We start from the raw sequence: 461,373 nt of genomic DNA on the forward strand, positions 1-461,373 counted from the left end.
GGGTCGCCACAAAGAAATCCAGCGGGTGGGTGTGCACATGGTGGGATTCCCCATCCGTCAGCGTGACCTTCATATCGGTCACCTCCCAGCCGTGAAGCCCCTGGGAAAGCGCCCGGAACAGGGCGGTTTCCACATGTGCCTGGTACCGGTAGGGGAGCCTTCCCGGAGACACTTTCGACTCGTACTGCACGCCGCTTCCCCGGGGCAGCGGTTCCAGCATAAATTTGACCACCGCCCAGCAGGGCTTCGGCGCCAGATAGGCCTCGAAGCCCTCTGCGCATTTCCGGGGTGTTTCCCGGTAGATGACGGAGGGCTTTCCAAAGGAAACCCGCAGGCCCCAGCGTTCCATCAGCAGCCCCTCCAGCACTTCCAGCTGAATTCTGCCCGTCACCCGGACCCAAGCCTCCTGCTTTTCCCGGTTCCATTCCAGCTGCAGGCTGGGGTCTTCCTCACAGAGAAGCTGCAGAGCTTCCACCAGCTTTCTCTGCTGTTCCGGATTCTCCGGCTCCGCCTTCGCCAACATCAGCGGCTCGCACAGCCGGTATTCCCGCAGCCCTTCCGGCGCTGTGCCCAGCACGTCGCCTGACCGCACGGAAGAAAGCCCGTAGAGCACGGCGATATCGTTCGCCTCCACCTGTTCCGCATCCTCCAACCTCTTCCCGGAGACACAGCGGATCCTGGTGACCTTTTCCTCCGTCTCCCCCGCGCAGCGGACCGCCTGGCGGTTTCTGAGAGATCCGGAAAAAAGACGCACGTAGGCGGCTTTCCCCATAATAGGGTCATGCTCCACCTTATAGACCCGGGCGCAGAATTCCCCGCCCGGCGCCTCCGCCTCCTGCAGGTATTCCGCGGCCGCGTCCAGAAGCTCCCCAACGCCGGTTCCATATTTGGAAGCGCCGAACAGCGCAGGCAGCACCCTGGCCTCCCCCACCGCACGCCCCAGGGCCTCGGGAAGCGCCCTGGCGGCCTCTTCCTCCGAAGTGAGCAGCAGTTCCAGCAGGGGTTCCTCCGCACAGGCAAGCACGCTGCGCTCCAGCCGTTCCCCTTCCGTCAAGGACAGAGGCTGCACGGCGCAGCGCTCCGTTCCCTCCTCCAAAACAGCGTTCAGCGGAAGCACGGGCTTTCCGAACAGCTTTTCCGCCTCCTGCAGGACAGCTGCGCTGCGGCTGCCCGCCCTGTCGCACTTGTTGAAAAAGAGCAGGCAGGGCAGTCCCGCGTTCTTCAAGCTTTCCGCCAGCTGCCTTGTCTGGGGCTGAATCCCTTCCACGGAGGAGATTACCAGAACCGCCGCGTCCAGAACGCTCAGAGAACGCTCCACCTCGCTGAGGAAGTCGGAATGCCCAGGCGCATCGATCAGATTGAGCTTCACGCCTTTCCAAAACACGGAAGCACAGGCCGTCCTCACAGAGATACCCCGCTCCCGTTCCACCGCCAGCGTGTCGGTGCTGGCGGTGCCGTCGTCCACGCTCCCTGCGGCGCGGACGGCTCCGGCCAGATACAGAATCTGCTCCGTCAACGTGGTTTTCCCTGCGTCCGCATGGGCCACAATGCCCAAATTCAGTTTTTTCCTTTGTACAGGAGTTTCCATACCTGCAGGCCTCTCTTCTATCCTCTGCCATTCAACCGGCTGCGTTTTTTCTGCACCCGTTTGGCTATTGCGTTTATTATAACATACCTGCGGCGGGCATGACATGTATTTCAGCTTCTTCCAAACCTTCTGCAGCGGCTTCCGTACAGATTTGGCGGGCCGGAAGAAAATCCGGCCGCCGGCCCGCCGCTTTCTTTCCAACTGGATAATTAGCGAGGCCAGTTCCAGGCCGCCGGGGCCGAAATCGAAAATCGGAATCGTACAGGAAAAGACGGCGAGGGACATTTTTTAATACCGCTCGGTGCGTTATAATACATGCTGTGTAAAAATATTCCGGACCTCACCGGGAGGAACGGACAACGGAGTTGTGTTGAGATGGAGCTATTTCACATGCTCGGGCGGATTCCCGTCCGGGCAAAAAACATGTGCCTCGGTCTGGGGAAAGAGTATTTCCAGTATTCTGGCCTGGAATTCATGTATTGGTTTGCCGCTGCCACCAATTCCTTTACCACGGTCTACCTGCAGGATATCGGGATGGACTCCACCGAAGTGGGCATGATCAGCGCCCTGAACTCCGCCGTCAGTATTCTCGCCATGCCGCTTTGGGGCGCGCTCAGCGACAAGCTGAGGTCCATCAAAAAGGTCTTTCTGTTCGCCACCCTGGTCAGCGCCCTGATTGTCCCGCTGATCCCCATGATCTCGGCTTACCGGCTGGGGCCCGTGCTCCTTGCCTATTTGATCATCCCCCTTTCCTGTTTTTTCCGCACGCCCACCGGCGCGCTTGTGGACAGCTGGGTGGTACAGGCAGCCAACCGCCAGGGTCTCAATTACGGCGGCGTGCGGCTCTGGGGCAGCATCAGCTTTGCCGTCATGTCCATGGCGTTGAGCGGCCTGCTGCCCCTGCTGGGCATCAGATATGCGTTTTTCGGTTTTTCCATTGTGGCGGTTCCCCTGATGCTGGTGGCTTTTTCCATCAAGGACGACGCCAAAAAGGGAAAATCCCTTTCTCTCAGGGAAATGCACGTGGGAGAGCTCTTTAAAAATTACTATTACATGGCCTACCTTGTTTTCGCCATCGCCCTGAATATCCCGCTGAACTGTTCCTATACCTTCATGCCTTATTTGATCAAATCGGTGGGCGCAGATCCCTCTCTTTACGGCATTTTGACGGGTTATAAGGCGCTGATGGAAATCCCCATGCTCATCCTGATGGTTCACCTGAGGAAACGGTTCCGTATGCCGCACATCATTGTGGCGGCAGGCATCTTCTATGTGCTGGAAATGACGCTTTACTCCTTTGCCGGGAACTTTGCCCACCTGTTTTTCATCATCACCTTCCAGGGCATCGGCGGCGGACTTTTTATCGGCGTAGGCACCAACTATGTGTACAGCCTGGCTCCGGACCACCTGAAGGCTACGGCACAGACGCTCAACGGCGCCATGAATTCCGTCGCCGGGATTGTCGGAAATCTCTTGGGCGGCGTGCTGATCGCCATGGTAGGCGTAAAGGCCTTTTATTTCATAGCAGGCTGCATGATCTTCGGAGCTGTTGTCCTCTTCCTTCTCAGCTTCCCTCTGGGCCAGCGGATTCTCAAACAGCCCCTTCCCAATGCCGCCCGCCGTCCCCGCGACCTGCTTTGTGAGCAGGCCTCCACATAACAGAAACCAGCGCCGCCTGTATGGGCGGCGCTGCTCTTTTCGAGCCCCGCGCAGGCATATATTTCCTGTTTAGGCAGCCTTCTTAAAATCGTTTCCTGATCCACCTTGCTATTTTCCGTGCTCTATGCTATAATTGTTCTCAAAAAATTGTAAAGGTTGTGGTTTTTTCCTCTATGGACAGTCACAGTACTACGCTGATCCTGATTCTGATCGTTCTGGTTGCACTTTCCGCTTACTTTTCGGCTACGGAGACGGCTTTCTCCTCTCTCAACCGAATCCGGCTGAAAAATTTGGCCGCCGGCGGAAACAAACGGGCCAAGCTGGCTTACGCTCTCTCGGAAAATTATGACGAGCTGCTCTCTACCATTCTGGTAGGAAACAACATCGTCAACATCGCTTCCGCCTCCATCGCCACCGTGCTGTTCGTCAACGCCCTGGGCGAAGGAATCGGCCCCACGGTTTCTACCGTGGTGATGACCGTTATCGTGCTCATCTTCGGCGAGGTATCGCCCAAGAGCCTGGCCAAGGAAAGCGCGGAAAGCTTCGCCATGTTCTCCTCGCCCATTATCCGGGTTCTCATTGTGGTTCTCAAGCCTGTCAACTTCCTGTTTACCCAGCTCAAAAAGGGTCTGAAGCGCCTTTTCAAGGTCAGCGGCGACCATTCCCTTACCGACAGCGAGCTGCTCACCATTGTGGAAGAGGCTGAGCAGGAAGGCGGCATTGATAAAAACGAGGGAACCATGCTCCGCAATGTCATTGAGTTCGACGACATCGAGGCCATCGACATCATGACTCCCCGGGTGGACGTAGTGGCTGTGCCCAGGGATGCGGAAAAGGAAGAGGTAGCGCGTCTGTTTCGGGAAACCGGGTATTCCAGGCTTCCTGTCTATGAAGAGACCATCGACAGCATCGTGGGCGTGATCCATGAGAAAAATTTCTACAGTTACGTATGGGGCACTACTAAGGAGATCGACAGCATTTTAAAGGCGGCGGAGTTCATTCCCCCGTCCATGAAAATTTCCACTCTGCTGAAGCTTTTGCAGCAGAACAAGCTGCACATGGCCGTCATTGTAGATGAATTCGGCGGCACCGAGGGTATTGTGACCCTGGAAGATGTGATCGAAGAGCTGGTGGGTGAGATTTGGGATGAGCATGACGCCATTGCGGCGGAAAGCTTCCATAAATCCGGAGAGGATACTTACCGGGTTTTCTGTTCCACCGATCTGGACGATCTTTTTGATTTCTTCCACATCTCCTGCGAGACGGAGGCCTCCACCATCAACGGCTGGATCATCGAAAATCTGGACCGGATCCCTGAGCCGGGCGACGCTTTCGAATATGAAGGCCTGTTGTTCACCGTTAGCCGGGTAGAAAATAACCGCGCTGTGGAAATCGAGGTCAAGGGCGAACCGCTTCCGGAACCGGGAGAAGAAGACGCCGTATAATTTGATTCCCAAATAAAATAGAAGGGGCTCTGCCGTTTCCCGGCAGAGCCCCTCAGCTTGTCGAAAAAGAGCATTTCGCCAAGCTGAACAAGTTTGCAGGGAAGGAATTGATTTCTCAGTAAGCCTACCCATGCAAACTTGTTTTGGAATCAACGCGGGAGAGGAACCCTGACGGTTCCCTCCCACACCCTTCCTCCCTCCGAAGGCGTTGGCTCTTACGTTTATCGACAGACTAAAGGGGCTCTGCCGTTTCCCGGCAGAGCCCTTTACTTTATTTTCAGGCCTTGCCGGCTGTGCTGGCGGCGATGGATTTGTCCACTTCCTCCATCACGGAAGCCTTCTCGCCCTCTTCCTTCTTCTTTCCAAGGAAAGCGGGCAGTTCCATTCCGGCCATGTCAAACATCTCATTCATGGGGGGAATGGACTTCATCATGCCGGAAAGGAAATTCGCCGTAGCAGGCGTTCCGTCCTTGCCGTTCATGCTGTCCCAGACTGTAACCTTGTCGATCTTCAGGTTCTTCACAGCCTCTACCTGGGTCTTTACCAGCTCTTCCAGCTTGTCGGCAATCATCAGGCGCATGGCGTCCTCGGCGTTTCCGCCGGCAGCCTCCACAATCTTCTGGAAACCGATAGCCTGTTTCATCAGGATCTCCTGGGTACCGCGGGCCTGAGCGTCCATCTTCGCAAAGATAGCGTCCGCTTCACCTTTGGCCCTACGGCGGATCTGTTCTGCCTCCGCCTCCGCCTGCAGCTCTTTCTGACGTTTTTCAATTTCCGCCTTCACGATGACGTCTGCCTCCAGCGTGGCTTCATCACGGGCGGAACGCGCCTTTTCAGCCTCCTGCTCAGCCGCATAGGCCTCCTGCAGCGCCCTTGCCGACTGAATCTTCTGCGCGGCGGTAGAGCGGCGCAGGGCTTCAGCCTGCTTCTCGTTCAGCGTGGCATTGGATTCCGCAATTTGTGCCTTGGCCTGGTTTTCACCCTGAATGGCTTCCGAATCCGCCAAAGAAACCGATACGCGCTGTTCCCGTCTGGCGTTTGCCTCGCCGATATCACCGGAACGGTTGGCCTCTGCCACGGAAATTTTCGCATCGTTGATGGCTTTGGCCGCCGCTTCTTTACCCAGAGCGGAGATATACCCGGATTCGTCGGAAATATCCGTGACGTTCACGTTGATCAGCCGCAGGCCGATTTTTTTCAGCTCGGTCTCCACGTTATTGGAGACTGCGGTAAGGAACTTGTCGCGGTCCGTATTGATCTCCTCGATATCCATTGTGGCGATCACCAGCCGCAGCTGGCCGAAAATGATATCCTTTGCAAGCTCCTGGATTTCAGAGAGCTTCAGCCCCAGCAGGCGTTCCGCCGCGTTCTGCATCACGCCATTCTCTACCGAAATACCCACGGTAAATCTGGAGGGCACATCGATGCGGATATTCTGCTTGGACAGAGCGTTCTTCAAATCCACCTGGATGGAAAGCGGCGTCAAATCCAGATAGGCATAAGACTGGATGATAGGCACAATAAAGGCCGCGCCGCCGTGGATACACTTTGCACTGCGTGCCGTGCCGTCCTTATTGGTGCCGATTTTTCCGTATACCACCAGTATCTTGTCGGACGGGCATTTTCGGTATCTGGAAAAAATAACGATAATTGTGGTGAACACCAAAAGTGCAATCACCGTGATCAGAATGACAACTCCTACATCAATCCCTGCGTTCATGGACCGTTCCACACCTTTCTCAAATAAAATTCCTGCCGGGCAGCCAGCTGCCCTCAGTCCTCAAGCCTGTGCCGCTCCGACTGGGCGGTGTTTATCAATGCCTCCACCACCACTGTGGTGGCGTCTGCAAGGGCGCAAACGGACACCTGCGTCCCTGTGGAAAGCGGCGCTGTTCCTGCGTTTACAGCGTCCAGTTCCACCAGCCCGCTGGAAAGAAGAAGGCTGATTTTCCCCTTGCCCTCCCCTTTTGGCGGAATTGGAAGATAGGCGGTGCCGATCTTCCCCAGTGTCTGCCTCAGATCCAAGTTGCCGTTGTCCTGCAGCTTCATGGCGTTTTTCATCAGCCAAGCCACAAGAAACAGTGCGGCAACCCCGCCGGCCGCGGAGAGAATGATGCTTTCCGCCAGGGGAAGCCCGGCCCGGTCGGCCACAAAGCCCACCCAGCCGCCGATGGAAAAGAAAGCCACAATCCCCCGGATGCTGAACAGAGTCAGCCCGTCGCCGTGACCGGCCGCTTCTCCCAAATCGGAGGCTGCGGCGGCATCGGCGTCGAAATCCAAATCCAGGCTGCCGTCCGCGTCGAAATCAGTATCCAGGTCAAGACCCGTATCAAAATCGACTTCCCCGCCGTCCGCATCAAAATCGGAATCTCCGCCGCCTCCGATTCCGATGAGCAGCAGAATCGTCTGCAGCAGCATCACCGCCGTGGCAGGCACTGCGATACAGGCGAAAACCCTGCTGATCAGGGAAAGCCCGTTCCACCATTCCAACATTACGATTCCCCCTTTCCCATCATACTTTCAGAACCGGCTCCACAGCCTGCTCATAGAGACGGTCTGCACGCACCTTGACCAGAGACGCGGCGTAATAGGTCAGAATCAGCTTTGCAGCATTCATCACCTTTTCCCTGGCTCCAGGGAAAGGCTCCCTGTAGTCTGTTGCCCGGGATTCAATCAACCGGTCCAGGCTGCCTGACAAAATTGTCTCATAATCCACCTCATCCAGAATATCGCAGATGTAAATATAGAGCTGCGACTCCGAAATGCTGTCGTCCTCCCGGCAATTTGCGCTGCCGTTAAGATAGGTGAGTATATGGACGATGGTTTCCAGCTTGGTCACCTCCCGAAGCATGTTGATCAGCAGAATGCGCGCCAGGTGGTTGGCTGAATATCGTTTTTCCACCGGCTTCTGCACCCAGCCCCGGTTTACCCAATTCTGTATGACCGAGGTTTCCAGCTTGGTGATCTCCCGCACCTGAGACAGCATCAGTCCCTTTGTGCCGAAGAACAGGCCGTCCAGAAATTCCGCCGCGCTCTTTCCCTGCCGTTCCACAACTGTTCCCGGAAAAGTTGGTTCCAGTATTAAGTGTGAATCCATCTTTATCCCCTCCTCCCTTTTGTGATTGAATTCATTATATAATGTATTCACGTGATTGTCAATAACTATCTTATATTTATTTTTACAATCTCAAGATTGTAAGTTTTCCCATAAAAAAAAACTCCTGAAACATGACGTTTCAGGAGGCTAATTGGAAGATTTCCATACAGGCAGGCTGGGCTTTCTCCCTAATGCGCTGAATTGCCCAGCCGGAGAAGTCCATGGTCCAGCTTTTCCAGCAGCTGCCGCAGCTTGCGATAGAGCAGAAATGCCAGGATAAAATTTCCGACAGCATGGGCAATGTCAAACGGAAATCCACTGATAATCCAGGAGATCATCATCGGGATTCCCCCGATGGGAAGATAAGCCAGGGAGCAGAACGTGCCGAAAGCAAGGCCGTACAGTCCGGAAAAGACCGCCCACTGCCAGCTTTTGGTCATCCAGCGGAACATATAGGTCAGCAGGGCCAGCAGCGGCCAGACATAAAGGTAATTCAGCCACCAGAACCCAAAGCCATAAACCAGCCCTTCCAGCAGGATAAACACACCCAGAGCCCCGACGACCCGCTTGCGGAACACCAGGGTAAAGAGAATGACAAACAGGCTCACCAGCTCAATATTGGGCAGAAAAGCCAACGCCACCTGGGAGACAAACATCACTACGCCCAGCACCGCCATCAGGCAGAGATCCCGCAGTTTCATCAGTAACCTTCCGTAAAGGTAAATTCAAAGGCGTCGCCGTCGGCAATTTTGGTATCGTCCACGCCGTAATTCCACATTTCGCCGCCCTTAGTCAGACACCACCATTCCTGGTTGCCGTCGTCCACCGTCTCGCCGTCCACGGTCTTCACAAACAGACCGAAGCTGCTCTCTTCCCCCTCGGCCAGCTTCTCCTGCTCCAAGGCTTCCCGCAGGTTCTCAGCCTCTGTGGAGATGGTGAAGGAGTTCTCGCTCTTATCCTTGTGCACCACTGTCAGGGTGATTGTCTTTGCAGAAACGCTGCTTCCGGCAGAGCTGTCCTCACCGGAGCTTGAAACCTTCTCCTCCTGGCTGCTGCTCTGGGGCATTGCGGAGGACGTCTTGGACTCCGTTTCCTGCTGGCTGCAACCGGCAAACGCCGCCATTCCCAAAAGCATCAGCACACCCAGCAACAGGGATATGACTCGTCTGTTCTTTGTTTGATTCATTTTTTTCTTCCTTCCTTATAAAACGGTTATTCGGCGGCTTCCTGACACCGCCCATTTCTCAACGCGCTCTATCATAGTATACCTGCCGGATTTTGTCAATTCCTTTCCGCTCAATTCATTCAGAAAAGAAAACAGCGCCGGTTTCAGTCGTTTTGCTCAGTAACTCCGGACGGAGCACACTTCTCTCTGGGAAGATTAGCGATTGTAAAAAAACGTGCTTTATGGTATGATTTTACAAACCAAAGACGGCCTGGACACGGCGTACTGCCAGTAGAAAAAGGGAACGACCAATTGGTCCGGAAGTTCTCCGGCGGCGATTCCCCCATCCAAAGCAGACTTCGTTTCCGGGCAACATAGCCAATATAGATTATTCAGCAAATTCTGATTTGACCGGCGATCTCAGCCAGGGAAGGAAAAAGTCCCGCCACAGGGAAGGGTATTTCTTCTTCCGTTCCGGAACGCCGGCAGATTCAGCAGTTTAAGCAACCACACCTGCCTCCGGCGGACGCCGGATCGTGCGGCGTCCCTTCCGCAGGCAAATGAAACTCAGAAGGGATGAATCTGAACTTTGGAAGATAAAAAAAAACCCCAGTCCGTTTCCCGTAAAGGGAACGGGATCTGGCAAACCGTAAAGTCCTATCTGCGGCTCTATTTTGTAGACGCTATGAGCGCCATGGCGCAGGGGCTTTTCGCCTCCCTGCTCATCGGCACCATCATCTCCACCATTGGCACGCAATTCGGTATTCCCCTGCTCACGGAGATCGGCGATTTTGCAAAAGCTATGGCTGGACCGGCAATGGCCATCGCCATCGGCTATGCCCTGAAAGCGCCGCCCCTTGTCCTGTTCTCCCTGGCCGCTGTGGGCAGCGCCTCCAACACCTTGGGCGGGGAAGGCGGTCCTCTGGCTGTGCTGCTCATCGCCATCATCGCTGCTGAGCTGGGCAAGCTGGTCAGCAAGAAAACTCCTGTAGACATCCTGGTGACGCCCTCCGTCACTATTCTGTCCGGCGCCCTGCTGGCCTATCTCTGCGCCCCGGCCATTGGTGCGGCCGCTGCCAGTCTGGGGCAGCTCATCATGTGGGCCACAGAACTTCAGCCCTTCTTCATGGGCATTTTCGTTTCCGTATTGGTCGGCGTAGCGCTGACACTGCCCATCAGCAGCGCCGCTATCTGCGCTGCGCTGGGCCTCACCGGGCTTGCAGGCGGCGCCGCTGTAGCGGGCTGCTGCGCCCAGATGATCGGCTTTGCCGTCATCAGCTTCCGGGAAAACAGATGGGGCGGTCTGATGGCCCAGGGAATCGGCACTTCCATGCTGCAGGTTTCCAACATCGTGAAGAATCCCCGCATTTGGATTGCGCCCACCTTGGCTTCCGCCATCACCGGGCCTCTTGCCACCTGTGTGTTCAAACTGCAGATGAACGGCGCGCCTATCTCCAGCGGTATGGGCACCTGCGGCCTGGTGGGTCAGATCGGCGTCTATTCCGGCTGGGTCAGCGATATCGCTGCCGGAGCCAAAGCCGCCATCACGCCCATGGACTGGATCGGCCTGCTTCTCCTCTGTTTTATCCTTCCCGCGCTGCTGTCCTGGGTCATCAACCTGGGCCTCAGGAAGCTGGGCTGGGTGAAGGACGGCGACATGAAGCTGGACGTCTGATTTTATCAAAAAAGGCAGAAAACGTTTTTTCGTTTTCTGCCTTTTTATTTTCCTGTGGCGCAATCCCAAATGATTTTTTCTGCAGCTTCCGTGCCATCCTGGAAATCAAGCTGACCGGTCATTGGGGCTTCCTTTCATGCGGCCAATAGGAACGAGCTGCTTCGGGATTGTCCGTGAAGTATTCGTTTCTAGAATTAATATTTTGCAAATTCCACTTTTCAGTATATTTGAAATCATAGAGCGGCAGAATATTCTCTGTAACCAGTTTACGGGATATCGTGCGCTCTGCGCGCAAGAAAGGAAGATCAGCATGAACCAGAAAAACAACGGCAGAATCGGCAATCTGCCCGCAAACATCAACATTATGAATCCTGTTCCAAACAAAGATGCAAAAAATATTACAAAGCTGGTGCGCAAAAACGGAAAAATCTCCGGATATGAGCTTTCCGACGGCACTGTATTGTCTAAACGCGAGGGAGTTGCCCTGGCAAAGCAGGGCGGTATCCGCGGAGTGGCCATTGCCAGCCGCAACGGCAGCGAATATCTGCGCTCCCTGCCGGACGGCAATGAGAGCAACAATTTGGGCGACCTGCCCAGCGCTCCTGCAGACGATATTCGGATGTGACCTGTCAGACACTCAATGTGAAATAAGGACTCTCAAAAAAGAAGGACGCTGTCAAAAAATGCAGCGCCCTTCTTTTCTGTTTTAACTTTCCAGGGAATTCACCGTGCTTTCCCTGTCAATGGTGATCACCGCACGATAGCTGGGGTCCAGCAGCTGTATTTCCTGGGAAATCCTGTCCTGGATGACATCGTCGCTGTCCTCCAGAGAGAAGGGCGCGGCTACGTCAAACAGGACGTTGGAATGGGTAATGCCCCACACCACACGGAAATCGTGCAGTGAGGCCTGAGGATAGATTCTGTGCACACACTCCCGCACCTGCCCGTGCAGAGCATTGGTGCGCTCGTCTCCCGTGACGACAGGATCCAGATGAATCACCAGGTGAATCCCCATATCCTTCAGGAAATCCCGTTCGATGTTGTCAATGATATCGTGGCTGATCAGAATATCCTCTTCTGCCGGAACCTCGCAGTGCACAGAGGCAAAGCATCTGCCCACTCCGTAATTGTGCACAGTCAGGTCATGAATGCCGATCACCCCGGGATAGGTCAAAATCTTCTCGTAAATAGAGCGCACCAGCTCCTCGTCCGGAGCCATCCCCAGCAGAGGGTCTCCGGTTTCCATAATCAGCTTCACGCCGGAACCCACAATAAATACCGCCACGGCAAGCCCCAGAAAGCCGTCCAGATTCACACCCGTCAGCCTTGTGAGCAGCGCGCCCAACAGCACTACGGCAGTGGCAATCACATCGTTCCTGCTGTCGCTGGAGGTGGCGTAGATGGCCTCTGATTGAATTTTCCTGCCCACACTGCGGTAGAAGAAGCATTGCCACAGCTTAATGAGGATGGAAGCCCCCAGAACACAGAAAGCCAGGACGCCGTACTCCGTCTCTTCCGGCGTCAGGATCTTCTCTACGGACGACATCCCCAGCTGCAGCCCCAGGAACAGCACGATAAAAGAGACAATGACCCCGCAGAGGTATTCAATCCGGGCGTGGCCGAAGGGATGCTTTTCATCCGCAGGCTTTCCGGCCAGCTTGAAGCCTACCAGCATGATAATGGAGGAGCCGGAATCCGTCAGGTTGTTCACGGCGTCCGCCATAATGGCCAGGGAGTGAGAAAAGAATCCGGCCAGAAATTTGATGAGGAACAGCAACAAGTTGGTGGCGATCCCCACAGTACCCGCCGCACGGCCGCTTTTCTCCCGGATTTTCGGATCTGCCGCCGTGCCGTAGCCCTTGACCAGAAGCTTCATGACTGAATCAAACATATTTCATATCTCCAAAGAAAGGAATCCGGGGCCTGCGGGTTTTCACCCCCATTCCCCGGCGCTTTATTCCTGTTTATAAAACGAAAAGGCTAGTCGATCTTCCTAAATGCTTTCCGCATAGGCAATGGGCGAGCCCGCAATGGCCTCTTTGATTCTATGTTCACACCCCTTACTTTCCACAACCAGAGTGGAACCCATGTCAAAGAAAACCCATCTCATATAATCTATCGTACCTGCCTTTTCACATGCGGCGCCCGCTCTATTTCATACCAAAATACTGCCGCCCAGGCTGTCGATGCCCACAATCAGGGGAAAATCCCGCAGCTCCAGACGCTTGACAGACTCGCAGCCCAAATCCTCAAAAGCAATGACCTCGGCTTTGACGATACACCGTGCCGCCAGCGCCCCTGCGCCGCCTGTGGCGCAGAGATAGACCGCGGAATTGCGTTTTATCGCCTCCACCACTTCAGGGCTGCGCTTTCCTTTTCCGATCATACACTTGAGCCCCAGGTCCAGAAGCCGGGGCGTATAAGGGTCCATCCTGCCGCTGGTGGTGGGACCGCAGGAACCGATGGCAAGGCCCTCCGGCGTGGGAGTGGGCCCGGCATAGTATACAGCGGCGTTCTTAAGCGGGTAGGGCGGTTTCTCTCCCCGCAGCAACATCTCAGTGATGCGCTTGTGAGCGGCGTCCCGAGAGGTGTAGCAGGTTCCAGAGAGCAGCACCCGCTGGCCCGCCCGCAGGGAAGCCGCCTTTTCTCCAAGTTCCGCCGTATTCAGCCTGATTTCCTCCGCCATTGTCCCGCCATCCTTTCCCGGTACTCTTTTCGGGTTTCAGCCCTTCACCCAGAAAAGCTCGATATGTTCATGGGTGGGTCCATAGAAAAAGGCGATTCGGATGGGCGTGCCGCCCAGATCCACGTCCTTCGGCTCATCGGTGATCTCATACCCTTCCGCACGCACCTTCTCAATCAGCTCATCTACCTTGTCGGTGGCAAAGGCGATGTGCGCCAGAGGTCCTGCCGGCAGCTGGTCGGACTCACCGCTGAGAATCTCCATGCAGGAGTTGTCTCCGCAGGAAATCATTAGGCAGGGCCGCTCCGGATCCCCCCAGCTCTTGACCGTTTCCATACCCAGAAGCCCGGTGTAAAACTCCACCGTTCTTCTGTAATTCTCCGCCGTGGGCTTCACCGCGATGTGATGTACGCCCTGAATCAATTTGCTCATAACTTTCTCCTCCTGGAAATCTGATTTCCTGTGAATTTATGCGCTGTATCTATTGAAAAAAGGGGACGCCGCTGCTCGGCGGTATCCCCCAGTTTCCGATGAAAGCACCGCTTATTTGCGGTTGAAAATTGACATGATGTCTGTAAAAGTATCGTCGTCATCGATGACGGCAGGATCCACCTTGGGCTCAGAGCTTCTGCTGCTGGAGGTGCTGGAAGAGGAAAGAAAATCATCATCGTCATCCTCCAGATTGATCGCCGGGGCAGGCCTTGCCTTTTCCCCATTCATGCCTTCAAAACCGGTGGCGATAACAGTAACCGTCATCTCATCTTCCATGTTCTCGTCAAAGGTGGCGCCCCAGATGATGTTGGCCTCCTCATGGGCGCGTTCCGTGATGATCTGGGAAGCAGTATCGATCTCATCCAGCGCGATATCGGGAGAAGAGGTGATATTGATGATAACGCCCTTGGCACCCGCAATCTTGGTTTCCAGCAGGGGGCTGGAAATGGCGGCCATGGCGGCCTGTTCGGCCTTCTCCTTGCCGCTGGCGTGGCCCACGCCCATATGGGCATATCCTGCGTTCTGCATGACGGACTTCACATCTTCGAAGTCCAGGTTGACGATACCGGGCAGCTGAATCAGGTCGGAAATGCTCTGCACGCCCTGGCGCAGCACATCGTCCGCCACCACAAAGGCGTTGGCCAGGGTAATGCGTTCCTCGCTCACCAGCTTCAAACGTTCATTGGGTATGACCACCAGAGAATCTACCTGCTCCCGGAGAGCGGCGATTCCCCGCTCCGCCTGCTCCATGCGGTGGCGGCCTTCAAAGGCAAAGGGCTTCGTTACGATGCCTACGGTCAGCGCGCCCTGCTCCCGGGCAATCTGTGCAATCTTGGGAGCTGCGCCTGTGCCGGTGCCGCCGCCCATTCCGGCGGTGACAAACACCATATCGGCATCCTTCAGGGTGTTTGCAATGAGTTCCCGGCTTTCCTCGGCAGCCTTCTCGCCCACCTCGGGCTTGGAGCCTGCGCCCCGGCCCTGGGTAACCTTTTCGCCCAGCTGTATCTTAATGGTGGCCTGAGAACGCTGAAGGGCCTGCTTGTCCGTATTCATGCAGACGAGCTCTACACTGCGCACGCCCGCGCTGGCAATGCGGTTCACGGCATTTCCGCCGCCGCCGCCCACACCTACCACTTTTATGGTCTGTGGAGTTTCATCCAGCAGGTTATCAACTTCAAAAGGCATATTGTTTCCTCCTTGGCTTTCTGAGACTTATGCTCTATCTTCACTGTGTAAAGCAGTCAGCATTTTTTCTTACTATACCACATCGTATAATCTATCACTTTTCCGGGAAAATTTCAAGGAAATAATTCAAAAAAGGGCCCATAAAATAAAGATTATTCCCTTTCCAGTATATTCAGCGGCAATGAGCTACAAGATGTGCTCTTTTTCGCAGTTCCGAGAGGGAAAAACAGCAATTTCCTTTACATTCCATCCCCCTCTCCGGCGCCGTCTCCAGCATCCCAGGTACCGCCGGTATCTCCGGTACCTCCGTCATCTCCAGTATCCCAGGTATCTCCGGTATCCCCGATATCGCCGGTATCACCGCCTGTATCTCCATCGGAAGAATCCCCGCCGCCTGTAAAGTAGTCGTCGGGAATCCCTCCATCCCGTCCGTCGTCCGAGGTGTCTCCCTCACCAGAGGAATCATTTGAGGAAGAATCCGGCACAGTTCCCGAATCGCCGCCGACAGACGAAGCGCTGTTGTTCTCCCCCGGCTTGTCCGCGGTGAAGGTAGAACGCTTCACATCATTGGCCACCGTCAAATCCAACGTTCCTGTTTCCTGTGTTCCGATGGACTTGGGATCGCTGGCGATCTTATAGCCGAATTCCACCTTATAGGCAAGATCCGCCGCGTTCCCCAGCAAAAACTGAATACGCCCTTCATACCAGATGCGGATGTTGTAAAGATCGCTGAGATCCAGCTTGGTAAATTTATTCACAGCGTCAAGCTCCACAAGCTTAGCCATGATCTGCCGGAAGACCGTCTCCACATTCGCATCGCTCAGCTTGAGCCCAGTTCCCAGCGTGCTGTCTTCCGGTGTGACGCCCACGATCTGCATGACTCCTGCCATGGGCTTGTCCTGACGCTCCAGAAGCTTCCCGTTCTCACTGAGGTAGAGCCAGGAGCCCCCGCTCTCGATACAGGCCCCCACCTTTGCCGCGGTGACGGAGATTTCCAGTGTACCGGGCAAACGCTTGCGCACCTCTGCTTTTTCAATATAGGGCAGCTCACGCTCCAGCTGTTCCTCCTGCTCCTTCGTCGGTAAAAATACCAGGTTATCGCCGGTCTCATAGCCGCATATCTTTAGAATGTCTGAGGCGGAATAGACCTGGTCACCGGTCACTTCAATCTGGGCCACCCGGAACAGCAAAAACACACAAAGCAGAACAGCGGAGGTCAGCACGCCGAAAAAGGTGAGAAGATAAACGACAGCCCTCCCCTTTTTGCTCATCGGCTTTTTCTGTTTTCTGCGTTTCCTGGCCGGTGCGGGCGCAGGCCTCCGGCGGCTTTCCCCGCCGCCGGGCTTTCTGCGCGCTCTGTCTGATTCCCCGTATTCCGGCCGTGGAGGCCGCACGGAAGGTCTTGCCGGGGCGCTGTCTCCGGGCCGGCGGGCAGGACGGCGGCCTGGGGCCGTCCCATCTCTCCCGCTGTAAGAAGGATTCCGTACAGGCGGGCGGCCTTTTGCCTTCTGCCGTCCTGAATTCCTTTCGGCGGATGAAGAGGCGCCGAGATCGATAAAATATTCATCCTGCCATGGATCGCTTCCGCGTCCTTTTTCTCTCATCCCTTCGCCGCTCCTTTCCTTAAAACTTCCTGTTTCTTAACTTTCTTCTGCTTCCGGCTCCCCAGAACCGGCGAACTCCCGGATCCTGGCGCCGAGAGAACTGAGATTCCCGGCAATGTCCTCATAGCCCCTGTGAATGTACCTGGTCCCGCTGATCTCCGTCCTGCCCTGGGCGGCAAGGGCAGCCACCACCAGCGCCGCCCCGCCCCGCAGATCATAGGAGGTGACCGGGGCGCCGAAAAGCTGTTCCACGCCTTCTACAATCGCCACCTTGCCCTCCACCTTGATCCTGGCGCCGAGCCGTTCCAACTCCTCCGCATGCTTATAGCGGTTCTCGAATATGTTTTCCACAAAAATACTGGTTCCGCTCCCCACTGCCGCCATGCTCATCACAATGGGTTGGGCATCCGTGGGAAAGCCAGGATAGGGCATGGTACGGATATGTCTCACCGCGCCCAGATGCCGGGGCGCCATGATGTTTAGCGCACCACCCAGCTGACGCACTTCACACCCGGATTCCTCAAACGGAGAAAGCATGGGCAGAATATGCGTGTTGTCCACATCCTTCAGGGTGATATTCCCGCCGGTCACCGCAGCAGCCGCCATATAGGTCACGGTGACGATGCGGTCCGGCATGATGCGGTGCTCGCTTCCAAACAGTTCCTTCACACCGTCGATGATAATGCAACTTTCCCCCGCGCCGTAGATACGGCCCCCGCACCGGTTCAGATAAGCGGCTAAATCGCTGATCTCCGGTTCCCGGGCCGCATTGGCAATGATGGTGGTACCATGGGAACACACGGCCGCGAGCATCAGGTTTTCCGTGGCCCCCACACTGGGAAAGGAAAGGGAAACATAGTTTCCTACAATGCCGTGAGGGGCGCGGCAGTGCAGGCAGCCTCCTGTCTCCTCGATCTCTACCCCCAGCTTTTTTAGGGAGGAGATGTGCAGGTCGATGGGCCTGGGGCCCAGTTCACAGCCTCCTGGAAAATAAAGGTTTGCCTCGCCGCATCGGGATACCAGTGCTCCCAGGAACACAATGGAGGAACGCATTCCCCGCATCAGGTCGTTGGGGATTTCGCAGCAGGTCATGGCGTTGTCCACAATGAGGTCTGAGCCCTCTCTTCTGCAGCGGCATCCCAGATGTTCCAGAATGCGCACCGCCGTTTCCACGTCTGAAAGTCTGGGGCAATTGTGCAGCACGGTCTGTCCCTTACAGATGACCGCGGCAGCCAGCAGCGGCAGCGTGCTGTTTTTCGCCCCCTGGATGGTGATCTCCCCGCCAAGCTCGGCGGGCCCGTCAACAATGATCATAAGAACACCTCATATCGTAAGCATATTGCATTATATGAGGCGGTTCAAAAAGGGTTAATTCTGCTTGACCGCAGCCCGAATCACCCGGTAGATACGCTCGTTTGCGTCCAGAATCTCCATTTTTCCCGCGTTCTCTCCCAGGGAACGGAGCCGCTGCGGATCGCTTACAATCTTTGTCACCTTTTTCCAGAGAGACTCCCCGGACAGGTCCTTCTCTTCGATTATTTCCGCAGCTCCCCGGCGCACCAGCGCCATAGCGTTATGGAACTGATGGTTCTCCGCCACGTTGGGCGAAGGGATGAGGATGGATGCCTTCGATTTGGCCTCGATCTCGGAGAGGGTCATGGCGCCCGCCCGGCCGATTACCAGATCCGCTGCAGAAAGACACTGGGGCATGTTGTCGATGTACTCCAGCAGCCTGATCTGCGGATTCTCCTCCTGCCGGAAACCGAGCTCCTGCAGCTCCTCCAAAAATTTCTCGTCGTGCTGGCCATAGCCGTGAATATGTTGAAACCTTTTTTCCTTCCCGCTTTCCGCCAGCATATAGGCTGCCGCACGGTTGAGCGCAGACGCGCCCAGGCTGCCGCCAAAGGAGAGGATCAGAGGCCGCTCGTCCAATCCCAGCGCTTTGCGGGAGGCCTCCCGTTCCGCGGCCAGCACCTCGCCCCGCACGGGGTTTCCGGTAACTGTGCAGTTGACGGAATCGTCAAAGTACTTTCTGGCGTCCGGCACAGCCAGCATCACCGTCCTGACAGACTTTGCCAGCATCTTCGTCGTGACGCCCGGATAGGCGTTGGACTCGTGGATCACGCAGGGGATTCCCAGCTTGGCGGCCTCCCGGATCACCGGGCCGCTCACATACCCGCCTGTGCCCACGCACACGTCCGGGGCAAATTCCCGCAGGATTTTCTTCGCCTCGGCACTGGCGGTAAACATGCGCACAACAGTCTGGGCATTGCGCGCCAGGTTTTTCGGCGTGAGCTTCCGCTGGAAGCCGGAGATGGTGACGGTGCGTATCTCATAGCCCGCGTTCGCCACCAGCCTTTCCTCCATCCCGCCCTTATTTCCCACATAGAGAATCTGAGCGTCGGGCTCCCTCTGCTTCAGATAACCTGCCGCCGCCAGCGCAGGGTTGATATGCCCCGCTGTACCGCCGCCGGTAAACAGCACCTTGATTCCCATGATGATCGTTTCCTTCCTTTCACAATTCCATAGTAGACAGGACCGGCCAAAGCCCTGAAACAGTGACGCCTGAGGTTCAAAGCCGTCGATATCCGCACTCCGGCGGTTCAGGTCTTCTCCACATTCGAGCTGCGGGAAACATTCAGCAGCACGCCCATCTCCGCCAGAAGCATCACCAGCGCCGTACCCCCATAGCTGAAGAAAGGCAGGCTGATGCCTGTGTTTGGTATGGTATTCGTCACCACACAGATGTTGAGCACCGCCTGAATGCCAACCTGGAAGGTGATGCCCAGCCCCAGCATCATGCCGAACTTATCCTTGGCGTGGATGGAGACGTAGACGCCGCGCCAGATCAGCAGGCTGAACAGGATAATGATGATCAGCGCGCCCACCAAACCCAGCTCTTCGCAGACAATGGCAAAGATAAAATCGTTCTGGGGTTCGGGGAGATAGAGGTATTTCTGCCGGGACTGGCCAAGCCCCACGCCCAGCAGCCCGCCGGAGCCAATGGCGTAGAGGGACTGCTTCGTCTGCCAGGTATCCACATCCCCGGGCGGGTTGAAGGGATCCAGCCAGCCGTAAATACGGTCCATAGCATAATCAAATTTTCCGGAGAACATGACAACAGCCGCCACGCCCACCACGGCGATTCCGCCGAAAATAAAGAACCATTTAGGAGAGGAGCCGCCCACGAACATCAGGATGACGCCGATCATACACACGATGATGGTTGCGGACACATGGGGTTCCGGCATGATCAGGACGGCAAACAGCCCCAGCACCGCCATAAACGGCACAAAGCCGGAACGGAAGCTTTTCATCTGTTCCACACGCTGGGAAATCATATGGGCAAACACCACAACCACGGCGAATTTTGCCACCTCTGTGGGCTGGAATTCCACGCCCAGGTTGATCCACCGGTTTACCTCATTCTTTGTGGGAGCAATGGCGCTGCCGCGGAACACGATGACAATCAGCAGCATCAGAATTGCCAGGCCGCAGATGGGCCAGGCCAGCTTGTGGAAATGGTGGTAGTCAAAGGTGGAAACGATCAGCATCAAAACCACGCCCGCCACAGCAAAGCCCGCCTGGCGCATAATGAAATAATAGCTGCTGTCATAGTAATAATAACAGTACGCATAGCTGGCGGAAAACAGCATGACAAGACCGATGGCCAGCAGCACCAGGATAAACACAAACAGCGGCACGTCGATTCCGGCGCCAAGTGAAAAAAGCTTATACTTGGTCTGCCTGCGGCCTTTCCGCTGTTCTCCCGGCGATTCCTTCGGCCTCTTCGGCTGCGGCCTCTCATCCGCGGGAGGCTCATATTTTGGAACCCTGCGCAGGCCTCTGGAAGTTCTTCCTGCAGAAGACGTCATTCGATTTCCCCCTTTCCATACAGGCTGACACGCCTGTGCTATAGTTTGTGCCGGAGTTCTCTGTTTTAAGCATGGCTTTCCTCATATGCCGAAACATACTGCAAGAAGCGCCAAAGCGCCGCCTACCAGGGAAACCAAGCCGAATACGACGCAGATTTTCACTTCGCTCCAGCCGCACATCTCAAAATGATGGTGGATCGGCGACATTTTAAACAGCCGTTTTCCGTGGGTGGCCTTAAAATAGGCGACCTGCAGCACCACCGACAGGATTTCGCACCAGTACACGAGGCCCACCGGCAGCAGAAGGATGGGCAGATCGATACCAAAGGCCAACGCCCCCACCATGCCGCCCAGGAACAGGGAGCCCGTATCCCCCATAAACACCTTGGCGGGGTGGAAATTCCAGATCAAAAATCCAATGCAGGCCGCCGCCGAAGCAATGCCCATAGCGGAAAGGCCCGTCATGGAGAGAACTCCGGCGCACAGGGCCAGACCCAAAAACGCAAAGAAGGATACCGTGGAATTGAGGCCGTCGATGCCATCCGTGAAATTCACCGCGTTGACAAGGCCCACAATGACCACCGCTGCCAGGATGTAGTAGAAGTAGCCCAGGTCAATTCGTCCCACAAAGGGGATAAGGGTTGTGGTACCGCCGCCTGCCATGCCCACAGAAACCAGATAGGCCGCCGCCACCGCAAACTGCAGCACCAGCTTCTGCTTTTCCGTCAGGCCCAGGTTCCGCTTCTTCACAATGCTGATGTAGTCATCCATAAAGCCGATGGCGCCGAACGCAACGGCCATTCCCAGCCCGGCGAACAGCTTAACCTGCATTAAAAAAGTTTCGGAGACGCCTGTGGAATGGAACACGGGAATACAGGCGAATACTGCCGCCACGATGGCGATGATGAACATCAATCCGCCCATGGTGGGCGTTCCCTGCTTGTTTTTATGCCAGCTGGGCCCCACCTCGCGGATTGTCTGCCCAAATTTCAGCTTGTGCAGAAAAGGAATCATCCATTTGCCGAGAATGGCGGTGATTGCAAAGGCGATGACCGCCGCTGTCAGGAATAAAATGCTGTTCATCCAAAACCCCTCTTTATCCTCTTGCTTTTTACAGTTCTCTGGCCGTCCCTTACGCCGCCCGGACACCGGGCAGGCGCTGATTCACTTCGATGCGCAGCCCGCGGGACGATTTTCAAAGCAGTTCCAGAAAAACGGAGAAACACTGCCGTATTCAGAACACCACACAAATAGTTTGCCGGCTGCCTAGCCCAATGGGACGAAGGTTTCCGTGTTAATATTCTCCACGAAGGTGATGGTGATGACCGTGCCTTTTTTGACCATAGTTCCCGGTTCCACGCTCTGCATACTGGCCGAACCGCCCTCCGTAGCTCCAGCGCCGCTGACGCTGATCTGAACTCCCGCCAGGGACGCCGCGTAGTTTGCGTTGGAGAGATCCATACTGGTGAAATCCGGCACCTCCACCAGCGTATCCTCTTCGCTGTAGCCGTTGGTGTAAAGCACCACCTTGCCGCCCTTGGGCACGTTTTCCCCCACCTGGGGAATCTGTTCCGTCACCAGAATGGAGCTGTCGGACTCATCCCCCACCACGGAATAGCTCAGGCCCAGCTCATCCAGCTGCCGGTAAGCCTCCTCCAGGGTCAGGCCCACTGCGGAAGGCGTCACCATATCCAGCGTCTCGTATTCCTCATCCGTATACTGCGCCTCAATTCCCAGATACGGCAGGGCTTCCTCCATGATGGCGGAAAAAATCGGGCCTGCCACTGCGTTGCCGCCGGTGAGGTTGCCGTTGTTGTCGCCGTCAGGTTCGTCGAAGAACACCAGCAGGGCGTACTGGGGTTTTTCCACAGGGGCAAAGCCGCAGTAGGAGGCAATGTACTTCATCTTCTTATCCGGGCTGGTGTCGGCGTTGAATTCCGCCACCTTTTCCGAGGTGCCTGTTTTGCCGCAGACCCGGTAGCCCATCACATAGCCGCCGCTGGCCGTGCCGAAGGTGGCGTTGTCATAGAGAATCCTGCTGATGGTTTTCGAGGTTTCTTCGGATACCACCTGCCTGCGGTAGCTGGTATCTGCCTTCCGGACGATATTCCCCTCAGAATCCACCACCCGGTCCACCACATGGGGCGTCATCAGGTAGCCGCCGTTGGCCACCGCCGCGCAGGCGGTGATCATCTGCACCGGCGTGATGCTGAAGTTCTGCCCGAAAGATTCCGTGGCAAGCTCAGCCGGCCCCAGATCTTCCACCGAGTGGTACAGGCTCCAGGATTCGCCCGGCAGGTCGATGCCCGTCTGCTCCGTAAAGCCAAAGGCTTCGCGGTACTTGGCAAAGGTTTGCGCTCCCAACAGTTCCCCCACATGGATAAAGAAGGGGTTGCAGGAATTGCAGAGGCCGTCGTGAAAATTCTCCAAGCCATGTCCCGCATGCTTCCAGCAGCTGATGCCTCCGGTAACGCCTTCCACAGGCATGCTGCCCGTACAGGTAAAGGTGCTCTCCTCGGTGATTACACCTTCCTCCAAGCCCATGGCGCCCACGCACATCTTGAATACGGAGCCGGGGTAATAGGTATCGCTCACCGCCTTGTTCCGCCATTGTTTCTGCAGGGCGTTGTTGTAGGCCTCGTCCTGTTTATCCTCCGGCAGGGCATCTATCTCTTTGCGCACCTCTTCGTCATAGATGGTGAAAGGATCGTTGGGGTCGTAATCCCCCTTGACCGCCAAACCCAGGATGCCGCCGGTATTGACGTTCATCATGATGGCTACCGCGCCGTTCTTGATCTGATACTGTTCGATGCCCTGCTCCAGGTATTTTTCCAGGATGCTCTGCACCGTCTCATCGATGGTCAGCACCAGGTCATAACCGTTTTCCGCACCGATGAGCTGTTCGTATTCAAAGGGCATGTCAGTGCCCAAAGCGTTTTTCGCTGAAATCATCCGGCCCGCCGTACCCCGCAGCTCGCTGTCGTACTGCAGTTCCAGGCCGCCCAGGCCCTGCCCGTCGCTGCCCGTAAAGCCCAGAATGGTGGAGGCCACTGTACCGTAGGGATAGTACCGCTTATAGTCGTCGATCAGGCGTACGCCGTTGTCGATATCATTTTCCTTCAGAAAAGCGGTGACCTCGTCCTTCACGTCAGATTCCACCCGGCGCTTGAGATAGGTAAAAAAGGAATTTTCACCGGTCTTTTCGTAGATGGTTTCCTCATCCATATCCAATATTCTGGAAAGCCCGGAGGACACTTTCCGCCGCAGCGCTTCGTTATCTTTGCCGTCGTCGTCCTTAAAATAGTTGGGTTCCAGCACCACGGTCCACACACTGGCGCTCTTTGCCAGCACCTTGGTGCCGGTGGCGTCGTAGATCGTGCCGCGCATGGCCGACAGCGTGGTGCTGTGCAGGCTCTGGTTGAGCGCCTTGGCGCTCAATTCCTCGCCCCGGACTATCTGCCAGCGGAACAAGCTGACAAGCACCGCGCCAAACCCCACAAAGACGATGAAAGCAGTGACTCCCATCGCCTTTTTCCACATTTTCTCCGTATTTCCTTTTGCCATAATCTTTCACCACCCAGAGTCAAATTTTATGAAGTTCCCCGATTAGCAAAATGAGAGTCAAGATTCCTCTTGGCTCTCCTCCCTTACGAATACCGCTGTTCCAGTTTATTCCTGCGGCATATCGAATATTCCATGGATTCCTCCGCGCCCATCACGGAGCGGAAAGCTGCGGCGCCCGAAGCGCCCTTCCCCTTAGAGCTTTATGATATCACAAATCGGAGCGCTGCGCAATCTCTGGACATGCAGCGCCCCGAATCTTTTCTCACCCGATCTCCTGTTCCCCGCGGACATATGCCTCGATCGCCATGTCCTCCGCCAGGCATTCTTCCGGCATGATACAGGAGGAATCCCCCGCAGAGACTGCAGGCTCTTTTCTGTTCCCCTCCGCCGAGACGGCGCATACCGTCACTGTTCCGGAAACCAGCAGCAGACAGGCCGCCAGGATGAGAACCGCTCTTTTTGCTCTTTTCATAAGTAGTATGCCACCTTTCCAGTTCCTCCCTTTTCGGGAGGGTTTCACTTGCCTTTTTTGCCTCAGCGGCTGAGCTTAGCTTCTGCCAGACAGCTGTGAGCTTTCAACAGACGGAACCCAGACAATTTCTCAGAACCTTCACAACAGTCTTTTATTCTCAAAATTACCCCATTTTGAGCGGTCAGTATCCTTCTGTCTCAAAAAAGCCTCAGGCAAACCAGGACTCGACGGCAGAGAGAATCTTATCGAACCAGGAGCCTCCGTCGGTATCCTGCAGCACAGTGCCCTTATCCTGCTGCACCACGTTTACATAGGAGACCTGCCCTTCCGATATTTTTGACATGCCCAGCTCTTTTTTGGCATATTCCTCCACCTGGGCGCCATTCATCTTCTGCGAGGCCTGCATGCTCATCTGCACTTCCAGGCTTTGCTCCTCCTGCAGCTGCTGTGTGGCGATATTGATCTCCTCCGTCAGTTCCGTCAGCTGCACCTGGCTGTACACAATAGAAACCACCGTGGCGAAAATGACGGTAAAGCACAATGTGGCGGCGATCATGCGGAAGGGGTGCCGTTTCGGCTGACGGTTCTTGTCCAGTTCCTTCTGGGGCAGCTCAATGACATTTTCCCGCTTCTGCTCCTGCCTCTGTTCCCGGCTGCCCGGCTCTCCGATAGGGGCCGTACTCTGCCCTATACGGTCTTCAAACAGCGAGAAATCATATGCTTCCGACAAATTTGCCAACCCGAATCACCCTTTCCTTTTTCCCGTCTCTGTGATAAACTTTCCTGTAATCCCGGATTTGTTGTCCTGTAGGGACGAGGCCCGGTATGCCGCTTTCCTGCGGCTTGCTTCCGCAGCGGCCCCGTCCCTACGGACCGGCATCACAGATTGGTTTCCAGCTTTTCAATGACCCGCAGACGCGAACTTCGCGCCCGGGGATTTTCCTCGACCTCCCGCTGGGAAGGAGCGAGGCCCTTTTTATAGATCAGCCTGCCCTGCGGCGTTCTGCCGCAGACACAGACCGGAAAGTCTTTGGGACAAATACATCCCTCGCACCACTTTGCCATCTGCTGCTTGACGATGCGGTCCTCCAGGGAGTGGAATGTGATCACTGCGAGCCTTCCCCCCGGTTTCAAAATGGAAAACCCGGCTTCCAGCCCCTCCTGCAGCCTGTCCAACTCGCCGTTCACGGCGATCCTGAGGGCTTGGAACGTCTTTCGGGCCGGATGCCCCTGTTCTCTTCTCACTGCGGCCGGCACAGAGCTTTTGACGATCTCCGCCAGCTGAAAGGTGGTGGAGACTGGTTCCTTTTCCCTCGCCTCACAGATACCGCGGGCGATCCTGCCTGCGTTTCTGTCCTCTCCGTACCGGTAGATGATACCGGCCAGCTCCTGCTGAGACAGTGTGTTCACCAGATCCCCGGCGGTAGGGCCCTCCTTGGACATCCTCATGTCCAGGGGAGCTTCGCTGTGGTAGGAGAATCCCCGTTCCGGCGTATCCAGCTGGTAAGAGGAAACCCCGATATCCAGCAGGATTCCATCCACAGAGGTGATTCCCCATTCAGCGGCAAGCTTGTCCATCTCGCAGAAATTCCCACGGGCTATCAGGGAATTGGGGTAGCGGGAAAGCCGCCGGCCAGCCGCCTCAATGGCGTCCGGATCCTGATCGATGGAGAGCAGCTTCCCGGAAGTCAGCCTTTGAAGTATCGCTTCCGAATGCCCGCCTCCGCCCATCGTCCCGTCGATATAGACGCCCTCCGGCCTGATGGCCAGCGACTCTATGGTTTCCGTAAACAGCACGGGCTTGTGGTTAAATTCCATCATAGGTTCTATTCCTTTCAGATTGTCAGCCTTTCAAACTTAAAAATCCAAAAGGGCCATAGAGGCCTCAATCGCCTCGTCGGTCTGGCTTTGGTTGTATTCATTCCAGCGGGCAGTATCCCAAATTTCCGCCCGGACCGCGGCGCCGATCACGGTCACGTCCTTCTCCAGGCCCGCGTGATCCCGCAGATTCTGGGGAATCAGAACTCTTCCCTGCTTGTCCGGCTCCACTTCGGCGGCTCCGGAAAAGAAATAGCGCTGAATGGCCTTGCCCTGTGCCAGCGGAATGGCGGCCACCTTTTCCACCAGCCTGTCCCACTGCTCCTGAGAAAGTACAAAAAGGCAGCCGTCAAGACCCTTGCAGACGTAGAACTTGTCTCCCAAGTCGTCACGGAACTTTGAAGGGATCGTCACCCGGCCCTTCAGGTCCATATTATGTTGATATTCACCCGTCAACATAATTGCCTTTTCCTTTCCCAGAACGGGCGGCGGAGTTCAGAAGATGTGCTTTCTGGGATTTTCCACCCCTTCTTCACCACTTCGTGGAACTTTCACCCACTTTTCACCACCCAATGGCATAATTATAGAACAACTGGGGTTCAAAAGCAACTGGAAAAATCCTGGAAACCCGCGCCAACACTGGATTCGAAGGTACGTTCGACGGTATTTTGAGGGAACAAAAATTCCCCTCACTACATCTTGTGAGGGGAATTTTTGTTCTATTCGTCTTTCGTGCGCATTTCACAAAAGATTTTATTTAGATTTGGCTGTTTCGCTGAGAAGACTTGATATTCTGCCGCGTCTTTCGAAGCTCCGCGAGGTTTTCCGACAAGGACTCGTCTGTTCTGCGCATCAGGTCGTCTACATAGTCGTTGCTCGCTTTGCGCATTTCCTTGAATTTTGCCTGAGCCTGGGCGATCAGGTCGTTGGCCTTAGCCTGGGCCTGGCGCACCACCTCGTCCTGGTTGACCAATGCCTTCTGCTTTTCCTCCGCCACACGGATGATCGTCTCCGCCTCGCGCTGCGCCTCGCTGATAATCTGGGCGCGGTCGGCGACAATGGCTTTGGCCTTGCGCACCTCCGCCGGAATTTCTTCCTTGATTTCATCGAGAATCTGCCGGACCTCTTCGCCGTCCACAAATACCTTTCCGCCGGAAAGAGGCAGCTTCCAGCCCTTATCCAGAACATCATACATCTCGTCGATGAGATCCTCAATGGTCGCCTGGTTGTTGCTCATAGTCAATACCGTTCCTTTCTTCCGCTTTTCTGGAAATCCGCGGTTTTCCGGCATTCAGCCGTTATAATTGGAATTGCCGGGGTCTCCGGCAGATTACGCTTCCGGCTTTTTCTCACCGCAAAGCCTTTCAATAATCGTATCGGAAATACACTCCGGCACAAAATGGGAGATATCCCCGCCGAAACCTGCCACCTGCTTTACCATGCTGGAGCTTACAAACATATTCTCCGCACTGGTGGCCAGAAACATGGTTTCCAGCTCCGGATTGAGCTTTTTATTGGTAAGGGCCTGCTGAAATTCATACTCGAAATCAGACATCGCCCGGAGGCCCTTCACAATTACCATCACATTCTTGCGTCTGGCATACTCTGCAAGCAGGCCGTCCACCTTGTCGATCTCCACATTGGGAAAGCCTTCCTTCCCGCAGACAATGCGCAGCAAATCCATCCGTTCTTCCACGGAAAAGCTGGTTTTTTTCGCGGGGTTAACCGGCACGGCCACAATCAGCTTGTCAAACAGCTTGTGCGCCCGGTGGATGATATCCAGATGACCAAGCGTTACAGGATCAAAGCTGCCGGGGTAGACCGCAATTCTCATAAACGATTCCTCCAAAACGGCGGTTTCACGCTTCCTCTTCCCTGCGGTACACAGTGAGCATGATTTTACCGTAGCGATAACTCTTTCCTCTTTGAAACTCTCCGGCCCTTTCCGGAAGCTCCTCTCCCAAAGGATGCTCACAGAGTATCACGCCGCCGGGGTTCATTTGCCTGGCGGTCAGGGGCAGCGCCTTCTGCAAAATCCCCTTGCGGTAGGGAGGATCCAAAAAAGCGATGTCAAAGGGCTTGGAATTTCCGGCGAGGAACACGGCATAGTCACCCGGCACAATCTGCGAACGGTCCTGAAAGCCCGTAGCCGCCACATTTTTTTCCAGCACTTTGACGGAATCCCGGGAGGCATCCACAAATACCGCTTCCCCTGCGCCCCGGCTCAACGCTTCCAAACCAATCTGCCCCGACCCCGCAAACAGATCGAGAAACCTGCGTCCCTCAATGCCGAACTGCAAAATATTAAACAGGGATTCCTTCACGCGGTCTGTCGTCGGCCGCACCTGTTCCCCTTCCAGCGCGGTAAGCTTTTTCCCCCGCTGGCTTCCGGTGATGATTCGCATGGCTCGAGTCTCCAATATTTCTTGATTCGATTCGCTTTATTATCCCATCAATCGGCCGATCTGTCAACTATTCGACTGAATTTATTGAGTTTTCCCGGGGTTCCGCCTCGGTTTTCCCATGAAAATATTCATAGACCCGCAAAGCCGACGGCCTGGTCATGCCTGGCGCGTCCTCTAACTCCTTCAAGTCCGCCTCGCTGACCGCCGCAACCGTCTTGAAATGCTTCAGCAGCGCTTTGGCGCGGGTGGCCCCGATCCCCTCGATGGAGGTGAGCGTGGAGGAAACCGCGCTCTTCCTGCGCTGCTGCCGGTGATAGCCGATGGCGAACCGGTGAACCTCATCCTGGATAGAGGACACCAGAGTAAAGGCCCGCCGGTTGGAATTGATGGCGATCTCTCCGCCGCTCAGGGCGATAGCGCGGGTACGGTGCTTGTCATCCTTCACCATGCCGAACAGCGGCACCTCCACGCCCATCTCCTCCAGAAGGGGCTTCACCGCAGCCACGTGGCCCTTGCCTCCGTCCAGGAGGATCAGGTCCGGCAGCCTGCCGAAGCCCTCCTCGTCGCCCTCCTCCTGATGGCTCTTGTACTCTTCAAACCGGCGGCGGATCACCTCCCGCATGGAGCCGTAATCGTCCTGGCCGGACACCGTCTTGATTTTAAACTTCCGGTAGGCGGATTTCAGCGGCCTGCCGTTTTCAAACACCACCATACCGGCCACGTTCTCGCCGCCCTGAAGGTTGGAAATGTCGTAAGATTCAATGTAGGCCGGCGTTTTTTCCAGGCCCAGCAGCCGCCTGAGCTCATCCAGGGCGGAGGCTTCCCGGCCGGAATTTCCCATGTGCTGGGACAGGCTTTCCGCCGCGTTGCTGCGGCACATCTGCACCAGCTGGTACTGATCCCCCCGCTGGGGGATCAGCAGCTTCACCGCCCTGCCCCGCTTTTCGGTAAGCCAGCGGGCAATGAGCTCTTCATCCTCCACCTCGCCGTCCACCACCACCAGAGGGGGCACGCGGTCGCGGATGGCATAATACTGGCGCAGAAATTCGGAACGCGCCTCCGCGTCCGGCTGGCAGCCCTCAGTGAGAAAGCTCTCTCTGTCGCTGAGTTTGCTGCCGGTGAAACGGAACACTTCAAAAGCGGTATGGGTTTCCCCTTGGGCCAAGGCGAAGACATCCTGCTCTTCCACCCGGCTCGCCACCACTTTCTGCCGTTCCTTCAGCTTGCCGATGGCATTGATCCTGTCCCGCAGGCGTGCCGCAAGCTCGAATTCCAGGTTCTCTGCAGCCTCGTTCATCTTTTCGGTCAGAACCTTTACCGAGGTGGAGCTGCCTCCCCGGATAAAATCCAGCGCTTCCTGGAAAGCTTCGTCGTACTCCGCTTCGCTGACCCTGCCCCGGCAGGGGGCTGCGCACTGTTTGATATAGTAATTGAGGCAGGGCCTCCCCTTCCCGAAATCCTGGGGGAACCTGCGGCTGCAGGAGGGCAGCTTGAAAATTTTCCTGGCGGAGTCCAGCGTCTGCTTGATGGACCAGGAGCTCATATAGGGTCCGATATATTTTGCGCCGTCCTCCTCCATTTTTTTCACTTCGGAAAAGCGGGGCCAAGGTCCGGAAGTGATGCGGATATAGCTGTAGCCCTTATCATCCTTCAAAAGAATATTGTATTTGGGCTGGTTCTGCTTGATGAGGCTGCTTTCCAGCACCAACGCCTCAAATTCGCTGTCCGTGACGATATACTCAAACCAGTCCACATTGGCAACCATCCGGCGCACCTTATTATCATGGTTCTTTTCCGAGCCAAAATACTGGCTGACCCGGTTTTTCAGCGCCTTGGCTTTCCCGATATAAATGATTTCCCCGGATTTGTCATGCATCAGGTAGACGCCCGGGCTCAAGGGTAGCTTCATGGCTTTTTGACGAAGTTCTTTCTTTTTCAGCTCCTGTTCTGTCATTGTTTCTCACCTCTTTTGGAACAGACAGACAGCAAATCTTGCCTTCTGCTGCAAAAAAAGCACCGCGTAACGCGGTGCTTACCATGCCTGTCTTTCCTGTTAACTTACTCTGCAAAGCCGGAATTGACCAACGCCACCAGACTGTCTACAGCCTGTTCCTCGTCGGCTCCGTCTGCGATGATGCGAATCGTCACGCCGCCAACGATACCGAGAGACAAAACGCCCAGCAAGCTTTTCGCGTTTACCCTTCTCTCCTCTTTCTCGACCCAGATGGAAGACTTGAACTCGTTAGCCTTCTGGATAAAAAACGTCGCGGGACGTGCATGGAGACCAACCTGATTCTGGACCAATACTTCCTTAGCGCACATGAACATTCACTCTCCTACAAATTTATAAAAGGACTGATTTCAAACTAAAAATTACGTCAAACAAATGAAAAGCATTTGGAATTTAAGGTAATTATATCATATTTCTGGGCCGCGTCAACCGCATAATCCTAATTTTGGATTACTGAACAGACGCCGAATTTTTTCAGCAGGCGCGTTTGTGCACTTTGCTTGGCATGTTGAAAACTTTTTGCCAAAATTGCCGTTTGATTCGCAAGTGCTCCCCCATATCATGTATAAATTGCGCGCATGGTAAGCATTGGCAGTCTTTCAAAAAATATTCACCGCCCTCATCCTTCCGCAATTTTCCAGTTCATTCCTGCAGCAGTTTCCTGTCCTCCGCGTTCAGAGGAAAGGCTGACAGCAGGTCCGGCCTGTTCTTCCCCGTCACCCGGAGGGATTCCCTCCGGCGCCATTTCCGGATATTCTCATGGTGCCCGCTGAGCAGCACCTGGGGCACGGCCCTGCCCCGCCATACTTCGGGCCTGGTGTACTGGGGGTACTCCAGCAGCCCTGAAAAATGGCTTTCCTCCGTAAAGCATGCCTCTTCCGACAGCACGCCGGGCAGCATACGGCTTACGGCGTCCGCCAGAATCATGGCGGGCAGCTCGCCCCCTGTCAGCACATAATCCCCGATGGAGACCTCCTCCGCCCCGTATTCCTGCAGCAGCCTCTCATCGATCCCCTCATAGTGACCGCAGAGGATCACCAGCCCCTCCTTCCGGGAAAGCTCCCTTGCGTGCTCCTGAGTGAGCACTTTCCCCCGGGGAGACATAGTAATTATATGCGGCCTTTTTCCCAAATGTTCTGAAAGTTCGTCAATACACCTGGCAAAAGGCTCCGCCGCCAGCAGCATGCCCTTGCCCCCGCCGAACACCGTATCGTCCACCCGGCGCCGGGGATCGCTGGAAAAATCCCGGAGCTGGTGGCAGCAGATCTGCAGGTACCCTTTCTTCCGCGCCTTTCCCACGATGCTTTCCTCCAGCACAGGTCCGAACATCTCCGGGAACAGCGTCACAATGTCAATACGCATTATGCATTTTCCCCCTCATTGTCGAAAATGCCGGGAATGGGCAGAAGCTCGATGACGCCCCGCTCCGTATCTATCTTCTGAATCATATGGGCCACCGCCGGGAACAGGTATTCCTTCCCTCCTGCCCCGCGGATCAGATAGACGTCGTTGGCCCCGGTGGGAAGCACCTCTTCCAGCGTGCCGTACTCCGTGCCGGTGCTGCCGTCCACTGCCCTCAGGCCGATCAGGTCCTGCTGGAACACCGTTCCCTCCGGCAGCTGCACCTCCTCCCGGTCCAGCCACAGCACCTTGCCCCGCAGGGCGTCCGCCTGCTCCACCGTATCCACGCCTTTGAGCTTCAGCAGCACCTGGTTTTTGTGTACCCGGGATGACTCCAGGGACACCGGGACCTTTCCCTCGTCAAAGTAGAGATGCTTCAGCCGCTTCACAAACTCCGGGGAATCGCTCCAGGGATCCACCCGCACTTCGCCGCGCACCCCGTGGGTTCCCACAATTTTTCCGGTTTCCAGAAACCTTTTTACCGCCATAGCCGTCATTTCCTCCCTTTTTTCCAGCCGCAGGCAAACAAAAAAGGGCTTGCGCCCTCTTTGTTCAGTCTATTTCAACCATGACCTTCTGGTCGTTGCGGGTAGCGGCCGCACGCATTACAACCCGAATCGCCTTTGCAATCCGGCCCTGCTTGCCGATGACCCTTCCCATATCGTCTTCCGCCACATGAAGATGGTAAACAGTGGTGCCGTTCTCCTCTTCACTGGTGACAACCACCTCTTCAGGCTTTTCCACAAGACCTGAGGCAATTGCTTTCAGTAGCTCCTGCATTTGCTTTCTCCTTTCAAAACCCACTGCGCACAGGGCGCCGTCAAAGAGGCCGGTCTCAGATCACGCCGTGCTTTTTGAAAAGCGCCTTCACCGTGTCGGTGGGCTGTGCGCCGTTAGCCATCCACTTCTTGGCCTTTTCCGGGTCAACCTTCACCACGCTGGGCTCTTCCATAGGATTGTAGTAGCCGATTTCCTCGATGAAACGGCCGTCGCGGGGGAAGCGGGAATCCGCAACTACAATGCGGTAGAAGGGAGATTTCTTAGCGCCCATTCTTCTCAGTCTGATTTTTACTGCCATGTCTTTGTCCTCCAATTTTCAAATCAAATAAATTTTATTATGATATAGTACAGTCCCGGCTGGGCCGGGCTTATATCCCTGGTTTTAGAAAGGCAGGTTCATAGGCATGCGCCGCCGCTTCCCCTTGCCGCCGAACTGCTTCATCAGCTTCTGTGTCTGCTTGAACTGATTGAGCAGGCGGTTTACGTCCTCCACCTTCATGCCGCAGCCCGCGGCAATCCGCCGCTTGCGGGAAGCGTCCAGCACGTCCGGATGGGAACGCTCATACTTGGTCATCGAAAGGATGATGGCCGCATTGCGATCCAGAACCCTGTCGTCGATCTCCATGTCATCCACCTTGTTGCCGATTCCCGGCAGCTTCGAGAGAATGCCCTTGATGGGTCCCATCTTCCGCACCTGGTTAAACTGCTCCAGCATGTCGTTGAGGTCCAGCTTGTTGTTCATCAGCCGTTCCGCCGTTTTCGCCGCGGCTTTCTCGTCCAGCTTCAGCTGGGCGTCCTCAATGAGGGAAAGCACGTCTCCCATGCCCAAAATCCGGCTGGCCATGCGGTCCGGATGAAACACTTCCAGGTCGGAGAGTTTTTCCCCTGTACCGGCAAACTTGATGGGCTTTCCCGTCACAGCCTTGACGGAAAGCGCGGCGCCGCCCCGGGTGTCGCCGTCCAGCTTGGTGAGGATGACGCCGGTGATATCCAGCAGCTCGTCAAAGGTCTTCGCCACATTGACAGCCTCCTGGCCGGTCATGGCGTCCACCACAAGCAGGATGTCCGTGGGCTCCACCTCGGCCTTGATCCTGCGCAGCTCCTCCATGAGGGGTTCGTCGATCTGCAGGCGGCCTGCCGTATCGATAATCACATAGTCGTTGCCATAGTCCCTGGCGTGTTTGACCGCCTCCCGTGCGGTGATCACGGGATCCTGGGTTCCCTTTTCAAAGACCGGCGCCCCGGCCTTTTCCGCCACCACCTGCAGCTGTTTGATGGCCGCAGGGCGGTAGATATCCCCCGCCACCAGCAGCGGCCTGTGCCCCTGGCTCTTCAGCTGGTAGGCAAGTTTTGCCGCGTGGGTGGTTTTACCCGCGCCCTGCAGGCCGCACATCATGATGACGGCCGGCGGATGGGCGGGCATCTTCAGGCGCTCCTCGCTGCCGCCCATGAGCCCGGTAAGCTCCTCGTTGACAATCTTCACTACCATCTGTCCCGGAGTCAGGCTTTCCATGACCTCCGAACCGACGGCCCGTTCCGTGACCTTATTGGTAAATTCCTTGGCCACCTTGTAGTTGACGTCCGCTTCCAGCAGGGCCAGACGGACCTCGCGCATGGCCTCCTTGACGTCGGCATCGCTGAGCTTTCCCTTGCTCTTCAGTTTTTTAAATGAATTGCTGAGCTTTTCCGCCAAGCCTTCAAACGCCATTGTGCCGCCTCCCCCAAATCTGACCTGCCGCAGGAAAAGGCATACGGCCTTTCCCTTACGGCGCTTCTGAACCTTCTTACTCGTCTATCGCAATCTCTTTTGCGCGTTCCAGGATCCTCGCCACATTTTCCCGGATTTCCGGATCGTCGTCCCGGGCGCTGTTTCTCTCCTGGATACTCACCGCACAGTCGCAGATCACGGTGAGCGCATCCTGCACTTCCTTGAAGCGCTTTGCCAGGCCCAAACGGTCCTCCATCTCCATCAGCTGCTGCTCGGCCCGCTTAATCGCGTCCCGCACGCCCTGCCGGGTGATGTCCCGGTCCTCGGCAATTTCCGCCAGGGAGAGGTCCTCGTTGTAATAGGCCTCCACCACCTCGCGCTGCTTTTCGGTAAGCATGTCGCCGTAAAAATCCAACAAAAAGGTAATTTTTAAATCCTTTGCCATACCCGTTCCCTCCGGAAACACGGTCTGCCCCATTTTTCGCAAGTGTGTAAAGTTATTTTCTTTACAGCATTACGAATTATACACTACCGAACCGCCTTTGTCAACACGGAACCGGCGAAAAAATGCAGATGCACCTTAGAATGTGGTACATTCGACCCCTGGCCCAAAATATCGGCGGGAAATTCCCTGTTTTCCCTGAATTTACTTTCCCTCCGGACTGTGATAAAATGGCTTCGTGCCCTGCAATTTGATCCATAGAAAGGAACCTGTGCGAATGATCTACTTTAACTGCGATTACACCGAGGGAGCACATCCCCGGATTCTGGAACAGCTCTGCGCCACCAATCTGACACAGTCCGTGGGCTATGGGGAGGACGAGTTCTGCGGCAAGGCCCGGGAACTCATCCGGGAGGCCTGCCGGACGCCGGAGGCCGGCGTCCACTTCCTGGTGGGCGGCACGCAGGCCAATTTCACCGTGATCCGCACAGCGCTGCGCCCTCATCAGGGCGTAATTTCCCCGGAGACCGGCCACATCAACGTCCATGAGACCGGAGCGGTGGAAGCCACGGGACACAAGGTGCTGGCCCTGCCCTGCGGGCGGACCGGCAAAATTTCCGCTTCCCAGGTGGAAAGCCTCTGCCAGGAGCATTTCCGGGGCGGCATGCCGCCGGAGCACACCGTGCAGCCGAAGCTGGTTTACATCTCCCACCCCACGGAAAACGGAGCCCTTTATACCCTTGCAGAATTGGAAGCCCTGTACCGCGTCTGCCGGGAATACGGCCTCTACCTCTTTGCTGACGGTGCGCGCATGGCTTACGGGCTTTCTTCCAGAGACACAGACGTGTCCCTTCCGGACCTGGCGCGCCTCTGCGACGCCTTCACCATCGGCGGCACCAAATGCGGCGCGCTCTTCGGGGAGGCGGTGGTCCTTCCAAACCCGGAGTTAAACGCGGATTTCCGCTACGCCATCAAGCAGAACGGCGGCATGCTGGCGAAGGGCAGGCTTTTGGGGCTGCAGTTCCTGGCCCTGTTCACCGGCGGCCTCTATACGGAAATCTGCGGAAAAGCTGACGAACAGGCCTACCGCATTGCCGACGCCTGCCGGGAGGCGGGACTTCCGGAATATGTCCCCTCCCCCACCAACCAGCAATTCTTTGTTTTTCCCGATGAGCTTCTCCGGCAGCTGGAGGAAACCTATGTGTTTTCCTTCTGGGAAAAAGTGGATGAAACCCACACCGCCGTGCGTATCTGCACCAGTTGGGCCACCAAAGAAGAAAACGTGGACGCTTTGATCGCGGATCTCCGGAAGCTGGTGGGAAAACCATGAAAGCGCTCACGCTGAAGGAGCCCTGGCTGGCCCTGATTGCCGCGGGGAAAAAGAAAATAGAAACGCGGAGCTGGAAGACAAACTACCGCGGCCCCCTGTACCTGCACGCCAGCGCGTCGCCGGTAAACAGGAACGACCCGCAGACCGCGGAGCTGCTGCGGCTGATTCCGGAGGAGCCCCTGCGCTGCGGCCTAGTGGCATGCCGGTGCGTCCTCACAGACTGCCGCGTGATGGACGGCCCTTTTTTAGAACAGATGGAACTGGAGCCTGTGGAACGGCTGTGCGGCATCTATGCGCCCGGCCGCTACGCCTGGTTTTTGGAGGACATTGAGGTGCTCCCCCAGCCCTTCCCGGCCAAGGGGATGCTGGGGCTCTGGAATTGGGAGGGACCGTCCCTGTGACACAGCTTTATTTTATCCGGCACGCCCAGCCAAACTTTGAAAACCACAAGGACAGCGAACGGGAGCTCTCCCCCAAGGGCAGGAAGGACTGCGCCCTGGTGACGGAATTCCTGCTGGATAAAAACATTTCGGCTGTCTATTCCAGTCCCTTCCGAAGAGCTGTGGATACCCTGGGGGAATTTGCGGCCCTCCGGGGGCTGCCCATTCGCATTTTGGACGATTTCCGTGAGCGCCGGGTGGACAGTGGCTGGATTGAGGATTTTACCGCGTTCTCCCGCCGGCAATGGGAGGACTTCAGCTACAGGCTCTCCGGCGGGGAGTGCCTGCGGGAGGTGCAGGCGCGGAATCTCAGGGCGCTGCGCCGGGTGCTGCGGGAATGCCCGGATGCTTCTGTTGCCGTGGGAACCCACGGCACGGCGCTGAGCACTCTCCTGAACGCTTACGACCCTGGCTTCGGGCATGCTGATTTTGAACGGATCAAAACCCTCATGCCATGGGCTGTACATTTCACCTTTTTTGGGGAGGAATGTGCCGGAATAGAAGAAATCAACCTGTTCACACAGGAGGTCAAAATCAGAAAGGAAGTTGTTGCTTCGTATGAATTGGAAACTCTTTGAGGAACTGACCCAGCTGCACGGCGTCAGCGGCTATGAAAGGCAGGTGTCTTCCTTCATCGCTGAGAGGATGGATCCCTATGGGGACAGGCAGTGGATCGACGCCAACGGAAACCTGATCGTTTTCAAAAAGGGGACTTCCCCCAGCGCAAAGAAGCTGCTGTTCTGCGCCCATATGGATGAGATCGGCCTGCAGGTGATCAAGATCAACGACGACGGCACCCTGATGGTAAAGGGGCTGGGCTCCTGCTGGATCTATACCACCTATCAGTCCCGGGTGATGTTCCGCAATGGCGTCGCGGGCGTGGTTTCCTCCCGGGTTCGCCCTGAAAAGGTGGAAAACCAGATGGTCAACCTATTTGTGGATCTCGGCGTGTCCACCAAGCAGGAGGCGGAGCAGCTGGTGGAGATCGGTGATGTGGCGGTGTTCCTGGGGGATTACCTGGAGCTTGCCGGCAGCTGTGTGACCGCCAAAGCCATTGACGACCGGGTGGGCTGCTATATGCAGATGCAGGCGCTGATGGAACTGGAAGCCCCCAAAAATGACGTCTACCTGGCCTTTACAGTGCAGGAGGAGGTGGGTACACGGGGCGGCGGCGTTGTGGCTCATCAGGTGAGGCCCGACGTGGGCGTTGCGGTGGATGTGACTCCGGCCCATGACCGTCCCGGGGACCTGGAGGGCAGCAACGCCCTGGGGAAGGGCGTCGCCATTAAGATTTCCGACAACTACTCCATCAGCGATGAAGGGCTGGTGGGCACTGCGGCGGGCCTGTGCAGGGAACGTGGAATCCCCTATCAGAAGGACTGCATCTATGTAGGCGGCACCGACGCCGCCCCCATCAACCTTTCCGGAGACGGTGTAAAAACCATCGGCTTCTCCGTCCCCACCCGCTACACCCACGGCCCCCACTGCATCGCCAGCCTAGAGGATATTTCCAGTACCGTGCGCCTGCTGAAAGCTTTCATGGACGCGGAATTTTAAATGCCAGATATCGGAAAAAAACGATAGACCAGGAACGTACAGCGTCTGAAACAGCACTGCCGCAAGCGGAAAGTTCTCCGTTTGCGGCAGCCTTTTTATTTGGAAGCTCAGCAGTTCTTTCCTTTTTCCAGAAGATTCTGGTAGACACGCTCCAGGTCCTCTTTCGAGGTCACCTCCACGCCGCTTTGCATGATCTGCTCCTGAAACACAGTGGGAAGGGAATTAAAGTATGCCTGGGCGCTCTGGTCCAGCTTGCTGCAATCTGGCATTGCATTCACCGATCCTTTCAAAGTTTTCAGAAACAGTATTTGCAATTAACCGCCGGATATTCCAGCCGCGCCCGAAAAATTCACCTGGAACTAAGCCGGGCTCACTTTCCCAAAACGGTCTTGGCAAATTCTATGCCGAAGGCGCGGCACTGCTCCTGCTCCGCCTCGCTGGGCTTGAAGCGCAGCCGCAGGCCTTCGGAGACCTTCATCTTCAGCTGCTGCAGGCGCTGGGTCAGATTGGGCACCGCCTCGCCCGTCCAGCCATAGGAACCGAAAGCAGCCGCTTTCTTCCCGCCGTGGATGGTGGGGAGCATGGTAGAAGCCAAATCATAGATGGGTTTCAGGGCGTCCCCCAAAATGGTGGGCGACCCCAACAGGATTCCGTCCGCGAAAAGCAGCTCCTGCGGCAGCTTTTCGCAGCCATCCTCCACCAGATTGTAGAGCCTTGCGTCCACACCCTCGCTGCGGATGCCCTCAGCGATTTTTTCCGCCATATCCTTCGTATAGCCGTAGGCGCTCACATAGGCCAGAATCACCGTTTTATTCTGGTTGGGGTTGTCGGTTCTGCTCCATTCCCGGTAAGTGCTGAAAAATTCTTTCAGGCCTGTGTCCAACACAGGGCCGTGGCCGGTGCAGATCATCTCCACATCCATCTTCTCCACCCTGTCCAGCGCCTTGTTCATAAAAGGCTTGAAGGGGCCGAGAATGTTGTCGAAATAGTATTTGGCCGCCCGCAGGTAGCCTGCTTCGTCCTCCACCCTGCTGCGGAAAATTCCCTCACAGCAATAGTGGGCGCCGAAGGAATCACAGGTGAAAAGGGTCTTGTCTTCGGGAATATAGGTATACATGGTATCCGGCCAGTGGAGGTTGGGCTGAATCAGGAACTGCAGGGTCTTGTCCCCCAGGGAGATGCTGTCCCCCTCCTTTACCGTGCGGGACTTAAACGGTTTGTTCATGATCTGCCCCAGGAAATTGACAGCGCTCACCGTGCCCACCACTTCGATCTCCGGGTTCAGCTCCAGCAGTTTGGCGGCGCTGCCCGCATGGTCCGGCTCAGTGTGATCCACCACAAGGTAGTCGATCTTCTGAACGTCTGTGACAGCCTGCACCTTCTGCAGGTATTCATCGAAAAACTTTTCCTTTGCGGTTTCGATGAGGGCAGTCTTTTCACTCCCCTTTACCACATAGGAATTGTAGGTGGTACCAAATTCCGTCTCCATAATAATATCGAACACGCGCAGATCGCGGTCTAAAATCCCACACCAGGTAATCCCTTTCTTCAGTTCCATGGAAGCTCATCCTTTCACAATTTTTTGACTCATCCATATGGACTTCTTACTTTACATTTTCTTTTTCTTATACTATCATACAATTATACGGTAATCTTGTTGCAGCTGCAACAGTTTTTCGATTTTTTTCATTTTTTCCATTCTGTACAAAACCCCGGGCGAATCACCTGCGGCTTTGTCCATTTCCATGCCCGCTGTTCTGAATCCCAAGCGCCATACCCAAATACTACGATGAGGAAAGGATGATCGAGATGCAGGAATTCTCCAAGCTTCCCCTGTTCAGCGGCAATCCGGAGACAGAATGCCAGAGAATGATGGAATGCTTCCGCGCTCCCCTGAAAAGCTTTCGCCCTGGGGAAACAGCCTATACATACGGTGGAGGCGGCGAAACGGTGGGCATCCTCCTGACAGGGACTGCCGCCGTGGTAAAGATTGACGCGGGGGGCGGACGCACTGTACTGGAACGGCTGTCGGAGGGCGGCGTTTTCGGGGAACTGATCGCCTTTGCCTCCCTGCCCTGCGACAGTGTCAGCGTGGTGTGCGAAACCGCCTGCGAGGTGCTGCTGCTCCCTCAGGAGAAGCTGACCTCCACCTGCGGGAAGGCCTGCGACTGCCACCGCATCCTCATCGAAAACATGCTCTCCCTGATCTCTCGGAAGGCCTTCGCCCTCAGCGAGCGGGTGGAGGTGCTCTCCTGCCGCACCATTCGGGAAAAGCTGCTGTGCTGCTTCCGCATCTTCGCGGCCAAGGAGCACAGCCTGAGCTTTACCCTGCCCTTCTCCCTCAGCGCCCTGGCGGATTACATCTGCTCCGACCGCAGCGCCATGATGCGGGAACTGAAACGGCTGCGGGAGGAGGGATTCCTGGAGGTATCCGGGCGGAACGTCCGCTTCCTCTCCGAGCATCCCTTTGAAAAGGCGGACCTCTGCGCAGCCTCTCTTGTCTGAATATTTCCCCCAGGGGCACACAGGCCAAATCTGACATTTCTCTTAAGGATCAGGCCGGGAACTTGCGGATTTCTGTCCGGCAGGGTAGAATTTTTCTATTCCCCCCAGCGCGGGGGAATCAGCTTGAAGAGTATTCAATTTTGAAGGGAGAACCAACATGCTTTCCATCAGTGGAGTGACTAAAAAATACGGCAAGATGGTGGCCAACGACAACATCAGCTTTGCCGTGGGAGACGGGCAGATCGGCATCCTGCTGGGCCCCAACGGCGCGGGAAAATCCACCATTATCAAGTGCATTACCGGCCTGCTTCGCTTTACCGGCCGCATTGAGGTAAACGGCTTTGAAAACACCTCCCAGGAGGCCAAGCGCCAGCTGGGCTATATTCCGGAAATGCCAGCCGTGTACGACCTGCTGACCGTATCGGAGCATCTGGAGTTCATCCGCCGCGCCTACCGCATGGAGGACGAAGCCTACACCCGGGAGCTGCTGGAACGGATGGAGCTGTGGGATAAAAAAGACAAGCTGGGCAAGGAGCTTTCCAAGGGCATGCAGCAAAAGCTTTCCATCTGCTGCGCCCTGGCCCACAAACCCCGGGTGATCATCTTCGATGAGCCCCTGGTGGGCCTGGACCCCCACGCCATCAAGGAGCTCAAGCAGATCTTCCGGGAGCTCAAGGCGGGCGGCGCCTCCGTGCTCATCAGCACCCATATGATCGACAGTGTGGAGGATTACTGGGATGTGGCCAACATCATGATGAACGGCCGGTTCGCCGCCACCAAGCTCAACGACGGCAGCGAGGGCCAGAGCCTGGAGGACCTGTTTTTCGAAATCACAGAGGGAAAGGCCGACCCTCAGGAGGGCGGTAACTCATGAAAAGCCCCCTTGTCTACCTCACCGCCGTCAAGTTGAAAAACCAGCTGAAGGGCGTGCTGAAAAGTCCAGCCAAGCTGCTTTACGGCGTGTTCCTCATCGCCATGTTCGCCCTGGTGGCCTTTGCCAAAAACGAAACGGTGGGCGGCAATTTCCGCAGCATTTCAGAGCTGGGCGCCATCCTCACCATCTTTTACACCATCATGTTCCTGATGGTGTTCGTCACGGGAAGCTCCAGCAACACCCCCATGTTCACCCTGTCCGACGTGACGCTGCTGTTCCCCTCTCCCTTAAGCCCCAACAAGATTCTGTTCTACGGCCTGTTCCGTCAGCTGGGGGTCTCGCTGCTGCTGGGCTTCTTCCTGCTGTTTCAATACGGCTGGCTCAACTCCGTTTACGGGGTGGGCTACGGCCACCTGCTGCTCATCGTGGTGGGCTACGCCCTGACCCTGTTTTTCGCCCAGCTCTGCGCAATGGCGGTGTATGTGCGCACCAGCGGCAAGGACAACGCCGGACGCGCCATACGCCTCTGCGTTTACGGTGCAGCGGCTGTGTACATCGCCCTGGCGGCTTTCTCCTGCAGGGACGCCCTGCCCCTGCTCTCCCAGGGGGATTATGAACCCGCCCTGACTGCAGGCAGCGCCTTTTTCTCCACGCTGCCCGGCCTACTGTTTCCGGTTTCCGGGTGGATTTCCGGTATTGTGGGCGCCCTGTTCACCGGGAACTGGCTTCAGCTGGCGCTGTGCGCCGTGCTGATCCTCGCCGCCTTTGCGGCCCTGCTCCTGCTGATCACCAAATCCAAAAACAATTATTATGAGGATGTGCTGCAGACTGCGGAGCTGGCCCAGTCCGCAATCACGGCCAAAAAGGAGGGACAGCTCGCCGAGGCCTCTCCGAAAAATGTGAAAGTAGGAAAAATCGGTCTGGGCAAGGGGCTGGGCGCCAGCGCTATTTACTACAAGCACAAGGTAGAAAACCGCCGGTCCGGCGTGTTCTTTATCAGCAACATGTCCCTGCTGTTCGCCGTGATTATCATTGCCTTTTCCTTCTTCATGAAGATGGCGGAGGACGGCGCCATCATAGCCGTGTTCGCAATGGGCACCTACATGCAGCTCTTCTCCGTAGCCCTGGGGCGCTTTAACCGGGAGCTGATTAAGCCCTACATCTACCTGATCCCCGAACCTCCCCTGAAGAAGCTTCTGTACTCCCTGAAGGAAGGCCTTATCGCCGATTCCATCGAGGCGGTGCTCATCTTTGTGCCGGTGGCCTTTATCATCGGGGCCTCCCCCTTGGACACTGTATTCTGTATTCTGGCGCGCATTTCCTTCTCCCTGCTGTTCACCGCAGGAAACGTGCTGGTGGAGCGGGTGTTCGGAACCGTCAGCTCCAAGGTGCTGATTTTCTTCTTCTATTTCTTTTCCCTGCTGGTACTGGCGATTCCCGGCGTTGTCCTGGGCGTCGTCCTGATGACCTTCCTGCCGCTGCCCGGCTTTCTCGGTGTCTTTCTGGGAATGGCGCTGTGCAATGTCCTGCTTTCCCTCCTGGTGCTGTATCTCTGCCGCGGCCTGCTGCAGTACGCGGAGCTCAACAGCCGGTAAGCAAATCCATAATACTATAAATGACAGCCTCCGGGATTCATCCGGAGGCTGTTTTCTTTTCTCAGAGGCAGCCTTTCAGCTGGCCCGGAGAAATCGGGGACTTCTATTTTCCCAAAGGCTCTTAGTACCTGCTCCAGAAGGTTTGGGAAATTTCACTGGGGAGATCCTCCCATTGGTCCCGGTACCGCTCCAGCAGGGCGCGGAGCCGGGCAAGGTTTTCCTGCTGCTCCGGGCAGGCGGAAAGGTCCCGAAGCTCAGCCGGATCCTCCTTCAGGTCAAAGAGCTGTGTCCGCCTTACCGGCCCCCGGTATTCGATCAGCTTATAGCGGCTGTCCTTGACGCCCCGCATCAGGTCCCGGTAGGCCAGATACAGGGTCTCCCTGGTTTTGACGCTGCCGTCCCCGAACATAGCCGCAAAGCTCTTCCCTTCCACGGTATCGGGAACCTCATGCCCCGTCAGCTCACAAAGCGTGGGATAAATATCCATCAAGTAGACATAATTTTCCACCTTTTTGTTTTTGGGAATCCCCGCGCCCGCGAAGACCAGCGGCACGCGCACGCTATGGTCGTAGAGATTCTGCTTGCCCAGCATCCCATGGCATCCCACAGCCAGGCCGTTGTCGCCGGTGAACACCAAAACAGTATCCTCCAACAGATTTTTCTCCCGCAGGGATTGGAGCAGCCTGCCAATCTCATAATCCAGATGGGAGATCATGGCACAATAGTCCGCAAGCTCCCTGCGCACCGCCTCTTCCGTCCGGGGCGTGGGCAGAAGGATTTCGTCCCGGATATCCTCCACGCCCACCTCAAAGGGATGCCGTTCCATGAAGTTTTCCGGCAGCGTAAGTTTTTCCGGGTCGTAAAGCTCCTTGAAGCGCTGGGGCATGGTGCGGGGATCATGGGGAGCCAGATAGGCAAGGTACAAATAAAAGGGCCTGTCCTGGGGCCGGTTTTCCAGATAGTCCAACGCCGTGTTGGTCAGCAGTTCAGTGGAATGCACCCCAGGATGGAATTCATCGCAGTGCACCTGGATGGTCTCCCCCGTATGAAAAAAGTCCGCCACGAAATTGATCACATTGTCGTACTCCCCGGTGGGGTCGTAGTGGCTGACCGGCACGTTCCAGTGGTCCCACATCCCGCCGAAAAATACGTTTTCCCCGCCTGTGAACCCACGGGTAAAAGCAGGGCATCCGTTGTGCCACTTGCCCGTGCCGTAGCAGTCGTATCCGTCCCGGCGGAAGACCTCTGCAAGGGTGACGTCGCCCTCCGGGATGTTTCCTCCCTCCGCTTCCAGATGAAACAGGGAACGGCCGGAATTGAGCATGGCCCGGCTGGGCATACAGATCGCTCCGTTGGTACCGCCGGGGATATGGGCCTGTTCAAACACAGTACCGTTTTCTGCCAGCCAATCCAGGTTCGGAGTATGAATCTCCGGATTTCCCAGGGCGTGAATCGTATTGTAGCGTTGGTCGTCCGTCAGGATAAAAATCACGTTCTTTTTCACAGGTTTCCCTTCCTTTCAAGGAACCGCTGAATCCATCCGGCGCCCTGCCTTCGGCTGTGATTGGTTCAGCGGTTATGCAATATGCTGTTTTGACCGTTTCAAGGGGGGCCGGACGGAAACCGCAGCTTTTTCCACCGCATCCCCGCCCGGCCCACAAAATGAATTTGTCCTGTTTAAAACATTCAGCCTCTTCCCAATAAGGCTGCCAGCTCCAGCAGCTGCGGTTCCTTTTGCCGCAGGAATTCCCGATAGCCGCAGAACCCGCCTGTCTCGTCCACATACATTTCCCGGTGCATCCGCCGGCATCCGCCGCCGCAGAGCCTGCGGTAGGGACAGTCCCTGCACAGCTCCTCTTCGGGACGGGGACGGTTCACAAAGACCTTTGCAAGCGGCTGCTGCTGCAGCTCCGTCAGCCGCTGCTCCCGCAGATTTCCCAGCCTCCAGCGATCCAGCACATAGAAGTCGCAGGGGTACACGCCGCCGTCCGCCTCCACCACACACTGCACGTTGCAGGAGCCGTTGAAACCGCAGGCCGTCACGCCCCGGCCGGTCAGCAGGTTGAAAAGGTCGTCGAAAAATTTAACGCTCACATAGTTGCCCCGGAGGAATTCCTCCCGCCACAGGGGGAACAGCTCTGAATAGAACCCGGCGAACCGGCGGGGCGTCAGGGCCGATTTTTCGCGCTGCTCCGCTTCCAGGTCGGAAAGGCAGGGAACAAACTGCACAAACCGTATTTTCTTCTCCCGCAGGAATTTCCAGGCCGCACGGGCATGGCGCGCCATTTCCGCCGTCAGCACCGCCAGCACATTGTACTGTACGCCCAGCTTATCCATCCGCTCCTTGGCGGCAAGCACCCGGGAATATGTGCCTTTCCCCTGGGAATCCAGCCGGTTGGCGTCATGAAGCTCTGCATACAGGTCCAGGGACAGGCCCACCAGGAAATCGTGCTGCTTGAGGAACCTGCAGAACGCCTCATCCAGCAGCAGCCCATTGGTCTGCAGGGCATAGTGAACAGCCACCCCGGCAGGCCTCAGCCGGGCCGCTTCTTCAGTAAAAAACTCAAAATAGGGCAGTCCTGCCAGTGTGGGCTCCCCGCCCTGAAAGGCAAAAGTCACTTCGTCTCCCCGGCTCATTCCCGCGTAGACATTGCCGAGCATCCTGGTCACGGTTTCCCGCTCCATCACGCCGAAGCTGCGTACCTGGCGCAGGCTGCTCACATCTGCGTAAAAGCAGTAGCTGCAGCGCATATTGCACAGCGAGGACGCCGGCTTGATCAAAATCGATATCTGTTTCATCTTTCCGCTTTACAACCCTTTCCCACATGGTTTGGGGGATTTCCCTTTCGCCGCCATGCAGCTGTTTTCATGGGCATAAAGCCCGTTTTGATTATAGGCCTCGTCCGGAGCAATGTCAAGGAACAGAGAGGGAGCCCCCCTCTCATCTCCAACGCGAAAGGTTCAGGCTGCAGGCAGGACATGCGGCCTGCCTGCAGAATTCCACCATCAAACGACGGGGTGTACTTGCGCTAATCCGGGTACGCCCTGTTTTCTCAGGCTGCGGCTGAGTTTTTGGGAAACATGTATTGTTCACAGCACTAATCCCAAAACCCAGGGCAGAAACTGCCGGAGCTGCTGTCGATACGAAGGGAATCTCCTTTGCATTGGACGCCGCATTTCAAACGAACCTGCCAATATCTTCTTTCACTCCATACACCTCTTGACTATCTTAAGTTTTATTGACACTTACAAACTAATTTGGGGACACCATTGGCACGGGACACTTTTAGCCAATTTTAGATAGGCGTAACAGGGAAACGGGACACCGGAAACGGCAGCCGGGAAAACAAAAAGAGGAAGCAGTTTCCCGCTCCCTCTCAAAAATCCTACTGTTCCGCAGTTCTTACTTGCCGAAATACCGCTTCAGCAGACCAGCGAAGGCCTTGCCGTGACGGGCCAGGTAATGGGATAATTCATGGCCACCATCTCCATGGTGTGCCAGAACGGCACAGCCGCGCCACCCAGAGAATCCGCAGGCCGCACACGCCGAAACAGGTGATAAGCATGGGCTGGAGCACTTGCCACGGAGAAGATTCTAGACCACCCAGTATTTCTCCATCCCGAATGACAATCCCCCAAAATTTATTTTTGTTGATTAAATTGAAATCCACCAACTAATTCCATATTTGTCGATTACTGTAGCACATAATTGGCTCCATGGTTCTGAATGAAATGGTTCCTTTACAATTCCACCCTCACTTAATTGGTTAAATGCTTCTCGCAATTCAAACTCGTCATCAAAATAAACGCCAAAATTTATGATTTGTTTTTCTGCATCAAAATCATATAATTCATGTTCTAAGCTCTGCACACAAAAAACCACTTTACCGTCTTTCACCAATTCTGCGTGTTGATATGCGCCATAATAAGGATGCCCTTCAGGAAACAAGTCAAGAATGCCTGTCTCCAAACCAAACACCTTTTTGTAAAACTCTACCGCTTCAACGTTACTTTTAACGGATATACCCACTCCAAAACTTTTCATTCCCATATAATTTTATCCTCCATGTTCCATATAATTTTCCTTGAAGTTGAGTTCGGACGTTAAAAAAGCTTCAAACAACATTTATTCTACTGTTTTTTAATTATAACAGAGAGGGAAAAGCGCCGTCAGGCGGGATAGAAGAATCCCACACTATTGCTTCGCAAAATGGTGTCCCCTCCGACGAGGCGCCGCTCGTGTTACTTCTCCGCTCTGCTCCGAAGTAACCGCGGGTTTGCTTCGCAAACATCGCCGCTTCGCTGGATGCAGCGCAGCAGCCACTTTCCCCGGGAATAATAGACAATGAACACGATTGCGGTGATGGGCCTCTGGTGTTACGGTCTCGTGGACGATAAATCGCGATGGGACAAAGAAGTGTAGTGTTTTCATAACACAAGGAGAATCAAAGGAGTACAAGGCCAAGCAATAAATTAACACAAAAGGAGGAAGCGGTTTCCCGCTTCCTCTCAAAAATCCTACTGTTCCGCAGTTCTTACTTGCCGAAATACCGCTTCAGCAGACCGGCGAACGCCTTGCCGTGGCGGGCCTCGTCGCGGGCCATCTCGTGGACGGTGTCATGGATGGCGTCCAGGTTCTGGGCCTTAGCCAGCTTGGCCAGCTCGAACTTACCTGCGGTAGCGCCGTTTTCGGCCTCCACGCGCATCTCCAGGTTCTTCTTGGTGCTGTCGGTGACAACCTCGCCCAGCAGCTCGGCAAACTTGGCTGCATGCTCAGCCTCTTCATAAGCGGCCTTCTCCCAGTACAGGCCGATTTCGGGATAGCCTTCACGATGGGCCACACGAGCCATGGCCAGGTACATGCCAACCTCAGTGCACTCGCCGGCAAAGTTAGCCTGCAGGCCGTCGATGATCTCCTGGCTGCAGCCCTTGGCCACGCCTACAACATGCTCGGCAGCCCAGGACATGTCGCCGCTCTGCTCTGTAAACTTCTCAGCGGGAGCACCGCAGACAGGGCATTTTTCGGGGGCCTTTTCGCCTTCGTAGACATAGCCGCAAATCGTGCAAACAAATTTTTTCATGATAAATTCCTCCATTTTTTATAAATATTAAATTTTTAAGCAAAAGGGTAACGGGAAAGCTGTCCGGCCCTCCGGGACTGCCTACTTTCGGCAGCCGCCAAGGAAATTCTCAGGCCGCCGAGCCTTTCTTATGGCACTGCCCGCATACACCGCGGAACATGACGCCTGCCTCCTCCACGGAAAGGCCAAATTTTTGCGAGATACGGGCAAGCTCGTTCTCTTCAAAAAAGGTTTCGTGAACATCCAGCACCGCGCCGCATTCCCTGCACACAAAATGCGCATGGGGTTTGACGTTCCCGTCAAAATGCTCCTGCCCGTTGATCACGCCCACACTGACCGCCTTGCCGTTCTCACAGAATTTTTTTAAATTCCGGTAGACCGTCCCGAGACTCAGATTCGGATAACGGGGTTTGAGCTGAGCGTACACCCAATCAGCGGTGGGATGAACGTCGGTTTCCTGCAGGGCGTTAAGAATTGCCGTCCGCTTCCTGCTGAAATTTTCTCTTTTCTCCATTCCGGACCCCCTTTCGGATTAGGCGAACGGCCTCTGTGTGACTGGCCTTCAGCCTTCGTTCTTTCAGCCTTGTGGCCTTAGTATAGCACAAGTTTTTCCATTTGTAAATAGGAATAGTTACTGTTTTTTTATTTTTTTAATGCCGTAAGCACCTTCATCAGCGCCTTCTGGCTTCTCTCTTCGCTGACGGCCACCAGCTCGTCGCCCCGGCGGAGCACGGTAGTGCCGTTGGGGATGGTAAGAGTGCCGTTGCGGATCAGGGAAATCAGCAGCGTGCCGCCTGGAAACACAACATCCTTCACCGCCACACCGTCCAGGAGGGTGTCCTGAGGCAGCACCATTGAGCAGATGCCCGCCTTCCCCATATTCAGGGTGGCAATGAGGTGCATATGCGCCAGATCCGCCTCCTGCTCAATCAGCTTGCTGATGATATCGGTGCTGCTCACCGTGTTGCTGATGCCCAACACCCGGAAGGTTTCGATATTCCGTGGATCATTGGCCCTGGCAATCACCTTTTTCGCATGGAAATGCTCCTTTGCCAGCTGCGCAGCCACCAGATTGTCCTGGTCATGGCCTGTAACCGCCATAAACACATCACAGTTCTCTGTGCCTGCGGCCTCCAACACGCTTACATTTGTCCCATCCCCGCGGATTACGGTGGCATCCAGATCGTCCGCCAGCCGCCGGCAGCGAATCCTGTCGGTTTCGATCAGGTTGACAAAGTGCTTGCGCTCCAGCATAATGCGGGCCAGGTTCCAGCCTACCTTTCCCCCGCCCATGATGACCATATTCATATGCGTTGTCCTTTCAATCTATCTTTCTGCTGCTGACGATGGAATCCCCCGGGGAAAGCAGAATTTCCCGGTCCGGGGTCTTCAGCACAAACTGACCCTCCGCCTTGATGACGCCGAACAGGCCATCGCCTGGCCGGAGCAGCGCTTCCGCCGCTTCCCTGCCGAAAAACTTCTTTTCCACCGGCCTCACTTCCAACGCCACAGTGGTGGTGTCAAAGGTGACCTGCTGGCTCTGGATGGGGCTTGTAAGGGCAGATATCAGCTTTTCCCCAGCCATATTGGTGGGACATACGGTTTGAAGCCCAAAGCTCTCGAAAATATTTTCCCGGTAAGGATCAGAAATCCTGGCCACCACCTTGGGGACCTGGAAATAGTTTTTGGCGATCTGCCCCACCGTAATGTTCAGATTGTCGTCGGAGGTGGTGACGGCCACCGCATCGCAGCTCTCTATCCCTGCGCTGCGCAGGTTCTTTAAATCCATGGGAAACCCCACGGAGGTCACCCCGCCGAAATCCGCGCCAAGCTGCGCAATATTGTCTTCACTTTCATCGATCACCGCCACGTCATGTCCGGCGGCGTCCAGCATCTCGGCGACTCTGCGGCCCAAAAGGCCCCCGCCGATGACAAGAATATTCATTCACGTACCCGTTCCTTTCCTGCCCGGTTCTCTCCGGGCCTTGATTTCCCTGTGCAGGGGCAGAGAAACAGCCGGAAACGCATGCACCGCTCCGGCCGCCGATTTTCCTATTCTCAATCCGGACGGCGTACCTTTTCCCGCACAGAGCGCATTCCCTTGGGAAGCTCAGGCCTCTCCGTCCTCGGAATCCCGGGAGACGCCGGGAGCTGTGGTCGCGCTGCTCTCCGGAGCCTTGGAATCCGGAGCGTCGGAGCTTTCTTCTGAGGAACTCCCTTCAGAGGAGCTTTCAGAAGAACCGCCTTCCCCCCTGAGCTTAGCGGCTTCCTCCACTGAAACCTCTTTCACCGTCACATAGTCTTCAGAGACGTAGGCCGTTTTTCCTTCATATTGAATCTGGTACCAACCGTCTTTCGCCTCTCCCACCAACAGCAGAAAGGTATCGCCGTTTTCCGCCAGCCCCAGAACATCGCTGTCCGTTGAGGCTGCTGAACGCACGTTCAGCCCGTCGTCCACATCCTTCACCGTGACCACCTTCACCTTCTGAGGCACAGGGGACGCAGATGGGGACACGGTGGGGGCTGCAGCAGAAGAGCTGCCCTGCTGATCGGGATCTTTGTTCTTATCTCCACAGCCGCAAAGGCCGGCCAGGCATACTACCATCACCAGACAAATAATCTTTTTCATAAGCCGCCACTCTCCTTTTCCGGCGAATCTTTCTAAAATTTATTGTAGCATAATCTGCAGAAAAGTCCACCTTATTTTTCGATATTTTATCTTTTCCCGCCAATGAATCACAAATTCAGGCTTAAAAAACAAGAATTTTTCCATTATAAAAACTTTCCCCGGATTTCCGGCAATTCGGGAAACACAGCCTCCTTCAGTCTCAAAAGAATGTCCGGTTTCCCCGTGCAGGGGACGCCCGGCGGTTACCCCCGCCTCTGAATTCCCCGGTCATCCCGCTTGCCGCAGCTGGAAATGCCGCTCCAGCTTTTCCAAAACCTCAGGGATTGTACTGTCCTCCCTGCGCAGGCAGGTATAAAAGCCGCTCTCCTCATATTCCCGGTAATGCGCTGGACTGTTAATTTCCGCCAAGCAGTTTTTGTAGTTTTCCATGGCCTGAACAGGGTCCGGCGCCTGCTGAATCTGCCGGTAAAGAAACTGCTTTTCCGCATCCTCCCGGTCAAAAAAGCGTTCCACCGACATGCTCTGGGGGCTGAGAAGCACCGCTACGCGGTGATAATCCCCAATCTCCCTGAGGACAGAAAGGGGGATATTGGTATCCGCAAAAATCTTCTTCTCACCGGCGGAAAGACGGATCAACTGAAGAAGCTCCAGCCCGGCGGCCTCCTCCGAGCATCCTGTAATCCAGGCGTCATATTCCTCCGGCGTTCTGCCGATAAACTCCTGCCAGCCCGACATGGTCTCAAAATAGGAGAGATTCGGCTGGTGCTCCCTGTCGATGAGACCCATCAGCGCGTCATGGTAATTTTCCCCACAGCAGATGCCGTCATACTTTTCCGCCAGCAGACGCACCATCGTGGATTTCCCAGCGTAGGCGGTGCCCGTTATGAAATACACATTTTTCAGCAGTGCGCGGATGAGATTGCTTTCCAGCCCGATTTTCACAATGCTTTTCCTACCGTTCCATTGCTCCGGGCCAAGTACGCCGCTGCGGTTTTGAGGCGTCCTACCCTCCCGGATTCCTGACTCTACTATACCACAGACCCAGTGTAACATTCCATCACATCTTAACCCGCTGAAGAAAAAGCTTTCCTTCCTCCCTCTCTTACCGGTTTCTCTCCTCTTCCGGACACAGAAGGAAGGATAGAACAGTTCTTGTTCCTTTGGGTCTTGTTAAGTTCTTCTAGTTCGGGTGCCAATTTGTCACCACGGTGGTGACAAATTGGCACCGCCGTGATGACATGAATGCACTACCGTGGTGACACTCCCGCGTCGGGGAACAGTTGGCACAGGCAACCCCTTTTCACAAAGCGCCTTCCAGTTCACGGGCTTTCCCCTGCCGCGGAAGACATTTTCCTCCAACCCGGTTTTACAGCCTCCGGCTGGCCAAAGCCTTTACGAACTTCCCATAGCGGCGGACCCGACAAGCCGTTGGCCTTTGCGCCCAAAAAGCAGCGGGATTTCTGATCTTTTTCCCTTTCAACAACCATCCTGCACCTCTTTTCAGAGATATTTTTACTTCTTCCTTGCTTCCAATGTGAAGGAGCGGCTGTAAAGCGAATTTACAGCCGCCCCCCTTTTCTAGCGAGAGACGCATTACGAGAGCTTTTCTACCATGCCCTCCGTAATGCCGTTTTCATTAAAGGAATCCACTCGGAAGTAATATTCCTGGTCCTCCACCAGGGCGCCGATGTTCTTTTCCGATACGCTGCTGCCCATCAGCAGATAGCTGTGGTAGAGCTTATCCGCCCGATGTCCCCACAGTACGTTGAATCCGGCGGCGCCGGGCGTTTGGGGAATAGAAACAGTGAAATTCATGGGACCGACTCGTTTGGCAGCGGCCTTGGGGGCCTGAGGTTTCTCCCCGCTGCCCCTGCCAAAGACGCGCAGTCCGGAAACGCAGGGCGCTGCGCCGTAGGGCACCTGGAATATTGTCAGGCGGAGACGGCGGATTTTCAGGCCGTTCTCACGCACCACCAAATCGTGGCTTAAATCAGTTTCCGCATTGCGTTTATCCTCCACCACTGTCCAGGCTTCGCCGTCCACGGAAGCCTCCAGCAGCCAGCGGGTGGCCTGCAGCGTCAAATCGATATAGCGCTCCCCGCTGTTTTGGGCCTGTTCCGGCCAGGCAATGCCGTTTTCCGTGTCATCCGCAAAGTTGATCTGGATAGCCCGGACGTCCATGACCTCTCCCAAATCCAGAGAGAGCCACTGGCCTTCCCCGGCGCTCCCGGCTTTCCACCAGGTCTGGGCGTTCTCGTCTACAGCACAGGAGGATTCCCTGCCAGGGGCGCAGGAGGACGCCGCCGTCTTTTTGCCGTAACTGAGCAGATACCACTCCGGATCCTTCCAGGGATCAGCCGCCAGACCCTCCACATTCATGGGCCAATCGCCGTAGCGCTGGTTGCAGAACAGCTCCCCATCCTTGTCGAACCCGGCGCTCCACAGGCCGACACGGCGTTCGAAGCTGTGATTCATACTGATCTGCATGGTCGCCGTATGCCACCATGCCCCATCCCTGTCCTGCAAGGTCGAACCATGGCCCGCCCCGCGCATAAAGCCGCCGGGCTTCAACGAGAAAGGATTGTTCAAGGCGGGCGTGAAGGGCCCCAGGGGACGGTCTGAAACATAAACCCCGTCGGCGTATATGTTAAACTCCGTGCCGGGACAGGCATACTGCAGATAGTAACGGCCATTGTGTTTGGTCATCCAGGCGCCCTCAATAAAGGGCATCCCCGAAAACATTCCGCGCATTGTGGCCCGGTACTGGTCGGGCACTTCCTCCAGGGTCATCCTCTTTTCTTTCAAATAGTCTGTAAGAAGTTTTTCAACCTCATCCTCTGTTTTCGGCTGCTCAGAATTGTCTTCGCCAAACCGCTCATACCCCTTATGGAAGGGGTCTCCAAAAAGCAGCTCGACTCGTTCAGTCTTGGGCTTCATGGTTTCCCTGTCCAGTTCAACACCCCAAATGGGGGTAACATTGGAACAGCCCCAGTAGAAATACAGGCGGCCATCGTCATCCAGGAACAAATCAGGATCCCAAAAATCAAAAGTCCCGGGGATTTCCTCATAAGGGCCGTTGACGGGGTCCTTGGTACGGTAAAAATTGCAGATCTCCCCCCGCTTAGAAGCGGAAAAATACAGCCATTCACCAATTGCCCGGACGTCGGGGGCGTAGTCGTAAATGGGCAGGTTGGAAGGCAGCAGACGACTTTCCCAATGGGCCAGGTCTTCCGACACCCAGACAGAGCCGTTCATGGAAGCAAAAAGATAATATTTCCCCTGAAAAAGCACCAGGGATGGATCGGCAGCTTCACGATTTACCAATTTGGCATTGTCCGCCGAGCGGCGGTCCGTCAAAAATTGATAGTGGTAGGGAACATTTAACGGGTTGCAAAAGTATTTCACAGAATCACCTCCAAAAAGTTGCGTACATGGCGCGGTTCAGCTTGTGGGACAAATCCAGACAGTACAGGAAGCCGATGCGCTTTTCCCAGTATCAGCAATCCCTTTTCAGCTTGGATAAAATCAGGCCGGGACTGCGCCAAAACAGGGCGGCCCCGGCTGATTCCTACTGGAGCAATTTTTTATGCGGGCCGTTACCGGCAGCGCAGAAAACGGCAGCGCAGAACGGACGGCTTTTCGCGGAACATAATGCGGAACTCGTCTCCGTTCAGCTGGCGTTCGGGAATCCACACATTGTTTTCATAGCGGCCCTCGGTGATGGAGACATACTCCACGTGGCTGGGGTCGTTGTTCTTGGGCAGGGGCGTCACATGGTAGTTCAGCCCGCAGAACAGGAATTCGTCGTCTGACAGTTCGATAATCAGCCCGCCTCCCTTGGGAGATTCCACGGAATTGGGCATATAATCGATACGAAAATCATACTTGCTGAATTTAACCAGGCCGCCCACTTCATCTATCCCGCGGGTGAATCCCATCATATGGGAGGTGCAGCGGTATTTGCAGAGAAGCTCCGTCATGCCGCCTAAAAGCCGGTAGCTCAGCCCCAGATACTCCCCGGAGCGATAGTGGTTAAACGCCTCTGCCATGATGTTGAGGCCGCCCAGAAGCGATTTGTCCGGAGACGGGCCTTCTTTCCCCACAGTCTCGATGGCAAAGGGGGAGAAACCCAGAGCGCCGAATTTACCCACAGCTGAGAACACGTTGGAGGCTGAATCCTGAGAGGGGCGCGCCTCCGGAATGAACAGGGGGTTGCCCATGGCTGTATATTCCCGGCACACTGCCTCAAAGTCGGGCAGGTAAATGTCAGGGGACTGGAAGTCGACGGCGGGGGCGAACTGTTTCCACCAGTCCATATGGCGGGCAATGGGGCCGCCGGCGGGGTAAGTTCCCGGCGTCCAGGGATGCTGCTCCAACCAGGCGTTGACGTAAAGCGGAATGGGATAAACCGCCTTGCCCGCAGCGGCAATCTGCTGGGTGGCTTTGGCGTAGTGATAGGTCATAAAAAGCTCGGGCGCTTCCTCTCCAAAGGCTTCGTCCCAGGTTCCATTTACCCCGCAGAAATCCGCCGCGTCCGTGGGCACCGCCTCAGCATAAGCCTTTTCTGCCGCAGGGCTGAAGTCGCGGCAATCGCCCAGAAGCCCCATTTCATTTTCCACCTGCACCATCAGCACCGTGCGGTTCACATCAAATTCCTTCAAATGTGACATCAGCGCCGTGAACGCGGCCGCATCACGCTCTACGCCGGCCTGGCACAGGGGAGAAACAGCATTCACCGGCTTGCCCCAGCGGTCTCTCATAAAGAAATAAGTGCCGCGGTCTTGCTTGACCCAGTCGGGCACATAGGTGCTCATGCCGTTTTTCCACAGGCCGAACCACAGGAACACCAGTTTCACGCCCTCTTCCTCGGCCTGCTGAATGAGGCCGTCAGGCAGGGAAAAATCAAACTCACCGGGGACGGGCTCCAACAGTTCCCAGGTGACGGTGACCACAAGAGTGTTCAGGTTTAAGGGGCGCAGATACGGCCACACGCTTTCTTTCATATACGTTAAGCTGGAACCGCTGGAATTGTGAGCTTCACCGGCAAGCATCAGGAAGGGCTTTCCGTCTGAAAGCAGGGTTGCTTTCTTCCCGGTAATCTCAAGGGTGGGGATTTGCATAAGAACTCCTCCTTAAAAGATAAGTTTGGCAGTAAGGAATCAGAGAGGGGCGGCATTACGCCGAAACGCACCGCCGCCCGTCATCTGGAGGAAAAACGCTTTCTGGCCTTACCCTTTTACAGCGCCGATGGCAATGCCCTTGACGAAAAAGCGCTGCAGGAAAGGATAGATGATCATAATCGGCAGTACGCCCATGACGGTAATCGCCATACGTACGGAGTTGGAAGGCAGGTCTGCAGTACTGACATTCACGCTGCCGCCCGCCTGAGCGCTTTGCTTCAGCGCATCCAGACTTCGCTGGATATTCTGCAGCAGTACCTGGATGCTGAACAGCTTGTTGTCCGTCAAATAGTACAATCCGTTCTGCCAGTCGTTCCAGTAGGCCAAACCGACCAGCAGGCAAAGGGTTGCCAGGATGGGGGTGGCCATGGGCAGCACAATGCCTACCAGAATGCGGAACTCACCGGCGCCGTCAATTCTCGCCGCCTCGATTACGGCATCGGGAATATTGGAGGTAAAATAGGTGCGCATCATAATGACGTTGAAGGCGCTCATCAACAGGTTGGGAATCAGCAGGGCAAAGAGAGTGTTGCGGATATGGAAGGTCTGGGTCCACATGATGTAGGAGGGCACCAAGCCGCCGCTGAACAGCATGGTAAAAAACAGGAAGAACGCGAAGAAATACCGGCCGGGCAAATCTTTTCTGGAAAGCGGATAGGCATACAGGGTCGTCAGGGTCAGGTTGCAGATGGTTCCGCAGACCGTGACGATGGCGGAAATGCCGTAAGCGTTAAAGATGGCCGAAGAACTTGTGAACAGGTAATCGTACGCGTCCGTACTGAACTTGGGCGGAAAAAAGGAATACCCGTACACGGACAGCGCCGCGTCGTCCGTAAAGGATGAGGACAGCAGCAGGATGAAGGGAGCTACACTGCAGAAGGCAATGAAAATCATAATCACATGGGCGAAAATTTGGAATCCATGTTTTTTTTCTACCATTTTTCTCCCTCCCCTTAAAATAATGCGCTGGATTCATCCACTTTGCGGACAACCAGGTTTGCGGAAATCACAAGGATAAAGCCAACGACGGACTGATAGACTCCGGCGGCGGAGGACATCCCAATGTTATTGGTCTGCATCAGGCCGCGGTATACATAGGTATCAATGGTGCTGGTCACATTTTGCAGGGGGCCGGAATTCATGGGTACTTGGTAGAACAGGCCAAAATCGCTGCGGAAAATGTTTCCAAGGTTCATCAAAGTTAAAATGATGATGGTGGATTTCAGGCAGGGCAGGGTAATGTTCCACACCTGCTGCCAGCGGTTGGCGCCATCCACCACAGCCGCCTCGTACAGACTGTGGTCGATGCCGCAGATGGTTGCATAATACAAAATACAGCTATAGCCAATGCCTTTCCAAATGTTGATAAGAACCAGGATAAAGGGCCAGTACTGGGGCGCGTTATACCAGCTGATGGGATCTATGCCAAACATGGGCAGAACAGTTTTGTTTAGGAAGCCGTTGCCGTCGCTCAAAAATGCAAAAGCCAAATAGCTTACCACCACCATGGAGATCAGGTGGGGAATCAAAATAACCGTCTGATAAGCCTGCTTTGCGGCTTTGATGCGGATTTCATTTAGAATAATTGCAACGGTAATCGCCAACACAGCGCCAAGCACGATGAACACCAGGTTATACAAAATGGTATTGCGGGTGATAAGCCATGCGTCGTTGGTCCGAAACAGGAACTCAAAATTCTTGAGCCCGATATTGGGGCTGAAATACAAGCCGTCCCGCAAATTATACTGCTTGAACGCCACCACGATACCCGTCATTGGGATATAGTTGTTGATGATCAGGTAAATCGTGCCGGGGAGCAGCATCAGGTACAAAGGCCAGAACCGGGCGACTTTTTTGATTTTTTTGGCCATTTGGCGATTCCTCCTCGTAAAGTAGTTAAACCGCTGAATCACTTACGCCTGACGGCTCGATGCACATCCAGCGGACAGCTCTTGGGCATCCCTGCCTCAAATCCAGTCCCGCGGGCTGTGCATCGAAGTGAATCAGCGCTTACCTAGAAGGAAGCGGGCCGTGGGAACCCCTCGGCCCGCTTCCTCTGAAAGGTCAGTTATTTCGACGCAAGGTAGGCGTCAAGCTGAGTCTGGCATTCTTCGATAATGGTATTGATACCGGAGGCTTCCAGCTCTGCAATGAAAGTGGGAATGGTCTCGTCTGGATTCAGTTCGCCCCAGCGCAGGCCTACATTGTACTTGGTGACCACGTTGTTGCAGGCAGTGACCTCGTTCATAACGGAGGTTGTATTGAAAACAAAGCCGTTGGCAGGGCTGATGCGGGCATTGTCGCAGAATTCCTGCAGCTTATCCCACTGTTCGGGGTCGCCGCCGTCCCAAACCGCGGTGATGCGGCAGTTCGGCCATGCCCAGTCAAGGGATTCATAACCGGAGGAACCAGTCGTGTCGATGCCTTCGGGAGCGACGATGATATCTTTGTTCTCATCCTTCCACTCCCAGTGCGTGCCTTCCACACCGTTGATCAGGATGTTGGAAAGCTCTTCATTGGTCCACATCAGGTTCCAGAGCTGCATGGCAAGCTCTTTGTGCTGGCTGGACTCGGGAATGCACCAGCCGCCGCCGGCGTTCTGCATGTAAGGAGGAGTCAGCTCAACCAAAACGGCATCGATACCCCAAGCCTTCTTAATCTCAATTTCCTTGCCGGGCTTGATGTTCTCATAATCTGCAAAACCGACTGTCTGCATCAGCATATTGTCGGTGGTGGTGGTGGAGTCGGGCATGATAAGGCCTTCCTTATTCCACTGATACATCCGCTCGCAGAACTCTCTGTAAGCGTCTGTTGCATACAGGTTCACCACTTCAGTGCTGTCGGTAAATACATCCTCCAAAACGGCACCGCCTGCACCAAAGTTATGGTAGGGAATGACTTCCTGCATACCGCCGTTGGACCAGGAGGGTACCAGGGGGTACAAGTCGGAACGGCCTTCCTTCACCTTGACCAGTACGTCGTGCACATCGTCCCAGGTCTTGATGCCTGCAGGGTCAATGCCCAGTTCGTCCAGAACGGCCTTGTTCATTGCAAATCCGGCTGCACGGGCGCTGTCTGCGTTGTTGGGAATGGCGTACAGCACGCCGTCGATGGTGGAACCGGCGCGGACTGCCTCAGGCTGCCGCTCCAGGATGCCCTGGCCGTACTCAGCCAGCAGGTCGTCCAAAGGCGAAGCATAACCGTTGGTTACCAAAGCCTGGATGCCGCCGGGGAAGCTGTGGATGTTGAAAAGGTCCCATGCTTCGCCGGAAGCCATGGCCAGGTTCATTTTTTCAGGGTCGAAGTTACGCGTCATTTCGATTTCCACGCCAAGCTCTTTGCGGGTAATCTCGCTGGCCGCTTCTGCGACAGCGTTGATCTGGTCGGCGTTGGGAGCGGCGTTGGTGAAGCCCCACACCTTCAGGGTGACGATTTCCCCGTCATTGCCCTTGCTTTCACTGTTGTTATCATCCCCGGTATTTGAGACGGGGGTGCTGGAGTTCCCTCCGGAGTTTGTACCGGAACTGGCCGGTTTGTCGTTTCCACCGCAGGCTCCCAATGTGAGCGCCAGCAGGGCGGCAACGAGCAGCAGCGCGCTCAGCCGTTTCATGGTTTGCTTCATAAGAAATTTCTCCTCTCATATCTTCTTTTGTGCAAGATGCACTATTCGTATTATAATATCTTTGTGGAAAAAATTTCTATCAATAATTCGAGTAAAAAATGTTAATAGTTCGGTTTTTTAGTGATAATGACGATAATAAATGTTAATAATCCGACTTTATTGTGTCAACTTTCCTACATCGACTATCTTTTGCCCCCCGCGTTATGATATAGTGCCCTTATAACGGCTTTTTCCATTTAATTCCTTTTGAAGCTTCGCACAGAGCCATTTTCGGTATATCACAACAAGGGGTCTTAGCCGTGAAAAATGTTGAAAACCCAAGGACGGTGTGGTCCATCCGACGTCTTGCCCTGCTCTCTTTATCCATCATCGTACTGCCATTGTTTTTGGCGGTGGTACTGTTTGACTGGTATGCGGTAAAGCAGCAGCTCGGCATCATGCAGACCGCCCGTGAGAATACGCTCTCCATTTATCAAAGCGCATTTGATGAGGCCATTCATCAGGCAGAGAATTTTACGGCAACCATCACCTCTGACCAAACCGATTTTGAAGCGGTGGTTTTTGCCAAAAACAAAACGGAAGTTTACCTGACGTCTCAGGTTATCGGCAATCAGTGCAAGGCGTTTTTGCAGACCCAGGAAATGTTAAGCGCCTTTTTTATTTACTCGCAGCAGTTCGATTATAACCGGCTCATTTACAGCGGCCACTATCTGCAGGCTGACTTGGCCGTCCTGAGGGAAACGGTAAAATCCTCCGCGGAGATGGGAGACCGGCCCAGCCGATGGCAAGAAGTGACCCTGGGAGACAGGCGGGTACTTTTCTACCTTTATGTGCGGCGGGGAACGGTGTTTGCCGCTCTCATCGACCCGGCAAGGCAGAGCTATCCCGGCCTCTCCCCGGAAGAGCGGATATTTTATACCACGCCCCAAAACGTGCCCTACCAGCCTCAGCCCTTTTCAGAGGAAGTCTTTGCCCAAGCACAGGGGATCGCCTTTTCTAACGAAGACAACAGGGAATACCAGCTGCTCTCCCTTCCCCTCACTTCCATCGAGGGCCGGGTGTACCATGCCATTCCGGCAGAGCCGTTTTTCCAAATACTTACTCCCATACAAATGGCTCTGCTTTGCCTGACGGCGTGCCTCCTTTTTGCAATTCCCATGTGCTGGCTGGTGCTGCGCCGTCTGCTGTTGGATCCCCTGACCAAAATGACCGGCGCCATGCAGGCCATTCAAGAGGGGCATACCGACGTGCGCATGCCGGAGAATTCCGATATTCTGGAAGTCCGCGAGATTTTCAAAACCGTCAACGCCATGCTGGACACCATTTCTCAACAGAAAATCAACTCATACGAGCAGGAATTGGAAATACAACGCACGCAAATGCAGTGCCTGCAATTGCAAATCAGGCCTCACTTCTTCTTAAACTGCCTGAGCAAGATCTATTCTCTGGCAGGGGAAAAGCAGTTTTCCCCCATACAGGAGCTAAGCCTGGACCTTTCCGCCTATTTCCGCAATATTTTTAAAGACGGCTCTCAGCTGATCCCGTTAGAGGTGGAATTAAACTCGGTGGGAAGCTACATCCGTCTGCAGCAGGTAGGCACCAAGCTGCCGCCCAGACTGCAGGTTGATGTGGACACCGTAGCTTCGAAAGCGCTTGTCCCTCCTCTGAGCATTTTAACTTTTGTGGAAAATTCCATCAAGCATTCGAAGCGCATCGATTCTCCCCTGGAAATCATCATCCAGTGCACCGCGCTGCAAAGCGATGACAGAGGATATTTAAACATCACCATCACCGACAACGGCGGCGGCTTCAGCGAGGAACAGCTGAAGCTGTTAAATGCTCCGGGTACAGGAAAAAATGACAGCGAGCACATCGGCATTGCCAATGTGCGCCGGCGGCTGCGCCTGTTGTACCAAGAGGAAGCGGCGCTGTGCTTTATGAATTTATCCGACAGGGCAAGCGTAGAGCTGTTCCTGCCCTTGAAAAACAAAACGACGGGAGGCGAATAAAAGTGACCGTGCTTTTGGTAGACGACCAAATCAGCATTTTAAGCGGCCTGATCTCCGGCCTGGACTGGGACAATTTGGGAATCACCTCAATTAAAACGGCCGACAACGCCTCTCAGGCCAAAGAGATTTTGGAGCAGGAACCGGTGGATATCGTGCTGTGCGACATTGAGATGCCCGGTGAGAACGGGCTTTCCCTCCTTCGGTGGGCCAGAAACCGAGGAATGGATTTCATCTGTGTTTTTTTGACCTCGCATGCAGATTTCCTCTACGCCAAGGAAGCCATACAGCTAAACTGTTTTGATTATATTTTGCAGCCTGCCCGCTACGACGAGATCCAGGCTACCGTTTCCAAGGCTATCGCCCGGGCCAAGACCAGCGGCATAGAAAAGCAGTTGGAACAATTTGGCGCCGTGGCAAAAAATCACGCTGCCGGGCTGTTTCAAAACCTGTTCAGCGACTGGATCAACGGAAAACCCTTGGCAATCCCCACGCTGCAGTCCGTCCTGCGCCAGCTGGGGCAAGAACTTTTCGAGGACAATGAGTGCTTCTTTATCTGGGGCCACCTTTTGCGCTGGCACGCTGAAATCTGGTCCACTCACGACTGGGTCTATGCCCTGAACAACATGATGACGGAATTCTACGCGCCGCCGCAATACGGCGCTTTGAGCTTTTCCATCGACCATGCCTCCCTGGGCTGGTTTATCTACGCTCCGGGCGGGCGCTTTCAGCATCCCGGAGAAGTGCTGGCCCCCTTAAACGATGTGTATGGGGCCATCATCAACCATTTGAACTGCGACTTCGCCTTTTATACCACCCCGGTCACTCCGCTCAACAAAACAGAGGGCCTCTCTTCTCTGTTGCAGGACACCAAGCGCAACAATGTCCTGTTGGAAAGCGGAATTTTCTGTCCTACCAGGCGCCTGGACAGGGTACATGTAGACAAATTCCTAGATATCATGCAGCTTCGCCGGTGGGAATCCCTTCTCTCAGAAGGCCAGGGACAGTCTGCAAGCGACGAGGTCTGCGGATATTTAGACCTTATCGCCAAGCGCGAAGCCGTTAATCAAGAAGTATTGCACAGCTTTTGGATTCAGTTTCAGCAGGCGGTGCTCAACGCCGCACGCTCCCTCAACTTAAATCCCCACGAAATCGTAAGCCTGCTGGAAGAAGGGGCGAAAGCCCAATCCCTGCAAGAGGTGAAAACCGCCATCAAAGCTTTGGTAAAATGCTTTCCCTCCACAGACATGCCAGTGGGCCATGCCAAACGCGTGGTGGAACAGGTGAGCAAATATGTGGAAGACCACATGAACCAACCCCTAAGCATTGCCGACATTGCCACCCACTTTTTCTTAAACCCGGACTATCTCTCCCGTATGTTCAAAAACGAGACGGGGCTTCCCTTGAAGGAATATATTATCAGCCGGAAAATGGAATCTGCCCGGACGCTGCTGCGAACCACGCAGCTGCCGGTGAATGTAATCGCCTCGAAACTGGGGTACGACAATTACTCGTACTTTTCCCAGGTGTACCGCAAAATGATGGGGATCTCCCCCAAAGACGAACGTAAGGAGGAGACGCCTTAACCTCCCCCGCTCTTTGCCGGAACAACTCCAATGGTTCCCATTGTTAAAATTTATTTTTGAAAGGAGCAGTTTCCCCATGAGAAACAAAATGGCCGTATCAACCTACAGTTTCTCCAATATCCTCTACACCGAAAAAATGCCAACCCTGGAGGATTTATTCCGTACCATCCATGAATTGGGCATTGAGGGCGTGGAAATCGTCGCCTTCAACATCGTAGACCCGGACGTCATGCCCCGGATGTCCGGCGACCCCGACAAAAGCCCGGACCCGGTACTCCCGGATGGCTCTGCCCCCAACCAGGCAGAACGCCCCCAAATGAAAATGGATCCGGAGTTGAGGAAGGCCATGCGGGATAAAATGTCCCAAGCGGGCCGGGTCAGGCCGGCGTCTATCGACCGGATAAAAGACTACCTGAAAAAGTACGGATTAACGGTCTGCAACATGCCGGTTGACTTCGGCGACATCGGAAATCCCGATGAGACTGCCCGCAAATCCGACATTGAGATGCTGAAGCTATGGATCGACATCGCGGCAGAGCTGGGTTCCCCCAGCGTGCGGTTTAACTCCGGCCACATCAATTACGATGAAAACGGCAAGCTGGATCTGAGCATTTGTATCGCCTCTTACAGGGAATTGGCAGAGTATGGGGTTGCAAAAAATGTAGCTGTCACCATGGAGAACCACGGCGGAGCTACGGAGCAGCCGGAAGCCTGCATGGAAATTTTCCAAGGGGTAAACCATCCCAACTTCCAATTGACCCCCGACTTCGGCAACTTCCATCTGGGCGAGGACATGTACCGGGGCATCGACATGATGTTTGCCTGCGGCAAGCCCCTGTGCTCCCACATGAAGACCTATGCCTTCTCCCCTGAATACGGCGAGGGCTGCGATTCCCACACCGACTTTAAACGGATGGCGGAGATTGCCCGCAGACACAATTTTGAGGGCTGGTACTCCATAGAATGCAACGGCGCCTGCGGCAGGGACTTTGCAAATGTGCGTAAAACCATGGAACTCATTGAAAACTATTTCCAGCGGTAAGCCGGAAAAATAGATAGGAAAGAAAGGAAAAAGAGCGATGAACGAGTACACAAATTTTGCGGTGATGTCCTACTCCTTCCACGGCCTGAAAAATATCGGCGCCATGGATATTTTCGGGTATTTGGAGAGCGTCCGTTACCGCTACGGCCTGATGACGGCCGACATTTGGAATGGGATGCTGGACTCCACCGACGGCGATTACATTGAAAAGGTGAAAAATGCTGTCGAGGAGCGCGGCCTGGAAGTGGTAAACTTCTGCTGTGACCGCGCCCATGTTTGGGACAACGACTTAAAGACCCGGGAAGAAAACGAACAGCGTGCTTGGGAGTATATCAAGATTGCCGAAAAGCTTGGAGCCAAGACCATCCGCATCGATGTGGGCGTCCGCGAGGATTCCGCCAGCGAAGAGCAGATTGACTACGTTTCCAAGAAGTATAAGGAATATTGCCGGGCAGCAGCTGAATTCGGTGCGAAGCTGGGGCCGGAAAATCACTGGGGCGCTTCTTGGGATCCGGAGTTGATAGAAACTCTGTTTGAGCGGGTAGACGAGCCCAATTTCGGCCTGCTGCTGCACCTGGGAAACTGGCTTGGCAGCGACGGGGAAAAAGACGCCTGTGACCGGCGCTTTGCCTCCAGAGCCATGCACATCCATATGAATTATGAACATTGCGAAGAGGCCGACCGGGTGCTGCCGCCTCTGAAGGAAGCCGGTTACTGCGGCTGCTGGAGCGTGGAAAGCCACAAGTCCACCAACGAGTACAACAACGTCGCCTTCCAGCTGGCCCAGGCGCGCCGCGTGCTGGCTCCTCTGAATTACGACGGCTCCTGGAAGAAAGCTCCTCCCTCTGTTTTGCCGGATACCTGATTGAAAAGGAATAGTCCTCCGCACGCACGCCGTACGGCGGCGCCGCATTTTGGGAGCGTCCAGGGGCGCGGCTTTCAGCCTGGCGGACTTCTCTGTTTTCAGCGCCTCTTCCTTTGTACTAAAAAACAAAAAAGGAGTAAATTCCCATGAAAGAAATTCGCGTTGCAATCATCGGCACAGGCGTTATTTCCCACCAGCATATGGAGCGTTACGGAAAAATCCACAACGCCAAAGTGGTGGCGGCCTGCGACATCGACAAAAAGAAGCTGGAAACCTGGGGAGAAAAATACCAGATCAAAGATTTGTATACCGATTATCGCCAGTTGTTAAAGCGGGACGATATCGACGCAGTGGACGTATGTCTGCACAACAACCTGCATGTCCCCATGTCCCTGGAGGTTCTGCGCGCAGGCAAGCACTGCTACTGCGAGAAACCCATGGCCGGTTCCTATGCAGACGCCAAGCATCTCTATGAGGAAGCCAGGAAGACCGGCAAGGAATTATCCATTCACCTGGATTTTCTCTTCCGTCCACAGAGCCGTATTGCCAGGAAAATGGTGGAAAACGGAGAACTGGGCCAGGTCTATCACGCCCGTTCCGTGGGTCTGCGCCGCTGTATGCGTCCCGGCCTGGATGTGCCCCCGCCGGCGTTTTCCCGCGACTTTTTGACCAAGCGCTGGGCAGGCCACGGCGCCCTGTACGACATGGGCGTATACCACATTTCCCAGCTGTTGTACATTCTGGGCACCCCCAAGCTGGAGCGAGTCACCGGCCACACCTATCAGAAAGTCCCCTATCTGGGTAAGCCCGCTGCCGAAGGCGGCATGGAGGTGGAAGAGTTAGGCATTGGACTTGCCACCTATGAAAACGGCCTGACCCTGGATGTGATCGAATCCTGGGCCATCCACATGGATGAACTGGGGCCGGCCTTCCTGGTAGGCGACAAGGGCGGCCTGAAACTGACCGAGGACGATATGGTTTGGGGCAAGCCCGCTCCCGGCCTGAAATTCCTGACCACCAAAGATCTGGCCAACGTGGACATTAACCTGAAGGCAGCTGAAAACGGCATGAGCGAGGTTTTCCGCGACCCTGACGCCCGCTTCCTGGCGGATGACCAGGCCTGCTGGATCGCCTATCTGTCCGGCGAACTGAAGGAACGCTACGACACCGCCTGGCTGGCGCTGCAGACCATGCTGGTCAGCGAAGGCATTTTCCTCTCCGGCGAGTTGAAGCGGGAAGTCACCGCAGACGAGATAGAATCTCTGTCCCAGTCCACTGCCGTCGTTGAACAGGAAACCGAGTGGGGAACCTTCCACTATCAAGGATGAAAGAAAGCCCGAAGGCAGGAATCTTTCTAAAAAATCCAGTGTGAAGCCGCCCGCGTTCCATCAAAGAAAACAGATTTCGGATTCACCTTCGGCGTTTATCCTGTCAAAGAGCCCCCTGCTGTAGTTTTATTTTCCTACAGCAGGGGGCTCTTTTCGATTGTCCGTTTCTCATGGTTCGGTTCACTGCGTGGCGACCCAATTCTGAAAATCAGGAACGCTCATCGGCTTGGCATAGACATAACCCTGGATCAAGTCGCAGTCATACTGCCGGAGCTTTTCCACCTGGCTTTTGTCTTCGATGCCCTCCGCCACTACGGTGATGCCCAGCTCATGAGCCAGCCGGATCAGCTGCCCCACCACAATCCATGATTTTTCGCTCTCGCCCACAAAGAACTGCCGGTCCAGCTTCACTGTGTCCACATTCAGATCCTTCAGCAGGGCAAGGGAAGAATATCCAAAACCGAAATCATCCATGGAGCAGAGGAATCCCATCGACCGGATGCAGTCGATCATCCCCGCCACAACGCCGACCTCCCGGCGCTCCAGCATCAACGATTCTGTCAATTCCAGCTCAATCAAGCCGTCCGGAATCTGATACGCCTCCTTGATGGATTTAAAGCGGTCCAAGCACGACATGTCTCCGGAAATCAGGTGCGCACGGAAAAGATTGACAGACAGGGGCATTGCCCTTCCCTCCGCAAGCCAAGCTTTCAAGAGCTTGCAGGTCTCCTCAAACATATAGAAATCCAGTTCCTGAATCTTGCCGTTTTGTTCAAACAGCGGGATAAATTCCCCCGGAAAGAGCAGGCCATACTCCGGATGCTGCCAGCGAACCAAAACCTCGCCGCCTTGGGTCCGGTTTTGGTTGGGACATACCTTTGGCTGTATATACAACTTAAATTCACGATTTCGGATGGCGCTTTTGAAGGAATCATCCAGCGACTGCTCTCGGTCCACCTGTTTGCCCAGGGAATCATCATAAAACCTGCAGGGCTCGTTTTCCAATTGATAGGTACTGGCCATCTTAGCCCGATCCTGCAGGATCAGGAAGTCTGTATCCCAGTTTGGAATCAAATAAGCCCCTTGGGAAACACGGGTACGGTCAATGGAAAACTGCTCGGGCAGCTGCTCTTCCAGCCGTCCCAGCCCCGTTTGCAGGCGGCTCCGCACGTCCTCTCCCCCGCCGCATTCCAACAGCAGATAGAAATGGTCCCCCGCCGCACGGGACATCAGCTCGCCCTTATGCAGGCAGTCCTGCAAGACGCCGTACATCTGCCTCAGAAGCGCATCGCCTGTCTTCACGCCAAACCTCTCATTGAGCCGCTTGAAGTTGCGGATGTTCAGACAGACGATGGCATATCTTTTCTGCGGATGTTCACGAAGCAGGCTTGTCCCCGCCATCTGAAACGCCAGGTTGTTTTTCCCGCCTGTGAGAGAGTCGGTAAGGGCGACAGCCTGTATCTTTTTTAGGGATTGACGATAGCTCCATACAATATAGGCGAAAATAAGAGCCATCGTCAGCGCCATGATACCGATGATGACCACATTCTGGATCAAATACGCCCCTGTCCCCTCGCTGAACAGATTGGACGGGAGCAGTGTCAGCAGCATCCAGTCGTTGATACCCAGAAAATCGTAGCCCAGCATCAGCGGCTCACCGCCGATGTCTTTAAACTGCGCCACCCCGGAGCGGTGTTCGTTAATATCCTCAAGCACCCTCCGGGCTTCCGCAGCATCCCCGCTGTCCAAGCTCTTGTTGAAGACGGCGCTGAGTTCCTGAAAAGGAGCCTCGTCCGTGGCGGAAACAACCATAGTCCCATCCCTATCTACGATGCAGCACAGGCCCTGGTCCTTAAAATCCACCTCCTGGAGCATCTGCTGAAGAACAGTGTTGGTACGCACACCAATCAAAAGGCTGGCCTCACCTCCGTTATCCCAGAAGATCGGGGCGAAAAAAAACACCTCATCATGTTCGGTAAAGAAAATATACGGCGCTTCATACATCTCCGGATGCTCCGCCAGATACCCCTCCAGCTCCATATGCCCCGTATCCGCTGGGATCGTGGTTCCATCGGCCTTCAGCACGAATATCTCCTTCATCTCAAGATACTGCGCCTTGCGGTCCAGCAGTTCCTCTGTCAGCAGAATTTCCGGCATTTCGGAAAGGGTATCCGCCAAATTGTGCATACAGGTTTTCCGCAGTTCCATTCTGGCGGAGATATTGCTTGCCAGCTGAGCCGATATATCATCGGCATATTTTTCCGTATTCTCCTGCAGCCTCCTGTGAAGCCCCACGGTATTCATCAGGAGAGCTGTCAATACCCCCAGCATCAAAACCCCAATGAAGACGATTGGAACCGCATACTGCAAGCCCGGATTGTCCTGATGAAACAATAGATGCTTAATGCGCTTTCTCATATACTCGTGCCTTCTTTTTCGGAATTCCGCCAATCCGCAGCGGTAAAACAAAACTTCAAATGAAGAACACAGACTGATCTGTGAATAGTTAGATTCTATTACTATTAAATACTATACTTTATATTATCACATGCCATTCTTAAAAATGCAATTGCCTTTTCGCACTAATCTGGAATATTTATGGGCAGTTTGGGCGTATGGGGTCAACGGTATGGCCGTTGACCGTTGAAGGCTTCTCAGAGAAAGCCTCCGTTCCTTTTCAGTGAGGTTCAAATTATCCGGATGCAGCCTGTCCTTTTTTTGAAAAAAGAAAAAACGGCAGTTTTTCTTCACTGCCGTTTTTTGATTGGAATAATACCGATATATAAGAAAAGCCGCAATAAACATAATAATAAAAAGCAAGAATTATAAAAAACCGACATGTCAAAACATGTCGGTTTTGATAGGGGTGGATACTTTAGATGCGCATACACCGCGTCCATAAAATGTTGGCTACGGCAGTTTATCTATATACCTTTTCCTCAATTGGCAGATAAATCTTTTTCATTCTTTTCTTCCTCTTTATTAAATTCTCCTGCCCACTCAAAGCCCTTTTTGGCCGCGATAACAGCGATAATTTCGTTGATAACGGCTGCAGCAGCAATCGTACCCTGCATAATTTTCGCACACTCCGGAGCCGGACCGGTCAGCATCGAAACGGCAATGCCGGTAAAAACCAGCGATACGCCTGAATGGGGCAGCAGAGTGAATCCCAGGAAATTGCGTACGATTTTGGGGGATTTGGTGATGGATGCGCCGAAAAAAGCTCCAAAGTATTTTCCCAGGGCGCGGGAAACAATATAAATCGCTGTAAACAGGCCCGCACCCAGGATCAAATGGAAATCCAGCGGTGCGCCGAGATTTAGAATAACAATAACCATTGCTACACCCAGAATCGGGTTGAAGCCTTTCATGATTTGTTCCAGCCGTTTCTCTGATACCATATTGGAAAAAGTGGCGGAAAACGCCATGCCGATGAGCATGAAGTTGAGCACCGGACTGGGCAGCAGGCTATTACACAGGAATCCCACGCCGGAGGCAATGAGAATGGCAGCACAGAGCAAAGCCAGAGTCAGCGGCGTACCGCGTTCCTTTTTCAATACGACTCCCGCCAACAGGCCGGTGACCACGCCTATTACCAACGGTAAAATGACGATCAAAGGAATCATATAGGCCGGCAAATCCCCGGCGGATAGGTTTCCCGCCACAATCGCCATCGTGCTGAAAAAGACAATGCAGCCAACGATGTCATCCAGAGCCGCCATTGGAATCAGGGTAGAGGTGACCGGGCCTTTGGTCTTAAATTCCCGCACGATGGACAGAGCCGGCGCCGGGGCGGTAGCCAGTGCGATACCACCGAAAAGAAAGGCCAGATATAACGGGATATGAGAAAAATAAAACACCAGGCCGAACACCAGCGACACCAACAGAAACGTCCCTAAAGATTGGGTGAGAGTAGTAATGATGATAGAGCGTCCGGATTTTTTTATTTTTCTCCACACTAATTCGGTACCGATCATCAGACCAACAGCGCATTCCAGAACATGCATGATGCTTTGGTACCAGACGGCATTCAGCAATTCATTGTTCACCAGAGACAGCGCATGAGGACCCAGAATCATACCGGCAATCAGCCATCCCAGGATGGAGGGAAGCTTCCATTTTGAAATCATTTTTCCCGTTATAAATGCTAGGATAATCGCAACAAGCAATCGAAAAAGTAATAAAATCATTGTTTCGCGCCTCTTTCTGCTATGCCATACAACATGAAATCCAAAATTTTTGAAAGGCGATTTTCATGTTCCGACCCAAGAGCTTGAAAGTCCTTGCCAGAATAGGCTGGACTGCTGAAATAGCCATTGAACATTTCTTGCATAATCTCGTAATATTCCAGCGCATCTTTTTCGGTAATATCTTTCCGCAGTGTCATCTCAGCGAGGGCATTGCGGTAAATACATCGATTATATCGGTCAAAATTTTCCTTTCGCTTTTTTATCTCTGCTTTCAGTCCTGTTGGCGGCTGAAGCATAGCCTCGAAAAAAATCCCGGCATAACGAGGGAACTTCAAAAAATACCGAAATCGGCATTCCATATAGCGTTGCAGGTCCGTGCCAAAATCCTGTCCCTGCAGATATGCCGTCACCCCGTCGAAACAGCGTGATACGCAGGCTAAATACAGGTCGTCCTTTCCCGCAAAATTGTGATACAGCAGCCCTTTCGCTATGCCATATTCGCTGCAAATGGCTCCTATCGTGGCAGCCGAATATCCCTTTGTTCCAAATTCTGTTATCGCCGCTTGCAAAATGCGTTCTTTTGTACGGCAAGTTTTTTCTTCTTGTATCATGAATTCACCTTCAAATAAAATTGACCATTCGGTCTATATCAATATAACAATTATAGACTGAACAGTCAACATTTATTTTGTGATTTTTCTGACCGTACAGGATTATCCTTCCAATCAATGATGTACGCGCTTTTCGCATCCTCGCCACTCCCCTGCGCTTCAGGGATTTGAAATTAACCTGTTTTCAGGATTTGTCAATCCATCTATTTTTCTGCCGGAAACTTCCACACATCCGACAACGGGGAAAAGGGGTTAAAACGCAAAAAAGCGGGGCCTCCGACCTGAATAATCAGGCGGAGGCCCCGCATCTACTTGTGAAAGTCCTTTGTTTTGCCATTTTGTGAAAAAGGCATCTATGGAAAACTGTTTTTGGGCTCTAAAAAGCCCGCATACCCGCATGAAACCTAAGAAAAATAGGCCGGTCATCTATTATGACCGGCCCACTTGGTGGGGGAGAGTGGATTCGAACCACTGAAGTCGTCGACAACAGATTTACAGTCTGCCCCCTTTGGCCACTCGGGAACTCCCCCATAAACAATATGAAATTTTACACAAGACGTATCCGGCCTCATCAGCGGGCCGGACCGCCCGGTTTGGAGCTGGTGAACGGACTTGAACCCCTGACCTGCTGATTACAAATCAGCTGCTCTACCAACTGAGCTACACCAGCAAGTTTTTGACGCTTGATAATTATAGCCTGATCAATAAGAAAAGTCAACCCTTCTTTTCAAAATTTTCCGTCAAATTTCATTTTTCTTTTCAGTCCGTCGAAAAGCCTTCTCTTGCCCCGATACACTGCCTGACATATTGGGCCGGGCGGCGGCGCTCCGCTGTTTCGAAAGGGGGCGCCGTCTCCCCGGACAGAATACAGGCGTACCATTTTACTGGTTCAGCCCGTCCCCTGCAGAACGCCCGCCACTGCTCAGCCTCCTGATTTCCTCATACACCTCCGGATTCCCGGCCACTATGGGCTGCTGTTCCCGGAAAGAGAAACGATACGGCTCCAGGGTCCCAATCCTTCCGCCTGCTTCCTCCAGTATTACGGAGGCTGCCGCGTAGTCCCAGGGAGAAAGCTGTCCCTCATAAAAGCCGTCGCACCGGCCTGCGGCCACATAGCACAGGTCCAGCGCCGCGGAACCGGAACGCCGGATATCCCCACAGGAGAGGAAAATTTTTTGAACCACTGAAAAGGTTTCCGCCGCTTTTCCCCTGTCATAGGGCGAGGTGCCAAATACGATCAGCGCATCCTTCATCGCCGCCTGGGAGACCTGGATCGGCGCGCCGTTTAAGAACGCGCCTTCTCCCCGGACTGCGGCGAACAGCTCCTCCGTATAGGGGTTATACACCACACCCAGAACGCCTTCCCCATCCTTCACCAGGCCGATGGAGACGGCGGAATGGCGGTAGCCCCGCATGAAATTAGTGGTGCCGTCAATGGGGTCGATCACCCAGTTATACCCAGGCTCCAGCGCGTTCTGTTCCTGCTCCTCCGCAAAAAAATGAGCCTCCGGCAAAATTCCCGACAGTTTTCCGATGCAGTACTTCTGAGAGGCAAGATCCGCCTCTGTGACAAAATTTGAATGCCCTTCCTTGGTAAATACCTCCGGCTTCTTGATCGCCAGCACCAGTCCGCCAGCCCCTCTCGCCACATCCGCCGTCCTCTGCAGCAGCTCCGTAAACTCCATGCCCTGCTCCACGTCCTTCCTCATAACTTCTAACCAGATGTTGTTTTTTATCATACTCCAGAAATTCGCTTTCCGCAAGTGAAATACCGGTTAAATCAGTACCTGCACAAAAAACGAAAGGACCGCCCTGGAGGGACAGCCCTTTCGAAAAAGAGGAGGTAAGAGGAAGTTATGAAAAAGAAGTTTAGTCGTTTCCGACTGTCTACAGTCTACTCTGCCTCTGTGAAAATTTCCTGAACAAGCTATGACATTTTCAAGAATTTTGAAAAGAGGAAAGCAAGTCGGAATATTCCGGATGCTTTTCGAACCATTTCACCGCATAAGAACAGATGGGAACCGCCTTTTTCCCCTCTTTCCGCAGCCTTTGAGAAACCTCTTCCAGAAGCTTTCCCGCCACACCCTGTCCCCGCAGGGATTCATCTACAAAGGTGTGGTTGATTTGAGCGATTCCGTCTTTCTCGGGAAACGTGACCTCGGCCAGTAATTTCCCATCCTCCCCTACCGCATAAATGCGGCCTGTCTCCTGAACCCATTCCATCTGCCTGCACCGCCTTTTTCTTTTTATTTTACCCGAAATCAAAGGAAAAAGGAAGAGGCCCTCAGGAAAGTTCTTCTGCTGCCTGTACGGAAATTTTTCCGCTCCGCTCCTCCGGACCTGCAGCCTGCTCCCGTTTGCGCAGCAGCGCCAAAACCAGCAGCAGGGCCACGTTGACCGCCCCAAGGACTGCGCAGCCGCCAATCGCAATTCCATATCCGCCGAAAAAGTCATAGAGATAGCCGATCACGCTCAGGCCCAGCGCACCTCCGCAGCTGGTGAACACCGCCACAACGCCGTATACCGCATCATAACGCTCCGGCCCGAAGACAAAGCGAACCACCAGAGGCACCCCCACTGCAGCCACGGAATAGATTGTCCCATAGAAAAACGCGCAGACAAGAGGCAGCAGTGAGCCCCTTACCGGAAGCAGAGAAAGCGCAAGAAGAGCCCCGCAGTTGATTAAGGTCATAAGAGAACAGGAGCGAAACGGCCCAATGGCGTCGCTGAGCACCCCCAAAATCAGTTTGGACACGATGTTTCCCACCATAGAGGCCGACACCATAAGCGCCCCCACCGCCGCGCCGATGCCTGCATGCTCCGCATACCCGGGAAAATGCTGGCCCAAACCAGTGATACATGCACACAGCAGGGCAAACAGGATGGAGATGGGAAAAGCAGGAGACAAAAATCCGCTTTTGCCGGCGTTTTTCTTTTCCGACAGTCCGCTTTCAACGGCTTCCTCCTGCACGGACGCCGCAACCGCGCCATAAGGCAGCAGCCCTTTCCGGGAGGGCTTCAGGCACAGCACAGACAGCGCCCCGGGAAGCGCCAATACGGCGATGAAGGCCGCCATGACCAGAAAGGCAGTCCTCCACCCAACAGTCAGGAGCAGCTGCTGAAAAATCGGGGTAAACACTGCTCCGCCCAGCCCGCTGCAGCACATGGCGATCCCCACCGCCATACCGTGCTTCTTCTGAAACCAGTTCCCCAGCACTACCATCAAAGGCGTCAGCCCGTACAGCGCGCAGCCAACGCCGCGCAGGGCACCCAGCACATAAAACCAGGCGATGTGGTCTGCCAGTGCCATCAGCCCGGTAGACAGGGAGGCCAGCACGATCCCTGCCGCCAAGACCAGCTTCAGGCTGCAGCGGCGCAGCAGCGCCACCGCCAGAGGGCAGCACAGCCCGGCCGCCAGCTGGGAAATCGTGGCGTGCAGGGCAAAATCCCCTCGCCCCACTCCCAGAGCTTCCGAGACCGGGGTGTAAAATACTCCCAGGGAATTACAGCAGATACCGATAGAACTGATCGCCAGGCCGCAGCAGGCAGCCAGCACCAGCCAGTGATACTTTTCCTTTAAGTTGACAGCCATTCCGTTCTTTCCTTTCTCAGCCCATTTTTCTTTCTTCCAATTATTTCATTTCGGCCTTTCCCCTGTCAACGGCTCTCAGGGCTTTGAACGGGATAGCGATAAAACAAATCCGGATTCCGGTATTGCAGGCATAAAAAACGCCCGGCACAAAGTACGGGCAGGATAAGGGTATTAAAAGGATACGCGTCCTTGATATTCGGCACGGATTATTTCGTCCATTTCTTCCGGCGTCTCTTGACAGCCGCCCGCAAGCCACTTTTTCACAATTGCATTAAAGCCGCTTCTGAAAAATTCAATGTGGTATTCAATATGCCGATTATCAAAATCCCGCTTTGCCTGGTGAATGTCATAATACTTGAGCTGGAACTGATTATCATACCCAAGCTTAAAGTAGGTGCGGTAAAACAGTTGATTTTCCTTGATATGGCGAAACAGTTTTAAAAAGTTGTTGCTGTTAAACTTTTGCGTTGTTTCTGCTTCATAAAGTAAATCTACTTCTTTTTCCAAACCCTCTCTGACTTTGTCTGCAAGCTCATAAATATCTGCATAGTTCGCATAAAAGGTGCTGCGGTTCAATCCGCACTGTTTGCAGATATCCGAAACGGTTATCTCGTGAAGTTCCTTTTTTTGCAGCAATTCAATAAAAACCCTTTCTATCCGTTCCGTGGATTCCCGCCGCCGCCGATTGTTTTTGGTGTTCATACTATCCCTCTTCTATTATTCCAACACATGTGTGCAGATTGATGATTGTTTCCGCTCTCTGCTTCCATTATACTGGATTTACAAAAAAACAACAACTGTTGCTTTAATAATTCAGGGAGGTATTTCAAATGAAAAAAAGCAGTTTTGTCGCCATGGTATTGGGAACGGTCAGCGGAGTTTTCTTCGCGCTTGGGATGTGTATGGCGTTGATCGCTGAATGGGGAGCATTTCGGCCGGGAATCGTATTCGGATGTGTGGGGCTTCTCCTTGGGATTGTCACCCTGATTGTATGGCGGAAAATGGAGCGTAAAGCGCCCATTCAGTTCTCGGGGAAAACCATCCTTATGGTTATCGTCGGGGTTGCCGGTGCTTTAGCTTTGGGCGTTGGAATGTGTTTCAGCATGGTTTGGGAAAATATGATTCTGGGAATTGTGATTGGAGTGATTGGTATTGCCGTCCTGCTCTGCTTGATACCCTTGGCAAAAGGTATTCGGGAATGAGTCATGATATCTTTTCTGTCTCTGGCACAGGGACCATTTCAGTTGAATTGTTCCGCATAAAAAACGGCGGCCGATCCATACCGCGCCCTTTCATAATCGGGTTTAACCAATGGGAATAAAGCAAAGAGCTTTGGATAAATTGGAAACCTCAAAAATCGCAAAACGTTTTGTGCGGGAATCGCGATACAGAATTGTAGCAACCGCGGCTTTGAGCTTCTCCGCCAATTTGCTGTATGCACTCTATCATGGTGCGCTCGGCATGGCCAATCAGTCGCTCTGGTTTATTTCTATGTGCGCCTACTATACCATTTTAAGCGCCATGCGCTTTTCAGCCGTTTTATGCGGACGGAAAAGTAACTCTGCCGCTCCTGTTGACACAGAATATTTCGTAATGAAGCTGTCCGGCATACTGCTTGCTGTGTTGAGTTTTGTTTTAACAGGCGCCATTTACCTGAGTTGGGCAGAAAATATCGTGACAGAACATGATTCCGTGATGATGATTACCATTGCCGCCTACACGTTCTACAAAATCACAATGGCAATCATCCGGGCAGTGAAGCAGAGGAAAAATTCCTCGCCATTGCTTGCAACGATTCGCAGGATCGGCTATGCGGATGCAGCTGTGTCTGTTTTAATCCTGCAGCGCTCTATGCTTGCTTCTTTTGGAAACATAAATGATTTCAGCGCACGTACGATGAATATTTTAATCGGGGCTGCTGTCTGCCTATTTGTATGGATGCTTGGCGTGACAAGCACAAGGAAAGGAATAAAAAAGAAAGGTGTGTAATGATGGCAAACTCTAAAATGGTAAGGGCAAATGAAAAGATTGCCGGGAAAATCGTCGGAACATTTGGAAAAATAGAGAAAAGCGTTGTTGGAGGTTATACCAAAATAGAGGACGCTTTTGTTGACCGTTACCTTGCCAAAGACGGTGAAACCATTGAAGAAGCGAAGAAAAGACTGCGAAAGGACAAGGAACTATAAAGGCCATTATGCTGTAAATCTGGTATACCGCCTTCGACATCCAGCACGAACAGCAACTTTGAAGATATCAGATAGAGATAACCCACAGCTAACGTAAACACGGCGCCCCTTTTGCAGGGGACTCCGTGTTTGTATCTGTCTGCCAAAAATGCGTCCGACAACGAGGCTGGAAAGCCGGGTAGCCAGACCTTTTTTCACAGCCTTGTCATGCCTTCGCGAAACCGGAGGCCCTCCTTTGTCATAACCCTGTTCGTATCTCCGGAAAAAACACCCGCATTTCTCCCTCTTCCCGGTTGGCCCAGGTATAATAGGGGACCAGCTTCAGCTGCATCTTCTCCCAGGCGGGCGGCCCGGCACGGTATAGAGGGCCTTCCTGCAGCATTGCCCGCCTCGCCTCCGCCGTCACGGTGTAAACGCCGCCCAGCAGGTCTTCTTCCCAGTGCTCCTCCAGTACAGAGGAATCCGGCAGGAGGATCCTCGACAGCAGCTCCCCATTGTCCGCCTGCTCTGCACAGTACAGAAGCGGACCGCGCATAACGGCCGTCTGATGGGCAAGGTGGTAAGCCCGGGGATCCGCATAGACCCTGTGGCAGGGCATTTCCAGTTCCAGAACCGCGCAGTCTCCCGGCTGCCAGCTGCGTTCCAGCGCTGCGAAGCCCTTTTCTGCTGCGGCGGGCGTCCTTTCTCCGTTTAACAGGAGCCTCCATTCCCGGCACCAGGCTGGAATCCGCAGCCGCAGCGTGAACCGGGCGGAATCCAGCACAGTGATCCGAATCCTTCCCTCCCGGGGATATTCCGTTACCATTTCCATGCGTACCGGCCCGGAATCCAGCGGCAGCGTACAGCGCAGGCCCGTATACAGATTCACCCAGGCTTCCTGCCTGCCGGAAAGGACGGCAAATCGTCCCAGCTCTCCCAGAAGCCGCGCCACATTGGGCGGGCAGCAGGGGCAGTCGTCCCACTCATAGCGCCTAGCCTGAATGTGGATTTTATCGTAGCGGTAAAGGGAATGAGGCCAGACCTCCAACGGGTTGCAGTAAAAATAATGCCGGCCATCCAGAGAAGTTCCCGCCAGTACCGTGTTGTACAGCGACAGCTCCATCTGGTCGCCGTAAGCGCCGTCCGGCTCCAGGCGCATCATCCTGTGGCCGAACAGGAAAAGGCCGATGGCGGCGCAGGTCTCATTGTAGGAGTAGTCCGGCGGCAGGTCGTAAGCCCTGCCGATGCCTTCCCAGAACCCATCCTGTCCGATAGAACCGTTGAGCGCTACATTTCCCTGTTCAAAGCCTTGCCACAGGCTGCGGCAGGCCTCCATAAGCTCCTCATCGCCCGTCTCCATTGCCAGGTCCGCCATGCCGCAGTAAAAATAGGTTGCCCGCACGGCGTGCCCGGTGGGCTTCCGAAGCTGCCTGGCGGGAAGATGGGCCTGAAAATACTCGTAATTTCCCCAATAGGGACGGTGTCGGTCTGCCCAGCGGGAAAGCTCCCCCAGCACGGGCTTTCCGAATTTTTCCCGGTTCCGCTGCTGCTCCCAATCGAAATAATGGGGATGCTCCGGTCCGGAGCGGCCCCGCTCTTCCACAAAGAAGCGCAGGCACTCCAGATACTTTTTCTCCCCTGTACAGCCATACAGCCGGTAAAGCGCCAGTTCCACCTCAGGGTGCCCGTCGTAGCCTCGGATTTTTCCCGGTTCCGTTCCGAACCACTGGCACAGGCAGTCGCCGATCCCTCTGGCGCAGCGGAGGGCCTGTTCGTTCCCCAGCGCCTCATAGCAGGCAAGCAGCCCCTCCATGTAGTGGCCCAGAGTGTACATTTCATGGGACATGAGCAGGGAGAGGAACCTGTCCGAAGGGCGGGACGCCTGCATAATGGGATGCAGGTAACCATCCGCGTACTGGGCCTGTTCCAGCAGTCCGATCAGTTCTTCCAGCTTTCTTTTCAGCGCCGGGTCTTCCCGCAGAAGCAGGGCATAGGCCGTCGCTTCCAGCAGCTTGCCCACATCCGTGGGCCGTCCCGGCTCCGTGCGTTCCGGCACCCGGTAACCGGCAGCGCGCCGGATCATGTCCAGCGCGCCCCCTTGCTCCAGGATTTCTATCTGGTAAGGAAGCATTTCCTCCACCAGAAGCTGCTGATATTCCTGCAGCATCCCCCCTGTAAGCGCTGCGGCGCTCAGCGGAAGCTCTTTCAAAACCTCCCTTTTCATGTTCCTCATCCTTTCCCGTGAAGATATGATATTTTATTGATGATACGGCCGTTCGGCATGCCTCCGGCCGGTCCTCCGCCGGCAGAACAAATCAGATTTTCCCGATCCACTCGCTGTGGGCGCCGTCCCGCAAAAAGACGGGAATGCTCTCAAGAGGTGCGTTTACCTCCACAGTCTGCCCGCCCGAATAGGAATCCCCATTATGAAGGGAGACCCAGCGGGCGCCCTCCGGCAGATACACCTTCCGGCTCACCGCCCCGGGAGAGGTCACCGGAGCCACCAGCAGATCCGGACCGAAGCAGTACTGATCCTCCGTTTCCCAGCATTTGAGATCCTCCGGGAATTCGTAGAACATGGCCCGCATGACGGGCGTGCCCTTTTCATGGGCTTCCCGCATCACCTTGCGGAGATAAGGGCGCATGGTTTCCCGGAAGAAGACGTAACGCTTGAGGATTTCATAAACCGGTTCCCCGAAGCTCCAAATCTCATTGTCCGCGCCGGTGTGCATGGTGGGGGTCCCGTCCTTCCGGTAAATCATTCTGGCGGGCATCCTGTCGCCATGCAGGCGCATCACCGGACAGAAAGCGCCGAACTGAAACCAGCGCACCAGCAATTCCCGGAAGCCTGGGTCCTGTGGGTCGCCGTCGGAAAAACCACCGATATCCGTGGTCCACCAGGGAATTCCAGCCAGGGAAATGTTAATTCCCGCGCAGATCTGCCGCCGGAAATCGGTCCAGGTGCTGTAAATGTCGCCCGACCAGACCAGAGCGCCATAGCGCTGACTGCCGGCCCAGGCACAGCGTACCAGGTTGACGATGTTCTCCTGCCCTTCCCGCTGCATGCCCTCGTAGAAGCCCCTGGAATACAGCTGGGGATAGAGGTTGCTCACACGCTGAGCAGGCCCCAGCTCATACCGGTAGTTGTCAAAATCGAACACCCCGTATTCCGGCTCAGCCTCGTCCAGCCAGAAGATGCGCACGCCTTTGTCATAATAGCTCTGCTTGCATTTTTGCCAGACATACTCTCTGGCCCGGGGATTTGTGGCGTCGAAAAAGACGCTGTCCTCCGGGAACTGCATGCATACCTGGGCCCCCCGTTCCACCCGGACCAGCAGGCCAAGCTGGCGCATCTCTTCATAGTTTTCACTGGTCAGGGCGATCTGCGGCCATACGGAAACCATCAGCCGTATCCCCATCTCCTGCAGTTCCTTCACCATGGCCCGGGGGTCGGGAAAGAACTCCTCCTCAAAGCGGAAATCCCCCATTTTGGGCCAGTGGAAAAAGTCCAGCACAATCACGTCCAGGGGGATGCCCCGGCGCTTGTACTCCCGGGCCACCTCCAGAAGCTGCTCCTGGTTCCAGTAGCGCAGGCGGCACTGCCAGAAACCCAGGCCGTATTCCGGCATCATGGGTGCGGTGCCCACCACCGAGGCATAGGCCTCTTCAATCTCCGCGGGGGTATCTCCCGCTGTGATCCAGTAATCCATCTGCTCTGAAGCCTCTGCCTGCCACTGGGTGAAATTCTTTCCGAACACCGCTTTCCCCACCGCCGGGTTGTGCCAGAGGAACCCATATCCCCGGCTGGAAAGCAGGAAGGGGACGCTGGCCTGGGTGTTCCGCTGGGAAAGCTCGACAATGCTGTGCTTCAAATCCAGATATTCCTGCTGGTACTGCCCCATGCCGAACAGCTTCTCGTCGGCGGGAGCCTCAAAATTCACCTCCAGGCGGTGGTCCCCGCCTGGAAGCGGGGTAAAGCTTCGTACAAATTTCTTCAGCCCGCCGTAGTGATAGGCCTCCTCCAACAGAAGTTTCCCGGTGTGATTATAAAAATGGATTCTGCAATTGTGGAACCACTCGTCATAGTCCAGCTCCGCACGGAGTTTTCCATTGCTGATAAAGGCCTTCTGTTCTCCTGCCTCTATCTGCACTTCAGACGGCTCCGGCGGCTCCGGAAGCAGGGCGTAGTGGGAGGGGATCACCTCTCCCTTCATGCGGGACCTCACCCGCAGGCTGTTCCTCCCCCAGGGCTCCAACACCAGCACCTCGCCGTTGCCCCGCCAGACCAGCCTTCCCTCTTCTTCAAAAAAGCGTTTCTTGCCCATTTTACAGATCTTTCCTTTCCTGCGCCGGCTGTGCTTTGCCGCAGTCCGGCGCTGTGCTTCCTGCTCAGCCTGCGTGCGAAGAGCCAGAGGGAGCCTCCCTTACCGTGCGTTCATCCACACCAGCATCTCTCCAACCCCACGGTTGTTCCACAGGAAATAGGGAATCAGACGCAGGGAAGCCTGTTTTCTGGCGCTGCCCGCAGGGCGGTACAGAGTGTCTTCCGGCCATTCGCCGTAGTCGGAACGGCTGCCCTCCGCCGTCAGCGCCACGATGCCGCCGAAGGAATCCTCCCGTTCAGCCCTGGGCTGTTGGGAGAGGTCCGCAATAAAGTCGTTTAAGAGCGTTCCGTTGTCCGCCTCTTCTGCGCAGTAGACCAGCGGTCCCCGGCAGACCGCCGCACGTCCGCAGTCCTCGGTCACCCTGGGGTTTGCCTGCACGTACTGGGCGGGCATGTCAAAGCTCACCTGGAAACAGTCGCCCTCCGCCGGGGTGAGATGGGCATACCCCTTTTCCACAGAGAACTCCGCCTTTTCCCCGTTCCTGCGGATGCAGAAATTTTCCGCATAGGCGGGAATGCGCAGGAACAGGCTGACACCCGCAGGCCCCTGATAGGTGATCTCCGCCCTGCCCTCCCAGGGCATCTCGGAGACGCAGCACAGCGAGGCTTCCCCCTTCGACGTGCGCAAGCTCGCACTGTTGCCCAAATACAGATGCTGATAAACCGCATCCTCCCGCTGGGTATAGACGTAACCGCCCAGACCGCAGAGGGTACGGATCACATTGGGCGGGCAGCAGGCGCAGCCGAACCACTTCACCCGCTCCGGCTCCACAGACTCATGATCCCTGCGGTAGCGGGCCACGTCCGGCTTGAGCATCAGGGGGTTCACGTAGAAATAATGCTCTCCGTCCTCCGAGATGCCGCTGAGCACATTGTTGTAAAGGGCGCGCTCCATCACATCTGCATAGCTGGAATCCGGATTCAGCTTCAGCATGCGCAGCGCCCACATGGCAAGGCCGATGGCGGCGCAGGTCTCCGTATAGCAGGTGTCGTTGGGCAGATCGTAATCCAGGGTGAAACGCTCCCCGTCCCCCTGAGAACCCACGCCTCCCGTGAGGTACATCCGCCTTCCCGTCACATTGGTCCAAAGGGCCTCCAGCGCCTGCCGGAGGGTGGGATCCCCCTTCTCCAGAGCCACGTCGGCAGCTCCGGTGTAGAAGTACATAGCCCGCACCGCATGGCCCTCCGCCGCCTTCTGGTCCCGGATTTTCGCATGCGCCTGGTGGTAATCCGCCCCTAGCCATTTTTCCTTCCCACTGAGCTCCAGGAACCGTTCCTCTTCCAGGAATCCCGGGCGGGAACCGCGATTTTCCACAAAGTAATCGGCCAGCTCATAATATTTCCTGTCGCCCGTAGCCCGGTAGGCCTTCATCAGCGCCAGCTCGATCTCCTCATGGCCTGGATAGGAGTTGAGCTTTCCCTCCTCCGTACCGAATACAGAGCGGATCAGCTCCACATTCTTCTCCATCACCTTGAGGAGCCTGCCGTCTCCAGTGACGGCATGGTACGCCACTGCGGCCTCCAGCATATGTCCTGCACAGTAGAGCTCATGGCCATGGGCGATCTCCTGCCACTTTTTGTCCGGCTTTTTCAGCATATAATGGGTGTCCAGATAGCCGTCGGCCTCCTGGGCCTTTTCCAGAATGCCGATCACCTCGTCCAGGGCGGCCCGGATTTCAGGGCTGTCCTCATAGATCAGACTGTAGGAGGCAGCTTCAATCCACTTGGCTACGTCGCTGTCCTGGAACTGGTAGCCGTAAAACTCGCCCTCCTCCATGCCGGCTGCAATTTTAAAATTCTTCACCGCGTGGCTGGGAGCCGCGCCCGGCTCCCGGTCGTTGAGCACCCGCCACTGGTAAGGCACCACATTTTCCACCGCGTTCCGGATTCTCTTGTTCCAGAAGCCGTCGTCCACTTTGATCTGTTTGATATCAATTTCCACCGTTTTCATTTTCACATTGTCCTCTCCGTATCATCCAAATTTACACAACCGGAAAACGCAGCACCACACTGTGCGCTTCTCCGCAGGGAAGCCGCAGCTCCGCCTTCCCTCTCTCTTCCAAGGCTGACTGCCCCCCGCAGGAGAGAGACCAGCCGGAAAGCCCCGCTGCCTCCACCGACAGCCCGGCGCTCTCCCCCTTCAGGCCCCTCAGGTCCACTGTGCAGGCCAGCTCTTTCCTCTCCGGGTCGCAGAGTACCTCCGTCAGCCTTCCGGAGGCCAGCAGCAGGTGCAGCCTGCCCTCCGGCCCCACATAGTGGAATCGCCTGTTTACGCCGTCCTGCGGGAGGACGGAAATCCCCTCCCCTCTGCTGAGCGTCCCTCCGTAGCAGACCGTCCCGAACAGGGGATCCCGCGCCAGGATCGTCGCGGCCCCCCGCAGGTAGCCGCAGAAGCCCAGGTCGATTTCACAGGAATAGTACCAGGGCCCGCCGTGGTGAGGCTGATCCAGCCAGGTGCTGCCGAAGGGCTGGGGCTCGTACCCGCCGGACGCCGCGCCGTCGTGCTCCTTCCCCGGGAACCAATAGCCGTAGCCTGTCTCCTTCCGGCCCGCGTTGAGCAGGGACCAGGAGCTGAGCAGGGACCCGTAGCCCAGCCGCAGCAGAGAATAGGGATCCGGGGCGAACCGGAGGGCATAGTCCAAAATGGCCCAGCCCCCCATCTGGGACATATAACTCAGGGTGTATCGGGTGTTGGAGCCCCGGTAATCACTGCCGTACCAGTAATAGGCAGGCTCCAGCTCCCCACGACAGGCCAAATTGCAGCGCATCTGGGTCTCCAGAAAATCCTGAGCCTTGCTGAGGCTGAGCGGCGGGTCGAAATAGGCCTCCCGTTCCTCCTCCTCGGCCAGCTCCATGGCCCGGCGGGCCAGAGCCTCTGTGGATTCAAAACCCGTGGTGTCGAAGGGATACTCCGATCCGAACACGTCGGTGCATTCCAGGGCGAAATACCGCACCTTGCGGACCCAATGCCGCCAAAGCCGGCGCAGCTCCTCCTCCATTCCTTCTTCCTTCAGGGCCCGAAGCACGTCCTCGATCACCAGCTCATTGTAGAGCCCCGTACGATAGGCGGACCAGCCGTCCAGCTCCAGAGGAATGGTAAACATGGCGTCAGCCGTGCGCGCCGCCCGGTACAGATAGACTCCGGCTTCTTGAGAGAGGGGCATATCCGGGTAATCCCTGGCAATGCGGTACAGGCTGTAATACAGAAGCACGATGTGGGGATAGTCGTAGATCCGCCAGATGTGCAGCTTTCCCTTCAGGTCCGGGTCTTCGCTCTCCCGGTTCTGCTTCCAGTCTGGAATCCCGTAGAGGGCGAAGGGGTATTCCTCCTTCTCCGTGCGCTGCAGGCCGCCCCAGACGAAGTGCTCCACATAGAGGTCCAGCGCCTTTACCTGCTCCTTTTCCGGCCGTTCCGCAAGCTTTGCAGCCAGGAAAGCAGGCTTGCCCAGCCCCGGATCGTCGCAGGAAACCTCGTAGATCCGCCAGCCGCCGATGCGGTCGTAATTGTCCGGGCCCAGCAGCACGCCGGTCTCATTGTTCCACTCCGAAATAAGCCCGTAATACCATTTTTCCGGATCCCGGTGCTGACATTTTGCCAGGAACGCGGCCCGCTTTTCCAACAGCTCCTCTGGCTGGAGGGTGGCAAAAAAGGTGACGGTCATATACCTGTCCCCCGCAAAGCGGACCGTCAGCGGAATTTCCCCAAGCCTTGTCAGCCGCAGCCGCACAATACGCCTTTCCCCCCGCTGCTCCTCGGAGAGCAACTGCATCCCTTCTGCCGGACAGAGCCGCAGATCCTCCCAACAGCTGGTAAGCGCCAGGGAAATCTCCTGTCCCTGGGGGACCGTCAGTCCGGGCAGCACCTCCACGTCCACCAGGCCCCGGCGGGCCAGCAGGCGGCGGGCATCCTGCCGGCTGTCCGTGAACTCCCAGCGAAAGCAGAACCGCTCCCCCTCCCCCGGATTCAGCTGTTTTTCCGTGCCGGGAAGCCGGGGCGTGTGACCTTTGGCCTCTGCCTCCCGCCGCACGCCTGTGGAATGGGCATAGGCGGTAAAGGCAGTCTCCTTCTTTCTGTCGCCGCCGTCGCTTACCGCGTAGGCGGGTGTTTCCTGAAAATATTCCAGCTGCGTACCGTCTTGGGGCAGCACCGCCAAAAGCGGCCCCTTTCCGTCACAGCGTTCAAACAGCAGGTGAGAACCGTGGCCCGACACAAAATGATGCCCTATCACCTTGCCTCCCGCATTCTCTCCCCAGTGGAAATCCGAATTACAGGGAAACGAAAATCCCGCGTCTGTGAGAAGCAGCGGGCGGACGCCGCAGTTTTCCACAAGCAGCTCGTAGAGCAGGGCGTCCTCCTGCAAGGTATAGACCGCCTTCATCTTGAGCGCGGCGGCCTCCGCCGTCCATGCGGCCTCATACTTTACTGAGAGGGGCTCCCTGACATAGCGTTCCTCCTGCGGAACAGTTTCCGGGGTAAGGCTGAAGCCGCCCGGTTCCCCGTCCTGCACCCAGCCCAGCTGGAACCTGCCGAAAGCTTCCCCAGGCAATATGTATTGGGTGCCCGCTTCCCCCGGCGCAGACGGCCCTGGGAGCAGGGACTGCAGCAGGCCGTTTTTTGCCTTGATCCGAAAGGCACGGCTGCAAAGCTGGTATGTCTTTTGTTCCATAAACTTATCCTCCCTTTTTCTGCGGGCAGAGTTCCTGCCCTCTCTTCCAATACGGACAGGGTCGAGCCGGCAAAAACAGGGGCCCGCGCCACACGGGGAAACCGGTGGCGCGGGCCCCTGATCAAATCGGCGCCGAACCTATCAAATTTCGGCAGCGGGCCGCCCGATTACTCGGCTGCGGCTGTGCCCTCAAACTTTGCCTTGTTCTTATTCAGAGACTCCTGCTGATAAGCTACCAGATCATCCAGGCCAATGGCATGGAGATCCTTGCCCATCTGCTCGAAGAGCTGTACGCACTCTTCCTCCGTATTCGCGGTGATCACTTTTACCCAGGCGCTGGCGAGATGATCCGCCACATCCTGATTGATGATCTTTTCCGGAGAATCCGCGGGGAAGGAAATGGTCCACAGAGTCTGATCCCAGAGGTACGCCTTGGAGGTCTCCGCATTCAGCTTGTTGACAATCTGTCCGGCCTCCAGCTTGGATTCATCCATCTCCTCATAATTGGGGATCAAGTCCCAGGCATTGACCTGCACCACAGGGGACGCCCAACCTTCGCCGGGATTGTCCTTGCGGTTCTCAGGGGTGTAGCCGGGCGCCATCATCCAGTAGTTGAAGTTGCCCATATCCTCTTCCCAGTTGCCCCACATAAAGGAGGTGTCGCCTTCCTTGCCGTACCAGTACCAGTCGTTCATCTTGCAGTTGTCATCCTCGTCGATGCTCCAGGGACGATCCTCTCCCTCGGGACCCATGGTGGTAAAGGCCACGCCCTTGGGGGTCTCCTCCCAGTTCCAGTAGAGCATGACGCCCTCAGGGTTCTGACATTTGTCGGTGATGATGCAGCGGGTGGTGCGGATGAAGTTGTCGGAGATCAGCGCCGGGGTGGCGTCGCTCTCTTCAAAGGTGACGCACTGCATGCGCTTGTCAATGGTCCAGTCATCCTCGGTGGTCTGCCAAATCTGATGGCCGCCCACGTAGCTGTGCCACCAGGTGCCGATGTTGCCCACCACGCGCTCGTTGGACATGAAGGCCAGCGCGGAGTCGTAGTCCTTGGTCTGGAAGTCGGGATCGATCAGGCCGTCCCGCCAGAACTGGTTGATATATTTGGCCACCTTCAGGCCCTCTTCGGTATCCACCCAATAGGTGATGGTGCCATCGTCGTTTTCCTTATAATAATGGGTGATGCTGCCGCCGCTGGTGTTGGTGCCGCCGCTGACGCCGTACAGGCCCAGGTAGGCAAGGGGCGTCTTGTAGAATTCCTCACCCTTCTCACTGAAAGCGGTGATGCCGTAAGTTTTCTCACCCGCCTCGTTGGTGGGGTTGAGCTCCACCAGCTTTTTCACCGTCTGGTAATAGCTTTCAAAGCTGTCGTACATGGGAAGCCCGGCTTCCTGCAGCATATCGTAACGGATGGCAAAATCCCTGCCCATCACGTCGGTGGTATGTCCCCAGGAGTGGGCCAGCTTGTAGAGCTTTCCCTCGTCGTCCTTCAGCAGGTTCAGGTAATCGCCGAAGCCGTCGATGATATTCTGGCCGTACTGCTCCAGATAAGGGGTCAGCTCCTGGGCGCGTCCCTGGTCGATGAAGGTCTCCGCCATCGCATCCGGCATGCCGGAGATTACGTCGGGATACTCGTCGCCCGCCAGCATCAGGTTCAGACGCTCTGTGGGGTCCTGCTTGTAAACTATGCGCTCGATCTCCACATTGAACTCGTCTTTCAGCACGGAGGCCACCTGCGCCATACGCTCGTTCTCTTCCTCCTGGCCCAGGGTGTCGTCATCCGCGTAGAAATAGGAGAACTTCAGGGTCTCCTTGGGAACGTCCCAGCCGTACTTGTTGATCTCCCCGGTCAGTTCCACGCCGGAGGAAACCGTTGAAGAGGTCCCGCTGGAATCCCCGCCCTGCGTCCCGCTCGCGGAAGAGCTTCCGGAATTGGTGCAGGCTGCCGCCGAGAGCGCCAAAGCCGCCGCCATGGCCGCCGACAAAATTCGTTTCATCTTGCTCACAATGATTCATCCTTTCTGTTTGTTTCAGTAATCGTCCGGGCCGAGGCCCGGAACAAAGAGCATCGCTGGTATATGGTACACATATAAAAGCCTTGAGAAAAAGTGGTCAGCCCTTTACCGCGCCGATGGAGATTCCCTTGACAAAATATTTCTGGAAGAAGGGATATACGCAGACAATGGGAATGGTGACGATCATGGTAGTGGCAGCCCGCATGGATTGGGTGGAAATTCGGGACGCCTGGCTCTTCACGGCGTCCGCCCCCACCGTGGCGTCCTGCATCAGCTCCTTGATCTTGTTGGATTCAATGAGGATGTCCCGCAGCAGCATCTGCAGCGTGTCGTATTTACCGGAGGCGTTGTAGATCATCACGTCGAACCAGGAGTTCCAGTGCCCCACCGCCACCATCACCGCCAGGGCGGCAAATACGGGAATACACAGAGGCGCCACCACTCGGAAGAAGATGGTCACCTCTCTGGCGCCGTCGATGCGGGCCGATTCGGTAACCGCCTCGGGCAGACCCTCGATGTAGGAAGCGATCAGCATCAGCTCATAAGCGCCGATCAGCCCGGGCAGCCAGTAGACGGTAAAGCTTTCCAGCAGGCCGATTTTCTGAAACCACAGGTAGACCGGGATCATGCCGCCGGAAATGTACATGGTGATCATAAACATGGTGCGCAGCACCCGGTGGAACGAGAAAAATTTAACCGTGGTGATGTAGGCGACAAAACCGCTGCACACCAGATGCGTCACAGTGCCCACCACCACGCGGAGCACGGACCACCCCAGCGCGCTCAAAAGGCCCTTTGACTTCAGTATGTAATCGTAGTTGCTCAGTGTAAAGACCCTGGGCCAGAAATAGAGGCCGCCCCGCTGGGCGTCGATGCCGTCGTTCAAGGAAATAACCAGCTGGTTCCAGAAGGGGTATACCATGACAAAGAGCAAGATCAGCATAAAGAGCACGTTGCACACGTCAAAAATCCGGCTGCTGACCGTATTTTTGGCAAGCCTGGTTCTTGTATTCACGTCGTTTTCCCCCCTCAGAATATGGACATGTCCATGGTTTTCTTGGCGATGAAGTTCGTGGTGAAAACCAGGATCAGGCCGATGATCGATTTCATAAGGCCAACTGCAATGGCAAAGGAATGACGGCCCATCTGGATGCCGTACCGGTAGACATAGGTATCGATGATATCCCAGTATTCCCGGGTAGTGGGCTGGCCGATGAGCAGGTTCTGTTCATAGCCGATATTCAGAATGCCGCCGATGCCCAGGATGAACAGCAGCACAATAGTGGGCAGGATGCTGGGCAGCGTGATGTGCTTGACCATGCCCCAGCGGCCCAGGCCGTCCACAGCGCCGGCTTCGTAGAGTTCCTGGTCGATGCCCGCGATGGCAGACATATAGAGAATCGTGTTCCAGCCAATATTCTTCCATATGTTGGCTATCGTGATGATCCCCCAGAAAAACTTGCCTTCCGAGAGGAACAGCACCGGTTTTTCCAAGATCCCCGCAGACACCAGCACCTGGTTGACAACGCCTTCACTGCTCAGGCAGGTGGTGAGGATACTGGCCACCACAACCCAGGATACAAAATAGGGCAGGTAGGAGACCGTCTGTGTCACCCTTTTGAGCTTCGTGCCCTTCAGCTCGTCGAACAGAAGCGCCAGCGCAATCGGCGCCGCAAAGCCCACTGTGATGTTCAGGCCGCCGATAACCAGGGTGTTCCGGATAATCGTCCAGGCATCCTTGCCCTGAAAGAAGGAGGCGAAATTTTTCAGCCCCACAAAACGGTCCCAAGTGAGCTCCCGGCCGGGAACATAGTCGAAAAAGGCGTAGACAATTCCGTACAGCGGAATTAAAAAGAAAAAGACCCACCAGACAATGCTGAGAGAGCTCCAAAACCAAAGTTCCCTCTCTTTCTTGAATCTCCGGCGAAATTTACCCTTTTGGAGCGGCGAACTGATCTGCACGACGCATTCCCCTTTCCTATGTATTTAATTGCTGTCATTTGCCCCGCTTTTTGGGCCGCAACCCCGGGCGTCCTTAAAGCCGTCAGGCTTCAAAGGGCAGTCAGAAAACTTTGTTCCGTTCTTTTCTAAGAAGAACGGAACAAAAGAAGAGGTACCTCTTCTTTGCCAAAAATCGCTCCGCAGTGAATTCTGCAGACGTGATTTCATAACAGTAAATAAAACTTGTCTGTTTTTTAATTTTACTAAATTATAAGACCTTTAAGTGAAGTTGTCAATATAATTGTTCGGTTTTTTTTGATTTTTGGATGATTTGGAGGTGATTTTTCCTTATTTTTTCTGCTTAATTACGATTTTAAGAAGAAAATGTGAAGTTGTCCATACATTCGTTCGAACAGCGTCTCAAAGCGGATTCAGGTTTTCCGCCCCTTCAGAGAGAACACCAACGCTCCAGATTATTCATAAGAATGAATATTATTTTTATCCAGCAGAGTTCCCCTTCCCCGCCCGGGGCCCGGGAAGGGGTGAAGGTCCAGCGTCAAAAAAATGCCGCCGCCGAAGGAGAGGGGTCTCCCAAGGCGACGGCAATTCATCAGTTTTTTAAGTGCTGGCGGCGGCAACTTTCCTGCCGCCACTCTCCAAAGCCGCGTTTCCCGGCCCGTGTTACGCTTTCCCCATCGACCGGGATTTCTCCGCGCAGATGCGCATGGCCGACATCACGCTGCTCCGGAAGCCGGATTCCTCCAATGCCTGCACTGCCTCAATGGTAGTGCCTGCAGGCGAACAGACCATATCTTTCAGCTCCCCGGGGTGCTTTCCTGTCTCAAGGACCATCTTTGCGCTGCCCATAACCGCTTGAGCAGCAAAGGTGTAGGCCTGGGCCCGGGGCATTCCCTCTGCAACAGCGGCATCTCCCATCGCTTCAATCAGCATGAAGATATAGGCAGGCGAGCTCCCGCTTACCGCCACCACCGCATCAATCAGACGCTCCGGTACCACCTCCGCCTTTCCAAAGCTTTCCAACAGCTTCAGACCCAGGGCAAGCTGCTCCTCCGACACCCTGGCATTGGGACAAGCCGCGGTGATTCCCTCACCCACCATAGCCGGGGTATTGGGCATGGTGCGAATTACGGCTGTCTCCTCTCCCAGCTGTTCCGCCAGCCAGGAAAGCGTCTTCCCGGGTGCGATGGTGATAATCAGCTGGTCCTGCCGCAGGCTGCCGCGCAAGCCTGCGATCACCTCTTCGTAGAACTGCGGCTTCACCGCCAGCACAAGCACATCCGCCTGTGCCGCCACCTCGCAGTTGTCCTCTGTCACAACAATCCCCAGCGTTTCCGCGGCAGCGCTGCGTGCCGGCGCAAAGGCGTCTGATGCAATAATATCCTCCCGGGGGCAGGCTCCACTTTTGATAATTCCCCCGATCATGGCCTTGGCCATGTTCCCACAGCCGATAAAACCCAATTTCATGGCGTTCTTCCTCTCTTTCGTGTGCTCCCTTATCAGGAGAAGCTCTGTTCTGTACGGGCGATGATCTCATCCTGCAGCGCTCTGCTCAGGTTCCGGAAATGGTCGCTGTAGCCCGCCACGCGCACAATCAGGTCCTTATATTCCTCCGGATGCGCCTGGGCGTCCAGAAGCGTCTGGCGGTCGATCACATTGAACTGGATGTGGTGGCCGTCCATATTGAAATAGGTGCGGATCAGGTTGGCCATCTGTTTGAGGCCGTCCTCCCCTGCCACCACAGAGGGGGTAAATTTCTGGTTCAGCAGCGTGCCTCCCGTGCGGATGTGGTCCATCTTGGCGCAGGAACGCAGCACCGCCGTGGGGCCGTGGGTATCCGCCCCCTTGTCAGGGGAAATACCCTCGCTCACCGGCTTGTGGGCCCGCCGTCCGTTGGCGCTTGCCAGCATCACCTCGCCGAAATACACATGGCAGGTGGTGGGCAGCATGTTCACCCGGTAGGTCCCGCCCCTCTGGTTGGGCCGTCCGGTGACGGCCTTCTGGTAATAGCTGAAAACTTCCTGCATGATGCTGTCCGCAAAATCGTCGTCATTGCCGTATTTGGGGCTGAAATTCTGCACCAGGTTCAAAATCCGGGGATCGTTTTCAAAATCCTCCTGCAGGGCCTGAAGCAGTTCTCCCATTGTAACGTTCTTTTCCTGATATACCTGCCGGCGGATTGCCGCCAGACTGTCCGTCACGGTACCGATACCCACACCCTGGATATAGCTGGTGTTGTACCGTGCCCCTCCCGCATTGTAGTCCTTCCCCTTCCGGATACAGTCATTGGTGATGACCGAAAGGAAGGGCGCCGGCATATAGCTGGCATAGATGCTCTCGATCAGGTTGCTGCCCTGTACCTTGATGTCCAGGAAGTAATCGATCTGCCTGTGATAGGCCTCCAGCAATTCCTCATAGGAGTGAAAATCTTCCGCCTTCCCCAGGGGAAGCCCAAGTTGCCTGCCCGCCACATGGTCATACCCGTTGAATAGGGTCAGCTCCAGAATCTTGGGGAGGTTGAAATAGCCTGTGAGTATGTAAGCCTCGTTTCCGAAGGCGCCTGTCTCCACACAGCCGCTCGTACCGCCGCGGCGGGCATCCTCAATGGATTTCCCGGCGGCCAGCAGCTCCTGTACAATAGCCTCCGTGTTGTAAAAAGCGGGCTGTCCCCATCCCTTCCGGCTGATCTCACAGGCGCGCAGCAGGAATTTCTGGGGGGTTTTCCGACTGATCTGCACGTTGGAGCTGGGCTGAAGCAGTTTCATATCATCCATACAGTCGAGAATCAGGTAACTGACCTCATTGACGCCGTCCGTGCCGTCAGGCGCGATACCGCCGGTGTTGATGTTGGCAAAATCCGTATAGGTACCGCTCTCCTTCAGGGTGATCCCCACTTTGGGTGGCGCGGGCTGGTTGTTGAATTTCACCCACAGGCATTCCAGCAGCTCCAGCGCCTGGGGACGGCTGAGCCTGCCGGCTGCTACATCCTTCCGGTAGAAGGGGCACACATGCTGGTCCAGGCGGCCCGGGCTGTAGGAATCCCAGGGGTTGAGCTCGCTGGTAACCGCCAGATGGACAAACCAATACATCTGCAGCGCCTGATGGAAGGTCTGCGGCTTTTGGGCAGGTACCACCGCGCAGTTTTCGGCAATGGTGAACAGGTCCGCCCTCCACTGGGGGTCCGTCTCTTCCGCAGCCATGCGTCTTGCCAGCTCACCATACCGCTTTCCCAGAATCATAATGGCATCACAGGCAATCATCATGGCGGAAAGCTCTTCCTTTTTCCGGAGCGCTTCCGGATCCCGCAGAAAATCCAGGTCCTTCATGGCCCTGCGGATGTCCTCCTGATAGTCCGCAAAGCCCTTTTGGTAGATTTTATCCGAACCCACCGTATGGCCGGGGCCGCGCTGCTCCATGAATTCTGTAAAAATGCCGCATTCGTAGGCGGCCTTCCATTCCTCGCTCATACTGCTGAGAATCCTGTGCCGGATGGAACGCTTCTCCCAGAAGGGGATGACTCGCTCCTGCTGAAGGCGCAAATCCTCCTCCGTTACGGCAAAACGGATAAGCTCCCGCTGGTCCATCACCTTCATATCCTCAACCGTATGGCAGCAAAGCTCAGGGAAGGTGGGGGCCGACTGGGGGCCGTCTCCCTTCTCCCCTACAATCAGCTCTCCTTTGTGGATAGAAATGCTTTTTTTCGAGAAATAGTGGCGCAGCGTCAATGCGCGCAGTTCCGGCACCGACACCGTCCCCTCGTACTGCTCATATGCCTCTGTTTCCAGCAGGGCGCGCTCCATATAGATGCGCGGCTGGGTATTCAGGCTCTCCTCCCGCAGGCGGCGCACCCGTTCCGTCACGCCATGCGCCTCCTGTACCCTGGGCTCCTGCACTCTCTCCTGAACTGCCATTGCAATTCTCCTCTCCTTTTTCCGGATTCTATTGGTACTCTGTCTCAGTATCACAGCAGGCTGTCTCCTGCCTTATCCGCCGATCACCACCTGGGGGAAACCAGCCCCGCGGAACAACTCCGCCAGCCCTTCCAGTTTTTCCCTGGACGGTGCCTGAAAGGACGGCTGAGAAACGTGCCCCAGCCTCTGGGCTTTGCTCCGCCCGAAATCATGGTAGGGCAGCAGATGGATTTTCTCTGCCCGCAGTCCTTTTTTGAGCAGGCCGATCACCGGCAGAATATCCTCCTCTTCCGCGTTGACCCCCTCCACCAGGGGCAGGCGCAGGCGGATTCTCGCCCCATTCAGATGCAGCTTCCAGAGGTTCTGAAGAATCAGCTCATTCCCCACGCCGGTCCATTTTCTGTGCTTCTGGGAATCCATGGCCTTGATGTCGTAGAGAAAGCAGTCTGCAACCTCCAGCAGCTGCTCAAAACGCTCAAAAGGCGCCTGCCCGCAGGTGTCGATGAAAACGCTGATTCCTTCCTCCTTCAGCAGCCGGCAGAGTTCCAATACTGCCGGGAAGGGCTCAGCCGCCAGCACCTCCCCTCCGGAAAGGGTCGCCCCGCCGCCCGATTCCTCGTAGAACATCCTGTCCCTGCAGACCGCGGCAGCCAGCTCTTCCGGGCTGTAGCGGATTCCGGCCACCTGTCTTGCAGAGCCCAGACAGGCCTGCACGCAGGCGCCGCAGGCAATACAGCGGCTGCGGTCCGGTTCGGGGCATCCCCCCCAAACCGCTTTCTGAAGGCACGCCGCCTCGCAGGCGCCGCACCCGGTACAGCGTTCCTCATTCCAGAGCAGTTCCGGCTTTCCCGCTTGGCTTTCCGGATTATGACACCAGGCGCACCGCAGAGGGCAGCCCTTAAAAAACACCGTCGTCCGGATACCCTCCCCGTCATGAATGCAGTACCTCTGGATGTCGAATACGGACAAGCCATCCCGCCCCGCTTCCCCCTGCGGCGCAGCCGCGGAAGGACAGTCAATTTTTTTCATATTTGTGAATTATCCTTCCTGGTTTTTTCAAAAAGTTTTATATCTATGAATCTGATTATAAGGACAGTTTTTCCGCTTGTCAAGCGTGCTTTTGGAAGATTTATCATTTTTTCAGGATGCATCATCTGGGATTTCCCGGTTTTCTCCAGAAAAAAGCCTTAGAAGACCCCGCAAAGAAATTTTCATATTTGTGAACTTTCTATTTCTTGACATTCCGCTGTCCAGCAGATATGATAGACCATGGAACATGACTGTTGGGAGGAATTTTAGATTGGATACCAATATGGCCATCGGCGCCAAAGTAAAGGCCCTGCGCACAGAGAAAAAAATGACGTTGAAACAGCTCAGCGAGGGAAGCGGACTTTCCGTAGGCTTCCTCTCTCAATTTGAACGGGGACTTTCCTCCATCGCGCTGGATTCCCTGGAGAAGCTTTCCGAAATTCTGGATTCTCCCCTGTCCGAGCTGTTTGAAGAACACACCGGCCGCCGTTCCGCCGATCCTGTAGTGCATGGAATCGACCTGCAGTTTACGGAAATCAGCCCCCGGATTTACCAGAGCATCCTGCGGACCCCCGATGCTTCCTACGACATGCTGCCCCGCGTGTTCACGCTGTTTCCCTTTGACAGCGAGGAGGACGGCCTGGAGATGTACTCTCATGAAGGAGAGGAGTTTGTCTATGTACTGGAGGGCGTGGTCACCTTTTTCCTGGAAGATGCCCAGTACCTGCTCTACCCCGGCGATTCCATACACATCGCTTCTACACGCCCTCACAACTGGGCCAACCGCACCGCACGCACCGCACGGATCCTGACCTTGAACACCCCTAACCCCCTGCATCACAAATCCGGGCAGACAGAGCATTGAATCCGGCATTCCCCTGCCGGTGCCTGCCCTGCTTTGACCGGAAGCCGCGGCAGGCAAAGGAAAACAAAAACGGGTTCTGCCTCAAGCCGGGGCAGAACCTGTTTTTTCTATTACAGGACGCTTTCAGTGCGCCATGGCGTCCTCAATATCTTCCAGCTTTCTCGGAATCGCCGCCGACAGGTTTTCGCAGCCGGTCTCCGTCACCAGGCAGTTATCCTCCAGACGGAAGCCAATACCGCTGTCCTCATCATAGATGCCGATATCCACACAGAATACCATGCCGGGAGCCACAGCGCGGGTCATATCCACCTCATCATGCACGTCGTACCCGATGTGATGCGCGCCGCCGTGCCACATGTATTTCCCAATTTCTTCATAAGAGTTGAGCTTTCCAATGGCCTTCAGCTGCTCATAGCAGTATTTCCGGGCGGTCAGATCCACAGAGGCCATGGGCATGCCCGGCTTGATGATGGAGAACATGTACTCCGAGGTGTTGTAGGCGCACTGATACAGCGCGGCCTGCTCCTTGGTAAACCTGCCGTTGCAGGGCCATCCGCGGGATACATCGTTGACCTCGTTGTCCCACCAGGCGCCCACGTCGTTCAAGATCATGTCGTCGTCCTGGGCCTGGCCGGTGTAGCTGTAATAGTGGATGCAAAAATTGTTCTTGCCCGCTGAGATAATGGAAGGGAAGGCCGAAGTGAGAACCCCGCGGCTTGTGAGCGCATGGTCAAATTCCGCCTTGTACTCGTATTCGTACATGCCTGGACGGGAAGCTTTCATCATGGCCAGGATACCCGCACGCGTCACCGTCATGGCCTGGCGCATGGCGGCAATTTCACAGGGCCGCTTGATCGTGCGCTGGCTGCGCAGCTGAGGCAGCAAATTGCGGATCAACAGGCCGGGATAGCGCTTGGCTGCGCTGTGGGCAAAGCGGTGCGCTTCACCTGGTTCCTCCTCAGGCGTATGGTTGAACAGGTCCAGCCAGAGGCTGTCGAACGCCCCGCCGGTAGCCGCCCTGCGGAAATCCTCCTCGAAGCTTTCCACATAACGGACGTCCTCTATGCCGGACTGTGCCGACGCCTCCTCTGCGGTGGGCCTGCGCCCGGTCCAGCGCTCCTTTAACAGGTCGTGGGGCAGAATATAAAGGACCTCCCTGGCTGTGCCCTTAGTCTTTTGCAAAAACAGGATAAAGCCGGCAAAATCCACGCCGGTCAGATACAGAAAATTCCGGCTGCAGAAAAAGGGATAGTAGGCGTCCGCCGACTGCCGGGGCGCATTTCCGGAAAAAAGAACAGCCGCGGAATTGTCCGGCATGGCCTCCAATAGGTTTTTCCGATTTTCCCTATGAAATGAAGCTTCCATTTTTATCATCCTTTCCAAGTATGAAGAACGCAGAACTTTCATAAACATGAAATCATTATAGAAATATCCGCTATTTTTGTCAATGTGTATCATAGCTATGAAACCGATGATCTTTCTGTGAAATTGGCAAGAACAGGTTCCGCCCTATAGGAACAAGTGACGGTCCGGCTTTTCAGTTTCCTGCATTGCTCCTTACGGAAAGAAAGAGGAGGCCGCTGCACATCATCCAGCGGCCTCCCGCCCGGTTTGCACGGCACGCCGCCCCGCGCTTATCTTCCGAGAATCAGGAAATAACCCAGCACCACTGCGCCCAGAGCGATCCGGTACCAGCCGAACGCCTTGAAATCGTGGCGGCGCACAAAATCCATCAGGAAACGGATCACCAGCAGCGACACCACAAAGGCGGTAACCATACCCAGGGCCAAAATGATCCCCTCCTGGGCGGTGAACAGCGGAAGCCCTGCAGAAAGCTGTACCATAGCATACTTTCCAACCTTCAGAATACTGACGCCCACCATAGTGGGAATGGCCAGGAAGAAGGAAAACTCTGCAGCCAGCGACCGGGAACAGCCTAAAAAGATGCCCCCCAGAATGGTGGAGCCTGAACGCGAGGTGCCCGGCACGATGGAGAGCACCTGAAACAGGCCGATGAGCAGCGCCGTCCGGTAAGAGAGGTCCTCCTCCCGCTCGATCCGGCGGATGTGAGCGGAAGTCCCGCCGCGCTCCACAAACAGGAACAGTACGCCGTATACGATCAGCGCGGCAGCCACCACCCAGTAATTCATCAGGTGCTCATCCATCCAGTCGTTAAGCAGCAGCCCGATCACTGCGGAGGGAATACAGGCCACGATCACCTTTCCCCAGAGGTTCCAGGTACCGCGCTTCTCCGTCCTGGTTTTTTTGGGAGAGAAGGGGTTCAGCTTGTGGAAGAATAAGACCACCACCGCCAAAATTGCTCCCAATTGAATTACATACCGGAACATGTTCATAAACTCTTCCGACACGTTGAGATGAAGGAATTCGTCCACCAGAATCATATGCCCGGTGCTGCTGATGGGAAGCCATTCCGTAATGCCCTCCACAATGCCCAGAAAGACTGTTTTCAGCCATTCAAAAATTTCCAATGCCAGTTCTCCTTTACTCCTTTACTCTCCCCCGCAAGCAGGGGGCCTTTCCAGAAAACGCTGCCGCGCCGGCTTTTATGACGAATTTCCAAAATTTGCCGGAACATATCTGCGCCGCCCGCAGTCAGTTCAGCGGAAAAAGAGCTGCTTCGTAATTTTCCACATAATAGCGCAGGTTTGTTCTTCCCCGCACCGCCACCCGATGTCCTTCGGCTTCCAACAGCTTTTTCTGCGCTTCCACGCCCCCGGGATATTTGGGGTTCAGTTCGCCCCCTGCTTTCAGCGTGCGCCAGTAAGGGGTTTCATCCCCCTCCCGTTGGCAGCTTGCCCAGGCGGCGATGGAGACAAAGATGCCGGCCGTGATGGGATCGGTAAAGTCCGCCCCGTTTTTCCGGGCAAAATATTCCCGTATGCCGCCCACTGTGAGCAGCTTTCCAACGGGCACGGCCTTCATCACCCTGTCGTAGTCTGCCGGCGGCGCAAAATACATCCTTGTCCCGCCGTATTTCTCAATGGTCTTCTGGTCGGTGACAATTTGGATTTTCGGCATGCCGTTGTCCCGGCGAAGCATCGCGTTAAAGTCCTTCTTTTCCTCATTGGCCATAAAAGCGCCTCCTTTTTGACCAGCATACCCCATTTTTCCAGGCGGTGCAATGAGGCTGTTTTCTTTTTTTTCCAATCAGCAGAGGAACCGGAAAAATTCCCCGGGAAATGAAGCTTTTACTTCCCGCACAGTTTACCCTCCAGGCCTTGCAGACGCCGGAATTTTTTCTTACAATTTTCTTACGCTTCCGTCCGGCCTAAACTGCTCCGGTATTCCTCGGGCGTCATCCCATAGACCTTGCGGAAAGACTGAATATAGTGGGAAACGTCGTTATATCCCACATGGGTGGCGATATCGCTCACCTTGAGAATAGTCTGTTCCAAAAGTTCCCTGGATTTTTCCAGCCGGTACTCAATCAAATATTTGGAAAAGGTTTTTCCCACATTGGCCTTGAAAAGCCTGCTGAGGTAAGAGACGTTCATAAAGTATTTCTTTTCCGCCAAATCCTGAAGGGAGATGTCGTATTGATAGCTGCGGCTGATATATTCCGTGATCTCCCGGATGATATCGCTGCTGTTTTCCATTCCGCCCTGAGCCTGGCAGCAAATTTCCCTCACCATGCCCAGCAGGTAATTTTCCAGCTCCGACATGTGCTTGAAATTATAGAGGTCGTAGCGCCTGGAAAACATCAGCAGCACCCGGTCGTCCGACGGGGAATCCGAACGGTGGTAATGCCGGTTTAAAATGCTCAGCACACTGATGATTCTCCGGTAAAGTCCGTAGATATCCCCGTTCTGCAGCAGCTCAGGGTCTTCAAAAATCCGGCAGATTACCTGTTCCGCCCCGCGGCAGTCAGAATTCCCCAGCGCTTTCTGCAGCCCTATCTCATCCTGCTGGGACAGGGCGGGGACGGAATCCCGTTCGCCGTTGTAAACATAGACATGGTCCCAACCCTGCAGCAGCCGCTGGCTGATGGCGTAGACCGCTTCCTTATACGCATCGTACAGCTCTCCCATACCTTGGTGGCACCGGCTGAGCGAAATGCTGGCGCTGCACCCCGTTACCGCTTTGCTCCATGCCAAGGCCGAATTTGCACAGCTTTTCAAGCTGTGCAAGGACGCCGAGGCGTCCTCATAATAGGCCAGCAGTACGTACTCCCGGTTGTTCTTGAAATAGAATGCCTCGCAGGCCTGTGTCCCTGCTTCTTCCCGCAGCCTGCGCTTGATTTCTTCTTTTTGGGGGTAGGAGGTCTCCCCATCCACCTGCATCAGCAGGACCCGGTAGCAAAGGGAAGCGGCGTATTCGGGGCAGCCGCCCATAAACTGTTCCTGCAGCTCGGGATTTTGGGCCAGCTCCTGAATGGAAAGCTGCTCTTTGGAAATTTCGAAGACGCTTTCCTGGATTCTGTCCTTCACTTTTTTCTCTTCCCGCTGCCTGCTTTTCTCAATATTCAACAGGGCGCTTTTCAAATTCTCTTTGCCGATAGGCTTCGTGATGTAATCCCTCACACTGTACTGGATGGCCTGCCGGGCATACTTGAAATCCGCGTAGCCGGTTTCTATGACCACGGCAATCTCCGGATACTCCCTGTGCACGTATTCCGCCAGCTTCAGGCCGTCCATCTCCGGCATTCGGATATCGGTCACCACTACGTCCACATCCGGATTCCCAGCCAAAAACTCAACAGCCTCTTTTCCCGTTTCCACATCGGCAGCCACTTCCACCTCCAGGCCGATATCGTTCAGCATCTTGACCAAAGCCTTACGTGCGTAGAATTCATCGTCTGCCACCAACACTTTCATAATTGACGTTCCTGCCTTTCTTCCCCATGCAATCATGATGCCCTTTCGGACATATTCCCATTCATTCCCACAGTTTCACGACCCGCTTCATTCTTCCGTTTCCTGTTCCCCGGTTTCCGTCTGTTCCGGAAACAGCCCGTCTTCCCTGTTCTCCGGGCGGTCTCCGGTACCGCTGAGCGTCTTCAGATGCAGCGTCACCTCTGTATAACCGCCCTTTTCACTGGAGATTTGGAGCCCATACCGGGGGCCGTAAAAATTCTTTATTCTGGCGTTCACATTGATCAGGCCGATCCCGTTGTCATCGTCCTCTTCAGACGATGCCTCGGCATTGCCCTCCGACAGCCGCCGGTTCCATCTCTCACAGACCTCCTCTTCCATTCCCACGCCATTGTCATAAATCGAGAGGTACAAATCCTCTCCGTCCTGTTTTGCCCTGATTTCAATACAGGCGTCTGTCCTCTTGTCGGAAAGACCGTGGGAGATGGAATTCTCCAGGATGGGCTGAATCAGGAATTTCAGCATATAGCAGTTCCCCACGTCCGCGGGCACCTCAATTTTGGTGTGGAACCGGCCCGGAAAGCGAATATCCTGAATCTGCAAATAGTTGCGCATGTATTCGATCTCATCCCGGAGCAGAACCACGTCCTTTCCCTTGACATTGTAATAAAGGATTTTTGACAGACTGCCCGCCATCTGCACAATCCCGGGAACCCCTTCGATTTCGGCCAGGGCGCTGATGGTGTTCAGAGTATTGTACATGAAGTGCGGGTTGATCTGATAGCGCAGCATCTTCAGCTCCATCCGCTTGTGATTGATCTCATAAAGATAGGTGGCGTCGATATCGTCGTTGATCCGCTGTGCCATGGAATTGTAATTGTGCAGCAGCTCCCCCATTTCGTTGCCCTCAAATTCCTGTGGGATCTCCATGAGCTTCAAATGGCCTTTCGTGGTGAATTTCATGGCGGATATCATATTTTCCAACGGCTGAATCGTCTGCCGGGACAGAAAAATACTGAAAAAAACAGCTACCAGCAATACCGCGAGAAATACCAGCAGCATGTTCTTAATCCCTTCAAAACCTATGGTGTTCATCACGTCCATGGGCACATACTGCAGCAGGGTCCACCCCGTTTTCTCATTCTGGATAGCAGTGACTAAATACTCTTTTCCCTCAATCAGAATCTTTCGGGAAGTCTCATTCAGCCCTATCATGGAGGCTGCCTCCTCCCGCAGGTGGGAGAGCAGATCCCCTTGCCCCAATTCTTCATCTTCCAAATAAGCCGCCGGTGAATTGTAGATCAGCCCGTCCCTTCCGACCACGCACAGCGAGCTGACAAAATTGGCGGAATAGGTCTTGTCCAGGCGGCGGACAAGCTCATCGTAATTGAGGTCGACGCTGAGCACGCCCACATAGGAGCCGTAATAGTACAGCCGCTGCAGTACTGTGATCACCTTACGGTTCGCCAGCTGGATGACGGTTTCGTGCACGCCTGTCAGGTAAGCTTCATTCTGTCCCTCCCAGGTAAACCCGCCCATCAGCTTTCCCACGTATTCCTGGTAGCTGTCCGTATCGGAGCTGATACTGCAGTAGACATCCCCGTATTTGTTGATCACAGCCCCCCGGAGGATAAAGGCGCTGCTCCGGAAGGAATGATTCAGGGCGTTGCGAAGATAGAGATCGTCTTCAAAGCGCTGCGCACTGGTTTTTTTGGCGCTGTCCGACACCAGGATGCGCCGCATTTCACCATCGGAATAGTGGAGATAATTGATGCGGTCCAGAGGAGAAAAGATCATTTCCACGTTCAGATTCAGCTGACTGTTGATCTGATTCATATAGTTGATGTTGGAATCAATGGTCTCCTCCATCGCCTGGCTGTAAAACATGATGCTGGGGCAGAGAAACATCACCAGCAGCAACAGGTTTCCCGCCATAATTTTGACACGCAGCGGCTGCTTTTGAAAAAATCTTTTCATTTTCTCACATTCAGGACTGCTTCCACCGCTCGGCAAACAGCCCTGCCTTTCCCCATTTTTCTACCCTTCCGGAAAGGTGCAGAACGGCTGAAGCCCTTCCGGATGCTCTGACACACAAATACTGTATTCACAACTTTTCAGTCTATTTTACCATGAGGAAGCCGGTTTGAAAACAATTTTCTCACCCTTCCTCATCTGGCAAATTTTATTTTCGGTCTCATGGAATACGGTTTATAAAAAAACCTCCCCGCTCAAGGAGAGGAGGAGGTTTTGAAAGAACACAACTCAGGTCTTCACAGCGCCCTGGGTAAGCCCCGCTACAATGTATTTCTGCGCACAGGCATAGGCAATCATCACGGGGACCATGGCCACCAGATAGGAGGCGAACGCCATATTGTAGTCGAAGGTGTACTGGGACTTGAAGTTGTACTGGAACAGGGGCAGCGTCCAGGTGGACGGATCCTTGTTCAGGATGATCAAGGGCATCTGAAAATCATTCCAAATCCACAGGGCGTTCAAAATGAGCACCGTCATGGTCATGGGTTTGATCAGAGGCAGAACCACGCGCCAGTAAGCGCCAAAGGTGCTGCAGCCGTCGATGGCGGCAGCCTCTTCCAAATCCGGCGGAACAGAACGGATGTAGTTCACCAGCAGGAAGATCGCCTGGGAAGACGCCAAAGAAATATGCATCAGGATCAGACCGAACTGGTTGGTCAAACGCAGGTCGCCCAAATATTTGACCAGAGGGATCATAATGACCTGGAACGGCACAAAAATTCCGCACAGGGTATAAAAATAGATCGTCTTGTAATAGATCTTCTGCATATTCCGGGAGATTGCATAAGCACACATCGGCGTGATGATGTAGATTGCCAGAACCGAGGTGACCGTAACAACCGCCGAGTTTCTGAAATAGGTAAAGTACCCGGCTTTCTGGAACACGCTTTTGAAGTTATCCAGATAAAAGCTGGAGGGAAGTGAAAAAAAGCTTTCCGCCGACTCAGCCGGAGTTTTCAGTGAGGTGATGATCGTGATGAACAACGGAAACAGGATCATCAATGCTCCTACAATCAAAAAGACATAGGAGAGTACCTTGAGTACCAAACCGCCTTTAGATAGTTTCATCAGTCGTCACCTACCTGTTTATTGCTCGTCAGCTTGATGGTGGCGAAGGAGACGATGGCCACAATCACAAAGAGGATCATGGACTCTGCCACAGACTGTGCAAACTTTCCTTCGCTCATGGCATGACGGTAGATCAGGATGCCGATAGCTTCCGTCGCCTGGGCGGGGCCGCCGTCGGTCATAGCCTTGATGTAGTCGAAAATGGTCAGGCCGCCCTTTGTAGTTGTGATGACCACCATGGTGATGATCGGGATCAGGAAGGGGACCGTGATCGCTTTAAACTTCTGCCAGGCATTGGCGCCGTCAATAGTAGCCGCCTCATAGAGGTCCTTGGGCACGCTCTGCAGGCCGGCGACAAACAGCACCGTCGGAATGGCGCAGCCCTGCCACAGGTTGACGATCAAAACGCCGAACATGGCAGTTTTGGGATTTCCCAAAATATTTGTGCTCAAAAAACCGATGCCCAGGGATTTGCCGATCACCGGCAGAGCCCGGAGGAACAGCTCGTTCCAAATCAGGCCCACAGTTACCAGGCTGAGCACAGCGGGAATAAAATAGACCGAGCGGAAGAATGTACTGGATTTCCCCAGCTGGTTCAGTGCCAGTGCGATGAGCAGGGAAAGCAGGATCGTCCCGATCACCAGGCAGATGGTATACTTGAAGTTGAAGAAAATAGCATTGTAAAAACGCTTATCCTGCAGGACCGTCGCATAGTTTTTCAGACCGATAAAATCAAAGGTCTTGCTGATGCCGGTCCAGTTTGTCAGGCTGTAATACACGCCCAGAATCATCGGCACCAGGAAAAATACCGAGTAGAGAATCAGAACAGGGAGAGTAAACAGCACCATGACCACGTTCTTCCTCTGCAGGCCGTTTTTCGGCCTATCCGCACCCTGCGCGGGGAGTTTTGACATAACCGGACACCTCCTCGTTGTTCCTCCTTATCGAGAAGACCCGGAGATTTTCCGGGTCTTCTCAATTCGGGAAGTTTTGATTTTTACTGCTCAGAAGCCGCAGCGGCCAGGAAATCTTCGGTCATCGTGGTCAGGAACGCATTTACGTCCTTGTCGATGAGAACCTGCTGAAGCTTGGAACGCTTGGTCTCCTCAAAGCCTGCGGGAGGAGCGGAAATATCCAGAACACCTGCGGTGTCGATGAGATCCAGCACTGCCTGAGCCTGAGGAATCTGAGCCTCAACGCCCTTGATGCAGGAGGGAGAGTGGTCCTTGTCAGAGTACATCTGCGCAGCTTCTGTGCTGGACAGATACAGCAGGAACTTGTCCACAGCGTCAGCCTTGTCGCCGGTGGTATCGGCGCCGGCGCAGATGGCCACGTCAACACCCAGAGGCTGCTTCATGTCGCCCTTGTCGTTGGGCATCGGGAACATGGCAACGTTTTTGTCGGGGTTGGCAGACTCGATGGAAGGCAGGGCCCAGATGCCCTGGATGAACATATAACCGGTGCCGGTAGCGAAATCGTTGATGGCCTGGTCATAGCCGAGGGACAGGGTATCGCCCTGGGAATACTCGCGCAGTTCGATCATCTTTTCCATGGAATCTACCGCGATGGGATCATCCTGATAGGTGGTGGTTCCAGCACGCAGCTCGTCATAGAACTTGCCCATCTCGCCGCCGCGGTCCTTGCCGCCGATGTTGTCCCAGCCCTGGGAAATGGTCCAGGAATCCTTGTCGGGCAGAACGAAGGCAACCTCGCCCTTACCCTGGATGTCCTTAGCCAGGTTGATGAACTCGTCCCAGGTTTTCGGCACTTCATAGCCGCCGTCCTTGAACTTGTCCACATCGTAGAATACGCCCATGAAGTTCAGGGAGATCGGCACGGTGTAATACTTGCCGTCCAGCTTGATGGACTCTTTGTAGCTGTCGATCACATTGTCCATGCAAGCGTTGTCGGTAAGATCCTTCAGGCGGCCCTGGGTGGCAAACTGAATATACGCTGCGTCAGTCGGCCAATGGGTGAGCACGTCGGGCATTTCATTGGAAGCCGCACGGGTCATCAGAACAGTGCCGGCATCCGGTACGGTGTTCTGGGTGACGGTGATGTTGGGGTTCTGCTTCTGGAACTCCTGGATCAGCGCGTCAAACGTGTCAACGGCCTCTCTCTTCTGCTGCAGGAATTCGATTTCCACCTTGGCGCCGTCGTTTCCGGCGGGCGTGGACTCGGCACCGCTTTCAGTCGTGGAGCTGGTGGCCTTGGAACTGGAATCGTCCTTCGCAGCGGAGCTGGTGGAAGAACTGTTGTTGTTGCTGCAGCCAGCAAACAACGTTGCCACCATGGCGGTGGCGAGAATTGCAGATACGATTCTCTTCTTCATTTGTTTTAGCACCCTCTTTTCAGATTAGTTGAACAACCGGCAACTTGTATTGCACAATTTGTTTCAACTGAGTCGACCTCATTATAGCAATGTGCACAGCTTTCTTGCTATAAGATTTTTGACCTTTCCGATATTATAATTTTTACTTCCTGCACAATGTGTCCAAAACCGCTGTCAGTTTTTTTCCTGTTTTGGAAAAGGAGACGGCATTGGGCGGAAAAAATGGGAAACACCTTGCTTTTTGTATGAAATATACCCTGTTTTTTTCTGTCATTCAGCCGGAACGGCGCAGTTTTTATTCAAAAGCTTCACGGTAGCTGAACGTTCCTCCACGGTATATTCTTCCCCGTTGACCACGGCGCGCACCAAGGGCTGCTGGGTATAGAGGACAGCAGATGTCATGGGTAGTTCTGTTTCCACAATCACCGTACCGCCCTTGAGTTCCGCCCGGAACCGGTATTCCTGGCCGTCGTCAAAGAAAATTTCTTCCGCCGCCGTGGAAAGGTTCATCAGAACGCAGAGATCCTCGAAGGGCTTCTCCTCCGTAAAGAGCAAGTCCTTCCCCTGTATGGGCAGGGCCGAATTCTCCCGGAGGTAGACGGGTATATTCTCCAGCTGCTTCCCGGGACGCACCCAACGTCCGCCTTCCGTAAAGCCGCCGGTCAGCAGTGACGCCCAGTTCCCCTCCGGCAGATACACCCGGAAATCGTCCTGGTCGAAAACAGGCGCCACCAGCAGCGAGGAACCCAGCATATACTCCATTCCAACACAGCGGGCGGTACAGTCGTCGGGGTATTCCAGCAGCAGGGCCCGCAGCATGGGAACGCCCGTGCTGTGCGCTTCCCATGCAATGGAATAGAGATAGGGGATCAGGCGATAGCGCAGCCTGTCGTAGGCACGGAAAATCTCCTGTGCCTGCTGGCTGAAATACCAGGGTTCCCGGGGAGTTTTCCCATGGCAGCGGCTCAGGGGGCTCAGCAGTCCGAACTGGGCGCTGCGGATATATTGTTCCTCGGTGGGCGGGCATTCATACCCGTCACTGTCGGTATTGTAAAAGCCGCCGATGTCATGGCCCCAGAAGGGCACTGCGGAAAGACCCATAGAGAGCCCGCCCCGCAGGATGCAGGCCAGGTTGTTCTCAGCGGTGGAGGAATCCCCCGCCCAGTTGCCAGGATAATTCTGGGTGCCGGCATAGCCGCTGCGCCCCCAGAGCATGGGCCGTTCTCCCTGTTCCTGCTTAACGTCGCGGCAGGCCTCATAAATGGTTTTCGCATAGAGCAGGGGCAGCTTGTTGTGGCCCTGCAGGCCGTTGGATCCGTCGTGGTATACGGCGTCCAGAGGCACAGCTTCGGAAAAATCGGTTTTAATTACGCCCACACCCTCTTTGACCACAGCCTGCACCAGGCCGCGGTACCAGGCCACCATCTCCGGATTGGTGAAATCAAAGGCGGCAAACCAGGCGTCGCTGGTGGCGGCGGAGTGGAAGGTGGATACCTCCCCCTTGTCATTCATCACCAGGTAGCCGTGGGCCCTGGCGTATTCATACCCCTCGGTGCCCACTGCAATATAGGGCCACATCCACAGGCTCAGATGGAAATGCTGCTCGGAAAGGGTTTTGATCATCCCCCTGGGATCGGGGAACCGTTCCAAATCCCATTGCCAAACCCCGGCCTCGCTCATTTTCTGCCAGCCGTCGATGTGAATCACATCCGCAGGAATCTGTTCCTCCCGCAGCCTGCGGGCCACAGCTTCCACCTCTTCCTGGGTCTGGTAGCTGCATCTCGACATCCACAGCCCGAAGGCCCATTTGGGAATCATGGGAGAACGTCCGGTAAGCGCTGTATAATCGGAGAGCAGCCCCTTGTAATCCCGGTTGCAGAACAGCATGTAGTCCAGCATCCTGTCGGCGGACTCCATCCCGTAGGACACGCCGGACCCCACGCCCATATCGAACACGTTGTCCGTATAGGTGTTGAGCAGGATGGAATATCCCCGGCTGCTCATAAAATAGGGGATGTTTTTATAGGATTTTTCCGTGTTGGTGGACAGCGCGTCACACTGGCGGCAGTGAATGACCTGGCCGCGCTTGTCGAATCCGGTAAATTTTTCGCCAAAGCCGTAAAAGGATTCGTCGGAGGGGAGATACATGGTTTCCCTCACCCTGATCACCCGGCCCTGTTCGTCGCAGTCAAAACCAATGGGCAGGTATTTGCACATGTTGTCCACATTGGCGTCACAGACATTTTCCCTGGTGAGCAGCTTCCCATCCAGAAATACCGAAAGTTCCCACGGGCGCTTCCCAAACCGCAGGGTCATACGTCCTGTGCTGGCGGTGAGGCAGTCTTCCGTCACTTGAAGCTCATAGCCAGTCTTCCCTTCCAGCGGAAACACAGCATTTTCATATACTGCGGTATCCTCAAAGGGGTACATCCGGAAGCGGAATGCCTCTCCGGTGAGGAAGTCGACGCGCACTTTGGCCGTCTTTTTCCGGTAGGTGCCCACAGTCAGTTCCAGGGCCGATTCTTCCTGTCTGTACTCCCGGATCTCCGTCAGAAAGTCAAAATTATGGGTAAATACCGTTTTCAGATACCCCAGCTGTGGGTTGTAGGTGACTTCTGCTTTCTTGTCCATTGCAATTGCTCCTCTCCTGTTTTTCAGGGATAGCCGTACGGCGGTCAGTTCCAGACCGGCGCCTCCTGCCGCATGCGGATTCCCGCCCAATCTCCTGTGACTGGTTCTCTTCGTATTTTATCAAATCTGCCAAAGTATTTTTAGAAGTATTATGACATTTTGGATATCATTTATTTGACCGGACCTGCCGGAGGACAACAAAACGCGCCGCTTTTAAACTTATCTTCTCAGTTCTTCAGTTCCCGGGAAATTACCGCGTTCTCCACAGCGGCGCTGCCGCCGGAGACGAACAGGCACAGTTCTTCCCCCTCTTTCTGGTACATCCTGGCATTCATTGCCACGCCGTCCACATAGAGGGTGGCAATGCTGCCGTCCACCAACAGCACAACATGATACTTTTCCCCCGGCACAAGGGTTATGGGCCGCTCCAGCCCAAGGTTCATACAGGCATACCAGGGGATATTGGGGCTTTTCTCAAACAGGAACCTGTTCTCCCCGCAGAGAAACCTGAATTGGTAAAAACTTTCCGTTCCGGAATCCCCGCAAAAGCCCAGACCAAAAAAGACGGTGCCCTCTTCAAAGGAAAGGTCGGCTTCAAATTTGAAGAAATCGCCGCAGCCCCTTGAGAGCACGGATAAAGTCCTGCCGTCCTCCCTGCATGCTGTGGAATCGGGAATGCGCGCCCCTTCGGCAAAAGCTGCCCGCACTGTCTCCGGCGGCTTTACGCCCAGAGTCCCGTCCGGCCGCTGGAAAAGCTCATGGGGCACAAAGGTGCCCGCCCATTCGAAATTTTTCGTATCGTCACAATCCTCTTTGGTGGGTACCCAGCCGAAGAGGATCCTCCTGTTGCCAAGGCAGAACGTGCGCCCCGCATAATAGGCCCTGCCGTCAAAGCAGTCGTCTTCCGGCTTGAACCAGGGTCCGGTGATGCTCTTCCCCATGCGGTACACCGTTCGGTTGCGGTCGCTGTATTCGGAGATGACATGGTACCACCAATCCCCAATCCGGAACAGGTCGGGCATTTCATGCATGGTATAAAGGCCGGGCGCCCAGAAATCCCCTTGGAATTCCCAGGTATCCAAATCCCTGGAGGTATACCAGACCGTGCATCCGGAAAGCCGGGTTTTTGGTCCCTCCCTGCGCGCTCCCAGGAGCAGGACATAACGGAAGCCCTCTTCATCCCACAGCACAAAGGGATCTCTCCAGTCGTCCGGGTCATAACCTTCCTGGGGAGGGAAGGCCAGTGCGTTTTTCTTCCACTGCTTCAGGTCATCGCTTACGGCATGCATCACGACCTGAGAAGCTTTTCCCAACTGGGGATAGTCCCGGTTATAGCCGGTGTAAAAGGCATGAAAGCTTCCATCCTGAGCTTCCAAAACACTGCCTGCAAAGATATACTGGTCCTGCTCCTCATCGCCGCCCCGTGGGATGGCGACCCCCAAATCCTCATAGGCGACAAAGTCCGAGGTGGTGGAAAGATGCCAGCCGAAAGGCTCGCCGCAGGGGCAGGGCTTTCGGGAATCCCGCTGGTGATAGAGATAGAATTTTTCCCCACGGCCGAAGGGCATGCAGTCGCCAAACCACCGGCACTGGGGCTGATAATACAGTTTGAACATGGCTCCTCCCCGCTTTCCAAAACGCATCCCACCGGTTTCTGCAGGCTTTTCCTGCAAAGAAGATGAAAATAAAATTTGCAAAGACCTCCGCAGAGGCCTTTGCAAATGGTTCTCATCCGGGTCGGATCGCTTTTTATTTCTTTATTTGATCTCCATCCATTTGCCTGCCTCAGCAGACTCCAAAATGGTATCCACCACGTGCTGGTTTGCCTGGCCGTCGAAAATTGTGGCAGGCATTCCGTCGCCGACCCCATTGAGGATATCGGCAAAGGACTGCATCTGGTCGCTGTAATACTGCTGCGGAATGGGCAGCTTGGAGAAGACATGGGCGTCCGCGTTGATATCGCCGGAGCAAACCTCAATCTCATCCTCAAGTCCGGGCGTCGCGTCCAGGCTGTAGACGATGGCGCCTTCGCTTCCATAAATCTCCATGCGCTGATAGTTGCCGCGCCCAAAACCGAAGCGGGTGATCTGGAAGCTGGCGGAAATGCCGTCCTCCATGTCAGCCATATAGTTGCAGAAATCGTCCACATCCACCTGGCCTACGCCCTCGCCCTTTTCCAGCTTGCGCTCCTTCACATAAGTGCCGGTGTGTCCCACAATGTTGGTGTACTCCTTGCCCAGCACAAAACGGACCAGATCCAGGGCGTGGCAGCCCAGATCACCCAGCGCGCCGGAGCCTGTGCGGTTCTTGATAAAACGCCAGGCCAACGGGCAGTCCACACGGGGCAGGCCCCACGCCTGGAAATACTGCATATCCACATGATAGACTTTGCCAATCTTGCCCTGGGCGATCAGGTCCTTGGCATAGCGGGCCGCGGCCTTAAAGCGGTAGGAGAAGCACACCATGTTTTTGATGCCCTTTTCCTTGGTGGCGTTTGCCAGAATGTCAGCTTCTTCCGCGGTCATGGTGATGGGTTTTTCAATGTCATAGGGTTTGCCGGCCTCTACCGCGGCCATGCCGATTTCAAAGTGGGCGTCGTTGGAGGTGCAGATATCCACCGCATCCACGTCGGGGCAATTGATCAGGTCGTGGTAGTCCACAAACCGGTGGGCTTCGTCGATGCCGTATTTTTCACCGGCAGCCTTCAGCTTCTCCTCATCGATATCGCAGATAGCTACCAGCTCCAAATCCGGGCTTCTGCGGATGCCGGGTTCATGAACGCCCGTCCAAATACCGCCCAATCCTACAGAACCAATACGAATTACTTTCTTTTCCATTGCTGTATCTCCTTTGTATCAAAATAAATGTTTACTGAACTGTTTCCTTTTTCAAAATAACAGACGAAAACGCCGGCAGCTTCAGCCGGATCTTTCCGGCCTCCCCTGTATACCCCGCTCCGCTGAGCAGATCCAGGGCCCTGTTTCCGGGCAGGACAAACTCCTGCTCCCCGTCTGTGTTGTTCACTACAGTCACAAGGGTGTCTTCCCCGCAGCTGCGTTCCATAGCGAACACCTCTCCTGCCGAGCAGAAGCGGACCGTTCCGTACTGCAGCGCTTTCTGGCCTTTCCGCAGCGCCATCAGCTTCTGGTAGAACTCAAACAGCTCCCGGTTCCAATGGCTTTCTTCCCAATCAAAGGTCCGGCGGCAGTCGGGGTCGTTGCCGCCCATCATGCCAATTTCCGTACCGTAATAGGTGCAGGGCATTCCCACAAAGGTGTATTGGAAAACCGCCGCGTTTTTCAGCCTGCCCGCCTCTCCTCCGCAGGTGTTGAGAAACCTTGCAGTGTCGTGGCTGTCCAAAAGGTTGAGCATGCAGTCGTTGGCCTGGTCAGTATAGCGCACCAGATTTTCCGTGAGGGACTCTTCAAACTTCTTGGGACCGATGCGGTCCTCCGCAAAATAGAGAACGCTGGCGCGCTGTACCGCGTAGTTCATCACGCCGTCGAACTGATCGCCCCGAAGCCAGGGTTCTGCGTTCCACCAGTTCTCTCCAATGATCACGGCGTCAGGGTTGATGCCGCGTACGGTCTTGCGGAACTCCCTCCAGAAATGGGCGTCCACTTCATCCGCCACATCCAGCCGCCAGCCGTCGATACCGGTTCTGGTCCACTTGGCCACCGCGCCCAGAAGGTACTCCATGACCTCCTGGTTTTCCGTGTTGAACTTGGGCATATAGGGTCCGATGGCGAAACCGTCGAAGTTCGGCGGATCCAAGGTGACGGGAAAACTTTTGATGTGGAACCAATCCCGGTAAGGGGATTTTTCACCGTGCTTGAGCACATCCTGAAACTGCCGGAAGAAGAAGCCGCAGTGGTTGAACACGCCGTCCAACATGATGCGGATGCCCCTCTCGTGGGCCTTCTGCACCAGTTCCACCAGGGTACTCTCATCCCCGAAATGCGGGTCGATACGGGTGTAATCGTTGGTGTCGTACTTATGGTTTGTGGAAGCTTCAAAAATCGGCGTAAGGTACAGGGCGTTGACACCCAACTCCGAAAGATAGGGAAGCTTCTGGATGACGCCGGGCAGGTCGCCGCCGAAGAAATTCATCCGGTCCGGCTTCCCACCCCACTGGCAGACAGTTTCCGGCGAGAGGGAAGGATCTCCGTTGCAGAAGCGCTCCGGGAAAATCTGATAGAATACCGCACTGTTGACCCAGGACGGCTTTTTGTGCACGTCGATTCCATTGATAAAGGGAAATTGAAAATGGACGAAACCGATGCGGTCATGGTCAATATCCACGCTTCCTAGTTCCAGGAAGCCGTTTTCCGTGTAGATGAGCTCTTCTTCCCCCTTCTTCAGCAGGAAGTAGTAACCCAGGCGGGTATCGGTGCAGTGGTACTCATACTGATAATAGTCAAACAGTCCGTCGGAACCCAGCTTTTCCATGGGGAACTCCTCACGGGTTTCCCACAGGTATTGATTGCCGATGACCAGTCTGACGGAATCCAGGTCGCCCCGGCCCGCCCGGAGCCTGACACGGAAGTCCAGCCCCGACACGGGATAGGCGTAGTTGCTTTTTGGAATATGCAGGATCGCCTGCAGGTTCATGGTTGACAAACCGATTCCTCCTCAGGGCAGGATGCGGATACGGTCTTCGCCTTCCAGCATGGTAAAGGTACAGTCGTTGCCAAAGGTACGCTCGGGCAGCAGAACCAGAACGTTGACCGCAGGGGTGTTTACCACAAACTGACGGCCATGCAGTACACCGGGATTCAGTTTCACAAAGGTGCCCTGAGGAACGCGGAAGGCCTCCACAGTCGCAGGATCCACGCGGAAACTGGAAGGTCCTACAAAGATATCGATATCGCCGTCCAGGGGCAGGATGCCCTCACAGGTGAACTGGTGGTATTCCAGCGCCGTGATGATGCGCTCGCACTCGGAAACCCTGGCCACACAGGCGGACGCAGGCATGCGCCCATCCAGATGCAGCGTCACCAGGTCAGGTGCGAACACATTGTTGGCCTCGGGCTTTGCTTCAATCTGCTTCACATGCAGCAGATCCATAAAATCGCCGTAGGGGCGGAACGCCTCCCGGCAGAGGGTTTGAGCTTTAATCTCTCTCATAGTCGCAGCCATCCTTTCGTATCGGGGGCGGAGTCCGCCTCCCCGTCTGTTCCATCAAGTTTCCCCGCGAAGAAACCTTCTCCGCGGGAACCCTTGAGGAAATTCAAATCCGTTTCTGCACCGGTTTACAGGCTGTAAACGCCCTGCTCGTCGGCATCGTCGAAGATCATGCCCAGATAGCGGGCAGCTTCCCGCAGGACCGGCTTGTAGTTGCCATAAATACCGCCCACATGGTGGATGTAGGGGCCAAACATCAGCTTCTCTTCCCAGCGCTTCCAGTTGTCGGCTTCAAACCAGACATAAGTGCCGTTGGTCTCAGGACCGTCCACGGCTCTGCCCTCGCCGCCGAAGAGATAGTACTTGCCGTCAATATCGTCGAACCGGCAGAGGGTAATGTCGCCCTTCTTCAGTTCGAAGCGCTCCTGGCCCCCCACCAGCCTTGCCTTGCTGGCAGGATCCTTCAGGGAATAGGGGAACGGTCCACAGTGCCACAGCAGCTCCGCGTTGTCGTTCTGGGGGTGACGGATTGTCAGGTCGGCCAGGAACTCCGACTCCTTGCCCAGCGTTACGGCATGCAGCATGGCCAGCGTGACAGCGCCGTTGATGTCCGTTTCGCAAGAGATGGGCATGCCCTCGTCAGCCATTTCGCCCAGCGTCATGCAGATCGGCACGCCCAGAATAGAGGTTGCGCTCCAGCACTCCATGGCGGCGGCGCCGCAGTTGTTTTCCACCATCAGGTCCTGAACCGCCAGCTTTACGGCAGCGGCGCGGGCAACCTGCTGCTCCATCATGGCAGAGGTGTCCATCCTGCTCTTGATATCTGCCAGATACTCTTCATAACGGGGGTCCTTCTCCTCCACGATTTTGTCCGCCCGGGCCGCAATGGCGTTGGGGGAGATCGGGATGGTGGTGATGCCGAATCTGGTAGCCAGGTCGGCCTCGTTGGCCATCACGCTCATGAAGGGCACAGGACGGGCGCCGAACTTGGCGATGCGCAGGTTCTTCACCGTCTTAACCACGGAAACCACGCGGATAAAGCGGTCAAAGCCGTTTTTGAAATCCTCGCTTTCCGTCTCGCAGTTCCAGATATAGCTGTACTGCACGCCGAAACGCTTCATCACCTTGGTGCAGGCAAACATGCCGCACTGGGTATCGCGGCCGCGGCTCTCGTCGGTGTTGGGCCGCTCATCCCTGGCGCCCCACATCAGGGTGGGAACCTTCATGGCAGCAGCCACGCCCGCCGCACACTGCTCTTCACCAAAGTCGCAGTGCGGGGTGAAGAGGGCGTCGATCTTCGCAGCCTTGAACTTGTCGACCACCGCGGGGATCTTGGCGGTCTCATACAGGATGCCGTTCTCGCAGATATCGTCGATATCCACAATAGTGACCACATCGGGATGAATGCTGCGGATCACCGCCATGAACTTATCCTTCTGGCGCTTTGCCTCTTCCATGCTCAGGAAGCTCCGCTTGGTGGGCGCTACACCCAATACAATGCTCTGCTTTTTCATAGTTGCAATTTCCTCCCATAGAACGCCACGCGTTCGTCAATTTCCGTATAGTCGATTTCGCCTGTCTTCAAATATTTCTGAACGGTATCCCAATCCGGGATGCCGGCCCGGCCGCCGATGCGGGTGCATTTGATGCAGGACACCGCCGTTGCCAGCCGTGCCGCCTCCTTGGCGGAATAGCCGCGCAGCAGGCCTACCACATAGGCTCCGTGGAAGACGTCGCCCGCACCCACGGTATCCTGAACCACCACGTCGAAGGAGGGCAGTTCAAAGAAGCCTTCCTCCTTGCTGTAGCCCACGCATCCCTTGGCGCCCAAGGTGAATACCACAATGGAGGGGCCCATCTCACAGACCTTTTTGCAGTTTTCCTCATAGTTTTTATCGTGGAACAGCACATCGTAGAAAAACTCCGAGCCCACAAAGGCATCGATGAGATCAATATGCTCCATCAGCTCCGAAGAATAGGAATCCGCATCCACGATCACCTTGGCCCCGGCATTCTTGGCGCGCTTGGTTGCCTCCATAGAAACTCCCGTGATATGGGAGATGAAGAACCACTCGCAATTCTCCAGGATTTCGTTGTCCAACTCCTCCGGCCTCAGACTCTGGGCCGAACCCCGGCGGTATACGATGCTGCGGCCATTGGTCTCCCGGTCGCTGAGCACGATGGAGAGAGAGGTGGTCTCCTCCTGACGCATCTTCATGCCGGAAACGTCTATCCCATGGCGCTCAAAATCCCGGATGCAGAACTGACCGTAGTCATCGCTGCCCACCGCGCCCAGCATGGCGCATTTCGCGCCCAGCCTGGCGGAGGCCACCATGCCGGAGGCCACCTTGCCGCCTCCCTGCCAGCTCAGGGCATTGATGCCCGTACCGCCGTTGGGCTTTGGGAATACATCCACATTTACTGCCAAATCCACACAGGGCATGTCGTACCCTGCCACTTCAAACTTTTTCAATGCTGTTTCTCTCCTTACCTTCTCAAGCCGCTCAGAGAGAGAACTTGTTGGGATTGAGAAGCTTCATCTTGCCGCGGACAAAATCGATGGCAGCCTCGGAGGAAGCGTCCAGCAACGCCATAAAGTTGCCGTCCTTCGCCTCTTTGTCAACCTGCGCCGCAATGCTCTTGTAGATAGCGCGGAAATACTCGGTGGCAATGTTGAATTTGCTCATGCCCAGCCGTACGCTTTCCTGGAGCTGCTCATGGGGAATATCGGAACAGCCGTGCAGAACCAGCGGTACCGGCACCGCCTTGTGCAGCGCGGTGATGCGGTCAAAGTCCAGATTCGGAACCTTCACATAGGCGCCGTGGGCATTTCCCACCGCTACCGCCAGGGAACCGCAGCCGGTGCGCTGTACAAATTCCACCGCCTGGTCCACATTGGTGTAATTGTCGGCGTTCACAATGTCGTCCAGGTTTGCGCCGGAACCCACATGGCCCAGCTCCGCCTCCACGTCCACATTGAACACATTGGCCGTACGCACCACAGCGGCCGTCACCTCTACGTTTTCCTCATAGGGCAGCGCAGAGCCGTCTACCATCACCGACGGGAAACCGGCCTTGATGCCGCCTACGGCGATTTCATATCCCGCGGAATGGTCCAGATGCACTGCAATCGGCACATCGGACTGCACCGCAAAATTCTTGGCGAAATCGGCCACGTGCTTGAGAGCTATGTACTTGTCAAAGCCGGGATACAGCTGGATGATTACCGGAATCTTCTCCCGGTTTGCAGCTTCAGCCACCCATTTGACCGTCTCATAGTTGAACACGTTCATCGCGGCCACACCATAATGGTTTTCCGTTGCGTGCTGCAGGACTTCGTTTACCTTTGCCAATGGCATTTCAATCCAACTCCTTTTCTATTTCTCACACCGTTCTTGCCGAAGGTGTACAAAAACCTGGGTTCATGCGGACAGTTGGCTCAGTCAGCCGTCTCCGTGTTAAAGAACAGGGTATAATTGGGCAGGCTGTCCGTAAACTTTTTGCTGGCAGCGTTGATGATCTCATAATCTTCCTCGCTGAACTTCCAGCCGGATGCCTGAATATTCTCCTCCGCCTGCTTCCCGTTCTTGGCGCCTACGATGGGGGCCGTGATGCCGGGGGTCTGAAGCAGCCAGGCAATGGCGCCCTGAGCGGGGGTTTTGCCGTATTTGGCGCTCACCTCGCTGAGCACATCGGTGACCTCCAGGCAGCGGTTATAGTTTTCAGGCTGGAACAGGGCCGCCTTGGCGCGTCCGTCGGTGAACACGGCGTCCTTCTTATACTTGCCGGTCAGAAGCCCCTGGGCCAGGGTGCTGTAGGGGATGACGGAGACATTGTTCTCCGCACTGAACTTGACCAGTTCCTCATCATAACGCCACAGCAGGCTGTAGCAGGGCTGGATCACATCCACTTCCCCATATTTCATAGCGGCCTTCATCTCCTCAATGGAGAAGTTGGAAAGGCCGATAGCGCGGATTTTTCCCGCTTTCTTCAGCTCCATCATCGTGCTCATACGCTCCTCGATGGAAACCTCTTCCTCCGGGATGGGGTAGTGCAGGAAATAGACGTCCAGATAATCGGTGCCCAGACGGGAAAGGCTGTCCTCGCAGGCCTTGATCATCTTGTCATGCTGCATGGAAGGCTTAAACACCTTGGAGATAACGGAGAGCTTATCGCGCCCGATTCTCTTAATGGCCTCGCCGACCACGCGCTCCGAACGGCCGCTGCCGTAAATTTCCGCTGTATCCAGAGTGTTTACGCCCAGCTCGTAAGATTTTTCTATGGCCTCCAGAGAACTGGTGTCCTCCGTGGCGCCGAAATAGTCGCCGCCCATTGCCCAGCAGCCCAGAATCAGTTCCGAAACCTTGACGTCTCCCTTACCTAAAGTCTTGTACTCCATTGAAAATTCCTCCCATTGCAATTTTTCAAAAAAAGAGCCCCAAAAGCCGATTTGCTCCGGTCTCGGGGCCTCTTTTCCTCTTCATTTCTTACTTTTTCTCGTGCAGGCCCTGAATGCTGTGTTCCAGCTGAGCCTTGATCTCCACGACCGGCGGGGGATTGCCATAGGTGACATTGGGGAAGTTGATGGGCGCGGCCCACTTCACCGCATTCGTGATCACCTTCTGGATCTCCGGCTGATGGTAGATCGGGAATACCTCATGGCCGGGACGGAAGTAGAACACTTTCCCCTTCCCTCTGTGGTAGCAGCAGCCGCTTCGGAACACTTCCCCTCCCTCAAACCAGCTGATGAACACCAGCTCGTCGGGCTGCGGGATGTTGAACCGCTCTCCGTACATCTCCTCGTGCGGGATGATGATCTTCTCGTCCAACCCCTCCACGATCGGATGGCTTGGGTCGATCACCCACAGGATCTCCTTCTCTCCGTCCTCTCTCCATTTTAGGTACCCGGAATTGGTTCCGCACACCTTCCTGAAGATCTTCGATGCATGACCTGAATGCAGCACGATCAGACCCATTCCGTCCTGGATTCTCTGGTGCACTCGGTCCACTATCTCATCCTGTACCTGGTCGTGAGCCATATGCCCCCACCAGATCAGCACGTCCGTGTTGTCCAGCACTTCCTGCGTCAGACCGTGCTCCGGCTCCTTCAAGGTCGCCGTCTTTACCTCCATCCCCGCTTCCTTCAAAAAGTCCGCGATGCACCCGTGTATCCCCTTCGGGTACACCTCCGCGATCTCCGGAAACTGTACCTCATGCAGGTATTCGTTCCACACTGTTACTCTGATTGCCATTCTCTTTCTCTCCTTTTCAAAAAAGTCTTATGTTCACCCAGTACAGAGGCAGATAAGCCTTCAGGGGGAAATGCCTTGGCCGGTCCCGTTGGCCGGCCCGGCAATCCCGTACGTATCAAAACTCCCCAAAAACAGTCCCGGCCTACTGCCGGAATGTAAAAATCGGTTTTGTGCCTGTCCAGTCGTTATCGTACATGCGGATGGATTTTTCCGTGTTTTTCCCGCTGTCCGTGAAAAGGCCGGCCTCTCTGCGGCTCTGCCGCGGCAAGGAAAACTCCGGCGTCTGAAAAGCATTTCCGCCGCTTTTTTTCCTTACGTGCTCACTATACCCTTCAGAGACAACAAAAAGAATGGATAATTCAGTTTTTTTTTTGACATTTCCGACTTTACCGCCTATCCCTTCCGAAGCTGTTTCTTTTTGCCCGTGCAGATAAAACATCCCGCCTGCCACAGGCGGATTTCTGCGGGTGAGGAGAGGAAACAAAGCGTTCCCATCCGGCTGTCCGGCGCCGAAAGTGCCTCTACAGGCGCATTCTCAGAAGTTTCTGAGGATAGCAAACTTCAACAAGGAAGGTTTTATCCCATTGTCAACGAGTCCGTCACCAACAGTGTGCTGACCGTCTGTACTGTGACCGACGGCAACACCTTGAAGGCTAGCAAAAGGGATTTATGAAAGAAAAATGAAAAACACGTGTTGAATGGGGCCGCAGTCCCGTTCAGCACGTGTTTTCTTTTGTGGATAGAGGAAAGAGCCTGCGTCAGCCGCCCTGTCCCTCAGCCGCCCTTCATCCTGCCCTTGGAATAGAGCGCCGGGGAAACGCCGGTATACTTTTTAAACTGCCGGCTGAGATAGAACTCGTCGGAAAATCCGGTTTCCATAGCGATCTCTGCCAGTTTCATATCGGTGGTCACCAACAGCTCCTTGGCCCGGTTGATCCTTACCCTGCCCAGGTATTGGAAAATGGTTTTTCCCGTCAGTTTGCGGAAAGTGCGGTTCAGATAGTCGAAGTTCATGCCCAGCATATCTTCCAGCTGCTTTCCCGTGATCTTCTCCATGTACTGTTCGTTGAGATAGGCGGTCAGCTCCTCCATGCGGCGCATGGTTCTGGCGGGCAGCTCGCTGTTCACCGCTTCAAAGGCTGCGTCCGCACTGTTCTGGGAGATGGCCATCAGAATTTCCAGAAATTTGCAGGCCCAAAACACCCGGTAGTTCTGCGCGCCGCTGCGGGCCCGCTCGATGGCCTCGTCAAAGCATTTGGCGATCTGTGCCCGCGCTTTTTCACTGCGGATATGCAGGAGCTTCGGCAGTACGCAGTGTTCCATATCGTACTGGCCTTCTCCCCCCTCCTCATAGGTCTGAAAAAAGTCCGCGTCTCCCTCCAGGGGCACCGTTTCACGCTCAAAGGGAAGGATACAGATGTTGCTGAAATGAACGAAGTAGTAAGCGCACCCGGCGGGCTTTGTCCCCTCGTGCACCAGGCCGGGCTGCAGGAGAAATACATCCCCGGCCTTCAGGGAGTATTCCTTCTCCCCCTCCCGGAGATGCATGGCGCCGTCCACCAGGTAATAGAGGATATATTCCCCGTTCTGACGGCGGAAATGGGTCCACTCCCCCTTAGGGGCAAAATAGTTCATAAAACTGATGTGGGGCAATGTGTTGAAGGTACAGAGATACTGCATGAAACCAAGGACCTCCACAGGTGCGATTTGCGCTGCCGCAACGGCATGGCATTCTTCTTTAGCTTACCAGAATTCCCGCGGAAAGTCCAATCTTTTTTTACGGCGCACACCCGGCCGCAGAATACCAGAAATGTATGGAAGATGGGCTAAAGCTTCCCGCCGAAAGCATAAAAATTTTCAAAGGCCATGCGGTCCGGAAAAATTCGCCCTCCTTCCCGTGGACTTGTCCCCTTCCCCGTGCTATACTGAATCTATCGTTTGCAACGCGCCCTTGCGCAGGTATGAAATGAAAAACCGGATACACGGAAGCTGCGTCACATGGAAGCGCCGGCCTGCGTCAGGAACGTAGCCTGTAAGAGAAAGGAAGAATGAAAACAATGAGATTTTCCGAGATGACCTACCAGCGGCCGGATTATGAAGCCGCCTTTGAGCGCCTTGACGGGTTCACCGCCCAACTGGCCTCCGCGCAAAACGCCGGAGAGCAGCTGGAAATTTATAGGACCTACGAAGAGCTTTGCTCTCATTTGAGCACGCAGATCACCCTCTGCTCCATCCGCAACAGCATAGACACCCGGGACACCTATTATGAGGCGGAACAGGCCTATAATGACCAGCAGGCTCCCTTGCTGGAAGAGAAGGCCCAGGCCTTCGGCAAGGCGCTGGTGGAATCACAATTCCGGCCCCAGCTGGAGGAAGCGCTGGGCAGCCTGCTGTTCAAAAATCTGGAGATGGACCTGCGCTCTTTCTCCCCGGAGATCATTCCCCTGATGCAGGAGGAAAACCGGCTGACTACGGAGTACCAGAAGCTCTATGCCAGTGCCCGGGTGCCCTTCCAGGGGAAGAGTCTCACCATCGCCCAGCTGGGACCTTACAAGGAGAGCACAGACCGCGCCACCCGCAGAGCCGCCCTGGAAGCGGAAGGCGGCTTTTTCGACGAGCACCGGGAGGAATTCGACAGCCTCTTCAGCCAGCTGGTGAAAAACCGCACTGAGCAGGCGAAAAAGCTGGGCTTCGAAAGCTTTGTGGAGCTGGGCGCCCTGCGCCGCCAGCGCAACTGCTACAGTCCTGCGGATATCGCCCGGTTCCGGGACGACGTGGTGCGGGATCTGGTTCCTCTCACAATGCGCCTCAAGGAGCGGCAGGCCTGCCGCCTGGGGATTTCCGATTTTCAATTCTGGGACAACGCCCTGAAGTTCCGGGACGGTTCCGCCGCGCCCCAGGGCTCTCCGGAAGAAATCCTGGCTGCCGGAAAAAAGATGTACGCTGAGCTTTCCCCGGAGACTGCGGAGTTCATCTCCCTGATGTTTGAAAACGGGCTGTTCGATGTGCTGGCCAAAGAAGGCAAGGCCCCGGGCGGATACTGTACGGGCCTGGAGGATTACGGCTACCCCTTCATTTTCTCCAACTTCAACAGCACCTCCGGGGACGTAGACGTGCTCACCCATGAAGCGGGCCACGCCTTCGCCGACTACACCGCCACCAAGACCGTGCCGGTACACGCCCTGCGCTGCCCCACAATGGAAGGGGCGGAAACCCATTCCATGAGCATGGAGTTTCTGACCGCGCCGTGGCATCATCTGTTTTTCGGCCCGCAGACCGAAAAGTACGAGCTCTCCCACGCGGAGGACGCCCTCCTCTTCATTCCCTACGGCTGCCTGGTAGACCATTTCCAGGAGGAAGTTTACCGCCATCCGGAGATGACGCCGGAGGAGCGCAACGCCCTCTGGCTTCGTTTGGAAAAGCGTTACCGTCCCTATCTGGACTTCGGTGAACTGCCCTTTTACGGAAGAGGCGCGGGCTGGCAGCGTCAGCTGCACATCTATCTCTATCCTTTCTATTATATAGACTACTGCCTGGCCCAGGTGATGTCTCTCCAGTTTTTCCGCCTCTCCCTGGAGGACCGGGATGCCGCCTGGAAAAAGTATATGGATTTTGTGCGTCTGGGCGGCACCCGGACCTTCATCGGTCTGGCTCACGCGGTAGGCCTCCGTTCCCCGTTGGACGAAGGCTGCGTCAGGGAAGTCTGCGAAACAGCCTTCCAGTGGACAGAGGCACATTTGGTGGAGTAAAGGCAAACGCAGTTTCTCCGCCCTGACCGGGAAAGAACGGCTTTCCGACTAACCTCGGAAAGCCGTTCTTTTTATTCCGCTTTTTAAATCCAGCAGCAATTTTCCGGCAATAACCCTCAACGCGTACTTCTTAAGGCCTGCACCCCAGGAAAACGAACACTGCTGAGAGAATCCGGCCTCTCTTGTCCGGTCAATCCCCCTCCGGATTTTCCGGCAAAGATTTCATGGGTTCTCCCCATCTGCCCAGCGCACGCCCGCCAATGGAAACGTAATTTTCTTCCCCTGGGGAGAGCACGGGAGCAGCCTGGCGCAGCCGTTGGGCAAACTCCACGCTTTGGTCCGCCAGTGCCTCCTCCTGCATCACATTGCGGATGCTGCAGAGAAACAGGTCGCTTCCTGGGGCCAAATGAATTTCTCTCCGCACCTCCAGCTCAAAGGTGACCGGACTCTCTGCAATGGTGGGCACATTCAGAACCTGTCCCCGCTCCACCGTGGGGAGACGCTTCATCTTGTCCGCAGAATAGCCGCTGGTATTGCCGTAATAATCCGCCAGGGGCAGCAGTTCCTCCGTAACCAGATTGGCGGAAAACACGCCGGTTTTGCGGATCAGGTCCTTTGTCAGCTTATCCTCGCCGATACAGGCCATGACGCCCAGCCCATCCTCCAGCCATATATAACTGAACCAGCAGAACAGGCCAAAATCCGGCGTGCCGTTCTCTTTGTAATTTCCGTACAGAAACAAAGTCTGAGGGCAAAAATCGTTGTAGACCGTCCTTGTCACTTTAGCCATTTTGTTACGTCCTTTCCTCTTTTTAAATCGTTCTCACTTCGTTCCAGATTAACCAGCACCTTGGAGAGCAGACACTCCAGCTCCGCGATCTCCGCCGGCGTGAACCCCTTGAAAAATAACAGATTTGCCCGCTCGGAGACCTCGTCGTACTTTTCCTCCAGCTCCCGTGCCTTGTCCGTCAGGCTGATAATGGTTTGGCGGCGGTCCTCCTCGCTCTGCTCCCGCAGGATCAAACCGCTCTCCTCCATTCGCCCCAGCATACTGGTAAGGGTATTTTTCGCCAGACCTGTCTTTTGAGAGAGTTCTACAATGGGCACCCTGTCCGCCTGCCAGAGTACGTAGAGAATACGCCCCTGGGCGCCATTGAACTCCTCCACTCCGCAGTCCTGCAGGATGCGCTCGAACAGCCTGCCCGACACAGACTTAATCTGCGAAATCAAAAATCCCGTACGTGTATCCACAAAACACCTCCTCCCTGCCTAATAGTACTATATAGAACTTATTCTGTCAAGATACTAGATCGAACTAATTTCGATTCACCCGTAGAGGAAGGACGAGATCACGCCCAAATCAAGAACCCCCGAACCTTTCTCGCTTAGCAAGAGATAGTACACCCTCTCAGTTGAAATCACAGCTGTCTGAGGCGCAACTTTTGAGAGTAATTTTCTCACATGTACGGGAAAACCAACATAACATGAATTCTTTTTCCTGTCTGAAACCCAAAAGGCCGCCGCGGAACTCCGCGGCGGCCTCCTTACCCTATTTCGTTATTCCTTGCAGCCTTCGCAGCCACAGCCGCAGGGTTCGTCCTCATCGTCGTCAAAATCGAACTCCAGCTTTTCCTTGCAGTTCGGGCAGATAATGAAGCCTTCCTCCAGCATCTCGTCATTGAGCTCAATCGTATCGCCGCAGCTGGGGCAGGTCACTTCAAACACAGCCTCGTCCTCATCTCCATGGGCATGGCAGCCGCAATCGTCGCCCAGACCGTAGTAATCCTCTTCCAGGGTTCCCAGGTCTTCGTCGATTTCATCCACCTGATCGGCAAGCTCTGCCACACCGTCCTCCAGCTCCTCCATAGAGAGGCAGAGGTCGTCCAGCAGTTCTACCATTGCATTGAACACCTTGGTTTCCTTTGCGGCAGGATCGAGTTCCAGCCCGTCCATCAGGCCGCGGATATAAGACGCTCTTTCAGAATTGGTCATAGTACTGTCCTCCTTTTGATGCTCCGTCAAAGCCGGCATGCGCCGGAATCCGGCGCCCGCTTCCAGCGGAGGTTTTTTCAGTTTTACAGCAGAGCGGCAACTCTGCTGCGGTCGTGCTTTTCCTGGCCGGCTTCGGCGCTGCCGCCGTGCCGTCTCAAGAAGTATCGGTCAGGCGCGCTCCATATATTCGCCGGTACGGGTATCGATGCGGATCCTTTCCCCCTCATTGATAAACAGGGGCACTCGGATCTCCGCGCCGGTCTCCAGCGTGGCGGGCTTCAGCGTGTTGGTGGCGGTGTCGCCCTTGATGCCAGGCTCGGTCTTCACAATTTCCAGCTCCACAAAGTTGGGAGGCTCGACGCCGAACACATTGCCCTTATAGGAAAGCACCTTGCACTCCATATTTTCCTTCACAAACTTGAAATTGTCGCCCAGCACGCTGCTGTTGATGGGCGTCTGTTCATAGGTCTCGTTGTCCATGAAATAATAGAGATCGCCGTCGCTGTAGAGATACTGCATATCTTTTCTCTCGATATAGGCGGTGGGATATTTATCATTGGGGTTAAAGGTTCTCTCCGTTACAGCGCCGGTGATGACGTTGCGGATTTTGGTGCGCACAAAAGCGGCGCCCTTGCCGGGCTTTACATGCTGGAATTCGATGATGGAAACCACGTTGCCGTCCATCTCAAACGTAACGCCGTTTCTGAAATCGCCTGCGGTGATCATAAAGTAACAACCTCCAAATATTTTCTCTCGCTATTCTAGCTTATTTTCTGCAGGATTTCAAGCAAAATCGCTGTTTCCCGCCGAAAAAGGGATTCTGTCTTCTTTTTTACAGCAGGATGAGCTCTTTCGGCGACTTGGTCAGGCTTCTGCAGCCTTCCTCCGTCACCAGCACCATGTCCTCAATCCTCACGCCGAAACGGCCTGTCAGATAGATGCCGGGCTCGTCGGTGACCACCATACCCGCTTCGCAGGGGGTGGGGTCCAGCCTGGAAAACCGGGGTTCTTCATGGATTTCCACGCCTACGCCGTGTCCCAGACCATGCCCGAAGGTCCCGGGGTAGTCCTTTTCGATGATATCCCTGGCAATCCGGTCCGCCTCGTTGCAGGGCAGGCCGGGCTTCACGGCGTCCAGCACCGCCAGGTGGGCCTTCAGCACCGTGTCATACACAGCCCTCTGCTCTTCGGAAACAGCGCCCAGCGCCACTGTGCGGGTCATATCGGAATGGTAGCCGTCCAGCAGTGCGCCGGTGTCCATTGTGATAAAATCGCCGCGCTGCACCCTGTTTTCAGAGGGAACGGCATGGCACTGAGAGCCGTTTTTCCCCGCGGCCACGATCAGGTCAAAGGCAACGTTTTCCGCGCCCTGGTGCCGCATGAAGAACTCGATCTCCAGCGCCAGCTCCCGCTCGGTGACCCCTTCCCTGATGTAGGGGAGGATATGCTCGAAAGCAGCGTCCGTAATCGCCTGGGACGCCTCGATCTTCCGGATCTCCTCCGGAGACTTGATCATCCGCAGGCTGCGGACGGCACGGTCCAGCTCCGGCGTGAGCAGGGCTTCCGCCCCCGCGGCTGCAAACGCCTTTTCAAAGCGCTGGGCCTGGGCCACGGAGAGCGTCTCCGTCTCCAGGTACACCGCCTTGACGCCGTGCTTGCGGATCAGCTCCTGCAGCTTCTCCATGAGGGAATCAAAGCCGATCACCTCGCAGTTGCGTGCGCCGTAGTGAGCCGCCTCTTCATAGCGGAAGTCCATCAGCAGATAGGCCTTGTCCGCTGTGATAAACAGCGCCCCGTCGGTGGCGGGGAACTGAGTGAAGTAACGGCGGTTGCGTTCGGAAAAGATCAGCGCCGCTTTCTGGGCGTCGCCGCCGAGCAGCATGCCGCTCAAACGTTCCACTGGATTTTTCATCACTGTATCCCATCCTTCCGGTTACGATATTTTTCCCGGAGACCCCGTTCGCAATGCCTGCGCATTTTGAAGGTGATCCCTTCTTCCGGCTCGATCGGCGTAAGCAGAACAGATTTCATCCCGCAAAGGTTTGCGCCGATCACATCGGTAAAAATCTGATCCCCGATGATGACGCATTCCCGGCAGGGCACCTGCAGCCGCTTTCTGGCCGCAAGGTAGCCGCAGGGCAGCGGCTTCATCGCGAAGCTGATGCAGTCGAGCCCAAACCTTCTGGCAAAGGGCTCTACCCGCTTCTTGAAATTGTTCGAGACGATCATCACCCGGAACCCGGCTTCCACCATATTCTGTGCCCACTGCACCGCGCCCTCGATCGGCTCGTGGGAGGTGTAGGAAGCAATCGTGTTGTCCACGTCGAGCAGCACAGCCCGCGCCCCCAGCTGTGACAAAAAATCGGGGGTCAGCTCTGTAACGCGCCCTCTCATGGCAGTCGGTTTGAAAATACCCATAGTCCTCCAAAACTCCAGAAACCATAAAAAAGCGGGCGAGCAGCCCGCTTTTTCTGACAAGAACAAATTCCGGCAGCTTACTTAAACTTACGTTTGCGAGCTGCTTCTGATTTTTTCTTGCGCTTGACAGAGGGCTTCTCATAAGCCTCTCTCTTGCGCACCTCCTGGATCACACCCGCTCTCGCGCACTGCTTCTTAAAGCGCCTGAGCGCGCTATCCAGAGATTCATTATCCTTAATTCGGATCTCAGCCATCTATTTCCCTCCCATCCGCCATCCGGCAGGGGTCTTGTTACTCATTGATATAACACAAGTAATTATATCTTCCAGGCCCGAGCTTGTCAAGCCCTTCTTTCTTTCATTTTTCGAACAATCTCAGCCAAGCCGGCGGCAAAAGACAAAAAGTCCGCCGGACAGATCGTCGAACTGCAGCTGCCGTTCCACGGTAAAGCCGCAGTTCTCCAGCAGCCTGCAGGACCCCCGGTTTTCAGACACAACATACCCCCGCACACTGCGGATTCCCGCACGCTCTCCCCTGCGCAGCAGCTCCCGCAGTATGATGCCGTTATAGCCCTTGCCCCAATACTCCGGCCTTGAAAAGACGGAAAGGTCCGCCTCCTCTGATTCCGTTCCCTCCCGTTTCAGCGCGGCCACGCCTATGGGGCTTCCATCCAGGGTTTCCGCCAGGAAGGCAAGACCTCCCCGCTTCCCATAGGCGGCGATCAGCTCCTGTGCTTCGCCAAGGCTTTCATGAGTGTCAAAACGCATATACCGGGCCACCCGTGGGTCTGAGGTCATGGCAAATACCGCGGATGCATCCTCCGCCCGCAAAGGCCGCAGCCGGAGCCCCTTCAGATAGGCAGGCAGCTCTTCCAGCCCGCCCAGCACAGGCACTCCCATAGCCTCCAGCCGCGGCCTGTCCTGATGTCCCGACGCCGTCAGCACACAGGGGGAACCCACTGTCTGCGCCACCTCACAATCATGTACCGTGTCCCCCACAAAAATCGCCTGATTGGGAGCCACGTTCCTTTCCTCCAGATAGCGCCGTGCCACGCCTGCCTTTCCCTCTCCCAGAAAATTCTCAGCCCCCAGCACCGCCTCAAAACAGCCGGTCAAGCCATACTGCTCCGCCTGTTCCTCCAACGTTTCGCTCTCCGTGGCTGAAACCAGGAGCTGCCGGAACCCCATAGCCTCCGCCTCCCGCAGAATTTCCCGGGCATAAGGGACGAGACCGCAGGAAAGCGCACGGCGGTTATATTCTGAAATATATTCCAGGGCAAGTTTCTCAAAGGATTCACGCGCAGGGTCAAGCCCCGCCTTTTTATAATACTCCCGCACCGGAAAGGTAAAAATCCCCCGGTAGCATTCCACGCTCTTCAGAGGGGCCAGCCCCCTCCTTTCCAGCATGCCGTTCATCACGTCCACACAAGTCTCTACATCGTCCAGAAGCGTGCCGTTCCAATCCCAAATCAAATACCGTTCCCTGTTCTCCATTGCGGTCCCCCTGTGATTTCTCTGTTTATTATATAGGAATTGGATAAAAAGCGCAAGAAAGTAGGAAAACAGGCCGGGCTCTTCCTGGCTTTCCGCCTAAAAAAACCAGCTTTTCTTTACAATTTTAGAGCGGTACGCTATACTGGATACAAGTAATAAAATAAGAGAAGGAGTGTTTCACAATGGCCCTGATCCAATGTAATTTTTTCTCCAAAGCCCTGATGCGAACCGTACCCATTCAAGTGGTTCTTCCCACCGACAAGATGGTGTTCCCCGGGCAGCCCCAGCCGGAGGAAAAGCCCTTTAAAACCCTCTACCTGCTCCACGGTATTTTCGGGAATTATACCGATTGGGTCTGCGGCACCAGGATACAGGCCTGGGCGCAGGACCGGAACCTGGCTGTGGTGATGCCGTCGGGAGAAAATAAATTCTATGTGGATAACCCCGTATCCAATGAAATGTACGGTACCTTTATCGGCAAAGAGCTGGTGGATTTCACCCGTCGTTCCTTCCCGCTCTCCCGGAACCGGGAGGACACCTACATCGGCGGCCTCTCCATGGGCGGGTTTGGCTCCATCGTCAACGGCCTGCAGAATCCTGAAACCTTCGGAGCGGTCTGCGCCCTCTCCTCCGCCCTGATTCTGGACAAGGCGGCCTCCATGACGGAGTATACCGATTTCCTCATGGATAACAAGGGCTACTATGAATCCGTGTTCGGCGATCTGGGACAGCTGCGGGGCGGCAATAAGGACTATGACACGCTGGCAGAGAAGCTGGCTGCCTCCGGCGAACCCAAACCCAGCTTTTACCTGGCCTGCGGTACGGAGGACGACCTCATCACCCCCAACCGCGCTTTCCGGGATCATTTGAAAGCCCTGGGTTTCGACGTCACCTGGGAAGAGGGTCCCGGCAGGCACGACTGGACCTTCTGGGACACCTATATTCTGCGTGCGCTGGACTGGCTGCCCCTGGACAGCGCCGTGCAGGGCGTCAGCTCCGGCCATGTGACTGACTGATAGAGATGCTTCCGCCCCCGGTGTTTTTCCGCAACCAGAGTCCGCCGAAAGGGAGGGAATCGTTTTATGAAAAATTTAAAAAAGGCGGCCTGGACCACACTTGCAGTACTCAGCAGTCTGCTGGCGCTGTTCACTCTTTTGCTGATCGGCGTGCAGACTGCGGATTGGATAAAATACGGCTACCGTTCCACCGATCTGAAGTATGTGCTGCTTGCCGGCGGCTTCAGTATCGCGATGGCTGTGCTGGCGGTGCTGGGGATCCGTATGGCGGGAAAAGGCAGGGAAAAGCAACCGGCACTTTCCGCCGCACCTCTGCAGGTCTCCGACATGAGAAGAGAACCCGAACGGAAAATCTACCGCAGCGCGCCCCGTCTGCTTGCCGCAGAATTCGGGAAGAAATTGATTTTTCTTGGTTTTTTCTGCATTCTGGCAGTGCAGCTGCTTCTGTCCGGAAACCCAAATCTGTTTTTAAGCCTTCCTTTCCCTGCTTGGGTTTCAGAGTGGGTCCTTCCGGTACTTCTGGCAGCGCTCCTCTCCTCCCTCTGGGCCTTTTACTGGTGCCGAATCCGCATTGAGATCAGCCGGGACGGGCTTGCCTTTTTCCGTAGAAACAGGCCGTACGCCTTCTATCCGTTGGACGCCCCTCTGCAGGTCAGCGTGACAAAGAAAAGCTGGAACGGCCTTTTTCTGGGCACCAGCCGGGAATTCTTCCTGCCGGGCCGGGGGCCTCTTAGGAAGACCGTTTCCTGCTGGTGTATTGATAACGCCAGCTTTTCTTCCCTTGTGGAGGAGTTCAACCGGCTACGACAGGACGGCCCGAAGGAATCCCCTCTTCGTCCTGCCAGGGAGGACCTCTATGGTCTCGGCCAGAATTCCGTGTTCCGCCTTCCCAAGGAAGAGCTGCTCTCCCGGGAGAAGGCGCGCCTGTTGGCCATTTCTGCCGGGAGTGCCGGGGCCGGGCTACTTCTGGCCCTTCTCTGGTTCTTCTTGGTATACCGGGGGCCTTTAAACGGCCATGCCGCTGCCTGCGCGCTTTTCATTTTTCTGTTTTTCTCCCTGGCAGCCCTTCCGCAAGCTCTCCGGTACCGCAGCCTTGCCAGTAGGATTCCGGAGCGCATCACTCTTACCAATGCCTCGATACGGATAGATGAGCGGAGCTTTTCCGCCCGGGAGTTAAAAAGCGTGGTGATGACGCCAGCCAGCCAAACCGTTTCTGGAGGCGGAATCTCCTTTCGCAGGCAGCTTTTCCTGCAGACGGCTTTGGAACAGACCAAATACCTGCTCGGCAGCACGCCGGACGCTCCCAAGGGACTGCTCTATGAGGAATACGGCAGCCTGCTGGAGACCATTCGGAGCTGGTGTGCGGAACAGGGCGTCTCCTTCCGGGAAAATCTGAACTGAACGCCCTGCTATCCCAATATTTTTCAAGAAAGGATTCCATCACAATGAAAACGGATTTGATACGCCTCTATGAAAACCGGGAGGATGTGACACTCACCTGTTATCTCTGGGACGACTCCCCGGAGCTGCTCAATGGAAAGAAGCGTCCCGCCGTGTTAATCTGCCCCGGCGGGGCCTATCTGGGCTGCTCAGACCGGGAAGGCGAGCCTGTGGCCCTCCGGTTCGCGTCGATGGGCTACCATGCCTTTGTCCTGCGCTATTCCACCTATACGGAGGGGAAAAACGGCCCGGTGGACTGCTCCGTCCCCCTTTCCCCAAAGCCCCGCCTGACCCACCCCGCCCCTATGAGGGAAATCGGGCAGGCCATGCTGATCCTGCGGGAACATGCTGAAGACTGGTTTTTGGATGCAGAACGCATCGCCATCTGCGGTTTCTCCGCAGGAGCACACAACTGTGCCATGTACGCCACCCATTGGCACACCGCAGAGCTCTGCGGCCATTTTGGAAGGCCCTCGGCGCTCTTTCGCCCGGCCGCAGCCATTCTCGCCTACACTCTCAGCGATTACCACCTGCTGGGCGCGGCAGCCGCAGACGCCAGCGCCGTGCAGCTTTTCGAAGCCAGCAACGTGGCGCTGCTGGGAACCGCCCGTCCTACGGAGGAGCAGCTGACCAGCGTGAGCCCCGCTCTCCACGTCTCCGAGAAAACACCTCCCACATTTCTGTGGGCCACCTTTCAGGACCATCTGGTGCCGGTGCAGCAGTCCCTGCGCATGGCCTCCGCCCTGGCGGATGGGGGAGTTCCCTTTGAACTGCACGTGTTCGAGGCTGGGGAGCACGGCTTGAGTCTGGCGGACCAGACCTCCTCCACAGATTGTTCCCAGCTCGATCCGGACGCGGCCAAATGGGCCGGGCTTGCAGCAGCCTGGCTGCACAAAAGGTTTGCTCTTCCGCTGCCGAACGCCTGATAGAAAAACTGGCGGCGGTTTCTGCCGGAAACCGCCGCCTTCCAAGGCCTGCAGGGCGATATTTTGCCTAACATCAGGGCAGCCCTTCTTCCCGGTTTCGAACCAGCCGGAAAAAAGCCTGCTCCGTCAGCACCGCCATGCCGCGCCCCTTCTGCAGGGGCACGGCATTTTCTTTGGCAGGCAGAGCCGTAGACCCCACCACCAGATAATCGGTGCGGCTGCCCACACTGTCACAGTTGACGCCGCCCGCGTCGGCCACCAGCTGCATGGCCTCCTTCCGGGGAATGCTCAGCTCGCCTGCAAAGGCCACACGCTTCCCATACAGCGGATGCGTCTCATCGAAATTTTTCCTGTCTGTCCCAATGTCCCGTGCCCGGTACTCCATCTTTTTCCTGGGGAACAGGCGAATGAATTCCTCCTCGGAAAACCGTTCCAGCGCCAACTCCCGCAGTTTCAGATAGCAGCCGTGGGTGATGCGGCAGTCCGCCTCTGCCCGGTGGGCGCCCTCATAACGAACTCCCAGCGCAGCCGCCAGGTCGGAAAGCCGATGGTGCGGCAGCTCCGGCAGCAGCTTCCGGGACAGGCGCAGCGTATCGAGAAAATCGTTCCGCAGCGGCCTTCCAAGCCATTGTTCAAAGGCATCATAAAGAAAATTCACATCGAACTGTACATTGTGTCCCAAAAGGACCCGATCTTCCAAAAAGGCATGGGCCTTCGGAAGGATTTCTTCCGGGCCCGGAGCATCCTCCAACATCTCGTTCGTAATGCCGGTCAGCCCTGTAATAAAGGAATCGGCATAGGCATACCTCACCTCGCCGAACTCGCAGATCTCCTGTTTGGGCGGACGGATTAAGCTGGAAAACACTTCCGTCACCTCTCCGTTCCGAACGCGCAGGGCCGACAGCTCAATGATATGGCTGCGCCCGCTGCTCAGGCCCGTGGTTTCCGTGTCCACAACCACGTAATCCACCGGCAGCGCCACCAGGCTTTTCCCCTTCTCCTCCCGCATTCTTCCGATCCCTCCTGTTTTGCCTCTGCCTGTACCGGGTCAGCCCTACCTGTTTGGCCTTTTTTATGGAAAAAGCGGCCGGAAAACCTGCTGGAACACCCCTGACCGCCAACCCGGCGCGTCTCAAATATAGCGAAGGTGTATTTTCTTGAAAGCCCTTTTCCATAAAAAACAGGTTTTCCGTTCACCTGCGCTGCACAGGCTATGGAATGCATCTGAAAAAAGTATAGCATTTTCATCCAGGAGCGTCAAACAGGCGCGGCGGGCAACCCGTTTCTGGTCTCCCGCCGCGCCTGTTTTCATTTTGGAAGTCACGGCCTTGTACGGAAGCGCAGCCAGATTTTACTGCACAGCCTCCAAACCGTTCAACGGTATCTCCACTCCCTCTATGGAGACGGACTCCAAGTCCTCCAAAAGGACAGGCTGGTCAAAGACAAGACTGCACTGACATTCCAGCACGCCGCCCTTCTGCTCAGAATTTCCCCAGCCGTTCTGGATATGAGAATCCCCTCCCTGCTGAGGATCTCTCATGGCCCTGTTAGCAATACGGGTACCATCCTTTTTGAGGATGACAATGTCCGGCCACTCCAGCCGTTCCCGTAAAACGCTCTTACCATTATGGTCCAGTACTGCTTCCATATCCGCCTCGGTGAGCTTTGCCGTACTTATCACGCGAATGGACAGTGGGGAAATCGTCACCTGATTCACGGTGATTTCTGCGCCTTCCACGGATAGGGTCTGTCCTGTGGGCAAATCGGCAGACTGATCAGCATACCCCATATCGAATTCCAGCTCCCATCTGCCCGGCACAGTCTGTTCTGTCAGAACGCCGTGAGAATTTATCACCAGGTTCTCTAAGACGACGGCTGCTTTCCCTCCCGGGATGACGGATTCATCGCCCATCCAGGAGACCACATACCTGGCTTTGCCGTCGCCCGATACAGAGTCGGACGATGATGCGGCTGGACCGGTAAATTCGGCGCCGCCCACCTTCAGAGTGGACCTGTCAAACAGGAACCCCTTACCATCTATATCACTTTTTTCAACAGTGAGCACCAGCGTGCAGTTGTAACGATCCCGCACCACGGAATCTACTGTGACGGCAACGCCGTTGTCCGTCACGCTAACGCCTACGGGAGCACCAAGCCTCGCAATCAATTCGGGATCCAGGGAGCTCTGCCGTGCGCCGGGAAATGCAGGGCCAAAAAGGTTTTCAAGGCTCTCAAAATCTCCTGCCGCGCCTACACCGATGGCCAGGATGAGCGCCAAAACGGCCGCCGCGGCCGCAGTCCAAACGATCCGTGTCCGGGGTGTTTTCTTCTTTTCAGCAGGTCTTGCCGCAAAAATCAGGCCGTCGTCAATGGTGCCGATAGCATGAAGCAATTTTTCGCTTTTCATAATATGATATCCTCCTTTGCAAGATGGTGTTTTAGTTTTTTTCGCATACGGAACAGCAGAGATTTCACCTTCGATTCACTCATCCCGTACTCGTCCGCCAGCTCCTGGATGGAGCTTATATACCAATAGCGGCGAATAAACAGATTTCGTTTCAACCTCGGCTGGGAGTAAAGGAATTTCTCGATGGACCAGGTAAGAAGCTCGTCTTCCACCGCCTGCTCTATGCCGGTCTTTGCCGGGATACATTCCTCTAACTCCGATAACGCCAGCTCTGTCTGTCCTTCTCCACGCTTTTGGGCGTTGTACTGTTTCCAGCGGTTCAGGGAAACATTCCGGGTTATCTTCCCAAGGAACGCCGCCACTCTTTCCGGACGGTGAGGAGGAATGGAATTCCAAGCGGCGAGATAAGCGTCGTTTACACATTCTTCGGCGTCCTCCGCGTTGTGTAGGATACTAAAGGCAATAGAGTAACAGTAATTCCCATATTTCTCAGCCGTAGCCGCGACGGCATCTTCCGATCGCATCCAGTACAAGCCGACCATTTCTTCATCCTTCATAGGGCCACCTCCCTCTCAGTAACTAAAAGGCCTTTCACATAGTATACACAACAAAAAAACACTCACGTTGCGCCACGGTGCAAAAATCAGACGGCATTTCCCTGATTGTATCAATCTGCAACGATTTTTACCGTGGGCTACGCGCCGTTTCCTCGGCTGTGCCCGCGTGTCTCGATGGGAGATAAAAAAGGCTTTTGCGCCGCTCCTGCAAGAGCTGCAGAGACAGTTTTTGTGGAAAAGTCGAAAAGAAAAAAACCGTTCATTTTTTTGTGGATTGATGCTTGACAAGAATGATTTCCTAAGATATAATAATGCAGTCGCCTGATGACGAGCCCGTCCCCGGGCGAGCAAGATGGCCCGGTAGTTCAGCTGGTTAGAACGCTAGCCTGTCACGCTAGAGGTCGACGGTTCGAGCCCGTTCCGGGTCGCCATATGCTGCTATGGCTCAGTTGGCAGAGCACGTCCTTGGTAAGGACGAGGTCACGCGTTCGAATCGCGTTAGCAGCTCCATCAAGCACTGTGTTTCATAAAGAAGCACAGTGCTTTTTGTTTTTTCTGCAGCCTCTTCTTTTCACCGCATGGCAGCGAGGATTTGGAGTGCAGCCTCCTCACCTCTCCCCGTTCCGGTCGTTCCAGACTCATCCGGCCTCTTTTTATGAAAAAGCCAAATGCACAACGCCCCTGATTTTTCTTATATGCCAGGAATTGACAGGAGGTCAAACAAGAGCTATAATAGTTGCAAATGACACTATCATAGAATAGCCGCCATTTTTCGATTATGAAAGAAAAGGATGAGAGGAAATGCCAAAAGCGGCCAGCCAGGAATATCGGAAGACGAGAATGCTGACGGAGCCCATCCCCAAAATCATCACCAGCATGGCGGTACCGTCCATTATCGCTTTCCTTATCAACTCCATCTACAGCCTTGCGGACACTTATTTCGTCAGCGGAATCGGCATCAACGCTACGGCAGCGGTAAGCGTGAACTCCTCTCTGGATCAAATTATCATGATGGCGGGATCTTTGCTGGCGGTAGGCGCCAACAGCTATATTGCCCGCCTGCTGGGAGCCAAAAAAGAAAAAAAGGCCAACGAGGTGCTGTCCACAGCCTTCTTTTTGGCAGCGGTTTTCGGCATCGCAGTGATGCTTTTAGGCTCGGTGTTTATGAGACCCATGGTACAGATGCTGGGAGCCACCCCCACCTGTGAGCAGTATTCCATCGACTACGCCACCTATATTCTGCTGGCTGCACCATTTATGGCTGCCAGCTTCGTAATGAACCAATGCCTGCGGGCAGAGGGCAGCGCTCTGCTTTCCATGATCGGCATGGGCGCAGGCGGGGTTTTAAACTGTGTGCTGGATCCCATCTTTATTGTCGGGCTGGACTTGGGTGTGGCGGGCGCCTCTATGGCCACAGCTATTTCCAAGCTGGTAAGCTTCGGTATTCTGATCTTCCCTTACCTCACCCATCACAGCATCCTGCGCATTTCCATCAAGAACTTCCACCCCACTAGGGACATTATGTCCCAGATCATCAAGGTGGGCTCCTCTTCTATGTTCCGCTCAGGCCTGGCGGTGGTGGCAGCTATCATGCTCAACAATCTAGCCGGGCAGATTTCCGATGATGTTTTGGCAGGCATCGGGGTTTCCACCAGAATCATGATGTTCCCCTTCGGCATCATTCTGGGCTTCGGTACAGGCTTTCAGCCTGTTGTGGGCTTCTGCTGGGGCGCAAAACACTATGACCGGGTGCGGGCCGCTTTCCGCTTCTCCGCTTGGACAGCGGCGATCGGCGGCGGGATCATGGGGTTACTCGTGGCGGTTTTCGCCGGGCCCATTATCGCCATGTTCGGCAAAAGCTCTCAGGAGATGCTGGAGATCGGCGAACTCTGTATTCGCCTGCAATGCCTTGCCCTGCCCATCCACGGTTGGGTGGCAGTGGTAAACATGCTGTGCGCCGGACTGGGCGACGCCAGGGGGGCGCTCCTGCTGTCCACCGCCCGTCAGGGCAGCTGTTTTATTCCCATTGTACATCTAATGGCCTTCCTGCTGGGAGCCACGGGAGTGGCCTCGGTGCAAGCCGTGGCGGATATTCTGTCTCTGGCTCTGGCAATTCCGGTCCTGCGCCGCGTGATGAAAAAGATCCCATCGACGGAGGACATCCAGAATCTGCCGAAAGAAGCCGTCCCCATCCCGGAAGGGCAACTATAAGGCATACGGCATATAGTAGTGGATTCTATGCAGAAAAGAAGACGCCCACAGCAATTGTGGGCGTCTTCTTTTCTGGTACACAGCTTCATCCCGGAGCCTTTACCCTCTTACAAGGACAAAGAGTTCAGCGGATCTCCAGTCTTCTGGAATTTGGTAAACCGTTTTCTTTTTTAGGCATTATCAGCTTCAAAACACCATTTTCATAGGATGCGGAAATATCATCCGCTTTCACATTTGAAATATCGAAACCGCGGCTGAAGGAGCCGTAAGAGCGCTCTCTACGCACATAATTATCTTTCTCTCTCTTTTCCTCGGTCTCGCTGCTGTGTTCTGCTGTGATGGTGAGATAATCCCCCTTGATATCGATGGCGATATCGTCCTTCTGGAACCCAGGCAGTTCCGCCTCCAGCAAGTAGGTATCGCCGCTGTCTTTAATGTCTGTCCGGAAACCTCCGCTGAAGTTGTTCCCGAAAAAGGCCTCTTCCAATTTATCCAGGTCCCGGAAGGGGTGGTAGAACGAAAGTCTGTCTCTGTGGTCAAATGGGGTGAGTTCAAACATAATTCATACCTCCTGATTGCTGTTTTTCGTTTTTTTGTTTGTGCTGTCATTTCTATTTTGCGGCGCCGCCGCAGCATGCGCGTTCTCCTGAATCTGTTCCATCGGCATCGCCTTCTTTTCTTTTTTGTAGTTTTATTCTACCCGGTATTTATTTCAAAATCTCAGATAAAGTATGAGCAATTTGTAAATATTAGCACTCTAATTATAAGAGTGCTAATATTTCTGAATTAGACTGGAAATATCAATGCTATTTTCTCAGTCAGTATCCTGTTGTCTTGCAGAAATCCTCCTAAAAGGATTCGGGGAAGGCTTGACCCGCTTCCGGCAATAGGCTATGATGGGTACTGTCACTGCCATCCGGAAAGGACGATTCTATGCTATTCCTGTTGCTTGCCATTTTATCCAGTTCCGTACTGGCGATCGTACTGAAATACCTCAGTACAGATAACACTTATGGGGTTTACTTTGTCAATTACTGTACCTGTGCGCTGCTGGCCTTTCTGTTTCTGGAGCCGAAGTCCTTATGGAACGGAGATTTCCTGCCCCTGGGACTTGGCGCGGTGAGCGGCGCCCTTTATCTGGCCGCTCTGATCGCCTACGGCTACAGCATCCGCAAAAGCGGCGCTGTGCTGTCCTCCGTTTTTTCACGGCTGGGAGTGCTGGTGCCCATCCTGCTTTCCGTGTGCCTGTTTGGGGAACAGCCCTCCTTGTTCCAAATGGGCGGCCTGGCCCTGGCCCTGCTGGCTATTGTGGTAATAAACCTGAAATCCGGCACAAAATCACAGGCAAAGCTCCCCATCGTACCGCTGCTGCTGGTGTTGCTGCTCAATGGCTCCAGCGACAGCATGTCGAAAATCTTTGCTCAAACCGGCAGCCGCACAGACGACGGCTTGTTTTTATTCTGTATTTTTGCTTCCGCCGGTCTGTTTACTCTCTTTCCCCTCTTCCGCAGCCATAAAAGGCTCGAAAAGAAGGATTGGCTGTTTGGCATAGCTGTCGGGGTGCCGAACTTCATGTCCGCCCGTTTCCTGCTGGCCGCTTTGACAGAGCTTCCCGCTTTTGTGGCTTATCCCACCTACAGCGTGGGCGCCATCGTGGTGATCAGCCTGTTCAGCTTTCTGCTGTTCCGGGAAAAACTGAGCAAACTGCAGCTTGCCGGCGTAGGGATCATTTTAGCAGCCCTCGTCCTTCTGAACCTGTAAAAGCGGCCTTCTGCCAATGCAACTGCCCGTTACCGGCCACAGGCCGATTCTCTGTGGCCGCCTTGTACAATGATTTTGCTAAGCGTCCGTAAGACGGATCAATCCCCTTTTCCTCTTCCAGAACTTTTATGTTTTCGATGATTTTTTTAAATCAACTCTTGACAGAAATGACTCAAAATGATACTATAATCAGGCACGAAACAAAGAAATAGGGGTATAGCTCAGTTGGTAGAGCAGCGGTCTCCAAAACCGCGTGCCGAGGGTTCAAGTCCTTCTGCCCCTGCCAAAAGTGGAGAGGTAAGCTTTATGCTTACCTCTCCACTTTTCGTTACCGTGCAGAAGGGGTTGGCAACGAGGCGCGCCCTGCGGGTCGAGGGGCGAGTACGTGCCAGTGGCACGTACTCTACGAGCCGACCGAGCCGGCAGGCGAGACCACGTCCTTCTGCCCCTGCCAAAAGTGGAGAGGTAAGCCTTATGCTTACCTCTCCGCTTTTCGTTACCGTGCAGAAGGGGTTGGCAATGAGGTGCGCCCTGCGTGCCGAGGGGCGAGTACGTGCCAGTGGCACGTACTCTACGAGCCGACCGAGCCGGCAGGCGAGACCACGTCCTTCTGCCCCTGCCAAAAAGTCAGGTACCGCAAAGGCGATACCTGACTTTTTTCGTAAGCGTGCAAATGACTTGGCAATGAGGTGCACTCCGCGTTCCACGCGGTGCGTGTCTTGGAGCGAGTGCGTGCCGGTCTCCGCCGAAGCGTCAGTCGGTCTTGGGCGGTCCCTACAGAGGGCCAAACCCTTCTATCCCCGCTCAGTCCCCTGCCCACGGGATAAATCCTTCAAAGTCTTCCAGCTCCGCTGTTTACTCTCCGTATGCACAGGAACGAACGGCGCCTGCACATCTGACGCCTGCTCCAAATATCCGGTCAAAGCCTCGGCATTGCGGAAAAAGCAGCCCGTTTCCCACTTTGTCCTTTCCCGTTTTGGCGGGGGTTTGCTTTCTGCCGCCATAGGTCATTCCCTGCTGCCGGTTTCCGCCGAATCGGGAAGGAATCCGGCAGAGTCGGCATTCGAGCTTCGGAACTGGGAAGGCGTCATGCCCGTTTTGCTTTTGAACACCTTCAGAAAGTAAAGATAATCATCGAAACCGCAGGCTCCGCTGGTGTCGGCAATGCTGTAGCCGGAGCTGAGCATGCGCTTAGCCTGGTCAATCCGAAGGACGATCTGCATTTGCTTAATCGTCATCCCATACACAGAAAGAAAAATCGTATTCAGGCGGCGGTAAGATTTTCCAAACGCCTCCGCATAGTCCTGGGTTTGAAGCTGACGCCCCTTGTTGTCGTCTATAAAATTCAAAATCCTGTAAGCCATTCCGTTCTCCTGTTTCGACCAGAGCGCTCTTTTCTGCATGGTGAGGCTGAGCTGATACAGGATCGCCCGAATCTGCGAAGAGAGGAATTTCTCACTGAAGAACGGCGGAGCCCTGTGGCGGACCGCATACTCCATCAGGTCAAAGCAGTGCAGTTCAAGGGGGACCTGGCCGTACAGCGGCAGCAGAATGCTGTCGGGGTCCAGTTTGGCGGGAGGAGCGATCTGCGCCCCGTCTGCCCGAAAGTGGACAAAATAAGCCTGATGCGTGTCGTATTTGACGCCGCAGTGCCGCACATGAGGCGGCAGAAGGAAAAATTCGTTGCCGCGGACCGCATATTCTTCCCCGTAGATTCGAAAGGTACGCTCTCCGCCGCTCATCAGAACCAGAACCCACTGGGACATCACGCGGTCAGGATGGACATTCCCTCCGCTGAATTTGTCGACCATTTCGATGTGGATGTCTCCTGTTAGCACGAACCAACGGGGCAGGGCTCTGCCATGATCAAATTCCATTGCCTGTACCCCTTCCTTTCTGCCTGCTTTCCGTTCAAAATATACCATCTCATTATAGTCCGACGCAATAAGAAAGTCGATATGGAGCAAATGAAATTTCCATTTATTCCATACAGCTTTCTTTAATTCTATAGGAATTTCCAACGGGGTGCGGTATGATGGGTTCAAGAACTCAAGGAGGAATGCGGCATGAAAAACGGCAAACTCAGAGTCGCCCTGGTCGGCGTCTCCTTCGGCGCGGAATTTGCGCCGATCTATCTGAAACATCCGGATGTGGATTCCCTAGTACTGGTGGACAGCAACCGGGAACTGCTGGACGAAATCGGCAATAAATTCCTGGTGAACGAAAGACTGACAGATTTTGACACGATGCTGCAGGACGAGACCATTGACGCTGTACATCTGGTCACGCCCCCTGCAACGCACGCGCCGCTGTCGGTTCGGGCGCTGAACGCGGGCAAGCACTGTGCCTGTACGATTCCCATGGGCATGAGCATTGACGAGCTGTATCAGGTTATTGAAGCCCGGAAAAAGAGCGGGAAGCACTATATGTTCATGGAGACTTCCGTGTACGGGCGTGAATTCCTGTATGTGAAGGAGCTCTATGAAAAGGGTGAGCTGGGAAAAATCCAGTTCATGCGCTGTGCCCATTATCAGGACATGGAAGGCTGGCCGGAATACTGGCTGGGATTCCCGCCGCTGATGCATCCCACCCACGCGGTTGCTCCATGCCTGATGCTGATCGGCAAGCGTCCCGAGACGGTATACTGCAAGGGCTCCGGCACAGTGCGCAAGGAGGTGGAAGCGGCATACGGCTGTCCTTATGCCTTTGAATCCGCCTTGATTTCGCTGAAGGACAGCGATACCAGCATTGAAATGGCAAGATTCCTCTACCATGTGGCCCGGGGCTACACGGAAAGCTTCAACGTGTACGGTGAACGGAAGACCTTTGAATGGCAGCAGCTGGAGTCGGAAAAGCCGGTCATGTTTTCCATGGAATTCGATGACAGCGCCAACCATGTGATGAACAGCTACGGCCGGGGCGGCCTGGTAACGGAGGAACGCATTGATATTCCCGACTTTGCCGAGCGCCTGCCGAAAGAGATCGGACGCTTTACCAAACAAACGGTTTACGATGACAGCAATCCCCATCTTTCTTTCCTTCAGGGCGGCGGCCACGGCGGCTCTCATCCCCATCTGGTACACGAATTTGTCCGGTGCATTCTGGAGGACCGCGAGCCCGTTCCCAGCGATATCGACGGCGCGTATTGGACCGGCGTAGGTATCTGCGCCCATCAGTCCGCTATGGAGGGCGGCGTTGTAAAAAACATTCCCATTTTTGAATAAAGGTAAAATCGGACAGGGGCGGGTGAGGAGAGCAGGTCCCCATTCGCCGCCATCTGTTTTGGGCTGCTTTGGCCCTGTTCTGAAGCTAAAAACGCACTCGGCTTAGCCCTTTTCGGCTCAGCCTGGATGCGTTTTCTCTTTCTGTAACTCTCCTGTGTACAGGCGAAAAGCGGCATCCTGCACCATCCCTTGTCTGCTGTCAGTCTTTGGCAGGCTCCCACTTTCCGGTATCGCGAACCCGATAAGCCGTTCCATCCGGGGCGTATTTGTACCAGACGGCGCCCTTTTCCGCCTGGCCCGCCTCCGGGTCCAGTACACCGGACACCAGTTCCGTCCAACGGCGATCGTATTCCAGATGATAGAACTTTCCATCGATATCCACGGCATTGACGATCGCTTCGATTTTTGCGGTGCTGCCCACCTTGACTGCAGCAATATTTTTCCAGCTTTCCACCTCGGGAGCCATAAATTCCGCATACCGGCCGGTCATCCGGAGATCCCCGTCTTTGGTAAGGCCGACGATCATACCGTCCGACATGCTGAGGCAGGCCAGGGATCCCCAGCTCAAAATCTCGTCCGCATAATCGCCGCAGGCCATCACCGTGCCGTCGTACTGGATTCCCGCAATGGTCAGCGCCGGCTCTTCCATATCATTGGCGACGCCGATCATGGCCATCTTCTCCCATTGAAAGCAATCCATACCCATATAGTCCGTTCCTCCGCCGCTACAGACGAACGCCTGACCAGCCTGGTTTAACAGGAAAAAATCATGCTTATCCACGGCAACGCCCGAAAGCGTACCGGATACCGGCGCGCCCTGTTCCGAAGACAGATTCTGGAAATTGACGTTCCATGCAGTGCGGGCTACCGTTTTGCCGCTGCCGGTGTCGATATAATTTTCCGGATTGGATTCCCGCAGCGCAGCATTGATCTTGCCGGTATCCCGGCAATCGATGTTGAACACCTTATCCCCGGAAATAAACATGCCGCTTTCATTTACATTGGTGGTGGCATAGGCAATGTCCTGCACCCCATCCGCCACCTTCTGCTGCCGGTAATACAGCCCGCCGTCTTTCGTCAGGGTAAACACAGTCATGCCGCTGGCGGAGACAGCCAGCTTTTTTTTATCTTCCACAGCGGCGGAATCCGCCGCCAATCCATCCCAACTCTTCTCCTGGCAGGTCAGAACCGAGCCGTCGTCAGCCAGGAAATAGGTGGAGGAAGACAGTTGATTGCCGGCCTCCATAGCACTTTTCACATATTCTGCGGTTTCGGCATTTTCCTGCTGCGCCGACAACGCGCTGCCCACGCTTTCAGGCGAGGAAAAGGGGTCGGCGCTGTCACAGCCTGCCGCCAGTCCTGCCATCATGACTGCCGCCAGCAGACCGGTCAAAATACGTTTCCCTGCAAATTTCATATTGAATCTCTTCCCTTCTCTTTCCCTGTCAAGGGTTCCGTTTTGCCGCGGAGGGCTACCATTCCCGCATATTCGTAATGGCGGACGAAACGCCTGCCGCGCCAATTCTGGAACTACCTCTCTGGACGCTGCCGAATCATCCCCGGCGCCAGCCGTTGGGCAGCCCGTCCGACAAATCCGAAGTGTAGAATTGCACCTGGCGGCCGGTCTTCTCACAATAATAGTCGGCATGGTCGCCGCTGTCACTGAGCAGCCGGAACTGGTTTTCTTCGGGGTCGTAGAGTATGGCTGGGAAAGCGGTCCCGTCCTTTCCGCTTTCCATGGGAACATGGGCCACAATAGCGGCCAGCAGCCGCCAGCAGAAGCCGCAGCCAATCAGGCAGGCCGCAAAAGGCAGTAGAATGCGCTGCTTCACGGTCTGGCAGCGGGTCAGCATGACATAGACCATATATCCCAGGCAAAGAATCATAACGATCACCCCAAGAATGATTTCCAGCGCAGAAACGTTGGACTCCCCGGTAACAGTTCCAATGATTTGTCCGACGCTCGACGCCAGAAGCATAATGCCCAGCAGAACGAGGTAGGAACCGCCGACGCCAATGGTTCCAGCATATTTTCTCCGCAGAGGGTTATAGGCGCAAAATCCCAGAATCATGAAAGCTACCGCCGCGATAATCAAAAATGGCATATGTTTATCCTCATTTCTATGTGATATTTTTTCGGTGCAAAAGACTTTTAATACCAGTGCAGGGTACCGGCGCTGGTATTGGCCGAGCTGCCGGAAATTTCGGCGTTCCAGATGGTCACCGTGTCGCCGTTGTCGTTGTAATACTCAGCGTGGTCGCCGTAAATGCCCCGGCGCTGCCACCGGTTGTTTCCGCTGTCATAGACGATGGAGGGTATCCGGGACAAATCGTAGGTGGTGTCGCTGAAGCCGGGTTCGCGGGCTCCTTCTGCTTCGTCATAACCTGAACTCTCGCCCTCATCGTCTTCGGGCCCGTCATCCGGGTTTTGCAGCTCCACATTCACCCGCGGCGGTTTGGTTTCCGCGTGGATTCCGGTCACCCCCTGCATCACCGCCAGATGAGAGCGCAAGTCCCTCCTGATCTGTTCGGCCGCATTCAGCCACTGCTCCTCATGCTCTCTGTCAATGACCGCCAGCTGCAGGGCAGCGCTCAGACTGCCGTTTTCTGCTGCGGCACGAATGAGCCGGAGGCCTTCTTCCCGATTGACCTGGGTTCCGATGCCCTTCAGGTAGCAGTTTCCCAGCATATAGCAGGCGTACACACTGCCTTCCTCACCGGCAGCCTTATAGTAAAGAGCAGCATCTTTCTGTGGATCCAGGCCCAATTCTTCTTCCCCGATTTTCCGGATGCCATAGAGGAATTCTTCCATCAGCGCGGCGCCTTCCACCAGGCTGTTCTGCACCATATCCTTGGCAAACAGCACCGCCAGCGTGGCATATTCCTTCGTGGGACGAGGCCAGCCTCCCAGCATGGTATGGATAATATTCATCTGTTTGTTGACATCGTTTTTCTTCTGCGCTGCAAGAAAGGCGTTTTTATAGTAGTCCTGGGCCTTTTCCACATCCACGGCGCAGCCCTCGCCGCCGGAATAGGCGTAGGCCAGCTCCTCCCAACAGTCGTAAATGATGTGCAGGTCGTCCACCTTAAACCGGTCCCGGTTCACGACATCCATGCAGACCTCCAACAGGATTTCATAGTAATAGACGGATTTGGCAGCATCCCTTGGGTAGACGCCGTCGTATCCCATCTGGTAGGCCATAGCTGTGAAATGGCAGGCGTCGAAAAAGAGATCGGCGTCCATATAGGGAGTATTGGCGTCAGCCGGCAGATTGGCCCGATCCCGCTTAAACGCCGCATATCCCAGGTCGGCCGTCTGTCGGGCACAGAGCAGGCCATACACGCTTTCCATAGGGGAACTCTCGTAATTCTTATATGCCTTCCGCAGCTTATTGGGTACCACATAGCTCTGCCCGTCCGGTCCGGTAACGGTTGTACCGTTTTCCGGAGGAGGCTGCGCGGCCTCTCCGCTTTGGTTCTTTTTCTTGTAACTCCGCCATACGAAAAAAATGACGGCGGCCGCCAGGATGATGAATGGTACTGACATGGCAAATTTCTCCTTTTTAAGTAAGTGTATATCATCGGACACAGTGCCCGCAGATACCGTTATAACTCCATCTGCTGCATCAGCTTTTTTAAAGCACGCTGCAGACGTTTCCTGACGCGTTCATACTTCATATCCAGCCTGGCGGCGATTTCCCTGGCAGAACAGCCTTCATAATACTTGAAACGCAGGATACGCGCATCCAATTCCGGAAGCCGGGCAAGGGCCTGGTTCACCTGTTCCCGCCGTTCCCATGCCCCGATGTCGTCGGCCTCTGCCGGTGACGCTTGAGAAGCAAGCCACTGCCGCTGATTCTCCCGCCACTGGCGGATGGCTTTGCGTGTGGAGATGGTGACCAGATACCCCCGCAGGCTTCCCTTGGATGGGTCAAACCGGTTTCTCTGCAGATAAAAATCCGAGAAAGTATCCTGAACACAGACCCATATGTCTGCCTCATTGTTCAGCCGCTGAGCGGCTGCCAGACGCACCGGTTCACCGTACAGGATCTGCAGCAGTTTCATCCCGTCCACCGGACTGGCATCCAGTATTTTCAGAAGTTGAGAATCCTCCAAGCGCTTCACTTCCTTCCACTAACTAATTGCGGATTCAGAAGCAAAAAGGGACAGGAACCACAAAATATTTTAGAAACAAGCGGCCCTCCTGATTTACAGGAGGGCCGCTTCATTCGGAGAACTTATTCCGGAATGGTAACAGGAATGTCAAAAGTGTGGTTCCAGCGGTAGGTGGGATTGACAAAGGTGAAGTCAGCGGTATAGAGCCCCGGCACATGGTGCAGCAGCAGTCCGCTGAAGCGGACTCCGGTTTCCTCAAAGGAATACTGCCTTTCACAGGCTCCGAGGAAGGAGGCCTCTTCGGTCATCCACAGCCGTATCCCCACGTCCACCAAGATATACTCCTCTTTCCCCGACTCCAGGGAGAGATCCAAAATCGATGTCAACGGGGCATTTTCCGGGGTTGAGATCGCTCCGTTGGAATGAGTAATCGCCGCAGCACCGGCGGACGGCTCAAAGTTTTCGGCCGGTCCCATGCCGGTGATCGTATTCAGGACGAGAGTTGTCTCGTAATCCAGAGGCAAAGATTCCACAGACAGCTCCTGTCCCTCTTCCTGGGGCAGCGGGATATCCATATGATGCTCCCCCCGCACCGTTGTGTAGAGATAAGGAACATGAAGGGTATACTGTCCCGTTGGAACGTCCCCGAAGTCCCAGTCGCTGTAAGCATCCGTACGTCCAGGCCGGAAATTCCCCATGTACACCCTTCCGCATGTATCAGTCAGAGTGATGGGCTCGTCCGCCTCCCCCATTGCCGTCAGAGGACTGCGGACAATGCTGCCGGAGGGAAGCAAATGGTCCTTTTCTGACGCAGGGCGCAGGGAAAGGATTACCTGGTCGCTGACCCTGCGGGGAACGGCCGTCAGGGTGTAGTCCCCGGCGCTCTGCGTGAACTTCTCCCGCTCTTCCTCGGGCGGCACCGTCATGGGAATGGAAAAAGAATGGTTCCAGCGATAGCAGACGCTTTCCGTTTGGATGGAAAAAGCCACGCTGTCCCAGCCCTCCATAGCTCCCAACACGTAGCCGGGCGACATGGTATACAGGCTTCCAGTGTCCGGATCCGCCGCAGCTCTGGTCCACAGTTTGATCTCGGTATTGGAACAGGACATCCCGTCCACCACGGTATGGCCGGTTTGCTCAGCCGCGGCGGGAATTGCTGCCGGGAACCGCTCCGGATCCTTCCCCTCCCAGATGGTTTCCAGTGACCACCATTGGTACCCCAATGTATTGTGCATGTCGGATACAGTGTCACAATATGCGGTTACGTCGAAAATTGGGGCCGGCTCCCCAAACATCAGCCTGCCGCCGGGCAGGGAAAGACACGTACCAGCGCCGCTGCCGTCCCCATCCAGGATTGCCTCTGCGCTTCTCGGCGCTTTGTCAGCGGCAGGATACTGATAGACATATGGGATGTGCAGGATATAATTTCCCGGCTGGGCCGGGCCGAAATACCAGTCCAGATAGGTGTCCCCACTGAAGGGATTGTAAGAGGCCGGTTCCCCCTTCCATACAGCGCCGTCCGGCGAGACAACGGTAACGGGCTGGTCGGGACCGCCGTAGCCCTTCCATACCCCCTGGTTGAGAAAGAAATAGGTGCTGAACTCCCCCTCGTTCAGCGGATGGATGGAAACCACCAGCTCCCCGTTCTCGATCCGGGGTACAGCCAGCAAACCTCCATCCGACTCGGTCACTGCATAAAAGCCCGCTTCTTCTACGGAACTCTTGTCCGCCGCCGAGAGCGTCACAGGGATATCTGTTCCATCCAGGGTCATGGTCAGGCACAGGGTATTTCCGACGCCTTCTGGAAGTTCCCCCTCAAAAATGACCCGCAGGGAGTAGCCGCCGGCCGCTGTTTGTCCATCGTGGCTTTTGGATATGTGCCGGACATTGTCCAGGCCGCTGAGAGAGGTGCTCAGATAGTTTTGATAGGGATTGTTTTCGCCATACAGTGTTAAATCGGCGATGAAAGAGCCCTCCTGCCAATAGGCATCTTCCAAATGGAACTCATACTGTTCTCCGGATACCACCGTACCGCTTTCCAGAACATAAACGGCTGCACTGCCGCTGGAAACACCATAACCGGGCACAAAACCGAAATGGCGCAGAACCGCATACGTGCAGGCGGCCAGCAGGCCCAGAAGAGCGGCTACTACCAGACCTATTGCCAGTCCCTTCAGCAGCTTTTTCATACTGCGCTGATATCGTTTTTTCACCGTCTCGTAGGGCAGGCCGAGAGAGGCGGCGATCTCCCGGGCAGTCATTCCGCCGTAGTATTTCATGCGGACAATTTGCTCGTCTAACGGCTCCAGCGCGGCAAGAGCCGCCTCCAACTCGTCCTTGCTTTCCATGCGGGAGAAAGGATCGGATTCCTCCTGTTCCTGCGGGGCGGCCCCTTCCCAACGCTGGTTCTCCCGCCAGCGGCGCTGGGCACACCGGCGGGCAATGACCGCCAGATACCCCTTCAAAGCGCCTTTTTCCGGGTCGAACCGTTCCCTATGTAAGTAAAATTCAGAAAATATTTCATTGACGCACTCTTTCACATCTTCGGTGTTTTGCAGGTATTGGTGGCATACCGTCCACAGCAGTCCACTGTATTCCTCAATCAGAAGCGCCATTCCCTCCTCAGGCTCACGGTCCAGAAGGGAGATGATGGTTTGGTCTTTTTGCATAGGCGTAATTCTCCTGTTTTTATATCTCTATAAAAGTATTGTCGCACAATCAAAAAAAAGGGACAAGATGAAAAAATTTTCTTCTTTCACTTTTGAACGCCTCAAAACCGGGGCAGCGGACTGGACTATCGCCATTTGGTAGACAGTAGGATATACCATCTACCAAATGCAGCTGATAAGAAGAACGCAGACACCCACAAAAGTGTGAGTGTCTGCGTTCTTCTTATCAGCGCTGCGTGATCAGAGCCGGTCTGCTCTGACTGCTGACGATCTTCCAGCCATTGGCCCAGGCCAAAACGCCCGGGATTCCGGCGCAAGGGCACTCGCCAACAGCAGGCGGCTTAAAACCGCAGCAGCAGGACGCTGTGCGGGGGCATACACAGCGAGCCGTTCCGGGCCTGTTCCAGAATATCCCTCTTCTCAAAAGCAGAGGGAGGCAGAACGGTGGAACTGGTGTAAAGTATGGCCTCCCGGCAGGGGCCGTACTGAGAGAAATCCACAGGTTTTTCCCTGCAGAAAGAGGCGTTCACAAGGGTGGCCGTCACCGCATTTTCCCGGTCAACTGTGACCACGGCCTCTTGGGAAGCGGAACACACACGGTTCCCGGCATGGCGGTTCATCAGGGAAAACATCTGGCCCTGGGCTGTCAGGCTGACGCCTTCCGGCTCTACGCAGAGCATCCCCTCATTTACAGCCTGAAAATGGCAGGCAAGCGCCACACCGCTTTTTTCAGCTTCCTCCATCAGCAGGTGCATGGCCAGCGCGGCATAGATGCCGTCTGTCACGCTTGAGGGCCGGTACCAGGCATACCAGACATTCCACTCGTCCAAAGAGATACTCACATTGGGTTCCAGCCAGCGGCGGGATTCACGGATGAGCGCCCTCATCCGCGGGATGGAGGCCAAACACCTGTTATATTCCTGCTCTATCGTGGAGATATCTGTGTAGGAGGGATCATATCCGTAGTAATGCTGGGAGATCATCTGGGCGATGCCGGACAGGGGCCGCGCTGAAAGCTCCGCCCACTCCTTGCTGGGATAAGGGCCGGAGGAGCACAGGCTGAGGTTGTGGGATACCTCCAGCATTTTTTTGCCGTTTTCCAAAGCGGTCTGGCAGTAACCGCTGGGGGAATTATCCCCTTCCATGTGACCATATCCAAATTCGTTGCCCAAAGACCAGAGCTGCACATGATAGGGCTCCTCATATCCCCGTTCCGCTCTGAGCCGCCCATATTTTGTAGAGCGGTCGCCGTTGCAGTATTCCACCCACGCTGCGTTTTCCTCCGGAGTGTTCCAGCACGGGTTGATGGTGATGAACGGTTCCGCGCCTATCTCCCTGCACAGAGCGATAAAATCGTCTGTATTGATCTCATGATAATCGTATCCCATAGAATGGGGCTGCGTCTCCAGGCCAAGGAATGATTGGAAGGGAGCCCGCATATCCACTGGAAGAAGCCCATCCATCCAGCTGTACTCCCCAGCGAAATTGCCTCCCGGCCAGCGCAGAACCTTGATCCCAATTTCCGCCATTTTCTCGACCACATCCCGGCGCATTCCCCGGAAATGATCCTTTGGCAAAAGGGACAGGGCCCCAAAACAGACGCTCCCCTCCCCTTCCCACTGAATGCGCAGATCCGCGTCCCGGTCAGCGGCATTTGGGGTAAGTTCTATCTCGTATCGGATCCACTCTTCCGACTCCGCCGCAATCACGCCGCAGTCGTACACAAGGTTCCCCTCCCGGTCTGTCAGGGCCACAGAAAGGGTGACAGGCCCCTTTGTCCGCACCACCGCTCCAAACAGATAGTTCTTCCCCTGCTGAATGGAAAGGCCATGCTGCCCCAGACCCGCGGTCTGTCCCGGGAACGGATTCAGGATGCTTAGGGAGTTGCACTCCAGCGCCCGCTTCATGTGATACCCTTCCCCGTGACGGGTGTACGGCCGATCGAAAGTAAAAACCGCCCTCTCTCCAATGGGATACCATTCTGCCGCGCAGCCTTTACAGGCGGAAGGTTTTCCTGCGAATTTCCGGTTTCGCAGCAGCTGTGCAGACAATCCTCCCTGAATGCAGGAACGGGTGTGTTCCAAATTGCTTCCAAAAAGATAGGGAGATACCATCAGGTCTCCGGCGTCCAAAGGCTGCAGGGAAAGAGGCTTGGCATAATCCACCTCTTCCCTGGCCGCAGCTTCCCCGTCCAGATTACTGCTGCGGGCAACATCGAGAATCTCCCCGCTCAGTATCTCGATAACGCTCACCCGCAGTTCTGCCGCCAAGCGGTTGAACAATGAGATATCAGGCAAACTTTTCCCCCTCTCCCATTTAGAAACCGCCTTGTCCGTAACATCCAGCCGCTGGGCAAGCTCAGCCTGGGTCATTCCCAAAGCCGTCCGCAGCTGGGCGATCAGACGGCCTGTCTGTGTCATGTTCATATGTTACTCCTCCCCTCTCAGGTTTTCTTCAGCATACCACAAACAGAGCGTCCGAACAATCGACTGTTGGTTTACCCTTCCCGCTGTTCTCAGGTCTTCCGTCTTTTTGGACAGGCTGATCCTATACATTCCAGGTATGGGGGCCTATTCTCTTTACGTATTTGCTATTTTGTGCATTCCCCTTTATAATAGAAAAAACAGGAAGTTCTGACCGATGTTTGATGAAGGAGGAAGTGTGAGATGTTCGGCGATAAAAAATTAGGATTTGGCTGTATGCGCCTGCCCCTGCTGGACGCAGGAGACCCCACAAAAATTGATCTGGAGCAAACAGAGAAGATGGTGGACCTGTTTCTGCAGCAGGGCTTCACCTATTTTGACACAGGCCATCCCTACCACAACGGATTCAGTGAAAAAGTGGTGGGAACCGCCCTGGTAAAGCGCCACCCACGGGACAGCTTCACCATTGCGGATAAGCTGCCCATGTTCCGGCAGCCCAGGGAGGATGAACTCCCCGGGATTTTTCAGGAGCAGCTGGAACGCCTGCAGACAGACTACATAGACTTTTACCTGCTTCATAACCCTCACGGCGAAGCTTACGAGAACGCGGAGAAAGTGCATGCGTTCGACTTTGTCAGGAAGCTGAAGGAGGAGGGAAAAGTCAAGCACATCGGCTTTTCCATTCACGACAGTGCCGACCACATCGACAGAATTCTGACCCTGCATCCGGAGATGGAGTTTGTACAGATTCAGCTCAATTACATCGACTGGGAAAACGAAGGCATCCAGGCCAAAAAATGCTATGAGGTCTGTCAAAAGCATGGCAAACCCGTAATCGTCATGGAACCCGTCAAAGGCGGCACACTGGTTAACCTTCCCGAGGCGGCGGAAGAACTGCTGAAAAATGCTGACCCCAACGCCTCCCTGGCCTCCTGGGCCATCCGCTATGCCGCCAGCCTCGACGGGGTGGAGATGGTGCTTTCAGGTATGTCCAACCTGGAACAAATGGAGGATAATCTCTCTTACATGAAAGACTTCCGTCCCTTCTCCAAAGCGGAATATGAAACGGTGGGCAAGGTGGTGGGAATTATCAATTCCTCCATCGCCATTCCCTGCACCGCCTGTCAGTATTGTGTAAAGGACTGTCCCAAGCAGATTCCCATTCCCACCTATTTTGCCCTGTATAACGCAGAAAAGCAGGATAACAAGCACGCTTGGAAGTCACAGGGGGATTATTATGCCAGCCTGGCCTCCCGCGGCAGCGCGGCCAGCGATTGCATCAAATGCGGAAAATGCGAATCTCTCTGTCCTCAGCATCTGCCCATCCGGGAACTTCTTCAGGATGTGGCAAGGGAGTTTGAAGGATAAGCCCGGCGGCGTCCCTTTCCCTGTTCCAACCGGCAAACTGAACACCCGTAAAAGCGCAATGTCCGAAACCGGCTGGCGAAAACCGGTTTCGGACATTGCCTTTGATCCAGAAAAAAGTAAAAGAACCATGCGCTATGCCGCAGAAGAAAGAGCGCTGAATTCATTCTTCCATCCGAATCACTTCCACTGGGCAGCTTGCCGCCGCCTCCCTCACGCTGTCTTCCGCCGCTTCCGGCGTCCCGTAAACCTCGGCGCGTCCGTCCTCGGCAATCCGAAAAACCTCCGGGCAAATTTCAGGGCAAAGGCCACAGCTGATGCAGCCCTCCCGGTCAATCCAAACCTTCACTTTTCACACACCTCCTCCGGATACCTTATTCTTGCCGCCACGGACATCTTCTATTCCTGAACAGCCAAGAACAGAAGGGGAAGAGACCTGGTTTTCCCAGAAACCGGCAGGGCCTACCCTTTGCCGCACTGCCTGGGAACAGGGAATACCCACACGATCCAATTGCATTATTCTAAAACACCCTTGGGAAAGGAAGTAGTTAAAATGAGTCAAAAAGAAAGCCTTCAGGCATTGACCAGAGAAGAACTGATTGAATTGATCGGGCTCTATTCCAAGAACTGGCTGGCTATGGACGGCGTATGGTTCCAGTCGGTGGAGCGAAAATCCGGCATGGAAGAAGCCATGTATCACGACGCTGAGGCATGGAAATCATTTACCGTGATCGAGGCGCGCAGAATCAAGCAGTTCCTACAGCTCCCTGAAAAGGCTGGTCTGGAGGGACTCGCAAGGGCGCTGTCTTTCCGGTTTTATGCAAACCTCAACCGGGATGAAATCCACATCCAGGGCAACACTCTGCTCTACAGAACCCTGGACTGCAGGGTGCAGGCGGCGAGAAGCAGGAAGCAGATGGAGCTTCATCCCTGCAAATCCGTTGGAATCATCGAATATTCGGGATTTGCCCGCACCATCGATGAGCGGATCACCTGTGAATGCGTCAGCTGTTACCCGGACGTCACCGACAGCACCTGCAGCTGCGCCTGGCTGTTTACCCTGCAGCCGTAGAATGTCTGCCGTCCTGTTTATAATCCGGATCAGGCTGCAGTATGGCCAAAGTTTGCCGGTCTAACCCTTAAGTTCCTTTTGTGCCGCTTTCCGGCGCGTCTTGCGGATGGCGTTGCGCTCACAGGCCGCCTCCCATTCCCGCTTTTCCGCCTCTGATTCCACAACAAGCTTCGGCACTTCGGTGGGCCGTTCTTCTGCGTTCAGGGCAACCATTACCAGATAGGCCACGTTGATCAGCCGTTTGAGGCCGCTGAGTTCTTCCACATACGTCCTGACGCACACCTCCATAGAGGTACGGCCCGTATAGGTGATGTACCCGCAAAGCACGATGGTATCGTTGGCATAGGCAGGCCCCTCGAAACGCAGGTTGTCCACGGATGCGGTGGTGACATTGCATCCGGAATGCCGCCTGGCCACCACGGCAGCCACCACGTCGATCCATTGCATCAGCTGACCGCCGAACAGCCGGTTATACCCGTTTAAGGTGGACTGGGACAGAATCTGTACCTGCTCTGTATAGGATTCCGACACATGTTTTCCTGCCATTGAAAGGACCTCTTTTCTTTTTGGATTCAGTATAGCGAAATGGAAGCTTTCTGTCAAACGGCAGGATAGACGCACCGCCGCATCTTTCCTCCGGCGCGCAGAAGAGAAGCAGCCGTCCCCTTTGCCAAAAGCGGCAAAAGGGACGGCTGTTTCTCTCATAGCTGTATCACATTTTGTTCTCCCGTGCTGCAGGCCCCGCAAGGATTCAGCACAGGTCCTTCAGCCCCATACGCACGAGCTGTTCTTCAGGAGCGTCGTTCTCCTGCAGGTGCCGGGCAATCTCCCGCCGGAACCGTGCTTCCAGCTTCTCCTCCCGGAAGGGGCGCTCCTGCCAGGGGTCCTGCTTCAAGTCGAACAGCAGGGTCTGTTCCTCCAACGCAGGCCTGTTGTAGAAGGGATCCGCGGGAATTTTCATCAGCGGGCAGCCCTTGGTGAAGGGGAAGGGCTGGGACAGCGACATATCCCGCAGTTCCTCCGGGCTGAACATGGCCCGCATATGGGTAGGCATCAGGGTATATTCATAAAGCTGTTCCCGCTTGTCCGGCGGCAGAATATAAGTATAGGTCCCGTCGGTACAGGCTACAGGCCCGCCATGCACGCCGTAGATGCAGGTTTCCCGGACCGGAGCGTCAGAGGCCACCGCGTCCTTCAGAACCTTCCCCAGCATGCTTTCCGGAACGGGCACGCCGAAGTATTCCAACACCGTAGGAGCCAGGTCGATGGTCTGCACCAGGGCGCTTCTTCTGCCCGCCGCCCTGGAACGGGGGTCATAAATCAACAGCGGCGTATGGGCCACCTCCTCATAGAGGTTCATGGGGTTGCTCTTTGCCCACCAGCCGTGCTCTCCCAGGAAAAAGCCGTGGTCTGTGTTGACAATGAGCAGGGTATCCTCCCAGAGGCCATACTCGTCCATCTTATCCAGAATCTTTCCCAGATTCCTGTCGCACATGGTGACCAGGGCGGCATACATATTCCGCACATGCTCCACATAGGGCTTTTCCTCCTCCTTCACCGGGTGATAGCCCGGCCAGTCGAAGAAGGGGCCGTCATAGTCCTGCTCATAGAGCTCCCGATACTCCGGCATGGAGAAGAATGGTTCGTGCGGGTCAAAGGTCTCCACATGGAGAAACCAATTGTCCGCATCGTGGTTCACATCCAGAAACTCCAGGCCAGCGCCGAAGGTTTTGCTCTGAGGCTGGTCAGCCTCTGTCTTCATATAGCTGCGGTTTACCACATCCTGCCGCCAAAGCTGGCCCAGGTGTTCCGGAACCTCTACCTCCCCGGCCACAGGCTTCCAAGGGTCTCCTTCTTGGCCGCGGTGGCATTCCCATGTGCTGTAACGGGTGTGGTAGGTGCAGCCGCCGTCCTCCCAGTAATGGCCGTGGTCGCTGGTCAGATGGGAATGGATACCGTTCTCCTTGAGCAGCTGGGGCATGGAGTCGTCATAGGGCTCCATCGGTCCCCAGGAGCGATGGAGAAAATTGTACCGCCCCGTGTGCAGCTCCCGTCTGGCCGGCATGCAGGGCATGCTGCCCACATAACAGGTATCGAACACAGCGCATTTTTCCGCCAGCCGCTCAAAGTTGGGGGTCTGCACCCAATCGCAGCCATAGGGCGACAGAAACCTCCTGTTCAGTGAATCGTAGGTCACCATGATCGCTTTCATCGGATCACTCTCCTCTGTCTATTCTGAAAATCCCAGCAGGCACCCGGCAGATTTTCCCTGCCGGGCCCTCCCTGATTCCGTTTAACCGCCCAGAAGTTCCATCATCCTGTCATAGAACGCCTGCTTGATCTCCACATACCGGGTGATGTCATACTTCTGCACATCCTCCAGGTGTTTCTGCCACTTGGCATCGTCGATGCCCTTCATGATGGCCTCAGACTGGAAATTGTCCATATAAGTGCGGATTTCGGTGATGAGCACCGCCGCCTCCTGGGAATTCTCCACTGTATCCTGTCCTACGGGAATCTGGTCCTTGTCGTCAATGGCGTACTCCATCAACGGATCCCGGCGGGCATAGTACTCCACGTCCCGGTCATTGGTGATGGCAAACTCCGCCTGATCGGCGTCGTCCCAGAGGATGGGCCCGAGAACGCCCATAGAGAGGGTATGGCGAACCTCTGCATAGCTGCTGAAGCCCTCGGGCAGATCTGCGTTCAGACGCAGGATTTTGCCGTCTTCCGTCTTTTCCCAGGCCTCGCCTTCGGGGCCCCAGTCAAAGAGCAGTTTATTCTCAAAGGAACTGTTGAGGTAATCGTACAGCCGTACCATAGCGGCGGGGTATTCGCAGTTTTTCGTTACGATAAACCGGTTGGGGTTGACGTCGCCGGAAAATTTATTGGGCACGTAGGTCCGTTTGCCCTCTGCATTTTCCAGGGGCAGGAAGTATTCATATTCATCGCCCCGGTCGCCCACCATAATATCGATGTAGCTGCCGACCCAAAGGGTGCCGACCTTGCCTTCCTTGCCCTTGGCCTGAATGTCCACTTCTTCCTGCACAAAGCTGTTGGGGTCGATCAAGCCTTCCCTGTAAAGCTTATTCATATATTGCAGGAACTGATAATAGCTGTCCTCAATGGGATAAAAAGTGACTTTTCCATCCTTCACATTGAGATAAGGGGTGTCGATGTTGTCGGGAGATCCGTTTCCGTAAATCCCAAAGGGGGCGAGCAGCCCGGTGAGGGTTTCCTTTTTTCCAAACGAGAAGGGGATTTCGTCGCTGGGGTCGCCGTTGCCGTTTGCATCCTGCTCCTTAAAGGCCTTAAGCACCTCATAGAGCTCGTCCAGCGTATTGGGCGCCTGCATGCCCACATTGCCGAGCCAATCCTTATTGATGAAATAGACGCCTGTGGCACGGGTGTTGTTCATCTGCACCTGAGGCAGCCCGTAAAGCGCCCCGTCGGGGAATACGCTGGCCGCTTTGATGCTGGGATACTCCTGGAAAAATTTTACCACAGTGGGGCTGTAATCCGCAAGGTATTCATCCAGCGCGGTGAAATTTCCCACGAACTGGGAAAAACTGGGAACTCCGTTCCAGAAGACGTCCGGCATGTCGTTGGCGGCAAGCTGAATGCCCACCTGATCGTTATAGGAATTCTGCGGGATACCCACCCATTCAATCTTGAGGCCGGTGTCCTCCTCAATCTTCCTGGTGTAATCCTTGTCCTCCCAGTTGCCCACCAAATCGCCGGTGCTGATGGAATGGACGATTTTGAAGGTGTGTTCCTCCTGCATAACGGGGAATCCGGTCTTGCTGACAGGCCCCTCCTCCCCATTCGACGAGACTCCGGACGAGGTGGCGGAAGAAGCGGCGGAACCGGGTTTTGCCGCGGCTGAGGACGACGGTTCGCCGCCCTTGCAGCCCGCAAAGCAGGACGCGGCCAATGCGGCAGCCAAGAAAGCTGCCAGTACTCTTTTCCTTTTCAATGTCATCTGCCTCCTAAATTTATTATGTTCTTCCGAGCTGTACGCCGGAAGCGTCTGCTCAGAACAAACTGCGATGGATTTGAAAATGTAGAACCCCTCCGCTCAGCCCTTTACCGAACCGATCATCACCCCCTGCACGAAGTATTTCTGCAGGAAGGGATAAGCCGCTATGGCCGGAGCCGACGAGACGATGATCACCACATATTTGATGATCTGCGCAATGCGCTGCCGTTCCGCCATAGCCTCCAGCTCGCTGGCGTCGGTAATATTGGTGAGGGACTGTCCCAAAATCAAGATATCCCGCAGTACCAGCTGCAGTGGATAGAGCTTTGTATTGGTCGTGTAAATCATGGCGGTAAAATAGGAATTCCAATGGGACACTGCCACATACAGGGCAATCACCGCCACAATGGCTTTGGAGAGGGGCAGAGCGATCTGCAGGAAAAATCTGGCTGTTCCGCAGCCGTCCAGCTCCGCTGCCTCAAACAGTTCTTCGGGCAGGGTGTTCTGGAAAAACGTACGGGCAATAATCATGTTGTATACGGAGACTGAGCCCAGAAGGATCAGCACCAGCCGGGTATTGACAAGCCCCAGACCGTTGACCACCATATAGGTGGGAATCAGCCCGCCGGAGAAAAACATGGTGAACACCATTAGCTTCATGATGACGTTCCGGCCCCAAAGTTCCTTCCGCGACAGGGCGAACGCGGCCATCAGCACCACGGCGGTGCCAAACACCGTTCCAAACACCGTATAGAAGATAGTGTTCGCATAGCCGCTCCAGATACGCGATTCCTTTAAGACAAATTGATAGGCGTCAAAATTGATTTCCTTGGGCAGGAACACCACCTTGCCCAGCGAGATGGCCTCCGGCGAACTGATCGAGGCAATCACCACGAAATACAGCGGATACAGGGAAATCACCAGTGCCAGCACTGCAACCACGCGAACCGTGATATTGAACACGGTATCCGCCCTGGTGAGCTTGATTTTCTTCCGAACCCGTGGGTTTTCTGCTACTACCACAACATTTTCCTCCTTTTTTTCGTCCTTCTCCCTGTGGGATGAAGGCAATTCGGCCCTTTGCCCTTCACAAATTATTTAAATTTCGAAAATTCAGCTTCTGTATTACCAAAGCGATGTCTCCCCCAAACGGCGGGCAGCCTGGTTTACCGCGATCAGGATGACGAAATTGATTGCATTGTTGAAGAGTCCGATGGCGGACGCGTAGGAATACTGTTGGCCCTGCAGGCCGATCTTGTAGACATAGGTGCTGATGATCTCTGAAACCGCCAGATTCGGAGAGGTCTGCATCAGATAAACCTTCTCAAAACCCAAATTCATGACGTTGCCGCAGTTGAGGATCAGCAGGATAATAGCAGTAGGAATGATAACGGGAAAATCCACATGCAGGATGCGCTGCATTTTGGTGGCCCCGTCCACAATGGCGGCCTCATGCAGCTCGGGGCTCACGCCGGCCAGCGTAGCGATGTAGATCACCGAGGCCCATCCGGTAGACTGCCATACGCCGGACCACACATAGAGATGCCGGAAAGCTTCAGGATCCATGGTCAGCTGGGGATTTGTCATGCCCAGCTTCCGGAGCAGCTGGGTGCCCACACCCGATGTGGGATCGAAAAACACCAGCAGCATCCCCACCAGCACTACGGTGGAAATGAAGTAAGGCGCATAGGTGGCGGTCTGGGTAATCCTCTTCAATTTCCTGCCCGGCGTATAATGAAGCACCAGCGCCAGCAGGATGGGGATGGGAAAAGATACCACCAGCTGATACAGGCTCAGAATCAGCGTGTTCGCAAGCAAGGAGCCGAACAGCGGCGAACTGAAAAATTTTTCGAAATGGGCGAACCCCACCCAAGGGCTCCCCAGAATGCCTTCGGAGGCAATAAAATTTTTAAAAGCAATCTGCAGGCCGTAGAGCGGCGCATAATTGAACACCGCCACATAGAGCAGCATGGGAAGCAGAAACAGATACAATACAAAATTTCTTCGGATGCTCAATACTCTCTTCACTAAAATCCCCCCTGATTTTTTCTCTAGGTCCTATTTTATTCATAATCCGGAAACAAATCTATGGATATCTATAGTTTTTTATGTCAGATCATGTTCCAATTTGTACCAAACCACCTCAAATGAGTTGACTTTTTCCGTCCAAACTCCTATATTTTGAAAAGAGGGGCGGCGCGAGGCGCCGGGAATTTTTCTGAGAAGGGATGATATCCGCCATGTTAAAAGTGATGCTCATTGACGACGAGCCCTGGGTCTTAATTCATCTGGAACGCCTGGTCGATTGGGAAACGCTGGGCTTCAAACTCTGCGGCTCGTTCCAGAGCTGCGCCACGGCTCTGGAGGAAATGCAGAAGGAACCTCCGGACATCCTGTTTCTCGACATCAGTATGCCGGAAACCAGCGGCTTGGATTTTCTGCGAAAGCTGCACAGCACCGGCCTGTTTCCCCATACTGTAGTGCTCACCGGGTTTGCGGAATTCGAGTATGCCCAGGACGCCCTGCGCCTGGGTGTGGTAGACTATCTGCTCAAACCTCTCAGCGAGGCTAAACTGCGCGCCCTGCTGGAGGAGCTGAAAAAGAAAGGCCGCCCCACCCACAGCACGGAGGGCAATCACCTACACTACAAGCTCAAGCAGATGCTCGCTTATCTGGACGAACACTTCAGTGAAAAACTCTCCGTCCAGTCCCTGGCCGACCAGTTCAGCGTGAGCGCCACCTATTGCAGCAAGCTTTTCAGCAAGGAGCTGGGAAAATCCTTCTCTCAATATCTGTTGGACCTACGCATGACCTGCGCCAAAGAACTGCTGATGGGTACGGATACCGCCCTCAAGGATATTGTGGAACGCTGCGGATACTCCGACTATTTCCATTTTCACAAGGTCTTCAGCAAATACGCGGGCATAACTCCCGCCAAATACCGGCAGCAGTACCGGGAGGCTGGCAATTCCGCCAGCGGGGAGGCCGCACCATGAGGCTTTCCTTCCGTAAAACCATCCTGATTGTCATCCTTCTGGCGCTGGTGCCGATGCTGCTGACACAGGCCTATTTTATCAACCGGGTGGACCGCACCGCCAGGGAGCAGGTGGCCTCTTATGCTGCCATCACCTCCGCGCAGATCGAGGAAAACTTCAACAACATTTTCCGTTCCATCTCTTACAGCGCAGTGTATCTGGCTGAAAATTCCATGACCAAGAAGTATCTGTCTGTCAACGACCCTCTGGAAACCTATCAGGCCCAGCAATATTTGGGAGAGCTGTTCCGGACCGTGGCCTCCCTGGAACCCTATCTTCTCAACGCCATTCTGGTGGACAACGCCGGAGAGCCGATCTATATGTACGACAACAACTACCGCACCTTTAATGCCATTGCGGAAGGCGGCTGGCTGGAAAGAAGCTATGGGAACGGCCCGGAATTTTTCCTGGTAAACACCCCTAACCAGACCTTTCCCGTCTGCGTGGTACCGGTACATTCCGGCACAAACGTTCAGATCGGTTCCATCCTGATCCCCATGAACCTGGCCGAGGCCACCCGTTCCTTTCAGGATATCGACAGCAAGGGCCAGGTGGAATTATATTTTCTGGGGCCGGACAACGTGGTCATCTCCTCCAACACAGATGCCCAGCTGCCGCAATCCACGGAAGGGTACACCTATATTGAGCACCAGCTTCAAAACTCTGCTTTCCGGGTGGTGTGCCGCATCAATGATGCGAAGGTGGCGGAGGATTTCACATTTTTCCAAACCAGCAGCCTGCTCACCGCAGGAGTGATGGTGCTGCTGCTCATCGCCGTGGGGCTGCTGTTCAACCGCCTGATTGCAAACCCCATCGGGTCTCTGATCTCCGAAGTAAACGAAATTGGCAGGGACCCGGAGAAAAAGAGTATTTCCGGCGGTTACGGCGTTCAGTTGGATCCCCTGGTGCAGCGCATCAACCGGATGTTGGAAAACGTTTCTGCCCTGACCCAGGAGGTGCTGGAAAACCAGAAGAAGGCCTACACTCACGAGCTTATGAAGCGGGAAAGCGATCTGTATGCCCTGCGCAATCAAATCAACCCGCATTTTCTCTTCAACACCCTGCAGAGCATGAGCGGCATTGCCATGCTCCATGGCGAGCGGGAGGTCTGTGAGCTTGCGGCAGGCATGGCCGGTCTCTTCTATTATGCCCTGAAAGGCGGCGATACGGTGGAGGTAAAGGAGGAGCTTGGCATGCTGCGGCAGTACCTGGAGATTATGGGAACCCGGCTGCAGGGGAAATTCACCTGGAGCGTCGACGTGCCAGACTCCATGCTGGACATTGTGATCCCCAAAATGCTGCTGCAGCCTCTGGTGGAAAACGCCATGTCACACGGCATAGAAAAACGGGTGGATCAAACCGGAGGCCTGCTCTCCTTTGTTGGAAGGGAACAGGAAGAATATCTGTTCTTCACTGTTGAGGACAACGGCTGCCTATCGGAGCAGGCGCTCCGGCAGCTGCAGAACATACTGGAGGACGAAGAGAACCTTTACCGGGAGAGCAGAGCCAAAAACGGTATCGGCCTGGCAAATATCCAGTACCGGGTGAAAATTCTCTACGGCAGCGACTGCGGGCTCACGGTCTCCAAGGATCAAGGCCTCACCCGTTTCACCCTGAAGCTCCGCAGCGCATTGCCCCCACTCCCACAGCTTTCCAGCTAAAAGAGAGGGCAGCGCGGCCTAAAGTGTTTTCCGGGGCCCCTCCAGAGAAAAAGCAAGTGCCGCTGTGAAAGTAATTCTTTCACAGCGGCACTTGCTTGCGGCAGTCCTACACCATATTTATTTTTCGGGCTTGCCCAGGACAGGCTAAAATTTCCGGGTGAAGATATCGCTCTTTTCCAGCAGCGCTTCCACTGTATCAAACCCAAGGCGGTGCAGAAGCTCGACGACATAGGGATTCTCCAGCGGCGTCGGATAGGCTGCCTCTTCCCCGTAGCGGTTCACATGCTCCCTGCCGGTATCGTGGCCGATCAGCGCCTTGGGACCGCCTACACAGCCGCCTATGCAGCCCATGCCCTCAAAAAAGTTGGCGTCGGTCTCATTGTCCAGCAGCTGCCGGATCATCTCCTTGCAGGCAGGCACGCCGTCAGCCTGCTGCGCCCGCACGGCAATTTTCCTGTGCGGATGCAGGCGTTCCACCGTGCCTGTGACGGCTTCGCTGACCCCGCCGGACCGCGCATAAATGCGCCCTGCCCTGGAGGAATGATCCCGGTCGTCCTCAGGCAGCTCCGCAGGATCAATCCGGGCAAAGCTGAAAATCTTTTCAACCTCTTGGAACGTCAGGACAAAATCCACTGCGCCCGCCAAATCCGGCTCTTTGGCTTCCGATTTTTTGGCAAGGCAAGGCCCGATAAAAATGGTCTTTGCCTCCGGATGCAGCGTCTTGATGGTGCGGGCGCAGGCGATCATCGGGGAGACGGAACCCGGCACATGAGGCATCAGCTGATGATATATTTTCCGTATCATGGCGATCCACATGGGGCAGCAGCAGCTTGTCAGCTGAAAATCCTTTTCCTCCTTGATGTTCCGGTCGAATTCCAGCGCCTCCTTCAGCGTCAGGATATCGGCAAAGACAGCTACCTCCACCATACCCGCAAACCCCAGCAGCTTAAAGGCGCTTCTCAGTTTCCCGGGCGTTACCTGGGAATCAAATTGGCTGACAAACGCGGGGGCGATCATGGCATAGACAGGCGCGGTTCCCCGGCGTACCGCCTCCAGGGCGGGCAGAATATCCTTGCTGGCAGTCAGGTTATGCTCCTCGCAGCGACGGATGCATTCCTCACAGCCCACGCATTTTCCGGCGTCAATTGTGACATTTCCTTTCTCATCCCGGGTAATGGCATCAAAAATACAGCTGTCGATACAGGCCGCGGTGTGCCCCGGCAAGCACCTGCAATTTTTCAGTTTCCAAACCGGCGCATGACCGTCCGGGTTCAGCAGGCAGTTCAGCTGATAGGGATCCGCCCCCTGGGACAACAGCTTTTCCCTCTCCTGCTCTGCCTTGCCCTCCCAGGCAGCCCGGGCCATTTTGTCATATAATTCGGTAAATTTCATACCACCACAACCTTTCTCTCTTACTATACCATAGCTTATACCTATACGGCAAAACCATACAGAAAATATTTGGCTGCGGCTTCGCTTCATCAAAAAACCTCTGCCGCGGCTTGTCCTGCGGCAGAGGTTTTTCTATTGATTGAACATAGCCCTCATCATAAGCAGCAGCTTTTTTTCCCTGCGGCTGACCTGAACCTGGGTCATATCCAGCTGCTCCGCTGTCTCCGTCTGCGTTTTCCCCTGGAAATAACGAAGGGTGATCAGCCTTTTGTCCCGTTCCTCCAAGGTTTCAATGATTTCGTACAGCGTCATCCGTTCCGTCATCTGTTCCTCCGGCGCGTCTACGGGAATGTCGATAGGCTCCCCGTCCTCCGAACCTGTCAGGGAGAGGGGCGCCCGGGAAACGCCCAGGGCCAGGGCGGCCTTTTCCACACTCACCCCCAGACGCTCCGCAATCTGGGAGACCCCGGGGCTCTCCCCATTTTCCTCCCGCAGCTGGTCCGCCTCCTGCTGGGCCCGTTTTCCCAGCTCCCGCATGCCCCGGGAAATTTTTACCGCTCCACCGTCCCGGAAAAGTCTTCGCACCTCGCCCAGGATCACCGGCACCGCATAGGTGGAAAACTTCACGCCGCGTTCCGTGTCGAAATTTTCCGCCGCCTTGACCAGGCCCACACATCCGGCCTGGAACAAATCGTCATATTCGATGCCCTTTCCGGAAAAACGGCGGGCGCACAGGTGCACCAGACCGATGTTTTCTTCGACCGCCCGTTTTGCCGCCATATCAGCGTTTGGTTTCAAAGTATTTTGTCAGGGTGACGCTTGTCCCCTTCCCCACGCTTGAAGTAACACGCACACTGTCGCAGAAGCTCTGCATCACCGCAAAACCCAGGCCCGCACGCTCTTCGCCGCCGGTGGTGTAAAGAGGTTCCATCGCCTGCTCGATGTCCGGAATGCCGCATCCCTTATCCCGTACCCGTACTACGGTTTTGCCGTTCTCGAACAGTTTGACGGATATGTATACCGTACCGATGGCGTCCCGGTAGCCGTGGACGATGGAATTGGTCACGGCTTCGGATACGGCTGTTTTCAGGTCAGTGAGATCTGCCACCGTGGGATCCAGCTGCGCCAGAAACGCGGAGACGGCGGCTCTGGCAAAGCCTTCGTTCACTGAATTGGAGGGGAAGCTGATTTCCGCTTTGTTGACAGGTTTCATCATCCGGCCCTCCTCTCGATGGACGCCACCGAACCGATACCGGAGAGTTCCACCATTTTATTCAGGTTGGGAGAGAGGCCGCAAAGCACCACGTGTCCCTTCCAAAAATTGTATAGCCTGACTCTCCCCAGAATCAGCCCGATCCCAGAACTGTCCATGAAGGGCACGCCGGAGAAATCCATCCTCAGGCAGTAGGGCTTGACCTTCTGCGAGGTGTCGTCGATGGCTTCCCGGATTTCCTGCGCACTGTGATGATCGATTTCACCGCTCATCTTCGCGGTGAGGACACCGTCCTTATAGAGAAGCTGTACATTCATTCCTGGTACCAACCCTTTCCTTCCTTTGGGCAAAAAGACCGCCTGCAAAAACTGCGCAGGCGGTCTTTTTGCGCCCCTTTACAAGCTAATTTTACGAAAGGGCGCCTGCATATTATGGGGAAGCGTGTCAACGCCTCCTGATATTTTCCATTTTTCCTGTAAGGGACTCCCTGATTTCACTGCACAGGTAGAAGGAACCGCACACGACAAGTGCATCTTCCGGTTTCAAGTCCCGAAACGACAGGGCCAGGGCTTCCCCGCAGGTTTGGGCCGCCGCTACGTCGGGGCAGAATTCCCGGGCTGTCTCTGCCAGCTCCTCCGCAGGCAGCGCCCGGGAATTGTCCGGAGCAATCGTGATGATTTTGGAGAACAGGGGACCCAGAATCCGCAGCGCTTCACGGCTGTCCTTGTCGGAGAGCATGCCGATTACGGCTGTCCTTCGCTGAGGCACAAAACGCTCCAACACGTCCTTCAGGGCCAGGGCGCAGCCCGGATTGTGCCCGCCGTCCAGCAGGCACAGGGGTTCCCGGGAAAGCAGCTCCATCCGGGCGGGGATAAAGGCTTTTTCAAACCCTCTTTCCACCGTTTCCACGGTCAGCGGATATCCCCGTTTTTCCAGGATTTCCAAGGCGGCAAGAACGGTGACTGCATTTTTCAGCTGGTGCTCCCCTAAAAAGGGAGTGTGAAAAACGCGTCCCTTCCATTGAAAATCGGTTCCCTCCAAGGAAACCTCCAGCTCCCTCGCGTCCTTCATGCAGGGAACGGTCAATTCCGCTCCGCGTTCCCTGCAGATTTTCCGGATTTCTTCCGTCACACCCGCGCCCTGTTCCGGATAGAGCGCCACCCTGCCGCCCGGCTTGATGATCCCCGCCTTTTCAAAGGCAATCTGCTCCAGGGTATCCCCCAAAACCGCGGTATGGTCCAGTGAGATGGACATGATCACTGCGGCCTCCGGCACGTCAATCACGTTGGTGGCGTCAAACCGGCCGCCCAGGCCCACTTCCAGCACCACCATATCACAAGCCTTGGCGCAAAACCAGTGAAAGGCCAGCGCGGTGATAAATTCGAACTCCGTCACCGTCTCCCCCCGGGCTTCAAATTCCTCCGCGATGGGAGAAAGCAGCTCCACCTCCCGAATCAGCTCCTCCTGAGAAATCATCTCCCCATCCACCTGAAAGCGTTCCCGGAAATCCACCACATAGGGCGAGGTGTAAAGGCCGGTTTTCAGCCCGCTCTCCCGCAGAACAGAGGACAGCAGCGTACAGGCCGTCCCCTTGCCGTTTGTTCCCGCCACGTGGACAAATTTCAGCCGCTTCTGCGGATTCCCCAGCCGTTCCAACAGGGACGAAATACGCTCCAATCCCGGCTTGACGCCAAAACGCAGCCTTCCATTCACTTTTTCCATTGCTTCCTCATAGGTCACGACAGTTCCCCCTTTTCCAGAAAAGGAGATTTTCCCCGGGGAAAATCTCCTTTCTTCCATATTATTGCAGAGCCTTCAGCGACTCCTCAATCATCCTGACCTTTTCCTTCAGCTTTTCACCGTTTGCTTTCACGCCGTCCACCACATTTTGGGGCGCTTTGCTCATGAAGGTTTCATTCCCCAGCTTTGCTTCCACGTTCTGCAGCTGTTTCTTCGCATTTTCCAGCTCTTTGGTGAGGCGGGCAAGCTCCGCTTTTTTGTCAACCAGGTCGTCCATAGGCAGATAACCCCTGCAGGCGGCGGTGACCACGGTGACCGCGCCTTCTCCCACCTGGAAGCTATCGCCGATCTCCACGCCGCTGCAATAGGCCAGCCGGGCAATGGCGTCCCGCTCCGCAGCAAAGGCTTCTGCATCCGCCGTCTCCACATAGAGATGGGCCTTCTTTGACGGCGGCACGTTCATCTCGCTGCGGCGGGTGCGCACAGCTGTGATAAGCTCCATCACCTTCGTCATCTCCGCTTCCGCCTCCGGAAAATACATCTTTTCGTCGTATTCCGGCCAGCCGGCCACGATCAGGGCCTCGCCCTCATGGGGCAGGCTCTGCCAAATCTCCTCTGTGATGAAGGGCATGAACGGATGAAGCAGTTTCAGCGTATTGCTCATGGTCCAGGTGAGCACTTGGCGGGCTGCCTGGGCGGAGCTTTCGTCTTCTCCGTTCATCCTTATCTTGGCAAGCTCAATATACCAGTCGCAGAAATCATCCCAAATGAAATCGTACAGCTTCGCCACCGCAATGCCAAGCTCAAATTTATCCAAATTTTCCGTCATTTCCCTGGCAACGGCATGGAACCGGCTGACAATCCATTGATCCTCCAGCGACAAGGCTTCCGGCAGGCTGCAGGGAACTTCCTTCCCGTCAATATTCATATGGATAAAGCGGGCGGCGTTCCAAATTTTATTGGCAAAATTCCGGCTGGCCGCCACCTTCTCGTCGGAGAAGCGCATGTCGTTGCCGGGGCTGTTGCCTGTAACCAGGGTAAAGCGCAGGGCATCCGCGCCGTACTGGTCGATGACCTCCACGGGGTCGATACCGTTGCCCAGGGATTTGCTCATCTTCCTGCCCTGGGAATCCCGAACCAGGCCGTGGAAAAACACGGTTTTGAAGGGAATCTCTCCCATATGCTCCAAACCGGAAAAGACCATGCGGGCCACCCAGAAGAAAATGATGTCATAGCCTGTAACCAGGGTGTCTGTGGGATAGAAGTATTTCAACTCTTCGGTATTTTCCGGCCAGCCCAGGGTGGAGAAGGGCCAAAGCGCCGATGAGAACCAGGTGTCCAGGGTGTCCTCATCCTGGCGGAGATGTCTGCTCCCGCATTTAGGACAGATGTCGGCATCCGTTTCGGAAACGATGGTTTCGCCGCAGTCCGCACAGTACCAGGCAGGAATACGGTGGCCCCACCACAGCTGGCGGGAGATGCACCAGTCTTTGATGTTCTCCATCCAGTTATAATAGATCTTGTCCATCCTCTCCGGGATAAACTTGATTTTCCCTTCCTTCACCACATTTACGGCTGGTTCCGCCAAAGGTTCCATCTTCACAAACCACTGGGTGGATACCCGGGGTTCCACCACGGTATGGCAGCGGCAGCAGGTGCCCACATTGTGCTTGATGGGCTCGATCTTGATCAGGAAGCCGCCTGCGTCCAAGTCTTTGACGATCTGCTTTCTGGCCTCCAGTGCGGGCATCCCCGCATATTTTCCGCCGTTTTCGTTGATGATGCCGCCGTCGTCCATCACATTGAGGACGGGCAGATTGTGCCGGCGGCCCACCTCGAAATCGTTGGGGTCATGGGCGGGGGTGATCTTCACCACGCCTGTGCCGAAATCCATCTCCACATACTCGTCAGCGATGATGGGGATTTCCTTGCCCACCAGGGGCAGCACCACCTTTTTGCCAACCAGGCCCCGGTAGCGCTCATCCTCCGGATGAACGGCCACGGCGGTGTCGCCCAGCATGGTCTCGGGACGGGTGGTGGCCAGCTCGATAAAGCCGGAGCCATCCGCCAGAGGATAGCGCAGGTGCCAGAAGGAGCCTTCCTTCTCTTCAAAGTCCACCTCTGCGTCGGAAATGGCGGTACGGCAGTTGGGACACCAGTTGATGATGCGCTCGCCCCGGTAGATGAGCCCCTTCTCATACAGCTTCACGAACACGTGGCGCACAGCCTGGCTGCACCCCTCGTCCATGGTGAAACGCAGGCGGTCCCAATCGCAGGAGGAGCCCAAAAGCTTCAGCTGCTCGATAATGCGGCCGCCGAACTTTTCCTTCCATTCCCAGGCGCGCTTCAGGAAGCCCTCCCGGCCGATATCGTCCTTTGTGATGCCCTCCTTGCGCATGGCTTCCACAATCTTTGCCTCGGTGGCGATAGAGGCGTGATCCGTGCCGGGCAGCCACAGGGCGGAATAACCCTGCATCCGCTTCCAGCGAATCAGGATATCCTGCATGGTCTCATCCAGGGCATGTCCCATATGGAGCTGTCCCGTGATGTTGGGCGGGGGAATTACAATGGTATAGGGTTTTTTCTCCGGGTCAGGCTCGGCATGAAAATAGCCGCCCTGCATCCAGAAATCATAAATTCTGCGTTCTACCTCTTTCGGCTCATAGGCTTTTAAAAGCTCTGTGCTCACAGCTTAGTTCCCTCCAATATTGTTTCCCGGGTCTTCCCGGCTGTCGTTCAGAAAAACGCCTGTTTTCGCAGGCTGAGGAAAGCGGATGTTTTCCGGTTCCCCGAAAATTTATTATTTCATTTTACGTCCCGTTTGTCAACAGAAAAAGCCCTGCTGCGACTGCTTTTTTCGCAGCAAGCCGGCAGCTGGGAAACAGGCGCGGCCGCTTTACAGCAGCTCCGGCGGCAGGAGGCAGTCTCCGCACCCATGAAATTTTGCAAACCTGCCCGCGCAGGCGGCCACGGCCTGCCTCAGGGCCCTGGTGTTTCCCACGCCCGACTCCGGCCAGAAACGGCGCACCTCCAGCTCCCCTCTGGCAGTATGCCGCACCGCTTCAATCCTGCCGGCCAGAATGTCTCCAGAAAGCACGGGTAACACGTAGTATCCGAATTTCCTCTCCTCGGCAGGGGTATAAATTTCCCATTTGTAGTCAAACCCAAACAGCTCCCGGATGAGATTCCGGTCCCATAGCATGCAGTCCAGCGGAGCCAGAAATTCTGTGCGGGTTCTGCCCTGCGGCGCTTCGTCCAACAGCGCCAGGTCCTCCTGCAGGCAGTACACAGGCTTTGACAATCCCTCTACCTCCAAAGGCGCAATTTCTCCCTGGGCTGCCAAGCGGGAAAAACAGGAGGTACGGCGGGCGCTGTTGAGGCCGTCGATCCCCAAAAAGGCATCGGACGGGCGGTCCCACAGAAAGCCCACCGCGCCGATGCGCCGCTTGACCCGCCAGCAAAAATAGTCTTCCTCCCGCGCAAAGGGTTCCGGCGCATTCCAAATTTCTTCCGGAAAGCACTCCCGGAAGTCCGCGTAATATTTGACGGTGCCCTCCTTATGGTGGATGACAAGCACCCCGCGGAAATAAAGGCTCTCCAGGGCTGCGCGGGAAAGGCGCGTAGATGCCCAGGCCCAGTCCACCTTCCGGTCAAAGGAGAGCTCCCGGGAACAAACAGCCCCCTTTTCCCGCACAAGGCGCAGCACCTCTTCCTCCACTTCCGCAATCTCCTCCCCGCTGCGCAGACGGCGGCGGAAGGCATCCCGGGTACGCCCGAAGCATTTCCAATCCTCTGCGGGAAAGATGGAAAGGTTCTTGTCAAAATAATCCAGCAGCAGCCTGTCCTTGTAAAGCAGGCTGGAAAGCATTTCCTTCCGGAATCCCGCTACCCTGGACTGCAGCGCCAGCTCGGGGTTTTTTCCGCACACGTCGATGGGGTCGAACTGGATGCAGCCCGCCTGCCTGATATAGGCAAGCGCCCCCTGCTTTCCCCGGAATCTGTAGGGGCCCCAAAGCCCCTGCTTCTTTAACAGAAACCGGCGTGCCTGTAAATTTGTCACCTGCATGGTTTTGCTCCCTTTTCTCCTGTTTACCGCAGCCTGAAGCGCAGCGGAGGCCGGAAATCCTCTCCCGGGATTTTCTTTTCTAATCATACAGGAAAACCTGAAAAAAGGGAAGAAAAAGAAGATCTTACCCACAGAAAAATACCCCTGAAGCCATAACAGCGGCTTCAGGAGTATCCTTTCCTGTCAATTTTCTGATTGCTCAGCGGTCAGCCTGCCAAATGGAGAAACCGCTGCATCATCACCGCCACTTCAGCGCGGGTGGCCTCTGCCTTGGGTTCCACACGGTTTCCCTCATTGCCCTGGATAATCTTGTTCTCTGTGGCCCAGCGCATGGCGTCTAGCGCATAACCGCTCACCCTGCCTGCATCCGCAAATTCATTCAGCGTCTCGGGAGAACCCGGCTGCGCTCCGGCATAACGGTACAGCATGGTCACCAGCTGCTCCCTGGTGATCTGCCCGTGGGGGGTTGAGCCGTCGGAAACGCCGTTGCTCACGGCCCATTCCAGGCCCTTCGAATACCAGGGTTCTCCCGTGGTATCCACGCCGTCAAGCCGCGCCAGAACCGTCATCAGCATGGCCCTGGTCATCAGGCCGTTGGGACCGAACTCGTTGGTACCGGAGCCGTTAAAAATCTCACGCCTGACGGTTTCATCCACTGCGCTGAAAAACCAGTCCTTGTCAGTAACGTCGGTGAACAGCATCCCATTGCCGGTTACGGTGACGGTGGTCACCTCGCTGAGCTTCCCATCCTTTTCCGTAACAGCCCGGTAGGTACAGCCCATTGTCAGTTCAGGCCCGGTATAGATCATCCCATTGGCCTCCGAAGGCTGGGTGCCGTCCGTGGTAAAATAGATATTGCCGCCAACGGTAGACGTGGAGAGGAGCACCGTGCTGCCGCTCACCATGACGGAAGGCGCTTTCAGCTCCGTGGTGGCGCCGCCGTTCCCGTTGGAAACATATTCCGCAAACCAGGCGCTCACATAGCCCTCTTTTCCGGAGGACGTGACGACTTGATACCATTTGGCGGAAGCCTGTCCACCGTTGGAGATGGACTCGCCCTCCACCTCTGTCAGGATTTTCACCTTTGTCCCTTTGGACATATGGGTGACAACAGAGGAATTGGTGTTGGGTTCTGAACACAGGCGCACCTCGTTCCCAGTGATTTTGCCGTTGTATTCCGGATCCGGGTCTTCGGAGCCGCCTCCGTAAATCAGCTCATAGGTGCTGTCCTTTCCGCTGTAACCCAAGCTGGAAAGGTAAGAGGCCACCTGGGAAGCGCTGGCATATCCCTCATTCTCCATGCTGTTGTCCACCGGGATGGGAGCGCCGTCCTCGCCGTATGCAACGCCGTCGCTGCCAATCTGATAGCCGTCCACCTGGGTATCCACGTCATACTGATAGTCCGTGTAGTGGTACATGGCCCCGTTCATGGAATACCAGCCGTTGGTGGGATAGCGCAGGCCGTTGTCGAACAGGTGCCAGGCGTTCCAGCTGCTGTTTTCAGAGATCGCCTGGCGGCGCATGTTGACGCCGTAAGTGCTGTTGTCCACTGCCTCGCCGTTTCCTATGTAGATGCCGATATGCCCATAGATACCAGTTTCGGGATCTCTGTAGTCCGGCGCGGTGACCGCCAGGCCGTGAATCCGGGGAATCCCGTAGAGCTCATCCAGGTCGCCGTTGAACGCGCAGTTATACGTCACCTGAGAAGTGGCTCCGCCGGCGGGGGCCGACATCTTGTTATCGGTGAAGTAGGCATAGAGCAGCCCGGCGCAATCCGACTGCCGGGTCAAATTGCCGTTTTCATCCTTGACCTGTTCGCCTTTTCCGGCCCCGGCATATAGCCAGCCCTCCACATAGGCTTTGATGCCGTGCTCCGCAAAATGCAGAACAGACCCTATCTCCGCAGCCTGGGCGTTCAGCGTCAGCCCGGGCAGAGCGTACCCTGTCACACAGAGTACCAGGGCCGCAGCCAACAGCCGCACCCAGCCGCTCCTGTTTCGGTTTTTCATGCTATGTTTCATTTCTCTCATTCTCATACGCAGGGAATCCTTTCTCCGATGGAACATGGATGCAGAAGCCTGTTCCGCTTATTTCCTCTCAAAAGTTACAAATTGGTTACATTTTACCATAAAGTATCCGGAATTGCAAGCGCAATCCCTTTATTTGACATAACTTGTTCAGGAAAAGGCGATTTTCCTGAATCTTTTTAGAATAAAACTCATTCCATGTTTACAAAATTTCAAAACGGAGCTTATCTCTTCCCCGGAAAAGGATTGACAACCGTTTCCCATTCAGGGATAATGGAACCAAATTGGAACAGCCTGGAGAGCAGAGGAATCTCCATATGGCCTTTTGTTCCGCCGTACCTTCCGCAGAGGGTCTCGGTTCGGAGAAAGGATGGAATAAAAACGATGAAAATTTGGAAAAAAGCGCTGAGCCTCCTGCTGGCTTTGGCTTTGCTGGCAGCCGCACTGCCTTTTACAGCCCTGGCGGCAGAAGGAGGTTATGTCCCGGAGGAAGCTGTGGCAGCAGAATATCCCGAGGAAACTGACGGTGGATTTTCCCTGCGGTCCGCCGAAGAAGACCTGGAGAATGCGGCGGAGCTTTTCACTGCTCCGGCTCCGGGAACAGGCTCGTTTTACGAACAGCTGAACACTCGCGCCAAAGCCTGCTATGAAGCGCTCAGCGGGATGACCTTGGAACGCATCACAGACGGTCAGGATGCCGACGGCTATTTAACTCTCTCAGCCCATGTTGAGGGCGCTTACGGCCTGCGCCTTGCCGGCAGCTTTGACGCCCAGCGGAAATTTACCCTTTCTTCCACATCGGAGCCCGTGCTCTATTCTCTATATACCGATTTGCTGTCCGCCTTGGTGGCATACCGCTTTGATCACCCCGAAGTTTTCTGGGCTTCCCGCATGAGATACGGCTACCAGTGGAGCAAGGTCAATTCCACCAGCGTGAAGGTCACCGGCATCACCTACGGCTTTGAGATGGTCTACGGCGGCCGGGAAACGGAAATGGCGGCAGAGATGGAAGAAGCTGTGCAGCAGCTGCTTCTGGAAATCGACCAGACCGCGGACCGGTACACCCAGGTCAAGGCGGCGCACGACCTTTTGGCAGCGCGCAACATCTATGCCGAGGGCGAACTGGACGACAATTCCAAAAGCCTGTCCCACACCGCCTACAGCGCCCTGGTGGAGAACAGCGGAGCCTCCCCTGTCTGCGACGGCTACTCCAAGGCCTTCAAAGTACTCTGCGACCGGCTGGAGATTCCCTGCGTACTTGCCGTCAGCGAAAATCACATGTGGAATAACGTGAAAATGGACGACGGGGAATGGTACAATCTGGATCTCACCTGGGACGACGCGGGGGATGAGGTTTCCCACACCTATTTTCTGATCGGTTCCCAAACAAAGGCGGGGCTCGTCCCCTTCTGTGAGGAACCCGAGCATAGGGAACAGAATCCCTATACTGCTCCGGCAAAGCACAGCGACGTTTCTCTCTCCTATCCGGAGAAAAACCGGAAAGCCTACGAATATCAAGGCGGCAACTATCCGCCCCTCACCTTCCCGGATGTAAAGCGCAGCGCCTGGTATTATGAGACCGTAGAGACAGCTTACCGGCTGAATCTCTTCGGCGGAAACAACGAGGGCCTCTTCGAACCGGACCGGAAAATTACCCGCGCAGAATTCGCCAAGGTGATGGCCGCTTTGCTGGGGGCAGACCTCAGCGGCTACGGCGGCGCTTCTTATACCGATGTGGCGGAAACAGCATGGTATGCGCCGGCTGTCGCCTGGGCCAAAGAAAACGGCGTGATGAACGGCTATGGCGACACTTTCCGTCCCGACGCCCCCATCACCCGCGAGGAGATGTGCAAGGTCTTTTTCAACATCCTGTCACCCAACCTGGAAAGCCCTGCTTCCGGAACCTTTCAGGATGACCGGGCAATTTCCGGCTGGGCCCGGGAGGCTGTTTATTACTGCTCCGGCCTGGGTCTCATCCAGGGGGATGAACACAGCCGCTGCAACCCCGGCAGCAGCACGCTGCGCAGCGAGGCAGCCACCGTATTTGTGCGCTGCTCAAAGCTGACGGCAGCCTGAAAAGCCCCGCATCCGGCAATTTGGGAAGGCGAGACAAGCCCAGGCAGCCGCTGAACAAATCGTACCCGACGGTTTGACACTTCTCTTATTTTGCATTGAACAAAAAAGCCCCTATTCTAACGGGAAAGAAAACACCTTTGAAAATGGCTGTTACCAGCCAAATTCAAAGGTGTTTTTGTATCATTTTCTCTGAGGCGCTATTTGCAGCAGAACCTTCCCATCGGCCAACCATTCTGACCGTGCCGCACTTGGCCGGCAGAGCTCAGCACTCCGGAAGCTTCCACCCCAACCCGCATTCACTGCATTGGGCGTCATGCAGGGAAACCACGCCGCCGCAAGCCGGACAGGCGTACCTTTTCCGCTCCCTATCCAGGAAAGCTGCCTCCCCACAGGCCCTCACAAACCGCCCCTGTTCCATCAGGCTAATCCCGTAACGACGGGTATAAAGTTTTTCCAGATTTTCCAGCTTCCTGCAGGGATACCCAGGGCATTCCGCGCAATAGACGAGTCCTTTTTCAGCTGCGCAGTTTTTGATTTCGCATTTGCGGCAATGGCCTGGTTTGTTTTGCCCGCTGCTCCTGCATCCCTCGCAAGGCTTTTTGCAGGCACAGTGCCGGTAACAAACCATGCAGTCCATCCCGCAGGGAGCAATCAGCAGCGGATCCCGTTCCTGCTCCGCCATCTTCATTTACCCGTTCTCCCTCTCTTGCCTGCTCAGCGCCAGCGCTTGAGCTGGGGAAAAAATTGACGCATCTGCTTTTTCGCTTCTTCCTCTTCCATACCGGGATTGGACGCAACCATAGGCGCCGCGCAGAAGTCGATCATCTCCTCCATGGTGCAATCGGCGGTGAAGGCGCCGTCCTTATAGCAATAGACACAGTAATCTTCAGAAAGCTTTCCATCCTTTTCCGTGCCGAAGTCCTCAGTTTTCGTCAGGGGCATACCACAGCTTTGACAGAATTTCATGTCTTCCATTTTTATCTTCCTTTCTTTCCTCTGTTTTTTCATAACACAGCGCAGGGCGAGCTTCCTCCCCATCCGCTTTGTCTGCTTTCAGTTTACAGGGCAAAATATGACAGCAGTGTGTCATATTCAAAAAGAGGGAGAAAAATACACTTTCCCCCTCCTTTCCGTTCTACAGTCCTGTCATTTCGAAGTCATCCTGGAAGCTCATATCTCAGCTTCTCTCGTTCTATGGGCTGAAAGCCCACGGACAGGAACATCTGCCGGCTCTGGCGGTTGAACTCATACACCTCTGCATCCACATAACGCCAGCCCACCTCTTTTGCCCGTCCCAGCAGACAGGCAACCGCTTTGCGCCCGATGTGCCTGTTCTGACATTCCTTGCATAGTACTACCGAAATCATACCGTTCCACAGGGAGATATCGCCCGCCAGACGCCACCTTCCCTTTTCTTTCACTTTGATATAGTAGCATTCGCCTTTTGAAGAAAGGAACCGGTACATTCTGCCAAGGCGTTCCCGGTCATACGGCACGGCGGCGCCGTCCACCTGTTTGCACAGCCCTGGATCCTGATACCATTTTAGGGTACAGCGATAGTAGGGATAGTACTTCACCAGAGAAATCCCTTCCTCAACCGCTATTTCCTTTGGCTGACAATAACCCTCTATCATCGCCCTTCCTCCCATCTCATACCCGGACGCCTTTCTACCTGAGCCGCAGTTATCCCTTTTTCTTCAGGCGGATCACATTCCAGGAAGCTTTTGGCAGCCTGCTGCTGAGGAACCCGCTCTCCAACCCGTCCCAGCCGGTTACGGACTTGGGCAGCACCGCCTGGGTTTGGGCGCTGTTCACGGCGGTCATCTCCTCATGGGCCAACACGATATGCTCTAAAAGCTCATACCCCTCAAAGCTGCGCACATCGCTCTCCAATACAATCTCCTCCTGCAGGTCCCGGTTGACGGCAAAGATGGTCAGCTCTTCCTCTTCGTCGTTCCATACGGCTGCGCTCTCCACATCTGTTACTCCGGAGTAATCCATCGTGTCGTGCCGGGAGGCTCGCAGCGCTGTGTTCAGCGCCACGCCCCTTCCGTATTTGGATGCGTGCAAATAGGGATAGTAAATCGTCTGCTTCCAGGCAGGGCCGTCCTTTTCCGTCATGATAGGGGCGATCACATTCACCAGCTGGGCAAGGCAGGCCATGCGTACCCGGTCGGAATGCTTCAGAAGGGTAATCAGCATCAACCCCACCAGCAGGGCGTCCTCGAAATCATAGTGATCCTCCAGCAAAGCGGGCGCTACCGACCAGGGACGGTTCTTCATGGTGTCGTCATCCTCTTCATTGGCATGGAACCAGACATTCCATTCGTCGAAGCTGAGCATCATGTCCTTCTTGCTGCGCTTCTTTGCCTTGACAAAATCACAGGTGGAGATCACTGTTTTGATAAAATGGTCCATGTCGTCCGACTGGGCAAGAAAGTTCGCCGTGTCGTGGAAACGGTTTCCATAATAGGTGTGCAGAGAGATGTAATCCACATCGTCATAGGCCTGTTCCAGCACCGTCGCCTCCCACTGGGGATAGGTGGGCATGCCGGTGTTGGAGCTGCCGCAAACCACCAATTCGATAGAGGGGTCGATCTGCTTCATGGCCTTTGCGGTTTCATCGGCAAGCCTGCCGTATTCCAGCGCCGTTTTGTGACCGGTCTGCCAGGGGCCGTCCATCTCGTTGCCCAGGCACCACACCTTGATATCGTGGGGATCCTTGACGCCGTGGGAAATCCGCAGGTCGCTGTATTTGGTGCCGAAGGGATGGTTGCAGTACTCCAGCAGATTGCAGGCGGCGTCAATCCCCCGAGTCCCCAGGTTCACAGCCAGCATGATATCGCTGCCCGCTTTCTTGCTCCAATCGGCAAACTCATTGACCCCAACCAGGTTCGGCTCCGTGCTGCGCCAGGCGAGTTCCAGCCTCCGGGGACGCTCCGCCACAGGGCCCACGCTGTCCTCCCAATAAAAATTGGAGACAAAGTTGCCGCCGGGATACCTTACAATGGGCACCCCAATCTCCCTCACCAGATCCAGCACATCCTTCCGAAACCCGGCTTCGTCCGCCGTGGGATGCCCCGGCTGGTAGATGCCGGTATAGACAGCACGGCCCAGATGCTCGATAAACGAACCGTAGATGCGCTTGTCAATCCGGCTGATCCGGAAATCCCGGTCCAATGTGATTTTCGCAAATTTTTTGCTCATAACTCCTCTTTCCTTTCCCGGCCAAATGTCCGTACAAATCAAATATGCTCTATCATACTCTGAAACCGCTGGAAAGTCAATTATGCTCTTCCCCTTCCGCGGAAAAGTAAGGACGTATTTTTTCATAAAATACGTCCTATTTTTTTCCCGCGTTTCAAGGTATACTGGAGAAAACAGCCGGAAATCCGTCCTGAAAGAGAGGAGCCCGCGTCTTCGGGGGATTGATGCTTTCTGTCTGGAGGGAAACGGCCCTGGAGAGGAATCGAACACATGATGGATTGGAAGGAACTTTATGAGATTGCGGTTCAGACACTGAACCCCCGCCGGATTTCCGACGATGTGGAGGCCGGGGGCGTTGCCGCCGCCCTGGTGACAGACAACGGCAGCATCTACCGCGGAGTGTGCATCGATACATCCTGCAGTATGGGATTCTGTGCAGAACATGCCGCCATTTCCGCCATGCTCACCGCCGGCGAAAGCCGGGTGGAACAGATTGTGGCGGTGGGCTGGGATAAATCCATCATGCCGCCCTGTGGGCGCTGCCGGGAATTCCTGATGCAGCTGGGAAATCCGGAAACGTTGGTGTTGGTGGCGGAAAACAGGGCGCTCCCGCTTCGGGAGCTGCTCCCCCATTACTGGAAGCCAGCCAGCAGCGGGGAAACCACAGAAAACAGGTAAGGAATCACGGAACAAATCCGGCGCTCGCTTAACACGAAACTCACAACAGAGAAGAAAGGACGTTTTTTATGAAGGTAACCGATCTGCGTGCCAGCCACTTTACAGAGCCCCTGGGTATGGGCCTTTCTCCCCTCTCCCTCTCCTGGGTCACAGAGGATACGAAAAGCAAAAAACAGGAAGCAGCCCAGATTAAAATTTGGACGGAGGAAGGTCCTGTCTATGACAGCGGCAGGCAGAAAACCATCAGCTCCCTGGGATTTGAGCCGGCGCTGGTCCTGCTGCCCCGCACCCGCTATTTCTGGAACGTCACAGTCTGGGGCGACGCAGGCGACAGCGGCAGCGCTCAGTCCTGGTTTGAAACCGCCAAAGAGGGAGAAGCCTGGGCCGCCAAGTGGATCACCTCCACTTTCCCTAAGGACGAGCATTTCCTTCTCACCCGTAATTTCACAGCAGGCAGCGCCCTGGAATCTGCCCGAATCTATGCCTGTGGCCTGGGTATCTATGAACTGGAGGTCAATGGAAAGAAGGCCGGAGACGAATACCTGCTGCCCGGCTTCCATTGCTATGACATGATGCTGCAGTACCAAACCTTTGATGTAACCGCCCTGCTGCAGGATGGTGAAAACACTTTGGGAGCTTCTCTGGCCCCTGGTTGGTATAAAGGCAGTATGACCTTTGACCGGCAGGAGAACATTTACGGGGATACCATGAAATTCCTCTGCGAGCTCCATCTCCGTTACCAGGACGGTCATGAAGAAGTCTTGGCTTCTGACGGAAGCTGGCGCTGCCTGCCCTCCCCAGTTTTGGAAAGCAATATTTACGACGGCGAAATCTTCGACGCAGCCAGGCGGATTCCCGACTGGTCTGTTCCCGGCTGCCAGGCTGAAAGCTTCCCTGTACAGGTGCTGGAGGACGGCGCCGAGCTGCTTACCGCCCGTATCGATCCCAAAATCGTCTGCAAGTATACCTTCGCTCCCAAAGAAATCCTCCACACCAAAAGGGGCGAAACCGTGCTGGATTTCGGCCAGAACATGACGGGCTGGGTAGAATTTGAAGCGCACGAGCCTGCGGGGACAAAGATTAAGCTGTCTTACGGGGAAATTCTTCAGGAGGAGTGCTTCTACCGGGACAACCTGCGCACCGCCAAGTGCGAATACCTTTACATTTCAGATGGAAGCCCTGCCCATGTGCGCCCCCATTTCACCTTCTACGGCTTCCGCTATGTAAAGGTGGAGGGCGTCACAGATGTAAAGGCAGAAGACTTCACTGCCTGCCATATCCGTTCCGATATCGATCCTATCGGTTCCATTGAAACCGGGAACACAGAGGTAAACCAGCTGTTCCAAAACGCTATGTGGGGCCAGTTTGACAATTTTCTGGATATCCCCACCGACTGCCCCCAACGTGACGAACGTCTGGGCTGGACGGGCGATGCCGCCCTAATCTGCGGTACTGCCTGCAAAAACCTGTATATGCCCGCATTCTTCCATCATTACCTGAAAAATGTAGCGCTGGAAGAAGCCTATCATGACGGCGCGGTTCCCGTATTTGTTCCCATGACAAAGCTCAAGAACGCCCAGGACGGCGCCCTCTGGTTTGAAAACGCCTTTCAGGGTACCGCCATCTGGAGCGATGTGGCCACTCTTCTTCCCTGGGCCCTCTACGAAAATTACGGGGACAAGAACCTGCTGCGCGCCCATTACCCCATTATGAAAACTTGGGTGGAACGAATCCGTAGGGACGATGAAGCGGATGGAGGACGCGGCCTCTGGCTGCGTGGCATGCAGCTTGGCGATTGGCTGGCATTGGATACCGACGACCAGCAGAACCCCTTGGGCGCCACCAGTCTGCCCTATACTGCTACCGCCTTCTACTACTATTCCGCCTCTCTCACTGCGAAAGCCGCCAAGGCTTTGGGCTTAACAGCAGACGCTGAGGAATACTCTGCACTTTGCAGGAAAATCAAGGCTGCCATTCTCTCCGAGTATTTCCAGCCGGACGGTTCCTTTAAAATTGAGGGCACCCAGACTGCCTGTGTGCTCAGCCTATTCTTGGGGCTCTATCCCGACGGAGCCAAGGAAAGGGTGACCGCTCAGCTGAAGAAAAGGCTGGAAGCCAAAAACATGCATCTGGATACCGGTTTCTGCGGCACCCCCTTCCTGTGCCGGGTCCTCTCGGAAAATGGTCACAATGAGATTGCCTACACCCTGCTTCTCAACGACGATTTTCCAAGCTGGCTGTATGAAGTAAAAATGGGAGCCACCACTGTCTGGGAACGCTGGAACTCCGTACTGCCGGACGGCAGCATCAGCGGCACCGGTATGAACAGCCTGAACCACTATGCCTACGGCTCCATTGTAGATTGGATGTACCGCAACGTATGCGGCCTGAATCCCTGTGAGGAGGCCCCCGGTTACAAAAAAGCTGTTATCCGGCCCCAGCCGGACCCGCGTATCGGAAAAGCGGAAATGAAAATGCATACTGCTTCCGGACTGTATGAATCAGCCTGGTATTATGAGGACGGAGGTATCCGCTTTGAGATCACCGTGCCCTTTGACTGTGAAGCAGTTCTGATTTTGCCCGACGGCAGAGAATACCAGCTCACTGCAGGGAACTATCGTTTCTGACAGATCCCGGAAAATTGGAAGGAGTCCTGGAAATCGACTATCCAGTAATCGTCTTAAAAATGAAGTTTTTACCGGCCTTTTTCAAAAATTTTTAAGGCGCGAGGGTTCTGCGTACCAGTGGTACGCAGAACCCCTCTCAACTGCCGTTTTGGACTTTTGGCTTGTTTCCCATGTCACTACCAGCTCCCGTCGTTCGCACAGTCCAAGGCTTTCCCTAAAGGGGAAGCTGTCGCCGTAGATGACTGATGAGGTGTCACTAACTTGTACTCTGCCGCCGCGGGGAAAGGACGAGATGAAACGCCCCGGCTCGCCCGCTGCAGCGGGCGAAATACTCTATACGTAAGAAAGCGTAGGAGGGGAGGAAAAATGATCCTGTGAATCATTTTCCCTTGGGAGTCTCACCTCCGGTTCGGGTCCTGCATCCCAACGGGATGCTTCCAGAACCGACCGGAGCGGAGCGTAGACCAGTTCGCACCAAAGCGCCCTCGGCGCTTGCTCACCCTTCTCCATACCAAAAAACCGCCCCGTTTTCACGGAGCGGCACGGAAATGTGGAATTTTAATTATTTCACAGCAAAATTGCTATCATAGGTGACTTTGACTGCAGAGAAAGTCTTTGCTCGGGAATCCATGATTTGAACGTAAAACTCGGAGATAGAGTCTGTCACATTCAAATACCTCATTGCAAAATTGGTATCTGCAACCAGCGACATATCTTTTTGTGGGCTTATTCCAAACATCGCAAAGATATCTTCTTTTTTTTCATAAGGGATATCGTTGTCGCTTATGTATTGATACTTAACGCATTTCCCCTCATAGAAAATAAACTGCGTTGCACTTCCCTGCGGGGAATAAGTTTCCCCCTCTACTGTTTCACCACTGACAGTAGTTAAAGAGATACCCCCGTTATCCAGCAAGGGCCCTGCCAAAGTTTCAATCTCTTCTAAAGGCTTCCCGGCAAACTTGGTCGCATCCGCAATGACGCTGCTGGACGTTTCGCCGGATGCTGTAGTCTTTGCCTTGGGAGCCTGTTCAGCTACCGAATTAACAATACCCGCCATCACAAACAAAATACCGAGTATCACGCAAAGAGTGGAGCCCCCGTTCGCCTGCTTTTGCGGCACAATACCGGGTAAAGGCTTTTTTCGGAAAGATATGCCGATTAGTATAACCCCAATCCCCCAGCAAAAAAGTACAGCCGGAAGATTTTCTCGGAACTCAGAAGCTTGTTGTCCCGTAAGATAAATGAGTGCGACTATAATACCTGTCAGAAAAAAGAAAATGCCGAATACCCGTAAAACAATTTTACCAGGGCTTCTCTTCTTTTTTTGCGACTTGAACGGCGGAGGAGAAGAAACCTTTTTCATTTCCTCCGGCGGCGCAGTGGTAGCGTAAGACATCTGTGCTGCTTGCTTTGTGCCGCACGCCTTGCAAAATTTTGAGTCGCCTGGTATTTGAGCGCCGCAATTTTTACAATGCATAGACAAATCGCCCCTTCCCTTTGTGAGAAAGTATATCACAGGAAGGAAACCTTTGTCCATATCTAGACCGGCGCTCTTGCTCATTTCCTTTTCAACTTATCCGTCTGCCTCTTTTCCGCCTGAATCTGCTCGTCAATAGAGGCCATAATGAAAGCGTATCTTTGCTACAGTGTCACCTGCTGTGGCGTGCTGGATTTTTGATTGTGAAAAGCCTTTGTAAACTTTTCACCCTTCCATCCGGCTTTCTGGCAGTCGAAAGCGACATAGGCGGTTTCCCCATCCTTTTCATAAGCAACCATGAAGAATTTTTCGGTCTTCACGTTCGTTATCTTTTTTGTCCGTCCGCCAATCATGGCGCCGATCGGGCCGAACAGATACGCCCCGCCAATGGCGCCGCCTATGCTGCTCACATAGTTGTTCTGAATCTCTTTTTTCGTTTTACACGCAACGTCCTGCACCTTTGCAAAGGGAAGATGCACCAGCGTGCCTGTGCGCTCGAAAATGTATTCCTCGTTGTCCAGCAGCACGTTGCATTCCGCCCCGTCCGCAAAAGGAAGCCCCGCAATATGGGTGAATGTAGCCGAATCAATTGCGCCCAGCTTCTTTTGCAAAGCCTTCCGCTTTTTCTTTTTGTAGACCTGCTTGGCACCTAGGACGATCAGGTAAATGGAACAAAACAGCAGCAAACTCAGAAGCACAATTCCTATCACCAGGATGTCTCCTGCTCCAGGCATAAACAAGGCAGCTATCCCTATCAAACAAAAGAGAAAAAAAACACTTCCAATAATGAGCCAGCCCATAAAATCCCCTCCCGGAAAAATTTAAGAAGTAACCGTACCGCAATCATCTCAAACGATAGGAAAGCGTTTCTTTGCCGGAAGTCAACCGTAACACCAGCGGCTCAGAGGACTCCGCCACTTCTATGGGCAGCGCAAAGGTGATCTCACTGTCCGTGGAGGACAGCGGATTCAGCGACACGTTGTGAAGCTCTTTTGAATATCCCAGCAAATTTGTGGAGCTGTACTCGTACCCGTCCCCGTATAAGACCTTTGCAGAGATATCATCTCCAAATCCGTAGGAAGGAAGGAAAATGTCCGCCTGTTTGCCGGTATTCTTTACCGAGATGGCAATGGACAGATAAAGATTTCCCTCTTGGGGCTTAAAGGCCGTATATTCATTGTCGGAAATGCTGTCGGTGAAATCCATGCTCGATACGGTCACGTTCCAGGTTTTCAGCGTCCCTTCCGTGCCCATCTCCAAAATGCTTTCCTCGGGCTCCGAAACACTTTCCTCCGGTTCCGTTTTCGCGGCCTGGCTGTCCTCTTTTGCAATCTGGCTGTCCTCCCCGGACGAAGCGCCGCCCGGTTCAGAAGCAGCGCTGGAAACCGCCGGCTGCTTTCCCGACGCCGTACCGGCGGTCCCACTGCCGCTCTGGCATCCAGCCGCCGTCAGAAAGACTGCCGCACACAGAATAGACAAAATGACTGGTTTACATTTCATAAGGTACCCCTCCTTTTGGTAAGAGTATATCACAGGAAGGAAACCTTTGTCTAGATTGTATTTTCTTTCCTCATCTCTTTATCCTGGCGGCCTGTTTTTTCTCAGCCTTCACCTGCTCGTCCACAGAAGCCATGACAAAGGCCTTCTCGTTTCTGGACAAGGCCAGAAACGCAGAGGGCAGAATGTGAAACTTGTGGAGGACGTAATGGGCGTAAGCCGCCTCCGGGTCGCCCTCCACAATCAGTTTTTTGCCTCTTCCACCGTGTCTTCCATAGGCTTGTCAAACCCGTTTGCCTCCTGCACCTTGAGCTCATAGGCGCTCAGCTCTCCAGGGGTGAGCATGGCGGTCAGCAGGCTTTCCGCGTCCACAGCGCCATAGCTTTTCTGCAGCTCCCCGTTGTTCAGGTCGGGGAAAAGCGTGCTGGCCGCGGCCAGCTTCACCAGGTAAGCGTTGGCGTCAAAGGTCTCCCTGTACTGGTGCTTTCTCACCAGCACCTGCTTGGTGCACTGGTTGCGCAAGGCCGCGTCCTGGGCCCCGGTAATGCAGCCGATCTCCCATTCCACAGGCTTCCCGTCCTCCTGAATCCTCTCCGTGGCCGCATACCTTACAGCCTGAACCTTCTCCACATTCTGCGCCAAAAAAGCGCTCAAACTCCTGCCCATAAAAAAACATCTCCTTTTTTTAAGTCGCCCCGTCTTTCTGAAGAAAGACGGCCAAAGACTTTTAAGTCGCGTTGATCGCTCGCTCCGCTACGCTCGTCTCTTTAGTTTTTGGCCTTGCTCCCGCGGCCCAAGGCTTCCCCTTGAGGGGAAGCTGTCACCAAAGGTGACTGATGAGGTGGTTCTACCCCGTACTCTGCCGCTGCAGAGAGAGCAGTGGGCTCCACCTCATCCAGCAGATTCCGCAGGAATCTGTTCCACCTCTCCCCTCGAGGGGAAGGCTAAGTTCAAAGGCGGCTGATAAGGTGGCAAGAAGATGGCCGAACAGCGTGAGGCCATCTTCTTTGTTCGCCGCAGCTTTCCTCCCACTGATTTTATCATAAAGGCTCGTTGACAGGTTAAGGGCCGCAGCAAATGCTGCGGCCCTTAACCTGTTGTTATGTTAGTTTTACTCAGCCTGCAGCAGAACTGCTGCCAGCGGCGGAAGAAGCAGGAGTTGAAACTGTAGAGGAGGTTCCTGCTGCAGAGGAAGTTCCGGATGTGGAGCTGCTGTTATCGTTGCTGCAGGCCGCCATCGTCACTGCCATTGCGAGAACCATAATTGCTGCAAGTACTTTTTTCATCTTCAAATTCGTCCTTTCTTTGTGGGCTAAAATACCGGTTTTCTGATTTTTTCTCGAAATTCCAGCTGTTTCACTGGAATTTCCACCGGTTCACCCAATCAATATAGAATGGAATACTGTCAGCCGTTCAGAGAAGCCCTGAACACTTAACAGTATTTAATTTAAAGCAAAATTATTACAAATAAGCTTTATAAATTTTTACGTTTTTCTTACAAAGCATAAACATTTTATAAATTATGTTTCCATAATATTTAAGAGAACTTATAAATATTATGCAAAATTTCTGATTTTTATTATAAATCAGTATACATAAAATCGTAAAAACCAAAGAAAGACAATCCCTTCCTCCATTCTGCAGAATTTCCTTTTTTCCTCAAACTATCGTCAAAAAGAGATGATTGTGCTAAAATGCAGGAAAGGCCGTCTCTTGCATCTTTCCGCCTCTGGGAGGAATCCAATGAAACAATCCCTGGACCGTATGACACATTCCATATCCGGTATTCTCGGCAACAGCCTTCTGGCCCTCTATCTCTATGGTTCAGTGGCGCTGAATGATTTTCAGCAGGGATGGAGCGACATCGACATTCTCTGCTTTACCAGGCTTCCGCTTACTGATAAACAGGTGGAATCCCTGCTTTTCCTGCGCCAAGAACTGCTACTGGACGAGCCCGCCAATCCCTATTTCAGAAGTTTTGAAGGCGCGTTTCTCCCCTTGAAACAGTTTCTCCACGGTTCTTCCGGCAGGGCTGTTTATTGGGGAACCAGCGGTCAGCGCGTCACAGAGAACTATACCCTTGACGTTTTCAGTATGACTTCCCTGCTCACCCAGGGACTCCTTCTGTCCGGAGATGAGGTACGGAGCTGCTTTTCTCCCCCATGCCTCAAGGAACTGCAGTGCGGGGTGCTTTCTCATTTTCATACCATTCGAAGGTATGGAGCTGCTCCAGATTCCAGCCTCTATGCCTGCGGCTGGCTTCTTGATATCTCCCGCTGCCTCTACACCCTCCAGACCGGAAGAGTGGCTGCTAAGACTGCCGCCGGAGAATGGGCTCTTCAAAACGGGCTCTGTCCCGTAGAACAATCCCTGCGAAAAGCGCTTGAAGTCCGTAAACATCCTCTGTTGTACCGGGACACCCTCGCCTACCAGAAGTGGGCCGCCTCCCTTGGTCCGGATATTCAATCCTACGCGGATGTGCTGGAAGCTGAGTTGTAGAAGTTAGGACTGTTCCCTCCGTCCTAACCGTCAAAATACGACCCGGGCTTCTGTAAGCGATTCTGTTTCAATCAATGAAAAAAACCTGCCGGAATACCGGCAGGTTTTTTCCTATTCACAGCAGACAGCTTATTCAGCCATCTTCTTCAATTTCTCGTACTTCTCCGCAGCATACTTCTCAGCGTTTGCAAACAGCGTCTCAGCACGATCGGGGAACGCACGGGTCAAGCTGTTGTAGCGAACCTCGCCCATGATGAAGTCGCGGTAGGAAGCAGACGGAGCCTTGCTGTCCAGCTGGAACGGATTTTCTCCGTTGTCAGCCCTGCGGGGATCAAAGCGGAAGTTGTGCCAGTAGCCTGCGGCCACAGCCTTCTTCTCTTCCACCATGGAAACACCCATGCCGCCCTTGATACCGTGGTTGATGCAGGGAGCATATGCAAGGATGATGGAGGGGCCGTTATAGCTCTCAGCCTCGTGGAAGGCCTTGATGCACTGATTCATATCAGCTCCCATGGCAACCTGAGCCACATAGACATATCCATAGCTCATGGCAATGGCAGCCAGGTCTTTCTTCTTCGTGGCCTTGCCGGTAGCGGCAAACTGGGCAACAGAGCCGCAGGGAGTCGCTTTAGAGGCCTGTCCGCCGGTGTTGGAGTACACCTCGGTATCAAACACCAGGATGTTGATGTTCTCACCGGAAGCAAGAGCATGGTCCACGCCGCCGAAGCCGATGTCGTAGGCCCAGCCGTCGCCACCCAGAATCCACATGGACTTCTTGGCCAGATAATCCTTATCCTTCAGGATCTCGAGAGCCAGCGTGCAGGCCTCGCAGTCGCAATAAGTCTCTCCGGCAGCCTTGCGGGCCTTGGAGTGCTCCAGCATCTTCGGCAGTTCAGCGCCGAAAACGCCTGCGGCAGCCGGGCTCTCCATAAAGGCAATGTTCTCGTCCACCGTCATCACGCCGTTCTCGAGAGCTGCGATATAAGCCTCGGCGGCAGGGCCGTTGGCCTTGCTGTCGGTCATGGTCTCCAGCCAGTTCTTTGCGGTCTCTTTGATCTCAGGCACGCAATAATCGATGGCGATGAGTTTCTCGGTCAGCTCAGCCAAACGGCCGCGCACTGCGTTCTGAGCCAGGGTCATGCCCAGGCCGAACTCGGCGTTGTCCTCAAACAGGGAGTTCTCCCAAGCCGGACCGTGGCCCTTCTTGTTCACCGTGTAAGGCGTGGCGGGAGCAGAACCGCCCCAGATGGAGGAGCAGCCGGTGGCGTTGGCAATGAACATCTTATCGCCGAACAGCTGGGTAGCCAGCTTCGCATAGGGTGTTTCACCACAGCCGCCGCAAGCGCCGGAGAACTCAAGCAGGGGCTGCTTAAACTGGCTGCCTTTGACGGAGGTTTCCTTAAATTTCACGGCGACCTCTTCCTTGGCAGGCAGATCGATGGCATATTCGAATACGGCTTCCTGCGCTCTCTGAGAGTCGATGGGAGCCATCTTCAGGGCCTTCTCCTTGGCAGGGCAGGTGGTTACGCAAGAGCCGCAGCCCGTGCAGTCCAAGGTGGAGATGACCATGGCAAAATTCATGCCGGGCACACCGGTCATGGGCTTCGCCTTCGTGCCGGCGGGAGCGTTCTTCAGTTCCTCGTCAGTCATGGCGATGGGACGGATTACCGCATGGGGGCACACATAGGAGCACTGGTTGCACTGGATGCAGTTATCCACAATCCACTCGGGAACGTCCACAGCCACGCCACGCTTCTCATAGGCGGCCGTGCCCTGGGGAGAAGTGCCGTCCGCATACTTTTCAAAAGTGGAGACAGGCAGATCCTTGCCGTGGAAGGTATTGACCGGGAATACCACATTGTTGACGTAGTCGACCAGATCCTTGCGGGAGCCGGTGGCAACCATGGGCTGGGAATCGTCCACGGCATCCTTCCAGGAAGCGGGAACTTCAACCTTTACATAGCCGGTAGCGCCGCGGTCGATGGCGTCATGGTTCATCTTGACGATGGCGTCGCCCTTCTTGCTGTAGGACTTGGTGGCGGCGTCCTTCATATACTTGATGGCATCCTCTTCGGGGATGATCTTTGCAATGCTGAAGAAAGCAGACTGAAGCACCGTGTTGATGCGGGTGCCGAGGCCGATTTCCTTGCCGATCTTGAAGCCGTCGATGGTGTAGAGGTTGATCTCGTTGTCGGCAATATACCTCTTCACTTTGCCGGGCAGGCGCTCATTAAGCTCTTCGGCATCCCATGCACAGTTGAGCAGGAAGCTTCCGCCCTTCTTCAGATCCTGCACCATGTCGTACTTATCGAGATAAGCCGGATTATGGCAGGCAACGAAGTCGGCCTTGCTGATATAATAGGTGGATTTAATGGGGGTATGACCAAAACGCAGATGGGAAATGGTCAGACCGCCGGACTTCTTGGAATCGTAATCAAAGTAGCCCTGGGCATACATATCGGTATGGTCGCCGATGATCTTGATGGAGTTCTTGTTGGCGCCTACGGTGCCGTCGGAACCCAGGCCCCAGAACTTGCAGGAAGTGGTGCCCGCAGGAGCGGTATCCGGATCTTCCTTGGCATCCAGAGACAGATGGGTCACGTCGTCCACAATGCCGATGGTGAAGCGCTTCTTGGGCTCGTCCGCTTCCATGTTGCGGTACACGGCAATGATGTCGCTGGGCTTGGTGTCCTTGGAGCCCAGACCATAACGGCCGGAATATACGGGGCAGCAGCCAAACTCGGTGCCGTTGATAGCGGCCAGCACATCCAGATACAGGGGCTCGCCGATGGAGCCAGGCTCCTTGGTACGGTCGAGCACGGAGATCTTCTTCACAGTTTTGGGCATCACGTCCAGGAGGTATTTTGCCACAAAGGGGCGGTACAGGCGGACCTTGATGAGACCCACCTTCTCGCCGGCAGCGGTCAGGTAATCGATGACCTCTTCCATGGTCTCGCAGGCGGAACCCATCGCGATGATGACCTTCTCCGCATCGGGTGCGCCATAGTAGTTGAAGGGCTTATAGTCCGTGCCGATTTTTGCGTTGACCTGATTCATATAGTCCACGACAACCTCAGGCACAGCGTCATAATACTTGTTGCAGGCTTCACGGGCCTGGAAGAAAATGTCGCCGTTCTGAGCCTGTCCGCGCAGCACAGGGTGCTCGGGGTTCAGAGCATTGCGGCGGAACGCGTTCACTGCGTCCCAATCCAGCATTTCGCCCAGATCCTCATAATCCCAAACCTCGATTTTCTGAACCTCGTGAGAGGTGCGGAAACCATCGAAGAAATGGAGGAACGGAACCTTGCCTTTGATTGCGGAAAGGTGTGCAACCGCGCCCAGGTCCATAACCTCCTGCGGGCTGTTGGCGCACAGCATGCCGTATCCTGTCTGACGGCAGGCGTAAATGTCGGAGTGGTCGCCGAAAATGTTCAGCGCATGAGTCGCCACGGTACGGGCGGAAACATGGATAACGCTGGGCAGCAGTTCACCGGCCATCTTATACATGTTGGGAATCATGAGCAGAAGGCCCTGGGAAGCGGTATAAGTGGTGGTGAGGGCGCCCGCCGCCAGAGAGCCGTGCACAGCGCCTGCCGCGCCTGCCTCGGACTGCATTTCAGTAACACGGACCTCCCTGCCAAACAGGTTCTTACGTCCTGCGGCGGCATACTTGTCCGTTTCGTCGGCCATCACGGAAGAAGGTGTGATGGGGTAGATGGCAGCAACGTCGGTAAACGCATAAGAGACATGCGCCGCAGCGTTGTTACCATCCATGGATTTCATTTTTCTTGCCATTGAAGTAGTTCCTCCTTTTAGGATGATCTATAAAAACTGTGACGGGTGTGCCGTGGGCGCTCCGCCAGAGAAAGACCCGTAGACCCGTACTGATTTATTTTAGCATTTTTTCCGGGATGTGTAAAGGCAAAAGCAGAAGAATTTGAGGATTTTTTAACAACTTCCGCCTCTTTCCATCCCAACCCCTGATTTGACATCTCAGCCCCTTTTTAGTAGAATAAAAATAATACAGAAGTGTTTTCCACTCAGAAAACACCGCTGTCAAATGCAAATAAATTAACAAGGGAATTCAAACCCTCTGAAAGGAAGTTATCCGCTCCATGCCTCCCGAACCTGACGGCACTTTTATCCTGTGTTTTTGCCTCACTCTTTTCTCGCTTCTGCTCTGCGCCCTCTACGCAGCTGGCGAATCCGCTCTGGAAAACCTGAGCCTTTCCCAGCTGAAAAAGGAGGCAGAAAGCGGCAATGCAAAATCGAAAACCCTGCTGAAAACCGTGGAAGCGCAGACTGAGCCTGTCTCTCCCATGCAGACAGGCCTGCTGCTCTGGGGATTTCTGGGGCTTGCCTTTGCCCAGGCCGCTTTCTGGAGGCCGTTAACCGGCTGGCTTCCCGCCCGCTGGTCCGAAGGGCTGCGTTCTCTGCTCTCGTTCCTGCTGGTGGCCCTGCTTTATGCGCTCCTGTTCTTTATCCTGTGCGACCTGCTGCCCAAAAAAGGGGCCCGGCATAATGCGAAGGGGTTCTCCCGGCAGTTCACCGGAGTGATTTCCGGCCTTTCCCTTCTTGCCAAGCCCTTTCTCTCCCTGTGCAGCTTGATTGTGGGCGGACTGCTGCGGTTGGCGCGCATCGATCCCCACAGTCTGGACGATGCCGTCACAGAGGAGGAAATCCTTCAGATGGTGGGCGAAGGGGAAGAGAAGGGCGTCATAGAAGAGACGGAAAAGGATATGATCCGCAATATTCTGGACTTTAACGACACCACTGCCGGGGAAACCATGACCCACCGCACCGACATCGTGGCTGTGGAAGACAGCGCTTCAATCGAAGAAGTGGTGGAGGCATCCGTGGAAAACGGCTGCTCCCGGGTACCGGTCTTCCATGAGGATATCGACACGGTGGTGGGCATCTGTTATGTGAAGGATCTGCTGCCTTATGTGGGCAGGGAGGTTCCCCAGTTCATCACGCTCACAGATCTGATGCGCCCCGCCTACTTTATTCCGGAATCCAAAAAGTGCAGCCAGCTTTTTACCGAGATGACCGAGCGCAAGGTGCAAATCGCCATTGTGGTGGACGAATACGGAGGTACGGCCGGCCTAATCACTCTGGAAGACTTGATGGAATCCATTGTCGGCAACATCCAGGATGAATACGACCACGAAGAGGAGGAAATCCACCGGGTAAGTGAAACGGAATTTACGGTAGACGGCGCTACCTCAATTGACGAAATATCAGACCTGACAGGCATTTCACTGCCCGAGGGCGACTATGATACCATTGCAGGGCTTGTAACGGAACAGTTGGGACGGATTCCAAAAGAAGGGGAGCATCCTCAGGTTCAGATAGGCAGGCTTTCCATCACCGTCCTGGAAATTGAAGACCAGCGCCTTTCCCGCCTTCTTCTGGTCAAGGAGCCCGCGAAAGAGGAGCAGGAGGACCGCGAAGAGAAATAACAGAAGAATCCCACCGCTTCCCGCGGAATATAAGACAGGGATGAAAGGAAGAAAGTCAATATGAGTGAATCTCAAACCGAACCTCAGCCAAAATTGGGGAACGACCTGGGTACCGGCAGCATCGGCAAACTGCTTTTTTCCCTGGCGGTGCCTGCCATTACCGCCCAGTTCGTCAATATGCTCTATAACATCGTAGACCGCATCTACATCGGCCATATCCCTAAGACCGGCACCTCCGCCCTTACCGGCGTGGGGATCACCTTCCCCATCATCGTGCTCATTATGGCGTTCAGCTCTCTGGTTGCTATGGGCGGCGCTCCCCGGGCCGCCATTGCCCTGGGGGAGAAAAACCACGAAAAGGCGGAGAAAATCCTGGGTACCTGCTTTTCTGCGCTGCTGGTCATTTCTGTGGTGCTCACCGCAGTGTTCCTGATTTTTGACGAACCGATTCTCTGGGCTTTCGGCGCCAGTGAAAATACAATTCCCTATGCCTTGTCCTATATGCAGATTTACGTCTGCGGCACCATCTTTGTACAGATTTCCCTGGGCATGAACATGTTCATCACCACCCAGGGCTTTGCAAAAACCAGCATGCTCACCGTAGTGATCGGTGCAGTGCTCAATATTGTGCTGGACCCCCTGTTCATCTTTGTATTCGACATGGGCGTTCAGGGAGCGGCCATCGCCACTGTTTTCTCTCAGGCAGTTTCCGCAGTATGGGTGCTCTGTTTCCTGTGCGGTAAGAAAACCTCTCTCCGCATCCGCCGTAAAAATTTGAAAATCCGCTGGGACATCCTGCTTCCCGTGCTGGCTTTAGGCGTTTCCCCCTTTATCATGCAGAGCACGGAGAGCCTGCTGAGTATCGTGCTCAACACCTCCCTGCTCAAATACGGCGGCGATATCGCCGTAGGCGCCTATACTGTGCTGGCAAGCATCCTGCAGATTGTCAATCTGCCGCTTCAGGGCCTTACCCAGGGCGCACAGCCCATCACCAGCTTCAATTACGGCGCGAAAAATTATGTCCGGGTGCGAAAATCCGTCAAGCTGCTGCTCTGCTGCACCATGGCCTACTGCGTGCTGTTCTGGCTGCTGCTGATGCTGGCGCCGCAGCTGCTGGTAAGCGTGTTCACCAGCGATCCGGAACTGATCGGCACCGCCGTATGGGCTACCCGCATTTTTCTTTTCGGCTGTTTTGCCTTTGGCGCTCAGTGCGGACTGCAGCAGTCCTTCCTGGCTTTGGGACAGGCCAAGGTCTCCCTTCTTCTGGCCCTGCTGCGGAAGATCGTCCTGCTCATCCCCCTGATCTACATTCTGCCTTTGTTCTGTACCAATAAATTGTTCGGCGTCTTTGTAGCGGAGCCCATTGCAGATATTTTGGCCGCTACCGTCACCACAATCGCCTTCCTGGTCTGGGCCAAAAAGAACCTCAGCGATGAGGCTTTGCAAAGACGCCTGGAAGCGGAGGCTGCGTTGAAATCCACTTGACCTGCCTGAAATTGGAAAACCCCAAAGCTGAAAACGGCCGCAAAGGCCGCTCCAAGCTTTGGGGTTTTTACTTTGCATTGGAAAAGACACACGCCTATTCCCGTCGGTTCAGATGCCGAAGAGCTCTTCCGCCTGCTGCATACGCACCCGGACCGGCACGCCAAAGGGACAGCGTTCCTCACAGGCGCCGCACTGAATGCAGTCGGAGCCATGAACCTTCAGCGCACGGTAATGCTCTGCAGCTGTAGCAGGGCCGCTCTCATTCTGCACCAGGTCCAGGTATTTGTTCACCTGCGCCACGTCAATCTCCACCGGACAGGGCAGACAGTGGTTGCAGTACATGCATTTCCCCCGTAGGGAGTATTTGGGTGTGGACGCCAGAATGGCAGAATAATCCCGCTCCTCCGGCGAAGCCTGTTCATAGGCCGCAGCCTTTGCCACCTCTTCGGGTGTTCTGCACCCCACCAGCACACTGGCAACAGCAGGCCGGGTCAGCGCATAGTGAATGCACTGCACCGGACTAAGTGCCACCCCAAAGGGGGAGGATTCTTCCTTCAGCAGCGCGCCGGCGCCAAAGCCTTTCATAACGGTAATCCCTACCTGCTGCGCTTCGCAGGCACGGTAAAGGGCGGCCCTTGCGGGATCAGTTCCGGAAAGCGAATCGTCCAGATAGGTTTCCCCGCGGAAAAGCCCGTCGATATCCACTGTTTCCGGCAGCAGGTCATAGGCCGGATTCACGCTGAACAGCAGGGCGTCCAGCAGCCCGGTCTCCACGGCCCTGCGGGCAATGTAGGGATTGTGAGAACTCATCCCAAGCGCCCTGATTTTCCCAGAGGCTTTCAGCTCCAGTGCGTAATCAATTACGGCGCTGTCGAACACACTGGCGTAGTCCTCCTCCGTATCCACAAAATGGAGCATCCCCAAATCGACGGTATCCGTTTCAAGCCGGGTGAGAAAATCCTCAAAGAACAACCGGCACTGTTCCAAATCCCGGGTGCGGCAGTACTGGCCGTTCAGCCAGGCTGCGCCGATGTGGCCCTGAAGCAAGACCTCGTCTCTTCTGCCCCTCAGGGCTTTCCCCAAATCCGAGCGCACCTGGGGTTCCGACATAAATATGTCGAAAATATTGATTCCCGCATCCAGGGCAGCGTCAACTACCGCCTTAATCTGCCCGTACTCCATTCCCTGCAGGTGCTCGCAGCCCAGGCCTACCTCGCTGACCAGCAGGCCGCTTTTTCCTAAAGGACGTCTGTTCATACCACATCTCCCCTTTCTTATCGACAGTATACCCGCTTTTCCGCAATGCTGTCAAGTACAGGCATGGTTTCCGGTGCTTCTCTTCGATTTCCCCTGACGGGCCCAACGGCCTTCCGTGCCTACAGCCGCAAGCCCTCGTAGTTTTCCTCCAGGACAGCACAGGATTCCGTAAACTTCTGCTGTTCCTCCTCCGTCAGCGTCAGTTCCAACACTCTGTCCACTCCGTTTCGGTTGACGATGCAGGGCACGCCGATATACACGTCCTTCTGACCATATTCCCCCCGCAGCCTGGCCGACACGGTGAGAACACTGTTTTCATTGGATAGCACCGCCCGCACAATTCGCACCAGCGACATGCCGATTCCATAATAGGTGGCCTTTTTTGCCTCGATGATTTTCTGAGCTGCATCCCGCACCTCAATGCTGATTTTCTGCATCTCTTCCAGACAGAATTTCCCGTCCGACTGTTCGCAGATATCGATGACGGATTTGGTGGCCAGCATAGCCTGGCTCCACGGGACAAATTCACTGTCGCCGTGCTCGCCGATCACATAGGCGTGCATGTTGCGGGGGTCTACGGAAAAATAGTCTCCCAGCAGGTAACGCAGCCTTGCAGTGTCCAGGGTGGTGCCCGTGCCAAACACCCGGCTGGCATTGAAGCCGGAGAGCTCGTAGGTCACGCGGGTCATAATGTCCACAGGGTTGGTGGCCACCAGAAAAATACCGCTGAAGCCGGAACGGGTGATGGGAGAGATGATGGACTGAAACACTGCCGTATTTCTCTGCAGCAGCTCCAGCCGGGATTCTCCGGGTTTCTGGCTCACTCCGGCGCAGATCACCACCAAGTCTGCATCGGAGCAGTCACTGTAGTCGCCGGCATAAATCCTCATGCTGGAACTGGCAAAAGCGACGCCGTGGTTCAGATCCATCGCCTCTCCCTCCGCACGCTTTTTGTCGATGTCCACCAGCACCAGTTCATCACAGACCGCCTGATTGAGCGCTGAGTAGGCAAAGCTCATGCCGACCATCCCCGTGCCCACAAGTACGATCTTCCTTTTGTTCAAAAACATCGTTTTCCTTCCTTTCTTTCTGGTCCCGCCGGTCCCATGGCCCGGCAGCCTTTTTTCTATTGTGCGTCGTTTGACCGCCGCTATGAAAAACAGCGGTCTGCTCTTTGCAGATTCTCTGAACAGGCAACGAGTCTTGTTTGTAAATCAATAAAATAATAAGAATATTTACTGTTTTTATCATACCAGAATCCGTTGGAAAAATCAAGAAAAAGACTTCTGAAAACTTGGGAGACAGGCCCACAAACCGACAAGTTCGTCCGCCGCACGCCTCTATAATTTGATTCAGGACGCAAAAGATAAAATGGAAACCGGAGGGATGCCCTTGACCATTTATGCGGATATCCTTGTGCTCAATAATCTCTACATAGATTTTTTCCTGCTGTGGTGCGTCAAAAAGTTTCTGCACCTGCATCCGGGTAAAGGAAGACTTGTACTGGGCGCCCTGGCCGGGGCCCTTTCCGCTCTGCTGGTTCTGCTGCCCGTCTCCAGGTTGATTCTGCTTTTGTTTGGCGCATTGTCCGCGCTGGCAGCCACCGCAGCTGCCTTTGCTCCCCTGAAGCCCTTTCTCTTCTGGAAGGCCGCGCTTGCCTTCTGGGTCTTCTCCTTCCTGCTTGCAGGCTTTCTGCTTTTCCTGCTCACCTATCTCCCCACAAGCGGTCTTGCCGTGCTGGGCAACGCCGTCTATTTCGACTTTTCCCCTCTCTTTCTTCTCTGCGCCACTTGTGCTGCTTACCTGGTCTTTTCCCTGCTGCAAAAACTGTTCCCAAAATCAGCTCCCGCCCGTTACTGCCGCATTTGTGTGGAGAATCAGGGGCGTACAGCCGTGGTTCTCTGTAAAGCCGACACCGGCTGCTCTCTGCATGAACCCTTTTCCGGACTGCCGGTACTGGTGGCCGAAGCAGGACTTCTGAAGCCTGTTGCACCCCTCTCCGTCCTTTCCTACCTGGAAAGCAGCTCTGCAGATGGAAAGCTGAGGCTGGTGCCCTTTGAGTCTATGGGCGGCAGCGGACTTCTCCCGGCCTTCCGGCCGGACCGCGTCTATCTGCAGCGCAGCGGAGAATCCCTGGAATGCTATGTGGCCCTGTGTCCCAGAAAGCTTTCTGCAGGTCAGTTCAATGGCTTGTATAATCCCGACCTATTCCCCGAAACTATTTCCTTTGAACCGAATGGAGGCATCTTATGATTACGGAATTTCTCTCGGTGCTCGCCTTTTGGGGCCAGACTCTGGTCCGGCGTTTCTTTCCGCTGACAGGTGCGGAGGAATGCCACTACATCAACGGTCCGGAAACCCTTCCTCCCCCCCTCACCAAAGAGGAGGAAGCCAGAGTGATGGACAATATCCGCAGCGGGGCGCCCGGCGCCCGGGAGCCCCTCATCACCCACAACCTGCGGCTTGTGGTCTATATTGCCAAAAAATTCGAAAGTCCCGGCGCAGGTGTGGAGGACCTGATCTCCATCGGCACCATCGGGTTGATCAAGGCAGTGAACACCTTCAGCCTGGAACGCAACATCAAACTGGCCACATACGCCTCCCGGTGCATTGAAAACGAGATTCTCATGTACCTGCGTAAAAGTTCCCAGCTGCGCAACGAGATTTCCATCGACGATCCCCTGAATGTAGACTGGGACGGCAACGAGCTGCTGCTCTCCGACTTATTGGGAAGCGACCCCGACGCCGTCAACCGGGATATTGAGCAGGAAGCGGAAAAGGATATGCTCTTAAATGCCGTGGGAAAGCTGTCTCCGCGGGAAAAAAAGATCATGAAGCTGCGCTTCGGCCTGGAATCCACCAAAGAGCACACCCAAAAGGAAGTGGCAGACGAGCTGGGTATCTCCCAATCCTACATTTCCCGCCTGGAAAAACGCATTATCCACCGCCTGAAAAAAGATCTGGAAAAAGCCGGTTAAAAGACGGCTCCCTGAAAACCGCAGATACAAAAGAAAGCCTTGGAACCCTACTGTCAGGTTCCAAGGCTTTCTTCAATTCAGGGCGCCGCCGCATCAGACTGCGCGGCTTCTTCCCTGTGGGGGCAAAATTCAGGCTTTTCTCTTTCTTCTTTTGAAGTAAGCCTTAAAGATAGGCTGAGGTCTTTCTTCCGCCTCCACATCGCTCCGCAGGAAGAACGTGGGCTGCAGGCCATACTGCATAAACACGTGAGACGGTTCCTTGCGGAGCATCGGGAACTCACTGTTCCTGATTGTGACAGGCTGCTCTACAAAGTCATACATCAAAATCCTTCCTTTCCTCGCAAAGCAAATGCTTTGGGTTAAAACATTTTATGTGTTTTGAGGAACAACCGTTCCCCTTTCTCCAGAATTATTCTACCACATACCCAGTATTTTTTCAACATATATATACACTTTTAATAAAATATTTTTCTTTCCATGCATTATTCATTTTAAGGTGCATTCCTGCAAAATTCTCAGGGAATTCTGCGGCTTCCTGCAGAATTCCCCATTGAAAATTGCAGATACTGCATTCCGTAAAAGCTTTAAATAAATAAAGTCTTTTCCTGAGCAGCTGAATTGGGCCGGGGAACTGCCAGATTGACAATTGACAAACCCAGCTTTTCTGCATATTTCACCGTGTAAGCAGTGCCGCCCCTTTCTCTGTTGAGATAGCAAATGCAGCTGCCGCTTTCCTCTACAAGTTTTCTGTTCCGCCGGAACATACAGTCCGGCGTATAGACTTCCGACACATAGATCACCTCATCGGCTTCCTGCACCATTTCCCTGTAAGCCTGCCTTTCTCTGGCGTTCCACCGGTCAGCCTGCTCGGGGCATGGAAGAACAAGAACCAGTTCCAATGCATAACGCTCTTCCCGAAGCCAAAGCACCTCCTGTGCAGCCAGCATGTCAAAGCCCCTTGCCCCTCCTGCCAGGAAACGTCCTACCCCTGCTTCTGCCAGGTTTGATATCTCCCTGCGCAGAGCAGCACGCAGCGCCGGCAGCTCTCCGGCGGGAAGTATGCGGTGCCCTGTAAAACAGCAGCTTTCTTTTGAACCCATCCCAATTCCCCTCTCTATCCGCTCAGACCGGTTAGGCAAGCTTCGCTCACAGGCCCTTACGCCCAGCATAGCACCAGAACGAATCTCTGTCAAATTCAATTCCGGCAGACGACTTCATTTCTTATGAAATGCCATGACATACTAAAATTTGGAAAAAAATACCTCTAGTATAGGAAGACCGTTGAGTTTTGTCCGTTTATCAGTTAAAATAAATGGGCAATAAAACAAAATAGAGTATTGCTGCCCAAGATGCCCTGTATGGAAACGGCAGGGTTCTGGCGGAGGGAGATGGTTCAATGGATTATCGGAAGAAAAGAAGCAAGTCTATAGAGATCGGCATGGCTTTGGTCTGCCTTGTGGCAGTCCTCCTGTCAATTTTTAGCATTTACTCCACCTACCAAGTGAAAACTATCACTCTGATGATCTACGATCATCCCTATACCGTCTCTAATGAGGCTCGCGCCATGTACACACGGCTGCTGGACATGCGGAGCTTTCTGTTAGGCCTCATCGCCGAGCCCACCCATGAGGTGGAAAAGATCCAGCAGATGCTCGACGAGCGGTATTCCTTGCATTTTGACTCCATCAACACCATCGCCCAACGATACCTGGGGCCGGAAGAGGACACACAGGAGCTGCTAGCCGCCATGGAGGATCTGAAAAAAACGCAGGATGAGGCGCTTCCTGTCATCCTTCCCATGGAAAGCAGCGGAACGGCCGCTTATGTGGAAAAATATCTGTACCCAAAATATGACGCCGTGAACAGCATCCTACTCAGGATTCTTGACTTTGCCGACAACAAGATTCAGGGACTGGAGCAGCGCTCCTCTGCTGCCTCCACCAACGCTATCGTTTCTGCCGTTTTGCTTACCGTCTTCCTGCCTGCCTACTTCCTGTTCGTCTTTTGGCAGGAACGGAAGAGCATTCGGGAAATCCGTTACCGGGAGCGGCTGTTCGATGTCCTCTCCACCAACGTAGACGAGGTCTTTCTGATTTACAATCAGGAAATGGGGGCGATGGAATATGTCAGCGCCAACAGCAAACGGGTGTTGGAGGTGGAAGAGGATGGGTTTATCTATGACACGGAGCTTCTGCTGGACCGGGTGGACCCGGAGGACCGGGCAGCCTTCGCGGAATTTCTTAAGCCTGCAGGTACAGATGCACGTAAGAGTGAAAAGCTGAGACTGCGCTTTCCCTCAGGCGAAACCCGCTGGATCCTGGTGCAGAGCTTTCCTGAAATTGTCAATCACAAAGTTGTCCGCTATATCATCTCCATCTCCGACCAGACCGAGGACATCCGCAGGGAGCAGGTGCTCAAGGACGCGCTTCTCAACGCCGAGAACGCCAACGCTGCCAAACAGAACTTTCTCTCCCGCATGAGTCATGAAATCCGAACCCCCATGAATGCCATCATTGGCATGACCACCATTGCGGCCGCCTACATAGAGGACCGGAAACGGGTGGAAAGCTGCCTGGAAAAGATCGGCTATTCCTCCAAGCATCTGATGACCCTGATCAACGATGTGCTGGACATGTCGAAAATCGACGAGGGCAAGATGAGCATTTCCCATGAAGCCTTTGATCTGTCAAGCGTTGCGGAATCCATTACCTCCATCATCTATCCACAGGCATTGGAAAAAGGCCTTTCTTTTTCCATGCCCCTGATAGACCTTACAGATACCGTTCTTTCCGGCGACTCTCTGCGGTTGAATCAGATACTGCTCAACCTGCTTTCCAACGCCCTCAAATTTACTCCAGCCGGCGGCTCTGTGAAACTGGAAATCAGGCAGATCCAAAAGAGAAACGGCCGTGTCCGGCTTCGTTTTACCGTCAGTGATACCGGCATTGGAATGGGCAGAGAATTCCTAGAAAAACTGTTTCAGCCATTTGAACAGGAAGCCCCTTCTGTAGGACAAAAGCTGGGCGGCACAGGGCTCGGCATGTCGATCACCAAAAATTTGGTAACCCTGATGGGCGGAACCATCTCAGTTAAGAGCGAGCCTCATAAGGGCAGCGTGTTCACCGTAGAACTGGACTTTGACATCGCAGAAACGGCGGAGCAAGGCTCCACGCATGACCGGCAGGCATTGGAGGCGCTGAAGGTTTTGGTGGCCGACGATGACCGGGACTGCTGCATTCACACGTCTCTGCTTCTGGAAAACCTGGGCATCCTGTCCCACTGGGTGCTGACTGGCACGGAATGTGTGGAGAAGGTTCTGGCTGCCCATAAGACAGGCGAAGAGTACGATGTATGCCTCATCGATTGGAAGATGCCTGATATCGACGGCATCGAGGTGACCCGCAGGGTCCGGGAATTTGTCGGGCCGGATACCACCATTATCATCATCACGGCATATGATTGGAGCTCCATCGAAGAGGATGCGCGGAAGGCCGGAGCCAACGCTTTCCTCTCTAAGCCCATCTTTGCCTCCACCCTTTATAACACCCTTCTTTCCATCACCGGCATTGAAAAGGCGGTTCGGGCGTGCGATCCTGGTTTGGCTCGTCCCGTCCTGGCTGGACGCAGGGCTCTGCTGGCAGAGGATAATGAGCTCAACCGGGAAATCGCCGTGGAGCTTTTAAGCATGACAGGCATGGAGGTGGACTGCGCGGGCGACGGGCGGGAAGCGGTACAGATGTTTGCCGAAAAAGGAGACTGCTACGACCTGATTCTGATGGACGTGCAGATGCCGGTGATGGACGGCTATGAAGCCACCCGCGTGATCCGTGCCTCCGGGCATCCTCGAGCCGGCTCGATTCCCATTTTGGCCATGACCGCCGACGCCTTCCATGAGGACGTGGTCAAAGCAAGAGAGGCGGGAATGAACGGGCACCTGGCAAAGCCCATTGACCCGGACCGGCTGTACCAGGCCATTGAAAGCTTCCTCAGGAAAATGTAGCGCCGTCCCTCGAATCCCTGGTTTCCACCGTCCTCCCGGGGCAGCAGCCTTGCTGTCCCGGGGATTTTTCTTTTATCCGTATGTGGAAGCCGGACTATACAACTTACCTTTCGGCATGAGCCTGAAAGGCACAAAAAAAGGGGCTGCCTGCAGGCAGCCCCTTTCACAAAAACTGTATTTCAACCTTCCGTTCTTACTTCGTTCCCTCATAAACCGCCACAGCGCAGGCTACAGTGGCGCCAACCATGGGGTTGTTGCCCATGCCGATAAGGCCCATCATCTCTACGTGGGCAGGCACGGAGGAGGAGCCAGCGAACTGGGCGTCGCCGTGCATACGGCCCATGGAGTCGGTCAGCCCGTAGGAAGCGGGGCCCGCCGCCATGTTGTCGGGGTGCAGGGTACGGCCCGTGCCGCCACCGGAAGCCACGGAGAAATATTTCTTGCCGTTCTCGTTGGCCCACTTTTTATAGGTGCCGGCAACCAGATGCTGGAAACGGGTGGGATTGGTGGAGTTTCCGGTGATGGAAACATCCACGCCTTCAGCCTTCATGATGGCCACGCCCTCGAGCACGTCGTTAGCGCCGTAGCACTTGACTGCAGCGCGCTCTCCCTCGGAGAAGGGCTTCGTCTCGAGCACATTCAGCTCGCCGGTATAGAAATCATAGTCTGTCTTCACATAGGTGAAACCGTTAATTCTGGAAATGATGTAAGCTGCGTCCTTGCCCAAACCGTTGAGAATGATGCGCAGGGGCTCTTTGCGGGCGCGGTTGGCTGTTTTGGCAATGCCGATAGCGCCTTCTGCGGCGGCAAAGGATTCGTGGCCTGCCAGGAAGGCAAAGCACTTGGTCTCATCCCTGAGCAGCATAGCGCCCAGGTTGCCGTGGCCCAGACCGACGTTTCTCTGCTCGGCTACGGAGCCGGGGATGCAGAACGCTTCCAAACCGATACCGATGGCCTCGGCGGCGTCGGCAGCTGTTTTGGTGCCTTTCTTGATCGCGACAGCGCAGCCCAGAGTGTAGGCCCAGCCGGCGTTTTCAAAAGCGATGGGCTGTACGCCCTTGACGATTTCATAGGGATCAAAGCCCTTGCTCTTGCAGAGCTCTCTTGCTTCCTCGAGGCTGCCCAGGCCATACTCGGCGAGGCACTTCTCGATTTTGGGCATTCTTCTTTCCTTGCCTTCAAACATGACGTCATTAGCCATTTAGTTGTCCTCCTAATCTATGGTTGGTCAGCAATTATTCTTCTCTGGGGTCGATGTACTTGGCAGCACCGTCGAAGCGGCCATACTGGCCTATGTTGTTCTTGAAGGCCTCGTCCGGAGAAACGCCGTGACGGATGTCTTCCAGCATCTTGCCCACCTTGACGAACTGGTAGCCAATGACCTCGCCCTCTTCGTCCAGAGCCATTTTCAGCACATAACCCTCTGCCATCTCCATATAGCGGACGCCCTTGGCGCCTGTGGAGAACATGGTGCCCACCTGAGAACGCAGGCCCTTGCCCAGATCTTCCAGACCGGCGCCGATAGGCAGGCCGTCCTCGGAGAAAGCGGTCTGGCTGCGGCCATAGGCCAGCTGCTTGAAGATCTCACGCATGGCAACGTTGATGGCGTCGCACACCAGGTCGGTATTCAGGCACTCAAGCAGAGTCTTGCCGGGAAGGATTTCTGCAGCCATAGCCGCGGAGTGTGTCATACCGGAGCAGCCGATGGTTTCTACCAGAGCCTCCTGCACGATGCCCTCTTTTACGTTCAGCGTCAATTTGCAGGTGCCCTGCTGGGGAGCGCACCAACCAATGCCGTGGGAAAGGCCGGAAATGTCCTTAATCTCATAAGCCTTCACCCACTTGCCCTCTTCAGGGATGGGGGCCGGGCCGTGATGGGGACCCTTTTTCACCGTGCACATATTTTCCACTTCATGGGAATAGTTCATATTGGTACTCCTTTCGGTTTTATAATTCTTTCGGCGCGGCTGCCCGGCCGAAATACCAATCTTTTTTTATTATAATCGCAATCTCCATTTGATTCAAGTGGTTTGTCGAAAAATTAACATCCCTACGCAGGAAGAAAAGGGCTGCCGCGGGGATGTCCCTCTGTGAAAGGGCACTCTCCCCGCCGCAGCCCCCGTTTCCTTTACAGCAGGCCCTGAAGCAGCCGGGACGGACGGCCCGTGCAGGTGAGCGTCAGCCTGTGCATGGCCCTGGTGCAGGCTACATAGAGCAGGTTTCGGTCAAACTCCGTGCAATAGGTCCGGTCGTCTGCAAACGGGAGAATCACCTCGTCAAATTCCAGGCCCTTGGACATTTGAATCGACAATACCGTAGCGCCGTTCTGAAAGGATTTGCTTTCCGGCGTTATCAGGTTCACCTCAGCCTGCCGTTCCTTCAGCCGGTCAAAAAGCTCTTTGGCCTCCGTATTCGTCCTGGTGATGATCCCCAGCGCGTTGTAGCCACCCCTGTGAAAAGCGCTGATCCGGTCCGCCAGCAGGCCGATTTCCTCCTCCGCAGTTTCCGCTGCCAACAATTCAGGAGCGTCCCCGTGGCGCTCCACCGCCTCAAAATCCTGCATCTCCACAATGCTTTTGGCAAAATGGATGATCTCATAGGTGGAACGGTAGCTCTTTTCCAGCCTGACCAGCTCCGAGCCCTCGTACAGCTGGTGCAGTTCCTCCAGCGTGTACTGGCAGTTGGGGTTGATGGACTGCCCGAAATCCCCCAGGATGGTCTTGGGGCATTTGAACAGCCGGTTGATCACCGCGTATTGGATGGGGCTGTAATCCTGCATTTCATCCACCACCAGATGCTTGATCAGCCGGCTTTCCTGCAGGCCGGTAAAGGCAGCCTGCAGATACAGGTAGGGAAACACATCGTTCCATTCCAAGACGCCCTTTTTGACCGGCGTATACATCTTCGGTTTGCCCAGCTGCCGGTAGAAATCCTTGTAAAGGGCCAGCGTGGTTTTAAACGGAAGCATCTTTTTCAGCGCGATAAAAATCCGGTTCCGATGGGGCGGCTTTTCCTCCCGCAGGAACTCATTTTCAAGCCTGCTGTGAATATCGTCGGCAACCGCCTCCAGACGCTGCATCAGGGGAAACCTGGTGTAGACGTTCACCCTGGCCTGAATCCAGTCCGCCGGAACAAGGAAGGATTCAAATACAAAATCCTGGGCCTGAAAGGCGGTTTCCGGCAGCTTTTCTATATAGGCGTCCATCTCCCTGACAAACTCCGCAGTAGCTTTGAATTTCACCCGTTCCTCCCAGGCCTTGTCCTCAGTCTCCAGCGGGTTCCTGTCCCCTACAAAATCCACGCCCTCTTCCATTTGCACCAACGCCAGATCCTCAAGGCTGGCTTCAAAGATGGGCTCCTCGCCCAGTTCCGGCAGGACGTTTGAAATGTAGTCCCCAAATACCTTGTTTGGGGAGAGAATCGTCACATTTTGGGCTTTAATGGTGTTCCGGAACCGGTACAGCAGAAAGGCCACTCGGTGCAGAGCTATACTGGTTTTTCCAGAACCCGCTACTCCCTGGATGATCAGGGTATGGGCCTTTTCGTTCCGAATGATCTTGTTCTGCTCCTTCTGAATGGTGGAGATGATGGATTTCATCTTTTCATCCGAAGTATGGGCCAGCTCCTGCTGCAGGATATCATCCTGGATATTCTGGGAGCTGTCGAAAGCGAATTCGATTTCCCCATTTTTGATTTTGAACTGCCGCTTCAGGACAAGCTCCCCCTCCACATGGTCCCGGGGCGCGTCATAGCTGGCATGGCCCAGTTCAAAATCATAAAACATACTGGCCACCGGGGAACGCCAGTCTATGATGAGCAGCTGCCTCTCATGGCGGAAAGCATAGAGCCCTATGTAGTAGGCGAGAGCCCCTTCGTCCCCGGTTTCGGGCAGAAAGTCAATGCGGGCAAAGTAAGGGGACGCTTTCGTCTTCCGCAGCTTATCGCGGAAAACCACTGCCGAAGCCCCCAGAGAGTCGATCTGGCGCAGGGCCATCTCGCTCTGGAACATCTCCTTTGCGTCGCCCTCATTCCGGTGTTCCGCCATGTAGAGCTGCGTTTCCCGGTACTCCTCGTCCATCTGCTCCACGGATCTTTCCGCCTCCGCCAGTTCCAGGCAGATTTTCTCCGTTATGTTCTCCAGATGGACGATTTCCTCCGGAAAAGCCGCGGCAATTTCCGATAAATTCTCCTGCTGTGTTTTTACGTCTTCCCTCGCCATGACAAACCTCCTTACATGTTTCAAACTGTTCTTTTGGTAAGCGCTGAATCAATCCGGCTCCCATCCTGCGGATGGACACCGAGCCAACTGATTTATTCAGTGGTTACCAGATTACCCCGGGCACGGCGCCGTCTCATGCGTCCCACCCCCAAAAGTATAACAAAAAAAGAAAAAAAGACTAGACTTATAATTCCGGATATGGTATGTTATATACTAGATGTGCCTAAAAATGGGTTTTTGCCCGAAATGAAAGAAAAAATAAAACTTATCGCTCCTGGGGCGATAAGTTTTTTCTTTTTGCATCTACCCGTTTCTCCCAGAGAACCTCAGGAGGCCGGCAGGGCTAAAACCGCTTCCGCCTCCAGCAGCATCTCGCCGTTTTCCAGCAGAAAACAGGGAATGCCGATACGCCCTTCCCGCTTTGCTTCCTGAAGCTCCGGGCGGGTATCCCGCAGCTTCAAAAACTCCCGCAGGTTATTGGTGTTCTCTGTGATTTCCACAAATGTAAAATCAGTAAACCCTTTTTCACGGAACAGCTCCAGCGCTTCCCGGCAGCCGCTGCAGATATGGGAACCATAAAACTTCAGCATGTCCACATCCTTCTTTCTATTAAACTACTCTGTCATTTGTTTTCTGCCGATCCTCTTCTTTATCCAGCTGCGGCGGAGTTGAGGAATTCACCCCTCATATTCCCTTACTTCACAGTTTTTCATGGAGAAACAAAAAAATTCCTCATTGGTCATATCGTGAAAATAACTTTCGATAATCCGGCAGATTCCCCCATGGCACACCAGCAGAAGGCTTTCTCCCGCATATCGCTCCCGCGCCTCCTCCAGCAGAGAGTAAACCCGGCCGGCCGTAAGCATGTGGGATTCCCCACCGGGATACCTTGTGGCAAACATCCTTTTGTGGGAGAGAAAACCGGAATCATCCCTTGGCGCACCCTCAAATATCCCGTAATCCTGTTCACGAAGACGAACGTCGGTGAGAAGGGGCAGGCCCCTGCCCGCGTTGATGATTCCCGCCGTCTCCTGCGCCCGTCTCATGGGCGAACAGAGAATCCGGGAAATTTCCTTTTCCCGCAGCAGTTCCGCCGTCTTTTCCGCCTGTTTCCGGCCTGTCTCGTTAAGTTCCAGGTCCGTCACGCCGCAAACCTTATTTTCTCTATTCCACGCCGTTTCTCCATGACGGGTGACATAGAATTTCATTGCACCGCCTTCTTTCTCTTTCCTATGATAAATAAGCACAGCCCAACAGCTGTATCTTCAGCTTTTTAATATTGTGCCCAATACCGATATCCTGCTTCCGTTTTTGACCGCTCATAGCGCCGCCTCAAACGTTCTGGTGTCCGAACATTTACTGCCTGATTTTATCATAAGAGAGGCGCATCATGCTGCCTAAACAAGAATGTTCGTCATTTTAGAACGCTCTTGTTTGAGTAACATTTATCTTAACAGAGAGTGAGTAAAAAAACAATAGCGGCATTCACTTGGTAAAGCCCGCCGTGCAGAACGCCCTTCCCGTTTAAGAGCGGGAAGGGCGTTCTGATTTACAAGGGCTTCAGCCTGAGGTTTCGGTAGGAAAGATCCTCCCGCAGGGTAAAGCCCTGGTGCTCCCAAAAGGCATTTCCATTTTCATTCTCCGAAAAGGCCACCAGAGCCACTTTAGTGATCCCCTGGGCTTTCAGCGCCTCTACCGCCAGCTCCACCAGCCTGCTTCCGACGCCCTGCCCCTGCTTTTCCCGGGCCACAGCGGTATGGTAAAAATATCCCCGTCTCCCGTCGTGGCCGCTAAGAACCGTGCCGCATATCCGATCTGCCTCTTCCGCCACAAAACAGGTTTGGGGATTGCGTTCCAAATATCGGACAATCCCTTCCCGGGAGTCGTCCAGGCTGTTCAGGCCCATTCCCGGGGTGCTCTGCCACAAGGCGAACGCTCCGTCATAATCCTCTGCCCGCATGATCCGGTAAGTCAAGCTTGTCTCCCCTTTCTCTGGTAGGAAAACAGGGGAAGCCTGGCTCCGGCTGCCCCTGTCTGTTATCCGCTCAGGCCTGCGCCCCCATAGTTTTCACCAGCACGGCCTTCTGCGCATGGAGACGGTTTTCCGCCTCCTCAAAAATGCACCCGGCATTTTGTTCAAATACCTCTGCCGTGATCTCTTCGCCGCGGTGGGCGGGCAGGCAGTGCTGGACCATGGCGTCCGGCTTGGCCTGGGCCATCAGCTTTTCATCCACGCAGTAGCCCTTGAATGCAGCTTCCCGCTTCGCCCGTTCCTCCTCCTGACCCATGGAAGTCCATACGTCGGTGATCACCACGTCGGCGTCCTTTGCCGCCTGCAGGGGGGAATCCGTCAGCTCAAAGCAGTTGTACTGCGAGGCGAATTCCAGGATCTCCCGGGGGGGACGATATCCTTCGGGACAGGCCACAGACACGCTCATTCCCACCTTGAGGCAACCCACAATTAAGGAGTTCATCATGTTGTTACCGTCGCCGATAAAGCACATTTTCAGCCCTTCCAGAGAGCCCTTATACTCCCGGATGGTCATCAGGTCCGCCAAAATTTGGCAGGGATGGCAAAAATCGGTGAGCCCATTGATTACAGGTACGCTGCCGTACTCCGCCAAAGCCTCCACTTCATCCTGATCGAAGGTGCGGATCATAATGCCGTCCACATAGCGGGAAAGCACCCGGGCCGTATCCTGCACCGGTTCGCCCCGGCCGATCTGAGAACCGTCGGAGGAAAGCACCACCGCATATCCGCCCAGCTGGTTGATGCCCACCTCAAAGGACACCCTGGTGCGGGTGGAGGACTTTTCAAAGATCATACCCAGGCATTTTCCCTTCAGGTAGGGGTGCTCGATCCCATGTTTGGTTTCATATTTCAATTGATCGGCCAGGTTGAGAATTTCAATAATCTCCTCCCCGGTCAGATCCAGCAGCTTCAGCAGATGTTTCATCTTGATGACCCTTCCTTTCCCGCGCCTGTCCTCGTTCTTTTCGGGCCGGCGCACTTAAATATTCTGATTTCGTCTACATTCCAAGGACAAATAGCTTTCCGTTATACTTCCGGAGCCGGAATGCTGTACACGTTGAGCTGCAGCAGCATTCCCCGCATATTTTCATATTCGTCCGTCCCCTTAAGGACGCCGCCCAGCGATTCCGCCAGATGTATGCTGGCCGGATTCCGGCGGTCCGCCTCCCAGCGGAAAGAGGCATAGCCCTTTTGCCCGTAATAGCCGAGCATCGCGCCGACAGCCTCACGGGCGTAACCCTGCCGCCAGAATTCTTTCCTGATCCACACTCCCACCTCCGGCTCCCTGTCGGAGAGGCCGTGGATATCCGCGACGCCGAGAAATTGGTTTTTCCTATCCCGCAGGGTGAAGAGAACGGAACCCACGCTGTCCCCTTCCGCAAACTGCAGAATTTCCCGTACCGCCTCCTCCGGAGAGCCGTAGGGCTTCGGGTATTGGTAGTGCGCAATCTCCTCCGTATAATAGGCAAAAAGGTCCGCTCCATCCTCTTCCTGCATGGGGACAAGGGTCAGGCGGGGCGTCTCAATCGGCAGCTGGCCTCCCCACTTTATCATAGCTCACCTAAAACCTTTTCAAAGACAGCAAGCCCCTTGTCAATCTCTTCCTTTGTGATGGTCAGCGGCGGCAAAAAGCGGACCAATTCTTTGGCTGTGAGAACCAAAAGACCCTCCTCCGCACAGCGCACCAGCACATCGTGAGCGTCGCCTGTTTTGAGCTTCACGCCCAGCATCAATCCCTTGCCCCGCACGTATTCCACCTGGGGCAGCTCTTCCAGCCTCTCTTTCAGATAGGCCCCTTTTTCCTGCACCTCCCGGAGGAAAGCAGGATCCTTTACCCGCTTAACCACCTCTCTGGCCCCCGCGCACACCACGGGATTTCCGCCGAAGGTGGACCCCTGCATGCCGGGCTGCAAAATATCCTTCAGCTTCTCGTTCACCAGGCAGGCTCCGATAGGCAGGCCTCCTGCCAGGCCCTTGGCGGTGGTCGCCACATCCGGTTCCACGCCGTAGCCCTGGTAGCTGTAAAAGCTGCCGGTACGGCCCACGCCTGTCTGCACTTCGTCGATCATCAGCAGCACGTCCTGCTCCGTGCACAGCTTCCGCAGGCCCTGCACAAAAGCCTCCTCCATGGGAACCACGCCGCCCTCGCCCTGCACGGTTTCGATGAGCACGGCGCAGACAGTGCCGTCCAGCAGTGCTTCCACGCTGGAAAGGTCGTTGCCCTCCGCATAGACAAACCCTTCTGTCAGCGGCAGAAAGTCCTGATGGAATGCAGCCTGCCCTGTAGCGGCCAGCGTGGTCAGCGTTCTGCCGTGAAAGGAATTGTTCAGAGTGACAATCTGATACGCGCCCCGCTTCTCCCCATACTTCCGAGCGACCTTGACGGCGCATTCATTGGCTTCTGCCCCTGAATTGCAGAAAAACGCCTTCGCCATGCCGGAAGCCTTGCACAGTTCCTCTGCGAGCGATGTATTCTGGGGGCTGTAATAATAGTTGCACAGATGCTGAATCTCCGCTGCCTGCGCGGCTACCGCCGACGCCCATGCAGGGTCGCTGTACCCCAGGGCGTTGACCCCGATGCCGGAGGTAAAATCGATATACTCTTTGCCTTCCGTGTCCCAGGCCCGGGCATTCCTTCCCTTCACCAGAGATGCGTCCACCCTGCCGTATGTGTGCAGGATATAGCTTTGATCCTGATCCTTGATCTCCTGAAATGTCATACGCCAATTCCTTTCACAATTTATGCTGCCTGTAAAACTCTTTCAGTTCGGCCTTGACCTCTTCGGGCAGTTCCTTTTTGGGAATTCCACGGACCGCACCCTCCAAGCCCTGCAGCCGTTGGATACAGGCGGAAGGATCAATGGCCTGAATTTTCAGCCAAGCCTCTTGCGCGCCGGTTTCCTCCAGCTGCTTCAGGGTGGTGATCCCCACTTGCCGGAGCTGTTCCTCTACAACGCTCCCGATATTCGGCAGCTTTGCCAATTCTCCCATCTCTTCCTCCTGCAGCTTTTTAAAAGCTGCGCAAGACTTTTTTCCTTCGCAGCGTTAGCTTTCGCTTGTTTTCAGCTTTCTGGACCAACCGAAAGTACAAGCCAAAGCTTACTCGTGTGTCCCCGTACGCCGCGCCGTCATATTTCATCCGACCTGCGGAACAGCTTCGGCAGTGTCCTCCTAAACCGCGGTATCTCGCTTGCGGTCGCCGTCCAGCAAAGTACTGAAAACTACACGACACGAATGAAGGAATACGTTTCTCAATAGAACATGGTGCCGATACCCTCGTCGGTAAAGAGCTCCACCAGGATGGAATGAGGGATGCGGCCGTCGATGATGTGGGCGCGCCCCACGCCGCGGCGCACCGCATCCACACAGCAGTCGATTTTCGGAATCATACCGCCGCTGATGATGCCTTCCTTTTTCAAGCGGCTTACATCGCTGACGTTTACCACGGGAATGATGGTGGATTCATCTTCCTTATCCCGCAGAAGGCCGCGCACGTCGGTCATCAGGATGAGCTTCATGGCTCCAAGCTCCGCCGCAATGCGGGCCGCCGCCACATCGGCATTGATGTTGTAGGCCTCCCCGTGGTACCCGGAAGCCACGGTGGAAACAACCGGGATGTATCCGTTTTTGGCCGCATTCTCAATGATTTCAGAATTGACCTCCCGGATCTCTCCCACAAATCCTAAATCGTCTTCCAGCTTGTCGGCCTTGAGCATGGAACCGTCCATACCGCAAAGCCCCACCGCCTTGCCGCCCTGGGCCTCCAACAGCTGTACCAGATCCTTGTTTACCTTTCCGGCCAACACCTGCTGGACAATGTCCATGGTCTCCTGATCCGTATACCGCATACCGCCCACAAATTTGCTCTCTTTGCCGATCTTCTTCAGCATGGCGCTGATTTCCGGACCGCCGCCGTGCACCAGCACCACATTGATGCCCACCAGCTGCATCAGTACAATGTCGCTCATCACGGCGTCCTTGAGCTCTTCATTGATCATAGCGTTTCCGCCGTATTTGACCACGACGGTGGCGCCTGCATATTTCTTGATGTATGGCAGGGCCTGCACCAGCACGGCGGCCCGTTCCGAATTCGAGATATCCATCAGCAATCTACCCCTTCGCTATAAGTTCATTCAGACCAGCAGCAGCAATACAAACACCACGAACACACATAAGACCACCAGAATTCCCAAAACCAGGGAGACCAGCAGGAACCGCCGGATCCATCTGGAGATTCCCAGCCTCTTCGAAAGCAGCAGGAAAAAGAACACGGCAAGCTCCAGGGCTGCGAACACCAGGCTGGCAGCCGGATGGAAAAGCAGCATACTGCCGGTAAACAGCAGCACTGCGAAAAGCAGAGAGAACCCTGCCACCGCGCAGCCAAAGCAGAAAGCAGCCATATCCCAGGGAGAGTTCCGGAGAGCCTTCTGTTTTTTCATGTGCGGTAATCTCCATTGATTTTCACATAATCGTAGGTCAGGTCGCAGCCGTATGCCTCAGCGCTCTCACCGCCCATATGCAGGGAAACCAATATGGTGATCTCCTTTTCCCCCAGCACTTCGCTGGCCTTCTCTTCCGAGAATTCGATGCCCGCGCCGTTCCTGCAGACATCCACCTGCCCCTTTACGGACCGGAAGGAAACGTCGATTTTTTCCACATCCACTGCCGCTCCAGAATAGCCGATGGCGCACAGCACACGGCCCCAGTTGGCATCCGCGCCGAACATGGCGGCCTTGAACAGGGTGGAGCAGATTACTGATTTGGCCACCGTCTTGGCCGTTTCCTCGTCCTCCGCTCCATCCACGCTGCAGACCAGGAGCTTTGTAGCGCCCTCTCCATCTCCCGCCATCAGCTTGGAGAGCTCTCTGCACACAGCCTCCAAAGCCTCTGTAAAGGCTGCGTAATCCTCATTTTCCTCCACAATTTCAGGATTTCCCGCCACGCCGTTTGCCAGCACCGCGAAGGTGTCGTTGGTGGAGGTGTCCCCGTCTATGCTGATCATGTTGAAGGTATTTCCAGTCACTTTGTGAATCGCCCGGTCCAGCATGGCGGTGGAGATGGCGCAGTCCGTGGTGAGGAAGCACAGCATGGTGGCCATGTTGGGGTGAATCATCCCGCTGCCCTTTGAAATGCCGCCCAGCTTCACTGTTTTGCCGCCGATTACGGTCTGAACCGCCACCTCCTTCGGGATGGTATCAGTGGTCATAATGGCAGCGGCAGCGGCTGAGGAACCGTCCGGGCTGAGGGAATCCTTCAGCGCCTGGGCCGCATTCTCGATGGGTTCGATGGGAAGCACTTGGCCGATCACGCCGGTGGAAGCCACAATCACGTCCTGGGGTTCAATCCCCAAAACCTCTGCGGCGATTCTGCACATCTTTTCCGCCTTTTCCGCCCCGTCGGCGTTGCAGGTGTTGGCGTTGCCCGAATTGCAGATGACGGCTTTGGCCTTACCATCCGCAAGATTTTTCTTCGTCACCAGGATGGGCGCGCCTTTGACCAGGTTGGTGGTATAGACCGCCGCCGCATTGCAGGGCGTTTCGCTGTAAATCATAGCCAGGTCTGGCTTTGCCTTATTCTTACGGATGCCGCAGTGGATGCCGCCCGCCACAAAGCCCTGAGCCGCGGTAACACCGCTGGATATGTATTCCATAAATTTTCACTCTACCTTTTCTGAATTTTAATCAATGATAACACCGCCGCTGGGATGGCAAGGACCGCAAAAATTCTTTCCACAAAAACGCGGGAATCTTCTTGCACGCTCCGATTTTCAAGCCGCACTCAAAAAGCGGGCGGCACCAGCTTCAAGCCCATGGTTTCCTCCAGCCCAAAGGACAGGTTCATGTTCTGAACCGCCTGGCCCGCAGCGCCCTTCCCCATATTGTCGATGGCGGAAATCGCCACAAAGGTGCCGGTGCGGGGATCAGTAAACAATGACACATCACAGAAATTGGTGTAATGCACATTTTTCACATTGGCCGCCTGGCCCTTCGGCAGCAGGCGAACAAAAAACTCTTCTTCATACTGGGTTCGGTAGGCGTCCCAGATCTGTTCCTCCGTCACACCGGGCTTCAGCCTTGCATAGCAGGTTGCCAGAATTCCCCGGTTAATGGGCAGCAGATGAGGCACGAATGTGATCTTCATCGCTTCTCCGGAGATCCGGGAAAGGGTCTGTTCGATTTCCGGCGTGTGGCGGTGGTTTGCCACCTTGTAAGCGGTAAAGCTCTCGTTGAGCTCCGGATAATGGTTCGATTGTACAGGTTTCCGGCCTGCTCCCGTTACGCCGGACTTGCAGTCCGCAATGATGCCGGCGGTTTCGATCAAACCGTTTTTCAGCGCTGGCACCAGGGCCATAGGCACTGCCGTGGTATAGCAGCCCGGATTTGCAATCAGCTTTTTCCCCCTGATCTCTTCCCGGAAAAATTCCGGTAGGCCATACACCGCCTTTTCATGCAGGGCCTTATCCGTGTACTCCCCGCCGTACCACTCTTTATAAATATCCTCGCTCTGCAGGCGGAAATCCGCCCCCATGTCGATAAAGGTTTTCCCCTCACGGTCGCACCGGGCGGCAAGCTCCTGGGAAAGGCCGTGGGGCAGGGCGGCAAAAATCACATCGCTCTTCTCTACCGCTTCATCTTCCGTACCGCAGACCATATCGCAGAGTTGGTAATAGGCAGGATATACCTTAGAAAGCTCCATCCCCTCAAAGCTCACAGAGCTGATTGCCTTAAGCTCTGCCTGAGGATGGCCTAAAATCAGCCGGCAGATCTCACTGCCCGCATAACCCGTAGCGCCTACGACACCCACTTTTATCTTTTCCATACAGGCTCATTCCTTTCCCACCAGTTCCAGCACCCTGCGGGCCTGGAACCTGACATTTTCCGGAGCCGGGCCGCCCAGAACCCTGCGGCCGCCCACACATTTTTCCAGAGAGATCGCCTGATACACGCCCTCGTCAAAGCTATCGCATATCTTCTGGTACTCCTCCAGCGGAAGCGTCTCCAGGGTCAGGCCTTTCGCAATGCACAGCGCGACCAGCTCCCCGGTGATTTTATAGGCATCCCGGAAGGGCAGCCCTTTTTCCGCCACCAGATAGTCCGCGCAGTCCGTGGCGTTGATAAAGCCCCGTGCTGCGGCGTTTCGCATAGTATCCTCCAGCACCGTCATGGTCTGAAGCATGGGAATCAGGGGTGTGAGGCAGAGCTTCAGGGTATCCACCGCGTCGAACACCGCCTCCTTATCCTCCTGCATATCCTTGTTGTATGCCAGTGGCAGTCCCTTCATCATGGTGAGCAGGCCCATCAGATCACCGAATACCCTGCCGCTCTTGCCGCGGATTAACTCCGCAATGTCAGGGTTCTTTTTCTGCGGCATGATGCTGGAGCCGGTAGAGAAAGCGTCGTCCAGCTCGATAAATTTGTATTCCCAGGAGCACCACAGCACCAGCTCCTCACAGAGCCGGGAGAGATGCACCATAGCCATGGACACGGCAAAGGCGATTTCTGCGCAGAAGTCCCGGTCGGACACGCCGTCCAGGCTGTTCTGGCTCACCTTGGAAAAGCCCAGCAGCTTTGCCGTCAGTTCCCGGTCCAGCGGGTAAGTTGTTCCTGCCAGGGCCCCGCTGCCCAGCGGCATCACATCCATGCGGGCGAGGGCGTCGTCAAACCGGGACAAATCCCGCAGCAGCATTTCCGCATAGGCCATCATGTGGTGCCCAAAGGTGGTGGGCTGGGCCCGCTGCAGATGGGTGTACCCCGGCATCACTGCTTCGCTGTACTGCTCGGCCTTTCCGCACAGGACCCGGATCAGGGACTTCAGCTGTTCCTTCAGCCCGGCACATTCGCCGCGCAGGGTAAGGCGTACGTCCAGCGCCACCTGATCGTTCCGGCTGCGCGCCGTATGCAGGCGTTTGCCCGCATCCCCGATTCTGGCGGTCAGTTCCCCCTCGATAAAGGTGTGGATATCCTCGGCGTCCGGATCGATGGTGAGCGCGCCGCTTTCCAGCTCTTCCCGGATCTGCCGGAGTCCGGCACAAATTTTCTCACTCTCACTCTGCTCGATGATCCCACACTCCCCCAGCATGGAGGCATGAGCGATGCTGCCCTCGATATCCTCTCGGTACATGCGGCTGTCAATCGAAATGCTGGAATTGAAATCATTTGTTTTGGGATCGGCTTCCTTCTGGAAGCGGCCTTTCCAAAGCTTCATTGCCGTATCTTCCTTTCAAAGCAGGGCGCTGTCCGGCTGCCCGATAAATTTTAAAAAATTTTCCCTGTAGCCCGGCAGATGGGACAGCAGGGACGGGGAGAGTTCCCCCGCTTTGGCCATCCGTACAAATTCCGGGAAATCCACCCACTTGGCCTCACAGGTTTCCCCTTCCTGGAATTTCACATCCTCCAATGCCACGTTCAGATGCACGCCGTAGTTCCTGCCCAAATAGGGGGCGGAACAGGCGCTGCCCAACAGGGTGAGCTGGCCTTCTCCGGCTTCAATGCCTGTCTCCTCCCAAAGTTCCCGCAGAATGGCATGCACACAGTCTTCTCCTGCTTGTACATGGCCGGAAGTATTCTCCCATTTTCCGGGGGCAAAGCTTTTTTCCATGCTTCGCTTGGTGAGAAAAATCCGGTCGTCCCTGTCCACAATCCAGATACCCACCGTCAAAAGGTATTCGCCTTCCTGCAAAGCCTCGCCTCTGGCAATCACTTTGCCGGTGCGGTTGCCGTCCTGATCGTAAATATCCACCCGTTCCACGTTCCGCCCTCCAACAGGGAAAGGGCAGACAGCCTGCCGTCCACCCCATCCAACTTGATCGCCCTCAATTATTTATCGTAGGTCAGCCCCTTCTTCGCCTGTACCTTGATAGGCAGGCCAAAGAGGTTGATAAAACCGGCGGAATCGTTCTGGTCGTATACCTCGTCCTCGTCAAAGGTGGCGATTTCTTCGTCATACAGGGAATAGGGAGAAGTGACGCCGGCGTCGATAATATTTCCCTTGTAGAGCTTAAGCTTTACATCGCCGGTCACGGTTTCCTGTGTGGAATCCACAAAAGCTGAGAGAGCCTGCCGCAGGGGAGTATACCACTGGCCGAAATAGACCAGCTCTGCAAACTTCAAAGCTACCTGCTGCTTGTAGTGGAAGGTGTCCCTGTCAAGGCAGATTTCCTCCAGCTTATTGTGGGCATGATACAGGATGGCGCCGCCGGGAGTTTCGTACACACCGCGGGACTTCATGCCCACCAGCCTGTTCTCCACAATATCGGCCAAACCAATGCCGTTTTTGCCGCCCAGCTCGTTGAGCGCAGTCACCATTTCCGTGCCTGAAAGGGTTTTGCCATCGAGCTGTGTAGGCACACCCTTTTCAAAATGCAGGGTGATATAGGTGGGCTCATCGGGAGCCTGTTCCGGAGAAACGCCCATCTCCAGGAATCCAGGCTTATTATACTGAGGCTCATTGGCGGGGTTCTCCAGGTCCAGGCCCTCATGAGAAAGATGCCACAGGTTCTTATCCTTGGAATAGTTGGTCTCCCGGTTGATTTTCAGCGGGATGTTGTGGGCCTCCGCATATTCAATTTCCTCTTCTCTGGATTTCAGATCCCAGATTCGCCAGGGGGCGATAATTTTCAAGTCGGGCGCGTAGGCCTTGATGGCAAGCTCGAACCGCACCTGGTCGTTGCCCTTTCCGGTGCAGCCGTGGCAGATGGCGTCCGCCCCTTCTTTCTTGGCGATTTCCACAATTCCCTTGGCAATGATGGGCCGGGCGAAGGAGGTGCCCAGCAAATATTTATTTTCATATACGGCGCCCGCCTTGACGGTGGGATACACATAATCGGTTATGAACTCTTCCTTCAGATCCAGCACATAGAGCTTGGAAGCTCCGGTTTTCTTCGCCTTCTCCTCCAGCCCGTCCAGCTCGGTGCCCTGGCCGACGTCGCCCGAAACGGCGATCACCTCGCAGTTGTTGTAATTTTCCTTCAGCCAGGGGATAATGATCGAGGTATCCAGACCGCCGGAATATGCCAATACTACCTTTTTGATTTCGTTTGCCATAAGTAACGCCCTCTCTTTGCAGATTATTTTCAGTGGATGCTTTCCTTCAATTCTGATTGTTCCTCAGTAAAATAACCGCTGAACAAATCGCGCCGGATTCATTCAGCGCTTCCCAAACAATTGCTATTATACACCCGTTTCTGGAAAAATCAAGAGTAAATTGTATAATTATTCATATCAATTCAAAAAACGGAAAACGGCGCGGAATTTTCCGCGCCGTGCCACTGTTTTTTGTTGTATATCACCCTTTTTCGCTTTGTAAGCATGCATATTCACAGGAAGAAAAAGCCGTTTTATGCACCTTATGCATATGATTATGCAACCGGGTTCTCTGTCTGCCTGCAGAGGGATATTCTTTTCGCCTGAGGGATTTTTTCCGCTTTTTCCCGCCTGTCCCTTTCTTCCCGCTTTTTCATATAGCAGCGGTACAGCAGAATTCCCAGACCGCTCAGAACGGCGGTAGCGGCAAACACGATAACGGCAAAGAGGTAATTCTGGGTGCCCAAGGCGTCCCCGCCGATAGTGGAGGTGATTACCGAAGGAATTCTCGCCGTGAGGGTGATAAAAATCCAGAAGGAAAGCTTCATCGGTGTAAGCCCCACAATATAGGTCATTACATCCTTGGGCGTTCCTGGAATCAGAAACAGGATATAGGCAATCAGATTCAGCCGTTTTTCATTTTGCAGGAATTTCAGGGAACGTATCTTTTCCTCGGACACGAACAGGGCGACAAAGCGCATGCCGAATTTTTTGACGAACAGAAACACGGTGACGCTACCCAGCAGCGCCCCCAGAAGGCAGAGGCCCGTACCCTCCACCGCGCCAAAGGCATAGCCCGCGCCGATTTCCAGAGGCTCTCCGGGAATGAACGCCACCACGATTTGAAACGCCATCATGCCTATGAACGCCAGCCTGCCCCAGGCCCCGCTGGCGTCTACCCAGGCGCGGAATTTCTCCGGCTCGGATACAAATTCCACCATCGGTTTTCCCACAAACCAGCATATGGCGCCGGTAAAAATCAAAAACACCGCCAGACTGGCTACCGCCGCGATCCTTTTCTTTTTGTCTCTTTTCATGCCGTATTCTCTCCCTTTTCCTGTTTTCCAAAATTCCCTGGCAGTGGGAAGCCTCCCGTGGGCCGTCAAGTACAACTGCACCCCTGACTTCCTGTATTGTCAGTAACCGCCGAGCGAATCATGCCGGATGGCCCGGCGCGGGTTTTTACAACGTTTCCTATAATATAGGGGAAGAATATCAAATTTTCCTCAAAAGTTCCTTACGAAAAGCTTGCGATATCTTACAGAACTGAAAAAGAAGCTTGTATCAAAGCTCCTACTCCCGGAGCATTCGCTGCCCGCAGGCTGCCTCTGTGTTTTTTATGATGGTTGCGCCTCAGCCGAAGTATTTTTCAGCGCCGTTATTCCGCCAAAGGAGCCGCCGCATTCATCCGGAGTTGAGCTGTCTCGCCTGCACAGAAAGAAAGGGGCGCCGCAAAATCCCCCTTTTGCGGCGTCCCTCCTGAACATCTACTTGCATGCTTCCCGGAACAGTTCTCTTGTATTGGCTTCCCACTAAAAAACCGTTGAGGCTTCAGGAGAAACGGTTTTTTATCCAATTGGCTTAGCCGCTCCCCCTTATATGACGCTTGCCGCGTCGTAGGCGCTGTGAACGGCCTGGCAGAGATCGGCCGGGCTTCCTGCGCAGTCTCCCACCCGGATCACGGAAATTCCGGACGCTTCCAGCTGCTCTGAAGCAAAGGCTTCCGGACTGGCGCCCGCCGCCATGACAACAAAACTGCAGGGAAGCTCCTTTTCTGTTCCATCCTCCACCGTGCAGATCACTGAACGGGAGGTGATCCGGCTGAGCTTATGGCCTGTCAGCAGCCTGACGCCTGCCAGCTCCAGCTCCCTTAGCAGGATGGGGCGTACCGTATCCGATTCCTCCTTTGCAATGGCGTCCAGCATCTCCACGATTGTGATGTTGCATCCACGGGACGCCAGCAGTTCCGCCGTCTCCACGCCTACCAAGCCGCCTCCTATTACGATGACCTCACCGCCGCACATCTGCCGGCCGGAAAGCACCTTCCAAGCGTCCAACACATGAGGAAGCTGCGCTCCCTCCACAGGGATCAAACGGTTATGCGCTCCCACCGCCACAATCACACAATCCGGTTCGAGTTCAATCAACTCCTCCTGAGTGGGAACCCTGCCCAGGAAGAATTCCACCCCCAGCCTCTGCGCCTCCTGCATAAGGAAATCTCCGGCCCGCATCACTTCATGCTTCCGGGGAGGTTCGCTGGCAATGCCCAGCTGCCCACCCAGACACAATTCCCTTTCAAAGAGCGTGACACGATGCCCCCGCAGGGCTGCCACCCTGGCAGCTTCCAGTCCTGCCGGACCTCCGCCCACCACCGCCACGCGTTTCCTGGCCGCGGCAGGCTCCAGCCTTTTTTTCGCCTCATATCCATTTTCTGCATTGAGCACACAGCTGATAAACCTGCGCTGCTGAACGGCGTCAGTACAGCCCTTGTTGCACATGATACACTGGCGGATGCGTTCCGGTACGCCCTCCTGCAGCTTTTCCCCCCAATCCGGATCGCACAGCAGCGGACGGCCCAACCCCACCATATCGCAGCAGCCGTTTTCCAGCATAGCTTCCGCATATTCCGGCGAGACGATGCGTCCCACCGTGGAGACCGGTACGCTCACCGCCTCTTTGACCGCCCTGGAGTAGGGTTCAAAAAAGCCGTAGGGTTCGGCGCCCATCGGCGGGATGGTATCGCCCATATTCCCCGTGTGGTTTGCCTGGGCCACATGGAAAAAGTCTACGCCCGCCTGTTCCAGACGCCTGGCAAGCTCCACCGCCTCCTCCGGTTCCAATCCCCCCTTGCCTACCCGTTCCGCCGTCAGCGGATTCACAGAGATCACGGGCAGCTTGTACTCCAGCAGCAGCCCCGGGACTGCTTCCCGCAGGGTTTCCACCACCTGCAGGGCAAAACGGATGCGGTTCCCGAAGGAGCCTCCGTAGGCGTCCGCACGGTGATTGAGCACTTTGGAGCACAGCGCCCCCACCAGCCGGTCCCCGTGGATTTCAATGACGTCCACGCCTGCTTTTTCCGCCCTTTTGGCACAGGCGGCATAGCTTTTCAGCACCTCTCCAAGCTGGCTCTCCGACACCTCGTCGATAAAGTGAGTCATGTCATAGTGCAGCTTCTTTCTGGCTTCCTCCATATTCCCCTTCTGAAAAAGCTTCGTCAAACCCGGAACGTCATATTCAGGATAAAAAAGCTGGATAGCCAGACGGGCGCCAAAGCTGTGCACCGCCTCTGCGAGCCTTTGGAAACCTGGAATCTGCCGGTCGTCAAACAGGCGGGGCGTTGGGGAGAAGGTGCTGATGGGCGCCACATCCCCCAAGACAATATAACCGGTCCCGCCCTCCGCCAGGCGCTTATAAAAGTGAAAGCTCTGCTCCCCGATAGAACCGTCCCTCTCCTCATAGCCGGTAGTCAGAGGCGGGAACATAATACGGTTTGGAAACGTGACATTTTTAATTTTGATCGGTTCCAGCAATTTCATCATAGCAGCTGCCCTTCCTTTCTGAACATTCAAACCGCGGCGGCTCCAAACACGACGCTAGAGCCTTTTTTCTTATGTCCACTATAGTTCGATTATTTGACAAAGTCAAGAAATCATTGTAGAATAAGTATAGAAAAATAGGGAGATTGAGAAAAACAAATGAAAAAAACGCTATCTCTTGCCGTAACCGTACTATACAGGGATTTTTCCGACTTCTGTGAAAGCATCCTGCAGGAATCCGGGCTGTCCAAGGGTCTGCTCTTTTTTCTGCTTTATATTGGAAAACATCCGGGCTGTACACACGGGGAGGTTTCCGCCTACCTGGGAAGCGATAATGGACATACGACACGATGTGTCAACAGGATGATTGAGGGAGGATTTGTGCGCCGGGACGCTTCTGCCCTGGACCGGCGCGTACGCCGGCTGTGGCTGACGCCCCAGGGAGAAAAAACCTTTCACCGCTGCTATAATCTTTTTCTGCAGTGGGACCGGGAACGGTTTGGCAATGTACCGGAAAAAACAAAAACACAGGCGCGTCTGGCCCTAGCGGCTCTTCTGGAGGAAAGCGGGTGCTTCCCGCAGTTGAGTAGTGAAAGCCCATAACCGGAGGTGTGTTAGATGAAAGCCTACAAGTATTCCATTGTCTACAGCAGCCGTACTGGAAACACTGAATTTCTGGCCCGGGCAATCCGGGAAGCGCTGCCTCAGGAAAGCTGTGAATATTTCGGTCCTGCAGAACGCAGGGCTTTGAAATCCTCCCTGCTCTTTATCGGCTTCTGGACTGATAAGGGCGCCTGCGACAGCGACACTTCTCTTTTTCTTAACGCCGTGCACAACAAGCGGATTTTTCTGTTCGGCACTGCGGGCTTCAGCGGCAATGATTCCTATTATGAGGCCATCCTGACTCAGGTGAAAGAGCTAATAGACCCTTCCAACCGGATTCTGGGTGCTTTTCTGTGCCAGGGTAAAATGCCGGCTCCGGTACGCAGGCGTTACGAGGAACTGCTGCGTCAAAATCCTGGCGACAGCAAGGTGCGCCAGCTGCTGGAAAACTTTGACCGCGCAGCAGATCATCCCAACGCCGCGGACTGTGAAGCGCTGCTGCGATGTGTAGAGCAGGCGCTGAAAAAATTTTAACCTTTCCGCAGAAGCAGAGAATCTGTGGCTGGCGCCTGAAGCAGCCGTATAAAAATGCCCCTGAATTTGGCCGAAGCAGGCCGCATTCAAGGGCATTTTCTGTTGGAACGCTTTTCTTGTCACCAGGTTCTGCCGTAACCTTCTGATACGGCAGCCCAGTTTTCTTCTCTTTTCTCAGGAAACCCTGGTAATGTACTGACAATACACATAGATATTCTGAATTTTTTTTGCCGCAACCCCATCCTCAGTCTCTACTTCGGGTTGGGTTTCCGACTTTGTGACATACAGCTTAATGGCAATGGCATCCTGACCGACACGCATCTTCCTTACCGGCTTATAGGCGAAATCCCGCCGCTCTATCCCCACGTATTCATGCAGAACATCCTCAATGGACCGATCTGTAAAGCAGCGGAGAATATCCTCGGTTTCATACATATCGATGATAGCCTTGGCCTCTTCAAAGCTGAGATTGGTGGAATGATAGTCTCCGGCCCCCACCACATACATGGTGCTGTTATCGAGCAACAGCAAAGGTTCCTTCTTTTCTGGCATAAGACAGACCTCCTTCTTGAAATGTTCTGAAAAGATTGACAAAGCATTGACAGATTGCACATGTCATATATTTATCATCAAATTCATTATAGCAATTCTGCATAGGTAATTCAAGCAAAAAAGGCCTGTTAAAAAATTAATTAAGCAGAGCGATCACAGCTCTTTCAAAATACCCGGTCCCTTTTTCAAAACCCAATGCCAGAGTACCGCGGCCAGCACCAAAAAGAGGCCGCTGCAGCAGAGAAGAAAGCTCTCCGCAGCCAAAAACGTTCCCAATTTCCAATAAACCAGCGCGGCTGCAGCAGGAATGAGCATACTGGCGAAGACGCCAATCATAGTAGAGGCGGACTGCTTGACAACCAGCGTATCGTTTACAGCGTCCATTTTGGGAAACCGGAGGTTGACCGCGAGACCGAAGCAGGGCACAAAGCACCCCAGCGAGGCGCAGAGGCAGAAAAGAGCCAGCAAAGCCTGGGGTGTGAGGGAAAAACCGTACCAAAGCAGGGGCAGGCACAAAAGTGCCGGTCCCCAGATCAGCAATGCGTTGAGAAGAGCTTTCACAAGAAACAGCGTACTGCTGCGGATCGGCGCCTCCTTCAGAATCCAGAGATATTTCCCTTCCAGGCTGATGGATGCACAGGCGGGCACCGTCATGAGAAACAGGAAAGAAAGTGCCGCCGCTACCAGCAAAACTGCCGGAACTCCCGGAATCTGCGCCAGCATCAGCTGCAGCGCATCCCTCTGAAACGCGGCAAAAATACTGCCCGCCAGAGCCATCATGGCGCCGATCCCCAAATTAAACAAATAGATGGGCGTTCCGAAAAAACGGCCGGCTTCCTTTTTCAGCAGCGCTGAAAACTGGCTGCCTGCGGCAAGAGAACCCAAACGGTAGTCGGAACGGGAGGAATGTGTTAGAAGCCTCGTCAGGATTCCCGTATAAAAACGGCTGAACAGCCACACCGCCAAAAGAAAAGGGACCAGCGTGATGGCCGCGAAACCCAGATAAGCCGGCAGGCTTCCGGCAAGGCCCAGACGCAGCAGGCCAAAAGGCAGCAGCCAGCTTCCCAGCGCTCCCTCGATTGCTCCCTGATGGGCCGCAATGTCCCCCACCGCCTGATTGATCTGAAAGGCTGCAACAAACACCAACGCCAGGAACACCAGATATACCAGATTTGTCACCAGCGCCTTTCCCTGGGAACGGCTTTGGATCAACGCCAGGAAGAAGCCCACCACTGCGGAGAGCAGGGTGGAAAGCAGAGACAGGAACAGGGTGGAGATCATCAGGGCCATACAGAACAGAACCCCGCCTCCCCCTCCGTATACCAGGTAGATCACTCCTGCCGGGATCAACAGAAACACGTTGAAAATCAGGTTTTCCAAATAGAGAGCCAACAACTTGGAGAGCATGACGGAAAAAGCAGATACCGGCAGGGAAAACAACAAGTCCATATCCCTGCCGCCAAACACGATGCCGCTGGCTCCCATAGAAGCAAACATCAAAGAAGCGGCGCAGGCCACCACCGCCATGAGTATGGGCAGCAGCTCCAAAAGGCCCACAGGCTGCAGCGACTGCGCCAACAGTAAGCTGTACACCACAGAGATATAGACGGACAGCCCGCCCATCAACAATACGATCAACGCGCCGGAAGCCTTCTTTTTCCCCTGCTTGTTGTTGCTGAAGGAGGTGAGCATTCCCAACAGATTCACGCGCATCAGCGCCAGAGTTTCACGCATGGCTATTCCCCCCTTTTTTCTGTTCCAAGCCGCATTTCCGGGCGGCGCCGGCACGGCCCAAAGGAAGAGCAGGGCAGTTTTCCCATATGCTCGGCTCAATGATTTTCATGTTATTCTCCAGCCCCTTCCTTGGCCAGCTCCAGAAACACGCTTTCCAGGTCGGAATTGCCCACCACATCTTCTGTACGGCCGATTTCGATCAGTCTGCCGCCGCGGATGATAGCGATGCGGTCGCAGAGCTTTTCCGCCACTTCCAGCACATGGGTGGAAAAAAACACGCTTCCGCCCTGTTCGCAGAGCTCTTTGAGGAATTGCTTCATGGTAAAGGCGGCGGCCGGATCCAACCCCACGAAAGGTTCGTCGAGAATGAGCAGTGCGGGTTCCCGGATAAAGGCGGAAATCAGGGCCAACTTTTGTTTCATGCCGTGGCTGTAGCTGCCAACCCTGCTGCCCAGGGAACCGGTGAGCTCGAAGGCCTGCCCATACTTCCCGATGCGCTCTTCCCGTTGCGCCTTGGAAAGACCGTAGATATCGGCAATAAAGTTCAGATAGGCGATGCCTGTCATAAACTCGTAAATATCAGGATTATCCGGCAGAAAAGCCATTTTGCGCTTGGCCTCCACCGGCTGCTTTTCAATGGATTTCCCGTCTATCAAAACTTCCCCGGCGTCGAACTCCATGATCCCCGCCACACAGCGGAGGGTGGTTGTTTTCCCCGCGCCGTTATGGCCGATGAACCCCAAAATTTCGCCGGGCTCTACCGTGAGCGACAGATCGTCCACCGCCCTTTTGCCTCCAGGATAGGTCTTTGTGAGATGATTGATGGAAAGCATGTTATCCTCCTCTTTCCTCGGGTCCTTCTCTCAAACAAAGAAAACGGCCCTTTTTGCTTTTCTTCCCGATTATAGTCCCCTGTCCTTCCGGCTTCAAGGGATTTCGAGTTAACTTTCAGGCATATAAATCAACCGGAAGGAAACAACCCTTCCGGTCTCTGCTTTCGGTTCCGAACTGCACAGCTTCTTATTCAAAGCTGCCGCTTACAAAACGCCGCTTTTTTCTCTCTGGTCAAATTCCTGCACAGGGGCATAGAGGCGTTCATCCACCCTGGCTGTTATCCTGAGGCCTTCTTCCACATATTCCTCTGATAGGACGGCTCCCTCTTCCCGCAGCCTGGCAGCCAGACCGCTTTTGGCAAAAGGCAGCAAAAGCTCCACCTCGAAGGTTTTCTGCGGCAGGTTTTCCTCTACAGCCTTCAGCAGTTCCTCCACACCCTCTCCCGTAAGGGCGCTGATGCGTACCGCTCCTTGTACCCGTACAGCCAACGTCCTGTCCTCCACCGCATCCCATTTGTTGAGCACCGGGATGACCGGCCGGTCCGCGCTGCCCAGCTCCTGCAGCAGCTCGTTGGTCACCGCCAGATGCTCCCCAGCCTCCTCGCTGGAGGCATCGCACACGTTCAGGATGATATCCGCCGTAGCGGCCTGCTCCAACGTGGATTTGAACGCCTCCACCAGGTGGTGGGGCAGGCGGCGCAGCAGGCCGACCGTGTCGATCAGCATCACAGTCTTGCCGCAGGGCAGCTTCAGCGCCCTGGCCGTGGGGTCCAGCGTGGCAAAAAGCTTATCCTCCGCCAGCACGCCGGCCTGTGTCAGCTGGTTCATCAGGGTACTCTTCCCCGCGTTGGTGTATCCCACCAATGCCACGGTGATTGTGCCGTCCTTCTTGCGGCGGCGGTTGATTTCGCTCCGGGCCGCCTCCACACCTTTGAGCTGCTCCCGGAGGCTGTTAATGCGCCTCCGGATATGCCGGCGGTCCGTTTCCAGCTTGGTTTCGCCGGGACCTCTCGTCCCGATGCCCGCACCAAGGCGGGACAGAGCGGTCCCCTGCCCCGTGAGCCTGGGCAGCAGATATTTGAGCTGGGCGAGTTCCACCTGCAGTTTCCCCTCCCTGCTCTGGGCCCGCAGGGCAAAGATATCAAGTATGAGCATGGTGCGGTCGATCACCCGGATGCTGCACAGCTTTTCCAGGTTCCGGATCTGGGTGGGAGAGAGTTCCCGGTCAAAAATCACCAGGTCCAATTCTTCCTTTCTGCACAGCTCAGCCACTTCCTGGGCCATGCCGGAACCCACACAGGTTGCGGTATCCGGCGCAGGCCGCTTCTGCGCCAGGGTAAACGCCGGATCAGCCCCTGCGCTTTTGACAAGTTCGGAAAGCTCCGCAAGAGAGCTCTCCGCGTCATATTCTCCAGTATCCAGACAGACAAGGAGCGCACGCTCCTGTTTTTCTTCCGTTTCGTACAAAGCAATCCCTCCGTCACACTGACCTCCATGCGCCTCACGGCGCGGACGTCCTTCGGGGAAAACAGCCTTCCGCGCTGTTCCCACATTTTTGGAAGCAGCTGAACAGCTGCTTTCCCCTTTCCTTTGCTCTTCTCCCGGAAACGCCGGGAAACAATTGCAGACGCCGGAAGAGCGGAAGAAAGCCTGTGGGAAGAATCCTCTGTTGACACGGCTGAAGATATTCCACGGGGCTTCGTTTCACGCTCTCCGCTGCAACTGCCTTAATCATAGTATACTATTTTTCTCCCGTCAATTCTTTCTTTTCCCCCGGCCGGATCAAGGCCTTCTTCAAAAAACGCCGCACTAAGGCAAATGCTGTAAAACCCGATAAAATCCTGACATATCTCGATAAAAATCTTTCCTTCTTTAATTTTCTCTTACTTTGACTTTCCGCATATTGATTTCCAAAAAACCATAGTGTAAGATAGAATCAACAAAGCAAAAGAGGTGTCACTTGAATGGCAGACTATTATAATAACGGGAACGGGTACCAGCAGAACTCCGGGCAGCAGCCCATGTATAATCCTCCCCAGTATCAGCCGCAGACGGGCATGGAGCCCCCTCCGGGCTACGTGCAGAAGAGCCGCACGGCCGCCGGGGTGCTGGCGATCCTGCTGGGCACCTACGGCATCCACAGTTTCTACCTGGGAAACACCTCCCGGGGATTGATGCAGCTGCTCCTCTCCCTGCTCACCTGCGGGATCGGCGCCATTGTCATTTGGATCTGGGGCATTCTGGAGGGCGTAAAAATTCTCGACGGCAGAATCAACACAGATGCAAACGGTGTCTTTCTGAAGGATTGACGCAGGAAACCACTGGAATAAGGAGATACTATGATGAATAATGAATTTGAGAACAACCCCAATCCTCAGAACGATATTCCGCAGCCCACCTTTACGCCGGCTCCGGATTTCGAAGAGAGCGCCGCTCGTGCCGAAGAGGTTGCCGCACAGGCCGAGCAGGTAATTGCCGATGCGGAAGCCGGGGCCGCGCCGTCAGGAAAAGCTGAAGCCTCCGATAAAGCGCCGGAAGCCGCTGCCGGAAACGGACAGCAAACGCCTCCCCAGAACCCCTTCCCTTATGATTCCGTACCCCAGTACGGCGCGCCGCAGTATACCAATCCGGACCCCAACCCCTACGGCGGCTATGACAACGGCTCTTACGGAGCCCCGCAGCAGCCCTACGGTTCATCCCAATACCAGCAGTCCTACGGAACGTCCTATTACCAGCAGTACAATGTACCGCCTGCCGGTTATGCCCAGAAGAGCCGGCTTGCGGCAGGCCTTCTCGGCATCATCTTCGGCAGCCTGGGCATTCACAACTTCTACCTGGGCTTTAACACCAAGGCCGTTGTACAGCTCATTGTGAGCCTGGCAGGCGGGCTTCTCACCTGCGGCGTCGCTACCTTTGCCATGTGGGTTTGGGGATTTATCGAAGGTATCCTCATCCTTTCGGGCAACGGTCCTCGCCAATACGATGGAAACGGCGTCATCCTGCGGGATTGACAGCTTGCAGAAAAAACCAGAAAGAGGGGACGCGTCAAACTGGCGCGTCCCCTCTTTCTGGTTTATTATATTCCCCTGCTGCGGAACCCTTCACTCCGGCAGCCTGCGCAAACGGATGGCCATATACTCTCTGCCGGGCAGCGGAATACGGAATTTACCGCTGTGAATTCCGGCGTCCGTCACCGTCATTCCCCAGGTGTCAATCACTTCCGCCTGATACCTTGCGTCAGGCTCTTTTCTGAATTCCCGGAAGGTGGGACGGCCAAAACCGTAATAATGAATCTCATAGCCGCTGTCAGGCGCCATGCCCTCCGGCACACCCACGGTTTCATCAAAGGAACCTGTCCCCCTCTTCAGGCCCAAGCCGGGGGTTTCACAGAGAATCTGATGCAGAAAACGAATCCTTTCAGGGCTGTCCCCGTGCAGCTTCCCCCCATGGCTCCACCACAGCACATCCTCTGGATTCACAAAGGTCTCCCCATGCCCTGCATAGCCGCCCCGGAGAGAGGCCTCCCAAAACCGCCGGGTCAGCTCCTGACCCGAAATATTGCCCCAGCCCTGATCGATATTCCCCTCGTAGGCAATCTCATCCCACACCACAGGTTTGCCGTACCGGACGCGGTAATCGTCAGTGTATTCCACATGGCGATACAGGTCCTGCCGCTGCATGCTGCAATGGGTAATCCAGGGACGGGTATAGTCATAGAAATCAATGCAGTTATGCACGGAGCGCAGATGGTTGTAGGGATCCTTCTCACAAAGGATGGACGCATAACGCTCCCAGTCCTCCAGCGTTTTGGCACGCAGCAGGTCGTATTCGTTGGCAAGGCTCCACCACACATTCCGGTAAGCTGCAAATCTCGCCACCACATACTTCCAGTAAAGATCGTCCTCTTCCCTGCTCATGGCGGAAAATCCCCAGCGGTCATAGGGGTGCATCACAATGATGTCCGCCTCAATCCCCCTGTCCCGAAGCTCCGCAATGCAGGCTTCAAACCGTCGGAAATGCTCGGGATGAAAGCGTTTGAAATCCCAGTGGTTCCCGCTGAAGTCCACATTGTAGGAAAAATTTTCCTCCGTCAGTCCGGAATTGTCCACCGGCGTACCCTCATAGGGGAAGGTTTCGGGATCGCGGAAATTGTGGATATAATGTTTGGGAAACACGCAGAATCTCATCTTGTTGAAATATCCCTTGGAGAGTTCTTCCAAGGTCTGCTTGCGAATTTCTTCCGGCTGGTGGGACCAGACATAGCAGGTGGTGCCCACGCTGTAATAGGGCGTCCCATCCTCATAGGCAAAATGATAGGTGTTGGCCACCCGCACCGGGCCGTGGTTCTTCGGAGAAGGCGGCGTTACCAGGAAAGCGCCTGTGGTTTTTTCCTCAGAAAAACTGCCGCTTATCTCGTAGGTATATTCCCCTTCAAACGAAGGCATAAACCTTACCTTGTAAACGCCTTCTCCATCGTAGAAACCATCAGCCTCCACCGTCTCATTCTTCCCGCGGAAAATTCCTTTCACCGTATAATCTGTAAAGGGATTTCCCTCTGTGCGGCCGCTGGCGGACACTTCAAATATGTCCCATTTTTCCACTGTCTGCATCATACCGCTCCTTTTCCTTTCTCAAGGCCGCCTGACCGGCGGCCCTTTTTTATTCCGTCCTGCGAAGCAGCCGGAAGGCCGCCCTGCCTTCCGGCTGCTTCGCCCTTCTCATTCACAGCAGCATGTTCACCGCTGCCTTCCAGCCGCCATAGCGTTTTTCCCGTTCCAGTGAGGACATTGCCGGGACAAACCTGACGTGCGACATCCTGCTGAAAATCGACTTATCATAGAGGCCCACGGCAATTCCCGCCGCATAGGCTGCTCCGATGCCGGAAAGCTCTTCCTTTTCCGGCACTGCCACCGGTATGTTGAGAATATCGCTTTGAAACTGCATCAGAAAGCTATCCCTGGTAGGGCCCCCGTCCACACGCAGCTCGCTGATCTTCACGCCTGACTCGCCGCCCATGGCATTCACCACATCAGCGATCTGGTAGGCAATACACTCTTCCGCTGCTTTGACAAGCTCCGCCCTGCCGGTGCTGCGGCTCATACCGCAGAGAATCGCCCTCACATCGCTTTTCCAATAAGGAGCGCCCAGGCCTGTGAAAGCGGGGACCAGATAGGTAGAATCCTCCTGGTTGGCCTCCTGCGCCACCTTCCCCGATTCCTTGGAGGATGAAAGCAGATGGAGATCATCTACAATCCACTTCATCACGGCTCCGGTATAATTGATATTGCCTTCCAATACATAAGTGACCTTCCCTTCCATCCCCCAGGCAAGGGAGGTCACAACACCCTTGCTGCTGAACACCGGGGCTTCCCCAATATTCAGCATCACGGAAGAGCCCGTGCCATAAGTTGCCTTCATCATCCCCGGCTCCAGGCAGCCCTGTCCGAACAGGGCTCCGTGGGAATCCCCAAGCACACCGTGAATGGGGACAGGCTGCGGCAGATAGCCCGCAAAATCCGTTTCGCCAAACAGGGAATCACTGAAGCATACCTCAGGAAGCATGTCGGAGGCAACGCCGAACATGCTGCAGAGTTCCTCATCCCAGCAGAGCTCCTGAATGTTGAACAGCTGCGTCCGGGAAGCATTGGAATAATCGGTTTTAAAGCTTTTCCCGCCGGTCAGCCGGTAGATCAGCCAGGTATCGATGGTGCCGGCACAAAGCCGCTTATCCTCCAGGCCAGGCGTGTGTTCCAAAATCCAGGCCCACTTTGCCGCCGGAAAATAAGGGGAGAGGTTGATGCCGGTTTTCTCTTTCACCTTTTCCCCCTGCGCAGAAAGCCTTTCACAGATTTCTGCGCCTCTCGCACACTGCCACACCACGGCATCCGCCACCGGCAGGCCTGTCTTCCTGTCCCAGATTAGCGCAGTCTCCCGCTGATTGCTGAGCCCCACCGCTGCGATTTCCGTTTTGTCGATCCCGGTCTTCTCCACCAGGTTTTTCACCGTCTGCAGCGTGTTGCGCCAAATCTCCATCGGATCGTGAGAAACCCAGCCGTTTTCGGAAATCTTCTGCTCATGGGGCAGGTCGCTCCGGTCCAGAAGCAATCCGGTTTCGTCGAAGAGCAGCGCCTTTGTGCCGGACGTGCTCTGGTCAATTGCCAGGATATACCGCTTCATCGGCCCATCAGCTCCCTGGCAGCCTTTGCAATTCCCTCTGCATTCAGGCCGTAATAGTCGAACACTTCCTGGGATTTTCCCGCGATTGCCGGCTCATCCGGCAGAGCCAGGTTTTTTACCCGCTTGGGACAGTACTCTGCCACCAGCTGGCTTACCATAGCCCCCATACCGCCGATCACGCTGTGTTCTTCAACCGTGACAAGGGCTTTGACTTTACGTGCAGAATTCAGCACAGCGTCCCGGTCCAGAGGCTTCACACAATACAGATCCAGCACCTGCACGGAGATTCCCTCTGCTGCCAGCAGCTTCGCCGCTTCCACAGCGGGCTTCACCATTTCACCGCAGGCTATAATGGCAAGGTCATCACCTTCACATAGTGTCACAGCCTGATCCAGTTCAAATTTCATCGAATCCGGCGTGTAGATATCCTCCACCGGATTTCTGCCCACCCGGATGTAAGCGGGCTTATCATCCTGCAGCAAAGCTTCCATCAGGGCTCTGGTCTGATGCCTGTCGCTGGGCAGGTAGACCCGCATCCCCGGGATCGAGCCCAGCGCGGCAATATCCTGGGCGCTGTGATGGGTCATTCCCAGTGCCCCATAGCTGACGCCTCCGGAGATGCCAATGAGCTTGACATTTGTACGGGAATAGGCCACGTCCACCTTCACCTGCTCCATGCTGCGGGTGGAGAGGAAACAGGCCGGAGAGGCTGCAAACGGCTTCTTCCCACCCCGGGCCAAGCCTGCAGCGGTGGAAACCAGGCTCTGCTCTGCAATGCCCATCTCAAAAAACTGTGTCGGGAAAGCCTCCGCAAATCCGGAAAGGGAGGCAGAGCCTCTGGAATCGCTGCAGAGAACCACAATATCCCGGTCTTCTTTCGCGTGCTCCAGCAGCACGTCGCAGATTACCTGTCTGTTCGGAATCTTATTCACAGCACGCCGCCTCCTTTCGTTTCAGCTCTTCCATAGCTTTCTGATATTCCTCGTCCGTAGGCACCTTATGGTGCCATACAGCCTGGTTTTCCATAAAGGAGACGCCATAGCCCTTGGTGGTGTCCGCAATGACAACCGTCGGTTTCCCGCTGCAGGCCCTGGACTGCTCGAAAGCCTCGTCGAGAGCCTCCACATGATTGCCCTCCGCGTGGAGCACGTTCCAACCAAAGGCAGACCAGCGCGCGTCCTGGCTGTCCTGGGCCATCACCTCTTCGGTGCCCCCGGAAATCTGCAGTCTGTTGCGGTCCACCACGGCGCACAGGTTAGAGAGCTTATAATGGCCGCCCGCCATGGCTCCTTCCCAAACGGAGCCTTCCGCCAGTTCGCCGTCCCCCATTACCACATAGACCCGGGCGCCGGAACCGTTCATGCGCTCCGCCAGGGCCAGCCCTACCGACACGGAAAGGCCGTGGCCCAGCGAGCCGGAATTCATTTCAACACCATTGACTTTGTTGTTGGGATGGCCGATATATTTGGAGCCAAACTGAGAAAATGTCTCCAGATCCGATTCCGGAAAAAAGCCCTTGTCGCAGAGCACGCTGTACAGCGCCTCCACCGAATGCCCCTTGCTCAGGATCAAGTGGTCATGCCCGGGCTTATCAAAATTTTCCGGCGTCACATTCATCTGGCTGTTATAGAGCACATTCAGGATGTCGCACACACTGAAATCCCCGCCTATATGGCCGGTTTTTGCCCGGTAAACCATGTCGAGCGCTTTTTGACGGAGGGCAAAGGACTTTGCCCTCAACGCCTGATAGTTTTTTTCCATGCCAAACATTCCTTTCCGGCTCATTCGCCCCGGAGATAGGCCTTTACCGCTTCCTCGTTGCCGTCGTACAGGTCCGGCTTTACCTTCATATACTTACAGGCCTCATAAAGCACGGGAACCACATCTTTGTGAATGCCTACACAGTGGTGGATATAGGGCCCCTCCACCAGCTTTGCTTCCAGCCTCTTCCAATTTTCCACCTCTATCCAGAGGTAAGTGCCTTTGGTATAGGGCCCGTCAATGCCCTTTGCCTTGCCCAGGAGCAGGCTGTACTCGCCGTTGTCGCCGTCGAACCGGCAGAGGGTCACTTCTCCGTGTTTTGCCTCTGCCTCTACCGCGCCAGGATGGTCGAAAGCAAGCGGATAGCCGATGCAGGGCTTCTCCCTGGCGCAGGAAATGGGCCAGGGGCCGCAGTGCTGCAGCAGTTCGCCGTTTTCATTGTCGGGATGGCGGACGGTCCAGTCTGCAAAGAAGGAGGGGGTGTTATTCATAGCGGCAGCCTCCGCCAGCACAGCTGTCACCGCGCCGTGAATATCGGTTTCGCACACCACCGGGATTCCCTCTTCATTCATCAGGGAATTGGCCGCACAGGGCATAATGCCCAGCTCGCCTTGCAGGGCGTTCCAGCACTGAATCGCCACGGCATTGCAGCCGTACTGCTCTGCCAAACGTTTCATCGCCACCTTCAGCGCGGCCACATTCTCCAGCTCTTTCTCCTTGATTTTGACCTCCATGTTTTCCCGGCAGTAGTCCATAACCTGCCGGACTTCCGTTTTCTCTTCCTTTACCTTTTTCACCATACCGGTGAGCTCAGGCATGGGAATGGGAGAAAGCTGAATGTTAAACTTTTCCAGAAGCTCGCCCTCATTGCACATAGTGGACCAAAAATCAAAAGGCCTGGGCGCAATCTGCAGGATCCGGGTGTGCCGGAACACCCGCACCACGTTGCACACTGCCAGAAAGTCCCTGATGCCCCGTTCAAATTCGGGATCTGTCAGGCGGCAGTTGGTCATGTATGTAAAGGGTACCTGAAAACGCCGCAGCACCTTGCCTGTGGCGAACAGGCCGCACTGGCTGTCCCGCAGGCGCACGCCGTTTTCATCGGGCCGCTCATCCCTGGGGCCCCAGAGCAGCACCGGAAGCTTCAGCTCCCGGGCCAGCCTTGCCACCACATACTCCGTTCCGAAATTACAGTGGGGCACGAACAGGCCGTCCACGCCGGCCTCCCGAAATTTTTTCAGAATGGGCGCCACATCCCTATCGTCATACAGGAGGCCCTCCGGGTTGATGTCGTCGATGTCCACGAACTCCACACCCAGCTCCTGAAGCCGGTCCCGGGTGAGTCCGCGGTACTTAATGGCGTCCGGCGCACTAAAAATACTCCGGCGCGTGGGCGCGTAGCCCAGTTTGATGGTCGCTTTTGCCATATTCCTCTATCCTTTCTATTCAGGCGTTAAGATCCCGCACGCTGTCCCGCTCTACAAAGGTGTTGCACACCTGTACCTTCGTCTTTACGCCTGTATTGTTCTTCATAATTTCAATCAGCCTGCGCACGGCGGTTCTTCCCATCTCCTGCTTGTGCACACGGATGGTGGTGAGCGCCGGATAGGAAATCATCCCGAAGGGAAGGTCGTCAAAACCGATTACCGATACGTCTCCGGGCACCTTGTAGCCGCATTCCTGCAGGGCGCGCATGGCGCCCAGGGCAATGATGTCGTTATCGGCAAAAAAGGCGGTGGGAAGCTCCGGCTGCTGCCGGAGCAGGTTCTTCATATCCTCATAAGCGCCCTCCATTGTGGGAGTGAGGGAAAAAGTATACTTTTGTTCTACCGGAAGTCCAGCGCCCGACAAGGCGCGCTGATACCCCATATCCCGGTAAAAAAAGTTCTTGATCCGGATATTCCCGCGCAGGTAGCCGATTCTCTTATGTCCCTTATTGATCAGATATTTCACAGCATTGCACACAGAATCCGTATTGCTGATCAATACGGCGTCAAAGGTCATCTCTTCAAACCAGCTGTCCAGCACCACGATGGGGGCCAGGGCATTTTCAAAGGGTTTCATATCCTCTTCCTGCATTTCAGTTGCCAGCAGCAGAATCGCGCAGTTCGGGTCGGAAAGGAGCTGATCCCGCACCGCTTCAAAATTAGGATCCTTTTGGTTCAGATTGCAGATTGTGGTCTCATAGCCCGCGCTCCTGCTCTCCGCCTCAACGCCTTCGATCAGAGCGGAAAAGAACGGCGTATCGGAAACAACCACGCCCTGCTTTTTGTAGATGACAAGCTTGATGTTGTCGATCTTCAGTTCCGGAAGATACCCATGCTCCCTGGCCACTGCCAAAATCCGTTCCGCCGTCTCCTTGTTGACCCCGCGCTTGTTGTTTAGCGCGTTGGAAACCGTCGCCTGGGAAAAACCGGTCAATTCACTGATTGTTTTGATATTGATCTTCATAGGTAAGCCCGCCCTCTTTGTTTCTGTTTTTCTGCAGTAACTTTTTCTTATAAGGATACTATACCACCCGAGATTAAAAATTGCTACTAAATTTTCAGTAGAATATTTAGATGCTCAAAAAAATTCTCTGCAGGCTGGCCCCGCTCCTGCAGAGAAACGATGAATCGCAGCAAATATTCCGCAGGCCGCGCTTTTCCAGCTCATTTCAGGCCGCGCTTTGCGGCCAGTTCCACTGTCAACTCAATCATCTCTTCCCTGTCCTCAGGAAGGAGGAAGCCCAGGGCGATCATTTCATCTGCTTTTCCAGATACCAGTTTCCGGTAATGCTCCAACGTGCCGTAAAGCGCCTGAAGCTTTTGCGGGGAGAAGGGAATCACCTGGCCGAACATGGCCTGATATTTTCCATTGGCCATTTTACTGCTGCTGGAATAGACGCCAACCGGATAATCTGCGCCCGGCGTGCGGATCCCGCCCACAGCGTTCCCGAAGGAATCCGGCTTGTTGCGCACCCATGCGCCGAAGGGATCCGCTTCCTCCGGGGAAGTGAACTCTGTTTCGATTTTTGGCGCGTGCGGCGCCGGCATTCCCTCCCGCACCCAGAGATAAAGGTTCCGCCAGGCAGCGTTAAACACCAGCTCATAGGGATTGTCCAGCGGCTCTCCCTCCACGCCGTCATAGGTCAGTTCCATGCCGATACGCCGGCAATCCTCCCTGCCCTTCCCTTCGTAGTAATCCAGCAGGTTATATTTGGAATCGTGGCTGGAAGCAGGGATCTGGTAGGTGCGGAATTTATAGTCAGGCCTGTCATAATCGTCCGACCAGCGCACCATCCTGTTCTCGCTTTCCGTGTTGATATTGATATAAGGTTCCCTGGCCCCCATCACGCTGCCCTTGGGAATACCGTTTGAGGCCATCATGGGCGTTCTGGGCTCGTAAGCATTCATGGGCGCCATATCAGCCCCGCATCCTGCGGCCAGATAGCCGTCAAAAACAGGGCCGCCCACCCTGTTTTCCGGCAGGTAGGCAAAGGAATTGACATACCTGCACAGATAGCTGCCGGACTGGGACCAGCCGGTGAGATAGAGATATTTTTTGCCGTACTCCCGCAGCGGATTGGCGTCCTCTTCAGAACGCAGAAGTTTTGCAAGGTCTGTCAGCATATCCCAGAACAGGCCCGATTCAAACTGGGGCAGGAAGCCGAACTGATCCAGCTTTTCAGGAGCCTTGCGTTCCGGCATGGGATTTGCCCAATTGATGGGGGCATAGCGTTCCGGGTCAAACCGCTTCAGAGCATCCACCACATGGCCCTTGCTGGTAATTCCCACATAGATATCGCCGCTGCGGGTGAAGAATTTCCAGCTGTCCACCCACATACGGTCAATGTCCATCATGGCGGAGGCGTTCAGCACTTCTACCACCACATTGCCGCTGAACTTCGCGGGAGTTTCCGGCCTGCGGACCAGCACCCTGGTAGTGTAGGGCGCATCCGAACAAATGACCTCGGGCCTGTAATGTTCCCCTTCCCGATAGACATTGGCTGTACCGGACATAAAAAACTCGTCCTCCACATAGCCAAATTCCGAAAGTCTACAATGGAAATCAGCCGTTTCAAACGGATAGGACTGTTCTGTCACGGGTATTAGTTTCATTTCCTTGAGCATATTTATAACTCCTTCCCATTGCCGCACGGGCTTTTCTCAGTATTTCCCTCCAAAGTTGAGGGCCAGCTTCGCATAGAAATCCTCCATGGTCAGCCGGGAATCCAATGTATGGTACACCCTGATTTCACGGTTATCCTGACCGTGGATATACTTCATATCCGGTGCAAACCGCGGAGCAGGATGAGGGTCCCAATTCATTCGCTCGCTCTCCTCCAGCAGCACAGTGACAGTTCCCTGGTCTCCCAGCCCCCAGCTCTCTCCATGGGGCCAGTGCTGTACCTGCGCGCATTTCCTGTTGAACTCCACCATCTGGGTAAACAGATAATTGCCGATTTCACCGCAGGGCTGTACCCGGTACTGCAGCTCAGCCAAGGATACGGCGGCCTGCTTATAGACGTTGATGGGGATCTGCCACAGAGGAATCTCAGAGGAAAACACCACGTTGGCGGCGTGGATGTCCTGCAATAGATTAAACTCAAAACCGCCCTCCGGCCACTTTCCGCCGCCAATCCAGATGGCGGTCATACGCTCCGCAATCCGGGGCTCCTTGAGGTAAGCGGACGCCAGGTCGGTGAGACAGCCCTGGAACACCACATACAGGGGCAGCGGATCTTCCCGCATCGCCTCTGCAATGATGGCGTCCGCACCCTCTGAAGGCACAGCCGTCCTCTCATCCGGCAGCGGTCCCCGGGCGCCCCTCCATACGGGATATTCTCCGGAAAGGCCCATCAGGCCCATCACCTTCAGAATCTCCTCATAGCTTGCGTCCACCGTGTTTCCAGGCCCGTACTCCTGGGGGTTCTTTTCAAAATGCCCGGCAACGATCCCCCGCACCTTGAATTTCGGCGTCATCAGGTGGTGTGCCAAAGCAAACTGGTCGTCAGCTTCATTTTTGCAGTCTGTGTGAATCAGCAGCCGGACTTTTTTATTCTCCGGCACTTCAAATGCATATTGGAACATAGGTCCTCCTTTTCCGGGCCGCCGGAAGCTTTTTTCCCAATTCCGGCGGCAAGACCGGGGATTTAATTGTCCTGTTTTCTTATCCCTTAACCGCGCCCAGTGCAATGCCCTTGGAATAGTACTTCTGGAGGAAGGGAAAAACGAGGATGATGGGAAGAATGGCGACAAAGGCGATAGCCATCTGCACGCCGGTGCTGGGCACCTTGGATATCTCGGCCGCCAAGTCCGACGAGACGTTGCCACTGTTCTGCGACAGATATTGTAAGTCTGAGACCATCCTGTTCAGCAGGTTCTGTATCGTGAACAGTTCCGTTTTCTTATTGATATAATACAGACCGTTTGTCCAATCGTTCCAATATGCCAACCCGGAGAAGGTCCCGATGGTCACCAGGATCGGTTTGCCCAGGGGCAGCACAATCTTTGTGAAGATCCTCACCTGGCTGGCTCCGTCTATCTGCGCCGCCTCAAACAGCGTATCCGGGATGCTGGTGGAAAAATAGGTCCGGATCAAGAGGATGTTCATCGCCCCCATCAGCAGGTTCGGCAGCAGCAGGCCCCAGATTGTATCCTTCACTCCGACGTAGTTGGACCACAGGATGTAGGAGGGCACCAACCCGCCGTTAAAAAGCATGGTGAAGAAGACAAAGAAGGTAATCACCCTGCGTCCCGGCAGGTTTTTCAGCGACAGCGGGTAAGAGAACAGCGCAGACAGCGCCACGTTCACCACCGTGCCGATCACGGTCACAAGAATCGTCATGCCATAGGCCCTGAAGATTTTTTCTCCGGACCGGAAGATGTACTCATAGGCCCCCAGGCTGAACTTCTCAGGAAAGAACGAATAGCCATTTTTCAGCAGCGTGCTCTCATCCGTAATGGAGGACAGGAACAGCAGCAGGAAGGGCAGTACTACCATTACCGCTACAAGCATCATCACCACGTTCGCGGTGATTTGATACCCTGAATTCTTTTTTTTCATCTCTACTCCCCCCGCTCAGAACAACGCGTTCTCTTTGCTGACCTTGCGTACCACCAGGTTTGACAGCAGCACCAGCACAAAGCCTACCACGGACTGATACACGCCTGCCGCCGATGACATCCCGATGTTCCCCTGCTTCATCAGGCCGCGGTACACATAGGTATCGATCACGTTGGTCGTCGAATATAGCATACCGCTGTCTCTCGGCACCTGATAAAACAGTCCGAAATCCGAGTAGAAGATCTTGCCGATGCTCAGCAGCGTCAGCGTAATAATCGATGGCAGGATGCAGGGCAGCGTGATATGCCAGATCTGCTTGAGCTTCCCGGCCCCATCCAGTTCCGCCGCCTCATAGTAGGTGGGGTCGATTCCGTTAATAGCCGAGATGTAGATCAGGCAGCCGTATCCGATGCCTTTCCACGTGTTCACAAAGATCAGGATGGCCGGCCAGTATTTCGGCTCGTTGTACCAGAAGATGGGATCTTTCCCCAGCAGGGGCAGAATCGTCTTATTCACAATGCCGCTCTGCATGCTGAAAAACGCATATACGATGTATCCCACAATGACCATGGACATGAGGAATGGGAACAGGATTGCGCTCTGGTACAGCTTCTTCAGGCGCTTGTTGAGAATATCGCAGATGAAGATTGCGAACAGAATTCCCAGGGTGGTGTTCAAAAAGATGAACGCCACATTGTACAAAATAGTATTCCTTGTGATGACAGCCGCGTCATCGGACGCAAATAGGAATTCGAAGTTCTTCAGCCCGATCCAGTCGCTGGCGAAAATCCCCTTGGAGAAATCCACCTTTTTGAACGCGATGATCATTCCGAACATTGGGATATAGTTGTTTACGATCAGATAGATCGCCCCCGGCAGCATCATCAGGTACAGCGGAAGCCATTTCTTGACCTTCTCGCTCCGGCTTCCCCTCTTCACCGCCGCTCTCGCTTTCTTTTCCATTTCACACCTCTCAGTGATACATAACAGCTTTGATTTTTAAAACCGGATAGGACTGCGGCATCCGTCCCAGCCGCATCCTTTTGTTTCGTGATAAAGAAAGGGGAGCCTCCGTTTGCCACGCAAGTAGAGACACCCCCGTTTCATAGAATAACCGCCGAACCCGTCGCACCGGCAGCCCAGCGCACAGCCTTCCGGATATATTTTAGAACCCTGCTGCGTCAAAAACATCCTAAACACGGAAGATTTTCGCCTGTTTTTCCAGAATGCTTCAAAACTCGCCCGTCAAAGGGCAATGTTTGTCGCTCTGCGCCCTGAAAGCATCAGCGCTTACATAAAATCCTGATTTGGGAAGAGAACTCCCTTTTCATTTCCATCAAATAGGACATCTTCAATCAAGTTTCTGAAGAGAAACTTGATTGAATTTTCGGAACCCGAAAATCAGTTTATTCCTGTGTTGCCAGCCAGGCGTCCAGCTGTTCCTGTTTCAGATCCATCACCTTCTGCAGGCCCGCGGCGTAGAGCTTGTCGTTGAAGTCCTTCAGTGTCGCTTCCACATCGGAGACGGAACCGGTTTCCAGGGGCTTCTTGTACTCGCTTTCCACGCCGGAAAGTGCTGTAAGCTCGGTTGCTACGCTGGAGGAATCATAGAAGAAACCGAACGCCTTGGAATAAGTGGCGGAAGCATTAAAATCCTTATACTGCTGCCATACATCCTCAGGCTGGCCGTTCCACACATATCCCTTGAACTGGTTGGGCAGATGCCAGCCCATGTTCAGATGGTAGGCGGAAGAAGCGTCCTTGCCCTCCGGATAGTCGATATAGACCTCGCTGCCTTCTACCCGTGCATAGTCCTCGCCCTCGATGCCGAAATTCATCAGGTTGTTCCATTCGGGACTGGTATAGGCGTAATTCAGGAACTGCATGGCTTTTACCTTGTCTTCGGACTGCTGGGCGATTCCCCAATCTATGTAATTCACATTTCCAGAGCAGATGATGTTGGAGACGCTGCCGTCATCCTTACCGATATAGGCAGTGACCATCTCCTGGCCGCAGCTCACGTTTTCCTGTACCAGGAATCCTGGCTTGATAGGAGAAAGATAAGAGAATAGGGTTCCAGCCTTCACCAGATTTGAGGAGGTTTCCGTGGTAGTGGCTGCGTCCAGCTTGATATAGCCGGTCTGATACCAATCTTTAATGCGGTTAAGACGAACCTTGTATTCCTCCGTCTCATAGAGGTTAACCACAGTAGTGTCTTGTCCATCATTCATCAACACGCCGAAGGAATCGGAGAGCGGATCCCAGGTCTGGATCTGAGTGACCAGATTGGTGCCAGAAATGCAGTCCAATTCCGGATGAGCCGCCTTCACCTTCTCGAAGATGGGGGTCAGGTCGTCGTAAGTTTTGATCGCGTCCACGTCGATCTGCAGCTCGTCCACAATGTCTTTTCGCATAACAATGCCTGCTTGAGAGGCACTTTCCTTGTTGGAGGGGATTCCATAGATAAAGCCGTTGACCGCACCGCTTTTTGCCACGTCTTCTCCCATAAACTCCAGAATGCCCTTCCCATACTCGTCTATGTAATCCGCCAAATTGACAATCTGTTTTGCATTGATATAAGAGTTGGCCAGATTACTCACAACAGGAAGAATGTCCAGTTTGTCGCCGCCGGAAAGCATCAGGTTCAGTTTTTGCTGGTATTCGCCGAAGCCCATCAGAAGTCCCTCAAAGGACATTCCCAAGTCCTTTTGAACCTGTTCATCGATCTTGGCCATGACGGCATCCTGATTGGGCTGTTCGTTGCCGAGATATGCCATGGTGATGGTGTAACCGTCTCCACCCGCAGCGGTGGACTCTGTACTAGCCTCGCTGTTCTGGGACGCAGCGGAGGAGGTTCCCTTGCTTTCCGTGCCGCTGGAAGCGTTGCTGCCTCCGTTCCCATTTCCGCAGCCCGCAAAGGCTGATAGCGTCATGGCAGCCGCCAGCGCCAAGGACAGGATTTTTGCTGTCTTTTTCATCGTTTGTCACCTCATAAAAAAATTTGGTTCAACCGTTCGTTCAAGTTTTATATTTCCGTTTATTTAAATTTAGATTTAAAAATTTTGATCGAAATTTTTCTAAACTTTCATATAAAACTTTACTTGATGGGCATAGTATAACAGCACTTTCCGTTGTTTTCAATAGCTAAATTCACGTATTTTCCGAATTAATTCTATACATTTTACACATTGTCGTAAAACAGTAATAAATTCTATTTATTTTTATGCAGTACGCCCTTATGCGATAAATATAAAGTTTTAAACGTCGTTTTATTTTCAGTTAGATTGCTGCCGTTCTTTGTCACATAAAAAAAGGAGCGGTTAAGCCCGCTCCTCATCAGTCGGTATTCTCTTCAATCCAACCCCTGCAGCAATTCACACAACGGCATCCGATAAAGACCGGAAAGCTTCAGCAGCATCGTAATATCCGGCAAGGTTTTTCCCGCCTCATAATACGTATAGGTGCTGCGGCACATATGAAGCCGTTCAGCCACCTCTTTCTGGCTCATTTCCCGCTTAATACGCAGTTCCCGCAAACGGGAAGAAATCAATCGCTTTACTTGTTCCCCGTCGTACTCTTTTATTGCCTCTTCCATAAATAGCGCTTCCTTTCGTATGTTATAGTGCACTTACATCACTATTATAGCCTTTTTATAGTGAAATGCAAGCCACATTTGGCTTTTTTTCAATTTTTTTGTCCTCAATTGGCGTTTAACCGCCAGTTATGAGAAATTCTGTCGAAAAAATATGCAAAACCCCATGGACATCCTCACAGCGTCCCGGAATTTTCAGGAATACGCTCAGTTCATTTCCTATCAGAAGACTTTTTCCCTGCATAACAACTCAGATTCTGTAAAGGGGCAAAGTACGGCAGTTCCGGCAATAATGGTTCTTTCTTGTAAAAAAACAGGCAAAGGAATAACCGCCTTCCGGTCACCATGCGCCGCTGTACTTCAGTGTTTCACTGCTGCACTCCGCTCCCTGACGCATGCAATCCTCCAAAGGCCTGCCCTCCAGAATCCCCTTTAAAAATCCGGCGATATAACTATCCCCCGCCCCCATGGTATCAACAACCCGACAGGGAACGATACCGCAGGAGACAAACCGCCTGCCATCGTAGGCCAAACTGCCCTTCTCTCCAAGAGTGGCAGTCACCACTTTTGGCCCGCGTGCCTGTATTTCCCGCAGAAATGCCTCTAATTCCGGGCCTCCGGAACAGTCCAGCCCAAAGAAGGCATAATCCACATTGCCCACAGCAGCTTCCAGAACAGGCCCCCTGGGTTTATCGGCAAAATCAAAAGCAACGGGTACTCCCTGCGCCCTGATCCTGCCCAAATCCTGCTCCACCATGCCCCACAGCCCCGTGACCATCATATCATGAGAGCAAATGAACCGAATATCCTCCTCGGTCAGACGGAACCGGGGCAGCACCCCTTCTTCATACTCCCCCAACACCCGTTCTCCGTTTACCAGGCTCACATGGGTGACCGCCGTACTTCCCTTTAAGACCTGGATATGGGACAAATCAATCTTCTTTTTTTCCAGCGCCCGGGTCAGAAGACCGGCATAGCGGTCGGTCCCCACCGCACCGATATAGGAGGCGCGCCCTCCGATGCGGGTGAAGTAAACCGCCACATTAACCGGATTCCCACCCGGATAGGCTTCTCCGGTCTGATCGTACACATCCATGCAGTTGTCGCCTACTGCAGCAAGTCTCAGCATAAAAACAGATGCTCCTATCCACTGAACCATAATCTTCCAGCAGTTTCAGCTGTTAAGACGAATTCCTTTCTTGACTGTTTAATAGTCGAGGCAGCGGTAATACCGTCTGATCTCCATGGGGTGGCGGTTCAAAAGTTCAATATGCGCATCAATCCTCTGAGTGACTGCATGGGTCACCAGATGAGACAGGCTTCCTCTATACTCCGGACGGATACCCGCAAGTTCGTAGTCACGGCTGTCGATCAGGGTGAAGTTCCCGCAGATACGCGGCAGAAAATTCGCTACCCGTTCCGCCAGCGGACGCTCCGCATCCTCCCCCAGAAACACAGTGACCGGCGTATCCCTGTCTATAATTTCCAGTGTGCCGTGAAAAAACTCTCCCGCATGCACAGCCTTGGCGCGCAGCCAGTGCTGCTCCTCCCAATAACACATGGCATAGGAATATGCGGCTCCATACTGGCTGCCTGCGCCTACAAAATAATGGATGGGGTCGGCATGGTGCCGCTGGGCAAACTCCTTTCCAAATTCATCAGCCTTCTTCTCTGCCTCTGCCAACGCCCGCGGCAGATATTGTTCCATTTCCCGATGGTATTCCACATATTCCGGAAAATCTCCGTTATTCCAAAAGAAGCGATCCGTCGCCATAAAAAACTTCAGCTGCTCGCATCCCGGATAGGCAATCTCAAAATCCACCAGACCGGCCAACGGCGCGGCGGCATCATCTACAAAGCCCAGCACCAAGGCGCCCGCCGCTTTCGCCCGCTTGACAGCCTCCAGCATCTCCGGGGTTGTTCCCGTTACTGATGATATCACCACAGCGCTTCCCTTCCCTATCCTGCGGTTGCCGGAAGTGATATAACGGGCTGCATTTTCCGCAAAGACGGGGAACGCGCTTTTTTCCCTGCCATGCGCCTCCGCCTGCAGGGCGGAGGCATACGTACCGCCGATTCCCAGATAATAGGCTTCCCGGCATCCTGTCCGGCAGAGCGTGTCTACCGCCTCTTCGATTTGTCCCCGCAGGTCAAGAGCGCCTGCCACACTGTCAATCTGTTTCTGCTCGTCAAATTTCAGCATTGTCATGTTTACAACCCATCCTCTCCTGCAGCACACTGCACAATCTGGTTTAAGTGAGATAAAAGCCCAAAGTACGAAAGAAAACGTGAACCGCATGACAACTCCCCATCCCAAAAATCAATTCCAGTACAGGCAGCCCGATAACACGGCCAATCTTGCACGATCCGTCAAATTCTCCCAGCGGCTTTGCTGTACTTTCAAGTATATCATGGTTTCCATCCCGCTGCGAGCCGTTTTTCCGTCAGCCGTCAATAAAAAAGGACGCTGCATCGGTTACCCGCACACAGCGTCCTTTCCCCCATTCAAAAAACATCTGCCCCAACAGCTTTATTCCAGGCTCCGGGTGCTTTCCCGTTCAACCACCTGTACAGGGAGCACCCTGCTTCCTACCATGGTAGCTCCGTCAAGCTCCTTTAACAGAATATCTACCGCCGCCTTTCCCATCTCCCGGTACGGCTGAGCCACCGAGGTAAGCGGCGGATTCATCACGGAGGCGATCTGAGAATCATCAAATCCCACCACTGAGAGCTCTTCCGGCACCCGGATTCCCAGCTTTCCCGCTGAAGAGAGCACTGCCGCCGCCACCATATCGCTGCAGGTGACAATTCCTGTAAAGGAACTGTTTCTGGAAAGCAGCTCCTCAAAAGCAGTCTTTCCGCTCTCATAATTGAAGTGGTTTGCAAAGGCTTCCAATTCCGGATCCAGTTCCACCCCAGCATCCCGCAGTGCCTGGCGGTACCCTTCAAGACGCGGCCAGCCCGCCACCGGGTCCTTCACGTTCCCGGAAAGAATCGCTATGCGCCGATGCCCCCGGTCAAGCAGGTATTTCGTCGCCGTATACATTCCCTGGAAGTCATCTATTTTTACGTAGGGAAACGGACAGTCATAGGAGATGCTGTCCAACAGCACACAGGGAATTCCGGTTTCCCGGATTTTTCTGTTGAGCGGGGAATCCGGCGGGATGCTGCAGGCTATCACACCGTCCACGTACTGCTGCCGCAGCATTTCCACATAGCTTTCTCCATACATGGCGTCAGCTCCCGTGTTGCAGAGTATCACCACATAACCGCGCCTGCGCGCCGCATCCTCGATTCCCTGTGCCAGCGAGCCGCAAAAATATTCACTGACCTCCGGCACAATAAGTGCGATTGTTTTCGGCACTTTGTTTTTGACTGCGCGGGCCAAGCCGCCTCCAGAGTACCCCATCTCCTTCACAACCTGACGGACCTGTCTTTCTGTTTGGGAAGAAAATCCCTGCTGCCCGTTAAGCACACGGGAAACAGTAGCCACAGAGACCCTGGCCGCTTTGGCCACCTCCCGAATCGTCGGTTTTTTTGCCATATCCATTGACCATTCCTTTTAAAGGATATCCCCCGAGCGCAATCGCTCTGGTTGAACTTTAGAAATACATTTCTTCCAGCACATTCCTTTCCCCGCCTATAAGCCGCCAGGAATGCCGGCGGATTTACCTTTATTTTTCGATCATAATCATATCCCAGTAGGCGAGATAGGGAATCTGGATTTTTAGTATACCATTTTCCAAGCTATATTCCAAGGGGTATGGCGTTCCTCCGGCAATATCCGGCGAAGCCAGAGCCACCTGCTTTACGGTAATCTCCCCCACTTCCAGGCTGAGCTCCGTGTCCCGCACCAGCAAAGGGTCCTCGCAGGTATTCCCATCGTCCCGCCAGCCAGCGTCTGTTCGGGAAAGCAGATTGATCAGCTGAACCGTACAAAAACGTTCATTTTCCGAACCGAACATCCACACTTCCCCCGGTTCACCATCCTTGCCCAGCTGATACCCGGACAAGCTCCCATTCCACTCCCGTCGGTCCTCCGGATGTCTCAGCACAGTTTCATAGGCGGTAAAAAAGTCGTAGTAATCCCGCAAATCCCTGGCAAGCTCTTCCGAAACCGCCAGCTTACGATTGGGAAAATATTCGCTGGAGAGCATTCCTGTATCCCCCAGTTCCAGATGACCCGCCCCTGAAGCAAACAGCACCGCGTCCGCCAGCTTTACCGCATTGGCGTTAAACTCCCCCTCAGCAACCTCATAGTTTAGGTAGGCGGCAATGACGCAGGCTTTCTGATTCTGAGAGAGGTCGTAGTTGGTATCTGCAACCTGCTTCAAATGGGCATATTCCGGATAACTGCCGGGCCATACCTCCTCATAGAGAAAATCGGCACAGCTCTGTGCAGCATCCATCGCTCCATATCCATTCACCGGATTCAACAGGATTCGCTTCCCCAGCCTTTCTCCGGCCTGCTGCAGAAATCCCCCGTAAGAGGTGGAAAGCTCCACTTCCTCCCCCTCATAATCATAGACATAGCCCCGGTAGCCCAAGGTATCCACATGGAACACATCAAAATCGTACACAGCAAATACATCCGCTTCCCTGGAAAGCAGATAATCCTGCCACTCCGGGTTGGAAGGGTCCATCAAATAAAGGCTGCTCTCCCAGTTGGGCAGCGGGTGGTTATCCTGAACCTCATGATGCTCATCCTGGTAAAGGCCCCATTCCTTTTTTGCGCCCTTTTCCTCATAGTCCTCATAAGCGCCGAACATCAGGTTATAGTTTGCCGCCATCATGTTTCTGGCGTGCAGCGCCTCAATATACCCGGACACCGTTTTGGCATACACATCCCGTTTTGCAATGTCCTGCCACTTTTCTGCCGGCTCCTCCCGGGTACCCGCCAGGGGTTTATCGTGCTCATCCTGCCAGTCGTAAAACTGCAGGCCGTTGATATGATACCGGGACAGCCGGGAGACCACAGCTTCAATCTCCTCTTCTCCCAAATCGCCGAATTCGCAGAGATAGCCGTACCGGGGATACCGGCTCCAATCCGAGGAGACGTCCACCGCCGTATTTCTCCTGTCCACAGTTTCTTTCCCGGTACGGGCAAGCGCCGTCACCAGATAGCCGCGGTAATCTTCCTCCGGCGGCGTCCAGGAAAACTCCAGCGTCTTCTCCCCGCCGGCATCCACCTGCGCCTCCAAGGCGGGAAGCTCCGTTTTTTGGGTCAGGTCGTACCAGGCAAATTCGATTTTCCCTTTGAATTCTTCCTGCGTTTCGTTCTTCAGTTCCAGGGTAAAGCGCACCTCATCTCCCGGTTGGTAAGCGCTTTTGTCTGTATAAAAATCCGCAATCAGCCGGTCTTGTCCGGGAAGCTCTACTCCGGGGGACGGAAGCTTCGCCTCTTTGGCCGCACATCCGGAGAAGCACAGCAGAAACGCGCATAACAGGATTCCAACGGTACGTTTTGTTTCTTTTCTCATCATGGCCCATCCTTTCTTTGCCGGGCCGGAATCCGCGCAATCACAATAAAGTACGGATCCCACTCTCCTTTTTCGTTCTGTTGACGGAAAAGGCTCCAAAGCCTCCCGGGCCTTGGAGCCGACGCATCAAACTGTTTTGGGTTCGTGCAGGCCGGGATTACCGGTAATACCCTCTACATGGCTCTTAACTTCCATGATTGGCGGGGGATTGCCATAGGTGACATTGGGGAAGTTGATGGGCGCGGCCCACTTTACCGCATTCGTGATCACCTTCTGGATCTCCGGCTGATGGTAGATCGGGAATACCTCATGGCCGGGACGGAAGTAGAACACTTTCCCCTTCCCTCTGTGGTAGCAGCAGCCGCTTCGGAACACTTCCCCTCCCTCAAACCAGCTGATGAACACCAGCTCGTCGGGCTGCGGGATGTTGAACCGCTCTCCGTACATCTCCTCGTGCGGGATGATGATCTTCTCGTCCAAGCCCTCCACAATCGGATGGCTCGGGTCGATCACCCACAGGATCTCCTTCTCTCCGTCCTCTCTCCATTTCAGGTACCCGGAATTGGTTCCGCACACCTTCCTGAAGATCTTTGATGCATGACCTGAATGCAGCACGATCAGACCCATTCCGTCCTGGATTCTCTGGTGCACCCGGTCCACTATCTCATCCTGTACCTGGTCGTGGGCCATATGCCCCCACCAGATCAGCACGTCCGTGTTGTCCAGCACTTCCTGCGTCAGACCGTGCTCCGGCTCCTTTAAGGTCGCCGTCTTTACCTCCATCCCCGCTTCCCTCAAAAAGTCCGCGATGCACCCGTGTATCCCCTTCGGGTACACCTCAGCGATCTCCGGAAACTGTACCTCATGCAGGTATTCGTTCCACACTGTTACTCTGATTGCCATTCTCTTTCTCTCCTTTCTGTACCTTTCTGAAGAAAGGTACTCTGAACGCTTTCCTCAGGAAAGCATTCCAGACTTTTCTTCTGCTGGGTTCTGCGTTTTACTGACACGCAGCCAGCACGCCGCCTGCATGCTGCTTAGCCCTTGACTGCGCCTTCCATCAGGCCCTGCTGCATGAACTGCTTCTGGAAGATGACGAAGATCACGATGACCGGGATGACCACGATGACAGAGGCCGCAAACATCAAGCCGTATTCCGTGGTATGCTGGCCGCGGAACAGCTGCAGCGCCACAGAGAGAGTCCGTTTTTCCTCAGTCTTAATAAAGGTGAGGATATTGAACAGATCGCCCCAATAACCGTTGAACGCAAAGATGGCTGAGGTTGCAATGGCAGGTTTGCACAGCGGGATGATGCAGTGCAGCAGTACCTGGAACCGGGAGGCGCCGTCCAGGAACATGGATTCTTCCAGCTCCTTGGGCACGCTTTCGAAAAAGCCACGGTAAAAGAAGGTGTTGCCTGCCACACAGGTGCCGCCCCACAGCAGCAGGACGCCGGCGTAATTGTCGATCAAATGCAGACCGTTCAGCACTGTGTACTGGGAAATCAACGCCAGCTGCGCAGGAACCATCATGGTCAGCAAAAACACATTGAAAAGAATCTCTCTGCCCGGGAATTTGAACCGGGAAAAGCTGTACGCCATCGTGACGGAAATCAACACGTTGATCACCAGTCCGCAAACTGAGATCAGCAGAGTGTTCACAAAGTAACGGGAGAAGTTATTGGCCGTCCACACCTTGACATAGTTTTCCGTAAACAGGGGCACCTCCGGGAAAATGACGGGAGTGTCCGGCAGTACGCCGCGGATATCCATAAAGGAAGAGGAGATCATCGAAAGGAAAGGCGTCAGGCAGACCACTGCCAGCACAACCAGTATCACATGGATGACTACCTGTGCAATTGTTTTTTTCCGTTTCATGCTGCTGCCCTCCTCACTGATCCTGCCCATAGCGCAGGAAGCGCTTGAGGCACATCGACGTAGTAAATACAAAGATACCCATCATCAAACCGCAGGCCGCCGCATAGCCAAATTCAAAATAGCTGAAGGCCCGGGTGTAAATATAGTTCATCATAACGTCCGTGGTTCCCACAGGGTCTCCCTTCGTGAGCAGGAACACCTGAATAAAGATGTTCATAGCGCCGTTGATGAGGTTGATGAGCAGATAGAAGGTGGTACCCTTGATGCAGGGCAGGGTCACATGGAAAAACTTATCCATGGTATTGGCGCCGTCAATGGTGGCCGCCTCGTACAGGTCGTTGGAAACACCCTGAAGCGCCGCGGTATAGATGATCATTACCCAGCCGAAACCCTTCCAGATGCTGAATACCCAGATAACAAAGTTGCCTGTCCAGGTCTCCTTCAGCCAGGCTATCGGCTCCTGGATCACATGCAGCTTCATGAGCACAAAATTCACCAGGCTGCCGCTGTCCGGCTGGAAAATGTAGTCGAAAATATTGGCCACCACAACCCAATCGCAGATTACGGCGATATAGAACATGACCTTATAGGTGTTCTTGCCCATCTTCAGGTTGTGGATCATAACCGCAACCAGCAGGCCCAGCACCAGCTGCCCCGGCACGGTGACCAGTACAGCCAGCAGGTTGTTGCGAAAAGCGATCCAGAAATAGTTGGCGTCCGTTCCCGGCTCAAACATTCCTTCAAAAGCCCGTTTAAAGTTATCCAGGCCCACGAAAGGATTTTCCGAACCAGGCATGATGCTGTAATCGGTGAGTGCTATGTACACGTTCTTGATCTGCGGGAACAGCACGAACGTGATAAACAGGATTAACCCTACCGAGAGGAAGGGCAGTACCGCACCCCATTGGCGGGCTCCCTTTCGGAACCGCACCGCCAGTGATTCCTTTTCCACGTATATTCCTCCCATTTTTTGTGATGAAATGAGACGGCCGGAAGAGCACGCTCTTCCGGCCATACCCTCAGTTATTTTTCAGCCAGCAAAGCGTCAATTTCAGGCGCCAGCTTATCCAGCGCTGCTTTGGGCTCTGACTCATGGCGCAGGCAGCTCTGGAACAGCTTGCCGATCTTGTCGGACATCTTTTCCCAAGCGGGATGAGGCGTTCTGGAAACAGCGCCTTCCAGCTGCTGGACGTAGATATCCATGTTTTCCACTGACATAACTTCTTCGGAATTGGCGATATCCTTCACAGTGGGGATCAAGTGGCCGCCGCCAACTGCCTGGGCAGTCTGAGCGAATTCACCCATGAGGAAGCGGGCAAATACCCATGCAGCTTCCTGATTCTTGCCGCTGTTGAACATGCACAGGTCCTCGCCGCCGACTACGGAAGCGGAACCGCCGTCCCCTGCAGGCAGAAGACCGGACTGCACCTTCGCAATGTCCTCTTCCTTATTGTTGGTATAGAACCAGGGGCCCTGATAGGCAAAGAGATATTCGCCGCGGAACACGCCGTTGGAAACGTCGGGCTTTCCGCCCAGTGTTGCCGGCCCGAGGATTCCTTCATCGTACCACTTTACAATGGTTTCCAGCGCCTTGACGCTGGCGTCGCCATTCAAGTAGCCGCTGGCCTCGGTGTAATCCTCGTTGGTATACGTACCGCCCAGAGAATAGAACAGCGGAGCGGTAGCCCAGGTGTTGGTGTCTTCTGTGGAGAAGAGGTACTGGCCGTCCTTCAGCTGATCCTTCAGCGCGATGACGTCGTCATAGGTCTTCGGAACTTCCTTCAGGCCCAGCTGGTCCAGCAGGGATTTGCTCCAGCAGCCGGAGAGGCAGTTGGTGTTCAGCGGGACGCCGTAATACTTGCCGTCGTAGTAGTTGGTGCTCAGGGGGCCTTCGAACAGGGTGTCCTTCATCTCGGCAAAACCGGGAAGATCATCCACCGCCGTCAAAGCGCCCATCTTGGCAAACTCGGGAACCCAGATAATGTCCATACGCATCAAATCGGGAGCCGTGCCGCTGGAAACACCCTGGATCACCTACTGCTTGAGGCCGTCATAAGGCATACGGACCAGCTTCACATGGATTTTCGGGAACTGCTTTTCGAACTCCGGAACAATCTGTTCCTTCAGCACAACCTCTTCGGAATCACCGTGGGTGTGCCAGTACGTAATGGTCACTTCGTCGCCGTCATAGGTGAGGCCGGAATCGCCCGCGGGCTCTTCTGTGCTGGTCTCTCCCGATTCCGCCTTGCTGCTTTCTGCAGCCGGCTTGCTCTCCGGTTTGGATTCCGGAGCTGTGCTGCTGCTGTTGCCGCCGCTGCAGCCCGCCGCTGATACCAGCAACGCGGCTGTAAGCAAACCTGCCAACAGCTTTTTAAGATTGGTTTTCATTTTCCTTTTTCCTCCTATCATATGATAAATTGGTGCTAAAAAGCCTCTTTGGCTTTCTTCCCCCTGAATAAAAACCCTTCTGCGCCATTCCATGGCGCAGAAAAAAGGGAAACGTTTCCCTTTTGCAAGACAGGAAATAAAATTTCCGGTTGTTCAAAACTTTCTTTTTCAGGAACCCCTGTCTTTATATTCCAAAGATTTTACAGCGATATTCTGGAAACAAAAAGCATATCGCTACCCATTTTGTTTAATTTTAAGAAACATCAAAGTAACAAATTAAGTAACTTTACTCTTTCGTTGCCTAAACAATACCATTCTATTTCCATTCTGTCAAGCTTATTTTCAAAATTTATTCATATTTTCTCATCATATTTCACAAATTCACAATAACATTTCTCTGATTTTGCAAGAAAAAATAACCTCTGTTCCGCAAATACAGCAGGTTTTCCCTGCGAATTACGCAAAAAATATCTCTTTTCTGTTTCCTCCATACCAAATAAATGCCGGTTTTTACAGATCACAAAAAGAGCAAAGAAAGTTCTGGGATTTTTCCTAAAATCTGGTATAATATAATAGAATTGTTGTATCTTATCCCGCTTATCAAATAAATGCGGCAGGGCCATTGGGAAACAAAGGCCCTCTGCAAATCTGCCATTGAGGTGAAAACCATGTTAAAGAACTGGAACCGTCCGGAAAAACCGGAAGGCGAGGAAATAAAGCTGCGCCTGAAAAACGTGCAGGAACGCCTTGCCTCTCTGCAAATGAAGCTGAAAGACCGAAAACTGCCTGTTCTGGTGCTCATTGAGGGCTGGGGCGCCGCTGGAAAGGGCAGCGCCATCGGCCAGATCATCCGCAACATTGATCCGCGCTTTTTCAAGGTGTTCTCCATGGCTTCCCCCACGGAGGAAGAGCGCCGCAAACCTTTTTTGTACCGCTATTTTGAGCGCATTCCAGAGGCCGGGAAATTCACCTTTCTGGATTCCGGCTGGATGGATGAAACCGTGCGGGCCCGGCTTCACGGCGAGCTAGACGGCGAGGCCTACGCCTCCCGAGTGGACAGCATTAAACGCTTTGAACGGCAGCTGACGGACAACGGTTACCTGGTGCTCAAATTCTTCTTCCACATCAGCGAGAAGGAGCAGGGACGCCGCATTGCCGCTTTGCTGGAAAATAAGGATACCGCTTGGCGCGTCAGCAAAAACGACATCTGGCAGAACCGCAACTACAAGACCTGCGAGGAGGTATACGACCGTTACCTGGACGACACCAACGCCCCCAGCGCCCCCTGGTACCTGATCGATTCCAAATCAAAAAAATTTGCAGAGCTGCAGACCCTGGAAATCATGTGCACCGGCATTGAGACAGCCCTGCACAACGACAGCCTGGCTGTTCCGCTGCTGCAGAACGTCTTCCCGCTGGTGAAGATGCCCAGGCTGCGGGAAGTACCGCTCAATAAAACAGTGGAGGACGAGGAATATAAAAAGGAACTGAACCGTCTGCAGAAGAAGCTGGGCATGCTGCATAACCGTCTGTACCGCAAGCGGGTGCCCGTCATTATCGTGTATGAGGGCTGGGACGCCGCCGGAAAGGGCGGCAACATCAAACGACTCACCGGGGCGCTTGACCCCAGAGGCTACGAGGTGCACCCCATCGCCAGCCCAGAGCCTCACGAGAAGGCCCGCCACTATCTCTGGCGTTTCTGGACCCGCCTGCCCAAGGACGGCCACATCGCCATTTTTGACCGCAGCTGGTACGGCCGCGTCATGGTGGAGCGCCTGGAGGGCTTCTGCACGGAGAACGACTGGCAGCGCGCCTATTACGAGATGAACGAGTTTGAGCAGGAGCTGCACAGCTGGGGCGCTGTGATTCTGAAATTCTGGGTGCAGATTGACAAGAACACCCAGCTGGAGCGTTTTACCGAACGCCAGAACACCCCGGCAAAGCAGTGGAAAATCACGGATGAGGACTGGCGGAACCGGGAAAAATGGGACGAATACGAGGTGGCGGTGGACGAGATGCTGCAGAAGACCAGCACTTCCTTTGCCCCCTGGCACATTCTGGAATCTGTCGACAAGAAATATGCCCGTATCAAAGCCCTGCAGATTGTGGTGGACGCCCTGGAAAAAGCATTGGACTGACCTGCTGGGAGGGACCGGGTTATTCCTATACAATCTGTCTGTTTGCTGTATGAAACAAAAAGGAATGGGCCGCAGGAATATCCTGCGGCCCATCCTTTTACTTTTAAAAACTCTGTAAAGCTAAATTACTTTTCATTCTGTGATAAACTTTTCACAGAAACGCATCATAATCTGCGCCACTTCCGCACGGGTGGCGGTGCCGCCCGGGGCCAGCGTGTTGTTTTCGCGGCCATAGATCATGCCTGCGCCAACGGCCCACTTCATATCGCCGACTGCCCAGCTGGAGGTCTTCCCGCCGTCCCGGAAGCTGTCCAGAGTGGCGGTGGCGCTCACATCATATGCCTTATATGAGGCATAGCGGTGCAGAATGGCGGCCATTTCCTCGCGGGTGACCGGATCCTCGGGATTGAACTTTCCGTCAAAGCCGCCCACAATCTTGTTGGCAGCCGCCCAGTTTACAGGCTTGGCATAGTATTCCGTAGCCTTCACGTCGGAGAAATCCGCTACCGTATCCACAGCGGGCTCACCCTCCAGACGGTGCAGCACCGTGACCAGCATGCCGCGGGTCATGGTATCTTCCGGGCTGAACTTGTCTGCAGCTGTGCCGCCGAACAGTTTCTTCTGGTTCGTGTACTTCACAGCGTCATAGAACCAGTCCTTCTCCTTCACATCCTTAAAGGGGTTGACCCATTCTTCCGGCTCTTCCCCGCCGCCTCCACCACCGCCGTTGTAGGTGAAGGTGTACTGGCCGTCAATGCCGTTACTTTCCCCAGCCGTAGTGTTAGCGCCGGGCGTGATGGTATATGTGATATTCCCTGCCGCCTCTACCTTGAAGGAAACCGTACGGCTGACTGTGGCAGTCTCATCAGACTCCAAAACAGTAATTGTCTCGCCGTTCTGAACAGCGTCTACCGCATCCTGCAGAGAGGTATAACCGATTTCCCCGATTTTCGCTGCAGGCGCTTCACTTGTAAGGGTGAATTCGCTGAAGCCGTGAGGGTTCGTAAAGGTGAGTACGTTGTTATCTACCGTTCCGGTATAGACATAGGTGCGACCATTCTTTATGTGGCGGACATAGAGCGTAGTGCTGCCCTGCGTTACAAAACCCGTTGGCAGGGGAATCGTGACCGTAACCGCCTCTTTCACTTTCAGTTCCCCAGACGCCCCCTGGATTTCCACAGCATTGACTTGGGTATTGTCTTCATTTTTTAGGACAATCTCGTCATCATTTTCAAGGTTTGCCGTTGTTGCCACTGTACGGTACATCGGCGTAATGTCCAGGGTCAGGGTCTTTGCACTGTTAGTATCATCAACTTTTACATCTGTGATCTTGATGTCCATATAGGGCTGGACTACAATCTTCACGTCATCTACATTGATATTCTCTTTTTCGGTAGCCTCTTTCAGTGCCTCCAAAGAGTCCTCTGCCTTATGGGTGTTGTTGTTAGCCTCTAATTTAGCTGCGGCTTCGATACCTGCGCCTTTGATAGCGGGAGGAGTGCTAGTGCCGCTGCCACCTTCGGTGGTTCCTTGCAGCGCCTTGGTGACATTTTCGACAAGAGTTTTCTCCTCTGCCTTTAATTTATCGTCTGAAACTGTTGTGTCCACTGCAGGCGGTGCAGGCGGCGCTACCTCTGCAGGGGTCTCTCCCTTTTTGCCGACCATAAAGGCGTAGCCCGCCTTATCGCTGGCAATAGCTGCCCAGTCAGCAGCGACATAGGGACTGGGATCGCTGGTAAAATAGCCGCCTTCAATAAACTTCGTCTTATTATCGGACAAGACAGCGCCCTCAGCGCCGGAAAAATTGCCGCCGGAAATTTTCAAAGAGTCAATATAGGCTCCATCCGTTGTATGGTCTCTAACATCATTCAGATTGTACTCATCAACAGCATAATAAGAAGCGCTCTTGAGCGTACCACCCTGAATATCGATGTTCATATGTCCATAGTACCCACTAGTCGCATCCTGGTTTCCCTTGGAGACAACCGCTAGCGCTGTGCCGAAATTGTAGTTGCCGTCGCCGGTTTGCTTATACATCCTTTTTCCTTCACCCATATAGGTGGACTCAATCGTACCACCTTTTATGGTCAGGTTACCGGAATCAATTTCAATGCCTGCCCAGCCCTTTACGACGGCGTCACCGGAAATGGTGGTATCCGTCTGACCCGGCAGATAAATAGCGCAATCCTGCTCGCTGATAATTTCGCCGCCGGTTATATTCAGCGTCACACGGCCAAAGTTTTCTGTTGCGTTACGTGTGCCGTTTGTGGCAATAGCAAAATTGCCGTCTGTATCGCCGTTTTTATAAGTATTGATAATCTTGCCGCCCTCGATGTTCACAATGGCACCGTAACCGAACACAGCAATATTTTCCATGGAACTGCTGGTGATTACACCGCTTTTGACAGTTAGGCGTGATGCAACAGGATCACCTGTTACACTAGTATTTCCCCAAATACCAATACGAGCGTCTTGGGTCATCGCAATCGCACCGTTTCCGTCAATGGTCAAACCACCGGCTTCGATAATCTGGATAGCTTTAGTAGCATTGACAGTTTTCCCGTTCAGGTCAAGCACAACCGCTTTTCCTGTGATCGTGATGGTTTCATCAACAGCTGCGTCCTTCAACACCTTCACTGTTTCGCCATTCTGCGCTGCGTTAACGGCATCCGCCAATGACTTATAGTAGTTGCTTCCAGCCTGTGCAACGGCATTCTCCGCACCGAGAGACACCGTGAAGCTATCCCCTGTCCCTGTGCAGATGTAGCCTTCTGCCACATATTGGCTCACGTCCGAAGCAAAAGAACCTCCGGAAATAGTAAGATTGGCAGGCGTGGGTGTAGCTGCGCCACCTCCTGACTGTGTCCCGTTTGCCACACTCCCGTTATAGGTACCGCCACTGATGGTCAGCGTCCCATAACCTCTGCCGTTATCAATATTATACACATTTCCGTTGAAGGTTCCGCCGCTGATTGTCATCTTACCCTGGTCAACATTGGGGTCAGCATAGTAATTGCCCACAATGTCAGCGGTTCCATTTTCCGAACCAAATGTGCCTCCTGTAATTTCACACTCATTATAATTCAAAACGACCCACGCAGGTGCCTGAGTAAAATCACCGCCATTGATAGTCAGCTGGCTGCCGTCATCGTTTTTGATTAGAGAAGAGGTGCTATCAACAGTACCTTCAGCATCGTTTGTAAAATTCAGACCGTTGATGGTCATAACAGCAGTGTCACTACTCCCGCTGGGATAGCTATACCAGCCGTTATGTACAACAGAGCTCGAGGTGCTTTTACCAATAACATTGATACCAGCGCCGACCTGTTCACCGATCATCATGGTGCCGACGTTATCGATCAAATACCAAGTACCCTGAGTCCAAGTGCCGTCATAAAGATTGGCAGTCGCCCCAACAGCATTATGAATTGCGCCAAAGCTCCCGCTGGCAGGCGCAGAAACGCCACCTGCACTGCCGGAGTCGATCACGGTCAGCGTACCATTGTTTGTAATGGTATGGCTGGAACCGCCTGTCAGTGTATGCCCCACCAAATCCAAAACAATTATTTTGTTTTTCGGAATCGTAATGCTCTCAGTAGTGTCAGCGGCAAGAGAGATTTTCGTTTCCGTGTTCTCTGCTGCTTCATTAATTTGACTCTGTAATGTAGCACCTTCATCCGCCAACGCCGCCAGAGGTGTCATAGAGAACACCAGGCAAAGCGCTGTCAGTAGGGACAAAAGCTTTCTGCATTTTCTTTTCACGTCTTTTCCTCCTTTTTTACACGATGGTTGTCTTTGGGGGATTTCTACTTGTTTTTCCCCGTACGCATGAACCAAATCCCCCGCCCGCTGCAGCCCATTCAGGGACCGCATTTGTCTTACAGCACATAATTTGCATTATGTGGAGTTTTTACCCCATTGGCATCTCCTCCTTAAAGGCCCGTTTCAGTTTCATGGCTACATAATTTGCATTATGTCATTTATTTTGTGGTGACGGAGGAATATTTTCCCGTAGGGAAGTATAAAAACGTCGCCATAAAACAAAAAAAGAAGCGGGAAATAGCACCGGAAGTTTTCTGAAATCTTCCGGTTATTTCCTACTGCACTTTTTGCGTATTGAGCTTGAATTTCACCATGACAAGGAGTATAATGAAAGGGAAAATTACGCGAAATTGTGTTGTTTTCGTAAATCTTCCAAACCCTTTCGCTACATAATGCAAATTATGTGGCGCTGCAGCGCAGTACCAGGCCGAGACGGTCCAGGCGCTTTTCCTGTTCCTCCCCGCTCTCCATGGTGTAAATACGGGTGGTATTGATGTTGCTGTGCCCCAGCAGGTCTGCCAGGCGCACCAGGTTCCGTTCCGCCGAATAGAACACGCGGGCGAACAGGTGCCTTAGGTTATGGGGGAAAACCTTGCTCTTTTCCACCCCCGCCTCCGCGCACAGGGATTTCATCAACGCCCAGATATAGGATCTGCCCAGGGGCAGCCCGTTCCGGCTCAGGAACAGGGGCCCTTTTTTCACGCCCATCCGGCGGGCGTACTCCATCAGACGCCGGCTCAGTTGCCTGGGCAGGAACACCATCCTCCGCTTCCCTTTGCAGGCCACCTCCGCCCGGCCCAGGCGCGCCGCCTCCACCGTGATATATTCCAGCTCGGAAACCCGGATTCCCGTAGAGCATACGGCCTGCAGCAGCAGGCACAGCCTTTCGTCCCCCCGCCTTTCCGCCGCCGTAACCAGCCTTCCGTATTCTTCCCGGGTCAGCTCCCGCTCCGGGTCGCGGAACATCCTACGCTGCAGGCGCAGGGGTTTGATCCGGCATTCGCCCCAGCCTGCAAAGGCGAAAAAGCTGTTGAGCGCCGCCAGCATGGAATTCACGCTGGCCGGGGCATAGTTCTGCACCAGCCATTCTTTATAACGGAGCACCGCCAGTTTATCCAGGGTTTTTCCATCCTCCAGAAAACGCTGGAAGGCCCGCAGGTCCCGCAGGTATTTTTCCCTGGTGGCTCCGCTCCGTTCCTCCTCCTGCAGATATGCTTCAAACCCTTTCAGACAGCGTTGTGTGAGCTCATGTTTCATTTTAATAGGAATCTCCCTTCCGCTTTTCCTCTCAGGCGGCCGCCTGGAATTTTCCGATGCTTCAGCTCCTGTAATGCTGTTTGGCTTTACAGGAGCTGCGCTGAAAAATTGCGGTCCGCCTGTTTCTTCTCTCCTTCTAGTGTGCTTGCCTTCTGTAATTTCATACATTTCCCAAGCCGCCGGTTCAAAATATACCAACGGCAAAAAAAGACTCCCGAGTTCCTCGCTTTGAGGGACTCGGGAGTTTCTGTTGGGGCTTGCAAAAGCGGTTCCCAATTATTCCCAGTAGATTTTGCAGAACATGCGTTCTATAATAAATTCAAACACACGTTCGATTTTTGTCTTCATGTTTTACAGCCGCATCACAAAAAGGAGTGGAAAAGCGGAATGGAAAGGGTGATCCTTCACGCGGATATGAACAACTTTTACGCCTCCGTGGAATGCCTGTACCAACCCGGACTGCGGGGAAAACCTGTGGCCGTGGCCGGAGACCCGGAGGCGCGGCACGGCATCGTACTGGCTAAGAACTACGAAGCCAAGCGGTTCGGCGTAGCCACGGGCAACCCTCTCTGGCTGGCAAAGCAGCTTTGCCCGGAGATCATTTTCGTACCGCCCCATTTTGACCGATACCTGAAATTTTCCCGGCTGGCCAGGGAGCTCTGCGAGGCTTATACCGACCAGGTGGAAAGTTTCGGCCTGGACGAATGCTGGCTGGATGTGACCGGAAGCGCCGGCCTGTTCGGCTCCGGAGAGCAAATCGCAGACAAGCTGCGCGCCCGCATCCGCCGGGAACTGGGCATCACGGCGTCGGTGGGCGTCTCCTTCAACAAGGTGTTCGCCAAGCTGGGCAGCGATTACAAAAAGCCGGACGCCACCACCGTGTTCACCCGGGAGAATTACCGGGAAGCCCTGTGGCCCCTGCCCGCCTCCGCCCTTCTGTATGTGGGCCCCGCCACGGAAAAGCTGCTGAAGAAATATGCCATCCGCACCATCGGGGAGCTGGCCGGGACGGAGCGGAAGCTGCTTTCCTCCCTGCTGGGGAAAGCCGGTGAAATGCTCTGGGCCTTTGCCAACGGCCTGGACGTCTCCCCGGTGACCCGGTCCGGGCTGCAGCCCGCCGTCAAAAGCATCGGCAACAGCGCCACCCTGCCCCGGGATCTGCTGCCCGGGCAGGATTTAAAGCTCACGCTCTACATTCTCTGCGAATCTGTGGCAGAACGCCTGCGGGAACAGAATCTGCAGTGTTCCACCGTACAGGTGGGCGTCCGCTACGACAATTTGTTTTCTTTCGAACGCCAGAAAAAGCTGGACGCTCCCCTGTGCAATTCCAGAGGGCTGTTTGAGGCCGCCTACGGGCTCTGCTGCCGCAGTCCCCTGAACAGGCCTGTCCGCAGCCTGGGCGTGCGGGCCTGTCAGCTTTCCCTCTGCGAAAACCTGCAGGCCTCCCTGTATGGCGAGGTGCGGCGCTCCCAGCGCCAGGATGACCTGGAGCACGCGGTAGACGGCGTCCGCCGCCGCTTCGGCCATTTCAGCATCCAGAGGGGCATTGCCCTTACAGACCCGGCGCTCTCCCGCCTGGACCCCAAAAACGACCATGTGATCCACCCCGTCTCCTTTCTGAAATAAAAGAGAGGGATTCGGCGCAGACTATTCCCAGAGGCATGCAGTATGCGAAAAGTATATGTAAAAGTGAAAGCGGAATTTGACACGGCAGGCTTTCTCAGCCCCCTCTCCCTCACCTGGGAGGACGGCCGGGAATTCCCCATTGACCGGGTGCTGGACGCCCAGCGTGCGGCCAGCCGGAAAGCGGGAGGCATCGGTACCCGGTACACCGTGCGCATCCAGGGCAGGGAGCGGTATCTGTGGTTTGAAAATCCCGCCTGGTTTGTGGAAGCGCCGCGCTGAAAAGCCGCCCGCCGTTTTCCGCGCCCAAGACAACAGCAAAGGATGACAGCTATGTGCGGCAGATACACCCTGTTCACCGATACCGAAGCCCGTGAAATCCGGGAGATCATCGAGGCCGCCCAGCGGCAGGCCGGAAGCGCGCCCCTAAAAACCGGGGAGATTTTCCCCACCAACCTGGCCCCTATCCTGACCTGCAGCCGTCAGCGGATTCAGGCGGAAGCCGCTGTCTGGGGCTTTCCGGGTTTTCAGGGCCGGGGCGTGCTGATCAACGCCAGGGCAGAGACGGCTGCGGAAAAGAGAACCTTTCAAAAACCCCTGCGCGTCTCGCGCTGCGCGGTGCCCAGCACCGGCTTTTACGAATGGGGACCCGGCAAGAGGAAGCACTGCTTCCGCCTGCCGGAAACCGAAGCCCTTTACATGGCCGGGCTTTGGAACGATTACGGAGAGGAACGGAAATTCGTCATCCTTACCACAGCGGCAAACGCCTCCGTGGCTCCAGTCCATGACCGGATGCCGGTTATCCTCCCACGGGACCGGCTGGAGGAATGGCTGCTGGACCCGGAAGCCGCCCAGCTTCTTCTGAGAGCCCCCCAGCCGGGACTGGATGCTTTTCCCGAAGCGCTGTAGAGCTGTGCCGTCCCCCTGTTCAGGAGAGGATGCGCACGGGCACGCCGTTTACCTCTACGCCAGCTTCCGCGTGGATGAGGATATAGCGCTTGCCGTCGATCACCCTGGTTTCGATCAAATCGCCCCGCTCCGGGTTCACCTGAATGGTTACATCGGGCGTGCGCACCTCGAACTGCTTCTCTACAAGATTCACCGGCCTGAGCTCGGTTTCAGCGCCGAACTCGCTCTCATATTTTTCCTCAAAAGCGGCCACATGTTCTTCCGCCACGCCGCAAGATTCCAAAACCCGCTTTACAGTTCCTCTGGAAATCACCAGAGGTTCTTCCTCTTTATTGGCCTTGTGTTCCTCCATCATGCTGCAAAGTTGTTCGTTCACCGCCTGCACCACGTCCAGGCTGCAGTCCTCTTCCAGAGTTTCCGCCAGAAGGCCCTGGAAGGTCTCCTTCTGCACCGCCGCCGGCATGGGCAGCTCGGTGCGGAACACCGTATCCACGAATTCCTGATGGTTCTCCTCAATATTCCGGGAATAGTAGAGGGCGTTGTAAATATTGGCGCTGCGGTCGTCAAAGGCCGGGAACAGGAATCCCAGCTCCGGCGGGGCCACAATCCAATCCACATCCCGGTTATGGAACGTGTTCTGGGGCACATCGTAGCTCAGCATCGGCTTTGTCATCTTCACCGGACAGATGCTGCACAAAATATAAGAGTATACCTCCGACGAGGCGTCCTTCTGGGTCTCCCCATCCCTGGAACGGAAGGGGATATCATACGTGTCATAAGCCAGCAGGATCAAATAATTCCCTTCCAGGGCAAGGGTCTCGATCACGCGCTGAAAAAACACCTGCACCATTTCTTCTTCCTTCAGGGCAGAATCCCGCAGAGCCATCAGCAGCCTGTGCTCGTCGCTGTCCACCACCTGCTGGGTGGCAAAGGAGATGTCGATCAGATTCTTTCCCAGGGTTCCCGAAAGGGTCCGCTTGAGAACCCCCAGCATATTTTCCGTTTCCTCCTGAGGCATCATGGAAAGCGCCTGGTCAAACTGAGAGATAATCTCCCGCTTTTCGTTTACATAACATCCGCGAATATGATTGATATTGCTTTTGTCCCCACGGAACCGGCGGCGGATTTCCGCGATTTCCTTTTCATTCATTTTAGTTTCTCTCCCTATCCTGATATTGGTGTAAAACCCTGTTATTTTACACCAGGAGGCTTTAAAACTCAAGTGAAAAAAGACGGCGGAGCCATCTTCCGGCCCGGTGGAAATCCTGGCGGAGCGGCAAGGCGGCTTAAAGAATCAGGTCTGGACAAACTGGCTGTTGTAGAGTTCGGAATAGAAGCCGCCGCGCTCCAGCAGTTCCCGGTGGGTACCCTGCTCGATGATGTGGCCGTCCCGCATCACCAGGATCACGTCCGCGTCCATGATGGTGGAAAGCCGGTGGGCCACGATAAAGCTGGTGCGGCCCTGCATCATTTTTTGGAACGCCTTTTGAATGCGCTGCTCCGTCCTGGTGTCAATAGAGGAGGTAGCCTCGTCCAGAATCAGCATGGGCGGCAGGCAGAGCATCACCCTGGCGATGCATAAAAGCTGCTTCTGCCCCTGGCTGATATTCCCGCCATCCTCGGAAATCACCGTATCATATCCCTCCGGCAGGCGCTTGATAAAGCTGTGGGCGTGGGCCGCCTTGGCGGCCTCCACCACTTCTTCCAGGCTGGCCTCCGGCCTGCCGTAGGCGATATTTTCCCGGATAGTCCCACGCTTGAGCCAGGTATCCTGCAGCACCATCCCGTAATTCCGCCGGAGGCTTTTTCGCGTCAGCCGCCGAATATCCGTTCCGCTCACCGAAATAGCGCCGGAATCCACATCGTAAAACCGCATCAACAGGTTGATTACCGTGGTTTTGCCGCAGCCCGTGGGTCCCACCAGCGCAACCCGCTGGCCCGGGGCCACCTTCAGGGTAAAGTTCTCGATCAGCTTCCGGCTTTTCACATAGGAGAAGCCTACCTGCTCGATGTTCACAGAACCGTCCGCCTCCTCCAGCACCCGGGCGTCCTGAGCGTCCGGCTGCTGGGGTTCTTCCTCGATCAGCTCAAATACCCGGGAGGCACAGGCCAAGGCGTTCTGCAGCTCCGTCACCACGCCGGAAATCTCATTGAAGGGCTTGGTATACTGGTTGGCATAGCTGAGAAAACAGGAGAGCGTCCCCACCGTGATGCCGCCCGACACCACAGAAAGCGCCCCTACAATCCCCACGCCGGTATACACCAGGGAATTCACAAACCGGGTGGAAGGATTGGTGATGGAGGAAAAGAAGATGGCCCGCAAGGAACATTTCCGCAGCCGCTCGTTGATTTCTTCAAACTGCTGCATGGATTTCTCCTCGTGCCCGAAAGCCTGCACCACCTTCTGGTTTCCCACCATTTCCTCAATGAAACCAGTCTGCTCGCCCCGCACCTGAGACTGTTTGCGGAACATGGCATAGGTGCGCTTGGCGATGAAGGCCGCCACCAGCAGGGAAACCGGTGTGATCAGCACCACTACCACGGTGATAGTCACGTCCTCATGAAGCATGAACAGCAGGGTGCCCAGTATGGTAATCACCCCGGTAAACAGCTGGGTAAATCCCATCAAAAGGCCGTCTGCAAACTGGTCCACATCGGCGATCACCCGGCTCACCAAATCGCCGGAGGGATGGGCGTCCAGATAGCGCAGGGGAAGAATCTGGATTTTTTCCATGGCCTCGTTCCGGATATCCCGAACCACCCTGTAGGCAACGCGGTTGTTGCTCAAATTCATACCCCACTGAGAGAGTGCGGCGATGCCGATAAAGACGCCGATCTGCAGAAGAATCCGGAAAATTCCGGAGAAATCCACCTCGCCCCGCCCGATCACCAAATCCACGGCGCGGCCTGTCAAAATGGGGATATAAAGCGTGGCCGCCACAGTAACCGCGGCCAGCAGCACGGAGAGCGCCAGGAACATCCAGTAGCTCCTGATCCGCCGGAGCACCTTTTTCAGCGTGCCCTTCTGCACTTCCTTCCCTTTCATACGGCGGCCTCCTTCCCAGCCTTCTGGAATTGTGATTCATAGATTTCGCGGTACACTTCACAGCTTTCCAACAGCTCACTGTGGGTGCCGATACCCACGGCTTCCCCGTCGTCCAGCACAATGATCTGATCGGCGTACTGCAGGGAGGAAGCCCGCTGGGAAACCAGAAACACCGTGGGCGCCCCAGGCATCTCCCGTATGGCCTTGCGAAGCTTTGCGTCCGTGGCGAAATCCAGGGCGCTGGCGCTGTCGTCCAGAATCAGGATTTCAGGACGCCGCACCAGGGCCCGGGCAATGGTCAGCCGCTGCTTCTGCCCGCCGGAAAGGTTCTTTCCACCCTGGGAGACGGCCTCCTCCAGCTTTCCCGGCTTCTGCTCCACAAACTCCCGGGCCTGGGCGGTTTCCAGGGCCTGCCAAAGCTCCTCCTCACCGGCATCTTCCCTGCCCCACAGCAGATTTTCCCGGATGGTACCCGTGAACAGCACGGCCTTCTGCATCACGGCGCCGATCTTCCCCCGCAGCACGTTCACATCATACTCCCGCACGTCCACGCCGTCCACCAGCACCCTGCCCTCCGTAACGTCGTAAAAACGGGGAATCAGGTTGACCACCGTGGACTTTCCGCTGCCCGTACCGCCGATGATGCCGATGGTTTCCCCCGGCCCGGCCCGGAAGCTCAGGTTCGTCAGCGAGGGCGCGCCTGCCCCCGCATAGGTGAGGCTTACATTTTCAAATACCACCGTGCCCCGCTCTTCCCCGGAAGCCTTTGGGGAAACCGGCGAAGCGAGGGTGGATTCCGTCTCCAGCACATTGGATATCCGGTTGGCGCAGGCCAACGCCTTGGAAATGTTGATGATCAGGTTCGCCATCTTGATCAGCTCCACCAGAATCTGCGACATATAATTCAGAAGCGCTACCACCGCGCCCTGGGTGAGGAAACCGGCGTCCACCCGCACGGCTCCCACCCAGATCAGCACTGCCGCCGCCACATTGATCAGCACAAAGGTCAGCGGGTTCATCAGGGAGGAGATTCTGCCCACAAAAACCTGCAGGTTTGTCAGCTCGCGGTTGCTCTCCTGAAAGCGCCTGGTTTCCGCCTCCTCCCTGCCGAAGGCCCTCACCACGCGCACGCCCGTCAGGTTTTCCCGGGTGATGCCCAGCACCCTGTCCAGTCCGGCCTGCACCTTTTTATACCGGGGCATGGTCCACAGCATAATACCGAACACCACCGCCGCCAGCAGCGGTATCACCGCGGCGAACACCAGCGCCGCTTTCCAATCCACCGTAAAGGCCATCACCATGGCGCCAAACACCACGAAGGGGGACCGCAGCAGCAGGCGCAGCGTCAGGTTCACGCCGTTCTGCACCTGGTTCACATCGCTGGTCATCCGGGTGATGAGGGTCGCCCCGCCTACCCGGTCCATCTCCGTAAAGCTCAGGCTCTGAATGTGGGAAAACAGGGCGCGCCGCAGGTTTGCGGCAAACCCCACAGAGGCCTTTGCTGCAAAATACTGGGCCGTTATGGAGCATATAAGCCCCACCACCCCCAGCCCCACCAGAAGCAGACACATACGGATAATATAATTCTGATCCCGGTTGTGAATGCCCACGTCGATCACCGAGGCCATCACCAGAGGCACCAGCAGCTCGAACGTGGCTTCCAGCAGCTTAAAAAGCGGCCCGAGGATGCTCTCCTTCTTGTACTCCTTCATGTAGACCAGCAGCTTCTTCAACCGGGTCCCCTCCTTCTCTGTTCTCTGCATTTCTTCCGCCTGCGTTTTAAAAAGCGGCGGCGCTGCGCAGGCCGTCCAGCATGTGCGCCGCCTTCCAGATTGTTATCATTTTAACACAAAAACAAAGGAACCGGTATCCTTGGGCCGGATAAACCTTTTTTGATTTTGGAAAAAGATTTGTCAAATCCCGACAAAAAAGAATTTTTCTCATTTTTCCGGTTGCTTTTCCCAGAGCTTTTTGCTATAGTAATGACACAAGGTCTCCGCAACTGACGGGTCAGGTGGGCAACCACCGGGGAGCGGAGGAACAAGCCTTATTTGCCGACCGTCTGGGCAGCGTCGCCGTGCGATGCTGCCCTTTTTGATTTCCCTGGCGTGGGGAAGAAAAAGGGCAGGGAATCCGGGGCGCATCATCCGGTTATGAGAAAGGGAGTCATCCATATGGAACAGAAAGCATGGAAAGGCTTTACAGGCGGCAATTGGGAAACTGAGATCGACGTGCGGGACTTCATCCAGAAGAACTACACGCCTTATGACGGCAGCGCCGGTTTTCTGGCAGGGCCCACGGCCCGCACCCAGGCAGTGCGCGCCAAATTTGAAGAACTGCTCCGGCAGGAGCATGAAAACGGCGGCGCGCTGAAGGTGGACACGGATACGGTCATCACCGTCACCTCCTTCGGCCCCGGTTATTTGGACAAGGAAAAGGATATCATTGTGGGCCTGCAGACCGACGAGCCCCTGAAACGGGCCTGCAATCCCTTTGGCGGCATGCGCATGGTGCGCAGCGCCTGCAAGGCCTACGGGTACACCGTGTCGGATAAAATCGAGCAGGAATTCCGCCTGCACAAAACCCACAACGACGGCGTGTTTTCCGCCTACACCCCCGAGATCAAGGAAGCCCGGCACTGCGGCCTCATCACCGGCCTGCCGGACGCCTACGGCCGGGGCCGCATCATCGGAGATTACCGCAGGGTGGCCCTGTACGGCATCGACCGCCTCATTGAACAGAAGAAAGCGGATAAAATCGCCCTGGGCGACTGCGTGATGAGCTCCCCCTCCATCCGCGCCGCGGAAGAGCTTCACGACCAGGTGAAAGCTCTGGAGGACATGAAGGCCATGGCCGCCATGTACGGCTTTGACATCTCCCGGCCCGCAGTAACTGCCAAGGAGGCGGTGCAGTGGCTGTATTTCGGCTACCTTGCCGCCATCAAGGAGCAGAACGGCGCAGCCATGAGCCTGGGCCGCGTCTCCACCTTCCTGGACATCTATTTTGAGCGGGACCTGAACGCAGGCCTCCTCACCGAAACAGAGGCGCAGGAGATTTTTGACGACTTTGTTTTGAAGCTGCGTATGGCCCGCCATCTGCGCACCCCGGATTACAACGAGCTCTTCGGCGGCGACCCCATGTGGATCACCGAGTCTGTGGGCGGCATCGGCGAGGACGGCAGATCCCTTGTTACCAGGTCCTGCTTCCGCATGCTCAACACCCTGTACAACCTGGGCCCTGCGCCGGAACCCAACCTGACCGTGCTCTGGTCGGACAGGCTCCCGGAGAACTGGAAAAAGTTCACCGCCAAGGTCTCCTGCGACACCGACGCCCTGCAGTACGAAAACGACGATATCATGCGCCCCGTGTACGGGGACGATTACGCCATCGCCTGCTGCGTTTCCGCCATGCGCGTGGGCAAGGACATGCAGTTTTTCGGCGCACGGGCAAATCTTGCAAAGCTGGTGCTGCTGGCCATCAACGGCGGCCGCGATGAATTGAAGGGCGACCAGGTTGGGCCCAAAAAGCCTGTGTGGGACGAGGAATACCTGGACTACGACGCCCTCATCGAGCGCATCGACTTCTACCGCCCCTGGCTTGCGAAAACCTACGTCAACGCTATGAATATCATCCACTATATGCACGACAAATATTCCTACGAAAGAAGCCAGATGGCCCTTCACGACAGCACGGTGCGCCGTTTGATGGCTTTCGGCATCGCGGGCATGAGCTGCATGGCCGATTCCCTTTCCGCTGTGAAATACGCCAAGGTGCGCTGCATCCGCAATCCGGAAACCGGCCTTGTCACTGATTTTGAAATTCAGGGAGAGTACCCCGCCTTCGGCAACGACGACGACCGGGTGGACGCCATCGCCCGGGAGCAGGCGGAAAAATTCTACCATGCCCTCTGCCAGTATTCCCTGTATCGGGGCGCTTACCACACCCTTTCCATCCTCACCATCACCTCCAACGTGATGTACGGCAAGAAAACCGGAAACACGCCGGACGGCCGCAAGCACGGCGAACCCCTGGCCCCCGGCGCCAACCCCATGTCAGGCCGGGACAAATCCGGAGCGCTGGCCTCCCTCAACTCCGTGGCAAAGCTCTCCTACGACACCTGCCGGGACGGCATTTCCAACACCTTCTCCATCACGCCCCAGGCTCTGGGAAAAACCGAAGAGGAGCGGGTGGACAACCTGGTTTCCATCCTCACCGGCTATTTCGGACAGAGGGCCCACCACCTGAACGTCAACGTTTTAAACCGGGAAACCCTGATGGACGCCTATGAGCACCCCGAAAAATATCCCAACCTCACAATCCGGGTTTCCGGCTATGCGGTGAACTTTTACAAGCTCTCCCGGGAACAGCAGCGCGAGGTCATCTCCCGCACGTTCCACGTCTCCCTGTGATGAAGGGGCATGTGCATTCCGTGCAGTCCCTGGGGGCTGTGGACGGACCCGGACTGCGGTATGTAGTGTTTCTGCAGGGCTGCCCCCTGCGCTGCGCCTACTGCCATAACCCCGACACCTGGGAATACGGCGCCGGGGAGGAACGCGGCGCGGAGGAGCTGGTCAGGCAGATTCTCCGTTACCGCCCCTATTTCGGGGACAAGGGCGGCGTCACCGTCTCCGGCGGGGAGCCCCTCGCCCAGCCCGCCTTTGTGGAGGAATTGTTTTCCCGCCTCCGCCGGGAGGGCGTCCACACTGCTCTGGACACCTCCGGCATTGGGGATCCGGCTGCCGCGGAGCGGGTGCTCGCCCACACGGACCTAACCCTGCTGGATCTGAAATTTGCCGCGGAAGAAGAATACCGGAGGCACTGCAGGGGCAGCCTTTCTGCTGTCCTGCGCTTTGCCGCCCTCACCGCGGAGAGGAACATTCCCCTCTGGGTGCGCCATGTGGTGGTCCCCGGCCTCAACGATACTGTGGAGGACATGCGCCGCATCAGGGATATGGCGGAGGGCTTCCCCAATTTGAAAAAGCTGGAATGGCTGCCCTTCCACAACCTCTGCCTGGAAAAGTACCAGTCCATGGGAATCCCCTTCCCCCTGCAGGGCGTCCCGCCCATGGACGCGGACAGGCTGGAGGAATTGATTGCAAAGCTGTGAAACTGGATGCCAGACAGGACGAAGGACAAGCCTCTTTCCAAGACGAAAGCCGCCGGAAAAATCCGGCGGCTCAGCTTGTCGAAAAAGAGCATTTCGCCAAGCTGAACAAGTTTGCAGGGAAGAAAGAGTTTTCTCAGAAATCCTCTCCCTGTGCAAACTTGTTTCTGAATCAACGCGGGAGAGGAACCCTGACGGTTCCCTCCCACACCCTTCCTCCCTCCGAAGGCGTTGGCTCTTACGTTTATCGACAGACCGAGCCGCCGGAAAAATCCGGCGGCTTTCACTGTTACACTGCCTTTTGACGGATTAAAATGCAGGCGGAAACCCGTTGCATAATACCGTCCCGGTCCCGGGCGGGATAGTATTCCAGCAAGGGCCGCACCGTTTCCCGGATTTGCTCCGCAGTCAGCCTTGGCAGTACAAGCTGTTTCCCGGTAAGGCTGCGGGCGGCGTTCCTCTGCCGGGTGAATGTGGTTTGGAACGGCCTGGCCCGCAAGGAGGAAACCAGAGGTTCGGGATCAATATCCATCTGAAGAAGCCTGGTGTTGGAGAGCAGCCCCGCGCCGTTGTCAAAAATCGGGCAATAGCTGTAGCGCCCCTCCTGTTCTATGACGGCGATGTTGTTGAGATGCCGGTCGTCATTGCAAAACAGAGCGTCCACCTCAAAAAGCAGCGTTAAATACTGGGGAAATTTGTCCAGACCGGTATACTCCGCAACCGCCTCGGCCAAAAAAGCCACCCGCTTTTTGTCGCTGGAAAGCTGCGCCAGCTTCTGTTTGAGCGGCACTCCGAGAAAATTGCTCAGCAGACGGTTAACCGTGATCAACGACTGGCCCGGCCCAAGAAAATTTTCACTCACACAGCCCGTCCGGTCCCAGCCGTGAACATGCAGCCTTTCCATTCGGTAGCGCACAAAGGAAAAGGGCAGGCCGGTTTCAATATTACTTTTTTCCAGCAAGGCTGAAACAGCCGTTTCCGCCAGCGCCTCATAGCCAAACTGGTCCAGTTTATACCAACAGTTTTCCGCACGGTCCAGCCATTTTTCCTGATTCCCCTTGGAAGAGGTCTCCGCGATTTTTTCATCGGAAACAAGGCGTACCGTCATTTCCTTTTCTTCCTTTCCTCCGGCTTACCGCGTTCCCCGGAATCATCCGAAAGCGGTTTTGAAGAGCCGGAGAGACTTTCCTGGGAAATCTCCTCCACTTCCAGCCACTGCTGATCCTCCGCCATGCGCCCGCCGGTCTTTTGAATCAGCCTCAGAGGGTCGTATTCCTCGAGCCCCAAAGTTTCCAGGTACTCCCGAAGTCCGTCGCGTTCTTCCGGGATACAGCGTTCCCTCAAAAAGGCTTGGAACTCCGCCCAGCTGGGCAGAGGTTGATTGCCGAAAGCTGTTTTCACAGGGTCGTTCACGCAGTTTTCCGCAATGAGCGTTTCATCGGTAAAATCCGCATAAAGAATTGTACAGAGCCTGCTGCCATCATAATAGCGCAGGCAAGACACCCTGTGCCCCAAAGCCAGTTTTTTTTCGGCGAATTCCCGCCCTGAAAGACGGCGGGACAGGACGATACGGTCTTCATCGAAAGCAAGTTCTATTTCCCGGTTCTCCCGGCTCAGCCCCAACGCTTCCACCCAGGCGTTTGGCAGCGCGACCTTGCAGGTCTTGGAACCCTTCGCAGCGGTTCCCCCAGCTTTGCTGATGATAATTTGAGTCAGACGCGTGTCCAGACAAACCGCCCCCTTTGCATTTATTATAGGGTATTCGGTACGAATAATCAATCATTTTAACTCTTTTCCAAATCAAAAAACTCCGGCAGCCCATTGGCTGCCGGAATGCAGCTTGTCGAAAAAGAGCATTTCGCCAAGCTGCACAAGTTTGCAAGGAAGAAAAAGCTTTCGTTAGAAAGCCTCTTCCCGTGCAAACTTGTTTCTAAATCAACGCGGGAGAGGAACCCTGACGGTTCCCTCCCACACCCTTCCTCCCTCCGAAATCGTTGGATTTTAGGTTTGGCGACAGACTGAAACTCCGGCAGCCCATTGGCTGCCGGAGTACTCATTTCTCTGCAATTGTAAAAAGTCACGGCCTTGTCCGATGAAACTGCCGCACCACTTCCGCGACGATCTGTTTTTGTTCTCCGGTAAGCGCGGCCCAGTCCATGAAAAATTCCTGCTGTTCCGGCGTCAGTTCCACCATGGCATTCCCCATACTCAAGACCTGAACCGCCGTCAAGCCAAACGCCTCTGCAATAGCCTCTAAAGTAGAATTCGTTATTCCCGTACCACGTGAGAACATGTTATCAATTGTAGATCTTGCAACACCGGACGCCCTGGTCAAATCTGCCACTGTCCAACCGCGCTGATCCATCAAATATCGAATGGATTCTGCAACTGTCATGTCCTCACCTCCTTGTGTTTTTATTGTACCCTATATCCAGTATGTGTGGATTTATTGTTTTGAGTTATTCAATTCATTAATTTGGGTTGACAAGTTGATTTACAAACCCTATAATAGTGACAATATTCAACAATAACTATAAAAAGGAGCTGCTACCAATGAAAGAACAACACTCCGCCCCAACGGGCCTCACCGCGGAAGAACAGAAGGATGCACAGCTGAAGGCCCTGATCCGCAGGCATCTTACCCTCACGCTGCGCAGGCTGCGTGCGGAACAGAACGTCAGCCAGCAGGAAGCCGCCGATTTTCTGAAAATCAGCCGGAGCACCTATGTCTACTATGAAACGGGAAGGATCATTCCCGACATCGCCAAGCTGTGCCAGCTGTCCAGCCTGTTCCAGGTATCTGTTCTGGAGTTTTTTCCCTCCGTTCCGGAGAACTGACCCTATCCCCTTTTAAAAGCAAGCGGCGCGGGAACCCCCGTGCCGCTTGCTTTTTCCGCCTTTTCCCTGTATACTTGGTACAATTTCTTCCCGCCTGCGCCTCTGTAAAACAGAGATGTGGGCGGAGAGCCAAGGAAAAAGGAGGTGGTACAATTGGTTCTGATGAAAAATGACCGGTTCTGCTTCAGAATCGGTTCCGATGTGCTCCATACAAGCCCGATGAATGCGGACTAAACTGGCCGATCCATTGTATGGAGCGATTTTCGGATCGCCTTTTTTGCACCCGCCGGACGCGGGGTTTCGCATGGCATGGGCTTGTCTTTTGAACCTACTACTCAAAAGAACAGGAGCCTAGTGCAATGATCGAAATAGGAATGAACCATATTGTCAAAAATTTTGGATTTAAAAAGATTCTCGATAAAGCCTGTCTGGAAGTGATGACTGGAGAACGGGCCGCCATTGTCGGACGCAACGGAACCGGAAAATCCACTATCCTGAAGCTCATCTCCGGGGAAGAAAGCCCGGATTCCGGAGAGATCAGCATCCGCCGGGGCGCAACCCTTGGCGTGCTGGAGCAGATTCCCCGCCTGCGGGAACCGGGAAAGACCGTGGAGGAGGTGCTGCTGGAGCCCTTCGCCGACGTGCTTGCCGCCGAGCGGGAGCTGCGGGCCCTGGAAGCGGAAATGGCCTCCCCCGCGGCGGACTTCGACACGGTGATGGAACGCTACTCCGTCCTGCAGGAGCGCTACACGGCGCTGGGCGGCTACGAGCAGGAGGAGCGCACCGCCAAGGTGGTGCAGGGCTTCCGCCTCGCCGGGCTGCTGGACAGGGAGTACAATGTCTTAAGCGGGGGCCAGAAAACCGTGGTGAACCTGGCGGCAGCCGTGCTGCGGCAGCCGGATATCCTGCTGCTGGACGAACCCACCAACCACCTGGACGTAAAAACCCTGGAATGGTTTGAAGGGTTCCTTGCGAAATACCGAGGCACCGTGCTGCTGGTGTCCCACGACCGGTACTTTCTGGACCGCGTGGCGAACCGCACCATCGTGTTGGAAGCGGGGCAGTGCGTCTCCTATCCCGGGAACTACACCTTCAGCATGCAGGAGCAGGAGCGGCTGATGCTGCAGGAATTCGAGCAGTACAAAACCCAGCAGAAAAAGATCGCCGCCATGAAGGCCGCCATCAAGCGGTTCCGGGAATGGGGCGCCCAGGCGGACAACCCAAAATTCTTCCGCAAGGCAAAGGAACTGGAAAAGCGCTTGGAAAAGCTGGAAATTCTGGAACGTCCCCAGCTGGAGAAGCCCAAAGTCCCCATCAAATTTTCTGGGGCCCGCACCGGCGCCGAGGTACTCAGGCTCCGGGATTTTTCCCTGGCCTTTGGGGAGACGGTCCTGCTGGAACACGCCGGGCTGCTGGTCCGGGAAAAGGAAAAGGTCTGCCTGATGGGAGACAACGGCACGGGAAAGACCTCGCTGATCAAGGCGGTTCTGGGGGAACTGGCGGATTATTCCGGGGAGATTGTCCTGAACCCCAGCGTCCAGCTGGGCTATATCCCGCAGGAAATCCGCTTCCCCGTGGAGAAGGACAGCGTGCTGGAAGCCTTCCGCAGGGAACACGTGTGCAGCGAAGGGGAAGCTAGGAACCTGCTGGCCAAGTATTTCTTCCTCGGCGCAAATGTGTTCAAGCGTGTTTCCTCCCTTTCCGGCGGCGAAAAGGTGCTGCTGAAGCTCTGTATCCTGCTGCAGAACCAGGTAAATTTTCTCATTCTGGACGAACCCACCAACCACATCGACATTGAAACCCGGGAAATGCTGGAGGACGCCCTCCTGGAATACAGCGGCACGCTGCTGTTCATTTCCCACGACAGGTACTTTATCGAAAAAACGGCCTCCCGCATCACCACCCTGCGGGAGCGCCGTATAGACAGCTTTGACGGCGGCTATGCCGCCTACCGGGCCTATCTGACAAAAAAAGGAGGGACGGCGGACTGAACCGGCGTCCCTCGGAAAGAAGGGATCGCAGCATGGAAGACCTCAAGCGGGCGCAGGCGCTGCAGGCGGAACTTACGGCATGGCGCCGGTATCTGCACCGCCACCCTGAAACAGGCATGGCGCTGCCGGAAACCTCGGCTTTTGTGCTGGAGCGCCTGCGGGAGATGGGTTTTGAACCCGCCGAGCTGCCTCACGGCGGCATCACGGCCCTGGCGGGCGGAAAGCGTCCTGGAAAAACCGTGCTTCTGCGGGCGGATATGGACGCGCTGCCCATGAAGGAGGAGAGCGGCCTGCCCTTCGCTTCCTGCCGGGAAGGGATTGCCCACACCTGCGGGCACGACATGCACACAGCCGCGCTGCTGGGCGCTGCCAAACTGCTGAAGGAAGAGGAGGATGCTCTGCCCGGCACAGTGAAATTTATGTTCCAGCCCGGGGAGGAAACCCTGCAGGGGGCCAAAAGCATGGTTGCGGACGGCATATTGGAGCAGCCTCACGTGGATGCGGCGGTAATGATGCACATGGCCCCCCTGCTCCCCACCGGTATGGTGTTCTATGGGTCCGGGACCGTGGCTGCCTCCAGCGACCCCTTCCGCATCACCGTGCGCGGAAAAGGCGGACACGGGGCAAGGCCCCATCTCTCAGTCGACCCTATCAATGCCGCCGCCCACATCCACCTCTCCCTGCAGGAGCTGATCAGCCGGGAGACGGATGCGGCGGACCCGGCCGTGCTCACCATCGGTACCTTCCACGCAGGGACGGCGGATAACGTCATCCCCTCCGAGGCCGTGATGACGGGAACCCTGCGCACCTATAACAAGAAAGTACGGGATTTTTTACTGCCCCGCATGCGGGAGATGGTAGAGCTTACCGCAAAGGCGTTCCGCGCCGAAGGGGAGTTCCTTGTCACCTCCTCCGTGCTTCCGCTGAAGGCCGATCCCGCAGTGGTAAACCCGGCGGGGGCTGCTTTTCAAAGGGAGCTGGGCGGCAAGGCTGTGGAAAGCCATGAGCCCATGTGCGGTTCAGAGGACTTTGCAGAGGTGACGGACCGCGTGCCCTCCCTCTGCTTCCTGCTGGGCGGCGGCTCCCGGGAGGAGGGCTTTTCCCACGGCATCCATCATCCCAAGGTGCGGTTCCAGGAGGACAGCCTTTCTTACGGCGCGGCAGCCTACGTCATTGCGGCCAAGGCCCTGCTGAGCCCCTGAAGCTGCGGAATATCCTGTTGTTATTTCGAAAAGCGGAAGCCCCGCTGCCAAAATTGGCAGCGGGGCTTCCGCTTTTTCCCTATAAGCCAAGAGAGGGACTCCCCTCTCCGCATCAAACTCCCCGGAGCGGGCGGAACGCATTTTTCCGTCCGTTTTTCCATTGCTCCGGTTGCATTCTACCACAACCCGTGATAAAATACGTGCCAAATGAAGAAAAAATTGCGCCATAAATTGCGCTTTTGGAGGTGCCAATGCTTCCCTTTTTTGAGAACCGAAACGACAGCTTTTCTGCTTCCGTGGCGGAAAACCTCACTTTCCCCCTGCATCAGCACGGGCATTTGGAGCTTTTTTATCTTCTGGACGGCTGCGCAGAGGTGACGGTTCGCAGGCAGGCAAAGCGCCTTGAAAAAGGGGCGCTGGCTGTCATTTTCCCCAACCAGGTGCATTCCTACCGGTCGGAACCTTCGGGAAGCCGCGCCGCCCTGCTGATCAGCGATCCCACCCTGGCGGGCGTATACGGCGGCATCCTGCTGTCCCAGCATCCTTCCGATCCCTTTCTGCCGCCGGAACTGCTTCACCCCAATGTGGAATACGCCCTGCAGGAAATTCTGAAGGAATCCGCAGAAGGTGGAAACGACGGCGTATGCGGGCCCCTGCTGCAGCTGATTTTGGCCCGGGTGCTGCCCGGCCTGCCCCTGCACCAGAACCTGAGCTCCGATTCTCTGGATCTGACCTATCAAATCGTCCACTACATCTCCAACCATTTCCGGGACCCCCTCTCTCTGGACTCCCTGTCCCGGAGCCTGGGGGTGAGCAAATACTATCTTTCCCATGTCTTTTCAGAAAAAATGGGCATGAGCTTTCCGGAATACCTGCAGAGCATCCGCCTCAACTGTGCGGTCAGCCTGATTGCGGGCGGCGAACAGTCCATCACGGAAATCGCGGCGGATTCCGGCTTCGAAAGCCAGCGCACCTTTTACCGCGCTTTCCGCGCCCGGTTCGGCATTACCCCCCTGCAATACAGGAAACGGCTTCTGCAGCCCGGCAGGCAGGCCCCGGAAGAATTTCATGCCATCTGAAGGGAAGCCGTCTTTCAGGCCTCAATCTGCTTCAACGCCCGCCGTGACATCAGGGAAATCAGGAAACAGAAGACTGCCGAAAGGAATACCACCAAAAAGGACAGCCCGCCCGCGCCGTCGAACAGGAAGCCGTACAGCGCCTGCCCCAGCGGAAAGGCGCACATGCAGATTACGGTAACCGCGGAAGACACCTTGCCCAGCAGCCCTTCCGGCGTCAGCTTTTGAATGAGCGTCTGTGCGTATACGCTGAACAGGGTGGTGCAGCACATCAGCGCCGTCACGCTGACCAGGATCACCCCATAGGAAAGATAGGGCGCGCCCGCCGTGAGCACAGCAGCCCCAATGGGAAGGGTCAGCACGGCCGAAGCCGTCAGCAGCAGATGGGCCCGCGTAAAGGGCAGCTTTCCGGCCACCAGGCCCGCGGTTAGCCCGCCCAGTATGGAGCCTACGCCCATGGCCGCTTCCACAAAGCCGTAGTGCTGGTTGGAAAGCCCCAGGTACAGCTTTACCAGGAACGGCAGCCCCACCGTCAGCATGGAGGAAAGGAACAGGTTGAGCCCTGCCGCCAAAAAGAGCAGTTTCAGCAGCGGGCGCTGCTGCCGCAGGAAAAACCGGCCTGCCTCTCCAAATTCCGAGCGGACCAATTGAAACATATTCCCCTTCTTCTCTCTCTTTTCAAAGGGGATGTGCAGGAAGCACTCCATTACCGCGGAGAGGAAAAAGCAGATCACGCTCACATACAGGATGGGGGCAATGCCGAAAAAGCCGTAAAAAAGGCCGCCCAGAATGGGGCCGAGCAGATTTGAAAGCGCGTTCACCTGCACCGTAACGCCGTTTGCCGCCATCAGATGTTCCTCCCCCACCAACAGCGGAATGCTGGACTGCACCGAGGGCTGGTAAAAGGACTGAATCACGGAAAGCGCCACCAGCATGACCGCTATGGCCAGAACCGGAGCCTTTGCCCCCCACGCCAGCGCATACAGAAGCAGAAGGCCCGCCGTGGTAAAATCCAGCGCCGCCATAATCCGCTTTTTGCTCACCCGGTCGGCCAAAATTCCGCCGAAGGGCGAAAACAGCACGGTGGGTACCATGGAAATTGCCGAAATCACACCGAATAAGGCGGCGGAGCCCGTCAAATCCAGCACCGCCATGGACAGCGCGAACCGCAGAGCCGCGTTGCCGAACAGGGAGATAATCTGCCCCGCCACCATCAGGGTAAAATCCCTTCCAAAAAGTTTCTTCTTCTGAGCTTGTGTCATTGTGCTTTCTTCCTTTCTTTGTGCCATAAGGCACTTCAAAATTCCATTCTCACGCAGCCCTTCCGGGGCTGCATTTCCTTTTCCGGAAATTTGCCGGTTTCAATACATACCGACCGACGGTATGTATTATTCCAAAAAAATAAGGCCGTACCACCTTATTTTTTCAGCCGCTGCCCTGTCTGGGCTGCGGCGCTTCCCTTTCCAGCCTGTCATGCGCCCAGAGCAGAGTGCGGTCATAATACCGAAGCAACAGGCTGACCATGGTTTCCTCGATCAAGGGGATGCCGAGGGCTTCCAGGGCAGTCTGGCAGACTCTTACCTGCCGCTCAAACTTATCCCTGGTATCTCCAAATAGACCGATCCACACGTTGGCCATCATCAAAATCAGCTCCGCCGTCTCCAGAGGATATTCCACCTGAAGGGAGCCGTCCCTGTTCCCCTGCTCAATCACCTTCGCCACCTCGGGCCCGCTCTCCACGATATTCAAGCGCATATGCTCCATGAAAACACGGGGGTCGGAAATCTGGGTGAAGTACAGCTGGTCCATCGCCAGCTTTTCCTCGTCGGCCATCTCCGTGCGGAACATGGCCCGCAGTTTTTCCAGGCCGCTGGTGGTCTCATCCTTCAGAATGGCGTCGAACCTGTCGTCTCTGGCGTAGAATTCCAGCACGGCCCGCTCGAACAGCTCTTCCTTGGATTTAAAATGGTGGTAGATCGCACCCTTGGACATACCCAGTGCATTGACGATATCCTGCATGGAGGTCTTCTCGTAGCCATTCTCCAAAAACAGGCTGATCGCCGTATTCAATATTTTTTTTACCGTCTCTTCCGGATACTTATTTCGCGCCATGACTCATCCCCTCTGATACATACCGTCGGTATGTAAGTTATCTTACCTCAAATTTTCCCCGCTGTCAAGCCTTTCGTATAACAAAGGATTTTTCGCGCATATACTGAAACTATCTGAAAATGGGAAGGGGTTTGATTTGAGATGAGCGGCATTGCAGGATTCTCCGTGTACACAGAGAGCCTGACGGAAGAAAAATACCTGTGGATGGCCCTGGCGCGCAGGATGGCGCGCAGGATTTCCCACCGGGGGCCGGACGACCGGGGCGCTCACGTTTCCGAGCACTGCGCGCTGGCCCACGTACGGCTTGCCCTGCAGGATCCGGAAAACGGGCTGCAGCCCATGACAGTGCATCAGGGCGGCTGCGCTTTTACCATCGCCTATGACGGAGAACTCTGGAACGCCGCGGAGCTCCGCCGGGAATTGGAGGCGCAGTGCTTCCATTTTCATACGAGCAGCGACACCGAAGTTGTACTCAAAGCCTATCTTTGTTATGGAGAGGCCTGCGCCCCCAGGCTTTGCGGCAGCTACGCCTTTGTGGTGGACGATTCCCTGCGCCGCCTCACCTTTCTCTGCCGGGACCGTTTCGGCGGAAGGCCGCTGTTTTACAGCCTTCAGAACGACAGGCTGGCCTTTGCCTCGGAACTCAAGGGACTTTTCGAATATCCCGGTCTGGCCCCGGAGGTGGGAAGAGAAGGGCTCTGTGAAGTGTTGGGGCTGGACTCCGTCCGCACTCCGGGCTGCGCTGTCTTTGAGCACATTCAGGAGGTGAAGCCCGGGCATACGGTCCTGTTCGATGCGGACGGCCTGCGGGACAGGGAATATTTTCACCTGGAGGCCCGTCCCCACCTGGAAGAGTACGAAGAGACAGCCCGCACTCTGCAGGACCTGCTCACCGAAGCGGTGGCATGCAGGCTGGACGACGGAGGGCCGCTGTGCGCTTTTCTGGAAGAAAGCCCCGGTTCCGAGCTGGCCGCGGCCATCGCCGCAAAAGAGCTGGGCAGGCGCGGCAGGCAGCTGTGCGCCTATTCCTTCGAACTGGAGGGGTTCGGAGCCCCCCTGCCTCCTGCGCCCGCCTGGGAAAACTCGGAGGAAAGCCGCATGGAGGAGCTGAGCCGCGCCCTGTCTGCAGACCACACCACTCTGGTGTGCGCCGCCGACACTTTGGGGGACTGCCTTTTCGAAGAGGTAATTGCCCGGGATCTTCCAGGAATCCCAGGCAGGGAAAGCCTTCTCTTCCCCTTTGGGCGGCTCATTCAAAAAAGGCACCGGGCCGCGCTGTGTTCAGCCGGCGCCGAAGAACTTTTCTGCAGTTCTTCCTGGTTTCAGTCCGGCTTTGATCCGTCCCGTTTCCCCTGGCCCGGCATGTCGTCCCTGTGGGCGTCCCTGCTGAAGCCGGAGCTGCTCCAGCTTCTCCGCATGGAAGAGTACGCCGCCGTACGTCTGCAGGAAGCCCTGGATTCCTGCCCCGTCCTGCGGGGTGAGCCGGCCCATTCCAGACAGATGCGGGAACTCAGCTATCTCACCCTTACCCGGTACCTGCCCTCCCTGTTGGAAAGGGAGGACCGATGCAGCATGGCAAACGGCTTGGAACTGCGTTCCCCCTATACGGACCACCGGTTGATTCAATATGTGTTCAACCTTCCATGGGAGTGGAAATGCGGTCCGCAGAAAAACCTTTTCACAGAACTTAGGAAAGCCTTCCTGCCCAAGGACGCCCCGAAACCGGAAGGGGGCCCGCAATCCGGCCCGTCCGGCCCGGAGTACGGTCCCCTTCTCAAACAGCGGCTCACCTACATTCTGCAGGACAGCCTGCAGCCCATTCAAAAGCTGCTCTCTCCGGAAGCCGTCAAGCAATTTCTGGCCGGGCCGCTGCCGTCAGATCCGCTGACAGCGTCTGCGCTCATTCAGGTAAACTACTGGCTGCTTCATTACGGCATTTATCTGAAGCTTTAGGCGTTTCTTTTTCCGCCCAGCACATCAAAGGTTTCCTCCTCAATCCGCTGAACCTTTGTCTCCACCTGAACCACATAGCTGCATTCCGCCATCTGCTTTTCCCAATCCAGGCCCTTCCAAAAAGAGGGGTATTTTTGGTACAATAAATTGCCAAAGCCAAAAATGTCGCAGGAATTTTTCAGCACAGCCGTCCGGATAGCGTCCTCGGCCTGCCTCTGAAGCTCTTCTCCGACGCAGGCTTCCAGCTTTCCGTAAGCGCCGCTTTCAAAGCGTGTTCTGCCGCCGGATATTGCGCTGATATCGGCCTCGGCCTGGATTTTTACCAGAAATCTGGGCCGGCCGTCTTCTCCCAGTGTCACCTGGGTTTTCCCCTCCCTTGTGGAGATGGAAAGCGTGACTGTGCCGAACGCCTCATCCGAAATAACGGACTCTCCTTTTTCCACCTGATTCCGGATCATCAGCAATCCCCGGGTTTCCTCCAGGGTCAGATAATCCTGCAGGCGGTATCCGTCAAAAATCGCTGTGGCAACCACTTTCACGCCGTCCTCCCCTGCCTTCAGCACCGGCAGGTAAGGGGAGGAGCCTTCCCTCCTGACGCCGTTTACAAATTCCAGAATATCCATTCCCACGGTCTTTCCGTTATAACGGCTGCTGTTTGCCAGCTGCTGAAGCTCCGACATCCTGAGAAGTTTGCCGTCCTTTTCCGCTCCCAGCACCTCTTCCGCCGTGTTTTCAGCCAGAAACATTTTCACCGCGGGGCGGGTATTATAGTAGCGCACAAAGAAATCCAGCGAGCTGTCAAGCCCTTCTTTCGCGCATTCCCTGCCGAACACCACCAGATAATTGTGGGAATAAAAAGGTTCTCTCCCCGTAAGCAGCGAAAGGTTATTCAGTGCCTCCAGCACCGTTTCCCCCTCGCTTTTAAAGAATTCCTCCCCCTCCTCCTCCGACGAGGTAGAGGAACGGACGGTAACCACATAGCCATTTTTTCCACAGTCGATACCGATGCCATGAATCAACAGCCTTTCATAAAGCTCCATAAAGCTGGTACAGGCGCTCAGGGAGAGGAAAAGCCCTGTACAGAGCGCCAGACACACCGCGCTTTTACACCATTTATTCACTGTCTTTCCCCTCCTTTCTCCGGTTCTTCAGCCAATCTGCCAGCAGCACCAAAGCGGGCAGGAGGAATCCGGTAAACAGGGTGGTCAGAAAAAGAATCGAAGTGTTGAGCGCAACTTTCTGCATGGAAAAGCTGCGCACTGCAAAAAACGCCGTCCCCAGCATCAGCAGCGCAGCTCCAAAGGAAGCCCATCTCGGCTCCTTTTTCCGGGTCAAGGAGGAAAAGCAGACGCGGCAGGCATACACATCGCAGGCCAGCTTTGTAACGACGCCCATCATCCAAACCCCGATAAATACCGCGTCCAGACGCTGCAGGGAACGCACCTCCGTGATGGAGGCCAACACATAGACTGGAAAATTTTGAGTGGCGGCATACCGTCCCAGACAGCCTGCCAGCAGCAGGAGCAGCGCCGACACAAAAGCCGCCGTACCCACGCTCCACAGGGAGAATCCCAGCGCCTTCTTCCCCCGCACCATGGGAAGCAGTACGGCCATATCCGCGAAGATGGAGGTGCGGGCCACAAACAGCATGACGCTGCGGGCCGTCTGCTCCAGGCCGCCGGCAAACAGGGGTTCCAGGTTTTCCGTACGGAACCGGAACAGGACGATTCCAAATACCAGCGCCACCCCCAGAAGCAACACGGCAAATACGCAGGTGGCGCACCGGGAAATAGTCTCGATTCCCCGAAACGCGCCATACAGCGCCACACCTACAATCGCTAACAGCACCAGTATGGAGGAAAAGTCCGGATTCACCGTATCCAGCAGGAAAATCTCAAACAGAGCAAGGGATGCTCCGTTTGTCAGCACAAAATAAAGAATATAGCAGACAGGCACAAGCTTCCCCGCTTTGCCCAGCGCCAGTTTTGCCACATCCCCTACGTTGAGATAGGGGTACTTCCGGTTTAAAATCCAGATGGGGAGGGCGATGAAAAAACCCAGTACCATGGACAGAAGGTAGGCCGCAATGCTGTCCACCATGTTTTCCCCGCCCAGATACTGCGCATTGAGCGCAATGGTGACTACAACACGGGAGACGAACATCATAAGAAAGAACTGCGCCGAGCTGATATTTGTTTTTCTCTCCATCGTTTTGACCGTTCTCCTTTCCCCGACTATTCTCCGATCTCCCGGCTGCCCGGCATATCCTGCACCTTGGCGTCCTTACGGGACAGCTTTTTCCAGTTCTCCCTTGCCAACACGTCACGCAGAACCAGCCCTCCGCGGAAAGGCGCTATGGGAGAGAGCAGCGGCACGCCGAATTCGCTTTCTCCGCACAGGTTCATCACCACGAACACAAGGCCGATCATCACGCCCCAGACACCCAAAAAATTTCCCACGACGATGAAGGCCAGCCGGAGAAGCGCCAGCGGTTCATACAGCCGCGGAATGGCATAACCGGCAATAGCCGTCAGGGCAATAACCAGCAGTGAGGGCGCGCTGACAAGCCCGGCGGAAACTGCCGTATCTCCAATGACCAGACCGCCCACAATACTCACCGTGGTGCTCAGGCCCCTGGGCGCCCGAAGACCGGCTTCCCGCATCACCTCGTACATGAAATAGAGCAGCAGGGATTCCAGCATCACGGGAAACGGCGTCTGCGCCTGGGTCTCCGCAATTTTCAGCAGCAGCGTTTCCGGCAGCAGTTCGGGATGGTGTGTGGTGATGGCCACATAAAGCCCCGGCAGAAAGGCGCTGAGAAAAAAAGCCAAATATTTGAGCCAGCGGATAAAAGTGCCGTAAAACGGCCGGGTCAGGTAATCATCCAGGGTCTGAAAATTTTCTACAAACAGAAACGGGACCAACAGCACGCTGGGAGTTCCCTCCACCAAAATGGCGATGCGGCCCTCCTCTATTTTTCCACATACTACATCGGGCCGTTCCGTAAGTCCTACAGAGCTGAAAATCCCGGTTTTTTTCTCCAAGTAGGCGCTGAGATATCCAGCCCCCAGGGTAGTTTTCAGGTCGCAGTTCTGAATTGCCTTTCGCACCCTGCGGAGGATCGCTTCGGAAGCCACGCCCTCCAAATAGCACAGTGCCAGCGGAGTCCGGCTCTGAGAGCCCGCCTCCGCCTTTTCAAATTTTAGCGAAGTTGATTTCATTCTGCGGCGGATCATGGCCATATTATTCTGGTAGCTCTCTGTGAACCCGTCCTTTGCTCCCCGCTGCATCACCTCGTTTTGGGGTTCCTCCGGGCCGCGGGTGGCAAAGCCCTGCACGCCGAAAATCAGGGCGTCCGGACAACCATCCAGAAACAGCAGGGCAAAGCCGCTCATCAGGGCCACCAGCAAATTGTCTATGTCCGCCTCATGCTTCTGTTCCATCGATCCCAGCACATGCTCTTCGATAAATTTCATCTTTTCCGGCCCATCGTTTCCCGGCATCTCCGCCGCGTGGCTCAGAAGAGGGTTGAGAATGCTCAGGGTGATCACCTGTTTGCTCACCAGGCCGTCCAGCGCAATAAGCGCCGCTTTCGTACCGGAAAGCTCCAGCTCCCTAAGCATAAAATCCATCGCGTTTTTAAATTTTTCCTGGAAGAACGCCTTGTTTTCCTCCAGGCTTGAGGACACCTGCTCCAGTTCCTGCATGACGCTGTCATCCTTCCTTTTTCCGCCGCACGTTTCTCTATAGAGTTCCCCTGTCACGTTTCTTTTATGCCGCCGCCTCATAAAAATCAATGGCCGGGCGATACTAACGTAAAGCTGTTGTTGTGAAACAGCGATCCCGGAAGGAAGAGAGGAAAACCCATGCTCATCAGCCTAATCCGCACCATTCTCCTATACATTGTCATTCTCATCGGCGTCCGCATCATGGGGAAGCGGCAAATCAGCCAGCTGCAAACCTCGGAATTGGTGGTAACCCTGCTCATTTCCGAACTGGCCGTCATGCCTATCCAGGAGCACGACGAACCCATTCTGAATGGGCTGCTGCCCATTATAGTGCTTATTCTCTGTGAGATTATCGTCTCCCTCGTCATGCTCAAAAGCGGAAAATTCCGCCGGGCTGTCTGCGGAAAACCCATTGTAGTGATTGAAAACGGCAGAATCCTGCAGGATCAGATGCGGAAGCTGCGCATGAGCACGGAGGACCTTTTTGAGCAGCTGCGCCAAAACGATGTGTTTTATCTGCAGGAAATTGCCTACGCCATCATTGAAACCAACGGCATGATGAGCGTGATCAAAAACCCGGAATATGACTTCCTGACCCCAAAAGAGATGGGAGTCAAGGTCAAATTCGACGGACTCGAGGTGGTTGTGGTCAGCGACGGAGAAATTTCCGACAACTCTGTCAAGCTCTGCAAAAAGGACCGTGCCTGGGTGTTGGGCTGCATTGCCAAAGCCGGACTTTCCCTGCAGGAGGTTTTTCTGATGACCGCCCGCATGGACGGCACCCATAAAATCATCCGGAAGGAACAAAAAAAGGCCGGCTGACGGGAACTCACCCACATGAAAAGGAAGGGAGCGCCCCCAGGAATTCTGGGGGACGCTCCCTTCCTTTTTGCTGTTTGTCCGGTCCGGCCGCTATCACCCGCTTTGCCGCAGCAGGGCGTCAAAATTTTCCTGCGGCATAGGCTTGCCAAACAGGAACCCCTGAATGCTGTCCAGCGCCATGGGACGCACCGTCTCGTATTCCTCCCAGGTTTCCACCCCTTCCAGACAGACCGTGATCCCTACGTCATGGCAAAGCTCCACAATAAAGCGGATAAAGGTACTGTCGAAGGAGCTGTTCCGGATGTCCCGTACAAAGGCCCTGTCTATCTTGACAATATCCGCGGGAGACTGTTTCAGAATTCCCAGAGAAGAATATCCCGTTCCAAAATCGTCCATGGCGATTTTAATCCCCAGCTTCCGGATGGAACGGAAACTTTCTGAAAGGGCATCCAGATTATAAGCGATACAGCTTTCCGTGAATTCCAGCACCATATGCTCCGGAGACGCCCCCGTCTTCTGGAGGGTCCCCGTCAGGAAATCCAGGAAATCCTCCCGTTCCAGCTGAAGATAGGACACATTTACGCTGATGGGCGAGCCCTTCCTGTAAGCCTCCCATTGGGCGCAGGCCGCCGCAGCCTGCGTAAAAACCCAACGCCCCACAGGGTGGATCAACCCACTTTCCTCCAGCAGCGGGATAAATTCTGAAGGAGGCACAGAACCGTACTTTTCCGAATTCCAGCGCAGCAGCGCCTCCGCGCCGCAGAAACCGCCGGTTTCCGCAATCACCTGAGGCTGGTAAAAGACCGAAAACCCCTGCATGCCATTTTCCACACAGTAACGCAGCTCTTCCGTCATTCCCAGAGCATGCTTTTTGGACTGCAGAATTTCTTCCGAAAAAAACAGCAGGCGGTTTTTCCCTGCAGCCTTGGCATATTCCAGGGAATAATGGGCGTGCTTCACCAAATCCAGGTAAGAGGCGCCGTCCCTTGGACAGAAGGTACAGCCTGCCGACAGCGTACAGAAAAATTTTTTTCCATCGCTTTCCTGCTGCCTTTCAAAAGACTCCTTCAGGGCGGCATAGAATTCCAGCACCGCGTTCTTTCCGCCGCCGCGGAACAGGACGGCGAATTCATCGCCGTCCATCCGGTATGCGGAGGCATAGGGGGGAAGCAGAGACTGAATTCTTCTGGAAAGCAGCCGCAGAACCCGGTCTCCGAACAACCGGTCATAAAGGTCGTTGATATTCTTGAAATCATCCAGATCCAACAGCAAAAAGGCAAAGCCTTTTCCGGAATTGCTTTCCAGCAAGGTATCCACCTGGTGTTCCAGAACTACCTTATTGGGCAGTCCTGTCAGATGATCCACCCTGTTTTTTCTGCCCAGGTTTTCCATGATTCCGGCAAAGAGCACAGGCTCTCCCTTCTCATCCCGTTCCAAATGCCCGCGGCAGCGCAGCCAGATCCATTCGCCCCTGCGGTTTCTGGCGCGGAACTCCACGCTGTGGGAATCCGTGCGTCCATCCGATATCTCCTGATTCGATTCCAGGAAAGCCTTGCGGTCATGCTCATGTATCCGTTCGCTCCACACTGCTGCGGCGTTCTGCAGCACCTCACCCGGCAGGTCAAACTCCTCCACCATGCTTTTCGGGTACCGGAACATGCCTGTTTTCATATTGCAGAGATAGATATAATCCTCTGTGCTTTTTACCAATGCGTCATAGAGGAGGCTCTGGTCATACTCGAAGTCGGCTGCAGCCACTTTTTCCGCGGGCTTCATCTGCGCCGCCCGTTTTTCTGCCCACTGGATATGCCTTTTGCGCTTTTGCACATACATTCTGGCATCAGCCTCGTCAAAGGCCGCCTGAAATCCTATGTTTTCATCCGAGCCAAGCTCGAATACCCCATAGGAAAACCCGGGAAGCAGCTCTGCCGCTTCGCCGCTCCGGGCAGTCCCCTGCTCCGCCAGCCGCTGAGCCTCCTGCATCCGTTTTGAAGCCTCCCGCTCCCCGCAGCCGTACATCAAAATGATGAATTCATCTCCGCTCATCCGGAAGAACACATCTTCTGGAGAAAGCCCTTTCTGCATTGCCCCGGCACAGATTTGGAGGTAGTTGTCCCCCTCGCTGTGGCCAAAAGAATCATTCACCCGCTTCAGGTCGTTGAGGTCATACATGCACAGGGTAAAAGGCACAGCCTCACTATGGGCCTTTTTCTTCATGGCCTCAAAGGCAATCCGGCCCGCCCGGCGGTTCAGGACGCCTGTAAGCTCATCCACTTCAGCCTCCGCCACCAGCTTCTTTCTTTCCGTGATATCAATAGATTGCTGTACATGGGCCAGCCGCCCGTCTGTCCAATGAATCAGGCTGTCATAATTTTCATAAACCCGTCCTGTTTTGGTATTGGTCTCTTCCCAGAAGTAGGGATCGGCCCCTTCCCGCAGTATCTGCCGCGGGCAGAATTCACACCGCCGTTCCATACCCTTCTGCAGGACCTGCCAGCACACCTTGCCCTCTGGCTGCTCCAGGGAGAAAGCCTCTTTCATAGCCCGGTTCATAAAGAGAATCTCATCCGTCTCCACATCCGTCACATAGACATATGCGCCTATGCTGTCCATGATTTCTCCCAAAACCCAGTTTTCCAGGAGTTCCTCCCGTTTCTGCCCCGGAATTTTCCGTTCTCCTTCCATCGGTATCCTCCTCCAAAAGACAGCTGCAGTCCAGCTCTAGTTTCCGGACATCTCTGTCTTTATCTCTTCGCACCCCGGTCATAACCGCGCTTTAAAAAACCTGCCACGCATGGCTTCTTCCTGGATTCCCGCTTCCCGAGCCGGGGACAGCCCTCCGCATTTCTGAAGAGGCGGCCGCGGACTTCGCGCCTCTCCCCCTACTGCTTCAGCGCTGTACGCCCAGCACTTCCGGTTCCGTTTGATTATATCCCTCCCGGAGAAAAACTTCAATCCTTCCGTCTCCCTAAAAGCCGAACTTTCTTCGGGAAGGAGAGGGCCAGGCAGCCGGCGGGAAAAAACAGCAAAAAGGACAGCGGTGAACTTTGTCCGCTGTCCTTTTGAAGTTCAGTCTTTCTTACTGTTGATAATCTTGCTCAACTCTTCCATAAAGCTGTTGATATCTTTAAATTGACGATAGACTGAAGCAAACCGCACATAGGCCACCTCGTCTACAGTCTTTAATTTTTCCATGGCATAAGTACCAATGCGCTGAGAGGAAACCTCCCTGTCCAGCGAATTCTGAAGCAGCGTTTCAATTTCATCCACAATGCGCTCCAGCGTGTCAATGGATACCGGACGCTTTTCGCAGGCACGGAGCAGGCCGCTCAAAAGCTTATTCCGGTCGAAAGTCTCCCGGGATTTGTCCTTTTTAATCACCACAATAGGCACGTTTTCTATGATCTCATAGGTCGTAAAACGTTTTGAGCACTTCAGGCATTCTCTCCTGCGCCGGATTCTCTCACCCTCATCCGTGGGGCGGGAATCAATCACACGGCTCTCGCTGTAGCCGCAGAATGGACATTTCAATGCTGACACCTCCAACTAATCTGCCTGTCATTATACACCAGATTCTGTCAGAAAAGCAAGGAAAAAGCTTTGCGAAACCTACCGATTAAAGACGTTTTTTGTATATCTCAGAACTTTTTCCAGCTCTGCCGGCTCAGAGAAGTTATCCCGGTACACTTCAGTGACGACAGCCCCCTTATACTGCAGCTCCAGAAGCAGGGAGCGAAAGGCTTCAAAATCGAAATCTCCTTCTCCCGGAAGCAGGCAGGGCCTTTCTGCCGTATGGTCGCTCAAATGTATATGACAGAGCCTGTTCCCCATCGCCCTGGCTGTATCCTCTATGGAAAACCCAGACATCACACATTGCTTCACGTCCAGCACAAACGCGCAGCGGCTGCCCAGGGCCTCCCGCATCCCCTGTAAAAAGGATGGAACGCTTCCCCTGTGCTGCCGCACATTTTCCTGGGCCGGCGAAACGCCAAGGCCCTCTCCCAAAAGCGACAGCTCTCCAAACCGCTCCCAATACTCCGCGTCGGAAAGCTTGCCATGTCCCTGGGGCTGTCCGTGAATTACCACATAGCCTGCCCCCAAAACCGCGGCAGCCTCCAGATATCGGCGGTACAGGGCAAACCCCTCCGCAGTTCTTCTGGGGTAGTTGCCAAAAAGCAGCAGCGATTCACTGGAGGAGGTATAGGGGTGCACCGATACGAACTCAGCTCCGTACTCCTTCGCTTTCTCCCTCAGCCCTTTCAGAAAGGCAGGGGCCAATTCCTGCTCCGCGTTCAAAAACACCTCAAAAAGACGGAAGCCAAGCTGAAGCAGCAGTTCCAGGGATTTTTCCGTCTCTAACGGATAGAGGCACGCAGTGCTGATTCCCGTTTTCAAAACGCTCCCCCCTTTTTCCTGTCTGAACCTGATTATACACCAGCGCCCATGCCTTTGCAAATTCTCCGCAGGACTTGCGCAGGCCAGCGTTATCCGGTATAATAAAGAGACTTATGCAACGATACCTCAATTAGGCGGAGACGAACCCAATATGGCAATTTTGACCGTTAACGACATCACCTTAAGCTTTGGAGAAGAAACGATTCTGGAGCATATCACCTTTGAAATGCAAAAAGGTGAGCATATCGGCCTCGTGGGTGTCAACGGCAGTGGGAAAACCACCCTGTTTAAGATTCTCAACGGCGAATACATTCCGGACAACGGCAGCGTCGTTTTCTCCAAAGATACCGCTCTCGGCTATATGGAGCAGCATGTATGCCGGGATTTTGAACGGACGGCCTTCGAGGAAGTGATGACCGTCTTTGCTCCTCTGCTCGCCATGGAGCGGGAGCTGGAAGAGCTGACCGACCGGCTGTCCCAAACTCTTCCGGAGGAGGAACTGCATGCCCTGATTCTCCGGCAGACCGAGCTCAACGACCGCTTTGTGGACAGAGGCGGACTCACCTGCCGCTCCCGGGCCCGCAGCGCCTTGATGGGGCTGGGCTTTTCGGACGAGCAGATCGGAAACAAGGTGGGGGTTTTGAGCGGCGGCCAAAAGGCCAAGCTGCAGCTCGCCAAAATGCTGTTGGGCGGGGCAAATCTGCTGCTGCTGGACGAGCCCACCAACCATTTGGACATCAGCTCTGTGGAATGGCTGGAGGATTTCCTCAAAACTTACGGCGGCTCTTACATTGTCATCTCCCACGACCGGTACTTTCTTGACAAAATCACCTCCCGCACCTTCGAGATGGAAGGAAAGGGGCTTGCCGCTTACAAGGGAAATTACAGCAATTACCTGAAGCTGAAGGCAGAACAACGTTTGGCCATGGAGCGGGTGTACGAAAGCACCCGGCGGGAAATTTCCCGCATTGAGGGAATCATCGAACAGCAGAAACGGTGGAACCAGGAACGGAACTATGTCACCATCGCCAGCAAGCAAAAGGCTATCGACAGGCTGGAGGCCACCCTGGAAAAGCCGGAGGCTGAACCGGAGAGCATCAAGTTCCAGTTTCATGCCAGCCGCCGCAGCGGCAACGACGTGCTTACTGCGGAGGACCTTTCCCTATCTTTCGACGGCGGAGAACCGTTGTTCCGGAACGTGAACCTGGAAATCAAACGGGGGGAGAAAATCTTTCTCATCGGACCCAACGGCTGCGGAAAGACCTCTCTGTTCAAAATTTTACTGGGCCAGTATCAGCCCGACGACGGCTTTGTACGGCTTGGGGCGGGCATTGACCTGGGATACTACGAGCAGTCCCAGCTGAGTCTGGATGATTCCAAAACCGTCATCGATGAAATTTGGGACCTCCATCCCCGAATGAGCCAGACGGAGGTGCGCAGCGCTCTGGCGGTTTTCCTGTTCCGGGGTGAGGACGTCTTTAAGCCCGTGGGAGGGTTGAGCGGCGGAGAGCGCGCACGCATCCTCCTGCTTAAGCTCATGCTTTCCAAGGCCAATTTTCTGCTGCTGGACGAGCCCACCAACCATTTGGACATCGGCTCCTGTGAAGCGTTGGAGGACGCCCTGGCAGGCTATGACGGCACCCTGTTCGTGGTATCCCACGACCGGTATCTGATCAACAAGCTGGCTGACAAGGTCTATGTGCTGGAAAAAGATGGAGCCCGGCTCTACCCCGGTAATTACGACTATTATCTGGAAAGACGGGAAACCGAACTGGCGCAGGAGGAAGCGGTCGTTTCCCCCAAGGTAAACCTCTATAAACTGCGCAAGGAGCGGGATGCCGAGCTACGTAGACGCCGCGGCGCCCTTTCCCGCGTTGAGGCAGAAATTGAGGAAAACGATGCCAGTATCAAGGCGCTGGAAGAACATCTGGAAGACCCGGAGGTGGCGGCCGATTATGAAGCCGTCACCGAAACTTCCGAGGCAATCGCCGCCCTTCATGAAAAGGCGGATAAATTGCTGCTGAATTGGACAGAGCTTTCCGAAGCGCTGGAGGAACTGGAACGGGAAAATTCTGTGGAATAACCTGCCCAAAGGCAGTGCCGATCCTTCTTCCCGCCGGCCGCATGCCGGAAAGGAGTTTATGCTATGCCTGTACTGGTCATCTGTACCGTTTTGCTTCTGGCCTTCGCCGGAGGAGTAGTTTATTCAGAAATTTCCGCCAATCGCCGCATCCGGGAAAAAGCGCTGAAAGGCTTTGGCAGAATCCCGGAAGGGGACTATGAGCTGGGTGATATTGTTTCCTACGCCAAGCTCTGCAGGAAAGAACGTCAGGACCTTTTCACAGTAGACGACTTCACTTGGGAAGACCTGAATGTGGATGCGGTATTTCGGCGGGTCAACAACTGTCAAAGCACTGTGGGAGAACAATTTCTCTATGAAAGGCTGCACCGTCTCACTCCCCGTGGGGAAACGATGAATTGAGCGCTCTGTGTTCCCATTTTTCCCAAAACCCTGAGGAACAGGAAAAAATCATGGTTCTTCTGGCCAGGTTGGGAAAAAAAGCATCCGGAGGGCTGCCTCATTTTCTGGAAGAGTCCAGAATATATTCTATGCCTCTTGCACCGCTCTATTCCCTTCTTGCCTTTCTGCCATTTGCCGCTTTGCCAGTCTGTTTCTTCTTTCCCGGAGCAGGCTTCTGCATAATGTTTCTCTCAATATGCCTCAATTTCTACTTGTATTACCGGGTAAAACGTGAAATCCAGGGGGATTTGGACCGCCTGCGGACGCTTTCTTCCCTTTTATGGTTCAGCGAAAAACTAGTTTCCGTTCTGACCTATTCTCCTTTGCGGGAACGGGTTCTTTCCTGTTTGCCTGCTTATCGCTTTCTGCGGGGAAGGCTCTCCGGTAGAATGCAAAAGGGATATTCCGATTTGGAACTGCTTCAGGAATACCTTCATATTCTCACCCTGCGGGATCTGAGGATTTATCGCAGGGCAATGCAGACGATCTCTGCCCATCGTGCCGAACTGCGCCTCCTCTTCGAAAGCGCCGGCCTGCTGGATGCCGCTCTCAGCACCTTGTCCTTCCGAAAAAGCCTGCCATATTGGGCTTCACCCAGCTTCCAGGAAAAAAACACGGTCATCTTTTCCAAACTGTACCACCCTCTGCTGCGCACACCGGCGCCCAACAGCGGATCTTTCAGCTCAGATGTTTTGCTGACTGGTTCCAATGCTTCTGGAAAATCCACCTTTCTCAAGGCATTGGGTGTTAATGCCATCTTGGCACAAAGCCTTTTCACCTGTACGGCGGAGCATTTTTCCTTCCGGCCCGGCCCTGTACTCTCTTCCATGGCTGTCCAGGACAACCTCACTGCGGGGGAAAGCTATTTCATGGCAGAGATCAAGTCGTTAAAGAGGGTTGCCGACGCCGCCCGGGCCGAATCCTGCTTTCTGCTGATCGACGAAATTTTGAAAGGCACCAATACCGTCGAAAGGCTCGCGGCCTCCCAAGCTGTGCTGGAGGAGCTGCATCGCCGGGACTGCTTCTGCATCGCAGCCACCCACGATGAGGAACTGCCGCAGAGGCTCAGCCCCCAGTATGAAAATTATCATTTCCAGGAGACGCTCTCCCCTGAAGGGATCACCTTTGATTACAAACTGTACCCCGGCCCCTCAAACTCCCGAAACGCCATCGCCCTGCTCTCGCTGACAGGTTTCAGCAGAAGCGTTGTAGCACGTGCGGAAGCGCTTGCCGGGAAAACTTTAACTGAGAAAGGACTCCCCCAGCGATGAAGGTAAAATTTGTCACCCTTGGCTGCAAGGTCAATCAATATGAATCGGAGGCCATGCTGGAACAGCTGCTCAGCGGCGGCTTTCAGAAAGCTGATGAGAAGGAGCCTGCGGATGTGGTGGTGGTGAACTCCTGCACCGTTACCGCTACCAGCGATCAAAAGGCCCGCCAGACCCTGCGGCGGGCGAAGAAGGAGAACCCCGACGCCGTTACAGTTCTCACCGGCTGCATGCCCCAGGCCTTTCCTCAAGAGGCGGAACAGCTTCTGGAGGCGGACATCGTTCTGGGAACCAGGAACCGCGCCTCCCTTCTGCCCCATATTCTGAATTATCTTTCCTCCAAACAACGGATTGTGGAGATCACGCCTCACGAAACCGGAGAAAAATTCGAGCCGATGACAGTGTCCGCCTTTCACGGACGCACCAGGGCATTCCTGAAGATAGAGGATGGCTGCAACCGTTTCTGCTCCTACTGCATTATCCCCTATGCCAGGGGCCGAGTCAGGTCAAAGCCGCTGGAGGAAATCCGTGCGGAGGTAAAAAAGCTTGCGGAGCATGGCTACCGGGAGGTAGTGCTCACCGGGATCAACCTCCCCGCTTACGGCCAGGATCTGGGTCTGCACCTCTGCGACGCTGTGGAGGCCGCCTGCGCTCAGGAGGGGATCGGCCGGGTACGCCTGGGTTCGCTGGAACCGGAACAGCTTTCCGACGAGGTGATTCTCCGGCTCAGCCGCCAGGAAAAACTCTGCCCTCAATTTCACCTATCCCTGCAGAGCGGCTGCGACGCCACGCTTCGGCGCATGAACAGGCACTACACCACAGAGGAATACAGGCATATTGTACAGGCTCTGCGCAGAACCTTTGATAACTGCGCCGTCACCACAGACATCATGGTGGGCTTTGCCGGGGAGACAGAGGAGGAATTCCAGGCTTCTTTGGCTTTTGCCAAAGAGATTGCCTTTGCAAAGGTGCATGTATTCGCCTATTCCCGCAGGCCCGGCACCAAAGCCTATCTTGCCCCGAACCAGTGTACCAACCGGGTCAAGGAGGCACGCAGCCGGGAAATGATTGCAGTCACAAAGACGACCCAGGCTGATTTTTTTCAGGCACAGTTAGGCCGGGTAGAAGAAGTGCTGTTCGAACAGGAACGGGAAAAAAATGTCTATGAGGGCTATACCCGCAACTATACCCCCGTTCTGGCAGTTTCCTCCAGGCCTTTACATGGGCTGCTTCTGCCGGTCCGGCTGACCGGTGTTCTGGAATCTGCCTGTACGGGAGAAATTGTGCAAAACTGAAAGAATTCCAGTTCTATATTTCTCAGACGGATTTGTCTGTAAATTTTCAGTAAAAAGGACAAATTTTATTCTTTTAACAAAATTCTATTGTAAATTTAACCGAAACATGAGATGATATCCTAAAGAAACTTTTTCTTGAGGTGTTGTTTTATGGAGAAAGCGAAGGAAAAAAAGTTTACAAAAGTCGAAAAGAGCTGGATCATGTACGACTGGGCCAATTCCGTCTATGCCACAAACATATTGGCCGTGCTTTTCCCCATCTATTTTGGGGCGGTCTGTGAACAAAGCGGTGCGGACAATCTGGTTCTTTGGTCTTACGGCACTTCGGCGGCCACTTTTCTGGTGGCAATTCTGGCGCCGGTGCTCGGCTCCCTGGCGGATCATAAAGGGCATAAGAAAAAACTTTTTGCCGCTTCGCTGTTTGTGGGAGTGGCCTTTACGCTCTCGAACGCCTTTGTAGAGGATTACCGTCTTCTTCTGCTGGGCTATGTGCTCTCCCATATCGGGTTTTCGGGCTCCTGCCTTTTTTACGATTCTTTCCTTACCGACGTCACCACACCGGAACGGATGGACCGTGTTTCCTCTTGGGGCTATGCCATGGGCTACATCGGCGGCAGCACCATTCCTTTCATTATCTCCATCGTCATCCTGTTTACCATGGGCATGACAAATATGCTGGCTTTCAAGCTCGTCATTATCCTCACCAGCATATGGTGGCTGGTTTTCAGCATTCCCACTCTTCTGCATGTAAAACAGGTTCATTATGTAGAGGCAAAAAGAGGCCGCCTGTTCCGATCGACTTTCTCCAATCTCTGGAAAACAGCAAAGGATATTGCTAAAAATAAACGTGTGCTGCTCTTTATCCTTGCCTATTTCTTTTATATTGACGGCGTAAATACCATTATCTCTATTTCCACCTCTTATGGTTCCAAACTGAATCTGGACAACGTGGGGATGATTCTGGCCCTTCTGCTGACCCAGATTGTGGCCGTCCCCTTTTCCATCCTTTTCGGAAAGCTGGCTGAACGGCTGGGGTCTGTCAGAGTTCTGCTGGGAGCGGTATGCATTTACTTTCTGGTCTGCCTAGTGGGCTTTTTTATGGGCTTCAACATTGAACAGAATCCAGGCAGCCAGCAGGCGCTGCAGTTTTCCCTGATTCTCTTCTGGTGCATGGCCTTTTTGGTGGGCACCGTGCAGGGCGGCATCCAGGCCATTTCCCGGTCCTATTTCGGAAAACTGATTCCCCCGGAGCGTTCCAACGAATACTTTGGTTTCTTCGACATTTTCGGCAAATTTGCCGCTGTGATCGGTCCCCTCCTGGTGGCCGCCTTTACGCAGATGACCGGCCGGGACTCCATCGGCGTCATCAGTCTGGCCCTGCTGTTTGCCGTGGGCGGCTGCATTCTGTTCTTCGGCAGAAAGCTGTTTACGGATCGTGCCGCCTGATCTCAGTTCCTGTAAAAAAGCCTGTGTCCAGGCGGCCTGTACGGTTTTAACCGTAGCAGCTCCGGGACACAGGCTTTTCTTTGCATCAGGTGTTTTATGATTTCTTCTTTACCGGTACCCAAACCTCAAACTTGGCATTTACCGGATTGGGCTCCAGATACACCTCGATATCGGGAGCGTCGGCATATTCATAGCCGGAACCGGGCAGCCATTCGCTGACCACTCTCTTTTCCAGCTCCTGTATTCCGTTGGGCATGGCCCCGCAGCCTGGAAAAATGGCCCAGGTACATGCAGGCACCATATACTCCGTCATCCCCTCCGGAACCGGCTGGGTGCTGGCAGCGGAAATATAATAGGCCCACTGGTCCTCCCCCATACAGGCGCTGACGCCCAGAATCCCCTTGGGCTCACTGTCCATCATCTGAGCCAGACGCGGCACAGTGCCGTCTGTTGCAGCCTTTCCCCACATGGCGGGGACTGTATCGAAGTTTTTCTCAATTTCCTTTTCCAGAGGTGCGCTGACCCCTACAATACGGAAAGCCTCTTTCGTTTCAATGCGGTATTCCATCTCTGTTTCTCCCTTAATACTGATAGTAAAGCTGATCCGCTGGTAGGCTTTCAGGCCGGCCCCCTCCTTTTGGGCTGCGGATGGGGAAATCCCGTGTACGGATCGGAAGGCCCTGTTGAAGGCTGTCGGCGATTCATACCCATACTTGACGGCGGTATCCAATACCTTTTCGCCGTTCTGAAGGTCAAACGCCGCCTTGGTCATACGCCTGCGCCGTACATATTCCGACAGGGGTACCCCCGCCAGATAGGAAAACATTCTCTGATAATGATAGGCAGAACAGCAGGCTATTTTAGCAGCCTCCGCCGTTACAGGCCCCTTTTCCAGATTCCCTTCGATATAATCCAAGGATTCATTCAGTCTTTCCAGCCACTGCATATCGGTCAACCTCCAATAACAAGTATACTTGATTTAGTATATCATATCCTCTCTCTTTCTGCACGAAATGGAGAGCACTGCCTCTTGCCAGAGGGAGCCGCGCCCTGTATAATGAATTTGAATCCGCAAGAACACAATGCGGTTTTCTTTTTGAAAAGTACAACTGCTTTACACTCGGAGCTTTCTATACCATTCGTCAGAAACTCTGTAAAGCTGTTTTCTTTCTCAGACCTGACAGACTATGACGGCAAAGGCGGCGATTACGTGCGGTATCGGCTTTCGGCAAAATTGGAACCTTGTCCCCAGGAAAAAGGGCACTCTGAAACAGAATGTTATGCGGAAATTTTAAGCAGGGAGGAATTCGAAAAAAATTATCCCGAATTTTCCGCAGACCGTGCCCTATTGCGAAGTCTGGAACACCCCCATTACTGCAAGGCGGAATTGCTCCCTAACTGTGCGGCGGGCACTCTTCTGCTGCCCCAGAAAGCCGGCCTTTCCGGGGAAGGGACCGCCCTGGCCTTCATACTGGATCGCCACCGTCTGATCTTTTTGGACGACAGCGGAACAGCCGGACAGTTTTTGGAGGGGTTCTCCGCCGTGAACATCCCGAAAGACAGCGGCTCCGCATGGCTTTTCTTCGAGTTTTTGGAATCCCTGATCCGTGAGGACGCCCTGTTTCTCCAACGATATGAAAAACGCCTGGACGGTCTGGAAGAGCTGCTGTTGGAAAGCGACGGGAAGGATTTCGGCAGCAAACTCCACTTTTACCGACGGGGACTTCTCCGGTTGGGCTCCTATTATTCTCAGCTTACAGATTTGGCAGATTCCCTGGCGGATAATCGCAACGGCTTGTTTTCCGCCAAGGAGTGCAGGAATTTTGAACTGTTTTCCGACCGGGTTTCCCGGCTTTCCTCCCACATCCGGGCACTGCGGGAATATTCCCTGCAGCTGCAGGAGATTTATCAGTCCAAAATCGATGTACGGCAAAACAAGATCATGCAGTTCCTCACGGTTGTCACCACGCTTTTCATGCCTCTGACGCTGATCGCCGGATGGTACGGTATGAATTTTTCTGATATGCCGGAGCTCCATGCTCCCTACGCCTATCCCATCGTCATTGCAATCAGCATTGCTGTAACGGTAATTGAAATCATTTATTTTAAAAAAAAGAACTGGTTCCACTGAAAAAAGGCGGCTGCAGAAAGAATTCCTCTGCAGCCGCCTTTTTCTGTTCAATGCTATCCAGTACTATTTCTTCCTGCCTTTTGTTTCGTCGCCCTTCCAGGTAGCAAAATAATCGCTCTTCAGAGTATCCCAGGAAGCGTTTACCCGCTCCCTGAAATCGGCAGTGCGCTCCTGCATTGCCTCGGTCATCTCCCCCTGGTAGGCATCCGAATAGTAGACGTTTTCGTCAAACCAGGCATAGTTTGGCATGAGAACCGCTCCGCCCCTGTCACCGAAAATATCGTCTCCCACATAGTACCGCCGGTCCGCATCCAAGCCGAAAAGATTGACCAGCGTGGGTACGATGTCTACGCTGGAAGTGTATTTTTCCACGGTTTCCGGCTTTTGATCCGCAGAATACAGGAAAAACGGGGTACGGTACAGCTCGTTTTTATTCTCCCCTACTCCCTTCACCTGTTTCAGGAAAGCGTCGTCGCTCATATATTTTCCATAATGGTCCGCATAGAACACCAGCACTGTATCCTCCATGTGGCCGTCCCCCGTGAGTTTGTCCACCAACTCGCCGATGTATTCGTCCGTTTCCATGGCGTGGGCCACTGCAAGGGTATATTCCTCCATATTCTCAGCACTGCCTGTAACGCCGGATTTGGCCACCTCCGCTTTTGCCGCCTCATAATGGGGATCGGAAATATTCCGCATCTCCTCCGTATAGGGCCCGTGTCCGGAATAGGTGATAAGGTAGGAATAGAATTTATTGCCGGAGGTCATCTGGTCATAGGCACGGATCAGCTGGCTGTCCAGCATATAGTCGTCCATTCCCATATCCACATAACTGTGGTACGCTTCAAATCCCAGATTGGTGTGGATAGAACCGCGGCTGTAAATTGCCGGGCTTGCCGAATGGAAGGAATTCACCGTGTAGCCCGCATCCCGGAACAGATTCGGCAAGGAGAGAGGGAAACTGTTGGTGGAATAGGCCCGGCTGGGCAGGCCGGATACAGCTGGAATCAAGCCAGTCAGGGAGACGATCTCCGTGTTGAAAGTGCCCGCTGAAAGGTAAAGGGGCGTATAATGGTTGGCAAAATTGATGCTTTTCTGCTGAAGGGCATAAAGATTGGGCATATAATCCTCTGTCAACAGCCAGGTATCCGCCGATTCCAGCATCACCATCAGCAGATTTTTATCCTTGAAAAGCCCGGTTTTCCCGTTGTCCGGGCTCACCTCCCGGCTTTCGTAATAAGCGTCCAGCTTGTCGGCGCCCTGGTGGCTCTGCCCAATGCCGAAGGACACCGTGAAATTCCGGAAAGTGTACTGATAGAGGCCGGTCAGCATAACGCAGCGGTTTGTGTTGGTAAATTCAGAATAGATTTCCGTCTCCGCGTTGGGGTCATAGGTATTGCCCCACCACATGGTGTCTGATTTGGGCTGCAGGGAGAAATGCATGCAAAGAATCGGGACCAGAGACAACAGCGCCGCAGCGCCTGCAGCAGATTTACTGATGATCCGCTTCTTCCGGCTTTCCGGTTTGGGCGGTACGAGAAATGCGGCAAACGCCATCATCAGGACGGCGAGCACGATGCACAACAGCAGCGCTTTTCGGAAATTGAGATAGCTCCAGCTGAAAAACCTGGCGCCGTCTCCGGCAAAATTGGTGTCGGAAAAAGTAAAAAAATTCCCAAAAATGTTGAACATGGCGCAATGCACCAGGGTCAGCACCGAAAACAGCAGAATCAGGAGCATCATGGCGATCCGCCGGGCAAGGCGCGGCAGCAGGCCCAGTAATCCGGTCAGCAGCAGCGCCCAGCCCGCTGTAAACAGCATAGGTTTATAGGAAAGCACGGACGTGCCTCCCACAAACCGGTAAAAATACCGGAAAGAAAAATCCAGAAATACAAAACTGAGAAAGCACAGCGGCAGGCTCAAAGGGGACAGCCGCCGGAGCTTCTGCAAAAAACCACTTTTTTCTTCCAAACCATTTTCCTCCAAAATCAGCTCATATTTTCCAAGCAGCCTGAACAGACGGGACAGACGGCTGTAGCAAAGTAACTTTCAATATAGCATAAATTCCCCCAATCTGCAAGGATTCTTCTGGAAATTTCACTGCCTTATAAAACGGCAACAGTCCCTGGTTTCACGGCTGAAACCAGGGACTGTTAACGGGCATCGTTTATAAACCGCAAGATGCCGCCGCTTAAAGGGGAATGTCAAAACATCCGTAAACATAAATCTGGACGTTTTTTCATGTCAAATAGACCGTAAGCAATGCCATACCCATTGCAGGTATCTTTAACGTGACGGAAGCTTCCTCCTGTTCAACTGGAATCTCCAAAAGCTCACGCTCCAGTTCAGAGGCAGCTTTCAACTCTTCTAGCTGTGATTTTGTGACATACTCAGGGGATCCTTGCTCCCTCCAGCGGGCAATGGCATTAGCATGGGTGTCGTCGACACGTTCCACCTGGGCTTTCAGCACAGCTTCCTCAGAGATCTTCAGGCCTTTCAGTGTAATCTGAACCTCTTCCTCCTCAATAGGATGCAGTAGGGAATGATGATTCACCGCCAAAAGCTGTATCGCGCCGGCAGCAGCATGTTTTATCGCATAGAGATCCAGCGTCCCCTCAGCCAGTCTCTGCTCATAGAGGGAATCTCCCAGCATATGCAGCAGCTGAAAAGCTCGGTAAGACGCTTTTGGAACGCCATGCAGCGTCAGAAGGCCGAAACCGCCATGAAATTCCGCGCTGGGCATTCCATTTTCTTCGAAAATATCGCTGAAGGTCCAGTAGGAATACCCATTTACTAGCCCTACGCCGTCCAATACCGTCTTGGCGATGAAAGAAGAACCGAAAGGACCATCCGAAGGAAGGCCCGCCAGACTGTTCCATTCGGTATAATAGACTGGCAGACCGTCAGCCTCCTGAACTGCCTTTCTGGTCATCTGTGTGACAACACCCCGGTCCACGCGTTCCCACAAATGTGCCTGAAAGGCCTCCATCTTTTCCCGAAAGGTCTTTCTAAATTCCGGATCTTCCATCTGTTCCGGCGTTGGACGCCCAAAATTGGCACTGTCCTCCACGCCATATCCCAAAACCACATCTGTAGGGTAGTGATGAGTGGAGATAAAATCTATAGGCGCCTGATTTTTTCGACAGAATTCCACCATTTCCGGAATCCATGCATTGTTGGAGGTGGCGGGACCTCCAACTCGCAGGAATCGATCCTCGGATTTGACTGCTTCAGCTGTCACCTGATACAGTTTGAAGTAATCCTCCATAGAGCCTGCAAAAAAACCGTCTGGAGAATCAGGTCCCCCAAGATTAGGCTCATTCCATACCTCAAAGAACCACTGGCGCACTTCTGTGCGTCCATACCGGTCCAGCAAATGCCGCACAAAGGTGCGGATAAACCAGGACCACTTATCATGGTCTGCCGGCGGAGCTGTGTTTCCCTTATAATGGAACACTGTGGCATTCTTGCTCTTCAGGCAGTCTGGCATGAAGCCCAGCTCAATGAAGGGCTTCATGTTGATGGAGAGAAGAAAATCAAACACACTGTCGATATTGGTAAAAGAAAGCTGCACGCCATTGCCGAAACGCTCCTGTACCAACACACTCATATCGTCGTCGAACAGGCCGTGGAACCGCACATAACGAAAGCCGATCTCTCTCTGACACTGTTCCAGTTGCTTGCGGTAGTCCTCCCGTAGCGCAGTGGTTCCATGGCAGCTTCCTACACACAGCTCCCAATATTTTTGCAGCGGTTTGACCGCAGAATTCACGTCTAATTGAAATTGTTTCATCTGAATAAACTCCTTTGATTTTTTCCAAATCTGCCGTTTCTTAATTTTATCACCCTTTTACTGCGCCGATGGTGATTCCTTTTACAAAATACTTCTGGAAGAAAGGATAAATGATAAGTGCTGGCAGCGCACCCAGTACAGCTACCGCCATCTTGATTCCCGTGGAGGGCAGCGGGCCCATCTGCTGGTTTCCGGCAGCCGCCGTATTGGCGCTGCTCATCAGGAACTGCACATCCATCAACATCCGGTTGAGCAACACTTGAATGCTGTACAGACTGTCATTTTGAATATAATACAGGCCGTTGAGCCAATCATTCCAATAGCCAAGCCCCGTCAGAAGTGCCAGCGTGGCAATAATCGGCAGCGACATGGGCAGCACAATTTTCAGCAGAATCCGCATTTCCCCTGCTCCGTCAATTCTGGCCGCCTCAATGACAGCATCGGGAATATTGGAAGAAAAATAGGTACGCATCATAATGACATAGAACGCACCCATCAGCAGGTTGGGAACCAACAGTGCAAAAATGGTATTTTTGATGTGGAAGGTTTGGGTCCACATAATATATGTAGGCACCAGGCCGCCGTTAAAAAGCATGGTGAAAAAGATGAAGAAAGAGAAAATATAGCGGCCTGGCAGATCCTTTCGGGACAGAGGGTAGGCCATCAGGGTGGTCATAACCAGGCTGATACAGGTGCCTGCCACTGTGACGAAGGCAGAAATCATATATCCTCTTACAATAGAACTGGAATCCACCAGTAGATATTGATATGCATCTGCGCTGAGCTTGGCCGGAAAGAAGGAGTACCCGTTCATGATTAGCCAGTTTTCATCTGCAAAGGAGGACATAATCAGCAGCAGGAAGGGCAGAACACACACGAGGCACAGCAAAACCATGATACCATGCACAACAACCTGAAAAGTTTTATTTCTCTCTACCATAAATACTGCCCCCTCAAAACAGCGCGTTCTCAGAATCGAGCTTCCTGACGACAAAGTTTGCCGTCAGTACCAGTACAAAACCTACCAAGGATTGATATACCCCTGCAGCCGACGCCATGCCCACGTTGTTCAGCTGCATCATACTGCGGTAAACAAAGGTGTCGATGGTGTTGGTTACATCCATCAGTGCTCCCGAATTCATAGGCACCTGATAGAACAGGCCGAAATCAGAATAAAAGATGCGGCCTATACTCATCAGAGTCAGCGTGATGATGGTAGGCTTCAACCCCGGGAGGGTGACATGCAGGAATTGTTTCCAACGATTGGCCCCGTCGATTACTGCAGCTTCGTAATAACCTTGGTCAATCCCTACCAGTACAGAAAAATAGATGATGCTGTTATATCCGAATACTTTCCATACCTGTACCAGAATCAGGATAAATGGCCAATACTGCGGAGACGCATACCAGGAAACCGGTTCTTTTCCCATGGCGCCTAAAATAGAGTTATTGACAAAACCTGTGTCCGTGGCCAAAAAAGCGTTGACCAGATAGCTGACTATAACGATGGAGATCAAAAACGGCACTAGTACAATAGTTTGATATACCTGCTGGGCTTTTTTTATCTTGATTTCATTGAGCAGTACCGCTACCGCTATGGCAAACAGCGTACCTATGACGATGAACGCCAGATTGTACAACAGCGTATTTCTAGTGATCAGCAGTGCATCTTTGGTGCGGAACAGAAACTCAAAATTCTTTAGCCCTATGTTTGGACTGTTATAAAGGCCCAGGCGGGTATTGTACTGCTTGAACGCCACTACAATACCCGTCATTGGGATATAGTTATTGATAATGATATAGGCAATGCCGGGAACCATCATCAGATAGAGCGGTAGATATCGAACAAAATGCTTTTTCTCTTTTACCGGCCGTACGGCTGATACTTTTGCCACGGCAAATCCTCCTTATCGAAATTTAGCTGGCGGTTCAAAAAAGTGCGGGCAGTCGGCCCGCACCCGGAGAAGGAGCCATCCTACCGGGAAAGCTCCGCCGGGCGCGCTGCCTTCCACCCGCCTTTTTCAGTCATGCATAAATCATTTATTTTCCGCCATCCAAGCATCCAGTTTGCTCTGCTTATCCTGGATAATTGTATCAAGACCGGCGTCCCTGAGCTCTTGGTTAAACTTGCCTAGGTCGGTTTCCGGATTTAACGCGCCGGATTGCAGCGCCTTGACGTATTTATTGAGCACATTTGTGCAGGAAGTAACCTCATTGATGACGTCCGCGTTATCCCACACAAATCCCTTTGCGACGGACGCAGGGGCATTGGCATTAAACTCCCCCAGTTTCTTCCAGAGGTCGGGATCATCGCCTTCAAATACATAAGAAATCTGTTCGTTGGCAGCACCCCAGGCCAGGTTGGAGTAACCGGTGGAGCCAGCCTCCACACCGTCGGCGTAACCGACGATCCCCTGCTCCTCATCCACAAATTTCCAGTGCTTTCCTTCGATACCGTAGATAAAAATGTTGGAGAAATCAGGATTCATGTACATTTCGTTAATCACCTGCATGGCGCGTTCCGGCTTTTCGCTATTGTTGGCAATGCACCAGCGCAGACCAATGTTCGCAGAGGTGCTGTATTCCTCCACTAAAGGAGCGATATAGACCTCTTTACCGCAATTGCGGACCCATTCTGCCTCTATACCGGGCTTGATATTGGTAATAAAGGAGAATGCTTTGCCAGCGCCCAGCAAACTGTTGGCGGATTCCGTACTACTGGCAGCGTCGGGCTGCATGTATCCCTTCTGGTTAAAATCGTACATGGTGTTGATCCAGTCCACATAAGAGGCCGTCTCAAACAGGTTGACAACCTTAGGGTCGACCTCAGTGGTCAATGCATCCTCCAGCACGCCCAGGCAGCTGTCATCGCACAGGGAATCGATCCGCAAAGGACGGCGGATGTCGCCGAAATCCGCAATGAGCATATACATTTCCGGATGTTCCGCCTTAACCTTTTCAAAGATGGGCTCAGCGTCCTTCAGCGTTTTTATGCTCTCCCAATCGATACCCATAGCGTCCACAACGTCCTTCACCATTAGCAGACCGAAAGCGCTGGCCTTTTCGATGTTATAGGGAACACCCGTAATATTTCCGTTGATCGTAACGCACTGCCAGTCCAGATCGCTGATTGCAGCCTTGGTGTCAGGAGCGTATTGATCCAGATAGTCGTTCAATGGCAAGATCTGATTTTGAGACATCATGGTTGCCGGCACAAATCCAAAGGATGAAATGACATCCAGCTTTTCTCCGGAATTCAGCGCTAGGTTCGCCTGATCCTTATAAGAACCAAAACCCACACGAACCATTTCAATGACAGTGTTGTACTTGGCCTTGGTAAGCTCCGACAACTTTGCCGCCACCTCATTTGTGTCCTCTGTTTTGGCGTCGCCGAAGTACATGATCTTTACAGTATATTCTTCCTGCGTGCTCAAGTCCTCCGCGGAAACCCCACTGCCGGATTCAGCCGGAGCGGAAGTATTCGTAGCGCTGTTCCCATCGGTACTGGAGGACGGTGCCGCGGAAGAATTTCCGTCTCCACCGCAGGCTGCCATCGTGGCCGTCAGCATTGCTGCCGCCAGGATCGCCGACATGATTTTTTTCAGCTTCATGTTACTGCATCTCCTTTATATTCACCAAAATTCCCTATCCGGGAGTACATTTATCCTAGCATATCCACTATTGCCCCGAAAGAATCTTTGTGACTTATTCCTGTTAATTTTCTGACCTATCTAAATTATCATTGGTGTTCAGTATTAAAAAAATGATTATTTCTGTTAAGAATCTGACCTTCTTTTCTTTTTCCCTTTTTACTTTTCTTAATTCTGTACAAAACGGTCTGAAATCAATTGACCAAAAAACAGAAACCCTTTATAATAAAAAACATTGGAGATTCTCCTGGTTCATCAACTTGTCGGAAGCACTGCATTCCCTCTCCGGAGCGGTACTGCTATATAAAGGAGGCAGCCATGTACGAACGTATGCTGGAGAGGCAAACTCCACCCACTTATGAGGACATGATCCTCTATTGCGGCGGCGCCGGAACTCTATTCCAAGAATTGAACAGGATGCTCAGAGCAGAATTCCACACGCAGACATTAATCCGATTTCCCTATGGAAAAAAGTATGGCTGGGGCGTGAAACACTGTAAAAAAAGCAGGTATATCTGCGATATTTTTGCCGAAGCCGGTGCCTTTACCGTAATGCTCAGAATGACAAACAGGCAATTTGAAAGTGTTTATGACAAATTGTCGGAATCCACGCAGAGAGAAATTGACGGGAAATACCCCTGTGGGGATGGAGGATGGATCCATCTCCGCATTCTGAACAGGGTACAGTTTGATGATGCCATAGGGCTGTTGCTGGTGAAACTTGGAGAGAAACGGCCTGTATAAATTATTAAGCCGTTGCCGGCAAGAAAAGAAGCTGATCGCGACTGGTTGTGCGCCCAACAAAACTCTTTTTTTGAAAACTTTGTTTTCAAAAACTGAAGAGGGGCGCCCCTCTTCGTCAGGTTGAAACTCGGATGAATTCCGGGTTTTTAGTCTTGTAATAAATATCCGTCAAGAGTAGGCGGAGCGCTTTGATGGAAACAACTGCAGCCAATCTAAGAAATTGCGCACGGTAAACCAACAGTCGATTGTTCCAACACCATGCATGTGGTATGCTGAAAAAACAACAAAAAAAGAAGCATATGAATTTGGCACAGATAATCTATCCAATCGCCCGGATGCAGAGGGTTGAGCGGGGCAAATCAATATACACCCGGCAAAACAGGGACGGCAGCGCATGGGCTCGGGAGTGCACCGAAGCACGGCCAAGGTTTCCTGAACCGAGTTCCTAACCGCAAGAGAGGTTTAACCGTAAATATGAAACTCAACCGCACTTTCGGCTCTATGTCCTTTAAACGGAAAGCTATAGTCGTCCTCTTAATTCTCGTGCTGCCGCTATTGATTTTTATTGGCAGCTTTGCCGCCTATACCATACAGCGCCAAAATGACCAGCTCTCAGAAAGCGCCGGGAATACGCTTTCTTACTATCAAAACGCCTTTGAATCCGATGCACAGAACATTTCTTCTTATCTGGCGAATTTACTGTCCATCGACTATGACTTTCAGCAGCTCTGCTACCGCAGATCCTATCTAGACGCCCATCTCAGCTCCTACGACCTGGTGCAGAAATTCAAACTCCAGCTGGAAGGAAATCCTTCTTTAGGCGCACTGTTCATCCTCACTCCGGAGAACAATCTCTTTCGAGGCGCTTATAATGTGGAGGATTATTCCATGGAGGTAAAGGCGGATATCCTGAAATTTTTGAAGGAATGCGCGGTTCAGGATGACAACTGTTCCGCCAAAGGATGGACTCTACGGGAAATCGGCGGCAAGTCTTTCCTTTTCCGTTTCTTTGGAAGAAAAGACACACATACCTATTGTGTTGCGATGTTGGATCTGAACCGGGCCATTGTCCCTCAGAAAATACGCAGCAATCCTACCGCATCAGGAGCATTTGCTTTCTTTCTTGCCTCTGACGCTGAAGACGGCGCGCTTCCTCTCAGCAGTATCACCAGATTTGAAGGGACAGGCATTGTCTTGCGTCCGCAGAAAACCGGCTATTATATCAGCGGCGGAATACAGAAATACCTCATTGTACAGGAACCCATTGAAAACATGGGAATCTCCATCGGCTACGCCACTCCATATCTTGGCCTTTTCAGCGGGATGGACGGAGTACAGATCACACTTTTGCTTTTAAGCTGTGCACTGATCGGACTGATCCCCGTCTGCTATTTGCTGCTGCAAAAGTCATTATTTGCACCCTTGCAGGAGATGACCGGAACCATTGAAAAACTGGGAGACGGCGATCTGTACGCAAAGATGGAGGCTCCCTTTTCCATCCAGGAATTTGAGAGTGTTCGAATTTCCTTCAATAACATGGTAGAGCGGATCCGGCAACTAAAAATTTCTTCCTATGAAAAGGAGCTAGAGGCAAAACATGCCAAGCTCCAATATCTTCAGCTACAGATCCGTCCACATTTCTATCTAAACTGTCTGAAGAATCTGTATGCTCTGGCAGAGGCTCGGAAGTATGGCAGTATCCAAAGTGCTATTTTGGCTCTTTCAGGATATTTGCGTTTTATTTTTAGGGACAGCATGAAGCGAATCCCTCTTTCTCAGGAGCTTCGCAGCATCCGGGACTATATGCAGCTTCAGACTCTCTGTGATGCCAATCCGCCCCAATGCCGTATGGACATCGACGCCAGCCTGGATGATTTCCTGATTCCGCCCCTTTCTCTGGTCACCTTTGTGGAGAACTCCGTACAGCACGGAACCACCTTGGACCATCCTCTTATTATCAATATCCGTGTATCGCTAATAAAAAGTAAAACAGGGGATTACGTGAGTCTGCTCGTCTCCAATAACGGGCCGGCTTTTCCCGATTCCATAATAAAGGAAGCGGCGGAGCCGGAGCCCCAGATCTACCGTTCCCAGCATGTGGGCATCATCAACATTCGATATCGCCTACAGCTGCTGTACGGTGAAGCCGCAGCTCTTTCGCTATATAATTCAGCCGGGTCTCCCTGTGCAGAGCTTTTTTTACCTCAAAACGAATCTAATATTAAAGAGGAGGATCCCCTATGACCATTTTGGTAGTGGACGACCAGATAAATGTGGTCAACGGCATTGTTTCCGGTGTGGATTGGGAAACTGCGGGCATCTCAAAGGTACTGCACGCTTACAACGCATCGATGGCCCGGGAAATTCTGGAATGCCAGCCGGTGGACATTCTGCTGAGCGATATTGAAATGCCTGTGGAAGACGGTTTAAGCCTCTTCCGATGGGTACGCGGCAAAAAGCTTTCTGTAGAGTGTATTTTTCTCACCTCTCATGCGGATTTTATCTACGCAACGGAGGCTCTGAAACTGGGCAGCTTTGATTATCTTTTGCAGCCCGCCCGGTATGAGGAAATCTGCGGTGCCGTCCACAGGGCTGTGGAAAAAATACAGCAAAACCGTGAGACACAGCAGATGTACTCCTACGGAAAGGCGGTATACCGAAATCGGGATCTCTTCCTTCAGGGCATCCTCAAGGACTGGCTCACCGGAGCCTCCCTTCAGTTCAAGGAAATCCTGAAATGCTTTGGAGATCTGGGAATCCTCATAAGGGAGGATTCCCAGATCCGTATTGCCATGGTACATTTACTGCGCTGGCACGATGAACCCTGGGAGGCCGCTCCTCTTTATACCGCCTTGGAAAACATCGCTGCCGAGCTCTTCGAACAGCTTGGCCAGGGACTTTTACTGCTGCGCCTGGAAAAAAACAGTTATCTGCTCTTACTGTTTCCCAAGATCCGGCATAACCTACCGGAAGATGCAGTTTTAGAAGCCCAACTGGTTCGGCTTTCCGAGGCCTTTCAAGTTCACCTCCACTGCGAAACTGCATGCTATATAGGAGCCTCTGTTCCCATAAAAGACTCTCCCACACTGACACAGTCTTTAAAAAAGATGCAGCTGGACAATGTCTCCCGGCAAAGCGGCGTATTCATCTACGAACAGCCCAAACTGCTTCCTCCAGCCCTCATCCGCACAGATAAACTCCCCTACTGGAAAAATCTTCTGCTCAATGGCTGTCCCCAAATGGCAGAAGAGGAGATCTTTGCCTATCTGCGTCAAGCGGAGGAGTCCGGCGCCATGACTCACGAATTTCTCGAACAGTTCTGCGGCGACTTCATCCGTATGCTTGCAAAGCTTCTACAGGAAAAAGATTTCCGGGATATATTGATTCAGCCCGAAATCCAGGACTTTTTCTCTCTTGCCTCGGAAAGCCTGGAAGGCACTTTGGCATTTATCCGGAGAATTTTGCAGCAGTTGCCAGCCTTCGAAGGAAAGGACTCAGAAAAGGACCAGATGAACCGTATTGTAGAATATATTCAACATCATCTCAGCGAGGAACTCCGCCGTTCCGATATTGCAGAGGCAGTCTATTTGAATCCAGATTACCTTTCCCGGCTCTTCCGGAAGGAAAAAGGAATGTCCCTTAAAGAGTACATCATATGCGAAAAGATGAAAACAGCTCAGGCTATCCTGCGTTCGACCAATCTGCCTGTGGCTGTGGTAGCCGCTCGGGTAGGGTTTGAAAATTATTCCTATTTTTCTCAGGTTTATAAAAAGGTAATCGGAGTGAATCCCTCTGCTGAACGCTCAAAGAATCCAGACACATAACCAGAAGGAACGGGCACATCCTAACCGGTGACGCCCGTTCCTTCCTTTATTGCAAAGCCGCGCTTTCTTTTGAAAATATGCCAAGCCCGTACAGCATAATATTTTCTGCCATTTCCGCAATCTCCTGCGCCGAACAGGTCATGCCGTCATCCAGCCATTTTCTCAGCAGACCGATACAACCCGCGCTGACAAAGGCGTAAAAGTATTCAATCTGTTTGGGAGAGGCCCCCTTAAAATACTTCAAGTAGGTATCCACACAGCGTTCCCTCCCGATATTGATCAACTTCGCCGCAAAACGCTTATCCCCATAATCCCCCAGGGTGACCGTGCATAAATCCGAGTTATCCCTCAGGCATTGAAAAATCCCTGTGCTGATGGTCACTGGATTGAACGGCTCCTCCTGAAGCTGGAAGAGCGGCTCCAGGGCCTTTTCAAAATCTGCCAGCATCTCCTCCTCTATGCGCTGCATCAGATCGTAAATATCCGCATAATGGGTGTAGAAGGTTCCTCTATTGATACCTGCAGTTTCACATAACTCCCGGATCGATATACTCTGGATGGGCTTCTGCTTCAACAAATCCATAAAGGCCTTGCGGATCATCATTTTTGTCAGCCTGGTCCGATGGTCATTTGTAACTTTTCTCAAAACAGCCCCTCCTAATAAACAGTTTTTGTTCAATGTGTTCGGTAAGCATCCGCGCCGGTCAAGTTTGTCGGTTGTTATAAGACGTTTTGACTATTATAATACAAATAGCAAAAATAATCAACAGTATGTCCGCTATTTGAAAGGAGTGCGCCCTATGAAACAACTTTATCTGGTGACTGGCGCTGCCGGCCATTTGGGAAGCACCCTGGTTCGCAAACTCACTGCACGGGGAAACACCGTGCGCGGGTTGATCCTTCCCAACGAACAGGCAATACGGAATGCCCGCGTATCTTATTATAAGGGAGACGTCCGCAACCGGGAAAGCCTTCTTCCTCTCTTTGAGAACACTGAGGATGCAGAGGTTATCGTTATCCACGCAGCGGGTATTGTGGATATCTCCGAACATGTTTCTCCCGCCCTCTACGATGTAAACGTCAACGGTACGCGCAACATAATAGCTCTATGCCGGGAGAAAAATGTGAAACGCCTGGTCTATGTCAGTTCCGTCCATGCCATTCCGGAACAGGAAAAGCTTCAAGTACTGGAAGAAGTTCAAAATTTTTCCCCTGAGGCAGTAATTGGGGGCTATGCCAAGACCAAAGCTGAAGCCACCCAACTGGTGCTGGAGGCCGTACGGGAAGGGCTGGATGCCGTAGTGGTGCAGCCTTCCGGCATCCTTGGCCCCTACGATTCTTCTCACAACCACCTGGTTCAGATGATTGCCGACTACCTCCACGGTAAATTGCCTGCCTGTGTGAGGGGAGGTTACGATTTCGTCGATGTCCGGGACGTGGCGGACGGATGTCTTGCCGCAGCTGAAAAAGGAAAGCGGGGAGAATGTTACATTCTTTCCAACCGGCATTATGAGGTAAAGGATGTACTTTCCATGGTCCGCAGCTCGAACGGAGGCAGAAAACTGCCCGTACTGCCCATGTGGATGGCCAGGGCCGGCGCGCCGCTTCTGGGTTGGATTGCAAAGCACAGGAAAGAACGTCCCCTTTACACCAGATATTCCCTCCACACTCTGCAGAGCAACGACCGCTTTTCCCATGATAAGGCCACCCGGGAGCTCGGCTACCATCCCCGGGATCTTCGCACTACCATTACCGATACCGTAGCCTGGCTGAAGTGCATACCAAAGCCAAAGGGCAAGCAGAAAAAACGGGGTTCCAAAGGCAAAGTGCGCAATATCCCAGCAAAGGCCTGAACAATAACAAGCCGCCGGTTCGGATTCTAAACTGAACCGGCGGCTTATTTATAAGCTTTTTTTCAAAAATAAATCTTTGCTTTACGGTCAATTCCGATGCAGCCGGAGATACTCCATAAATCTCTGCCAGTCATAACGGCTGAGATAATGGGTTCCCTTCCTCACATGATAGCCGATGTTTCCCTCTGGGAACACCGCATTTGCCTCGGGGGATTCCTCCCCGCAGACCAACCCGCCCAGTCCGTACAGACCATAAACAGGAGAAGCCGCCCGGCAACCGGCAAGCTCAGCCGGCGGATCGGCCCACTGATCCTCCTGGGCGCTGGACACATAGAGTTTTCGGGGAGCGATCAACGCAAGCAGAAAATGCTGGTCAAAGGGCATCTCCTCTTCCCGGCCGGCATAGGCCTTATAATTTTCACAGAACCAGTAGGGGAACATCTTTGTGATATCCGCCACCCGTTCCCCTTTCTTTCCCCGTGTGACCGCCGCGCCGCTGCAGCCGGAATCATTGGAGATGGCAAAGGCAAAGCGCTCATCAGAGGCAGCTGCCAGCAGGGCCGTTTTTCCCAAACGGGAATGTCCTACAACAGCCACGTTTTTGAGGTCAACGTCCTCACGGGTTTGCAGGTAATCCATCACCCGCAGGGCAGCCCAGGCCCACAGTGCAATCTTGCCGGGCGCATTCCCGTTCCGGCTGCCTGCCGGAAACAGCGCGGCAAGCCCATCGCTGAAATCTCTGTTATCCTTTGTGACATCCTCATAGCCGAAAGAAAACACGGCGAATCCGCCGTCCGCCAGCTCCTCGCTGGGCATATATTCGTCCGGCACGTTACTGCGGAAATTGATGTGCACAAACGCCATCGGTTTTTCCGAAACGACCGCAGGCACAACCGCATGGACAGGGAATGCAAATTCCTTACCCGACACTTGAACCCGAATTTCTACTCTCTCATAAACCGCCTTGGAAGCGCAAAAATCCTCCTGCCTCTCCACTGTCCGAAAGCTGATCTGCTCCGGAGGCGGCGGCAAAAAGCCGTATTCCTGATCGCAAAGCAGCTCATAAATCCGTCCCCGCTGCTGCTCCCAAACTTTTCTGTCAGTGATGACTGCCCCAGCTGCGTCCTGCAAAACTTCCGGAATTTTCTGTTCCATTGCATTACTCCTCTCCCGGGTCCATCCAAGACGGACCCACTTTTTTCGCCTATTTACAGGTGATCACCGTCACGTCACGGTGCAGCTGCAGCACCGAGGCCGGAACCATGGGCGTCACCTTTCCGAACAACGCTTCGTGAACGATCTCCTTCTTTTCCGCTCCCGCAATCAACAGAATCCTCTTCGCTTTCATGATTGTGCCGATCCCCATGGTTACCGCCGAAGTGGGCACATCCTCAATGCGTTCAAACAGTCTGGAATTGGCCTGAATCGTACTCTGAGTCAGCTGCACGGTATGTACGTCCCTGGGAAAATCCTCCGTGGGCTCATTGAACCCGATATGCCCATTATTTCCGATGCCCAGAAGCTGCAGGTCCGCCCCGCCCAGCCCCTGCACAAGAGCTTCGTAACGGCGGCACTCCGCCTCCATATCCTCTGCCGTTCCATCAGGAAGGAAGGTATTCTCCGGGTCAATATTGATGTGATGGAAAAGATTGGTGTTCATAAAATAACGGTAGCTTTGAACATGATCCGCAGCGAGGCCGCAGTATTCGTCCAAATTTACAGTACGCACCCGGGAAAAATCCAGGATGCCCGCCTTACAGTCCTTCACCAGCTCACTGTAGGTTCCCAGCGGCGATGTTCCCGTCGCAAGCCCCAGCACACAGTCCGGTTTCAGCAGCACCTGCGCGCCAATCATCCTGGCGGCCAGCAGACTCATTTCCTCATAACTGTTTGTCTCAAGTATTCTCATAGCCAATGTACTCCTCCTTGTTCATTCTGCCATCATCTTATTCTATTTTCAAAGAATAGTCCATATGAGAAATTCCCATTTTTTTGTCAGAAAGTCCAGTACATTCTGACAAAATTTGAATGATTCTTCTTAAAAACGCCACTCCGTATTCGGAAACAGCTGTGAAAATCTGAACAGGGATATCCCTTTACATCCACCTTTTTCCGTTCAGTTAATCCGATGCCCGCTTTTTCTTCCAAGAGGGCAGCTGTGCAATCACAACTGCGGCAAACACCAGCACGCAGCCGAAAAGCTCTTTGGGCAGAAGCGCTTCACCCTTGAGCAGCCACCCAGCCAGAGCCGCAAAGACGGATTCCAGACTCAAAATCAGCGAAGCCACAGTGGGGCTTGCCTTTCGCTGTCCCAAAATCTGTAGTGTGTATCCCACACCGCTGGAAAGCAAACCCGTATAAAGCAGAGGGAGCCACGCCTGAAGGATGGAACCCAGCTCCGGTTTTTCCAAAATAAATGCCAGCACCATAGAAATGACGCCGCTGACAAAAAACTGAATGCAGGAGAGCTTTACACCATCTACATGAGGCGCCACTCTGTCTACCAGAAGGATGTGGAAGGAGAAAAGCACAGCGCAGAGGATTACCAGCACATCTCCGCTGGAAATGGAAAACCCCTCCTGCACACTCAGCAGGTATGTTCCCACCAAAGCAAGGAAGACACCGGCCCATACCTTCAGGCTGGGCATCTTCCCCAGAAAAATACCCAACAGAGGCACAATGACAATATACAGGGCCGTCAGGAACCCGGCCTTGCCTACTGTGGTATATTGGATTCCCATCTGCTGCAGCAGGCTGGCCGCGCACAGAAAAATTCCACAGAGAACGCCTCCGCCTACTAATAACTTTCTGTTATCTCCAGGCCTTACCGCGCCTTTTTCCGTTTTGACCCCTTTTGCGCGAATCGACCTGGCAAACAGCATAACAGGCACCAGGGCAAGACAGGCGATAAAGTTCCGCACTCCGTTGAAGGTACAGGGACCTACATAGTCCATACCAGCGCTCTGCGCTACAAAAGCCACACCCCAGATCACCGCGCACAGCATCAACATGGCGCCGCCTTGAATCTGCTCCCTGTTCTTACCCATTCCCATCTTCTTCCCTTCCTCTGTCCATTTCCGCCCTTTGGAAAAATCATCCGGCGTGCCAAGGCGGTGTGCGCACGCCGGATGTTCCTTATCCGTGTTCTTCCAGAGTCTTTTGTGTATCCCTGGTCAAATTTTTCATCCAGTTAAACCGGTTGATTTTCACCACAGCCACAAAGCATTTCAGAATCTGGTCGCATTTGAGACAGGCAAACACCACCCAAGGCGGCGCTCCCAGCCACATGGCAATCAATGCCGAAGGTATAACTACGCCGAACACAAAAATCGTATCGTTTTTAAATACAAAAGAGATGTCTCCGCCCGACTTGACCAGGCCGAACAGGCAGGCCGCCTGATAGCAGGTGCCGATGATGGTGACGGAGATGACATTGATAAACTGCCGGGAGTACTCCTGTGCCTCCGGGCTGGCATTGTAAAGGGAGATAAAGCCGTCCCGGGCTAGGAACACCGCCGCTCCGGAAAGCAGGCCTACGATCAGGAAGATCACCTGTACCGTCTTTGCGTATTCCTTCATCTTTTCGTACTGCCCGGCTCCCACCGTCTTTCCCGTGAGAATGCCCACCGCTGAAGAAAGGCCGTTCATCCAGACATAAATCAAATTATGAAGCATGCCGGTGATGCTGGTAGCCGCAATCACTCCGGCGCTGTAACGGCCCAGGATCATGGAATTCGCCATCATATTGGCGGACCATACCACCTGCCCGCCGATTACCGGCAGCCCGTAGCGGATAAAATCCTTCAGCAGCTGGCGGTCCGTCTTCAGAAGGTCGCTGAATTTCAACCGCAGCTTTTGGTCTATGGCAAACACATAAATCACGCTCACAGCCGCCTCCAGAACGCGGGAAACCAGCGTGGCGACCGCCGCACCCTTGACGCCCATGGCAGGAAAGCCCAGCTTACCGAAAATTAGCACGTAGTTGAGAGAAACATTGACCGCCAGCGTCATAATAGATATGTACATGCCGATCCTCGCCGTCTCTACACTGCGCATGGAGGCAACCATCACCTGGGAGATACAGAAAAACAGATAGGTAGCTCCCACTATCCGCAGGTAATCGGCGCCTTCTGCAATCACGCCCTGGTCTTCCGTAAAAATACGGATGATGGGGGCGGGAAACGCCATTGAGACGGCAGACATCACAATGCCCACCGCCACTGCAAACTTGACGCCGATAGACACTACCTTCCGGATACTCGAGGTATCCTTTTTCCCCCAATACTGTGCTGCAAGGATCAAAATAGCGCCTTCAATCCCGCCGACAAACATCTGCAGTACGGACTGCAGCTGGTTCCCCATGTACACGCCTGAAATCGCATTATCCCCCAGAGAACCAATCATCAGGTTATCCGCGAAATTGACCGCGAAGGTGATCAGGTTCTGCAGGGATATGGGAATCGCCAGCATGAACAGGTTTCGATAGAACGATCTGTCTTTTGTCATGACCATAATACAACTATCCCCTCCGCACCGGCATCCGGTGCATTTTTCCATACCGAATGTGATTATACTATACACGAATGGGCAAGTAAAGCCTTAATTCCTCAAAAAACCACACTGGCATTCAAACTGCTCCAACAAAAAACCTCCCTCAACAGAGGGAGGCAGACTGGCAAAATCTAACCCGTCAGGGCGTCTCCGGTCCTTCGGAGGAGGCGGATGTCTCGGAAGAACTGGACGCGTTGGAGGAACTGGAAGCATTTCCTTTTGCCTTGGCTTTCTTGGAGAACAGTGCCCGCTGTGTTTCTGCATCTGCGATACCAGTCTCTTCCAAACCGTTGGCTTTTTGGAATTCTTTGACGCAGCCGGTCGTGTACTCTCCAAAATGCCCGTCATACTCCGTATCCAGATACCCCAATTCTTCCAGCCTTTCCTGAAGCTTATAAACCTCGTCGTTGGAATCCCCTTCAGAGAGTTTTGTGTAAGAGGTAGTGTCGGACTCCTCCTCAGAGGAGAGTTCTGAAGAGGAACTGCTCTCTTCTCCCGGCAGCGATACTGTCGAAGATTTTTCTTCCAGCAACTCCGGAAAAGCGGATGCGCTGATTTCATAAGCGGCGTCGATTACGGTCCTTCCCTGCCATTCCATCAAGCTGGGATCCAACTCGAACACTTTATTTTCCTTCACTGCGCGCAGCTTGGAGAAATCAGCGTTGGCTTTCATCTGTTCCTTCAGTCCAGGCACACAGAAAATCACATTGGGGTTGGAAATGCGGAGAGATTGGAACTGATAGGTACCGCCCTTATCACTGCTAAATGCATTTGTCACGCCCGCGCAGGACATGAGTGTGCTGGCAAACATATCTCCCGTTACCGCAGTTCCGTCCAGGTCGTACAGATAGCAGGCAGTGGTCACTGTCTCTTTGGGCACAATGCGGTTGATGTCGTCCAGGACCGTAAAGATTTCCTGTGCCCGTACGATTCCTGCATCGTAACCGGCGCCGCCGCCGGAAAAGGCTGCGGAAACCTGGGAGTAAAGCCGCTCAAAATCTTCCCGGTCAGTGGCCGGACTCACGGCCAGCATGGTTATACCTGCATCCGACAGTGCAGAGGTCATTCCTTCGTCAAAGGAATCGGAGATTACCAGATCCGGCGCCAGGCCAATCACCGCCTGCGCGTCTTCTCCGGAAATTTTCTGCAAATCCCGCAAGCTATCCTGAGTACAGCTTTCACTGCCAGCCAACAGCTGCGTTTCACAGCCAAGAGCCAGAATGACGTCAGCCAGACCGGGGGAAAGTACAATTGCCTTCGTAGGCTTTGCAGAAATAGTGACGCCGTTTATCTCCACAGGAAATTCACCGGCAGCAGTTACTCCGGAAACAATATTCCCTATCTTCCCCATATTCTCACACCCGGAAAGTGATACGGTGACCATAACTGCGCAGAGCATACACGCCAGCCACCGACGTATCGTACTGATTTTTGTCTTCATTTTCGATACAACCCGCTTTCTCTGCAAAATATGATTCCTCTGCCCAGAAAATCAGGGCAACATCTGTCGTCTTGTCAATCCTTTCGGATTCTTTTAGTATTCTACCCTTAATTTACCGTTTGTGTCAACCTTTTTGCCGGAAAGCGCTTGACTTTTGTATACCATCAAGATAAAATGATCCAGTATGCTGTTAATAAGCGTTCCGTGAAACTGAATATTTATTATATGGAGACGTATCGAAGTGGTCATAACGGGCCTGACTCGAAATCAGGTAGTCCTCACGGGCTCGTGGGTTCGAATCCCACCGTCTCCGCCAGCAGGCTGAGTTTGAACGCAATTCGCGTTCAAAGCTCGGCCTTTTCTTTTTCCTGATACCTCGCGTTTATTGCAGGTATCACTGCCCATAAGCTCAAAAAAAGAGCTTCCACTGGAAGGATTCTTTTTCTGCATATCGATTATTCACTTCAGGGAGAAGTCTACCTTTCTTTTTGGCTGTCACCTTCCACCGCCTTTTCAAGCCTTTTCGCGTTTTACAAATGACGCCCGCAGGATTGTTCCTCTCCTCTCCATCCCTGTATCATGACTCAGAAAACAAAGGAATCAAACCCTCAAAATTCGCCGCCCATCTGCATTTGAGTGTGGGGCGGCATTGCGTTTGCGGTCGACTTGTGCTATACTTACGCGGAAATTCGATGGAAATGGAGAGAGGGTATTGAAAACAAAATCCGGGTTTTCCTGGGGAAATTTCCTGCGGAATCTCGCAGTGATTGCCATCCCGGTGGCACTGCAGAACCTTCTGACGACGACGGGCAGCATGGTCGACACGATGATGATCGCTCCGCTTGGCGAAACGTCTGTGGGCGCTGTGGGTCTTTGCGCCCAGTTTTCGTCGCTGATGTTTTCGGGATACTGGGGCTTTGTGGGCGGCGGCATGCTGTTTTTCTCACAATATTGGGGCGCGAAGGACGAGGACGGCATCGACCGCTCCTTTGGTCTGACGCTGGTCTGTATGCTTGCCTCCGCATCTATCTTCACCGGTCTTGCGCTGCTGGCGCCGGAGCTGGTAATGCGTATTTATACGGACAAAACAGCGATTCAGGCGATCGGCGTGGATTACCTGCGCATCGTCGGCTTCGCCTATCCGATGCAGGTGATCTCCATGGCGATGAGCGCTCTGCTGCGCTCCACTGAGCGCGTGCGCATCCCGCTCTTTGCGGCGATCGCATCCGTCGCTACTAATATGGGCCTCAACTGGGTGTTCATTTACGGCAAGTTCGGCCTGCCTGCTATGGGCGTGCGGGGCGCGGCACTGGCCACAACCTGCGCGGCCGCCGTCAATATGGCGGTCATCCTGATTCTCAGCCGGGCGCAGGGGTATCCGTATCTGTTTCATTTTTCGAAGCATTATCGCTGGAACAGTTCGTTTGTGCGGTCGTATTTCGTAAAATGCTTTCCAATTCTCTGCAATGAGATTTTAATCGGTGTCGGCAATATGGTTATCAACATCGTGCTGGGCCGCCAGTCTGAGCAGGCCATCGCCGCCATCGCGGTGTTCCGCACGCTGGAAGGCCTGGTTATTGGCTTCTTCTCGGGCTTTTCCAACGCGGCTTCTGTCCTCGTTGGCAAGAGCGTAGGCGCGGGCGAACTGGACACCGCCTACGAGCGCGCAAAGCGGCTCGTGCTGCTGTGCGGATGCAGTATTTTTATGCTGTGCGTGACACTGATCGCGGTGCACCGGCCTCTTTTGACCGTGATGAGCCTTTCGGGCGAATCGCTGGAAATCGGCACCGGGTTGTTGATGATTTACAGCGTCGCTGCCGTCATCCGTATGTGCAACTGGACGCAGAACGATACCTACCGATCGGCCGGCGATGCGGCGTACGGCACGATTCTCGAGATCTCATTCATGTACGCAGTGGTGCTGCCCTGCGTCTGCCTGACGGGCCTCGTATGGAAGGCGCCGTTTTTGCTGGTCTTCGCCTGCTGCTACATCGACGAGCCCATCCGGTTTGTTCTAATGCAGGTGCACATGTATTCGGGCAAGTGGGTGCGCCCTGTCACTGAGCTGGGCCGTGCGGCGCTGCCGGCGTTTCGTAAAAAACACGTGCGAGACAAAGCTCAACGGACGGCCTGAAGGACAAAGCTGGGGAAAAGAAAGAGTGGAAGCCACGGTGGAGTGCCCCCAATCGCGGCACACCTGCGTGAAACAACTCGCGCACCGCAGGTGTTTCTGTTTTCCAACTTGTTTGTCCGTATTATTTGCGGCAGGTATCTGTTTTATCAATGCTGTTTTCTTTCTAAAACCCAGTGATTATGCGGCTTTTCGAGGCCGCATTTTCTTTTTGTCATTTGAACGATAAGAAAAAACGTGCAAATTTTTAAAGAAAAGCACAGGGCAGACAATTCGAATTCATCCGTCTATTCCATCCTTCTTGCATATCCGCTTGTTTTAACGGAGGCAACGCTTGCAAAACCGCATGAAAAAACGGCATAATACCCGCTAAGAGTACTATGCCGTATCTCCTTTCCAAAACCATTTTCCTATTTATAGCTTCCATTCCAGGACGGAAAATCCGACAGGTATTCCCCGCTCACGGCGGGAACGTAAAACCTTCCGAAGCTCTTGAGCCCCTCTACGTCCAGCTCCTCCGGAAGCTCTACATAAAACAGGTAATAGGGCTGGTAATACTGGTTTTTGGGTTCTGTGCGGTAGACCAGCGTGACCCCGGCGATATCCTCGTCATAGATGGTCCCGTCCCGGATATAATCCTTGGGCACGCTGGCGATATAGTCCCCCTGCAGCAGCAGGGCGCGGGCCGTTTCGGGAGAAATCAGGGGATAGTCCCCCAGCTTCTGCGCGCTGGGGAGCACGCTCCACAATCCGATGCCTTCCCAGGCGCTCTCCTCCATCCCTGGATGAAGGGTTATCCTGTGAAAGTTATAGTTCAGGATGCGTTCTTCCAGCGTACCGTTGTCATTGTAGGCGGAGTAGTTTCGGAACATCTCCCCGGAAAAAGAGTAATCGCACCAGGTATTTACTGCAAAATCCTCCACGTTTTCCATGCCGGAAAGCTGTTCCAACAAGGAGGCGTGTTCCCGCAGCAGATATTTCACCGCCGCCTCCGCCTGTTCGCTGGTGGTATCAGCCAAGGTAAAGCTGTAATCGTCCGGCAGCGGCTTGGGCTGGGCAAAAATGATGCTCTGCCCGCCGTTTCCAAAGGCCCGGATTTCGTCTCCTGCCTCCGTACGCGCAAAAATCCCCTCTGCCTCTCCGCCGGTGAGACGGTCCTCCTCCGGCCATAGGTTTTCCTTGCGGATCCGTTCAAATTCTGTGCTTTCCACCCGGGTACCCAGGCAGTAGGCGGACCATTCCGCCAGGGAAAGCAGCTGCTCCTCGCTCAAATAGACCCTGTAGCCCGAGCTGCTGTAGGCCAGATTGCGGTACACCGGCAGCGTCTCCAGCTCCGCGTCCTCCGTCCAGGGGTTGGAGCCCATGTTTTCCGAAACGTCGTAGCACATGACGGCATCATACCCCATGCCCCCCATCCGTCCATAGCGGCCCTCCAGCATGGGCAGCCCTTCCGTCCCATCCGCGGGCGGAGGCGTGGGGATGGCAGGCGGCTCGGGCGCGCTTTCCGGCGGCTGTGCCGCTTCCGGGATAGAGCTTTCCAGCCCCGAGGAGGACGGTTCGCCCACTTCCTGGGAAGAGACGCCGCCCGGTCCTGATGTAGAAGGCGTCCCCGCCGTCCCGGGGACAAGGCTCTCCCAAGGCAAACTGCTCCCCACCAGAAGAAGAAAACAGAGGCAGGCGGCCAGAGCGCTCCACTTGAGCCAGATCACACCTCTGTTCCGGGACTTTTCAAATTGCTCGCTGCGCTCCAGCAGCTCGGTGTCGGCAGCAGTTCCGATCACGTCAAAGAGATCTTCCCGTTTCATCACACATACTCCTCCTTCCGCAGAAACTCCCGCAGTTTTTGACGGGTACGGGAAAGGATCACCAACACATGCCCCTCCTTCAGGCCGTAGCGCCGCCCAATCTGGGAAACCGGCTCCACAAAGAAATACCGCCGCAAAAACACGCTGCATTCCCGCTCCGGCAGAACGCGCAGAAATTCCGACACCGCCCGTTCCAGTTCCCTGGCCTGCACCTCGCCCTCCACGTCGTCCCGGCTGGGCAGGCATTCCTCCAGCTCCTCCAAAACCAGCGGCATTTCCCCGCCGCCACGCTTCTGTGCCCGCCTGGCCTGAAACCTGTCAAAGGACAAGTTTCTAGTGATCTTCGCCAGAAACATCCGCAGCCTTCCCGGCCGCTGCGGCGGCATGGCGTTCCATGCCCGCATCCAGGTGTCGTTTACGCACTCTTCAGCGTCCTCCGGGTCGTGCAGAATGTTGTCCGCAATGGCATAGCAATACCTGCCGTACCGCGTGCTCGTCTCCCGGATCGCCCTCTCATCCCTATTCCAGTACAATTCCACGATCTGACTGTCCTTCACGATTCCTCCCTCCCCTCACCCTATAGGACGGAAAACTATAGATATTCTAACACAAAAGATCGGAACCTCCCATCCGGACGGCTCCGATCTTTTGTACAGCTAGGTCCTGAAACTCTGATCCATACGCCGTTCAGACAGAAGAAAAAATTAAGCTGAAAAGTCTCTTCCCGATTGCCCTTGAGTGTGATAGAATTGATGGAAAATCAGAAGAAACAGGGAGATTGTATATGAGTTTGAAAGCAAGGATAAGCAGACTGAGGGAGCACCCTCTCAGCCTGGTACTGGCAGGTAACAAGGGAAACCCCCGGACACTGGTGCTGATTGAGCCCTTGTGGGGCATCCCCTACAACCTTATCGCGCCGTTCGCCACCCTTTACATGTACACCCAGGGCATCACGGATGTACAAATCGGCTTGATCCTCTCCATCACTATGGTCGTCCAGGTATTTTTCTCCTTCTTTGGCGGTATTCTTACTGACAAGCTGGGACGGAAGTTCACCACCATGATGGGCGACTTTTTCGGCTGGACGCTGGCCTGCCTGATTTGGGCCATTTCCAACAATTTCTGGCTGTTTTTAGCCGCAGCTATCCTCAACTGTTTTGAACAGATCAACCAGACAGCGTGGTACTGCCTGCTCATCGAGGATGCCAATCCAAAGGATTTGGTGGGTATTTACACCTGGGTGAACATCGGCGGGCTGGTTGCTATTTTTTTTGCACCCCTCTCCGGGCTGTTCGTCAGCTCCTATTCCGTGGTGCCGGTGGTACGGGTGCTGTACGCCCTCTTTTCGCTGACTATGGTCACGAAAACCTTCATCACCTTCAAATTCTGCCATGAAACAAAGCAAGGCAAAATACGCCGGGCAGAGACAAAGGGCGTATCCGTCTTCCATATGCTGGGGGAATACCGCCAGCTGATCCCCCTCCTGCTGAAGGACAAGGGCGTTCTCAAAGCGGTAGCTGTCTCAGTCATCCTTTATATCACAAACATAGTGAGTACAAATTTTTTCAGCCTGTACGTAACCCAGCGGCTGGGCCTTTCAGAAAACTATCTGGCGCTGTTTCCCATTTTGAACGCGGCTGTCATGCTGATCTTCATGGTGGGCATTCAGCATCGCATGAGCGCCGCAAAATTCCGTGTCCCTTTATGGGTCGGCCTGGGGCTGTACTGTGTAGCTGCCCTGGCGTTGATTTTCTCTCCCGCTGACAATCTGGGATTTGTGCTGGTTTACGTGTTTGCCGCCGCCGTGGCCGCCGCGCTGGTGAATCCCCGCAAGGACGCGCTGCTTCAGCTCAACATCAATCCCCAGGAGCGGGCCCGCCTGAACGCCCTGATCATGGCCTCTACCATCGCCCTCTCCTCCCCCTTCGGATACCTGGCCGGCTGGCTTTCCAGCCTGGACCGCCGCCTGCCTTTCGCTTTCACCTTCCTGCTGTTTATCACAGCCATGGTTGTCATCGGACGCATCCAGGAACCGCAGATGGAGGAAGAAAAGACCTAAGAGCGCCGCCAATCCCAGCGCCTGCCTTCCCGCTGGGGGAGGGGCAGGAAGTCTGCGTCCCTGCCGCTTCCAGGAAACGCACTTCGCTTTCAGAGGGAGCGTTTAAGAGATTTTATTCCCTTGAAAAATTCGGCATAGCCGTAAGCACCGGCTATGCCGTTTTTTCATGCTTGCCTGGAAGCACTGCTATGATACCGTTATAAATAATTTGAATGTGCTGTGTCCTATGGCCGTCAGCTTTCCCCTCTCTTTTTCCCGCAGTTGGGACAAAAATTTCCAGATATTTCCCGCTGCCCGCAGGAGCAGCTCCAGGTTTCTGCTGCAGACGGAGCGGGGCGTTTGGCACCGCAGTTGGGGCAGAAATTGCTGGAAATACCCTTCTCGCCGCAGGTACAATCCCAGGTTCCCGCCGCAGCTGGGAGGGGTCGTTTCGCACCGCAGTTCGGACAAAAATTGCTGGTCACAGCCTTTTGGCCGCAGGTGCAGTCCCAAGAATCGGAAATCGCCGCGCTGACGGTCCGCCCTGCGTTTTCAGCACAGTTCAGCACGGGATTCAGGGCTTCCTTTGTCAGATTCATCACGCCGCCCATGGCCCCCAACGTCACGCCCAGTCCGGCGATCTCCCCAAGTCCTCCGGAACCCTCTCCGGCAATGCCGTTTTTCATTGCCTCCATGCCAACCTGCCTGGCGGTTTCCTGCTGGTAGCTGTACCCCTTCATCCTCATCTCCTGGGCTTCCGCCTCTGCCTGCATGCGGTAGGCCTCCGCCTCTGCCGCCTTCTGAATCTTCAGCGCCTCCGCTTCCCCCTGTGCACCGAGAATTTTCATCCGGGCGTCGGTGTAGGCCTCCACAGCCCGGCGTTCCGCCGCAGCTTCGGCCTCTTTGCAGCGGATCTCCTCCTGCCTCACGGTAAGATACTGCTCGGCATACTGTTCCTTCATTCTTCGGAAGTTGGGGTCGTCATCCGGAGTGACCACCCGGCTGACATAGAATTCCGGCATGGTCAGGCCATATTCGCCCAGGGAACCGTTGATCCGCTCCCGCAGCGCGGCGGAAAGCTCCAGGAGCCGCTCGTCGATCTCCAGTACGTTGATTCCATTATCCTTAATGGCCTGGGCCAGATAGCTTTTCACCTGGGTCATGACCATGGCCCGGAAAAAGCCCTTGCCTCCGCCCAGCAAATCCTCCTGCCCCAGGCTGGAAGCAGTGCCCACCACCCTGAGGAGCAGCTGCCGGGAATCCGTGACGCGGATGGAAAACTCGCCGCTGGCCCCCAGTTCCACATGCAGCCCGGAAGCCGGGTCAAACAGCCGCACCTTCGTATCCGTGCCCCATTTGATTCCCATTTGTGTGGCAAGGCTGATAAAATACACCTCGGAGTGAAAGGGGCTCTGCCCGCCGGCGGGCAGTTCATAAATTTTTCCCAGCATGGGCAGGCGGTCTGTTTCCAGCAGATAACGGCCAGGCCCGAACAGATCCAAGGCCTGACCATCCCGGAAGAACAGCGCCTCCTGGCTCTCATGTACAATAAGCTGGGAGCCCAGGTTGAAATCCTCCACCGGATGCTTCCATACCAGCGCGTCGTCTTCCCCCTCAAATTTGATGACGTTTATCAGATGTCTGCGTTCCGTATTCTTTTCAGCCACGATAATCTCCTCCTGATCATGGTAATATTTCAGTACAGTTTTTCCTCTTTTTTGTTTATGAATTCCAATCTGAAATTCCGGAATAGTAACTGGAATTGCCGCCGAAGCCGCTGTACCGTCCATCCCTTTCCTGAACTACCATATAACTGGTTCCTACCGAAAGCGCAACCGGATCCTCAACCTCTTCTTCCACCTTGCTGACACTGATTATCAGCTTATTAGAGGCTGAATGGTAGGTGTTCCCAGCAATAAGCAGTTCCCCCTGCGCCGTAATCGCAGCGGAAAAATAGTTACCTACCGAAATAGCTATGACATCCTTCCAGGATTTTACGTTGCTTTCTATCGCGGTATTGGTTCCGGTGTACACCACCGTGCCGTCCGCCCTCAGCCCCATGACGCCGTCCGGTTCCACAGAAATCGCCACAATATCCGTCCAGTCGTCTACCCTGATTTCACCCTCATCTCTCTTGAGATGACCCTGTACCACCACCGAGCCGTCCGCCTTCAGTCCCACGGTAAAGGCATCCCCTGCCCCTACGGCGACAATGTTTGTCCAGGACTCCACGTCCTTTGGATGGCCCCAATTATTTCCTGCCGCCACCACAGTTCCATCTGCTTTCAGGCCCACAGAATGAGATACTCCAGCCGCAACATCAATCACATCGGTCCAACTCTCCACATCGCATTGCCCATCCTCATTTTTTCCAGCAGCTACCACGGTACCGTCCTCTTTCAGGCCCAAAGCGAATCCACCATATGCCGCGGAAGCAGAAACAGCCGTAATATCTGTCCAGCCCTTTACCCCCGGCGCCGGGTCCTCGCCAGCGACAAGTACGGCGCCGCTCTGTGTGACCGCCAGGCATTGGCGTCCCCCGACGGAAAGCTTTTTCGAATCAAACAAAGATTTCTGAAGCAGCGGTACGGCTTTTTTCATCTGTAAACTGGCATCCCGATAGGAACCCAGCTTTCGGAAAGCAAGATAGGCTTCCCGGTAATGACCGGATTCCATCTGTTCCATTGCAGCGGAATAATCCCGTCCGGGAAGAATCACCTGTGTCATCAACACAGCAACCCCAGTTGACACGAGCAGTACAGCCACTACAAGGATAGAAATAATCCTCATTTTTCTATGCATCCGAACCCGGTTCCGCTCCTCCTCGATCCGGCTGGCTTCCCGTTCGGCCTCCCGGAGCTCCTCTATCCTTTTTTCGCAGGCTTTCACCTGCTCCATGCTGTCCAGATAATCCTCCAAGGCCTGGAACTGATCCATAGCATTTCGTAAATCCAAAGAGTTTTTGGACTCATCCCGCTTCTTACAGGCAGCTTCATAGGCCTGCCGCCTCTCCTCTTCCGCCTTCAGCCTGGCTTCCGCACTTTTTTCAGCCGCCCATTTCTCAGCCTGATCCAATTTTTCCCGATAAGCTTTTTCTACACTTTTCCTGGCTTCCTCATCCGAGGGCAGCGCCGCTTCCTGTCTTTGCCGCAATACTTGAATCACATCGCCCAGAACCCGGCTGAGTCTCTCTGCGTCCTCCTCTTTGGAAAATTTCAAAGCCCGCTGAAACAGTTTATTTCCCCAAAACGCCTCTTCCTCCGCGATCACCTTCCGCCAAGAGGGGAGGTAAGCAGGATAGGTACGGTCAAACTCAAATCTTTCGCAGATATCCTTCCTGGTCAAACGCTCCCTCACAAAAAAGCGGGACACGGCTTCCTCGATTCGTCCCACCGCCTCCGGACAGGCTTCCGTCCTTTCCGCTTCCACGGAAACGTGGAGTTTCTTCCGGTTCTCGGCCAGAGCTTCCAGTGTGGGACTTTTTTTCTCTGCCAGGAATTTCCCCAGATATGCCCTGCCGTTTTCCGCATCCAGGTTCAGCGCCTGTTCAAAAAAGCCGTCCGCTTTCAGCCAATCCCCGTCCTCCAGGGCCAGTTCTCCCCGTTTTAAAAGGGCGGACAGGTTTCCGGTTTCTCCCTGGATTTCCCCATTCTCCTTTTCCTCTTCTCCGCCCGCGCCCAGCACCTTGTCGATTCCCCGGATCAGGTCCTGGATGAAGCCGATTTTACTCATGTCGTAGGCCTGCAGGATGGACAGCTGTTCCGGCAGGTCGTAGGGATTCATGTCCCGGTAGCAGGGAATCAGCAGCTTGGAACGATCTTTCTTCATCAGGGCCAGGAACCGGCTCCACTCGTTTTTCACCCACACTGCATTGAAATGCTCCGCTGTGGTGCCCAACACTACCATCACTTTGGCGGACTGCAGCGCCGCAAAGATGTAGGGTTCGTATTCCACACCCGCCTTATCCTCCAAAGTGATCCGGGCAAAGAACACCCTTCGCCCCTCTTCCGTCAGCTCGTAATAGATTTCCTGAGCCAGCACGCTGTCCTTCGTGCGGCTGCCATCTTCCTCAGACTCTTTGTAGCACAGAAACACATCGAAGGCCTCTTCCCGTTGGGACGTGGCCAAAATCCCTTTTTGCACCTGGGCGATTTTCTCTCCGTCCTTCCGGTACTGGCTTTTGGCGGCCGCGTCGGCATATTCCAGAGCGGCGAGATAGTCCACATCCTCCAAAAAGCTGTCGAAGCTCAGCCTGTGGCAGGTAGGGAACCATTCCCCGCTTTCCGGATCCTCCACGTATTCGATTCCAAACCGGCAAAGCGCGCAGCACCAGTGAGCCTCGGCATTTTTGTCGTCCTGCTCCACGATGCGTTCATATACCGCCAGTGCCTTATCGAATTCCCCCGCCCGGCGAAAATGATTGCCCCGGTTAAACGCCGCCGCCGTCTGTTCGCCGTCCACTTTTGGCAGCGTCATCACACTGCCGCAGTATTCACAGGAGCCAAAGGTTTTATCCGTGGAAAGCTCCATATCCCCGCCGCACATTTTACACTTGATAACCGTCATTCGTTCCTACTCCTTCTCCTGCTGATTTTCTGCCCCCTGCTCTGCCCCGCTGGATACCTCCATATGATCCAGCGCAAATTCCAGAGCCATACTCATAATTTCATTGCGCGTGCGGCCGGTAGCCCTTGCCGCTCCGTCTATTTCCTGCAGCATTTCCCGTGACAGCCGCATGGATATCACCATGGACTCTCCGCCGTACCGCTTCGGTGCGATTTTCAATTTCGGATCTCCCACAGCTTTGCCCCCTTTTGTTTCTATTGTAATACAAATGTATTTTTTTGCAAGTGAAATTGTAAATCAGTGAAAAAAGCTGCTGTTTCCGGAAACTATTTCCATCTACAGCAGCTTTGTTTACTTATCCCATCGGATCAAGAGGGGGCAAATTTTCAGGTTTCACAATTTCCGGTTTGCCCACATACTGCATATGCGGATAAATGATTTTAAGAAATTCATCCGGAAAATACTCGTCAAAAAACTCCTGTACCACGTTGGAAGCAGGCACGTTATTCACTCGTTCAGACTGACGGTACACCGCCCCGGCAGAAAGCGCCATATCCGCCACCATGAACAGCGACACAGCGATTGTCAGGGGACGGCCCACTTTTTTAGGGATCCGCTGGATCGTCCTGGAGAGGATTGGGTACAGGTCCTTCACCCAAATTAGGCCCAGAATCCCCCAGAAAAAGGAATACATCAAATTGGTCCGCCCGCCGATATTCAAGGCGGAATCACTGTACTCCCAGGAGACCGTGCCGAACATGACCTGCTGCAGGAAACTGCACAGGTATTCAAACCCTCCCCCAATTACCATGCTGGCCAAAAAAATGAGCACATCCTTCTGGTTGTACATCTTATAGAGGAACAGCGTAATGGCAATGGCTCCAAACCCATAGATAAGGATAAACGGCCCGAACACTACGCTGACCCGCAGCTCAAATTTGTGGGGCGGCATTGCCAGCGCATACAGGGTTTCCAGTACAAAACCCACAAGATTGCCGATCATAAAAATCCAAAACAGCTTGGAATAACACATGCCGTAGGCAAAGGGTTTTTCCGCACCTTCGGGCAGCCTCTGCTCATAGGCTGCAACAGCCGCTTCATTATGCTTCCGGATCAGCTCGCCGGAACGGCGCCGGAACACATCCACATTCTGACGCAGCAGCTCCAGCTGTTCATTGTGCTTCAGGGATTTCAGATCAGGGAAAGCCTTGAGCAGACGCTTGTGCAGCTTGTTTGCATGCAGCGTCTGTTCATATTTTTCTTTCAGGCGGGCAGCTTCCTTCTGCCACTCCTTCTCAAATTCTTTCTGCTTTTCTTTGACGGCAATAGCCCCCGCCGAAATCCCCTCTCCCAGCTTATCAGAGCCGGCCCGGATTTTACTGGAAACATATTCCAGGTTCTTCAGTTTCCGGTTCAGCCCGATAATCGCCACCACGGTGACGGTAAAATCTGCCAAAGCCAGGCCCAAAAGCACCAGCAGCACCACCACGCCCACCGTACGGGGAATCAGAGAGACAAAATATCTTGTCAGGGGCATTACAAAACGCACCACCATCGCGCCCGCTATTGCCCAGACAATGGAAAACTTCAGGCAGATATAGCCGTTCAGGTTGTGAGGCTGGTTGGAATAATCCCACCATTTCTGACGAAATACCTTTTCCAGTACAAAACCGGCAAACCATTCCAGCGCCGACCCCAGCACCATAGAACCCACCAGCAGAGCCGCCAGATTCCCGCCGAAGGGGCGCATGATGAAATCGATAAGCACAACACCGAAGCCATAAATTGGACACAGTGGCCCATTGAGAAAGCCACGGTTGACAAAATGCCTATCGCGCACCGCAGCAAAGGCCACCTCACTGCACCAGCCCAGAAAAGCAAAGATAAAAAAGCACCATACATATGTATACATGTCGTTCCCCTGCCACTCCCTCCGTCCCGATTCCCTCCGAAACAGCAATAATATTATTATAACAAACAAGGCGTTCCCTGTAAACAGGAGCGCCTTCGGAAAGAGAAGTTTAAGAAATGACGGTCCACAGAATGCCGCTCAGTCTCCCCTGAAAAGCTCCGGCAAAGCCTCTAAAAGATCCGTGGGCAGCATGGCCCTGGGGGAAAACCTCTCAGCACAGAGGTCCCCAGCCCTGCCATGGAGAGAAACGCCCGCCACAGCCGATTCAAACAGAGGCATTCCCTGCGCCGCAAATGAGGCGACCATTCCGGCCAGCACGTCTCCGCTGCCCCCCTTGGCCATTCCAGGATTGCCCGTGGGGTTGACTGCCGTCCGGCCATCCGGCGAGGTTATTACGGTACCCGCCCCTTTCAGTACAGAGACCGCTTGAAATTTTTCTGCCGCTTCCCCGGCTGCAGCCAAACGATCCGCCTGAATTTCCCGAACACCCTTTCCCAGCAGCCTTGCCATTTCACCGGGATGCGGCGTCAAAACAAGAGGCGCCTGACATTCCCTTCTCCATTCCGGATGCCTGGAGAGGAAATTGAGGCCGTCCGCGTCAAGTACCAGTGGAATTCTGCAGTGCCGGAAAACAGGGGGACAGGCCTGCTCGGACAGTTCCCCCAGCCCGCAGCCTAAAAGGCAGGCCGTCGCCTTGGAGAGGGCCTCCCGCAGCAACCCCTCGCAGGCCCTTTCATCGCTCCGCCAGGGAAGGATGGTGAACACGGCTTCCGGAACCGCCTGAGCGGCGATGGGATAGATACGCTCCTCCACCGCAAGATGCAGCAGCCCAACCCCGCACCGGAGCGCCGCCCGCGCCGCCATCAGGCAGGCCCCTGCCATCCCGTAGCTTCCGCACACCAGCAGCAGCCGCCCTAAGTCCCCCTTGTTGCTTTGGACGCCGGGAGAGGGGAGCACTTGGGCGGAAAACTCCGCCTCTATCTCAAACCGCTTGCAGGAAGCCTCGGCTTCCTGCAGCAGGCGCGCTGGAATCCCCACCTGCGCTACCACGGTCTCCCCGCAGTATTCCTTGGCGGGATAGGAGGCACAGGCAGGCTTCTTTCCGGTAAATGTTACCGTGATATCTGCCCGGAAGGCGCCGGGGCTCACTCTTCCTGTGTCGCATTCCGCGCCGCTGGGCAGGTCGCATGCCAGCTTCAAACAATTCTGGGCATTGGCCAGGGCCAGAAAACGGGCCGGTTCTCCGGAAAGCTCCCCATGGAATCCAAAGCCATACACCGCGTCCACGATCAAGTCGGATTCTTCCAACATCCGTTCCGCCCGTTCCGGCTCATGCCCCGCACAGACCGTCTCCACAGCCTCCGGCATACGCAGAAAGGCTTGATGCGCAAGCCCTGTCTGCGGTGGGCCCTGCAGCAGAAGCACCCGGACGCAAGCGCCTTTCTCCCACAGCAGCCGGGCGCATACAAAACCGTCCCCGCCGTTGTTTCCCTTTCCGCAGAGAATTGCCACACGTTTCCCTTCCAGAGGATGGAGGAGTTTTTCCGCTTCCACCGCCACAGCGGTCCCCGCCTGTTCCATCAGTCTCTCCAGAGAAACGCCCTCTTCCCCGGCCAGTTCCTCCAGCCGCCGGATTTCCGCACTGCTAAAAAGTTTCATCTCGAGCCTCCTCTTCCCTTCTCCGGTCCCGACCCTTTTTTCACCGTGAAGCAGGGTTTTCCGGTCTTGACACATTTTGGCTTTCGTAATAGAATAATACCAGCAATTAATCTTCGGGGCAAGGTGAAAATCCTTACCGGCAGTATAGTCTGCGAACGGGGCGTGCGTTTCCGCATGTTCCGCCGAACCGGTGAAATTCCGGTACCGACGGTGACAGTCCGGATGGCAGAAGATTGGATAGCCGCTTTTTGCGCGTTCCGTCCCCGAACACATCTGCTGTTCGGGGACTTTTTTCTATCCAATTCCGAGTCCGATTTTTTGCAAATCCCATTTGAAAGGACCGGTTGCTATGAAAAAGACCAATGTCAGACAGATGACCATGACCGCGGTATTGGCCGCGCTCGCCTTTGCGGCGGTCGCGCTGATCCGCATCCCCGTCGTGATGTTCCTCAGCTACGAGCCGAAGGACGTTGTCATCACCATCGGCGGCTTCCTGTTCGGGCCGCTGACTGCGTTCGTCATCTCCGTGCTTGTCTCCTTTGTGGAGATGATCACCATCAGTTCCACAGGGTGGATCGGGCTGATTATGAATATTCTGTCCACCTGCTGCTTTTCCTGTTTGGCCGCGTACATTTACAAGAAAAAGAAAACCCTTACCGGCGCGGTCACCGGATTGCTGAGCGGCTGCGTGCTGATGACTGCGGCCATGCTTTTGTGGAATTATCTGATTACCCCTCTCTATATGGGCTATCCCAGAGAGGCGGTGGCGGCCATGCTGCTGCCGGTCTTCCTGCCCTTCAACCTGATCAAGGGCGGCATCAACGGCGTGCTGATTCTGCTTCTCTATAAACCCCTGGTCACCGCCCTCCGCCGGGCGCACGTTTTGGAAACGCCGGAGGGCGAAACCCAAACCAAAGTGCATGCCGGCGTGATTCTGGTGTCCCTGGCGCTGCTTTCCACCCTGATTCTGGGCGCGCTCGCCCTGGCAGGCGTGATCTGATTTTGAAAGCACAAGGAAACGGCAGCCTCCCATACCCTTCCACTTCTATAAAAGAAACAGGAGCGATACCTGCCGTAACGGCCGGGGAATCGCTCCTGTTTTCAGTTTTCCGCTGTGCCAGGGGATGTTCAGTCCTCAATAGCCGCTTTCCTGCTATTCACCTGCCGGAAAAATTCCACATCCATTTTGGGAGTACGGTCGTAGTAATATACGCCGTTCTGTTCCTGCTCCACATCTGTAAGCTGGGTGTAACAGAAACCAAACATGCGGGGATTGTCCAGCAATTCATCCGTCAGCCCCTGATAGCGCTGCTGGTATTCTTTCAAAGTCTTGGGGCCGTTTCCATAACCCCATGCCTTTTCATCCTGACTGTCCGCCGCCCATTTGATCCCGCCGTATTCGCTGACAAACATAGGCTGGCCTTCCTGATACTGCTGCCGCTCCGCGAAACGGTCGAAGAAGAGGCCCGTTCCTTCTTTGAAGGGGCGGTAAGTCTCTGCGAAAGCGGCGACATCCTGTTCGTAATCGTGAACGTCAAAGATATCCGTCTCCACATGGAAATTCCCGCTGGTGTCAATACAGGGACGCGTGGGATCCAGCCGTTTGGTCATCCGGTAGGTCAAAGCCAAAAGGCCGTCAATCTGCTTTCTTCCCTGGCAGTCCCAGGTTTCATTGAAGGGGCACCAGCCCACAATGGCAGGGTGATTGAAATCCCTCTGCACCGATTCTGTCCATTCATTGAGGAATGGCTCGAAAGCCTCAGGCTCGGAATGGTCCAGGCCCCAGCTGGCCATCTCGCCCCATACCAGATAACCCAGCCTGTCGCAGTGGTACAGGAAGCGGGGTTCAAACACCTTCTGATGCAGCCTGGCTCCATTGAAACCGGCGGCAAGGGAAAGGCGGATGTCACGTACCAGCGCCTCCTCCGTGGGCGCTGTGTAGATGCCGTCCGGATAAAAGCCCTGATCCAGCACCAGCCGCTGAAATACGGACTTTCCATTGATCAGGAAGCGATACCCGTCCAGCTTCACCTCACGCAGCCCGAAATAACTCTTGACGCGGTCTTCCCCGTAGGTGAGCTCCAAATCGTACAGCCGGCCCGCGCCGGCCTCCCACAGGTGGATTTCCTCTAGCGGCAAAGTCAGGGAAACGGTTCCTCCGCCGGCTTCCGTCGCAGCGGCGCCGCAGGCCTTTCCCTCATAGGAAGCCTGTGCCTGCAGCGTGCCTTCTCCCAGCACTTCCGCCACTATGGTAAGGGTTCCCGTCTTATAATTAGGATAATACCGAGCGTTTTTTACATGGCATTCCGGTGTGAATTCCAGCCATACCGTCTGCCAGATTCCCGTGGTACGGGTATAAGAGCAGGCATAGGAGGCATAGCGGTCGCTCTGCTTGCCTGTGGGCTGCAGCGGGCTTCTGGTGTCGTCCTCCGCATAGACCACAAGATGGTTCTCTCCTGCCTGCAGCAGGGAGGAGATTTCAAAGGCAAAGGAGACATAGCCACCCTGGTGCCGGCCAGCCTCTTTTCCGTTGACAAAAACCCGGCAGTCATAGTCCACCGCTCCAAAATGCAGATAAACCTTACCTTCCAGCTCCTGCTCTGTGATCTCCAGGGTGCGGTGGTACCAGACCGCAGGGATAAAATCCTTATAACCAATCCCGCTCAAATCGCTTTCCGGGCAAAAGGGTACCAAAATTTTTTCCTCAAATTCCGTGCGCTGTGCAAAGCCCTTTTCCAGGCCGCTTCTGTTCATATCAAATGCAAAATCCCAGGTTCCGTTCAGGCTTCTCCAGTTCTTCCGCTCAAACTGCGGAAATGGGTGTTCCGGTCTTGGCATTGTTTCCATTGTCATACTTCAACTTACTTCCTTTCTTGGGGTATTCTATTTTGCTGCAGGACATTTCCTGCTTTGCCTCGCCTTTTGCGTCACTGAGAGACAAACCGCGCCGGACGGCCTAAATCCCCTCCTGCGGACAGCGTTTTCCGGCGCTGCACCACAATAGGTCTGAGCACCGGCCTTGTTCAGCGCTTCCCTTGAAAGCAGCGGTCTGCAGCCGCGGCACGCCGGCCGCCCTTGAGGCAAGGTTTTCACCCCGCTTGCATTTCTTGCAGTATACCGCTATAATCAACGGAAAGAAATAAAAGAAACACGCATAAAAGTGAGGAATTCAATCCTTATGGAACATATTGTCACCTTTTTGCCGGGTCAATTTGCCAAAGAAGATTTCTTCTGCGTCGAGATGACAGGGATCACCTATCCGGACAGCCGGTACCGGATTGAGCGGGAGTGCTCCGACATCTATTGTCTGGAGTATGTGATTGCCGGGGAGGGCCAGATTGAGACAGGCGGCAGGCTTTTTCGGCCCAGCCAGGGAGACGTTTACCTTCTCCCCGTCGGGTCAGCTCATTGTTACCGGTCGGATCCCTCCCATCCCTGGGAAAAAATATGGATGAATGTTCGGGGCAGCCTGTGTGATTTTCTTGTACGCAGCTATGGGCTGGGAAGCCAAACCCTGTTTCCCGCCTGTCCGATTCTGCCCCTGTTTCAGGAATTCCTGCGGCTGTGTGAGAACAGGGAAGAAAACGAAGAGGCCCTGTACCGGAGGACGCCGCTGCTGTTCCACGAAATCCTGCAGAACCTGGCCGCGCACACCGAGGGGCAGAACAGCCGGATTCCCCAGCCCGCCGCCAGGCTCCGCGCCCTATTGGACCGGCATCTATACGACAGCCTCAGCATTTCCGATTTTTCCCGCGAGGCAAATCTCTCGCCTTCCCAGCTGACCAGAATATTCCGCCGGGAATATGGCTGCGCCCCCTACGACTACCTGCTCTCCCAAAAGATAACGGCGGCCTGCATGCTGCTGAAAAACACAGGGCTTTCCGTCAAGGAAATCGCCTATCGGCTCGCCTTTTCCGACGAGCATTATTTTTCCAATCTGTTCAAACAGAAAACAGGCGTTTCCCCCGGAAAGTACCGCTGTTCCCAACCGAAAAAATAAAGACGCTGATCCCTTGGCCAAAGGGAAACAACGTCTCAATTTTCAGCGCAGACGATACGATCAGGAATTCCTGCCAAACACCTCAAATTTGAGCGTACGGGGGATAAACTTCTTGATGGCCTCCTGCAGATCCTCATCCGGGTCAAACACCACCAGGGTCTTGCCGGTTTTGCTGCTCTGCACAATCATATACCAGGATCCCTCGCAAGCCGCCGTTCTGACAGCAAAGATACGGGAATCAAACGAACGGTTTTTCAGCCGGGCTTCCGCCTGGGTATACACCCCGATATCCTCCGCACTGCTGCACTCGAACGCCGTCATGCGTTTTCTGGAAGAACGGTTCATGATTTTATCGATGGAGATATAGCCGTTGGTCAGGCTGTATTCATATTCCAGCATCCGCATGGTCAGCAGCTTGTAGCCGCCGAACACCAGACCGGCAGCAGCCAGCAGGCCAATCATAAACAGGCCGTATTGCATGCTCAGCAGCAGGAGAATCGGCATCAGAACCATCACTGCAAGCACAATTCCCACTATAATCAAAATATCCTTGGTATCGAATTTCTTCTTAACCATCCTCTCGATAAAAACGTCGCCCATGCTTTCCTCTCATCCTTTCAACGGCCCTGTCAGGGCACAGCGTGCATAATAATTGATATTGTAGCACATCTGCCGCGCCGATTCAATAAAACTTTTGGAAACTTTTCGAAGGATACGTATCAATCCAGACGGTACAGGTTTGCCTCATAAGGCCGCAGCGTTTCCTGAATATTTCCATAGCTTCCCAACAGAAGCGCTCCGCCCTTTTCCACAGGGCGTTTCAGTTCCCCGCAGGAAAGGTTCAGTTCTACATAGAAGGTTCCTTCTTCGTCCCTGCGCACATAGCCAAAGAAATCCTTCCGCTCCCGGCAGACCGGTTCGAAGCTGCCGTAAACCAGAGTCTTGTACTGCTTTCGCAGCGCAATGGCCCTGCGGTAAAAATTGAGCACAGAGTTTTCTTCCTTCTCTTCTGCTTCCGCATTGATCGCAGTATAATTGTCGTTCAGGCGCAGCCAGGGCGTTCCTGTGGTAAAGCCTGCGTTCTCTCCGGCAGTCCACTGCATGGGGGCTCGGCTCTGATCCCGGGTGCCCGGGGCGACAATGGAAAAGGCCTCCCGCTCTGTTTTGCCCTCTGACAGCAGCTTTTTATAGTAGTTGACCGCTTCCACATCCCGGAATTCAGAAGAGTCGCGGAATTCCACATGGCACATGCCCAGCTCCTGGCCCTCATACAGGAAAGCCGTGCCGCACAGGGTCATTTCCAGCAGGGCCATAAGCTTGGCGGCCGGCTCCCGCTCCGTTTCTTTCCTGGTGATTTTCGACAGGAACCGCGGATTGTCGTGGTTGTCAAACACCAGGGTCATCCAGTTGTCGGTGTCCTGTACCGCCTGGGTGTCCAGCAGGTATTCCTTCAAATAATTCAGGTCATAGCGGTAAATGCTGTATTTGTCGTGCCCGGGAGTGTCAAAATGGCTGAAGCAGAAGGTGGTATTCAATTCCTTCCGGCTGTTCAGCGTCATGCTGACCTGGGTGGCTGCTCCCAGGCCGCAGCCCTCTCCCACCGTATAGCTGTCATAACGGGAAAAGACACGGCGGTTCATTTCCTGGAGATACTGGTGCAGACGGGGGCCGTACACATAATGCTCCATTCCGGTGATTCCTCCAGCTTCTTCACCGTCCGGCAGACCGTCAAATTTGGAAATCAGGTTGATCACATCCAAGCGGAAACCGTCAACCCCCTTCTGCATCCACCAGTTGAGCATGCCGTAAATTTCCTCCCGCAGCTCCGGATTTTCCCAATTTAAATCCATCTGTTTCCGGCTGAACAGGTGCAGCGCCCATTCCCCTGTCTGCGGATAGTAATTCCAGGCGGGCTCCGAGAAAAAGGAGCGCCAGTTGTTGGGCGGAACTCCATCTCCCTTTCCCTTTCTCCAGATATAGTAATCCTTATATTTGGAGGAAGGATCAGAAAGAGCGGCTTGGAACCATGCATGCTCGTCAGAGGTGTGGTTGAGCACCATATCCATAATGAGGCGCATGCCCCGGGCGTGCGCCTCCTCCAGCAAGCAGTCGAAATCCTCCATGGTTCCGTAATCCGGATGGATTTTTTGATAATCCCGGATATCATAGCCGTTGTCGTCATTGGGAGAATCGTAGATCGGGCTGAGCCACAGCACGTCGACCCCCAGGCCCTTCAAATAATCCAGCTTGGAGCGGATTCCGTTGAGGTCACCGATTCCGTCCCCGTTTGAATCGCAAAAGCTCATGGGGTAGATCTGGTACATCACGGCTTCCTTCCACCACGTGCGCTCGTACTCTCCTCTGACCGGCACGTGAAGAGGCACGCTGGTGGCCTCCACCCGTTTCCATAAAGGCTCCAATTCTTTGACCTCTTCTTCGGTGTATTCCGCGGCAGATTTCAGCTTGCCCATCTGGGCAAGAGACTCCTGGGCAAAGGGCTGCAGCAGCAGCTCCTCAATATTCTGTCTCAAACTCCATCTTCCTTCCTGTTTTGTGTTTTAAAATCACTCTTTCTCAATTATAAAAGATTTCTCTCCCCAGTACAAGTGCGCGAAAAATTTTCGCCGCAATCCATCAGGAAAGGAACTTGAAACCGCCGGCCTTTTGTGCTATCATAAGGCAAACGCTGTGAAAAAGGAAAGTAGTCCCGCTGTCGGCGCGAACAGAGAGCATGTGCCACCGGCTGAAAGCACAGGTACGCTGCGGGCAGGATGAAGTTCCCTTTGGAGCGGCGGAGCTGAACCCGGCGCAGATTGCCGGCTGTAGGTTCCGACGTGAGCGGCACGTTACCGGCCGTAAAAGAGGGCAAACCGCTTTTTTCCCAACAGGAGGAAAGCTTTCTGCCGAAATTGGGTGGTACCGCGTAGTTTACACTTCGCCCCATGGTTTTTGGGGCGAAGTTTCTTTTTGCCCAAAGCCGGAACGCACAGAAAAACTGAGAAAGGATCGAAGCAAATGAATGAAAAAATCAGTTCGCTGAGAGAAAGCTTCGAGCGGGAGCTGGAAGCTGCTAAGAACAGCGAGGCCGTCGAAAAACTGAGGGTGGCCTATCTCGGCAAAAAAGGTTCTGTTACAGAGCTTTTGAAGGGCCTGAAGGACGTCAGCGGCGAACAGAAAAAAGAAATGGGCCAGCACATCAATCTGCTGAAAAAACAGGTGGAGGAAAAAATCGGCGCGCAGATCGAAAAGATCAAGGCCGCTGAAGAGGAAGCGTTGGTGGCTTCCGCAGAGCAGTACGACGTCACGCTGCCTGTAACGGAGGCAGAAGGCTCCTATCACCCCATCACCCTGGTACAGCGCCAGCTGGAGGAAATCTTCGCCTCCATGGGCTTCACCATTGAGGACTATTCTGAAATCGTGGACGACTACCACTGCTTTGAGGCTCTGAATATCCCGAAGCATCATCCCGCCCGGGATATGCAGGACACCTATTATCTGGAAAACGGCCAGCTGCTGAAGACCCACACTTCGGCCGCCCAGAACGCCATCATGAAAAAATATGGCGCACCCCTGCGCGCCATCTTCCCGGGCCGCTGCTTCCGCAACGAGGCCACGGACGCCTGTCATGAAAACACTTTCTTCCAGATGGAAGGCATTATGATTGACAAGAACATCTCTATTTCCAACCTGATCTACTTCATGAAGACCATGCTGTCCGAGGTCTTTGAGCGGGACATTAACGTGCGCCTGCGCCCCGGTTTCTTCCCCTTCGTGGAGCCCGGCTTCGAGCTGGACATCTCCTGCCTGATCTGCGGCGGCGAGGGATGTCCCTCCTGTAAGAACTCCGGCTGGCTGGAGCTGTGCCCCTGCGGCATGATCCATCCCAATGTGCTCACGGCAGGCGGTATCGACCCCGAGGAATACACCGGCTTTGCCTTCGGCCTGGGGCTGACACGCCTGGTGATGATGAAGTACGGCGTCAAAGATATCCGCGACCTGAACAGCGGGAACCTCAAAGCGCTGTCCCAGTTCCGCCATGAATAAGAGAGAGCGGCTGGCAGCCGCCTTGGAAAACCGGGAAACCGACCGTCCGCCCGTGGGTTTCTGGTACCATTTTCCCGATGGGGCGGACGTGGTGGAATCCCAGCTCCGCTTTTACCGGGAAAGCGGAATGGATTTCTGCAAGATCATGTGCGACGGGTACTTTTCTTATCCCAACCCGGGCCTGAAGGAAGTCCATCGCGCAAAAGATCTGTATCAGCTGAAGCCCATGGACCCCGGCCATCCCTATTTCCGGGAGCAGGTGGAGCGGGCGGCCCGCATCGTCAGGGAACTGAAAGAGGAATGCTTTGTCTTTTACAGCATTTTCTGCCCCATGTCCTACCTGAGGTTCGGCACGTCCGAGGAACAGGTGATGGCTTTTTATCGGGAGGATCCGGAGGCCTTTGCCTACGGCTTGTCCGTGGTTGCCGAAGACGCCTCCCGCCTGGCAAGGCTTCTCATCACCGAGGCCGGCTGCGACGGGGTCTACTACAGCGTTCAGAACGCCGAGCTTTCCCGCTTCTCCTTCGAGGAGTACCGGAAATACGTCACCCCTTCCGACAAGGCCGTATTGCTGGAGGCTGAAAAATACAGCCCATATAACATCCTGCACTGCTGCGGTTGGGCAGGGGATAAAAACCGGGTTGAGGTCTGGCAGGATTACCCCGGCGCCGCGGTCAACTGGGCCGTATATGTGGAGGGCCTACCTCTTCCCAAAGGGAAAGAATTTTTCGGCGGACGCTGTGTGCTGGGCGGCTTCCAGAACACCAAGGACGGCGTCCTCTACCGAGGGAGTAAGGAAGAGGTTTCGGAATTCACCGCCGGCTTGATTCAAGAAGTTGGCGGCCGCGGCTTTATCCTGGGGGCAGACTGCACTGTACCCGGGGACATCAGTATGGAACGTCTCCGTTGGGTTGCGGAGGCTGCTGAGAAGTACAAGGAAAGGACGGTAGGCAAATGTTAATTTCAATGAACTGGATCGGCGATTTCGTCGATCTTTCCGGGCTGGACCTGGAGGCTTTAATCCGCAGGTTCACCCTTTCCACCGCCGAGGTGGAGGATATTTTCCACATGGGAGAGGATCTGAAGGACGTTGTCGCTGGAAAAATCCTCTCCGTAGAAGCCCATCCCGATTCCAAAAAGCTCCATCTGCTCAAGGTGGACGGAGGAGACCGGGTTTATGATGTGGTCTGCGGAGCGCCCAATGTGCGTGAAGGCCTGATCGTCCCCTTCGTCAAAGAAGGCGGCAGGGTGGCCGGTATGGACATCCGCTGCGCCAAAATCGCCGGATACGAATCCCACGGCATGTGCTGCTCGGAACACGAACTGGGCATTTCCGCCGACCACTCCGGTTTGATGGAGCTTCCCGGGGATACGCCGGTGGGCATGGATATCACCGAGCTTTACGCCATCCGGGACATTGTGTTCGAGGTGGATAACAAGTCTCTCACCAACCGTCCCGACCTTTGGGGACATTACGGCATCGCCCGGGAATTTTCCGCCCTTACCGGCCGCGGGCTGAAGCCCTTGGAGACGGTAGAGCTCTCCCGGTTTGATTCCCTCCCCCCCATTGATATTCAGATTCTCGACAAGGAGCTGTGCTACCGTTACACTGGCTTGAAGGTGCGCAACATTCAGAAAAAGGTAAGTCCGGTGGATATGCGCATCCGCTTGTTCTACTGCGGCACCCGGGCCATCAACCTGCTGGCAGACCTCACCAACTATCTGATGCTGGAAATGGGCCAGCCCATGCACGCTTTCGACTGCGCCAAGGTGGACTGCATCGAGGTCAAACGGTTCGACGCCCCCTTCTCCTTCCAAACGCTGGACGGTACGGAGCGCCGGATTGATGAAAACACCCTGATGATCTGCTCCAAGGGGAACCCCGTGGCCGTGGCCGGCATCATGGGCGGCCTGGATTCCGAAATTGAGGACGACACCGACAGCCTGCTGCTGGAATCCGCCAATTTCGACGCGGTGAGCGTGCGGAAATCCTCTACCAGGCTGGGGCTTCGCACAGACGCCTCAATGCGGTACGAGAAGACGCTGGATCCTGAGATGACCATGCCTGCCATCGGCAGGTTCCTAAAGCTGCTGCTGGACATCGACCCCGAGGCCCAGGTGATCTCCCGGCTGACCGACGTATATGAAAGGCATTATCCCGAAATTACCCTCAGCTTTGACAAGCATTATGTGGACCGTTACACGGGAATCGACATTGAAAACGAACAGATTCTGCAGACCTTAAATTCTTTGGGCTTCTGCACCCGATATGAAGACGGCGTCTTCCAGGTAAAGGTTCCCTCCTGGCGCGCCACCAAGGACGTGACCATCAAGGCCGACATCATCGAGGAAATCACCCGGATTTACGGATATGACAATTTCCGGATTTCCACCACTCACAGCGCCCTGGTGCCGGAGAAGAAGAGCGCTGGAAATAAATCGGACAATTTTGCAAAGGATATTCTGGTACAGCGGTATCACCTGCACGAGGTGAATTCCTACATCTGGTTCGACGCCAAAAAATGCAGGGAATTGGGCATGGAGACGGAACAAAACGTCAGGCTCCTGAACGCCCAGACCCCTGACCACGAAATTCTGCGCAACAATATGGGTCCCACGCTCCTTGTCTTCCTCAATGAAAACAAGACTTTCTCCCCCGATTTCGGCATTTTCGAAATCGCCCGTGTGGCGGAAGGTCTGAAGGAAAACGGTGAATGCAACGAGCGGAAAAAGCTGGGCATTGCACTGTACAGCCGCCAAAAATCAGAAAAAGAGCTGTATTTTGAGCTGTTGGGCATGCTTAAGACCCTGGGCCGAGATATCAAACGCGCCGGGTTCACCTTTGCAAATACGGCCCCGCTGCACAGCTGGCAACATCCCCGCAACACAGCCTCCGTAACCTGCGGCGGAAAAACGCTGGGCTGGCTCTGCACGGTCCATCCCTCCGTGCTGGGCAAGCTGGATAAAAAGGCTGCTGTGGCGGTTGCTCAGCTGGATATGGACGAATTTGCCGCCATCCCTGCCGCCGACCCCGTATACCGGGAACCCTCAAAATTCCCAGGGATCGATATCGATCTCTCCGTGGTTCTGCCGGAGGGCAAAAAATTTGCCGATCTGGAGCCCGCTTGGACTGGAATGCAGCAGGATCTGCTCGCCGGAGTCTCCCTGATTGACTCCTTCGAACTGGCGGGCGCACGCAGCGTCACCCTGAGATTCGCGTTTTCCTCTCAGGAAAAGACTCTCTCCAAGGATGAAGTACAGCCCTATGTGGACAAAATTGTGGAAAGCTGGAAGTCCCTGGGTGTAATCCTGCGAGGCTGATCGGGAAATTCTTTGAGAAACGGCTTGAATTTCACGCTGTTATCATGTATTATTTAAAGTAGGAAAGTTTTGAAACGATTTGGAGGTGTTCCACATGCCGGAGGATTATTCGAACAATACGATTACCTTTTCCCTGGAAGAGGTACGTGAAGCAGATATGAAGAAGATCCTGCTTACGGTGTACGATGCGCTTAAGGAAAAGGGTTATAACCCCATCAGCCAGATTGTGGGATACATCCTTTCCGAGGATCCCACGTATATCACAACCCACAACAATGCACGCAGCCTGATCAGAAGAATCGACCGCGACGAGCTGTTGAAAGCCATGGTGCGTTCTTATCTGGGCGAATGACAAACTTTTAGAAAGCGCGGTGATTTTTTGAGCGAACAGAACAAGCAGCAGTTTCCCACCTACAAGGGAAAGCCCTTGGTGCGGTGCGGTGATACCATTTATTACGGCAGCATGAAGGACAAATACGTCATCAAAATGGACATCAAGTCAAAGAAAAAGGTCGGCGACCTGGACGTGGCAGACAGGGTGACGGTACAGCTCATGTACACGGATCCTGAAATCCGTACCAGGAAACAGATCGTAAAAACCAGCGAAAAGAACGGCCTTTATTTGGCACTTGACATTGCCGACGCTTGGCTCACCAGAGCCTTATCGGAATAAGTAAAACCGTTTTTTGACGCCATCACTGGAAGAACCGCTTTCGGGCGGTTCTTTTTCATTTCTCCCAGCTGGGTATTTGACGCATAGGTGCGTCAATGTTATAATGGCAAAAAGCGTTGTCCAGGAGGAAACCGCAATGGATATGGAACCGAACATGCAGCCCCGGCCAAACGGGGGATATCAACAGCAGACCAGCGCGCCGCAGCCGGAAAACCCACAGCAGGGCTGGTCTCAGCCGCCCATAAGAAACCGGCAGACCGGCGCGCCGCAGGGCTGGACGCCGCGGCCGGAAAATCCACAGCAGGGCTGGTCCCAGCCGCCCATGGGGAACCGGCAGACCGGCGCGCCGCAGGACTGGGCGCCGCGGCCGGAAAATCCACAGCAGGGCTGGTCCCAGCCACCCATGGGGAACCGGCAGACCGGCGCGCCGCAGGGCTGGACGCCGCGGCCGGAAAATCCACAGCAGGGTTGGTCCCAGCCACCCATGGGGAACCGGCAGACCGGCGCGCCGCAAGGCTGGACGCCGCAGCCGGAAAACCCACAGCAGGGCTGGTCCCAGCCGCCCATGGGGAACCGGCAGACCGGCGCGCCGCAGGGCTGGGCACCGCGGCTGGAAAACCCGGAGCAGGACTGGGCGTTCCAGGGAGCACCGCAGGAACAGCATATGCCTCAAAAATTCTGTAAATTCTGCGGCGGCAGAATTCCCGCAGATGCCGTGATCTGTGCCCTTTGCGGACGTCAGGTGGAAGAACTTAATATGGGTTCCCGCAACATTGTCATCAACAACTCCAACGACAGTGTAAACGCCAATGTGAACACCAGCGTGAACACAAATCACCGAATGGACGCATATATGGCTTCCAGGGCAAGGAGCAAATGGGTCGCATTTCTTCTCTGCTTCTTTCTGGGCCTTCTCGGAGCGCACAAATTCTATGAGGGGAAGACCGGCATGGGGATTCTATACATTTTTACAGCCGGATTGTTCGGCATTGGGTGGCTGATCGATCTCATAGTGCTATTATGTAAACCGAATCCTTATTTTGTTTAAATGCAAACTATCTTTCACTCCACAGCGCGCATCTGTATAAAAACTGGAAGGCGGTTTGATCAATTATTTGCCGCCCAAATACCGGCCCGATTCTCTGCAGCTGAGGTTTGATTCTTGAATCCCAAAAAGTGCCTTTGAAACCGGTTGTTCACCGCCAGTTTCAGAGGCACTTTTCCTGTGGACTTTTAAAGCTATTTAACGGCAGCTTTCCCCGTTTCAGCGAATTTTCTGATTCTTTTCATTGACAAAAACGCCCCGGAACTGTTCTAAGCCGAAACGCTGGGTAAACCACTGGCATTTACACAGAAACAGGTAATAAACATTAAGGCCGCAGCCATGAAGGGTTTCAAAATTCCCCTGTCCCTTGGAAACGATCACATCCGCTTCCTCCAAAGCAGCGTGCGCCTCCGGACAGATTCGGGAAAGCTCTGTCCCCGCAATCCCCGTTCCGTTGGGAAGGATACGGAACTCCTCTGTAAGGCCTATCTCCTCCGTGTCCTCCAAGGTGACGTCGTTGAGCACCTCGCTCCCCCGCACCAGCACAGTGATGGAAAGTGATGGGTACTGCCTGCGGATTTCACGGAGAAGCAGCCGGTCCAGCACAATTTCCCCGCAGTTATCCGCACAGAACGCCAGACGCGACGCTTTCGCCAGGTCGGCGCGGAATGCAGCATACTCGGCGGCGTCCACCTGTTCTTCAGAGGCCCTTTTGAGCAGACTGTCCAGTTTTTCATCGTCCACACTGCCCATAGCGCCAAAATCGATGTAATTCCCCACCCTGGAAAAACGGAGCGCCGCCAGCAGGGGATCGGCAGATTTTTCTATCTCCTGGGAAATCCCGGCCTCCCTCCGCAAAAGTTCCCCATTATACCTGCGCTTCAACTCCCGGAAGCTGTAGGGTTTCCCAAAAAAGCGTTCGTGCAGAAGGCTGAGCTGCTCCGTTACCACCGGGGCGGAATCCTCTTCCCGCGCATTGGCGACGGTTCGGAGAACTTCTCGGAAAAAAGCGGATTTTTCCTCTTCCCCCGGCAAATTTCGGATGGCCTCTTCCTGCCGGCTGACCATACAGGCCATGCAGGAGGCGCTGAGCTTCATCTGCCGGCTCCATAGGTGAGAAGCGCGGTCTGCCGCTCCATCCCCTTGATGATGGAGATGGTATCCCCGGGATACCTGACCCACTTCCCGCAGAGCTCCAAAAACTCTTCCACGCCGGAGATGGGCTTCAGGCCAAAGGTTTCCGAACGGTAGTGCATGGGAAGGATCACAGTGGGCCGAAGCTCCTCCGCAATCTCCCAGGCCCCGGCAGCGTCCACTGTGTAAAAACCGCCCACCGGCAGCATCGCCGCATCCAAACCCTGCAGCTGCTTTTTCTGCTCCGACGTCAGCTCACAGCCGATATCCCCAAAATGGGCAACCTTAATCCCGCCGGCCTCCAAAACATGGATTTTATTTTCCCCGCGGAGCGCTCCCTCCTGATCGTCGTGGTAGGTGGAAATCACCGTAACCTGAAAGGGGCTCTCTTTTTTCTCCCGGGGCAGCCGCACCCCGGCAGTATAATTATGGTCGTGGTGGCCGTGGCTGCAGAGCACCTCGTCCGCCTGTATGTCAATATCGGCACAGCCCGGCACGCTGCCGGGTTCAAAGGGATCCAACACAATGGAATAGTCCTCACAAGTAACCTGGAAGCACGCATGCCCCAGCCAGCGCAGTTCAATTGCCATGACAGATCATCCTTTCCGTTTTTCCCGGGAACGAGGGACCCCCAAGGCCGCAGAGCCGCCTGAAGCCCGCACAGGGTTCCTTCCGGTTTTTTTAAGTATATCACAGAAACCTTTATTGTACCAGACAGCAAGTAAGGGAAAGTAAATTTTTCAGATAATATATTTCTCCCGAATCATTTCAGAAAAGTTTTATCTCTTTCTATAAATTGTTTGTATCTTTTAGAAATAATTTATATTTATCAAAAAAAATTAACAAATTTTACAATTTTTATTTTTTATTTACAAATCCCGGATCATGTGCTATAGTGAAAGGCAAGAGGTGATACCAATGAATCGTTTGAGGGGACGGATTATTAACATATAGATTCCATAGACAACGACGAATATTGGGAAGTCTATTTTTAAGAGGATCCCACGATGAAAACTCAAAAAGCGCCAGACAGAAAAAAGAGGTTCTCAATATTCCTGCTGGTTCTCTGCTTGGTGGGATATGCCGTTTTCGCGGCTACCCGATACAGCGGCTATTCCACCTATGTTCCCTTCACCGGGCAAATCTTCCGGCTAAAGGCCGGAGAGGTGGAGAGTGTCCGCATCACAAACGGGTCCACCGGCGTTACCTGTAACTACGCCGAGGGAGAGGAAGGCTTTTCCGACCTGCTGGACACGCTGAACTCCCTTCGCTACTGGGCCTGGATTCCCGACCCTCCCGTGGCCAGGGGCGGGTACGAATACGTCCTTTGGATTCAGACCGGCGGGGAATCTGTCGGTTTTCAGTTTACTTCCAGATCAATTTTGGTGAGGGGCATTTGGTACCAAGTCAGGGGGCCTCAGCTGGGCCGACTGGCGGAGCTGGTGGAAAAATGAGTAATCTTCCAATAAAAAAAACGACGGGCGCAGGCTTTTGTCTGCGTCCGTCTCCCTCCGTTTTTCCGGGATATCCGTTCAGGGATGCTTTTCTCCGGAGGCCTCTATTACCGACTCCGCCGCCTCCTTGGCATTTTTGCTGTGCCGGTGCAGCAGCGCCTGCACGCTGTCGTCCGCATCCTCCATCTCCCTGGGAATCTCCATGGGTGAGAGCTGCTGATAGGACTCCAGCTCGGCATTGTTGATGGGCACGCGGTACATCAGCCCCGTACACTCGTTGGCCGACGCCACATTGGAAATGTCCGGAAACATTTCCGGATCCGGCGTTTCATGCTCCCGGTAATTTATCTTTTTCCCTGTATCTTCCATTGCTGCTTCACACTCCTTCCCCGTTATTTTTCGGCGCCGGGCAAATAAATATACCTGGCGTTTTTTTGGAAAGGTAGTAATCAAAAAGATTGCAGCATAACAATGAAACGGAATTTTCTGTTTTTTCGGGAAAGGTACGGTGAAGAAAGTGATTAACAGTTATACACAGGCCTTTGCGCACCGGCTTTCAGGACGGGCAAACGCATGGGCGGCCATCCGCGGCGGTCAGGAATACCCGCGGCTGCTGGGGACCGTAAAATTTTTTCAAACCCAGGCCGGGGTCCTGGTCCTTGCGGAAATCCACAATCTGCCCTATGAGCAGGGCCCCTGCGAAAACAGCGTTTTTGGATTTCACATTCATGAGGGGCGTTCCTGCGACGGTATGACCCAGGAAGAATTTTCGGCGGCAGAGGGCCACTTTAACCCGGACGGCTGCCCCCATCCGGCGCACGCGGGGGACCTGCCTCCTCTATTTGCAAACCACGGCTACGCGTGGAGCGCCTTTCTTACCAGCCGTTTCACCATTCGCCAGGTTTTGGGGCGCACTCTCATCATTCACGGGAGTCCGGACGATTTCACCACCCAGCCTGCCGGGAACTCAGGCAAAAGAATCGCCTGCGGTGAAATCCGCTGAAAAAGGAGACTGCGGCAGAGGATTCTCTGCCGCAGATTTTTTCATTCCGATCATAAGGATTTTTCCATTCTGAAAAAGGAAAATACTCCATGCTCCGGGGAGACTCCTGAACACGGCAAAGCCGCTTTTTATCCTCTGGGGTACTGTTCCCGCAATTTCGAAATCAAGCCTGCTCTAGGCGTACCTTCCAGACGCTTGATATAGGACTCCAGCATACCGCGGCAGTGCTCCGGGCCGCCTTCCCGCATCACGGTCCAGAGGGGATCCTCCGCATAGTCGGACTTTTTCATCATCTCATCTGTCCAGTCCAGCACGATTCTGGCGCCCTGGGCACAGAGTTCCGGATGCTCCTCCGCCAAATTGTGCTGCTGGTGGGGATCTTCCTTCAGGTTGAACAGCATCTCCCGGGGAAGCAGATGATAGCCTCCGTGTATTGTGCGCACATAGAGGTAATCCCCAAACCGGGCGCTGCGCTGGCAGACATGGCAGCACTGGGTGAGCACCACGCTCTCTCTGGCGCAGTCCTCCCCTTCCAGCAGGGTTCCGGCATAGGAAACCCCATCGTAATCATAATTGCCCGCAATTTTCGTTCCAAGAAGCTCCTGCACGGTGGGGAGAAGATCCACATTGTCATGAAGGCCCCTGGCGACAAAGTTCTTTTTGGCTCCCGGCCATTTGATGATCATGGGAATGTGGCAGGTGGGTTCGTCCGCCGTGGCATGCTCGCCGTAAATGCCCAGCTCTCCCATGTTTTCACCGTGGTCCGAGGTGATGATGACAGCCAGATCATCCCCATAGAGGCCTTTTTTCTTCAGCAAGTCCAGAATCTGCGCTATATTGTCGTCCGTATAGCGGACACCGCAGTCATACTGGTCGATCATGTCCTTCATGTCCGCCATGTTTTCCAGCCTGCCGGGATGACGCGGGAACTGGGGCGAGGTGGAATCGTCCCACATGGCAATTTCGTTGGCGCTGTGCGGCCCCACATGCATCAGGTGCTCTGAAAACACCTCCTCCGTGATCCACGGGGCCGGCAGCGGTTCGTCCGCAAAGGGATTCCCAAAGGATTCCGGCGCCCTGTAAGGGGTGTGGGGATCCCAGAAATGGACATGCAGGAACCAGCTGTCCTGATCCCCGTTGCGCTCGATCCAGTCCAGCACGTGAGGAGTTACTGCTTCAGCGGACTCCCCGCCGCGGCCGCCCACGTTAAAGCACTCGTTGAAGCCTGCATTGAACCACCAGGCGGAATGGCGCTCCGCAAAGGTGGAAAAGGACACGGTGTGCATTCCTGCTCTCCGGAACTGCATGAACAGGCCGTTTTCGCTGCAGTCGTCGGTGAAATGACGGCTCTCCCCCTGCAGGCGCAGGTCTGCGGCTGTGCCGCCGTGGCCCACCACCCCGTTGCGGATGCCGTACCTGCCCGTGATCAGGGAGGCACGGGAGGGCAGGCAGGGCGCGTTGGGACAGTAATAGTCCTCAAAACGAACCCCTTCCGCTGCAACGGAATCTATGGCCGGAGAGGTATTGCGTCCGTAGCCGTAGCATCCCAGATGGTCGCTGCGCAGGGTGTCGATATCGAACATGATAACACGCATAAAAACAACTCCTTTTTATTACAACCCCAGGCCTGCAGGGCGCAGGACCTCCAGGGCGGATTTTACAGTACCGGATTTCGGCTGTGCTGCCTGTCAGCCCGCATCGGATTTATCATAAAGGGCTACAATATAGGGATGATTCTCGTCGTATTCCGTGAGCGGCTTGGGATCAGGAACACACAGGCAGGGGCGGATCTCCGAACCCGAAACGCCGCCGCACTCGTCTCCCAGCCGCCCTGAGAGCTCCCGGGCACGCGCTTCCAGCTCCGCTGCGATTTCCGGTTTTTCCTGATAAAGATCATGGGCTTCGCCGATATCCGTTTCCAGGTCGTACAGAGCAGGATTGGGCTTTCCTTCCAATGTTCTGTGCAGCTTCCACCTGCCCGACCGGTAGGCGGCCAGGTTCTTATCCCGGTAATAGAGCATTTCCTTTCTGACCGGTTTGTCCTCCCCCAACAACAGCTCTGAAACGTCCACACCGTCAATGGGACCGCCCTGCAGGGGCATTCCCAGTATGGAAGCAAAGGTGGGCAGCAGGTCAATGTTGGAAGCCATGTTTTCCACCACCGCCCCCTCCTTTACATGCCCTTTCCAGTGAACGATAAACGGCACACGCATACCGCCCTCCCAGACGGTAAATTTTGTGCCCCGCAGCGGCGCATTGCTGGCGCCGTGATCCCCGCGGGAGCCGTTGTCGGAAGTGAAGATCACCATGGTATCCTCATAAAGGCCCAAGCGCTTTAGTTCCGCCACCAGCGCCGCCACCGACCAGTCCACACTGGCCATGCATGCGCCGAAGTCCCCGTTTTCCGAAGACGTGACAAAATGGTGGGCGGCATACAGCGGAAGGTGGACATGCATCTGGGCAAAGTACAGGAAGAAGGGGGTATCCTTGTTCTTACGCATAAAGCGGATGCACTGCTCCACATAACGTTCCGTCAGGCTTTCCTGGTCTGGCTGCTGCTCGATCACCTCGTCTCCGGACACCAGCGGCAAGGGCGGCATCTGGAGAAAGTTCTTATCCTTCCTCTGCTGCATTCCCATATCATTGCTGTAGGGAAGACCGTAATAATCGTCGAATCCAAATCTGCAGGGCAGGCTTTCCGGCTGATCCCCGCAATGCCATTTTCCCACAATCATCGTGGCATAGCCCGCGTCATGAAACATCTGCGGCATGGTGTACTCAGCCGGATTCAGGCCGTAGGGCTCGCCGGGAAAGAGCACCCGGGTAATGTCCACCCTCGTGGGGAAGCAGCCCGTCATCAGCGACGCCCGGGAAGGGGAACAGACCGGGGATGCCGCATAAAAAGAGGTAAAGCGCACCCCCTCTTCAGCCAGTTTATCGATGGTAGGGGTGTGATTGACTTTCGAGCCATAGCAACCCAGGTCGCCGTAGCCCATATCATCACAGTTGATGAGGATCACATTGGGTTTTCGTTCCATATTGCTGTTCATCTTCCTTTCTCAGAACCGGCGTTTCGCCGGTTTTTTCCGTTTCAAATCACCTTCGAGGAACCACGTAAGAGGTATGCAGGAACCAGCACAGCAGCTCTTTCTCCAGTTCCGCCTGCACCTCCCGAAGCTCCGGAGCCCCCGTTGCATTTTTGAGTTCCTGTGGGCCGGCCTCCAATCATAGAGTTCTCTTTTCCATTTGGTATACGCCGCTAATTATACCGGCTGCTGCGTAAGACGCTTTCAGAGACCTCCTGCTGCCGGCGCATTTTCAGATAGTAATGGGGATCAGACCGGCGGCTGAAAATTCGATGTGGCCGCCGGATTTCCATAGGAGGAAAGGCTGGAAGCGCGCATCTCGTCCGGGGAGAAAATCACAGAATGCAAGAAGAATCACCCTTTCTCAGTTTAGAGCCTGCTGAATCAAAAAAGCAGCTCCGCCCAGAACGCCAGATCCCAGCATCACCGTGATGGGGCTGGGCTTCCACTTGCGCAGTACGAAAAAGCAGCCGAGCACCAGCACAGCGGAGATCCAATCCGGAATTCGGAACCCGCTGCTTAAGCCCGCTTCTCCCCACAGGGCCAGCAGCAGCATGTTGACCCCGGCGCAGGCAATCAGCGCTACCACCGCCGGCCGCAGGCCGCTGAGAACTCCGCTGAATACCGGCTGGGAACGGAATTTGAAATACACCTTTGCCAGCAGTGTGACGATGAGAAAGGAGGGAAGCACACAACCGAAGGTGGCAATCAGCGCCCCGGGCAGGCCCGCCACACGGATGCCTACAAAAGTGGCCGCATTGACGGCGATAGGTCCAGGAGTCATCTCCGCTATGGTCACCAGATCGGTAAACTCTGTCAGCGTCAGCCATTGGTGCAGGTCTACTACCTGAGACTGGATCAGCGGCATGGCGGCCATTCCGCCGCCAAAGCTGAAAAGCCCCACCTGGGCAAAGCTCCAGAACAGCTTAAGAAACACCAGAATCACTGCAGCTTCCCCCTTTTCGCATCCGCTATGGCGCGCAGGGCTCCGAAAAGGCCGCAGGCCAGAATGACAAAGATTACATTGACGCCGAATGCCCAGGCCGCAAGGAAAGCCGCCGCCATCACCAGAACAGAAGAGATACGCTTCTCCTTAAAAACGCCTCTCCCCATGGTGTAGACCACGTCGGCAATCACGGCGACCACGCCTGCCCGCATCCCCTTGAGCACCGCGGCTACCACAAGGCTTTCCCGAAAAGCCGTATAGAACAGCGAAATCACGGACAGCACAATCATGGGGGGCAGTATGGTGCCCAGGACCGCTGTCAGCGCCCCGGGCAGACCCGCCACCCGGTATCCCACCAAAACTGCGGCATTCACCGCTACCGCTCCCGGCGAGGATTGGGCTATGGCGGTAAAATTGAGCATCTCCTCCTCTTCCAGCCAATGAAGCTCCTCCACAAACTTCCTCTTCATCAGCGGGATAATCACATATCCCCCGCCAAAAGTAAACGCACTCAGGCCGAAGGATGATAAAAAAAGCTTTCCATATACATTTTTATCCGCTTTCATAAAAGCCACCCTTTCTGAAAACAGTATACCGCTTGTAAATCCATATGTAAAATAGTATAATTTTATAAAATATATATCGTTTTACCTATGATTGAAAGAAGTGGTTTTATGACTTTGCGGCATATGAAAATTTTTGTTGCTGTCTGCCGCACCGGCAGCATCACAGCTGCGGGAAAGCGGCTGTTTCTCTCCCAACCCTCGGTGAGCCAGGCCATCTCCGAGCTGGAACAGAACTACGGCGTCAAGCTGTTTGACCGCATCTCCCGGCGCCTGCACATCACAGAGGCGGGCACCCAGCTGCTCCAGTACGCAGAACACATCGTACAGCTTTTTGACGAGATGGAGCAGGGAATCAAGAACTGGGATTCCGTGGGAAAGCTGCGGATAGGAGCCAGCATCACCGTGGGAAGCTGCTATCTGCCTGATATTGTAAAACAGCTGATGCGAAAATATCCTGAACTCCAGATCAGCGCCACTGTGGACAATTCCGACGCCATTGAAAAAGCGGTGACGGAAAACGGGCTGGACGTCGCTGTCATCGAAGGGGCGGTACACAATCCCTATCTGCTCCAAAAACCACTGCTGGACGACAGGCTCACCTTTCTCTGCTCCGTCAGCCATCCATTGGCAGGCAGGCAGAACGTGCCCGTCTCCCGGCTTCAAAAAGAAGTTTTTCTTCTGCGGGAAAAAGGCAGCGCCAGCCGGGAACGCTTCGACGAGCTGGCCCTGGCAAACGGCCTTGAAGCCGCTCCGGCCTGGCAAAGCGTAAGCAACCATGCCATTCTCCGGGCCGTACAGGCCGGCCTGGGGATTTCCATCCTCCCCTATCTGCTGGCGGAAGAATATGTACAGAGGGAGGAAATCGCCCTGTTCACGGTACAGGGAATCACCCTGCAGCGGAAGATCACCGCAATCTGGCACAAGAACAAATATCTGACCCAAAGCGCCCGGGATTTTTTAGCGCTTTGGAACACAGCGGCATACACTCCCGCTGCACCCGGGGATCCCTGCCGACTGCCATACGAAAGAGAGAAGGAAACGGTTCCAAACCATTCTTCTGCAGAATGAATCCTCCGGACTCTTCTGGAAAAGAGCATCGCCAAACCCCTCTGCCCCATTGACAGATAAATCCTTCCCCCGTGTCTTTTCCCGGCGGGAAAAGACCGCGCTCCTTCGGACGGCGGCTTCCAAGGCATACTACAGCCTGAACTGATATACGGTAATGGAAGCTTTCGGCAGTACCGTACGCCATCCCTCTTCGCAGGCTGCCGGAGACGGCGCTTCCTGAATGGAGACTGCATCCGGCTGCTCCGGCGTATTGTGGGCCGTGGGATCCATTCCTCCCAGCTGCTGCCCGGAACAATATTCCGCTTTGCTGTCAAAACAGAGCAGCACCTCCCGCTCTTCCCTGTAGGAAGGATTGACCAGGTTCACAGTGACCTTTCCAGCCTTGCAGGATGCAAAAGCAAAAACGCTTTCCACCTTTCCCTTTTCCCCGCGGAAAAGGGTTTCCGAAGTGACGTTCAGCTTCACCGCTTTGGCGTTGCGGTGTTCCTTATACATTTGAAACACATAGTAATTGGGGGTTTTAACGGTTTTATCCCCGAACGTCAGCAATACCGAATTGAGCACGTTTACCGCCTGCGCCGCACAGGCCATGCTCACCTTACCGCAGTTGCGGTGGAAAATGTCCAGCGTCAGGGCCGAAGTGACCGCATCCCGCATGGTACACTGCTGCCAGAGTGCTGAAGGCGCGTCCTCAGGCGGGCGGTGCCAGTTGCCCCACTCTCCCACCACCAGCCTGCAGTTATCCCCGGAGACCTGCCACCCTTCCGGCCGCCTGATTTTGGAGACGCCTTCCTGCAGAAGGCAGTACTGCTCTTCTATCACATCCTCCAGCTCCAAACAGCCGCTGATAACCCGGTACCAGGCTTCCTCAGAAAACGCTGTAATTCTGTCTTCTGGATCCTGGATATTCCAATTGTAGAAGTGCAGGTCATAACCGTACAGCGGAGGCTGGCGGTACTGGGAAAAAGCTTCAAAGAAATCCTTTGTCCAGGCTACCCTCTCCTGCGGCTTATTTCCGTCAGGTCCCACGGCAATCAGCTTCATTCCAGAGGAAAAAGGCTTCTCCGGCGTGCCGAAGGAGGGAAACGCCGAAGCGTACTTTCGGTATTCCTCCGCGTAGCCTTGAGCGGTATAGCAGCCTCCCCCTCCCCAGCTCTCATTGCCAATTCCCCAATATTCTACGCCGAAAGGCTCAGCGCTTCCGTTTTCGGCGCGCTCCTCTGCAAGGGCGGTGCCTTTTCCCCTGTTGCAGTACTCCGCCCATTCCCTCAGCTCCCCCACTGAGCCGGAGAGGACATTGCCGTTGAACCACGGCTTTGCCCCGATCAGCCTGCAGAACTCCATGAACTCATGGGTGCCGAATTGATTGTATTCCAGACTTCTGGTGCCAAAATTGTTGTTATAGGTGACAGGACGTTTTGCTCTCTCTCCAATCCCGTCCCGCCAATGATAGGTATCGGCAAAACATCCTCCCGGCCAGCGCACGACCGGCGGCTGCAGTTCCCGAAGAGCTTCCACCGTATCCCTTCGCAGCCCATGGATATTGGGTATTTCCGAATCCTCCCCCACCCAGATTCCCTCCGCAATGCAGGCGCCCAGAAATTCGATAAATTGGCTGTGAAGCCGTTCGTCTACCACCGGACCGCTTTCCCCGGTGATCAGTTCAATTTTATCCAAGTAAATGCCCTCCCTTTCCGGAAAACGCCCTGTTTCCCGGCCTGTATGTTCTGACTTTATTTTACTCCAGGCGGAGGGCGCGTGCAAGGCAAGATTTTCCACCGCCCCCTGCCTGTTTCCATTCCCAAATCCCAGCGAAAAGCAAGAAATAAATTATAAAAAGAATTATTCTTAACTTGCATTTTCGAATAGGAAGTGGTATTATTTTCTTGTATCCTAACGCTGAAAACAGGATTTGAGGCGAAAGGTTCAGTGAAAAAAGAATTGCCCTCTGGTGGGATTTTATTTTGCTGCGCCTGGAACCGGGCGCAGTTTTTTTATGCTCCGGAAGCCTGCTGCGGAGGATACCCATATAGGGAGGGAGAGATACAGATGGAAACCCGAATCGCCGTGATCGGCATTGTGGTGGAGCTGGAAAGCTCTGTGGAAGCGCTCAACGAAATCCTCCATGAGTACCGGGAGTATATCATCGGCCGCATGGGGATCCCCTACCGGCAGAAAAAGCTGAGCATCATCAGCATCGCGGTAGACGCCCCCCAGGATGTGATTTCAGCCCTTTCCGGCAAGGTGGGAAAGCTGCCCGGCATCAGTTCTAAAACAGCCTATTCAGGAGTGAAAAGCTGAAACACAGCCACGCCCGCCAGTCTGAACAAGGGAGAGAACACAGTTATGAACCATATTCTGGAGCTGGCGGAAAGGCTGGCGCAGACACACGATCTTCCGGACGACGAACTGCTCGTTCTGATCCGACGGCGGAATCCCGGAGCCTCCAGCTTTCTAAAGGCGGAAGCCCGCGCCCTGTGCGACCGAATCTACGGAAAAGAGATCTATCTGCGCGGGCTCATAGAATTTACCAATTTTTGCAAAAACGACTGCTACTACTGCGGCATCCGCAAAAGCAACCGGCGGGCTGAGCGCTACCGGCTCACACAGGAGGAGGTTCTCGCCTGCTGCGACATGGGCTACCCCCTGGGTTTTCGCACCTTTGTGCTGCAGGGCGGGGAGGATCCCTGGTTTACAGACGAACGGCTTTGCAAGCTGGTGGCCGCCATCAAAAAGCGGTATCCCGACTGCGCCGTCACCCTCTCTGTGGGGGAACGCAGCAGGGAAAGTTATCAAAGGCTCTTTGACGCCGGAGCCGACCGGTATCTTCTGCGGCACGAAACGGCCACGGAAAGCCATTATAAAAAACTTCATCCGCCTGAACTGAGCCTGAAAAACAGGCTTTCCTGCCTGCAGGCGCTCCGCGATATCGGTTACCAGACAGGCTGCGGCTTTATGGTGGGCTCTCCCTTTCAGACCTCCGAAGACCTGGTAAGGGATTTGCGGTTTCTGAAGGAGTTCCAGCCGCACATGGTGGGGATCGGTCCTTACCTTTCCCAGCGCGACACCCCGTTCCGGGCGGAGCCCAATGGCTCCGGGGAGCTGACGCTGTTCCTGCTCTCCGTGATCCGCCTGCTGCTGCCCGAGGTGCTTCTGCCCGCCACCACCGCGCTGGGCACCCTGCTGCCCCGGGGCCGGGAGGAGGGAATCCTCTGCGGCGCAAACGTGGTGATGCCGAACCTGTCCCCTGAGGATGCCCGGGGAAAATACCTGCTCTACGACAACAAACTCTCCTCCGGCGCCGAGGCTGCCGAAAGCGTCTTCCTGCTGCGGGAGAGTCTGGAAAACATCGGTTATCGGGCCGTAGCCGCCAAAGGCGACAGCCTGGTCTCATAAAAAACACCTGACAGGGAAGCGTTCATTTCCAACCCGGCAGGACTTTCCCTGAAGGATTGCCCCGCTGCTGAAAGATAATATCTTTCAGGAAAAAAACTGGCTGACCTGGAAGAAAGGAATGGTCAAACATGTATGATCCCAAATCATTAAAAGCAGAAGAATTCATCTCCCACGAGGAGATTCTGGACACGCTGGAGTATGCGGAGCAGAATAAAGAAAACCGAGCGCTCATAGACAGTATCCTGGACAAGGCGCGGCTGCGCAAGGGGCTGACCCACAGGGAAGCCTCCATTCTGCTGGCCTGCGAAATGCCGGACAAAATTCAGGAGCTCTACGATCTGGCCGAACAGATAAAAAAAGATTTTTACGGAAACCGCATCGTCATGTTCGCGCCGCTGTATCTTTCCAATTACTGCGTCAACGGCTGTGTATACTGCCCTTACCACCTGAAAAACAAGCATATCGCCAGAAAAAAGCTGACCCAGGAAGAAGTTGTCCGGGAGGTCACCGCCCTGCAGGATATGGGGCATAAGCGTCTGGCCATCGAAGCGGGGGAGGATCCGGTGAACAATCCCCTGGATTACATTTTGGAGTGCATCAACACGATCTACTCCATCAAGCATAAAAACGGGGCAATCCGCCGGGTAAACGTCAATATTGCCGCCACCACGGTGGAGAATTACCGCAAGCTGAAGGAAGCAGGCATCGGAACCTATATCCTGTTCCAGGAAACTTACCACAAAGAGAGCTATGAAAAGCTCCATCCCACGGGACCTAAACACAATTATGCCTACCACACTGAGGCTATGGACCGGGCCATGGACGGCGGCATCGACGACGTAGGCCTTGGCGTTCTGTTCGGCCTGGAGCTCTATAAATATGAATTCGCCGGACTGCTCATGCACGCGGAGCATCTGGAGGCGGTGCACGGCGTAGGCCCGCACACCATCAGCGTTCCCCGGGTCAAGCATGCGGACGACATCGACCCCACCGCGTTTGACAACGGCATCAGCGACGACATCTTCGCCAAAATCTGTGCCTGTATCCGTGTGGCTGTGCCCTATACCGGCATGATCATTTCCACCCGGGAAAGCAAGGCGGTGCGGGAAAAGGTGATCCGTCTGGGCGTCTCCCAAATCAGCGGCGCTTCCCGTACCAGCGTGGGCGGCTATTGCGAGCCAGAGCCGGAGGACGAAAATTCCGAGCAGTTCGACGTCAGCGACAAACGCACCCTGGATGAGGTGGTCCATTGGCTAATGGATTTGGGCTACATCCCCAGTTTCTGCACCGCCTGTTACCGGGAAGGGCGTACGGGAGACCGTTTCATGAGCCTGTGCAAGAGCGGGCAGATTCAGAACTGCTGCCATCCCAACGCCCTGATGACCCTGAAGGAATACCTGATCGACTATGCTTCCCCGGAGACCCGGGAAATCGGTGAAGCCCTGATCAAACGGGAGCTGGAGAACATCCCCAAGGAAAAGGTAAAGCAGATCGCCGCAGATAATCTGGAGAAAATCGAAGCCGGCATCCGGGACTTCCGGTTTTAACTGAAAGAGGGCAGGGTATTTCGGAACCCTGTCCTGCTGGGAAAGGAGAATCGTATGGGACTCAACGACACACCCTCCGGAGAACGAATTCACATCGGCTTTTTCGGCCGCAGAAACGCTGGAAAATCCAGTGTGGTCAACGCCGTCACTGGGCAGGAGCTCTCTGTGGTTTCCGAAGTCAAGGGCACAACCACAGACCCGGTCTACAAATCCATGGAGCTGCTTCCCCTGGGGCCGGTAGTGATCATCGACACCCCCGGCTTCGACGACGAGGGCGCGCTGGGGGAGCTGCGCGTCAAGAAGACAAAGCAGGTTTTAAACCGGGCCGACTGCGCCGTCCTGGTGGTGGATGCCGCAGTGGGAAAAACACCGGCGGACGAAGAACTGATCTCCCTGTTCCAGGAAAAGGAAATCCCCTACCTGGTGGCCTATAACAAAAGCGATTTAGGGCCGGTACACTCTGCCGCCGGACAGGAAATCTCCATCAGCGCGCTGAAAAGGCAGAATATCACGGAGCTGAAGGAACGGATCGCACAGCTTGTAAAGGCAGAAAGCTTTCCAAGAAAACTGGTCAGTGATCTCCTCTCACCGGGCGACCTGGCGGTGCTGGTGACGCCTATTGACAGCGCAGCCCCAAAGGGCAGGCTGATTCTGCCCCAGCAGCAGGCCATACGGGATATTCTGGATGCTGACGCCTGTGCAGTAGTTGTAAAGGAAAACAGCTTGAAGGACGCCCTGAAAAAGCTGCAGACCCGCCCCGCCCTGGTCATCACCGACAGCCAGGCCTTTTCCCAGGCTGACCGGGATACCCCTCCGAATATCCCCCTCACCTCTTTTTCCATCCTGATGGCCCGGTACAAGGGTTTTCTGGAGGATGCGGTCAAAGGGGTGGCGGCTATCGAACGACTGCAGGACGGCGACCGGGTGCTGATCTCCGAGGGCTGCACCCACCACCGGCAATGTGAGGATATCGGCACAGTCAAGCTGCCCCGCTGGCTGACGGAGTACACCCGGAAAAAGCTGAATTTGGAGCACTCCGCCGGAAGGGAATTCCCGGAAGACCTTTCCCCCTACCGCCTTATCATCCACTGCGGCGGCTGCATGCTCAATGAGCGGGAAATGCAGTACCGCAGAAAGACTGCCGCCGACGCCGGGATCCCCTTTACCAACTACGGCATCACCATCGCCCATCTGAAAGGGATTCTAAAACGCAGTTTAGAGCTGTTTCCCCAACTGCATCAATTGATTTCCTCTTGAAAAGTTATTGACATATGCCATAAACCGCAGTATGATAGGTTCAGATTACCGGCATATGCCAAAAACTCTGTTTCATCAGGCAGCCGTCAGAGAGGAGATCCCCATGCCCAGACCCTGCAAGCGAAGAAGAATCTGTTCTCTCCCCGGCTGCCGGCGCTTCGGCGATCTGGACCGGAAAACAGCTTCCGTCCAAATCGTTATGACGCTGGATGAGTTTGAAGCTGTCCGCCTCATTGATCTGGAGGGGCTGAGCCAGCAGGAATGCGCCCAGCAGATGGAGGTTGCCCGAGCCACTGTGCAGTCCATCTATGCCGCGGCACGCAAAAAGCTTGCGCAGTGCCTGGTGCAGGGCTGTGAGCTTGCCATTGAAGGCGGCGATTATGTGCTCTGTGACGGAGACTTCAATCGCTGTGCCTGCGGGCACGGGCGCTGCCGTCATGAAAAAAGGCAGATACTGGTAAAGGAAAAACAGGACGTGGGAGCATCCTGCGGCGCAGAGTCTCCTGCAGGAGCACCCATCCCAACCGGAGAAAGGGAGAAAATAAGCTCTATGAGAATTGCAGTAACCTATGAGGATGGACAGATTTTTCAGCATTTCGGCCACACGGAACAGTTTCAGATTTACGAAGTGGAAAACGGAACCGTAAAAGAAGCGCAGACGGTGTCTGCTGCAGGCAGCGGTCATGGCGCACTGGCTGGTTTTCTGAAACAGCACGGCGTGGAAATCCTGATCTGCGGCGGGATCGGCGGCGGTGCCAGGACGGCGCTCAGCCAGGCGGGCATTCAGCTGTTCGGCGGCGTCAGCGGCAGCGCTGATCAGGCTGTGGCTGATTTCCTGGCGGGCACCCTCAGCTTCCAGCCCGACGTCACGTGCCGCCATCACGAGGAACAGCACGGCAGCTGCGGCTCTTCCGGGTGTGGAAACCATGGACATGACTGCGGCGGCAGCTGTCATGGTCATTGATTCGCTTATCATTCACCAGCATCATACGGCGGGCGGCGCGGCGGAGGCATTTTCTCCTGCCGCGCCGCTTTTGTCAGGACGAAGGCGGCGCAAGCTGCCCTCTGGAAAAATTTTTCTGTCCATGTGTACTTTTTCATTTCCATGCGCTACAATGGCATCAGATGGTTTTTTCATGAGTACAGACAATTAAGAAAGGCGGCGGAAAACGTATGAAGCAAAGCAAAACCCTTTTTCTGGCCGTGCTGGCTTTCCTTCTGGCTTTCGCATGCTGTGTCCCGGCCATTTTAAAAACAGCGCCGCTGCCTGTTCCGGAGAAGGAAAGCCTGATAAGCCAGTGGATGCCGGCAGGGTGGCATGAAGCTTATGAAGCGCTGACTCAGGCCGAAAAGGCAGAGACAGACCTGTGGCTCAGCTGGTTTGCAGGCAAAACCGACGAAGATAAACAGAAGATCCTCTACCGCCCCTATGCTTTTGGAACCTGTCAGGAAACTTCCATAGGTTCCCTAAAAGAGGAACTGGGACCTGAAATCGTGTCGCTTCTTGCAGAAAACAACCCCGATCCTGACAGCTGGTGGGTATGGTATGCCTCCCTTCCAGAAAAGGACAGTAAAATATCCCAGGAATTCGTGGAAAATTGGTTGATTCAATTTACAAGAATGCCTGAAGAACAGCAGATGTTCAGCAATTACAGGTTGGATCAATGGCAGCCAAATACTCTGGAACCCGCCGTTGGAAAGCTGGACGGCAAAATGAAGGAATTGGATCCTGCAGTTTTGCAAACCGTGAAAGAGCATGTGGGAAATCCCGACCTCTGGTGGAGTTACTACTTCCTGCAAGCCGACAGAAATCCAGAGCTGGCCTCGCGGGATATGAACTGGCTAGTCTGGTTTACGAATCTAAGTGCTGACGACCAGGCCATGGCAGACCAAAAAACCCATTTGTTCTTTTCCTCACAAGAAACGCCGGGACAACTGGGATAAGGAAAATTACGATTTTATCATGACACCATGCGGGGCAAAGTGCCCATAACCAGGCTTTGAAAATGTGGCAGCCCCTATGGAACAAGGAAGCTCCTGCCGGGATTTACACCGGCAGGAGCTTTTCTTTCTAAGCGTCTGTTCCCGTTACCAGGCCAGCTCCCGGAACAGGCTGTCCCTGCGCACCAGGCGGTTCTCATCGGAATGGATGTAATCGTCTTCGGGGAGATTGGACAGGTCGCGCTGGATATAGGTCTTGGCATCCATACCTGTCTTCGGCCCATCCGTGACAAAATTCCGGAAGGTAAATCCCTCAGGCCGCAATGCATTAAAGGCGATTTTTTCCATCATGTTCAGCGCCGCCATAGCCATGTGGTAGCCATATTCTCCGGTATCCTCACAAAACCCAATCCCTGCGCAGGACTCGGAAAGCACCGCGATCCGTTTGGTCTCCCCGGCCCGCAGCAGCGGCAGGAAGGCTTCCAAAATCCGCCGCATCCCATCCGCCCCACGGTAGATGACATCCGCCACGGCGTCATAGTCGTGCGCGCCCAGGCCGCCGTCATTTTCCGCATGGAGACCGGCTTTCAGCACCAGAATATCCAGCTTTCCCTCCCGGCTGCTCACCAGTTCCACTGCACGGTTCAGGCTGCCGGCATCCATAGGGTCAAGAACCAGCTGCACAATAGTTTCCAGGCCGTCGCAGGGCAGGGCAGCCCCGTCGGTATAAGCGCCGTACACGTGGCAGCCGTCTGCTGCAAACTGCAGGGCTGTCTCTTTCGCATCCTCATTCTGAAGAGACGATATAAAAACAACTTGATTCATAGGTTGGCTATCTTCCTTTCTTTGGGCTGTATCCTCATTTCAGCATAACAGGTACTGCATTTCCAGAACACGTCTAAAACGGCCATGACTGGTTTTCCACATCCGTCAGTACCAGGGCATCCTCCCAGGCGCGGTCTTCGGTAAACTGCTGAAACGCCGTACGTGCGGCGTCCTCCGGCTCATATTTCCCCGACGTGCCCTTCTGGTCTCCGCCCATATAGGAATTGACCCATCCGGGATGATACAGGCGGAAAGTGTAGCCCTGAGGCCGCAGTTCGTTGAACATAAGCTTCACCGCCATATTGAGGGACGCCTTGGACATGCAGTAGGCATATCCATCCTTCCGGTGGGCCACGGTAATGCTGCCCGCCTCGGAAGACACGAAGCAGAGACGTTTCATTCCCTGTCGCATTACAGGCAGAAAGCTTTCCGCCACACGCAGCGCTCCCACACTGTTCACCTGTAAAATTTTCCGCAGGGCGTCGTCCCCGTCCGCCCTGGCAATTCCCGCGCAGTGGATGAGCATGTCGATGCAGTCCGTCTTCTCCTGTACCTGAAGAACAGCTTTCTGCACGGAATCCGTACTGCTCACATCCAGGGAGATCAGTTCCAACGTTTCCGGAAACTCCTCCTTCAGCTCGTCCAGCTCGTTCCAGTAATCCAAAAACCGGCCCGCAAATACCTGCCAGCCAGCCTCTGCAAAAAGCCTGCACATGGCGAACCCGACTCCGCGGTCCGCACCGGTAATCATCACTGTCTTCTTCATTCGCAGCTCTTTCCTCCCCGGCGCCGGATTTTATTTTACCGGCGCTTTTTCTGTTCATACTTTTTCAAATAAGTTTTTCGCCCCCGTTTGAGGAAGGCGTCTGCCCTATCCCATAGCGGCAAGGCAGAGCATTCTTCCGCCAGGTACGGACGTTCCCCGCGATCAGGGCAGAAAGCGGAAAAACATACCCGCACAGCCATGGCTGCAGTAATGTTCCTCCGCAGCCATCAACTCTGCTCTTGTGACCCGTTCAGAAAGAATATCCTCACACAGCGCTTTCATATCCAGCACTACTTCCGCACGGATGGGATTGAAGTAATGGGAACAGCCGGAAAAATGATCCGGCTGATGCCGCTCATCGCAACCGTTTTCCTGTACGGCATGGCCGCCCAGCCAGGCGTAATCCCTCACGCGGGGAAGATGCTTTTTAAATTTCTCCAGGCCCTCCCGATAAGCGGAAACAGTCTGCTCCAGTTCCTCTTCCCGGCAGATCATCAGGGCGATATAACCGGAACCCACCGCGTCCCCGGTATACAGAGCCCGATGCGCATCGTCAATAAAAACCACGGAATCCGGCGTGTGGCCGCTCAGCTCCGCCACCTCCAGCACGACGCCTCCGCCCAACTCAATGCGGCTGCCCTCTCCAATGGGACAGAGCTCCGGCAGGCTTTGGCAGTCTGCAGAAAAAGCGTTCCGAAACTGCTGCGGCGCCTCCTGAAGCCGCGCAATATCGTTCTCATGCAGGTAGACCCTGGAAAACCGTTCCGCATGATACATGTGGTCCCCGTGGGGATGCGTGACAGCCAGTTCCACAGGCAGGCGCGTCAGGGCGGCAAGCAGGCCGGTCAGGTCTCCCTCTCCCATGCCTGTATCCACCAGCACCGCTTTTTCCGTTCCCTCCACCAGATAACAGGAGGCTGTAAAGTAGTCGTCGATCCTCCAGACACCGGGTTTCACCAGAGTGACTTGCCATTGCCGCTTTCTGTCCTGGGCAAGCATCCAGTCCTGGGTTTTCTCCGTGAGGAACGCCTGCCGCCAGGCCTCTTCCGGTTTCGTACCCGGGGCCGGTCTTCTGCACTCCACCATTTCGCTGCCGGAAATGCGAAGTCCCATCACCAGGCGCTCCGCATCCGCTTTCACCTTTCCCCCATGGACCACGGTCCCGGTTTCCTCCGGAAGATAGGCCAGCAAAGGCGTACCGCGCAGATTTCTGGCTTCATAGGGATCCCCATGGCCGCCCACCACGCAGACCGCAGAGAACCACTGCGGAAAATGAGAGGCAACCTGCCAGACGGCATCTGCACAGGAACTGCTCCCGGTCAGAGAGAGCCTTGTCCCCTCAACCTCAGAGGACTGCTTCCACTCATAGATCAGATCGCCCAACGCCTGCTCCAGGGAAGGAATAATTTCCTTTGGAAGCACCACCACAGCAACGCTGCCGTCCGATTCTTCCGAAAGAATCCGCATACAGGCTTCCGCTTCCTCACAATTACCCGCCAGACAGACCAGCAAGGGAGCCGGGACAGCCTGAGCCGATTTCCAAAGCCAGGAAATTTCCTGCTTTTCCACTGTTCTTTTCTTCCACTCCAATTGAAAACGCCCCCTTCAGAAAATTATGGCCGCACAGCGGTGCCGTCTGTGGTACGCGCCAAAAGCCAGCCCGGTTCCCGGTAGCTGCACGGATACTTCGCAGCCTTCTCTTCGTCCAGATCCACGCCCAGGCCCGGCTTTGTATTTGCATAGAGATAGCCGTTTCTGACCTCTGGACAGCCCGGGAACACCTCTTGTTCCTCTTCGGAAAAGCCGGAAAACTCCTGGATTCCGAAATTGGGGGAGGAAAGGTCCAGGTGCAGCTGCGCCGCCGCCCCAACCGGGCTGAGGTCTCCAGGGCCGTGCCAGGCGGTGCGCACGCCAAACGCTTCACACAGCGCCGCCAGCTTCCGCGCCGGGGTCAGGCCGCCGATTTGGCTGAGATGAACCCGGATGTAATCGATCAGCCTTCTGGAAATCAAATCTTTCCACTCTAGGGGATTGTTGAACAGTTCTCCCATTGCCAGCGGCACCGCAGTTTGGCTGCGGAACCGTTCAAACCATTCCACCTGCTCCGGAGGCAGGGCATCCTCCAGGAAAAACAGGCGGTAGGGTTCCAGCTGCTTCGCCAGATTCAAGGCCTGAATCGGGGTGAGGCGTTCATGCACATCATGGAGCAGTTCCACGCCATACCCCACCTTTTCCCGCAGATGGGCAAACAGCCGCACCGTGCTCTCACAATACTGCGCGGGGTCGAAATAGGCGCCCGGCTTGCTGTTTTCCGGGGACACGATCACCTGCCTGCTGCCCTTCCCCATCTGCCCGCCATAGGTTCCCATCTGGCAGCGCAGGTAGCGGTACCCTTCTTCCAGATAGCGCAGCACGTTTTCTTCCACCTCTTCCGGACTGCTTCCATCGGTATGGCGGTAAACCGCCGCCGCTTCCCTGCACTTGCCCCCGAACAGCTCGTATACCGGCATATTGGCAAGCTTCCCTTTGATATCCCACAAGGCTTCATCCACACCGGAAATGGCATTGTTCAGGACAGGGCCGTTGCGCCAATAGGAGCTGCCCATAGCGCTCTGCCAAATATCCTCGATATCGTCCACACACCTGCCCTCCAAAAGGGGTTTCAGGTATTCCTCCACCGCCGAAGCCACTGCCAAATAACGCTGGGTAAAGGTGGCGCACCCCAGGCCATAGAGTCCCGGCTCGCTGGTTTCCACCTTGACCACCACCAGGTCAATCCCACGCGGCGCGGTTAAAATAGTTTTGATTTTACGAATCGTAATTGCCGACATCTCAATACACTCCTCTTCTCCTAATTGTCCGTCTCCAAAACTTCTTTTGCAAAGGCCGATTCCGTTCTTCCCCAGCCCTCCGGTGCGGCAGTCTCTTCTAAATGCTCCGGCATACCGGGCAGGATGAGGCCTCCGTCCACCCGCAGTGTGATGCCGGTGATATAACCTGCCCGCTCCGAAGCCAGAAAGGCCACCGCTTCTCCGATATCCTCCGGCACACCGGCCCGTTCCAGGGGAATTCTTGCGCCCAGCTCTTCCCAGAAATCCATGCCGTCTCCCTGCTGAAGCTCCCCTTTCTCCCTTACCCGGGTTGCTCCCGGCGCCACATTATTGACGCGGATACCGTAGGGAGCCAGATCCAGCGCAATGGACTGGATGGCCCGGTTGAGGCCCGCCTTGAGGCCGCCGTAAAGGAAATCACCCGGATAGGCTCGTTCCCCGCGGGAGGAAGTGATATTGATCAGGCTGCCCCGCACCCTGTGCTCCACCATGTGGCGTGCGGCCGCCTGCATCATCAGGATATAGTTTTTGAAATCCAGTTCCACCAGCAGGTGAAAGGTTTCCGGGGTGAGGTCCAAAAGATTTTCAAAACGCGTCACTCCGGCATTGTTGACCAACAGATCCACGCCGCCCAGTGCTTCCGCGCAGCGCTCAAAGAGCTTGACGCCCTCCCCGGGCTGCTCCAGCGACGCCTGAAAATAGTGGCAGCGCACCCCATAGCGTTCCTCCGCCTCTTTTGCCAGAGAAACGGCGCTCTCTTCCTGTGTGGCATAGGAAACCGCCAAATCATAACCCTCCCGGGCAAGGCACAGGGCAATGCCCCGCCCGATCCCCCGGCTGGCTCCCGTCACGATCGCTTTCTTTCTCTCCAATGCAACTCCTCCTTCCGCCCCGTTCCAAACCGGGACGAAGATTCTCTGAATTTGAACAGCAATGTCTGTTCACAACATAATCCGTTCCGGAGCCGTACTCTGCCAAAGGCTTACGCGCCGGCTGAAGGCTCCCATTTCACACAGCAGACCTGGGGCAGGGAAAGCTCAGCCACCAGCCGGTCTACAGCTCCCGAAGCAGCGTTCCGAGAGCACAGCGCCAGACTGCCGGAATCCTGGTTGGCAATAGCCAGGAACCTCCCGTCCGGACTCAAATCAAAGCTTCTCGGCCCCCTGCCGAAGCTGGGCCAGTTTCCTGCGGGTTCCAGCTCTCCGCCGTCTCCTTTCACCTGGAATCCGAAAATGCGGTCCGACCCCCGGACCGAGGCATACAGAAAATCCCCCGTCCCGGTCAGGTGTACATCCGCCGCCAACGCCTCAGGCGGACAGTTCCCTCCCCGCAGGGAATACTCTCCCGCCGGACGCAGCACAGACTCATGGGGCTCGTAGGAGTATACCAGCAGGGAATTTTCCAGCTCCGCCACCAGATACAGCCAGCGCCCGTTGGGATGGAACGCAAAATGCCTCGGCCCCCGCCCGGGAGGAACCTGTATCCAGGGCTGGGCCTCATGGGGAAAAAGCTCCCCTCCCGACGCAATATCATATTGGTACAGCCGGTCTGTCCCCAAATCCGCCACAAACAGGTGCTGCCCATCCGGCGACGGCTGGGCGGAATGCGCATGAGGCCCTTCCTGACGCTGTGCGTTGGGGCCCTGCCCTTCATGCTGCCGGAAGCTGCACAATTCGCCGTTTTCCCAGCGTATCCCCGTGATGCTTCCGCCCGCATAGCTGGAACCATAAAGGCAGGCTCCGCACCTCGTCACATGGCACATACCGGAGCCCGGCGTCTCATAGCGCGCCTGCAGCGCCAGGCCCTTCTCCGTTTCAAATACGGCCATCGCCGCCCCGTTTTCCGTCTCCTCCACTGCAAACAGCCGGTCCCCGTCCGGCTGTATATAGGAGGGATTGACCAGCTCCGCACACACATCCCTGCAGCGGAGCTGCTCTCCATCGAACTCCAAGGCATAGATCCCATCACCGGGCTTTCCGCCGGTATAGGAAGAAGCAAACAACCGGTATTTCATCTTATCCTTCCTTTCTCCTCCGCTTTCTGATAACAGACAGCTCCCACAGCCTGTTCCCGCCCCTATCATAGCACAGAACAAGCGGGAAGGAAATCGGTAAAATAGTTGTTTTTTCTGGAATATAAAAGGGCCCTCCGGCATTTTTCCTTGCCGGAGGGTTTCCGTCTTTGAGCGCCTTATTTTTTTCCATGGGAGCCCCAGCGCATGCATTTACTTTCTTCAGGAACGGACGCCGCATCTCTGGACGAGGCAGGGCAACTGTCCTGCTGCAACCCTGCCCTTCCTCTACAGTATTAAGCAGGCACGTATCTGCCGCGGTGGGCTTCCCTCACCTGTCGGCGGTAATGGGACAAGAGCTCCTGCATTCCGTCCCATCCTGCCGCTTTACTGTTCTGGCATAGCTTTTCCTCCATCAGATGAACCTGAATCACCAGACTGTAATAGAGCTGTTTATCCGCGTTTTCCTGACGGCAGACCTTGACCAGCAGTCCGCAGGCCTCCCCATACTTTTTCCAAAGCTGAGCGCTTGCATTTTTGCGGCGATAGGGCAGAACCACACAGTTGGCGATCCAGGCAAGCAGTATTCCTACCGCGACATAGCCGATCCGGATCATAATGATGCCGCCCACCTGTCCCCAGCCGAAGCTGCTGAGATAGACTGCGCCGCCCAGAGCCCCTACCGTAGAACAGGCAAAGGTTCCCGTATAGCCGGAAAAGTAAAACGAAAGATATCCGGAAAGCATCATCAGCAAGCTCCTTGCCTGTACCGAAGGTACCAGGGAAAAAACCAGCAGGCTTATCAGGGTTCCAATGAGCGTGGCCGCAAATCTCTTTTTGGCCTTTCCCCCCACATCCTCCGCATAGGGCAGAGAGACGGATGCAACAGTGAACAGCAGCCATTTTCCATGGGGAAGCTGCAGCGCCTGCACAGCGAAAGTAGATAGTGCCAGCAAAACCGCCACCCGCAGGGCGTAAACTACACGAACCTGACTGAGATTCAACGCCGCTTTGCAGCGCACCCAAAAAGAGAGCGCCGTCTTTTGATACCGGGTACGCTCCTGCCTCTGGGTCATGCGCACCAACTGTTCCCGCAGGTAGGTAAGCGCTCGGAAAAATTCTTCTCCGGTCTGATCCTCGGAGCCAGCCACAAAGCATTCCCGTTTCAGTACCGGAGGCTCCCCCTTCTTTTTTTCCAGAAACATCCGGCATTCCTCAAGCCAAAGTAGGATTTCCCGAAGCAGATTTTCCCTCTCAGGCGTCACGGAACCTTCCAGGCCGTACAGGAGCAGGATCAGATGCTCCAGGCCCCTTCCTGCATCGATGGCGGCAAAGCTGGCGTCTGACACACAGAGCACCCGTTTGCGCCTCTCATAGACAATCCGGATGAGTTCGCATAAATTTTCCCGAACCTGCTCCGGATCATCCGGCTTCCCCTTTCCCTCCAACAGACAGCGGATACAGTCCTCCGCCTCATCCAAAATCCCGGTCAATGAGCTGCGCACTACATCGTGTACCCGATGTCCGCCCATGATAAACTGGTAGAGCATGACGCACACCGCCCCCGTCAGTACACCGGCCAAACGCTTCGGCAGCTGTTCCGGCGTAACAGGGGAGATAAATACAAGGAACAGATAGGAAAGAATATAGGGAAAGTAGAGGTGGCTGGCATACTCATAGGTAAAGGCATACAGAATCAGAAAAATCATGGCAAGGTTAATGGGGAGAGCTGCCAGCGGACCCAAAGCCCCCACAAAACTGGCCGCAGTGGCCATAAGTATCAGTACAAATGCTTGTGTCAGAAAATGTTTGACCGGCCTCGATGTCAAATCTCGTGCCATGGACGCCGCCATCAAAATGGTAAAAATCACCCCGACTATGGAATTTTCTATCCCGAATACGGCTTGAAACACATTGACAAAAATCAGGATAAAGACCATATCCAGAGTTGCAAAACGGAAATTTTTGCAGATACTCGCCCTTACCCTCTGAACTGCACTTGTTATTTTTTCTCGTCTCAATGGCATCCTTCCCCTTTCTACAACTATTTTAGCATGCAGAAAAACGGGATACAAGAACGCCTCCTTGGCCTCAATTCTGTAAACTTTTTGTGAATGAGCCCGTATGCGCCGCAGCATCTGGAACGGCTTTGTTTTACAGTTTGGATCGGCGTCTGGATATTTCCGGCCAGCAGCTCATGATAGGAGCCCGCTTCGGCCGGCATTCAGAAAAGCGCCGCATTGATTGCAGCAATGGCTCCGTCTGCCACGGCCGTGGCGGCCTGACGCACCTGCTTGACCCTGATATCTCCCACGGCGTATACACCGGGCAGCTCCGTTTCCATCTTGTCATTGACCGGGATGTATCCCTCCGCCAGCTCCAGCTCCGGATACAGCTCCGTATTGGGAGCAGCCCCTGCGTAAACGAAGATGCCGCAGCCCGGATCTTCCCGCCAGAAAGTACTACCATCTCTCACATCTGTAAGTTCCAGCTTCTCTATCCTGCCTTTCCCTGCCACGGCGGTGAGCCGGGTGTGAAGTTTTACTTCAATATTGCCCGCAGCTTTGACCTTCTGCTGGAACTCCGAAATGGCGCCCAGGGTTTCTTCAAAATGGAGAACCGTCACCTTTTCCGCCAGCCCAGAGAGGTAAATGGCCTCCTTAACCGCTCCATCAGCCCCGCCCACCACATAGACATGGCGTCCGCGGTATTGTTCCCCATCCCTGGCCGCGTTCATATTCATTCCCAGTCCGGTAAGCTCTTCTTCTCCGGGAATGTTCAGCCGGTTTGGGGTGGTACCGTTTGCCAGGATCACTCTGCCCGCCTCGTAAACATGCCCTTCTGTAAAAATTTTCTTGACCTCACCCTTCAGACGTACTCCCGTCACCCGTTCGTAGACCAGCTCCACACCCGATTTCTCCGTCTGACGCTTCAAGCGGGCCGCAAAGCTTCTTCCTGTCTCGCTTTCCAATATTCCAGCATAATGGGTCACTGTGGAAACTTTTCCGATTACGCCTCCCACCGCTTCCTGCTCCAACACAAGCACGGTTTTTCCGCGGCTCGCTCCATAAATAGCCGCGCTGACTCCCGCCGGTCCGGCTCCGATCACTGCAATATCATACATGGTTTTTCCTCCTTTTATTCGGCGGCCGTTCAAAACCATAAGACTTTCCGGTACCTGCTGTCAGGAGTGATCTCCGTCTAACATCATGTCCAGGGATTTCTTCCGCCTTTTCTTTCAAAAGCATATCATATTTATTTCATCATGAAAAATTATATATTATTATTTGATTATAAATTTCATTAATGCTCATTCCACTTCTCCATCCTGTAGTTTCACCGCCAAAGGAGTGTATGCCTCCCCTCACAGCAATCTTTGCCAAAACAGCTTTCTAAAAAAGAGAGCCCTTGAATTCGACCTTTTACGGCCAAATTCAAGGGCTTTTTCTACAATTTTTTGAGGGTCTGTTTAGCGGTAGTCGCTTTCTCTTTTTAAGAATACATTTTGTTTTCCGATTTCTGCTTTGCTTTAATGGTCCATGGGCGAAAGTACGCTCAGCAGCCTTCGCATGGAATCGTCGTAAAAACAGTACCGGTTCTTTCCGCCTTTCTTTGCAGCATACAGCGCCTGATCCGCCGCATGGAACAAGGTATCATAATCCGCGCCATTTTCCGGGGCCAGCGCAATCCCCATGCTTACAGATACCTGAAAGGACTGATACCCGCTGTAAAGCGCCCTGAATATGCGGTCAACCACTGGTCTCACATCTCCCTGATATGCTAAAAACAACAGGAATTCATCCCCGCCGACCCGGGCGGCAATATCACTGCTCCGTACGCTTTTCCGCACAATATCCGCCACATGCTTCAGTACTTGATCCCCAAACATATGGCCGAACCGATCATTGGCATCCTTAAAATTATCCAAATCAAACAGGGCCAGAGCGGTATGCGCTCCTTTTATATCCAGCGCCTTGGACACCGTCTTTTTTGCTGACGCCTGATTGTGAAGCTTGGTCAGGGGATCCTGTTCAGCCAGCTTCTTCAGGCGGTTCATCTGAAGACGTTCTTCATGGACATCCATAAACTTGCCGATGATACTGACTACCTTGCCCTCCTCCTCGTTCTCCCAGAGGGGCCTGGCCACCGCCTTGAACCATCTAGGTTCACCCTTGACCTGCAGGCAGTAAGAGACGCTTACAATGGGCCTTTCCGCTGTCGCACGGCGGAGACGCCGCTTGAGATCTGCAAAATCATCACGAGAGAAAACACGGCCCAGTTCCTCATTCTCCTCCGGATGCTCCAACAGCACACTCAGTCCCAGCAACTGAGCCCCCCATTCTGAGAGGGTGAGCAGATCACTTTGAAAGCTGTACTCAAACTGGATTTCATTGGACATGGACGCAAAAAATTGGTATCTGGTGCGCTCCTGGTCCAGCAGTGTCAGCGTACGGCTTGAAACCTTGCCGTTGGCGATCATCTGTGTGGAGAGTTCCTGGATGCTGGCCTCGGAAACCCCTCTGAGAGAGCGGAGTTTGAGTTCCTCCTCCAGGCGGGGGCCCACCTGCTGCAGGCACTCCAGCAGAAGAGGGTTAAACGAGCCGCATTCTCCGTTGAGGATCATCTGCATCGCTTCTTCATGGGAATAGGCCGGTTTGTATACGCGCACACTGGTCAGGGCATCGTAGACATCTGCCAAAGCCACAACCTGCGCCTCTATTGGAATCTTCTCCCCCTTCAGCCCATCCGGGTATCCGCGTCCGTCATAACGTTCATGGTGCCAACGGCAGATATTGTAGGCTACCTGAATCAGTTCCTCCCGGTGCCGCTGCAGGGCTTCTTCCATGATTTGTCCACCTATCGCACTGTGGGTCTTCATCACCTCAAACTCCTCCGGCGTCAGCCGGCCCGGCTTATTCAGGATTTCTTCCGGAATGGAGATTTTTCCCACATCGTGCAGGGCGGAAGCGTTGACAATCAGGGCGATCTGAGCGGCCGTGAGAGGGTAGCGGTCCGTTATCTCCTGCAGCTTTCGCAGCAGAATCTCCGTCAGGATACGGATATGCAGAACATGCAGTCCGCTTTCTCCATTTCGGAATTCCACGATATTGGACAAGATTTCCACCATCAGGAAATTATTTTGCTCCTTCTCCACGATCTGCTCCGCCACCAAACTTTCCAGCGCTTTTTGCTTGGAATAAAGCATAATCGTATTGCGCACGCGGCGCTGCACCGTCTTTTCATCAAAAGGACGGCTGATATAATCTGTGGCGCCCAAATCATAGGCATGGTCAATATAGGCAGAGGCGGTCTCCGATGATATGGTGATAACGGGGATACGTTCAATCCAATCATTCTTACTCATAAGGGTCAGTACTTCAAAGCCGTCCATTTCCGGCATGATAATATCCAGCAGTACCAATGAAATCCCATCGTGCAGCTGGTACAGCAGCTTGGCCGCTTCCAGCCCGTTTTCCGCTTCCAGAATCTCATAATCCTCCTGAAGCATATCCGCGAGCATGGACCGGTTCATCTCCGTGTCGTCCACAATCAATATCTTGCCTTGTTTTCCCATAGCGTCTCTCTTTCCCTGTTATCAGCCTTGCAAGAACTTTCGGATGCATTCTGTGACAATCTGGTAATCCTTTTTTACCTGTTCCAGCATCGATGCGGACGCTTCCGTCAAAGCGCCGCCCCGCAGTTCCTCCGCCAGCGCTGCAGATGAGGTATACAGCACCGTCAACCCCAGGTTCATACAGATGCCTTTCAGGGAATGGGCGGCGCGAAACGCCTCCCGGCCATCTCCCTTTTCGTAGGCCTCACACAGCAGGGAAAAGCTTGTATCTTCCGGGATCTTTCCAAGAAACCGCTTTACCCGGTCCTCATTTCCCAACCTGCGAAGCACATCCCCATAGTCAGCGCCCATATTGGTATAGCACTCTTCTATTGTCATTCCGGATTTCCTCCATTCATTCTAAAAGTAAATGTGACAGCAGTCCTTCATACTCCTCCTGCGGCATAGGCCTGTAGAACACATATCCTTGGACATAATCACAACCAAATTCTTTCAGCTGCTCCACCTGCTCTTCAGATTCCACTCCCTCTGCCACCGTGCGGATATGGAACTTCCGAACAAGGTCAATCACGCTGTGCGCCAATTCCAGATCCTGCTCTCTTCCATCCTCATCCACAAAGAAAAGCCGGTCAATTTTCAGCACATCCACCGGCAGGTTTTTGAGCAGGCTCAGTGAAGAGTACCCTTTTCCAAAATCATCAATGGAACAGGAAAAGCCAGCCTTTTTCAGCTCCCCCACCGTTTTGAGCAGCAGGGGGATATTGTCCACCAGGATGGACTCTGTAAACTCTATCTCAAGCAGTTCCGGCGGAATTTCATAGCGATCCCGTATTTCCACATAGCGGTGAACGAAATCCTGGTCGTAAAACTGGAGGCGGGAAACATTCACTGAAACCGGCAGGGCCTTTTTCCCTTCCAGCAAGAGGCGGTGCAGCCAGCGGCATACCTCTTCAAAAACATATTGGTCCAGCCGGTTAATCATGAATTTTCGCTCGAAAACCGGGATAAAAAGGTCCGGGGACACAATATTCCCCTCTGCGCTGCGCCAGCGGACAAGCGCTTCTGAACAGGCGATCTGCCCGGTACTGAGCAGTACCTTAGGCTGATAAAACACCTCAAACTCATGGGCATCCAATGCCTCCTGAATCCGATTTTCAATCCTCTTTTCCGCCCATAGGCGTTGGCGTATCTTTTCGTTGTAATAAACATAGTTGGGATTTGTTCCATTTTTAACCGTCTTGCGTGCGAAATTGGCCCGATCCAAAAAGCCGTCGATATTGAGGGCTTCCACCACGTCCTCCACGCAACAAATACCGCAGCAGGTGGAGATACTCTGCCCGTTCCGGCTTCGGGTAAGATACTCCTCGATCTCCCGGTCCGCACGGCGCTGCCGGACCGTAATCTCCCCCTTTTCCCGATAGCGCAGCAAAAGCACAAAATTGTCTGCAGCCACCCTGCCGAAAAGCTCGCCCTCCCGCATCTCCGCGCTGAGAATCCCGCCGTAGTGAGCGAGAACGTCGTCCCCGAAAGTGTAACCGTAAACATCATTAAAGTATTTGAAATCGGCGAAATCCGTATACAGCACGGCATAATGATCCTCACGCTGCTGTTCCAGCAGCCGCTGCGCCTCTTCCCGAAAGATGTCCATCTGGTAAGCGCCGGTCAGCGGGTCCCTTTTCGCCAGATCATTCAGTTTCTCGTTCGTGCTCTCCAGGAGCAGCAGCTTCTTGGCATACGCCCAGAAGATAAAGGACCAGGTCAGCAGCATAATCCCGAACATGCCGGCACAGATCAGCAGAAGTTTCTGGCTCTGTCCCGAGGAATAGGCCTCCGCGGAAAAGACCGTTTTATTCGCCTGCTCAAAATACGCCTCGCTGGTTTCCAGCAGCATAGCGCCGTCCTCCAGACCAGCCCGGTATGCGGAGATGCTCTCCCTCACGTCTTCCCACATCCGGTTGAGCTCCGTCAAATCTTCCTGATACCGTGCATCACGGGGGGAAGGAAGGCCATAGGCTCCCTCTTCCCCATTCAACTCCAGCAAAATCCCATCCAGATATTCCAGAATATCATCCCGCGCAAACCCCTCCAGCTCCAGCTTGACCAGGCGCTGCGTGGCTCCGCGCACAATCCCCACATAATTGATCAGCTTCCCATAGGATTGAATCTGAACAACTGTATGTATCGTGATGACACCCAGCAGCAAAAGGGAGAGAAACAGCAGAGCCAGCCCGCCCTTCAAGCGACCTTTCATTGCTTTTCCTCCTGTTGCCCTTTGTATTCCGTGATGTCATAACAAGAAAGCAGATACGCCTCACGCTCATCCCAGCACAGGATTCCCGTATGAACTTTCATCCACATATGATACTGCGGAATATAGCATTCCGCAGGCTCCTGCTTACAAAGCGGACAATGTGCGCAAGGCGTCTCGCTGCCAAAAAAGGCTTGATGGCACGTATTCCCCGTTCGTACCAGGGGATCCATCTCTCTGGCCTTCCGGTTCAGGTACAGCAGTTCCCGGCTTTGCATGTCCACGACATAGAGATAGGCCTCCTGTGCGTCTAAAAGAGCCTTCATCTGCTGGGCCGCCTGCCTATCCCTGTCCGAGGCGCGTCTTTTCTGCAGGAAAACGGCGAGCATCCTGGCGACCAGGGAGAGGGTTTCCACCTCTTCTTTGGTCCACAGCCGCTTACCAGTACATTCATCAAATCCCACAAACCCGTGAAGCCTTTCTCCCTCACGAATCGCGCACTGCAAGGTGGAACGGATGCCCTGCGCCTCCAAAAACGCCGCCTGCTTCGGAGAAAGTGTGTGGATGTCTCTGCAGTAAAAGACAGAACTATCCCTGTAAAGCTTTTCAAAATGATCCAACTCTGCGTAGGAGAGATGCTGCAGGCGATCTTTCTCCGGCTCGATTCCGCTGTTGCACCATTCATAGGTATTATCGCAATACCGCCCGTCCGGGGTGCTTTCAAAGATATAGGCGCGGCTCACGTCAAACCGTTTTCCTATAATCTCCAGAATAAGTCCCAGTGCGTGTTCCAAATCCCGAGAGTCAAACAAAATCTGGAACACATAGCCGATCAAATCAGATGGAACGGCCGATTGATTGGAATCGATTGACGTTCCGGCTGAGACATAGCCCGTATTCTCCACGGAGACAGCGTTTTCCCTGTCGTACAGCACGTACCGATCCTTCCCCCTGCTCTTTGCACGATAAAGGGCCTGGTCCGCACAGCGGTAAAGGGTCTGGTAATCTGTGCCATCCTCCGGATACCGGGCAATTCCCACACTGCAGGTGATCTCCAGCGCCTGCTTGTCCTGCCGAAAGAGCTGCCGGAACATTTGCAAGAGCTCTTCCGCCTTCTTTTCAACTGCGAAAGGAGGGATGCCTTTTAAAAACAGGATAAATTCATCCCCACCGATCCGGCCGACCACATCGCTCTGCCGAAGCAGTTTCTTCATGCCGGACGCTATCTCAGACAACACCGCGTCCCCATATAGATGGCCGTTGGTATCGTTGACATGTTTAAAATTATCGGTGTCCACCATAATCAACGCACAGGAAACCGCCGGCTCCGACGCGAGAAAAGTTTTGACCTGCAGTTCCGTCTCCATCCGGTTATACAGGCCTGTGAGGGCATCCCGCTCCGCCCGCTGCTTCAATTCATCAATTGCCTTTTTCTGCTCGTCTATATCGGCGATGACCCCCACCGCCTTTACCGGTTTACCGCTCTCGTCAAACTGGTCGGTGACACGAATCCGGCACCAGGGATACTCCCCATCTGCCTTCTGAATCCGGAGATCCGCCGAAGAAAAGGGGATCCCCCGGTAGGCCCCGGTCAACAGCTGCCGCAGTACCGGAATATCATCGGAATGCACATGGCTGTTCAGCAGCAGCCTATCCTTCACCTGCGTGCGTATGGGCTCATATCCAAACCGCTTTTCCCAGTTGGAGGAGAAGACCAGGGTATCCTCCCGGATATCCCATTCAAAAATGACGTCCGTGGTCTGATCCATAATAATCTGATGGCGTTCCAGGGAAAGACGCAGTTCTTCACGGACCTTCCTGTTCTCGGTGATATCCACCAACACACAGAAAAACCGCTCCTTCTCCCCCGCACAGGAGATCATCTGGCTGTTGTCCAGCACCCATTTATAGCTTCCATCCCGGCAGAACACCCTGTATTCCAGCGCAACTCTTTTTTTCAGAAGAAGCTGCTCCGCCACCTGCTTCACAACGCTCTGACGGTCTTCGGGGTGGATCATCTGCATATATTGATTCTCAAATTGCTCCTGCAGTTCCTGCTTCGTATAACCGAACAATTCCAAAAATCCCTGATTGACTTCTACCAGGGTATAGGCTTCATCATTCAAGTGCTGCTGCACGCCCCCAGGGATATTATCCAGCAGCATCTGGTATGCTTCCCTTTGTCCGCCGCATCCTTCGTTCATGCCAACCCCGGCCTCCTCTGCCGCCGAATTCCATCTTTCCGGAATCTACCGCCGCGGCCTTCTCCTTGCACTCCATCCCTTTTAAAAGTGCCCGTATTTGATTATTTTAACGCATTATTAAGAAAGAATCAAGCGTCAGATTGGGAACTCGAATAAAAAAACGACAGAAATTCTTAATTTATTCTTCACATTTACAATTTGTATGTCATTTTTTGTTTATCCTCTCGGAATAAATTCCATTGCTTCTTTCCCAAGTCTTTTCACATTCCCTTTCGGAAGACTGCGCCGCGCCGGACTTACCCCCCGGGAGGCAATACGATAAGGTGCGGCGGAAAGCGTCCCCAAAGGAAAACTTTCCGCCGCACCGCTTCCTGTGAAGCCCCAAAGTTCAGGATTCCACAGCGCAGATTATTCCGTTCTCACGCCCACGAACAACATTCCTGAGAATAGGCCCTTTCCCGTCCACTTGTCTGCCTGACCAATTGCGGCGGCGCGTTTGAACCCTAAACCAGGTTCGGCATGTGAAAGGACTGCTCACCCGTCTCCAGCGTTCCGGCTACTTTCCCGTCCTTCACCGCGAACAGGTAGTAGTTCCAATCCGCATCTTCTCCCTCTACCAACAGGAAATCCTGGTAAGTTCCGATCTTCTTGATGTAGAAATGGGGCGCTGTTCCCTCCTCAAAGGATGAGGGAGAAAATACCGTCGATACCGTTCCGCCATGAGGATCCACCCTCACAACGGAGTCGGAACCAAACACAAAGAACCCCTCTTCTGCTTTTGCGAACACGTTGTTCGCTATGGGAGGATCCGCCGGAGAACAGTTCTCCGGCGCATCGATTGCGGTGACCCTTGTAATCGACCGGTCCTCCAAGTTCATTTCCACAAGATAGAGCTGAAGATTTTCTTCCAGCATCATATCCGGGCAAAACAGCACATACAGCGTTTCCTCTTCCAACAAAAAACCAGACAGGAGCAGTTCTTCCGGCCGATACTTTCCATCCGGCGTCGTCATCCCTGATAGGTCAAGCACAGCGTCGGCGCCGTCTGTTGTCAGCGTCAGCTTTGTTCTGTCTCCCCAGATACTGTTTTCAAAACCGTCCGTATAACGGAGTATGCCGCCCTGATAGCATGCCGAACCAAATGCCGTACCCTTCACTTCCAATGTCTCGTCCTCACAGCGGACAGGGGGATTTGATACCAGATAGTCTCTGCCGTTCCAAAAGATCTGCAGGCCTTCCGGTTCAAGGCTCTCGACAACCGTGTTCTGCTTTTCCAGACGGCCGCTTTCCATATTCCACCTGCAGACCTCATATCTTGGCTTCCCCTCCTTTGCCTCTATGGGAAGCAATAGCGGGATTTTGGATTCCGGAAGGCCGGAATTCTCGGAATCCGCCCTGGTTTCCAGCTGAGAAGAGCTTTGCGGCCTGAGGGTTTCCGACACACCGCCTGTCCTGCCGCCGTCTGAAGAACGGCCGGATTCCGATACGCCGTCCGAAGAGACCTTTGTACTGCAGGAAGCAAATATCCCAGCTGCCAGCAGACAAAGAACCAAACTCAGTATTCTTTTCATAGCCGCCTCCCTAGTCATCCATTCATTTTCATTCCTGTTTGAGCGCCACTAACAGCCAGGTATATAAGCGGGCACAAGGTCCCTGCACTGACGGCACAAACTTCCCTTTTCCTTCATCTTTTCCATCAGACCGGCGCGGCAGCATGACGAGGCTGCCGTTATGTACCAACCATTTTACCCTCTCGCTATCCAGCTGCTGTTCCAAATGCTCTTAAATTTTATTTTTATAATATACTATTTTTAAAACTTTATCAATACAAAATAATAATTTACAAAGCCTTGGCTTTGTATTATACTTTTGTCAGAAAAGGAGCTGTGGATATGAGCGTCAGGGACAGCTTTAAAAAAGGTTCTTTGGAAATGTTAATTTTAGTCCTTTTACAGGGCGGAGATAAATATGGATATGAGATCTCTCAGACCATCGGAGACCGCAGTTCCAGTGTGATTACCATGCCTGAGGGCTCCCTGTACCCCACCCTCTACCGCCTGGAAAAAGAGAAATGCATTACCTCTTACAAAAAGCTGGTGGGAGAACGCAGAACGCGTGTTTATTATCACATGGAGCCGCTGGGGGAAAAACGGCTCCACACTTTGGTATACGAATACAACGTCGTCAATAACGCCATTCAAAAACTCCTGAAAGACTTTCAAAGCGAAGGGAGCATGTGAAAAATGCCAGATGCAAACCTGCACAAATACCTGAAGGAAATCAAAAATTACTTAACCTGTCCGGAAGAGGAAAAACGGAAATTTCTTGAAGAGCTGGAAAGCAGCATTGACGAATTTCTGGCAGATCACCCCCACGCCACAGAGGCAGATCTTGTCCATCGCTTTGGAGATCCCGCCGGGATCGCCCAGTCCTTCCTGCAGGAAGAGGACTTCAAAGAAGTACAGGAAAAAATCCGCTTAAAGGGAAGGGTGATCCGAATCCTGTCGGTTGCGATCCTTGTTCTGACAGCCGCAGCAGTGATTCTGGGCGGTATTTTTGTCATTGATACGTTCTCTTTCAACCACGGCCAGTACAAGGAAAGCATCGGAAAAGGGGAGCGGCCGGAGAATTCCGCCATTCTTCAAACCTACTGAGCGGGGCATTCCGGTGCCGCCTTTGCTCCCCGCTGCCGCAGGATGGCGGGTAGACGGGGCGGCTTTTCCGTCATACCGGCTGTTCAGCATATACATGGAGGAGGGCTGCAGAAAAAATCTGCAGCCCTCCTCCGTTTTTCGAAAAATAACGTTCCGCATCGCCGGGCAAGTCTGTGGAGACAAACCGTTTGTCAGGAACACTTTCCTGTAAAAACCGGTCTCCGGAATCATCGAGAGAGAGGAAGCCTGATTTTTTCCTCACCCTTCCTCTCCCCGAATACCCCGCAATCTGGGTTTACCGGCACTTCGTGGGAGACTGCAGAGTAACTCTGTAATTCTCCCATTTCTTCGGACGCCGGTACTTTACTTGCAGCATCTTCCCCCGTCGCCCAGATCCGTGGCGCGGGGCGGGAAAAACTCGTTGGTGGGGAATTCAATGCGCCGGAACAGCTCGCAGGGATTGTCGCTGGACGTCACGCATTCCTTTTCCGGGATACAGAAGTCGTAGGCAGGAATCAGCATCTGCACATTGCGCACGATCTGTACGATGATGAACAGGCCGATGGTGGCGTAGACCGTATTTTTGCACTGGCAGCACTCAAAGTTGTCTCCATACCTCTGGCAGATACATTCCGGAATCCGGCAGTAGGGTTCGCATCCGCATACCGGATGGTCGCACAGCTTGGCGGAGAGCGCCACCGGCTCGGCCACCTGCACCGTAGCCTTAGGCAGCACTTTGCAGTCCTGGGGATCCACATCGTCGATGCAGCGGTCGGATGAGTACATCTTCACGTTGCCCTCGCTGCCGTATAGGATCACCTTTTTGTTGAAGATAGACACGCCGTTTACAGGGACGGGGCACGATGTGGGGCCGCCAAACAGGTCCAGGGACACATCGAAGAAAAAGGTCATATCGACGGAATAGAAGCCCTTGTTGAACGGAATGGGCTGCAGATCGATATAGACGGTAATCACGCTCACATCCCGGATGCGCACATTTGTGGCGCTGTCCACCAGCGGCTGGCGCGCCGCCGGAAACAACACCCTTATGTCCTCGAGACAGTCTTTATCGGAACACGAATCGTAGATTCGCATTGCATCGATACAGACGGCCTCCTTGAAGTAATCCCGGCAATCATATTCGGGAGTACTCTCGTTCTCGGCCATAGAAATCTCCTCCTTTGGGGGTTCTCTTTCCATTGTATGACAAAGGGGAGATTTGGTGAGGGGAACAGAGAGATTTACGGCGGCCCCGCCTAAACACATGCCAGACTGCTGCTCAGGCCAAAACCTTTCTCACAATTCCATACAGCACCGGTTTCATGTTGTCGATGGTATCAGGCCGCCCTTCAATGATGGAAGAAAAGCAGGTGGAGCCGATCATCTCAATGATCACAAACATGATTTTAAACAGCTCGTCCTCCGTATGCTTCCTTGCAAAGGTGCTTTTTTCCAGCTCCGTCATCAGCTTGTCCCAAAGAGGGTCTTCCCTCAGACTCAGCTGCTTTTTCACCATGGGCCAGGAAAAATTCCGTTCCATCAGACGCAGGGTAAGCTTGCTCTTTCGGAAGTATTCCACCACATAATCGATCAGCATCACCACCTTCTCCACAAAATCCTCCGCATGGCTCTGCCGCACGAATTCATAGGCTTCCCCCAGGATACGGGCCGAAATCTGATAGGTAAGCTGCTGCAGCAGCTGATCCTTATCGTGGAAATAAAGGTAGAAGGTGCCTTTCGCCACATTGGCCCCCCGCACGATTTCATCCACCGAAGTTTTAGCCACGCCCTTCTCCAGAAACAGCCGGTAGGCTGCGTCCAGCAGGCTTTGCTTTTTTTGTTCTTTCTTCAGCTCAATTTTTTCCCGCATTGCCCCTTCCTCCCTTCTGCATGTTTCACTTTTAGTATAAGGCTTGAACCCCCGAAAGCGCAAGGGCAAACCATACGTTTATTAAAAATGACCAATAGTCAATTATCAACCCGGTTTTTCTTCGTGATCTTGAATATTGACCAATAGTCATTTTTGAAGTACACTTTACACCGTGATGAGGGCCAAGGGAAGAATACCGATGAATTGAAATTCCAAGCCTCCGGCACATTTGTGGCCGGTACAAACCCGGCCGCAGGATTCTATCCGGACCGGCAGCCGTAATCTACCGTATTTTTCCAACCCTCAGGAAAGGAGAGCTGCATATGGATCGATTTGCACGATGGGTGGTACGGCACAGGAAGCTCATTTTGATTCTGTCTGTTCTGCTGTTGATCCCATCGGTATTCGGCGCCGCGGGGACCTATATCAACTATGACATCCTCACCTATCTGCCCAAGGAATTGGACTCCATGGTGGGAGAGGGATACCTGGAAAACGATTTCAATATGGCGTCTACCGGTATGATCACCGTCGAAAACATGACCACCGCCGATACGCTGAAGCTGAAAGCAGACCTGGAGCAGGTGGAGGGCGTAAAGAGCGTGATGTGGACCAGCGACATTCTGGACGTCACCACACCGAAGGAAATGCTGCCGGCAGACCTGCAGAAATTTTTTTATAACGACAGCGGCGCCACGATGATGCTGGTACAATTCGAAAATCCCAGCGCAGACAAGAAAACCATGGAAGCCCAGCACGCCATAAAAGCCATCCTGCAGAAAAACTGCTTTATCGGCGGCATGTCCGCCATTCTGGAGGACACCAAAAACCTGGTAAACCAGGAAATGCCGCTCTATATCCTCTGTGCGGCGGGGGCCTCCCTGCTCATCCTGTTTTTGAGCATGAAGGAAACCATGGTTCCCCTGCTCTTCATGCTGGGCATGATTTTCCCCATCGCCTATAATTTCGGCACCAACTATTTTTTGGGGCAGATCAGTTATATCACCGAGGCGCTGGCCACAGTGCTGCAGCTGGGTGTGACCATGGATTTTTCCATCTTCCTGCTGCACCGGTTTGAGGAAGAGAAGGAACGGGGCTTTGAGGATGAAGAAGCTATGGTGCAGGCAATCCGCAAGACCTTTTCCTCCATCCTAGGCAGCTCGCTTACCACCATTGCCGGATTTCTCGCCATGTGTACCATGACCCTGACCCTGGGCGCCGACATCGGTCTGGTGATGGCCAAGGGCGTATTCCTGGGTGTGGCCTGCACCATAACCGTGCTGCCCGCCCTGCTGATGACCTTCCGGAAGTCAATTGCCCGCCATACACACCGCACCTTCATACCGAAGCTGAGTAAAACCTCCCGCTTCGTCGTGAAGCGGCGTGTACCGATTCTGGTGGGATTCCTGCTTTGCTTCCTTCCCTTCGCCTTCGCCCAGGCAAAGGTTCCGGTTTACTACACTATTTTCGACAGTCTTCCCCAAGACTTGCCCGGCATTGTAGGCACCAACCGGCTCAAGGAAGATTTCGGCATGACCACTTCTCACTTCATCATTGTGGACGACAGCCTGCCGGAGTCACAGCTGGAAAACCTGACAGAAGATCTGGAACAGGTCGGCGGCATCCAACAGGTGCTCAGCTACGAAAAATTCCTGGGCGCAGGGATTCCTAGGCAGATGCTGCCCCAAGAGGCGCGGGATATTTTCGAGGCGGGCGGCCGCAAACTGATCCTGGCCAATTCTTCCTATGAAAGCGGCAGCGAAGATCAGAATGAGCAGCTGGCACAGATGACAAAAATCGTAAAATCCTACGATCCTGCCGGCGTCATTACCGGGGAAGGCGCTATGACCAAGGACCTGATCGAGGTAGCTGACGTAGATTTCCGAAATGTAAGCATCACAAGCATCCTGGTGGTATTTCTCATTGTAGCCGTCGTGTTCCGCTCCGCTTCCGTACCGGTGCTTCTGGTAGCTGCAATTGAAAGCGCTATCACAATCAATATGGGTATCCCCTATTTCAGCGGCGCGGTGCTGCCCTTCGTAGCCAGCATTGTTATCGGTACCATCCAGCTTGGCGCTACGGTAGATTACGCCATCCTGATGACCACCCGATTCCGTGAGGAAATGAACCTGGGCCGCACTGCAAAGGAAGCCGCCCAGACCGCGGTGGAGCAGTGCAGCCAAAGCATTCTGACCAGCGGACTGACCTTTTTCGCCGCCACCTTCAGCGTCTCCCTGGTCTCCCGTATGGAACTCATCGGCAGTTTGTGCAGACTGATCAGCCGCGGCGCGCTGATCAGCATGGCCGTTATTCTTCTGGTACTGCCCGCCCTGCTGGTGCTTACCGCCCCAATTTTGAAAAAGACCACATTTCATTGGATCCAACCCCAAAAAGCAGAAATATGCAGCGACAACTGCAGAAAGGATGAAGCACTGCTATGAAACAATTCAGACAGAAAGCATTTTCCGCGTTTATGGCCGCGGCGCTTGCCGTGAGCTGTGCGGCACCGGCCTCGGCCGCCTCTGAACCCGTCAAAAAAGAGGAAACCATTTACCTCATCCTAAACGGAGACGGTTCTGTCCGGGAACAGATTGTCAGCGACTGGCTCCACAGCGATACCGGTTTCCACAGCTTTCGGGACAAGAGCGGCCTTCAGGACGTGGAAAACCTGAAAAGCGACGTGCTGCCGGAACAGGACGCCGGTATGCTCATTTGGAACACAGAGGACAAAGACATCTACTATCAGGGAAAAAGCGAGCTTCAGCCCCCTGTGTCCGTAGCAATCACCTATCTGCTGGACGGGAAAGAGATAGACGCAATCGACCTAAATGGGAAAAGCGGACATCTCAGCGTACATGTTGCCCTGAAAAACAACGAGAGCAGGCAAATTGCCATCGCCGGGGAACAACGCACTGTTTTCACTCCCTTTTTCACGGTGGCGGCAGCCATGCTTCCCGCAGATTCCTATACCAACATCACCGCAGAGCACGGTACCGTACAGACAGATTCCAAAACCAACCTGGTCTGCTTTCTGGCCATGCCCGGCGTCTCCGAGAGCCTTTCCGGATTACTTCCGGAAAATTTTACCGGCCTGGACAGCCTGATGCTGGACGAAATCACTCTGGAAGCTGATGTGACGGACTGCCGGGTACCCTCCTTCCTGTTTGCCTCCTCTCCCACCCTGGAGGGATTGAGCCTGGATGGAGAGGGAAGTTTAAGCGAACTGCAGGACCTGCAGAACGCCACAAGGGAACTGCAGGACGGAGCGGGCGTGCTAGATGACGCTGCGGCAACTCTGCAGGAGAAGCTGGGCGAGTTTGCCGACGGCTATTCGGAATTCGACGCGGGCGTGGATTCCGCCCTGGACGGCTCCCGGCTCCTTGCCGCGGGCAGTGAAAACCTGCTGGATAACGTGGCTCTGCTTTCCGATAAATCCGCGGAGCTGGCGAACGGCGCTTCTCAGCTGCGGGACGGGACTGCCCAGCTTGCAGGCCTGCTCAACACACAGCTGGTGCCCGGTCTTATTCAGGCCGGAACCCAAAAGGACGACCTGCGCAGCAAAATGGAAGAGCTCTTCCAGCAGGTGGATTCCGTCACCATCCCCGACACCTCCGGAATCAGGAATCAGCTGGCGGGCGGCGTCCAACAGGTATTTGACACCGCCGCTTACGGCGCTTCCAGCGCTACAGCACAGAATGTGTCTTCCGGTATCCGAGAAGGCTGCAAGGAGGCGGCGGCGGGAGCCATCAGCGCTGTGCTGAATTCGGCCTCCCAGGCTTCTGCAGAGGATGCAGCCGCCCAGTATAACGACGCCCTTTCCGGCATATTGCAAAGCCAAGTGGAGGCGGGAGCCCTATCGGAAGACGCCATGAACGCCATTCTGGCTGAGATGTCCGGCGTGTCCGTCTCTCCTCCAGCGGATCAGAGCGGTCTGGCAGGCCAATGTATCGCCGCCGTCAACGCTTCCATCGATCAGAACGTGGGGGTAGACCCTGACGCTGTAGCCCAGCAGATCACTGCCGGTATGAGCGGTGTCAGAGAACAGGCGGTAAGCCAGGTGGTAAGCGCAGTTCCAGATTTGGACGCCTCCCAATTCTATACGCTGCTGGATGAATTCCAGGACCTGTCCGGAGAGGCCTCTGCAATGCTGGACTCTGTGGATGTTCTGACCGGCGCGCTTTACAATACCCAAAACCCGGAAGATTCCGCAACCGTAGTGGGGGCCGCTGACGCGCTTGCCGCCGGAGCCGACAGTCTGAGCCAGGGCGCGTCCGCTCTATCCAACGGGACAAATACCTTTGCCTCCGGTGCAGGCGAGCTGCAGAGTGGGGCCGACAGTCTGTGGGCCGGCCTGCAGACCCTCTCCAGTTCCAGCAAGACCGTTTCCTCTTCCATTGCTCAGTTCCAAGACGGAGGCGCGGAGCTGAAGGATGGAACCTCCCAACTGCGGGAAGGCCTGAACGCTTACGCCTCTGAAGGCATTGAAAAGCTCACCGGACTTGCAGACCCCGATTCCGCCCTGGGACAGACGCTTTCCGCTATGAAGGAACAGGCGGGGGAGTATGAGGGCGCAGGCCGCTCAGACGGCGAGACCTTCACCGTCAAGCTGGTAATGCGTACTGCAGCAGCAGAATCCAACGAGGCGGAACCTGCTCCTACAGATACCGAAGAAGAAATCCATAAGCCGCAGAAGTCTGATACCAATCTTTGGGAGCGCATCAAAAACCTCTTTTCCTGAGATTTCCAAGGCAGGATTTCTGCCAATTAAGAGAATCGGATTGAAACCAGGTCCGAAAAACAAAAAGCCTTTCTCCGGAGGGAAGCGGCTGTTCCGCGCTCCTCCAAGGAAGGCTTTTTCTGTCTTATTCAGCGGTTTTACGACAGTTTATTCAATCTGGCAAAATTGGCGAACAGCTTTTTCGTACCCACCTTTTCAAAGGCAATTTCCAGTAGAGTATCGTTTGCCATGGGCGTAGCCGTCAGAACCAGGCCCGTGCCAAAGGTTTTATGCTCCACGGAATCCCCTGCGCGGAAAGTTCCTGCCGGCGCCGGTTTGACTGGGTTTGGCTTATAAATCTGCGACGAGAAGCCTCCCTGCTTCGTCCGTGCGTCCTGTCCCTGGCCGCCGGCCTGCGCTACGCCTCCGCCTGTAAATGTGGGCATGGTCACGCCCGTACGGTAAGCGTACTCCCTGGAACGGCTGCGCTCCACCAGCTCCTCCGGAATCTCTTCAGCAAACCGGGAAAGCTTATTCCGGGAAGTAGTGCCGAAAATCATACGGGATTCGGCGTTGTAAATCAGCAGCTCCTCCCTGGCACGGGTGATAGCCACATAGGCAAGCCTGCGCTCCTCTTCCACTTCTGCGGGATTGTAAAGCACCGACATGCCCGGAAAAATCCCCTCTTCCCAGCCCGGCAGGAATACCACCGGGAATTCCAAGCCCTTTGCGGAATGAATGGTCATCAGCACCACGGAATCCGCGTCATGATCGTAATTGTCAATGTCGGTGAACAGGGCGACCTCCTCCAAAAATCCGGAAAGGCTGGCTTCCTCCCCCGCTTCCTGTTCATAGCGCTGCAGCATGGAGGAGAGTTCCTGTACGTTTTCAATACGGTCTTCCGCCTTTTCCGGTTCGTCTTCCCTGAGGAATTCCACATAGCCTATCCGTTCCAGAAGTTCCCCATAGAGTTCGCTGGGCAGCAGACCGCCGGCTTCATTTTTATCAATGAACTCCTGCATCATGCCGGAAAACTGGGCCAGCTTCCCCGCCGCCCGGGAGATGGGCGGATACTCCGACGCATGGGAAATCACCTCGAAGAGACTCTCCCCCACCTGTTGGCCGATCTGCGCCGCCGTATCTACGGTCCTGTCGCCGATCCCCCGTTTTGGCGTATTGATCACCCGCCGGAGACGGATTTCGTCGCCGGGATTGTTCACCACACTCAGGTAGGAGATCATGTCCCGCACTTCCTTACGGTCGAAAAACCGGGTGCCTCCAATAATGCGGTGAGGAATTCCCTGTTTTGCAAACATCCGTTCAAACATCACAGACTGGGAATTCATACGGTACAGGATGGCATAGTCGGAAAATTTCCGTCCCGCCGACACGCCCTCCAGGATCATGCGCGCAATTCTGTCGGCCTCGTCCTGTTCGTTTTCCGCGGTGTGCAGTTTTACCTGCTCGCCCGCCCCTGCTGCGGTCCACAGATTTTTTCCTTTCCGCTCGGTATTGTTGGAGATCACGGCGTTGGCCGCGTCCAGGATATTCTGGGTGGAGCGGTAGTTCTGTTCCAGCCGGATGACCGCGGCGCCCCGGAAATCCTGTTCAAAGTTCATGATGTTCTCAATGGTGGCGCCCCGGAATTTATAGATGCTCTGGTCGTCGTCGCCCACCACGCAGAGATTATTGCTCTTCCTCGCCAGAAGGTTGACAAATTCATACTGGGCATGATTGGTATCCTGGTACTCGTCCACCATGATGTACCGGAACCTGTCCTGGTAATATTCCAACACTTCGGGGCATTTCTGAAACAGTCTCACCGTATTGACGATGAGATCATCGAAGTCCATGGCGTCGGAATCCTCCAGCCTGCGCTGGTACAGCCGGTATGCCCTGGCTACCAGCTTCAGGCGAAAATCATCCCCAGCCCCGCTTTCGAATTCCTCGGGTGAGGTCAGCTCGTCCTTGGCACGGGAAATCTCCCCTAAAACGGCCTTGGGAGAAAGGGATTTTTCCGAGATATCCAGCTCCCGCATCACTTCCTTCATCAGCCTTTTGCTGTCATCAGAATCGTAGATGGTGAAATGAGAGGTGTAGCCCAGCCGGTCCCCGTCCCTGCGCAGAATGCGGGCGCAGCTGGAATGAAAGGTGGAAGCCCAGATGTCGTTCCCATCCTCCCCCAGCATGCTGCAAAGCCGTTCCTTCAGTTCCCCTGCCGCCTTGTTCGTAAAGGTAATTGCCATTACCTTCCAGGGGGGGCAGGCCGACACGGAAAGCCGCGCTCTCACCAGATCCGGCAGCTCTCCGCCAAGTAAAAATGCTTTACAGCACTCCACATCCTCATCTGTCAGGGTATCCTGCACAAAGCTGCTCTCATAGGCCTTACCGTAGCGCACCAGGTTGGCGATGCGGTTTACCAGCACCGTGGTCTTTCCGCTGCCAGCGCCCGCCAACACCAGCAGAGGACCCTCTGTTGTAAAAACCGCCTGCCGTTGGCGGTCGTTCATCCGGGAGAAATCCTTCTCCATTACCTGTTTCCGAATCTTTAAAATTTCTTCTTTCAAAAATGCCATGAACTGAACCGTTCCCTTTCCCTATGGTTATTCCATCTGCGCGCCTGAAGTGTACGCGATCCGATCTCTGCAATTTTCGGTCCGCGGTACGGGCCACGGACCTTCTCCTACCGCAAGCTATTCATTATATCATAGAAACCGTGTTGGAAGAAGCCCAATGCTTTTCCCAAATAGAAATGAGGCATTTCATGCCTCAGGGCATCTTCCTGTCGGCCGCAGTGTACTTCCGCTGCAATGACACTGCACCTGCGGTTATTATAACATAAGGACGGGATTGGAGAAACCCATAAAATACAAAACCAGACAAAGGTTCGGCAGGGATTTGACATCCCCACAGAATTTGTTTAGACTGTTCTCATAGAAAAATCCATACAGGAAAAGAGGAATTGCCATGGAAGACGCCTCTGAGCGGATCCGCCGCTGGGCGAAAGCTGGAGAGGACACTGCGCTGCCGGACTGGAACGAGCTGCCCACCATCCCACTTTATATGGATCAGGTGATTTTTTACCTGGGGGAAAACCTGCGTTTTTTTGAGAGGGATGGGCAGTCCAGCCTGCTGACCAGCTCCATGATTAACAACTATGTGAAAACAGGGGTTTTGCCCCATCCTGAAAAAAAGAAATACCGAAGGGAACATCTGGCCGCACTTCTGGCCGTGTGTATGCTCAAACAGGTTTTGTCCATCCAGGACATTAAAACTCTGCTGGCTGGGGAGGAGCTTTCTGAAGAGCTCTATAACCTGTTTCTCACAACGCATACGGCTGCCCTGCAGGAGACCTGCGTCACGCTGGCAGAAAACTGCGACACAGGGGAAAACCTGAAACAGAAGGCCCTGCGTCTGGCCATAGAAGCCTATGCCAAACGGGCGGCCGCCGAGCGGATTCTCTGCGAACTGGGCAGGGACACCGCAGAGGCGGGCAAGCCGGAGAAAAAGCGGCAGGAAGCAGAATGAATGACGGCCTGCACACGGGCAAGCATACGAAGCCGCCTGTACGGAGTCTTTCCCGGGTTCGCCGGTCCCCGCATTCCTATATTCCGGGATCTCCGCTGTCTGTGCCCGCCTCCCGGCGCCGTCAGGCCCACCAGTCTGAAAAATCAGCACCAAAAAGAACAAAATGAACATTGTTCCCGGGAACGATTCCCGGTATAATGGAAGCAAGAATAAAACTGAAACCTTTTTGGAACGTACAGGACAAGGCTGCCGAGGCTCCCAAAACCAGGCCTGCAGCCCCAGTTCTGAAAAATAAAGGACCGAAAGGATGAACGATTGATGGAACAGACGATTTTTGACCGGAAAGCCTACGCTGCCAAGGCGAGGGAAGCCGTCGCAGAGGGCTCCGTCCTGCTTCGCAACGAAGCCCATACGCTGCCCTTTGCCCCGGGCACCCGCCTGGCCGTATTTGGACGCAGCCAGTTCAACTATTACAAAAGCGGGACCGGCTCCGGAGGACTGGTGAACACCGGGCATGTTCCCGGGATTCTGGAAGCGCTGGAGCAGAGCGGCGGCGTTCAGATAGACGCCCCGGTGAAGGCCTGCTATGAGGCCTGGCTCCAGGACCATCCCTTCGACGCGGGCGAAGGCTGGGCGGCGGAGCCCTGGTATCAGGAGGAGATGCCCCTTGATCCCCAGCTGGTACAGGAAGCCCGGGAAAGAAACGATGCCGCGCTGGTGATTCTGGGCCGCACAGCCGGCGAGGACAAGGACAACAGCGCAGAAGAGGGCAGCTACCTGTTGGCTGCCGCAGAGCGCCAGGTGCTGGAACAGGTGTGCAAAACCTTCCCCCGGGTGGCTGTGGTGCTGAACACCGGCGGCATTCTGGACATGAGCTGGGTGGAGGACTACCGGCCCGGCGCTGTGCTGTACGTGTGGCAGGGCGGCCAGGAGGGCGGCCTGAGCGCAGCAGACGTGCTGCTGGGATACCGCGCCCCCTCAGGGAAGCTGACCGACACCATTGCCCGGCGCATCGAGGATTACCCGGCGTTCGGGAATTACGGCAGTGAGACCCGCAATTTCTATGGCGAAGACATTTATGTGGGATACCGCTACTTTGAGACCTTTGCCCCGGATAAGGTGCTCTATCCCTTCGGCTTCGGCCTGACCTACACCGACTTTTCCGTCACCCCAGGCGCTGCGGAAATGGGAAAAGACGCCGTCCGTTTCAGCGTCACCGTGGAAAACACAGGAGACGCGCCCGGCAAAGAGGTGGTGCAGGTTTACTGCGAAGCGCCCCAGGGCAAACTGGGCAAACCGGCCCGCACCCTCTGCGCCTTTGGAAAAACCAGTCTGCTGGCTCCCGGCGAGAGGGAGACCCTGACGCTCACCGCAGCTTTCGGCGCCTTCTCTTCCTATGACGACAGCGGCGTCACAGGTCACAAATCCTGCTGGATTTTGGAAGCAGGGACCTACCGGTTTTATCTGGGTACGGATGTGAGAAGTGCCGCCTGCGTATTGGAAACCAGCCTGCCGGAACTTGTGCTGGAGCAGCTGGAAGAGGCCATGGCCCCCGTGGTTCCCTTTGAACGTCTCAGGCCCGGGGAAGCCACAGCTTCCGGCACTTACCTGCCGTGTAAAGAGGAAGTCCCCTTGCGTACAGTAAATCCCCAGGAACGTCGGAAAGAACGTCTGCCGGAGGAACTCCCCTATACCGGGGATAAGGGCTGGAAGCTGGGCGACGTGGCCGACGGGAAGGTGACGCTGGAGGAATTTGTGGGCCAGCTCTCCGATGAAGAGCTGTGCTGCATCGTCCGCGGCGAGGGCATGTGTTCCCCCAAGGTCACCCCCGGCACAGCCGGCGCTTTCGGCGGCGTCACAGACGCCCTGCTCTCCTACGGCATTCCAGTGGGCTGCTGCGCGGACGGCCCCAGCGGCATCCGCATGGACTGCGGCACCATCGCTTTCTCCATGCCCAACGGCACCTGCCTCGCCTGCAGCTTCAACCTGGAGCTGGTGCGCGAGCTGTATGAATTCGAGGGCAAAGAGCTGCGCAAAAATAAAGTGGACACCCTTCTGGGACCCGGCATCAACCTGCACCGGCATCCCCTGAACGGGCGAAACTTCGAATACTTTTCCGAAGATCCGCTGCTCACCGGAAAGATGGCCGCGGCTCAGCTGCAGGGCATGCACCCCTACGGCGTCACCGGCACCATCAAGCATTTTGCCTGCAACAATCAGGAATTCCGCCGTAACGACGTAGAGGCCGTGGTTTCTGAACGCGCCCTGCGGGAACTCTACCTGAAGGGCTTTGAACTTGCCGTGAAAGAGGGCGGCGCTTATTCCGTCATGACCAGCTATAACCCAGTCAACGGCTTCTGGTCCGCCAGCAACTACGACCTGCTGACCACCGTCCTGCGGGGACAGTGGGGCTACCAGGGCATTGTCATGACAGACTGGTGGGCCAAGAGCAATGACGAGGGCAAACCTGGGGAACGCACCAACACCAGCGCCATGGTGCGTGGACAGAACGACCTGTTCATGGTGGTGGAGAATGCGCAGCAGAACTCCATGCAGGACAATTCCGCCGAAGGCCTCCGCAGCGGAGCTGTTTCCCGGGCCGAATTCCAGCGCAGTGCCTGCAATATCTGCCGGGTGTTGCTGCGCATGCCCGCGCTGCTCCGCCTGCGCGGGATCGAAACAGAACTGGACCGCCAGCTGGCTGAAAGCGCAGGGCTGGAGGAGGATGGTCTCGGCGAGATGTACTACGTGCAGGCAGGAAACCGCACCGAGCTGGACGTCTCCGTGATCAACACGGAAAAGGGCCGCAACACCCAGTTCTCCGTCTCCCTGCAGGAACGCGGCCTGTATACCCTGTCCCTCACTCTCCGCAGCAGCGGAGGCAGCCCCCTCTCCCAGCTTCCCGTCTCTGTCTTCCAGGACAGAAAGCTTCTGGATACGATCACCCTCACCGGTGAAGAGACCCAGTGGAAAACCGTGACGCTCAATCTGGAGCCCGCCTTCTCCGGCAGCTTTTATCTACGGCTCTTCTTTGCCCAAAGCGGTTTGGAGCTGCGGTCCTGCGTACTGGAAATGACCCAGTCCCTGGAAGAGCAGATTCGGGCCCACATGCAGTAAAAGCCCTTTTGTTCCGAAGCAGAACCGAAAAACTTCCTTTGCTAAACCGAAAGCCCGGCGCAAATGCGCCGGGCTTTTCCTGTGCCGGGTTGAGGGCCGCCGAAGCGGCAGCTTTTGAACGCTGCTCAAAAGAGCTGCTCAGACCAGCTCCCATTTCTCGGTGAAAGCGTCCAAATCGTCTATGAGGAACAGGTCGCTGCTCCAATTGCCAGGCCATACCGCGTATATTTTTGTGCTTCCGGCCCTTGCCCTTTCGTAAGCCGTCCGCATGCTGTCCCGGTCCGACTTTCCGCCCCGGCCAAAAGACCACCGAATTCTGGAAGAACCTTTCAAACATGCGGATTCCGCCCTCTATCAGAGAAAGGGCGGAATCCGTTTTGTATATTCAGACCTGAGAAATCAACAGGATTGGAAGGCTACGGAAGAAAATAGATCTCGGCATTGACGTTGCTTCCCTGGAAATTCTTCCCTATGGTTTTCTGGATCAGCTCCTCCAGCGACAGCCCTGCCATCTGCTGAACTGCAGCCGAATCCATGGTAAAGCCATTGATTTCGCCCATCTTCCCGCCCAGCGCGCCCTGGGCTTCCCCGGGCAGAATGAGAAAACCGTTGCAGTTCAGGGCAGCAATCGCCCCCATATCTTCCGCGGTGACATCCTCACCGAAAACAGCGAAGCCATTGATCTCCAGGGTTATTTTTTCCCCGCGGTCCACCATGGTCTTCAGCCTTTCGTGCGAGAAATATTCCCATCCGTTGATCCGGACCAGATTGCCCTCATAAATCCGGTAGCTGTCCGCCCTGCCAATAGCCCGGAAGGCTTTTGCACAGGAGGATGGCAGGCTGGCGCAGCCTTTGACAAGAATTGCCTGCAGTTCCTGCAAGCAGCCGCAGGCTTTTTCCTCCATGAAAAGTGCCCCGCGCACATACAGCTTTTCCCCGTACAGGGCCGCCGTCTCGTCCAGGGTTAAGGGCCCGGTCACCGTAAATCCCTCGGGGACCAGCTCCGGCGCGGAGGTTCCAAACAGGTTTCCGTATACTTCCTGCGCCTTTGCATAGATCAGCAGCCTGTCGCAGGCAATCCGCAGTTCCCTGGCCTTCGCCAATTCCAGCGCGCTCTCCTCCAAAGCCGATACTTCCCCCGCCACCCAGACAGACCGGGCATCCGAAGGAATTTCCGCCAGAATGCGGGGTAGTTCGCGGTCGCCCAGCAGGACATACGCGCCGTCCGGATAAGGACGCTTTTCTCCCTGAACACGCGAGAGCAGGCTCTGACCGCAGGATTCCGGATAATATACGGTGCCCGCGACCACGACGCTCTCCGCATTTTCAAAGGCATGAACGCCTCTCCCCTTCAACAGGAGGTCGCCGGAGACGATGACAAATTTTCCGCTGTAATCCGCTCCGTCCTCCAAAGTCCCGCCTGAAAGCTGAACGAATTCCCCTTCATAATCCGTGACCACTACATTTCCTGCATTGATATTTGCGCCTTTTCCCAAAAGCTTAGCATACACCGCTTCCGAGGTAATCAGGACTTCGCAGTTCAGGTTGACGGAATCGTACCGCTCCAGCAAGTCCTCCCTATCGTGGATCATACAGGCGATACTGCAGTTGATGTTTAATCTGTTTTGGTTTAAAAGACCTTCAAGCAACATTGCTATTTTTCCCCTTTCTTTCCGCCGCACATGTTCCGCGGGATTGTTCTCCGATTTCCGGCTGCGGCTTTCCCGGCTTCGGAGAGTCTGGAAAGGCTGGAATCCCCCGCTGTTTTCTCTTTCCTTCCGCCATTGCATTGCGCGCCGCCATATACAGCAAACCGTCCAGCAGCATTACTCTCATTCCTCTTTCTTTCCGGAGGCGCAGGATGCCGCCATAGGAGGACTTCCTTGCAGAGGTATTCCGGCTTTTTTCAAAGTCCGGAACACAGTCCCCGCCTCTGAAACAGGCTTCTTTAATTTTCTCTGCACATCATGGCGCGCATAAGCTTCAGCGCGACGCGGAGCCTGGTGCGCACCGTCGCCGGCGGAATCCCCATGATCCTGCCGATTTCCGTGGAAGTAAGCCCCTGGTAATACTTCAGGCAGACAGGCATCCTCAATTCCGGATTCAGCCTGTCCAGCATGGACTTTACCAGGAGACGGTCCGTTGGGTCCGGCTGCGGATCCTCTGTTTCCGGCAGCTCCTGTACAACTGTCACTCTTGCCTCTTTTCTCTTCATGTCCACCAGCGCATTGCGCGCCGCCGCATACAGCCACGCCCTTACGGCCGGTTCAGGCATGGTTTCCAGCAGCGTCTGATTCATCAAGGCCTGGGTGAACGCCTGCGAGACAGCGTCTCTGGCCGCCGCCTCATCCCGGGAGAAACGGATCATCGCCTGCAGCATTCGTCCGCTGTATTTCTGATAAGCAGCTTCGATCAGCAATTTCTCCATCTCCCTTCATTCTCTGAGACGCGCCAAACAGGAAAAGTGTTTGCAGCTTTTTAAAAAAAGTACCGCCGCATATTTCTGCGGCGGTACAGCACTTATTCAGCGACCCCTCAACTGCCAGAACGCCACCGCGCTGGCAGCCGCAACATTCAGCGAATCCACATTGTGGGACATGGGAATGCGCACAGAATAATCACAGGCCGCAATGGTACGGGGGGCAAGACCATCCCCCTCTGCCCCCAAGACAATCGCCAGCTTTTCTTCCTCCTGCAGCTGGGGCGCGTCTATGCCGACAGAAGCGTCGCTTAAAGCCATCGCTGCGGTCTTGAATCCCAGCCTTTGCAGGCTCAAAATTCCCGGCTGCGGCCAGTCCGGGGATTCACTGCCGATACAGGTCCAGGGCACTTGGAAAACAGCGCCCATGCTGACCCTTACGGCGCGCCTGTTCAACGGATCGCAGCAGCCGGGGGTCACCAGGACTGCATCCATACCCAGCGCAGCGGCAGAGCGAAAAATCGCGCCGATATTGGTGGCGTCCACTATATTCTCCAGGACAGCTATCCGCCGTTTTCCGGTGCACACCTCCTCCACGCCGTGCGGCCGAGGCCGGCGCATGGCGCACAGGACGCCGCGGGTAAGCCGGTAACCGGTCAAGCCCTCCAGAAGGCTGCCGCCGGCGGCATAGACCGGAATCTCCCCGCAGCGGGCAATGATTCCCCGCGCCTGGCCCTCCACGTGCCTGCGTTCCATCAACAGCGAAACCGGCTCAAGCCCGGCGTCCAGTGCGGTACCGATAACCTTGGGGCTCTCGGCAATAAAAACCCCTTTTTCCGGTTCCAAACGGCTGCGCAGCTGCGCTTCCGTCAGGCGCGTATAAACTTCCAGGCCGGGAAGGGACAGGTCGGTGACCTCGATGATCTTTGACATAGTCAGGCTCCTTTTACAGCGCATGAACAGAACAGAAATTATGGCTGTTGATCCGTTTCCTCCGCTTCTTCCCGAAGGCAGGGGCGGCTCATACGTTTCAAGTTCAAAACCGTCTGCGCTCTTTCATCCGAAAGCTTCAAATATTTTTTCTTGATGTAAGACGCAATGTGATCGTAATCGTTAAAAACAAACTGCTCGTTGATTCCGAGACAATCCAGCTCTTCCAAAATTTCCGTCTTGTTGCTGATCTTCAGCCTGAAATCCGGCTGTATTTCCTGCCGAATTTCGTTGATCCCATAAAGCTGATAAAGGAAGATAGAGGATTGGTTGGACACACGGTTGGTAATGTTGGCAGGTTCATAAGTGAAATAGAAGGGTACGGAAAAGGGGCCGTCGTGCCTCACAAAAAAAATCAAAATCCATAGGAACCGTACAAAAAGACGGCCATACGACCCCAAGCCATCGGAAAGGATTTCCGGTTGATACCCCTTCAGGTATTTCAGCCGTTTTTTCATGGAAGCAAGCAGCTTGTCCAGCTGATCAATGGAATAAGCGTTCCGGTTCTTCCTTAGTTTGTAAAGCTCCAGCTGAATGGATTCGTTTCCCGGACAGCTGCCTGTCAGCCTGTCAATCTCCTCCAGAAATTCAAATATATAAGCTTCTTCTTTCAAAAACACGTCTGTAATCCCTCTGAAAAGGTCTTCCAGCTCTTCCGGGGCAAAAAGGAATCTTGATAAAATCACAGAGTTTATCAGCTCCAGGTTTTCAGAGATATCAATGAGCCGGTCCTTTTTGATGAAATAGACATATCCGTTGTCTCCCGGTTCACCGCCACAGGAAAAATAGAGGGAAATCAGCGGAGAAAACGTGAAGTCCAGCAGGTTTGTGGGCAGACCGTAGTGTTGGGAAAAGGCCAGGAAATGTTTCCTCTGCATCTCAGTAAGGGAATTCCCGATATGCCGTTCAAAAGCGCCCACCATTTTCCGAATGTCCAGACTGGAATTCCGCCGGAACGCCGCAGCGCTCAAATGAGGGTAGGCCCTGTCCTCCCCTCTGGAAATACACCCTTCCAGGTGATGCCGCCTTATGCATTCCATATATTCCGCCACATTGCCCACTTCATAAACCGGCGTGTTCCCGAGATTGTCCTGCACGGTGCATTCCTCCCTGCGTCTCTTCCAGCTTCCCTGGTTTTCTGTTCTCTATTCTATCATAAACGGGACTGAGAATCGACGGTAATTTTTCAATCCTTTCCAGCAGGCTGCGCCGTCTCAAGGCAGATGCTTTTGATAAAGACCGCTATGCAGGCAGCTCCGGTTCTTGCGGATTCTGCTGACCGGACGAAAACATGTTCCATACACAAGGGCGGCATCCCGGAGAGTGCAGGCCGCAGTTTGCTTCTGCCAGATTTCCTTTCCGCAACCGAACGGCTTGACTTATCATGGATGCATCCTTTATGATAAAATAATAGACTTTTCTTTGAAACCCAATCAGGGGTTATCAATTCATGATGCTTTGCGCGGTCAGGCAAAGGAGGCGGAAGAATGCTCAAACAGCTGAAATACTTTCAATCCGTGGTGTACCATCGGAGCTTTTCGAAAGCGGCGGAGGAATGCTTTATTTCACAATCGGCCATCAGCCAGCAGGTGCGGGCGCTGGAGGAAGAGGTGGGGGTGACGCTGCTGCGCCGGGAGGGCCGCAGGTTTTCGCTGACCCCGGCGGGGGAGGTATTTTACCAGAAAAGCCTTTCCATTACGGCGGATTGGGAACGGCTTTGCCAGGAGATGCGCCAGATGGAGAGCGGCGGAAAGGCGCGCCTGCGGCTGGGCTGCCTGCGCAGCTATGGCGGGCCGGAATTTCACCGGGCGGTGGCGGCGTTTTCGGAACGCCATTCCAATGTGGAGCTGCACTTGACCACAGGCAGTCACGAGGAGCTGTACGGACTGCTGGTGTCCGGCCAAGCAGACTTGCTGCTGAGCGACCAGCGGCGGGCCTTTTCGGAGGGATATTACAACGAGATTCTAGCCGCACGGCCCTACCAGGCGGAGCTGGTAGCCCGCCACCCCATTGCCCAGCGGGAAGCCGTGGCGGGAGAGGAGCTGAAAGATTTCCCCTGTATCATCGTAAGCTCGGCGGAGCAGTGGGATACCGAGCGGGCCTACTACCGGGAGATTGTGGGGCTGCAGGGGGAATTCCTCCCGGTGGGAAGCCTGGAGGAGGGCAGATTGCTGGCGGTGGGAGGAAAAGGCTTTCTGCTGCTGGAGGGCGGTGGAAGCGAGCCTGCCGCCGGCCTGCGCCGCGTCCCGCTGCTGCGAAACGGCAAGCCCCTTCTGCACAATTACTGCGCCTTTTGGAGCCGGGAAAATTCAGGTTACTATGTGGAGGAATTTGCAGAATTGCTGGGGAAAGAGTTTCCCGAGACGCCGAAAATAACATAATCGGAAACATAATGATTCTAGAGAACGCACCGGTAAAAATCCGGTGCGTTTTTTCTATAAGTTTTACTTATGCTTTCCTGTGGAAATCCGAATTGATTCCGCCTCTGGGAATTTGGTAGGATAAACGTATCAAAAAGGAGGCGGCGACATGAAAAAAGTGTTGATTCTTTCATCCAGCCCGGTCGAAAACGCCAACAGCGGGCTGTTGTGCAGAGCGTTCGCCAAAGGCGCGGAGGAGGCTGGCGGCCAGGTGGAGCTTATTCCTCTCCGGGAAAAGAACATCCGGTTCTGCCAGGGCTGCGAGGCCTGCGTGAAGACCGGCAAGGGCTGCGTTCAGCAGGACGACATGGCGGAGTTGATTGAAAAAATGCATCAAGCCGACGTGTTCGTGCTGGCGACCCCCATTTATTTTATGACGGTCAGCGCGCAGCTTAAGACATTCATGGACCGCTTTATCGCCGGAGAGCAGTTTATGCGGCAGTCCAGCGGGAAGAAAGCCTATTTCATCTCCGTCAGCGCTGCGCCGGAGGCCCGGGCAAAGGAAAACCACGAAGCCGCCAACGGCGCTTTCCGGGGCTTCCTGAAGTGCCTGCGGTCCGTGGAAGAGGGCGGAATCCTGAACGCGTCGGGCTGTTATGCCCCTGGCAGCATTGAGGGGACGGAATGGCTGGATAAGGCTTATGAGATGGGTAAAACGGTTTGACCGCAGCCAGATATGGCCGAAAGGAGGCGTGATGATGAAAAACTTAATTCTCTTTTACTCCCGCAAGGGAGAAAACTACGCGGGCGGCTCCATCGTCCGCCTGGAAAAGGGCAACACGGAGCGGGTGGCAGAAGCCATCCAACAGGCGGTGGGCGGCGATTTGTTTGAGCTGGAAACCGTGAAGCCCTACGCCGCAAGCTATGACCAATGCATCGCGGAAGCGAAAGCCGAGCTGCAGGAAAACGCCCGGCCCCAGCTGAAACGGTATTGGAAGAGCCTGGACGGATACGGCAACGTGTTCGTTTGCGGGCCGTGCTGGTGGGGGACGTTCCCCTGCGCAGTGTTCAGCCAGTTGGAGCGGCTGGATTTTACCGGCAAACGGGTTTTCCCAATAATGACCCACGAGGGCAGCGGTCTGGGCCGCTGTGAGCAGGACCTGAAAGCGCTTTGCACCGGGGCTGTTTTGGGCGAGGGTCTGGCAGTGCTGGGCAGCCGGGCGGCAGAGTCTGGGGAGCAGATAGCGCAGTGGGCAAAGAAAGCGGTTAACAATTCATAATTGATTCGGAAAGGGAGCAGATTTGCTATGAACAACAGGATTTTAGGCAATACCGACAGAAGCATTTCCCCCGTGGGCTTGGGGTGCATGGGCCTCAGCCACGCCTTTGGCACGCCGCTGGAAAAGGCCAAGGCGGCGGAGAAAATCCAGGCGGCCTATGACATGGGCTACACGTTTTTCGACACCGCCGAATGTTATACCGGCACCAATCCGGACGGTACCACCGCTTATAATGAGGAAGCCGTGGGAATGGGCATCAAGCCCTTTCGGGATAAAATTGTGCTGGCCACAAAGTGCGGTGTGAGGTTTGATGAAAACCAGATGCTTCTGGACAGCAATCCGGAGACCATTCGCAGGTCTGTGGAGGGCAGCTTAAAGCGGCTGCAAACGGATTACATCGACCTCTACTACCAGCACCGGGTCGACCCCAAGGTAGAGCCGGAGACGGTGGCTGAGACCATGGCCCAGCTGAAAAAAGAGGGCAAAATCCGCGCTTGGGGCATCTCCTGCGTGGAGGAAGATTATCTGCGGCGCGCCCATGCCGTCTGTCCTGTATCGGCGGTACAGAACGTGTACTCCGTGATTGACCGGGAGACGGAAAAGCTGTTTCCCGTGCTGGAAGAGCTGGGCGTCACCCTGGTGGCGTTCACGCCCCTGGCAAAGGGCTTCCTCTCCGGCCGGTATCAGGAGCGGCCCCAGTTTGACCACCCGGAGGACAACCGCTCTGGACGGTTCCAGTTTTCCGAAGAGGGCTTCCGCTATTACCAGCAGGCGCTGGATTTGATTCGCTCCACGGCGGAGGAAAAGGGCGCCACGATGGCCCAGGTCTGCCTTGCGTGGATGATTCGGAAAAAGCCTTGGATTGTGCCCATTCCCGGCACCCGCAGCCCGGAACGTATGAAAGAGAACCTGGCTTCCGCGGACGTGGCGCTGACGGCGGAGGAAATCGCCAAAATTGACGAAGCGTTAAATCAAATGGGATTGAAAGACGCCGCGTCGAAGAGAATCAGCAAGCCGGAAATCATTCGATAAAACAGGGCCGCGGGACGCGGCAAGGAGGAGCTTTGATGGAATACACAAGATTGGGTAACACCGGCGCGGAGGTCTCGCGAATCTGCTTGGGGTGCATGAGCTTCGGCGACAACAGCAAGGGCATTACCGGCAAGGGCTGGGCCATCGACGAGCAGAGCAGCCGGGCGGTCATCAAGCGGGCCTTGGAGCTGGGAATCAACTATTTTGATACAGCCAATGTGTACTCGGCGGGTACCAGCGAGGAATTTGTGGGCCGGGCGCTGAAAGATATGGCCAACCGGAACGAGATCGTGCTGGCCACAAAGGTCCACTTTCCCACGGGAGAGGGCCGCAACTGCCGGGGACTGTCCCGGAAAGAAATCCTGTATGAGGTGGACCAGAGCCTGAAGCGGCTGGGCACGGATTATATCGACCTGTACACCATTCACCGCTGGGATTCCGATACCCCCATTGAGGAGACCATGGACGCCCTTAACGATGTGGTGAAGTCCGGCAAGGTGCTGTACCTGGGGGCGTCCAGCATGGGCGCGTGGCAGTTTGCAAAGGCGCAGCATGCGGCGGAGAAGTACGGATGGACAAAGTTTGTCACCATGCAGAACCTCTATAACCTCATCTACCGGGAGGAGGAGCGAGACATGATTCCCCTCTGCCGGGACATGGGCGTGGGCCTTACCCCCTGGAGCCCCAACGCCAAGGGCCGGCTGGCCCGCAAGCCCGGTACAGTCACCCGGCGCTACGACAGCGAGGCGGTGGGTAAGCGCTTTTTCCCGTTGGAGGATCAGTCCGATTTGGAGATTATCCGCCGGGTGGAGGAGCTGGCCGGAAAACGGGGCGTGCCGATGATTCAGATTTCCCTGGCGTGGCTGCTGAGCAAGCCCGTCGTCACCGCGCCGATTTTGGGGGCTACCAAGCTGAACCATTTGGAAGAGGCCGTGATTGGGCTGGACAATGTGAAATTGACCGAGGAAGAGACCCGCTACCTGGAAGAACCGTACACCGCCCACAACGTGGTGGGATTTTAAGGGGAGCGCATCTGACAGCTTATGGAAAAAGAGATAAGTCAGGATATTGATCTTCCCCATAAAAACACCACTGGAGCAAGAAGTCCGTGCCGGATCGTGGATATCCTATTTTACCTTTCCGTACCAAACGGCAGTCTGGTTATGGATAGTAATCAGGTTCTCCTTGGAATATTCTGCAATCAGGTTTTCCAGTTCCTGTTTGTATAGAATATAATCTTTTTGAGTGTGGTTGAGTGAATATGAGGAGGACATACACCGAGATAGAAATTGTTCTTCAGTATATACCAAATTGTGGGAGTAAAGCCTTTCCTCATAGCCGTTGACAAAGAATGCGGAGCAACGCTGTTTGGCTTTCTCCGCTCCGTGGGAAAAACTGAAAAAACCAGGGCAATACCGCTTGCAGATACACGCCTGCTTTTGGCTGAACATATCATCGGTCTGCCTGACGTTATAGAGAAGAAAAACATAGGCTTCAGGTTTTAAAATGCGGCGGCACTCGTATAAAAACGGAGAAGCTTTCAACCAATGAAAAGCGGAGGCTACTGTTATGGCATCCATACTGCAGTCTGGCAAAGCGGTGTTCTCTGCAAATGCATCAACAGGAAAAAACCTTTTGTATTGATAAAGATATGATTTCGCCTTTTTCTGGAGTTCCGAATTGGGTTCCACACCGTAAACGATATAGCCCTTCTCCAAAAGCGCAGAAGAGAAGATTCCCGTTCCGGAACCGATATCGGCAATTACAGAATGAAGGGAGGGGACAAGGTCTGTTATAAGCTGAACCGCTTCCTCTGAATACCCCAGCCGACCTTCCTTATAAAACGAGGTTTTGTGTTGATAAGGATATTCCATATTAATCTCCATTCTGCCGGAATCACATCGGCACAAATTTGGTTACAAAATGGACTTGAGGCAGAAACGCACTACAACGCACGGTAGGAGGAATCGTAGATGCGTTTCTTTGCAGAGACAGTTACAAAGCGTTATTTTCAATATTGCAAACAAAGAACGTGAATTTGTAGAAAAACAATTACATTGCAGGAATGACAAGCTTCTGCTCCTGTCCGTCTATCTCTGTCTGAAAGCAGTAGGCGGGCTGCAAGAAGCCCTTTGTGTCCATGCAATAGGTAAGTCCCACAGCCTTTACGTGCAGCGCGGCAACAGGAAGCTGGGAGCCGCAGCGAAACATGCCCTTTGCAATTTTCTCATAGGCGGCCTGTTCGCTGATAATTGTTGCCGGCTTCAGGGGATAACATCGGACAATATTGTTTTCAACGTATTTGATTGTGCCGTCATCGTAAGATTCACATTCCAGATACCCCCACATGGACAAAGCGCCTTTCGAGTCAGGCACGGCATCGAAACGACTGCGAGATTTCTTTTCCTGTGAGAATTCGGCAGTTTCAGGAACCTGTACTCCCAGCTCATCCAGCTGCTTTCGTATTTCCCCTTCACCGGGCATTGTCTTCTCGTGCTGGAAAGCTGAAAAATCCTCGTAGGTATAGGTCATTGCAAAATTGCGAACCCCCAGGCACAGCTCATCTCCAGCAGGAGAATTTGCATAGAAGTATGTGCCTCTGTCATGCTTCTGGGTCAGACTCTCATCCGGCGCCGCGCCTATCGCGGAAAAGAATCCATCTGCGAAAGCATGTATTTGTTCCTGGCTGGCCATCCCCGAGGTTTGATACAGGAGCGCCTCGGCGGGCTCATTAGAAAGCTCTGCTTCATTCGACAGAGAGATATTTTTCATATCAATCCTGTTGATATAAGTCTCCGTGACGATTCCGTATTCCTTTCCCTGGTAGTACGCATAGATCCCGCTGAAGGACGCGATGGTAACCAGCAGCGGGAGAAGCGCCGCAAGAAGCCGTCCCGCCTGAAACCGTTTCCCCATAAGCAAAAACACAAAACAAAATAACCCGTACCCAATTACCCCTCCGAGGACATTATGAAGGATGTCATCCACCGCAAAAATACCTCTATGGGTGATAAGCTGCGTGGTTTCAATCAACAGCGTCCCCACAAGGCAAATCGCTGTTATCTTCCAGACCGCTCTCAATTTGGGATAAAGAACGGGAATCAAAACGCCGAAGGGAATAAACATGGCTATGTTCAGAACAATATTCCGCCATTCCGGATATGAAAAATTGTACCAGGCAGAACGATATTGACTAAACGGCTGCAGGTCTGTCCTTCCCGAACCGGAAGCCGTGCGCAGAAGCAGCGTAGCGCCCAATACGATAAAGACGCAAGCAATCAGCAGCATCTGTAAGGCGGTCCGCCTGAGCGTCAATTTTTTCTGCCCCTTCATCAATCTTTTAAAAAGGACAAAGTATCCAAATGAAATCAGCATTGCCAAAATCAGGATCCCCAAAACCCCAAAAATAACCGCCACGAAGGCAACATCCTTTATTGACATAAGCTCTTCCCTCCGGATTTACAACTCAAATGTACCAATAAAAAGAAAACCACAATGACTAATACTCTTTAAACGCTGTAAAAAATCAAAATCTGTCATCGATTTACAAAGATAAAAAAATTTTATTTTTGAAAATGCAGAACTAGGCATAAAAGAGCAAATTTTATCCGCATTATGGGATAACGGCGGTAATTTTGCTGATGAAAATATGAAGGCGGTAAACTTCTTCTCAATTCTGAAATCAGAATGTATCTATCGTTTCAAACCAAAGACTTTCGCAGAAGCAAATGAAATGATTGACCGCTATCTCTACTTCTATAACCACAAGCGTATCCAGCTAAAGACGGAAGTGGCGCCGCTGACGCTGCGCCACTCCGCTTAATACTTAATATTTCCTACACAGGGGCTTTTTCGTATCTTGAGATGCAAACTCAGATATCGTTTGCTGCAATTTTATTGCGGAGACAATAAAAGCCTGCTCATTTCATAGCGCATCAGCACTGCCGCCACCTCGGCACGGGTGGCGCTACCCCGCGGGTCGAGAATGCCGTTGCCCTTGCCGGCAAGGATCTTCCGTTCCACTGCCCATTCCACCGCATTCCGGGCATAGGAGGACACTTTGCCCGCATCCGCAAAGCCTTCCAGCTCTCCGGCGGTTTCCGGGCTGCCCGCATAGCGGTACAGCACTGTGGCCAGCTGTTCCCGGGTCACAGGCTCCTCCGGCGCGAATCTGTTCTGGCCGACGCCGTACAGGATACCGTTTTCCCGTGCCCAATAAACGGCGGACGCATAATACTGCTCCGCGTCCACATCCACAAACGGATCGTCCCGGTTTTCCGGCGGTTCCGGCTCGCCAGCCATCCGCCACAACACCGCGGCCAGCATTCCCCGGGTCATGGTTTGTTCCGGACTGAACGTGGTCTCGGAGGTTCCAAAAAATAAGTTTCTATGATGGGCGAACCGCCCGGCGCTGTAAAACCAGTCCCCAGGCTTTACATCGTCAAATGGATTTTCCCCGATGACGACCGCGTAGCTGGAAGCGTGCGGGAACGGCAGCTCCGCCCTGCCGTCCCCGCCGATGCGGGCGGAGGATAGGTAAAGCAGGCTTTCCACAGCTTCCTGATACTCGTAGAGGTCCGCCCAAAGGCCGGCGTTTTCCGTTCCGGTTTCCAGCCGGAGGGTCAGCGGGAAGCCGAACGCGCCGTCATGAGCCAACTCCAGCTGCATGGTTTCCTGCTCCCCGGCCATTGCGCGAAGAAGCGCAGCGGGAATCGACGTGCCGTTGCAGCTGATCCCCATGTCCAGGTCTGAGAAAGAACCCCCGGCGGGGACTTCCCTGCCCTTGATGCTCCAGACGGCGCCGTTCATATGGAGTTCCAGCGTCACGCCCGTTCCGGCAATCGTCTCCAATATCCTGCCGGGAAGCTGCGTGGTTCCGTTCATTTCCACCGTGACGGTTTCGCCGTCCGCCGTGCCATCCAGCTGGGTTTGGATGTTGTTCCATCCCCGCGCTTTCTCCGTTGTAGGTTCCGCCTGGCTCGGCTGGGAGGGATGCGGGGGAACGATTTTAACCGTTTGGGCCGGCCCCTCCGATTCATCAATGCCAATGGTATTGATATAGACCCAAAGCTCGTCCGGCACCAGCTCCTCTAAGAGCAGGGCAAAGGGCTTGCCGCCTTCCTGGATGGTCAGTTTATCACCCAAAACGATTTCCTGGGGCGGTTCCTGATAGCCCGGATTCGTTTTTTTGTAGACTTTTTGACACAGGATTGCCTGGCAATCCCGAGCGGTGACCTGTTTCCGTTCCGCTTCCTCCACCCAGTCGGAGGCCATGGCGGAAGCGGTCAGGGTGCTGCCGTTTTCCAGAACCAGCGCAGTTTGGTGCTTAACTCCCTCTTCGTTGTATAAATCGAGACAGATTCCGACGGCGACCGAATGGAAATCGCCCCCATCAAAAACCAGTCCGCGGGTGGTGGCGAGAACGTCGAGCTTTCCCCGGTTGGTCAAGTTCAAATCGCTGCCGCCATAGCTTAACAGATCAATCCCGCAGGAGTGGCTGCTCTCAAGCCCCTTAGCGGTCATGGTTCCGTTATTGACCAGGCTTCCCCCGCCCGGGCCTTCCAGCAAAATCCCCATGGCCTGCTCGGAATCGAAATTCTCCGCCGTATTTTCCGCGGAGGCCGTCACCACCCCATTGTTCAAGAATTCCCGCGATTCTCCGGCATCTCCAGCCATATAAACCCCGCAGGCAAAATTGGAGTATTTGTAAGTACCCTCCTGAAAGTCCGTCACGTTTCCGCCGTACGCGGAAACCTCCGCCTCCAGCGTACCGCCCTTCTGGTTTTCCCAACGGCCGGAGCCCAAACCCTCGGAAAACAGCCCAAAAATATTGCCGTTTGTGGTTCTGCCGGTCACGGTAATCCGCCCGCTGTTCTGCAGCTCATCCATGCCCGCCCAGATGTCCGTCCCGATGCCGATCACGACAGAATTGGAACTGGTGTCTAAATTGTCATTATACAGGCCGATTTCCAGCGTCCCGCTATTGACAAACCGGGGACCGTCCGCTTTGATTCCGTAAAGATATCCATAAAAGGAGGCATTGTCCGCCTTCTGGGAAATTTGAATCCGAATCGTAGAAGCATTTTGGAAACTGCCGGACAGGGCAATCCCGCCCAGGGTCTCACCCGCTTTACGGGTGATTTCAATATCCAGCGAGCCCGGGCCGCCTTCCCCATCTTTTATGGAGATTCCGCCGGTGTTCTGAAGGGCGAAAAAGTCTGCGTTGCCCTTGCGGTCGGCCGATATGGTATTCGTTCCGCTGAGCGCGACTGTCAATTCCGGTCTGTGCGCGGAAATCAGCGCCGGGCCGGAAAAATCGGACGCGCTTATGGCAGCCCCAAGAAGCGTCAGGGTGCCGGTATCGGCATCCCAATGGATCGTGTGATTCTCCACGTCCCCCGCAACGACCCGCCCCTCTTCATCGGTCTTGGCATAAGGGCCGGCCTTGTCCAAAATGAGCCCGCCCACTGCGATTTTATCGGGATCTCCCGCGTTCGCCACGTCCATTCCCTTATCGGAAACGGACGTCTGCTCTGCCCACGCGGACACGGGTAGCGCGCCGGCCAGCATCACGACACTCAGCATCAGTGCAATCAACTTTTCTATTCTTCGCTTCATCACAACGTTCCTCCTTGTTTTTGGCAATCGGGGGAGGATTGAAAGGAGAGACGCAGTCTCTCCTTTCAAGGGGGTACCCCCTTGAAATAATTTCGATCAATAGTTCACTTGAGCTCTGTCCAGCTTTCGTGGATGCCGTCGCTCTTGCGCTGGTATTCGTGGGGATTTGCGGCCTCCTCCAGAATCAGGTAATACCACTGCTTTGGATCCGTATTGTCCGGGAACACCTTTCTTCCCGGCAGCAGGTCGTCCTCCGACTCCGGCAGGCGCAGCAGCGCTCGGTTCAGCACCGCTGCTGCCTCGGCACGGGTGATCTTTTCATCGGGCCGGAACGTCCCGTCCTCATACCCTTCGATCCATCCCTTGGACGCGGCGTAGTTGATATTCCCTCGCGCCCAGTGTTTCCCAATGTCCGGGAACAGGTCTTCCCCCTCATACGTCCCCGGCTCGAACCGGGTGAGGATGGTCACATATTCCGCTCTTGTCACCGGGTCTCCGGGACGGCAGAGCCCGCCGGAATCCCCCTTCAGCAGCCCCGCGTTTGCCAGGGTGCACACTGCCTTGTAAGACCAGCTCCCCGCTCTCAAATCCGAAAACGGGCATTCCTCTGTTTCGTATTTTTCCCTGCTGGCCTCGTCCAGCAGGTTATAGAAGATCATGGCTGTTTCCTCTCGGGTCAAGGTCCCGTTGGGGCGAAGCGTTCCGTCTTCGTATCCGTGCAGGTATACCCGGTGCTCCCCTGTTTCCAGCGTGGGGCCGGGGTTGGGCTTGGGCCCGCCCTCGTCCACAAGCGCCTTTACCACCGCGTCCTCTGTTCCCATGGTAAAGCTGGTGGATGCACGGCCCGGGTTTTTTATAGTCCCGTCTCCCTCGGCAAGCTCCCATTTTCGAAACGTCACGTAGGGGTTGCCGCCCTCATACTCGATGGGGGTGTTGGTTCCCTGCCCGTACACCCCGCCGCCGAAGCCCCCTTCCACGGTCAGAAGGAGCTCCGACACCCCGCTTTTTTGACGGTAATTCAGCTCAAAATAGCGGTCACTGTTTCGGAGGGTGTAATATCCTCCGGTTCCCTCCCGGAACACGCTGCCGGGGATGCCCCTGGCGTCGGATCCATTTGCCCCTGCCACCGCCGTGGCATACCAGCCGGGCTCGGGCGCGGCGATGATTATGCTGTCCGTGCCGATAAGCGGCTTTACGGCTATGGCTTCCGGCGTCAATTTTCTAAGCTTCAAGCTGCCGGAACCGGAAAGGGTCAAGGAATTGGAATTTCCCTCCGCCAGGGTGATGCCGCTCTCCATGATATTTTCCCCCAGGAGGGCGATTTCGTTCTCCCCGGCCGGCAGGAGCAGTCCGCCGAGGCCACCGGACAGTCCAGCCCCGTTCAGGGTCAGAAGGTTGGACGTTTGACCGGGCTCCCACAGCGCCATACCGCCCCTCACGTTGGTGTACAGCGTGGTTTTCGTCACACCGGTCAGGTCAAGTTCCTCAGACTGATAGTCGGTCACGACGTCCTCCGGGCCGAAATCCGCGTCCAGCGCGGCGGTAAACTGAAACACCTTACCCCCGCCCGATACGGCGCCGTTAATGCCGACCTCGGCTCCTACGGCGGTGAGGGACGCGTCGGATTCTACCGTCACCATGCCGCCAAACATATATACGCCGCTAAGGGACTGCCCTACCGCGATTACAGTTCCACCCTTTATTTTGAGGGCGCCGGAGTGGCCGCTTTCCTCTTTTTGCACAGTGATCCCGAGATCTCCCATACAGAGCAGGCGGCCCGTACCGGAGATAGTGGAAAATCCATCTCCGCAATAGGACCAAAGCCCTATACTGGAGTATGCGTCTTTGGTTTTCCCACTGGCCGCCCTCACCGTTCCGTTGTTGGTAAGATGAAGCAAACCGGACCAGATTCCATAACCGCCTGTCACGCTGCTGTCCCCGCCAACAGCGGTGAGACTGCCGGATTTCGCCACCTCCGCAGTGAGCGCGCCTTTCACATAAAGGCCGTGTCCGCCAAAATATCCGCCAAAAAATGTATCGTTACTATTCCCTCCGGCAAGATCCAGGGAAGCGTTTTGCTTTATTTCCAGCTCCAAGTCTCCGTCGGCATAGATACCATGGTATCCTGCTGATTCACTGTCCGCTCCCTTCACCGTCCAGTGGGCGTTTTCCGCCACCACCAGCTGGCTGCCCGCAGGAAGAGTAATGCCCTTGTTGTCCCCTTCCGCCTCGATTTTCCCGTCCCCGCTGAGGGTGAGGGTGTGGGGCGTTGTACCCGGCTCGCTGCTGTATTCCCACAGCGCCGTGCCGCCGCCCACGTTGGTATAGAGCTTGCTTTTTTTCACCTCGCTCAAATCCAGCCCGGTGCTCTTGTCCTCGGTCACAATATCCTCCGGGCCAAAATCCGCGCCCAGCGCGGCGGTAAGCTGAAATACCGTGCCATCGCCCAATACGGAGCCTTCAATGCCGTTCTGGGCTCCCACGGCGGTGAGAGCCGCGCCGGATTTCACCGTCACCGTGCCGGTGAGCGTCTCGGCGCCGTAACTTGACTGCCCCACCGCGATCACGGTTCCACTTGTGATTTCAAGGGCGCCGGCGAGGCCGCTTACCTTTTTTTGCACGGTAATCCCAGTAAGCCCCATACAGAGCAGGCGGCCCGTGCCGGAGATGGTGGAAACTCCATCGCCGGAATAAGACTTAAGCCCTATACTGGAGTATGCGCCGTTAGCTTTCCCAGCGCTTGCTTTTACCGTCCCGTTGTTAGCCAGATGGAGCAAATCGCACGCGATTCCAGTGCCGCTGAACTTCTGGCTATCCCCTCCTGTGGCGGTGAGACTGCCGGTTTCCTCCACCTCCGCGGTGAGTTCGCCACCTGCATAAAGGCCGTGTCCGCCCGTATATGTGTTACTGCAAGTCCCTCCGGCGGTATCCAGGGAAGCGTTTCCTTTTACCTCCAGTGTCAAGTCTCCGTTGACACGGATACCGTCGTAACCGGCTGATGCACCGTCTGCTCCCTTCACCGTCCAGTGGGCGTTTTCCGCCACCACCAGCTTGCTGCCCGCGGGAAGGAAAATGCCGAATCCCTCTGTCGCGTTGATTATTTCCCCGTCCCCGCTGAGGGTGAGGGTGTGGGGTGTTGTACTTGGGTCGCTGCTGTAAACCCATTCTGCCGTTCCCTCCCCATAGGCATACGTCATGCTTTTCTTTGCATCTTCACCGGTCAAATCCAGCCCCGCCGGGCCCGTTGGCGGTACGCTCTCTGCCTTTGCCGTCCCCGGCAGCAGCACTGCCAGCAGCACCAGGCTCATGGCCAGTCCCATCAGCTTTCTTCCCATCTGTTTCATATCGTTTCCTCCTTTGGTTTTGTTCTCTCCTCCTGTTTGTCCAGCCAGAGGGGATTGTGTTGGAAAGAATTCTCTTTCCAACAACACAAGGGGGTACCCCCTTGACTGTCTTTCCCTGTTGTTCCTTCGGCCTTCGTCTCCAGCTCCAGCCGCGTCCCGTCTTCGTCCCGGCGAAACACCGCCCGCAGCCCCGAGGAATTGATTTCCCCCGGCTCCACCTCGCAGTCTCCCGAAGCCGTGCAGGATAGATGCAGGCCCTCCGCGTCCCGGTCCAGCTCTAAACTCATCCAACGCTCTGCTTCCGGCAGCCTGCCGCAGGCGTCCAGCATGGTGCTCACCACGCTTCCAATCTCTCCCAGCAGCTTTCCGTCCGCTTCGCAGAGCACGGGCGCGGCCCCCGAGAACCGGTATTCCAGGTACACGCCCCGCTCCTCCGCCTGCTTCATCCACTCCACCAGCGCTTCCGCAATCCTGTATTTCCCGCTCATTGCATGGATTCCCGCCTCCTTTTTCCGCAAAAAAGTCCCCTAAAACGGCGAAAGCACCGGCGCCCGCTTCCGCGGGACGTCCGGTGTTTTCTCTGCTTGCGCTTTCATTATAACTCGTTTTTTTCTCAAAAACGAAAATTAACAAAATTTAATTTTTTTCTTTTCCGTATTTGCTTGACAAATGAGGAATTTTGTGAACATAAAATGCTTCTTTCCCATCAAAGCCGCCGCTTTCCTGGAACCGGCACAGGGGGTGTACGTACTGAGCGGCCTTTTAGTATGCGCGGCGCCAACCGTCGATGCGTTTTCCGTTTGACAGCCGCCGTCTGGCTTGTGTGAAACGCGAACACGGAAGGCGGATTTACAAGTGCCAGCCTCCCAATAGGGAGGCTGAACTGAAAGAATGACTTTTCAGGTAATTGGAGACGACAACCTTTGACAAATTAAACGCAGCTGAAAGCATCAGCGAAATTTCCATTTAAAATGAAAGTTAAAAATAGAATACAAGAAACAGAAATTTTCTCAAATTGTGAGGGAACTAAATTGTTTTGCTGATAGCTTACTTCAAATCCTCCAAAAGCTCGTTCACGGTTTTTGCCCAATCATCCTTGGTGGTGGCCCCCATGGCGGTCTTGAGTACCTCGCCCTTGTCGTTGAGGAAGAAGCTGGTGGGGAAGGCGGTTACGTTCGCCAGGGTGTCGGACCGGAGCGTCTCGCCGGGGAGGATGTTCTGATAAGTTACGCCGGTCTTGGCCACGATCTCCTTGGCCAGGTCCAGCAGATCCTGGTTAGTCTCTCCCTTTTCGTTCAGGACGTCGGCCACAACACCCACGACCTTGAAGTTTTTCCCGGCCTTAGCAAATTCATTGTTCAGCTCTTCCAGGTGAGGCATCTCCGCCAGGCAGGGGTTGCAGAAGGTCGCCCAGACGTTCACCATCGTCACCCCGTTCTTTGCCAGCAGGTCCTCCGGCAGGGCACTGCCGTCCAGACCGGTACCTTCCAGCGCTACACTGGTGAACATCTCGTCGCCGTCCGCGTAGTACATTTCGGCGGAGGAATCGCTGGCCAGCATCGCCTTATCGCCAGAGTCCTTCAAAATCTTGTTGGCCTCTTCCACAAAGCTTTTTGCCTCCTCCGGGGTGGCGAAGGTGACGTTTCCGCCGAGAAAATAGCCGTCCGTGGTCTCGCCGGTCAGCTTGGCTATGTCCTCGGGGGTGACAAAAATCTCGAACAGCGGCGCGTTCTCCTCGGTGAGACCGCCCACCTCGCCTTTTTCACTGTATCCGTACAGGCCGGTGATTTCATATTCTGCCTTGCCCAGAGGGGTATCCAGCGTCACCTTGTCGCCCACTTTTTTGCCCATCTTCTGAGCCATGGACGCGGGGATCACGCAGCCGCCGGTGGAACCATCCGCCGGGACCTTGCCCTCGGTGAGCTTGTAGGTGACGAACAAGCCGTCCTCCTCCAGCTCCGGCTCACCGCTGAGGCGCAGGTCTTTCTCATCGCCCAGCATCACATCGTCAAGATATCCTGAGATGTGGTTCTGACACTCCACACCGGGAAGCGCCATCACCTTTTTCCATGTATCATAGCTGAGCAGTTTGTCTGACGTAAAGCGGACGCTGCGCTCCATCAGCGCCTGCTCCTCGTCGGAAACGGGATCCTGCTGTACGATGTCGTCCAGAGAGGGGGGCTCGCTATCGTTGGACGCGGACGCAGAGCTGAGAGAGGACGTGGAGCTGGGGTTGGATATACTCGTGGGGCCGCAGGCGGCCAGAGAGGCGATCAGGCCCAGTGCCAGAAGTAAGGTCATTAGCTTTTTCATTTGTTTATTTCCTTTCCTTTGTCAGAATATCTATTTTCTTTTAAGCCGGAGCTTCCGGCGCAGGTCTTGGAGCAGGAGGCGCAGGAACCCGTACAGGCGGGCGCCGTTGCTTGTTTACCCGTGCCGAAGCCCTTGGAGAGGGCCCCTGTGGGGCAGGCCCGGACACAGTCGCCGCAGCGGATGCATTCGGGGCTGTTGGGCGTCTTCCGGGGATCAATGCCCATTTTGCAGGTCTTTTCACAGAGACCGCAGTTGACGCATTTGTCCTCGTCTAGACGCAAGTGGTAAAGGGAGATGGGATTGAATACGCCGTAAATCGCCCCCAGAGGACAGAGAAACTTGCAGAAGGGCCGGTAGGTGAACATGGAAAGCACCACTATGGACAGCAGCAGGAAGACCTTCCAATCAAACAGCCAGCCAATGGCAGCCTGCAGATCGGGGTTCCCCGCCACCAGGGGGATGCCGCCCAGCAACGTGCCAGAAGGACAGATCCACTTGCAGAACCAGGGATCTCCCTGGCCGATGATGTTTACTGCAAACATGGGCAGCATCAGGACGAACACTGCCAGGACAACATATTTGAGATACTTTAAGTACTTTTCTCCCGGCAGCTTTTTGAGCTTCGGCACGGGGATTTTATGAAGCAAGTCCTGTACCAACCCGAAGGGACAGAGGAACCCGCAAACGAACCGCCCACAGAACGCGCCCACCGCCACCAGGATGCCGATGACGTAAAAGGAGAACTGATAGTTCCGGCTGCCGATGACCGCCTGAAGGGAACCGATGGGGCAGGCCCCCAGTGCACCAGGGCAGGAGTAGCAGTTCAGGCCCGGTACACAGATAGCCTTCGTGGGGCCGGTGTAGATTTTCGATTGGAGGAACCCATTTACATAGCCGTTGGTCAGCGCGGCGAAGATGATCTGTATCCAGAGGCGGATACCCTTTTTCGGCCGCCGTGGGGCCGTGTTTTCTTTGACTTTCATACGCCCTCCTTAACCGATACCGATACATTCCAAGCAGATGGCCGCCGCCTTTTTGAGCACAGTCAGGTGCTCCTCCCGCAGAAGTCCGAACCCGACGAATGCCAGGCCCAGGACAAGGCAGGCGATGCCAATGCGCCGCCGTTTCTTTTCCGTCATCCGGCTTCCCCTCCCGTCCCCATATAGACAAGGCCGCCGCCCTTGTTGAGCCCCCAGATTTCGTCCGCGCAGCGGGTGACCTTCTGCGAATGGGTCACAATGATCACGCACTTGTTCTGTGAGTGGGCCAAATCGACCAATATCTTCATCACGTCCTTCTCTGTCACCCGGTCCAGGTTTCCGCTGGGCTCGTCGGCCAGCAGAAGATCCGGCTCGTGGGACAGGGCGCGGGCGATAGCCACCCGCTGCTGCTCTCCGCCGGAGAGGCTCAGCACGCGGCGGCCCGCCGTCTCTTCGTCGATGCCCACGCTCTCCAGCAGGGCCAGGGCATAGGCCCGGCTGTCCTTCCGGCGGACGCCGCTGATGGCCATGGACAGCTCGATGTTCTCCAACGCACTTTTATTGAGAAGCAGGTTGTAGCCCTGGAAGACGACGCCGATCTTTTTGGCTCGGTAGTCGTCCCGGTCCAGCCTGCTCAGGTCCTCGCCCTCATACAGGATCGTCCCCTCCGTGCAGGTGTCCAAACCGGCCAACAGGGAGAGCAGGGAGGTTTTGCCCGCGCCGGATTTTCCGACGATGCAGTAGACCCTGCCTGCCTCGAAGTCCGCGCTCAGTCCCCGGAATACCGGTTTCGTGGTTTTTTCGTAGGTGTACCCCACGTCTTTCAGTGATAAAACAGCCATGTGGTTTTCTCCTTTGTCAGTTCCGCTCGCGCAGGATGCGCATGGGCTCGTATTTCATCGCGCAGGCGGTGCTGACCGCGCCTGCCGCCGCCGTCAGGACCAGGGCGATACCCGCTAGCTCCGTGACGGTGGTGAGGCTCAGTGCCGCGCTGATATGGGTGATGGGCGTGTTTTCGGTGGCCAGTCCGCCGAAGGAGTACGCGCCTGTTCCGCCGGCGAGGGTCGGCCCACCAAGTGCCTGGGACATCTGGTGCGAGAGCAGCAGATCAGTGATCGGTTGGGAAAACAGGCTGCCCAGGGCGACGCCAAGGGCCAGGCAGACCGCCATGATGAGCACGGACTCCAAGATCAGTTGGGCCGCGACTTTTCCCTTTTTCATGCCCATGGCCCGCAGGACGCCGATCTCATATTTCCGCTCCCGCACCACCAGTGAAGAGAGGATGAGCAGGACGGCGGCGCCCAGCGCCAGGACCACACAGAGGAAGATCAGCGAGATGGTGCCCATCTGCTCCACGGGCTTCACAAAGGCGTCGTAGGCGACGGCGTCGGTGCTCAACTTGTAGTATTCAGAAAGGCCGGCGGCGTAAGCCTCCTGTGCGAAGGCGTCCAGATCCCTGGGATTCTTCAGGAAAAAGGAGGCTTGGAATACGGGCTCGTAGGTATAGCGCGGATCTGTCAAAAGACGGTATTTGGTGAAGATATCGCTGTCGACATTCATCTCTCCCTCGTCATAGTCCCAGTGATAGACGCCGCTGACCTTGAGGGTCATCTTCTCCAGGGCCCGGCCCTGCTTGTCGGTATAGTAGATGCTCTTGGCTTGAAAAGTATCTCCGGGCTTCAGGCCGTTCAGTTCCGCCAAGGTGTCGGAGATTACGCATTCGTCCTCCGCCGTGGGGAACCCCCCCTCGATGAGCTTGACTTTTCCACCCTGGAATGCCTCGGCCTGGCTCACATCCTCGAAGCCATAGAGGTAGTACTGGGGGCGGCGGGTCTTTACAAGGTCCTCGCCCGCCCGCTGCATCTCGATGTCCCGTTTGTCCACTGGATTGCTGTACTTCAGCTCGTCGGCGATGGCCTCCATCTGAGCGCTGTACACCGTCTTTTTCAGGTATGGGGAGGCGGCCAGCTTTTGGATTAGTTCGTCGGTGAGGGTGGGCCTTCGGAATGTATCGTCCTCTCCTGCCGCCTCGCTGACCTTCCTATCGTCCACGTTCAGGAGCACCTCGGTGCTCAGCCGGTCCTTATACTGCTCCGCCATGGAGTTGGAGCCGTTGTAAACTACCAGCGCCACACAGCTCATGGTGATAACCAACAGAAAGATCGCTGCCGTCAAAAGGTTTCGTCCTGTGTTTCGGAACAGGTTTTGAAGCGCATTTTTTAAAATATACATCGGGTGTTCACTCGTTTCTCTTGGGATTGACCTGAGTATAGCACAGGCAATGTTAACGCAAAAGCAAGGCGTTTTTCAGTACTGTTCCGTCTTGCCGCAGAATTAACATTGCCTGTGGTATACTATTTTATAAATTTATTAAAATCATGGTGGGTGATGGCAATGCGCTTATTGGTGATTGAGGACAACCGGGAGCTGGCGGACCTGATGAAGGAGAAACTGTCCGGCTTTGGATACGTATGCGACGTGGCCTATGACGGAGAAAACGGAGACTTAAAAATTTCAGATAACGATTACGATGCGGTCCTGCTGGACCTGAACCTGCCGGACCGGGATGGCTTCGGCCTGCTGGAGGATTGGCGGGACCGGGGGCTTTCCGTGCCCGTGCTGATCGTAACCGCCCGGGGTGAACTGGAACAGCGGGTCAAAGGACTGCGGCTCGGCAGTGACGACTATATCACGAAGCCCTTTGTATTCGTTGAGCTTGACGCCCGCATCCAGGCGGTGATCCGTCGGTTTCGTGGCCGGGCTAATCCGGCAATTATCATCGGCGGACTGTCAATCGATCCGGCTACCCGGCATGTCACGTTGGACGGGCAGGAAATTCCCCTTTCCGCCAAGGAATTCGACATTTTGGAATACTTGGCCAGTTGTCACCCCCGGATCATCTCCAACGAGGAACTGGCAGAGCATGTCTATGACGAGGATTTCGATCCCTTTTCCGGAGTCATCCGGGTCCACATGGCGAATATCAAGAAAAAGCTGAAAACAGGAGGCACATCCATCCTGTGCAACGAAAAAGGAAAGGGGTATTATCTGTGTCTGGAGTAAAAAAGCGGACCTGGCTTCTGATTGCAGGTTATACCCTCTTGCTCAGTCTGTGCATCGTCTTGTGTTTTTACCTGTTCGTGCGTAATTCCAGCGCGGATACCAGCGAGCTGCCGAAGATATTGTTCTACACACGAAGTGGGCAGGCCGTTCCGGACAACTCCATCACTTCGGCGGAGCTCCATGACTACTTCCGGGCGGCTTTTTTCCGCTACTTGCCCATGTTGATTGCCGCAGTATGCCTGCTGGTCCTGTTGTTTTCCTGCGTGCTGCTGTTAGGTGTCCGTGCCCTGGAGCGCAGGCACAACAGGGTCATTGCCAGCGATTTGCGTGACTTGACGGAAGCGGAGCTGGATCGCGTCCGTGAGATGGATTTGAAAGAAGAGTATCAGGGCATCCATGAACGGCTTTCCGCATATGAGGAAGACCAGCGGCGGCTCCACTCCTTCATCGCCCACGAGCAAAAGAATTTAATCATGCTGATCAAAGCCCGGCTCAATCCGGCATCCGATCCGCTACTGGTCAAGGACATCGACAAGCTGGCCCAATCGGTGGACGACATTCTCACGATCTCCGCACACCGGGACACCAGCCGGGAGACGGTGGACCTGGCGTTGATTGCGGCGGAGGAATGTGACGCCTACCAGGGGGTGTGCCGCAGTTTAACCTTTCAGTTTGACGAAGACGGCTCCTATACGATTCTGGGGAAGGAGCAGTGGCTGCGGCGGGCCGTGGATAATTTACTGGACAACGCCGTCAAATATGGGGGCGGAAACCCAGTCGTGGTGACCTTGGAGCAGCAGCACGACAGCGTTTTGCTCCATGTGCGGGATCACGGCCACGGTATGAGCGAGGAGGAAGAGGAACCGATTTTCGAGCATGGCTATCAAATTAGGGCTTTAAACAAGGACGGTTACGGAATTGGCCTGAGCCTTGTCCAGCACGTCTGCACATTATGTGACGGCTTTGTCCGGGTCCGCAGTTATAAAGAACAAGGCAGTGAGTTCATTTTGGCGTTTCCCCTCATATCCGCGGGGCGCTAAACACGCACCTGTGGGTCTGTCCTCCAATTTTCCAGCGCATGGTAATTTTTAAATTTATGCAGTTTTTTTGGGGACGATATTATGGAACCCGGAAATAAGCTATATCGAAGAGATTTGGAGAAAAATCTGGACGTTTTGGCGGTCCACTGGGACGAACTTTTAAGAGGAGAGCCTGTCTCCCTTACGGCCCGGATGGACAGCACGGTGAGGACGTCTGGCTTCAGACGAGTATGATCTGTGTTGGCTGGCAGGATGATAAGCCGATCTATCTCACAATTTTTATTGACATCACCAACGAGACAGAACTGCGAGAGATACAGAAAAGACTGGAAAAGCAGGCGGCAGAACTAAAGGATGCCCTGTGCTGTTCTTTTCGGCATATGCCTTACATTTCCGAAGCTGACCCTCAATGCTTTCTTTCCGCTGGTTATCAGAAGAATACCGGGCATAGTTCCCGCGTTCATGGATTCTTACCTTCCATCATTTTCAGCAGAGTTTCCTTTAATTACATTTTATCCCGCGACAAAGTGCAATTCAGATGACATATTGCAGTTGTTATTGTTCAGTCATCCGGTATATAATAATTTAAATTAACTGAGACAGGACAGCTGTTGAGAAACGGGGAATTTCAGAACGAAGAGCGCAGAAGCTTTGTGAAGAAAACCGTGTTCCCAGCGCGGGGCGTTGCAGCCGCATGCGGACGATTTCCAGGAAAGCGGAAAAGCCTTAGGACTGCCGGAATCAAAAATAATCGGACAGCGAATGGGGATAGAATATGAAGTGTTTTCTAATTGTGGAAGACGACGAGAACCTGAGCCGCGGGATTGCTTTTGCTTTTGAAAGGGACGGTTATCAAATACTATCGGCAAATACCATTGCGAAGGCAAAGAGTTTGCTGAAACTGCACAAGGCAGACTTGATGATTCTGGATCTTGGTTTACCAGATGGAGACGGAATCACTTTTTGCAAAGAAATTCGTTCAGGCTCTACTATGCCGATTATCATGCTTACTGCCCGAGATTTAGAGACAGATCAAGTATCGGGTTTGTTGGCCGGCGCGGATGATTACGTCATAAAACCGTTTTCGCTTTCTGTTTTGAGAGCCAGGGCAGAAGCCCTTCTTCGCCGCACAGAGACAAGCGCTGATTCTGTGATACAGGACGGCATCTACCGGCTGAACACAAATCTCTGTAAGTTTTACCGGGAAAAAGAAGAGATAGCAATCAGTACCACCGAATACAGACTGCTGTCCTATTTGATGGCAAACTCCGGACAGGTACTTTCAAAAGAGCAAATCTTATCTGCATTATGGGATAACGACGGCAATTTTGTTGATGAAAACACGGTGTCCGTGAACATCAGCCGCTTACGTTCCAAAATAGAGGTCGATCCCAAACATCCGAAAGTGATTAAGACCATACACGGTATCGGTTATGTGTGGAATGGAGGTCAATAAGTGGTTCTCGCGATGACAATTTGCCTCGCGGCATTATGCTGCGTTTTGAGCGTATTTTTGAGCTGGCGGTATATTCAAAAGACATATGCGGCCATTGATACTATATTCGACAGCATTCTGGCTCAGAAAGCCGGTCTCTCCTTTGAAACAGAATTGGACAGCCGGCTTTCCAAACTGACACATAAGGCCATAAAAATAGTTCAAATGAACAGTGCCGACGTTGTCCAATTGGGGCAGGAAAAGCAAACCATACAAAGCTTACTGTCTGATATGTCTCATCAGATGAAAACGCCGCTTTCCAGCATCTCTATGTATATCGATTTACTGCTGGAGGGCAATCTTTCCAGCGGAGAACAGCGGGAGTTTTTTACCCGTATAAAAGCCGGCACGGAAAAGCTGGGCTGGCTGATGGACAGCCTGATCAAAATGTCAAGGTTGGAAGTCGGCGCCATTGAACTCGCTCCCGTTCCAGCCGGGATCAAACAAACCATTTCAGACAGCATCAGTATGGTGTTGGCCGCAGCTGCCAAAAAGAACATCTCGATTCAGGCGGAACCCTTTATGGATACCCCTTTGCTTCACGACAGAAAATGGACTGTGGAAGCCATGGCAAATGTTCTGGAAAATGCTGTAAAATATTCGGAAGCCAACAGTAAAATTTGTATTTCTGTAGAAGCACTGCCCCTTTATACAAAGATCAATTTTACAGACCATGGGGTTGGAATCGCGCCCGAAGAATGGAATTCCATCTTCAAACGGTTCTACCGGGGAAAGAACGTAAAAATGACAGATGGGGCCGGACTGGGCCTTTACCTGGCCTCCTTGATTTTAGAAAAGCAAGGAGGTTATATTCTGGTCGATTCCGAGCCAAACAAGGATACGACCTTCTCCATGTTCTTGCAAAACTGTAAGAAATAAGGTGAAAGCTGTTAGGAGCCTGTAAGATTTCCCGGGTAAGATAAAACACACGAAAGGGGTGTGTGATCGATGCCATTATTAGAAACCCATGAACTGAAAAAGTATTATGGAAGGGAGCCGAATATGGTTCGCGCTCTCGACGGTGTGAATTTAACCGTGGAAACGGGGGAATTTGTTGCCGTGGTTGGGCAATCGGGCTCCGGTAAGAGTACGCTGCTGCATATGCTCGGCGGTCTTGATCAGCCCACCAGCGGATATGTCGTTGTGGAGGGGCACGAACTGAACGGGATGTCTGACGAACAGCTTACAATATTCCGCCGGCGGAATATCGGGTTCGTATTTCAAAACTATAATCTCGTTCCGATTTTGAATGTTTACGAAAATATTGTGCTGCCGATCGAGCTAGACGGCAACACAATCGATACCGATTTTGTAAGTGAAATTGTAAATACCTTGGGCTTGGATGGAAAACGCGGTAATTTTCCAAATGAGCTTTCCGGCGGCCAGCAGCAGCGAGTAGCGATCGCCCGGGCTCTTGCTACAAAACCGTCTATCCTGTTGGCAGACGAACCCACCGGCAATTTGGACAGCAAAACCAGCCAGGATGTATTGGGCGTTTTAAAACTGACCTCTACACAGTTTCACCAAACTATCATAATGATTACCCACAATGAGCAGATTGCCCAGCTTGCAGACCGGATCATTCATATTGAGGATGGGAAGATGATCCGGGAAGGGTGCGGTAGACGATGAAAAACAACAATACTGCCGTGATTCACAGGCTGATTCGACGCAATCTCAAGGCCAACCGAAAGAGAAATTTTTTTCTTGTGGCTGCAATCGCTCTCACCACCTTGCTGCTGGGTTCTATATTCAGCATAGGCTTCAGCATCTTAGATTCGGTGAAAATGGAACAACTGCGGCTCAGCGGGACCACAGCACATGCCGCGGTCGGTCGCCCGACAGCCTCGCAGCTGGAGCAGCTCAAGCAGCTCCCCTATGTGAAGAGTGTGGGTACAGGCTACCAAGTAGCCGATATCAGAAACACGCCGGAAATGGGCGGCGCCTATCTCTTTCTGCATTTCTTCGACAAAACGGATTGGGAACAGTTTCGCGCCCCGGCAAATACGGATATCATGGGAGATTACCCACAGGCGGAGGATGAGATCATGGCCTCCCGTGGGGCGCTGGATTTATTGGGCATACATGAGCCCGTTGTCGGAATGGAAATTCCTCTTTCCTATTGCCCCGGCGGCGAGGAAAATGATTTACAAAACAAAACTTTTCGCCTTTCCGGCTGGTTTACCAGCTATTCTCTCATGACTCAAACGGATAGTCTCTTGGTTTCCGAAGCTTTTGCGGAGAAGTTTGAAGCTTCCCGGGAAAAATACCTTGCGGCGGATATTCTATTTGTAGAGGAAAAACAGGTTTCAGAATATTTTGAGAGGCTGAAGCTTGATCTCGATATCCCGGCGGATCAGGCCGCAGCGGTCTCCCAGTCAAACGAGAGAGGCGAGGAAGCGCAAGTTCCCATGCTGTTGGCGTTGGGCGCTGTCGCCGTCTTTTTTATCTTGACCGGCTACCTGTTGATCTACAACGTTCTCTACATTTCAGTGTCCAGAGATGTACGCTTTTACGGACTCTTAAAAACATTGGGGACCACGCCAAAGCAGTTAAAGCGTCTCGTGGTTGGACAAATCCTGCGCCTGTGCATGATCGGCATCCCAATCGGCGCATCTGCCGCTTTTCTGTTTTCTGTCATTGCGATTCCGGCGGCAATTGGCGCATGGAAGTTCGTGTCTACCGGAGCGGTGCTGTCTTTTTCTCCCATTATCTATTTTGGCGCCGCGGCCTTCGCTCTGTGCACCTCACTTTTGGGCGCATTTCTTCCGGCAAAAAAGGCGGCGGAGGTTTCCCCCGTGGAAGCACAAAAATTCACAGGCATAAGCAGACCGCACTTGCATCGGCCCGCCCATGGAAAACCATATAAAATGGCTTTGCGCAACATCTTTAGAAACAGGAAGCGTGCCGCTGTGGTGCTGCTCAGCCTGTTTTTGGGGATTACCGCCTTCACTGCTGTTACAACCTTGGCCTACAGCATGGGAGTGGATCAATATATTGATTCGCTTTATCAAAATGACTTCGTGCTATACGATCAATCTCTATTCAGCGATCAGCCGGCCCAGCCTTTCGACGATTCTTTTATGGAGCAAATAGCCGCATTGCCCGGCCTGGAAAGCTGTCACACCCTGCTGCAGGAGTATATGCAGCTCGGCTATTCTCCAGAGGAATTCGGCGAATACGCAGAGAGCCGCCTGGAAAAGCTGTATGAAGGCAAGGAAGCCTTCACCGAAGAGGATATCCGTAAGAGCTTTATCGGATTTTTGGTGGGAATCGATGGAATGGAATTGACAGAATTGCAAAGTGCTGCGGATCAAAAAATCGATATTTCCGCCTTTGACCGCGGTGAAATCGCCTTGATCGCAACAGACAATCCCGCTTATTTTCCCCGGGTTTCTCAGCTTCATGTCACACCCATGGAGTTGAGCACAGACGGAGAAAATCCTTCCCACGGTACGGAAGTCCAGATTCCTTTTGGCGGCTTTGCGCCCCAATCCTTGGAGTCGGACGGCAGCTTGGCCCCCACGATTGTTGTATCCAAATCTTTTTTGAGCAGTCTTTATCACTCTCCCGCCATACGGGAAATTCGGATCGATGTTGCGGACGGATATGAGAAGCAGGCGCTGGAAGCCTTAAAGCAAATTTCCGGCAACAATTCCGCAATCAGAAGAGTATCCAAAATAGAGGCGGTATCTGTGATGTCCGGTGCCCGGACGGTGATGCTCGTTTTGGGCGGCGGGGCGGCGCTGCTCCTTGCTTTTGTCGGAATCCTGAATTTCATCAACGTCATGTCTATGGATATTACGGTGAGAAAAATGGAATTGGCTATTTTGGAAAGTATCGGCATGGAAAAAAGAAAGGTGCGCCGGATGCTGCTCTTTGAGGGATTAGGCTATGCTGTTATGACACTGCTGTTAAGTGCTACCTTAGGCAATGGGGCTGTCTATGGCATTTTCACCCTGTTCAAACTCCAGGTGGATTACGCCACGTTTACTTACCCGATTCTTCCGGTAGGCTTAGTGTTTTTGATGATATTTACCGTTTGCCTCATTGTTCCGGAAATCATCTATCGTTCCATTGCAAAGGCAACGCTTATCGAACGGTTGCGGGAAAAGGAATAACATCTGAGCCATTCTTCCTGAAAACTATTCCTATCGTGCCATATATTTTGATCGGCTATTTGGAACGACAAATCCATGGAAGTTAGTATTGATGCATCTTTTTACTATTTCTAGCCTTTCGACAGCTTGAATAAAAACATTTTTTCTATCAATAAATCAAATCTGAACCTTGCCCCCAACGGGGACAAGGTTCAGATTTGTGGTATTTGTGCGGGTGTTCATAACGATAAACTTATATTGCCCTAGGAGATGAACGGTATATTAAAATCAGCACTGTCAAATTCAACGATGCTGATTATGGTGCAGGTGGTACTATAGGATTTACACGAAAAAGTTAGTGAAATTAATGGATGGTCAAGTTACGAGTGTTCTTATAGGACTTAGTTAGGGTTTGAGTGCGCCCTAAAATGCCTGTTATATCAAGAAAAACAAAAGGAATGTAATCAAATAAGATTACATTCCTCGTGGTGCGGGTAACAGGACTTGAACCTGCATGAACTTGCATTCATATGGACCTGAACCATACGCGTCTGCCAATTCCGCCATACCCGCATATTGTGTTTTCTTTTGGACGTTTGCTAACGTTTGAACACGGAAAAGAAAACTAAAAAACCGGTGCAAGGCGCTCGAGTCTGCCTTGCGATGCAACCAAGCTTTTCACTTGACGCTTGAATATTATAGCATCGGGTGCGAAACTTGTCAACTTCTTTTCTGATAAATTTTCAAGTTTTTTCTATTCCCTTTCTCTTGAAAGGAAAACAGCCAAATGGTTCCGACGGTAATTCGGAAACCAAGCGGAGCAGAGTATATGGGAGTCCAAATTGCGGAGTCCCGCAGAGCAGGGTCCGCCGTTACAGCGGGCTCTCCCCGATTTTGTTTCAGGATAGAGGTTGTATTGCTCTTCCATACTGGCCCGCGAAATCTAAAAACCTGCCGCCCTGTATCAGCAGTTCCCCGCTTTCGCCGGTCCGGAACTCTTCCTGGCAGCGTTCCTCTACGGCGTCCCAACATTCCTCTCCCCCTTCCCAGGGGAGCAGCGCCCTGTATTCCAGAGAGGTATCGACGCCAAACAGACCTATACAAACCAGCCCCCTCAGGCAGATTTTCTAATTTTCTTTACACCTTCTACCAGCACTTGTAAAGAGGCCATGCTACCTGTCCTGGAACTTCGAAGAAACCCTCGACTTTTTCTGCCGTGCTGGTATAATAGATGCAAACGAGCCGGAAAAACGAAACATTTTACCCGGACGCCATCTGCTATCATAACAATTGGAGGAACGCCGCATGAGTTATATTCCTACGCCGGAACAGGCTTTAGAGCTTACGAAAACATACAACAAGGAAGATTTCCACATCCACCATGCAGAGACGGTAGGAAAAGTTCTGGGGGTTCTTTCCAGAGAGTACGATCCCGGTAACGAGGCCTATTGGATTGCCGTGGGCATCCTGCACGACATCGACTTTGAACTGTGGCCTGAACAGCACTGCTCAAAAGCGCAGGAACTTCTGCGGGAGCTGGACATCGATGAAAGCGTGATCCATGCAGTCGTCAGCCACGGCTACGGCCTATGCTCCGAGGTGGAGCCGGAACGCCTGATGGAAAAATACCTTTTCGCCGTGGACGAGCTTACCGGGCTGATCGGCGCCGCTGCCCTGATGCGCCCCACCGGCTTTGAGGGTATGGAGGCAAAGTCCGTCATGAAAAAATTCAAAGACAAAAAGTTCGCAGCCGGCTGTTCCCGCGAGGTGATTGCGCAGGGCGCTGAGATGTTGGGCCTCACGGTCCCTGAGCTGGCTGCAAAAACGCTGGCAGCCATGACAGCCGCCGAACAGCAGTAACCTTTCCCCCTGCGCGGCCGGAAAGGACGCCGTACCGACGGGCATAAATGCTCCCGAAAGGATGTTGTACAAAGCCATGAGAAAAACCATGCGAAGTAACTGCTCGGTACAGCCTGTTTCTGGCGGCGCCCTGTACTGAGAGAACCCTCCCCGCTGCCGGATCGCTGTACCGACGTCCGAATCTACGCAACATGGAAAAGAGGTATTGCGATGAACAAAAACAGTTTTCTGAATCTGAACCGGATTGAATTTATTGTGACCTATCGCTGCAGCGGCAAATGCAGGCACTGCTCCGTCGCGCCAAAGCTGAACCGGGGCGGGCAGAGCCATCTTTCCGCAGATAAAACCGTACAGGCCGTTGAAACGCTTTCCCGGATTTTTCCCATCTCCTCGGTGATGACCTTCGGCGGGGAACCTCTGCTGTATCCCGACGTGGTGTGCGCAGTCCACAGAAAAGCGGCAGAACGCGGCATTCCCACGCGCCAACTCATCACAAACGGGTATTTCTCCAAAGATTCCAAAACAGTCCGGCGCACCGCCGAAAGCTTGGCGGAAGCAGGCCTGACCCAGCTGCTCCTCTCCGTGGACGCGTTCCACCAAGAGACCATTCCGCTGGACGCTGTTCACCATTTTGCTCGCTGCGCCATAGCCGCCGGAATCCCCTCAAAGCTTCATCCCGCCTGGGTGGTCAGCCAATCTCATAGGAATCCCTACAATGAAAAGACACGGGAAATCCTCTCTGCCTTTGGGGATCTGAATCTCCCGGTCTCCTCCGGGAACAACATTGTGCTGGAAGGAAACGCCAGGGAGTATCTGGAGGCGTACTACGAGAGGCAGCCCCTGGACCTTTCCGTGAAATGCGGCTCCATGCCGTACACCGCCCCGCTGACGGACGTGTCCTCCCTTTCTATCGCTCCAAACGGGGACGTCCTGGTCTGCGGCTTTGTCATCGGCAATCTCTATACCGGCGATATTGCTGAAATTGTCTCCCGCTACGATCCCCGGGCCAGCGAAGGGATGCGCGCCGTTTTGGAGGGCGGTGTGGCCGCCCTCCTCAGCTATGCGAAATGCAGAGGGATCGCGCTTGACCCCTCTTCCTACTGGTCGGTCTGTGAAATCTGCCATACGCTTGCGGAGCAGCTGGCCGGTGGCTGAACGTTCCATTTCGTGCTGAATAACCCCAGAAGGCCGAACCTTATTCAAAAGGTTCGGCCTTTCCATTGATCCGCCCTGCGCTGGGCGGATTTTCTGTTTTCGGGGAAGAAGACGGGGCGAAAAGCCGAAAAAGCTTTAACTGCCTTTTAACCGAATCCCCCTGGCAGTTTTACACGCGGACTTTATGATGAAATCGGTTCGCGGGACAAAGCCGCAGAGGACAACAGCCACGGCTTCCCGCCGCCCCCTACCAGAAATTGCAAGGAGGCAGACAAAAATGAAAGCAAAAAAAATCGCGGCATTAACGCTCACAGCACTCATGGCGGCAGCTTCTATGACGGGCTGCTCCGAATCAGGCACAAGCTCCGGCCCTTCCACCGGAAGCAACGCTGGGAACTCCTCCCAGAGCAGCGCTTCCACTGCGGCGGCATCGGCGGATGATTACGGATTGAAAGAATTCGTCATGGTCATGATCCCCGGCGAGGATACAGAAAAATCCGTACAGCTGCGGGATAACATGGCGGAAGACATGAGCAAGGCCCTGGGAATCCCAGTGACCACCTACCGTGCTACCGACTACAGCGCCGCAGTTGAGGCAATGCGCACCGGAAACGCACAGCTGGCTGAATTCGGTCCTTTTTCCTACGTGACAGCCAGAGAACGCGCCGGCGCTGAGGCGTTGGCAGTACGGGGCACCAAGGATGGAGTGAGCGGCTACCAGTCCTATATCGTGGTAAAATCCGACAGCGGCCTCCATACTTTGGAGGACCTTCAGGGCAAAACCTTCTCCTTTGTGGACCCGGAATCCACCTCCGGCAACGTGGTGCCGTGCAACGAACTTCTGAACGCATTTCCGGATTTGGGACTGACCTTTGACGACCTGCACACAGACGGAAAGTTTTTCAAGTCCGCCATGTTTGCCGGCACGCATCCCGGCTCCATGCAGGCCGTCATTCAGGGCAATGTAGATGCCGGCGCGGTGGCGTCTTCCACCTACGAAAACCAGATTCAGGCCGGTAACGCCAAAGAAGACGATCTGAAAATCCTCCATGAATCTCCCACCATTCCCAGCGACCCCATCGCCATCCAGAAAGACCTGCCCCAGGCACTCAAGGATAAGGTAAAGGAATTTCTTCTCTCTTATGATGATGCCGATTATTTCAGCGATGCAGAAAGAATTGAAGAGGGAAAAGAGATCCAGCGCTTTATCGAGGCCAATGACAGCGATTACGATTACCTGCAGGAACTGAAAGAAAAATTCAACCTCTCCGACTGATTGCCGCGGGGAAAGGAATCAATATGGAAAAAGTACTGGAACTCTCACACTTAAAAAAATACTACGGCCAGACACATGCTGTGGAGGACGTCAGCTTCCACGTAAACGCCGGCGAAGTCGTGGTGATCATCGGCCCCTCAGGGGCTGGAAAATCCACTGTTCTGCGGTGCATCAACCGCATGATTGATCCCACGGACGGAAACATCCTTTTCGAGGGTCAGGATATGGCAAGGGTAAAAAAAGAAAAGGAGCTAAAAGCAATCCGGCGGCGTATCGGCATGATTTTTCAATCCTTTAACCTGGTCTACCGGCTTTCCGTTTTCCAAAATGTCCTGCATGGCAGGCTCGGTTATATGTCCACCTTCCATGCCGTAGCCGGACGGTATACGGAAGAGGATAAGCGCAAAGCGCTGGATATCCTGAAAATGATCGGACTGGAGGAGATGATTTATAAAAAAGCAGGCGAACTCTCCGGCGGGCAGAAGCAGCGGGTGGGAATCGCCAGGGCTCTGATGCAGGACCCCGCCCTTCTTCTGTGCGACGAACCCATCGCTTCCCTGGACCCCAGCTCTTCCAAAGTCATCATGGACCAGATCAAGCAGATGGCCAAAACAAGGAATATCGCCTGCATTGTAAACCTGCACCAGGTGGATGTGGCGCTGGCCTATGCGGACCGCATCGTGGGAATTCACCGGGGAACCATTGTCTTTGACGACGTGCCTTCCAAGCTCACCGGCGCTATGATCGAGACCATTTACGATGCGCCTCTGGAACAGCTGACTGTGGGCATCGAGGAGGGAATAGCAGCCAATGCGTAATCCAGAAAAAATTCTTTTAACCCCAAAACGGGAAAAGCGTGCCGCAACCGCATCCTTTCTTATCGTTGCGGCACTGTTCCTCCTGGCCACCGCGCAGACGCAGTTTCAGCCCTTTGAATTCCTCATGAGCATGGAGAATTTCTGGCTGTTTATCTTTGAAGACCTGCTGCCGCCGAAGATTGCCGATTTCGGCGCCATCGCCGAAGGCATCTTGCAGACGGTCTGCATGGCAATTGCCGCCAGCATGATTTCCGCTGTGATATCGCTGGCGTTCGCCTTCCTTGGCTCCAACACCACGGCGCCCTGGAAACCGTTGAAAAAAATCATCCGCTTTTTCGCGTCGCTCCAGCGGAACATCCCCAGCATGATCTGGACATTTCTTCTGATTATGGCCTTCGGCATCGGCACCGTCGTGGGCGCTCTGGCCCTGCTCATCACCACCTGTGGATTCCTGATCCGTTCCTTCATTGAGACCATCGACGAGGTGGGCGGCGAAAGCCTGGAAGCGCTGCAGGCAGTGGGCGCCGGACGCCTCACCACCATCACGCAGGTGATTATCCCCGCATCCCTACCGGGGTTCCTTTCCTGGCTGCTCTATTCGTTGGAGGTAAATATCCGTTCCTCCACCCTGGTAGGCGCCGTGGGAGGCGGCGGCATCGGTCTGGTGATGATGGGTTATATCAAACAGTTCCGCTACCACTCTGCCATGGGTGTGATTCTGCTCATTGCAGGAATCGTCATCTTGGTGGATATGCTGACCAATTTCCTGAGAAAGAAGGTGCTGGCATGACAGACTTGACAGACGCCCTGGGAGGCCGCTTCCCTCTTCCCCGGGAGACCCCGGAAGAGGACAGTTCTCTTCTCAGGGACCGCAAGGGGCGCATCCGCACAAAAGATCCGGCGAGAGACCGCACTTTAAAATTGTTTTTGGCCGCCTTTCTGGTGATCGGCATCGCCGCGATGCTGCTGATGAAGATTGACTGGCTTCAGTTCTGTGAAGGCCTGGTCCGCATCCCAGAAGCTTTGGGAAAGCTGATTCAAATTGATTTCAGTCAGATTGACATCACCTTTTCCTCCCTGCTGGAATCCATCGGCGTCGCCGTGCTCTCCACGGTATACAGCATGGTGGGCGGTATGATTCTCGCCGTATTTCTGGCGAAAAACCTGACCCCCTTCAAATGGGTCGCCACGGTGCTTTCCGCTGCGCTGACCTTCCTGCGGGCCATTCCCTCCATCATCTGGGTACTGCTGGTTTTGGTATGCGTGGGCTTTGGCCCTTCCGCCGGTATCATCGGCATCTGCATTTTCAGCACCTCCTTCTTTGCCCGGTCCTTTGCCCAATGCTTTGAAGAGGTGCCCGAGGAAACATTAGAGGCCCTGCGGGCCATGGGTGCGGGGCGCGTCAAAATCTTTTTCAGCGCCGTGCTCCCCTCCGCCTTTACCGGAATTTTAGCCTGGACCTCCATCAGCTTTGAAAGCAATTTTGAAGCTTCGGCTGTGCTGGGCACCGTGGGCGCGGGCGGCATCGGCTACGTCATCTCCAACTGCATGACACGCTATGCCTACGGCCAGGCCATTGTGGCAATCGTCATGGTGCTGCTGTTTACTTATATCATGGAGCTGGCCTTCACTGCTGTGAAGGAAAAGAACGGGAAAATCAAATAGATGGAGGCTCTGCCCTTTATGGAAGCACAGAGATTATCAAAGATATTGGGGAACTGCCCCAAAGAGACCATAGAAGCACTGGCCGGCCCGGTGATGGAGACCCGCTCTGTTTCCGTTATCCGCAAGCCTACAAAGACACTGGTAATGGTACGGATGCAGGAAACCGTGGCAAAGGCAGATTTTTTTCTGGGCGAGCTGCTGGCTTGTGAAGCGCTGGTGGAAGTGGAAGGTCAAAAAGGCTTTGCCCTGATGGCAGGTGACGACACACAGAAGGTTCTCTGTGCCGCAGTGCTGGACGCCGTGTGCAAAAGCCGGCTTCCGGAAAGAAAAGCCATTGAAGACGCCCTTCTGGCAGAAGAAGAAAAAATAGCGGAAAGCCGCCGGCAGGAAATCAGAAAACATGCCTCGTCGCGTGTACAGTTCAACACACTGGACGTGGAATATTGACGCCCCGGCGCTTAGGAGGAAATCACATATGTTTAAAGAAAACCCGTTTGATCCGGTCTTTGACTGCCAACAGGTGTTCAAGACGCTGATGAATGCACTGGCCCGGCCCGGAACCATTGTCTCCATGGAAAAAAACGTGGAAAAACTGGAGGGAGAAAACGCGGCTCTTCTGGCAGCAGGCCTCGCCCTGCTGGACAACTGGCGCAGGTTCTGTGTCTGCGGCGACCCGCAGCTGGAAAAGGAGCTGCGGGAGCTGACCTATGGAGTTCCCGACGTGCTTTCAGAGGCCGACTACCTCTTTCTGACCAAGGAGCAGACTGCCGGGCTTTCCTGCCGGGAGATTCTGGAAGAGGCCAAAGCGGGAACACTGGCGGAACCCCATAAAAGCGCCACGCTGTTTTTGATGCTCGACGCCCTGACCGGCGGCGAACCCTGTACGCTGAGCGGCCCGGGGATAAACGGAAACATTCAGATCTCTCTGCCTCAGGAAGGAAGAAGATGGATTGAGGCACGGCAGCAGATCGGTTATGAATTCCCCTGTGGAATCGAACTCTATTTTCTCACCCCCCAAGGGGAATTGATGGGTGTCCCGAGAAAAATCAAACTGAAAGGAAACAACTGATGGGATATGTTGCAGTTACCGGCGGCCAGGATGCCATTGACGCTTCCATTGAACTGCTGAGAGAATACCGTTCCGGCGGAAAACTTCCTGTGGACACAGAGATCCTCCGGGACCGCATGAAACTTTTAATCGACCGGGTTATGTCGGAGGCCGGGCTTTACGCGCCGGACTATGCCGCGCTGGCCCTCAAACAATGCGAAGGAAGCACGGAAGAAGCCGTATTCCTGCTGCGCGCCTACCGCAGCACCCTGTCCAGAAATTATACCTCGCGCACCGTGCATGGAGATGAAATGCACATCCGGCGGAGAATCAGCTCTGCCTTCAAGGATATTCCCGGCGGGCAGATGCTCGGCCCCACCTACGATTACGTACACCGCCTGCTGAATTTCAGCTTGACGGAGGAAAAAGAAGAAGAGCTTCAGCAGTGGCGCGCAGCCTTCGAAGAAAAAGCTGCGCAGGCCGGCGAGGTCTCTCTTTCCGACACGGCTCCCCGGGTGCTGGACCTGCTCCGGCAGGAGGGGCTGTTGGAGCAGGTCCAGGAAGACCGCTCCGAACCCTGCGACGTGACCATGGAAAATTTACCTCTCCCCGCGCCGCGCAGTGCTATTCTGCAAACACTCACACGGGCGGACACAGGTTTTGTCTCCGGCCTTGCTTACAGCGATATCCGCGGTTTCGGCATGTCCCACCCCACCATTGGGGAACTCCGGTACGGGAGCCTGGAAATTGAAGTGGACTATCCTCTGGAAGGGGGCGGTGTTTGGTACGTGGGTGAAATCTTTGTCACAGAGGTGGAGGGTCTGATGGGCGCCAGGGCCGGAGGGGAAGGGATCGGCGTAGGTTACGGCTGCGTATTCGGCAGAAACGATACCAAAGCCATCGCCATGTCGGTGCTGGACCATGCCCTCACCCTCTCCATCGACAGCCCCACAAGCGACATGGAGTTCGTACTGCTGCACGGGGACTGTCTGGAGATGAACGGCTTCATTTCTCATTTGAAGCTGCCCCACTACGTCACGTTCCAGTCCAAGCTGGACGGCTTGAGAAACCGAAAAAGGAGCCTTGAACATGAAGGAAACGATTAACGGAAGCGAGTACAATTTTGCCTTTTTGGACGAAGGCTCCAAGCGGGAAATCCGCCGGGCCATCCTGCATGCCATCGCGGTGCCGGGCTATCAGGTGCCCTTTGGTTCCCGGGAACTGCCCATCGGCAGGGGCTGGGGCACAGGCGGAATTCAGCTGACCATGTCCCTCATCGGACCGGACGACATTCTGAAGGTGATCGACCAGGGAAACGACGACAGTGTAAATGCCGTGAGCATCAAAAGGCTGATCAGCGCCACAACCGGCGTAAAGACCACCACCGACGCCGCAGAGGCGGACATCATCCAATCCCGCCACAGGGTGCCGGAAGAACCGCTGCGGGAAGACCAGGTCCTGGTGCTGCAGGTCCCCACGCCGGAGCCTCTGCGCAGCGTAGACGCTCACGAGGCGGTGACCCGCCAACTGCACGCGGATGCAGAATACACCGGAATTTGGGTGAACTTGTTTGAACAGCTGCTCACCCGGGGATCTCCTTTCCGGGGCGCCGACCATCCCGTGATGACGGACGGCCGTTATGTGATGAATCCCAGCCCCATCCCCCGCTATGACAACCCCAAGCTCAATCAGGCACAATGCCTTTTTCTGTTTGGCGCGGGGCGTGAAAAAAAGATTTACGCAGTGCCTCCTTATACCGATGTGAAATCCCTGGCTTTTGAGGATTATCCCTTCCGCCAGGAGGACATGTCCGGCCGCAAATGCCGTCTGTGCGGCGCGGAAAACGTCTATTTTGACGAGATGTTCGACTCACAGACAGGGGAGCGGTTCTATCAATGCTCCGACACAGGCTATTGTCTGAAACGCCGGGAGGCGCAGGAATCGAAGGAGGGAGATAAGGCCCATGGATAAGAGAACTCCCGTTATGGAGGGTAAAAATATCACAGTCCGCTTCGGCGACGGCTGCAGCTACTGCCGGAGCCATCCGGAACTGGAAAAGGGCAGGTGCCCGGTCTGTCACACTATCTGGGGTGTGCGGGACGTCAGCTTCCAGCTGTATCCCGGAGAGATCCTGGGAATAGTTGGCGAATCTGGATCTGGAAAAAGCACGCTGCTGAAAACACTCTATTTTGACCAGGCCGCCACTTCCGGCGGCGCTTATCTCTCCCTGTACCAGGACGGGCAAAAAAATATTTTAGAGGCCAGCAGCCAGCAGAAGCGCTATCTGCGCAATCATCTGATGGGGATGGTCTACCAGAACCCCATGCTGGGGCTGCGCATGAAGCTCTCTTCGGGCTCCAATGTGGCGGAAAAGCTCATCGCCGCCGGAAACCGGAATGCGGGCAGCATGATCGACCGCAGCACGGAGCTGCTGGAGCATGTGGAAATCCCCACAGAACGCATGCGGGACCAACCCCGGGTATTTTCCGGCGGCATGCAGCAGCGCGTACAGATTTCCAAAGCCATCGCCAACAATCCTCCCATCCTGCTCCTGGATGAGGTGACCACCGGCCTGGATTTGAGCGTGCAGGCCAAGGTGCTGGATTTGATCCGTTCCATCCAGGAGGAGCTGGGCATCGCCATGATGATCGTCAGCCATGACCTGGCCGTTATCCGGATGATGTCCGACCGCACCATGGTGATGCTGGGCGGCCGTGTGGTGGAAGAGGGGCTCACCGACCAGATTCTGGAAGACCCTCTGCACGAATACACCCAAACCCTAGTAAGCTCATTGCTGTAGGAGGCGCCTATGCAGGATACGATCATTGAAAACGCAACGGCGGTTCTGAAGGACCGTGTCGTCCCCCATGCTTCTGTGCTGATCCGGGGGCAATTGATTGAAGAAATCTCAAAACAGCCTGGTTTTTCGGACAAATACCCCGGCGCTCGAAAAATAGACGCGGACGGGGCCTTTCTTCTGCCCGGCTTCATCGACATCCATTCCGACAATATTGAAACCGTGATCCAGCCCAGGCCCCAGAGCATGATCGATTTTGAGCTTGCCATGCGGGAACAGGAAAAGCAGCTGGTCAATCAGGGTATCACCACCATGTACCACTCCCTCACCATCATGGATCTGGGAAAGGGCGGTGGGGAAAACGCCGTCCAGCGCAATCAGCTTCGCAGCCCGGAAAACCTGAAGCGGCTGGTCGGACTAATCCGCACCTTCCATGAGGGGGACCACATGATCCGGCACCGGTTTCACTGCCGGTATGAGATTACCAACACAGAGGGGTACCAAATGCTGCTGGGTTTCATCCGCAACCACGATATGCAGCTGCTGTCCTTTATGGACCATACCCCAGGACAGGGGCAGTACAGGAACCTGGAGTTTTTCAAAAGCCAGATCATGTCCTCCCAGCAGTCTGAAGAAGAAAAAGAGCGCATTCTCAGCCAACGGATGAACCGGGCCAAGCTGACTGACGAGCAGTTGGCTGTGGCCGCGGATATGGCCCTGCAGGCAGGAATTCCCATCGCCTCCCACGATGACGACAGCCCCGAAAAGCTGGATTATGTCACAGGCAGCCTGCATGCGGAAATCTGTGAATTCCCCGTGGAACTGGAAGTTGCAAAAGAAGCCCGCCGCAGAGGGATGCAGGTTGTAGTGGGCGCTGCCAATATTCTTATGGGCAGGTCCCATTCCAACAATCTGTCCGCACTGGACGCTATCCGCGCAGGCTGCGCCGATATACTGGTATCCGACTATTTTCCAGCCGCCATCCTGCATGCTGTGTTCCAGCTCTACGAGCAGGGGATTCTGAGCCTGCCGGAGGCGGTCAACATGGCCGCCTATCATCCGGCAAAGGCGGTGAAGATAGAAGACCGGCTGGGCTCCATCGAACCTGGAAAATGCGCCGACCTGCTTCTGGTGAGCAAAAAAGGGCCTGTGCCTGTCATTCTCTCTGTGCTGATCAACGGCGAAGAGGTGACAAGGCTTCATTACCGCAATGATTTTGTGGGAGAGGACGGCGTGCGCTATGACTGATTCCCTTCCGGCGCTCGCCGGTTTTGCCAGAGTTCTGGTCCTGGACTGCGGTGCACGGCTCCGGGAAAAACGGACAAAAAATGATTTTTCTATTTGGAAAAAAACAGGGCACAACGACATTGTGACAGAGCACGATCTTTGGGCACAAAAATTTTTATCAGGCCAAATACTGTCCCGATATCCGGACCATGGTATTCTGGGAGAGGAGGAAACGGCGCGCCTTTCTTCCTCTCCCTGGCGCTGGGTGATCGACCCGATTGACGGCACCACCAATTACTGTCAGTTTGGCAGAGGATACGCTATCTCCCTGGCTCTGCTTCGAAATGGAAGGCCTGTATACGGCTTTGTGCTGGATGTGGAAAGAGGGAAGCTGTTCGAGGGCGGCTCATCGGAAACGCCCGCCGGGCAGACTTCCGGTGAGCCGCCGGAAGAGGGGATTCTCCATATTGGTTTTCAGACGATGCGCGATTTTTCCCTTCTGGGCGCTGACCCCTATGCTCTGGCAGAATGTTTCCGGGGCGTGCGTTACCGCGGCTGTGCCTCCCTGGAACTGTGCGGAATCGGAGAGGAACATGCCGGTTTTTACGTGAATTCTCACCTGAAGCTGTGGGATTTTGCCGCTGCCTATCCGATTCTCCGCAGCCGCGGCTGTCATGTCTTTGCCTGCGAGCTTTCTGAAAACCGGTATTTTGTCTGCGGCTTCCGCTCTATGGAGCTTTACTGCCAATGCGAACCCTTCTTTCCGGAACAGGTGCGCCGAAAACTCAACAAAAATGGAGGAGATCCCTTTCATGCTGCAAATTGAAAACCTGGAAAAAGAATTTATCATGCACATCCGCGGCGACGCTGAAATTGAAGGTTTTGACTGCATCAGCTTTTCCGCAAAAGCCGGCACTCTTATCGCCGTCACAGGCCCCAGCGGTTCCGGAAAATCTTCCCTGCTCAAATGTATTTACAGAACTTATACGCCTACGGGCGGCCATACTTACTACACCTGCGAAGACGGCAACGTGGTGGATCTGGCCGTGGCGGAACCCTGGGAAATCATCCGCCTGCGGGCCACAGAAATCGGGTATGTCTCCCAGTTTTTCAGCGTTATCCCACGTGTTTCCGCCATCGACATCCTCACCAATACCCAGACCGCCCGTGGAATCCCCTCCAAGTCCGCCCGGGAACGGGCCGCAGAATACCTGGAGAAAGTGGGAATCTCTCCCCAACTCTGGGACATGTATCCCGCCACCTTCAGCGGCGGTGAGAAACAGCGGCTGAACATCGCCAACGCCCTGATCACTAGGCCCCGTCTTCTGCTGTTGGACGAACCCACCGCTTCCCTGGACGCCCGCAGCAAAGAATGGGTGATGAATATGATTCTGGATTTAAAGCAGGAAGGCGCCGCCATGGTCGGTGTGTTCCATGACGAAATTGCCATTGAGACCCTGGCGGATTGGCGCTATGAGATGCGGGAGCGTCAAATGGTGCCCATTGACTACAAGATGGACTACGCCCAGGAAGAACTGGCAGCCTTTGCCTGAACAGGAAGGGACCGTGCCGTGATGTTTGATTTTCATGTACATTCCCATTGGTCCGACGGCGAATTTTCCCCCAGGGAGCTGGTGAGGGCGGCGAAAGAAGCTGGGCTCTCCGGCCTTGCCCTCACCGATCACGACACCCTGAGCGGCCTGCCGGAACTGGAGGCTGCAGGAAAGGAATTCTCCCTTCCCGTCTACGGCGGCATTGAAATCAGCTGCCGCCAACAGGACGGCAGACAGCTGCATCTGCTGGCCTATCAGATTCCGCCGGAGGGCCGGAAGGCTGTGGAGGAATTCTGCCGTCCCATCCGTCTTGCCCGGAAAGAAGCGCTGCTTAAAAGCATCCGCCGCCTCCGAAGCGCAGGATATCCCATAACGGAAGAACAGGTACGGGCCCTTGCGGGGCCTTCCGGTGAACTGTGCAAGCAGTATATCATGCAGGTTTTCATCGACGCCGGGCTCTGTACAGAGCTCTATGGCCCGCTTTACCGGCATCTGTTCAAAACACAGCCGGATGGTTCTCCCGGAATTGCGACTCTCTCCTTCCCTGCTGTAGTTCCTGAAGAGGCCGTCCGCCTCGTGGTTTCGGCTGGCGGGAAGGCCGTGCTGGCCCATCCGGGGCAGTATGGAAACTTTGCCGGACTGCCGGGGCTGAAGGAAGCAGGGCTTTGGGGAGTGGAAGCCAGTCACCCCAAGCACTGCCCGAAAGATACGGAGCTCTGCCTCCGGCTGGCAGCCGAGTATGGCCTGGCCCTTACAGGAGGCTCCGATTTTCACGGCCGCTACGGCGAGGGCGAGGAGCTTGGAGACTGCGGCATAGAACAAGACCCCTTTTCCTCCTGATCCCTCGCTTTTCCTGTTCTGCCGTTCCGGCAAAAAAAGCGCAGGATTTGCCTTCCTTATAAAAGAGGAGAGCCGACGTACAGCCCGGTTGGACTGAGCGCCGGCTCTCTTCTCCTTTGCAGCGATGCCGCTTATTCCAGCTCAAAAGCGCCGGTATAGAGCTGATAGTATTTTCCCTTTTGGGCAATCAGCTGTGCGTGGGTACCGCTTTCAATGATGCGCCCCAGCTCCAGCACCAGGATACAGTCTGAATTCTGTACCGTGGAAAGCCGGTGGGCGATGACAAACACGGTGCGGCCCTGCATTAGGCCGTCCATGCCCTGCTGCACCAGGCGTTCTGTGCGGGTGTCGATGGAGGAGGTCGCCTCGTCCAGAATCATGACGGGCGGGTCTGCCACCGCAGCCCGGGCGATGCTCAGCAGCTGACGCTGTCCCTGAGACAGGCTGCCGCCGTCCCCGGAAAGCACAGTTTGATAGCCCTCGGGCAGCCTGCGGATGAATCCGTCGGCATTGGCAAGCTTCGCAGCCTTTTCAATTTCCTCCTGGGTGGCGTCCAGCTTTCCGTAGCGGATATTTTCCTCCACCGTTCCGGTAAACAGATTGGTATCCTGAAGCACGATGCCCAGGGAGCGGCGCAGGTCGCTCTTTTTAATTTTGTTGATATTGATGCCGTCATAGCGGATTTTGCCGTCCGCCAAATCATAAAACCGGTTGATCAGGTTGGTAATGGTGGTCTTGCCCGCGCCGGTGGCGCCCACGAAGGCCATCTTCTCTCCCGGCTGGGCATCCAGGGTAATGTTGTGCAGCACCAGCTTTTCCGGCTCGTAACCGAAGTCCACATCGAAAAATTCCACCTCTCCGGTAAGCCTGGTATAGGTGACTGTTCCATTCCCATGGGGATGCTTCCACGCCCACATTCCCGTACGTGTTTCACTCTCGGTCAGCTGGCCGTTTTCCAGCTTTGCATGCACCAACGTCACATAGCCGTCATCCTGTTCCGGCTCTTCATCCATCAGGTCAAAGATCCGTTCCGCACCGGCCAGGGCCATGATTACCGAGTTGAACTGCTGGGAAATCTGGCTGATCGGCTGGGTAAAGCTGCGGCTCAGCTGCAGGAAGGCCGCAATGCCGCCCAGGGTCAGGCCGCCCACGCCGCCGATGGCAAGCGCGCCGCCCACCATGGCGATGAGCACATACTGCAGATGCCCCAGGTTTCCCATAATCGGCATCAGGATATTGGCGTAGACATTGGCGGCGGAGGCCTCTTCCCGCAGCTTTTCATTGAGCGCGTCGAATTCCTCCCTTGCCTTTTTCTCATGGCAGAAAACCTTGACCACCTTCTGGCCGCTGACCATTTCCTCAATGTAGCCGTTCACAGCGCCCAGAGAACGCTGCTGCCGGACAAAGTACTTGCCGCTCTGCCCGCCGATTTTTTTGACCAGGAAAAGCATGAACGCCACAAACGCCAGCACCAGGAGAGTGAGGGGGATGCTGGTCATCACCATGGCGCAGAATACGGATACCACCGTAATCACCGAGGAAAACATCTGCGGTACGCTTTGAGAAATCATCTGGCGAAGCGTATCCGTATCGTTGGTGTAGTGGCTCATGGTGTCGCCGTGGGTGTGGGTGTCGAAATATTTGATGGGCAGAGACTGCATATGGGCAAACATGCGGTCCCTGATATTTTTCAAAACGCCCTGGGAAACAGTGACCATCAGCCAGTTATAAAGGAAGGTGGAAGCGACTCCCACCAGATAGATCAATCCCATCACCAGAATAGCATGCAGCAGGCCGGTGAACACCGGGTGGTTCATCCCCAGCAGGGGCGTGATATAGTCGTCAATCAGGGTTTGAAGAAACATGGAACCAATCACGTTGGCCAATGCGCTGAGCAGAATACAGCACAGCACGACAACAAGGCGGACACGGTAGCCGCCCGAGATATAACTCAGGATCCGCCGGATGGTCTTTCCTTGGTTTTTGGCCTTCTTTCCGCCGGCAAATGCGGCGCCTACAGGCGGTCTAGGCATTCTCATCCTCTCCCTTCACTTGAGACTCGTAAACTTCCCGGTAAATTCCGCTGCGCTTCATTAATTCCTCGTGGGTTCCCACGTCTGCGATCCTTCCCCCGTCCAGCACCACGATCTGGTCGGCGTCCTGTACTGAGGCCACCCGCTGAGCGATAATCAGCTTTGTGGTATCGGGGATTTCCTCCCGGAAAGCCTGGCGGATCAGGGAGTCGGTTTTGGTATCCACCGCGCTGGTGGAGTCGTCCAGAATAAGCACTTTCGGCTTTTTCAGCAGCGCCCTGGCAATGCAGAGGCGCTGCTTCTGGCCGCCCGACACATTGGTTCCGCCCTGCTCTATGTAGGTGTCGTAACCCTGAGGGAACTCCCGGATAAAAGAATCTGCCTGGGCAAGCCTGCAGACCCGTTCCAGCTCCTCATCCGAAGCAGTTTCATTTCCCCAGCGCAGGTTGTCTTTTATGGTGCCGGAAAACAGCACGTTCTTCTGCAGCACCATGGCCACCTCCTCCCGGAGGGCCTCCAGATTGTAGTCCCGCACATCCACGCCGCCCACCAGCACGGCGCCTTTGGAGACGTCATACAGCCGGGGAATCAGCTGCACCAGGCTGCTCTTGCCGCTGCCCGTGCCGCCTAAAATCCCCACCGTCTGGCCGGATTTAATGTCCAGGTTGATTTCGCTCAAACAAGCTTTGCCTTCCTTTTTATAACGGAATTCCACCTGTTCAAAACGGATGGAACCATCCCTGACCTCTCTGCAGTCCTGCGCACCGTCTGTGATATCCGCCCGTTCTTTCAGGATTTCCACGATTCGTTCCATGGACGCCCGGGACATGGTGACCATGACAAAAATCATGGAAAGCATCATCAGGCTCATCAAAATCTGTGAGGCATAGGAGATCAGGCTCATCAGCTGACCCGTGCTCATTTCCGAGCCCACAATCAGCTTTGCGCCGAACCAGGAGATCAGCAGGATACAGGCATACATGGAAAACTGCATCAGCGGGCTGTTGAAGGCCAGAATTTTTTCCGCCCGGGAGGAGTCCCTGCGGATACTCTCCGAAACGGCGCTGAATTTATCCTTTTCATAATCCTCCCGGACAAAGGACTTCACCACGCGGATTCCCCTGAGGTTTTCCTGCACCACGGTATTCAGCTTATCGTAGGTCTTAAACATCCGTTCAAAGATAGGATGCGCTTTCGTCGCCACCAGAAAGAGCCCTACTCCCAGCACGGGAATGGCTCCCAAAAAAATCAGGGACAGTTCAGGATTGATTCCAAACGCCATTGCCAGGGAAAAAACCAGCATCATAGGCCCCCGCACCGCCGTGCGGATAATCATCTGATAGGCGTTCTGCACGTTGGTCACATCCGTAGTCAGCCTTGTGACGATACTGGCGGCGGAAAATTTGTCGATATTTGAGAAGGAGAAATCCTGCACATTGTAGTACATATCCTTCCTGAGATTCGCCGCATACCCCGCCGAGGCTTTAGCCGCCGCCCTTCCGGACAGCGCGCCGAACAGCAGGGAGATGACAGTGGAGAGGATCAGCGCAGCGCCGATTTTTAAAATATACCCCATATTCCCTTCCTCAATGCCGAAGTCAATCAGATTTGCCATCAGGACGGGGATTACCACTTCCATCACCACCTCCATGGTGACAAAGACGGGCGCCAGGATAGAATCCCGCTTATACTGCCGGATACTGGCAGCAAGTTTTTTAATCATACCACTCTTCCTTTCCTTCAAAACCGAAGCCTTCAAATGATTCGTTTCCATGATTATCAGGTAGCTAACAATTAGGCTCCATACAGTAAGTAAGCTAACAATATGGGCAATGGAAAAGCCGCCGGTTATCAGCTGATTCCGTCGGCCATCGGCCTGTTATTCTATATTACGCCGGATTTTATCGCACAATTCCAAAAAGGTCTGCTTCTCCTCCGGGGTGAGTCCCTCCGAGAGCTGTTCTTCCACTTTCCGGATACTGCGGTGAATCTGTTCATGCTGCTCTATCGCTTTGGGCGTCAGTACAATTTTTTTAAGCCGTGCGTCTTCATCCACCGACTGACGTGTAATCAGCCCATTCTTTTCCATCAGCTGCAGAATTCCCGTCACGGTAGACCGCCGAATGGAAAACTGTTCCTGCAAATCCCGCTGAAAGACATCCCTGTTTCGGTTTTCGTAGAGATAGCCGATGACCCAGCCGTGCATTCCAGTGGCAGGCCGTTCTCTCCCCTGAAAAGCGGTTTGATCCACCAGCCGCTTGATGAGGTTCGACAGCGTGCGCACCTGAAAGCCAATCTCATCCCGATGCTCCACTTCTTTTTCCCCCTTATTCCGCAACTTTAGTTCGGCTTCCGTATTGTTAGGATACTAACATTAGTATAAACAGTGTTTTTTCTGTTGTCAAGCTTTTGCCGCAAAAAAGAATCCGCCGGTGGATGAACCGGCGGATCAGTCTTTCTGTAACTTGACAGCATGGCCTATTGCCAAGCAGTTCCCCTTTGAAAGATCCCGTACATCAGATTGCGCGGAAATTCTTCCATTTCCCGCTTCGATACCGAAGCAGAAAAGCCACAGAACGGCCAAGCCAGTCCATGCCCATGGCGATCCAGACCCCCAGGATCCCCAGATTCAGCACAACGCCGAACAGCACCGCAGAGCCCAGCCGGAAAACCAGCATGGAGCCAATTCCCACATACATGGTGAATTTGGCATCTCCCGCCGCCCGCAGGCCGTTGGCCAGCACAAAGGAGGTGGGATGCAGGGCAAAAGCAAGCAGGTTGTGTAAAAGAACCAAAAGGAAACTGAGGCGCCGCGCTTCCTCGGAAAGAGCATAAAAGTTCAGCAGGAACGGCAGGGCTGCCGCCACTGCCAAATTTAAAATTCCCGTAGCAAGATAGGAGACCCCCATCAACTTCTTCATATAGCGGGATGCCTGTTCAAATTCCCCTGCCCCCACGCAATGCCCCACCACTGTGACAATGGCCAGATTGACAGCGTTGACCACTACGATGGCAACCATATCAATGCTGTTGGCCACCCCGTTGGCAGCGATCTGCGCTGTCCCAAACAGGGCCACAATACTGGTGACCAACACTTTGCCCAGTGAAAACAGGCCGTTTTCGATACTGTTGGGCACCGCAATGCGCAGGATGCGCCGTATCATGCCGGGATTCCAGGAAAAGACCTGTCCGGCTCTGATAAACACGGTGTTTTTTTCGCTGCGGGAAAGGCAGGTCATCACCACGGCCGCCACGGCCCGGGAAATCAGCGTGGGTAGCGCCACACCGGCCACGCCGGCGTGAAACAGAAAAACACCTATGGCGTTGCCCGCCACGTTAATAACGTTCATCAGAAGGGACACATACATGGTTGTCTGGGTTTTTTCCATGGAACGGAACAGGGCTGCAGAAGAGTTATACAAGCCCAAAAAAGGAAAGGAGATGGCGGAAATCCAAAAATAAGTGACTGCAGCCTCCATCACGGCAGGTTCCACCGAGCCGAACAGCAGCTTCAACAGCGGCTTGCAAAAAAGGAGACAAAGCAGCATAACCCCGCCGGAGATCAGCGCCGTAACGGTCATCAGCTGACCCGCGGCATGGTTGGCCTTCTCCCTTTCCCTGTTTCCCAGGTACTGGGAAACAATCACCGCTCCGCCGGTCGCCAAAGCGGAAAGGACGGTGATAACCAGATAATTTACCATATCCACCAGGGCCACACCGGAAATTGAGGCCTCTCCGGCGCTGGAAATCATCATTGTATCCGCCATTCCCACGGTCATGGCCAGAATCTGTTCCATAATCAGCGGCAGAATCAGTTTTTTTAAAGACCTGTTGGAAAACATCGCTCTTTCCGTGTACATCTCCTGCTTCCCTCCATGCCCCGCACTCAGGCCTGATTCTGACCCATAACGCCTACCAGTCTATGGGGGACATAGGCTTCCTCCAGATATCCCGTCTCATCTTTTGAAAGGCATACTCCCACTGCTTCTGCAGCCTGCTCAATGTGGTGCATTTTAGTCACACCAACCACCGGCACGGCAGACTTGGAGAGCAGCCAGCCCAGAGCCACCTGAGTTCTGGAAAGGCCCCTGCGCTCCGCCAGCTCTGCCACACGCTCCACAATCACAGCGTCCTGGCGGGCTGTGGCATCGTACTTTCCCTTGGCATAGGCGTCCTCCTCCAAACGTTTCGAAGTTTCGCCGCCCATTTTCACCAGCCGTCCCGAAGCCAGGGGACTGTAGGGGGTAAGGGCAATTCCCTCCTCCCTGCAGTAAGGGATCATCTCCCGTTCTTCCTCCCTGTGGAGCAGGTTATAATGCCCCTGGACAGAGACGAACTTTGTCCACCCGTGCTTCTCCGCAATGAAATTGGCTTTGGCCAGCTGCCAGGCAAAACAGTTGGAAATTCCGATAGCCCTGACCTTCCCCGCCTTTACCGCCTCGTGCAGTCCTTCCATAATCTCCTCGATGGGAGTGTGATAATCCCACATGTGGCAGAGATAGAGATCTACATACTCCATTCCCAGATGGCGGAGGCTGGCATCCAGCAGGGTCAAAACATGTTCTTTGCCGCCGACACCGCCGGCTCTCTCTTCCGCTGTGCGGGGCGGGAATTTGGTTGCCACTACCACATCCTCCCGTTTGGCGCAATCCCGCAGGCTGCGTCCCAGATACTCCTCGCTGGTGCCTCCCTGATACCCGATGGCGGTATCGAAAAAATTGACGCCCAACTCCAGTGCCCTCCGAATCAGCTTTCGGGATTGTTCCTCATCCAGCGTCCAGGAATGCTGCCCGCTGGACGGATTTCCGAAGCCCATGCAGCCCATACAGATTCGGGAAACCTTCAGTTCTGAGTTACCTAACTTCGTGTATTCCATAGTCTCTTTTCCTCCCATTGTTTCAAGCTCCTCTGCCGGGAATTTTCCCCTTCAAAGCAGCCTGCATTTTTCTAATCTGTACCTCTTCCACCGATGTAATACAGCTGGAATGCTGCTTTGTAAATGATTATAACCCTTGGAAGGAAAACCGTCCAATACCTGTCTGTTATCAGCAGTCATGCTCAGAAAGCATCAAAGCAGCAAATGTATAATGGATAAATCGCTGATCCTTCCTTAAAGCAGTACCCGTCGGCCAAAGCAATAAAATTTAAGAAGAAGCACATCAATGCTTTTCAAAAGGCGATGGAACGCCCCGTTTCCCTTGTATCCGATTGCTGCAGGGGCATATCGTCTTCAGTTCCGGCAACCAGGCACTGACAGACGCCATTAGACTGAAATACTCCCACTCAGATTGCAGCATCCTGTTTCACTGCCTTTCTAAGTGGGAGCATTTCAGTTATTATTCTGCTTCAGCGGGTTTGTTGTCTATGGCTCGTTTTCCAACCCTTGTTCACTGCAGGCTGGTCCAGTTTTCATGGACTCCGTCCCCATCCAATTGATAGTTGTGAGAATTGCTGGCCTCCTGCACGGCAAGATAATACCACTGGTTCTCGTCTGCATTGTCCGGCCACGTCCGCATCTCCGGCAGAAGGCTTTCCTTTCCGGCTGGAAGCCGGAGAAGCATACGGTTGACCAGGGTGACCGCTTCAGCCCGGGTAATACTGCTCTCCGGGGCAAAGGTCCCATCCTGCAATCCCCCAACCCAGCCAAGTGAGGCCGCCAGATTGATGGATTCCTTTGCCCAATGGGTTTTAATATCTGGGAACAGGTCGCCGCCGGAATAGCTTTCCCCGCTGAACCGCGCCGCGACGGCTGCGAATTCTCCCCGGGTGATGGGCTGTCCAGGAGCAAAGGATGCGGAGGTCCGGCCATTGAGAATACCCATGCCCGCAAGCGTGGAAACGGCTGTGTTATACCAAGACGGCGCGTTCACATCCGCGAAAGGATTCTGTTCTGTTTCAAATTGGATACGGACGTCCTCTTTCAGAAGACGGTAGAAAATCATGGCCACCTCAGCACGGGTAACCGGCGCGTCAGGCCGCACCGTCCCGTCCTCAAAGCCTACCAGATAGGCGTTGTGGTCCGTTCCATTGAGCGCCGCCGGTATCTCCGTAACTTTCCATTTGGCGTACACCGTGCGGCTTCCGTTCATTACCAGCTCCGTCACCGGCCTTGTCAATTCCCGGTCGGAATACCAGCCGAGGAAGGTGTATCCCTCACGCCAAGGCGTTTTCTCCAGCCGCACGGTGGTTCCATAAGGGTATTCCTGGGCGGCCAGCTTCCCGCCTCCGTTCGTCTCAAAGACTAGCGTGCAGACTCCGCTGGAATGCCCGCCGGCGCCCTGGTCATAGGCGATGGCGTAAGTGGAAAATTTGTGCGCGAAGATATGCGCATAGCCGCCGGAGATATAGAAGCTCTCCTCTACGGGCTTATCGGTAACCTTGATTTTCCTCAAAGAATCTACCGCCGCGCCGTGGTAGCGCAGGATCTGGTACCCGGTTTTTCCCCGTACCTCCTCCGGCAGCGGCAGGGCTATCTCCACCAGGGCGCCAGTGTCGGTCAAGGGCTTTGTGGTTCCAAGCAAATCCGGATCGCTGGGTTTGATAACCATATCTACGGTTAAATTCACCTGCAGCCCAACTGTCTTGCCTTCATTTACGGCCCGGGCGGCAATGGCCTCTACGGGAGTTTTATCCGCGCCGGTGTCGTCCGGGAGGGCCGCGGTCAGTTTAATTTCCACTGTTCCGCCATTTTTCACCGTTTCTGGGGCCTGGTCGTCGCCTTTGTAGATTTCTTCCTCAAACAGGCTCCCCAGCTTATCCGCAGCGACGGGCGGCGCGCCCTGTTCCACTTTCACGATGCTTTGCTTAGTGCCCACGTATACCACGTTCAGCTCCGTCGTACCTCCGTTTTGCACCTGTACCATCACGGTGACGGTATACTGCCCGTTTGTGGCAACCAGATTGTAAAAGCCGTCGGGCAGGTGGGTAAACTGGAAGCGTTCTCCGGTTTTCAGTCCTGTCTGGCTGGCGATGACCGTATTGCCGCGCTCCACGCGCACGGTGATATCGCCCGTTCCCTCCACCTCGCCCGAAATTCCTCCGGTATCTTCGGAACCCGCCTCTGGAGTGCGGAATTTCAGGATATATTCCGCTGTTTTCGGGGAAGTACGCCGATCGTCCGCCCGCAGCACCAGTTCATATTCCGTATCCGCCTCCAACCCCTCGAAGCTTTGGGTATATGCCTGATCCCAGTTCCAGCTTCCCTGGGGAAAGACCGTCAGCGCAGTGTCTCCTGTTTTGCGCAGGCCCAGGAAACGGGTAGTATCATCGATGGTATAGGGTTCTTCCGAACCGTCTGTATAACTGGGCACAAATTCCAGGCCGTTCTCCTGCTTATAGGCCGCAGCCGTCAACGCGACAGCCAGAGGCCGGACCACCTTAACCGTGATGGGCTGCAGGAGCGCACGATGGCTGTCCGTTTTCTCCGCCGAGGCGTTTACCACCGTACTGCCAAGCTTTAAGGGGATTATGACGTTTCCGTCCAGCCTGATAATATCAGAGTCAGGGTCGGCCAGGGCAAAGGAAATCAGGGGCTGGGGCACGGTATCGTCCTCCTCAAAAACCGTGCTGTTTTCCATCGTCAGGGGCATGCTGACGTCTTCCCCCGCAACAAGGGTATAGGCGAAGCTGCCGTCCTCGTTTAAATGGCTGGGATCGAAAACGGTCTGCGGGGCTTTGGCGTCCTCAAATTCTGCGTACAGCACAATATCGTCCGGCATAATCAGCGTCCATCCGCTGCCGTCGGAAAGGGGCGTCAATGAACTTGTATAATCGGTATAAGGATAATTGTATCCTTTTACGCGGATCGTGCCCGCCCGATACTGATATCCCTCCTTGGGCGCCGGCTTGATGGTCACTGTGCTGCCCAGCGGCCTGCCCTCATGGCCTTGAGGACGGGCTGAAACAGAGAAACTGCCTTGCTCCGTGTTCAGCTCATCAGAAAGATAGATCGTGCAGTCCCGGTTCACATACGCCTGTTTGCCGCTGTTTTGCTCCACATAATAGATGGGTTTATTGGCTTTGGTGATGTTGATTTTTGCCAGGTCCTCCGTTGTCAGCTGGAAACCGTCCATCCCCTCCGCCAGAACATCTCCGGTATTGAAAGCCGCCAGCAAGGCCGTATTGTTATAATATTTGTGCATTCGAAAGGCAATCTCATGCTCCAGGGCAGAGGTAAAACAGACCTTATCGCTGTTTGTCTTGCTGCTGGAAAATCCAATCGTCCCCACTTCCGCGCCGCCGTCTAAAAAGACTTTTCCTCCGTGCGAAACAAGAATATCCAGCGGATTCTCATCGTCATCGTATAGGTAGTTTCCCGTAATGCTCGAATTTCCGTCAACCCTCAGCGTGCCGTTTACCGTAACGCCTCCGGCTGCCGCTGTGCCTCCTCCGCTTTTTGTACCGGTTTTATTATTTGCGATTGTCGTACCTTCCAGGTTCACGGTTGCTCCGCTGTAAAGGTCTAGCGCCGCGCCGTAATTGTTGTTTTGATGGTTTTCCAGCCTGCAGTTCTGTAAAGTAAGCGTGCCCTGATCCACATATACCATGCTGTAATTATAAGTATCGGCAGCTAAGCTATCGCCGTCAAACGTCAGGTTCGATACCGTACAGTCGCCGCTATACTGATATTTCAGCAGGGGATCCTCCAAGTTCAGGTCGGTTCTCGAACCATTATACGGTTTCAGCGTGATATGCTTCCCCTCCGTTTTCGCAGCCAGGGTGCTTGCGTCACTTCCGTTTTTGATGGAAATGGACTCGTCCATCACATAGACGGTGCCGCCATCCTGAACCCAATCCAGCGCCATTACCCAGGTAGTGGGATTTTCTTCCGTTCCATCCCACTTGAGCGACCGCTCGTAGACATACACCTCCGGCATGCTGTTGTTGGATACCGCCGCCTCCGCGGGCAGAGGCGACAGTGCAAATACCATAGCCGCCGTAAGCAGCACAGCTAGAAATTTGTTTCCTATTTGCTTGATTTTTTTCATTGAATACTCTCCCCTTACCGGAATGATTTTCTTTTTTGCTGTGGAGCGGTTTCCTCTCTCCCGGGCCGTCTTCCACAGTGTCTTACCGTTTTCTGAAATGTTCCAATCCTCGCCATACCGTGGGCCGCGGCGCTCCTCTCAATCAGAATACTTTGTAGTTCCGGTATTACCGGAACTACAAAGCCCCATGGGGCTTTGTTAAATGATCGTTTATGGGCTGTAATTATTTTCCAGCCTGTGCTTTCATAGCCGCTTTGTTTTGATACATGGCGTCGTCGGCACGTTTGAACACGTTGGCAAATACCAGGTCCGTGGCACTGTCATAGACGGCGATGCCCCTCGCAATGGAGAGCGATTCCCCCGGCCGGGCGCTGGAGCTGCCTTCCATCCCTTTGGTAAACTCATCCAAAAGCTCGGCGTAATGCTCCAAATCTCCATTTTCCAGGATCGCCACAAATTCGTCCCCTCCAATGCGGTAGACTGGGCTGCGCTTAAAAGTCCGGCAAATAAGCTTGCAGGCGTCAATAATTAGAATATCGCCGAAATCATGGCCGCAGGTATCATTTACTGTTTTCAGGCCGTTGATATCCATGACTACCACCGCGAATTCCGGCTGCCCGGTGCGCATCCGCTCCTCCATCTGCCTCTCCGCTTCCTGGTAGGCGGTCTTGTTCTTTACCCCGGTGAGGGGGTCCCGATAAGCCAGGCCGTTGATGTAGGTGATGTATTTTTGCAGGCTGTCCACCGTCTTTTGAAAGCTTTCCGCCAGGGTGCCCACCTCATCCTTGGTCTGGTTGCTGATGCTGACGCTGTAATCGCCCTCCGCAATTTTTTTCGCCGCTGTATTCAGCTCCTTCAGCGGCCGGATCAACCGGCGGGTAAACAGCACGGTCAACCCCACAGACAAAGCGGAAATCAACACCAACGCCGTGAGGATGTGCAGAACCAATTCATTCCTCGCCGCGTCAATCTCAGAGACCGGCGCCGTCACAGCCAGATACATCGTGTTGCGCAGGGTGCGAAAGGAAAGCTCTTTCTCCTGCCCTTTCCAGCTATAGGTAAACAGGCTGCTGCCCGTGGTTCCGTTTTCCAGCTCAGCGACCACGGGAATCAGGCTCTCGTCCGCGCTCCCCATGGGAGTGCCCATAGGAATATCTTTATGGCAGGCCACCTTGCCCTGCGCGTCCACCAGGAAGGCATAGCCGCTGTCGTAAACCCGGGTGCCGTTTACCACGTCCTCAATGATGCTGAAGTCAATATCCATCCCCACCACACCCACGGTCTCGTTGTCCCGGTAGATGGGAATGACATAGGACACCATCTCAACGCCGATGTTTTGGTTGTAATACGGTTCCATCCAGGTGGCCGTGCCGTTGTTCACCGGGATATAATACCAGCCCACGTGTTCCGTGTCGCTGGGGCTGTAGGTGGAAAAATCGGTGGGGACCAGCTCCTGGAAGCTGCCGTTGCGCGTGGTCCTGCTCCAGAACAGGCCCGAGGTGGGCGAGGAAAAGTCCGGGTTAAAGCGGACATAAACCGCCAGCGCACCCTCGGTGTTGTTGGCCGCGGTGACCGCCACGGACTTCAGCTGCGACGTATAGGCCTCCATATAGTCAGCGTCGGTTTTCAGCCGGTCCAGGCTTTCCAGCTGCTCCGAGGTATAGAGCGACAGCGATTTTACCGACTGTTCTATCCGCGAGAACAGCCCGTTGAGCTCGCAGGCTTTCTCGCTGCACAGCAGGTTCATGATTTGGGCGGAGTCCCGGTCTACCACCGTGTGTGCAATGCGAACGCCCGCCCCGCCGATCACCAGGGAGGAAAGCAGTACACAACTCAGAATCAGTGCGATAAACTTGGTTTGAATAGATTTCACAGAATTCTCATCTCCCGTCCTCATCGTCCAGCAGTTCGATTTGAAGATTGGGATGGACCTTTTCCAATAGCCGCGCTACGTCATTACCGCGTAATCCCCGCATATCGGTTTTGGCATACACCTTATCCACAGGGTTGTTGTACCCGTACTTGACCGCAAGCAGTGGGTCGGTAAAGGCCAGAACCCTGCTGCCGGGCTCTTCCTCCCGCAGGCGGCGCGTCAGTGCTTCCAGCTCTTTCGGGTCGTTGTCAATCGCGAGTATATTCATCGGCTTGGTTCACGCTCCTGCCGGGGACTCCGTCCATAAGAAGTACCGGTTCCCCACATTGATCTGTTATTGTTTTATTATGACAAGGGAACCGTAACAAAAGCGTGACAAAAAACCGGCCCCATCTTAAAAAGATGAGGCCGGATATTTTTCGGGAAGTTTCCCAGATCTGTTAATGCCGGTCCAGGTAGGCGACGACGAATTCCGCCCAGCTGTACTGGGCCATATACTCGCCCATATAGGCGTTCACCATCTGTACGTCGCCCTGGATAAAGTCGTAATAGTCGCAGGAAAATGCCTCCGGCAGCACGGCCAGCCAGCCCCGCCCTTTCGCCAGCACCCCGGTCACGCCGGCCGCCGCCATGGTATCGGTCAAATCCTTGACCAGCTGCCGCAGGTGGCTTTGAAGCGCGGTGGAATCGGGCTGGTCCTCCCAAAGCACGGCGGCCAGCTCCCGCACGGTGCAGACCGCCCCCCGGCGGTTCACCAGGTAGGCAAACAGCTCTTTCGTTTTGCTGCGGGCAAATTTCAAAGGCAGTCCGCCGAAGAACACCTCGAAATTGCCGAAGCACTGCACCCGCAGGCGGCCGTCGTCCTCCCGCAGCACCGGGCGGCGCAGGTCTTCCAGCTCCCAGCGGATGGTTTCCGGCGTCGCGGGCTTCAGAACATAGCCCGAAGCGTGCAGGTGGAACGCCTCCCCCATGTACTCCGCGTATCCCGTTACAAATACAATGTTTACACAGTTATAAAGGTCCTTGAGGCGCTTGGCAAGCTCCAGCCCGGTCAAATCGAACATCTCCACGTCCAAAAACGCCACGTCGGGATAAAACGAGCCGCATTTCACCTGTTCCAGCGCCTCCAAAGGGTCTGTAAAGGCGAACAGCGAACAGTTGGGCACCACTTCCCGAATGGCACGCCCCAGCACCTCAAGGGCGATGGGCTCGTCGTCCACGGCCAACACAGTCATGCTCACACGGTTTCCCCTCCCTTGGAATGTCGATTTTCACGGTGGTTCCCCGCCCGGGAACGCTCTCCACGTCCAGTCCGCCCCCGCATTGGTTTTCCAGCCGCATGCGCACGTTTTCAATGCCCGCGTGGCCGCAGCCGTCTTCCGGTTTCTTCTCAGGGTCAAAGCCCACGCCGTCGTCCGTCACGGTAATCCGCCAGCCGCCTTCCGTTTCCTCCGTGGCAATCCACACGGTTCCGCCCTCCCGCCGTTTGGTGATGCCATGGCGCACGGCGTTTTCCACGATGGGCTGCAGCGTCAGCGTCGGAACCGAAAAATCCGTAACCGGCAAATCATAGACGGCCTTTACCCGCTCCCCGAACCGCAGCTGCTCCAGTTCCAGATAATTTCTGCAATGGGTAAGCTCCTGGGAGAATGGGATGGGCCTGCGGGCCGTCAGGGAATTCATGTTGCCCCGCAGGAACAGGGAAAAGCTGTCCACCGCCTTTTCCGCCTGGGGCGGGTCGGTGGCGCACAGGCCCTTAATGGTCGTCAGCGCGTTGTAGAGAAAATGGGGCTGTATCTGGCTGAGCATGACCGAAATCCGCATCTGGGTCAACTCCAGCTCCCGCTCCTTGGTGCGCCGGGCCTGCTCCACCTGCAAAAACAAGAAAATCACCAAAATGGAGATGGTGACCGCCAGGTTGAGCAAGGCCACGCCGTATACAAAAATCTGCACGCACATGGCCAGAACCGGCAGCAGGATATAGGACCACAGCGCCGCAGATTCCTGCCGCTCAATCGCCTCCCGGTACCGGACCAGCAGCCCCGCGTTGACGCACATGCCGAAAATTCCGCCGACCTGGGAAAGCCAGAACCACCCCTGGCGGTGGTAGACGTTCTGGTCGTCAATCCGGTAAAAAAGGTCACAGAATTGGGAGACGACCACCAGCGCCATGGAGACCACAGCCATTCCTCGAATCAGCCGGAGCGGAACCGGGGAAACACGGGTATGCTGTCCAAGATAAACGGTGAGATAGTGGGTAAAAATAGCCAGCAGCACATAGCCCAGGGCAAACACGAGAAAATTCGAGATCCGCACGCCCCACCAGCTGACCGGGTCCAGCCGTCCTTTAAACAGCCAGGCGGCGGCATCGCAAAGCAAAATCACGGCGTTGCACACCAGCAGCCTCAGGAACAGCCGGTTCAGCGCGCCGCGGGATCGGTCGCCCACGAACAGGCACACTGCCACAATGAACGACAGCACGCAGCCCCATAGCTCCAGCGAAACATTGATATAGCCGACAACGCTCATGTTCCCTTTCCCCTCTCGGCCCGCACGGGTTGCCGAGCCCTTCCTCTCCCCAGCCATTTCAGGCGGGAGTTTCTTTTATTCTAGCGGCAACCGGGAAAAAATGCAAGCCGGGCCGAGAGCAGTCCCGCCAACCCACAGCCAACCCTGATCCGTCCCTATCCGTAAAGGCGCAATTCCATAGCGGGAAAAATCAAAACAGGCTGGCTTTCCTCCGTCTTTCCATAGCTGCCATGTCCGGCGGACTTGGCAGAAAAATCCGCGATGCGCAAATTGCTCACCACAGGCGTGGCTGGGCCGGTTGGAAATCGAAGGTTCAAATCCACCCCCAGCATAAAAAATAAAGAGAAGCAAGGAGCTTCTCTTTATTTGGGACCAGAATGACAAAAAGATATGAAATCTCTTTTCTCCAGCCTGAAGTGTGAGGAACTTCACCGAACAAAATGCCGTTCTGAATTCGCCTTCAGAACGGCAGCAGATTGATATAAAACTTGTTGCAACCGATAGGTTGCCGGCGCAACCATTGATTTTACCTTCTTATGAGTAGGTTTTAATGATTCTTTCTGCAATTACCTGTTTCAATACACAGGTATCCATAGCCTGCTTTTCTATATAACGGTGAGCTTCGGGCTCCGTCATATGCAATTCACTGACAAGAAGTAATTTTGCACGGTTTACAATACGTATTTCTTCCATACGTTCTTCAACCGACAGCGTCTTCTTTTCCAAATTACGAAGCCGTTCCCTAACGCTGGCAAGCCAGCCGAGTGTCTGAGCTATCATGGTTTTAGTGGTTGGTTTTGGCAAGGTAAATACACCGTGAGAAACAACTTTATTATGTATTTCGGCATGAATTTCGTTTCGGACAAGGAGAAGCACAGCAGTTGTCATAGACCGACAGCAATCAGTAGCAAACCGTATGCCGTTGTCATCAGGCAGAGGTGAATTGATGATAATAAAATCAAAGCTTCTTTCCGCAAGATACCGCTTTGCTTCACTGACGTTGGAGATAAAATATACCGGCTGATACTCAGAGGGTGGCAGAAGTCCGAGCATTGCTTTGTCAAAAGTTTCCGATGAGGAAATCACAAGAACGCTGTAAATTCTTGCTTCTAAGCTCATTTGCTGCCACTCCTCTTGAATTAGTATGATCCTAATTTACTGATTACAGTAAATCTGAAGCACCTTCTCCGGAATATGCGCCTTGATAAAATCGCTGCTCCCAGCAACCGCACAAGCTTCTTTTATGGTCTGCGGCAGCTTTTTATAAGGCTTTACTGTTTCTTCGTCAGCATAGAACAGGTTGATATCCGCCGCCGGCATAAGTTCTGCCTTGTCCTTCAATCCTTCAAGTGCCGCATAGATAACGAGAGCAAAAGCAATATACGGATTGGCTGACGGATCGGGAGAACGCAGTTCCGCTCGTTTGCTGGATTCGGGGGTGGCCGGAATACGGACAAGCTGAGAACGGTTTTCCCTCGACCAAGAGACAAACGCAGGCGCCTTATTTTCACCAAAACGGGCATAAGAGTTTTCAGTCGGGTTCAGGAACGCTGTCATTTCACAAACACGGTTCAGTATACCTGCAATCATATAGTGCATATCCTGTATGTTATTTCCGGGTGACACCGAAACATTGACATGGAAACCGTTACCGGGTTGATCAGCAAGCGGTTTAGGCGAAAAATCCACATAAAGGCCATTGCGGTAAGCCACTGTTTTCACAACCGTTTGGAAGGTTATGGTATTATCAGCAGCGGAAAGCGGATCAGAATAGCGGAAATCAATTTCATTCTGCCCCGGCCCTTCCTCGTGATGAGAGGATTCGGGCTTTATCCCCATCTGTTCAAGAGTTAAACAAATTTCACGGCGGATATTCTCACCTCTGTCATCGGGAGCAATATCCATATAGCCCGCTTCATCATAGGGTGTTTTGGTGGGCTTACCTTTATCATCCAGCAAGAACAGATAGAATTCCTGTTCCGCACCGAAAGCAAAAGAGTAACCTTCTTTTTCAGCATCGGCAATCGCTTGTCTGAGGATATCCCTTGTGTCGCATTCAAAAGGAGTTCCGTCAGGATAGGTGATGTGTGTAAACATACGCACAACCTTGCCGTGTTCGGGACGCCAAGGGAGGAACATAAGAGTTTCAGGGTCGGGATGCAAAAGCAAATCCGAATGCGTTTCATCACCAAAGCCGGTAATGGCAGATGCATCAAATGCTATGCCGTATTCAAAAGCGCGAGAAAGTTCAGACGGCATAATCGCAATATTCTTTTGTCTGCCGAATACGTCACAGAAGGCGAGACGAATGAATTTAACATCCTCTTCCTGCACAAACTGCATGACCTCTTCCTTAGAATACTTCATAAGCGACACCTCTTTCTTCTAGTTCGCCACATACATCTGCTTGTAGGGGTTTTTGCTGTCGGGGACAGCAACTGTAAATGGCGAATTCAGTATTTTTTCTTTATCATATCCGAATAAACTTGCATACTCGGAAATCTGTTCTGTAACAGACCCCATATCCGCAGAAGTTGCCGGCCTTAAGGAAATATTTTGGGGAAAATCATTTTGCAGAACATTTCCTCTGAAAAACACTTTCCCGCCGTGCATTCCCGTACAGGGAAAGTTGCCGACAATCTTACCGCTGGTGTTTAACGCCAAGACCACAATAATCCCGCCTGCCTGATATTCGCCGAGGAAACTTCCTGCCGAACCGCCGATAATCATAACCGGAACCTTTTCCTTGTACTCCTTCATATGAATTCCGGCACGGTACCCTGCGTTCCCTTTAATATAGATCTTTCCTCCGCGCATAGCGTATCCTGCGGCATCTCCGATATTGCCGTGAATGATAATTTCACCGTCATTCATGGTATCTCCCACGGCGTCCTGTGCATTGCCGTTTACCGTGATAGAAGCACCGTTCAGATAGGAGCCAAGCGCGTTTCCAGGAACACCTTCAATGGTTATGCATTTATCTTTCATACCTGAAGCGATAAATCTCTGCCCACAGCAGCCTGACAAGGTAACCGGGCTGTTGCTGCCACGTAGTTTTTCGTTAAGCTCTTTAAATCCGAGACCTGTCACATTAAATAACATAATATTATACCACGCTTCCAAGTTTTTTTCTACGTGTTTCGCAAGGAAATGCAAAAAGTGACGCATTTTCTGTCAAGGAATCAAAATCG

General features: G+C 54.5%; 387 protein-coding genes, 7 tRNA genes, 1 pseudogene and 2 riboswitches (2 of these 397 only partly in view). Of the genes and pseudogenes, 123 read left to right on the forward strand and 272 right to left on the reverse strand.

The window, feature by feature from the left end:
• Positions 1-1,588, reverse strand: partial view of an elongation factor G gene (locus BN3911_RS14170; protein WP_066867957.1) — the 5' portion only. 380 nt of this gene lie to the left of the window's left edge; only the first 1,588 of its 1,968 coding nucleotides appear in the window; the start codon lies at positions 1,586-1,588; its stop codon lies off the left edge, out of view.
• A gap of 390 nt (positions 1,589-1,978) precedes the next feature.
• On the opposite strand from BN3911_RS14170, the gene BN3911_RS14175 reads away from it, so the two are divergent.
• Both BN3911_RS14175 and BN3911_RS14180 read left to right on the forward strand, forming a co-directional pair.
• Positions 1,979-3,247: an MFS transporter gene (locus BN3911_RS14175; protein ID WP_187127760.1), complete on the forward strand. Its 1,269-nt coding sequence runs from the start codon at positions 1,979-1,981 to the stop codon at positions 3,245-3,247.
• A 158-nt stretch (positions 3,248-3,405) separates the two neighbouring features.
• Positions 3,406-4,692 (forward strand): HlyC/CorC family transporter, encoded by a 1,287-nt coding sequence (locus BN3911_RS14180; RefSeq protein ID WP_341441219.1) that lies wholly within the window; start codon positions 3,406-3,408, stop codon positions 4,690-4,692.
• A 277-nt stretch (positions 4,693-4,969) separates the two neighbouring features.
• On the opposite strand, the gene BN3911_RS14185 is transcribed toward BN3911_RS14180, so the two are convergent.
• From BN3911_RS14185 to BN3911_RS14205, 5 genes are all read right to left on the reverse strand, one after another.
• On the reverse strand, positions 4,970-6,412 hold the full coding sequence (locus BN3911_RS14185; protein WP_066866753.1) for a flotillin family protein: 1,443 nt from the start codon (positions 6,410-6,412) through the stop codon (positions 4,970-4,972).
• Positions 6,413-6,465: 53 nt separating this feature from the next.
• Entirely contained in the window at positions 6,466-7,185 is a 720-nt protein-coding gene (locus tag BN3911_RS14190) for a hypothetical protein (RefSeq protein WP_066866755.1), read from the reverse strand.
• A 19-nt stretch (positions 7,186-7,204) separates the two neighbouring features.
• On the reverse strand, positions 7,205-7,789 hold the full coding sequence (locus BN3911_RS14195) for a DUF1836 domain-containing protein (protein WP_066866757.1): 585 nt from the start codon (positions 7,787-7,789) through the stop codon (positions 7,205-7,207).
• 188 nt (positions 7,790-7,977) lie between these two features.
• Positions 7,978-8,490, reverse strand: a complete 513-nt coding sequence (locus BN3911_RS14200) for a hypothetical protein (protein WP_066866759.1) — start codon at positions 8,488-8,490, stop codon at positions 7,978-7,980.
• On the reverse strand, positions 8,490-8,975 hold the full coding sequence (locus BN3911_RS14205) for a DUF4430 domain-containing protein (protein WP_082942299.1): 486 nt from the start codon (positions 8,973-8,975) through the stop codon (positions 8,490-8,492). The genes BN3911_RS14200 and BN3911_RS14205 overlap by 1 nt, the downstream gene beginning before the upstream one ends.
• A gap of 616 nt (positions 8,976-9,591) precedes the next feature.
• On the opposite strand from BN3911_RS14205, the gene BN3911_RS14210 reads away from it, so the two are divergent.
• Together BN3911_RS14210 and BN3911_RS14215 are read left to right on the forward strand one after the other, a co-directional pair.
• Positions 9,592-10,629: a PTS sugar transporter subunit IIC gene (locus tag BN3911_RS14210; protein WP_066867960.1), complete on the forward strand. Its 1,038-nt coding sequence runs from the start codon at positions 9,592-9,594 to the stop codon at positions 10,627-10,629.
• Positions 10,630-10,939: 310 nt separating this feature from the next.
• Positions 10,940-11,254, forward strand: coding sequence for a DUF3892 domain-containing protein (locus BN3911_RS14215; RefSeq protein WP_066866761.1), 315 nt, complete (start codon positions 10,940-10,942; stop codon positions 11,252-11,254).
• A gap of 81 nt (positions 11,255-11,335) precedes the next feature.
• On the opposite strand, the gene BN3911_RS14220 is transcribed toward BN3911_RS14215, so the two are convergent.
• The 25 genes from BN3911_RS14220 to ylxM form a co-directional block, all read right to left on the reverse strand.
• Positions 11,336-12,520 carry a cation diffusion facilitator family transporter gene (locus BN3911_RS14220; RefSeq protein ID WP_066866763.1) on the reverse strand — a complete coding sequence of 395 codons (1,185 nt, stop codon included), beginning with the start codon at positions 12,518-12,520 and terminating at the stop codon, positions 11,336-11,338.
• Positions 12,521-12,784: 264 nt separating this feature from the next.
• Complete coding sequence (locus BN3911_RS14225) at positions 12,785-13,315, reverse strand: FumA C-terminus/TtdB family hydratase beta subunit (protein ID WP_066866764.1); 531 nt, start codon at positions 13,313-13,315, stop codon at positions 12,785-12,787.
• Positions 13,316-13,351: 36 nt separating this feature from the next.
• On the reverse strand, positions 13,352-13,744 hold the full coding sequence (locus BN3911_RS14230; protein WP_066866766.1) for a VOC family protein: 393 nt from the start codon (positions 13,742-13,744) through the stop codon (positions 13,352-13,354).
• Between the two features lie 111 nt (positions 13,745-13,855).
• Positions 13,856-14,989 (reverse strand): cell division protein FtsZ, encoded by a 1,134-nt coding sequence (gene ftsZ / locus BN3911_RS14235; RefSeq protein WP_066866768.1) that lies wholly within the window; start codon positions 14,987-14,989, stop codon positions 13,856-13,858.
• A gap of 239 nt (positions 14,990-15,228) precedes the next feature.
• Complete coding sequence (locus tag BN3911_RS14240; RefSeq protein ID WP_066866770.1) at positions 15,229-16,260, reverse strand: cell division protein FtsQ/DivIB; 1,032 nt, start codon at positions 16,258-16,260, stop codon at positions 15,229-15,231.
• A gap of 369 nt (positions 16,261-16,629) precedes the next feature.
• The gene (murA, locus tag BN3911_RS14250) at positions 16,630-17,907 is read right to left on the reverse strand and encodes a UDP-N-acetylglucosamine 1-carboxyvinyltransferase (protein WP_066866775.1); all 1,278 of its coding nucleotides are present in this window, start codon (positions 17,905-17,907) and stop codon (positions 16,630-16,632) included.
• 54 nt (positions 17,908-17,961) lie between these two features.
• Positions 17,962-19,089 carry an undecaprenyldiphospho-muramoylpentapeptide beta-N-acetylglucosaminyltransferase gene (murG, locus tag BN3911_RS14255; RefSeq protein WP_306286899.1) on the reverse strand — a complete coding sequence of 376 codons (1,128 nt, stop codon included), beginning with the start codon at positions 19,087-19,089 and terminating at the stop codon, positions 17,962-17,964.
• A gap of 107 nt (positions 19,090-19,196) precedes the next feature.
• The gene (locus BN3911_RS14260) at positions 19,197-20,468 is read right to left on the reverse strand and encodes an FtsW/RodA/SpoVE family cell cycle protein (RefSeq protein ID WP_066866777.1); all 1,272 of its coding nucleotides are present in this window, start codon (positions 20,466-20,468) and stop codon (positions 19,197-19,199) included.
• Positions 20,469-20,549: 81 nt separating this feature from the next.
• Positions 20,550-21,551: a phospho-N-acetylmuramoyl-pentapeptide-transferase gene (gene mraY, locus BN3911_RS14265; RefSeq protein WP_066866779.1), complete on the reverse strand. Its 1,002-nt coding sequence runs from the start codon at positions 21,549-21,551 to the stop codon at positions 20,550-20,552.
• 183 nt (positions 21,552-21,734) lie between these two features.
• Positions 21,735-24,032, reverse strand: a complete 2,298-nt coding sequence (locus BN3911_RS14270; RefSeq protein WP_066866781.1) for a penicillin-binding transpeptidase domain-containing protein — start codon at positions 24,030-24,032, stop codon at positions 21,735-21,737.
• Positions 24,033-24,294: 262 nt separating this feature from the next.
• On the reverse strand, positions 24,295-24,504 hold the full coding sequence (locus BN3911_RS14275) for a hypothetical protein (RefSeq protein ID WP_066866783.1): 210 nt from the start codon (positions 24,502-24,504) through the stop codon (positions 24,295-24,297).
• A gap of 208 nt (positions 24,505-24,712) precedes the next feature.
• Positions 24,713-25,243 (reverse strand): FtsB/FtsL family cell division protein, encoded by a 531-nt coding sequence (locus BN3911_RS14280; protein WP_066866785.1) that lies wholly within the window; start codon positions 25,241-25,243, stop codon positions 24,713-24,715.
• A 140-nt stretch (positions 25,244-25,383) separates the two neighbouring features.
• Positions 25,384-26,322, reverse strand: coding sequence for a 16S rRNA (cytosine(1402)-N(4))-methyltransferase RsmH (gene rsmH / locus BN3911_RS14285; protein WP_066867967.1), 939 nt, complete (start codon positions 26,320-26,322; stop codon positions 25,384-25,386).
• A 39-nt stretch (positions 26,323-26,361) separates the two neighbouring features.
• On the reverse strand, positions 26,362-26,781 hold the full coding sequence (gene mraZ, locus BN3911_RS14290; RefSeq protein ID WP_066866787.1) for a division/cell wall cluster transcriptional repressor MraZ: 420 nt from the start codon (positions 26,779-26,781) through the stop codon (positions 26,362-26,364).
• A 298-nt stretch (positions 26,782-27,079) separates the two neighbouring features.
• Positions 27,080-27,559, reverse strand: coding sequence for an ATPase (locus BN3911_RS14295; RefSeq protein WP_066866790.1), 480 nt, complete (start codon positions 27,557-27,559; stop codon positions 27,080-27,082).
• Positions 27,560-27,652: 93 nt separating this feature from the next.
• On the reverse strand, positions 27,653-28,156 hold the full coding sequence (coaD, locus tag BN3911_RS14300) for a pantetheine-phosphate adenylyltransferase (protein ID WP_066866792.1): 504 nt from the start codon (positions 28,154-28,156) through the stop codon (positions 27,653-27,655).
• 25 nt (positions 28,157-28,181) lie between these two features.
• Positions 28,182-28,727 (reverse strand): 16S rRNA (guanine(966)-N(2))-methyltransferase RsmD, encoded by a 546-nt coding sequence (gene rsmD, locus BN3911_RS14305; protein WP_066866794.1) that lies wholly within the window; start codon positions 28,725-28,727, stop codon positions 28,182-28,184.
• A gap of 67 nt (positions 28,728-28,794) precedes the next feature.
• Positions 28,795-30,681, reverse strand: coding sequence for an excinuclease ABC subunit UvrC (gene uvrC / locus BN3911_RS14310; protein ID WP_082942301.1), 1,887 nt, complete (start codon positions 30,679-30,681; stop codon positions 28,795-28,797).
• A 104-nt stretch (positions 30,682-30,785) separates the two neighbouring features.
• Entirely contained in the window at positions 30,786-31,049 is a 264-nt protein-coding gene (locus BN3911_RS14315; protein WP_066866795.1) for an HPr family phosphocarrier protein, read from the reverse strand.
• Positions 31,050-31,380: 331 nt separating this feature from the next.
• Complete coding sequence (gene trmD / locus BN3911_RS14320) at positions 31,381-32,100, reverse strand: tRNA (guanosine(37)-N1)-methyltransferase TrmD (RefSeq protein ID WP_066866796.1); 720 nt, start codon at positions 32,098-32,100, stop codon at positions 31,381-31,383.
• Complete coding sequence (gene rimM / locus BN3911_RS14325; protein WP_066866797.1) at positions 32,100-32,627, reverse strand: ribosome maturation factor RimM; 528 nt, start codon at positions 32,625-32,627, stop codon at positions 32,100-32,102. The genes trmD and rimM overlap by 1 nt, the downstream gene beginning before the upstream one ends.
• 64 nt (positions 32,628-32,691) lie before the next feature.
• Complete coding sequence (locus BN3911_RS14330; RefSeq protein ID WP_066866799.1) at positions 32,692-32,919, reverse strand: KH domain-containing protein; 228 nt, start codon at positions 32,917-32,919, stop codon at positions 32,692-32,694.
• A 55-nt stretch (positions 32,920-32,974) separates the two neighbouring features.
• Positions 32,975-33,217 (reverse strand): 30S ribosomal protein S16, encoded by a 243-nt coding sequence (gene rpsP / locus BN3911_RS14335; RefSeq protein WP_066866801.1) that lies wholly within the window; start codon positions 33,215-33,217, stop codon positions 32,975-32,977.
• Positions 33,218-33,301: 84 nt separating this feature from the next.
• Positions 33,302-34,627 carry a signal recognition particle protein gene (gene ffh / locus BN3911_RS14340; RefSeq protein WP_066866803.1) on the reverse strand — a complete coding sequence of 442 codons (1,326 nt, stop codon included), beginning with the start codon at positions 34,625-34,627 and terminating at the stop codon, positions 33,302-33,304.
• A gap of 76 nt (positions 34,628-34,703) precedes the next feature.
• On the reverse strand, positions 34,704-35,072 hold the full coding sequence (gene ylxM, locus BN3911_RS14345; protein ID WP_066867973.1) for a YlxM family DNA-binding protein: 369 nt from the start codon (positions 35,070-35,072) through the stop codon (positions 34,704-34,706).
• 274 nt (positions 35,073-35,346) lie between these two features.
• On the opposite strand from ylxM, the gene BN3911_RS14350 reads away from it, so the two are divergent.
• Genes BN3911_RS14350 through BN3911_RS14365 form a run of 4 tightly spaced genes read left to right on the forward strand, consistent with a single transcriptional unit; the run spans position 35,347 to position 38,396 of the window.
• Entirely contained in the window at positions 35,347-36,399 is a 1,053-nt protein-coding gene (locus BN3911_RS14350; RefSeq protein WP_066866804.1) for a threonine aldolase family protein, read from the forward strand.
• Positions 36,396-36,800, forward strand: coding sequence for an ASCH domain-containing protein (locus tag BN3911_RS14355; protein ID WP_066866806.1), 405 nt, complete (start codon positions 36,396-36,398; stop codon positions 36,798-36,800). Before BN3911_RS14350 ends, BN3911_RS14355 begins: the two co-directional genes overlap by 4 nt.
• Positions 36,797-37,417 carry a histidine phosphatase family protein gene (locus BN3911_RS14360; protein WP_066866808.1) on the forward strand — a complete coding sequence of 207 codons (621 nt, stop codon included), beginning with the start codon at positions 36,797-36,799 and terminating at the stop codon, positions 37,415-37,417. The genes BN3911_RS14355 and BN3911_RS14360 overlap by 4 nt, the downstream gene beginning before the upstream one ends.
• Positions 37,398-38,396 (forward strand): M42 family metallopeptidase, encoded by a 999-nt coding sequence (locus BN3911_RS14365; RefSeq protein WP_066866810.1) that lies wholly within the window; start codon positions 37,398-37,400, stop codon positions 38,394-38,396. The genes BN3911_RS14360 and BN3911_RS14365 overlap by 20 nt, the downstream gene beginning before the upstream one ends.
• A gap of 107 nt (positions 38,397-38,503) precedes the next feature.
• On the opposite strand, the gene BN3911_RS17270 is transcribed toward BN3911_RS14365, so the two are convergent.
• Both BN3911_RS17270 and BN3911_RS14370 read right to left on the reverse strand, forming a co-directional pair.
• Entirely contained in the window at positions 38,504-38,665 is a 162-nt protein-coding gene (locus tag BN3911_RS17270) for a hypothetical protein (protein ID WP_154669709.1), read from the reverse strand.
• A 101-nt stretch (positions 38,666-38,766) separates the two neighbouring features.
• Positions 38,767-39,954, reverse strand: a complete 1,188-nt coding sequence (locus BN3911_RS14370; protein WP_066866812.1) for an FprA family A-type flavoprotein — start codon at positions 39,952-39,954, stop codon at positions 38,767-38,769.
• Positions 39,955-40,196: 242 nt separating this feature from the next.
• On the opposite strand from BN3911_RS14370, the gene BN3911_RS14375 reads away from it, so the two are divergent.
• The 3 genes from BN3911_RS14375 (at position 40,197) to BN3911_RS14385 (ending at position 43,370) form a co-directional block, all read left to right on the forward strand.
• Positions 40,197-40,901 carry a Crp/Fnr family transcriptional regulator gene (locus BN3911_RS14375; protein ID WP_082942302.1) on the forward strand — a complete coding sequence of 235 codons (705 nt, stop codon included), beginning with the start codon at positions 40,197-40,199 and terminating at the stop codon, positions 40,899-40,901.
• Between the two features lie 157 nt (positions 40,902-41,058).
• Entirely contained in the window at positions 41,059-41,775 is a 717-nt protein-coding gene (locus BN3911_RS14380; protein ID WP_066866819.1) for an ABC transporter ATP-binding protein, read from the forward strand.
• Positions 41,772-43,370, forward strand: coding sequence for a putative ABC exporter domain-containing protein (locus tag BN3911_RS14385; protein ID WP_066866821.1), 1,599 nt, complete (start codon positions 41,772-41,774; stop codon positions 43,368-43,370). The genes BN3911_RS14380 and BN3911_RS14385 overlap by 4 nt, the downstream gene beginning before the upstream one ends.
• A gap of 121 nt (positions 43,371-43,491) precedes the next feature.
• Here BN3911_RS14385 and BN3911_RS14390 read toward each other — a convergent pair whose 3' ends face one another.
• The 15 genes from BN3911_RS14390 to BN3911_RS14455 form a co-directional block, all read right to left on the reverse strand.
• The gene (locus tag BN3911_RS14390; RefSeq protein ID WP_066866823.1) at positions 43,492-44,874 is read right to left on the reverse strand and encodes a sulfatase family protein; all 1,383 of its coding nucleotides are present in this window, start codon (positions 44,872-44,874) and stop codon (positions 43,492-43,494) included.
• Positions 44,875-45,056: 182 nt separating this feature from the next.
• Positions 45,057-46,169 carry a radical SAM/SPASM domain-containing protein gene (locus BN3911_RS14395; RefSeq protein WP_066866825.1) on the reverse strand — a complete coding sequence of 371 codons (1,113 nt, stop codon included), beginning with the start codon at positions 46,167-46,169 and terminating at the stop codon, positions 45,057-45,059.
• A gap of 624 nt (positions 46,170-46,793) precedes the next feature.
• Positions 46,794-46,955, reverse strand: a complete 162-nt coding sequence (locus tag BN3911_RS17275) for a hypothetical protein (RefSeq protein ID WP_154669710.1) — start codon at positions 46,953-46,955, stop codon at positions 46,794-46,796.
• 70 nt (positions 46,956-47,025) lie between these two features.
• A complete protein-coding gene (locus BN3911_RS14400) occupies positions 47,026-47,421 on the reverse strand; it encodes a VOC family protein (protein ID WP_066866827.1) in 396 nt (131 codons plus the stop codon).
• 484 nt (positions 47,422-47,905) lie between these two features.
• Positions 47,906-48,451 (reverse strand): NADH peroxidase, encoded by a 546-nt coding sequence (locus tag BN3911_RS14405; RefSeq protein ID WP_066866829.1) that lies wholly within the window; start codon positions 48,449-48,451, stop codon positions 47,906-47,908.
• A gap of 109 nt (positions 48,452-48,560) precedes the next feature.
• The gene (locus tag BN3911_RS14410; protein WP_066866831.1) at positions 48,561-48,965 is read right to left on the reverse strand and encodes a Fur family transcriptional regulator; all 405 of its coding nucleotides are present in this window, start codon (positions 48,963-48,965) and stop codon (positions 48,561-48,563) included.
• A gap of 128 nt (positions 48,966-49,093) precedes the next feature.
• Positions 49,094-49,759, reverse strand: coding sequence for a potassium channel family protein (locus BN3911_RS14415; protein ID WP_066866833.1), 666 nt, complete (start codon positions 49,757-49,759; stop codon positions 49,094-49,096).
• A gap of 13 nt (positions 49,760-49,772) precedes the next feature.
• Positions 49,773-50,396, reverse strand: coding sequence for a potassium channel family protein (locus BN3911_RS14420; RefSeq protein WP_066866835.1), 624 nt, complete (start codon positions 50,394-50,396; stop codon positions 49,773-49,775).
• 165 nt (positions 50,397-50,561) lie between these two features.
• Positions 50,562-51,080 (reverse strand): SH3 domain-containing protein, encoded by a 519-nt coding sequence (locus BN3911_RS14425; RefSeq protein ID WP_066866837.1) that lies wholly within the window; start codon positions 51,078-51,080, stop codon positions 50,562-50,564.
• Between the two features lie 267 nt (positions 51,081-51,347).
• Positions 51,348-52,133, reverse strand: coding sequence for a hypothetical protein (locus BN3911_RS14430; RefSeq protein WP_187127761.1), 786 nt, complete (start codon positions 52,131-52,133; stop codon positions 51,348-51,350).
• A gap of 540 nt (positions 52,134-52,673) precedes the next feature.
• On the reverse strand, positions 52,674-54,485 hold the full coding sequence (locus BN3911_RS14435; protein WP_066866839.1) for a family 43 glycosylhydrolase: 1,812 nt from the start codon (positions 54,483-54,485) through the stop codon (positions 52,674-52,676).
• A 191-nt stretch (positions 54,486-54,676) separates the two neighbouring features.
• Positions 54,677-56,200, reverse strand: coding sequence for a DUF5597 domain-containing protein (locus BN3911_RS14440; protein ID WP_066866840.1), 1,524 nt, complete (start codon positions 56,198-56,200; stop codon positions 54,677-54,679).
• A 108-nt stretch (positions 56,201-56,308) separates the two neighbouring features.
• Positions 56,309-57,199, reverse strand: coding sequence for a carbohydrate ABC transporter permease (locus tag BN3911_RS14445; protein WP_066866842.1), 891 nt, complete (start codon positions 57,197-57,199; stop codon positions 56,309-56,311).
• A gap of 14 nt (positions 57,200-57,213) precedes the next feature.
• Positions 57,214-58,131, reverse strand: coding sequence for an ABC transporter permease (locus BN3911_RS14450; RefSeq protein WP_066866845.1), 918 nt, complete (start codon positions 58,129-58,131; stop codon positions 57,214-57,216).
• A gap of 197 nt (positions 58,132-58,328) precedes the next feature.
• Positions 58,329-59,882 (reverse strand): ABC transporter substrate-binding protein, encoded by a 1,554-nt coding sequence (locus tag BN3911_RS14455; RefSeq protein ID WP_066866847.1) that lies wholly within the window; start codon positions 59,880-59,882, stop codon positions 58,329-58,331.
• 299 nt (positions 59,883-60,181) lie between these two features.
• Between BN3911_RS14455 and BN3911_RS14460 the strand changes: the two genes are divergently transcribed.
• From BN3911_RS14460 to BN3911_RS14480, 5 genes are all read left to right on the forward strand, one after another.
• Complete coding sequence (locus BN3911_RS14460) at positions 60,182-61,891, forward strand: sensor histidine kinase (protein WP_066866850.1); 1,710 nt, start codon at positions 60,182-60,184, stop codon at positions 61,889-61,891.
• A 2-nt stretch (positions 61,892-61,893) separates the two neighbouring features.
• On the forward strand, positions 61,894-63,474 hold the full coding sequence (locus BN3911_RS17280) for a response regulator transcription factor (RefSeq protein ID WP_066866852.1): 1,581 nt from the start codon (positions 61,894-61,896) through the stop codon (positions 63,472-63,474).
• A 76-nt stretch (positions 63,475-63,550) separates the two neighbouring features.
• Entirely contained in the window at positions 63,551-64,516 is a 966-nt protein-coding gene (locus tag BN3911_RS14470) for a sugar phosphate isomerase/epimerase family protein (RefSeq protein ID WP_066866854.1), read from the forward strand.
• Positions 64,517-64,553: 37 nt separating this feature from the next.
• Positions 64,554-65,381, forward strand: coding sequence for a sugar phosphate isomerase/epimerase family protein (locus BN3911_RS14475; RefSeq protein ID WP_066866856.1), 828 nt, complete (start codon positions 64,554-64,556; stop codon positions 65,379-65,381).
• Positions 65,382-65,527: 146 nt separating this feature from the next.
• Positions 65,528-66,709, forward strand: a complete 1,182-nt coding sequence (locus BN3911_RS14480; protein ID WP_066866857.1) for a Gfo/Idh/MocA family protein — start codon at positions 65,528-65,530, stop codon at positions 66,707-66,709.
• 180 nt (positions 66,710-66,889) lie between these two features.
• On the opposite strand, the gene BN3911_RS14485 is transcribed toward BN3911_RS14480, so the two are convergent.
• The 9 genes from BN3911_RS14485 to BN3911_RS14530 all read right to left on the reverse strand — a co-directional run bounded on the left by BN3911_RS14485 (position 66,890) and on the right by BN3911_RS14530 (position 75,804).
• Entirely contained in the window at positions 66,890-69,127 is a 2,238-nt protein-coding gene (locus BN3911_RS14485; RefSeq protein ID WP_066866859.1) for an EAL domain-containing protein, read from the reverse strand.
• A gap of 521 nt (positions 69,128-69,648) precedes the next feature.
• Positions 69,649-70,899: a cation:proton antiporter gene (locus tag BN3911_RS14495; protein ID WP_066866863.1), complete on the reverse strand. Its 1,251-nt coding sequence runs from the start codon at positions 70,897-70,899 to the stop codon at positions 69,649-69,651.
• A complete protein-coding gene (locus tag BN3911_RS14500) occupies positions 70,896-71,510 on the reverse strand; it encodes a TetR/AcrR family transcriptional regulator (protein ID WP_066866865.1) in 615 nt (204 codons plus the stop codon). Before BN3911_RS14500 ends, BN3911_RS14495 begins: the two co-directional genes overlap by 4 nt.
• 445 nt (positions 71,511-71,955) lie before the next feature.
• A tRNA-Tyr gene (locus BN3911_RS14505) sits at positions 71,956-72,040 on the reverse strand.
• Between the two features lie 64 nt (positions 72,041-72,104).
• Positions 72,105-72,180 (reverse strand) — tRNA-Thr (locus tag BN3911_RS14510).
• Positions 72,181-72,391: 211 nt separating this feature from the next.
• Entirely contained in the window at positions 72,392-73,249 is an 858-nt protein-coding gene (locus tag BN3911_RS14515) for an inositol monophosphatase family protein (RefSeq protein ID WP_242871136.1), read from the reverse strand.
• Positions 73,250-73,448: 199 nt separating this feature from the next.
• A complete protein-coding gene (locus tag BN3911_RS14520; protein ID WP_066866867.1) occupies positions 73,449-73,733 on the reverse strand; it encodes a GNAT family N-acetyltransferase in 285 nt (94 codons plus the stop codon).
• 61 nt (positions 73,734-73,794) lie between these two features.
• A complete protein-coding gene (locus BN3911_RS14525; protein ID WP_066866869.1) occupies positions 73,795-75,102 on the reverse strand; it encodes an MFS transporter in 1,308 nt (435 codons plus the stop codon).
• A gap of 171 nt (positions 75,103-75,273) precedes the next feature.
• Complete coding sequence (locus BN3911_RS14530; RefSeq protein WP_066866871.1) at positions 75,274-75,804, reverse strand: TetR/AcrR family transcriptional regulator; 531 nt, start codon at positions 75,802-75,804, stop codon at positions 75,274-75,276.
• 128 nt (positions 75,805-75,932) lie between these two features.
• Here BN3911_RS14530 and BN3911_RS14535 point away from each other — a divergent pair, with 128 nt between their 5' ends.
• The 3 genes from BN3911_RS14535 (at position 75,933) to BN3911_RS14545 (ending at position 77,288) form a co-directional block, all read left to right on the forward strand.
• The gene (locus BN3911_RS14535) at positions 75,933-76,304 is read left to right on the forward strand and encodes a hypothetical protein (protein ID WP_066866873.1); all 372 of its coding nucleotides are present in this window, start codon (positions 75,933-75,935) and stop codon (positions 76,302-76,304) included.
• Positions 76,305-76,434: 130 nt separating this feature from the next.
• Positions 76,435-77,091 carry a hypothetical protein gene (locus BN3911_RS14540; RefSeq protein ID WP_242871137.1) on the forward strand — a complete coding sequence of 219 codons (657 nt, stop codon included), beginning with the start codon at positions 76,435-76,437 and terminating at the stop codon, positions 77,089-77,091.
• Positions 77,091-77,288, forward strand: a complete 198-nt coding sequence (locus tag BN3911_RS14545) for a hypothetical protein (protein WP_338086353.1) — start codon at positions 77,091-77,093, stop codon at positions 77,286-77,288. Before BN3911_RS14540 ends, BN3911_RS14545 begins: the two co-directional genes overlap by 1 nt.
• Positions 77,289-77,526: 238 nt before the next feature.
• Here the strand turns inward: BN3911_RS14545 and BN3911_RS14550 are convergent, their stop codons facing one another.
• From BN3911_RS14550 to BN3911_RS14595, 10 genes are all read right to left on the reverse strand, one after another.
• Positions 77,527-79,491 (reverse strand): glycoside hydrolase family 127 protein, encoded by a 1,965-nt coding sequence (locus tag BN3911_RS14550; protein WP_066866880.1) that lies wholly within the window; start codon positions 79,489-79,491, stop codon positions 77,527-77,529.
• 91 nt (positions 79,492-79,582) lie between these two features.
• Positions 79,583-81,592, reverse strand: a complete 2,010-nt coding sequence (locus BN3911_RS14555; RefSeq protein ID WP_066866882.1) for a glycoside hydrolase family 31 protein — start codon at positions 81,590-81,592, stop codon at positions 79,583-79,585.
• 99 nt (positions 81,593-81,691) lie between these two features.
• A complete protein-coding gene (locus tag BN3911_RS14560) occupies positions 81,692-83,602 on the reverse strand; it encodes a glycoside hydrolase family 127 protein (RefSeq protein ID WP_066866884.1) in 1,911 nt (636 codons plus the stop codon).
• Between the two features lie 31 nt (positions 83,603-83,633).
• Positions 83,634-86,318: a DUF5695 domain-containing protein gene (locus tag BN3911_RS14565; RefSeq protein ID WP_066866886.1), complete on the reverse strand. Its 2,685-nt coding sequence runs from the start codon at positions 86,316-86,318 to the stop codon at positions 83,634-83,636.
• Positions 86,319-86,485: 167 nt separating this feature from the next.
• Positions 86,486-88,324 carry a type 2 periplasmic-binding domain-containing protein gene (locus tag BN3911_RS14570; RefSeq protein WP_066866888.1) on the reverse strand — a complete coding sequence of 613 codons (1,839 nt, stop codon included), beginning with the start codon at positions 88,322-88,324 and terminating at the stop codon, positions 86,486-86,488.
• A gap of 106 nt (positions 88,325-88,430) precedes the next feature.
• Complete coding sequence (locus BN3911_RS14575; RefSeq protein ID WP_066866889.1) at positions 88,431-89,348, reverse strand: carbohydrate ABC transporter permease; 918 nt, start codon at positions 89,346-89,348, stop codon at positions 88,431-88,433.
• A gap of 14 nt (positions 89,349-89,362) precedes the next feature.
• The gene (locus BN3911_RS14580) at positions 89,363-90,295 is read right to left on the reverse strand and encodes an ABC transporter permease (RefSeq protein ID WP_066866891.1); all 933 of its coding nucleotides are present in this window, start codon (positions 90,293-90,295) and stop codon (positions 89,363-89,365) included.
• Positions 90,296-90,955: 660 nt separating this feature from the next.
• Positions 90,956-91,759, reverse strand: a complete 804-nt coding sequence (gene proC / locus BN3911_RS14585) for a pyrroline-5-carboxylate reductase (protein WP_066866893.1) — start codon at positions 91,757-91,759, stop codon at positions 90,956-90,958.
• A gap of 32 nt (positions 91,760-91,791) precedes the next feature.
• A complete protein-coding gene (gene hypD / locus BN3911_RS14590) occupies positions 91,792-94,203 on the reverse strand; it encodes a trans-4-hydroxy-L-proline dehydratase (protein WP_066866895.1) in 2,412 nt (803 codons plus the stop codon).
• 72 nt (positions 94,204-94,275) lie between these two features.
• The gene (locus tag BN3911_RS14595; RefSeq protein WP_082942305.1) at positions 94,276-95,232 is read right to left on the reverse strand and encodes a glycyl-radical enzyme activating protein; all 957 of its coding nucleotides are present in this window, start codon (positions 95,230-95,232) and stop codon (positions 94,276-94,278) included.
• A gap of 271 nt (positions 95,233-95,503) precedes the next feature.
• On the opposite strand from BN3911_RS14595, the gene BN3911_RS14600 reads away from it, so the two are divergent.
• On the forward strand, positions 95,504-96,097 hold the full coding sequence (locus BN3911_RS14600) for a helix-turn-helix domain-containing protein (RefSeq protein ID WP_082942306.1): 594 nt from the start codon (positions 95,504-95,506) through the stop codon (positions 96,095-96,097).
• Between the two features lie 123 nt (positions 96,098-96,220).
• Here BN3911_RS14600 and BN3911_RS14605 read toward each other — a convergent pair whose 3' ends face one another.
• The 19 genes from BN3911_RS14605 to BN3911_RS14700 form a co-directional block, all read right to left on the reverse strand.
• Complete coding sequence (locus tag BN3911_RS14605; protein ID WP_187127762.1) at positions 96,221-97,462, reverse strand: aminopeptidase P N-terminal domain-containing protein; 1,242 nt, start codon at positions 97,460-97,462, stop codon at positions 96,221-96,223.
• 269 nt (positions 97,463-97,731) lie between these two features.
• Complete coding sequence (locus BN3911_RS14610; RefSeq protein ID WP_187127763.1) at positions 97,732-98,586, reverse strand: undecaprenyl-diphosphate phosphatase; 855 nt, start codon at positions 98,584-98,586, stop codon at positions 97,732-97,734.
• A 124-nt stretch (positions 98,587-98,710) separates the two neighbouring features.
• Complete coding sequence (locus tag BN3911_RS14615) at positions 98,711-99,190, reverse strand: MGMT family protein (protein ID WP_066866901.1); 480 nt, start codon at positions 99,188-99,190, stop codon at positions 98,711-98,713.
• A 179-nt stretch (positions 99,191-99,369) separates the two neighbouring features.
• Complete coding sequence (locus tag BN3911_RS14620) at positions 99,370-100,932, reverse strand: response regulator (RefSeq protein ID WP_066866903.1); 1,563 nt, start codon at positions 100,930-100,932, stop codon at positions 99,370-99,372.
• Between the two features lie 87 nt (positions 100,933-101,019).
• Positions 101,020-102,906, reverse strand: coding sequence for a cache domain-containing sensor histidine kinase (locus tag BN3911_RS14625; RefSeq protein ID WP_147578624.1), 1,887 nt, complete (start codon positions 102,904-102,906; stop codon positions 101,020-101,022).
• 285 nt (positions 102,907-103,191) lie between these two features.
• On the reverse strand, positions 103,192-104,031 hold the full coding sequence (locus BN3911_RS14630) for a carbohydrate ABC transporter permease (RefSeq protein WP_066866907.1): 840 nt from the start codon (positions 104,029-104,031) through the stop codon (positions 103,192-103,194).
• Positions 104,031-104,945: a carbohydrate ABC transporter permease gene (locus BN3911_RS14635; RefSeq protein WP_082942308.1), complete on the reverse strand. Its 915-nt coding sequence runs from the start codon at positions 104,943-104,945 to the stop codon at positions 104,031-104,033. The genes BN3911_RS14630 and BN3911_RS14635 overlap by 1 nt, the downstream gene beginning before the upstream one ends.
• Positions 104,946-105,028: 83 nt before the next feature.
• Positions 105,029-106,363 (reverse strand): ABC transporter substrate-binding protein, encoded by a 1,335-nt coding sequence (locus BN3911_RS14640; protein WP_066866909.1) that lies wholly within the window; start codon positions 106,361-106,363, stop codon positions 105,029-105,031.
• 270 nt (positions 106,364-106,633) lie between these two features.
• On the reverse strand, positions 106,634-108,994 hold the full coding sequence (locus BN3911_RS14645; RefSeq protein WP_066866911.1) for a glycoside hydrolase family 31 protein: 2,361 nt from the start codon (positions 108,992-108,994) through the stop codon (positions 106,634-106,636).
• Between the two features lie 227 nt (positions 108,995-109,221).
• The gene (locus tag BN3911_RS14650; protein ID WP_066867991.1) at positions 109,222-110,610 is read right to left on the reverse strand and encodes a glycoside hydrolase family protein; all 1,389 of its coding nucleotides are present in this window, start codon (positions 110,608-110,610) and stop codon (positions 109,222-109,224) included.
• Between the two features lie 141 nt (positions 110,611-110,751).
• Complete coding sequence (locus BN3911_RS14655; RefSeq protein ID WP_066866913.1) at positions 110,752-111,831, reverse strand: Gfo/Idh/MocA family protein; 1,080 nt, start codon at positions 111,829-111,831, stop codon at positions 110,752-110,754.
• A 31-nt stretch (positions 111,832-111,862) separates the two neighbouring features.
• Positions 111,863-113,605: an alpha-glycosidase gene (locus BN3911_RS14660; protein WP_066866915.1), complete on the reverse strand. Its 1,743-nt coding sequence runs from the start codon at positions 113,603-113,605 to the stop codon at positions 111,863-111,865.
• A 21-nt stretch (positions 113,606-113,626) separates the two neighbouring features.
• Positions 113,627-114,121, reverse strand: coding sequence for an ureidoglycolate lyase (locus BN3911_RS14665; RefSeq protein ID WP_066866917.1), 495 nt, complete (start codon positions 114,119-114,121; stop codon positions 113,627-113,629).
• A gap of 125 nt (positions 114,122-114,246) precedes the next feature.
• Positions 114,247-115,632 (reverse strand): L-fucose/L-arabinose isomerase family protein, encoded by a 1,386-nt coding sequence (locus tag BN3911_RS14670; protein WP_066866918.1) that lies wholly within the window; start codon positions 115,630-115,632, stop codon positions 114,247-114,249.
• A complete protein-coding gene (locus BN3911_RS14675) occupies positions 115,629-116,591 on the reverse strand; it encodes a carbohydrate kinase family protein (RefSeq protein ID WP_242871138.1) in 963 nt (320 codons plus the stop codon). The genes BN3911_RS14670 and BN3911_RS14675 overlap by 4 nt, the downstream gene beginning before the upstream one ends.
• A gap of 31 nt (positions 116,592-116,622) precedes the next feature.
• Entirely contained in the window at positions 116,623-117,477 is an 855-nt protein-coding gene (locus tag BN3911_RS14680) for a class II fructose-bisphosphate aldolase (protein ID WP_066866920.1), read from the reverse strand.
• An 80-nt stretch (positions 117,478-117,557) separates the two neighbouring features.
• Complete coding sequence (locus BN3911_RS14685; RefSeq protein ID WP_066866922.1) at positions 117,558-118,517, reverse strand: aldo/keto reductase; 960 nt, start codon at positions 118,515-118,517, stop codon at positions 117,558-117,560.
• A gap of 88 nt (positions 118,518-118,605) precedes the next feature.
• Entirely contained in the window at positions 118,606-119,370 is a 765-nt protein-coding gene (locus BN3911_RS14690) for a ThuA domain-containing protein (protein ID WP_066866924.1), read from the reverse strand.
• Positions 119,371-120,144: 774 nt separating this feature from the next.
• The gene (locus tag BN3911_RS14700; protein ID WP_066866928.1) at positions 120,145-121,050 is read right to left on the reverse strand and encodes an AraC family transcriptional regulator; all 906 of its coding nucleotides are present in this window, start codon (positions 121,048-121,050) and stop codon (positions 120,145-120,147) included.
• A 377-nt stretch (positions 121,051-121,427) separates the two neighbouring features.
• Here BN3911_RS14700 and BN3911_RS14705 point away from each other — a divergent pair, with 377 nt between their 5' ends.
• The gene (locus BN3911_RS14705) at positions 121,428-123,119 is read left to right on the forward strand and encodes a M3 family oligoendopeptidase (protein WP_066866930.1); all 1,692 of its coding nucleotides are present in this window, start codon (positions 121,428-121,430) and stop codon (positions 123,117-123,119) included.
• A 190-nt stretch (positions 123,120-123,309) separates the two neighbouring features.
• Here the strand turns inward: BN3911_RS14705 and BN3911_RS14710 are convergent, their stop codons facing one another.
• From BN3911_RS14710 to BN3911_RS14745, 8 genes are all read right to left on the reverse strand, one after another.
• Entirely contained in the window at positions 123,310-123,909 is a 600-nt protein-coding gene (locus BN3911_RS14710) for a flavin reductase family protein (RefSeq protein ID WP_066866932.1), read from the reverse strand.
• The gene (locus tag BN3911_RS14715) at positions 123,897-124,370 is read right to left on the reverse strand and encodes a MarR family transcriptional regulator (protein WP_066866934.1); all 474 of its coding nucleotides are present in this window, start codon (positions 124,368-124,370) and stop codon (positions 123,897-123,899) included. The genes BN3911_RS14710 and BN3911_RS14715 overlap by 13 nt, the downstream gene beginning before the upstream one ends.
• A 306-nt stretch (positions 124,371-124,676) precedes the next feature.
• Entirely contained in the window at positions 124,677-125,111 is a 435-nt protein-coding gene (locus tag BN3911_RS14720; RefSeq protein ID WP_066866936.1) for a CD1247 N-terminal domain-containing protein, read from the reverse strand.
• 168 nt (positions 125,112-125,279) lie between these two features.
• Positions 125,280-125,837, reverse strand: coding sequence for an elongation factor P (gene efp / locus BN3911_RS14725; protein ID WP_066866938.1), 558 nt, complete (start codon positions 125,835-125,837; stop codon positions 125,280-125,282).
• Between the two features lie 106 nt (positions 125,838-125,943).
• Positions 125,944-127,023: a M24 family metallopeptidase gene (locus BN3911_RS14730; RefSeq protein ID WP_066866940.1), complete on the reverse strand. Its 1,080-nt coding sequence runs from the start codon at positions 127,021-127,023 to the stop codon at positions 125,944-125,946.
• A complete protein-coding gene (locus BN3911_RS14735; protein ID WP_066866942.1) occupies positions 127,023-127,529 on the reverse strand; it encodes a YqeG family HAD IIIA-type phosphatase in 507 nt (168 codons plus the stop codon). Before BN3911_RS14735 ends, BN3911_RS14730 begins: the two co-directional genes overlap by 1 nt.
• Positions 127,530-127,606: 77 nt before the next feature.
• Positions 127,607-127,783 carry a 30S ribosomal protein S21 gene (gene rpsU, locus BN3911_RS14740; RefSeq protein ID WP_066866943.1) on the reverse strand — a complete coding sequence of 59 codons (177 nt, stop codon included), beginning with the start codon at positions 127,781-127,783 and terminating at the stop codon, positions 127,607-127,609.
• 120 nt (positions 127,784-127,903) lie between these two features.
• Positions 127,904-129,022 (reverse strand): GNAT family N-acetyltransferase, encoded by a 1,119-nt coding sequence (locus BN3911_RS14745; protein ID WP_066866945.1) that lies wholly within the window; start codon positions 129,020-129,022, stop codon positions 127,904-127,906.
• A gap of 182 nt (positions 129,023-129,204) precedes the next feature.
• Here BN3911_RS14745 and BN3911_RS14750 point away from each other — a divergent pair, with 182 nt between their 5' ends.
• The 3 genes from BN3911_RS14750 to BN3911_RS14760 all read left to right on the forward strand — a co-directional run bounded on the left by BN3911_RS14750 (position 129,205) and on the right by BN3911_RS14760 (position 132,404).
• On the forward strand, positions 129,205-130,038 hold the full coding sequence (locus tag BN3911_RS14750) for an alpha/beta hydrolase (protein WP_066866947.1): 834 nt from the start codon (positions 129,205-129,207) through the stop codon (positions 130,036-130,038).
• Positions 130,039-130,104: 66 nt separating this feature from the next.
• Complete coding sequence (locus BN3911_RS14755; RefSeq protein ID WP_066866949.1) at positions 130,105-131,439, forward strand: hypothetical protein; 1,335 nt, start codon at positions 130,105-130,107, stop codon at positions 131,437-131,439.
• Between the two features lie 44 nt (positions 131,440-131,483).
• Entirely contained in the window at positions 131,484-132,404 is a 921-nt protein-coding gene (locus BN3911_RS14760; RefSeq protein WP_066866951.1) for an alpha/beta hydrolase, read from the forward strand.
• Between the two features lie 73 nt (positions 132,405-132,477).
• On the opposite strand, the gene BN3911_RS14765 is transcribed toward BN3911_RS14760, so the two are convergent.
• The 3 genes from BN3911_RS14765 to BN3911_RS14780 all read right to left on the reverse strand — a co-directional run bounded on the left by BN3911_RS14765 (position 132,478) and on the right by BN3911_RS14780 (position 135,368).
• Entirely contained in the window at positions 132,478-133,413 is a 936-nt protein-coding gene (locus BN3911_RS14765) for an exonuclease domain-containing protein (protein WP_066866953.1), read from the reverse strand.
• A gap of 342 nt (positions 133,414-133,755) precedes the next feature.
• On the reverse strand, positions 133,756-134,811 hold the full coding sequence (locus tag BN3911_RS14775; protein ID WP_066866956.1) for a DUF4179 domain-containing protein: 1,056 nt from the start codon (positions 134,809-134,811) through the stop codon (positions 133,756-133,758).
• Entirely contained in the window at positions 134,808-135,368 is a 561-nt protein-coding gene (locus BN3911_RS14780; RefSeq protein ID WP_066866958.1) for an RNA polymerase sigma factor, read from the reverse strand. The genes BN3911_RS14775 and BN3911_RS14780 overlap by 4 nt, the downstream gene beginning before the upstream one ends.
• 354 nt (positions 135,369-135,722) lie before the next feature.
• Here BN3911_RS14780 and BN3911_RS14785 point away from each other — a divergent pair.
• From BN3911_RS14785 to BN3911_RS14795, 3 genes are all read left to right on the forward strand, one after another.
• Positions 135,723-135,799 (forward strand) — tRNA-Asp (locus BN3911_RS14785).
• A 3-nt stretch (positions 135,800-135,802) separates the two neighbouring features.
• A tRNA-Thr gene (locus BN3911_RS14790) sits at positions 135,803-135,878 on the forward strand.
• A 291-nt stretch (positions 135,879-136,169) separates the two neighbouring features.
• The gene (locus BN3911_RS14795) at positions 136,170-137,579 is read left to right on the forward strand and encodes an MATE family efflux transporter (protein ID WP_066866960.1); all 1,410 of its coding nucleotides are present in this window, start codon (positions 136,170-136,172) and stop codon (positions 137,577-137,579) included.
• Positions 137,580-137,703: 124 nt separating this feature from the next.
• On the opposite strand, the gene BN3911_RS14800 is transcribed toward BN3911_RS14795, so the two are convergent.
• Positions 137,704-138,138 (reverse strand): Hsp20/alpha crystallin family protein, encoded by a 435-nt coding sequence (locus BN3911_RS14800; protein WP_066866962.1) that lies wholly within the window; start codon positions 138,136-138,138, stop codon positions 137,704-137,706.
• A gap of 374 nt (positions 138,139-138,512) precedes the next feature.
• On the opposite strand from BN3911_RS14800, the gene BN3911_RS14805 reads away from it, so the two are divergent.
• Positions 138,513-139,340: a DMT family transporter gene (locus BN3911_RS14805; RefSeq protein WP_066866964.1), complete on the forward strand. Its 828-nt coding sequence runs from the start codon at positions 138,513-138,515 to the stop codon at positions 139,338-139,340.
• Positions 139,341-139,550: 210 nt separating this feature from the next.
• A tRNA-Trp gene (locus tag BN3911_RS14810) sits at positions 139,551-139,626 on the forward strand.
• A gap of 721 nt (positions 139,627-140,347) precedes the next feature.
• On the opposite strand, the gene BN3911_RS14820 is transcribed toward BN3911_RS14810, so the two are convergent.
• Positions 140,348-141,217 (reverse strand): helix-turn-helix domain-containing protein, encoded by an 870-nt coding sequence (locus BN3911_RS14820; protein ID WP_187127764.1) that lies wholly within the window; start codon positions 141,215-141,217, stop codon positions 140,348-140,350.
• A 189-nt stretch (positions 141,218-141,406) separates the two neighbouring features.
• Here BN3911_RS14820 and BN3911_RS14825 point away from each other — a divergent pair, with 189 nt between their 5' ends.
• Complete coding sequence (locus BN3911_RS14825) at positions 141,407-142,564, forward strand: Gfo/Idh/MocA family protein (protein ID WP_066866969.1); 1,158 nt, start codon at positions 141,407-141,409, stop codon at positions 142,562-142,564.
• A gap of 199 nt (positions 142,565-142,763) precedes the next feature.
• Here the strand turns inward: BN3911_RS14825 and BN3911_RS14830 are convergent, their stop codons facing one another.
• From BN3911_RS14830 to BN3911_RS14855, 6 genes are all read right to left on the reverse strand, one after another.
• Positions 142,764-143,981 (reverse strand): hypothetical protein, encoded by a 1,218-nt coding sequence (locus BN3911_RS14830; RefSeq protein WP_066866971.1) that lies wholly within the window; start codon positions 143,979-143,981, stop codon positions 142,764-142,766.
• A 136-nt stretch (positions 143,982-144,117) separates the two neighbouring features.
• Positions 144,118-144,669: a hypothetical protein gene (locus tag BN3911_RS14835; RefSeq protein ID WP_066866973.1), complete on the reverse strand. Its 552-nt coding sequence runs from the start codon at positions 144,667-144,669 to the stop codon at positions 144,118-144,120.
• A 47-nt stretch (positions 144,670-144,716) separates the two neighbouring features.
• On the reverse strand, positions 144,717-146,111 hold the full coding sequence (locus BN3911_RS14840) for a tetratricopeptide repeat protein (RefSeq protein ID WP_066866975.1): 1,395 nt from the start codon (positions 146,109-146,111) through the stop codon (positions 144,717-144,719).
• Positions 146,112-146,170: 59 nt separating this feature from the next.
• Positions 146,171-146,680, reverse strand: a complete 510-nt coding sequence (locus BN3911_RS14845) for an RNA polymerase sigma factor (protein ID WP_066866977.1) — start codon at positions 146,678-146,680, stop codon at positions 146,171-146,173.
• 122 nt (positions 146,681-146,802) lie between these two features.
• On the reverse strand, positions 146,803-149,349 hold the full coding sequence (locus BN3911_RS14850; RefSeq protein WP_066866979.1) for an RNA polymerase sigma factor: 2,547 nt from the start codon (positions 149,347-149,349) through the stop codon (positions 146,803-146,805).
• Between the two features lie 341 nt (positions 149,350-149,690).
• A complete protein-coding gene (locus BN3911_RS14855; RefSeq protein WP_066866981.1) occupies positions 149,691-151,775 on the reverse strand; it encodes a helix-turn-helix domain-containing protein in 2,085 nt (694 codons plus the stop codon).
• Between the two features lie 240 nt (positions 151,776-152,015).
• Between BN3911_RS14855 and BN3911_RS14860 the strand changes: the two genes are divergently transcribed.
• Complete coding sequence (locus BN3911_RS14860; RefSeq protein ID WP_066866983.1) at positions 152,016-153,140, forward strand: aldo/keto reductase; 1,125 nt, start codon at positions 152,016-152,018, stop codon at positions 153,138-153,140.
• A 160-nt stretch (positions 153,141-153,300) separates the two neighbouring features.
• Here the strand turns inward: BN3911_RS14860 and BN3911_RS14865 are convergent, their stop codons facing one another.
• Positions 153,301-153,486 carry a ferredoxin gene (locus tag BN3911_RS14865; protein ID WP_066866985.1) on the reverse strand — a complete coding sequence of 62 codons (186 nt, stop codon included), beginning with the start codon at positions 153,484-153,486 and terminating at the stop codon, positions 153,301-153,303.
• 204 nt (positions 153,487-153,690) lie between these two features.
• Here BN3911_RS14865 and BN3911_RS14870 point away from each other — a divergent pair, with 204 nt between their 5' ends.
• Positions 153,691-154,209 carry a DUF6125 family protein gene (locus BN3911_RS14870; protein ID WP_066866987.1) on the forward strand — a complete coding sequence of 173 codons (519 nt, stop codon included), beginning with the start codon at positions 153,691-153,693 and terminating at the stop codon, positions 154,207-154,209.
• 60 nt (positions 154,210-154,269) lie between these two features.
• Here BN3911_RS14870 and BN3911_RS14875 read toward each other — a convergent pair whose 3' ends face one another.
• The 5 genes from BN3911_RS14875 to BN3911_RS14900 form a co-directional block, all read right to left on the reverse strand.
• Positions 154,270-154,755, reverse strand: a complete 486-nt coding sequence (locus tag BN3911_RS14875; RefSeq protein WP_066867997.1) for an acyl-CoA thioesterase — start codon at positions 154,753-154,755, stop codon at positions 154,270-154,272.
• A gap of 205 nt (positions 154,756-154,960) precedes the next feature.
• On the reverse strand, positions 154,961-156,421 hold the full coding sequence (locus BN3911_RS14880) for a sulfatase (RefSeq protein WP_066866989.1): 1,461 nt from the start codon (positions 156,419-156,421) through the stop codon (positions 154,961-154,963).
• An 81-nt stretch (positions 156,422-156,502) separates the two neighbouring features.
• On the reverse strand, positions 156,503-158,185 hold the full coding sequence (locus BN3911_RS14885; protein ID WP_187127765.1) for an extracellular solute-binding protein: 1,683 nt from the start codon (positions 158,183-158,185) through the stop codon (positions 156,503-156,505).
• Between the two features lie 102 nt (positions 158,186-158,287).
• Positions 158,288-159,211 carry a carbohydrate ABC transporter permease gene (locus BN3911_RS14895; protein WP_066868000.1) on the reverse strand — a complete coding sequence of 308 codons (924 nt, stop codon included), beginning with the start codon at positions 159,209-159,211 and terminating at the stop codon, positions 158,288-158,290.
• A 102-nt stretch (positions 159,212-159,313) separates the two neighbouring features.
• Positions 159,314-160,216, reverse strand: coding sequence for an ABC transporter permease (locus tag BN3911_RS14900; RefSeq protein ID WP_242871139.1), 903 nt, complete (start codon positions 160,214-160,216; stop codon positions 159,314-159,316).
• Positions 160,217-160,428: 212 nt separating this feature from the next.
• Here BN3911_RS14900 and BN3911_RS14905 point away from each other — a divergent pair, with 212 nt between their 5' ends.
• Both BN3911_RS14905 and BN3911_RS14910 read left to right on the forward strand, forming a co-directional pair.
• A complete protein-coding gene (locus BN3911_RS14905) occupies positions 160,429-161,184 on the forward strand; it encodes a response regulator transcription factor (protein WP_066866996.1) in 756 nt (251 codons plus the stop codon).
• Complete coding sequence (locus tag BN3911_RS14910; protein WP_066866998.1) at positions 161,181-162,884, forward strand: cache domain-containing sensor histidine kinase; 1,704 nt, start codon at positions 161,181-161,183, stop codon at positions 162,882-162,884. The genes BN3911_RS14905 and BN3911_RS14910 overlap by 4 nt, the downstream gene beginning before the upstream one ends.
• A 144-nt stretch (positions 162,885-163,028) precedes the next feature.
• Here BN3911_RS14910 and BN3911_RS14915 read toward each other — a convergent pair whose 3' ends face one another.
• The 8 genes from BN3911_RS14915 to BN3911_RS14950 all read right to left on the reverse strand — a co-directional run bounded on the left by BN3911_RS14915 (position 163,029) and on the right by BN3911_RS14950 (position 173,331).
• Entirely contained in the window at positions 163,029-164,276 is a 1,248-nt protein-coding gene (locus BN3911_RS14915; RefSeq protein ID WP_066866999.1) for a [Fe-Fe] hydrogenase large subunit C-terminal domain-containing protein, read from the reverse strand.
• A gap of 132 nt (positions 164,277-164,408) precedes the next feature.
• The gene (locus tag BN3911_RS14920; RefSeq protein ID WP_066868003.1) at positions 164,409-165,056 is read right to left on the reverse strand and encodes a sigma-70 family RNA polymerase sigma factor; all 648 of its coding nucleotides are present in this window, start codon (positions 165,054-165,056) and stop codon (positions 164,409-164,411) included.
• A 1-nt stretch (position 165,057) separates the two neighbouring features.
• The gene (gene spoIIAB / locus BN3911_RS14925) at positions 165,058-165,489 is read right to left on the reverse strand and encodes an anti-sigma F factor (protein ID WP_066867001.1); all 432 of its coding nucleotides are present in this window, start codon (positions 165,487-165,489) and stop codon (positions 165,058-165,060) included.
• Positions 165,489-165,806 carry an anti-sigma factor antagonist gene (locus tag BN3911_RS14930; RefSeq protein ID WP_066867003.1) on the reverse strand — a complete coding sequence of 106 codons (318 nt, stop codon included), beginning with the start codon at positions 165,804-165,806 and terminating at the stop codon, positions 165,489-165,491. The genes spoIIAB and BN3911_RS14930 overlap by 1 nt, the downstream gene beginning before the upstream one ends.
• A gap of 127 nt (positions 165,807-165,933) precedes the next feature.
• Positions 165,934-167,229, reverse strand: a complete 1,296-nt coding sequence (locus BN3911_RS14935; protein WP_066868006.1) for a bifunctional folylpolyglutamate synthase/dihydrofolate synthase — start codon at positions 167,227-167,229, stop codon at positions 165,934-165,936.
• A 61-nt stretch (positions 167,230-167,290) separates the two neighbouring features.
• On the reverse strand, positions 167,291-169,918 hold the full coding sequence (locus BN3911_RS14940) for a valine--tRNA ligase (RefSeq protein WP_066867005.1): 2,628 nt from the start codon (positions 169,916-169,918) through the stop codon (positions 167,291-167,293).
• Positions 169,919-170,125: 207 nt separating this feature from the next.
• Positions 170,126-171,295 (reverse strand): winged helix-turn-helix domain-containing protein, encoded by a 1,170-nt coding sequence (locus BN3911_RS14945; protein WP_066868008.1) that lies wholly within the window; start codon positions 171,293-171,295, stop codon positions 170,126-170,128.
• A gap of 206 nt (positions 171,296-171,501) precedes the next feature.
• The gene (locus BN3911_RS14950) at positions 171,502-173,331 is read right to left on the reverse strand and encodes an S-layer homology domain-containing protein (protein ID WP_066867008.1); all 1,830 of its coding nucleotides are present in this window, start codon (positions 173,329-173,331) and stop codon (positions 171,502-171,504) included.
• A 375-nt stretch (positions 173,332-173,706) separates the two neighbouring features.
• Here BN3911_RS14950 and BN3911_RS14955 point away from each other — a divergent pair, with 375 nt between their 5' ends.
• The gene (locus tag BN3911_RS14955) at positions 173,707-175,398 is read left to right on the forward strand and encodes an S-layer homology domain-containing protein (RefSeq protein ID WP_066867010.1); all 1,692 of its coding nucleotides are present in this window, start codon (positions 173,707-173,709) and stop codon (positions 175,396-175,398) included.
• A 262-nt stretch (positions 175,399-175,660) separates the two neighbouring features.
• Here the strand turns inward: BN3911_RS14955 and BN3911_RS14960 are convergent, their stop codons facing one another.
• The 4 genes from BN3911_RS14960 to arfA all read right to left on the reverse strand — a co-directional run bounded on the left by BN3911_RS14960 (position 175,661) and on the right by arfA (position 178,605).
• Entirely contained in the window at positions 175,661-176,086 is a 426-nt protein-coding gene (locus BN3911_RS14960; protein WP_066867012.1) for a DUF3795 domain-containing protein, read from the reverse strand.
• Between the two features lie 26 nt (positions 176,087-176,112).
• Positions 176,113-176,373: a zinc ribbon domain-containing protein gene (locus BN3911_RS14965; RefSeq protein ID WP_066868010.1), complete on the reverse strand. Its 261-nt coding sequence runs from the start codon at positions 176,371-176,373 to the stop codon at positions 176,113-176,115.
• A gap of 182 nt (positions 176,374-176,555) precedes the next feature.
• Positions 176,556-177,032 (reverse strand): GNAT family N-acetyltransferase, encoded by a 477-nt coding sequence (locus tag BN3911_RS14970; RefSeq protein ID WP_066868013.1) that lies wholly within the window; start codon positions 177,030-177,032, stop codon positions 176,556-176,558.
• Between the two features lie 49 nt (positions 177,033-177,081).
• Entirely contained in the window at positions 177,082-178,605 is a 1,524-nt protein-coding gene (arfA, locus tag BN3911_RS14975) for an arabinosylfuranosidase ArfA (RefSeq protein WP_066867014.1), read from the reverse strand.
• A gap of 270 nt (positions 178,606-178,875) precedes the next feature.
• On the opposite strand from arfA, the gene BN3911_RS14985 reads away from it, so the two are divergent.
• Positions 178,876-179,283, forward strand: a complete 408-nt coding sequence (locus BN3911_RS14985; protein ID WP_308211539.1) for a cytidine deaminase family protein — start codon at positions 178,876-178,878, stop codon at positions 179,281-179,283.
• A gap of 68 nt (positions 179,284-179,351) precedes the next feature.
• Positions 179,352-181,910, forward strand: coding sequence for an alpha-L-rhamnosidase (locus BN3911_RS14990; protein ID WP_066867018.1), 2,559 nt, complete (start codon positions 179,352-179,354; stop codon positions 181,908-181,910).
• 562 nt (positions 181,911-182,472) lie between these two features.
• On the opposite strand, the gene BN3911_RS14995 is transcribed toward BN3911_RS14990, so the two are convergent.
• The 5 genes from BN3911_RS14995 to BN3911_RS15010 all read right to left on the reverse strand — a co-directional run bounded on the left by BN3911_RS14995 (position 182,473) and on the right by BN3911_RS15010 (position 185,553).
• A complete protein-coding gene (locus BN3911_RS14995) occupies positions 182,473-183,390 on the reverse strand; it encodes a zinc-ribbon domain-containing protein (RefSeq protein ID WP_187127766.1) in 918 nt (305 codons plus the stop codon).
• Positions 183,391-183,554: 164 nt separating this feature from the next.
• Positions 183,555-184,190, reverse strand: a complete 636-nt coding sequence (locus tag BN3911_RS15000) for a hypothetical protein (protein WP_066867022.1) — start codon at positions 184,188-184,190, stop codon at positions 183,555-183,557.
• Between the two features lie 43 nt (positions 184,191-184,233).
• Positions 184,234-184,890, reverse strand: a complete 657-nt coding sequence (locus BN3911_RS15005) for a DUF4352 domain-containing protein (protein ID WP_066867024.1) — start codon at positions 184,888-184,890, stop codon at positions 184,234-184,236.
• A gap of 70 nt (positions 184,891-184,960) precedes the next feature.
• A complete protein-coding gene (locus BN3911_RS17425) occupies positions 184,961-185,128 on the reverse strand; it encodes a hypothetical protein (protein WP_187127767.1) in 168 nt (55 codons plus the stop codon).
• Positions 185,129-185,130: 2 nt separating this feature from the next.
• Positions 185,131-185,553, reverse strand: a complete 423-nt coding sequence (locus BN3911_RS15010; protein WP_066867026.1) for a phage tail assembly chaperone — start codon at positions 185,551-185,553, stop codon at positions 185,131-185,133.
• A 411-nt stretch (positions 185,554-185,964) separates the two neighbouring features.
• On the opposite strand from BN3911_RS15010, the gene BN3911_RS15015 reads away from it, so the two are divergent.
• Together BN3911_RS15015 and BN3911_RS15020 are read left to right on the forward strand one after the other, a co-directional pair.
• A complete protein-coding gene (locus BN3911_RS15015) occupies positions 185,965-186,219 on the forward strand; it encodes a hypothetical protein (protein WP_066867029.1) in 255 nt (84 codons plus the stop codon).
• A gap of 411 nt (positions 186,220-186,630) precedes the next feature.
• The gene (locus BN3911_RS15020; protein ID WP_066867032.1) at positions 186,631-187,386 is read left to right on the forward strand and encodes a nucleotidyltransferase domain-containing protein; all 756 of its coding nucleotides are present in this window, start codon (positions 186,631-186,633) and stop codon (positions 187,384-187,386) included.
• Between the two features lie 129 nt (positions 187,387-187,515).
• Here BN3911_RS15020 and nifJ read toward each other — a convergent pair whose 3' ends face one another.
• Positions 187,516-191,181, reverse strand: a complete 3,666-nt coding sequence (gene nifJ / locus BN3911_RS15025) for a pyruvate:ferredoxin (flavodoxin) oxidoreductase (protein ID WP_066867034.1) — start codon at positions 191,179-191,181, stop codon at positions 187,516-187,518.
• A gap of 320 nt (positions 191,182-191,501) precedes the next feature.
• Between nifJ and BN3911_RS15035 the strand changes: the two genes are divergently transcribed.
• Together BN3911_RS15035 and BN3911_RS15040 are read left to right on the forward strand one after the other, a co-directional pair.
• On the forward strand, positions 191,502-192,848 hold the full coding sequence (locus BN3911_RS15035; protein ID WP_066867038.1) for a hemolysin family protein: 1,347 nt from the start codon (positions 191,502-191,504) through the stop codon (positions 192,846-192,848).
• Between the two features lie 60 nt (positions 192,849-192,908).
• Positions 192,909-194,333: an MATE family efflux transporter gene (locus tag BN3911_RS15040; RefSeq protein ID WP_066867040.1), complete on the forward strand. Its 1,425-nt coding sequence runs from the start codon at positions 192,909-192,911 to the stop codon at positions 194,331-194,333.
• A 108-nt stretch (positions 194,334-194,441) separates the two neighbouring features.
• Here BN3911_RS15040 and BN3911_RS15045 read toward each other — a convergent pair whose 3' ends face one another.
• Positions 194,442-195,590 carry an aldo/keto reductase gene (locus BN3911_RS15045; protein ID WP_066867043.1) on the reverse strand — a complete coding sequence of 383 codons (1,149 nt, stop codon included), beginning with the start codon at positions 195,588-195,590 and terminating at the stop codon, positions 194,442-194,444.
• Between the two features lie 119 nt (positions 195,591-195,709).
• Complete coding sequence (locus tag BN3911_RS15050; RefSeq protein ID WP_066867045.1) at positions 195,710-196,660, reverse strand: L-lactate dehydrogenase; 951 nt, start codon at positions 196,658-196,660, stop codon at positions 195,710-195,712.
• Positions 196,661-196,982: 322 nt separating this feature from the next.
• Between BN3911_RS15050 and BN3911_RS15055 the strand changes: the two genes are divergently transcribed.
• Positions 196,983-197,843 carry a sigma-E processing peptidase SpoIIGA gene (locus BN3911_RS15055; protein ID WP_187127768.1) on the forward strand — a complete coding sequence of 287 codons (861 nt, stop codon included), beginning with the start codon at positions 196,983-196,985 and terminating at the stop codon, positions 197,841-197,843.
• Positions 197,840-198,568 (forward strand): RNA polymerase sporulation sigma factor SigE, encoded by a 729-nt coding sequence (sigE, locus tag BN3911_RS15060; protein ID WP_066867050.1) that lies wholly within the window; start codon positions 197,840-197,842, stop codon positions 198,566-198,568. The genes BN3911_RS15055 and sigE overlap by 4 nt, the downstream gene beginning before the upstream one ends.
• Before the next feature lie 129 nt (positions 198,569-198,697).
• On the opposite strand, the gene BN3911_RS15065 is transcribed toward sigE, so the two are convergent.
• A complete protein-coding gene (locus BN3911_RS15065) occupies positions 198,698-198,889 on the reverse strand; it encodes a hypothetical protein (protein WP_066867052.1) in 192 nt (63 codons plus the stop codon).
• A 263-nt stretch (positions 198,890-199,152) separates the two neighbouring features.
• On the reverse strand, positions 199,153-199,668 hold the full coding sequence (locus BN3911_RS15070) for an SLOG family protein (protein ID WP_066867054.1): 516 nt from the start codon (positions 199,666-199,668) through the stop codon (positions 199,153-199,155).
• A 296-nt stretch (positions 199,669-199,964) separates the two neighbouring features.
• Here BN3911_RS15070 and BN3911_RS15075 point away from each other — a divergent pair, with 296 nt between their 5' ends.
• Positions 199,965-202,568, forward strand: coding sequence for a hybrid sensor histidine kinase/response regulator (locus BN3911_RS15075; protein WP_066867056.1), 2,604 nt, complete (start codon positions 199,965-199,967; stop codon positions 202,566-202,568).
• A 193-nt stretch (positions 202,569-202,761) separates the two neighbouring features.
• Here BN3911_RS15075 and BN3911_RS15080 read toward each other — a convergent pair whose 3' ends face one another.
• The 19 genes from BN3911_RS15080 to bilR all read right to left on the reverse strand — a co-directional run bounded on the left by BN3911_RS15080 (position 202,762) and on the right by bilR (position 222,440).
• Positions 202,762-203,769: a GGGtGRT protein gene (locus BN3911_RS15080; protein ID WP_066867058.1), complete on the reverse strand. Its 1,008-nt coding sequence runs from the start codon at positions 203,767-203,769 to the stop codon at positions 202,762-202,764.
• Between the two features lie 34 nt (positions 203,770-203,803).
• Positions 203,804-204,496, reverse strand: coding sequence for an iron-sulfur cluster assembly scaffold protein (locus BN3911_RS15085; RefSeq protein ID WP_066867060.1), 693 nt, complete (start codon positions 204,494-204,496; stop codon positions 203,804-203,806).
• Between the two features lie 200 nt (positions 204,497-204,696).
• Positions 204,697-206,787: a HelD family protein gene (locus tag BN3911_RS15090; protein ID WP_066867062.1), complete on the reverse strand. Its 2,091-nt coding sequence runs from the start codon at positions 206,785-206,787 to the stop codon at positions 204,697-204,699.
• A 326-nt stretch (positions 206,788-207,113) separates the two neighbouring features.
• Positions 207,114-207,377, reverse strand: coding sequence for a hypothetical protein (locus BN3911_RS15095; RefSeq protein WP_066867064.1), 264 nt, complete (start codon positions 207,375-207,377; stop codon positions 207,114-207,116).
• Between the two features lie 87 nt (positions 207,378-207,464).
• A complete protein-coding gene (locus BN3911_RS15100; protein WP_066867066.1) occupies positions 207,465-207,995 on the reverse strand; it encodes a histidine phosphatase family protein in 531 nt (176 codons plus the stop codon).
• Positions 207,996-208,336: 341 nt separating this feature from the next.
• Positions 208,337-208,762 carry a GNAT family N-acetyltransferase gene (locus BN3911_RS15105; protein WP_242871140.1) on the reverse strand — a complete coding sequence of 142 codons (426 nt, stop codon included), beginning with the start codon at positions 208,760-208,762 and terminating at the stop codon, positions 208,337-208,339.
• A 70-nt stretch (positions 208,763-208,832) separates the two neighbouring features.
• Positions 208,833-209,744: an ornithine carbamoyltransferase gene (gene argF / locus BN3911_RS15110; RefSeq protein ID WP_066867069.1), complete on the reverse strand. Its 912-nt coding sequence runs from the start codon at positions 209,742-209,744 to the stop codon at positions 208,833-208,835.
• Between the two features lie 101 nt (positions 209,745-209,845).
• Positions 209,846-210,373, reverse strand: coding sequence for a GNAT family N-acetyltransferase (locus BN3911_RS15115; RefSeq protein ID WP_066867071.1), 528 nt, complete (start codon positions 210,371-210,373; stop codon positions 209,846-209,848).
• Positions 210,370-211,539 carry an aspartate aminotransferase family protein gene (locus BN3911_RS15120; protein ID WP_066867073.1) on the reverse strand — a complete coding sequence of 390 codons (1,170 nt, stop codon included), beginning with the start codon at positions 211,537-211,539 and terminating at the stop codon, positions 210,370-210,372. The genes BN3911_RS15115 and BN3911_RS15120 overlap by 4 nt, the downstream gene beginning before the upstream one ends.
• Positions 211,540-211,552: 13 nt before the next feature.
• Complete coding sequence (locus BN3911_RS15125) at positions 211,553-211,810, reverse strand: TfoX/Sxy family protein (RefSeq protein WP_066867074.1); 258 nt, start codon at positions 211,808-211,810, stop codon at positions 211,553-211,555.
• 260 nt (positions 211,811-212,070) lie between these two features.
• Complete coding sequence (argB, locus tag BN3911_RS15130; protein ID WP_066867076.1) at positions 212,071-212,922, reverse strand: acetylglutamate kinase; 852 nt, start codon at positions 212,920-212,922, stop codon at positions 212,071-212,073.
• Positions 212,923-212,952: 30 nt separating this feature from the next.
• Entirely contained in the window at positions 212,953-213,258 is a 306-nt protein-coding gene (locus BN3911_RS15135) for a hypothetical protein (RefSeq protein WP_066867078.1), read from the reverse strand.
• On the reverse strand, positions 213,255-214,469 hold the full coding sequence (argJ, locus tag BN3911_RS15140; protein WP_066867079.1) for a bifunctional glutamate N-acetyltransferase/amino-acid acetyltransferase ArgJ: 1,215 nt from the start codon (positions 214,467-214,469) through the stop codon (positions 213,255-213,257). Before argJ ends, BN3911_RS15135 begins: the two co-directional genes overlap by 4 nt.
• 128 nt (positions 214,470-214,597) lie before the next feature.
• Entirely contained in the window at positions 214,598-215,638 is a 1,041-nt protein-coding gene (argC, locus tag BN3911_RS15145; RefSeq protein ID WP_066867081.1) for an N-acetyl-gamma-glutamyl-phosphate reductase, read from the reverse strand.
• A gap of 6 nt (positions 215,639-215,644) precedes the next feature.
• Positions 215,645-217,024 (reverse strand): argininosuccinate lyase, encoded by a 1,380-nt coding sequence (gene argH, locus BN3911_RS15150; protein WP_066867083.1) that lies wholly within the window; start codon positions 217,022-217,024, stop codon positions 215,645-215,647.
• Positions 217,025-217,039: 15 nt separating this feature from the next.
• Positions 217,040-217,567 carry an NUDIX hydrolase gene (locus BN3911_RS15155; RefSeq protein ID WP_066867085.1) on the reverse strand — a complete coding sequence of 176 codons (528 nt, stop codon included), beginning with the start codon at positions 217,565-217,567 and terminating at the stop codon, positions 217,040-217,042.
• 68 nt (positions 217,568-217,635) lie between these two features.
• Entirely contained in the window at positions 217,636-218,862 is a 1,227-nt protein-coding gene (locus BN3911_RS15160; protein ID WP_066867087.1) for an argininosuccinate synthase, read from the reverse strand.
• Between the two features lie 314 nt (positions 218,863-219,176).
• Positions 219,177-219,938, reverse strand: coding sequence for a TVP38/TMEM64 family protein (locus BN3911_RS15165; protein WP_066867089.1), 762 nt, complete (start codon positions 219,936-219,938; stop codon positions 219,177-219,179).
• A gap of 558 nt (positions 219,939-220,496) precedes the next feature.
• Entirely contained in the window at positions 220,497-222,440 is a 1,944-nt protein-coding gene (bilR, locus tag BN3911_RS15175) for a bilirubin reductase, long form (RefSeq protein ID WP_341441290.1), read from the reverse strand.
• A 156-nt stretch (positions 222,441-222,596) separates the two neighbouring features.
• Between bilR and bilQ the strand changes: the two genes are divergently transcribed.
• Entirely contained in the window at positions 222,597-223,040 is a 444-nt protein-coding gene (gene bilQ / locus BN3911_RS15180) for a bilirubin utilization transcriptional regulator BilQ (protein ID WP_066867093.1), read from the forward strand.
• 15 nt (positions 223,041-223,055) lie between these two features.
• Positions 223,056-223,574 carry a flavodoxin family protein BilS gene (gene bilS / locus BN3911_RS15185; protein ID WP_066867094.1) on the forward strand — a complete coding sequence of 173 codons (519 nt, stop codon included), beginning with the start codon at positions 223,056-223,058 and terminating at the stop codon, positions 223,572-223,574.
• Positions 223,575-223,748: 174 nt separating this feature from the next.
• Here bilS and BN3911_RS15190 read toward each other — a convergent pair whose 3' ends face one another.
• The 4 genes from BN3911_RS15190 to hflX form a co-directional block, all read right to left on the reverse strand.
• A complete protein-coding gene (locus BN3911_RS15190; RefSeq protein ID WP_066867096.1) occupies positions 223,749-224,126 on the reverse strand; it encodes a hypothetical protein in 378 nt (125 codons plus the stop codon).
• 153 nt (positions 224,127-224,279) lie between these two features.
• On the reverse strand, positions 224,280-225,860 hold the full coding sequence (locus BN3911_RS15195; protein ID WP_066867098.1) for a hypothetical protein: 1,581 nt from the start codon (positions 225,858-225,860) through the stop codon (positions 224,280-224,282).
• A 110-nt stretch (positions 225,861-225,970) separates the two neighbouring features.
• Positions 225,971-226,693, reverse strand: coding sequence for an ABC transporter ATP-binding protein (locus BN3911_RS15200; protein WP_066867100.1), 723 nt, complete (start codon positions 226,691-226,693; stop codon positions 225,971-225,973).
• Between the two features lie 204 nt (positions 226,694-226,897).
• Positions 226,898-228,166, reverse strand: coding sequence for a GTPase HflX (gene hflX, locus BN3911_RS15205; RefSeq protein ID WP_066868025.1), 1,269 nt, complete (start codon positions 228,164-228,166; stop codon positions 226,898-226,900).
• A 491-nt stretch (positions 228,167-228,657) separates the two neighbouring features.
• Between hflX and BN3911_RS15210 the strand changes: the two genes are divergently transcribed.
• Positions 228,658-229,002 carry a TM2 domain-containing protein gene (locus BN3911_RS15210; RefSeq protein ID WP_242871141.1) on the forward strand — a complete coding sequence of 115 codons (345 nt, stop codon included), beginning with the start codon at positions 228,658-228,660 and terminating at the stop codon, positions 229,000-229,002.
• A gap of 30 nt (positions 229,003-229,032) precedes the next feature.
• A complete protein-coding gene (locus tag BN3911_RS15215) occupies positions 229,033-229,704 on the forward strand; it encodes a TM2 domain-containing protein (RefSeq protein WP_082942316.1) in 672 nt (223 codons plus the stop codon).
• Between the two features lie 90 nt (positions 229,705-229,794).
• On the opposite strand, the gene BN3911_RS15220 is transcribed toward BN3911_RS15215, so the two are convergent.
• The 21 genes from BN3911_RS15220 to BN3911_RS17660 form a co-directional block, all read right to left on the reverse strand.
• Positions 229,795-231,306: a DUF5605 domain-containing protein gene (locus BN3911_RS15220; protein ID WP_147578629.1), complete on the reverse strand. Its 1,512-nt coding sequence runs from the start codon at positions 231,304-231,306 to the stop codon at positions 229,795-229,797.
• Positions 231,307-231,415: 109 nt separating this feature from the next.
• On the reverse strand, positions 231,416-232,870 hold the full coding sequence (locus tag BN3911_RS15225) for an FGGY-family carbohydrate kinase (protein WP_066867104.1): 1,455 nt from the start codon (positions 232,868-232,870) through the stop codon (positions 231,416-231,418).
• Positions 232,867-233,802: a transketolase family protein gene (locus BN3911_RS15230; RefSeq protein WP_066867106.1), complete on the reverse strand. Its 936-nt coding sequence runs from the start codon at positions 233,800-233,802 to the stop codon at positions 232,867-232,869. The genes BN3911_RS15225 and BN3911_RS15230 overlap by 4 nt, the downstream gene beginning before the upstream one ends.
• Positions 233,795-234,631, reverse strand: a complete 837-nt coding sequence (locus BN3911_RS15235; protein ID WP_066868032.1) for a transketolase — start codon at positions 234,629-234,631, stop codon at positions 233,795-233,797. Before BN3911_RS15235 ends, BN3911_RS15230 begins: the two co-directional genes overlap by 8 nt.
• Positions 234,632-234,651: 20 nt before the next feature.
• The gene (locus tag BN3911_RS15240; protein ID WP_066867108.1) at positions 234,652-236,058 is read right to left on the reverse strand and encodes an L-fucose/L-arabinose isomerase family protein; all 1,407 of its coding nucleotides are present in this window, start codon (positions 236,056-236,058) and stop codon (positions 234,652-234,654) included.
• Between the two features lie 19 nt (positions 236,059-236,077).
• The gene (locus BN3911_RS15245; RefSeq protein ID WP_066867110.1) at positions 236,078-237,082 is read right to left on the reverse strand and encodes a substrate-binding domain-containing protein; all 1,005 of its coding nucleotides are present in this window, start codon (positions 237,080-237,082) and stop codon (positions 236,078-236,080) included.
• Positions 237,083-237,282: 200 nt separating this feature from the next.
• Positions 237,283-238,743 (reverse strand): alpha/beta hydrolase domain-containing protein, encoded by a 1,461-nt coding sequence (locus BN3911_RS15250; protein ID WP_066867112.1) that lies wholly within the window; start codon positions 238,741-238,743, stop codon positions 237,283-237,285.
• Between the two features lie 36 nt (positions 238,744-238,779).
• Positions 238,780-239,703 carry a nucleoside hydrolase gene (locus tag BN3911_RS15255; RefSeq protein WP_066867114.1) on the reverse strand — a complete coding sequence of 308 codons (924 nt, stop codon included), beginning with the start codon at positions 239,701-239,703 and terminating at the stop codon, positions 238,780-238,782.
• Positions 239,704-239,782: 79 nt separating this feature from the next.
• Positions 239,783-240,679, reverse strand: coding sequence for a carbohydrate ABC transporter permease (locus BN3911_RS15260; protein ID WP_066867116.1), 897 nt, complete (start codon positions 240,677-240,679; stop codon positions 239,783-239,785).
• Between the two features lie 15 nt (positions 240,680-240,694).
• Positions 240,695-241,642 (reverse strand): ABC transporter permease, encoded by a 948-nt coding sequence (locus BN3911_RS15265; protein WP_066867118.1) that lies wholly within the window; start codon positions 241,640-241,642, stop codon positions 240,695-240,697.
• Positions 241,643-242,085: 443 nt separating this feature from the next.
• A complete protein-coding gene (locus BN3911_RS15270) occupies positions 242,086-243,657 on the reverse strand; it encodes an ABC transporter substrate-binding protein (RefSeq protein WP_066867120.1) in 1,572 nt (523 codons plus the stop codon).
• 374 nt (positions 243,658-244,031) lie between these two features.
• Positions 244,032-244,274, reverse strand: coding sequence for a helix-turn-helix domain-containing protein (locus BN3911_RS15275; RefSeq protein ID WP_066867122.1), 243 nt, complete (start codon positions 244,272-244,274; stop codon positions 244,032-244,034).
• A 337-nt stretch (positions 244,275-244,611) separates the two neighbouring features.
• Positions 244,612-245,400, reverse strand: coding sequence for a fructoselysine 6-kinase (gene frlD / locus BN3911_RS15280; RefSeq protein ID WP_066868035.1), 789 nt, complete (start codon positions 245,398-245,400; stop codon positions 244,612-244,614).
• A gap of 78 nt (positions 245,401-245,478) precedes the next feature.
• The gene (locus BN3911_RS15285; protein ID WP_338086359.1) at positions 245,479-246,480 is read right to left on the reverse strand and encodes an SIS domain-containing protein; all 1,002 of its coding nucleotides are present in this window, start codon (positions 246,478-246,480) and stop codon (positions 245,479-245,481) included.
• A gap of 321 nt (positions 246,481-246,801) precedes the next feature.
• Positions 246,802-247,815, reverse strand: coding sequence for a LacI family DNA-binding transcriptional regulator (locus BN3911_RS15290; RefSeq protein ID WP_187127769.1), 1,014 nt, complete (start codon positions 247,813-247,815; stop codon positions 246,802-246,804).
• 130 nt (positions 247,816-247,945) lie between these two features.
• Entirely contained in the window at positions 247,946-249,754 is a 1,809-nt protein-coding gene (locus tag BN3911_RS15295) for a glycoside hydrolase family 66 protein (protein WP_082942317.1), read from the reverse strand.
• A gap of 123 nt (positions 249,755-249,877) precedes the next feature.
• A complete protein-coding gene (locus BN3911_RS15300; protein ID WP_066867128.1) occupies positions 249,878-250,654 on the reverse strand; it encodes a ThuA domain-containing protein in 777 nt (258 codons plus the stop codon).
• A gap of 134 nt (positions 250,655-250,788) precedes the next feature.
• Positions 250,789-251,628 carry a carbohydrate ABC transporter permease gene (locus BN3911_RS15305; RefSeq protein ID WP_066867130.1) on the reverse strand — a complete coding sequence of 280 codons (840 nt, stop codon included), beginning with the start codon at positions 251,626-251,628 and terminating at the stop codon, positions 250,789-250,791.
• A 13-nt stretch (positions 251,629-251,641) separates the two neighbouring features.
• Entirely contained in the window at positions 251,642-252,580 is a 939-nt protein-coding gene (locus BN3911_RS15310; protein WP_207644525.1) for a carbohydrate ABC transporter permease, read from the reverse strand.
• Positions 252,581-252,651: 71 nt separating this feature from the next.
• Positions 252,652-253,662 carry an extracellular solute-binding protein gene (locus BN3911_RS15315; RefSeq protein ID WP_242871142.1) on the reverse strand — a complete coding sequence of 337 codons (1,011 nt, stop codon included), beginning with the start codon at positions 253,660-253,662 and terminating at the stop codon, positions 252,652-252,654.
• Positions 253,663-254,016: a hypothetical protein gene (locus tag BN3911_RS17660; RefSeq protein WP_242871143.1), complete on the reverse strand. Its 354-nt coding sequence runs from the start codon at positions 254,014-254,016 to the stop codon at positions 253,663-253,665.
• Positions 254,017-254,684: 668 nt separating this feature from the next.
• On the opposite strand from BN3911_RS17660, the gene pap reads away from it, so the two are divergent.
• Complete coding sequence (pap, locus tag BN3911_RS15325) at positions 254,685-256,154, forward strand: polyphosphate:AMP phosphotransferase (protein ID WP_066868043.1); 1,470 nt, start codon at positions 254,685-254,687, stop codon at positions 256,152-256,154.
• A gap of 132 nt (positions 256,155-256,286) precedes the next feature.
• On the opposite strand, the gene BN3911_RS15330 is transcribed toward pap, so the two are convergent.
• Together BN3911_RS15330 and BN3911_RS15335 are read right to left on the reverse strand one after the other, a co-directional pair.
• Positions 256,287-259,916 (reverse strand): S-layer homology domain-containing protein, encoded by a 3,630-nt coding sequence (locus tag BN3911_RS15330; RefSeq protein ID WP_066867134.1) that lies wholly within the window; start codon positions 259,914-259,916, stop codon positions 256,287-256,289.
• A gap of 459 nt (positions 259,917-260,375) precedes the next feature.
• Positions 260,376-261,233 carry a tyrosine-type recombinase/integrase gene (locus BN3911_RS15335; RefSeq protein WP_066868046.1) on the reverse strand — a complete coding sequence of 286 codons (858 nt, stop codon included), beginning with the start codon at positions 261,231-261,233 and terminating at the stop codon, positions 260,376-260,378.
• Positions 261,234-261,620: 387 nt separating this feature from the next.
• Here BN3911_RS15335 and BN3911_RS15340 point away from each other — a divergent pair, with 387 nt between their 5' ends.
• From BN3911_RS15340 to BN3911_RS15350, 3 genes are read left to right on the forward strand one after another with little or no spacing between them, the layout of a single operon-like run.
• Positions 261,621-262,859 carry a Y-family DNA polymerase gene (locus tag BN3911_RS15340; protein WP_066867136.1) on the forward strand — a complete coding sequence of 413 codons (1,239 nt, stop codon included), beginning with the start codon at positions 261,621-261,623 and terminating at the stop codon, positions 262,857-262,859.
• A 42-nt stretch (positions 262,860-262,901) separates the two neighbouring features.
• Positions 262,902-263,138 carry a hypothetical protein gene (locus BN3911_RS15345; RefSeq protein WP_066867139.1) on the forward strand — a complete coding sequence of 79 codons (237 nt, stop codon included), beginning with the start codon at positions 262,902-262,904 and terminating at the stop codon, positions 263,136-263,138.
• Positions 263,139-263,189: 51 nt separating this feature from the next.
• Positions 263,190-263,765 carry an SOS response-associated peptidase gene (locus BN3911_RS15350; RefSeq protein WP_066867141.1) on the forward strand — a complete coding sequence of 192 codons (576 nt, stop codon included), beginning with the start codon at positions 263,190-263,192 and terminating at the stop codon, positions 263,763-263,765.
• 19 nt (positions 263,766-263,784) lie between these two features.
• Here BN3911_RS15350 and BN3911_RS15355 read toward each other — a convergent pair whose 3' ends face one another.
• The 3 genes from BN3911_RS15355 to BN3911_RS15365 form a co-directional block, all read right to left on the reverse strand.
• The gene (locus BN3911_RS15355) at positions 263,785-264,915 is read right to left on the reverse strand and encodes a DUF4317 domain-containing protein (protein ID WP_066867143.1); all 1,131 of its coding nucleotides are present in this window, start codon (positions 264,913-264,915) and stop codon (positions 263,785-263,787) included.
• A gap of 144 nt (positions 264,916-265,059) precedes the next feature.
• The gene (locus BN3911_RS15360) at positions 265,060-266,811 is read right to left on the reverse strand and encodes an ABC transporter ATP-binding protein (RefSeq protein WP_066867145.1); all 1,752 of its coding nucleotides are present in this window, start codon (positions 266,809-266,811) and stop codon (positions 265,060-265,062) included.
• Positions 266,808-268,544, reverse strand: a complete 1,737-nt coding sequence (locus tag BN3911_RS15365; RefSeq protein ID WP_066867147.1) for an ABC transporter ATP-binding protein — start codon at positions 268,542-268,544, stop codon at positions 266,808-266,810. Before BN3911_RS15365 ends, BN3911_RS15360 begins: the two co-directional genes overlap by 4 nt.
• Positions 268,545-268,799: 255 nt before the next feature.
• Positions 268,800-268,886, forward strand: a riboswitch (ZMP/ZTP riboswitch).
• Between the two features lie 99 nt (positions 268,887-268,985).
• Between BN3911_RS15365 and pflB the strand changes: the two genes are divergently transcribed.
• Positions 268,986-271,220: a formate C-acetyltransferase gene (gene pflB, locus BN3911_RS15370; protein WP_066867149.1), complete on the forward strand. Its 2,235-nt coding sequence runs from the start codon at positions 268,986-268,988 to the stop codon at positions 271,218-271,220.
• An 11-nt stretch (positions 271,221-271,231) separates the two neighbouring features.
• The gene (pflA, locus tag BN3911_RS15375) at positions 271,232-271,918 is read left to right on the forward strand and encodes a pyruvate formate-lyase-activating protein (RefSeq protein WP_242871144.1); all 687 of its coding nucleotides are present in this window, start codon (positions 271,232-271,234) and stop codon (positions 271,916-271,918) included.
• 286 nt (positions 271,919-272,204) lie between these two features.
• Here the strand turns inward: pflA and BN3911_RS15385 are convergent, their stop codons facing one another.
• From BN3911_RS15385 to BN3911_RS15395, 3 genes are all read right to left on the reverse strand, one after another.
• A complete protein-coding gene (locus tag BN3911_RS15385; RefSeq protein WP_066867155.1) occupies positions 272,205-273,023 on the reverse strand; it encodes a hypothetical protein in 819 nt (272 codons plus the stop codon).
• A complete protein-coding gene (locus BN3911_RS15390; RefSeq protein ID WP_066867157.1) occupies positions 273,020-273,694 on the reverse strand; it encodes a hypothetical protein in 675 nt (224 codons plus the stop codon). The genes BN3911_RS15385 and BN3911_RS15390 overlap by 4 nt, the downstream gene beginning before the upstream one ends.
• Positions 273,695-273,992: 298 nt before the next feature.
• Positions 273,993-274,310, reverse strand: coding sequence for a helix-turn-helix domain-containing protein (locus BN3911_RS15395; RefSeq protein WP_082942319.1), 318 nt, complete (start codon positions 274,308-274,310; stop codon positions 273,993-273,995).
• Positions 274,311-274,468: 158 nt separating this feature from the next.
• Here BN3911_RS15395 and BN3911_RS15400 point away from each other — a divergent pair, with 158 nt between their 5' ends.
• The 4 genes from BN3911_RS15400 to BN3911_RS15415 all read left to right on the forward strand — a co-directional run bounded on the left by BN3911_RS15400 (position 274,469) and on the right by BN3911_RS15415 (position 279,025).
• Positions 274,469-274,753 carry a helix-turn-helix transcriptional regulator gene (locus BN3911_RS15400; RefSeq protein WP_066867164.1) on the forward strand — a complete coding sequence of 95 codons (285 nt, stop codon included), beginning with the start codon at positions 274,469-274,471 and terminating at the stop codon, positions 274,751-274,753.
• A 359-nt stretch (positions 274,754-275,112) separates the two neighbouring features.
• The gene (gene abc-f / locus BN3911_RS15405; protein ID WP_066867166.1) at positions 275,113-276,744 is read left to right on the forward strand and encodes a ribosomal protection-like ABC-F family protein; all 1,632 of its coding nucleotides are present in this window, start codon (positions 275,113-275,115) and stop codon (positions 276,742-276,744) included.
• Between the two features lie 32 nt (positions 276,745-276,776).
• Positions 276,777-277,946, forward strand: coding sequence for a M20 metallopeptidase family protein (locus BN3911_RS15410; RefSeq protein WP_066867168.1), 1,170 nt, complete (start codon positions 276,777-276,779; stop codon positions 277,944-277,946).
• A gap of 251 nt (positions 277,947-278,197) precedes the next feature.
• On the forward strand, positions 278,198-279,025 hold the full coding sequence (locus BN3911_RS15415) for an AraC family transcriptional regulator (protein ID WP_066867170.1): 828 nt from the start codon (positions 278,198-278,200) through the stop codon (positions 279,023-279,025).
• A gap of 14 nt (positions 279,026-279,039) precedes the next feature.
• Here BN3911_RS15415 and BN3911_RS15420 read toward each other — a convergent pair whose 3' ends face one another.
• On the reverse strand, positions 279,040-280,284 hold the full coding sequence (locus tag BN3911_RS15420) for an MFS transporter (protein WP_066867171.1): 1,245 nt from the start codon (positions 280,282-280,284) through the stop codon (positions 279,040-279,042).
• Positions 280,285-280,447: 163 nt separating this feature from the next.
• Positions 280,448-281,134 (reverse strand): TetR/AcrR family transcriptional regulator, encoded by a 687-nt coding sequence (locus tag BN3911_RS15425; RefSeq protein WP_066867173.1) that lies wholly within the window; start codon positions 281,132-281,134, stop codon positions 280,448-280,450.
• A gap of 141 nt (positions 281,135-281,275) precedes the next feature.
• Between BN3911_RS15425 and asnB the strand changes: the two genes are divergently transcribed.
• Complete coding sequence (asnB, locus tag BN3911_RS15430) at positions 281,276-283,087, forward strand: asparagine synthase (glutamine-hydrolyzing) (protein WP_066867175.1); 1,812 nt, start codon at positions 281,276-281,278, stop codon at positions 283,085-283,087.
• Here the strand turns inward: asnB and BN3911_RS15435 are convergent.
• The 3 genes from BN3911_RS15435 to BN3911_RS15445 are packed head-to-tail and all read right to left on the reverse strand — an operon-like array spanning position 283,084 to position 286,794.
• Positions 283,084-284,208, reverse strand: a complete 1,125-nt coding sequence (locus BN3911_RS15435) for a Ger(x)C family spore germination protein (RefSeq protein ID WP_066867177.1) — start codon at positions 284,206-284,208, stop codon at positions 283,084-283,086. The genes asnB and BN3911_RS15435 overlap by 4 nt on opposite strands.
• Positions 284,201-285,295 (reverse strand): GerAB/ArcD/ProY family transporter, encoded by a 1,095-nt coding sequence (locus BN3911_RS15440; protein ID WP_066867179.1) that lies wholly within the window; start codon positions 285,293-285,295, stop codon positions 284,201-284,203. The genes BN3911_RS15435 and BN3911_RS15440 overlap by 8 nt, the downstream gene beginning before the upstream one ends.
• 26 nt (positions 285,296-285,321) lie before the next feature.
• Positions 285,322-286,794: a spore germination protein gene (locus BN3911_RS15445; RefSeq protein WP_187127770.1), complete on the reverse strand. Its 1,473-nt coding sequence runs from the start codon at positions 286,792-286,794 to the stop codon at positions 285,322-285,324.
• A gap of 159 nt (positions 286,795-286,953) precedes the next feature.
• On the opposite strand from BN3911_RS15445, the gene BN3911_RS15450 reads away from it, so the two are divergent.
• Positions 286,954-287,637, forward strand: coding sequence for a DUF421 domain-containing protein (locus tag BN3911_RS15450; RefSeq protein WP_066867181.1), 684 nt, complete (start codon positions 286,954-286,956; stop codon positions 287,635-287,637).
• Between the two features lie 93 nt (positions 287,638-287,730).
• Here the strand turns inward: BN3911_RS15450 and BN3911_RS15455 are convergent, their stop codons facing one another.
• The 3 genes from BN3911_RS15455 to BN3911_RS15470 all read right to left on the reverse strand — a co-directional run bounded on the left by BN3911_RS15455 (position 287,731) and on the right by BN3911_RS15470 (position 292,032).
• On the reverse strand, positions 287,731-290,322 hold the full coding sequence (locus BN3911_RS15455; RefSeq protein WP_066867183.1) for a bifunctional diguanylate cyclase/phosphodiesterase: 2,592 nt from the start codon (positions 290,320-290,322) through the stop codon (positions 287,731-287,733).
• 384 nt (positions 290,323-290,706) lie between these two features.
• Positions 290,707-291,168: a transcriptional regulator NrdR gene (gene nrdR, locus BN3911_RS15465; RefSeq protein WP_066867187.1), complete on the reverse strand. Its 462-nt coding sequence runs from the start codon at positions 291,166-291,168 to the stop codon at positions 290,707-290,709.
• A gap of 78 nt (positions 291,169-291,246) precedes the next feature.
• Positions 291,247-292,032, reverse strand: a complete 786-nt coding sequence (locus BN3911_RS15470) for a sugar phosphate isomerase/epimerase family protein (protein WP_187127771.1) — start codon at positions 292,030-292,032, stop codon at positions 291,247-291,249.
• A 151-nt stretch (positions 292,033-292,183) separates the two neighbouring features.
• On the opposite strand from BN3911_RS15470, the gene abc-f (BN3911_RS15475) reads away from it, so the two are divergent.
• The 5 genes from abc-f (BN3911_RS15475) (at position 292,184) to BN3911_RS15495 (ending at position 298,562) form a co-directional block, all read left to right on the forward strand.
• Positions 292,184-294,115: a ribosomal protection-like ABC-F family protein gene (abc-f, locus tag BN3911_RS15475; RefSeq protein WP_066867189.1), complete on the forward strand. Its 1,932-nt coding sequence runs from the start codon at positions 292,184-292,186 to the stop codon at positions 294,113-294,115.
• 63 nt (positions 294,116-294,178) lie between these two features.
• On the forward strand, positions 294,179-294,514 hold the full coding sequence (locus BN3911_RS15480) for a hypothetical protein (protein ID WP_066867191.1): 336 nt from the start codon (positions 294,179-294,181) through the stop codon (positions 294,512-294,514).
• 428 nt (positions 294,515-294,942) lie between these two features.
• Positions 294,943-295,824: a MutS-related protein gene (locus BN3911_RS15485; protein WP_187127772.1), complete on the forward strand. Its 882-nt coding sequence runs from the start codon at positions 294,943-294,945 to the stop codon at positions 295,822-295,824.
• Positions 295,821-297,116: a tRNA (N(6)-L-threonylcarbamoyladenosine(37)-C(2))-methylthiotransferase MtaB gene (mtaB, locus tag BN3911_RS15490; protein ID WP_066867195.1), complete on the forward strand. Its 1,296-nt coding sequence runs from the start codon at positions 295,821-295,823 to the stop codon at positions 297,114-297,116. The genes BN3911_RS15485 and mtaB overlap by 4 nt, the downstream gene beginning before the upstream one ends.
• 150 nt (positions 297,117-297,266) lie before the next feature.
• Positions 297,267-298,562, forward strand: a complete 1,296-nt coding sequence (locus BN3911_RS15495; protein WP_066867197.1) for an MFS transporter — start codon at positions 297,267-297,269, stop codon at positions 298,560-298,562.
• Positions 298,563-298,656: 94 nt separating this feature from the next.
• Here the strand turns inward: BN3911_RS15495 and BN3911_RS15500 are convergent, their stop codons facing one another.
• On the reverse strand, positions 298,657-299,508 hold the full coding sequence (locus BN3911_RS15500) for an AraC family transcriptional regulator (protein ID WP_066867199.1): 852 nt from the start codon (positions 299,506-299,508) through the stop codon (positions 298,657-298,659).
• Between the two features lie 150 nt (positions 299,509-299,658).
• Here BN3911_RS15500 and BN3911_RS15505 point away from each other — a divergent pair, with 150 nt between their 5' ends.
• Positions 299,659-300,693, forward strand: a complete 1,035-nt coding sequence (locus BN3911_RS15505; protein ID WP_187127773.1) for a magnesium transporter CorA family protein — start codon at positions 299,659-299,661, stop codon at positions 300,691-300,693.
• 63 nt (positions 300,694-300,756) lie between these two features.
• On the opposite strand, the gene BN3911_RS15510 is transcribed toward BN3911_RS15505, so the two are convergent.
• The 5 genes from BN3911_RS15510 to BN3911_RS15530 all read right to left on the reverse strand — a co-directional run bounded on the left by BN3911_RS15510 (position 300,757) and on the right by BN3911_RS15530 (position 308,097).
• Positions 300,757-302,664 (reverse strand): LTA synthase family protein, encoded by a 1,908-nt coding sequence (locus tag BN3911_RS15510; protein ID WP_147578632.1) that lies wholly within the window; start codon positions 302,662-302,664, stop codon positions 300,757-300,759.
• Positions 302,665-302,932: 268 nt separating this feature from the next.
• Positions 302,933-304,486 carry a GH39 family glycosyl hydrolase gene (locus BN3911_RS15515; protein WP_066867204.1) on the reverse strand — a complete coding sequence of 518 codons (1,554 nt, stop codon included), beginning with the start codon at positions 304,484-304,486 and terminating at the stop codon, positions 302,933-302,935.
• 49 nt (positions 304,487-304,535) lie between these two features.
• Positions 304,536-305,426, reverse strand: coding sequence for a carbohydrate ABC transporter permease (locus BN3911_RS15520; RefSeq protein ID WP_066867206.1), 891 nt, complete (start codon positions 305,424-305,426; stop codon positions 304,536-304,538).
• 13 nt (positions 305,427-305,439) lie between these two features.
• The gene (locus tag BN3911_RS15525; RefSeq protein WP_338086379.1) at positions 305,440-306,381 is read right to left on the reverse strand and encodes an ABC transporter permease; all 942 of its coding nucleotides are present in this window, start codon (positions 306,379-306,381) and stop codon (positions 305,440-305,442) included.
• A 141-nt stretch (positions 306,382-306,522) separates the two neighbouring features.
• Positions 306,523-308,097 (reverse strand): ABC transporter substrate-binding protein, encoded by a 1,575-nt coding sequence (locus tag BN3911_RS15530; protein WP_066867208.1) that lies wholly within the window; start codon positions 308,095-308,097, stop codon positions 306,523-306,525.
• Between the two features lie 357 nt (positions 308,098-308,454).
• Between BN3911_RS15530 and BN3911_RS15535 the strand changes: the two genes are divergently transcribed.
• The 3 genes from BN3911_RS15535 to BN3911_RS15545 all read left to right on the forward strand — a co-directional run bounded on the left by BN3911_RS15535 (position 308,455) and on the right by BN3911_RS15545 (position 312,704).
• A complete protein-coding gene (locus BN3911_RS15535; RefSeq protein WP_066867210.1) occupies positions 308,455-308,880 on the forward strand; it encodes a DUF3788 domain-containing protein in 426 nt (141 codons plus the stop codon).
• Between the two features lie 474 nt (positions 308,881-309,354).
• The gene (locus BN3911_RS15540; protein WP_066867212.1) at positions 309,355-311,124 is read left to right on the forward strand and encodes a sensor histidine kinase; all 1,770 of its coding nucleotides are present in this window, start codon (positions 309,355-309,357) and stop codon (positions 311,122-311,124) included.
• Positions 311,121-312,704, forward strand: coding sequence for a response regulator transcription factor (locus BN3911_RS15545; protein WP_066867214.1), 1,584 nt, complete (start codon positions 311,121-311,123; stop codon positions 312,702-312,704). Before BN3911_RS15540 ends, BN3911_RS15545 begins: the two co-directional genes overlap by 4 nt.
• Before the next feature lie 46 nt (positions 312,705-312,750).
• Here BN3911_RS15545 and BN3911_RS15550 read toward each other — a convergent pair whose 3' ends face one another.
• Positions 312,751-313,350, reverse strand: a complete 600-nt coding sequence (locus BN3911_RS15550; RefSeq protein WP_242871145.1) for a TetR/AcrR family transcriptional regulator — start codon at positions 313,348-313,350, stop codon at positions 312,751-312,753.
• Positions 313,351-313,504: 154 nt separating this feature from the next.
• Here BN3911_RS15550 and BN3911_RS15555 point away from each other — a divergent pair, with 154 nt between their 5' ends.
• Positions 313,505-314,557: an NAD-dependent epimerase/dehydratase family protein gene (locus BN3911_RS15555; protein WP_066867216.1), complete on the forward strand. Its 1,053-nt coding sequence runs from the start codon at positions 313,505-313,507 to the stop codon at positions 314,555-314,557.
• Between the two features lie 87 nt (positions 314,558-314,644).
• On the opposite strand, the gene BN3911_RS15560 is transcribed toward BN3911_RS15555, so the two are convergent.
• The 5 genes from BN3911_RS15560 to BN3911_RS15580 form a co-directional block, all read right to left on the reverse strand.
• Complete coding sequence (locus tag BN3911_RS15560) at positions 314,645-315,712, reverse strand: glucuronyl esterase domain-containing protein (RefSeq protein WP_066867218.1); 1,068 nt, start codon at positions 315,710-315,712, stop codon at positions 314,645-314,647.
• 49 nt (positions 315,713-315,761) lie between these two features.
• On the reverse strand, positions 315,762-316,466 hold the full coding sequence (gene nagB / locus BN3911_RS15565; protein WP_066867220.1) for a glucosamine-6-phosphate deaminase: 705 nt from the start codon (positions 316,464-316,466) through the stop codon (positions 315,762-315,764).
• Positions 316,467-316,677: 211 nt separating this feature from the next.
• A complete protein-coding gene (locus tag BN3911_RS15570) occupies positions 316,678-317,610 on the reverse strand; it encodes a DMT family transporter (RefSeq protein ID WP_242871146.1) in 933 nt (310 codons plus the stop codon).
• Between the two features lie 82 nt (positions 317,611-317,692).
• Entirely contained in the window at positions 317,693-319,069 is a 1,377-nt protein-coding gene (locus BN3911_RS15575; protein ID WP_187127774.1) for an MATE family efflux transporter, read from the reverse strand.
• Between the two features lie 178 nt (positions 319,070-319,247).
• A complete protein-coding gene (locus BN3911_RS15580; protein WP_066867222.1) occupies positions 319,248-320,549 on the reverse strand; it encodes a peptidoglycan-binding protein in 1,302 nt (433 codons plus the stop codon).
• 227 nt (positions 320,550-320,776) lie between these two features.
• On the opposite strand from BN3911_RS15580, the gene BN3911_RS15585 reads away from it, so the two are divergent.
• Together BN3911_RS15585 and BN3911_RS15590 are read left to right on the forward strand one after the other, a co-directional pair.
• Positions 320,777-320,865 (forward strand) — tRNA-Ser (locus tag BN3911_RS15585).
• Positions 320,866-321,261: 396 nt separating this feature from the next.
• Positions 321,262-322,683 (forward strand): MATE family efflux transporter, encoded by a 1,422-nt coding sequence (locus BN3911_RS15590; RefSeq protein ID WP_066867224.1) that lies wholly within the window; start codon positions 321,262-321,264, stop codon positions 322,681-322,683.
• A gap of 407 nt (positions 322,684-323,090) precedes the next feature.
• Here BN3911_RS15590 and BN3911_RS15595 read toward each other — a convergent pair whose 3' ends face one another.
• Positions 323,091-324,488 carry a hypothetical protein gene (locus tag BN3911_RS15595; RefSeq protein WP_147578633.1) on the reverse strand — a complete coding sequence of 466 codons (1,398 nt, stop codon included), beginning with the start codon at positions 324,486-324,488 and terminating at the stop codon, positions 323,091-323,093.
• On the reverse strand, positions 324,485-325,042 hold the full coding sequence (locus BN3911_RS15600) for an RNA polymerase sigma factor (RefSeq protein ID WP_066867229.1): 558 nt from the start codon (positions 325,040-325,042) through the stop codon (positions 324,485-324,487). The genes BN3911_RS15595 and BN3911_RS15600 overlap by 4 nt, the downstream gene beginning before the upstream one ends.
• A 227-nt stretch (positions 325,043-325,269) precedes the next feature.
• Between BN3911_RS15600 and BN3911_RS15605 the strand changes: the two genes are divergently transcribed.
• Positions 325,270-326,544 carry an MFS transporter gene (locus BN3911_RS15605; protein ID WP_066867231.1) on the forward strand — a complete coding sequence of 425 codons (1,275 nt, stop codon included), beginning with the start codon at positions 325,270-325,272 and terminating at the stop codon, positions 326,542-326,544.
• A 233-nt stretch (positions 326,545-326,777) separates the two neighbouring features.
• Here the strand turns inward: BN3911_RS15605 and BN3911_RS15610 are convergent, their stop codons facing one another.
• The 5 genes from BN3911_RS15610 to BN3911_RS15630 all read right to left on the reverse strand — a co-directional run bounded on the left by BN3911_RS15610 (position 326,778) and on the right by BN3911_RS15630 (position 334,660).
• On the reverse strand, positions 326,778-328,190 hold the full coding sequence (locus BN3911_RS15610) for an SPFH domain-containing protein (protein ID WP_187127775.1): 1,413 nt from the start codon (positions 328,188-328,190) through the stop codon (positions 326,778-326,780).
• Positions 328,191-328,245: 55 nt separating this feature from the next.
• Entirely contained in the window at positions 328,246-331,089 is a 2,844-nt protein-coding gene (locus tag BN3911_RS15615) for a TIR domain-containing protein (RefSeq protein WP_066867235.1), read from the reverse strand.
• Positions 331,090-331,095: 6 nt separating this feature from the next.
• Complete coding sequence (locus BN3911_RS15620) at positions 331,096-331,323, reverse strand: ribbon-helix-helix domain-containing protein (RefSeq protein WP_066867237.1); 228 nt, start codon at positions 331,321-331,323, stop codon at positions 331,096-331,098.
• 121 nt (positions 331,324-331,444) lie between these two features.
• Positions 331,445-333,001: a putative ABC transporter permease gene (locus tag BN3911_RS15625; protein ID WP_066867239.1), complete on the reverse strand. Its 1,557-nt coding sequence runs from the start codon at positions 332,999-333,001 to the stop codon at positions 331,445-331,447.
• A 138-nt stretch (positions 333,002-333,139) separates the two neighbouring features.
• Complete coding sequence (locus tag BN3911_RS15630; RefSeq protein WP_066867241.1) at positions 333,140-334,660, reverse strand: bifunctional ADP-dependent NAD(P)H-hydrate dehydratase/NAD(P)H-hydrate epimerase; 1,521 nt, start codon at positions 334,658-334,660, stop codon at positions 333,140-333,142.
• A gap of 105 nt (positions 334,661-334,765) precedes the next feature.
• A riboswitch (FMN riboswitch) is annotated at positions 334,766-334,898 on the forward strand.
• A gap of 111 nt (positions 334,899-335,009) precedes the next feature.
• On the opposite strand from BN3911_RS15630, the gene BN3911_RS15635 reads away from it, so the two are divergent.
• On the forward strand, positions 335,010-335,660 hold the full coding sequence (locus BN3911_RS15635) for an ECF transporter S component (RefSeq protein WP_066867242.1): 651 nt from the start codon (positions 335,010-335,012) through the stop codon (positions 335,658-335,660).
• A gap of 128 nt (positions 335,661-335,788) precedes the next feature.
• On the opposite strand, the gene BN3911_RS15640 is transcribed toward BN3911_RS15635, so the two are convergent.
• Positions 335,789-337,513 carry a glycoside hydrolase family 2 protein gene (locus tag BN3911_RS15640; RefSeq protein WP_066867243.1) on the reverse strand — a complete coding sequence of 575 codons (1,725 nt, stop codon included), beginning with the start codon at positions 337,511-337,513 and terminating at the stop codon, positions 335,789-335,791.
• Positions 337,514-337,838: 325 nt separating this feature from the next.
• Between BN3911_RS15640 and BN3911_RS15645 the strand changes: the two genes are divergently transcribed.
• A complete protein-coding gene (locus tag BN3911_RS15645) occupies positions 337,839-338,660 on the forward strand; it encodes an AraC family transcriptional regulator (protein WP_066867245.1) in 822 nt (273 codons plus the stop codon).
• Positions 338,661-338,720: 60 nt separating this feature from the next.
• Here BN3911_RS15645 and BN3911_RS15650 read toward each other — a convergent pair whose 3' ends face one another.
• Complete coding sequence (locus BN3911_RS15650; RefSeq protein WP_066867247.1) at positions 338,721-339,260, reverse strand: DUF6106 family protein; 540 nt, start codon at positions 339,258-339,260, stop codon at positions 338,721-338,723.
• A gap of 119 nt (positions 339,261-339,379) precedes the next feature.
• Entirely contained in the window at positions 339,380-341,191 is a 1,812-nt protein-coding gene (locus tag BN3911_RS15655) for an alpha-glucosidase (protein WP_147578634.1), read from the reverse strand.
• A gap of 484 nt (positions 341,192-341,675) precedes the next feature.
• On the opposite strand from BN3911_RS15655, the gene pheS reads away from it, so the two are divergent.
• The 6 genes from pheS (at position 341,676) to BN3911_RS17665 (ending at position 347,746) form a co-directional block, all read left to right on the forward strand.
• Complete coding sequence (pheS, locus tag BN3911_RS15665) at positions 341,676-342,704, forward strand: phenylalanine--tRNA ligase subunit alpha (protein WP_066867251.1); 1,029 nt, start codon at positions 341,676-341,678, stop codon at positions 342,702-342,704.
• A gap of 22 nt (positions 342,705-342,726) precedes the next feature.
• The gene (locus tag BN3911_RS15670; protein ID WP_242871147.1) at positions 342,727-343,665 is read left to right on the forward strand and encodes a uroporphyrinogen decarboxylase family protein; all 939 of its coding nucleotides are present in this window, start codon (positions 342,727-342,729) and stop codon (positions 343,663-343,665) included.
• On the forward strand, positions 343,659-346,025 hold the full coding sequence (gene pheT / locus BN3911_RS15675) for a phenylalanine--tRNA ligase subunit beta (RefSeq protein ID WP_066867255.1): 2,367 nt from the start codon (positions 343,659-343,661) through the stop codon (positions 346,023-346,025). The genes BN3911_RS15670 and pheT overlap by 7 nt, the downstream gene beginning before the upstream one ends.
• Before the next feature lie 94 nt (positions 346,026-346,119).
• Positions 346,120-346,377 carry an IreB family regulatory phosphoprotein gene (locus BN3911_RS15680; RefSeq protein ID WP_066868075.1) on the forward strand — a complete coding sequence of 86 codons (258 nt, stop codon included), beginning with the start codon at positions 346,120-346,122 and terminating at the stop codon, positions 346,375-346,377.
• 27 nt (positions 346,378-346,404) lie between these two features.
• A complete protein-coding gene (locus BN3911_RS15685) occupies positions 346,405-346,698 on the forward strand; it encodes a hypothetical protein (protein ID WP_066867257.1) in 294 nt (97 codons plus the stop codon).
• Between the two features lie 136 nt (positions 346,699-346,834).
• On the forward strand, positions 346,835-347,746 hold the full coding sequence (locus BN3911_RS17665) for a TM2 domain-containing protein (RefSeq protein WP_242871148.1): 912 nt from the start codon (positions 346,835-346,837) through the stop codon (positions 347,744-347,746).
• A gap of 216 nt (positions 347,747-347,962) precedes the next feature.
• On the opposite strand, the gene BN3911_RS15695 is transcribed toward BN3911_RS17665, so the two are convergent.
• On the reverse strand, positions 347,963-348,925 hold the full coding sequence (locus BN3911_RS15695) for a damage-control phosphatase ARMT1 family protein (protein WP_242871149.1): 963 nt from the start codon (positions 348,923-348,925) through the stop codon (positions 347,963-347,965).
• Complete coding sequence (locus BN3911_RS15700) at positions 348,838-349,467, reverse strand: MBL fold metallo-hydrolase (protein WP_066867261.1); 630 nt, start codon at positions 349,465-349,467, stop codon at positions 348,838-348,840. The genes BN3911_RS15695 and BN3911_RS15700 overlap by 88 nt, the downstream gene beginning before the upstream one ends.
• A gap of 417 nt (positions 349,468-349,884) precedes the next feature.
• Here BN3911_RS15700 and BN3911_RS15705 point away from each other — a divergent pair, with 417 nt between their 5' ends.
• Complete coding sequence (locus BN3911_RS15705) at positions 349,885-350,331, forward strand: hypothetical protein (RefSeq protein WP_066867263.1); 447 nt, start codon at positions 349,885-349,887, stop codon at positions 350,329-350,331.
• A 78-nt stretch (positions 350,332-350,409) separates the two neighbouring features.
• Here BN3911_RS15705 and BN3911_RS15710 read toward each other — a convergent pair whose 3' ends face one another.
• On the reverse strand, positions 350,410-350,700 hold the full coding sequence (locus tag BN3911_RS15710) for a hypothetical protein (RefSeq protein WP_066867264.1): 291 nt from the start codon (positions 350,698-350,700) through the stop codon (positions 350,410-350,412).
• A 148-nt stretch (positions 350,701-350,848) separates the two neighbouring features.
• Here BN3911_RS15710 and BN3911_RS15715 point away from each other — a divergent pair, with 148 nt between their 5' ends.
• On the forward strand, positions 350,849-351,334 hold the full coding sequence (locus tag BN3911_RS15715) for a superoxide dismutase family protein (RefSeq protein ID WP_082942325.1): 486 nt from the start codon (positions 350,849-350,851) through the stop codon (positions 351,332-351,334).
• Positions 351,335-351,462: 128 nt separating this feature from the next.
• Here the strand turns inward: BN3911_RS15715 and BN3911_RS15720 are convergent, their stop codons facing one another.
• The 5 genes from BN3911_RS15720 to BN3911_RS15735 form a co-directional block, all read right to left on the reverse strand.
• Positions 351,463-352,929, reverse strand: coding sequence for a sulfatase family protein (locus tag BN3911_RS15720; protein ID WP_066867266.1), 1,467 nt, complete (start codon positions 352,927-352,929; stop codon positions 351,463-351,465).
• Positions 352,930-353,022: 93 nt separating this feature from the next.
• Complete coding sequence (locus tag BN3911_RS15725; protein WP_066868084.1) at positions 353,023-354,372, reverse strand: sulfatase family protein; 1,350 nt, start codon at positions 354,370-354,372, stop codon at positions 353,023-353,025.
• 58 nt (positions 354,373-354,430) lie between these two features.
• Positions 354,431-354,559: a hypothetical protein gene (locus tag BN3911_RS17730; RefSeq protein ID WP_256191493.1), complete on the reverse strand. Its 129-nt coding sequence runs from the start codon at positions 354,557-354,559 to the stop codon at positions 354,431-354,433.
• A gap of 225 nt (positions 354,560-354,784) precedes the next feature.
• The gene (locus tag BN3911_RS15730; protein WP_338086356.1) at positions 354,785-355,366 is read right to left on the reverse strand and encodes a chromate transporter; all 582 of its coding nucleotides are present in this window, start codon (positions 355,364-355,366) and stop codon (positions 354,785-354,787) included.
• Positions 355,363-355,932, reverse strand: coding sequence for a chromate transporter (locus tag BN3911_RS15735; RefSeq protein ID WP_066867268.1), 570 nt, complete (start codon positions 355,930-355,932; stop codon positions 355,363-355,365). Before BN3911_RS15735 ends, BN3911_RS15730 begins: the two co-directional genes overlap by 4 nt.
• Before the next feature lie 108 nt (positions 355,933-356,040).
• Between BN3911_RS15735 and BN3911_RS15740 the strand changes: the two genes are divergently transcribed.
• Positions 356,041-357,000 (forward strand): LysR family transcriptional regulator, encoded by a 960-nt coding sequence (locus tag BN3911_RS15740; RefSeq protein ID WP_066867270.1) that lies wholly within the window; start codon positions 356,041-356,043, stop codon positions 356,998-357,000.
• 129 nt (positions 357,001-357,129) lie between these two features.
• Here BN3911_RS15740 and BN3911_RS15745 read toward each other — a convergent pair whose 3' ends face one another.
• Positions 357,130-358,677, reverse strand: coding sequence for an alpha-N-arabinofuranosidase (locus BN3911_RS15745; RefSeq protein WP_147578635.1), 1,548 nt, complete (start codon positions 358,675-358,677; stop codon positions 357,130-357,132).
• A 372-nt stretch (positions 358,678-359,049) separates the two neighbouring features.
• Here BN3911_RS15745 and BN3911_RS15750 point away from each other — a divergent pair, with 372 nt between their 5' ends.
• From BN3911_RS15750 to BN3911_RS15775, 6 genes are all read left to right on the forward strand, one after another.
• On the forward strand, positions 359,050-359,301 hold the full coding sequence (locus BN3911_RS15750; RefSeq protein WP_066868090.1) for a TM1266 family iron-only hydrogenase system putative regulator: 252 nt from the start codon (positions 359,050-359,052) through the stop codon (positions 359,299-359,301).
• Between the two features lie 54 nt (positions 359,302-359,355).
• On the forward strand, positions 359,356-360,396 hold the full coding sequence (hydE, locus tag BN3911_RS15755; protein ID WP_462392351.1) for a [FeFe] hydrogenase H-cluster radical SAM maturase HydE: 1,041 nt from the start codon (positions 359,356-359,358) through the stop codon (positions 360,394-360,396).
• A 128-nt stretch (positions 360,397-360,524) separates the two neighbouring features.
• Positions 360,525-361,943 (forward strand): [FeFe] hydrogenase H-cluster radical SAM maturase HydG, encoded by a 1,419-nt coding sequence (gene hydG, locus BN3911_RS15760; protein ID WP_066867276.1) that lies wholly within the window; start codon positions 360,525-360,527, stop codon positions 361,941-361,943.
• A gap of 54 nt (positions 361,944-361,997) precedes the next feature.
• Positions 361,998-363,200, forward strand: coding sequence for a [FeFe] hydrogenase H-cluster maturation GTPase HydF (hydF, locus tag BN3911_RS15765; RefSeq protein WP_066867278.1), 1,203 nt, complete (start codon positions 361,998-362,000; stop codon positions 363,198-363,200).
• Positions 363,201-363,303: 103 nt separating this feature from the next.
• On the forward strand, positions 363,304-364,164 hold the full coding sequence (locus tag BN3911_RS15770) for a NifB/NifX family molybdenum-iron cluster-binding protein (RefSeq protein ID WP_066868093.1): 861 nt from the start codon (positions 363,304-363,306) through the stop codon (positions 364,162-364,164).
• Between the two features lie 209 nt (positions 364,165-364,373).
• Positions 364,374-365,144, forward strand: coding sequence for a hypothetical protein (locus BN3911_RS15775; RefSeq protein ID WP_066867281.1), 771 nt, complete (start codon positions 364,374-364,376; stop codon positions 365,142-365,144).
• 144 nt (positions 365,145-365,288) lie between these two features.
• Here BN3911_RS15775 and BN3911_RS15780 read toward each other — a convergent pair whose 3' ends face one another.
• From BN3911_RS15780 to BN3911_RS15850, 13 genes are all read right to left on the reverse strand, one after another.
• Positions 365,289-365,966, reverse strand: coding sequence for an SDR family oxidoreductase (locus BN3911_RS15780; RefSeq protein ID WP_066867283.1), 678 nt, complete (start codon positions 365,964-365,966; stop codon positions 365,289-365,291).
• Positions 365,967-366,039: 73 nt separating this feature from the next.
• Positions 366,040-366,732, reverse strand: a complete 693-nt coding sequence (locus tag BN3911_RS15785) for an SDR family NAD(P)-dependent oxidoreductase (protein WP_066867285.1) — start codon at positions 366,730-366,732, stop codon at positions 366,040-366,042.
• Positions 366,733-366,894: 162 nt separating this feature from the next.
• The gene (locus BN3911_RS15790) at positions 366,895-368,322 is read right to left on the reverse strand and encodes an MBL fold metallo-hydrolase (RefSeq protein ID WP_066867287.1); all 1,428 of its coding nucleotides are present in this window, start codon (positions 368,320-368,322) and stop codon (positions 366,895-366,897) included.
• Positions 368,323-368,345: 23 nt separating this feature from the next.
• A complete protein-coding gene (locus BN3911_RS15795; RefSeq protein WP_066867289.1) occupies positions 368,346-369,563 on the reverse strand; it encodes an enolase C-terminal domain-like protein in 1,218 nt (405 codons plus the stop codon).
• Positions 369,564-369,583: 20 nt separating this feature from the next.
• Positions 369,584-370,435, reverse strand: coding sequence for an SDR family NAD(P)-dependent oxidoreductase (locus tag BN3911_RS15800; protein WP_082942326.1), 852 nt, complete (start codon positions 370,433-370,435; stop codon positions 369,584-369,586).
• Between the two features lie 110 nt (positions 370,436-370,545).
• Positions 370,546-371,577: a lactonase family protein gene (locus BN3911_RS15805; RefSeq protein WP_066867293.1), complete on the reverse strand. Its 1,032-nt coding sequence runs from the start codon at positions 371,575-371,577 to the stop codon at positions 370,546-370,548.
• 293 nt (positions 371,578-371,870) lie between these two features.
• On the reverse strand, positions 371,871-373,595 hold the full coding sequence (locus tag BN3911_RS15815) for an FUSC family protein (protein WP_338086355.1): 1,725 nt from the start codon (positions 373,593-373,595) through the stop codon (positions 371,871-371,873).
• 203 nt (positions 373,596-373,798) lie between these two features.
• Entirely contained in the window at positions 373,799-374,698 is a 900-nt protein-coding gene (locus BN3911_RS15825) for an NAD(P)/FAD-dependent oxidoreductase (RefSeq protein ID WP_066867302.1), read from the reverse strand.
• Between the two features lie 405 nt (positions 374,699-375,103).
• Positions 375,104-377,149: a bifunctional diguanylate cyclase/phosphohydrolase gene (locus BN3911_RS15830; RefSeq protein WP_066867304.1), complete on the reverse strand. Its 2,046-nt coding sequence runs from the start codon at positions 377,147-377,149 to the stop codon at positions 375,104-375,106.
• A gap of 21 nt (positions 377,150-377,170) precedes the next feature.
• Entirely contained in the window at positions 377,171-377,527 is a 357-nt protein-coding gene (locus tag BN3911_RS15835; protein WP_066867306.1) for an Hpt domain-containing protein, read from the reverse strand.
• Positions 377,528-377,543: 16 nt separating this feature from the next.
• Positions 377,544-379,400 carry a putative bifunctional diguanylate cyclase/phosphodiesterase gene (locus tag BN3911_RS15840; protein WP_066867308.1) on the reverse strand — a complete coding sequence of 619 codons (1,857 nt, stop codon included), beginning with the start codon at positions 379,398-379,400 and terminating at the stop codon, positions 377,544-377,546.
• Positions 379,397-381,601 (reverse strand): sensor domain-containing diguanylate cyclase, encoded by a 2,205-nt coding sequence (locus BN3911_RS15845; protein WP_066867310.1) that lies wholly within the window; start codon positions 381,599-381,601, stop codon positions 379,397-379,399. Before BN3911_RS15845 ends, BN3911_RS15840 begins: the two co-directional genes overlap by 4 nt.
• A gap of 503 nt (positions 381,602-382,104) precedes the next feature.
• Positions 382,105-383,172: a hypothetical protein gene (locus BN3911_RS15850; RefSeq protein ID WP_147578636.1), complete on the reverse strand. Its 1,068-nt coding sequence runs from the start codon at positions 383,170-383,172 to the stop codon at positions 382,105-382,107.
• A gap of 360 nt (positions 383,173-383,532) precedes the next feature.
• On the opposite strand from BN3911_RS15850, the gene BN3911_RS15855 reads away from it, so the two are divergent.
• Positions 383,533-383,841 carry a PadR family transcriptional regulator gene (locus BN3911_RS15855; protein WP_187127776.1) on the forward strand — a complete coding sequence of 103 codons (309 nt, stop codon included), beginning with the start codon at positions 383,533-383,535 and terminating at the stop codon, positions 383,839-383,841.
• 3 nt (positions 383,842-383,844) lie between these two features.
• Complete coding sequence (locus tag BN3911_RS15860; RefSeq protein WP_066867317.1) at positions 383,845-384,255, forward strand: DUF6120 family protein; 411 nt, start codon at positions 383,845-383,847, stop codon at positions 384,253-384,255.
• Between the two features lie 70 nt (positions 384,256-384,325).
• Here the strand turns inward: BN3911_RS15860 and BN3911_RS15865 are convergent, their stop codons facing one another.
• The 3 genes from BN3911_RS15865 to BN3911_RS15875 form a co-directional block, all read right to left on the reverse strand.
• Positions 384,326-384,517, reverse strand: a complete 192-nt coding sequence (locus BN3911_RS15865) for a hypothetical protein (protein WP_066867319.1) — start codon at positions 384,515-384,517, stop codon at positions 384,326-384,328.
• Between the two features lie 101 nt (positions 384,518-384,618).
• On the reverse strand, positions 384,619-385,422 hold the full coding sequence (locus tag BN3911_RS15870; protein WP_242871150.1) for a hypothetical protein: 804 nt from the start codon (positions 385,420-385,422) through the stop codon (positions 384,619-384,621).
• Positions 385,423-385,534: 112 nt separating this feature from the next.
• Positions 385,535-386,125 (reverse strand): TetR/AcrR family transcriptional regulator, encoded by a 591-nt coding sequence (locus BN3911_RS15875; protein WP_066867321.1) that lies wholly within the window; start codon positions 386,123-386,125, stop codon positions 385,535-385,537.
• Between the two features lie 323 nt (positions 386,126-386,448).
• On the opposite strand from BN3911_RS15875, the gene BN3911_RS15880 reads away from it, so the two are divergent.
• Both BN3911_RS15880 and BN3911_RS15885 read left to right on the forward strand, forming a co-directional pair.
• Complete coding sequence (locus tag BN3911_RS15880; protein ID WP_066867323.1) at positions 386,449-388,566, forward strand: efflux RND transporter permease subunit; 2,118 nt, start codon at positions 386,449-386,451, stop codon at positions 388,564-388,566.
• Positions 388,563-390,863 carry a hypothetical protein gene (locus BN3911_RS15885; RefSeq protein ID WP_066867325.1) on the forward strand — a complete coding sequence of 767 codons (2,301 nt, stop codon included), beginning with the start codon at positions 388,563-388,565 and terminating at the stop codon, positions 390,861-390,863. The genes BN3911_RS15880 and BN3911_RS15885 overlap by 4 nt, the downstream gene beginning before the upstream one ends.
• Before the next feature lie 137 nt (positions 390,864-391,000).
• Here BN3911_RS15885 and BN3911_RS15890 read toward each other — a convergent pair whose 3' ends face one another.
• A complete protein-coding gene (locus tag BN3911_RS15890) occupies positions 391,001-393,418 on the reverse strand; it encodes an ATP-dependent helicase (RefSeq protein ID WP_066867327.1) in 2,418 nt (805 codons plus the stop codon).
• A 391-nt stretch (positions 393,419-393,809) separates the two neighbouring features.
• On the opposite strand from BN3911_RS15890, the gene BN3911_RS15895 reads away from it, so the two are divergent.
• Together BN3911_RS15895 and BN3911_RS15900 are read left to right on the forward strand one after the other, a co-directional pair.
• Positions 393,810-394,370, forward strand: a complete 561-nt coding sequence (locus BN3911_RS15895) for a DUF1836 domain-containing protein (protein ID WP_066867328.1) — start codon at positions 393,810-393,812, stop codon at positions 394,368-394,370.
• Between the two features lie 318 nt (positions 394,371-394,688).
• Complete coding sequence (locus BN3911_RS15900; RefSeq protein WP_066867329.1) at positions 394,689-397,487, forward strand: glycoside hydrolase family 3 protein; 2,799 nt, start codon at positions 394,689-394,691, stop codon at positions 397,485-397,487.
• Positions 397,488-397,903: 416 nt separating this feature from the next.
• Here the strand turns inward: BN3911_RS15900 and BN3911_RS15910 are convergent, their stop codons facing one another.
• From BN3911_RS15910 to BN3911_RS15930, 5 genes are all read right to left on the reverse strand, one after another.
• Positions 397,904-399,139 carry a hypothetical protein gene (locus BN3911_RS15910; RefSeq protein WP_066867333.1) on the reverse strand — a complete coding sequence of 412 codons (1,236 nt, stop codon included), beginning with the start codon at positions 399,137-399,139 and terminating at the stop codon, positions 397,904-397,906.
• Positions 399,129-399,323, reverse strand: coding sequence for a hypothetical protein (locus BN3911_RS15915; protein ID WP_147578637.1), 195 nt, complete (start codon positions 399,321-399,323; stop codon positions 399,129-399,131). The genes BN3911_RS15910 and BN3911_RS15915 overlap by 11 nt, the downstream gene beginning before the upstream one ends.
• Positions 399,324-399,435: 112 nt before the next feature.
• Positions 399,436-399,915, reverse strand: a complete 480-nt coding sequence (locus tag BN3911_RS15920) for an RNA polymerase sigma factor (RefSeq protein WP_066867337.1) — start codon at positions 399,913-399,915, stop codon at positions 399,436-399,438.
• 96 nt (positions 399,916-400,011) lie between these two features.
• Entirely contained in the window at positions 400,012-400,839 is an 828-nt protein-coding gene (locus tag BN3911_RS15925) for a TrmH family RNA methyltransferase (RefSeq protein ID WP_066867339.1), read from the reverse strand.
• A 38-nt stretch (positions 400,840-400,877) separates the two neighbouring features.
• The gene (locus BN3911_RS15930) at positions 400,878-401,993 is read right to left on the reverse strand and encodes an FRG domain-containing protein (protein WP_066867341.1); all 1,116 of its coding nucleotides are present in this window, start codon (positions 401,991-401,993) and stop codon (positions 400,878-400,880) included.
• Between the two features lie 390 nt (positions 401,994-402,383).
• Here BN3911_RS15930 and BN3911_RS15935 point away from each other — a divergent pair, with 390 nt between their 5' ends.
• From BN3911_RS15935 to BN3911_RS15955, 5 genes are all read left to right on the forward strand, one after another.
• Entirely contained in the window at positions 402,384-403,277 is an 894-nt protein-coding gene (locus BN3911_RS15935) for a LysR family transcriptional regulator (protein WP_066867343.1), read from the forward strand.
• A 148-nt stretch (positions 403,278-403,425) separates the two neighbouring features.
• A complete protein-coding gene (locus BN3911_RS15940) occupies positions 403,426-403,980 on the forward strand; it encodes a flavodoxin family protein (protein WP_066867345.1) in 555 nt (184 codons plus the stop codon).
• Positions 403,981-404,011: 31 nt separating this feature from the next.
• On the forward strand, positions 404,012-404,536 hold the full coding sequence (locus tag BN3911_RS15945; protein ID WP_066867347.1) for a flavodoxin: 525 nt from the start codon (positions 404,012-404,014) through the stop codon (positions 404,534-404,536).
• Positions 404,537-404,563: 27 nt separating this feature from the next.
• A complete protein-coding gene (locus BN3911_RS15950) occupies positions 404,564-405,568 on the forward strand; it encodes an aldo/keto reductase (protein WP_066867349.1) in 1,005 nt (334 codons plus the stop codon).
• A 35-nt stretch (positions 405,569-405,603) separates the two neighbouring features.
• Positions 405,604-406,590, forward strand: coding sequence for an aldo/keto reductase (locus BN3911_RS15955; RefSeq protein WP_066867351.1), 987 nt, complete (start codon positions 405,604-405,606; stop codon positions 406,588-406,590).
• Positions 406,591-406,695: 105 nt separating this feature from the next.
• Here the strand turns inward: BN3911_RS15955 and BN3911_RS15960 are convergent, their stop codons facing one another.
• Positions 406,696-407,442 (reverse strand): class I SAM-dependent methyltransferase, encoded by a 747-nt coding sequence (locus BN3911_RS15960; protein ID WP_187127777.1) that lies wholly within the window; start codon positions 407,440-407,442, stop codon positions 406,696-406,698.
• 178 nt (positions 407,443-407,620) lie between these two features.
• Positions 407,621-409,009 (reverse strand): VanZ family protein, encoded by a 1,389-nt coding sequence (locus BN3911_RS15965; protein ID WP_066867353.1) that lies wholly within the window; start codon positions 409,007-409,009, stop codon positions 407,621-407,623.
• Positions 409,010-409,217: 208 nt separating this feature from the next.
• Between BN3911_RS15965 and BN3911_RS17865 the strand changes: the two genes are divergently transcribed.
• Positions 409,218-409,391 (forward strand): IS3 family transposase, encoded by a 174-nt coding sequence (locus BN3911_RS17865; RefSeq protein WP_074039144.1) that lies wholly within the window; start codon positions 409,218-409,220, stop codon positions 409,389-409,391.
• A 71-nt stretch (positions 409,392-409,462) separates the two neighbouring features.
• Here BN3911_RS17865 and BN3911_RS15970 read toward each other — a convergent pair whose 3' ends face one another.
• The 8 genes from BN3911_RS15970 to BN3911_RS16000 all read right to left on the reverse strand — a co-directional run bounded on the left by BN3911_RS15970 (position 409,463) and on the right by BN3911_RS16000 (position 421,055).
• Complete coding sequence (locus BN3911_RS15970; RefSeq protein ID WP_066867354.1) at positions 409,463-412,186, reverse strand: S-layer homology domain-containing protein; 2,724 nt, start codon at positions 412,184-412,186, stop codon at positions 409,463-409,465.
• Between the two features lie 104 nt (positions 412,187-412,290).
• A complete protein-coding gene (locus tag BN3911_RS15975; RefSeq protein ID WP_066867356.1) occupies positions 412,291-415,530 on the reverse strand; it encodes an S-layer homology domain-containing protein in 3,240 nt (1,079 codons plus the stop codon).
• Positions 415,527-416,018, reverse strand: coding sequence for a hypothetical protein (locus BN3911_RS15980; protein WP_066867357.1), 492 nt, complete (start codon positions 416,016-416,018; stop codon positions 415,527-415,529). Before BN3911_RS15980 ends, BN3911_RS15975 begins: the two co-directional genes overlap by 4 nt.
• Positions 416,019-416,577: 559 nt before the next feature.
• Positions 416,578-417,843 carry a TlpA disulfide reductase family protein gene (locus BN3911_RS15985; RefSeq protein ID WP_066867359.1) on the reverse strand — a complete coding sequence of 422 codons (1,266 nt, stop codon included), beginning with the start codon at positions 417,841-417,843 and terminating at the stop codon, positions 416,578-416,580.
• Entirely contained in the window at positions 417,840-418,826 is a 987-nt protein-coding gene (locus tag BN3911_RS15990; protein WP_066867361.1) for a 4Fe-4S binding protein, read from the reverse strand. Before BN3911_RS15990 ends, BN3911_RS15985 begins: the two co-directional genes overlap by 4 nt.
• A gap of 9 nt (positions 418,827-418,835) precedes the next feature.
• A complete protein-coding gene (locus tag BN3911_RS17435) occupies positions 418,836-418,982 on the reverse strand; it encodes a CD1871A family CXXC motif-containing protein (protein WP_187127778.1) in 147 nt (48 codons plus the stop codon).
• On the reverse strand, positions 418,979-419,665 hold the full coding sequence (locus tag BN3911_RS15995) for an ABC transporter ATP-binding protein (RefSeq protein WP_066867363.1): 687 nt from the start codon (positions 419,663-419,665) through the stop codon (positions 418,979-418,981). The genes BN3911_RS17435 and BN3911_RS15995 overlap by 4 nt, the downstream gene beginning before the upstream one ends.
• Before the next feature lie 16 nt (positions 419,666-419,681).
• The gene (locus BN3911_RS16000; RefSeq protein ID WP_066867364.1) at positions 419,682-421,055 is read right to left on the reverse strand and encodes an ABC transporter permease; all 1,374 of its coding nucleotides are present in this window, start codon (positions 421,053-421,055) and stop codon (positions 419,682-419,684) included.
• Positions 421,056-421,217: 162 nt separating this feature from the next.
• Here BN3911_RS16000 and BN3911_RS16005 point away from each other — a divergent pair, with 162 nt between their 5' ends.
• A complete protein-coding gene (locus BN3911_RS16005; protein WP_066868101.1) occupies positions 421,218-421,886 on the forward strand; it encodes a response regulator transcription factor in 669 nt (222 codons plus the stop codon).
• Complete coding sequence (locus BN3911_RS16010) at positions 421,874-422,926, forward strand: sensor histidine kinase (RefSeq protein WP_066867366.1); 1,053 nt, start codon at positions 421,874-421,876, stop codon at positions 422,924-422,926. The genes BN3911_RS16005 and BN3911_RS16010 overlap by 13 nt, the downstream gene beginning before the upstream one ends.
• 366 nt (positions 422,927-423,292) lie before the next feature.
• Here BN3911_RS16010 and BN3911_RS17670 read toward each other — a convergent pair.
• Positions 423,293-423,394 (reverse strand): annotated as a pseudogene (locus BN3911_RS17670) (recombinase family protein); the annotation flags it as partial.
• Positions 423,395-423,719: 325 nt separating this feature from the next.
• Here BN3911_RS17670 and BN3911_RS16020 point away from each other — a divergent pair.
• The 4 genes from BN3911_RS16020 (at position 423,720) to BN3911_RS16035 (ending at position 428,542) form a co-directional block, all read left to right on the forward strand.
• Positions 423,720-424,382 carry a response regulator transcription factor gene (locus BN3911_RS16020; RefSeq protein WP_308211528.1) on the forward strand — a complete coding sequence of 221 codons (663 nt, stop codon included), beginning with the start codon at positions 423,720-423,722 and terminating at the stop codon, positions 424,380-424,382.
• A gap of 12 nt (positions 424,383-424,394) precedes the next feature.
• Complete coding sequence (locus BN3911_RS16025) at positions 424,395-425,300, forward strand: sensor histidine kinase (RefSeq protein WP_066867372.1); 906 nt, start codon at positions 424,395-424,397, stop codon at positions 425,298-425,300.
• Between the two features lie 69 nt (positions 425,301-425,369).
• Positions 425,370-426,053: an ABC transporter ATP-binding protein gene (locus BN3911_RS16030; protein ID WP_066867374.1), complete on the forward strand. Its 684-nt coding sequence runs from the start codon at positions 425,370-425,372 to the stop codon at positions 426,051-426,053.
• The gene (locus BN3911_RS16035) at positions 426,050-428,542 is read left to right on the forward strand and encodes an ABC transporter permease (RefSeq protein WP_066867376.1); all 2,493 of its coding nucleotides are present in this window, start codon (positions 426,050-426,052) and stop codon (positions 428,540-428,542) included. The genes BN3911_RS16030 and BN3911_RS16035 overlap by 4 nt, the downstream gene beginning before the upstream one ends.
• A gap of 465 nt (positions 428,543-429,007) precedes the next feature.
• On the opposite strand, the gene BN3911_RS16040 is transcribed toward BN3911_RS16035, so the two are convergent.
• Positions 429,008-429,094, reverse strand: a tRNA-Leu gene (locus BN3911_RS16040).
• Positions 429,095-429,826: 732 nt separating this feature from the next.
• Here BN3911_RS16040 and BN3911_RS16050 point away from each other — a divergent pair.
• The 15 genes from BN3911_RS16050 (at position 429,827) to BN3911_RS16120 (ending at position 442,760) form a co-directional block, all read left to right on the forward strand.
• Positions 429,827-430,381, forward strand: a complete 555-nt coding sequence (locus tag BN3911_RS16050; RefSeq protein WP_066867380.1) for a hydrolase — start codon at positions 429,827-429,829, stop codon at positions 430,379-430,381.
• 210 nt (positions 430,382-430,591) lie between these two features.
• The gene (locus tag BN3911_RS16055; protein ID WP_066867382.1) at positions 430,592-431,536 is read left to right on the forward strand and encodes a radical SAM protein; all 945 of its coding nucleotides are present in this window, start codon (positions 430,592-430,594) and stop codon (positions 431,534-431,536) included.
• Positions 431,537-431,813: 277 nt separating this feature from the next.
• A complete protein-coding gene (locus BN3911_RS16060) occupies positions 431,814-432,812 on the forward strand; it encodes a phosphate/phosphite/phosphonate ABC transporter substrate-binding protein (protein WP_066867383.1) in 999 nt (332 codons plus the stop codon).
• Between the two features lie 23 nt (positions 432,813-432,835).
• Positions 432,836-433,630, forward strand: a complete 795-nt coding sequence (gene phnC / locus BN3911_RS16065) for a phosphonate ABC transporter ATP-binding protein (RefSeq protein ID WP_066867385.1) — start codon at positions 432,836-432,838, stop codon at positions 433,628-433,630.
• Entirely contained in the window at positions 433,623-434,420 is a 798-nt protein-coding gene (phnE, locus tag BN3911_RS16070; protein ID WP_066867388.1) for a phosphonate ABC transporter, permease protein PhnE, read from the forward strand. Before phnC ends, phnE begins: the two co-directional genes overlap by 8 nt.
• On the forward strand, positions 434,417-435,295 hold the full coding sequence (locus BN3911_RS16075) for a PhnE/PtxC family ABC transporter permease (RefSeq protein WP_082942330.1): 879 nt from the start codon (positions 434,417-434,419) through the stop codon (positions 435,293-435,295). The genes phnE and BN3911_RS16075 overlap by 4 nt, the downstream gene beginning before the upstream one ends.
• An 18-nt stretch (positions 435,296-435,313) precedes the next feature.
• Positions 435,314-435,742 (forward strand): phosphonate C-P lyase system protein PhnG, encoded by a 429-nt coding sequence (gene phnG / locus BN3911_RS16080; protein WP_187127779.1) that lies wholly within the window; start codon positions 435,314-435,316, stop codon positions 435,740-435,742.
• A gap of 28 nt (positions 435,743-435,770) precedes the next feature.
• Positions 435,771-436,364 (forward strand): phosphonate C-P lyase system protein PhnH, encoded by a 594-nt coding sequence (gene phnH / locus BN3911_RS16085; RefSeq protein ID WP_066867392.1) that lies wholly within the window; start codon positions 435,771-435,773, stop codon positions 436,362-436,364.
• Complete coding sequence (locus BN3911_RS16090; protein WP_066867394.1) at positions 436,364-437,449, forward strand: carbon-phosphorus lyase complex subunit PhnI; 1,086 nt, start codon at positions 436,364-436,366, stop codon at positions 437,447-437,449. The genes phnH and BN3911_RS16090 overlap by 1 nt, the downstream gene beginning before the upstream one ends.
• Positions 437,433-438,314, forward strand: coding sequence for an alpha-D-ribose 1-methylphosphonate 5-phosphate C-P-lyase PhnJ (locus BN3911_RS16095; protein ID WP_066867396.1), 882 nt, complete (start codon positions 437,433-437,435; stop codon positions 438,312-438,314). Before BN3911_RS16090 ends, BN3911_RS16095 begins: the two co-directional genes overlap by 17 nt.
• Complete coding sequence (locus BN3911_RS16100) at positions 438,307-439,143, forward strand: ATP-binding cassette domain-containing protein (RefSeq protein ID WP_066867398.1); 837 nt, start codon at positions 438,307-438,309, stop codon at positions 439,141-439,143. Before BN3911_RS16095 ends, BN3911_RS16100 begins: the two co-directional genes overlap by 8 nt.
• A gap of 9 nt (positions 439,144-439,152) precedes the next feature.
• Positions 439,153-440,388 carry an alpha-D-ribose 1-methylphosphonate 5-triphosphate diphosphatase gene (locus tag BN3911_RS16105; RefSeq protein ID WP_066867400.1) on the forward strand — a complete coding sequence of 412 codons (1,236 nt, stop codon included), beginning with the start codon at positions 439,153-439,155 and terminating at the stop codon, positions 440,386-440,388.
• Positions 440,381-441,193 (forward strand): inositol monophosphatase family protein, encoded by an 813-nt coding sequence (locus tag BN3911_RS16110; RefSeq protein WP_066867402.1) that lies wholly within the window; start codon positions 440,381-440,383, stop codon positions 441,191-441,193. Before BN3911_RS16105 ends, BN3911_RS16110 begins: the two co-directional genes overlap by 8 nt.
• Entirely contained in the window at positions 441,180-441,920 is a 741-nt protein-coding gene (locus BN3911_RS16115) for a phosphonate C-P lyase system protein PhnL (protein ID WP_187127780.1), read from the forward strand. The genes BN3911_RS16110 and BN3911_RS16115 overlap by 14 nt, the downstream gene beginning before the upstream one ends.
• A gap of 21 nt (positions 441,921-441,941) precedes the next feature.
• Entirely contained in the window at positions 441,942-442,760 is an 819-nt protein-coding gene (locus BN3911_RS16120; RefSeq protein ID WP_066867406.1) for a PHP domain-containing protein, read from the forward strand.
• Positions 442,761-442,891: 131 nt separating this feature from the next.
• Here the strand turns inward: BN3911_RS16120 and BN3911_RS16125 are convergent, their stop codons facing one another.
• The 14 genes from BN3911_RS16125 to BN3911_RS16190 form a co-directional block, all read right to left on the reverse strand.
• Complete coding sequence (locus tag BN3911_RS16125) at positions 442,892-444,799, reverse strand: ABC transporter ATP-binding protein (RefSeq protein ID WP_372496198.1); 1,908 nt, start codon at positions 444,797-444,799, stop codon at positions 442,892-442,894.
• Positions 444,786-446,516 carry an ABC transporter ATP-binding protein gene (locus tag BN3911_RS16130; RefSeq protein WP_066867410.1) on the reverse strand — a complete coding sequence of 577 codons (1,731 nt, stop codon included), beginning with the start codon at positions 446,514-446,516 and terminating at the stop codon, positions 444,786-444,788. The genes BN3911_RS16125 and BN3911_RS16130 overlap by 14 nt, the downstream gene beginning before the upstream one ends.
• Before the next feature lie 156 nt (positions 446,517-446,672).
• Entirely contained in the window at positions 446,673-447,107 is a 435-nt protein-coding gene (locus BN3911_RS16135) for a MarR family winged helix-turn-helix transcriptional regulator (RefSeq protein ID WP_066868105.1), read from the reverse strand.
• Between the two features lie 202 nt (positions 447,108-447,309).
• Positions 447,310-448,653, reverse strand: coding sequence for an MATE family efflux transporter (locus BN3911_RS16140; RefSeq protein ID WP_308211529.1), 1,344 nt, complete (start codon positions 448,651-448,653; stop codon positions 447,310-447,312).
• A 26-nt stretch (positions 448,654-448,679) separates the two neighbouring features.
• The gene (locus BN3911_RS16145) at positions 448,680-449,669 is read right to left on the reverse strand and encodes an aldo/keto reductase (RefSeq protein ID WP_066867411.1); all 990 of its coding nucleotides are present in this window, start codon (positions 449,667-449,669) and stop codon (positions 448,680-448,682) included.
• Positions 449,670-450,180: 511 nt separating this feature from the next.
• Complete coding sequence (locus tag BN3911_RS16150) at positions 450,181-453,780, reverse strand: S-layer homology domain-containing protein (RefSeq protein WP_066867413.1); 3,600 nt, start codon at positions 453,778-453,780, stop codon at positions 450,181-450,183.
• 223 nt (positions 453,781-454,003) lie between these two features.
• The gene (locus BN3911_RS16155) at positions 454,004-455,653 is read right to left on the reverse strand and encodes a sensor domain-containing diguanylate cyclase (RefSeq protein WP_066868110.1); all 1,650 of its coding nucleotides are present in this window, start codon (positions 455,651-455,653) and stop codon (positions 454,004-454,006) included.
• Positions 455,654-455,660: 7 nt separating this feature from the next.
• Entirely contained in the window at positions 455,661-455,921 is a 261-nt protein-coding gene (locus BN3911_RS16160) for a response regulator (RefSeq protein WP_066867415.1), read from the reverse strand.
• 172 nt (positions 455,922-456,093) lie between these two features.
• Positions 456,094-456,888 carry a response regulator gene (locus tag BN3911_RS16165; RefSeq protein WP_066867417.1) on the reverse strand — a complete coding sequence of 265 codons (795 nt, stop codon included), beginning with the start codon at positions 456,886-456,888 and terminating at the stop codon, positions 456,094-456,096.
• Positions 456,848-458,182 carry a sensor histidine kinase gene (locus BN3911_RS16170; RefSeq protein ID WP_066867419.1) on the reverse strand — a complete coding sequence of 445 codons (1,335 nt, stop codon included), beginning with the start codon at positions 458,180-458,182 and terminating at the stop codon, positions 456,848-456,850. The genes BN3911_RS16165 and BN3911_RS16170 overlap by 41 nt, the downstream gene beginning before the upstream one ends.
• 534 nt (positions 458,183-458,716) lie before the next feature.
• Complete coding sequence (locus BN3911_RS16175; protein WP_066867420.1) at positions 458,717-459,301, reverse strand: ANTAR domain-containing response regulator; 585 nt, start codon at positions 459,299-459,301, stop codon at positions 458,717-458,719.
• Between the two features lie 36 nt (positions 459,302-459,337).
• Entirely contained in the window at positions 459,338-460,549 is a 1,212-nt protein-coding gene (locus BN3911_RS16180; protein ID WP_066867422.1) for a glutamine synthetase family protein, read from the reverse strand.
• 18 nt (positions 460,550-460,567) lie between these two features.
• A complete protein-coding gene (locus tag BN3911_RS16185) occupies positions 460,568-461,284 on the reverse strand; it encodes a GltB/FmdC/FwdC-like GXGXG domain-containing protein (RefSeq protein ID WP_066867424.1) in 717 nt (238 codons plus the stop codon).
• 4 nt (positions 461,285-461,288) lie between these two features.
• On the reverse strand, positions 461,289-461,373 hold the 3' end of the coding sequence (locus BN3911_RS16190) for an NAD(P)/FAD-dependent oxidoreductase (protein ID WP_066867426.1). 1,163 nt of this gene lie beyond the right edge of the window; the window shows 85 of its 1,248 coding nt (coding positions 1,164-1,248); the start codon falls outside the window, past its right edge; the stop codon is at positions 461,289-461,291.

The sequence above is a fragment of the Neglectibacter timonensis genome, from assembly GCF_900048895.1.
Taxonomy (GTDB): domain Bacteria; phylum Bacillota; class Clostridia; order Oscillospirales; family Acutalibacteraceae; genus Acutalibacter; species Acutalibacter timonensis.

Bases quoted from the DNA above. Each gene is read 5' to 3' on its own strand.
- BN3911_RS14175 (WP_187127760.1), top strand. From the start codon at position 1,979: ATGCTCGGGCGGATTCCCGTCCGGGCAAAAAACATGTGCCTCGGTCTG.
- BN3911_RS14185 (WP_066866753.1), bottom strand. From the start codon at position 6,412: ATGAACGCAGGGATTGATGTAGGAGTTGTCATTCTGATCACGGTGATT.
- BN3911_RS14190 (WP_066866755.1), bottom strand. From the start codon at position 7,185: ATGTTGGAATGGTGGAACGGGCTTTCCCTGATCAGCAGGGTTTTCGCC.
- BN3911_RS14195 (WP_066866757.1), bottom strand. From the start codon at position 7,789: ATGGATTCACACTTAATACTGGAACCAACTTTTCCGGGAACAGTTGTG.
- BN3911_RS14200 (WP_066866759.1), bottom strand. From the start codon at position 8,490: ATGAAACTGCGGGATCTCTGCCTGATGGCGGTGCTGGGCGTAGTGATG.
- BN3911_RS14205 (WP_082942299.1), bottom strand. From the start codon at position 8,975: ATGAATCAAACAAAGAACAGACGAGTCATATCCCTGTTGCTGGGTGTG.
- BN3911_RS14215 (WP_066866761.1), top strand. From the start codon at position 10,940: ATGAACCAGAAAAACAACGGCAGAATCGGCAATCTGCCCGCAAACATC.
- BN3911_RS14220 (WP_066866763.1), bottom strand. From the start codon at position 12,520: ATGTTTGATTCAGTCATGAAGCTTCTGGTCAAGGGCTACGGCACGGCG.
- BN3911_RS14225 (WP_066866764.1), bottom strand. From the start codon at position 13,315: ATGGCGGAGGAAATCAGGCTGAATACGGCGGAACTTGGAGAAAAGGCG.
- BN3911_RS14230 (WP_066866766.1), bottom strand. From the start codon at position 13,744: ATGAGCAAATTGATTCAGGGCGTACATCACATCGCGGTGAAGCCCACG.
- ftsZ (WP_066866768.1), bottom strand. From the start codon at position 14,989: ATGCCTTTTGAAGTTGATAACCTGCTGGATGAAACTCCACAGACCATA.
- BN3911_RS14240 (WP_066866770.1), bottom strand. From the start codon at position 16,260: ATGAGCAAAAAGGGGAGGGCTGTCGTTTATCTTCTCACCTTTTTCGGC.
- murA (WP_066866775.1), bottom strand. From the start codon at position 17,907: ATGATCATTGTTGACGGGCCCGCCGAGCTTGGCGGGGAGATCACCATC.
- murG (WP_306286899.1), bottom strand. From the start codon at position 19,089: ATGGGAATCAAGGTGCTGTTTACCGGCGGCGGTACAGCGGGGCATATC.
- BN3911_RS14260 (WP_066866777.1), bottom strand. From the start codon at position 20,468: ATGACGTCTTCTGCAGGAAGAACTTCCAGAGGCCTGCGCAGGGTTCCA.
- mraY (WP_066866779.1), bottom strand. From the start codon at position 21,551: ATGAACAGCATTTTATTCCTGACAGCGGCGGTCATCGCCTTTGCAATC.
- BN3911_RS14270 (WP_066866781.1), bottom strand. From the start codon at position 24,032: ATGGCAAAAGGAAATACGGAGAAAATGTGGAAAAAGGCGATGGGAGTC.
- BN3911_RS14275 (WP_066866783.1), bottom strand. From the start codon at position 24,504: ATGAAAAGAGCAAAAAGAGCGGTTCTCATCCTGGCGGCCTGTCTGCTG.
- rsmH (WP_066867967.1), bottom strand. From the start codon at position 26,322: ATGGAATTTAACCACAAGCCCGTGCTGTTTACGGAAACCATAGAGTCG.
- mraZ (WP_066866787.1), bottom strand. From the start codon at position 26,781: ATGTTGACGGGTGAATATCAACATAATATGGACCTGAAGGGCCGGGTG.
- BN3911_RS14295 (WP_066866790.1), bottom strand. From the start codon at position 27,559: ATGAGCAACAACCAGGCGACCATTGAGGATCTCATCGACGAGATGTAT.
- coaD (WP_066866792.1), bottom strand. From the start codon at position 28,156: ATGAGAATTGCGGTCTACCCCGGCAGCTTTGATCCTGTAACGCTTGGT.
- rsmD (WP_066866794.1), bottom strand. From the start codon at position 28,727: ATGCGAATCATCACCGGAAGCCAGCGGGGGAAAAAGCTTACCGCGCTG.
- uvrC (WP_082942301.1), bottom strand. From the start codon at position 30,681: ATGACAGAACAGGAGCTGAAAAAGAAAGAACTTCGTCAAAAAGCCATG.
- BN3911_RS14315 (WP_066866795.1), bottom strand. From the start codon at position 31,049: ATGTGCGCTAAGGAAGTATTGGTCCAGAATCAGGTTGGTCTCCATGCA.
- trmD (WP_066866796.1), bottom strand. From the start codon at position 32,100: ATGCGTATTGACATTGTGACGCTGTTCCCGGAGATGTTCGGACCTGTG.
- rimM (WP_066866797.1), bottom strand. From the start codon at position 32,627: ATGGCGGTAAAAAGGTTTCTGGAAACCGGAAAAATTGTGGGAACCCAC.
- BN3911_RS14330 (WP_066866799.1), bottom strand. From the start codon at position 32,919: ATGCAGGAGCTACTGAAAGCAATTGCCTCAGGTCTTGTGGAAAAGCCT.
- rpsP (WP_066866801.1), bottom strand. From the start codon at position 33,217: ATGGCAGTAAAAATCAGACTGAGAAGAATGGGCGCTAAGAAATCTCCC.
- ffh (WP_066866803.1), bottom strand. From the start codon at position 34,627: ATGGCGTTTGAAGGCTTGGCGGAAAAGCTCAGCAATTCATTTAAAAAA.
- ylxM (WP_066867973.1), bottom strand. From the start codon at position 35,072: ATGGCAAAGGATTTAAAAATTACCTTTTTGTTGGATTTTTACGGCGAC.
- BN3911_RS14350 (WP_066866804.1), top strand. From the start codon at position 35,347: ATGATCTACTTTAACTGCGATTACACCGAGGGAGCACATCCCCGGATT.
- BN3911_RS14355 (WP_066866806.1), top strand. From the start codon at position 36,396: ATGAAAGCGCTCACGCTGAAGGAGCCCTGGCTGGCCCTGATTGCCGCG.
- BN3911_RS14365 (WP_066866810.1), top strand. From the start codon at position 37,398: ATGAATTGGAAACTCTTTGAGGAACTGACCCAGCTGCACGGCGTCAGC.
- BN3911_RS17270 (WP_154669709.1), bottom strand. From the start codon at position 38,665: ATGCCAGATTGCAGCAAGCTGGACCAGAGCGCCCAGGCATACTTTAAT.
- BN3911_RS14370 (WP_066866812.1), bottom strand. From the start codon at position 39,954: ATGGAACTGAAGAAAGGGATTACCTGGTGTGGGATTTTAGACCGCGAT.
- BN3911_RS14375 (WP_082942302.1), top strand. From the start codon at position 40,197: ATGATCGAGATGCAGGAATTCTCCAAGCTTCCCCTGTTCAGCGGCAAT.
- BN3911_RS14380 (WP_066866819.1), top strand. From the start codon at position 41,059: ATGCTTTCCATCAGTGGAGTGACTAAAAAATACGGCAAGATGGTGGCC.
- BN3911_RS14385 (WP_066866821.1), top strand. From the start codon at position 41,772: ATGAAAAGCCCCCTTGTCTACCTCACCGCCGTCAAGTTGAAAAACCAG.
- BN3911_RS14395 (WP_066866825.1), bottom strand. From the start codon at position 46,169: ATGAAACAGATATCGATTTTGATCAAGCCGGCGTCCTCGCTGTGCAAT.
- BN3911_RS14400 (WP_066866827.1), bottom strand. From the start codon at position 47,421: ATGGGAATGAAAAGTTTTGGAGTGGGTATATCCGTTAAAAGTAACGTT.
- BN3911_RS14405 (WP_066866829.1), bottom strand. From the start codon at position 48,451: ATGAAAAAATTTGTTTGCACGATTTGCGGCTATGTCTACGAAGGCGAA.
- BN3911_RS14410 (WP_066866831.1), bottom strand. From the start codon at position 48,965: ATGGAGAAAAGAGAAAATTTCAGCAGGAAGCGGACGGCAATTCTTAAC.
- BN3911_RS14415 (WP_066866833.1), bottom strand. From the start codon at position 49,759: ATGAATATGGTCATCATGGGCGGGGGAAAGGTAGGCTGGAACCTGGCC.
- BN3911_RS14420 (WP_066866835.1), bottom strand. From the start codon at position 50,396: ATGAATATTCTTGTCATCGGCGGGGGCCTTTTGGGCCGCAGAGTCGCC.
- BN3911_RS14425 (WP_066866837.1), bottom strand. From the start codon at position 51,080: ATGAAAAAGATTATTTGTCTGGTGATGGTAGTATGCCTGGCCGGCCTT.
- BN3911_RS14430 (WP_187127761.1), bottom strand. From the start codon at position 52,133: ATGTTACACTGGGTCTGTGGTATAGTAGAGTCAGGAATCCGGGAGGGT.
- BN3911_RS14440 (WP_066866840.1), bottom strand. From the start codon at position 56,200: ATGCAAATCCCCACCCTTGAGATTACCGGGAAGAAAGCAACCCTGCTT.
- BN3911_RS14445 (WP_066866842.1), bottom strand. From the start codon at position 57,199: ATGGTAGAAAAAAAACATGGATTCCAAATTTTCGCCCATGTGATTATG.
- BN3911_RS14450 (WP_066866845.1), bottom strand. From the start codon at position 58,131: ATGGCCAAAAAAATCAAAAAAGTCGCCCGGTTCTGGCCTTTGTACCTG.
- BN3911_RS14455 (WP_066866847.1), bottom strand. From the start codon at position 59,882: ATGAAGCAAACCATGAAACGGCTGAGCGCGCTGCTGCTCGTTGCCGCC.
- BN3911_RS14470 (WP_066866854.1), top strand. From the start codon at position 63,551: ATGAGAAACAAAATGGCCGTATCAACCTACAGTTTCTCCAATATCCTC.
- BN3911_RS14475 (WP_066866856.1), top strand. From the start codon at position 64,554: ATGAACGAGTACACAAATTTTGCGGTGATGTCCTACTCCTTCCACGGC.
- BN3911_RS14480 (WP_066866857.1), top strand. From the start codon at position 65,528: ATGAAAGAAATTCGCGTTGCAATCATCGGCACAGGCGTTATTTCCCAC.
- BN3911_RS14485 (WP_066866859.1), bottom strand. From the start codon at position 69,127: ATGAGAAAGCGCATTAAGCATCTATTGTTTCATCAGGACAATCCGGGC.
- BN3911_RS14495 (WP_066866863.1), bottom strand. From the start codon at position 70,899: ATGATTTTATTACTTTTTCGATTGCTTGTTGCGATTATCCTAGCATTT.
- BN3911_RS14500 (WP_066866865.1), bottom strand. From the start codon at position 71,510: ATGATACAAGAAGAAAAAACTTGCCGTACAAAAGAACGCATTTTGCAA.
- BN3911_RS14515 (WP_242871136.1), bottom strand. From the start codon at position 73,249: ATGATAAAAAACAACATCTGGTTAGAAGTTATGAGGAAGGACGTGGAG.
- BN3911_RS14520 (WP_066866867.1), bottom strand. From the start codon at position 73,733: ATGGAATGGGTTCAGGAGACAGGCCGCATTTATGCGGTAGGGGAGGAT.
- BN3911_RS14525 (WP_066866869.1), bottom strand. From the start codon at position 75,102: ATGGCTGTCAACTTAAAGGAAAAGTATCACTGGCTGGTGCTGGCTGCC.
- BN3911_RS14530 (WP_066866871.1), bottom strand. From the start codon at position 75,804: ATGAACACCAAAAACAATCGGCGGCGGCGGGAATCCACGGAACGGATA.
- BN3911_RS14535 (WP_066866873.1), top strand. From the start codon at position 75,933: ATGAAAAAAAGCAGTTTTGTCGCCATGGTATTGGGAACGGTCAGCGGA.
- BN3911_RS14545 (WP_338086353.1), top strand. From the start codon at position 77,091: ATGATGGCAAACTCTAAAATGGTAAGGGCAAATGAAAAGATTGCCGGG.
- BN3911_RS14550 (WP_066866880.1), bottom strand. From the start codon at position 79,491: ATGAAAAGGGAGGTTTTGAAAGAGCTTCCGCTGAGCGCCGCAGCGCTT.
- BN3911_RS14555 (WP_066866882.1), bottom strand. From the start codon at position 81,592: ATGGGCAAGAAACGCTTTTTTGAAGAAGAGGGAAGGCTGGTCTGGCGG.
- BN3911_RS14560 (WP_066866884.1), bottom strand. From the start codon at position 83,602: ATGAAAACGGTGGAAATTGATATCAAACAGATCAAAGTGGACGACGGC.
- BN3911_RS14565 (WP_066866886.1), bottom strand. From the start codon at position 86,318: ATGGAACAAAAGACATACCAGCTTTGCAGCCGTGCCTTTCGGATCAAG.
- proC (WP_066866893.1), bottom strand. From the start codon at position 91,759: ATGAAATTGGGTTTTATCGGCTGTGGGAACATGGCCAAGGCCATGATC.
- hypD (WP_066866895.1), bottom strand. From the start codon at position 94,203: ATGGCAGTTCAGGAGAGAGTGCAGGAGCCCAGGGTACAGGAGGCGCAT.
- BN3911_RS14595 (WP_082942305.1), bottom strand. From the start codon at position 95,232: ATGAAAAAAATTGACTGTCCTTCCGCGGCTGCGCCGCAGGGGGAAGCG.
- BN3911_RS14605 (WP_187127762.1), bottom strand. From the start codon at position 97,462: ATGGAAGCTTCATTTCATAGGGAAAATCGGAAAAACCTATTGGAGGCC.
- BN3911_RS14615 (WP_066866901.1), bottom strand. From the start codon at position 99,190: ATGGCCAATGAGGAAAAGAAGGACTTTAACGCGATGCTTCGCCGGGAC.
- BN3911_RS14620 (WP_066866903.1), bottom strand. From the start codon at position 100,932: ATGAAAGTGTTGGTGGCAGACGATGAATTCTACGCACGTAAGGCTTTG.
- BN3911_RS14625 (WP_147578624.1), bottom strand. From the start codon at position 102,906: ATGAAAAGATTTTTTCAAAAGCAGCCGCTGCGTGTCAAAATTATGGCG.
- BN3911_RS14630 (WP_066866907.1), bottom strand. From the start codon at position 104,031: ATGAAACTATCTAAAGGCGGTTTGGTACTCAAGGTACTCTCCTATGTC.
- BN3911_RS14635 (WP_082942308.1), bottom strand. From the start codon at position 104,945: ATGTCAAAACTCCCCGCGCAGGGTGCGGATAGGCCGAAAAACGGCCTG.
- BN3911_RS14640 (WP_066866909.1), bottom strand. From the start codon at position 106,363: ATGAAGAAGAGAATCGTATCTGCAATTCTCGCCACCGCCATGGTGGCA.
- BN3911_RS14645 (WP_066866911.1), bottom strand. From the start codon at position 108,994: ATGGACAAGAAAGCAGAAGTCACCTACAACCCACAGCTGGGGTATCTG.
- BN3911_RS14650 (WP_066867991.1), bottom strand. From the start codon at position 110,610: ATGTTCAAACTGTATTATCAGCCCCAGTGCCGGTGGTTTGGCGACTGC.
- BN3911_RS14655 (WP_066866913.1), bottom strand. From the start codon at position 111,831: ATGGAAAAGAAAGTAATTCGTATTGGTTCTGTAGGATTGGGCGGTATT.
- BN3911_RS14660 (WP_066866915.1), bottom strand. From the start codon at position 113,605: ATGAACCTGCAGGCGATCCTGCATATTCCAAAAAGCAACTACGCCTAT.
- BN3911_RS14665 (WP_066866917.1), bottom strand. From the start codon at position 114,121: ATGAGAGAGATTAAAGCTCAAACCCTCTGCCGGGAGGCGTTCCGCCCC.
- BN3911_RS14670 (WP_066866918.1), bottom strand. From the start codon at position 115,632: ATGAAAAAGCAGAGCATTGTATTGGGTGTAGCGCCCACCAAGCGGAGC.
- BN3911_RS14680 (WP_066866920.1), bottom strand. From the start codon at position 117,477: ATGCCATTGGCAAAGGTAAACGAAGTCCTGCAGCACGCAACGGAAAAC.
- BN3911_RS14685 (WP_066866922.1), bottom strand. From the start codon at position 118,517: ATGGAGTACAAGACTTTAGGTAAGGGAGACGTCAAGGTTTCGGAACTG.
- BN3911_RS14690 (WP_066866924.1), bottom strand. From the start codon at position 119,370: ATGGCAATCAGAGTAACAGTGTGGAACGAATACCTGCATGAGGTACAG.
- BN3911_RS14700 (WP_066866928.1), bottom strand. From the start codon at position 121,050: ATGCAGTATCTCTGTACCTTCAACACATTGCCCCACATCAGTTTTATG.
- BN3911_RS14705 (WP_066866930.1), top strand. From the start codon at position 121,428: ATGAGATTTTCCGAGATGACCTACCAGCGGCCGGATTATGAAGCCGCC.
- BN3911_RS14710 (WP_066866932.1), bottom strand. From the start codon at position 123,909: ATGGCTAAAGTGACAAGGACGGTCTACAACGATTTTTGCCCTCAGACT.
- BN3911_RS14720 (WP_066866936.1), bottom strand. From the start codon at position 125,111: ATGACCAATTCTGAAAGAGCGTCTTATATCCGCGGCCTGATGGACGGG.
- efp (WP_066866938.1), bottom strand. From the start codon at position 125,837: ATGATCACCGCAGGCGATTTCAGAAACGGCGTTACGTTTGAGATGGAC.
- BN3911_RS14730 (WP_066866940.1), bottom strand. From the start codon at position 127,023: ATGAAAAATCCAGTGGAACGTTTGAGCGGCATGCTGCTCGGCGGCGAC.
- BN3911_RS14735 (WP_066866942.1), bottom strand. From the start codon at position 127,529: ATGGGTATTTTCAAACCGACTGCCATGAGAGGGCGCGTTACAGAGCTG.
- rpsU (WP_066866943.1), bottom strand. From the start codon at position 127,783: ATGGCTGAGATCCGAATTAAGGATAATGAATCTCTGGATAGCGCGCTC.
- BN3911_RS14745 (WP_066866945.1), bottom strand. From the start codon at position 129,022: ATGGAGAACAGGGAACGGTATTTGATTTGGGATTGGAACGGCACGCTT.
- BN3911_RS14750 (WP_066866947.1), top strand. From the start codon at position 129,205: ATGGCCCTGATCCAATGTAATTTTTTCTCCAAAGCCCTGATGCGAACC.
- BN3911_RS14755 (WP_066866949.1), top strand. From the start codon at position 130,105: ATGAAAAATTTAAAAAAGGCGGCCTGGACCACACTTGCAGTACTCAGC.
- BN3911_RS14760 (WP_066866951.1), top strand. From the start codon at position 131,484: ATGAAAACGGATTTGATACGCCTCTATGAAAACCGGGAGGATGTGACA.
- BN3911_RS14765 (WP_066866953.1), bottom strand. From the start codon at position 133,413: ATGCGGGAGGAGAAGGGGAAAAGCCTGGTGGCGCTGCCGGTGGATTAC.
- BN3911_RS14775 (WP_066866956.1), bottom strand. From the start codon at position 134,811: ATGAAAAGCGAAAAATTGCTTCATGCTATCGGCACCATTGACGACGGC.
- BN3911_RS14780 (WP_066866958.1), bottom strand. From the start codon at position 135,368: ATGAAGGATGAAGAAATGGTCGGCTTGTACTGGATGCGATCGGAAGAT.
- BN3911_RS14795 (WP_066866960.1), top strand. From the start codon at position 136,170: ATGCCAAAAGCGGCCAGCCAGGAATATCGGAAGACGAGAATGCTGACG.
- BN3911_RS14800 (WP_066866962.1), bottom strand. From the start codon at position 138,138: ATGTTTGAACTCACCCCATTTGACCACAGAGACAGACTTTCGTTCTAC.
- BN3911_RS14805 (WP_066866964.1), top strand. From the start codon at position 138,513: ATGCTATTCCTGTTGCTTGCCATTTTATCCAGTTCCGTACTGGCGATC.
- BN3911_RS14820 (WP_187127764.1), bottom strand. From the start codon at position 141,217: ATGGAATTTGATCATGGCAGAGCCCTGCCCCGTTGGTTCGTGCTAACA.
- BN3911_RS14825 (WP_066866969.1), top strand. From the start codon at position 141,407: ATGAAAAACGGCAAACTCAGAGTCGCCCTGGTCGGCGTCTCCTTCGGC.
- BN3911_RS14830 (WP_066866971.1), bottom strand. From the start codon at position 143,981: ATGAAATTTGCAGGGAAACGTATTTTGACCGGTCTGCTGGCGGCAGTC.
- BN3911_RS14835 (WP_066866973.1), bottom strand. From the start codon at position 144,669: ATGCCATTTTTGATTATCGCGGCGGTAGCTTTCATGATTCTGGGATTT.
- BN3911_RS14840 (WP_066866975.1), bottom strand. From the start codon at position 146,111: ATGTCAGTACCATTCATCATCCTGGCGGCCGCCGTCATTTTTTTCGTA.
- BN3911_RS14850 (WP_066866979.1), bottom strand. From the start codon at position 149,349: ATGCAAAAAGACCAAACCATCATCTCCCTTCTGGACCGTGAGCCTGAG.
- BN3911_RS14855 (WP_066866981.1), bottom strand. From the start codon at position 151,775: ATGAACATGACACAGACAGGCCGTCTGATCGCCCAGCTGCGGACGGCT.
- BN3911_RS14860 (WP_066866983.1), top strand. From the start codon at position 152,016: ATGTTCGGCGATAAAAAATTAGGATTTGGCTGTATGCGCCTGCCCCTG.
- BN3911_RS14870 (WP_066866987.1), top strand. From the start codon at position 153,691: ATGAGTCAAAAAGAAAGCCTTCAGGCATTGACCAGAGAAGAACTGATT.
- BN3911_RS14875 (WP_066867997.1), bottom strand. From the start codon at position 154,755: ATGGCAGGAAAACATGTGTCGGAATCCTATACAGAGCAGGTACAGATT.
- BN3911_RS14880 (WP_066866989.1), bottom strand. From the start codon at position 156,421: ATGAAAGCGATCATGGTGACCTACGATTCACTGAACAGGAGGTTTCTG.
- BN3911_RS14905 (WP_066866996.1), top strand. From the start codon at position 160,429: ATGTTAAAAGTGATGCTCATTGACGACGAGCCCTGGGTCTTAATTCAT.
- BN3911_RS14910 (WP_066866998.1), top strand. From the start codon at position 161,181: ATGAGGCTTTCCTTCCGTAAAACCATCCTGATTGTCATCCTTCTGGCG.
- BN3911_RS14915 (WP_066866999.1), bottom strand. From the start codon at position 164,276: ATGAAATTTACCGAATTATATGACAAAATGGCCCGGGCTGCCTGGGAG.
- BN3911_RS14920 (WP_066868003.1), bottom strand. From the start codon at position 165,056: ATGGCGGCAAAACGGGCGGTCGAAGAAAACATCGGTCTGGTGCACCTG.
- spoIIAB (WP_066867001.1), bottom strand. From the start codon at position 165,489: ATGAAACCTGTCAACAAAGCGGAAATCAGCTTCCCCTCCAATTCAGTG.
- BN3911_RS14930 (WP_066867003.1), bottom strand. From the start codon at position 165,806: ATGAATGTACAGCTTCTCTATAAGGACGGTGTCCTCACCGCGAAGATG.
- BN3911_RS14945 (WP_066868008.1), bottom strand. From the start codon at position 171,295: ATGCAGGTGACAAATTTACAGGCACGCCGGTTTCTGTTAAAGAAGCAG.
- BN3911_RS14950 (WP_066867008.1), bottom strand. From the start codon at position 173,331: ATGAGAATGAGAGAAATGAAACATAGCATGAAAAACCGAAACAGGAGC.
- BN3911_RS14955 (WP_066867010.1), top strand. From the start codon at position 173,707: ATGAAAATTTGGAAAAAAGCGCTGAGCCTCCTGCTGGCTTTGGCTTTG.
- BN3911_RS14960 (WP_066867012.1), bottom strand. From the start codon at position 176,086: ATGAAGATGGCGGAGCAGGAACGGGATCCGCTGCTGATTGCTCCCTGC.
- BN3911_RS14965 (WP_066868010.1), bottom strand. From the start codon at position 176,373: ATGGAAGACATGAAATTCTGTCAAAGCTGTGGTATGCCCCTGACGAAA.
- BN3911_RS14970 (WP_066868013.1), bottom strand. From the start codon at position 177,032: ATGATAGAGGGTTATTGTCAGCCAAAGGAAATAGCGGTTGAGGAAGGG.
- arfA (WP_066867014.1), bottom strand. From the start codon at position 178,605: ATGAGCAAAAAATTTGCGAAAATCACATTGGACCGGGATTTCCGGATC.
- BN3911_RS14985 (WP_308211539.1), top strand. From the start codon at position 178,876: ATGATGGATTGGAAGGAACTTTATGAGATTGCGGTTCAGACACTGAAC.
- BN3911_RS14990 (WP_066867018.1), top strand. From the start codon at position 179,352: ATGAAGGTAACCGATCTGCGTGCCAGCCACTTTACAGAGCCCCTGGGT.
- BN3911_RS14995 (WP_187127766.1), bottom strand. From the start codon at position 183,390: ATGCATTGTAAAAATTGCGGCGCTCAAATACCAGGCGACTCAAAATTT.
- BN3911_RS15000 (WP_066867022.1), bottom strand. From the start codon at position 184,190: ATGGGCTGGCTCATTATTGGAAGTGTTTTTTTTCTCTTTTGTTTGATA.
- BN3911_RS15005 (WP_066867024.1), bottom strand. From the start codon at position 184,890: ATGAAATGTAAACCAGTCATTTTGTCTATTCTGTGTGCGGCAGTCTTT.
- BN3911_RS15010 (WP_066867026.1), bottom strand. From the start codon at position 185,553: ATGGGCAGGAGTTTGAGCGCTTTTTTGGCGCAGAATGTGGAGAAGGTT.
- BN3911_RS15015 (WP_066867029.1), top strand. From the start codon at position 185,965: ATGCTGCGGCCCTTAACCTGTTGTTATGTTAGTTTTACTCAGCCTGCA.
- BN3911_RS15020 (WP_066867032.1), top strand. From the start codon at position 186,631: ATGAAACAATCCCTGGACCGTATGACACATTCCATATCCGGTATTCTC.
- nifJ (WP_066867034.1), bottom strand. From the start codon at position 191,181: ATGGCAAGAAAAATGAAATCCATGGATGGTAACAACGCTGCGGCGCAT.
- BN3911_RS15035 (WP_066867038.1), top strand. From the start codon at position 191,502: ATGCCTCCCGAACCTGACGGCACTTTTATCCTGTGTTTTTGCCTCACT.
- BN3911_RS15040 (WP_066867040.1), top strand. From the start codon at position 192,909: ATGAGTGAATCTCAAACCGAACCTCAGCCAAAATTGGGGAACGACCTG.
- BN3911_RS15045 (WP_066867043.1), bottom strand. From the start codon at position 195,590: ATGAACAGACGTCCTTTAGGAAAAAGCGGCCTGCTGGTCAGCGAGGTA.
- BN3911_RS15050 (WP_066867045.1), bottom strand. From the start codon at position 196,660: ATGTTTTTGAACAAAAGGAAGATCGTACTTGTGGGCACGGGGATGGTC.
- sigE (WP_066867050.1), top strand. From the start codon at position 197,840: ATGATTACGGAATTTCTCTCGGTGCTCGCCTTTTGGGGCCAGACTCTG.
- BN3911_RS15065 (WP_066867052.1), bottom strand. From the start codon at position 198,889: ATGTATGACTTTGTAGAGCAGCCTGTCACAATCAGGAACAGTGAGTTC.
- BN3911_RS15070 (WP_066867054.1), bottom strand. From the start codon at position 199,668: ATGGGTTCAAAAGAAAGCTGCTGTTTTACAGGGCACCGCATACTTCCC.
- BN3911_RS15075 (WP_066867056.1), top strand. From the start codon at position 199,965: ATGGATTATCGGAAGAAAAGAAGCAAGTCTATAGAGATCGGCATGGCT.
- BN3911_RS15080 (WP_066867058.1), bottom strand. From the start codon at position 203,769: ATGGCTAATGACGTCATGTTTGAAGGCAAGGAAAGAAGAATGCCCAAA.
- BN3911_RS15085 (WP_066867060.1), bottom strand. From the start codon at position 204,496: ATGAACTATTCCCATGAAGTGGAAAATATGTGCACGGTGAAAAAGGGT.
- BN3911_RS15090 (WP_066867062.1), bottom strand. From the start codon at position 206,787: ATGGCGAGGGAAGACGTAAAAACACAGCAGGAGAATTTATCGGAAATT.
- BN3911_RS15095 (WP_066867064.1), bottom strand. From the start codon at position 207,377: ATGCTGAAGTTTTATGGTTCCCATATCTGCAGCGGCTGCCGGGAAGCG.
- BN3911_RS15100 (WP_066867066.1), bottom strand. From the start codon at position 207,995: ATGAAATTCTATGTCACCCGTCATGGAGAAACGGCGTGGAATAGAGAA.
- argF (WP_066867069.1), bottom strand. From the start codon at position 209,744: ATGAAACATCTGCTGAAGCTGCTGGATCTGACCGGGGAGGAGATTATT.
- BN3911_RS15115 (WP_066867071.1), bottom strand. From the start codon at position 210,373: ATGATAAAGTGGGGAGGCCAGCTGCCGATTGAGACGCCCCGCCTGACC.
- BN3911_RS15120 (WP_066867073.1), bottom strand. From the start codon at position 211,539: ATGACATTTCAGGAGATCAAGGATCAGGATCAAAGCTATATCCTGCAC.
- BN3911_RS15125 (WP_066867074.1), bottom strand. From the start codon at position 211,810: ATGGGAGAATTGGCAAAGCTGCCGAATATCGGGAGCGTTGTAGAGGAA.
- argB (WP_066867076.1), bottom strand. From the start codon at position 212,922: ATGGATATCTCGAATTCGGAACGGGCCGCCGTGCTGGTGCAGGCCCTG.
- BN3911_RS15135 (WP_066867078.1), bottom strand. From the start codon at position 213,258: ATGAAAAAACAGAAGGCTCTCCGGAACTCTCCCTGGGATATGGCTGCT.
- argJ (WP_066867079.1), bottom strand. From the start codon at position 214,469: ATGGAATACATATCCAGCGGTGTTACCGCGGCTCAGGGCTTTGTGGCG.
- argC (WP_066867081.1), bottom strand. From the start codon at position 215,638: ATGGAAAAGATAAAAGTGGGTGTCGTAGGCGCTACGGGTTATGCGGGC.
- argH (WP_066867083.1), bottom strand. From the start codon at position 217,024: ATGAAGCTTTGGAAAGGCCGCTTCCAGAAGGAAGCCGATCCCAAAACA.
- BN3911_RS15160 (WP_066867087.1), bottom strand. From the start codon at position 218,862: ATGGCAAACGAAATCAAAAAGGTAGTATTGGCATATTCCGGCGGTCTG.
- BN3911_RS15165 (WP_066867089.1), bottom strand. From the start codon at position 219,938: ATGAAAAGAGACAAAAAGAAAAGGATCGCGGCGGTAGCCAGTCTGGCG.
- bilR (WP_341441290.1), bottom strand. From the start codon at position 222,440: ATGATGAAATTGCTGGAACCGATCAAAATTAAAAATGTCACGTTTCCA.
- bilQ (WP_066867093.1), top strand. From the start codon at position 222,597: ATGAAAAAAACGCTATCTCTTGCCGTAACCGTACTATACAGGGATTTT.
- bilS (WP_066867094.1), top strand. From the start codon at position 223,056: ATGAAAGCCTACAAGTATTCCATTGTCTACAGCAGCCGTACTGGAAAC.
- BN3911_RS15190 (WP_066867096.1), bottom strand. From the start codon at position 224,126: ATGCCAGAAAAGAAGGAACCTTTGCTGTTGCTCGATAACAGCACCATG.
- BN3911_RS15195 (WP_066867098.1), bottom strand. From the start codon at position 225,860: ATGCGTGAAACTCTGGCGCTGATGCGCGTGAATCTGTTGGGAATGCTC.
- BN3911_RS15200 (WP_066867100.1), bottom strand. From the start codon at position 226,693: ATGCTTTCCATCAATCATCTCACAAAGACCTATCCTGGAGGCAAAAGG.
- BN3911_RS15210 (WP_242871141.1), top strand. From the start codon at position 228,658: ATGGCAGACTATTATAATAACGGGAACGGGTACCAGCAGAACTCCGGG.
- BN3911_RS15215 (WP_082942316.1), top strand. From the start codon at position 229,033: ATGATGAATAATGAATTTGAGAACAACCCCAATCCTCAGAACGATATT.
- BN3911_RS15220 (WP_147578629.1), bottom strand. From the start codon at position 231,306: ATGATGCAGACAGTGGAAAAATGGGACATATTTGAAGTGTCCGCCAGC.
- BN3911_RS15225 (WP_066867104.1), bottom strand. From the start codon at position 232,870: ATGAAGCGGTATATCCTGGCAATTGACCAGAGCACGTCCGGCACAAAG.
- BN3911_RS15235 (WP_066868032.1), bottom strand. From the start codon at position 234,631: ATGGAAAAAAACTATCAGGCGTTGAGGGCAAAGTCCTTTGCCCTCCGT.
- BN3911_RS15240 (WP_066867108.1), bottom strand. From the start codon at position 236,058: ATGGCAAAAGCGACCATCAAACTGGGCTACGCGCCCACGCGCCGGAGT.
- BN3911_RS15245 (WP_066867110.1), bottom strand. From the start codon at position 237,082: ATGAAGATCAATATCAAAACAATCAGTGAATTGACCGGTTTTTCCCAG.
- BN3911_RS15250 (WP_066867112.1), bottom strand. From the start codon at position 238,743: ATGCTCAAGGAAATGAAACTAATACCCGTGACAGAACAGTCCTATCCG.
- BN3911_RS15255 (WP_066867114.1), bottom strand. From the start codon at position 239,703: ATGTTCCAATATGCATTTGAAGTGCCGGAGAATAAAAAAGTCCGGCTG.
- BN3911_RS15260 (WP_066867116.1), bottom strand. From the start codon at position 240,679: ATGAAAAAAAAGAATTCAGGGTATCAAATCACCGCGAACGTGGTGATG.
- BN3911_RS15265 (WP_066867118.1), bottom strand. From the start codon at position 241,642: ATGGAAAAGAAAGCGAGAGCGGCGGTGAAGAGGGGAAGCCGGAGCGAG.
- BN3911_RS15270 (WP_066867120.1), bottom strand. From the start codon at position 243,657: ATGAAAAAGACAGCAAAAATCCTGTCCTTGGCGCTGGCGGCTGCCATG.
- BN3911_RS15275 (WP_066867122.1), bottom strand. From the start codon at position 244,274: ATGGAAGAGGCAATAAAAGAGTACGACGGGGAACAAGTAAAGCGATTG.
- frlD (WP_066868035.1), bottom strand. From the start codon at position 245,400: ATGCTGAGACTTGCTGCAGTAGGCGACAACTGCATGGATGTGTACGAT.
- BN3911_RS15285 (WP_338086359.1), bottom strand. From the start codon at position 246,480: ATGACAATGCTGAAATTTGACGAGCAGAAACAGATTGACAGTGTGGCA.
- BN3911_RS15290 (WP_187127769.1), bottom strand. From the start codon at position 247,815: ATGGCAAAAAAACCGACGATTCGGGAGGTGGCCAAAGCGGCCAGGGTC.
- BN3911_RS15295 (WP_082942317.1), bottom strand. From the start codon at position 249,754: ATGATGAGAAAAGAAACAAAACGTACCGTTGGAATCCTGTTATGCGCG.
- BN3911_RS15300 (WP_066867128.1), bottom strand. From the start codon at position 250,654: ATGGCAATCAGAGTAACAGTGTGGAACGAATACCTGCATGAGGTACAG.
- BN3911_RS15305 (WP_066867130.1), bottom strand. From the start codon at position 251,628: ATGAAACGGAAAAAAACAATTGCACAGGTAGTCATCCATGTGATACTG.
- BN3911_RS17660 (WP_242871143.1), bottom strand. From the start codon at position 254,016: ATGAAAACCAATCTTAAAAAGCTGTTGGCAGGTTTGCTTACAGCCGCG.
- pap (WP_066868043.1), top strand. From the start codon at position 254,685: ATGTTAAAGAACTGGAACCGTCCGGAAAAACCGGAAGGCGAGGAAATA.
- BN3911_RS15335 (WP_066868046.1), bottom strand. From the start codon at position 261,233: ATGAAACATGAGCTCACACAACGCTGTCTGAAAGGGTTTGAAGCATAT.
- BN3911_RS15340 (WP_066867136.1), top strand. From the start codon at position 261,621: ATGGAAAGGGTGATCCTTCACGCGGATATGAACAACTTTTACGCCTCC.
- BN3911_RS15345 (WP_066867139.1), top strand. From the start codon at position 262,902: ATGCGAAAAGTATATGTAAAAGTGAAAGCGGAATTTGACACGGCAGGC.
- BN3911_RS15350 (WP_066867141.1), top strand. From the start codon at position 263,190: ATGTGCGGCAGATACACCCTGTTCACCGATACCGAAGCCCGTGAAATC.
- BN3911_RS15355 (WP_066867143.1), bottom strand. From the start codon at position 264,915: ATGAATGAAAAGGAAATCGCGGAAATCCGCCGCCGGTTCCGTGGGGAC.
- BN3911_RS15360 (WP_066867145.1), bottom strand. From the start codon at position 266,811: ATGAAAGGGAAGGAAGTGCAGAAGGGCACGCTGAAAAAGGTGCTCCGG.
- pflB (WP_066867149.1), top strand. From the start codon at position 268,986: ATGGAACAGAAAGCATGGAAAGGCTTTACAGGCGGCAATTGGGAAACT.
- BN3911_RS15385 (WP_066867155.1), bottom strand. From the start codon at position 273,023: ATGACGGTACGCCTTGTTTCCGATGAAAAAATCGCGGAGACCTCTTCC.
- BN3911_RS15395 (WP_082942319.1), bottom strand. From the start codon at position 274,310: ATGACAGTTGCAGAATCCATTCGATATTTGATGGATCAGCGCGGTTGG.
- BN3911_RS15400 (WP_066867164.1), top strand. From the start codon at position 274,469: ATGAAAGAACAACACTCCGCCCCAACGGGCCTCACCGCGGAAGAACAG.
- abc-f (WP_066867166.1), top strand. From the start codon at position 275,113: ATGATCGAAATAGGAATGAACCATATTGTCAAAAATTTTGGATTTAAA.
- BN3911_RS15410 (WP_066867168.1), top strand. From the start codon at position 276,777: ATGGAAGACCTCAAGCGGGCGCAGGCGCTGCAGGCGGAACTTACGGCA.
- BN3911_RS15415 (WP_066867170.1), top strand. From the start codon at position 278,198: ATGCTTCCCTTTTTTGAGAACCGAAACGACAGCTTTTCTGCTTCCGTG.
- BN3911_RS15420 (WP_066867171.1), bottom strand. From the start codon at position 280,284: ATGACACAAGCTCAGAAGAAGAAACTTTTTGGAAGGGATTTTACCCTG.
- BN3911_RS15425 (WP_066867173.1), bottom strand. From the start codon at position 281,134: ATGGCGCGAAATAAGTATCCGGAAGAGACGGTAAAAAAAATATTGAAT.
- asnB (WP_066867175.1), top strand. From the start codon at position 281,276: ATGAGCGGCATTGCAGGATTCTCCGTGTACACAGAGAGCCTGACGGAA.
- BN3911_RS15440 (WP_066867179.1), bottom strand. From the start codon at position 285,295: ATGGAGAGAAAAACAAATATCAGCTCGGCGCAGTTCTTTCTTATGATG.
- BN3911_RS15445 (WP_187127770.1), bottom strand. From the start codon at position 286,794: ATGCAGGAACTGGAGCAGGTGTCCTCAAGCCTGGAGGAAAACAAGGCG.
- BN3911_RS15450 (WP_066867181.1), top strand. From the start codon at position 286,954: ATGCTCATCAGCCTAATCCGCACCATTCTCCTATACATTGTCATTCTC.
- BN3911_RS15455 (WP_066867183.1), bottom strand. From the start codon at position 290,322: ATGGAAGGAGAACGGAAAATTCCGGGGCAGAAACGGGAGGAACTCCTG.
- abc-f (WP_066867189.1), top strand. From the start codon at position 292,184: ATGGCAATTTTGACCGTTAACGACATCACCTTAAGCTTTGGAGAAGAA.
- BN3911_RS15480 (WP_066867191.1), top strand. From the start codon at position 294,179: ATGCCTGTACTGGTCATCTGTACCGTTTTGCTTCTGGCCTTCGCCGGA.
- BN3911_RS15485 (WP_187127772.1), top strand. From the start codon at position 294,943: ATGCAAAAGGGATATTCCGATTTGGAACTGCTTCAGGAATACCTTCAT.
- mtaB (WP_066867195.1), top strand. From the start codon at position 295,821: ATGAAGGTAAAATTTGTCACCCTTGGCTGCAAGGTCAATCAATATGAA.
- BN3911_RS15495 (WP_066867197.1), top strand. From the start codon at position 297,267: ATGGAGAAAGCGAAGGAAAAAAAGTTTACAAAAGTCGAAAAGAGCTGG.
- BN3911_RS15500 (WP_066867199.1), bottom strand. From the start codon at position 299,508: ATGCAGTGGCTGGAAAGACTGAATGAATCCTTGGATTATATCGAAGGG.
- BN3911_RS15515 (WP_066867204.1), bottom strand. From the start codon at position 304,486: ATGAAACAATTTCAATTAGACGTGAATTCTGCGGTCAAACCGCTGCAA.
- BN3911_RS15520 (WP_066867206.1), bottom strand. From the start codon at position 305,426: ATGGTAGAGAGAAATAAAACTTTTCAGGTTGTTGTGCATGGTATCATG.
- BN3911_RS15530 (WP_066867208.1), bottom strand. From the start codon at position 308,097: ATGAAGCTGAAAAAAATCATGTCGGCGATCCTGGCGGCAGCAATGCTG.
- BN3911_RS15535 (WP_066867210.1), top strand. From the start codon at position 308,455: ATGTACGAACGTATGCTGGAGAGGCAAACTCCACCCACTTATGAGGAC.
- BN3911_RS15540 (WP_066867212.1), top strand. From the start codon at position 309,355: ATGAAACTCAACCGCACTTTCGGCTCTATGTCCTTTAAACGGAAAGCT.
- BN3911_RS15545 (WP_066867214.1), top strand. From the start codon at position 311,121: ATGACCATTTTGGTAGTGGACGACCAGATAAATGTGGTCAACGGCATT.
- BN3911_RS15555 (WP_066867216.1), top strand. From the start codon at position 313,505: ATGAAACAACTTTATCTGGTGACTGGCGCTGCCGGCCATTTGGGAAGC.
- BN3911_RS15560 (WP_066867218.1), bottom strand. From the start codon at position 315,712: ATGGAACAGAAAATTCCGGAAGTTTTGCAGGACGCAGCTGGGGCAGTC.
- nagB (WP_066867220.1), bottom strand. From the start codon at position 316,466: ATGAGAATACTTGAGACAAACAGTTATGAGGAAATGAGTCTGCTGGCC.
- BN3911_RS15570 (WP_242871146.1), bottom strand. From the start codon at position 317,610: ATGGGAATGGGTAAGAACAGGGAGCAGATTCAAGGCGGCGCCATGTTG.
- BN3911_RS15575 (WP_187127774.1), bottom strand. From the start codon at position 319,069: ATGGTCATGACAAAAGACAGATCGTTCTATCGAAACCTGTTCATGCTG.
- BN3911_RS15580 (WP_066867222.1), bottom strand. From the start codon at position 320,549: ATGAAGACAAAAATCAGTACGATACGTCGGTGGCTGGCGTGTATGCTC.
- BN3911_RS15605 (WP_066867231.1), top strand. From the start codon at position 325,270: ATGAGTTTGAAAGCAAGGATAAGCAGACTGAGGGAGCACCCTCTCAGC.
- BN3911_RS15615 (WP_066867235.1), bottom strand. From the start codon at position 331,089: ATGACGGTTATCAAGTGTAAAATGTGCGGCGGGGATATGGAGCTTTCC.
- BN3911_RS15625 (WP_066867239.1), bottom strand. From the start codon at position 333,001: ATGTATACATATGTATGGTGCTTTTTTATCTTTGCTTTTCTGGGCTGG.
- BN3911_RS15630 (WP_066867241.1), bottom strand. From the start codon at position 334,660: ATGAAACTTTTTAGCAGTGCGGAAATCCGGCGGCTGGAGGAACTGGCC.
- BN3911_RS15635 (WP_066867242.1), top strand. From the start codon at position 335,010: ATGAAAAAGACCAATGTCAGACAGATGACCATGACCGCGGTATTGGCC.
- BN3911_RS15640 (WP_066867243.1), bottom strand. From the start codon at position 337,513: ATGACAATGGAAACAATGCCAAGACCGGAACACCCATTTCCGCAGTTT.
- BN3911_RS15645 (WP_066867245.1), top strand. From the start codon at position 337,839: ATGGAACATATTGTCACCTTTTTGCCGGGTCAATTTGCCAAAGAAGAT.
- BN3911_RS15650 (WP_066867247.1), bottom strand. From the start codon at position 339,260: ATGGGCGACGTTTTTATCGAGAGGATGGTTAAGAAGAAATTCGATACC.
- pheS (WP_066867251.1), top strand. From the start codon at position 341,676: ATGAATGAAAAAATCAGTTCGCTGAGAGAAAGCTTCGAGCGGGAGCTG.
- pheT (WP_066867255.1), top strand. From the start codon at position 343,659: ATGTTAATTTCAATGAACTGGATCGGCGATTTCGTCGATCTTTCCGGG.
- BN3911_RS15680 (WP_066868075.1), top strand. From the start codon at position 346,120: ATGCCGGAGGATTATTCGAACAATACGATTACCTTTTCCCTGGAAGAG.
- BN3911_RS17665 (WP_242871148.1), top strand. From the start codon at position 346,835: ATGGATATGGAACCGAACATGCAGCCCCGGCCAAACGGGGGATATCAA.
- BN3911_RS15700 (WP_066867261.1), bottom strand. From the start codon at position 349,467: ATGGCAATTGAACTGCGCTGGCTGGGGCATGCGTGCTTCCAGGTTACT.
- BN3911_RS15705 (WP_066867263.1), top strand. From the start codon at position 349,885: ATGAAAACTCAAAAAGCGCCAGACAGAAAAAAGAGGTTCTCAATATTC.
- BN3911_RS15710 (WP_066867264.1), bottom strand. From the start codon at position 350,700: ATGGAAGATACAGGGAAAAAGATAAATTACCGGGAGCATGAAACGCCG.
- BN3911_RS15720 (WP_066867266.1), bottom strand. From the start codon at position 352,929: ATGCGTGTTATCATGTTCGATATCGACACCCTGCGCAGCGACCATCTG.
- BN3911_RS15725 (WP_066868084.1), bottom strand. From the start codon at position 354,372: ATGGAACGAAAACCCAATGTGATCCTCATCAACTGTGATGATATGGGC.
- BN3911_RS15735 (WP_066867268.1), bottom strand. From the start codon at position 355,932: ATGAAAGCGGATAAAAATGTATATGGAAAGCTTTTTTTATCATCCTTC.
- BN3911_RS15740 (WP_066867270.1), top strand. From the start codon at position 356,041: ATGACTTTGCGGCATATGAAAATTTTTGTTGCTGTCTGCCGCACCGGC.
- BN3911_RS15750 (WP_066868090.1), top strand. From the start codon at position 359,050: ATGGAAACCCGAATCGCCGTGATCGGCATTGTGGTGGAGCTGGAAAGC.
- hydG (WP_066867276.1), top strand. From the start codon at position 360,525: ATGTATGATCCCAAATCATTAAAAGCAGAAGAATTCATCTCCCACGAG.
- hydF (WP_066867278.1), top strand. From the start codon at position 361,998: ATGGGACTCAACGACACACCCTCCGGAGAACGAATTCACATCGGCTTT.
- BN3911_RS15770 (WP_066868093.1), top strand. From the start codon at position 363,304: ATGCCCAGACCCTGCAAGCGAAGAAGAATCTGTTCTCTCCCCGGCTGC.
- BN3911_RS15775 (WP_066867281.1), top strand. From the start codon at position 364,374: ATGAAGCAAAGCAAAACCCTTTTTCTGGCCGTGCTGGCTTTCCTTCTG.
- BN3911_RS15780 (WP_066867283.1), bottom strand. From the start codon at position 365,966: ATGAATCAAGTTGTTTTTATATCGTCTCTTCAGAATGAGGATGCGAAA.
- BN3911_RS15785 (WP_066867285.1), bottom strand. From the start codon at position 366,732: ATGAAGAAGACAGTGATGATTACCGGTGCGGACCGCGGAGTCGGGTTC.
- BN3911_RS15795 (WP_066867289.1), bottom strand. From the start codon at position 369,563: ATGTCGGCAATTACGATTCGTAAAATCAAAACTATTTTAACCGCGCCG.
- BN3911_RS15805 (WP_066867293.1), bottom strand. From the start codon at position 371,577: ATGAAATACCGGTTGTTTGCTTCTTCCTATACCGGCGGAAAGCCCGGT.
- BN3911_RS15825 (WP_066867302.1), bottom strand. From the start codon at position 374,698: ATGTATGATATTGCAGTGATCGGAGCCGGACCGGCGGGAGTCAGCGCG.
- BN3911_RS15830 (WP_066867304.1), bottom strand. From the start codon at position 377,149: ATGGGAAAACAAGGCAAGATATTGATTGTGGACGACACGGAGATGAAC.
- BN3911_RS15835 (WP_066867306.1), bottom strand. From the start codon at position 377,527: ATGACAATAGAAGAGTGCTATACCAATATGGGCGCTGACTATGGGGAT.
- BN3911_RS15840 (WP_066867308.1), bottom strand. From the start codon at position 379,400: ATGAAAGGTCGCTTGAAGGGCGGGCTGGCTCTGCTGTTTCTCTCCCTT.
- BN3911_RS15845 (WP_066867310.1), bottom strand. From the start codon at position 381,601: ATGAACGAAGGATGCGGCGGACAAAGGGAAGCATACCAGATGCTGCTG.
- BN3911_RS15850 (WP_147578636.1), bottom strand. From the start codon at position 383,172: ATGAAAAGAATACTGAGTTTGGTTCTTTGTCTGCTGGCAGCTGGGATA.
- BN3911_RS15855 (WP_187127776.1), top strand. From the start codon at position 383,533: ATGTTAATTTTAGTCCTTTTACAGGGCGGAGATAAATATGGATATGAG.
- BN3911_RS15860 (WP_066867317.1), top strand. From the start codon at position 383,845: ATGCCAGATGCAAACCTGCACAAATACCTGAAGGAAATCAAAAATTAC.
- BN3911_RS15870 (WP_242871150.1), bottom strand. From the start codon at position 385,422: ATGGCCGAGAACGAGAGTACTCCCGAATATGATTGCCGGGATTACTTC.
- BN3911_RS15875 (WP_066867321.1), bottom strand. From the start codon at position 386,125: ATGCGGGAAAAAATTGAGCTGAAGAAAGAACAAAAAAAGCAAAGCCTG.
- BN3911_RS15880 (WP_066867323.1), top strand. From the start codon at position 386,449: ATGGATCGATTTGCACGATGGGTGGTACGGCACAGGAAGCTCATTTTG.
- BN3911_RS15885 (WP_066867325.1), top strand. From the start codon at position 388,563: ATGAAACAATTCAGACAGAAAGCATTTTCCGCGTTTATGGCCGCGGCG.
- BN3911_RS15890 (WP_066867327.1), bottom strand. From the start codon at position 393,418: ATGGCATTTTTGAAAGAAGAAATTTTAAAGATTCGGAAACAGGTAATG.
- BN3911_RS15895 (WP_066867328.1), top strand. From the start codon at position 393,810: ATGGAAGACGCCTCTGAGCGGATCCGCCGCTGGGCGAAAGCTGGAGAG.
- BN3911_RS15900 (WP_066867329.1), top strand. From the start codon at position 394,689: ATGGAACAGACGATTTTTGACCGGAAAGCCTACGCTGCCAAGGCGAGG.
- BN3911_RS15910 (WP_066867333.1), bottom strand. From the start codon at position 399,139: ATGTTGCTTGAAGGTCTTTTAAACCAAAACAGATTAAACATCAACTGC.
- BN3911_RS15915 (WP_147578637.1), bottom strand. From the start codon at position 399,323: ATGAGAGTAATGCTGCTGGACGGTTTGCTGTATATGGCGGCGCGCAAT.
- BN3911_RS15920 (WP_066867337.1), bottom strand. From the start codon at position 399,915: ATGGAGAAATTGCTGATCGAAGCTGCTTATCAGAAATACAGCGGACGA.
- BN3911_RS15925 (WP_066867339.1), bottom strand. From the start codon at position 400,839: ATGTCAAAGATCATCGAGGTCACCGACCTGTCCCTTCCCGGCCTGGAA.
- BN3911_RS15935 (WP_066867343.1), top strand. From the start codon at position 402,384: ATGCTCAAACAGCTGAAATACTTTCAATCCGTGGTGTACCATCGGAGC.
- BN3911_RS15940 (WP_066867345.1), top strand. From the start codon at position 403,426: ATGAAAAAAGTGTTGATTCTTTCATCCAGCCCGGTCGAAAACGCCAAC.
- BN3911_RS15945 (WP_066867347.1), top strand. From the start codon at position 404,012: ATGATGAAAAACTTAATTCTCTTTTACTCCCGCAAGGGAGAAAACTAC.
- BN3911_RS15950 (WP_066867349.1), top strand. From the start codon at position 404,564: ATGAACAACAGGATTTTAGGCAATACCGACAGAAGCATTTCCCCCGTG.
- BN3911_RS15955 (WP_066867351.1), top strand. From the start codon at position 405,604: ATGGAATACACAAGATTGGGTAACACCGGCGCGGAGGTCTCGCGAATC.
- BN3911_RS15960 (WP_187127777.1), bottom strand. From the start codon at position 407,442: ATGGAATATCCTTATCAACACAAAACCTCGTTTTATAAGGAAGGTCGG.
- BN3911_RS15965 (WP_066867353.1), bottom strand. From the start codon at position 409,009: ATGTCAATAAAGGATGTTGCCTTCGTGGCGGTTATTTTTGGGGTTTTG.
- BN3911_RS17865 (WP_074039144.1), top strand. From the start codon at position 409,218: ATGAAGGCGGTAAACTTCTTCTCAATTCTGAAATCAGAATGTATCTAT.
- BN3911_RS15970 (WP_066867354.1), bottom strand. From the start codon at position 412,186: ATGAAGCGAAGAATAGAAAAGTTGATTGCACTGATGCTGAGTGTCGTG.
- BN3911_RS15975 (WP_066867356.1), bottom strand. From the start codon at position 415,530: ATGAAACAGATGGGAAGAAAGCTGATGGGACTGGCCATGAGCCTGGTG.
- BN3911_RS15980 (WP_066867357.1), bottom strand. From the start codon at position 416,018: ATGAGCGGGAAATACAGGATTGCGGAAGCGCTGGTGGAGTGGATGAAG.
- BN3911_RS15985 (WP_066867359.1), bottom strand. From the start codon at position 417,843: ATGAAAAAGCTAATGACCTTACTTCTGGCACTGGGCCTGATCGCCTCT.
- BN3911_RS15990 (WP_066867361.1), bottom strand. From the start codon at position 418,826: ATGAAAGTCAAAGAAAACACGGCCCCACGGCGGCCGAAAAAGGGTATC.
- BN3911_RS17435 (WP_187127778.1), bottom strand. From the start codon at position 418,982: ATGACGGAAAAGAAACGGCGGCGCATTGGCATCGCCTGCCTTGTCCTG.
- BN3911_RS15995 (WP_066867363.1), bottom strand. From the start codon at position 419,665: ATGGCTGTTTTATCACTGAAAGACGTGGGGTACACCTACGAAAAAACC.
- BN3911_RS16000 (WP_066867364.1), bottom strand. From the start codon at position 421,055: ATGTATATTTTAAAAAATGCGCTTCAAAACCTGTTCCGAAACACAGGA.
- BN3911_RS16005 (WP_066868101.1), top strand. From the start codon at position 421,218: ATGCGCTTATTGGTGATTGAGGACAACCGGGAGCTGGCGGACCTGATG.
- BN3911_RS16025 (WP_066867372.1), top strand. From the start codon at position 424,395: ATGACAATTTGCCTCGCGGCATTATGCTGCGTTTTGAGCGTATTTTTG.
- BN3911_RS16030 (WP_066867374.1), top strand. From the start codon at position 425,370: ATGCCATTATTAGAAACCCATGAACTGAAAAAGTATTATGGAAGGGAG.
- BN3911_RS16035 (WP_066867376.1), top strand. From the start codon at position 426,050: ATGAAAAACAACAATACTGCCGTGATTCACAGGCTGATTCGACGCAAT.
- BN3911_RS16050 (WP_066867380.1), top strand. From the start codon at position 429,827: ATGAGTTATATTCCTACGCCGGAACAGGCTTTAGAGCTTACGAAAACA.
- BN3911_RS16055 (WP_066867382.1), top strand. From the start codon at position 430,592: ATGAACAAAAACAGTTTTCTGAATCTGAACCGGATTGAATTTATTGTG.
- BN3911_RS16060 (WP_066867383.1), top strand. From the start codon at position 431,814: ATGAAAGCAAAAAAAATCGCGGCATTAACGCTCACAGCACTCATGGCG.
- phnC (WP_066867385.1), top strand. From the start codon at position 432,836: ATGGAAAAAGTACTGGAACTCTCACACTTAAAAAAATACTACGGCCAG.
- phnE (WP_066867388.1), top strand. From the start codon at position 433,623: ATGCGTAATCCAGAAAAAATTCTTTTAACCCCAAAACGGGAAAAGCGT.
- BN3911_RS16075 (WP_082942330.1), top strand. From the start codon at position 434,417: ATGACAGACTTGACAGACGCCCTGGGAGGCCGCTTCCCTCTTCCCCGG.
- phnG (WP_187127779.1), top strand. From the start codon at position 435,314: ATGGAAGCACAGAGATTATCAAAGATATTGGGGAACTGCCCCAAAGAG.
- phnH (WP_066867392.1), top strand. From the start codon at position 435,771: ATGTTTAAAGAAAACCCGTTTGATCCGGTCTTTGACTGCCAACAGGTG.
- BN3911_RS16090 (WP_066867394.1), top strand. From the start codon at position 436,364: ATGGGATATGTTGCAGTTACCGGCGGCCAGGATGCCATTGACGCTTCC.
- BN3911_RS16095 (WP_066867396.1), top strand. From the start codon at position 437,433: ATGAAGGAAACGATTAACGGAAGCGAGTACAATTTTGCCTTTTTGGAC.
- BN3911_RS16100 (WP_066867398.1), top strand. From the start codon at position 438,307: ATGGATAAGAGAACTCCCGTTATGGAGGGTAAAAATATCACAGTCCGC.
- BN3911_RS16105 (WP_066867400.1), top strand. From the start codon at position 439,153: ATGCAGGATACGATCATTGAAAACGCAACGGCGGTTCTGAAGGACCGT.
- BN3911_RS16110 (WP_066867402.1), top strand. From the start codon at position 440,381: ATGACTGATTCCCTTCCGGCGCTCGCCGGTTTTGCCAGAGTTCTGGTC.
- BN3911_RS16115 (WP_187127780.1), top strand. From the start codon at position 441,180: ATGCTGCAAATTGAAAACCTGGAAAAAGAATTTATCATGCACATCCGC.
- BN3911_RS16120 (WP_066867406.1), top strand. From the start codon at position 441,942: ATGTTTGATTTTCATGTACATTCCCATTGGTCCGACGGCGAATTTTCC.
- BN3911_RS16125 (WP_372496198.1), bottom strand. From the start codon at position 444,799: ATGAGAATGCCTAGACCGCCTGTAGGCGCCGCATTTGCCGGCGGAAAG.
- BN3911_RS16130 (WP_066867410.1), bottom strand. From the start codon at position 446,516: ATGATTAAAAAACTTGCTGCCAGTATCCGGCAGTATAAGCGGGATTCT.
- BN3911_RS16140 (WP_308211529.1), bottom strand. From the start codon at position 448,653: ATGTACACGGAAAGAGCGATGTTTTCCAACAGGTCTTTAAAAAAACTG.
- BN3911_RS16145 (WP_066867411.1), bottom strand. From the start codon at position 449,669: ATGGAATACACGAAGTTAGGTAACTCAGAACTGAAGGTTTCCCGAATC.
- BN3911_RS16150 (WP_066867413.1), bottom strand. From the start codon at position 453,780: ATGAAAAAAATCAAGCAAATAGGAAACAAATTTCTAGCTGTGCTGCTT.
- BN3911_RS16160 (WP_066867415.1), bottom strand. From the start codon at position 455,921: ATGAATATACTCGCGATTGACAACGACCCGAAAGAGCTGGAAGCACTG.
- BN3911_RS16165 (WP_066867417.1), bottom strand. From the start codon at position 456,888: ATGACTGTGTTGGCCGTGGACGACGAGCCCATCGCCCTTGAGGTGCTG.
- BN3911_RS16170 (WP_066867419.1), bottom strand. From the start codon at position 458,182: ATGAGCGTTGTCGGCTATATCAATGTTTCGCTGGAGCTATGGGGCTGC.
- BN3911_RS16175 (WP_066867420.1), bottom strand. From the start codon at position 459,301: ATGAGCTTAGAAGCAAGAATTTACAGCGTTCTTGTGATTTCCTCATCG.
- BN3911_RS16180 (WP_066867422.1), bottom strand. From the start codon at position 460,549: ATGAAGTATTCTAAGGAAGAGGTCATGCAGTTTGTGCAGGAAGAGGAT.
- BN3911_RS16185 (WP_066867424.1), bottom strand. From the start codon at position 461,284: ATGTTATTTAATGTGACAGGTCTCGGATTTAAAGAGCTTAACGAAAAA.